428 protein-coding genes, 4 tRNA genes, 5 pseudogenes and 3 riboswitches (2 of these 440 cut by a window edge) are annotated in these 450721 nt (G+C 70.2%); of the genes and pseudogenes, 146 read left to right on the top strand and 291 right to left on the bottom strand.

Annotated elements, in window-relative coordinates; all coding sequences use genetic code 11:
• The 3 genes from CRP56_RS26905 to CRP56_RS26895 form a co-directional block, all read left to right on the top strand.
• Positions 1-406, top strand: partial view of a glycosyltransferase family 2 protein gene (locus tag CRP56_RS26905; protein WP_097268161.1) — the final stretch only. The gene continues 581 nt to the left of window position 1, outside the view; only the last 406 of its 987 coding nucleotides appear in the window; its start codon lies off the left edge, out of view; the stop codon is at positions 404-406.
• 1 nt (position 407) lies between these two features.
• Positions 408-1736: an alpha-2,8-polysialyltransferase family protein gene (locus CRP56_RS26900; RefSeq protein WP_097268159.1), complete on the top strand. Its 1329-nt coding sequence runs from the start codon at positions 408-410 to the stop codon at positions 1734-1736.
• 138 nt (positions 1737-1874) lie between these two features.
• Entirely contained in the window at positions 1875-2843 is a 969-nt protein-coding gene (locus tag CRP56_RS26895; protein ID WP_097268156.1) for a hypothetical protein, read from the top strand.
• Positions 2844-2911: 68 nt separating this feature from the next.
• On the opposite strand, the gene CRP56_RS26890 is transcribed toward CRP56_RS26895, so the two are convergent.
• Positions 2912-5230: a glycosyltransferase gene (locus CRP56_RS26890; protein ID WP_097268154.1), complete on the bottom strand. Its 2319-nt coding sequence runs from the start codon at positions 5228-5230 to the stop codon at positions 2912-2914.
• On the bottom strand, positions 5227-6690 hold the full coding sequence (locus tag CRP56_RS26885) for a glycosyltransferase family 29 protein (protein WP_097268152.1): 1464 nt from the start codon (positions 6688-6690) through the stop codon (positions 5227-5229). The genes CRP56_RS26890 and CRP56_RS26885 overlap by 4 nt, the downstream gene beginning before the upstream one ends.
• A 218-nt stretch (positions 6691-6908) precedes the next feature.
• On the opposite strand from CRP56_RS26885, the gene CRP56_RS26880 reads away from it, so the two are divergent.
• Together CRP56_RS26880 and CRP56_RS26875 are read left to right on the top strand one after the other, a co-directional pair.
• The gene (locus tag CRP56_RS26880; RefSeq protein WP_373559686.1) at positions 6909-8027 is read left to right on the top strand and encodes an acyltransferase family protein; all 1119 of its coding nucleotides are present in this window, start codon (positions 6909-6911) and stop codon (positions 8025-8027) included.
• 64 nt (positions 8028-8091) lie between these two features.
• Positions 8092-8976, top strand: a complete 885-nt coding sequence (locus CRP56_RS26875; RefSeq protein ID WP_097268148.1) for a class I SAM-dependent methyltransferase — start codon at positions 8092-8094, stop codon at positions 8974-8976.
• A gap of 49 nt (positions 8977-9025) precedes the next feature.
• Here CRP56_RS26875 and CRP56_RS26870 read toward each other — a convergent pair whose 3' ends face one another.
• Positions 9026-9664 (bottom strand): TetR/AcrR family transcriptional regulator, encoded by a 639-nt coding sequence (locus CRP56_RS26870; RefSeq protein ID WP_097268146.1) that lies wholly within the window; start codon positions 9662-9664, stop codon positions 9026-9028.
• A gap of 71 nt (positions 9665-9735) precedes the next feature.
• Between CRP56_RS26870 and CRP56_RS26865 the strand changes: the two genes are divergently transcribed.
• Complete coding sequence (locus CRP56_RS26865; RefSeq protein ID WP_097268144.1) at positions 9736-11130, top strand: FAD-dependent oxidoreductase; 1395 nt, start codon at positions 9736-9738, stop codon at positions 11128-11130.
• 47 nt (positions 11131-11177) lie between these two features.
• Here the strand turns inward: CRP56_RS26865 and leuE are convergent, their stop codons facing one another.
• Both leuE and CRP56_RS26855 read right to left on the bottom strand, forming a co-directional pair.
• Positions 11178-11825, bottom strand: a complete 648-nt coding sequence (gene leuE / locus CRP56_RS26860; protein ID WP_097268142.1) for a leucine efflux protein LeuE — start codon at positions 11823-11825, stop codon at positions 11178-11180.
• A gap of 44 nt (positions 11826-11869) precedes the next feature.
• Positions 11870-13450: an acyl-CoA mutase large subunit family protein gene (locus CRP56_RS26855; RefSeq protein ID WP_097268140.1), complete on the bottom strand. Its 1581-nt coding sequence runs from the start codon at positions 13448-13450 to the stop codon at positions 11870-11872.
• A gap of 112 nt (positions 13451-13562) precedes the next feature.
• Here CRP56_RS26855 and CRP56_RS26850 point away from each other — a divergent pair, with 112 nt between their 5' ends.
• Positions 13563-14378 carry a L,D-transpeptidase family protein gene (locus tag CRP56_RS26850; RefSeq protein WP_257041071.1) on the top strand — a complete coding sequence of 272 codons (816 nt, stop codon included), beginning with the start codon at positions 13563-13565 and terminating at the stop codon, positions 14376-14378.
• Between the two features lie 229 nt (positions 14379-14607).
• Here CRP56_RS26850 and CRP56_RS26845 read toward each other — a convergent pair whose 3' ends face one another.
• From CRP56_RS26845 to CRP56_RS26825, 5 genes are all read right to left on the bottom strand, one after another.
• Entirely contained in the window at positions 14608-15693 is a 1086-nt protein-coding gene (locus CRP56_RS26845; protein WP_097268137.1) for a hypothetical protein, read from the bottom strand.
• Positions 15693-16355, bottom strand: coding sequence for an RNA polymerase sigma factor (locus tag CRP56_RS26840; RefSeq protein WP_097268135.1), 663 nt, complete (start codon positions 16353-16355; stop codon positions 15693-15695). The genes CRP56_RS26845 and CRP56_RS26840 overlap by 1 nt, the downstream gene beginning before the upstream one ends.
• Before the next feature lie 370 nt (positions 16356-16725).
• A complete protein-coding gene (locus CRP56_RS26835; RefSeq protein WP_143664944.1) occupies positions 16726-17454 on the bottom strand; it encodes a hypothetical protein in 729 nt (242 codons plus the stop codon).
• Positions 17455-17487: 33 nt separating this feature from the next.
• Positions 17488-18105, bottom strand: coding sequence for an RNA polymerase sigma factor (locus tag CRP56_RS26830; protein ID WP_097268131.1), 618 nt, complete (start codon positions 18103-18105; stop codon positions 17488-17490).
• A 141-nt stretch (positions 18106-18246) separates the two neighbouring features.
• Positions 18247-18678, bottom strand: a complete 432-nt coding sequence (locus tag CRP56_RS26825; RefSeq protein WP_097268129.1) for a hypothetical protein — start codon at positions 18676-18678, stop codon at positions 18247-18249.
• 390 nt (positions 18679-19068) lie between these two features.
• Between CRP56_RS26825 and CRP56_RS26820 the strand changes: the two genes are divergently transcribed.
• Entirely contained in the window at positions 19069-21579 is a 2511-nt protein-coding gene (locus CRP56_RS26820; protein WP_373559767.1) for an N-acetylmuramoyl-L-alanine amidase, read from the top strand.
• 53 nt (positions 21580-21632) lie between these two features.
• On the opposite strand, the gene CRP56_RS26815 is transcribed toward CRP56_RS26820, so the two are convergent.
• On the bottom strand, positions 21633-22031 hold the full coding sequence (locus tag CRP56_RS26815; RefSeq protein ID WP_097268125.1) for a hypothetical protein: 399 nt from the start codon (positions 22029-22031) through the stop codon (positions 21633-21635).
• Positions 22032-22142: 111 nt separating this feature from the next.
• Between CRP56_RS26815 and CRP56_RS26810 the strand changes: the two genes are divergently transcribed.
• The gene (locus tag CRP56_RS26810; RefSeq protein WP_097268123.1) at positions 22143-22628 is read left to right on the top strand and encodes a DUF1877 family protein; all 486 of its coding nucleotides are present in this window, start codon (positions 22143-22145) and stop codon (positions 22626-22628) included.
• Positions 22629-22647: 19 nt separating this feature from the next.
• Here the strand turns inward: CRP56_RS26810 and CRP56_RS26805 are convergent, their stop codons facing one another.
• The 3 genes from CRP56_RS26805 to CRP56_RS26795 form a co-directional block, all read right to left on the bottom strand.
• Positions 22648-23196, bottom strand: a complete 549-nt coding sequence (locus CRP56_RS26805; RefSeq protein ID WP_097268120.1) for a hypothetical protein — start codon at positions 23194-23196, stop codon at positions 22648-22650.
• 118 nt (positions 23197-23314) lie between these two features.
• The gene (locus CRP56_RS26800) at positions 23315-23821 is read right to left on the bottom strand and encodes a hypothetical protein (RefSeq protein WP_097268118.1); all 507 of its coding nucleotides are present in this window, start codon (positions 23819-23821) and stop codon (positions 23315-23317) included.
• A gap of 118 nt (positions 23822-23939) precedes the next feature.
• Positions 23940-25562: a beta-N-acetylhexosaminidase gene (locus CRP56_RS26795; RefSeq protein ID WP_373559766.1), complete on the bottom strand. Its 1623-nt coding sequence runs from the start codon at positions 25560-25562 to the stop codon at positions 23940-23942.
• Positions 25563-25762: 200 nt separating this feature from the next.
• On the opposite strand from CRP56_RS26795, the gene CRP56_RS26790 reads away from it, so the two are divergent.
• The 7 genes from CRP56_RS26790 to CRP56_RS26760 all read left to right on the top strand — a co-directional run bounded on the left by CRP56_RS26790 (position 25763) and on the right by CRP56_RS26760 (position 31530).
• Positions 25763-26332 carry a 2-oxo-4-hydroxy-4-carboxy-5-ureidoimidazoline decarboxylase gene (locus CRP56_RS26790; RefSeq protein ID WP_097268114.1) on the top strand — a complete coding sequence of 190 codons (570 nt, stop codon included), beginning with the start codon at positions 25763-25765 and terminating at the stop codon, positions 26330-26332.
• A 169-nt stretch (positions 26333-26501) separates the two neighbouring features.
• Complete coding sequence (gene sdhC / locus CRP56_RS26785) at positions 26502-26882, top strand: succinate dehydrogenase, cytochrome b556 subunit (RefSeq protein WP_097268112.1); 381 nt, start codon at positions 26502-26504, stop codon at positions 26880-26882.
• A 5-nt stretch (positions 26883-26887) separates the two neighbouring features.
• Positions 26888-27376: a succinate dehydrogenase hydrophobic membrane anchor subunit gene (locus CRP56_RS26780; protein ID WP_097268110.1), complete on the top strand. Its 489-nt coding sequence runs from the start codon at positions 26888-26890 to the stop codon at positions 27374-27376.
• A 22-nt stretch (positions 27377-27398) separates the two neighbouring features.
• Complete coding sequence (gene sdhA, locus CRP56_RS26775) at positions 27399-29153, top strand: succinate dehydrogenase flavoprotein subunit (RefSeq protein WP_097268108.1); 1755 nt, start codon at positions 27399-27401, stop codon at positions 29151-29153.
• On the top strand, positions 29153-29914 hold the full coding sequence (locus CRP56_RS26770) for a succinate dehydrogenase iron-sulfur subunit (protein ID WP_097268106.1): 762 nt from the start codon (positions 29153-29155) through the stop codon (positions 29912-29914). Before sdhA ends, CRP56_RS26770 begins: the two co-directional genes overlap by 1 nt.
• 166 nt (positions 29915-30080) lie before the next feature.
• Entirely contained in the window at positions 30081-30689 is a 609-nt protein-coding gene (locus CRP56_RS26765; RefSeq protein WP_097268104.1) for a Uma2 family endonuclease, read from the top strand.
• A 61-nt stretch (positions 30690-30750) separates the two neighbouring features.
• Complete coding sequence (locus tag CRP56_RS26760; protein WP_097268102.1) at positions 30751-31530, top strand: hypothetical protein; 780 nt, start codon at positions 30751-30753, stop codon at positions 31528-31530.
• 59 nt (positions 31531-31589) lie between these two features.
• Here CRP56_RS26760 and CRP56_RS26755 read toward each other — a convergent pair whose 3' ends face one another.
• Genes CRP56_RS26755 through CRP56_RS26745 form a run of 3 tightly spaced genes read right to left on the bottom strand, consistent with a single transcriptional unit; the run spans position 31590 to position 34928 of the window.
• The gene (locus CRP56_RS26755) at positions 31590-34076 is read right to left on the bottom strand and encodes a DUF4132 domain-containing protein (protein ID WP_097268100.1); all 2487 of its coding nucleotides are present in this window, start codon (positions 34074-34076) and stop codon (positions 31590-31592) included.
• Entirely contained in the window at positions 34076-34468 is a 393-nt protein-coding gene (locus CRP56_RS26750; protein ID WP_097268098.1) for a hypothetical protein, read from the bottom strand. The genes CRP56_RS26755 and CRP56_RS26750 overlap by 1 nt, the downstream gene beginning before the upstream one ends.
• A gap of 49 nt (positions 34469-34517) precedes the next feature.
• Positions 34518-34928: a hypothetical protein gene (locus tag CRP56_RS26745; RefSeq protein ID WP_097268095.1), complete on the bottom strand. Its 411-nt coding sequence runs from the start codon at positions 34926-34928 to the stop codon at positions 34518-34520.
• A 130-nt stretch (positions 34929-35058) separates the two neighbouring features.
• Between CRP56_RS26745 and CRP56_RS26740 the strand changes: the two genes are divergently transcribed.
• Both CRP56_RS26740 and CRP56_RS26735 read left to right on the top strand, forming a co-directional pair.
• Complete coding sequence (locus CRP56_RS26740) at positions 35059-35469, top strand: VOC family protein (protein WP_097268093.1); 411 nt, start codon at positions 35059-35061, stop codon at positions 35467-35469.
• A 26-nt stretch (positions 35470-35495) separates the two neighbouring features.
• Positions 35496-36242 carry a TetR/AcrR family transcriptional regulator gene (locus CRP56_RS26735; RefSeq protein WP_097268091.1) on the top strand — a complete coding sequence of 249 codons (747 nt, stop codon included), beginning with the start codon at positions 35496-35498 and terminating at the stop codon, positions 36240-36242.
• 6 nt (positions 36243-36248) lie between these two features.
• Here CRP56_RS26735 and CRP56_RS26730 read toward each other — a convergent pair whose 3' ends face one another.
• Positions 36249-38657: an MMPL family transporter gene (locus CRP56_RS26730; RefSeq protein WP_097268089.1), complete on the bottom strand. Its 2409-nt coding sequence runs from the start codon at positions 38655-38657 to the stop codon at positions 36249-36251.
• A gap of 169 nt (positions 38658-38826) precedes the next feature.
• Here CRP56_RS26730 and CRP56_RS26725 point away from each other — a divergent pair, with 169 nt between their 5' ends.
• Positions 38827-39513, top strand: a complete 687-nt coding sequence (locus tag CRP56_RS26725; RefSeq protein ID WP_097268087.1) for a response regulator transcription factor — start codon at positions 38827-38829, stop codon at positions 39511-39513.
• Complete coding sequence (locus CRP56_RS26720) at positions 39510-40949, top strand: sensor histidine kinase (protein WP_097268085.1); 1440 nt, start codon at positions 39510-39512, stop codon at positions 40947-40949. Before CRP56_RS26725 ends, CRP56_RS26720 begins: the two co-directional genes overlap by 4 nt.
• Before the next feature lie 67 nt (positions 40950-41016).
• Here CRP56_RS26720 and CRP56_RS26715 read toward each other — a convergent pair whose 3' ends face one another.
• From CRP56_RS26715 to CRP56_RS26700, 4 genes are all read right to left on the bottom strand, one after another.
• Positions 41017-41418: an ATP-binding protein gene (locus CRP56_RS26715; RefSeq protein ID WP_097268083.1), complete on the bottom strand. Its 402-nt coding sequence runs from the start codon at positions 41416-41418 to the stop codon at positions 41017-41019.
• Between the two features lie 96 nt (positions 41419-41514).
• Positions 41515-43071, bottom strand: a complete 1557-nt coding sequence (locus CRP56_RS26710) for an ABC transporter substrate-binding protein (protein WP_097268081.1) — start codon at positions 43069-43071, stop codon at positions 41515-41517.
• Between the two features lie 206 nt (positions 43072-43277).
• The gene (locus CRP56_RS26705; RefSeq protein ID WP_097268079.1) at positions 43278-44522 is read right to left on the bottom strand and encodes a metallophosphoesterase; all 1245 of its coding nucleotides are present in this window, start codon (positions 44520-44522) and stop codon (positions 43278-43280) included.
• A 42-nt stretch (positions 44523-44564) separates the two neighbouring features.
• Entirely contained in the window at positions 44565-44807 is a 243-nt protein-coding gene (locus tag CRP56_RS26700; RefSeq protein WP_059192770.1) for an SCO4848 family membrane protein, read from the bottom strand.
• Between the two features lie 91 nt (positions 44808-44898).
• Here CRP56_RS26700 and CRP56_RS26695 point away from each other — a divergent pair, with 91 nt between their 5' ends.
• A complete protein-coding gene (locus tag CRP56_RS26695) occupies positions 44899-46179 on the top strand; it encodes a D-alanyl-D-alanine carboxypeptidase family protein (protein ID WP_257041070.1) in 1281 nt (426 codons plus the stop codon).
• On the opposite strand, the gene CRP56_RS26690 is transcribed toward CRP56_RS26695, so the two are convergent.
• From CRP56_RS26690 to CRP56_RS26680, 4 genes and pseudogenes are all read right to left on the bottom strand, one after another.
• Positions 46133-47044, bottom strand: coding sequence for a YihY/virulence factor BrkB family protein (locus tag CRP56_RS26690; RefSeq protein WP_097268075.1), 912 nt, complete (start codon positions 47042-47044; stop codon positions 46133-46135). The genes CRP56_RS26695 and CRP56_RS26690 overlap by 47 nt on opposite strands.
• Positions 47032-47139 (bottom strand): annotated as a pseudogene (locus tag CRP56_RS49320) (GtrA family protein); the annotation flags it as partial. The pseudogene CRP56_RS49320 and the gene CRP56_RS26690, both read right to left, overlap by 13 nt.
• Before the next feature lie 65 nt (positions 47140-47204).
• Positions 47205-48395: a decaprenyl-phosphate phosphoribosyltransferase gene (locus tag CRP56_RS26685; protein ID WP_257041069.1), complete on the bottom strand. Its 1191-nt coding sequence runs from the start codon at positions 48393-48395 to the stop codon at positions 47205-47207.
• On the bottom strand, positions 48388-49071 hold the full coding sequence (locus CRP56_RS26680; protein WP_306459452.1) for a phosphatase PAP2 family protein: 684 nt from the start codon (positions 49069-49071) through the stop codon (positions 48388-48390). Before CRP56_RS26680 ends, CRP56_RS26685 begins: the two co-directional genes overlap by 8 nt.
• A gap of 143 nt (positions 49072-49214) precedes the next feature.
• On the opposite strand from CRP56_RS26680, the gene CRP56_RS26675 reads away from it, so the two are divergent.
• Both CRP56_RS26675 and CRP56_RS26670 read left to right on the top strand, forming a co-directional pair.
• The gene (locus CRP56_RS26675) at positions 49215-50564 is read left to right on the top strand and encodes an FAD-binding oxidoreductase (RefSeq protein ID WP_097268073.1); all 1350 of its coding nucleotides are present in this window, start codon (positions 49215-49217) and stop codon (positions 50562-50564) included.
• Between the two features lie 81 nt (positions 50565-50645).
• Complete coding sequence (locus CRP56_RS26670) at positions 50646-51401, top strand: decaprenylphospho-beta-D-erythro-pentofuranosid-2-ulose 2-reductase (RefSeq protein ID WP_097268071.1); 756 nt, start codon at positions 50646-50648, stop codon at positions 51399-51401.
• Positions 51402-51426: 25 nt separating this feature from the next.
• Here CRP56_RS26670 and CRP56_RS26665 read toward each other — a convergent pair whose 3' ends face one another.
• A complete protein-coding gene (locus CRP56_RS26665; protein WP_097268069.1) occupies positions 51427-52011 on the bottom strand; it encodes a 2'-5' RNA ligase family protein in 585 nt (194 codons plus the stop codon).
• Positions 52012-52196: 185 nt separating this feature from the next.
• Positions 52197-53210 carry a tryptophan--tRNA ligase gene (gene trpS, locus CRP56_RS26660; protein ID WP_097274492.1) on the bottom strand — a complete coding sequence of 338 codons (1014 nt, stop codon included), beginning with the start codon at positions 53208-53210 and terminating at the stop codon, positions 52197-52199.
• A gap of 89 nt (positions 53211-53299) precedes the next feature.
• On the opposite strand from trpS, the gene CRP56_RS26655 reads away from it, so the two are divergent.
• The 3 genes from CRP56_RS26655 (at position 53300) to CRP56_RS26645 (ending at position 55700) form a co-directional block, all read left to right on the top strand.
• Positions 53300-53902, top strand: coding sequence for an RNA polymerase sigma factor (locus tag CRP56_RS26655; protein ID WP_179851122.1), 603 nt, complete (start codon positions 53300-53302; stop codon positions 53900-53902).
• Positions 53889-54863 (top strand): hypothetical protein, encoded by a 975-nt coding sequence (locus CRP56_RS26650; protein WP_257041068.1) that lies wholly within the window; start codon positions 53889-53891, stop codon positions 54861-54863. Before CRP56_RS26655 ends, CRP56_RS26650 begins: the two co-directional genes overlap by 14 nt.
• A 156-nt stretch (positions 54864-55019) precedes the next feature.
• Positions 55020-55700: a hypothetical protein gene (locus CRP56_RS26645; RefSeq protein WP_257041067.1), complete on the top strand. Its 681-nt coding sequence runs from the start codon at positions 55020-55022 to the stop codon at positions 55698-55700.
• 87 nt (positions 55701-55787) lie between these two features.
• On the opposite strand, the gene CRP56_RS26640 is transcribed toward CRP56_RS26645, so the two are convergent.
• Entirely contained in the window at positions 55788-57239 is a 1452-nt protein-coding gene (locus tag CRP56_RS26640; protein WP_097268060.1) for a glycine hydroxymethyltransferase, read from the bottom strand.
• A gap of 44 nt (positions 57240-57283) precedes the next feature.
• A riboswitch (ZMP/ZTP riboswitch) is annotated at positions 57284-57373 on the bottom strand.
• A 91-nt stretch (positions 57374-57464) separates the two neighbouring features.
• Here CRP56_RS26640 and rocD point away from each other — a divergent pair.
• Positions 57465-58667 carry an ornithine--oxo-acid transaminase gene (gene rocD / locus CRP56_RS26635; protein ID WP_097268058.1) on the top strand — a complete coding sequence of 401 codons (1203 nt, stop codon included), beginning with the start codon at positions 57465-57467 and terminating at the stop codon, positions 58665-58667.
• 4 nt (positions 58668-58671) lie between these two features.
• On the opposite strand, the gene CRP56_RS26630 is transcribed toward rocD, so the two are convergent.
• From CRP56_RS26630 to CRP56_RS26620, 3 genes are read right to left on the bottom strand one after another with little or no spacing between them, the layout of a single operon-like run.
• A complete protein-coding gene (locus tag CRP56_RS26630) occupies positions 58672-59487 on the bottom strand; it encodes a methyltransferase domain-containing protein (protein ID WP_097268056.1) in 816 nt (271 codons plus the stop codon).
• A gap of 44 nt (positions 59488-59531) precedes the next feature.
• The gene (locus tag CRP56_RS26625) at positions 59532-60725 is read right to left on the bottom strand and encodes a glutathionylspermidine synthase family protein (RefSeq protein ID WP_097268054.1); all 1194 of its coding nucleotides are present in this window, start codon (positions 60723-60725) and stop codon (positions 59532-59534) included.
• Positions 60726-60759: 34 nt separating this feature from the next.
• On the bottom strand, positions 60760-61116 hold the full coding sequence (locus tag CRP56_RS26620) for a hypothetical protein (RefSeq protein WP_059192780.1): 357 nt from the start codon (positions 61114-61116) through the stop codon (positions 60760-60762).
• 127 nt (positions 61117-61243) lie between these two features.
• Here CRP56_RS26620 and CRP56_RS26615 point away from each other — a divergent pair, with 127 nt between their 5' ends.
• Positions 61244-62119 carry a hypothetical protein gene (locus tag CRP56_RS26615; RefSeq protein ID WP_097268052.1) on the top strand — a complete coding sequence of 292 codons (876 nt, stop codon included), beginning with the start codon at positions 61244-61246 and terminating at the stop codon, positions 62117-62119.
• Between the two features lie 220 nt (positions 62120-62339).
• Here the strand turns inward: CRP56_RS26615 and pdxR are convergent, their stop codons facing one another.
• Positions 62340-63731 (bottom strand): MocR-like pyridoxine biosynthesis transcription factor PdxR, encoded by a 1392-nt coding sequence (gene pdxR / locus CRP56_RS26610; protein ID WP_097268049.1) that lies wholly within the window; start codon positions 63729-63731, stop codon positions 62340-62342.
• A gap of 47 nt (positions 63732-63778) precedes the next feature.
• Here pdxR and CRP56_RS26605 point away from each other — a divergent pair, with 47 nt between their 5' ends.
• The 3 genes from CRP56_RS26605 to CRP56_RS26595 are packed head-to-tail and all read left to right on the top strand — an operon-like array spanning position 63779 to position 65546.
• Positions 63779-64366 carry a carboxymuconolactone decarboxylase family protein gene (locus CRP56_RS26605; protein WP_097268047.1) on the top strand — a complete coding sequence of 196 codons (588 nt, stop codon included), beginning with the start codon at positions 63779-63781 and terminating at the stop codon, positions 64364-64366.
• A complete protein-coding gene (locus CRP56_RS26600; protein ID WP_097268045.1) occupies positions 64363-64809 on the top strand; it encodes a carboxymuconolactone decarboxylase family protein in 447 nt (148 codons plus the stop codon). The genes CRP56_RS26605 and CRP56_RS26600 overlap by 4 nt, the downstream gene beginning before the upstream one ends.
• Before the next feature lie 20 nt (positions 64810-64829).
• Positions 64830-65546, top strand: a complete 717-nt coding sequence (locus CRP56_RS26595; RefSeq protein ID WP_097268043.1) for an isocitrate lyase/PEP mutase family protein — start codon at positions 64830-64832, stop codon at positions 65544-65546.
• A gap of 57 nt (positions 65547-65603) precedes the next feature.
• Here the strand turns inward: CRP56_RS26595 and CRP56_RS26590 are convergent, their stop codons facing one another.
• From CRP56_RS26590 to CRP56_RS26570, 5 genes are all read right to left on the bottom strand, one after another.
• A complete protein-coding gene (locus tag CRP56_RS26590) occupies positions 65604-66563 on the bottom strand; it encodes an ABC transporter substrate-binding protein (protein ID WP_097268041.1) in 960 nt (319 codons plus the stop codon).
• A gap of 1 nt (position 66564) precedes the next feature.
• Positions 66565-68505, bottom strand: coding sequence for an ABC transporter permease (locus tag CRP56_RS26585; protein WP_097268039.1), 1941 nt, complete (start codon positions 68503-68505; stop codon positions 66565-66567).
• The gene (locus tag CRP56_RS26580) at positions 68505-69560 is read right to left on the bottom strand and encodes a quaternary amine ABC transporter ATP-binding protein (protein WP_097268036.1); all 1056 of its coding nucleotides are present in this window, start codon (positions 69558-69560) and stop codon (positions 68505-68507) included. The genes CRP56_RS26585 and CRP56_RS26580 overlap by 1 nt, the downstream gene beginning before the upstream one ends.
• The gene (locus tag CRP56_RS26575) at positions 69560-71089 is read right to left on the bottom strand and encodes a GMC family oxidoreductase (RefSeq protein ID WP_097268034.1); all 1530 of its coding nucleotides are present in this window, start codon (positions 71087-71089) and stop codon (positions 69560-69562) included. The genes CRP56_RS26580 and CRP56_RS26575 overlap by 1 nt, the downstream gene beginning before the upstream one ends.
• A 213-nt stretch (positions 71090-71302) precedes the next feature.
• Positions 71303-72802, bottom strand: a complete 1500-nt coding sequence (locus CRP56_RS26570; protein WP_097268032.1) for an aldehyde dehydrogenase family protein — start codon at positions 72800-72802, stop codon at positions 71303-71305.
• A 239-nt stretch (positions 72803-73041) separates the two neighbouring features.
• On the opposite strand from CRP56_RS26570, the gene CRP56_RS26565 reads away from it, so the two are divergent.
• The gene (locus tag CRP56_RS26565; protein WP_097268030.1) at positions 73042-73797 is read left to right on the top strand and encodes a hypothetical protein; all 756 of its coding nucleotides are present in this window, start codon (positions 73042-73044) and stop codon (positions 73795-73797) included.
• A gap of 67 nt (positions 73798-73864) precedes the next feature.
• On the opposite strand, the gene CRP56_RS26560 is transcribed toward CRP56_RS26565, so the two are convergent.
• Positions 73865-74419 (bottom strand): DinB family protein, encoded by a 555-nt coding sequence (locus CRP56_RS26560; RefSeq protein ID WP_097268028.1) that lies wholly within the window; start codon positions 74417-74419, stop codon positions 73865-73867.
• A 138-nt stretch (positions 74420-74557) separates the two neighbouring features.
• Between CRP56_RS26560 and CRP56_RS26555 the strand changes: the two genes are divergently transcribed.
• On the top strand, positions 74558-75538 hold the full coding sequence (locus CRP56_RS26555) for a helix-turn-helix transcriptional regulator (RefSeq protein ID WP_097268026.1): 981 nt from the start codon (positions 74558-74560) through the stop codon (positions 75536-75538).
• 12 nt (positions 75539-75550) lie between these two features.
• Positions 75551-76432, top strand: a complete 882-nt coding sequence (locus CRP56_RS26550; protein WP_097268024.1) for a GNAT family N-acetyltransferase — start codon at positions 75551-75553, stop codon at positions 76430-76432.
• Here CRP56_RS26550 and CRP56_RS26545 read toward each other — a convergent pair.
• The gene (locus CRP56_RS26545; RefSeq protein ID WP_097268023.1) at positions 76427-77353 is read right to left on the bottom strand and encodes a LysR family transcriptional regulator; all 927 of its coding nucleotides are present in this window, start codon (positions 77351-77353) and stop codon (positions 76427-76429) included. The two genes, CRP56_RS26550 and CRP56_RS26545, sit on opposite strands and share 6 nt — an antisense overlap.
• A gap of 93 nt (positions 77354-77446) precedes the next feature.
• On the opposite strand from CRP56_RS26545, the gene CRP56_RS26540 reads away from it, so the two are divergent.
• Positions 77447-78850, top strand: coding sequence for an MFS transporter (locus CRP56_RS26540; RefSeq protein ID WP_097268021.1), 1404 nt, complete (start codon positions 77447-77449; stop codon positions 78848-78850).
• Here the strand turns inward: CRP56_RS26540 and CRP56_RS26535 are convergent.
• The 6 genes from CRP56_RS26535 to CRP56_RS26505 form a co-directional block, all read right to left on the bottom strand.
• Positions 78828-79766 carry a hypothetical protein gene (locus tag CRP56_RS26535; protein ID WP_179851121.1) on the bottom strand — a complete coding sequence of 313 codons (939 nt, stop codon included), beginning with the start codon at positions 79764-79766 and terminating at the stop codon, positions 78828-78830. The two genes, CRP56_RS26540 and CRP56_RS26535, sit on opposite strands and share 23 nt — an antisense overlap.
• Before the next feature lie 125 nt (positions 79767-79891).
• Entirely contained in the window at positions 79892-80881 is a 990-nt protein-coding gene (locus CRP56_RS26525; RefSeq protein WP_097268015.1) for a malate dehydrogenase, read from the bottom strand.
• Positions 80882-81234: 353 nt separating this feature from the next.
• Positions 81235-82449 carry a helix-turn-helix domain-containing protein gene (locus CRP56_RS26520; protein WP_097268013.1) on the bottom strand — a complete coding sequence of 405 codons (1215 nt, stop codon included), beginning with the start codon at positions 82447-82449 and terminating at the stop codon, positions 81235-81237.
• A 341-nt stretch (positions 82450-82790) separates the two neighbouring features.
• Entirely contained in the window at positions 82791-83252 is a 462-nt protein-coding gene (locus CRP56_RS26515) for a helix-turn-helix domain-containing protein (protein WP_097268011.1), read from the bottom strand.
• 243 nt (positions 83253-83495) lie between these two features.
• On the bottom strand, positions 83496-83963 hold the full coding sequence (locus tag CRP56_RS26510) for a DUF3017 domain-containing protein (RefSeq protein ID WP_097268009.1): 468 nt from the start codon (positions 83961-83963) through the stop codon (positions 83496-83498).
• Entirely contained in the window at positions 83953-84807 is an 855-nt protein-coding gene (locus CRP56_RS26505; protein ID WP_097268007.1) for a bifunctional methylenetetrahydrofolate dehydrogenase/methenyltetrahydrofolate cyclohydrolase, read from the bottom strand. Before CRP56_RS26505 ends, CRP56_RS26510 begins: the two co-directional genes overlap by 11 nt.
• A gap of 259 nt (positions 84808-85066) precedes the next feature.
• Between CRP56_RS26505 and CRP56_RS26500 the strand changes: the two genes are divergently transcribed.
• Positions 85067-85735, top strand: a complete 669-nt coding sequence (locus CRP56_RS26500) for a hypothetical protein (protein ID WP_097268005.1) — start codon at positions 85067-85069, stop codon at positions 85733-85735.
• 79 nt (positions 85736-85814) lie between these two features.
• Here CRP56_RS26500 and purH read toward each other — a convergent pair whose 3' ends face one another.
• Together purH and purN are read right to left on the bottom strand one after the other, a co-directional pair.
• Positions 85815-87389: a bifunctional phosphoribosylaminoimidazolecarboxamide formyltransferase/IMP cyclohydrolase gene (gene purH, locus CRP56_RS26495; RefSeq protein ID WP_097268003.1), complete on the bottom strand. Its 1575-nt coding sequence runs from the start codon at positions 87387-87389 to the stop codon at positions 85815-85817.
• On the bottom strand, positions 87386-88051 hold the full coding sequence (gene purN, locus CRP56_RS26490; protein WP_179851120.1) for a phosphoribosylglycinamide formyltransferase: 666 nt from the start codon (positions 88049-88051) through the stop codon (positions 87386-87388). Before purN ends, purH begins: the two co-directional genes overlap by 4 nt.
• A gap of 216 nt (positions 88052-88267) precedes the next feature.
• Here purN and CRP56_RS26485 point away from each other — a divergent pair, with 216 nt between their 5' ends.
• Complete coding sequence (locus CRP56_RS26485; protein ID WP_097267998.1) at positions 88268-89101, top strand: hypothetical protein; 834 nt, start codon at positions 88268-88270, stop codon at positions 89099-89101.
• A gap of 3 nt (positions 89102-89104) precedes the next feature.
• On the opposite strand, the gene CRP56_RS26480 is transcribed toward CRP56_RS26485, so the two are convergent.
• Positions 89105-91015: a cell division protein PerM gene (locus CRP56_RS26480; protein ID WP_097267996.1), complete on the bottom strand. Its 1911-nt coding sequence runs from the start codon at positions 91013-91015 to the stop codon at positions 89105-89107.
• Positions 91016-91111: 96 nt separating this feature from the next.
• Between CRP56_RS26480 and CRP56_RS26475 the strand changes: the two genes are divergently transcribed.
• Positions 91112-91963: a sigma factor-like helix-turn-helix DNA-binding protein gene (locus tag CRP56_RS26475; RefSeq protein WP_257041064.1), complete on the top strand. Its 852-nt coding sequence runs from the start codon at positions 91112-91114 to the stop codon at positions 91961-91963.
• Between the two features lie 109 nt (positions 91964-92072).
• Here the strand turns inward: CRP56_RS26475 and sucD are convergent, their stop codons facing one another.
• The 7 genes from sucD to CRP56_RS26435 form a co-directional block, all read right to left on the bottom strand.
• Positions 92073-92957 carry a succinate--CoA ligase subunit alpha gene (sucD, locus tag CRP56_RS26470; protein WP_097267994.1) on the bottom strand — a complete coding sequence of 295 codons (885 nt, stop codon included), beginning with the start codon at positions 92955-92957 and terminating at the stop codon, positions 92073-92075.
• 19 nt (positions 92958-92976) lie between these two features.
• The gene (gene sucC, locus CRP56_RS26465) at positions 92977-94155 is read right to left on the bottom strand and encodes an ADP-forming succinate--CoA ligase subunit beta (RefSeq protein WP_097267992.1); all 1179 of its coding nucleotides are present in this window, start codon (positions 94153-94155) and stop codon (positions 92977-92979) included.
• 455 nt (positions 94156-94610) lie between these two features.
• Positions 94611-96293 carry a hypothetical protein gene (locus CRP56_RS47200; RefSeq protein WP_143664943.1) on the bottom strand — a complete coding sequence of 561 codons (1683 nt, stop codon included), beginning with the start codon at positions 96291-96293 and terminating at the stop codon, positions 94611-94613.
• A gap of 168 nt (positions 96294-96461) precedes the next feature.
• On the bottom strand, positions 96462-97289 hold the full coding sequence (locus CRP56_RS26455; RefSeq protein WP_097267990.1) for a hypothetical protein: 828 nt from the start codon (positions 97287-97289) through the stop codon (positions 96462-96464).
• Positions 97290-97468: 179 nt separating this feature from the next.
• Entirely contained in the window at positions 97469-98635 is a 1167-nt protein-coding gene (locus tag CRP56_RS26450) for a vWA domain-containing protein (RefSeq protein ID WP_097267988.1), read from the bottom strand.
• 301 nt (positions 98636-98936) lie between these two features.
• Entirely contained in the window at positions 98937-101408 is a 2472-nt protein-coding gene (locus CRP56_RS26440) for a DUF5682 family protein (protein WP_097274488.1), read from the bottom strand.
• A gap of 117 nt (positions 101409-101525) precedes the next feature.
• Positions 101526-102656 carry an ATP-binding protein gene (locus tag CRP56_RS26435; protein WP_097267984.1) on the bottom strand — a complete coding sequence of 377 codons (1131 nt, stop codon included), beginning with the start codon at positions 102654-102656 and terminating at the stop codon, positions 101526-101528.
• 155 nt (positions 102657-102811) lie between these two features.
• Between CRP56_RS26435 and CRP56_RS26430 the strand changes: the two genes are divergently transcribed.
• From CRP56_RS26430 to CRP56_RS26420, 3 genes are read left to right on the top strand one after another with little or no spacing between them, the layout of a single operon-like run.
• Entirely contained in the window at positions 102812-104161 is a 1350-nt protein-coding gene (locus CRP56_RS26430) for an SWIM zinc finger family protein (protein ID WP_097267982.1), read from the top strand.
• On the top strand, positions 104155-104442 hold the full coding sequence (locus tag CRP56_RS26425; RefSeq protein ID WP_097267980.1) for a hypothetical protein: 288 nt from the start codon (positions 104155-104157) through the stop codon (positions 104440-104442). The genes CRP56_RS26430 and CRP56_RS26425 overlap by 7 nt, the downstream gene beginning before the upstream one ends.
• Entirely contained in the window at positions 104439-106133 is a 1695-nt protein-coding gene (locus tag CRP56_RS26420; RefSeq protein WP_257041063.1) for a DUF5691 domain-containing protein, read from the top strand. Before CRP56_RS26425 ends, CRP56_RS26420 begins: the two co-directional genes overlap by 4 nt.
• An 8-nt stretch (positions 106134-106141) precedes the next feature.
• Here CRP56_RS26420 and CRP56_RS26415 read toward each other — a convergent pair whose 3' ends face one another.
• Positions 106142-106558: a cobalamin B12-binding domain-containing protein gene (locus CRP56_RS26415; RefSeq protein WP_097267976.1), complete on the bottom strand. Its 417-nt coding sequence runs from the start codon at positions 106556-106558 to the stop codon at positions 106142-106144.
• 506 nt (positions 106559-107064) lie between these two features.
• On the opposite strand from CRP56_RS26415, the gene CRP56_RS26410 reads away from it, so the two are divergent.
• Both CRP56_RS26410 and CRP56_RS26405 read left to right on the top strand, forming a co-directional pair.
• Positions 107065-107931: an esterase/lipase family protein gene (locus tag CRP56_RS26410; RefSeq protein WP_097267974.1), complete on the top strand. Its 867-nt coding sequence runs from the start codon at positions 107065-107067 to the stop codon at positions 107929-107931.
• Between the two features lie 270 nt (positions 107932-108201).
• Positions 108202-109650 carry a M23 family metallopeptidase gene (locus CRP56_RS26405; RefSeq protein ID WP_257041984.1) on the top strand — a complete coding sequence of 483 codons (1449 nt, stop codon included), beginning with the start codon at positions 108202-108204 and terminating at the stop codon, positions 109648-109650.
• Positions 109651-109749: 99 nt separating this feature from the next.
• Here the strand turns inward: CRP56_RS26405 and pcrA are convergent, their stop codons facing one another.
• A complete protein-coding gene (gene pcrA / locus CRP56_RS26400; RefSeq protein ID WP_097267970.1) occupies positions 109750-112233 on the bottom strand; it encodes a DNA helicase PcrA in 2484 nt (827 codons plus the stop codon).
• Positions 112234-112487: 254 nt separating this feature from the next.
• Positions 112488-112644, top strand: a riboswitch (cyclic di-AMP (ydaO/yuaA leader).
• An 8-nt stretch (positions 112645-112652) separates the two neighbouring features.
• Between pcrA and CRP56_RS26395 the strand changes: the two genes are divergently transcribed.
• Positions 112653-113789 (top strand): C40 family peptidase, encoded by a 1137-nt coding sequence (locus CRP56_RS26395; RefSeq protein ID WP_097267968.1) that lies wholly within the window; start codon positions 112653-112655, stop codon positions 113787-113789.
• 91 nt (positions 113790-113880) lie between these two features.
• A complete protein-coding gene (locus CRP56_RS26390; RefSeq protein WP_097267966.1) occupies positions 113881-114885 on the top strand; it encodes a tellurite resistance/C4-dicarboxylate transporter family protein in 1005 nt (334 codons plus the stop codon).
• Here CRP56_RS26390 and CRP56_RS26385 read toward each other — a convergent pair.
• Positions 114863-115216: a hypothetical protein gene (locus CRP56_RS26385; protein WP_079311939.1), complete on the bottom strand. Its 354-nt coding sequence runs from the start codon at positions 115214-115216 to the stop codon at positions 114863-114865. The two genes, CRP56_RS26390 and CRP56_RS26385, sit on opposite strands and share 23 nt — an antisense overlap.
• A gap of 505 nt (positions 115217-115721) precedes the next feature.
• On the opposite strand from CRP56_RS26385, the gene CRP56_RS26380 reads away from it, so the two are divergent.
• The 4 genes from CRP56_RS26380 to CRP56_RS26365 all read left to right on the top strand — a co-directional run bounded on the left by CRP56_RS26380 (position 115722) and on the right by CRP56_RS26365 (position 118336).
• Positions 115722-116780, top strand: a complete 1059-nt coding sequence (locus CRP56_RS26380) for a C40 family peptidase (protein WP_097267964.1) — start codon at positions 115722-115724, stop codon at positions 116778-116780.
• Positions 116781-116890: 110 nt separating this feature from the next.
• Positions 116891-117346, top strand: a complete 456-nt coding sequence (locus CRP56_RS26375) for a spore-associated protein A (RefSeq protein WP_143664942.1) — start codon at positions 116891-116893, stop codon at positions 117344-117346.
• A 349-nt stretch (positions 117347-117695) separates the two neighbouring features.
• Complete coding sequence (locus CRP56_RS26370; RefSeq protein ID WP_097274486.1) at positions 117696-117920, top strand: type II toxin-antitoxin system VapB family antitoxin; 225 nt, start codon at positions 117696-117698, stop codon at positions 117918-117920.
• Positions 117920-118336: a PIN domain-containing protein gene (locus tag CRP56_RS26365; RefSeq protein WP_218878061.1), complete on the top strand. Its 417-nt coding sequence runs from the start codon at positions 117920-117922 to the stop codon at positions 118334-118336. Before CRP56_RS26370 ends, CRP56_RS26365 begins: the two co-directional genes overlap by 1 nt.
• 1 nt (position 118337) lies before the next feature.
• On the opposite strand, the gene CRP56_RS26360 is transcribed toward CRP56_RS26365, so the two are convergent.
• Together CRP56_RS26360 and CRP56_RS26355 are read right to left on the bottom strand one after the other, a co-directional pair.
• Positions 118338-119039, bottom strand: coding sequence for a LuxR C-terminal-related transcriptional regulator (locus CRP56_RS26360; RefSeq protein WP_059192828.1), 702 nt, complete (start codon positions 119037-119039; stop codon positions 118338-118340).
• On the bottom strand, positions 119036-120331 hold the full coding sequence (locus CRP56_RS26355; protein ID WP_097274484.1) for an ATP-binding protein: 1296 nt from the start codon (positions 120329-120331) through the stop codon (positions 119036-119038). Before CRP56_RS26355 ends, CRP56_RS26360 begins: the two co-directional genes overlap by 4 nt.
• Before the next feature lie 190 nt (positions 120332-120521).
• Here CRP56_RS26355 and CRP56_RS26350 point away from each other — a divergent pair, with 190 nt between their 5' ends.
• The 3 genes from CRP56_RS26350 to CRP56_RS26340 are packed head-to-tail and all read left to right on the top strand — an operon-like array spanning position 120522 to position 122533.
• The gene (locus CRP56_RS26350; RefSeq protein WP_097267957.1) at positions 120522-121997 is read left to right on the top strand and encodes a PspC domain-containing protein; all 1476 of its coding nucleotides are present in this window, start codon (positions 120522-120524) and stop codon (positions 121995-121997) included.
• Entirely contained in the window at positions 121984-122232 is a 249-nt protein-coding gene (locus tag CRP56_RS26345; protein WP_097267955.1) for a hypothetical protein, read from the top strand. Before CRP56_RS26350 ends, CRP56_RS26345 begins: the two co-directional genes overlap by 14 nt.
• 46 nt (positions 122233-122278) lie before the next feature.
• Positions 122279-122533, top strand: a complete 255-nt coding sequence (locus CRP56_RS26340; protein ID WP_097267953.1) for a PASTA domain-containing protein — start codon at positions 122279-122281, stop codon at positions 122531-122533.
• Positions 122534-122554: 21 nt separating this feature from the next.
• Here the strand turns inward: CRP56_RS26340 and CRP56_RS26335 are convergent, their stop codons facing one another.
• From CRP56_RS26335 to CRP56_RS26325, 3 genes are all read right to left on the bottom strand, one after another.
• Positions 122555-123097, bottom strand: a complete 543-nt coding sequence (locus CRP56_RS26335; RefSeq protein WP_097267951.1) for a DoxX family protein — start codon at positions 123095-123097, stop codon at positions 122555-122557.
• A gap of 138 nt (positions 123098-123235) precedes the next feature.
• Positions 123236-123700, bottom strand: a complete 465-nt coding sequence (locus CRP56_RS26330) for a hypothetical protein (RefSeq protein WP_097267949.1) — start codon at positions 123698-123700, stop codon at positions 123236-123238.
• 111 nt (positions 123701-123811) lie between these two features.
• Positions 123812-125089, bottom strand: coding sequence for a hypothetical protein (locus tag CRP56_RS26325; protein ID WP_097267946.1), 1278 nt, complete (start codon positions 125087-125089; stop codon positions 123812-123814).
• Between the two features lie 187 nt (positions 125090-125276).
• Here CRP56_RS26325 and CRP56_RS26320 point away from each other — a divergent pair, with 187 nt between their 5' ends.
• Complete coding sequence (locus CRP56_RS26320) at positions 125277-126167, top strand: DUF4429 domain-containing protein (RefSeq protein WP_097267944.1); 891 nt, start codon at positions 125277-125279, stop codon at positions 126165-126167.
• A gap of 28 nt (positions 126168-126195) precedes the next feature.
• Here the strand turns inward: CRP56_RS26320 and CRP56_RS26315 are convergent, their stop codons facing one another.
• Entirely contained in the window at positions 126196-127005 is an 810-nt protein-coding gene (locus CRP56_RS26315; RefSeq protein ID WP_097267942.1) for a class II aldolase/adducin family protein, read from the bottom strand.
• Positions 127006-127206: 201 nt separating this feature from the next.
• On the opposite strand from CRP56_RS26315, the gene CRP56_RS26310 reads away from it, so the two are divergent.
• Both CRP56_RS26310 and CRP56_RS26305 read left to right on the top strand, forming a co-directional pair.
• Positions 127207-127842, top strand: a complete 636-nt coding sequence (locus CRP56_RS26310; protein ID WP_097267940.1) for a hypothetical protein — start codon at positions 127207-127209, stop codon at positions 127840-127842.
• Positions 127843-127884: 42 nt separating this feature from the next.
• Complete coding sequence (locus CRP56_RS26305) at positions 127885-128358, top strand: pyridoxamine 5'-phosphate oxidase family protein (RefSeq protein WP_097267938.1); 474 nt, start codon at positions 127885-127887, stop codon at positions 128356-128358.
• Between the two features lie 9 nt (positions 128359-128367).
• On the opposite strand, the gene guaA is transcribed toward CRP56_RS26305, so the two are convergent.
• Positions 128368-129945: a glutamine-hydrolyzing GMP synthase gene (gene guaA / locus CRP56_RS26300; protein ID WP_097267936.1), complete on the bottom strand. Its 1578-nt coding sequence runs from the start codon at positions 129943-129945 to the stop codon at positions 128368-128370.
• A gap of 336 nt (positions 129946-130281) precedes the next feature.
• Here guaA and CRP56_RS26295 point away from each other — a divergent pair, with 336 nt between their 5' ends.
• Complete coding sequence (locus CRP56_RS26295) at positions 130282-130539, top strand: chorismate mutase (protein WP_179851118.1); 258 nt, start codon at positions 130282-130284, stop codon at positions 130537-130539.
• A gap of 585 nt (positions 130540-131124) precedes the next feature.
• Here the strand turns inward: CRP56_RS26295 and CRP56_RS26290 are convergent.
• A complete protein-coding gene (locus CRP56_RS26290) occupies positions 131125-132231 on the bottom strand; it encodes a hypothetical protein (protein WP_097274481.1) in 1107 nt (368 codons plus the stop codon).
• A gap of 228 nt (positions 132232-132459) precedes the next feature.
• Here CRP56_RS26290 and CRP56_RS26285 point away from each other — a divergent pair, with 228 nt between their 5' ends.
• Positions 132460-133491: an LAETG motif-containing sortase-dependent surface protein gene (locus CRP56_RS26285; protein ID WP_097267932.1), complete on the top strand. Its 1032-nt coding sequence runs from the start codon at positions 132460-132462 to the stop codon at positions 133489-133491.
• A gap of 79 nt (positions 133492-133570) precedes the next feature.
• Here the strand turns inward: CRP56_RS26285 and CRP56_RS26280 are convergent, their stop codons facing one another.
• The 9 genes and pseudogenes from CRP56_RS26280 to CRP56_RS26240 form a co-directional block, all read right to left on the bottom strand.
• Positions 133571-135349 (bottom strand): GMC oxidoreductase, encoded by a 1779-nt coding sequence (locus CRP56_RS26280; protein ID WP_097267930.1) that lies wholly within the window; start codon positions 135347-135349, stop codon positions 133571-133573.
• Between the two features lie 11 nt (positions 135350-135360).
• The gene (locus tag CRP56_RS26275; RefSeq protein WP_097267928.1) at positions 135361-136974 is read right to left on the bottom strand and encodes a succinic semialdehyde dehydrogenase; all 1614 of its coding nucleotides are present in this window, start codon (positions 136972-136974) and stop codon (positions 135361-135363) included.
• 130 nt (positions 136975-137104) lie between these two features.
• A complete protein-coding gene (locus CRP56_RS26270) occupies positions 137105-138730 on the bottom strand; it encodes a serine/threonine-protein kinase (protein WP_097267926.1) in 1626 nt (541 codons plus the stop codon).
• Positions 138731-138787: 57 nt separating this feature from the next.
• Positions 138788-140440, bottom strand: a complete 1653-nt coding sequence (locus tag CRP56_RS26265) for a LamG domain-containing protein (protein WP_097267924.1) — start codon at positions 140438-140440, stop codon at positions 138788-138790.
• Positions 140441-140537: 97 nt separating this feature from the next.
• Complete coding sequence (locus CRP56_RS26260) at positions 140538-142178, bottom strand: serine/threonine-protein kinase (protein WP_097267922.1); 1641 nt, start codon at positions 142176-142178, stop codon at positions 140538-140540.
• Between the two features lie 141 nt (positions 142179-142319).
• A pseudogene (locus tag CRP56_RS26255) lies at positions 142320-143159 on the bottom strand (serine/threonine-protein kinase); the annotation flags it as partial.
• 64 nt (positions 143160-143223) lie between these two features.
• Positions 143224-144843 carry a serine/threonine-protein kinase gene (locus tag CRP56_RS26250; protein WP_097267920.1) on the bottom strand — a complete coding sequence of 540 codons (1620 nt, stop codon included), beginning with the start codon at positions 144841-144843 and terminating at the stop codon, positions 143224-143226.
• A gap of 162 nt (positions 144844-145005) precedes the next feature.
• Positions 145006-147825, bottom strand: a complete 2820-nt coding sequence (locus CRP56_RS26245; RefSeq protein ID WP_257041055.1) for a protein kinase — start codon at positions 147823-147825, stop codon at positions 145006-145008.
• A gap of 175 nt (positions 147826-148000) precedes the next feature.
• Complete coding sequence (locus tag CRP56_RS26240) at positions 148001-150079, bottom strand: serine/threonine-protein kinase (RefSeq protein WP_097267916.1); 2079 nt, start codon at positions 150077-150079, stop codon at positions 148001-148003.
• A gap of 371 nt (positions 150080-150450) precedes the next feature.
• On the opposite strand from CRP56_RS26240, the gene CRP56_RS26235 reads away from it, so the two are divergent.
• Positions 150451-151512, top strand: coding sequence for a serine hydrolase domain-containing protein (locus tag CRP56_RS26235; RefSeq protein WP_097267914.1), 1062 nt, complete (start codon positions 150451-150453; stop codon positions 151510-151512).
• A gap of 132 nt (positions 151513-151644) precedes the next feature.
• Here CRP56_RS26235 and CRP56_RS26230 read toward each other — a convergent pair whose 3' ends face one another.
• Positions 151645-153351, bottom strand: coding sequence for a glycerol-3-phosphate dehydrogenase/oxidase (locus CRP56_RS26230; RefSeq protein ID WP_097267912.1), 1707 nt, complete (start codon positions 153349-153351; stop codon positions 151645-151647).
• A gap of 310 nt (positions 153352-153661) precedes the next feature.
• Here CRP56_RS26230 and CRP56_RS26225 point away from each other — a divergent pair, with 310 nt between their 5' ends.
• Entirely contained in the window at positions 153662-154873 is a 1212-nt protein-coding gene (locus CRP56_RS26225; protein ID WP_097267910.1) for a nucleotide sugar dehydrogenase, read from the top strand.
• 72 nt (positions 154874-154945) lie between these two features.
• Here CRP56_RS26225 and CRP56_RS26220 read toward each other — a convergent pair whose 3' ends face one another.
• From CRP56_RS26220 to CRP56_RS26205, 4 genes are all read right to left on the bottom strand, one after another.
• Positions 154946-156070: a GuaB3 family IMP dehydrogenase-related protein gene (locus CRP56_RS26220; RefSeq protein WP_059192856.1), complete on the bottom strand. Its 1125-nt coding sequence runs from the start codon at positions 156068-156070 to the stop codon at positions 154946-154948.
• A 104-nt stretch (positions 156071-156174) separates the two neighbouring features.
• A complete protein-coding gene (guaB, locus tag CRP56_RS26215) occupies positions 156175-157680 on the bottom strand; it encodes an IMP dehydrogenase (RefSeq protein ID WP_097267908.1) in 1506 nt (501 codons plus the stop codon).
• 152 nt (positions 157681-157832) lie between these two features.
• Positions 157833-158498 carry a sigma-70 family RNA polymerase sigma factor gene (locus tag CRP56_RS26210; RefSeq protein ID WP_373559684.1) on the bottom strand — a complete coding sequence of 222 codons (666 nt, stop codon included), beginning with the start codon at positions 158496-158498 and terminating at the stop codon, positions 157833-157835.
• A gap of 182 nt (positions 158499-158680) precedes the next feature.
• Positions 158681-159292 carry a response regulator transcription factor gene (locus CRP56_RS26205; RefSeq protein ID WP_003948568.1) on the bottom strand — a complete coding sequence of 204 codons (612 nt, stop codon included), beginning with the start codon at positions 159290-159292 and terminating at the stop codon, positions 158681-158683.
• Positions 159293-159674: 382 nt separating this feature from the next.
• Here CRP56_RS26205 and CRP56_RS26200 point away from each other — a divergent pair, with 382 nt between their 5' ends.
• The gene (locus CRP56_RS26200; RefSeq protein WP_097267906.1) at positions 159675-160007 is read left to right on the top strand and encodes a WhiB family transcriptional regulator; all 333 of its coding nucleotides are present in this window, start codon (positions 159675-159677) and stop codon (positions 160005-160007) included.
• 92 nt (positions 160008-160099) lie between these two features.
• On the opposite strand, the gene CRP56_RS26195 is transcribed toward CRP56_RS26200, so the two are convergent.
• Positions 160100-161008 (bottom strand): LysR family transcriptional regulator, encoded by a 909-nt coding sequence (locus tag CRP56_RS26195; protein WP_097267904.1) that lies wholly within the window; start codon positions 161006-161008, stop codon positions 160100-160102.
• Between the two features lie 81 nt (positions 161009-161089).
• Here CRP56_RS26195 and CRP56_RS26190 point away from each other — a divergent pair.
• A pseudogene (locus CRP56_RS26190) lies at positions 161090-161619 on the top strand (MOSC domain-containing protein).
• Between the two features lie 49 nt (positions 161620-161668).
• Positions 161669-162442, top strand: coding sequence for an SDR family NAD(P)-dependent oxidoreductase (locus CRP56_RS26185; protein ID WP_097267902.1), 774 nt, complete (start codon positions 161669-161671; stop codon positions 162440-162442).
• A 42-nt stretch (positions 162443-162484) separates the two neighbouring features.
• Here the strand turns inward: CRP56_RS26185 and CRP56_RS26180 are convergent, their stop codons facing one another.
• The 14 genes from CRP56_RS26180 to CRP56_RS26120 form a co-directional block, all read right to left on the bottom strand.
• Positions 162485-163150 carry a hypothetical protein gene (locus tag CRP56_RS26180; protein WP_097267900.1) on the bottom strand — a complete coding sequence of 222 codons (666 nt, stop codon included), beginning with the start codon at positions 163148-163150 and terminating at the stop codon, positions 162485-162487.
• Positions 163084-164049, bottom strand: coding sequence for an acetylglutamate kinase (argB, locus tag CRP56_RS26175; RefSeq protein WP_218877991.1), 966 nt, complete (start codon positions 164047-164049; stop codon positions 163084-163086). Before argB ends, CRP56_RS26180 begins: the two co-directional genes overlap by 67 nt.
• Before the next feature lie 10 nt (positions 164050-164059).
• Entirely contained in the window at positions 164060-164698 is a 639-nt protein-coding gene (locus CRP56_RS26170; RefSeq protein WP_097267898.1) for a maleylpyruvate isomerase N-terminal domain-containing protein, read from the bottom strand.
• A complete protein-coding gene (gene yczR / locus CRP56_RS26165) occupies positions 164695-166206 on the bottom strand; it encodes a MocR-like transcription factor YczR (RefSeq protein ID WP_097267896.1) in 1512 nt (503 codons plus the stop codon). Before yczR ends, CRP56_RS26170 begins: the two co-directional genes overlap by 4 nt.
• Positions 166207-166325: 119 nt before the next feature.
• The gene (locus tag CRP56_RS26160; RefSeq protein WP_097267894.1) at positions 166326-167588 is read right to left on the bottom strand and encodes an MFS transporter; all 1263 of its coding nucleotides are present in this window, start codon (positions 167586-167588) and stop codon (positions 166326-166328) included.
• Between the two features lie 13 nt (positions 167589-167601).
• Positions 167602-168936, bottom strand: coding sequence for a hypothetical protein (locus CRP56_RS26155; RefSeq protein ID WP_097267892.1), 1335 nt, complete (start codon positions 168934-168936; stop codon positions 167602-167604).
• Complete coding sequence (locus CRP56_RS26150; protein ID WP_097267890.1) at positions 168933-169709, bottom strand: MOSC domain-containing protein; 777 nt, start codon at positions 169707-169709, stop codon at positions 168933-168935. Before CRP56_RS26150 ends, CRP56_RS26155 begins: the two co-directional genes overlap by 4 nt.
• Positions 169706-170509 carry a GNAT family N-acetyltransferase gene (locus CRP56_RS26145; protein WP_097267888.1) on the bottom strand — a complete coding sequence of 268 codons (804 nt, stop codon included), beginning with the start codon at positions 170507-170509 and terminating at the stop codon, positions 169706-169708. Before CRP56_RS26145 ends, CRP56_RS26150 begins: the two co-directional genes overlap by 4 nt.
• 5 nt (positions 170510-170514) lie before the next feature.
• On the bottom strand, positions 170515-171546 hold the full coding sequence (locus tag CRP56_RS26140) for an inosamine-phosphate amidinotransferase 1 (RefSeq protein WP_097267886.1): 1032 nt from the start codon (positions 171544-171546) through the stop codon (positions 170515-170517).
• Complete coding sequence (locus tag CRP56_RS26135) at positions 171543-172319, bottom strand: SDR family NAD(P)-dependent oxidoreductase (protein ID WP_097267883.1); 777 nt, start codon at positions 172317-172319, stop codon at positions 171543-171545. The genes CRP56_RS26140 and CRP56_RS26135 overlap by 4 nt, the downstream gene beginning before the upstream one ends.
• Positions 172316-173116, bottom strand: coding sequence for a guanitoxin biosynthesis heme-dependent pre-guanitoxin N-hydroxylase GntA (gene gntA / locus CRP56_RS47715; RefSeq protein WP_179851117.1), 801 nt, complete (start codon positions 173114-173116; stop codon positions 172316-172318). The genes CRP56_RS26135 and gntA overlap by 4 nt, the downstream gene beginning before the upstream one ends.
• 11 nt (positions 173117-173127) lie before the next feature.
• Positions 173128-174363 (bottom strand): ATP-grasp domain-containing protein, encoded by a 1236-nt coding sequence (locus tag CRP56_RS47015; RefSeq protein WP_107484047.1) that lies wholly within the window; start codon positions 174361-174363, stop codon positions 173128-173130.
• Positions 174356-175594 (bottom strand): ATP-grasp domain-containing protein, encoded by a 1239-nt coding sequence (locus CRP56_RS26125; RefSeq protein WP_097267881.1) that lies wholly within the window; start codon positions 175592-175594, stop codon positions 174356-174358. Before CRP56_RS26125 ends, CRP56_RS47015 begins: the two co-directional genes overlap by 8 nt.
• Before the next feature lie 99 nt (positions 175595-175693).
• On the bottom strand, positions 175694-176389 hold the full coding sequence (locus CRP56_RS26120; protein ID WP_097267879.1) for an iron-containing redox enzyme family protein: 696 nt from the start codon (positions 176387-176389) through the stop codon (positions 175694-175696).
• Between the two features lie 137 nt (positions 176390-176526).
• Between CRP56_RS26120 and CRP56_RS26115 the strand changes: the two genes are divergently transcribed.
• Entirely contained in the window at positions 176527-177231 is a 705-nt protein-coding gene (locus CRP56_RS26115; RefSeq protein WP_097274475.1) for an ester cyclase, read from the top strand.
• Positions 177232-177324: 93 nt separating this feature from the next.
• On the opposite strand, the gene groL is transcribed toward CRP56_RS26115, so the two are convergent.
• The 4 genes from groL to CRP56_RS26095 form a co-directional block, all read right to left on the bottom strand.
• Positions 177325-178950: a chaperonin GroEL gene (gene groL, locus CRP56_RS26110; protein ID WP_097267877.1), complete on the bottom strand. Its 1626-nt coding sequence runs from the start codon at positions 178948-178950 to the stop codon at positions 177325-177327.
• 116 nt (positions 178951-179066) lie between these two features.
• The gene (gene groES, locus CRP56_RS26105; RefSeq protein WP_055493212.1) at positions 179067-179375 is read right to left on the bottom strand and encodes a co-chaperone GroES; all 309 of its coding nucleotides are present in this window, start codon (positions 179373-179375) and stop codon (positions 179067-179069) included.
• Between the two features lie 222 nt (positions 179376-179597).
• Positions 179598-180317, bottom strand: a complete 720-nt coding sequence (locus CRP56_RS26100) for a polysaccharide deacetylase family protein (RefSeq protein WP_097267875.1) — start codon at positions 180315-180317, stop codon at positions 179598-179600.
• On the bottom strand, positions 180314-181267 hold the full coding sequence (locus CRP56_RS26095; protein ID WP_097267872.1) for a polysaccharide deacetylase family protein: 954 nt from the start codon (positions 181265-181267) through the stop codon (positions 180314-180316). Before CRP56_RS26095 ends, CRP56_RS26100 begins: the two co-directional genes overlap by 4 nt.
• Before the next feature lie 91 nt (positions 181268-181358).
• Between CRP56_RS26095 and CRP56_RS26090 the strand changes: the two genes are divergently transcribed.
• Entirely contained in the window at positions 181359-182525 is a 1167-nt protein-coding gene (locus CRP56_RS26090) for a THUMP-like domain-containing protein (RefSeq protein ID WP_257041048.1), read from the top strand.
• Here the strand turns inward: CRP56_RS26090 and CRP56_RS26085 are convergent.
• The 5 genes from CRP56_RS26085 to CRP56_RS26065 form a co-directional block, all read right to left on the bottom strand.
• Positions 182513-183784 carry an RNA polymerase sigma factor gene (locus CRP56_RS26085; protein ID WP_097267868.1) on the bottom strand — a complete coding sequence of 424 codons (1272 nt, stop codon included), beginning with the start codon at positions 183782-183784 and terminating at the stop codon, positions 182513-182515. The two genes, CRP56_RS26090 and CRP56_RS26085, sit on opposite strands and share 13 nt — an antisense overlap.
• A gap of 44 nt (positions 183785-183828) precedes the next feature.
• Complete coding sequence (locus CRP56_RS26080) at positions 183829-184185, bottom strand: YciI family protein (RefSeq protein WP_059192869.1); 357 nt, start codon at positions 184183-184185, stop codon at positions 183829-183831.
• Positions 184186-184336: 151 nt separating this feature from the next.
• A complete protein-coding gene (locus CRP56_RS26075) occupies positions 184337-185728 on the bottom strand; it encodes an FG-GAP-like repeat-containing protein (protein ID WP_097267866.1) in 1392 nt (463 codons plus the stop codon).
• Between the two features lie 67 nt (positions 185729-185795).
• The gene (locus CRP56_RS26070; protein WP_097274473.1) at positions 185796-186788 is read right to left on the bottom strand and encodes an LCP family protein; all 993 of its coding nucleotides are present in this window, start codon (positions 186786-186788) and stop codon (positions 185796-185798) included.
• Positions 186789-187014: 226 nt separating this feature from the next.
• On the bottom strand, positions 187015-188067 hold the full coding sequence (locus CRP56_RS26065; protein WP_097267864.1) for a LacI family DNA-binding transcriptional regulator: 1053 nt from the start codon (positions 188065-188067) through the stop codon (positions 187015-187017).
• Positions 188068-188214: 147 nt separating this feature from the next.
• Between CRP56_RS26065 and CRP56_RS26060 the strand changes: the two genes are divergently transcribed.
• The gene (locus CRP56_RS26060) at positions 188215-190530 is read left to right on the top strand and encodes a glycoside hydrolase family 3 N-terminal domain-containing protein (protein WP_097267862.1); all 2316 of its coding nucleotides are present in this window, start codon (positions 188215-188217) and stop codon (positions 190528-190530) included.
• 76 nt (positions 190531-190606) lie between these two features.
• Positions 190607-191536 carry a hypothetical protein gene (locus CRP56_RS26055; RefSeq protein ID WP_143664941.1) on the top strand — a complete coding sequence of 310 codons (930 nt, stop codon included), beginning with the start codon at positions 190607-190609 and terminating at the stop codon, positions 191534-191536.
• Here CRP56_RS26055 and CRP56_RS26050 read toward each other — a convergent pair.
• Genes CRP56_RS26050 through tsaB form a run of 4 tightly spaced genes read right to left on the bottom strand, consistent with a single transcriptional unit; the run spans position 191533 to position 194021 of the window.
• Positions 191533-191784 carry a hypothetical protein gene (locus tag CRP56_RS26050; RefSeq protein WP_097267858.1) on the bottom strand — a complete coding sequence of 84 codons (252 nt, stop codon included), beginning with the start codon at positions 191782-191784 and terminating at the stop codon, positions 191533-191535. The genes CRP56_RS26055 and CRP56_RS26050 overlap by 4 nt on opposite strands.
• Positions 191781-192890, bottom strand: a complete 1110-nt coding sequence (gene tsaD / locus CRP56_RS26045) for a tRNA (adenosine(37)-N6)-threonylcarbamoyltransferase complex transferase subunit TsaD (protein WP_097267856.1) — start codon at positions 192888-192890, stop codon at positions 191781-191783. Before tsaD ends, CRP56_RS26050 begins: the two co-directional genes overlap by 4 nt.
• Positions 192883-193350 carry a ribosomal protein S18-alanine N-acetyltransferase gene (gene rimI / locus CRP56_RS26040; protein WP_097274471.1) on the bottom strand — a complete coding sequence of 156 codons (468 nt, stop codon included), beginning with the start codon at positions 193348-193350 and terminating at the stop codon, positions 192883-192885. Before rimI ends, tsaD begins: the two co-directional genes overlap by 8 nt.
• A 17-nt stretch (positions 193351-193367) precedes the next feature.
• Entirely contained in the window at positions 193368-194021 is a 654-nt protein-coding gene (tsaB, locus tag CRP56_RS26035) for a tRNA (adenosine(37)-N6)-threonylcarbamoyltransferase complex dimerization subunit type 1 TsaB (RefSeq protein ID WP_097267854.1), read from the bottom strand.
• 108 nt (positions 194022-194129) lie between these two features.
• Here tsaB and CRP56_RS26030 point away from each other — a divergent pair, with 108 nt between their 5' ends.
• Positions 194130-194684 carry a hypothetical protein gene (locus CRP56_RS26030; RefSeq protein ID WP_097267852.1) on the top strand — a complete coding sequence of 185 codons (555 nt, stop codon included), beginning with the start codon at positions 194130-194132 and terminating at the stop codon, positions 194682-194684.
• Between the two features lie 10 nt (positions 194685-194694).
• Here the strand turns inward: CRP56_RS26030 and CRP56_RS47710 are convergent, their stop codons facing one another.
• The 8 genes from CRP56_RS47710 to glmS all read right to left on the bottom strand — a co-directional run bounded on the left by CRP56_RS47710 (position 194695) and on the right by glmS (position 202826).
• The gene (locus tag CRP56_RS47710) at positions 194695-194856 is read right to left on the bottom strand and encodes a hypothetical protein (protein WP_179851116.1); all 162 of its coding nucleotides are present in this window, start codon (positions 194854-194856) and stop codon (positions 194695-194697) included.
• A 138-nt stretch (positions 194857-194994) separates the two neighbouring features.
• On the bottom strand, positions 194995-195501 hold the full coding sequence (gene tsaE, locus CRP56_RS26025; RefSeq protein ID WP_097267850.1) for a tRNA (adenosine(37)-N6)-threonylcarbamoyltransferase complex ATPase subunit type 1 TsaE: 507 nt from the start codon (positions 195499-195501) through the stop codon (positions 194995-194997).
• A complete protein-coding gene (locus CRP56_RS26020; RefSeq protein WP_097267848.1) occupies positions 195473-196702 on the bottom strand; it encodes an alpha/beta fold hydrolase in 1230 nt (409 codons plus the stop codon). The genes tsaE and CRP56_RS26020 overlap by 29 nt, the downstream gene beginning before the upstream one ends.
• Before the next feature lie 115 nt (positions 196703-196817).
• On the bottom strand, positions 196818-197984 hold the full coding sequence (alr, locus tag CRP56_RS26015; RefSeq protein WP_097267846.1) for an alanine racemase: 1167 nt from the start codon (positions 197982-197984) through the stop codon (positions 196818-196820).
• Positions 197985-198028: 44 nt separating this feature from the next.
• On the bottom strand, positions 198029-198904 hold the full coding sequence (locus tag CRP56_RS26010) for a L,D-transpeptidase family protein (protein ID WP_097267844.1): 876 nt from the start codon (positions 198902-198904) through the stop codon (positions 198029-198031).
• 251 nt (positions 198905-199155) lie between these two features.
• The gene (locus CRP56_RS26005) at positions 199156-200586 is read right to left on the bottom strand and encodes an NAD(P)H-hydrate dehydratase (RefSeq protein ID WP_097267842.1); all 1431 of its coding nucleotides are present in this window, start codon (positions 200584-200586) and stop codon (positions 199156-199158) included.
• Positions 200587-200605: 19 nt separating this feature from the next.
• Positions 200606-200977 (bottom strand): holo-ACP synthase, encoded by a 372-nt coding sequence (locus tag CRP56_RS26000; protein WP_097267840.1) that lies wholly within the window; start codon positions 200975-200977, stop codon positions 200606-200608.
• A gap of 1 nt (position 200978) precedes the next feature.
• Positions 200979-202826, bottom strand: a complete 1848-nt coding sequence (glmS, locus tag CRP56_RS25995; RefSeq protein WP_097267837.1) for a glutamine--fructose-6-phosphate transaminase (isomerizing) — start codon at positions 202824-202826, stop codon at positions 200979-200981.
• Between the two features lie 178 nt (positions 202827-203004).
• Here glmS and coaA point away from each other — a divergent pair, with 178 nt between their 5' ends.
• Positions 203005-203994: a type I pantothenate kinase gene (gene coaA / locus CRP56_RS25990; RefSeq protein WP_079308644.1), complete on the top strand. Its 990-nt coding sequence runs from the start codon at positions 203005-203007 to the stop codon at positions 203992-203994.
• Between the two features lie 47 nt (positions 203995-204041).
• Entirely contained in the window at positions 204042-204959 is a 918-nt protein-coding gene (locus CRP56_RS25985; RefSeq protein ID WP_097267835.1) for a DUF389 domain-containing protein, read from the top strand.
• 82 nt (positions 204960-205041) lie between these two features.
• On the opposite strand, the gene glmM is transcribed toward CRP56_RS25985, so the two are convergent.
• From glmM to rplM, 3 genes are all read right to left on the bottom strand, one after another.
• Positions 205042-206400, bottom strand: a complete 1359-nt coding sequence (gene glmM, locus CRP56_RS25980) for a phosphoglucosamine mutase (protein ID WP_097267833.1) — start codon at positions 206398-206400, stop codon at positions 205042-205044.
• Positions 206401-206628: 228 nt separating this feature from the next.
• Complete coding sequence (rpsI, locus tag CRP56_RS25975; RefSeq protein WP_059192889.1) at positions 206629-207150, bottom strand: 30S ribosomal protein S9; 522 nt, start codon at positions 207148-207150, stop codon at positions 206629-206631.
• 43 nt (positions 207151-207193) lie between these two features.
• A complete protein-coding gene (gene rplM / locus CRP56_RS25970; RefSeq protein WP_059192890.1) occupies positions 207194-207637 on the bottom strand; it encodes a 50S ribosomal protein L13 in 444 nt (147 codons plus the stop codon).
• A 265-nt stretch (positions 207638-207902) separates the two neighbouring features.
• Here rplM and CRP56_RS25965 point away from each other — a divergent pair, with 265 nt between their 5' ends.
• Positions 207903-208790: a hypothetical protein gene (locus tag CRP56_RS25965; RefSeq protein WP_097274469.1), complete on the top strand. Its 888-nt coding sequence runs from the start codon at positions 207903-207905 to the stop codon at positions 208788-208790.
• 14 nt (positions 208791-208804) lie between these two features.
• Here CRP56_RS25965 and CRP56_RS25960 read toward each other — a convergent pair whose 3' ends face one another.
• Genes CRP56_RS25960 through CRP56_RS25930 form a run of 7 tightly spaced genes read right to left on the bottom strand, consistent with a single transcriptional unit; the run spans position 208805 to position 217256 of the window.
• Positions 208805-209347, bottom strand: a complete 543-nt coding sequence (locus CRP56_RS25960) for a GtrA family protein (protein ID WP_097267830.1) — start codon at positions 209345-209347, stop codon at positions 208805-208807.
• Between the two features lie 9 nt (positions 209348-209356).
• A complete protein-coding gene (locus CRP56_RS25955; RefSeq protein ID WP_097267829.1) occupies positions 209357-210118 on the bottom strand; it encodes a polyprenol monophosphomannose synthase in 762 nt (253 codons plus the stop codon).
• Positions 210119-210136: 18 nt separating this feature from the next.
• Positions 210137-211453, bottom strand: a complete 1317-nt coding sequence (locus CRP56_RS25950) for a UDP-glucose dehydrogenase family protein (RefSeq protein ID WP_097267827.1) — start codon at positions 211451-211453, stop codon at positions 210137-210139.
• Between the two features lie 34 nt (positions 211454-211487).
• Positions 211488-213032: a glycosyltransferase family 39 protein gene (locus tag CRP56_RS25945; protein ID WP_097267826.1), complete on the bottom strand. Its 1545-nt coding sequence runs from the start codon at positions 213030-213032 to the stop codon at positions 211488-211490.
• Complete coding sequence (locus CRP56_RS25940) at positions 213029-214723, bottom strand: hypothetical protein (protein WP_257042096.1); 1695 nt, start codon at positions 214721-214723, stop codon at positions 213029-213031. The genes CRP56_RS25945 and CRP56_RS25940 overlap by 4 nt, the downstream gene beginning before the upstream one ends.
• Positions 214720-215727 carry a glycoside hydrolase family 26 protein gene (locus CRP56_RS25935; RefSeq protein ID WP_097267824.1) on the bottom strand — a complete coding sequence of 336 codons (1008 nt, stop codon included), beginning with the start codon at positions 215725-215727 and terminating at the stop codon, positions 214720-214722. The genes CRP56_RS25940 and CRP56_RS25935 overlap by 4 nt, the downstream gene beginning before the upstream one ends.
• On the bottom strand, positions 215724-217256 hold the full coding sequence (locus CRP56_RS25930) for a glycosyltransferase family 2 protein (RefSeq protein ID WP_179851333.1): 1533 nt from the start codon (positions 217254-217256) through the stop codon (positions 215724-215726). The genes CRP56_RS25935 and CRP56_RS25930 overlap by 4 nt, the downstream gene beginning before the upstream one ends.
• 391 nt (positions 217257-217647) lie before the next feature.
• On the opposite strand from CRP56_RS25930, the gene CRP56_RS25925 reads away from it, so the two are divergent.
• On the top strand, positions 217648-218856 hold the full coding sequence (locus CRP56_RS25925) for a right-handed parallel beta-helix repeat-containing protein (RefSeq protein ID WP_097267822.1): 1209 nt from the start codon (positions 217648-217650) through the stop codon (positions 218854-218856).
• Between the two features lie 26 nt (positions 218857-218882).
• On the opposite strand, the gene truA is transcribed toward CRP56_RS25925, so the two are convergent.
• From truA to CRP56_RS25745, 35 genes are all read right to left on the bottom strand, one after another.
• Complete coding sequence (gene truA, locus CRP56_RS25920) at positions 218883-219740, bottom strand: tRNA pseudouridine(38-40) synthase TruA (RefSeq protein WP_097267820.1); 858 nt, start codon at positions 219738-219740, stop codon at positions 218883-218885.
• A 146-nt stretch (positions 219741-219886) separates the two neighbouring features.
• Positions 219887-220396 carry a 50S ribosomal protein L17 gene (gene rplQ, locus CRP56_RS25915; RefSeq protein WP_097267818.1) on the bottom strand — a complete coding sequence of 170 codons (510 nt, stop codon included), beginning with the start codon at positions 220394-220396 and terminating at the stop codon, positions 219887-219889.
• Between the two features lie 85 nt (positions 220397-220481).
• Positions 220482-221504: a DNA-directed RNA polymerase subunit alpha gene (locus CRP56_RS25910; protein WP_003966937.1), complete on the bottom strand. Its 1023-nt coding sequence runs from the start codon at positions 221502-221504 to the stop codon at positions 220482-220484.
• Between the two features lie 113 nt (positions 221505-221617).
• Positions 221618-222022 carry a 30S ribosomal protein S11 gene (gene rpsK, locus CRP56_RS25905; protein ID WP_003956432.1) on the bottom strand — a complete coding sequence of 135 codons (405 nt, stop codon included), beginning with the start codon at positions 222020-222022 and terminating at the stop codon, positions 221618-221620.
• A 70-nt stretch (positions 222023-222092) separates the two neighbouring features.
• Positions 222093-222473, bottom strand: a complete 381-nt coding sequence (rpsM, locus tag CRP56_RS25900) for a 30S ribosomal protein S13 (protein ID WP_093477045.1) — start codon at positions 222471-222473, stop codon at positions 222093-222095.
• A 193-nt stretch (positions 222474-222666) separates the two neighbouring features.
• Positions 222667-222780, bottom strand: coding sequence for a 50S ribosomal protein L36 (gene rpmJ / locus CRP56_RS25895; protein ID WP_003998809.1), 114 nt, complete (start codon positions 222778-222780; stop codon positions 222667-222669).
• A gap of 59 nt (positions 222781-222839) precedes the next feature.
• Positions 222840-223061 carry a translation initiation factor IF-1 gene (gene infA, locus CRP56_RS25890; RefSeq protein WP_003948620.1) on the bottom strand — a complete coding sequence of 74 codons (222 nt, stop codon included), beginning with the start codon at positions 223059-223061 and terminating at the stop codon, positions 222840-222842.
• A 170-nt stretch (positions 223062-223231) separates the two neighbouring features.
• The gene (gene map / locus CRP56_RS25885; RefSeq protein WP_097267816.1) at positions 223232-224068 is read right to left on the bottom strand and encodes a type I methionyl aminopeptidase; all 837 of its coding nucleotides are present in this window, start codon (positions 224066-224068) and stop codon (positions 223232-223234) included.
• Between the two features lie 99 nt (positions 224069-224167).
• Positions 224168-224830 carry an adenylate kinase gene (locus CRP56_RS25880; protein ID WP_097267814.1) on the bottom strand — a complete coding sequence of 221 codons (663 nt, stop codon included), beginning with the start codon at positions 224828-224830 and terminating at the stop codon, positions 224168-224170.
• On the bottom strand, positions 224830-226143 hold the full coding sequence (gene secY / locus CRP56_RS25875; protein ID WP_097267812.1) for a preprotein translocase subunit SecY: 1314 nt from the start codon (positions 226141-226143) through the stop codon (positions 224830-224832). The genes CRP56_RS25880 and secY overlap by 1 nt, the downstream gene beginning before the upstream one ends.
• A gap of 244 nt (positions 226144-226387) precedes the next feature.
• Positions 226388-226843 carry a 50S ribosomal protein L15 gene (rplO, locus tag CRP56_RS25870; protein WP_059192902.1) on the bottom strand — a complete coding sequence of 152 codons (456 nt, stop codon included), beginning with the start codon at positions 226841-226843 and terminating at the stop codon, positions 226388-226390.
• A gap of 2 nt (positions 226844-226845) precedes the next feature.
• The gene (gene rpmD, locus CRP56_RS25865) at positions 226846-227028 is read right to left on the bottom strand and encodes a 50S ribosomal protein L30 (RefSeq protein WP_003974250.1); all 183 of its coding nucleotides are present in this window, start codon (positions 227026-227028) and stop codon (positions 226846-226848) included.
• Between the two features lie 2 nt (positions 227029-227030).
• A complete protein-coding gene (gene rpsE / locus CRP56_RS25860; RefSeq protein WP_009190144.1) occupies positions 227031-227636 on the bottom strand; it encodes a 30S ribosomal protein S5 in 606 nt (201 codons plus the stop codon).
• A gap of 36 nt (positions 227637-227672) precedes the next feature.
• Positions 227673-228056: a 50S ribosomal protein L18 gene (gene rplR / locus CRP56_RS25855; protein ID WP_059192903.1), complete on the bottom strand. Its 384-nt coding sequence runs from the start codon at positions 228054-228056 to the stop codon at positions 227673-227675.
• 3 nt (positions 228057-228059) lie between these two features.
• Positions 228060-228599 (bottom strand): 50S ribosomal protein L6, encoded by a 540-nt coding sequence (gene rplF / locus CRP56_RS25850; RefSeq protein WP_059192904.1) that lies wholly within the window; start codon positions 228597-228599, stop codon positions 228060-228062.
• A 25-nt stretch (positions 228600-228624) separates the two neighbouring features.
• A complete protein-coding gene (rpsH, locus tag CRP56_RS25845; protein WP_007384075.1) occupies positions 228625-229023 on the bottom strand; it encodes a 30S ribosomal protein S8 in 399 nt (132 codons plus the stop codon).
• Positions 229024-229237: 214 nt separating this feature from the next.
• Positions 229238-229423, bottom strand: coding sequence for a type Z 30S ribosomal protein S14 (locus CRP56_RS25835; RefSeq protein WP_003956452.1), 186 nt, complete (start codon positions 229421-229423; stop codon positions 229238-229240).
• Positions 229424-229428: 5 nt separating this feature from the next.
• Entirely contained in the window at positions 229429-229986 is a 558-nt protein-coding gene (rplE, locus tag CRP56_RS25830; protein WP_003974255.1) for a 50S ribosomal protein L5, read from the bottom strand.
• The gene (rplX, locus tag CRP56_RS25825; protein ID WP_018543913.1) at positions 229986-230309 is read right to left on the bottom strand and encodes a 50S ribosomal protein L24; all 324 of its coding nucleotides are present in this window, start codon (positions 230307-230309) and stop codon (positions 229986-229988) included. Before rplX ends, rplE begins: the two co-directional genes overlap by 1 nt.
• Before the next feature lie 2 nt (positions 230310-230311).
• Positions 230312-230680, bottom strand: a complete 369-nt coding sequence (rplN, locus tag CRP56_RS25820) for a 50S ribosomal protein L14 (RefSeq protein WP_003998823.1) — start codon at positions 230678-230680, stop codon at positions 230312-230314.
• A gap of 97 nt (positions 230681-230777) precedes the next feature.
• Positions 230778-231062 (bottom strand): 30S ribosomal protein S17, encoded by a 285-nt coding sequence (gene rpsQ / locus CRP56_RS25815; RefSeq protein WP_058923761.1) that lies wholly within the window; start codon positions 231060-231062, stop codon positions 230778-230780.
• Entirely contained in the window at positions 231059-231283 is a 225-nt protein-coding gene (gene rpmC, locus CRP56_RS25810) for a 50S ribosomal protein L29 (RefSeq protein WP_059079052.1), read from the bottom strand. Before rpmC ends, rpsQ begins: the two co-directional genes overlap by 4 nt.
• Positions 231283-231702: a 50S ribosomal protein L16 gene (gene rplP / locus CRP56_RS25805; protein ID WP_009327094.1), complete on the bottom strand. Its 420-nt coding sequence runs from the start codon at positions 231700-231702 to the stop codon at positions 231283-231285. Before rplP ends, rpmC begins: the two co-directional genes overlap by 1 nt.
• 5 nt (positions 231703-231707) lie before the next feature.
• Positions 231708-232532 (bottom strand): 30S ribosomal protein S3, encoded by an 825-nt coding sequence (rpsC, locus tag CRP56_RS25800; protein WP_062023386.1) that lies wholly within the window; start codon positions 232530-232532, stop codon positions 231708-231710.
• Positions 232532-232879: a 50S ribosomal protein L22 gene (gene rplV, locus CRP56_RS25795; RefSeq protein WP_003974262.1), complete on the bottom strand. Its 348-nt coding sequence runs from the start codon at positions 232877-232879 to the stop codon at positions 232532-232534. The genes rpsC and rplV overlap by 1 nt, the downstream gene beginning before the upstream one ends.
• Before the next feature lie 45 nt (positions 232880-232924).
• Entirely contained in the window at positions 232925-233206 is a 282-nt protein-coding gene (gene rpsS, locus CRP56_RS25790; RefSeq protein ID WP_023547380.1) for a 30S ribosomal protein S19, read from the bottom strand.
• 12 nt (positions 233207-233218) lie between these two features.
• Positions 233219-234055, bottom strand: a complete 837-nt coding sequence (gene rplB, locus CRP56_RS25785; protein ID WP_059192905.1) for a 50S ribosomal protein L2 — start codon at positions 234053-234055, stop codon at positions 233219-233221.
• Positions 234056-234093: 38 nt separating this feature from the next.
• Entirely contained in the window at positions 234094-234513 is a 420-nt protein-coding gene (gene rplW / locus CRP56_RS25780) for a 50S ribosomal protein L23 (RefSeq protein ID WP_097267810.1), read from the bottom strand.
• Entirely contained in the window at positions 234513-235169 is a 657-nt protein-coding gene (gene rplD / locus CRP56_RS25775) for a 50S ribosomal protein L4 (RefSeq protein ID WP_097267808.1), read from the bottom strand. The genes rplW and rplD overlap by 1 nt, the downstream gene beginning before the upstream one ends.
• An 8-nt stretch (positions 235170-235177) precedes the next feature.
• A complete protein-coding gene (gene rplC, locus CRP56_RS25770; protein ID WP_020135811.1) occupies positions 235178-235822 on the bottom strand; it encodes a 50S ribosomal protein L3 in 645 nt (214 codons plus the stop codon).
• A 17-nt stretch (positions 235823-235839) separates the two neighbouring features.
• Positions 235840-236148, bottom strand: a complete 309-nt coding sequence (gene rpsJ / locus CRP56_RS25765) for a 30S ribosomal protein S10 (protein ID WP_003948644.1) — start codon at positions 236146-236148, stop codon at positions 235840-235842.
• A 386-nt stretch (positions 236149-236534) separates the two neighbouring features.
• The gene (locus CRP56_RS25760) at positions 236535-236831 is read right to left on the bottom strand and encodes a hypothetical protein (RefSeq protein WP_097267806.1); all 297 of its coding nucleotides are present in this window, start codon (positions 236829-236831) and stop codon (positions 236535-236537) included.
• A gap of 19 nt (positions 236832-236850) precedes the next feature.
• The gene (locus tag CRP56_RS25755; protein WP_143664940.1) at positions 236851-237036 is read right to left on the bottom strand and encodes a hypothetical protein; all 186 of its coding nucleotides are present in this window, start codon (positions 237034-237036) and stop codon (positions 236851-236853) included.
• Between the two features lie 65 nt (positions 237037-237101).
• Positions 237102-241583 carry a Tat pathway signal protein gene (locus CRP56_RS25750; protein ID WP_097267801.1) on the bottom strand — a complete coding sequence of 1494 codons (4482 nt, stop codon included), beginning with the start codon at positions 241581-241583 and terminating at the stop codon, positions 237102-237104.
• Positions 241584-241710: 127 nt separating this feature from the next.
• Positions 241711-242184: a hypothetical protein gene (locus CRP56_RS25745; protein ID WP_097267799.1), complete on the bottom strand. Its 474-nt coding sequence runs from the start codon at positions 242182-242184 to the stop codon at positions 241711-241713.
• Between the two features lie 502 nt (positions 242185-242686).
• Here CRP56_RS25745 and CRP56_RS25740 point away from each other — a divergent pair.
• The gene (locus CRP56_RS25740) at positions 242687-243685 is read left to right on the top strand and encodes a hypothetical protein (protein ID WP_097267797.1); all 999 of its coding nucleotides are present in this window, start codon (positions 242687-242689) and stop codon (positions 243683-243685) included.
• Positions 243686-243708: 23 nt separating this feature from the next.
• On the opposite strand, the gene CRP56_RS25735 is transcribed toward CRP56_RS25740, so the two are convergent.
• Complete coding sequence (locus tag CRP56_RS25735; RefSeq protein WP_373559683.1) at positions 243709-243924, bottom strand: hypothetical protein; 216 nt, start codon at positions 243922-243924, stop codon at positions 243709-243711.
• Between the two features lie 147 nt (positions 243925-244071).
• On the opposite strand from CRP56_RS25735, the gene CRP56_RS25730 reads away from it, so the two are divergent.
• Entirely contained in the window at positions 244072-244269 is a 198-nt protein-coding gene (locus CRP56_RS25730; protein ID WP_097267795.1) for a hypothetical protein, read from the top strand.
• Positions 244270-244348: 79 nt separating this feature from the next.
• Here CRP56_RS25730 and tuf read toward each other — a convergent pair whose 3' ends face one another.
• The 17 genes from tuf to CRP56_RS25640 all read right to left on the bottom strand — a co-directional run bounded on the left by tuf (position 244349) and on the right by CRP56_RS25640 (position 264408).
• Positions 244349-245542, bottom strand: coding sequence for an elongation factor Tu (tuf, locus tag CRP56_RS25725; protein WP_079308664.1), 1194 nt, complete (start codon positions 245540-245542; stop codon positions 244349-244351).
• Between the two features lie 143 nt (positions 245543-245685).
• Entirely contained in the window at positions 245686-247812 is a 2127-nt protein-coding gene (gene fusA, locus CRP56_RS25720) for an elongation factor G (protein ID WP_079308665.1), read from the bottom strand.
• Between the two features lie 39 nt (positions 247813-247851).
• On the bottom strand, positions 247852-248322 hold the full coding sequence (rpsG, locus tag CRP56_RS25715) for a 30S ribosomal protein S7 (RefSeq protein ID WP_003992340.1): 471 nt from the start codon (positions 248320-248322) through the stop codon (positions 247852-247854).
• A gap of 2 nt (positions 248323-248324) precedes the next feature.
• A complete protein-coding gene (rpsL, locus tag CRP56_RS25710) occupies positions 248325-248696 on the bottom strand; it encodes a 30S ribosomal protein S12 (protein WP_003948652.1) in 372 nt (123 codons plus the stop codon).
• Between the two features lie 332 nt (positions 248697-249028).
• Positions 249029-249550, bottom strand: coding sequence for a DUF1707 and DUF4190 domain-containing protein (locus CRP56_RS25705; RefSeq protein ID WP_097267793.1), 522 nt, complete (start codon positions 249548-249550; stop codon positions 249029-249031).
• Positions 249551-249724: 174 nt separating this feature from the next.
• Positions 249725-253624, bottom strand: coding sequence for a DNA-directed RNA polymerase subunit beta' (locus tag CRP56_RS25700; protein WP_097267791.1), 3900 nt, complete (start codon positions 253622-253624; stop codon positions 249725-249727).
• Between the two features lie 94 nt (positions 253625-253718).
• Positions 253719-257204 (bottom strand): DNA-directed RNA polymerase subunit beta, encoded by a 3486-nt coding sequence (gene rpoB / locus CRP56_RS25695; protein ID WP_097267789.1) that lies wholly within the window; start codon positions 257202-257204, stop codon positions 253719-253721.
• Positions 257205-257743: 539 nt separating this feature from the next.
• Entirely contained in the window at positions 257744-258130 is a 387-nt protein-coding gene (gene rplL / locus CRP56_RS25685) for a 50S ribosomal protein L7/L12 (protein WP_097274460.1), read from the bottom strand.
• A gap of 122 nt (positions 258131-258252) precedes the next feature.
• Positions 258253-258783, bottom strand: coding sequence for a 50S ribosomal protein L10 (rplJ, locus tag CRP56_RS25680; protein WP_097267787.1), 531 nt, complete (start codon positions 258781-258783; stop codon positions 258253-258255).
• 276 nt (positions 258784-259059) lie between these two features.
• A complete protein-coding gene (locus tag CRP56_RS25675) occupies positions 259060-259920 on the bottom strand; it encodes a DUF1396 domain-containing protein (protein WP_097267785.1) in 861 nt (286 codons plus the stop codon).
• 117 nt (positions 259921-260037) lie between these two features.
• Positions 260038-260961, bottom strand: coding sequence for a hypothetical protein (locus CRP56_RS25670; RefSeq protein ID WP_097267783.1), 924 nt, complete (start codon positions 260959-260961; stop codon positions 260038-260040).
• Between the two features lie 132 nt (positions 260962-261093).
• Entirely contained in the window at positions 261094-261819 is a 726-nt protein-coding gene (gene rplA, locus CRP56_RS25665) for a 50S ribosomal protein L1 (RefSeq protein ID WP_097267780.1), read from the bottom strand.
• 80 nt (positions 261820-261899) lie between these two features.
• Entirely contained in the window at positions 261900-262334 is a 435-nt protein-coding gene (gene rplK / locus CRP56_RS25660) for a 50S ribosomal protein L11 (protein ID WP_005481290.1), read from the bottom strand.
• A gap of 119 nt (positions 262335-262453) precedes the next feature.
• Positions 262454-262903: a DUF3592 domain-containing protein gene (locus CRP56_RS25655; protein ID WP_097267778.1), complete on the bottom strand. Its 450-nt coding sequence runs from the start codon at positions 262901-262903 to the stop codon at positions 262454-262456.
• 82 nt (positions 262904-262985) lie between these two features.
• Positions 262986-263858: a transcription termination/antitermination protein NusG gene (gene nusG, locus CRP56_RS25650; protein ID WP_097267776.1), complete on the bottom strand. Its 873-nt coding sequence runs from the start codon at positions 263856-263858 to the stop codon at positions 262986-262988.
• 81 nt (positions 263859-263939) lie between these two features.
• Positions 263940-264227, bottom strand: a complete 288-nt coding sequence (gene secE / locus CRP56_RS25645) for a preprotein translocase subunit SecE (RefSeq protein ID WP_059192926.1) — start codon at positions 264225-264227, stop codon at positions 263940-263942.
• Positions 264228-264335: 108 nt separating this feature from the next.
• Positions 264336-264408: transfer RNA gene (locus CRP56_RS25640), tRNA-Trp, on the bottom strand.
• Between the two features lie 296 nt (positions 264409-264704).
• Here CRP56_RS25640 and CRP56_RS25635 point away from each other — a divergent pair.
• Positions 264705-265931: a pyridoxal phosphate-dependent aminotransferase gene (locus tag CRP56_RS25635; RefSeq protein WP_097267774.1), complete on the top strand. Its 1227-nt coding sequence runs from the start codon at positions 264705-264707 to the stop codon at positions 265929-265931.
• Positions 265932-266075: 144 nt separating this feature from the next.
• Positions 266076-267116, top strand: a complete 1041-nt coding sequence (locus CRP56_RS25630) for an adenosine deaminase (protein ID WP_097267772.1) — start codon at positions 266076-266078, stop codon at positions 267114-267116.
• On the opposite strand, the gene CRP56_RS25625 is transcribed toward CRP56_RS25630, so the two are convergent.
• Positions 267097-267813: a hypothetical protein gene (locus tag CRP56_RS25625; protein ID WP_097267770.1), complete on the bottom strand. Its 717-nt coding sequence runs from the start codon at positions 267811-267813 to the stop codon at positions 267097-267099. The two genes, CRP56_RS25630 and CRP56_RS25625, sit on opposite strands and share 20 nt — an antisense overlap.
• A 39-nt stretch (positions 267814-267852) precedes the next feature.
• Positions 267853-268476 carry a TetR/AcrR family transcriptional regulator gene (locus tag CRP56_RS25620; RefSeq protein WP_097267768.1) on the bottom strand — a complete coding sequence of 208 codons (624 nt, stop codon included), beginning with the start codon at positions 268474-268476 and terminating at the stop codon, positions 267853-267855.
• A gap of 130 nt (positions 268477-268606) precedes the next feature.
• On the opposite strand from CRP56_RS25620, the gene CRP56_RS25615 reads away from it, so the two are divergent.
• Positions 268607-269239, top strand: coding sequence for an NAD(P)-dependent oxidoreductase (locus CRP56_RS25615; RefSeq protein ID WP_097267766.1), 633 nt, complete (start codon positions 268607-268609; stop codon positions 269237-269239).
• A gap of 19 nt (positions 269240-269258) precedes the next feature.
• On the opposite strand, the gene CRP56_RS25610 is transcribed toward CRP56_RS25615, so the two are convergent.
• The 8 genes from CRP56_RS25610 to CRP56_RS25575 form a co-directional block, all read right to left on the bottom strand.
• Positions 269259-270314: a UDP-N-acetylmuramate dehydrogenase gene (locus tag CRP56_RS25610; RefSeq protein ID WP_097267763.1), complete on the bottom strand. Its 1056-nt coding sequence runs from the start codon at positions 270312-270314 to the stop codon at positions 269259-269261.
• Between the two features lie 368 nt (positions 270315-270682).
• Positions 270683-272125 (bottom strand): MFS transporter, encoded by a 1443-nt coding sequence (locus CRP56_RS25605; protein ID WP_097267761.1) that lies wholly within the window; start codon positions 272123-272125, stop codon positions 270683-270685.
• Between the two features lie 78 nt (positions 272126-272203).
• Positions 272204-272773: a TetR/AcrR family transcriptional regulator gene (locus tag CRP56_RS25600; RefSeq protein WP_179851115.1), complete on the bottom strand. Its 570-nt coding sequence runs from the start codon at positions 272771-272773 to the stop codon at positions 272204-272206.
• 110 nt (positions 272774-272883) lie between these two features.
• The gene (locus tag CRP56_RS25595; protein WP_097267757.1) at positions 272884-273312 is read right to left on the bottom strand and encodes a MaoC family dehydratase; all 429 of its coding nucleotides are present in this window, start codon (positions 273310-273312) and stop codon (positions 272884-272886) included.
• 8 nt (positions 273313-273320) lie between these two features.
• Positions 273321-273773, bottom strand: a complete 453-nt coding sequence (locus tag CRP56_RS25590) for a MaoC family dehydratase N-terminal domain-containing protein (protein WP_097267755.1) — start codon at positions 273771-273773, stop codon at positions 273321-273323.
• Positions 273774-273932: 159 nt separating this feature from the next.
• Entirely contained in the window at positions 273933-274097 is a 165-nt protein-coding gene (gene rpmG / locus CRP56_RS25585) for a 50S ribosomal protein L33 (RefSeq protein ID WP_003948671.1), read from the bottom strand.
• 90 nt (positions 274098-274187) lie between these two features.
• Positions 274188-274260, bottom strand: a tRNA-Met gene (locus tag CRP56_RS25580).
• A 46-nt stretch (positions 274261-274306) separates the two neighbouring features.
• Positions 274307-274379, bottom strand: a tRNA-Thr gene (locus tag CRP56_RS25575).
• Between the two features lie 249 nt (positions 274380-274628).
• Here CRP56_RS25575 and CRP56_RS25570 point away from each other — a divergent pair.
• Both CRP56_RS25570 and CRP56_RS25565 read left to right on the top strand, forming a co-directional pair.
• Complete coding sequence (locus tag CRP56_RS25570) at positions 274629-275885, top strand: amidohydrolase family protein (RefSeq protein ID WP_097267753.1); 1257 nt, start codon at positions 274629-274631, stop codon at positions 275883-275885.
• A 304-nt stretch (positions 275886-276189) separates the two neighbouring features.
• Entirely contained in the window at positions 276190-276846 is a 657-nt protein-coding gene (locus CRP56_RS25565; RefSeq protein ID WP_097274458.1) for an NAD(P)H-binding protein, read from the top strand.
• Between the two features lie 68 nt (positions 276847-276914).
• On the opposite strand, the gene CRP56_RS25560 is transcribed toward CRP56_RS25565, so the two are convergent.
• Positions 276915-277127 (bottom strand): hypothetical protein, encoded by a 213-nt coding sequence (locus CRP56_RS25560; protein ID WP_097267751.1) that lies wholly within the window; start codon positions 277125-277127, stop codon positions 276915-276917.
• A 138-nt stretch (positions 277128-277265) separates the two neighbouring features.
• Positions 277266-277347: transfer RNA gene (locus CRP56_RS25555), tRNA-Tyr, on the bottom strand.
• 236 nt (positions 277348-277583) lie between these two features.
• Between CRP56_RS25555 and CRP56_RS25550 the strand changes: the two genes are divergently transcribed.
• On the top strand, positions 277584-278072 hold the full coding sequence (locus tag CRP56_RS25550) for a YajQ family cyclic di-GMP-binding protein (RefSeq protein WP_079312080.1): 489 nt from the start codon (positions 277584-277586) through the stop codon (positions 278070-278072).
• A gap of 124 nt (positions 278073-278196) precedes the next feature.
• Here CRP56_RS25550 and CRP56_RS25545 read toward each other — a convergent pair whose 3' ends face one another.
• Positions 278197-278463, bottom strand: coding sequence for a GlsB/YeaQ/YmgE family stress response membrane protein (locus CRP56_RS25545; RefSeq protein ID WP_097267749.1), 267 nt, complete (start codon positions 278461-278463; stop codon positions 278197-278199).
• A gap of 190 nt (positions 278464-278653) precedes the next feature.
• Here CRP56_RS25545 and CRP56_RS25540 point away from each other — a divergent pair, with 190 nt between their 5' ends.
• On the top strand, positions 278654-279922 hold the full coding sequence (locus CRP56_RS25540; RefSeq protein ID WP_097267747.1) for an APC family permease: 1269 nt from the start codon (positions 278654-278656) through the stop codon (positions 279920-279922).
• A 289-nt stretch (positions 279923-280211) separates the two neighbouring features.
• On the opposite strand, the gene CRP56_RS25535 is transcribed toward CRP56_RS25540, so the two are convergent.
• From CRP56_RS25535 to CRP56_RS25480, 12 genes and pseudogenes are all read right to left on the bottom strand, one after another.
• Positions 280212-280610: a YccF domain-containing protein gene (locus CRP56_RS25535; RefSeq protein WP_097267745.1), complete on the bottom strand. Its 399-nt coding sequence runs from the start codon at positions 280608-280610 to the stop codon at positions 280212-280214.
• Positions 280607-281470, bottom strand: coding sequence for a zinc metalloprotease HtpX (gene htpX, locus CRP56_RS25530; RefSeq protein WP_097267743.1), 864 nt, complete (start codon positions 281468-281470; stop codon positions 280607-280609). The genes CRP56_RS25535 and htpX overlap by 4 nt, the downstream gene beginning before the upstream one ends.
• Positions 281471-281666: 196 nt before the next feature.
• Complete coding sequence (locus CRP56_RS25525; protein WP_097267741.1) at positions 281667-283178, bottom strand: NADH-quinone oxidoreductase subunit N; 1512 nt, start codon at positions 283176-283178, stop codon at positions 281667-281669.
• Complete coding sequence (locus CRP56_RS25520) at positions 283175-284749, bottom strand: NADH-quinone oxidoreductase subunit M (RefSeq protein WP_097267739.1); 1575 nt, start codon at positions 284747-284749, stop codon at positions 283175-283177. The genes CRP56_RS25525 and CRP56_RS25520 overlap by 4 nt, the downstream gene beginning before the upstream one ends.
• Positions 284750-284755: 6 nt before the next feature.
• The gene (locus CRP56_RS25515) at positions 284756-286750 is read right to left on the bottom strand and encodes an NADH-quinone oxidoreductase subunit 5 family protein (RefSeq protein WP_097267736.1); all 1995 of its coding nucleotides are present in this window, start codon (positions 286748-286750) and stop codon (positions 284756-284758) included.
• Positions 286747-287142, bottom strand: a complete 396-nt coding sequence (gene nuoK, locus CRP56_RS25510) for an NADH-quinone oxidoreductase subunit NuoK (protein ID WP_097267734.1) — start codon at positions 287140-287142, stop codon at positions 286747-286749. The genes CRP56_RS25515 and nuoK (CRP56_RS25510) overlap by 4 nt, the downstream gene beginning before the upstream one ends.
• Complete coding sequence (locus tag CRP56_RS25505; RefSeq protein ID WP_097267732.1) at positions 287142-287816, bottom strand: NADH-quinone oxidoreductase subunit J family protein; 675 nt, start codon at positions 287814-287816, stop codon at positions 287142-287144. The genes nuoK (CRP56_RS25510) and CRP56_RS25505 overlap by 1 nt, the downstream gene beginning before the upstream one ends.
• Positions 287813-288361, bottom strand: coding sequence for a NuoI/complex I 23 kDa subunit family protein (locus CRP56_RS25500; protein WP_059192945.1), 549 nt, complete (start codon positions 288359-288361; stop codon positions 287813-287815). Before CRP56_RS25500 ends, CRP56_RS25505 begins: the two co-directional genes overlap by 4 nt.
• A gap of 2 nt (positions 288362-288363) precedes the next feature.
• Positions 288364-289332, bottom strand: coding sequence for a complex I subunit 1/NuoH family protein (locus CRP56_RS25495; RefSeq protein WP_097267730.1), 969 nt, complete (start codon positions 289330-289332; stop codon positions 288364-288366).
• A 614-nt stretch (positions 289333-289946) separates the two neighbouring features.
• Positions 289947-291359: pseudogene (locus CRP56_RS49120) on the bottom strand (NADH-quinone oxidoreductase subunit C); the annotation flags it as partial.
• On the bottom strand, positions 291356-292009 hold the full coding sequence (locus CRP56_RS25485; protein ID WP_097267725.1) for an NADH-quinone oxidoreductase subunit B: 654 nt from the start codon (positions 292007-292009) through the stop codon (positions 291356-291358). The gene CRP56_RS25485 and the pseudogene CRP56_RS49120, both read right to left, overlap by 4 nt.
• Entirely contained in the window at positions 292000-292404 is a 405-nt protein-coding gene (locus CRP56_RS25480; RefSeq protein WP_097267723.1) for an NADH-quinone oxidoreductase subunit A, read from the bottom strand. The genes CRP56_RS25485 and CRP56_RS25480 overlap by 10 nt, the downstream gene beginning before the upstream one ends.
• Before the next feature lie 217 nt (positions 292405-292621).
• Here CRP56_RS25480 and CRP56_RS25475 point away from each other — a divergent pair, with 217 nt between their 5' ends.
• Positions 292622-293848, top strand: coding sequence for a sensor histidine kinase (locus tag CRP56_RS25475; RefSeq protein ID WP_097267721.1), 1227 nt, complete (start codon positions 292622-292624; stop codon positions 293846-293848).
• 143 nt (positions 293849-293991) lie between these two features.
• Complete coding sequence (locus tag CRP56_RS25470; protein ID WP_097267719.1) at positions 293992-295338, top strand: sensor histidine kinase; 1347 nt, start codon at positions 293992-293994, stop codon at positions 295336-295338.
• 148 nt (positions 295339-295486) lie between these two features.
• Here the strand turns inward: CRP56_RS25470 and CRP56_RS49115 are convergent, their stop codons facing one another.
• The gene (locus CRP56_RS49115) at positions 295487-296545 is read right to left on the bottom strand and encodes a quinone oxidoreductase family protein (protein WP_306459451.1); all 1059 of its coding nucleotides are present in this window, start codon (positions 296543-296545) and stop codon (positions 295487-295489) included.
• A 259-nt stretch (positions 296546-296804) separates the two neighbouring features.
• Between CRP56_RS49115 and CRP56_RS25460 the strand changes: the two genes are divergently transcribed.
• From CRP56_RS25460 to CRP56_RS25450, 3 genes are all read left to right on the top strand, one after another.
• Positions 296805-297464, top strand: a complete 660-nt coding sequence (locus CRP56_RS25460; protein WP_306459468.1) for a response regulator transcription factor — start codon at positions 296805-296807, stop codon at positions 297462-297464.
• A gap of 266 nt (positions 297465-297730) precedes the next feature.
• On the top strand, positions 297731-299659 hold the full coding sequence (locus tag CRP56_RS25455) for a 2-oxoacid:acceptor oxidoreductase subunit alpha (RefSeq protein ID WP_097267711.1): 1929 nt from the start codon (positions 297731-297733) through the stop codon (positions 299657-299659).
• Positions 299652-300731 (top strand): 2-oxoacid:ferredoxin oxidoreductase subunit beta, encoded by a 1080-nt coding sequence (locus CRP56_RS25450; protein WP_097267708.1) that lies wholly within the window; start codon positions 299652-299654, stop codon positions 300729-300731. The genes CRP56_RS25455 and CRP56_RS25450 overlap by 8 nt, the downstream gene beginning before the upstream one ends.
• Before the next feature lie 60 nt (positions 300732-300791).
• Here the strand turns inward: CRP56_RS25450 and CRP56_RS25445 are convergent, their stop codons facing one another.
• Both CRP56_RS25445 and CRP56_RS25440 read right to left on the bottom strand, forming a co-directional pair.
• Positions 300792-301025, bottom strand: coding sequence for a hypothetical protein (locus CRP56_RS25445; protein ID WP_373559764.1), 234 nt, complete (start codon positions 301023-301025; stop codon positions 300792-300794).
• 206 nt (positions 301026-301231) lie between these two features.
• Positions 301232-301633 (bottom strand): winged helix-turn-helix transcriptional regulator, encoded by a 402-nt coding sequence (locus CRP56_RS25440; RefSeq protein ID WP_097267706.1) that lies wholly within the window; start codon positions 301631-301633, stop codon positions 301232-301234.
• A 92-nt stretch (positions 301634-301725) separates the two neighbouring features.
• On the opposite strand from CRP56_RS25440, the gene CRP56_RS25435 reads away from it, so the two are divergent.
• The 4 genes from CRP56_RS25435 (at position 301726) to CRP56_RS25420 (ending at position 305365) form a co-directional block, all read left to right on the top strand.
• Complete coding sequence (locus tag CRP56_RS25435; RefSeq protein ID WP_097267703.1) at positions 301726-302580, top strand: SDR family oxidoreductase; 855 nt, start codon at positions 301726-301728, stop codon at positions 302578-302580.
• 142 nt (positions 302581-302722) lie between these two features.
• On the top strand, positions 302723-303724 hold the full coding sequence (gene rarD, locus CRP56_RS25430) for an EamA family transporter RarD (protein ID WP_097267700.1): 1002 nt from the start codon (positions 302723-302725) through the stop codon (positions 303722-303724).
• 65 nt (positions 303725-303789) lie between these two features.
• Positions 303790-304263 (top strand): VOC family protein, encoded by a 474-nt coding sequence (locus CRP56_RS25425; protein ID WP_097267696.1) that lies wholly within the window; start codon positions 303790-303792, stop codon positions 304261-304263.
• Positions 304264-304414: 151 nt separating this feature from the next.
• Positions 304415-305365 carry a M28 family metallopeptidase gene (locus CRP56_RS25420; protein WP_097267692.1) on the top strand — a complete coding sequence of 317 codons (951 nt, stop codon included), beginning with the start codon at positions 304415-304417 and terminating at the stop codon, positions 305363-305365.
• Between the two features lie 30 nt (positions 305366-305395).
• Here CRP56_RS25420 and CRP56_RS25415 read toward each other — a convergent pair whose 3' ends face one another.
• Entirely contained in the window at positions 305396-306724 is a 1329-nt protein-coding gene (locus CRP56_RS25415) for a tetratricopeptide repeat protein (protein WP_097274454.1), read from the bottom strand.
• A gap of 215 nt (positions 306725-306939) precedes the next feature.
• On the opposite strand from CRP56_RS25415, the gene CRP56_RS25410 reads away from it, so the two are divergent.
• Positions 306940-307440 carry a DUF6668 family protein gene (locus CRP56_RS25410; protein ID WP_097267690.1) on the top strand — a complete coding sequence of 167 codons (501 nt, stop codon included), beginning with the start codon at positions 306940-306942 and terminating at the stop codon, positions 307438-307440.
• A 109-nt stretch (positions 307441-307549) separates the two neighbouring features.
• Positions 307550-308134, top strand: coding sequence for a flavodoxin family protein (locus CRP56_RS25405; protein WP_097267687.1), 585 nt, complete (start codon positions 307550-307552; stop codon positions 308132-308134).
• Position 308135: 1 nt separating this feature from the next.
• Here CRP56_RS25405 and CRP56_RS25400 read toward each other — a convergent pair whose 3' ends face one another.
• From CRP56_RS25400 to CRP56_RS25380, 5 genes are all read right to left on the bottom strand, one after another.
• A complete protein-coding gene (locus CRP56_RS25400; protein ID WP_097267685.1) occupies positions 308136-309050 on the bottom strand; it encodes an ABC transporter permease in 915 nt (304 codons plus the stop codon).
• A complete protein-coding gene (locus CRP56_RS25395) occupies positions 309037-310005 on the bottom strand; it encodes an ABC transporter ATP-binding protein (protein WP_059192967.1) in 969 nt (322 codons plus the stop codon). The genes CRP56_RS25400 and CRP56_RS25395 overlap by 14 nt, the downstream gene beginning before the upstream one ends.
• Before the next feature lie 39 nt (positions 310006-310044).
• Positions 310045-311247, bottom strand: a complete 1203-nt coding sequence (locus CRP56_RS25390) for a LolA family protein (protein WP_097267684.1) — start codon at positions 311245-311247, stop codon at positions 310045-310047.
• A gap of 266 nt (positions 311248-311513) precedes the next feature.
• Positions 311514-312404, bottom strand: a complete 891-nt coding sequence (locus CRP56_RS25385; RefSeq protein ID WP_097267681.1) for a CHRD domain-containing protein — start codon at positions 312402-312404, stop codon at positions 311514-311516.
• 192 nt (positions 312405-312596) lie between these two features.
• A complete protein-coding gene (locus tag CRP56_RS25380) occupies positions 312597-313607 on the bottom strand; it encodes a polyprenyl synthetase family protein (protein ID WP_097267679.1) in 1011 nt (336 codons plus the stop codon).
• Between the two features lie 207 nt (positions 313608-313814).
• On the opposite strand from CRP56_RS25380, the gene CRP56_RS25375 reads away from it, so the two are divergent.
• From CRP56_RS25375 to CRP56_RS25365, 3 genes are all read left to right on the top strand, one after another.
• Complete coding sequence (locus CRP56_RS25375) at positions 313815-315317, top strand: peptide MFS transporter (protein WP_097267677.1); 1503 nt, start codon at positions 313815-313817, stop codon at positions 315315-315317.
• Positions 315318-315333: 16 nt separating this feature from the next.
• Positions 315334-317334 carry a CocE/NonD family hydrolase gene (locus CRP56_RS25370; RefSeq protein WP_097274452.1) on the top strand — a complete coding sequence of 667 codons (2001 nt, stop codon included), beginning with the start codon at positions 315334-315336 and terminating at the stop codon, positions 317332-317334.
• A 222-nt stretch (positions 317335-317556) separates the two neighbouring features.
• A riboswitch (cyclic di-AMP (ydaO/yuaA leader) is annotated at positions 317557-317739 on the top strand.
• Between the two features lie 3 nt (positions 317740-317742).
• The gene (locus CRP56_RS25365) at positions 317743-318189 is read left to right on the top strand and encodes a transglycosylase SLT domain-containing protein (RefSeq protein ID WP_097267674.1); all 447 of its coding nucleotides are present in this window, start codon (positions 317743-317745) and stop codon (positions 318187-318189) included.
• Positions 318190-318218: 29 nt separating this feature from the next.
• On the opposite strand, the gene CRP56_RS25360 is transcribed toward CRP56_RS25365, so the two are convergent.
• Positions 318219-319025, bottom strand: a complete 807-nt coding sequence (locus CRP56_RS25360) for an HAD family hydrolase (protein WP_097267672.1) — start codon at positions 319023-319025, stop codon at positions 318219-318221.
• Between the two features lie 149 nt (positions 319026-319174).
• Between CRP56_RS25360 and CRP56_RS25355 the strand changes: the two genes are divergently transcribed.
• Positions 319175-319780: a hypothetical protein gene (locus CRP56_RS25355; RefSeq protein WP_097267670.1), complete on the top strand. Its 606-nt coding sequence runs from the start codon at positions 319175-319177 to the stop codon at positions 319778-319780.
• A gap of 10 nt (positions 319781-319790) precedes the next feature.
• Here the strand turns inward: CRP56_RS25355 and CRP56_RS25350 are convergent, their stop codons facing one another.
• Together CRP56_RS25350 and CRP56_RS25345 are read right to left on the bottom strand one after the other, a co-directional pair.
• Entirely contained in the window at positions 319791-320987 is a 1197-nt protein-coding gene (locus CRP56_RS25350; protein ID WP_097267668.1) for an FAD-dependent oxidoreductase, read from the bottom strand.
• A gap of 63 nt (positions 320988-321050) precedes the next feature.
• Positions 321051-322289 carry a carboxylate--amine ligase gene (locus CRP56_RS25345; protein ID WP_097274449.1) on the bottom strand — a complete coding sequence of 413 codons (1239 nt, stop codon included), beginning with the start codon at positions 322287-322289 and terminating at the stop codon, positions 321051-321053.
• A gap of 242 nt (positions 322290-322531) precedes the next feature.
• Here CRP56_RS25345 and fahA point away from each other — a divergent pair, with 242 nt between their 5' ends.
• The 8 genes from fahA (at position 322532) to CRP56_RS25305 (ending at position 332131) form a co-directional block, all read left to right on the top strand.
• Positions 322532-323764: a fumarylacetoacetase gene (gene fahA, locus CRP56_RS25340; RefSeq protein ID WP_097267666.1), complete on the top strand. Its 1233-nt coding sequence runs from the start codon at positions 322532-322534 to the stop codon at positions 323762-323764.
• 279 nt (positions 323765-324043) lie between these two features.
• The gene (locus tag CRP56_RS25335; RefSeq protein WP_097267663.1) at positions 324044-324985 is read left to right on the top strand and encodes a M56 family metallopeptidase; all 942 of its coding nucleotides are present in this window, start codon (positions 324044-324046) and stop codon (positions 324983-324985) included.
• A 164-nt stretch (positions 324986-325149) separates the two neighbouring features.
• A complete protein-coding gene (locus CRP56_RS25330; protein WP_097267661.1) occupies positions 325150-325938 on the top strand; it encodes a GntR family transcriptional regulator in 789 nt (262 codons plus the stop codon).
• A 146-nt stretch (positions 325939-326084) separates the two neighbouring features.
• The gene (locus CRP56_RS25325; protein ID WP_009338563.1) at positions 326085-326312 is read left to right on the top strand and encodes a 4Fe-4S dicluster domain-containing protein; all 228 of its coding nucleotides are present in this window, start codon (positions 326085-326087) and stop codon (positions 326310-326312) included.
• A gap of 15 nt (positions 326313-326327) precedes the next feature.
• Positions 326328-327671: an ABC transporter substrate-binding protein gene (locus CRP56_RS25320; protein ID WP_097267659.1), complete on the top strand. Its 1344-nt coding sequence runs from the start codon at positions 326328-326330 to the stop codon at positions 327669-327671.
• Positions 327668-328561 (top strand): ABC transporter permease, encoded by an 894-nt coding sequence (locus tag CRP56_RS25315; protein WP_097267656.1) that lies wholly within the window; start codon positions 327668-327670, stop codon positions 328559-328561. Before CRP56_RS25320 ends, CRP56_RS25315 begins: the two co-directional genes overlap by 4 nt.
• Positions 328545-329336, top strand: coding sequence for an ABC transporter ATP-binding protein (locus tag CRP56_RS25310; RefSeq protein ID WP_097267654.1), 792 nt, complete (start codon positions 328545-328547; stop codon positions 329334-329336). Before CRP56_RS25315 ends, CRP56_RS25310 begins: the two co-directional genes overlap by 17 nt.
• 11 nt (positions 329337-329347) lie before the next feature.
• Entirely contained in the window at positions 329348-332131 is a 2784-nt protein-coding gene (locus CRP56_RS25305) for a fumarate reductase/succinate dehydrogenase flavoprotein subunit (RefSeq protein WP_097267652.1), read from the top strand.
• Positions 332132-332150: 19 nt separating this feature from the next.
• Here CRP56_RS25305 and recQ read toward each other — a convergent pair whose 3' ends face one another.
• The gene (gene recQ / locus CRP56_RS25300; protein ID WP_097267649.1) at positions 332151-334151 is read right to left on the bottom strand and encodes a DNA helicase RecQ; all 2001 of its coding nucleotides are present in this window, start codon (positions 334149-334151) and stop codon (positions 332151-332153) included.
• 237 nt (positions 334152-334388) lie between these two features.
• On the opposite strand from recQ, the gene CRP56_RS25295 reads away from it, so the two are divergent.
• Positions 334389-334877: a hypothetical protein gene (locus tag CRP56_RS25295; RefSeq protein WP_097267647.1), complete on the top strand. Its 489-nt coding sequence runs from the start codon at positions 334389-334391 to the stop codon at positions 334875-334877.
• A 63-nt stretch (positions 334878-334940) separates the two neighbouring features.
• Here the strand turns inward: CRP56_RS25295 and nuoN are convergent, their stop codons facing one another.
• The 14 genes from nuoN to CRP56_RS25225 are packed head-to-tail and all read right to left on the bottom strand — an operon-like array spanning position 334941 to position 351001.
• Positions 334941-336590, bottom strand: a complete 1650-nt coding sequence (nuoN, locus tag CRP56_RS25290) for an NADH-quinone oxidoreductase subunit NuoN (RefSeq protein ID WP_097267645.1) — start codon at positions 336588-336590, stop codon at positions 334941-334943.
• Positions 336587-338158 (bottom strand): NADH-quinone oxidoreductase subunit M, encoded by a 1572-nt coding sequence (locus CRP56_RS25285; protein ID WP_097267642.1) that lies wholly within the window; start codon positions 338156-338158, stop codon positions 336587-336589. Before CRP56_RS25285 ends, nuoN begins: the two co-directional genes overlap by 4 nt.
• Before the next feature lie 5 nt (positions 338159-338163).
• The gene (gene nuoL / locus CRP56_RS25280; protein WP_097267640.1) at positions 338164-340128 is read right to left on the bottom strand and encodes an NADH-quinone oxidoreductase subunit L; all 1965 of its coding nucleotides are present in this window, start codon (positions 340126-340128) and stop codon (positions 338164-338166) included.
• A 15-nt stretch (positions 340129-340143) separates the two neighbouring features.
• Positions 340144-340443 (bottom strand): NADH-quinone oxidoreductase subunit NuoK, encoded by a 300-nt coding sequence (gene nuoK / locus CRP56_RS25275; RefSeq protein WP_003974374.1) that lies wholly within the window; start codon positions 340441-340443, stop codon positions 340144-340146.
• Positions 340440-341279 carry an NADH-quinone oxidoreductase subunit J gene (locus CRP56_RS25270; protein WP_097267638.1) on the bottom strand — a complete coding sequence of 280 codons (840 nt, stop codon included), beginning with the start codon at positions 341277-341279 and terminating at the stop codon, positions 340440-340442. The genes nuoK (CRP56_RS25275) and CRP56_RS25270 overlap by 4 nt, the downstream gene beginning before the upstream one ends.
• Positions 341276-341878 (bottom strand): NADH-quinone oxidoreductase subunit NuoI, encoded by a 603-nt coding sequence (gene nuoI / locus CRP56_RS25265; protein WP_097267635.1) that lies wholly within the window; start codon positions 341876-341878, stop codon positions 341276-341278. Before nuoI ends, CRP56_RS25270 begins: the two co-directional genes overlap by 4 nt.
• On the bottom strand, positions 341871-343238 hold the full coding sequence (gene nuoH, locus CRP56_RS25260) for an NADH-quinone oxidoreductase subunit NuoH (RefSeq protein ID WP_097267634.1): 1368 nt from the start codon (positions 343236-343238) through the stop codon (positions 341871-341873). Before nuoH ends, nuoI begins: the two co-directional genes overlap by 8 nt.
• Positions 343235-345739 carry an NADH-quinone oxidoreductase subunit G gene (locus CRP56_RS25255; protein ID WP_097267632.1) on the bottom strand — a complete coding sequence of 835 codons (2505 nt, stop codon included), beginning with the start codon at positions 345737-345739 and terminating at the stop codon, positions 343235-343237. Before CRP56_RS25255 ends, nuoH begins: the two co-directional genes overlap by 4 nt.
• Positions 345736-347085: an NADH-quinone oxidoreductase subunit NuoF gene (gene nuoF, locus CRP56_RS25250; protein ID WP_059192992.1), complete on the bottom strand. Its 1350-nt coding sequence runs from the start codon at positions 347083-347085 to the stop codon at positions 345736-345738. Before nuoF ends, CRP56_RS25255 begins: the two co-directional genes overlap by 4 nt.
• Positions 347085-348002, bottom strand: coding sequence for an NADH-quinone oxidoreductase subunit NuoE (gene nuoE / locus CRP56_RS25245; RefSeq protein WP_097267630.1), 918 nt, complete (start codon positions 348000-348002; stop codon positions 347085-347087). Before nuoE ends, nuoF begins: the two co-directional genes overlap by 1 nt.
• Positions 347999-349333, bottom strand: a complete 1335-nt coding sequence (locus tag CRP56_RS25240; protein WP_097267628.1) for an NADH-quinone oxidoreductase subunit D — start codon at positions 349331-349333, stop codon at positions 347999-348001. The genes nuoE and CRP56_RS25240 overlap by 4 nt, the downstream gene beginning before the upstream one ends.
• Positions 349330-350076 (bottom strand): NADH-quinone oxidoreductase subunit C, encoded by a 747-nt coding sequence (locus CRP56_RS25235; protein ID WP_097267626.1) that lies wholly within the window; start codon positions 350074-350076, stop codon positions 349330-349332. Before CRP56_RS25235 ends, CRP56_RS25240 begins: the two co-directional genes overlap by 4 nt.
• On the bottom strand, positions 350073-350627 hold the full coding sequence (locus tag CRP56_RS25230) for a NuoB/complex I 20 kDa subunit family protein (RefSeq protein WP_030494814.1): 555 nt from the start codon (positions 350625-350627) through the stop codon (positions 350073-350075). Before CRP56_RS25230 ends, CRP56_RS25235 begins: the two co-directional genes overlap by 4 nt.
• A 14-nt stretch (positions 350628-350641) precedes the next feature.
• Complete coding sequence (locus tag CRP56_RS25225) at positions 350642-351001, bottom strand: NADH-quinone oxidoreductase subunit A (RefSeq protein WP_007383963.1); 360 nt, start codon at positions 350999-351001, stop codon at positions 350642-350644.
• A 725-nt stretch (positions 351002-351726) separates the two neighbouring features.
• On the opposite strand from CRP56_RS25225, the gene CRP56_RS25220 reads away from it, so the two are divergent.
• Together CRP56_RS25220 and def are read left to right on the top strand one after the other, a co-directional pair.
• Positions 351727-352545, top strand: coding sequence for a C40 family peptidase (locus tag CRP56_RS25220; RefSeq protein WP_097267624.1), 819 nt, complete (start codon positions 351727-351729; stop codon positions 352543-352545).
• A gap of 150 nt (positions 352546-352695) precedes the next feature.
• Positions 352696-353319: a peptide deformylase gene (gene def / locus CRP56_RS25215; RefSeq protein ID WP_097267621.1), complete on the top strand. Its 624-nt coding sequence runs from the start codon at positions 352696-352698 to the stop codon at positions 353317-353319.
• On the opposite strand, the gene CRP56_RS25210 is transcribed toward def, so the two are convergent.
• Entirely contained in the window at positions 353320-354630 is a 1311-nt protein-coding gene (locus CRP56_RS25210) for a geranylgeranyl reductase family protein (protein WP_373559679.1), read from the bottom strand.
• A gap of 97 nt (positions 354631-354727) precedes the next feature.
• On the opposite strand from CRP56_RS25210, the gene CRP56_RS25205 reads away from it, so the two are divergent.
• A complete protein-coding gene (locus tag CRP56_RS25205) occupies positions 354728-355252 on the top strand; it encodes a GNAT family N-acetyltransferase (RefSeq protein ID WP_097274445.1) in 525 nt (174 codons plus the stop codon).
• Positions 355253-355365: 113 nt separating this feature from the next.
• A complete protein-coding gene (locus CRP56_RS25200) occupies positions 355366-355677 on the top strand; it encodes a PASTA domain-containing protein (protein ID WP_097267619.1) in 312 nt (103 codons plus the stop codon).
• Here the strand turns inward: CRP56_RS25200 and CRP56_RS25195 are convergent.
• Positions 355664-356359: a demethylmenaquinone methyltransferase gene (locus tag CRP56_RS25195; protein WP_097267617.1), complete on the bottom strand. Its 696-nt coding sequence runs from the start codon at positions 356357-356359 to the stop codon at positions 355664-355666. The genes CRP56_RS25200 and CRP56_RS25195 overlap by 14 nt on opposite strands.
• A 22-nt stretch (positions 356360-356381) precedes the next feature.
• A pseudogene (locus tag CRP56_RS25190) lies at positions 356382-356888 on the bottom strand (acyltransferase family protein); the annotation flags it as partial.
• A gap of 360 nt (positions 356889-357248) precedes the next feature.
• On the opposite strand from CRP56_RS25190, the gene CRP56_RS25185 reads away from it, so the two are divergent.
• Positions 357249-358232 carry a chitinase gene (locus CRP56_RS25185; protein ID WP_097267612.1) on the top strand — a complete coding sequence of 328 codons (984 nt, stop codon included), beginning with the start codon at positions 357249-357251 and terminating at the stop codon, positions 358230-358232.
• On the opposite strand, the gene CRP56_RS25180 is transcribed toward CRP56_RS25185, so the two are convergent.
• The 4 genes from CRP56_RS25180 to CRP56_RS25165 form a co-directional block, all read right to left on the bottom strand.
• Positions 358229-358678, bottom strand: a complete 450-nt coding sequence (locus CRP56_RS25180; RefSeq protein ID WP_097267610.1) for an imidazolonepropionase-like domain-containing protein — start codon at positions 358676-358678, stop codon at positions 358229-358231. The genes CRP56_RS25185 and CRP56_RS25180 overlap by 4 nt on opposite strands.
• On the bottom strand, positions 358678-359877 hold the full coding sequence (gene mqnC / locus CRP56_RS25175; protein WP_097267608.1) for a cyclic dehypoxanthinyl futalosine synthase: 1200 nt from the start codon (positions 359875-359877) through the stop codon (positions 358678-358680). The genes CRP56_RS25180 and mqnC overlap by 1 nt, the downstream gene beginning before the upstream one ends.
• 90 nt (positions 359878-359967) lie before the next feature.
• Positions 359968-360693 carry a prepilin peptidase gene (locus CRP56_RS25170; protein WP_097274443.1) on the bottom strand — a complete coding sequence of 242 codons (726 nt, stop codon included), beginning with the start codon at positions 360691-360693 and terminating at the stop codon, positions 359968-359970.
• Positions 360690-363650 carry a BTAD domain-containing putative transcriptional regulator gene (locus CRP56_RS25165; RefSeq protein WP_097267606.1) on the bottom strand — a complete coding sequence of 987 codons (2961 nt, stop codon included), beginning with the start codon at positions 363648-363650 and terminating at the stop codon, positions 360690-360692. Before CRP56_RS25165 ends, CRP56_RS25170 begins: the two co-directional genes overlap by 4 nt.
• Before the next feature lie 338 nt (positions 363651-363988).
• On the opposite strand from CRP56_RS25165, the gene CRP56_RS25160 reads away from it, so the two are divergent.
• Genes CRP56_RS25160 through CRP56_RS25150 form a run of 3 tightly spaced genes read left to right on the top strand, consistent with a single transcriptional unit; the run spans position 363989 to position 366757 of the window.
• A complete protein-coding gene (locus tag CRP56_RS25160) occupies positions 363989-364633 on the top strand; it encodes a hypothetical protein (protein WP_097267602.1) in 645 nt (214 codons plus the stop codon).
• A gap of 59 nt (positions 364634-364692) precedes the next feature.
• A complete protein-coding gene (locus CRP56_RS25155; RefSeq protein WP_373559763.1) occupies positions 364693-365685 on the top strand; it encodes a hypothetical protein in 993 nt (330 codons plus the stop codon).
• A gap of 49 nt (positions 365686-365734) precedes the next feature.
• On the top strand, positions 365735-366757 hold the full coding sequence (locus CRP56_RS25150) for a hypothetical protein (protein ID WP_097267599.1): 1023 nt from the start codon (positions 365735-365737) through the stop codon (positions 366755-366757).
• A gap of 103 nt (positions 366758-366860) precedes the next feature.
• Here CRP56_RS25150 and CRP56_RS25145 read toward each other — a convergent pair whose 3' ends face one another.
• Positions 366861-367328, bottom strand: coding sequence for a hypothetical protein (locus CRP56_RS25145; protein ID WP_097267597.1), 468 nt, complete (start codon positions 367326-367328; stop codon positions 366861-366863).
• Positions 367329-367452: 124 nt separating this feature from the next.
• A complete protein-coding gene (locus CRP56_RS25140; RefSeq protein ID WP_097267595.1) occupies positions 367453-367866 on the bottom strand; it encodes an SsgA family sporulation/cell division regulator in 414 nt (137 codons plus the stop codon).
• 259 nt (positions 367867-368125) lie between these two features.
• Between CRP56_RS25140 and CRP56_RS25135 the strand changes: the two genes are divergently transcribed.
• Positions 368126-369979, top strand: coding sequence for a sigma factor (locus CRP56_RS25135; protein WP_097267592.1), 1854 nt, complete (start codon positions 368126-368128; stop codon positions 369977-369979).
• 105 nt (positions 369980-370084) lie between these two features.
• Here the strand turns inward: CRP56_RS25135 and CRP56_RS25130 are convergent, their stop codons facing one another.
• The 11 genes from CRP56_RS25130 to CRP56_RS25080 form a co-directional block, all read right to left on the bottom strand.
• Positions 370085-370501 (bottom strand): pilus assembly protein TadG-related protein, encoded by a 417-nt coding sequence (locus CRP56_RS25130; protein ID WP_179851332.1) that lies wholly within the window; start codon positions 370499-370501, stop codon positions 370085-370087.
• Between the two features lie 50 nt (positions 370502-370551).
• Entirely contained in the window at positions 370552-370995 is a 444-nt protein-coding gene (locus tag CRP56_RS25125) for a TadE/TadG family type IV pilus assembly protein (protein ID WP_373559678.1), read from the bottom strand.
• 3 nt (positions 370996-370998) lie between these two features.
• Positions 370999-371448 carry a TadE family protein gene (locus CRP56_RS25120; protein ID WP_097274434.1) on the bottom strand — a complete coding sequence of 150 codons (450 nt, stop codon included), beginning with the start codon at positions 371446-371448 and terminating at the stop codon, positions 370999-371001.
• A gap of 55 nt (positions 371449-371503) precedes the next feature.
• Positions 371504-371755, bottom strand: a complete 252-nt coding sequence (locus CRP56_RS25115; RefSeq protein WP_059193204.1) for a hypothetical protein — start codon at positions 371753-371755, stop codon at positions 371504-371506.
• Between the two features lie 112 nt (positions 371756-371867).
• Positions 371868-372791: a type II secretion system F family protein gene (locus tag CRP56_RS25110; RefSeq protein ID WP_179851113.1), complete on the bottom strand. Its 924-nt coding sequence runs from the start codon at positions 372789-372791 to the stop codon at positions 371868-371870.
• Entirely contained in the window at positions 372788-373783 is a 996-nt protein-coding gene (locus CRP56_RS25105; RefSeq protein WP_097267588.1) for a type II secretion system F family protein, read from the bottom strand. Before CRP56_RS25105 ends, CRP56_RS25110 begins: the two co-directional genes overlap by 4 nt.
• A gap of 2 nt (positions 373784-373785) precedes the next feature.
• On the bottom strand, positions 373786-375093 hold the full coding sequence (locus tag CRP56_RS25100; RefSeq protein WP_097267586.1) for a CpaF family protein: 1308 nt from the start codon (positions 375091-375093) through the stop codon (positions 373786-373788).
• On the bottom strand, positions 375090-375959 hold the full coding sequence (locus tag CRP56_RS25095; protein WP_097267584.1) for a hypothetical protein: 870 nt from the start codon (positions 375957-375959) through the stop codon (positions 375090-375092). Before CRP56_RS25095 ends, CRP56_RS25100 begins: the two co-directional genes overlap by 4 nt.
• 17 nt (positions 375960-375976) lie before the next feature.
• Positions 375977-376702: a hypothetical protein gene (locus CRP56_RS25090; RefSeq protein WP_097267582.1), complete on the bottom strand. Its 726-nt coding sequence runs from the start codon at positions 376700-376702 to the stop codon at positions 375977-375979.
• Between the two features lie 708 nt (positions 376703-377410).
• The gene (locus CRP56_RS25085) at positions 377411-378082 is read right to left on the bottom strand and encodes a hypothetical protein (protein ID WP_143664939.1); all 672 of its coding nucleotides are present in this window, start codon (positions 378080-378082) and stop codon (positions 377411-377413) included.
• A 269-nt stretch (positions 378083-378351) separates the two neighbouring features.
• Positions 378352-378735 carry a hypothetical protein gene (locus CRP56_RS25080; RefSeq protein ID WP_097267578.1) on the bottom strand — a complete coding sequence of 128 codons (384 nt, stop codon included), beginning with the start codon at positions 378733-378735 and terminating at the stop codon, positions 378352-378354.
• Between the two features lie 435 nt (positions 378736-379170).
• Between CRP56_RS25080 and CRP56_RS25075 the strand changes: the two genes are divergently transcribed.
• The 4 genes from CRP56_RS25075 to CRP56_RS25060 all read left to right on the top strand — a co-directional run bounded on the left by CRP56_RS25075 (position 379171) and on the right by CRP56_RS25060 (position 381902).
• Positions 379171-379842, top strand: a complete 672-nt coding sequence (locus CRP56_RS25075; RefSeq protein WP_097267576.1) for a hypothetical protein — start codon at positions 379171-379173, stop codon at positions 379840-379842.
• Positions 379839-380918, top strand: coding sequence for a hypothetical protein (locus tag CRP56_RS25070; protein WP_373559677.1), 1080 nt, complete (start codon positions 379839-379841; stop codon positions 380916-380918). Before CRP56_RS25075 ends, CRP56_RS25070 begins: the two co-directional genes overlap by 4 nt.
• Before the next feature lie 120 nt (positions 380919-381038).
• Positions 381039-381569, top strand: a complete 531-nt coding sequence (locus CRP56_RS25065) for a DUF3093 family protein (RefSeq protein ID WP_097267572.1) — start codon at positions 381039-381041, stop codon at positions 381567-381569.
• Between the two features lie 153 nt (positions 381570-381722).
• The gene (locus CRP56_RS25060; RefSeq protein WP_097267570.1) at positions 381723-381902 is read left to right on the top strand and encodes a hypothetical protein; all 180 of its coding nucleotides are present in this window, start codon (positions 381723-381725) and stop codon (positions 381900-381902) included.
• A gap of 42 nt (positions 381903-381944) precedes the next feature.
• Here the strand turns inward: CRP56_RS25060 and CRP56_RS25055 are convergent, their stop codons facing one another.
• From CRP56_RS25055 to CRP56_RS25045, 3 genes are all read right to left on the bottom strand, one after another.
• The gene (locus tag CRP56_RS25055) at positions 381945-383186 is read right to left on the bottom strand and encodes a mucin-2 (protein ID WP_097267568.1); all 1242 of its coding nucleotides are present in this window, start codon (positions 383184-383186) and stop codon (positions 381945-381947) included.
• An 87-nt stretch (positions 383187-383273) separates the two neighbouring features.
• Positions 383274-384032 (bottom strand): hypothetical protein, encoded by a 759-nt coding sequence (locus CRP56_RS25050; protein ID WP_257040992.1) that lies wholly within the window; start codon positions 384030-384032, stop codon positions 383274-383276.
• 77 nt (positions 384033-384109) lie between these two features.
• A complete protein-coding gene (locus tag CRP56_RS25045; RefSeq protein WP_097267564.1) occupies positions 384110-384688 on the bottom strand; it encodes a hypothetical protein in 579 nt (192 codons plus the stop codon).
• A gap of 663 nt (positions 384689-385351) precedes the next feature.
• Here CRP56_RS25045 and CRP56_RS25040 point away from each other — a divergent pair.
• Together CRP56_RS25040 and CRP56_RS25035 are read left to right on the top strand one after the other, a co-directional pair.
• Complete coding sequence (locus CRP56_RS25040; protein WP_097267562.1) at positions 385352-385684, top strand: hypothetical protein; 333 nt, start codon at positions 385352-385354, stop codon at positions 385682-385684.
• Positions 385685-385869: 185 nt separating this feature from the next.
• Complete coding sequence (locus tag CRP56_RS25035; RefSeq protein ID WP_143664938.1) at positions 385870-387021, top strand: hypothetical protein; 1152 nt, start codon at positions 385870-385872, stop codon at positions 387019-387021.
• Between the two features lie 22 nt (positions 387022-387043).
• Here the strand turns inward: CRP56_RS25035 and CRP56_RS47185 are convergent, their stop codons facing one another.
• From CRP56_RS47185 to CRP56_RS25025, 3 genes are all read right to left on the bottom strand, one after another.
• A complete protein-coding gene (locus tag CRP56_RS47185; protein ID WP_143664937.1) occupies positions 387044-387709 on the bottom strand; it encodes a hypothetical protein in 666 nt (221 codons plus the stop codon).
• A 13-nt stretch (positions 387710-387722) separates the two neighbouring features.
• Positions 387723-389837, bottom strand: a complete 2115-nt coding sequence (locus CRP56_RS25030; RefSeq protein ID WP_097267558.1) for a hypothetical protein — start codon at positions 389835-389837, stop codon at positions 387723-387725.
• A gap of 571 nt (positions 389838-390408) precedes the next feature.
• On the bottom strand, positions 390409-391398 hold the full coding sequence (locus CRP56_RS25025) for a hypothetical protein (RefSeq protein ID WP_143664936.1): 990 nt from the start codon (positions 391396-391398) through the stop codon (positions 390409-390411).
• Between the two features lie 318 nt (positions 391399-391716).
• Between CRP56_RS25025 and CRP56_RS25020 the strand changes: the two genes are divergently transcribed.
• From CRP56_RS25020 to CRP56_RS24995, 6 genes are all read left to right on the top strand, one after another.
• Positions 391717-392076, top strand: coding sequence for a hypothetical protein (locus CRP56_RS25020; protein WP_097267554.1), 360 nt, complete (start codon positions 391717-391719; stop codon positions 392074-392076).
• Positions 392076-393572 (top strand): C2 family cysteine protease, encoded by a 1497-nt coding sequence (locus tag CRP56_RS25015; protein WP_097267551.1) that lies wholly within the window; start codon positions 392076-392078, stop codon positions 393570-393572. The genes CRP56_RS25020 and CRP56_RS25015 overlap by 1 nt, the downstream gene beginning before the upstream one ends.
• A 19-nt stretch (positions 393573-393591) precedes the next feature.
• Complete coding sequence (locus CRP56_RS25010) at positions 393592-393900, top strand: hypothetical protein (RefSeq protein WP_257040990.1); 309 nt, start codon at positions 393592-393594, stop codon at positions 393898-393900.
• Positions 393881-394654 carry a hypothetical protein gene (locus CRP56_RS25005; RefSeq protein ID WP_097267547.1) on the top strand — a complete coding sequence of 258 codons (774 nt, stop codon included), beginning with the start codon at positions 393881-393883 and terminating at the stop codon, positions 394652-394654. Before CRP56_RS25010 ends, CRP56_RS25005 begins: the two co-directional genes overlap by 20 nt.
• Positions 394655-395017: 363 nt before the next feature.
• Positions 395018-395719 (top strand): hypothetical protein, encoded by a 702-nt coding sequence (locus CRP56_RS25000; RefSeq protein WP_143664935.1) that lies wholly within the window; start codon positions 395018-395020, stop codon positions 395717-395719.
• Positions 395720-395906: 187 nt separating this feature from the next.
• Positions 395907-397304, top strand: coding sequence for a PE-PGRS family protein (locus tag CRP56_RS24995; protein ID WP_097274430.1), 1398 nt, complete (start codon positions 395907-395909; stop codon positions 397302-397304).
• A 25-nt stretch (positions 397305-397329) separates the two neighbouring features.
• Here CRP56_RS24995 and CRP56_RS24990 read toward each other — a convergent pair whose 3' ends face one another.
• The 4 genes from CRP56_RS24990 to CRP56_RS24975 are packed head-to-tail and all read right to left on the bottom strand — an operon-like array spanning position 397330 to position 400528.
• Positions 397330-397893: a hypothetical protein gene (locus CRP56_RS24990; RefSeq protein WP_097267543.1), complete on the bottom strand. Its 564-nt coding sequence runs from the start codon at positions 397891-397893 to the stop codon at positions 397330-397332.
• Between the two features lie 16 nt (positions 397894-397909).
• The gene (locus CRP56_RS24985) at positions 397910-399355 is read right to left on the bottom strand and encodes a PE-PGRS family protein (protein ID WP_097267541.1); all 1446 of its coding nucleotides are present in this window, start codon (positions 399353-399355) and stop codon (positions 397910-397912) included.
• Between the two features lie 23 nt (positions 399356-399378).
• Positions 399379-400218: a hypothetical protein gene (locus tag CRP56_RS24980; protein WP_097267539.1), complete on the bottom strand. Its 840-nt coding sequence runs from the start codon at positions 400216-400218 to the stop codon at positions 399379-399381.
• A 49-nt stretch (positions 400219-400267) separates the two neighbouring features.
• On the bottom strand, positions 400268-400528 hold the full coding sequence (locus CRP56_RS24975) for a WXG100 family type VII secretion target (protein ID WP_097267537.1): 261 nt from the start codon (positions 400526-400528) through the stop codon (positions 400268-400270).
• Positions 400529-400735: 207 nt separating this feature from the next.
• Here CRP56_RS24975 and CRP56_RS24970 point away from each other — a divergent pair, with 207 nt between their 5' ends.
• Positions 400736-400996, top strand: a complete 261-nt coding sequence (locus CRP56_RS24970) for a WXG100 family type VII secretion target (RefSeq protein WP_097267535.1) — start codon at positions 400736-400738, stop codon at positions 400994-400996.
• Positions 400997-401085: 89 nt separating this feature from the next.
• Here CRP56_RS24970 and CRP56_RS24965 read toward each other — a convergent pair whose 3' ends face one another.
• Positions 401086-401388, bottom strand: coding sequence for a hypothetical protein (locus tag CRP56_RS24965; RefSeq protein WP_097267533.1), 303 nt, complete (start codon positions 401386-401388; stop codon positions 401086-401088).
• Positions 401389-401460: 72 nt separating this feature from the next.
• On the opposite strand from CRP56_RS24965, the gene CRP56_RS24960 reads away from it, so the two are divergent.
• From CRP56_RS24960 to CRP56_RS24950, 3 genes are all read left to right on the top strand, one after another.
• Positions 401461-401766: an SAV_915 family protein gene (locus CRP56_RS24960; protein WP_097267531.1), complete on the top strand. Its 306-nt coding sequence runs from the start codon at positions 401461-401463 to the stop codon at positions 401764-401766.
• Entirely contained in the window at positions 401759-403189 is a 1431-nt protein-coding gene (locus CRP56_RS24955; protein ID WP_097267528.1) for a hypothetical protein, read from the top strand. The genes CRP56_RS24960 and CRP56_RS24955 overlap by 8 nt, the downstream gene beginning before the upstream one ends.
• A 183-nt stretch (positions 403190-403372) precedes the next feature.
• Entirely contained in the window at positions 403373-403795 is a 423-nt protein-coding gene (locus tag CRP56_RS24950; RefSeq protein WP_179851112.1) for a hypothetical protein, read from the top strand.
• Between the two features lie 57 nt (positions 403796-403852).
• Here the strand turns inward: CRP56_RS24950 and CRP56_RS24945 are convergent, their stop codons facing one another.
• The 3 genes from CRP56_RS24945 to CRP56_RS24935 form a co-directional block, all read right to left on the bottom strand.
• Positions 403853-408343, bottom strand: a complete 4491-nt coding sequence (locus CRP56_RS24945) for an FtsK/SpoIIIE domain-containing protein (protein ID WP_097274428.1) — start codon at positions 408341-408343, stop codon at positions 403853-403855.
• Positions 408344-408523: 180 nt separating this feature from the next.
• Positions 408524-410257, bottom strand: coding sequence for a serine/threonine-protein kinase (locus CRP56_RS24940; RefSeq protein WP_097267524.1), 1734 nt, complete (start codon positions 410255-410257; stop codon positions 408524-408526).
• A 34-nt stretch (positions 410258-410291) separates the two neighbouring features.
• Positions 410292-411140 carry a menaquinone biosynthetic enzyme MqnA/MqnD family protein gene (locus CRP56_RS24935; RefSeq protein WP_097267522.1) on the bottom strand — a complete coding sequence of 283 codons (849 nt, stop codon included), beginning with the start codon at positions 411138-411140 and terminating at the stop codon, positions 410292-410294.
• A gap of 286 nt (positions 411141-411426) precedes the next feature.
• Between CRP56_RS24935 and CRP56_RS24930 the strand changes: the two genes are divergently transcribed.
• Complete coding sequence (locus CRP56_RS24930) at positions 411427-411630, top strand: cold-shock protein (RefSeq protein ID WP_003992177.1); 204 nt, start codon at positions 411427-411429, stop codon at positions 411628-411630.
• A gap of 93 nt (positions 411631-411723) precedes the next feature.
• Here CRP56_RS24930 and CRP56_RS24925 read toward each other — a convergent pair whose 3' ends face one another.
• Complete coding sequence (locus CRP56_RS24925; RefSeq protein ID WP_257040987.1) at positions 411724-412296, bottom strand: helix-turn-helix domain-containing protein; 573 nt, start codon at positions 412294-412296, stop codon at positions 411724-411726.
• A gap of 54 nt (positions 412297-412350) precedes the next feature.
• On the opposite strand from CRP56_RS24925, the gene CRP56_RS24920 reads away from it, so the two are divergent.
• Genes CRP56_RS24920 through CRP56_RS24910 form a run of 3 tightly spaced genes read left to right on the top strand, consistent with a single transcriptional unit; the run spans position 412351 to position 414048 of the window.
• The gene (locus CRP56_RS24920) at positions 412351-413037 is read left to right on the top strand and encodes an AzlC family ABC transporter permease (protein WP_097267518.1); all 687 of its coding nucleotides are present in this window, start codon (positions 412351-412353) and stop codon (positions 413035-413037) included.
• On the top strand, positions 413034-413348 hold the full coding sequence (locus CRP56_RS24915) for an AzlD domain-containing protein (RefSeq protein ID WP_097267517.1): 315 nt from the start codon (positions 413034-413036) through the stop codon (positions 413346-413348). Before CRP56_RS24920 ends, CRP56_RS24915 begins: the two co-directional genes overlap by 4 nt.
• Before the next feature lie 49 nt (positions 413349-413397).
• Complete coding sequence (locus CRP56_RS24910; protein WP_097267515.1) at positions 413398-414048, top strand: class I SAM-dependent methyltransferase; 651 nt, start codon at positions 413398-413400, stop codon at positions 414046-414048.
• Between the two features lie 34 nt (positions 414049-414082).
• Here the strand turns inward: CRP56_RS24910 and CRP56_RS24905 are convergent, their stop codons facing one another.
• The 3 genes from CRP56_RS24905 to CRP56_RS24895 form a co-directional block, all read right to left on the bottom strand.
• A complete protein-coding gene (locus tag CRP56_RS24905) occupies positions 414083-414583 on the bottom strand; it encodes a VOC family protein (RefSeq protein WP_097267513.1) in 501 nt (166 codons plus the stop codon).
• An 81-nt stretch (positions 414584-414664) separates the two neighbouring features.
• A complete protein-coding gene (gene kstD, locus CRP56_RS24900) occupies positions 414665-416422 on the bottom strand; it encodes a 3-oxosteroid 1-dehydrogenase (protein ID WP_097267511.1) in 1758 nt (585 codons plus the stop codon).
• Between the two features lie 84 nt (positions 416423-416506).
• Positions 416507-417052, bottom strand: a complete 546-nt coding sequence (locus CRP56_RS24895; protein WP_097267509.1) for a DUF6817 domain-containing protein — start codon at positions 417050-417052, stop codon at positions 416507-416509.
• A 152-nt stretch (positions 417053-417204) separates the two neighbouring features.
• Between CRP56_RS24895 and CRP56_RS24890 the strand changes: the two genes are divergently transcribed.
• Positions 417205-418098 carry a LysR family transcriptional regulator gene (locus tag CRP56_RS24890; RefSeq protein WP_097267507.1) on the top strand — a complete coding sequence of 298 codons (894 nt, stop codon included), beginning with the start codon at positions 417205-417207 and terminating at the stop codon, positions 418096-418098.
• Here the strand turns inward: CRP56_RS24890 and CRP56_RS24885 are convergent.
• Positions 418034-418516 (bottom strand): ATP-binding protein, encoded by a 483-nt coding sequence (locus CRP56_RS24885; protein ID WP_097267505.1) that lies wholly within the window; start codon positions 418514-418516, stop codon positions 418034-418036. The two genes, CRP56_RS24890 and CRP56_RS24885, sit on opposite strands and share 65 nt — an antisense overlap.
• Before the next feature lie 120 nt (positions 418517-418636).
• On the opposite strand from CRP56_RS24885, the gene CRP56_RS24880 reads away from it, so the two are divergent.
• Together CRP56_RS24880 and CRP56_RS24875 are read left to right on the top strand one after the other, a co-directional pair.
• Positions 418637-419491 (top strand): helix-turn-helix domain-containing protein, encoded by an 855-nt coding sequence (locus CRP56_RS24880; protein WP_097267503.1) that lies wholly within the window; start codon positions 418637-418639, stop codon positions 419489-419491.
• Positions 419488-419682: a DUF397 domain-containing protein gene (locus tag CRP56_RS24875; protein ID WP_097267501.1), complete on the top strand. Its 195-nt coding sequence runs from the start codon at positions 419488-419490 to the stop codon at positions 419680-419682. Before CRP56_RS24880 ends, CRP56_RS24875 begins: the two co-directional genes overlap by 4 nt.
• Here CRP56_RS24875 and CRP56_RS24870 read toward each other — a convergent pair.
• Positions 419653-423162 carry a HEAT repeat domain-containing protein gene (locus CRP56_RS24870; RefSeq protein WP_097267499.1) on the bottom strand — a complete coding sequence of 1170 codons (3510 nt, stop codon included), beginning with the start codon at positions 423160-423162 and terminating at the stop codon, positions 419653-419655. The two genes, CRP56_RS24875 and CRP56_RS24870, sit on opposite strands and share 30 nt — an antisense overlap.
• A gap of 102 nt (positions 423163-423264) precedes the next feature.
• Between CRP56_RS24870 and CRP56_RS24865 the strand changes: the two genes are divergently transcribed.
• On the top strand, positions 423265-424020 hold the full coding sequence (locus CRP56_RS24865) for a PIG-L deacetylase family protein (RefSeq protein WP_097267497.1): 756 nt from the start codon (positions 423265-423267) through the stop codon (positions 424018-424020).
• Positions 424021-424038: 18 nt separating this feature from the next.
• Here CRP56_RS24865 and CRP56_RS24860 read toward each other — a convergent pair whose 3' ends face one another.
• Both CRP56_RS24860 and CRP56_RS24855 read right to left on the bottom strand, forming a co-directional pair.
• Complete coding sequence (locus CRP56_RS24860) at positions 424039-425958, bottom strand: AMP-dependent synthetase/ligase (RefSeq protein WP_097267494.1); 1920 nt, start codon at positions 425956-425958, stop codon at positions 424039-424041.
• A gap of 253 nt (positions 425959-426211) precedes the next feature.
• Positions 426212-427492, bottom strand: coding sequence for an acetyl-CoA C-acetyltransferase (locus CRP56_RS24855; protein ID WP_097267492.1), 1281 nt, complete (start codon positions 427490-427492; stop codon positions 426212-426214).
• A gap of 103 nt (positions 427493-427595) precedes the next feature.
• Between CRP56_RS24855 and CRP56_RS24850 the strand changes: the two genes are divergently transcribed.
• Together CRP56_RS24850 and CRP56_RS24845 are read left to right on the top strand one after the other, a co-directional pair.
• Positions 427596-428885, top strand: coding sequence for a 3-oxoacyl-ACP reductase (locus tag CRP56_RS24850; RefSeq protein ID WP_097267490.1), 1290 nt, complete (start codon positions 427596-427598; stop codon positions 428883-428885).
• Positions 428885-429772 (top strand): MaoC family dehydratase, encoded by an 888-nt coding sequence (locus CRP56_RS24845; protein ID WP_097267488.1) that lies wholly within the window; start codon positions 428885-428887, stop codon positions 429770-429772. The genes CRP56_RS24850 and CRP56_RS24845 overlap by 1 nt, the downstream gene beginning before the upstream one ends.
• Before the next feature lie 26 nt (positions 429773-429798).
• On the opposite strand, the gene CRP56_RS24840 is transcribed toward CRP56_RS24845, so the two are convergent.
• From CRP56_RS24840 to CRP56_RS24800, 9 genes are all read right to left on the bottom strand, one after another.
• On the bottom strand, positions 429799-430152 hold the full coding sequence (locus CRP56_RS24840) for a hypothetical protein (protein WP_097267486.1): 354 nt from the start codon (positions 430150-430152) through the stop codon (positions 429799-429801).
• A 69-nt stretch (positions 430153-430221) separates the two neighbouring features.
• Positions 430222-430866: a TetR/AcrR family transcriptional regulator gene (locus CRP56_RS24835; protein ID WP_097267484.1), complete on the bottom strand. Its 645-nt coding sequence runs from the start codon at positions 430864-430866 to the stop codon at positions 430222-430224.
• Between the two features lie 74 nt (positions 430867-430940).
• A complete protein-coding gene (locus CRP56_RS24830; protein WP_097267482.1) occupies positions 430941-431240 on the bottom strand; it encodes a DUF4229 domain-containing protein in 300 nt (99 codons plus the stop codon).
• A 116-nt stretch (positions 431241-431356) separates the two neighbouring features.
• Positions 431357-431548, bottom strand: a complete 192-nt coding sequence (locus tag CRP56_RS49315) for a hypothetical protein (RefSeq protein WP_373559675.1) — start codon at positions 431546-431548, stop codon at positions 431357-431359.
• A gap of 79 nt (positions 431549-431627) precedes the next feature.
• Positions 431628-432791 (bottom strand): aminofutalosine synthase MqnE, encoded by a 1164-nt coding sequence (mqnE, locus tag CRP56_RS24820; RefSeq protein WP_097267480.1) that lies wholly within the window; start codon positions 432789-432791, stop codon positions 431628-431630.
• A gap of 41 nt (positions 432792-432832) precedes the next feature.
• Positions 432833-433288 carry an Lrp/AsnC family transcriptional regulator gene (locus CRP56_RS24815; RefSeq protein ID WP_079306730.1) on the bottom strand — a complete coding sequence of 152 codons (456 nt, stop codon included), beginning with the start codon at positions 433286-433288 and terminating at the stop codon, positions 432833-432835.
• 79 nt (positions 433289-433367) lie between these two features.
• Positions 433368-434024, bottom strand: a complete 657-nt coding sequence (locus CRP56_RS24810; RefSeq protein WP_097267478.1) for a UbiX family flavin prenyltransferase — start codon at positions 434022-434024, stop codon at positions 433368-433370.
• A gap of 52 nt (positions 434025-434076) precedes the next feature.
• The gene (gene mqnP / locus CRP56_RS24805; protein ID WP_097267476.1) at positions 434077-434979 is read right to left on the bottom strand and encodes a menaquinone biosynthesis prenyltransferase MqnP; all 903 of its coding nucleotides are present in this window, start codon (positions 434977-434979) and stop codon (positions 434077-434079) included.
• Positions 434976-436427: a menaquinone biosynthesis decarboxylase gene (locus CRP56_RS24800; protein WP_097267474.1), complete on the bottom strand. Its 1452-nt coding sequence runs from the start codon at positions 436425-436427 to the stop codon at positions 434976-434978. Before CRP56_RS24800 ends, mqnP begins: the two co-directional genes overlap by 4 nt.
• An 87-nt stretch (positions 436428-436514) precedes the next feature.
• On the opposite strand from CRP56_RS24800, the gene CRP56_RS24795 reads away from it, so the two are divergent.
• Both CRP56_RS24795 and CRP56_RS24790 read left to right on the top strand, forming a co-directional pair.
• Positions 436515-436829, top strand: coding sequence for a PLD nuclease N-terminal domain-containing protein (locus CRP56_RS24795; RefSeq protein ID WP_097267471.1), 315 nt, complete (start codon positions 436515-436517; stop codon positions 436827-436829).
• A 1-nt stretch (position 436830) separates the two neighbouring features.
• Positions 436831-437715, top strand: a complete 885-nt coding sequence (locus tag CRP56_RS24790; RefSeq protein WP_097267469.1) for a LysR family transcriptional regulator — start codon at positions 436831-436833, stop codon at positions 437713-437715.
• On the opposite strand, the gene CRP56_RS24785 is transcribed toward CRP56_RS24790, so the two are convergent.
• Positions 437612-438562 (bottom strand): DMT family transporter, encoded by a 951-nt coding sequence (locus tag CRP56_RS24785; RefSeq protein ID WP_097267467.1) that lies wholly within the window; start codon positions 438560-438562, stop codon positions 437612-437614. The two genes, CRP56_RS24790 and CRP56_RS24785, sit on opposite strands and share 104 nt — an antisense overlap.
• A gap of 169 nt (positions 438563-438731) precedes the next feature.
• Here CRP56_RS24785 and CRP56_RS24780 point away from each other — a divergent pair, with 169 nt between their 5' ends.
• A complete protein-coding gene (locus tag CRP56_RS24780; protein ID WP_097267465.1) occupies positions 438732-440138 on the top strand; it encodes a purine-cytosine permease family protein in 1407 nt (468 codons plus the stop codon).
• On the opposite strand, the gene CRP56_RS24775 is transcribed toward CRP56_RS24780, so the two are convergent.
• Complete coding sequence (locus tag CRP56_RS24775; RefSeq protein WP_143664933.1) at positions 440120-440728, bottom strand: hypothetical protein; 609 nt, start codon at positions 440726-440728, stop codon at positions 440120-440122. The genes CRP56_RS24780 and CRP56_RS24775 overlap by 19 nt on opposite strands.
• A 37-nt stretch (positions 440729-440765) precedes the next feature.
• Positions 440766-441089 (bottom strand): ArsR/SmtB family transcription factor, encoded by a 324-nt coding sequence (locus CRP56_RS24770; RefSeq protein WP_097274424.1) that lies wholly within the window; start codon positions 441087-441089, stop codon positions 440766-440768.
• Between the two features lie 112 nt (positions 441090-441201).
• Between CRP56_RS24770 and CRP56_RS24765 the strand changes: the two genes are divergently transcribed.
• Positions 441202-442173, top strand: a complete 972-nt coding sequence (locus CRP56_RS24765; RefSeq protein WP_097267463.1) for a quinone oxidoreductase family protein — start codon at positions 441202-441204, stop codon at positions 442171-442173.
• Between the two features lie 81 nt (positions 442174-442254).
• Entirely contained in the window at positions 442255-443709 is a 1455-nt protein-coding gene (gene argG / locus CRP56_RS24760) for an argininosuccinate synthase (RefSeq protein ID WP_097267461.1), read from the top strand.
• Between the two features lie 68 nt (positions 443710-443777).
• Here the strand turns inward: argG and CRP56_RS24755 are convergent, their stop codons facing one another.
• Positions 443778-445067, bottom strand: a complete 1290-nt coding sequence (locus CRP56_RS24755) for a PucR family transcriptional regulator (protein ID WP_097267459.1) — start codon at positions 445065-445067, stop codon at positions 443778-443780.
• Positions 445068-445187: 120 nt separating this feature from the next.
• On the opposite strand from CRP56_RS24755, the gene CRP56_RS24750 reads away from it, so the two are divergent.
• Both CRP56_RS24750 and CRP56_RS24745 read left to right on the top strand, forming a co-directional pair.
• Entirely contained in the window at positions 445188-445631 is a 444-nt protein-coding gene (locus tag CRP56_RS24750) for a nucleoside deaminase (RefSeq protein ID WP_097267457.1), read from the top strand.
• Positions 445624-446589, top strand: a complete 966-nt coding sequence (locus CRP56_RS24745) for an isopenicillin N synthase family dioxygenase (RefSeq protein ID WP_097267455.1) — start codon at positions 445624-445626, stop codon at positions 446587-446589. The genes CRP56_RS24750 and CRP56_RS24745 overlap by 8 nt, the downstream gene beginning before the upstream one ends.
• Before the next feature lie 72 nt (positions 446590-446661).
• Here CRP56_RS24745 and ccsB read toward each other — a convergent pair whose 3' ends face one another.
• From ccsB to CRP56_RS24725, 4 genes are all read right to left on the bottom strand, one after another.
• Complete coding sequence (ccsB, locus tag CRP56_RS24740) at positions 446662-447759, bottom strand: c-type cytochrome biogenesis protein CcsB (protein ID WP_097267453.1); 1098 nt, start codon at positions 447757-447759, stop codon at positions 446662-446664.
• Positions 447756-449468 (bottom strand): cytochrome c biogenesis protein ResB, encoded by a 1713-nt coding sequence (resB, locus tag CRP56_RS24735; RefSeq protein WP_097267451.1) that lies wholly within the window; start codon positions 449466-449468, stop codon positions 447756-447758. Before resB ends, ccsB begins: the two co-directional genes overlap by 4 nt.
• Before the next feature lie 3 nt (positions 449469-449471).
• Entirely contained in the window at positions 449472-450194 is a 723-nt protein-coding gene (locus CRP56_RS24730) for a cytochrome c biogenesis CcdA family protein (protein ID WP_097274422.1), read from the bottom strand.
• Positions 450195-450264: 70 nt separating this feature from the next.
• On the bottom strand, positions 450265-450721 hold the 3' portion of the coding sequence (locus CRP56_RS24725) for a TlpA family protein disulfide reductase (RefSeq protein ID WP_097267449.1). 176 nt of this gene lie beyond the right edge of the window; 457 of the gene's 633 nt are visible here — the last part of the coding sequence; the start codon falls outside the window, past its right edge; the stop codon is at positions 450265-450267.

Genomic DNA, 450721 nt, shown 5'->3' with positions numbered 1-450721 from the left:
CTGGAAGCTGCACCGCGAGGCCGAGTCGTTCGCCGTGGTGAACCTGCTGGGCGTGTTCTACCGGCGCGGGGTGGCGTCCTCGCTCACCCAGATCGGCGACGCCCGCCAGCTGGACTTCATCCGCGCCTTCGACCAGGTCATCGAGGAGACGGCCGCCGACCGGGACGCGGACAAGCTGCTCCCCAAGGCCGTGCGCACCTACTGCGCGATCATCGCCCACCATCTCTCCGACGAGGCCAAGTGGGAGCCGGCCGTCGCCAAGGAGCTGCGTGCGCGCAGCGCGGCGGCGATCAAGCGGATGCCGCAGGACATGCTCGGCGAGGTACTCGACACGATGGACCTGCGCCGCTCCGCCAAGCTGCGGCGGCTGCGGCGCAGGATCAGCACAGCGAAGGCGGCTGCCTGAGATGCCCACCACCCAGATCTTCTGCGCCTCCACGCTGTACGGGGCGGCCACGCTGGCCGCCGCCGTCGACTCCGACCTCTTCGACGAGGCAGAGCGCCGGGTACTGCTGGTGTTCAACAACTCGGCGACCCCGGAGACCACGCTCCCGCTCGACCGGATGCCCGGCTTCGAGCCGCTGCGCGCCCACTTCGACGCGGTGCTGTCCTGGAACGAGGCCATCCGCCCGTTCCACCCCGGTGCCTGGACCCCGCGCGCCGACGACATCCCGCTCTTCGAGCGCTATCTGCGGCTGCTGTGGGGGCTCGGGGACGACCGGGTGGAGCTGGTCCTGGAGTCCATCCAGGTCACCCCGGCACTGACCGTGGCCCAGCTGTTCACCGGCGCCCCCGTGCATGTCTACGCGGACGGCCTGATGAGCTACGGCCCGACCCGCAACAAGCTCGACCCGCTGGTCGGCACGCGCGTCCGCCGCCTGCTCCACCTGGACCTGGTGCCGGGCCTCACGCCCCTGCTGCTCACCGAGTTCGACGTGCCCGCGCAGGTCGTCCCGACGGGCGCCTTCCTGAAGGTCCTCCGCGAACTCGCCGACACCGTCGAGGACCTGCCGGTGCTGCCCGACAACTCGGCGCTGCTGCTGGGCCAGTACCTGTCCGCGCTGAACATCCTCTCCGCGGACCAGGAGGAGCACCTGCACGTGCGGATGCTGCGCGGCGCGGTCGACCGCGGGCACCGGTCCGTCGTGTTCAAGCCGCACCCCACCGCACCGGCCCGCTTCAGCCGCGCACTGGAGACCGAGGCGGAGAAGCTGGGCGTCGACCTCACCGTCCTCGACACCCCCGTCCTCGCCGAGGTGCTGTTCGAGAAGGCCCGCCCCGGACTGGTCGTCGGCTGCTTCTCCACGGCCCTGTTCACCGCCGCCGAGTTCTACGACCTCCCGGTCGCCCGCATCGGCACCGAGACGCTGCTGGACCGGCTGACCCCGTACCAGAACAGCAACCGCGTCCCGGTGGTGCTGGCCGACGCGGTGCTGCCGGACCTGGAGCGGCGCAAGGGCGAAGAGCCGTTGCCCGCCGACGAGCTGACCGAGCTGATCGCCGCGGTCGGCTTCACCCAGCAGGACCGCATCTACCCGGCGCGGCGCGCGGCGGCGGAGAAGTACCTCGCCAAGCGGCTGCGCCCGCGCATCCAGCGCTACTTCAGGAAGAAGCGCCTCACCTCCCTGGGCCTGCCCGGCGGCATCCCGGAGCGGCTGGCGTTCCTGCCGCACAACTCGACGGCCCGCAGGGTCGTCCGGCAGGCCCGGGCACTGAAGAAGGCCGTGAAGCGCTGAGCGAACCAGACATGAACGGCCAGGAAAGGGCATGGAAAGAGAGCCCAATCATCGAGTTACTCCGTTGATTCAATGGTGATGCGGTGTTCGAGGTCCCTAGGATCACGGGCACCGCTCTCCGAATCCCGTGAGGCCCTCATGACGAAGCTCGGCCGGCTCTACTCCCTCTTCGACAGCGTCGAGCTGCCGGAGAACCTCCCCTACACTCAGTGCAGCACCTGGGAGCTGGAATTCCTGTACCTGCTGGGGCGCCACCACCTCACGGGCCAGGGGCAGATCGTCGAACTCGGCTCCGGGGGCGGCGGCTCGACGTACGCCCTCGCGCTCGGGCTGAGCGAGAGCCCCGTGTTCGACACCCGCAAGGGCCGACTGCACGCGTACGACTTCTTCCGCGTCGGCAAGGGCACGTTCGCCTCGGAGAAGTTCTTCGACTCCGGTCACAAGCCGGCCGACGACAACTCCTTCCTGGACGACTTCAAGCGCCGCCTCGGCCCCTTCCTGCCCTTCATCGAGATCCACGCCGGTGACCTGTGGCAGACCTCGGACCCGGAGGACACCACCCCGGTGGAGTTCCTGCACATCGACATCGCCAAGACGGCCCGGGTCTTCCGCTGCGTCTCGGAGCGGTTCCTGAGCCGGATGCAGGTCGGCACGGTCGTCCTGCACCAGGACTTCGCCGGTCCCCGGCTGCCGTGGCTGCACCACAGCACCGGCGCGCTGCTGCCGTACATCGAGATCGCCGGGCCGCCGATCCGCTCCACACTCGCCTTCGAGGTGACGCAGCCGGTCCCGGCGGACGTCCTCAAGCGGATCACCGAGGACGACTACACGGTCGACGAGAAGCTCGCGCTCATCTCCGCCGTCCAGGACCGGATCGACCGCGACCACACCGGCGGCATCCCCTTCAAGTCGGTGCTGGAGCTGTCGAAGGCGTACGTCGCCCACTACGACGGGCAGCACCGGCGCGCCTGGTCCATAGCCAAGCCGCTCCAGTCGGACGAGTATCTGAGCCGCACCCGGGCCGATCACTTCGAGCAGCTGAAGAAGGCGTACGCCAAGGAGCCGTCGTTCCTGGACAAGCTGGTGCGCAGGACCGTCGGCCGCTGACGGGCCCACCGCGCTGAGGTGCGGGCCCCCTGTGCCGTGGGGGCCCGCGGTCTCTCAGCTCCCCCGGGTCACGAGCCCAGGATCACCCGCAGGTCGGCCGCGTTCGCCTCGGTGACCTTCCACAGCTCCTGCTGGCGGCCGTGGACGTCGGCGACCGTCTTGGCGTGGTCGGCGAGCAGGTCCTTCGCGCGCTCGACCAGGCGGGCGGCGAGGTGGCGGTCGTGGACCGAGACGCCCCACTCCGGGCGCTCGATGTCCCGCAGGAAGTACGCCATCTTCGGGTGCGAGATCAGGCTGATGATCGGCGTGCCGACGCCGAACGGGATCATGCCGGCGTGACCGCGCATGCCGATGACCAGCTTGGTGCGCGCGTACAGGTCGCGGATCTCGTCGTTCTCGAAGTCGTACATCGGGATGACGGGCATCGAGATGCCGTGCTCGCGGCGCAGGTCGAGGGCGATCTTCTCGTCGTCGAGCGAGTGCGCCACGCACTTCACCGTGCCGAGCTTCCCCAAGTCCCGTACGGCCTGCGCCATCTGGGCGAGGAAGTAGGCGTAGTCGTGGCCGAAGCGCAGGCCCGCGCGGTCGTAGGCGGCGTTGATCAGGATCGTGTCGTCCCGCTCGGCCGGGTCCTGCCAGCCCGCCACCAGCTGGCGCATGACCGTGGTGGGGCAGGGCTGGAAGCGGACCTTGTCGTGCAGGTGCGACGGCAGCATCGCACGGACCTTCTCGATCGAGCCGTGGTTGCGCAGGCCGAAGAAGGCGGAGCGCTCGACGAGTTGGAGCAGTGATTCGCGGAAGCGGTTGGCGCGGTAGGACTGGCCGTCGAAGGCGTTGAAGCCGACGGCGAAGACCGCGATCGGGACGTCGATGCGGTTGAGGAGGGCATCCGGGACGTTCCACTGCCAGGCGCTGTTGCCGTTGGGCATGGTGTCCGGGATGAACAGGCCGCCGCCGCCGATGACCAGGCCCCGGCGGGCGTTGACGCGCTCCAGCGCCGCCTCGTCGAACAGGCGGTGGGCGTGGACGGAGTGCCAGCGGCGGGACGTGGTGTCGGGGCCGAAGGCGAGGCGGACGGTCTCCGGGAGGAGCTTGTCGCCCGCGTTGCCCTGCCGGTCCATGTAGAAGGCGACGTGGGCGAGTTGGTCCTCGGCGCTGCCCCGCTCCTGCGAGGGCACGGCGGCGGCCCGCTGGGCCCAGAGCCGGCTGGGCCGGTGCGTCGGGTCGACGGTGATGCCGGCGGTGGCGTACCGCAGTGCCTCGGTGTGGTCGCCCTGCACCCACGCCATCTGCGCGAGCCGGGCGTAGGCGGTGGCGGCCCGGTTGGGGGCGGCGGTGGCCAGCAGCAGCTGGGCCTTGGCCTCCTCGTAGCGGGAGACGCTCATCAGGGCGTGCCCGAGGACCTCGTGCGGCCAGGCCTCGTCCAGCGGGATGCGGACCCCGCTCAGGACGTCGACGGCGTCCTGGTAGTCGCCGTTCGCGATGTGCGCGGCGGCGACCTTGCGGGCCACCTCGACGTCGCCGGTGCGCTGGACGTGCGGGGTGCCGAAGTGGACGACCAGGTCGTGGTGGAGGCCTCCACTGGACTCCAGGTAGGCCGCCTGGAACGCGGCGTCGGACAGCTCGTACTCGCGCCACTTGTCCTCGGCCTGGCTGTACCCGGCCTCGCCGCCCTGCCACGGCTTGTGGCGGCCGGTGAAGTGCAGGATCGCGGTGTCGTCCGGGACGGGCAGGTCACCCGAGAGCCGCCGCTTGACGAAGTTGTAGCGCGGGTCGAGGCGCACGAAGTCGCCGTCGAGGACGGCGTTGAGGATGCCCTGGTCGTGCTTGTCGAGCTCGTAGTCGCCGGAGCGGCCGCACTTGTCGAGCTTGGCGCAGAACTCGTCGCTCAGGTACTCGCGCTGGATGACCAGGAGCCCCGAGTTGAGCTTGTGCTGCCCGTAGAAGAACTGCGGGACGGCCGCCAACCCCTCGCGCAGCTCCAGGAGTTCGCGCAGATCGCCGAGCACCACCATGTCGGTGTCGAGGGTGATGACGGTGTCGTACTCCCGGATGCGGAACACATCGAGGATGAAGTAGGCCTTGCGGACCAGGTAGTTGTCCTGGTCGCCCTTCTTGTACGAGTCGTAGTGCGTGTCGTTGACGCGCTGGAGGACGATCCGCGGGTGCAGGGCGCGGATCTTGGCTATCGAACCGGGGCGCAGGTCGTCGTAGAGGACGACGAAGTCCTCGCACACGCTCGGGTTGGACAGCGCGAGGCTCCTGAGGAGGGTCAGGAAGCCGGGCAGGTAGTTCTCGTCGACGTACGACGCGAAGGCGATGCGGCGCTTGCCGGTGAGGGCCGCCGCGTCGGTGACGGGCGCCGCGGTCAGGGTGTTCGTGGTCATCGCAGGGAGATCCTCAGGTCGGTCACGCTCTGGGCCCGCTGCATGACCCATGCCTTCTCGCTGGTGTATTCGTGCACGGACGTGATCGCGAGCTTCATGGCCTCCGGGACGCGGTAGGCGCCGCTCTCGTAGAAGTCGAAGCCGATCAGGTCGAGGGTCGGGCTGACGTCCAGGAAGTCCAGCAGGTAGAGCATGTTGAAGCCGGTGGTCGGGATGCCGGACCAGACGTCGGTGCCGAGCTTGCCGATGTTGCGCACGGGCCAGCGCAGCGACTCGTCGCCGAGGAAGGTCTGGGCGCCGGGGACCAGCCGGTTGCGCAGCGAGTACTTCCAGTCGCCGGAGATCCCGCCGAACACCAGCCGGGTGTCGACCCGTTGGTCCCAGTTGAAGCCGTGCTTGTGGATGGTGGCGTGGATGTCGGTGCGGCCGCCGGTGTGCTTCGGGTCGATCTTGTACGAGTTGAAGCGGACGACGATGTCGTACGCGTCGATCTCGGCGCCCATCGAACTGGCGCCGACGCGGCCGGAGTTGGCGATCAGGCAGATCGACTTGCCGGCGATGCGGTTGCGGAACTCGCCGAGGCTGATCCACTGCACGCCGCCGATGGTGGGGTCGGCGACGGGGCCGCGCATGCGGTTGCGGCGCTGCTCGGCGTAGAGGGCGAGGGCCTCGGTGAGGGCGGCGAGGTCCGTCTCCTGCGTCATGCGCAGGTCGAGGTACTGGCTGAGGAGTTCCTGCCGGTCGGCGACCGGGGAGTCCTCGGCGGCCAGGGTGAGGAGCGCTCCCACGAGGCGCGGCTCGGCCTCGGTCCAGTCTCCTACGGCCTGGGCGGCGAGGCCCTCGGCCCACACGTCGGTGGCGGCACGCCGGGTGAACTCCTCGGCGCGCGGGTTCTGCCGCCGCAGCAGCGCGAGCAGTTCGCGCTCCTTCTCGGCGGCGACCCGCAGCCCGGCGATCCGGGCGCGGACGCCGAAACCGTCGTCGTCGGTGAGGGCGAGGTACTTGTCGTACGCCTCGACGGCCTCCGCCTCCTCGCCGAGCGTCTCCAGCAGCCGGGCGCGCAGCCGCCAGCCGGCGCGGGAGTTCTTGCGCTGGGCGAGGACGGTGTCGGAGATGACGAGGGCGAGGTTCAACTCGTCGTCGTAGCCGCACTCCAGGGCCTTGTTGGCGACGGCGAGCAGGGCGTCGAGCAGCTCGTTGGGAATGCCGCCCGAGGGGGCGGCGGCACCCTTCACGGCCCGCTTGAGCAGGGCGGTGGCGCCGCCCGCCGGGGCGGGCGCGGCGGCGGACGTGGCGGTCGTGCCCCACACCACGAGCAGCTTGCGCAGCTGCTCGGCGAGTTCGACGCGGCGCCGGTCGACGCTGCCGACGACCTTTCCGCTGTGTACCGCGCAGGCGCGCAGGCAGTCGTCCAGCTCCCCTCCACGCGCACGTGCACGTCTCTTCTGGACCGTCGTCATGGCACTCCCGTTTTGTCTTCTTACCAAAGCTGAGACGAGTTCTTGTGCTTTACCGCTTGCGTGGGGGGATTCCGAGGGAATTTAGGAAGCCAAAACGACATCCAGGTGAACTCACCGGGACCGGGCGGCCAATCGTTGGCTCGCCGGTCAAGACATCCCTGTGATTCGGACTAATGTCCCTGTGTACACCCGTAGGAACAGCTGTCGAGGGGATATCCGTGACCACGATCACCGTCGGCGAGGTGACGGAGACACCCCCGCGGCCGGAGCGGACGGCACCCCGCGAGACCCGGTTGCGTGCCCTGGACGGGCTGCGGCTGGTGGCCGCGCTGATGGTGGCCGCGTACCACTACGGCGGCCGGGGCGGCGATGTCACGACGGCCTGGGGAAGTTCCCCGAAAGACCAGTTCCCGACGCTGCACCAGTATTTCTCGTACGGCTGTCTCGGCGTCCAGGTCTTCTTCGTGATCAGCGGATTCGTGATCTGCATGAGCGGCTGGGGCAGGCCCCTGAAGTCGTTCTTCGCGTCCCGCGCGTCCCGGCTGCTGCCGGCGTACTGGGCGGCGGTGGTGCTGGTCACCGCCGTCTTCGCCCTCCCCATGGTGGCGTACAAGACGGTGTCGCCGAGCGACGCGCTCGTGAACCTGACGATGCTCCAGCAGCCGCTCGGCGTCGACCGGGTGCTGGGCGTGTGCTGGACGCTGTGGGCGGAGGTCCGCTTCTACGCCCTGTTCGCCCTGTGCGTGGTCCTGCCGGGCGCCTCACGCCGCCGGGTGATCCTGTTCTGCGCGGGCTGGACGCTGGCCGCGGCGATCACGCAGGCAGCGCACCAGCCGCTGCTCGACGTGGTGCTGATGCCCGAGTACGCGCCCTTCTTCATCGGCGGTGTCGGCCTCTACCTCGTCCACCGCGACCGGCGGGACGTGTACGCGTGGGGCATCGTCGGCGTCAGCTTCCTCATCGGCCAGCACTACGCGGTCCGCGGACTGTGGAACGCCGGCGACCCGAACGCGTTCGCGCACCGCACCTCCGCCGGGATCGTCCTCGTGGTCGCGTTCGGCTTCCTCGCGGTCGCGGCGATCGCGCTGGGCTGGCTCAACTGGGCGAACTGGCGCTGGCTGACGGTGGCCGGGGCGCTGACGTACCCCTTCTACCTGGTCCACGAGCACCTCGGCTGGGTGGTGATCCACGCCCTGCACATCGGCCTCGGCCTGCCGTCGGCGGAGACCTTCGCGCTGACGGTCGCGGCGATGCTGCTGCTGGCCTGGCTGCTGAACCGGTACGTGGAGAAGCCGCTGACCCCGAAGCTGCGTTCGGCTCTGGCCAAGGCTCGGTGACGTTGTTCATCTGACGTTCCGCCGCGGGTCAGTTCGCCCGGCCCAGGGCGAGCAGGAATGTCTCATGGCCAACGCACAGCAGACGTACACGTACCCCGGTGAACTCAGCGACGTACCCGGCTGGTTCCCGCCGCTCGACCAGATGCTGTTCACCTGGTTCCTCGACCGCCAACGGCGGCTGGGCGTCCAGGGCGACCTGCTGGAACTCGGCGCCTACATGGGCAGGAGCGCGATCCTGCTCGGCCGGCATCGGGGCGCGGGCGAGCAGTTCACCGTCTGCGACCTGTTCGGCGGGGAGGCGCCGGACGGGGCGAACAAGGCCGAGACGGCGAAGTCGTACGCGTCCCTCACCCGGCAGTCCTTCGAGCGCAACTACCTCTCCTTCCACGACGAGCTGCCCCGCGTCATCGAGGCGCCCAGCTCCGTCATCTCCTCCGAGGTCGCCCCGAAGACCTGCCGCTTCGTCCACATCGACGCCTCGCACCTGTACGAGCACGTCCGCGACGACATCGGCGCGGCGCGGGAGTTGCTGGTGCCGGACGGGATCGTCGTCCTCGACGACTTCCGCTCCGAGCACACGCCGGGGGTGTCGGTGGCGGTGTGGGAGGCGGTGCTGAACCGGGGGCTGCGGGTGGTCTGCCTCAGCACGCAGAAGCTGTACGGGACCTGGGGTGACCCGGGGGTGGTGCAGGAGGAACTGCTGGAGATGCTCCGGGGGCGGCCGGACTGCGGGCTGAGTGTGCAGGAGGCGGCGGGGCAGCGGTTGGTGCGGGCGCGGGCGAAGGGGATGCGGGCGGTGGAGTTTCCGAAGTCGCGGCACTATGTGGCGCCGGAGCCGGTGCCTGCGGCGCCCCAGCGGCGGAGGTCGCCTGCGCGTCGTATCGCCGTTGAACTGTTGCCGCCGGTTGTCACTCGGGCAGTGCGGAGGGCTTTGACGGTTCGCGGTTAGGTGCGGGTTCGTCGTGGCTGGGCGCGCCCACGCGGCGGTAGCCGCACATCTATACAGCCCCGCGCCCCTTTGCGGCGTTGCCGATACCCGTGATGATCAAGGCCAGGCCCTCCTCGAAGTGCTTGTCGTAGTCCGCGAAGACCTCCCTCCCCGCCGCCGCCGACAAGGGGAAGTCGGCCATCAGATGTGCCCGTTCCTCTACGTCGACGCCCGGCTGCATGCCTTGCTCCTCGGTGACGAAGCCGAGGGTGTAGAAGTACGTCGTCGAGGCCGCGCGGACCGCCTGGGCGAGGGTGAAGCCGGCCGCCGTGAACAGGCGCAGGTTGTCCTCCATCGCCTCCGCGTGCACGAGGCTCGTGAAGCGTGAGCCGCTGAAGACCTTGGCGCCGTCGCGGTAGCCGAGCAGCGCGGCCCGCAGTCCGCGGTTGGACTTCAGCAACCGCTCCTGCCAGGTGTCGCCGGGATCCAGCGCGGTCCCGGCGATCATCCGCCGGTACATCTCCGTCGCCATCTCGTCCAGCAGCGCCTGCTTGTCCTTGAAGTGCCAGTACAGGGCAGGCGCCTTGACGTCGAGTTCCTTGGCGATGGCCCGCAGGGTCAGGCCCTCCAGGCCCAGCTCGTTCAGGAGCTTCAGGGCGGTCTCGGCGACCCGTTTGCGATCGAGGGGCGTGCGGCGTTCCGTACTCACACTTGACACCTTAACAGCGTTAAGGGCAGCCTTGTCGGCGACGGCACTTAACAGCGTTAAGGAGATAAGCGATGGATGTTCTGATCGTCGGAGCCGGCCCGACCGGCCTCGCCCTCGGCATCGACCTCGCGCGGCGCGGGGTGGCCGCGCTGGTGGTGGAGAAGGCCGACGCCCTGTTCCCCGGCTCGCGCGGCAAGGGCATCCAGCCGCGCACGATGGAGGTCTTCGACGACCTCGGCGTCCGGGACGCGATCCGCGCGGCGGGCGGCACCTACCCCGTCGGGATGATCTGGCAGGACGGCGAGCGGGTCGGCGAGCACCAGATGTTCGAGCCGGCCGAGGCGACGGAGGACTCGCCGTACAACGAGCCGTGGATGGTTCCGCAGTGGCGGACGCAGGAGATCCTCGCGGCGCGGCTGGCGGAGCTGGGCGGCGAGGTCGCCTTCGGCCGGGAGGTCACCGGTCTCACGCAGGACGAGGACGGCGTGAGCGTGCACTTCGCGGACGGCCCTGACCTCCGCGCCCGGTATGTCGTCGCCGCGGACGGTGGCCGCTCCGCGATCCGCCGGGCCCTCGGCATCGCCATGACCGGCGAGACCGTCGACCCGAACCCGGTGCTGGTGGCGGACGTACGGCTGACCGGCCTCGACCGCGAGTACTGGCACGTGTTCCCGCCGCGCGAGGACGGCGACGGCTACCTGGCGATCTGCCCGCTGGCCGGGACCGAGGACTTCCAGGTCGTGGCCCAGTTCCCGGAGGGCACGGCCGTGGACGTCTCCCTCGAAGGCGTCCGCAAGGTGGTCGCCGACCGCTCCCACCTCACCCCGGACGCCGTGACGGAACTCCGCTGGTCCTCCGACTTCCGGCCCCGCCAGGCCCTCGCCGGCCGCTTCCGCGCCGGCCGCGTCTTCCTCGCCGGGGACGCGGCCCACATCCACTCACCGGCCGGCGGCCAGGGCCTCAACACCAGCGTCCAGGACGCCTACAACCTGGGCTGGAAGCTGGGCGCGGTGCTCACGGGGAGCGCGCCTGAGTCCCTCCTCGACACCTACGAGGAGGAGCGCCGCCCGATCGCCGCCCAGATGCTGGGCCTGACGACGAGCGTCCACCGGGGCGAGACCCGCCGGGGGGATGCGACGCGCCAGCTGGGCCTGGGCTATCGGGGCTCGTCCCTCACGGAGGAGACGGGCGAGGTGCCGGGCCCGCTGAGGGCGGGTGACCGCGCACCTGACGGGATGCTGGAGGGCGTACGACTGTTCGACGCGTTCCGGGGGCCGCACTGGACGCTGGTGGCAGTGGGGGTGGAGGCGCCGCAGGGGCTGCCGGAGTCGGTGCGGGTCGTCAGCGGCACCGAGCAGCCGTCGTACGGGACGGGCCTGTTCCTGGTACGCCCGGACGGCTACGTAGGCTGGGTAGGCGAAACCCCGGGCGCCCTGATGACATACGTCAGGCGCATGGGCGTCTAGGGGCGCAGGGAACTGCGCGACCAGCCCCCACCGGCCCGCACCCGGCATCAAGCACTGGCCAGCGACAACTTCACCGCGAATCCCAAGAACAACGCCCCCGCAGCCGACGTCGCCCCCGCCGACAACCGCCTCCGCCTCCGGAACGCGTCCGCCAGCCGCGTCCCGCTGAAGATCAGCGCGGTGAGGTAGAGGAAGCTCGCCGCCTGCGCGAACGCGCCCAGCACCACGAAGGACAGCGCCGGATACGCGTACCCGGGATCGACGAACTGCACGAAGAAGGCGACGAAGAACAGGATCGCCTTGGGGTTGAACAGGCTGATGACCAGGGCCCGGCGGTAGGGCCGCTCATAGGAGGCCCCGTCGGACGCGTCCTCGGCGGTCGCTTCCTTCCTCGACCGCCACATCCCCCACGCGGCCCGCAGCATCCCCACCGCCAGCCACGTCAGATACCCGGCGCCCGCGTACTTCACGATCCCGAACAGCACGGCGTTGGCCTGGAGCAGGGACGCCACCCCCGCCGCCGACAGCGTCATCAGCACGGTGTCGCCGCACCACACCCCCGCCGCCGCGGTGTACCCGGCCCGCACCCCGCGCCGGGCGGCGACGGACAGGACGTACAGCGAGTTGGGACCGGGCAGCAGGACGATCAGGACGAGTCCTGCCAGGTAGGTGGGAAGGTCTGTGACGCCGAACATGCACAGGAGTGTCGCACGTCAGAACGAATACGCCAGAACGTGCGCTAGAACGAATGTGAGGGAATGTACGTCCCCCACACCTCCCGCAGCGCGTCGCACACCTCGCCGACCGTCGCCCGCGCCCGCAGCGCCTCCTTCATCGGGTACAGGACGTTGTCCTCACCCTCCGCCGCCTTCCTGAGGGCGTCGAGGGCCGAGGCCACCGCCGCCGCGTCCCGTTCCGCCCGCAGCCGTGCCAGCCGCTCGGCCTGCCGGGCCTCGATCGCGGGGTCGACCCGCAGCGGCTCGTACGGTTCCTCCTCGTCGAGCCGGAAGCGGTTGACGCCGACGACGATCCGTTCGCCCGCGTCCGTCTCCTGGGCGATCCGGTAGGCGTTGCGCTCGATCTCGTCCTTCTGGAAGCCGTGCTCGATCGCCGCGACCGCGCCGCCGAGGTCCTCGACCCGGCGCATCAGGTCGAGGGCCGCCGCCTCCACGTCGTCGGTCATCTTCTCGACGACGTAGGAGCCGGCGAAGGGGTCCACGGTGGCGGTGACGTCCGTCTCGTGGGCGAGCACCTGCTGGGTCCGCAGCGCGAGCCGCGCGCTCTTGTCCGTGGGGAGGGCGATCGCCTCGTCGAAGGAGTTGGTGTGCAGGGACTGGGTGCCGCCCAACACCGCGGCCAGGGCCTGGACTCCGACCCGGACGAGGTTCACCTCGGGCTGCTGGGCGGTGAGTTGGACGCCGGCCGTCTGGGTGTGGAAGCGGAGCATCAGCGACTTGGGGTCGCGGGCGCCGAACTCCTCCCGCATCACCCGGGCCCAGATGCGCCGGGCCGCACGGAACTTGGCGACCTCCTCCAGGAGCGTCGTACGCGCCACGAAGAAGAAGGAGAGGCGAGGCGCGAAGTCGTCGACGTCCATCCCGGCCGCGACCGCCGTACGCACGTACTCGATGCCGTCCGCGAGCGTGAACGCGATCTCCTGCACGGGGGACGCGCCCGCCTCGGCCATGTGGTAGCCGGAGATCGAGATGGTGTTCCACTTCGGGATCTCGGTACGGCAGTACTTGAAGATGTCGGCGGTCAGCCGGAGGGAGGGCTTCGGCGGGAAGATGTACGTCCCCCGCGCGATGTACTCCTTCAGGACGTCGTTCTGGATCGTGCCCGTGAGCCGGCCGGCGGGTACGCCCTGTTCCTCGGCGACCAGTTGGTAGAGGAGCAGGAGCAGCGCCGCCGGGGCGTTGATCGTCATCGACGTGGAGACCTGGTCCAGGGGAATCCCGTCGAACAGCACCCGCATGTCGTCGACCGAGTCGATCGCGACGCCCACCTTGCCGACCTCGCCGTGCGCGAGGGGGGCGTCGGAGTCGTGGCCCATCTGGGTGGGGAGGTCGAAGGCGACGGAGAGGCCGGTGGTGCCGTGGGCGATGAGCTGCCGGTAGCGGGCGTTGGACTCGGTGGCCGTGCCGAAGCCGGCGTACTGGCGCATGGTCCAGGGGCGGCCGGTGTACATGGTCGGGTACACGCCCCGGGTGTAGGGGTAGGCGCCCGGTTCGCCCAGCTTCTCCGCCGGGTCCCAGCCCGCCAGGGACTGCGGTCCGTACACCGGTTCGATGGGCAGTCCCGATTCCGACTCGCGCGCCATGGTGTGCCGCCTCCCGTCACTGGGGTACTGGTCCCCACAATGCCGCGCCGTTCGCGACGAGTCATCCGCGGGAATCATCTTCGGTGGCGGCGTGAGACGAGCGGGGGTCGCGATGCGTATCGGGGACATGAGGAGAGTGGTCGCCGCGCTGGTGGTCGCGGCCGTGGCGGGCGGCTGCACCGTGCAGGCGACCGACGGCGACGGCAAGAACCGGACGCCGGTGCGCATCGAGCTGCCCGACAGCGCCTCGCCGACGCCGCGCGCGACCACCACCACGCCCTCCTCCGCCACGCCGGCCAAGGTCCTGTGGTCCCGCGGCGACACCGGGCGGGACATCCGTGAACTCCAGGCCCGGCTGCGGCAGGTGGCCTGGATCTTCGAGGGGCCGACGGGGACGTACGACGACGCGACCGTGGACGCCGTCAAGGGCTTCCAGGGCAAGCGCGGGCTGCCGAAGACCGGCGAGACCGACTCCGTCACCTGGCAGCGGCTGCTGCGGATGACGCGCGAGCCGGGCAAGTGGGAGCTGTATCTGATGGGCGGGCAGCCCGCCGACGCGCCGGACGCGCGCTGCATGACCGGGCGGGTGCTGTGCATCAGCAAGTCCAGCCGTACGTTGCGCTGGATGGTGGACGGCAGGACGCTCAAGACGCTGCCGGTGCGGTTCGGGACGGAGTACACCCCCACCCGGGAGGGCGTCTTCCACGTCTACTGGAAGTCCCGCGACCACTACTCGACGCTCTACCACTCGCCGATGCCGTACGCGATGTTCTTCAGCGGCGGCCAGGCCGTGCACTACTCGACGGACTTCGCGGCCCGTGGCTACGCGGGCGGCTCGCACGGCTGCGTCAACGTCCGCGACGAGGCGGCGATCTCGGAGCTCTTCGACGAGGTCCGCACCGGCGACAAGGTCGTCGTGCACTGGTGACCCGCGGGGCAGAAGTGTGGGGCGCGGGCGGGACCGGGGGAACGTGTCCCACCCGCGCCAAATGCACGAGCCGTGGGTACGGGGGGAACCCCGGCTCTGTGCGACGGCCGATGACCAGTCGGCTCACTCAGTACTGCGCCGCCGGGCTCCAAAACGTCACACCCCCCGGGAAAAAGTTCCGCGGGCTCCGGTGCGGAAGGACTCAAAGGCCTCAGAAGACTCAGAGGGCTCAGAGGGCCGAGTACGACGGGCTCGGCTCCGGCTGCGGGGCGGCCGCCGCCCTCTTCGGCAGCAGCGGGGCGGCCGTGTCGGGCTCCGGCGGGGAGTAGCCGCCGTCGGGGTCGTGGCGGTTGCCGCCGCCGTGGTCTCCGCGTCCGGAGCCTCTGTGGTGGCCGTCGTCGTCGCCCTTGCCGTTGCCGTTGCCCCGGCCGCCGCCCTTGCCGTCCCGGTCCCGGTGGCCCTTGCCCTTGCCCTTGCCGCCGTCCCCGTCCTCACCGGCCTGGGCGTCGGAGCGGGTGCCGGAGGAGCTGTCCAGGACGCCCTGGCAGAACTTCCACACCCGTGCCGAACCGCCGGCCACGCCTTCCAGGGCACGGCGGCGATCGCTGGACAGTGCCTTGCCGTCGCGCAGGTCGCGGCAGGCCGAGGGCGCCGCGCCCCACCAGGAGCCGGGCTTGCCGTCCTTGCCGTCGGTGCCCGGCGAGCTGCTCGCGCCGTCCCGGGCGGTGTCACGGCCGCCGCCCCCCTCGGCGGCACCGGCGCTGGAGCCGTCGGGCGTGGGCTCGTCCCCGCCGGTGCCCTGGGGTGACGGCGAGACGAGCGGGCGGTCCGAGGTCACGGCGGCCGAGACGGAGGCGTTGGGGCCGGGTTCGCCGTCGCCGAACGGGGTCGGCAGCAGGCCGGCACCGGCGGCGGCCACTCCGCCGGCCATGCCGAAGGCCAGCGCGGCGGCGAGCGCGAGGCGGACGGGGCGGTTGCGGCGCGGGCGGGGCGGGGCCGCGGGTCCGTGGCCCCGCCGACCGCCGATCCGGATGAGGCCGACGTCGGCGTGCGTGGCGGTGGTGGCCCCGTGCTCCGTGCGCGCCGTGCCGGTGCCCCGGTCGGCGTGCGCCTTGCGGAACGCGGCCAGGGCGGCTTCCTCGCCGGGGAGTTCGGTGGTGCTCGGCGGCGGGTCCACGGACAGCGCGCCCAGGGTCTTGGCGAGTCGCTCGGCCTCGTCACGGGCGGTGGGCTCGACAGCGTTGTCCAGTGACTCACCGCGCAGCAGCCGCTCCGCCAGCTCTTGGTTCAGCCACTCGTACTGCTTGTCGGCCATCACATGTCCTTCTGCGTCCGCGGACGCGTATGCGTCACACTCGCGGACGTCACCGCACGGCCCCGCGGTTCTCGCGGGGGCGGCAGGGCGTCGAGCCCGCCGGCCGATTCCGGATCGGTGCCGAGGAGTTCGGCGAGCCGCTTCAGTCCGCGGTGCGCGGCCGTGCGGACGGCTCCCGGCCGCTTGCCCAGCGTCTCCGCCGCGGTCTTGGCGTCCAGGCCCACCACCACGCGCAGCACGACCGCCTCGGCCTGGTCCTGCGGCAGCCGGGCGATCAGGGAGAGGGTGGTGTCGGTGGCCAGCGCCTCCATCGCCTCGCCCGCGGTGTCGGACTCGGCGGCCTTCCCGGTCAGTTCCGTTTCGTCGCCGCCGATGGCCGGGCGACGGCCCCGCATGCGTATGTGGTCCAGGGCGCGGTTACGGGCGATACGGGCGGCCCAGCCGCGGAACCGGTCGGCGTCCCCCTCGAAGCGCTCCAGGTCCCGGGCGATCTGCAGCCAGGCCTCGGAGGCGACGTCCTCGGCGTCCGGATCGCCGACCAGCGTCCGGACGTATCCGAGCAGCCGCGGGTGCACGGCGCGGTACACAGTCCGGAACGCGGTCTCGTCCCCGTCCTGTGCCGCGAGCACCGCGGCGGTCAGCTCCGCGTCATCCCCCAGCACGCATGGTTCCTCGGTCGATGGTCGCGGCCCCCCGGGGCCGCCTGCGATTGCGGTGGTTCCTCGCCTCCCGCTCGGCGCGAAAGGCACGTTACGACCTGAAACCGCTGCTCGTCCATGTCCGTACAAGATGCAACCACCTCGTGACGGGGTGGACGGAAGCCGGTGGCGGCCCGGGGTGTGACAGAAAACGCACTCATGGCGCTGTAGGAAGTACGGGCCGCCGCGCGGCCCGTGCCGCGCGACGGCCGGGGCCTCTCCTGTGGGGGGTGGCGGCCCCGGCCGTCTCCGCGTGCGGCATCTGCGGGACGCGGGGCGTGCGTGCAGGAGCGGAGCGGCGTCGCCGGCTCCGCGCGTCTCGGTTTCCCGAGGACTACGGCTTGTTCTTGCCCTTGGCCTTGCCGGGCTGCTGCTCGCTGTTGCCCGGGGCGCCCGTCGCCGCGTTGCCCTTGACCGGCGTCTTGCCCTGCTTGTTCGGCCGGTCCTGCGCCAACTGCCGTGCGCAGTACGCCGCGACCTTCTCCTCGCCGCCCGCCGCCGCGATCAGCCGCTGCCAGGCCGTCGAGTTCAGCGCGTTGCCGCGCCCCTGGAGCTTCTCGTAGGAGCGGCAGTGGGCCTCGGTGTCCTGGGCGGTGACCGGGCGGTCCGCGGGTGCGGAGGTGGCGGTGTCCGGGGTGGGGTCCGCCTGCTCGGAGGTGGCGGCGGCGCTGTGCGGCTGCCGTTCCCGGGGCCGGTCGGCGGTGTCGTCGGAGGAGGAGCCGGAGGTGCCGATCGCGGCGAACGCGACGCCGCCGATGGTGAGGCTCGCCACGAGCACGGAGAGGGTGGTCTTCAGCGAGCGGCCGAGCTTGCGCTGCTCCCCGGGGCGCCAGTCGTCCCGGCGGCGGGTGCGGGCGCGGTGCGCGCCGCCGTCCCGGGCGGCCCGGAACGCGGCGACGGCCCGCTGCTCGCCGTCGCCCCTGGGGAGGACGCGCATGGCGTCGGCCAGGAACTGCTCAAGGCCGCCGGTGTCGTCGCCGTCGCTGCCCTGCTGGCCGGGGACGCCGGCGCCTGGGTGCACACGCCGACGGCCGTGGCCCCCGCCGCTCTGCCTTTCACCCATGTCCGTTCCTGTCTCTGTCCGGCCCGTCGTCGTTCACTTCGACTCCCCCAGCGTGCGGGGGTCGTCATCCGTCACACTCTCGACGCCCAGCTGCTGGGCGAGGCGCTTGAGTCCCCGGTACGCGGCGGTGCGCACGGCGCCGGGGCGCTTGCCGAGGACGCGGGCGGCGGCGGGGCCGTCGAGCCCGACGACCACCCGCAGCAGCACGGCCTCGGCCTGGTCCCGCGGCAGCCCGCGCACCAGCGCCAGGGCGTACTCGGTGGAGAGCGACTCCAGCGCCTGGTCGTGGGTGCTGTGCGGGCCGGGCAGATCCAGTACGTCCTGTTCGAGCGCGGCCGACCGGGGCCGCACCTTCTGCCGCCGCAGGTGGTCCAGCGCCCGGTGCCGGGCGATGGTCGCCGACCAGCCGCGGAAGCCCGCCCCGTCGCCCTTGAACCGGCCGAGGTCGCGGGCGATCTCCAGCCAGGCGTCGGAGGCCACGTCCTCGGCGTCGTCGCCGACGATGCCGCGGAGGTAGCCGAGCAGTCCGGGCTGCACGATCCGGTACGCGACCGCGAAGGCGGCCTCGTCACCGTCCTGGGCCCGCGCGACAGCCGCGCCGAGCTCGACGTCGTACGTCTGCACGCGGCGGGGTTCGCCTCCTCGACCCAAGAACTGTCCTCGTTCATGCCGACTCGCGGCGATGTCGCACCGCGGGTGCGGTCGCCCTTGCGCTGAGCGGAGTGCTCAGCCCTTCACGCTCATCAGCGCCGGGCCGCACAGAAGTGTCACTGTCCTCGGCCCGGCGCTCCGTCAGGCGGCGGTCCGCCGGGGCCTGCCGTGCAGGGTCAGGTAGAAGGTCTGGAGGGAGTCCTCGGGAGCGCTCGACCCGAAGCGGTTGAGGACCTTGCCGAGCGGGTTCCAGACCCGGCCGTCGGGCATCCGGACACCGACCTCCTGGCCGAAGTACCCGCGCTGCGTGTCGTCGAGGTCGACCCACTCCGCGCCCGCCCGGCGCACCAGCACCTCACCGACGTAGGCGCCCAGGCCCGCCAGCGGTTCGCGGGCCCGGTCCTGGTCGGCGCCGCCCTTGCGCAGTCCGTCGATCAGGAAGTCGACGACCCGCAGACTGGCCACCGAGTAGTCCAGCGGCAGCCGGCTGCGCGCGGTGATCCCCGTGACGAACTCCGCGGCCCGCCCCCGCATCCCGGCCGCGCACACCACGCTCCCGGCCTGCTTCCCCATGAGCCCCCACCCCATTCGCTCGGCTCTCCCGCTGTTCCAGCGGATGCCGTCCCGCGAACATCACGGGTCCCGGGCGTGGCGATTCCCACACAGGAAAACCACAGTCGCCGTACAACCATCCGACCCAGTGATGTTTGGCCATAGCTGAGCGCTCTGTGTATGGGCTGCCCAAGTGGCAGGCGCTACGAACGAGTTCATTTCACAGGGGTGGGGTAGTTGAGTCCTCGCAGCAGCCGTGCGTACAGACCGCTCAGTCTCAGGAGACGGGCCTGGCTGACCGCCGGGGCCGTGGTGCTGAGCGGCGCGGGCATCGTGACGTACGCGATGGCCGACCAGGGCGCGCAGTCGGACGGCAGGGCCGCGGCCCGCAAGGCCGCCGTCCACACGCTGATGCTCCAGAGCGCGGGCGCCGGCCGCAAGAGCCTCGCCAAGCGGGACACCGACCGCTTCAGCGCGCTGCTGGTGACCTGGGACGACGCCGACGCCAAGGCCAAGGGCACGCCCGAGGTGCGCACCCGGGACCTGGAGACCGGCACGTGGTCCGGCTGGCGGAAGCTGGTCGTCGACCCCAGCCAGGCGGACGGCGCCGAGGGCGAGCGGGCCGCGCTGCGCGGCGGTACGGAGTCACTGTGGACCGGTGACTCGGACGGCGTCGAGGTGCGGGTCGTGAACGCGGACGGCACGGCGGCGGGCGGGCAGCCGGCCGGGATGGACGTCAAGCTGCTGGACCCGGGGACGGATCCGCGGGGCAACGGGGTATCGGCGGCGGAACCGGCCTCGTTCGCGGCGGAGACGACTACGCCGGAGGCATCGCCATCGCCATCGCCATCTGCATCGGCTTCGGCTTCGGCATCGCCGAGTGAGTCCGTGTCGCCTTCGGCTTCGGCTTCGGCTTCGGCTTCCGCTTCGGCTTCGGCTTCCGAGTCGGCGTCGCCCTCCCCGTCCCCCACCTCCACCGTCCCCACCCCCCGCCCCTCCACGGTCGTGAAGCCGCCGATCATCACGCAGGCGGAGTGGGGCGCGTCCACGGACTACGACGGCACGCCCGGCTACGGCGCCGAGATCAAGGCCGCCGTCATCCACCACACCGGCATGGACAGCGACAACACCCTGTCCTGCGCCGACTCGCGGGCCCGGATGCGCTCCATCCAGCAGGAGCACTTCGCGCGCGGCTACTACGACATCGGCTACAACTTCGTCGTCGACAAGTGCGGCCAGATCTTCGAGGGCCGCAGCGGCGGCATGGACCTGCCGGTGATCGGCGCGCACGACATCGGGTTCAACACCAACACGGTCGGCATCTCGTACATCGGCAACTACGAGTCGGCCAAGCCCAGCAAGGCCGCGCTGGACTCCATCGCGCGGATCGTGGCGTGGAAGTTCGGGATGTACGGCATCGACCCGACGGGCAAGGTCACCCTGGTCTCCGGCAGCGACGCGGGCGTCGACGGCAACAAGGTCGCCAAGGGCAGCTCGATCACCCTCCCCCGCGTCTTCGGCCACCGGGACACCAACGCCACGGCCTGCCCCGGCGCGAACCTCTACTCCAAGCTGTCGCGGATCGCGGCGCTCGCGAAGACGCCGGGCATCTCGCACGCCCTCGCCACCTCCGACTACAACCGGGACGGCGTGACCGACCTGGTCGCGGGCGTGCCGAAGGCGAACGCGGTGAAGATCGTGCCGGGGAGCGTCAACGGGCCGGTGACGGCGGCGAAGGTGACGCTCACCCAGTCGAGCCCCGGGGTCCCCGGCTCCTCCGAGTCCGGTGACGCCTTCGGTACGTCGACCGCGTGGGGCGACGTGAACGGCGACGGTTACGCCGACCTCGCGATCGGCGCGCCCGGCGAGGACGACACCAGCGGCAACGCCGACCGCGGCCAGGTCACGGTGATGTACGGCCCGACGCTCGACACCGGCTTCTCGTACACCACGTCGGGCGTCACGGCTGCGGGCGCGAAGCTCGGCTCGGCCGTGACCGTGGGCGACTTCAACGGCGACGGCAAGGCGGACGTGTTCGCGGCGGGCGCGGGCAAGGGCGGCAACTGGAACGTCCGTCTGACCGGGGGCAGGACGAGCTACGGCACGCTCACCACCGCCACCGGTGCGGTGGCCTACCTGGACGCCGCGACCGGCGACTTCAACCAGGACGGCTACGCGGACGTCGCCCTCAACTACCGCGACACCGGCGGCATCGGCCGCGTCGTCCGCTTCGCGGGCTCGGCGACGGGGCTGACCAAGGCCGGCGTGATCTCGGTCAAGGGCGGCCGGTCCATCGCGGCCGGTGACGTCAACGGCAACGGCTACGACGACATCGTCATCGGCCAGCCGGTGGCGTCCGAGTCCGGCGGCAGGCCGGGCGGGCAGATCACGATGGTGCCGGGCACGTCCACGGGCTTCACGACGACCGGCATGACGACGATCCACCAGGACACCTCCGGCGTCCCCGGCGGCGACGAGTCCGGCGACGCGTTCGGCAGCTCGGTCTCGGTCGGCGACTACGACGCCGACGGTTACGCGGACGCGCTGGCGGGCGCGCCGGGCGAGGACCTGGTCCGCGACGGCGTGAACCGCACGAACGCGGGCAACGCGATCCTGGTGAAGGGCAGTTCGGCGGGCCTGACGGGCACGGGTTCGATCGCCGTCTCCCAGGACACCTCGGGCATCCCCGGCGCCACGGAGACGGACGACCGCTTCGGCTCCGCGGTGTCCTTGTCCGACCTGTCCGGGTACGGCCGCGCCGACCTCGTCTTCGGCGCGGACAACGAGGACGGCGGCGACGGCGTCCTCCTCCACCTCCCGAGCACCAGCACGGGCCTCGGCTGGTCGGAGGCGACGGTCTACAGCAAGACGACCCTGTCGACCCCGACGGACGCGAGGCTGGGCCAGGCGCTGACGTCGTAAGCCCCTCAAGGCGACGGCCGGGGCCCCCACTGCGGGGGACCCCGGCCGTTCTCTCAATACGGCGAGCGGCCGGCGACCGTCGCGTCCCGGCACAGCAGCCGCAGCGACCCGTGCCCCGCGAAACACCGCCGCGCCTCGTCGATCGGGTCCCACAACCGCCCGTCGGGCGTGCGGATCCAGTGGTCGCCGCCGCTCGCCCACCACTCGGCGCCGGTCTGACGGACGATCACCTCACCGGCGTACGCGCCGAATCCGCGCAGCACCGTGTCGACGGCGGCGTACGGAGTGTCCTCGCGCCGCAGTTCGTCGATCATCCGGTCGACGCGCCACAGGCTCTGTGCCGAGTAGTCGAGCCGCACCCGCGCGCCCTCCCGCATCGTCGCCACCGCGTCCGCCGCCCACCGCACGGGCTTCGTCGCGGCCGAGGGCCTGGTTTCGTACTGTGTCGTCACACCCTCAAGAGCGTTCCTGGAGTGTCGTTCGTCACCCGGATCCGGACACCTCTCACATGTGTGGTCCGGGCGTGAGTGACGCTTCACGGTTCCCGTGCGCTCCAGTCACTGATGAGCAAGTACTTCCACTTCCGCGCCATTCCGCCCGCGGCCCTGCGCAACAGCCCGGCCTGGCTGGAGAAGCTCTTCGAGGACGACTGGAACGCCGTACGCGAGCGGATCGGCCGGCATCGCGAAGAGGTGCTGGACAAGGGCTACCTCGACAACGAACTCCTGTACGCCGGCACGCGCGGCGCGGAGGGCCCACGCACCCATGTGGTGCTCGGCGGCCGCCCGATCCCCCACCCCGACCCCACGCTCCCGCCGTTCCTGCTGCTCACCGCCGCACAGACGGGCCGGGTCGCCTCCTATCTCGCCGAGGCGGTGTTCGACGACCTGTGGCTGGACGCGCGCGACCTGCTGCTGCCGTCGTACGGCGGCACGGACACCGAACCGGAGGTGCACGGCGTCTTCGCGGCGGCCCACCGCGACCTCACCGCGTTCTACGGACAGACGGCGCAGTACGGCGACGCGGTGGTGAAGTGGCTGGTGACGTAAGGCCGGTCAAGGGGACCGGTCAGCGCTTGCCGCGGGCCCGGCGGGACACCACCGCGCGCAGCACGCGCCGCCCCTCGACGGACACCTCCAGCGCCCGGCGCAGCCCTGCCGTGCCGTGCCCGGCGACCACCTCCAGGACGGTGACCTGGCGCCGCAGTTCGGCGGCGACGAGTGGCGGCACGCCCTCCGTACGGCCCTCGCGGCAGGCGTCGAGCGGGGCGTCGCCGGAAGCCGGATCGAGCAACCGGTGGATCTGCAACGAGGCGACGGAGCAGGCGTCGGCCCACACCCGCACCCCCTCGGCGTCCCGCGTGTCCGGAGCGGTGTCGAGCATCCGGCGGGCGAGGGCGGCGGCCTCGTCCTCGGCGGCGTCGGCGGACCCGGCGAGCTGGTCGCGCGCCGCCTTCAGTCCCGTCTCCCAGTCACCGGTGTCGGCGAGGCTCGCCCAGAGAGGGCGCAGGATCTCGTCGTCGCCGCCCAGCAGCGGTACGCACCGATCCAAACAAGCCAACCCGCTGGCGGCCAGTCCGCGTTCGTCGGCCTGAGCGATCAGCTCCACCAGACTCATCCACGCCTCCCTGAGGAGTGCCGCCCGACCGCTCCGGAGCCCGACGACACCTCTTCGCCTGCGAAGCTCCCTAACGGAGCCCGCACTTCCCCTTACTGCGTGCGACGGCCCGGGTTTGTCACAGGGGCACCACGGACAACCGGTCGAGCAGCCGGAAGAAAAGGTTTTCGGCCAGTGGATCGGGTTCGGCGGTCAGCACCTCAAGGAGCTGCTCGGGGTCCGCCCTCCGCCCCGCCTCCTCGGCCCAGGCGACGGCCCGTTCGGCGGCGTCCCTCGGCTCCAGGAAGTAATCCTCCAGTGCGAGGCCTTCCTGGCCTGCACCGATGTACCCGGCCATGGCGGTCCGGGCCAGACAGGTCGTCCAGGCCCCGCTCTCCGGCCCGGCCGCCTCGACGACCACGCAGGCGCTGTCCATCACGTACCCGAACAGGGCGGGCGCCCCGGTCTCCCGGGCCAGCGCGTTCATGCTGCCGACGTCCCCGTCCCCGCTCGGGTACTCCCACACCTGCCACCCGCCGTCCGCCTCACTCCTGAGACTCAGTCCCCCGGCGACCCCGGCCAGCGCGTCCAGCTCCTTGAGCGGCCGCTCGCTGCGGCCCACGACGAAGTACCCCCAGTAGCCCATTCCGGCTCCCCCCGGCTCTCGGCTGCGGCTCGGGCCGAATACACCACAGTCGTACGGCCGTTCGCAGCCGTATCGGGCAATCCACCACGACTCAGGCGGGGGCGGGCCGGTCCCTTCCTCACCCCAGCCGGTCGGCCAGGGCCTTGAACTCCGTCCAGGTCAGCGTGGGCTTGTCCGCGTCCCACAGCTTCTGTACGACCGCCCGCAGCGGCAGCCGGATGCCGGCCGCGACCTGGTCCTGCGTCTGGGCGTTCGGATAGTCGCCCCACACCGCGAAGGAGCCGCCGAGGATCTGGTCGTCGTACTTGGCGTCGACCGCCTGGGTGCCCCGCACCATCCGTGGCGTCCACTGCTCGTAGATGCGCTGTCCCGTCGGGTAGTAGAACTGGTTGGGCTGCCCGAGGACGTAGTAGAGGAACTGGTCGTTGTAGTTGACGAGGTCACGCCCCGCGCTCAGATACTCGGCCGGCTGCCGTGCCCCGATCTCCTTGCCCGTCCAGTAGGCCACCTGGAGATCCTTGGCGGGCTGCACGGACGTACCGGGGAAGAACCCGTCGTTCCAGACCCGCATCGTCTTGCCGTGCTTGCGGACCGTGTCGGCGCGGGCGTTGAGCCAGCCCGTGGTGAGGTCGGTGACGGTGCCGCCGGTGCCGTAGGCCTTCCGGGCGGCGGTGGCGAGCTGCGGGTACGACGCCTCCGGGTCGGAGGCCATCAGCGCCTGGTACTCGTCGCCGCCGAGGTTCCAGCGCTCGCCGGGGAAGAGCTCGGCGTACTCGTCCAGCAGCTCGTCGACGATCTTCGCGGCCGCGTCCTGCGAGATGTCGACCGCGCCGCGCGCCGCGACACCCGAGGCGTTGACGAGTTGGAGGCTGGGGTGCGCGGCGATGACGGCGCCGAGATGTCCTGGCGAGTCGATCTCGGGGACGATCGTGATGTGCCGCTCGGCGGCGAGGTCGATGATCCGCTCGATCTCGGGCCGGGTCAGATGCTGATCCGACACGACCTCGGGATGCGACCGCGACTCGATGCGGAACCCCTGGTCGTCGGAGAAGTGCAGCCCCAGCTCGTTGAACTTGAGATCCCCGAGCTCCCGCACCCGGTCCTCGATCCACCCGGCGGTGTAGTGCTTGCGCGCGATGTCCAGCATGAACCCGCGCACCGGCTTGGCGGGCGCGTCCTTGACGACGCCCTCGGGCGCCGTGCCCCCGCCGTGCACGGTCTGCTTCAGCGTCCGGGTCCCGTAGAACACCCCGGCGTCGGCGGGCCCGCCGACGGTGACCCGCCCGCCGCGCACGGTCATGGTGTACGACTCCGGGTTGCCCCCGGCGTCGTCGTTCAGCACGAGCCGCAGATCCCCGTCCCGCGTGTCGCTCTTCTCCCCCGCGTACGTCAGCCCCAGCTCACCGGCGACCAGCCGCCCCTCGTCGGCGAGTGCCGCGTCGCTCACGACGACCCGCTCCCCCTGCCGCGGCCGCCACCCCGGCCCACGCTCCGGGGTGTGCGCCGCGACGGCGGGGATCGTGCGCGGGGTCTGCGAGAGCGGGTAGCTGCGGGTGGGACTGGGGGTGGGTGCCGGCGAGGGCGCGGCGGCGGAAGGCGCCGACCTCCCGTCGGAGGGCTGCCGCGCCACCGCGCCCGTGGGCCCGCTGCGGTCCCCGTCCCCCGAGGCCCACAGCCCGAGCCCGACCCCGGCGGCAACCGTCACGGCCACCGCCGCCACGATCACGACCCGGGCCCTCACCTGCCGCGCCTTCCGTGCCGACGCCCGACGCCTGTGCTGACTCACGCATCCAACCTAGGGTGTAGGGGTGGTCGCAGCTGTCCACCACACGTTCCGAAACTCTCCCGTGCGAGTGAAATTCGGGCATCCGTCGGACACGTCACGTCCACTCTCGATAGCGTGACGTCACACCTCTCCCAGCATCCCCTGCCGAAACACACGTGACGCCCACACACCTTCCCGGCCGAGTCGCCATACCGGCGCTGCCCACCGTCCTCGACGCCTTCAACATCGCCCCGGCCGACGAGGCCCGCGCACTCCTCCTCACCTGCCTCCGCAGCCTCCGCTGGGCCGACCGCATCACCGCCCACCGCCCCTACCCGGACGCCCCCGCCCTACTCGCCGCGAGCGACGAGGCGGCGTACGACCTGACGCCGGGGGACCTGTCGGAGGCACTGGCGGGCGAGACGTTGACGACATTGCCGGACGAGACGTACGACATCGCCCATATGGCACTCGATGCGGCACACGCTGCATACGAGGCGAAGTTCGGGCATGCGTTCGTGATCTGCCTGGAGGGCTTGAAACCGGACGAGGCCTTGGACCACGTACTGGCAGGAATCCGGTCACGATTGACAAACGATCCGGAGGAGGAGCGGGTAGTGGCGGCGGAGGAGCTGCGACGCCTTGCAAAGGGGCGCTTGGTCGACGCCCTGAGGGGCGCGGGGAACTGCGCGACCAGCCACGACGGCGTCGCACCCGGCACACAACCGCACACTCCACCCCATTAGCCGCACCACTCACCCATCCGCATGCCACTTTGATCACACCGGTAGGCCCGGCGTAAGCCCCGCAGGCAACCGTCGCTACGATGCTGGGGGCCGGTGGACCGTACCCGGCCGGGCCCGACCGACAGCACAAGCCGGCGCGGCCCCAATCCCCGCTCCCGGAGGGACTTCCGTGCCGGCTGGAACGCTGTACCGCGGCCGGGAAGGAATGTGGTCCTGGGTGGCTCACCGAGTCACCGGCGTCCTCATCTTCTTCTTCCTGTTCGTTCACGTGCTGGACACCGCTCTCGTCCGTGTCTCCCCTGAGGACTACGACAGGGTCGTCGCCACGTACAAGACGCCGATCGTCGCCGTGCTGGAGTACGGCCTCGTCGCCGCCATCCTCTTCCACGCGCTCAACGGCCTGCGTGTCATCGCCGTCGACTTCTGGTCGAAGGGCCCCCGCTACCAGAAGCAGATGCTGTGGTCCGTCGTCGGCCTGTGGGTCGTGCTGATGATCGGGGCGGTCTACCCCGTCCTCGGCCACGCTGCTCGTGAACTGTTCGGGAGCTGACGCGCATGTCCATCACCGAGAAGACCGCTGACGCCTCGGGCATCGGCCCCGTCGAGGGCGCCGACGTCTACAGCGTCGACAACCCGGCCCCCCTCATCGAGGCGCCGCGCAAGCGCACCAAGAAGACCCCGAAGTCCACGCGGGGCAACTTCGAGATGGCGGCCTGGCTGTTCATGCGCCTGTCCGGCGTCGTGCTGGTCGTCCTCGTCATCGGCCACCTGCTGATCCAGCTGGTGCTGGACGGCGGCGTGTCGAAGATCGGCTTCGCGTTCGTCGCGGGCCGCTGGGCCTCGCCGTTCTGGCAGGTCTGGGACCTGTTGATGCTGTGGCTGGCGATGCTGCACGGCGCCAACGGTCTGCGCACGGTCATCAACGACTACGCGGAGCGCGCGAACACCCGGCTGTGGCTGAAGGGCCTGCTCTACACCGCCACGGTGTTCACCATCCTGCTGGGCACGCTGGTGATCTTCACCTTCGACCCGAACATCCGCTAGGCACGGGGCTGAGGCAACCACCATGAAGATCCACAAGTACGACACCGTCATCGTCGGCGCCGGTGGCGCGGGCATGCGCGCGGCCATCGAGTCCACGAAGCGCAGCCGCACCGCCGTGCTGACCAAGCTCTACCCCACCCGCTCCCACACGGGCGCCGCGCAGGGCGGCATGGCCGCCGCGCTGGCCAACGTGGAGGAGGACAACTGGGAGTGGCACACCTTCGACACGGTCAAGGGCGGTGACTACCTGGTCGACCAGGACGCCGCCGAGATCCTGGCGAAGGAGGCCATCGACGCCGTCCTCGACCTGGAGAAGATGGGCCTGCCGTTCAACCGGACGCCCGACGGGACGATCGACCAGCGCCGTTTCGGCGGTCACTCCCGCAACCACGGTGAGGCGCCGGTCCGCCGGTCCTGCTACGCGGCCGACCGCACCGGCCACATGATCCTCCAGACGCTGTACCAGAACTGCGTGAAGGAGGGCGTGGAGTTCTTCAACGAGTTCTACGTCCTCGACCAGCTGATCATCGAGGTCGACGGCGTCAAGAAGTCGGCCGGTGTGGTGGCGTACGAGCTGGCCACCGGCGAGATCCACATCTTCCAGGCGAAGGCGGTCATCTACGCCTCCGGCGGCACCGGCAAGTTCTTCAAGGTGACGTCGAACGCGCACACGCTGACCGGTGACGGCCAGGCCGCGGTCTACCGCCGTGGACTGCCGCTGGAGGACATGGAGTTCTTCCAGTTCCACCCGACCGGCATCTGGCGCATGGGCATCCTGCTGACGGAGGGCGCCCGTGGTGAGGGCGGCATCCTCCGCAACAAGGACGGCGAGCGCTTCATGGAGAAGTACGCGCCGGTCATGAAGGACCTCGCGTCCCGTGACGTCGTGTCCCGCTCCATCTACACGGAGATCCGCGAGGGCCGGGGTTGCGGCCCCGAGGGCGACCACGTCTACCTGGACCTGACGCACCTCCCGCCGGAGCAGCTGGACGCCAAGCTCCCGGACATCACCGAGTTCGCGCGCACCTACCTCGGCATCGAGCCGTACACGGACCCGATCCCGATCCAGCCCACCGCGCACTACGCCATGGGCGGCATCCCGACCAACGTCGAGGGTGAGGTCCTGGCGGACAACACCACCGTCGTCCCGGGCCTGTACGCGGCCGGCGAGGTGGCCTGCGTCTCGGTGCACGGCGCCAACCGTCTCGGCACCAACTCGCTCCTGGACATCAACGTGTTCGGCCGCCGGGCGGGCATCGCCGCCGCCGAGTACAGCCACAAGGCCGACTTCGTCGAGCTGCCGGAGAACCCGGCGGAGTTCGTGGTCGAGCAGGTCGAGCGGCTGCGCAACTCGACCGGCACGGAGCGCGTGTCGGTCATCCGGCGCGAGCTGCAGGAGACCATGGACGCCAACGTCATGGTGTTCCGCACCGAGCAGACGATCAAGACGGCGGTCGAGAAGATCGCGGAGCTGCGCGAGCGCTACAAGAACGTCGCGATCCAGGACAAGGGCCGTCGCTTCAACACGGACCTGCTGGAGGCGATCGAGCTCGGCAACCTGCTGGACCTCGCCGAGGTCATGGCGGTGTCGGCGCTCGCCCGCAAGGAGTCCCGCGGCGGTCACTACCGCGAGGACTACCCCAACCGCGACGACGTCAACTTCATGCGCCACACCATGGCGTACCGCGAGGTCGGCGACGACGGCACCGAGTCCATCCGTCTCGACTACAAGCCGGTCGTCCAGACCCGCTACCAGCCGATGGAGCGTAAGTACTGATGGCTACCCCTGTTCTGGACAAGGTCGAGGCGGAGTCCGCGGCCTCTCCCTACATCACCGTCACCTTCCGGGTCCGCCGCTTCAACCCGGAGGTCTCGGACGAGGCGACCTGGGAAGACTTCCAGCTGGAGATCGACCCCAAGGAGCGTGTCCTCGACGGTCTCCACAAGATCAAGTGGGACCTGGACGGCACGCTGACGTTCCGCCGCTCCTGCGCCCACGGCATCTGCGGCTCGGACGCGATGAGGATCAACGGCAAGAACCGTCTTGCCTGCAAGACCCTCATCAAGGACATCAACCCCGAGAAGCCGATCACGGTCGAGCCGATCAAGGGTCTGACGGTCCTGAAGGACCTCGTCGTCGACATGGAGCCGTTCTTCCAGGCGTACCGCGACGTGATGCCCTTCCTCATCACGAAGGACACGAACGAGCCGACGCGCGAGCGTCTGCAGTCCGCCGAGGACCGCGAGCGCTTCGACGACACGACGAAGTGCATCCTCTGCGCGGCCTGCACGTCGTCGTGCCCGGTCTTCTGGAACGACGGCCAGTACTTCGGCCCGGCGGCGATCGTGAACGCGCACCGCTTCATCTTCGACAGCCGTGACGAGGCGGGCGAGCAGCGCCTGGAGATCCTCAACGACCGCGACGGTGTGTGGCGCTGCCGCACCACCTTCAACTGCACGGACGCCTGCCCTCGTGGCATCGAGGTCACGAAGGCGATCGCCGAGGTGAAGAAGGCCCTGATCACGCGCCGGTTCTGACAGATTCCGGTACAGCCTTCCGTACGGCTGCGAGGGCCCCGCTTCCGTTGGGAGCGGGGCCCTCCGGCGTGTGGACACCCGTTTGGGTGAACGTGATCGTTAAGGACATACCGGTGAGGGCGGGCCTACGATGATGCTCTCGACACCAGCCCACGGGAGGCGCCCGATGTCCGCAGCAGCTGTCGAGCGGCCGCATGAGGACCGTCCGTTGATCGCGGAGGCGAACCGGATCATGGATCGCCTCCCGGGTTACCGCGTCGAGATCATCGGAGGCCAGATCATCGTGTCCCCTCCACCGGACGGCCCACACGGCGAAGCCTTGACCGACCTCGTGCTGCCTTTCGCGGCTTCCGGTCTCCACGGGACCGACTCGAAGGTGATCCAAGGCACCGGCCTCTGGCTGCCGACCGGCACCGAGGACTACGCGATCCCCGACCTTTCGGTGGTCGACGCCGACTACCGGGACCAGTACGTCGAGAACAACTGCTACGACCCCGTCTGCTTCCGCTTGGTCCTAGAGGTCACTTCCAGCAACTATCGGACCGATCTACGCGACAAAGTGAAGGCGTACGCTGCCGCCAAGATCCCGGTCTACGTGATCATCGACCGCAAACATCAGCGCCTCCATGTCCTGACCAACCCCACCGGGGACGATTACGAGAGCCACTGGCCCCACTCCCCCGGCGAGATGGTCACTCTGCCCAAATCCATCGGCGCCGACGTCACCCTCGACGTCGCGGAGATCCTGAAGGCAGGCCAGCCGAAGATCGACTGAGATCCAGCCAACTCCCCTGTGATTCCTGTGGCTTGTGGGACTCCAGTCGCACACTGACCCCATGCCCCTCCTGAAAAAGGCCGCCGCCGCCCTCTCCGCCACCGCGGCCCTCCTGCTCACGCTCCCCACCACCTCCTCCGCGACCCCTACCCCGCACGGCACCCTGGCCCGCGAGACCTTCGACCGCCTCCCCCTCGGCCCGGTGACGCAGGGCCATGGATGGGCCGCCGACACCGCCAACGGCACCCTCACCGTCGCCCCCAGCTCCACCGGCCCCGGCCGGGAACTCCGGCTCCACACCGAGGGCAACGGCCGCGCCTTCCTCGTCTTCCCGGACCTGACCGCCCCCGGCAACAGCTACTGGGCGCGACTGCGGCTGAGGGTGGGTGCCTTCCCCGTCGCCCCCGACTGGGCGCACTGGACGATCGCCGAAGCGTCCGGGGCTGACTCCCCCACCCTCGTCCGCCCGCTCGGCGGCCAATACGCCCCCACCGACCACGGCAACTTCTGGGGCGTGGGTTCGGATCTCGGCGTGACCGGTGACTGGACCTCCTGGAAGACCTCCGCCCCGGCCACGGCCGGCACCTGGCAATGCCTCGAGTTCCATCTGGACGCCACCGACGACCGCGTCACCGTCTACTTCGACGGCATCGAGCAGCCCGACCTGACCGTGTCGACGGACCAGCACGGCGGCACCGGCGACCCGTTCACCTTCCCGGCCTTCGACAAGCTCAAGATCGGCTGGCAGCTGTACCAGGCCGACCCGAGCCCCTCCTCGTACGACCTGCGCCTCGACGACATCGCCGTGAGCACGCACCGCGTGGGTGGCTGCGGAGGCTGAGGGCGGGCGCATCGACGCCACGGTCTCGACCGGTACTGACGAAGACCGACCACGACGGACTACAGCTGGCTCAGGATCGTCCGGTCCGTGATCTTCGTGTCCGCGGCCAGCATCATCGCCTTGCTGAGGATGACCGCGAGCGTCCGGTCGCCCTCGTAGGGGAGGTAACCGGCCTGCGGGGCCGCGGGGTTGGACTTGGGGACGATGCACACGTACTGGTCGTTGGGGGTGCGCAGGATGTTGCCCGAGCCCAGGTGGATCTTGTACGTGTGGCGGTCGCCCTTGACCTGGAGGAAGCGGCCCTCCAGCGTGCAGCGGTCGGCTATCGCCAGGCGGGGGACGAGGCGTTCCAGCAGGGCGCGGCGGGTCTCGGCGCTCTCGCCCAGCTCTCCGAAGCCGTACGACGTCCAGTACTCCTGGAAGCGGCCGCCGGGGCCGCCGTCCTGCCAGGTCGGGTCGTTGCCGACGCTGGCCACACCGACGAACAGGTCCACGTCGCGCAGGACTTCGGAGAGGACCAGGGGCGGGATGTCGGCCAGGGGCAGCGGGTCGGCGAGGGCCGCCCCGCCGTGCGGCCGCATGCGGTACTCGCCGCCGCAGCAGTGCGCGGAGTTCTCCGCCGCGTCGATCGGATAGAAGCGGACCTGGTCGGTGCGCAGGCGCAGGAAGCTGCCGGAGTCCGTGACGTCGTCGTGGTTCTCGCCTCCGTCGCCCTCGATCCAGTACTCGGCGCGCAGGCCCCACGCGGGCAGTTCGCGGGTGGCGGGCGGCGCCTCGTCGTCCACGTTCAGGCGCAGCTTGTTGCGCCAGCCGCGGACCGCCGCGAGGGCGTGGAACTGGTGCTGGCGGAGGTAGTGCGCGGCGAAGCGGTTGGAGTAGGTGCCCGTTGTGCGTTCCGCGTCGGTGAGGAGATAGACCTCTCTGTGGGCCTGCTTGAACGGCTGGGTGATGCCGTGCCGCTCCAGCCAGTCGCGCCAGGCGACGATCTCGGCAGGCTCGTGGCCGGCGGGGTGCCAGAGCGTGACCTCGGTGCCGCCGTCCACCGGGGTGTCGGTGAGGGTGCGCAGGGCGCCGTCGGCGTAGCCGGCCGTGGTGCCGTCGATCGTCCACAGGAGGCGGCGAGCGAGGGTGCCGACGAGGGGGTGATCGAGGTAGCGCTCGCGCCAGGCGGCGTAGGTCCAGGTGCGGCGGGCCACGAACTGGCGGTCCAGGCGCTCGCTCTGGGCCGAGAGCATCTTGTCGATGTCCTTGACGGCCGCCTTGAGGTCCTTGAGCTCGTCGGGGTGGTCGCGGCGGACGCCGGCCGGGATGCTCTTCACGGTCTTTCCGGTGGCGTTGCGCCAGCTCAGCGTCGCCTTGCTGCCGTGCACCTCGATCGTCGCCGTGCTCTCGCCGAGGTGCTGCTCGGTGCGGCCTGCCTCCGTCAACCCGTAGGCGGGGACGGCCAGTTCCTCGATCTCCTCGCGGCTGAGCCCCATGGCCTCGGCACGCGCGTCGAGCGAGGTGTTGAGCAGCTTCAGCGTGCCCTTGTAGGTGACCCGGGTGGCGAGGCGGGCGAGTTCGGCGAGGGCCGGCTCGCTGTCGATGCGGGCGAGGGCGGTGACACCGGCGTTGGCGACCTTGGGGTTGACCGGACCCAGCCCGGAGACCTTCTTGAGCGAGGTCTCGACGAGGGCGCCGAGGGTGCGGGCGGTCTCGGGGTGCGGGGGCAGGAAGGAGAGGAGCCACGTCAGCCCGCGCAGCGCGTCGGCGTTGTACGGGTCGAAGGTGACGTTGGGGTCCGTGCCGTACGAGGGCACGAGGAGGGGGCGGGTGCGGGGTCGTCCGACGAGGCGCAGCCAGTCCGTCAGGCGTTCCCGCACCGGCTCCGCGCCGACGGCCTCGACGAGCGCCCGGCCGGCCTTCTCCCACGGGGCGGAAGGGCGGGCGGCGGTGGCCGTGGCCGCGTGGGCGACGAGCCGCACCCAGCTCTCTTCGCGCTCCGCCAGGTCGGCGAGTGCCTGGTCGGACCACGCCTCTCCCGGGTTCACCACGGGATGGGTGAGCGTCGCGAGCAAGGGGCCCAGCCTCTCCTTCCCGTTCCACGTCGTCAGTCGCGTGCGGCGGAGCAACGCGACGAAGTCGCCCGGGAGTTCGTGGCCGTCGGCGCGCTCCAGCTCGGTGAGCCGGAGGAGTTGGGTCACGTCGTGATGCGCCTCCTGCTCGGACAGCAGCGCGATCAGGGCGGGTCGCAGGTCGCGCGGATGGTCGTCGTCCGTCGTCCGGTCGCGCAGGTTGGCCAGCATGTGCGTGATGTGCCGGCGGCCGTCCGCGCCCGGTTCCAGCTCGAAGTAGCGCTGTGCCAGGCGGTGCAGCAGCGCGGGCCGGAACGGGGCTTCGAGCAGGCGGAGCTCCTTGAGGACCGCCTGTTCGGGCCCGCCCCACGGGCCCGCGACCAGCTCGGCGAGCTCCAGCAGCCGCGGCACGACACGCTCGGCGTCCTCGGCCGCGAGGAGTGCGAGAACGTCCTGGATCAGCTCGGCGCGGCCCTCGGTCGGCTCGGTCATCAGCCACCCACCAGTGCCACGAGCTTCAGGAACGTGACCTCGGTCGACAGGCCCAGCTCGATCTCCTCGTCGAGCTCGGTCATCTGACGGTCGCCGACGAGCACCAGGAAGCCGTTGCCCGCGAACGCCTTCAGCGCCAGGGCCGTCTGCTGCTCCGGGTCTATGCGGCGGGGCGTGCGCAGCGCGTAGCCGTTCAGCACGCGCTCGGCGTTCTCAGGCTGCACCAGGCCCTGGAAGACCTCGGGCATGCCCGCGTTGTACTCGGCGACCTCCTGGAAGACCCGGCGGCGGATCAACTCCCGCACACTGAGCCGCTCCTCGGCGATCTCCAGCCCCCAGCCGTCACCGCGGCCCCCGCTTGTCGTCTCGTCGACGAACGTCACGAATCCCATGCCGCCGACAGTACGACCCGCCACTGACAACGCCGTTCGCGCCGGTGACTCACCGCACCAGCGGCCGGCTCCACTCCCGCGCCCCCGCCGCCCGCATCAGCTCGACGGTGACCAGCGGATGGACGAGTTCGACGTAACGGACCTGGCTGGTCAGGGACTTCCGCAGCTGGCGCAGGCTGCGGGCGCCGAACGACGCCGCTCCCCCGACCCCCGCGGCCCGCGCCAGCTTCTCGACGCCGACCTTGCACTCGGTGGCCTCGGTGTCCCGGCAGACGTGGATCTCGACGTCGCCCGCCCACAGCCCGAGGACGGCCTTGTAGCGCACGTCGGCGCCGGTGTACGTCACCACCGCGAGATGCCGGTCCGCGGTCTGCGACGGACCCTCCAGCGCCAGTCTTCGCGCGGGCCCGGCGAACGCCGCCCGCACCTCGCCGAAGAAGGCCTCTGCTCCCGGAACCATCCCCGTCCCCTCCGTCGTACAGCGCGGCGAGGGCTCAGCGTACCGACGCGGTGCGTGCTTTCTCGGCCCAATGAGTGACCTCGTGGGCGGTCCGCCCGGCAACCGTCGACCTCGCACCTAATCTGATCGCATGTCAGATGACGAGTCGTACGAACTGCTCGGTTTCGACAACGTGCTGCTGCCCGTCGGCGATCTCGGCGAGGCCGTCGGGTTCTATGAACGCGCGGGGTTCACGGTGGGGTTCCGGCTCGACGAGGCCGGGATCGCGCTGCTCAAGGTCGGCGGGGAGACGCCCGGCATCCTGCTCCGGCAGGAGGAGGCGGTGGGGCACCGTCCGCCGCCGTGGCCGGCCCCGCGCGTGTGGCTGGAGGTACCGGACGCGCGCGTGGCGGCGCGCACGCTGCGCGACGCCGGGATCGCACTGCTGGACGAGCCGTTCTCCGTGGCCACCGGCTGGACCGTGGAGGTCGCCGACCCCTGGGGCAACGTCCTCGGGTTCACCGACTACACCAAGCGTCCGGAGCTCGGTCGCAGGCCGTGACGCGGGTGCCTTTAGGCTCTCGTACCGTGCCCGCGAAGAACGTAGAGAACGTAGAAGAAGACGGCGGCGCCGCCCCGTCCAGCAAGTCCGAGCAGACCCGTGCCCTCATCCTGGAGACCGCCATGCGGCTGTTCCAGGAGCGCGGCTACGACAAGACGACCATGCGGGCCATCGCCAAGGAGGCCGGGGTCTCCGTCGGCAACGCGTACTACTACTTCGAGGGCAAGGAGCATCTGATCCAGGGCTTCTACGACCGGATCGCCGCCGAGCACCAGGTGGCGGTCCGGGAGGTCCTGGCGCGGGAGACCGACCTGGAGGCGCGGCTCGCCGGCGTGCTGCGGGCGTGGCTGGACATCGCCACGCCGTACCACGAGTTCGCGGTGCAGTTCTTCAAGAACGCCGCCGACCCCGACAGCCCGCTCAGCCCGTTCTCCGAGGAGTCGGAGCACGCGCGCGTGGAGGCGATCTCCGTCCACCGCCAGGTGCTCGCCGGGACGAAGACCAAGGTGCCCGACGAGCTGCGGGACGTGCTGCCCGAGCTGATGTGGCTGTCCCAGATGGGGCTCGTGCTGTACTGGATCTTCGACCGGACGCCGGGGCGGGAGCGGAGCTACCGACTCGCCGAGCGCGGGGCCCGGCTCACCGCGCGCGGGGTCGCGCTGGCCCGCTTCCGGGTGCTGCGGCCGCTCGTACGGGAGGTGCACGAGCTGTTCACGGACTTCCTGCCGGGGATGACGAAGATGATGCCCGACCCCGGCAGGAGGCCCGAGTAGTCCGCCTCAGTTGACGGCGTCGACCTCGCCCTCGGCCAGCTCCACGTCGTACACCAGCGGCCCCTCCCCGACGTCGACGTGCCCCGCGCGTGAGCCGTACGAAGCCGCCGTCGCCGCCAGGAGATACGTCCCCGGCGCCGGGACCGACACGATGTAGGAGCCGTCCGCCAGCGACACCACCCGGTCCAGCTGGCGTCCGCCACGCGTGAGCAGCGTGACCGCCGCGCCCTCGACGGGCCGGCCGTCCTCGTCGCGGACGAAGCCGTGGACGGCGGAGGCCGGGCCGTCCGGGGTCGCCGCCACCGCGGCGGGCTCGTCCTCCTTGGGCTCCACCGCGAGATGCGGCAGCCGCTTCTCCAGCCACCCCGGCAGCCACCAGTTGGAGTTCCCGAGCAGATGCATCGCGGCCGGCACCAGCGCCGTACGCAGGACGAACGCGTCCAGGGCCACCGCGGCCGCCAGCCCGACGCCCGCCATCGCCGCGCCCGAGTCGCCGCTCAGGACGAAGGCGAGGAAGACACACACCATGATCAGAGCCGCGCTGTTGATGACCCGGCTGGTCTCCGCCAGACCGACCCGCACCGCGCGCGCGTTGTCCTTGGTGTGGACCCACTCCTCGTGCATCCGGCTCACCAGGAACACCTGGTAGTCCATGGAGAGGCCGAAGAGCAGCGACAGCATGATGACCGGCAGGAAGGCGTTGATCGGGCCCTCCTTGCCGAGGCCCAGCATCTCCAGGCCCCAGCCCCACTGGAAGACCGCCACGAGGACACCGAAGGAAGCGGCCGCGGCGATCAGGTTCATCAGGGCGGCCGTCAGCGGGACGACCAGGGAGCGAAAGGCGACCAGCAGGAGCAGGAAGCCGAGGCCGATGATCGTCGCGATGAACAGCGGCAGGCGGTCGCCCGTGACCGACGCGAAGTCCTTGGAGACGGCGGTCACGCCGCCCACGTGGGCCTGGACGCCCGCCTGCGGGATCACGTCGTCCCGCAGGGTGTCGATCAGGTCGTCGGTCTCCTTGGACTGCGGTGACGTCGTCGGCACGACCTGGATCACCGTGACGCCCTTCGCGGGCGGCAGCGCCGCGACCCGGGCGACACCGGGGGCTGACTCGAGGCCCTTGACCAGCGCGGTCGTGTCCCCGCCGTCGGTGACCACCTGGAGCGGGCCGTTGAAGCCCGGGCCGAAGCCCTCGGCGAGCAGGTCGTAGGCCTTCCTGGTGGTCGTGGAGGCGTCGTCGTTGCCCTGGTCGGTCGCGCCGAGGCGGAGCGAGAGGACCGGAATGGCGAGGACGGCCATGACGACCAGGGCGAGCGCGGCGATCCTGCGGGGACGCTTCTGGACGTTCACCGACCAGCGGGCGGCGAGGCCGCTCGCCTTGTCCTGCTCGGGTCCGTTCGCCGCCAGCTTCCGGCGCTGGCGGCGACTGAGGACACGGGGGCCGAGCAGGCCGAGCAGGGCCGGCAGCAGCGTGGTGGCCGCCAGCACGCTCAGGACCACCGTCAGCGAGGTGCCGACGACCACGCCGTCCAGGAAGCGCAGCCGCGTCACGAGCATGCCGGCGAGCGCGATGCAGACCGTGCCGCCCGCGAACAGCACCGCGCGCCCTGAGGTGTTGAGGGCGGTGACCGCCGACTCCTCCGGGTCCATGCCCCGCAGGATGCCGCGCCGGTGCCGGGTGACGATGAACAGGGCGTAGTCGATGCCGACGCCGAGGCCGATCAGGGAGGCGAGCAGCGGGGCGATGTCCGGGATGTCGGTGGCGTGGCTGAGCAACTGGGTGGAGAACAGGCCCATGCCGACGCCGAACACGGCGATCGCGATCGGCAGCAGCATCGCGAAGAGCGACCCGAAGGCCAGGAACAGCACGACGGCCGCCGCGACGATGCCGACCATCTCCGACAGGCCCTGCGGCGGCTCCTGCACCCGCTGGATGGCCTGACCGCCCAACTCGACCTGGAGGCCGCCGCGTTCAGCCGCCTGCGCGGTGTCGACGACGTCCTGGACGAGTTCCTTGGGTACTTCGTTCGCGCGCTTGGCGAAGGTCACCTGCGCGTACGCGATCTCGCCGTCCTTGCTGATCTGCGCGGCCCCTTGAGTGGCGTAGGGGCTGGTCACCGCGCCGACGCCGGGCATCTTCGCGATCTTTTCGAGGGCCGGCTCGATCCGGTCCTGGACCGCCCGATCCCGCACCGAGCCCTCGTCGACCTTCCACACCACGGTGTCCGTGTCGCCCGAGGTGTTCGGGAAGGCCTTCTCCATCAGGTCGTACGCGCTCTTGGAGTCCGTGTCCGGGAGGGAGAAGACGTTCGCGTAGTTCGTGCCCGCCGTCGAGGCCGAGAAGCCCAGACCGATCAACGCCCCCACCCACAAGAACAGGACCACCAGCCGATGCCGATAGCACCACCGTGCCAATGCCGCCACGCTCAACACTCCCCAGTCGGTTGTCGGTCGGTCCCCCAGGTCCTGGGCAACAAGACTGGCGGCGCCGCACGCGCGGGGGACACCGAAGCCCATCGACTCTCAAGGAACTCCAAAGCACCGAACCCGCCCGGCTGTCAGTGGGGCCGCCGATACTGGGGGCATGACGACTCCAGGCACCGTGCTGGTCGTGGAGGACGAGGAGAGCATCGCGGACGTCCTCGCCATCGCGCTGCGCTACCACCGGTTCGAGGTGATGGTCGCGGGCACCGTCCGTGAGGCCCTGGCGCTCGCCGAGCGCACCCGGCCCGACGCGGCGCTGCTCGACGTGATGCTGCCCGACGGCGACGGCCGCGCCCTCGGCAGGCAGCTGCGCGCCGAGCGGCCCGACCTGGCGCTGGTGTTCCTCACCGCCCGCGACTCGCCCGCCGAGGTCGTCGGCGCCCTCGGCTTCGGCGACGACTACATCACCAAGCCGTTCAACATCGACGAGGTCGTCGCCCGGATCACCGCCGTCCTGCGCCGCACCCGTTCCGCCGACGTGCTGCCGCAGCGCCCCCTGCTGCGCTACGGCGACCTGGAGCTGGACGAGACGACGTACTCGGTGCACCGCGCGGGCCGCTCGGTCGAGCTCACCCCCACCGAGTACGCGCTGCTGCGCTTCCTGGTGCGCAACGGCGGCCGGATCGTCCCCAAGGAGCAACTCCTGCGCCATGTCTGGCAGTACGAGCACACCCCGTCCGACTCGACCGTCGTGGAGACCTACATCAGCTATCTGCGGCGCAAGCTGGACGCCCTGGGACCGCCGGTGATCACCACGCGGCGCGGCGTCGGGTACGGGCTGGCATGAGGCTGCGCAAGCTCGGCTGCAAGCGCGGCATCCACTCGCTGCGCGCGAAGCTGACGCTGGCGAACGTGGCGCTGCTCGCGCTCGGCATCGTCGCGGCGACCGCGGTGAGCGTGATGGGCATGCGGTACTACCTGCTCGACCAGATCGACTCCGAGCTCGCCAAGTCGCGCGAGACGATGAGCAGTTCGCGCCTCACCCTGCAGATGATCGACGACCTGAGCACCTTGGCGATCGTCCGCGAGCGGTTCCTGCTCCAGGACGACGGGAAGGCGCGGCCGGACCAGATCCTCAGCGTCGTCGACACGCGCGGCGACGCCATCGCCTTGGGCGACTTCACCCCGAGCGCCCTCCAGAGGGACCTCGCGGCCGCGGTGGACGACCCGCGCGCGCTGGCCGCCGACCCCGAGCCGCACGACATCCAGGTGCGCGGGGATTCCTACCGGGCCACCGCGACCCGCCTCACCGACGGCAAGTACATCCTGTTCGCCACCTCCACCGAGGCCGTCCACAAGGGCATCGGCAAGGCCGTCCGGCTCGACCTCGCCATCGGCAGCCTGCTGCTGGCGCTGCTGGCCGTGGTGACCATGCTCAGTGTGCGGCGCCGGATGCGGCCGCTGGAGGACATGGTGGAGACGTCGTCGGCGATCGCCGAGGGCGACCTGACCCGGCGCGTCCCCTCCAGCCGGGAGACCACCCTGGAGGTCGAGCAGCTGCGCACCGCCCTCAACTCCATGCTCCACCAGGTGGAGTCGGCGTACCGCACGCGCGAGCGGAGCGCCGGCCAGCTGCGCCGCTTCGTCGCCGACGCCTCGCACGAACTGCGCACACCGCTGTCCGCGATACGCGGCTATCTCCAGCTGTACGACCAGGGGATGCTCCAGGACCCCGACGAACGCAAGCGCGCCTGGGGGCGGGTGATGGCCGAGGCCGACCGGATGGGGCGCCTGGTGGACGAACTGCTCACGCTGGCCCGCCTCGACCAGCAGCCCGAGCTGCGCTTCCGCAACGTCGACCTGACCCGGCTGGTGCGGGACGCGGCCGAGGACCTGCGGGTGCAGCAGCCGGGGCGGCCGATCAGCGTCGACGCCGACGGGGCGCTGCTGGTGCACGCCGACGAGGCCGGGCTCCGGCAGGTCCTGGGCAACCTGGTGGGCAACGTCCGCACGCACACCCCGGCCGAGGTGCCGGTGCGGCTGGGGGTGGAGCGGGCCCACGGGGCCGTACGGCTGTGTGTCGCCGACGACGGCCCTGGGCTCGCCGAGGAGGACGCCGCTCGCGTCTTCGACCGGTTCTTCCGGGCCGGCGGGGGCGCGGGCAGCGGGCTCGGGCTGGCGATCGTGCAGGGGGTCGTACAGGCGCACGGCGGCCGGGTGACGGTGCAGACGGCGCCGGGCGAGGGGCTGGCGGTGACGGTGATGCTGCCGTCGCGGACGTAGGCGCCGCGCGCGTGTGTGTCGTTGGTGCCTCGCGCGTGTGCGTCGTAGGCGTCCCGCGCGCGTATGCCTATGCGTGGGCCAGTACCAGGGCCCACACCGTCTTGCCGTGCCGTCCCCGGCTCCACACGCCCCACGCGGCGGCGACGTTCTCCACCAGGTGCAGTCCGCGTCCGGACTCCTCCCCCTCCCCCACCAGCCGCAGCCGCGGCTCCAGTTGGCCCTCGTCGGAGACCTCTATGAGGCAGGAGCCGTCGGCGAGGGCGGTCACCGCGACCTCGAACTCGCGCTCCAGGAGCGGCCCGTGGCGTACGACGTTGGTGGCCAGCTCGGACACCAGCAGCACCGCGTCCGCCAGCGCCGGGTCGTCATGGCCGTGCCCCCAGTCGGCCAGATGGTCCCGTACCCGGCGCCGCGCCAGACCGACGGAAGCCGGATGCCGGGGCAGCCGGAAGGAGTTGCGTCTCAACACGTCTGCTCCTCACCCCACGCACACCTCCGTCACATGGTGCTGCGTCGGGCCCCCGCCCCGCGCCGATCGGGCGCATGTCCATGCCGCGAGTTCGCGTCAGATCCAGTTGAGGCGCCAGAGCCGGAAGACACCGGTGCCGTCCGAGAGGTACTGGCCACCGCCGACGTCCTCGCTGCTGACGACGTACTCCTTGGCCTGCCAGAGCGGGATGACCGGCACGTCGCGCGCGATGGCGTCCTGCATGGACCGGAAGTCCTCCGCGGCGTCGGCGCGGTCGGCGTACTGCTGGCTGGCCTGGATCAGCTTGTCGACCTCGCCGCTGCTGTAGCCGGTGTTCATGGTGCCGTCGGTGCCGACGAGCGGCCCGCCGTAGGTGTCCGGGTCGGGGAAGTCGGCGACCCAGCCGACCGCGTAGGCGTCGAGCTTGCCGGTGGCCCACGCCTTCTGGAAGGCGGTCCATTCGTACGGCTTGAGCGTCACCTGGAACAGCCCGCCCGCCTCCAGCTGCTTCTTGAGCTCGGCGGCCTCCTTGTCGGCGGCGCCGCGGCCGGTGGCGTACCCGTAGGTGAACTTCACCGGCAGCGTCACGCCTGCCTCGGTGAGCAGGGCCTTGGCCTTGGCGGTGCTCTGCTTGGCGTAGGCGTCGAAGAACGCCGTGGTGTGGCCGGTGATGCCCGCCGGGATCAGCGAGTAGAGGGGGTCGACGGTCCCCTCGTAGACCGTCGCGGCCAGCCGCTCGCGGTCGATCATCCAGGCCATCGCCTGCCGGACCTTGGTGTCGTGCAGCGGCGAGGAGGAGCGGGTGTTGAGGTAGAGGTTGCGGACCTCGGAGCTGTCGGCCTCGGAGACGCGCATCGAGGGGTCGCTGGGGTTCAGCCGGGCGAGCACCTCGGGCGGCAGCTGTCGGGTGGCGACGTCGATCTGCCGGGCCTTCCAGGCCGCGTTCAGCTTGTCGGCGTCCTTGTAGTAGAGCAGTTCGACCGGGCGCCCGGAGTCCTTCACAGCGCCCTTGTAGCGGCTGCTGGGATCGAGGGTGACCTTCTTGTCCTTCGTATACGACTGCAACTCGTACGGGCCGGTGCCGTCCACGCCGTTGTCCTTGCGCAGGCCGTCCGCCGGGTACTTGTCGCGGTCGACGATCGAACCGGCTCCGGTGGCGACCTTGAACGGGAAGGTGGCGTCCGGGGAGGAGAGGTGGAAGGTGACCGTCAGACCCTGGGCCGTCACCGACTTGAGGGTGTCGAGCAGGGAGACCGGGCCGACGTCCGACTTGATCTTCTTGACCCGGTCGAAGGAGTACTTGACGTCCTCGGCGGTCATCGCGCGCCCGCTCGGGAACTCGAGGTCCTTCCGCAGCCGGCAGCGGTAGGTCTTGAGGCCGCCGCCCACGAAGTCACAGCTCTCCGCCGCGTCGGGCACCGGTGTGGCGCCGCCCGGCTCGAAGGTCAGCAGCGACTGGAAGACATTGCTGAACAAGGCCCAGGAACCGGCGTCATAGGCGCCGGCCGGATCGAGGGACGTGACGACGTCCGTCGTACCGACCTTGATCGTCTTGCCTGTGTCCTCCTGCGACGGCATCAGCTGCCAGCCGCCCACTCCCACGGCCGCCAGCACGAGCAGCGTCGCGAGAATCCGTATGCGAACCGATCGCATCGGTTTCCTTCCCCGGGCCCCTGACGGCCCCCAGCACATATGCCACTCCCCTAGCGGCGCGGCTCACCTAATCACACGGGTTTCTCCGGGGGAAGAGGGATCTTGGGAGTTGAGAAAGTCATTGCCGCAAGGTGTTACCGAAGAGTTTCACAGGGCCCGCACAGAGTCCGCCGCGAAAAGTTTCAAGCCGGCTGTGGGAGACGGCTCTACGCCTGACGGGACGCCAGCTCGATGACCGTGATGTCCGAGGGCGCGCCCACGCGCGTGGGCGGCCCCCAGGCGCCCGCGCCGCGGCTGACGTAGAGCTGGGTGCCGCCATAGCGCTCCAGGCCCGCGACGGTCGGGTTGGCGGCTTCGGCGATGAGGTTGCCGGGCCAGAGCTGACCGCCATGGGTGTGGCCGGAGAGCTGGAGGTCGACGCCGTGCTCGACGGCGTCGTGGATCTGCACGGGCTGGTGGGCGAGGAGCACGCACGCGCGCGTGGTGTCACGGTCGCCGAGCGCCTTGCCGAAGTCGGGGCCCTGGCCCTCGCTCTCCCCGGCGATGTCGTTGACGCCCGCAAGGTCGAAATGGCGCAGCTCCGTACGGGCGTTCTCCAAGGGGAGCAGGCCGAGCCGGCGCACCTCCTCCACCCACTGCGCGGCGCCGGAGAAGTACTCGTGGTTGCCGGTGACGAAATAGGCGGGCGCCTTGAGCTGCGACAGCGGGGCGGCGGCCGGGCCGAGGTCCTTCACGCTGCCGTCCACCAGGTCGCCGACGACCGCGACCAGGTCGGGCTGCGTGGAGTTGATCGTGTCGACGACCTTCTGCGCGAAGCCACGGCCCAGTACGGGGCCGAGGTGGATGTCGCTGACCACCGCGATCCTGAAGCCGTGCGCCGCGCGCGGCAGTTTGGCCAGCGGCACGGTGACCCGCTTCACCCGCGGCCCGCGCAGCACGCCGTACGTGCCGTAGCCGACGGTCCCGACCGCGGCCGCGGCGGCCGCTCCGCCGACCACGCGGGAGACGAACAGGCGCCGGGAGGGGGCGGCGAGGAGACGGGGGGACGCGGGCTCGGCGGGTTCCTCCGGTGCGGGTCCCGCCGGTACGGGCTCCGGTTGCGGTACTGCGACGGCCGCGACGGGCGCGTTCCGCCGGTCCCGTCGCTCCAGGAAACGGCGCAGCAGAGGTCGTACGACCTCACCCGCCACCACGCCCAGCAGCAGGTAGATCGACAGCGCCAGCCACAGGAAACCGGGCCACGCCAGCGTCTGCTGGAGCCAGAAGGGCGCTCCGGTGCGCTCGCCCACGAGGGCGCCGATCGCCAGCAGCCAGCCGCCGGCGACGACCACCGCACCGACCCGCCGGCCCCAGCCCGGGCCGCTCGTCGTGTCGCGGAACAGACGGCGCCACAGGTACCAGTTGGCGGCCACCAGGACGGCCAGGGCCAGCACGGCGAAGACGATGACCACGGAGTCGTATCCCTTTGTTGTCGAGTGCGGGGAACGGGCCCGCTATGACGTCTGGCGCAAAGCGCGCACCCCGCGCAACCCGATGAGGCCGACGACCGTCCCCAATACGAAGGAAACGATGGCGAGCGTCAGGTGCACCCAGAAGTACGCGGTCGGGTCGCCCGCGTCGTCGAACGCGAGTCCGCTGCCGTCCTTGACGAGATTCTTGACGAAAGTGATCCAGATGACCCAGCTCCACACCCCGAAGGCGAGCAGGAACCAGGAGACGGGGCGGCTGAGCTTCATGCGTCCAGTATCTCCGCCGGGTGTCTGGTTCCTCCGCCGGGGTGGGGAGGGCAGTGGGACTTCACGGGCGGTGGCATGTACGTTTCCGACCGTGTCCGCACCAAAGAAGACCACCAGGCGATCCCTGCTGGTCGCTTCCGCCACCCTGACGTCCCTCGCGCTGACCGCGGGCCCCGTGCTCGCCGCGCCCAGCCCCTCGACGTCTCCCTCGGCCACCCCGCCCGCGAAGATGTCGACGGTCGGCGGCGCCCGGCTCGGGCAGGCCGGCACCCAGGTCGACCTGGCGAGCGGGGTGCCGGTGCTGCCCAAGGGCCTCACCGCGCGGTCGTGGATCGTCTCCGACGCCGAGTCCGGCGAGGTGCTCGCCGCGCACAACGCGCACTGGCGGCTGGCCCCGGCGAGCACCCTGAAGATGCTGTTCGCCGACACCGTCCTGCCGAAGTTCCCCAGCACCACCGAGCACAAGGTCGTCCCCTCCGACCTCGCCGGCATGGGCGTCGGCTCCAGCATGGTCGGCATAAAAGAGGGCGAGAAGTACACCGTCCACGACCTGTGGCTCGGTGTCTTCCTGCGCTCCGGCAACGACGCCGTGCACGTGCTGTCCGCGATGAACGGCGGCGTGAAACACACGGTCGCGGAGATGAACGAGCACGCCGAGGAGCTCCAGGCCCTCGACACCCACGTGGTCAGCCCCGACGGCTACGACGCCGAGGGCCAGGTGTCGAGCGCGTACGACCTGACGCTGTTCGCCCGCTCCGGGCTGCAGAAGAAGGACTTCCGCGAGTACTGCTCGACGGTCACCGCGAAGTTCCCGGGCGAGACGAAGAAGAACAAGAAGGGCAAGAAGGTCCGCGAGTCCTTCGAGATCCAGAACACCAACCGGCTGCTGTCCGGTACTGACTCCGACGTCGACGTCTATCCGGGCATCGCGGGCGTCAAGAACGGCAACACCACCAACGCGGGCGCCACCTTCACCGGCGTCGCCGAACGGGGCGGCAAGGTGCTGCTCGTCACCGTCATGAACCCGGCGAAGAACGAGCACGACGAGGTCTACAAGGAGACCGCGAAGCTCTTCGACTGGGGCTTCAAGGCCGCCGGCAAGGTCGCCCCGGTGGGTGAGCTGGTCCCGCCGAAGAGCGCCGCGCAGCCGAGCGCCCAGCCGGGTGCCACGGCCTCCGGCGAGGCGGGCGGCGCGGTCGGTGGCGGCGGGTCCTCCGCCAAGCCGGTGGCGAGCGCCACGACGGCCTCCGGCTCCGGCGGCATGGGCATCGCCCTCGCCGTCACCGGCGGGGTGCTGGCGCTGCTGGCGGCGGGCGCGTTCCTGGTCAACCGCCGGTGGCCGCTGCCGGATCTCGTACGTCGTCGTCGCTGACCTCGGGCAGTTCGTCCGCCGCGCTCTGCGTCGCCGTCCAGGCGGCGCAGAACAGGACGAGTTTCGACGTGAAGTTGATCCACAGCAGCAGGGCGACGGGGACGCCGAAGGCGCCGTACATGCTCTTCGTGGCCACGCCCTGCATATAGCCGCTCAGCAGCAGCTTCAGCAGCTCGAAGCCGACCGCGCCGATCAGCGCCGCCACCAGCAGCCGGCGGCGGGTCGGTTCGACGCCCGGCAGCAGGGTGAGGACGTACAGCAGCAGCAGGAAGTCGGCCAGCACGGCGATCAGGAACGCGGCGATCCGCAGCAGCACGGCGCCCCAGCCCTCCCGGTCGATGCCGATCTGGTCGCTGATCCAGCCGACCAGGGCGGAGCCGACGGCGGACGCGGCGATCGTGACCAGGAGCGCGCCGCCGAGGCCGACGAGGATGCCGGTGTCCTTGGCCTTGCTCAGGAGCGGGTTCACCTCCTCGTCGGGCAGCTCCCACACCGCGCGCAGGCACTCACGCATCGAGCCGACCCAGCCGATGCCGGTGAACAGCAGCACGGCTCCGGCGATGAGACCGATGGCGCCGGCGTTCTCGACCAGGCCGTCGATGTTCAGCTGGTCGGAGATGCCGGGCACCTGGTCGGCGATCTTGTTCTGCAGCTCGTCCTGCTGCGACTGGCTGAGGGTCGCGGCGGCGATCGCGGCGGCCACGGTCAGCAGCGGGAACAGGGCGATGAAGCTGATGAACGTCATCGCGGCCGCCAGCCGCGTCCACTTCACCCGGTCCAGCCGCTCGTACGACCGCCACGCGTGCGTGGCCATCAGCCGGACGAACGCCGGCCCCACTACGGGGAGCTTCTTCAGCCAGTCCATGTCCGCCTCTGTGCTCGGTGACCCAGGTATGCCCACGTCCTGAAGACCCATGTACGAGTACCCCAAAAGCGCAGGACAGTGGCGGGCGCCATGCCGGTCCGGTCCGGCGGGCCGAGTGGTTCACCAATGGGCCGGGTGATCTACCAATGGGCCGGGTGATCTACCAATGGGCCACCGCCAGACCGTACATCCCCAGCCACACCAGGCCGATGACGGCGAGGGCGCGGTCGCCGAGGACGACTTCCTCGGGCTCTCCGGCGGTGCCACGGTCGGCGAAGACGGCGTACCGCAGGACCGCGAGGATGAACGCCACGACGGACAGCTGACGCCAGGGCAGCAGGCCGGTGGCTGTCGGCGCGGCATGCGTGCCGCCGCCCTCCAGGGCCCACAGGCAGTACCCGAGGACGGCGACCCCGGCCGCGAGCTGCCAGACGAAGCGCAGATAGCCGGTCGTGTACTCGGTGAGCAACGCGCGCGTGGCGCCCGCCGTGCCTTCCATCTGCACGGCCTCGGAGTAGCGCTTGGCCGCCACCATGAACAGCGCCCCGAATCCGGTCGTGATCAGGAACCAGCGTGACAGCGGAATCCCGAGGGCGAGCCCGCCGACCATCGCCCGCATCAGGAACCCGGTCGTGACGACGACGAGGTCGACGACCAGGACGTGCTTGAGGCTGACGCAGTAGGCCAGTTGCATGCCGACGTAGGCGGCGAGCAGGGCCGGGACGAGGGGCGGGGTGAGCCAGCCGGCGAGGCCGAGCGCCAGGACGGCGAGGACGCCTCCGACGCCGTACGCGACGGGTACGGGGACCTGTCCGGCGGCGACCGGGCGGTGGCGCTTGGTGGGGTGGGCGCGGTCGGCGTCGGCGTCGCGCGCGTCGTTGATCAGGTAGACGGCGGCGGCGCACGCCGTGAACAGCGCGAAGACCAGCGCGAGTCGGGTGAGCGCGTGCCGGGTGAAGAGCTGGCCCGCGGCCGCAGGGGCGGCGACGACGAGGAGGTTCTTGACCCACTGCTTGGGGCGGGCGGTCTTGAGGAGGCCGTGGAGGACGGAGTGGGGGCGGGGGTGGGGTGGTGCGGGGTGCCTTGGGGGCGTGCGTTGGCCGAGGAGGGCGGGGGTGGTGGGGGTGGTGGGGGGCGCGCTGTCGGAGCGTGCGCCGCCGTCGGGGTGTACGCCGCCGTCGGGGTGTGCGCCGTCGTCGAGGTGTACGCCGCCGTCGGGGTGTGCGCCGTCGTCGAGGTGTACGCCGCCGTCGGGGTGTGCGCCGTCGGAGCGCCCGCTGTTGGGGCGCCCGTTGTTGGGGCGCCCGTTGTTGGGGCGCCCGTTGTTGGGGTGCGGCGCGGTCTCAGTCATGCGCGCCGCCTCGGATCCAGCGCGCTCCGAAACGCGCCGTGAGCGCCCCCAGCGCCGCGCCCGCCGCTACGTCGGAGGGGTAGTGGACGCCGACGACGAGGCGCGAGAGGCACATGGCGACGGCGAGGGGTGGGAGGAGGCGGGTGGCGCGCACGGCGCGCGCGGCGTGGGTGATGTACGTGCGGCGGGTGGGGCGCGTGGCAAGGGTGACCGGCGTGAGGTCGTGTCCAAGGCGCGTGTCGGTCGAAAGGCGCCCCCTGCTCACCCCGCACGCCCCCAGCGCCCCGAACGCCACCGCGGCCGCCGCGGCGGAGGTCGCGTGCGAGCTGGGGAAGGAGTAGCGGCCGGCGGTGCGCACGAGGGGTTCGACGTGCGCGGGGCGTGGGCGTCGCACCACCCTCTTCACGCCCATACTGACGGCGTGCGCGCCCGCGGTGAGCGCCGTCCCGCGCAACCAGGCGCCGCGTCGCGCGCCGTCCACGGCGGCTCCCGCGAGGCCCGCCGCGAGCCACAGCGCCCCGTGCTCGCCGGCCCAGGACAGGGCGCGCGCGGCGGCACCGACGCGCGGGTCGGCACCGTACGCCCGGAACACCGAAAGGATTCGGCGTTCCATGCCATGGCGCACGACGAGGACACCGGTGTCGTCGAGGCCGCTCGGATCGTCGAATGGCTCCATGTGGACTCACTGTTCACGCCGACACGGCCCGAACTCCGACAATATTGAGCGACATCCCATTAATCACCCATTTCGGGGAGAGGATGAATGTCCGGGGATGTTTGAAAACAAATCGCCTCCTTAAGGGCGATACGGTCGCCGACATGTCTGCCGAGACCGTTTCCGTCACGGGTTGGGGCCGTACGGCGCCCACCGCGGCCCGTCTGATCCGCCCACGGACGTACGAGGAGGCCGTGGCGGCCGTCCGGGACTGCGGGGCCCGCGGCGGCATCCCCCGGGGCCTGGGACGGGCGTACGGCGACGCGGCGCAGAACGCGGGCGGTGCGGTCCTCGACATGACGGCCCTGGACCGCGTCCACGTCATCGACGCCGCCGGCGGCATCGTGCTGTGCGACGCGGGTGTCTCCCTGCACCGGCTGATGCGGGTCCTGCTGCCGCTCGGCTGGTTCGTCCCGGTGACCCCCGGCACCCGCCACGTCACGGTCGGCGGCGCGATCGGCGCCGACATCCACGGCAAGAACCACCACGTCTCCGGCTCCTTCTCGCGACACGTGCTGTCCTTCGAACTCCTCACCGCCGACGGCGAGATCCGCGCGGTGAGCCGTGGCACGCCCCTGTTCGACGCGACCACCGGCGGCATGGGGCTGACCGGCGTGATCCTGACCGCGACGGTCCAGCTCCAGCCGGTGAAGACCTCGCTGATGTCGGTCGACACCGAACGCGCGCGTGACCTCGACGACCTGATGGCGCGGCTGTCCGCCACCGACGACCACTACCGCTACTCGGTCGCGTGGGTCGACCTGCTGGCGCGCGGCGCGGCGACCGGCCGCGCGGTGCTCACACGCGGCGAGCACGCTCCTCTCGACGCGCTGGGCACGCGCGCGCGGAGGGACCCGCTGGCGTTCCGGCCCGCCCAGCTCCCGGCCCCGCCCGCCGTCCTCCCGGAGGGACTGCTGAACCGCCGCACCGTGGGCTGGTTCAACGAACTCTGGTACCGCACGGCTCCCCGCGCGCGCACCGGCCAACTGCAGAAGCTCTCGACGTTCTTCCACCCCTTGGACGGGGTCCCGCACTGGAACCGCGTCTACGGCCGGGGCGGTTTCGTGCAGTACCAGTTCGTCGTGCCGTACGGCCGGGAGGACGTCCTGCGCCGGGTCGTGCACCGCCTCTCGGAGCGCCGCTGCCCTTCCTTCCTGGCCGTCCTCAAGCGTTTCGGGGACGCCGACCCGGGCTGGCTCTCCTTCCCGCTGCCGGGCTGGACGCTGGCCCTGGACATCCCGGCGGGCCTGCCCGGCCTCGGCGCCCTCCTCGACGGACTGGACGACGAGGTGGCCGCGGCCGGGGGGCGCGTCTACCTCGCCAAGGACTCCCGGCTGCGCCCCGAACTCCTTGCCGCGATGTATCCGCGTCTCGACGACTTCCGCGCGCTGCGCGCGGAGTTGGACCCGCGCGGGGCCTTCGTCTCGGACCTGTCCCGCCGCCTCGACCTCTAGAGCCCGACCAGAGCCCGACCAGAGCCCGATCAGAGCCCCGATCCCCGGAGCCTCTGGCTCGACCCATAGGAGCTGCTTGCCGTGAAGGACGCCTTCGGTCTCCCCCAGTCCCTGCTCGTCCTCGGCGGGACGTCAGAGATCGCGCTGGCCACCGCCCGCCGCCTCGTCGCCCGCCGCACCCGCACGGTGTGGCTCGCGGGACGCCCCTCGTCCGCGCTGGAACAGTCCGCGGCCGACCTGCGCGCCCTGGGAGCCGACGTGCGCACCGTCGCCTTCGACGCGCTCGCCACCGAGTCCCACGAGACCGTGCTCGGCAAGGTCTTCGCCGAGGGCGACATCGACATGGTGCTGCTCGCCTTCGGGGTCCTCGGCAACCAGGCCCACGACGAGCGCGAACCGCTCGACGCGGTGCGGGTCGCGCAGACCAACTACACGGGCGCGGTGTCGGCGGGCCTGGTCTCCGCGCGCGCGTTGCAGGCGCAGGGCCACGGCTCCCTGGTGGTCCTCTCCTCGGTCGCCGGTGAGCGCGCGCGCCGCTCCAACTTCATCTACGGCTCCAGCAAGGCCGGCCTCGACGCCTTCGCCCAGGGCCTGGGCGACGCCCTGCACGGCACCGGCGTTCACGTGATGGTCGTACGCCCCGGGTTCGTGCGGACGAAGATGACCGCCGGCCTGCCGGAGGCGCCGCTCGCGACGACGCCCGAGGAGGTCGCGACGGCCGTGGAACTGGGGCTCAGGCGGCGTTCGGAGACGGTGTGGGTGCCCGGGGTGCTGCGCTGGGTGATGTCGGCCCTGCGGCACGTACCGCGCGAGGCGTTCCGGCGGTTGCCGATCTAGGCCCTGTCGCCCTACAAGGGCCCGGTCAGTGGGCGTTCGTGCCCTGTTCCACGGCGGCGGAAGAGCCCTGGGGCGGCACTGTGGCGGCCCCGCCGAAGGTGTACTCGCGCAGCTTGCGCCACACGCCGTCGGCGCCCTGCTCGTAGAGGGCGAAGCCGGTGCAGGGCCAGTGGGCCTCGTAGTCGGCGAGCTCCTCGTACGCGCGGTCCATGGCTTCTTCGTCGATGCCGTGGGCGACCGTGACGTGCGGGTGGTAGGGGAACTGGAGTTCGCGGGCGACGGGGCCGGAGGCGTCACGGACCTGCTTCTGGAGCCAGGTGCAGGCCTCGGCGCCCTCGGCGACCTGGACGTACACCACCGGTGACAGCGGCCGGAAGGTGCCGGTGCCGGACAGCCGCATCGGGAACGCGCGGCCTGCCGCGGCGACCTCGGTGAGGTGCGCCTCGATGGCGGGCAGCGCGCCGTCCTCGACCTCCGTCGGGGGCAGCAGGGTGACATGTGTGGGGATGCCGTGAGCCGCGGCGTCGCCGAAGCCCGCGCGCAGCTGTTGGAGCAGGCTGCCGTGAGGCTCCGGGACCGCGATCGACACGCCGATCGTTACGGTCCCCACGTCGTCTCCTGTCTTCCCTCTCGGGTGTCTGGGGTCTCCCCCTTGTCGGGTTCGTCCCGGCCGTCCGGCTATCGACTGTACGGCCACGCCTGTGTTGTGGGCAGGCGCAACCGTAGTGATGTGCAGCGCTCTGTCCAGTGGTACGTCTGTGCGTTCCTGTGCGGTGGTACGCGTGCGTGCTCGGCTCAATGCTTGGCGGGCAGGAATCCGACCCGGTCGTAGGCCTGGGCCAGCGTCTCCGCCGCGACGGCACGCGCCTTCTCCGCACCCTTGGCCAGGATCGAGTCCAGCGTCTCCGGGTCGTCCAGATACTGCTGCGTGCGCTCCCTGAACGGCGTCACGAACTCGACCATGACCTCGGCGAGGTCCGTCTTGAGCGCACCGTAGCCCTTGCCGTCGTACTTCTGCTCCAGTTCCGCGATTCCCGTGCCCGTGAGGGTCGAGTAGATGGTGAGCAGGTTGCTGACGCCGGGCTTGTTCTCGGCGTCGAAGCGGATGACGGTGTCTGTGTCGGTGACGGCGCTCTTGACCTTCTTGGCGGTGGTCTTCGGGTCGTCGAGGAGGTTGATGAGGCCCTTCGGCGTGGACGCCGACTTGCTCATCTTGATCGACGGGTCCTGAAGGTCGTAGATCTTCGCCGTCTCCTTGAGGATGTACGGCTTCGGAAGCGTGAAGGTGTCGCCGAAGCGGCCGTTGAAGCGCGTGGCGAGGTCACGGGTGAGCTCGATGTGCTGGCGCTGGTCCTCGCCGACGGGGACCTCGTTGGCCTGGTACAGCAGGATGTCCGCGACCTGGAGGATCGGGTACGTGAAGAGGCCGACGCTGGCGCGGTCGGCGCCCTGCTTGGCGGACTTGTCCTTGAACTGGGTCATGCGGGAGGCCTCGCCGAAGCCGGTGAGGCAGTTGAAGACCCAGGCGAGCTGCGCGTGCTCGGGGACATGGCTCTGGACGAAGAGCGTGCAGCGCTCCGGGTCGAGGCCGGCCGCGAGGAGCTGGGCGGCGGCCAGACGCGTGTTGGCACGCAGGTCGGCCGGGTCCTGCGGAAGCGTGATCGCGTGCAGGTCGACGACCATGTAGAACGCGTCGTGGGACTCCTGCAGGGCCACCCACTGACGGACGGCGCCGAGGTAGTTGCCGAGGTGGAACGAGCCTGCGGTGGGCTGGATTCCGGAGAGCACGCGGGGACTGTCAGAGGCCATGTTCATCATTCTCTCAGGTCGACCGCCCCGATCCCGAACTGGTCGGAAACAGATGGGAACCGATCCGTCTCCCGCGGTGTAACAAAGGCGTGAGAACGCGGGAGGGGGGCCGCATCGTCGATGAGGCCGCGGTGATCGCACGCGTACGCGCCGGGCAGCCGGAGGCGTATGCGGAGCTGGTGCGCGCCCACACGGGCATCGCGCTCCGGGCGGCCGCGGCACTCGGGGCGGGTGCGGACGCGGAGGACGTGGTGCAGCAGGCCTTCGTCAAGGCGTACTGCGCGCTGGGCAGGTTCAAGGACGGCGCGTCGTTCCGGCCGTGGCTGCTGTCGATCGTCGCCAATGAGACGAGGAACACAGTGCGGACGGCGGCCCGGCAGCGCACGCTCGCCGGCCGGGAGGCGGCCTTCGTGGAGGCGGAGCCGCTGATACCGGAATCGGCGGACCCCGCGGCGCGCGCCCTGGCGACAGAGCGTCGCGCCGCGCTCCAGTCCGCCCTGGAGAAGCTGAGCGAGGAGCATCGCCTGGTCGTTACGTACCGCTATCTGCTGGACATGGACGAGTCCGAGACGGCCCAGGCCCTGGGCTGGCCCCGGGGGACGGTGAAGTCCCGGCTCAACCGCGCGCTGCGGAAACTGGGCCGACTGCTGCCGGACGCCGAGCTCCGGGAAGGGGGTGATGAGCGTGGGTGAGGGACGGAAGGGCTACGGCGGTGAGGGCGGCCGTGGTCCCGGGGGCGCCGGTGGCCGGGGGCCGCGTGGGCGTGGCCGCGGTAGGGAGCGCGAGGTGCACCCTTCCCGGCTGCCGGAGGAGTTGCGGGCGCTCGGGCGGTCGCTGGAAGCTGCCGACGGGGCGGAGGGTTCCCTCGGTTCCGAGACGATGGTCGAGCGGGTGCTGGGTCAGATACTGGCCGAGCAGTTGCCGGCCCCGGCGCCCGAGCCTCGCGGCCCCCGGGAGCGACTGCGGGCCGTCCGGCACTGGACGCGGGTGCGGTGGCGCTCGCTGACCGCGACGCTGTGCGGCGTGCTCGCGGTGCTCGCGCTCACCCCGCCCGTGCGGGCCGCGGTCTACGACTGGTTCGACTTCGGGGGGGTCGAGGTGCGCTACGACCCGTCGGCGCGCCCCTCCCCCGGGGCCGAGGTGCCCGGCTGCGGTCGGTCGGTGCCGTGGGCGCAGGCCGTGCGGCGGGCCGGGTTCGAGCCGCTGGTGCCGGACGCGCTTGGCGCCCCGGACGCCGTGTCGGTGGCGGGTGGGCCGCAGGGACGGTTCGTGGTCAGTCTCTGCTGGCGCGAGAGCGGAGGGACGGTTCGGGTCGACGAGTTCGCGGCGGGGCTGGATCTGACCTTCGCGAAGACCGGGCGCGAGAAGCCGGAGTGGATCTCGCTGGGCGGCTCCGCAGTCGCCGGTTCGCATGACACGGCGCTGTGGTTCCCCCGTCCCCACCTGCTGAGCTTCTGGCTGCTGGACGCGGACGGGGGCCGCTACACGCGGGAGGAGCGGACCGCCGGGCCGACCTTGCTGTGGAGCCGTCCGGCGGGCTCGGCGGAGGTGACGCTGCGGCTGGAGGGGGTGGCGTCGAAGGCCCGGGCGCTGGACATCGCGAAGTCGGTGAGGAGCCCGGTCGCGGAGTCTTCGGGGACTTCCTCGGATTGATGCGAGCGGGGTGGGAACCTCGGCGGGCCGAGCGGTGTACCAGAAGTGACACACGGCTCGCGGGAACGGGCGGGCCGTCCGGCATCGGCAGGTTGGGGGCTCGGGATGCACAGGCAGGGAAGCGATCGGCGGGGTGGCTGTCGTCGGCTGACGGCGGTGGCAGGGGTGTCGGCGGCGGCTCTCGGGCTCGCCCTCGGGAGTGCGGGACCGGCGGCGGCCGGCGGTCCGACCAGTGTGCTGATCGTCTCGCCGGAGAGCGCGGAGACGGCATCGCTGTACTACTCCGACCGGGAGTACGGCACGCTGGAGCGGCTGCTGGGAGAGCCGGGCGCGGGCTCGGCGGACAAGCCGCCCGAGGCCGACCTGATGGCCGGCCCGCAGATCAACGTGACATGGATGGTGCACGACGTGTCGCCGTGGCGGGTCGACCGGGTCTACCCGGTGGCGGACTCGCAGGCGGTCTGGATCCACACGGCGGCGAACGTGGACGAGTCGACGAACGGCACCTGGCACCGCGCCCAGCAGCCCAAGGTGCTCCGCGACCTCCTGAAGGACCTGGGCATGATGGGCAAGGCTTTCTACGGCGACTCCGCCGTTGAGTACCCGCCGCCCTGGGACCAGTCCGGCATGGACGCGGCAGCGACGCCGAGCCCGGATCCGACGCTCGCCGCAGCCGCTGCGCGATCGTCACGGCCGGGTGACGCCACCGACTGGTGGTGGGCCCTGCCAGGGCTCGCGGTCGGGGCGGGCGGGACGCTGCTGATACGCCGCGCGGCGGCCCGGCAGAAGGCCGGACCGCCGCGGGAGGAACCACGTCAGGAGCTCATCGATCTGTGATCGACCTCTGAGCGGCTTCTGATCGACTTCTGATCGCTCGACGATCTTCGTGAGTCGCCGTTCCTTGACAACTCAACAGGGCGTTTGTCAGCCCAGGTCGATCTCCGGGTACAGCGGGAAGCCCGCCACCAGGTCGGTCGCGCGGTGCGAGATCTCGTCGGCGACCTTGGCGTCCAGGACGTGCGCGGCCTTGGAGGGCGCGCCCGACTTGGTGGTGCCCGGCTCGGTGGCGGTGAGGACGCGGTCGATGAGACCGGCGACCTCGTCCATCTCGGCGGTGCCCAGGCCGCGGGTGGTCAGGGCGGGGGTGCCGATGCGGATGCCGGAGGTGTACCAGGCGCCGTTGGGGTCGGAGGGGATCGCGTTGCGGTTGGTGACGATGCCGGAGTCGAGGAGCGCGGCCTCGGCCTGGCGGCCGGTGAGGCCGTAGGAGGTGGCGACGTCGATCAGGTTGAGGTGGTTGTCGGTGCCGCCGGTCACCAGGGTCGCGCCGCGGCGCATCAGGCCTTCCGCGAGGGCCCGGGAGTTGTCGACGATGCGCTGGGCGTAGTCCTGGAAGGCGGGCTGTCGGGCCTCCGCCAGCGCGACCGCCTTCGCGGCCATGACGTGCGGGAGCGGGCCGCCGAGGACCATCGGGCAGCCGCGGTCGACCTGGTCCTTGAGGGAGTCGTCGCACAGGACCATGCCGCCGCGCGGGCCGCGCAGGGACTTGTGGGTGGTGGTGGTGACGATCTGGGCGTGCGGGACCGGGTCGAAGTCGCCGGTCAGCACCTTGCCCGCGACTAGACCGGCGAAGTGCGCCATGTCCACCATCAGGGTCGCCCCGACCTCGTCGGCGATCTCGCGCATGATGCGGAAGTTCACCAGCCGGGGGTAGGCGGAGTAGCCGGCGACGATGATGAGCGGCTTGAAGTCACGGGCGGACGCCCGCAGCGCCTCGTAGTCGATCAGGCCGGTCGCCGGGTCGGTGCCGTAGGAGCGCTGGTCGAACATCTTGCCGGAGATGTTGGGGCGGAAGCCGTGGGTGAGGTGGCCGCCGGCGTCCAGGGACATGCCGAGCATGCGCTGGTTGCCGAAGGCCTGGCGGAGCTCCGCCCAGTCGGCGTCGGTGAGGTCGTTGACCTGGCGGGCGCCGGTCTTCTCCAGGAACGGGACCTCGACGCGGTCGGCGAGGACGGACCAGAAGGCGACGAGGTTGGCGTCGATGCCGGAGTGCGGCTGGACGTAGGCGTGGCGGGCGCCGAAGAGTTCCTTGGCGTGCTCGGCGGCGAGGGACTCGACGGTGTCGACGTTGCGACAGCCGGCGTAGAAGCGGCGGCCGATGGTGCCCTCGGCGTACTTGTCGCTGAACCAGTTGCCCATGGCCAGGAGGGTGGCCGGGGAGGCGTAGTTCTCGGAGGCGATCAGCTTGAGCATCTCGCGCTGGTCGTGGACCTCCTGGCCGATGGCGTCGGCGACGCGCGGCTCGACCGCGCGGATCACATCGAGGGCGGCGCGAAAGGCGGTGGACTCGCTGGACAGGGGCTGCTGCTCTGACATGTCGTCGGCCTCCGGATGGCGTGGCGGGTTGCGGTCACGATTCACGGTTCGGCCCAGGCGCACGGCACTCGGTCACTCACAGGCCGCTCCCCGATGGTCCGTCCCATCCCAGCGCGCCAGTCACGGCCCGCTGGTCAGCCTACCGGGCGCGTCGTACACCGGAGGTGCCGCGTCCACCATGCGAGCGACGATGGAAGGGGGCCGTCCTCACCCTTGGGAGTGCCCGTGAACGCCACGGAGAAGCTCATCGCCTCGGCCGAAGCCCACACCGCGCACACCTATCACCCGCTGCCCGTGGTCGTGGCCACGGCGGACGGGGCGTGGCTGACGGATGTGGAGGGGAGGCGGTATCTGGATCTGCTGGCCGGTTATTCGGCGCTCAACTTCGGCCATCGCAACCGGCGGCTCGTCGATGCGGCGAAGGCTCAGCTGGAGCGGGTGACGTTGACGAGCCGGGCCTTCCATCACGACCGGTTCGCCGCGTTCTGCTCCGAGCTGGCCGAGCTGTGCGGGATGGAGCTGGTGCTGCCGATGAACACCGGCGCGGAGGCGGTGGAGACGGCGGTGAAGACCGCTCGGAAGTGGGGGTACCGGGTCAAGGGCGTGCCCGCGGAGATGGCGAAGATCGTGGTGGCGGGGAACAACTTCCACGGCCGCACCACCACGCTGATCAGCTTCTCCACCGATCCCGAGGCGCGGGCGGACTACGGTCCGTACACTCCCGGCTTCGAGATCGTGCCGTTCGGTGATCTGACGGCGATGCGCGCGGCGGTCACGGAGAACACGGTGGCCGTGCTGCTGGAGCCGATCCAGGGCGAGGCGGGGGTCCTGGTTCCGCCGGCCGGCTACCTCCCCGCGGTCCGGGAGCTGACCCGCGAGCGGAACGTGCTGTTCGTCGCGGACGAGATCCAGTCGGGCCTGGGCCGGACCGGCCGGACGTTCGGCTGCGAGCACGAGAACGTGGTCCCGGACATGTACGTCCTCGGCAAGGCGCTGGGCGGCGGGGTCGTACCGGTCTCGGCGGTGGTGTCGAGCGCGGAGGTCCTGGGGGTCTTCCGGCCCGGCGAACACGGTTCGACGTTCGGCGGCAACCCCCTGGCCTGCGCGGTCGCGCTGGAGGTGATCGCCATGCTGCGGACAGGCGAGTACCAGGCACGCGCCGCCGAACTGGGCGCCCATCTCCACCGCGAACTACGGGAGTTGACCGCCACCGGCGGCGCGACAGCGGTACGTGGCCGGGGCCTGTGGGCGGGTGTGGACATCGCCCCAGCCCACGGGACGGGCCGGGAGATCTCCGAGAAGCTGATGCACCGGGGCGTACTCGTCAAGGACACCCACGGCCCGACGATCCGCATCGCCCCGCCGCTGATGATCGGCGAGGAGGATCTGGACTGGGGGTTGGCTCAGCTGGCGGCGGTGCTCTCCTAGGCGGTCACGCCGGCTTTCGGCCCCAGGTGATCGTCATGTAGTTGGGGAGGTAGGTGGTGCCGTGGCTCTTCGTCAGGGTGATGACGTCCTCGATGTCCATGTCGCTCACCTCCCCGGTGGCGAGGAGGCGGGGGCGCAGTGAGCGGAGGGTGAGGGGGAGGAAGGCCGCATCGCCGCCGGTGAGGACCGGTGCGTGGACCTGGGCGCGGACCTCGGTCAGGCCTGCGTCCGTCAGCGCCTGGGGCAGGCGGGGACCAGTGCCGCGGTCCACGCCGGTGGCGCCGAAGGCGGCGCGGAGGGCGCGGCCGAGGCGTTCGGCCGGCTCGGTGTAGCCGGGCGGGAAGTACAGGTCGACGGCCGGGGCCGTCGGACCGTCGATGTCGAAGTCCTCGACGACCACCCAGCCGCCGGGGCGGGTCGCCGCGGCCAGCCGGCGCAGCGCCTTGTCGCGGTCGGGGAGGTGCTCGATCACGGCCCGCGCGTGGACGAGGTCGAAGGAGGCCTCGGGGAGGTCGTCCCTCAGGAGGTCGTGGGTGCGGATCTCCAGGTTGGACAGGCCGTGGGAATGGGCGAAGCGGGTGTCGACGTCGGTGGCGAGGACGCGCCCGGCGGCGCCGACCTGCTTGGCCAGCCAGCGCGCGATGCTGCCGGCGCCGCAGCCCACCTCCAGACAGTGCCAGCCGTCGACGACTCCGAGCTCGGTCAGGCGGTGGCGGCTCTGGCTGTCGTAGATCTCCTCCAACGCCAGCAGCCGCCCGTGTTCCCGCTCCCAGGACGTGTCGAAGACGTATTCGCTCTCCATCGTGGCCGTGTTGCCCACCGCTCGCCCCTCTCCGTTGGTCGTGGGCCGAACATTGTGTCGCGTCAGAGGATCACGTGCGGCAGAAAGCGCGCGTATTCGTCGGTCACCAGTCCGGCCGACTCGCGGATGCCGAGGCCCGCCGACTCGTCGTCGACGACCCAGGCGCCCAGGACGACACGGTTGCCGTCGAAGTCGGGCAGCGGCGCCAACTCCTGGTAGCAGCAGGCCTCTTCGCGCAGTACAGGGGCCGTGTCCGTGGTGTCCGGGGCGTGCAGGGTGACGCCGGCGCCCTCGCGGCCGAGCAGTGGTTTGGCCACGTAGCCCGTCGTCGTCGCCAGCTCCCGCGGCCCGTCGAGGTAGGCGGGCAGGAGGTTCGGATGGCCGGGGTAGAGCTCCCAGAGAATGGCCAGAAGTGCCTTGTTGCTCAGCAGCATCTTCCAGGCGGGCTCGATCCACAGGGTGGTGCCGGTGCCGCCGCCGTTGTCGAGGGTGTCGAGGACGTGGTCGGCGAAGCGGTCGGTGGTCAGCCACTCCCACGGGTAGAGCTTGAAGCAGCTGCGGATGAAGCGGAGTTGCTGGTCGACGAAGCGTCCGGAGAGGCGGTCCCAGCCGATCTCCTCCATGGAGATCCAGGCGGTGTCGAGGCCGGCCTGCTCGGCGGTCTCCTGGAGGTAGGCGACCGTCATCAAATCCTCGCCGAGCTCGTCGGCGGAGGAGTACGCGAAGTACAGCGGGCTGCCCGGCGGGAGCAGCGCTGCCTGCTTCTTCCAGGCGGCGACGAGGCGTTCGTGCAGGGAGTTCCACTGGTCGGCGCCGGGGAAGCGCTCCTCCATCCAGAACCACTGCGGGGAGGCGGCCTCGACGAGGGAGGTGGGGGTGTCGGCGTTGTACTCCAGCAGCTTGGCGGGGCCGCTGCCGTCGTAGCGGAGATCGAAGCGGCCGTAGACGGAGGGGAGTTCGGCGCGGCGGCGCCAGGCCTCGGCGACCGCGTCGGCGACGCGCGGGTCGGTGATGCCGAGGTCGGCGAAGCGGTTCGCGGTGACGATGTGGTCCGCCGCCGCCAGGCACATGCGGTGGAGTTCCTCGACCACGTCCTCCAGGGCCTCGACCTCCTCCAGGGAGAAGGCGTAGTAGGCGCTCTCGTCCCAGTAGGGGCGCAGGGAGTCGTCGGGGTAGCGGGTGAGCGGGTAGATCAGGCCCTGTTCCTCGACGGTCTGCTGCCAGCCGGGGCGGGGCTCGATGCTGCGGCGTTCCATGGCGTCTCTGTGTGGTCTGTCCGTGCGTCCGCGCTCAGCCGCCGCCGCTGCCGCCGGAGCAGCCGAAGCCGCCGCGGTCGACGGCCTCGCTCTTGCTGAAGGTGCCGTAGTCGGCGCGGCCGTTGCTGACGTCGGCGTCGTAGTACCAGGCGGCGTCGGCGCTCTTGCCGGTGCCGGACTTCTTCTTGCCGCCCTTGGCCGAGGACGAGCCGGAGCTGCCGGTGTTGCAGTTCTTGTCGGCGACGACCTTGTAGCCCTCGTAGGTGTAGCTGTCGCGGTCGACGCAGCGGCGGTCCGGGTCGGAGCCGCAGGAGGTGAGTGCCGCCGCGACGACTCCCATGCCGCCGAGCACGACCGTGCTGGAGCGCAGCCGTCGCCGAGTTTCCGCCATGTTCTCTGTCTCCCCCGCGGTTCGTCGAGCCGTTGTCCGGCGGTCAGCCTAGAGATCGGTGAGAGTGCCCGTGCAGCCACCCCGTCCGTCTTCACCGCTCCCCTACAGTCGCTTTGTGATCTTTGGGATGGTGTGTGCGCTCGGTGCGGCGGTCTGCTTCGGTACGGCGACGGTGTTGCAGGCGGTCGCCGCGCGGGCGGCCGGCACCGGTGGGGGCGGGGAGGCGGCGCTGCTGCTGCGGGCGGTGCGGCAGTGGCGGTATGTGGCGGGGCTGGCGCTGGACGGGCTGGGGTTCGTGCTGCAGATCGTGGCGCTGCGATCGGTTCCGATCTACGCGGTCGGGGCGGCGCTGGCGTCGAGCCTCGCGGTGACGGCGGTGGTCGCGGCGCGGTTGCTGCGGGTGCGGTTGAGCGGGGTGGAGTGGGCGGCGGTGGCGGTGGTGTGTGCCGGGCTGGCGATGCTGGGAGTGGCGTCCGGGACCGAGGGGGATCTGGGCGGGCCGGCGGCGCTGAAGTGGGTGATGCTCGGGGTGGCCGTGGGGGTGCTGCTGCTCGGGCTCGCGGGCGGGCGGCTGTCCGAGCGCTGGCGTGGGCCGGTGCTCGGGCTGGGGGCGGGGTTCGGGTTCGGGGTGGTCGAGGTGGCGGTGCGGTTGATCGACTCACTGGCTCCGTCGTCGCTGCTCACGCATCCGGCGACGTATGCGCTGCTGATCGGCGGGGGCGCCGCGTTCCTCTGTCTGACGTCGGCGCTGCAGCGGGGCTCGGTGACGTCGGCGACCGCGGCCATGGTGATCGGCGAGACGGTCGGGCCCGCACTGGTGGGGGTGGTGTGGCTCGGGGACCGTACGAGGGAGGGGCTGGAGTGGCTGGCGGTGCTGGGGTTCGCGGTGGCTGTGGTCGGCGCGCTGGGGTTGGCACGGTTCGGAGAGGCGCCGGCCTCCGGTGGTGAGGCGGCTGGGGAGGGGGCGGGAAAGGTGAAGGGTGGCACGGAAGCATCCAGGTGACCACCCCGGCGACGGCTCCCCGGACACCCGGCCACGCCTTGAGCGAGACCGCGGCTCACCCCGGAACGCCTCAAGCAAGACTCCGGCTCACCCCTGTCCGGCCCGCCCTCGGGCCCGGCGCCGTCGGCCCACTCGCCGGGACCCGCGCCGTTGGCCCACTCGCCGGACCCCGCGCCGCCGGCCCACCCGCCCCCCCACGTCCTCACCCCGCCCTCACCTGCTACGGCATAGCCCTGCACAGCGCCTCCAGCGCCCCAGCCCACCCGCTGTCCGACGGGGTGCCGTAGCCGACGACCACCGCGTCCAGGCCGTCGGGGCGGGCGTCGGGGTGGCGGAAGTAGGAGAGGCCGTGGAGGGCCACGCCCTGCCAGGCGGCGGACTGGACGACGGAGTGTTCGGTGCCGGGTGGGAGGCGGAGGACGGCGTGGAGGCCGGCGGCGATGCCGGTGATGTGGACGTCGGGGGCCTCGGCGGTGAGGGCGGTGAGCAGGGCGTCCCGGCGGCGGCGGTAGCGGAGGCGGGAGGCGCGGACGTGGCGGTCGTAGGCGCCGGAGGTGAGGAACTCCGCCAGGGTCAGCTGGTCCAGGGCGCTGGAGGTGTCGACCTTGCCCTTCGCCGCCGCGGTCTCCGCCGCCAGGGACGGGGGCAGCACCATCCAGGCCAGCCGGAGGCCGGGGGCCAGGGCCTTGCTCGCGGTGCCGAGGTAGACGACGCGGTCGGGGTCGAGGCCCTGGAGGGCGCCGACGGGCTGGCGGTCGTAGCGGAACTCGCCGTCGTAGTCGTCCTCCAGGATCAGGCCGCCGGTGCGGCGGGCCCAGTCGACCACCGCGGTGCGGCGGCTCCGGTGGAGCGGGAGGCCCATCGGGAACTGGTGGGCGGAGGTGAGCAGGACCGCGCCCGCGCCGCCGAGGTCCGCCGGGTCGGTGCCCCGGTCGTCGTAGGGCAGGGGCGGGGTGCGCAGGCCGGCTTGCGTGAGCTGGTTCCAGTGCGCGTCGAGGCCGTACGACTCCACGGCGACGGTGTGGACGCCGCGGGCCCGCAGGACCGTGCCGAGCAGGCGCAGCCCGTGGGCGATGCCCGAGCACACCAGGATGCGGTCGGGGTCGGCGCGGACGCCGCGGGCGCGGGCGAGGTAGTCGGCGAGGGCGGAGCGCAGTTCGGGGCGGCCGCGGGGGTCGCCGTAGCCGAGGGCGTGGTGCGGGGCCGCGAGGAGGGCGCGGCGGGCCGCCTTGAGCCACTCGGCGCGGGGGAAGGCGGCAAGGTCGGGGGTGCCGGGGCGGAAGTCGTGGGTGGGGCGGTGCGGTGCGCGGGGGCCCGGGCCGCCCGTGGCCGAGGTCGGGGGCGTCACCGTGCCTTCCGCGACCCTCGTGCCCGAGCCCTGCCGGGCGGTGAGCCAGCCTTCGGCGACCAGGTCGGCGTAGGCGTCGGCGACCGTGTTGCGGGCGATGCCCAGGTCGGTGGCGAGGCTGCGGGAGGAGGGCAGCCGGGTGCCCGGGGCCAGGCGGCCGGTGCGGACCGCCTCGCGCAAGGCGTCGGTCAGGCCCCGGCGCAGGTGTGGGCCGGCGGGTTCCAGATGGAGGTCGACGCCCAAAGTGGCCCATGATTTCGCCATGGGAATGGACCATACCGGTGGGCTGCCTCGAATCTAGGGTCGAGGACATGACGACGCACACCGACGAGACGCACACCGACGACAGGACACCCACCGACCGCACCGGCACCGGCACCGGCCACGCCACCGTGGACCACACCACCGTGGACCACACCTCCGTGGGCTACGCCCCCGAGCACACCCCGCGCCTCGCCTGGGCCGAGCAGGCGCCCGAGGTCTTCAAGGCGATGATCCGGCTCGACGCCGCCGCCCGGAAGGGCCTCGACCCGAAGCTGCTGGAGCTGGTGAAGGTCCGCGCCTCGCAGATCAACCGCTGTGCGCTCTGCGTCGACATGCACAGCAAGGACGCGCTGGCGGCGGGCGAGAGCGTGGAGCGGATCGTGCAGCTCAGCGCGTGGGAGGAGTCGGAGCACTTCTACACCGACCGGGAGCTGGCGGCGCTCGCGCTGACGGAGGCGGTGACGGTGCTGACCGACGGGTTCGTGCCGGACGCGGTGTATGAGCGGGCGGCGGCGCACTTCGAGGACGCCGAGCTGGCGCAGCTGATCGCGGCGATCACGGTGATCAACGCGTGGAACCGGTTCGGGGTGACCTGCCGGCTGGTTCCCGGGCACTACCAGCCGGGGCACAAGTGACGGCGCGTACGCGGCTGTTGGACACATCGGTCGCGCAGGCCATGTCCGCGCTCAGCGCCGCCGCGAAGAGAGGCCTCGGGGACCCCGCGCTCGCCGAACTCGTCGTGATCCGGGCCTCACAGCTCAACCACTGCGCGTTCTGCCTCGACATGCATCTGCGCATCGCCCGCGAACACGGGGTGCCGGAGCGGCAGTTGGATCTGCTGGCCGCCTGGGAGGAGGCCGAGGGGGTCTTCGACGAGCGGGAGCGGGCGACGCTCGCGCTGACGGAGGCGGTGACCGTCCTGACGGAAGGGTTCGTGCCGGACGAGGTCTACGAGACGGCCGCCAAGCACTTCGACGACACGCAACTCGCCCATCTGATCGGGCTGATCGTCGCCATCAACAACTGGAACCGGGTGATGGTCAGCCGCCGCATACCGCCGGGAGGCTACACACCATGAGCGTCGGAGGGGCACCCGTCATGAGCAAGGTCGAGATCTTCCGTCGGCTCCATCGGCGCCAGGCCGCGGACGATCCGCTCGTGCTGCCGGGACCGTGGGACGCCGCCAGCGCCCGGGTGTTCGCCGAGGCCGGCTACCCGGCGCTCGCGACGCCCAGCGCGGGGGTCGCCGCCTCGCTGGGCCACGAGGACGGGCAGACCCCGGCCGACGAGATGTTCGCGGCGATCGCGCGGATCACCCGGGCCGTGGACGTACCGGTGTCGGCGGACGTCGAGGGCGGGTACGGGCTGGCTCCGAAGGAGCTGGTGGAGCGGCTGCTGGAGGCGGGTGCCGTGGGCTGCAACCTTGAGGACTCCAACGGGGGTGTCCTCAAGGACCCGCACCAGCATGCCGAGTGGCTCGCAGAGGTGCGCTACGCGGCCGGGGGCGAGCTCTTCGTCAACGCCCGCATCGACACCTTCCTGCACGGGAACGGCGATCCCGAACAGGCCATCGAGCGGGCTGCGTTGTACAGGGCCGCGGGCGCCGACTGCGTGTATCCGATCACCGCCCCGGCGGACGTACTGCCGCTGCTGCGGTCCGGGATCCACGGGCCGGTGAACGTGATCGCGAAGGTCGGCGTGGGCCCCTCGCCCGCCGAACTGGGCGAACTCGGGGCCACGCGCGTGACGTTCGGGCCGTGGTTGCAGCGGCGGACGGCCGCGATCCTCCATGAGCTGGTCCAGGAAATGAGCTGAGCCGGGAAATGGGCTGACCCAGGAGGTGGGGTGAGCCACGAGGCGGGCCGGTCGGCGTCAGGAGAGCCACGTCCGCCACGTGGACTCATGCCCCCTCACCCACTTCTCCGCCGCCTGCTCCGGCGTCAGCTTCTGGTCGGCGATCATCAGGGCGACCTCGTTCTGGTCCTCGGTCGTCCACCGGAACTTCTTCAGGAAGGCGGCGGCCTTCCCGCCGGAGCGGGCGAAGTCGGAGTTGAGGTACTTCTCCAGCGGGGTGTGCGGATAGGCGCAGGCGACCTTCGCCGGGTCGGCGTCGCAGCCCTCCTTGTACGCGGGGAGCTTCACCTCGGTCATGGGGACCTTCTTGAACAGCCACTGCGGCGCGTACCAGTAGGTGAGGAAGGGCTTCTTCTCCTTGGCGAACTGCCTGATCTGGGTGATCTGGGCGGCCTCGGAGCCGGCGAAGACGACCTGGTAGTCCAGGTCCAGGTTGGCCACGAGCGCCTTGTCGTTGGTGACGTACGACGGGGAGCCGTCCATGAGCTGGCCCTTGCCGCCGCTCTCCGCGGTGCGCATGAGGTCGGCGTACTTGTTGAGGTTCTTCCAGTTGGTGACGTCCGGGTGCTGCTTGGCGAAGTACGTGGGGACGTACCAGCCGATGTGCCCGGTCACGCCGAGTTGGCCGCCGCGCGTGATGGTCTTCTTGTCGTCGACATAGCGCTTTTCCTGTTCGGGGTGGCCCCAGTCCTCCAGGATCGCGTCGACCCGGCCCTGGCTGAGCGCGTCCCAGGCGGGGACCTCGTCGACCTGGACGGTGTCGACGCGGTAGCCGAGCTCGTGCTCCAGGAGGTACTGGGCGACGGCCACGTTGGCCTGGGCGCCGACCCAGGACTGGACGGAGAGGGTCACGCTCTTCGAGCCCTGGGCATTGGCGAACGGCGAGGCCTGCTTGGTCATGTCGGCGGCGCCGCAGCCGGTGAGCAGCAGCAGCGAGCCGACCGCGGCGGTCGCGCACAGGCGCGTACGGATACGCATGTCACGCTCCCTTCTTCGTACGGCGTTCCGTCGGCTGGGTCACCCGGTCGAGCATCAGGCCGAGGCAGACGATCGCGGCACCGGCCACCAGACCGGTCGCGAGGTCGCCCTGGGCGAGGCCGAAGACGACGTCGTAGCCGAGGGCGCCACCGCCGACCAGACCGCCGATGATGACGACCGCGAGGACCAGGACCACGCCCTGGTTGACGGCGAGCAGCAGCGCCGGGCGGGCCAGCGGGAGTTGGACCTGGCGCAGCTGCTGCCAGCTGGTGGCGCCGAGGGAGTCGGAGGACTCCATCGCGGCCGCGTCGACCTGGCGCAGGCCCTGGGTGGTGATGCGGACGACGGCGGGCAGCGCGTAGACGACGGCCGCGGCGACGGCGGGGGCGCGGCCGACGCCGAACAGGGCGACGACCGGGATGAGATAGACGAACTGCGGCATCGTCTGGAAGACGTCCAGGACGGGGCGCAGGGCCCGTTCGAGGCGGTCGCTGCGGGCCGCGGCGATGCCGGTCGCGAAGCCGATGACCAGGGTGACGGCAACGGCGGCGAGAACCTGGGAGAGGGTGTCGAGAGCCGGCGTCCACACGCCCAGGACGCCGATGGCGGCCATGGCGAGGACCGCGGTGAGCGCGGTCTGCCAGGTGCCGATCAGCCAGGCCAGGGCAGCGACCAGCAGCAGCACCGACCACCAGGGCAGCCAGGTCAGCCCGTCCCGGAGCGGGTTGAGGACCCAGGTGGTGAAGTGGGCGGCCCAGTCGGCGGTGCCGCCGACGACGGGGACGCCGGAGTAGAGATGGGCGGTCATCCAGTCGACGGCGCGGTTGACGGGCTCGGCGATCCGCACGGTCCAGGCGTCGGGCCAGTCGAGGCGGCCCATGAGGCGTCCGGCGACGGCGACGGCGAGGGCGGCGACGAGGGCGTACAGCCATCCCGTGCGGCGCGGCTCGTCGGAGGTGGAGCCGTTGCCCGCCGCTCCGGTGACACGGTCGAGTACGACGGCCAGCAGCACGATCGGGATGCCGGCGGCGAGGGCGGCGCCGACGTCGACGGAGGCGAGCGCCTGGTAGACGCGGTCGCCGAGGCCGCCGGCGCCGATGACCGACGCGATGACCGCCATCGACAGGGCCATCATGATCGTCTGGTTGAGGCCGAGGAGGAGTTCCTTGCGGGCCAGCGGGATGCGGGCGGTGAGCAGGCCCTGGCGGGCGGTCGCGCCCAAGGACCGCACGGCCTCCAGGACCTCCTTGTCGGCGCCGCGCAGGCCGAGCGCGGTGAGGCGGGCCATGGGCGGGGCGGCGTAGACGACCGTGGCGAGGACGGCGGCGGGGACGCCCATGCCGAAGACCAGGACGACGGGAAGGAGGTAGGCGTAGGCGGGGAGGACCTGCATGGTGTCGAGGACCGGGCGCAGGGCCCGGTTCAGGCGGTCGGAGAGTCCGCCGGCCAGCCCGAGCAGCGCGCCCACGACGACGGACGCGGCGACGGCCACGACCATCAGGGCCAGGGTCTGCATGGTCGGCACCCACATGCCCAGCCAGCCGCAGGTGAGGAACGCGGCCACCGTGCCCAGGGCGAGGCGAAGTCCCGCGACCCGCCAGGCCACGAGGGCGCCCAGGGCCGTCACGCCGGCCCAGCCGGCCGCGAGCAGCACCAGGTAGACGGCTCGTACGGAGAGCACGATCGCGTTGCTGACGTGGCCGAAGAAGTAGAGGAAGAGGGGGTGGGTGTCGCGGTTGTCGACGATCCAGGTGCTGGCGTCGGTGAGGGGCTTGGTGAGGTCGACGGTCAGGGCGTCCGGCCAGGCGCCGCCGGCCCAGCGGGCGTTGGCCAGGGGGACGAGGACGGCGGCGGCCAGGGCGAGCAGCCCGAGCTTGTGGACGGCCCGGTGCCTGAGGACGGCGGGCACGGTACGCGGGGAGAAGACGGTGATCGCAGCCATCAGACCGCCTCCTTCGCCGTTCCGGCCACCACCCCGAGCAGCCCGTCGGCGTCCACCACCCCGAGGCACCGCCCCTCGGACACGACCCGTGCCGGCTCGCCCGCGCGGGCCACGGCCTCGATGGCCTCCGAGACCGTGGCGTCCGGTGCCACCGCCGGGCCGGTGACCGTGTCCCCGTCCGAAGGTGTCCGCATCGCCGTCCGGACCGTCAGGACCTGCTCGCGCGGTACGTCGCGGACGAACTCGCGGACGTAGTCGTCGGCCGGGGAGCCCACGATCTCCTCCGGGGTGCCCAGTTGGACGACCTTGCCGTCGCGCATCAGGGCGATGCGGTCGCCCAGCTTCAGGGCCTCGCTGAGGTCGTGCGTGATGAAGACCATGGTGCGGCCCTCCTCGCGGTGCAGGCGGACGACCTCCTCCTGCATGTCCCGGCGGATCAGCGGGTCGAGCGCGCTGAAGGGCTCGTCGAAGAGGAGGACCTCCGGGTCGACCGCCAACGCCCGTGCGAGGCCCACGCGTTGGCGCTGGCCGCCGGAGAGCTGGCTGGGCCTGCGCTGTTCCATGCCCTCCAGGCCGACCTTCGCGACGACCTCGGCCGCGCGCGCCCGGCGTTCCGCCTTGCCCATGCCCTGGATCTCCAGGCCGTAGGCGACGTTGTCGAGGACCGTGCGGTGCGGCAGGAGGCCGAAGTGCTGGAAGACCATGGCGGCGCGGTGGCGGCGCAGTTCGCGCAGCCGGGGCTTGTCCATGGCACGGACGTCCTCGCCGTCGATGGCGATGGTGCCGGCCGTCGGCTCGATGAGCCGGGTCAGACAGCGCACCAGTGTGGACTTGCCCGAGCCGGACAGGCCCATCACCACGAAGACCTCGCCCTTGCGGACGTCGAAGGAGACGTCCCGGACGGCGGCGGTGCAGCCGGTGCGGGCGCGCAGGTCGGCGGGGTCGAGGGCGGTGAGTTCGGGATCGGCGGGGATCCGGTCGGCCTTCGGGCCGAAGACCTTCCAGAGCCCGTTCACGGAGAAGACAGGGGTCTCGGCGAGAACAGCATCACTCATCAGGCACCGCCTCCGATCAGGTCCACGGCTTTCTCACCGACCATGAGCACCCCGATCATCGGGTTCACGGCCGTCATCGTCGGGAAGACCGACGCGTCGGCGATCCGGATGCCCTCCAGGCCGCGGATGCGCAACTCGGGGTCGACCACGGCGAGTTCGTCGTCCACGGCGCCCATACGGCAGGTGCCCGCCGGGTGGTACACGGTGTGGGCGACCTTGCGGGCGTACTCGCTGAGTTCCTCGTCGCCGGTGACCTCCGGGCCCGGGCACACCTCGCGCTTCAGCCAGCCCGCCAGCGGCTCGGTCCGCGCGATCTCACGGGCGATGCGGATGCCGTCGACCAGGGTGCGGGCGTCGTAGTCGTCCTCGTCGGTGAAGTAGCGGAAGTCCAGGGCCGGTTTGACCGACGGGTCGGCGCTGGTCAGGTAGAGGCGGCCGCGGCTCTTCGGCTTGGGGATGTTCGGGGTCATCGAGACGCCGTACTGGGGACGTTCGTAGCCCAGGCGCTCGGGGTTGTCGGTGAAGGGGACCTGGTAGAAGTGGAACATCAGGTCCGGGCCGGGGTGTTCGGGGTCGCGGCGGACGAACAGGCCCGCGTCGGAGTCCATCGCGGAGTTCTCCGGGATGGGGCCGTTCGTCTCCCAGACGATGACCGACTCGGGGTGGTCGAGGAGGTTCTCGCCGACGCCCGGCAGGTCGTGCACGACGGGTATGCCGAGGGCCTCTAGGTCACGGGCGGGTCCGATGCCCGAGTGCAGGAGCAGCCGGGGCGAGTCGACGGCGCCGGCGCACAACAGCACCTCGTTCCGGGCGCGTACGACGAACTCCTCGCCGTCCTTGGCGCGGACATGGACGCCGCGGGCGCGCGTGCCGTCGAGGTCGAGGCGGTGCGCCCAGGTCTCCAGCAGGATCGTGAGGTTAGGGCGCTGGTCCATCACCGGGTGCAGATAGGCCACGGACGCCGAGGACCGCTTGTTGTTCTCGGGGTGGTAGGCGAGGTCGAAGAAGCCGACGCCGTCGTCGAAGGGCCGCTTGTTGAAGCCCTCGACGCGCGGGACGCCGGTCGCCTTCTGCGCGGCGTCGACGAAGTCGCGGGCGATGGCGTTCCGGTCCTTCTCGTCGACGGGGACGATGTTGTTGAGCAGCCGCGCGTAGTACGCCTCCATCGGCACCGCGCCCCAGCCCTTGGCGCCGTTCGCCTCCCACTCGTCCCAGTCGGACGGGAGCGGCTTGAAGGAGATCAGGGTGTTGTGCGAGGAGCAGCCGCCGAGGACGCGGGCGCGGCTGTGCCGGATGTGGGAGTTGCCGCGGGGCTGCTCGACCGTCGGGTAGTCGTAGTCGAGGTCGCCGCCGAGCAGGCCCATCCAGCGGCGCAGGGTGAGGACGTCCTCGCGGTCGACGTCGCTGGGGCCGCCCTCGATGACGGCGACGGTGACGTCGGGGTTCTCGGTGAGGCGGGAGGCGATGACGGAACCGGCGGTGCCGCCGCCTATGACGACGTAATCGTAGAGATGATTGGTCTCTGGCATGGGGGTACTCCTGAGGCGTGAGGGGTGGAGGCCGGTCCGTGAACCAGCGGGCGAGGCGGCCTGCGAACCAGCGGACGAGTCGGCTTACGAACACGAGTCGGCGGACGGGTCGGCTTACGCACACGAACCGGCGGACGAGCCGGCTTGCGCACACGAACCGGCGGACGAGCCGGCTTGCGAACCGGACGGGTCGGCCCACGGACGACGGAGGGTTCAGCCCGCGAACCAGCGGACCGGCTTCGGCGCGAGGTTCTGATAGACGTGCTTGCTCTCGCGGTACTCGGCGAGCCCGGCGGGGCCCAGTTCGCGCCCCGTCCCGCTCTTGCCGAAGCCTCCCCACTCCGCCTGCGGGAGATAGGGGTGGAAGTCGTTGATCCAGACGGTGCCGTGCCGCAGCCGCCCGGCGACGCGGCGGGCGCGTCCCGCGTCGGCGGTCCAGACGGCGCCGGCGAGGCCGTACTCGGTGTCGTTGGCGAGGAACACCGCCTCGTCCTCCGTCCGGAAGGTCTCGACGGTGAGGACGGGGCCGAACACCTCCTCGCGGACGACCTTCATCTCGCGGTGGCAGGCGTCGAGGACGGTCGGCTCGTAGAAGTACCCCTCTCCGAGCCCCTCCGGCCGCTTGCCGCCGGTGCGCAGCACCGCACCCTCCGCCAGCGCCGAGGCGACGTACGCCTCGACCTTGTCGCGCTGCTGCTCGGAGACGAGCGGGCCGCACTCGACGCCGTCGTCGGTGCCGCGGCCGAGCCTGATCCGGTGTGCCCGGGCGGCGAGTTCGGCGACGAAGCGCTCGCGCACCGACTCCTCGACGATCAGGCGGCCGCCCGCCGAGCAGACCTGGCCGCTGTGGATGAAGGCCGCGTTGAGGGCCTGGTCGACGGCGGTGTCGAAGCCCTCCTCGGTGGCGCAGGCGTCGGCGAAGACGACGTTGGGGTTCTTGCCGCCGAGTTCCAGGGCGACCTTCTTGACCGAAGGGGCCGCCGCCTGCGCCACCTTGGTGCCGCTGACCAGGCCGCCGGTGAAGGAGACGAGGTCGACGTCGGGGTGCTCGGCGAGCCGGGCGCCGACCGAGGCGCCTGGCCCGGTGACGATGTTGGCGACGCCGGCCGGGAGACCCGCCTCCACCAGCAGCTCGATCAGGGCGACGGTCGTCAGCGGGGTGATCTCGCTGGGCTTGACGACGAAGGTGTTGCCCGCCGCGAGCGCCGGGGCGATCTTCCAACTGGCCTGGAGGAGCGGGTAGTTCCACGGGGTGATGAGGGCGCAGACCCCCACCGGCTCGTGCACCACGACGCTGTGGATGTCGGGCGAGCCCGCGTCGACGACCCGGCCCCCGGACTCGGCGGCGACGAGACCGGCGAAGTAGCGGAAGGCGTCGGCGACACAGTCGATGTCGACGCGGCCCTCTTCGAGCGTCTTGCCCGCGTCGCGGCTCTCCAGGAGGCCGAGCCGTTCGCGGTCGCGCACGAGGAGGTCGGCGACGCGGTAGAGGAGGGCGGCGCGCTCGGCGACCGGGGTGCGTGGCCAGTCGCCGTGGTCGAAGGCCTGGCGGGCGGCGGCGACGGCCAGGTCGGTGTCCTTCTCGTCCCCTTCGGCGACGACGGCGAAGGGCTGCGCGTCCGCGGGGTCGATGATGTCGCGGGTCGCACCGGAGAGGGCTGCGCGCCACTCACCGCCCGCGTGGATCGTCTGCTGGGCCTGCTGTCCGGCCATGATCGGTGTTGCCTTCCGTTCCTGTTCCGTTCCCCTGAGTCACACGGATGTCACCCAGCGGGACCGTCACCGCCTGCCCTCGCCCTCGCATTGCATGCGCAATCGAGGCTGGAAAGTGCTCCGCATCACTGAACATGCGGGCAAATAGGGCGAATCGTACGCTGAGAATGGGCCCACGCGTGGCGGCCATCACAACGACCACCACAGGGGCCATCACCTGCGCACCCCGGAGGTGACGCATGGCAGGAAAAGCACTCGCCTGTGTCGCGGCGGCGCTGCTGCTCTCACCGGTCCTCATCGCCGCGGACGACGGCGGCGACCTGACCGCACGGCAACTCGCCGACCAGGCGAAGGACAACCTCCTTCACGCGAAGTCCGTCCATCTGAAGCTGACCGACCGCAGCACCGACACGCGGACCAGCACCACCCAGCCGACCTCGATGGATCTCGCCCTCGACCGGCACGGCAACTGCGTGGGTTCGATGGAGATGGGGGCGCACGGCGGCAGCGTGGAGATCGTCAAACAGGGCGACGAGGTGTGGATGAAGCCGGACGCCGACTTCTGGAAGGCCCAGGTGCCGGGCGGCCAGGGCGACGCGGTCGCCGAGCTCTTCAAGAACCGGTACATCCACGGCTCCACCAGCGACGCCATGCTCAAGGGCATGGCCGACACCTGCGATCTGACCTCCTTCCAGAAGGAGGTCGCGGGCGACGGGAACGGCGGGAACGGCGGGACGACCCTGACGAAGGGCGCCGAGACGACCGTGGACGGGGCGAAGGTCATCCCACTCAAGGGCAAGGAGGACGGCAAGCAGGAGGTCCTGTACGTCACTTCGGACTCCCCGCACCGGCTGGTGAAGGCCACCCAGCACGGCGGCGGCACCGACCTCACGCTGACCTTCACCGACTACGACAAGCCGGTTCCGACGGCCACGCCCTCCGCGGACGAGTCGGTGGACGTGGGAAAGCTGGAGCAGGAGCTGCAGAACGCGTGACGGACACCGAAGGCCTCAGCAAAGCCCCCAGTGCCGAAGGCCGTCAGCAAGGCCCCCGGTAAGGCCCTCAGTAGGTGAACCCGGCCGGCGGGTCCTCCCCCACCCGCCCGTCGATCGACTCCCGGATCAGATCGGCCTGCCCCACATGGCGGGCGTACTCCTCGACCAGGTCGGCGAGGATGCGGCGCAGGCTCGGCGAGTCCCCGTTCCGGCCGGTGTAATGGGCGAGCTGATCGAGCCCGCCCTCCGCGAGAACCCTGCGGACATTGGCCCGGGAGCGGTCCACCGCGGCGCCCCACAGCGCGTACAGCTGCTCGGGCGTGTCCTGCGCGGCCGAGCGCCACTCCCAGCCGGACTCCGCCTCCCAGTCCACGGTGTTCCAGGGCGCGCCCGGATCCTCCCCCAGCAGCCGCCAGGTGAAGTAGTCGGCCTCCACCAGTGCCAGATGCTTGAGCAGCCCGCCCAGTGTGATCGCCGAGGGCGCGAGCCGGGTCCGCAGGGCAGCCGCGTCCAACCCCTCGCACTTCCAGGCGAACGTCCTGCGCTGCCGCTCCAGGGACCCGATCAGGGTGTCGGCCTCGCTGCCCGCGACGGGCGGCTCCAGAAGAATCTCCTCGCTCATGGGAAGCACGCTACGGTCCATTCCGGACGATCCACGACCGGAATCCGACAGCGAATCCACGACCGGAACCCGACAACAACATCACCGACCGAAACCCACCCCGGACCCCCGACCGGTACGACAAGGGCGGCCTCCCCCATGCCCCACGACGACAGCCCCACCGCCCGCGCCCTGCGCACCCTCGAACTCCTCCAGAACAGCCCCGGCATCACCGCCGACCGCCTCGCCGCCCGCCTCGGCGTCTCCGAACGCGCCGCCCGCCGCTACGTGGGCATCCTGCGCGAGGCCGGCATCCCGGTGGAGTCCACGCGCGGACCCTACGGTGGCTACCGCGTCGGCCGCGGCCTGCGCGTACCGCCCCTGATGTTCACGTCACAGGAGGCGCTGGCGCTGGTCATGGCGGTACTGGAAGGCCACCACGACGCGGCCGACCCGACCGGCCCGGTGGGCGGCGCGCTCGGCAAGATCGTGCGGGTGCTGCCGGCGCCGGTCGCGCACCCGGCGGAGGCCGTCCGCCGGGTGCACACCAAGGGCCCGGAAGCCACCGCCCCCGACCCCGCCACCACGTTCGCCCTCGTCCAGGCCGCCACCGACCGGCACCGGCTCCGCGTCGCCTACGACCTGGGCGCGAAGGGCGTACGCCCCATGGAGGTCGACCCGTGGGCCGTCGCCGTCCGGCACGGCCGCTGGTACCTGCTGTGCTGGTCGCACACCGCCCACGCCCGCCGGGTGCTGCGCGTCGACCGGGTCACCGAAGTGACCGTCCTGGAGGGGACGTTCACGCCACCCGAGGACCTCAACCCGCTCGACGCCCTCGAAGCGCACCTCGCCGAGGGCTGGTCGTACGAGGTGGAGGTCGTCGTCGAGGCCCCGGCCGACCTCGTCGCCCAGTGGCTGCCGCGCAGCCTCGGCCGCGCCGAGCCGCTCGACGCGCGCACCACCCGACTGCTGGCGACGACGGACGAGCCGGAGTGGTACGTCCGGCAGCTCACGGAGCTCCCGGTCGCGTTCCGGATCGTGGCTCCGCGGGAGCTGCGGGAGGCGGCGCAGGCACTGGGGCGCAGCCTCCTGGCGGCGGCCGGGCACCGCACCCTTCCCGAACCGGAAACCTTTGACTAAAGTCAAAGAACTATGGACCCAGTGTCAGCGGACCACGTCACCACCCTCCGCCGGTTCAACCGCTACTTCACCCGCCGCATCGGCGCCCTCGACGACCACTACCTCGGCCAGGACCGCCCCCTCGGCGAGGCCCGGCTGCTGTTCGAGATCGGGGACGGCGCCTCCCTGCGCGAGCTGCGCACCCGCCTCGGCCTGGACGCCGGCTATCTGAGCCGGATGGCGAAGGCCCTGGAGGCTCAGGGCCTGGTCCGGCTGAGCACGCACCCGGGCGACAACCGGCTGCGGATGGTGGAACCGACCCCCGCCGGGCGGGTCGAGCTGAAGGAGCAGAACCGGCGGGCGAACGCCCTCGCCGCCGGCCTCCTCGAAGGCCTCACCGCCGACCAGCGCACCGAGCTGACCGCGGCCATGGCCACCGCCCAGCGTCTGCTGCGCCTCGCGGCCATCACGGTCACCCTCGTCGACGGCGCCGCCCCGGACGCCCGCGCCTGTCTGGACGCCTACGCCGCCGACATCGACGCCCGCTTCCCCGAGGGCTTCGACAAGGCCGACCTCGTCGGCCCGGAGGAGGTGTCCGGCGAGGCCGGCGCGTTCTTCGTGGCGTACGAGGAGGGGCGCCCGGTCGGCTGCGGGGCGCTGCGCCGCCTGACGCCGGGCGTCGGCGAGCTCCGGCACGTGTGGGTGCACCAGGACGCCCGGCGCCTGGGCCTGGCCCGCCGGCTGCTCGCCGCGCTGGAAGCCGAGGCCACCGCGCGCCGCCTCGTGCTCCTGCGCCTCGACACGCACGCCACCCTCACCGAGGCGCAGGCGATGTACCGGGCGTGCGGGTACACCGAGATCCCGGCGTACGGGGATCACGTCTACGCCGACCACTGGTTCGAGAAGCGCCTATAACCCCGTTTCAGCCCAGTCGGCCATCAACTCCCGTACGGTCCGGCGCAGCCAGGCATGGGCCGGATCGGCGTCGTGCCGTGGATGCCACGCCAACCCCAGCCGCAGCGGCGGCAGTTGGAGCGGAATATCGAAGGTGACCAGGCCCAGGCTCTGCGACAGGGGCAGCGCCCAGGTGGTGGACAGGCCGACCAGATCGGTGTCGCGGACGACGAACAGCGACGACGGATAGGTCCCGACCGAACCCACCACCCGCCGCTTCAGACCGAGTTCGGCGAGCGCGGCGTCGATCGGGCCGTGCAGCTTGCCCCGCCGGGAGACGATCAGATGGTCGGCCTCCGTCGCGAACCGCTCCGGTGTCAACTCCCCGTCCAGCAGCGGGTGTCCGGCCCGTACGACGCCGACCATACGGTCCTCCAGCAGCGTCTCCGTATGCACCTCGGGCTGTGTCTGGTCCACCACCCCGACCTCCAGGTCGGCGGTCCCTTCGCGCAGGAACGGCGCGTCGACATGGCTCTCGCCGAGGTACCGGATGCGGATGCCGGGCGCCTCGGCGGCGGCCCGGGCGAACAGGGCCGGGCCGTGCGAGGCGGCGATGGCGTCGTGCCCGAGGATGGTGAACGTCCGCTCCACCGTGCGCAGATCGGTGTCCTGCCCCGGCGCGAACAACGCCCGCGCCCGCTCCACCACCGCGCTCACCTCGGCCCGTACGGCGAGCGCGCGCGGCGTCGGCACCATCTGCCGCCCGGCCCGCACCAGCACGGGGTCACCGAGCGCCTTGCGGATCCGGCCGAGGGTGCGCGACATGGCGGGCTCGGACAGATGCAGCCGCCGGGCCGCGCCGCCCACGCTCTGCTCCTCCAGCAGCACATCGAGCGCGACCAGCAGATTCAGATCCAGATTCCCGGATTGCGCCACACGCATCCATCCCTTGCAAAGCTTGCACTGGAGTGCAGGACACCTCCGACCCTACGGTGAGAGCGCATCCCAGACCAACGCCCGCTCCCCGGAGGAGCCATGCCCTCGCACGCCCTGAAACGGTCCACCCTGCTCGCCGTCTGCGCCTGTGTCCTGGTCGCCCAGAGCATGGTCGCCGCCGTCAACCTCCTCATCCCGCAGCTGAGTTCGTCCGCTCTGCATCCCTCGCACACCGAGATCCTGTGGACCGTCGACGCCTACGTCATCGCCTTCGCGGGCCTGCTCATCCCGGCGGGCGCGCTCGGCGACCGGTACGGCCGCAAGGGCGCGCTCCTCGCCGGCCTCGCCCTGTTCGCCGCGGGCGCCGCCACCAGCGCCCTCGCCCCCGGCCCGGCGCTGCTGATCGCGGGCCGGGCGGTGTGCGGGACGGGCGCCGCGCTGATCACCCCGGCGACGATGTCGATCCTGCTGCATCTCGCGGGGCCCGAGGGGCGGGCCCGCGCGATGGCCTCCTGGACGCTGGCGATCGGTGTCGGCGGCATGCTGGGCAACCTCGGCGGCGGGCTGGCCGGCCAGTTCCTCAGCTGGCGGGCCCTGTTCGCGGCGATGGTCCCGCTGGCCGCGCTCCTCGCGACGGCCGTCGCCGTCACCACCCCGCGCACACCCCGCTCCCCGCACAGCACCCTCGACCCGGCGGGCACCCTGCTCCTCACCGCGGGCCTGCTCGCGGTCCTGTTCGGCATCATCGAGGGCCCCACCTACGGCTGGGCCTCGCCGCGCATCCTCGGCGTCTTCGCCACGGGCGCCCTGCTGGTGGCCGGCTTCACGGCGTACGCCCGACGCGCCCGCAGGCCCCTGATCGACCCGCGCGTCTTCGTCACGTCCCCCCGGCTGCGCGCGGGCACCCTGGGCCTGGCCACCGGCTTCTTCGGCCTCTTCGCCCTCTTCTTCGTCAACTCGCAGTACCTGCAAGGCGTGAAGGGGTACGGCCCCGCCGTCACCGGCGTCGCGATCGTGCCGCTGATCGTCGGCATGGCGCTGGTGCCGAAGCTGGCGTCGCGCTGGACGGCGTACCCCCGAGCGGTGATCGGCGGCGGCCTCGCGCTCATCGGCCTCGGCCTGCTGGGCGCGTCCACGGCGGACGCGGGAACGCCCTACGCCCTGTACGCCTGCTGGCTCCTGGTGATCTCGGTCGGCACCGGCCTGTCCATGCCCGCGCTCACCCTCGCCACGGCCACGTCCCTGGCACCCCACCAGGCGGGCCTGGCCTCGGGCCTCGGCACCTCGGCCCGCGAACTCGGCGCGGCCCTGGGCGTGGCGGTCACCGGCACCGCCCTCGCCCACCACCCCGACCTCGCCCACGGCATGGGCCCGGCCCTGCGCACGGTGGCCGCGCTGGTGTTGGCGGCGACGGCGTTGGTCGTCATGGGATATCGCCGGGCGAAGGCCCCGGTGACCGTGCGCACCGAGGCCCGTACGCCTACGAACACACCTGTCCCGTAGGGCAGAACGAGCTCAGTGCCATGCTGAGTGGTTCGCGGACCAGGGCGGGGGACAGCTCCTCGGGGCCGCTCGCGCGGATCGCGTAGTACATGCCGTCAGCCGCCTCGAACCGATGGTCGATCACCTGCCGAGCGCCCTTGTCCTCGTCGTCGTAGCGGTAAGTGAGCTCCGACCAGGTCGTGTCCTCGTCGCGTTCGAGGGCCTGGTAGCCGGGCTGGTGGGCGAAGCCGAAGCCGGGGTCGTTCTCGGCCTGGTGCAGGGACTCGGCCGGGCCGGCCTCGGCCAGCCGGAAGATCTGCAGCTGGCGGCCGTCGTCGGGGGCGTCGTAGAAGACCACCGGGGCCTTCTCCCCCTGCTTCTGTCTGCGGGTCCAGCCCTCGGGGACGACGATCGAGTAGCCGACGGGGTCGTCGGCGAGGCGATAGCCGGGGGCGGGGGTCGGCGACGCGGGAGGCGATTCCAGGGTGGTGACCGACGGTGAGGCTTGAGTCGGTGCGGACGTCGTGACGACCACGCTCGGCCCCGGCGTGGCATCGGCGCCCACCCCACCGTCACGGGTCAGGAACCAGACCCCGGCACCGACGCCCGAGCCCAGCACGACCATCGCGGTGAGGATCACCAGCAGGCGCCGCGGGCCAGGGGCCGGCGGCGGCTGGACGTAGGGCTGTGGCTGGATCGGTGGCGGCGGCTGGGCCGGGGGCGACACCCACGGCGGTGTGTACGACGGTGGCGTGTACGAAGGCGGTGTGTACGACGGCGGTGTGTACGACGTCTGTGTCTCCGCCGACGCCCACGGCGGCAGCCCGCCGGCGCCGCCCTGCCCCTGCGCACCCCAGGCCGCCTGGCCCCTGTCCTCGCTGTGCTCGTGTTCGTCGGAACCCGAGCTGTAGCCGTTCCCGTGCCGTCCGCCGTTCATCGCGAACCCCCCGAATCACCTTGGCGGGTAACGTTCTTGACGGTAGCGGTGAAAACGGGCGCGGGCCCCGCCCCGGATGAAACCGGAACAGGGCCCGTGCAGGCTTGTGACGCGGAGCGCGTGGCTCAGATGAGGCCGAGCGCGCGGACCGCCTCGCGCTCCTCCGCCAGCTCGGCGACGGAGGCGTCGATGCGGGTGCGGGAGAACTCGTTGATGTCCAGGCCCTGGACGATCTCGTACTGGCCGTCCTTGGTGGTGACCGGGAAGGACGAGATCAGGCCCTCCGGGACGCCGTAGGAGCCGTCCGACGGGATGCCCATGGAGGTCCAGTCGCCCTCGGCCGTGCCGTTGACCCAGGTGTACACGTGGTCGATGGCGGCGTTGGCGGCGGAGGCCGCGGAGGACGCGCCACGGGCCTCGATGATCGCGGCACCGCGCTTGGCGACGGTCGGGATGAAGTCCTCGGCCAGCCACTTCTCGTCGCTGACGACCTCGGCGGCGTTCTTGCCGCCGACCGTGGCGTGGAAGATGTCGGGGTACTGGGTGGCGGAGTGGTTGCCCCAGATGGTCAGGCGCTTGATGTCGGCGACCGTGGAGCCCGTCTTCTTGGCGAGCTGGGTCAGCGCGCGGTTGTGGTCGAGGCGGGTCATCGCGGTGAAGCGCTCGGCCGGTACGTCCGGGGCGGCGGCCTGGGCGATCAGGGCGTTGGTGTTTGCCGGGTTGCCGACGACGAGGACCTTGATGTCGTCCGCGGCGTTGTCGTTGATGGCCTTGCCCTGCGGCTTGAAGATGCCGCCGTTGGCCTCCAGGAGGTCACCGCGCTCCATGCCCTTGGTGCGGGGGCGGGCGCCGACGAGGAGGGCGACGTTGGCGCCGTCGAAGGCGACGTTCGGGTCGTCCGTGATGTCGATGCCCTGAAGGAGCGGGAAGGCGCAGTCGTCCAGCTCCATGGCGGTGCCCTCGGCGGCCTTGAGCGCCGGGGTGATCTCCAGGAGGCGGAGCTTGACCGGCACGTCCGCGCCGAGCAGCTGGCCGGAGGCGATGCGGAAGAGCAGGGCGTAACCGATCTGGCCGGCCGCGCCGGTGACGGTGACGTTCACGGGAGTGCGGGTCATGGCGTTCTCCGTATGACAGCTGGCGGTGGGCGTCCTTGCCCTGGGGTGCGGACGTACAAATGATCGATCTCTCGGCATCAAGAGATCCACCGGTCAGGCTATCGCGCATCCGGGATGCCGGACGTCCGGGTCCCTGTGGCCCACCCCACAAAGCCGCGTGGCCGACCCGGAATCCGCCTCGCCCACGGCGCCCCGCACAAAGAAGCGGCGGCCGCCCGTCCGGGAGAGGGGGAACGAGGCGGCCGCCGTAGTGGGGGTACCGACTTGGCCGGACTCCCGTGGGGGTACGGTTCGCGTGCCCACGATTCGTCCGGCCATGCCTGCGTCCCCGGAATTTTTTCAGCCCCGGGCGACTACGGGGTGCACCCCTTCTTCCCGGCAGCCAGCGTCGCGCAGGCCTTCGCCTCGCCCGCGTCCTTCACGGCCACCATCGGGGTGTACGCGATCGTGTCCCCCGCCGTGGTGATCGAGCCGGTCTGCTGCTTGCCCTTGCCCACGGTCACGGCGACCTTGTCACCCTGCGCGCCGCCGGTGATACGGCCCCACGCGGTACCGCACGTCTTGCTGTAACGGACCTCCACGACCGTGGTGCCGACGGTGGCGGTCTTGGCGGTGGTCACCAGGTCGCCGCTGCAGCCCATGCTCTCCGCGTCCTTGCCCGTGCAGGAGTCACCGCTGCACTTGACCCCGGCGGGCAGGTTCGCGGGCGCGGAGGCGGTCGGGGACGGCGAGGCCTTGCCGCCCTCGTTCTTCTTGTCGCCGCCGCCGTCGGTGAGGAAGTACGCCGCGGCGATGACGACGAGCACGCCGACGACCCCCGCGAGGAACATCGTCAGCCGCCGCTTGCCGCCGGTCCCACCGGAACCGGGCGCGCCGGAGCCGGGTGCGGCGGCCGGACGCGGGCTCTGCGGGGGTTCGCCGTACGACGGCTGCGCGGTCGGCGACCAGGCCGGTCCCGGTCCGTCGGGAGCGCGTCCGCCCGTCGACGAGGGCCCGGCGTACCCGGCGAGCCCCCAGGAGTTGACGCCGCTCTCCCGGCTTGCCTGCGACGACTCACCGCGCGAGCCCGGCGCAGTGGACGTGCCCGGCGAGTCCCGCACCTCCGGCGAGGCCGGCTGCGGCGGCACCGTCGGTGCCACGCCCGCGGGCCCGGCCACCCCCGGCGTCGCCGTGGCGCTGCCGCTCCTGCGGGCCGTCTTGCTGCCCTTGGCATTGACGGGCGGCGCCCCGAACTCCCCGAGCGCGGCGCGCGCCTGGGAGATCCGGATGGCCTCCATGGTCATGTCGTGGCGCATCTCCGAGCGGCTCCAGGCGCGCTCGGCGAGCTCCCACATCGTGGTCAGATGGATGGGATTGGTACCCGTGACCTCGGCGAGCGCCACGATCGCGCCTTTGGGCGCGAGCAGCCTGCCGTTGAGGTAACGCTCCCAGGACGTCTTGCTGTAACCCGTGCGGTCGGCCACCGCCGCGATGCTCAGTCCGCTGCGGTCCACGAGTCTCCGCAGCTGGCTGGCGAACTCCCTGACCTGCGGATCCAGTTCATCCGGCAAGGCCCTCCAACGAGGCATTGCTTCCCCCCTCTTTCCCCCCGGTCGTGCTGGCTCTTGCTGCGTTTCCCCGTGCGTGGTGCCCTCTGCCGAGTCCCCGTCTGGCTACCCACAGGGATGCGCCCGACAAGGATCTCAGTTCCCGGGGTGGGGGCGCACGGGTGCATCGGGGCCGAGGGCATGCACCGTTGCACGCCGACCCGGCCACGGTCCAGTCTTTCAGCCACGGGACGTCCCGGACCGTCCCGATCGGTCACGCTAACGCCCTCATCGAACGAGTTCGTTGCAAATCCGCGAAGTTGTCAACACATCGACACATGGGGCGCACACCGTCCGTAACGTGCGCCACTCCGGTGCGAAGCTCACCCAAGCACCACGACACCGACGCCCGCGACGAGCACCAGTACGAACAGCAGCAGTACGGCGGCCAGCAGCATCCGGTTGGCGCCTCGCGGTCCCTTCGACGGCGGCGGTTCCTCCCACCACGGCAGCGTGGGATCGTCCTCGTACTCCTCGGCCCCCGCGGGCTGTTCGGGGGCCGTCGCCGGGCGGGGCCAGGCCTGGACGGCGAGTTCCCAGCGGACGCCGACGCGCTCGGCCTCCGGGCCGCCGAGCCCGGCGATCCGGCACAGCGCGCTGACGGCCTGCCGGGGCGGCGGCTGCGTCGCGTTGAGATAGCGGTGCCAGGAGGACTTGCTGTACGCGGTGCGCGCGCCGAGTGCGGCCAGACTGAGGCCGGTCGCGTCCTTCAGCCGCCGCAGCTGCTCCACGAAGTGCCGCACCTCCGGCGGCAGATCCTCCGGCAGCGACTGCCAGGCGCCCATCGCTCACCTCCACGGTGTCGGACGACACCCGGCCGGTGATCGGTTCCCCGCACCCGCCCCGCCGTGACAGGGCCCGGACACCGTAGCGGAATGGTCACTTCCGCGGCACAGCGCGCTGACAGGCGTTGAACAGCGACTTCGTCGTGCACCAGGGTTGACGCAGACGGCGGCCCGTCCTTCCTCGGGGGAGGGGACGGACCGCCGTCATGAGGCGCGGGGATCAGCCGGTGACCGGCCGGGGGATCAGCTGCTGACCGTGAAGTGCAGCGCGTCCTTCAGGAACGGGATGACCAGCCACGGGTCCGGCTGGGCCATCATCGCCAGCAGCGCGATCGCGGCGCCCAGCACGCCGTACGTGACGATGTCGGTGAACCGGGAGCGCACCGCGAGCATGCCGACGTCCGGCAGCAGCCAGCGCAGCACGCCACCGGCCAGCAGCCCGGCGCCGATGAGCAGCGAGCCGACGCGGAAGTGGTCGGTCGCGATCACCAGCAGGCCGACCGCTACCGTGGCCAGCACGGCGAGGATCGGCCACTGCCGGGCGGGCGCCGGGGCGTCACTCGGCGCGGCCCGGCCGCCGCCCTCGGGACGGGCGGTGTCCCGGGTGAACAGCGGGAAGCGGCGGGTCGTCCGGCGCGGCTGGCCATCGACGTCGGGCGCGCTGATCGGGTCCCGGACCTCGATGTCGTTCGGCTCGCGGTCAGTCGACACTGCGCTCCGCCGCCTCGACCACGTTGACCAGCAGCTGGGCCCGGGTCATCGGGCCGACACCGCCGGGGTTCGGGGAGATCCAGCCGGCCACCTCGGCGACATCGGGGTGGACGTCGCCGACGATCTTGCCGTCGGCGCTGCGCGAGACACCGACGTCGAGGACGGCGGCGCCCGGCTTCACGTCCTCCGGGCGGATCAGATGGGCGGAGCCGGCCGCGGCGACGATGATGTCCGCGCGCTTGAGGTGCGCGGACAGGTCGCGGGTGCCGGTGTGGCACTGGGTCACGGTGGCGTTCTCGCTGCGGCGGGTGAGCAGCAGCGGCATCGGGCGGCCGATGGTGACACCGCGGCCGACGACCACGACCTCGGCGCCCTTGATCTCGACGCCGTACCGGCGCAGCAGGGTGAGGACACCGTTGGGGGTGCAGGGCAGCGGGGCCGGCTCGTTGAGCACCAGACGGCCGAGGTTCATGGGGTGCAGACCGTCGGCGTCCTTGTCCGGGTCCATCAGCTCCAGGATGCGGTTCTCGTCGATGCCCTTGGGCAGCGGCAGCTGGACGATGTAACCGGTGCAGGCGGGGTCCTCGTTCAGCTCCCGCACCACCGCCTCGATCTCCTCCTGCGTGGCCGTCTCCGGCAGTTCACGCTGGATGGAGGCGATGCCGACCTGCGCGCAGTCGCGGTGCTTGCCGGCGACGTACTTCTGGCTGCCGGGGTCGGTCCCGACGAGGATCGTGCCGAGGCCGGGCGTGACGCCCTTCTCCTTCAGCGCCGCCACGCGGGCGGTCAGATCGGACTTGATCGCGGCTGCGGTGGCCTTGCCATCGAGAATCTGGGCGGTCATGCCCCCATCCTCGCGGATGACCGGCCCCCGGTTCCAATCCGGGTCCCGGGGGACTGTCCGTCGTATCCGACCATGATCGGTTCTGTTGCACTTGCACAACACCTGTGGAATGCGGCTGGACAAGGAACCAGCCACTGAAGAACGATTGACGCCACAGTGCCGCGGGCTGTACCGGGGGGACGAACCGCATCTGTTGAACCTTCCTCCGAGCGTGCCGCTCGTCGTCCCCGCACATTCGGCAAACGGAGGAAACCCCGCCATGAGTTTCGGCGATCCGCACAACCCCTACGGGCCCCCGCCCCAGCAGCCGCCGGCCGCTCCCGGTTACGGCTACCCCCAGCAGGCCCCGCCCGGCGTCCCGCCGCAGCAGCCCTACGGCGCTCCCCAACAGCCCTACGGCGCCTACCCGCAGGCACCCGCGTACCCCGGCTACCCGGGCGCGAACATGGTGCCGCAGTCGATGCCGGGCCTCCTGGTGACGGCCCGCGTCTTCCTCTACATCATCTCCGCGGTGCAGATCGTCGTCGGCCTGATCTGGCTGTACCTCGCTGCGATCGCCAACGACGTCTCCGACGCGGCCGACGACTTCAGCTCGTCCTCCGACGACCCGTTCAGCGCGATCGGCGACGGCGGTCACATCGCGACCGGCGTGCTCGTGCTCGTCGCGCTGATCGCGCTCGGTCTCGCCACCCTGTCCATCACGCTCGGCGTGAAGTTCGGTAGGGGCGGTCAGGGCGTCCGCATCACCACCGTGATCTACGGCGCCCTGGGCACCATCTTCGGTCTGATCGCCCTGTTCGCGGGGCTCGACTCCGGCCTGGCCACAGCCGTCATCTTCCCGCTGCTGTGGGTCGTGTTCGGCGCGATCATCACGGCCGCGCCGGTGGTACCGAGCGGCACGGCCTGGTTCGCGCGGCCGCGTTACTGAGCGGTCAGCGGCCTTTCCTCGGGACGCGTGACGGGGCCCGCCGGTTCACGACCGGCGGGCCCCGTCACGCGTGTGCGGCTCAGTGGAAGAAGTGCCGCGTCCCCGTGAAGTACATCGTCACGCCGGCCTTCTTCGCCGCCTCGACCACCAGCTCGTCGCGCACCGAACCACCCGGCTGGACGACCGCCTTCACGCCGGCCTCGACGAGGATCTCCAGGCCGTCCGGGAAGGGGAAGAACGCGTCGGAGGCCGCGTACGACCCCTGCGCGCGCTCGGCACCGGCCCGCTCGACGGCCAGCTTCGCGGAGTCGACCCGGTTGACCTGGCCCATGCCCACGCCGACCGAGGCGCCGTCCTTGGCGAGGAGGATCGCGTTGGACTTGACCGCACGGCAGGCCTTCCAGGCGAAGGCCAGCTCGGCGAGCTCGGCGTCGGACAGCGCCTCACCCGTGGCCAGCGTCCAGTTCGCCGGGTCGTCGCCGTCGGCCTGGAGGCGGTCGGTGACCTGGAGGAGCACGCCGCCGTCGACGGGCTTGACCTCGACCGGGTTGGCGGGGGCGCCCGCGGCCTTCAGCACCCGGATGTTCTTCTTCTTGGCGAGGGCCTCCAGGGCCCCCTCCTCGTAGTCCGGGGCGACGATGACCTCGGTGAAGATCTCCGCGACCTGCTCGGCCATCTCCTTGCTGACCGGCCGGTTCACGGCGATCACGCCGCCGAACGCCGACAGCGGGTCGCACGCGTGCGCCTTGCGGTGCGCCTCGGCGACGTCCGCGCCGACCGCGATGCCGCACGGGTTGGCGTGCTTGATGATCGCGACGGCCGGCTCGTCGTGGTCGTACGCGGCACGGCGGGCGGCGTCCGTGTCCGTGTAGTTGTTGTACGACATCTCCTTGCCGTGCAGCTGCTCGGCCTTGGCCAGCCCGGCGCCGGAGGCGTCCACGTAGAGGGCGGCCGGCTGGTGCGGGTTCTCGCCGTAGCGGAGGGTGTTCTCGCGCTCCCAGGTGGCGCCGAGGAAGTCGGGGAACCGCGACTCGTCGACCGGCGCGTAGGAGGAGGCGAACCAGGAGGCGACGGCCACGTCGTACGACGCCGTGTGCTGGAAGGCCTCGGCGGCGAGCCGCTTGCGGGTGGTGAGGTCGAAGCCGCCGTCCTGGACGGCGTTCAGCACGTCCGCGTACCGGGCGGGGCTGGTGACGACGGCCACCGACGGGTGGTTCTTCGCCGCCGCGCGGACCATCGAGGGACCGCCGATGTCGATCTGCTCGACGCACTCGTCGGGCGAGGCGCCGGAGGCGACCGTCTCGCGGAACGGGTACAGGTTCACGACGACCAGGTCGAACGGCTCGACGCCCAGCTCGGCCAGCTGCCGCTGGTGGTCCTCCAGGCGCAGGTCGGCGAGGATGCCGGCGTGCACGCGCGGGTGCAGGGTCTTGACCCGGCCGTCCAGGCACTCGGGGAAGCCGGTGAGCTCCTCGACCTTGGTGACGGGGACGCCGGCGGCGGCGATACGGCCCGCGGTGGATCCGGTGGAGACGAGTTCGACGCCGGCCTCGTGCAGGCCGCGGGCAAGCTCCTCGAGCCCGGTCTTGTCGTAGACGCTGACGAGCGCGCGACGGATGGCCCGCTTGCCGCTCTCGATGCTCTCGGCGGTCACTGGATAACTACCTTTCGTCCCTCAATGCGATAGCCGTTGCGGGCGAGCCGCCCCACGACCTCGACGAGCAGCCTTCGCTCGACTTCCTTGATGCGCTCGTGCAGAGCGTCTTCGTCGTCCTCGTCCCGGACCTCCACCACGCCCTGAGCGATGATCGGTCCGGTGTCGACGCCGTCGTCGACGAAGTGGACGGTGCAGCCGGTGACCCGGGCGCCGTACGCGAGCGCGTCACGGACGCCGTGGGCGCCGGGAAAACTGGGGAGAAGGGCGGGATGGGTGTTGACGAACCGTCCGCCGAACCGCGCGAGGAATTCCTTCCCCACGATCTTCATGAACCCGGCGGAGACGACCAGGTCGGGCTCGTGGGCGGCGACGGCGTCGGCGAGTGCGGCGTCCCACTCCTCGCGCGTCTCGAAGTCCTTGACCCGCGTGACGAAGGTCGGCAGCCCGGCGCGCTCGGCCCGGGCGAGCCCTTCGATGCCCGCGCGGTCGGCTCCGACGGCCACGATCTCGGCGCCGTAGGCCTCGACGCCGGTCTCCGTGATGGCGTCGAGGAGCGCCTGGAGGTTGGTGCCGGAACCGGAGACCAGCACGACAAGGCGCTTAGCCACGGGGGGCCCTTTCTCGGGGAACATGCGGTATGTACGTTCGTACGAATGCATCGCGCCCCGGGATACGGGGAAGTCTACGAAGCGGCCGAACGTCAGCAACGATACCGGCACTCCGGACGGCCCCCACGGGACGGGGGCGTGGCCGGAAGGTAGCGTCTGGGAGGGCTCGACTCGGGAACGTGGTCGTCGTGCGGTGCGTTTCCGAAGTGAAAGCTCATGTCAGCTCACGCCAGACAGCCGTATCACCTAGGGGAAGACGCTCACTTGATGCCGGACCGCAGCCTGCGACTCCTCACGCTCCCCCCGCAGTCGATGCAGGGAGGGGAGCGCCGCGGCGTGCTGCTGCGGGAGCGCCCCGCGTCCCCGCCCGACGCACCTTCGGACGACAAGCCGGCCGGCGACAAGCCGGGCAACACCGGGCCGGACGCCGGGGACACCAGGCCTGACGCCGGGGCGGGAGGCTCCGCCGGGGACACCGCCGGGGACGACAACCCCTTCGCGCCGCCGCCGGAGGGCACGCCCGACCGGCCGTGGCAGCCACGCCGCCCGAGCGGTGACTCCGACGACGACTCCGGTTCCCCGTGGGGCAGCCAGTGGAGCGACCGCCAGCCCGGCCGCTCCTCCGGCGGCTTCGGCGACCGTCCCGGCAGCTCCGGCCCCGAGGGCGGCCAGGGCAGCGGCGGCTCCGGCACGGGGATGCGCTGGGACCCCACCGACCCCACCCAGCGCCGGGCGCGGTACTCGCTCCTGAGCGGTATGTGGGCCTTCTTCTTCGCGCTGTTCAGCTGGCCGTACGTCGCGCTGCTGCTCGGGGCGCTCGCCCTGTACTGGGGCGTCAGCGCCCTGCGCGCCAAGCCCCGCCCCGCCGACCCCGACACTCCGGCGCCGGACACCTCGGGCTCCCGCCCCCAGACCACGGCGGCGATCAGCGGCCTGGTCACCGCGTCCCTGGCGGTCGTCCTGGTCGGCGCGGGCTTCACGGCCCAGCTCGTCTACAGCGACTACTACACCTGCACGAACGACGCGCTGACCAACCAGGCGAAGCAGTCCTGCAGCGACCTGCTCCCGAAGGAACTCCGCGGAATCCTGGGCACGAGCTGACACTCACTCGGTGTCGGACACGTCCCTGAGCACGGCCCACCGCGCTGCACGGGAGGCCTCGTCGTCTTGCCAGGGGGTGGGGGGCGTCGAGGTGGGGTTGGCGGTCGCGCTCGGGGCCGGGCTCGCGAACGGGTTCGGGGGCGGGCTCGGGGTCGGGGTCGGGGTCGGGCTCCCGGTTGAGCCCGCGGTCGGATTCGCGGCTGGGTGCGGATCGGCGGGCAGGAAGTCGTAGGGCTCGAAGGCGGCGTCGTCGGCGTCGAGTTCGTACGGGGTGGAGGGCACCGCGGCTCCTCGGCTCGCGCGCGGCTTGCGGGAGAACCAGCGGTTGGCGGAGCTCTCGGGGGCGTCCTCGGGATCGGGGATCTCGACTGTGGGCGTCCCGGGGCCGGAGGTCAGGGGGCCGGACGTCGTCCTGAGAGCCGCGTCCCGACTGTCGCCCTTCCGCCGCGAGAACCAACGCCCCGAGCGGGGTGCCGCCACCTCCGGCACATCCCCAGCCCCCTCGAAGCCTCCCGGCTCCCGGGCACCGACCTCACCCTTCGGCGCCTCTCCCCGTGCCCCAGCGCCCCTCCCCGCCCGTCCCCGCCGTACCTTCCGCTCCCCGCGCTCCCTGCACCGCCAAGCCCGCACCCCCAGCGCCGTCGGGATCGCCAGCGCCGCGGTCCACACGAGTGCCGCCCCTCCCGTCAGCCACCAGACCGGCCCGAACCAGGCCAGCGCGGCCACCCCGAGCGGTCCGCCCGCGAGCGCCGCGAGCAGCGCGACCGAGACCGCGCAGAGAACCGCCGCGAGCCCGGCGGTGCCGGCCGTCCGGCCCCGCGTCCAGACCGCCGCCTCCTGCCCCACACCCCGCCCCTTCCGGCCTCTCCCCCCGCTCGCCGCCCCCGCCACGAACCACCCCACCGTCACCCCGGCCATCACCGGCACCGAACCAGCCACCCAGTTCACCCAGGTCCCCGTCCCCGCCTCCGGCACCGCCGCGAGCAGGGGGAACGGTGGGAGCAGCGGGGCCGGTGCGGACGAGAGGGGGGCCACCACATGGCCCGCGCCGAGTTCGAAGCCGGGGCCCAGGGCGTACGACAGGGACCACACCGCCGCGTTGGGCACGAGCGCGACGCACAGCAGCAGTACGGCGAACCGGCCCGACCAGCCCTCCGTCAGCTGGAGGAAGGAGAGCCGTGCCGCGCCGCCGTGCCAGACCAGGGACGACGCCAGCAGCAGCGCACCGCCGCCCACCAGCAGAGCCACCCCCGCACCGGCCGCCCGCGCCGCCACCCCGATCCGCTGCCCGGCGTCCGGCCCGAGGACGAGACGGCGGACCGACGCCGGCAGCAGGAGCAGCACGCTGTCGACGGGGCCGCGCGGGCGGCCGTACGCCGTCCAGACGCCCGCGCCCGCCGCCACCGTCACCACGACCGGCACACACACCCCCGTCCACACCCACGAAGGCCGCATCTCCCCGCCCGCCGCATACAGCGCGGCCCCCGCGCCGACGGCGAGATAACCGAGGACAACTCCCATGAACGCCGTCCACCCGGCCGTGTCCTCGTCGTCGGCGACCACGTCCCGCGCCGCCCGGTGCACCAGCCACACCGGCAGCACCAGCAACAGCAGCGGCGTCACGCCGACCGGCGCCGGCACCCCGGACAGCGTGTCCGTGCGGACCAGTTCCGCCCCGTGCGCGAGCAGCCACAGTGCCGCCGCGACATGCAGCGCACCACTCGGTCCGCTGTCCGGATACGGCGAACTGATCCACAGCACCATCACCAGCACGGCGAGCGAACCGAGCCCCAACCCCGCCGCGAGCACCCCGCTCACCACACTCGCGGCCAGCCCGGGCGAACGATCACGCAACCGGGTGAGCAGGGACGAGACGGGCGATCGGCGAACGGTCATCTGGTTCACGACCGTCATGCTGCCAACGACACGCGCTTTCTCGTCGTAACAGGCGAACTCCTGACGTGTCGCTCAATATACGACTATGTACTTTTTCGTACGAAAGGGCGCCCAGTGACACAGAGCGAGGTGACGGCACCTCAGTTCCACGAGGAGGAACCGGCCGCCCCCCTGACCCCCGCTCAGGCCTTCGACGCGCTGTACGCGTTCTGCGCTCCCGCCCTCGTACGGCAGGCCTATCTGCTCACCGGACGGCGTGAACTCGCCCGCGAGTCCGTCGAGTGGGCCTTCCAACTCGCCTGGCAGCGCTGGCCGGAGGTGGCGGTCGACCGCGACCCGGCGGGCTGGGTGCGGGCCACGGCGTACGAGCACGCCCTCTCCCCCTGGCACCGCTTCCGCCCCCGTTACCGCAGCCCGGAGGCCCCACCCGCCGACGCCTCCGACCGCGCCCTGCTGGCCGCGCTCCTGCGCCTGCCGCCACCGCAGCGCCGCACACTCGTGCTGTACGACGGTGTCGGCCTCGACCTGCCGGAGACGGCGGCGGAGACGGAGGCGAGCACACCGGCGGCGGCCGGGCGGCTGATGAACGCGCGCGAGATGATCGCCGCGCACCTGCCGGACCTGTCCGACCCCACCGAACTCCACCGCCGCCTGGCCGAACTCGCCGCCACGGAGCGCTTGCGCGCGGCGAAGCCGCCGGTGGTGCGGACGGGCAGCGAACGCAGGGCCCGTTTCTGGACGCGGGCGGCGATCGCGTTCACGGTGGCGTTGATCGGCACGACGGCGATGACGCTCCGCACAGCACCGACGCACTACGAACCGCCGATCGCGCCGGGGGCGGAGATCCAGGGAGTGCCGGAGCGGGTGGCGCAGGGACCGCTGTCGGAGGAGGAGAGGCAACTGCGGGAGAAGCTGCGGGGCGAGATGACGAGCGGTCCGGTGAGACTGGCACCGCTGAGTCGATAGCTGTTCCGCCGTGGCTGAAGCGGCACCCCGCGAGCGCGGGTGAGCGGAAACGCCGGTGGCCCGCCCCCACCCCGGGGAACGGGCCACCCACGTTCAGCTAGGACGCTGCTCAGCCGGCGAGGATCTCGCGCGCCAGCTTCGCCGTCTCGGTCGGCGTCTTGCCGACCTTGACGCCCGCGGCCTCGAGGGCCTCCTTCTTCGCGGCGGCCGTACCGGAGGAGCCGGAGACGATGGCGCCGGCGTGGCCCATGGTCTTGCCCTCGGGCGCGGTGAAGCCCGCGACGTAGCCGACGACCGGCTTGGTCACGTTCTCCTTGATGAACGCGGCCGCGCGCTCCTCGGCGTCGCCACCGATCTCACCGATCATCACGATCAGGTCGGTGTCGGGGTCGGCCTCGAACGCGGCGAGGGCGTCGATGTGGGTCGTACCGATGACCGGGTCGCCACCGATGCCGACGGCCGACGAGAAGCCGATGTCACGGAGCTCGTACATCATCTGGTACGTCAGCGTGCCGGACTTCGAGACCAGGCCGATGCGGCCCGGCTTGGTGATGTCGCCCGGGATGATGCCGGCGTTGGACTGGCCGGGGGTGATGAGACCCGGGCAGTTGGGGCCGATGATCCGCGTCTTGTTGCCCTTGCTGACCGCGTAGGCGTAGAAGGCGGCGGAGTCGTGGACCGCGATGCCCTCGGTGATGACGACCGCGAGCGGGATCTCGGCGTCGATGGCCTCGACGACGGCGGCCTTGGCGAAGGCCGGCGGGACGAAGAGGACGGATACGTTCGCGCCCGTCTTCTCGATCGCCTCGGCGACGGTGCCGAAGACCGGGATCTCCGTGCCGTCGACGTCCACGGACGTGCCCGCCTTGCGCGGGTTGACGCCACCGACGATGTTCGTGCCGTCGGCGAGCATGAGCTTGGTGTGCTTCATGCCCGTGGAGCCGGTCATGCCCTGGACGATGACCTTGCTGTCCTTGTTGAGGAAGATAGCCATGGCTGTGTTCCCTCGTCCCTTACTTCGCAGCCGCGAGCTCGGCGGCCTTGTCGGCCGCGCCGTCCATGGTGTCCACGCGCTGGACCAGCGGGTGGTTGGCGTCAGAGAGGATCTTGCGACCCAGCTCGGCGTTGTTGCCGTCCAGACGGACGACGAGGGGCTTGGTGACTTCCTCGCCCTTGTCCTCCAGGAGCTTCAGCGCCTGGACGATGCCGTTGGCGACCTCGTCACAGGCGGTGATGCCACCGAAGACGTTGACGAAGACCGACTTGACGTCGGGGTCGCCGAGGATGATCTCCAGGCCGTTCGCCATGACGGCGGCGGAGGCGCCACCACCGATGTCGAGGAAGTTGGCCGGCTTCACGCCACCGTGGTTCTCACCGGCGTACGCGACGACGTCCAGCGTCGACATGACCAGACCGGCACCGTTACCGATGATGCCGACCTCGCCGTCGAGCTTGACGTAGTTGAGGTTCTTCTCCTTGGCGGCGGCCTCGAGCGGGTTGGCCGCGTCCTTGTCCTGGAGGGCCTCGTGCTCCGGCTGACGGAACTCGGCGTTCTCGTCCAGGGAGACCTTGCCGTCGAGGGCGATGACGTCGCCGGAGGCGACCTTCGCCAGCGGGTTGACCTCGACCAGGAGGGCGTCCTCCTTGATGAAGGTGTCCCACAGCTTGACGAGGACGTTCACGACCTTGTCGGCGACCTCGGCCGGGAACTTCGCGGCCTCGACGATCTGGCGCGCGACCTCGGGGGTCACACCCACGTTGGCGTCGATCGGCGTCTTGGCGACGGCCTCCGGACGGGTGGCCGCCACCTCCTCGATCTCCATGCCGCCCTCGACGGACGCGATGGAGAGGAAGGTGCGGTTGGCACGGTCGAGGAGGAAGGAGACGTAGTACTCCTCCACGATCTCGGGGGCCGTCTCGGCGATCATCACCTTGTGGACCGTGTGGCCCTTGATGTCCATGCCGAGGATGTTGGTCGCGTGCTCGACCGCCTCGTCGGCGGTGGCAGCGAGCTTGACGCCACCGGCCTTGCCACGGCCGCCGACCTTCACCTGCGCCTTGACGACGGACTTGCCACCGAGACGCTCGGTGGCTGCGCGGGCCGCCTCAGGCGTGTCGATGACTTCACCGGCCAGCACCGGTACATCGTGCTTGGCGAAGAGGTCCCTCGCCTGGTACTCGAACAGGTCCACGCGCTTCCGTCCCTATCAGTGATCTCGCGGTTCGTTGGATGCGTGGGCGTGCCGCGATGGGCAACGTGACGTCCGCCGAGTGTCACAAGGGAGGCGCACACGGTGTCCGAGCGCGCGGCATGTCCGTCTCGCAGGTTATCGCTGCTTGCAGGGGGCCCCTAAATCGAGGGTCACACCTGAGCGGTGATACCTGTCACATGATGCCGCCCTCACTGGCACGGCGTGTCAGGCGTGAGGGGCCCGGGAGCTCGGGGGAAAGGGCCTCACCGGGCTGGGGTTGACCCGGTGAGGCCCCTTGAGCAGCCCCTTGCGGGGCGTGGAGCCGATGATCCCCACCCCAATGGGGACCGCCCGGCTCCGACCGCGAGGGGTCACGCCGGACGGACCGACGGCTTTCGGCCGTCCGGGCGTGCTGCCTCGCGGAGTCGGGTGTGGGGGACGGGAGAGGGGGAGGGTCAGGCGTCGTATCCGGGGGTGACGGACCGGCCGACCCCCTGGAGGCCGGTGACGGCGTTCCCCGCGAGGGGACCGACGCCGTCGACGGTGTGCCCGACGACGGGCACGACCCCGTCGACGGTCCCCCGCACGTCCCCGGTCACGCCGTGGGCGAAGGGGGCGACGTCCTGGGTGACGCCGTACGCGAAGGTCTCGGCACTGCCGCCGACGCCCGCCACCACCGGCTGGACGAGACCGACCACCGGCTGGACGGCACCGGTGACGCCGTACGCGAAGGGCGCGACGTCCTCGCTCACGCCCTCGGCCAGGCCGCCCGCATGCCCGGCCACGCCGTACGCGAGCGGCGCCACCTCCCCGACGGTGTGCCGCACGTCCCCCGTCACGCCGTACGCCAGCGCCCCCGCGTCGACCACGGCCTGCTCCGCGACGGGGACGACCCCGTGCACGGCGGTGCTCACGACGGGCGGCAGCACACTCCCGGCGACATCACCACCGGCCTGCCCGACGAGCCCGCCGGCATACGGCGGAACGTCCCCGACGACACCACCGACGACCTGCCGCACACCGGCGACGGCACCGCCGGCGACCGGGGTGACGCCGTGCACCGCACCGGTGGCGAGGCCCTGCGCGTCGACGGCGACGCCGGTCGCGACGGGCTGGACGTCGGCGACGAGCCCGTGGGCGAGCGCGGTGGCCGCGTCGACGGCGTGCCCGGCGGTCCCGCTCACTCCGGCGACGGTGTCGGCGGCGAGAGGGGCGACGCCGTCGACCGCGCCGGTGACGACGGGCGTGGCGCCGGGCACGACTCCGGTGGCCACGGGTGCCACCCCGTTCGCCGCCCGATCGACCACCGGGACGGCACCGTGCACGGCGGCGGTGACCAGCGGGGGGACGGCCGCGGCAGTGATGGCGGACGTGGTGGCGGTGGCGGCGGACGATGCGGAAGTGGTGGCGGAGGTGGTGGCGGACATGGTTGCGGAGGTGGTGGACGGGGTGCGGGCCGCGGTCGCCACGACCTGCTGCGCCTTCGTCCGTACGACGCCGTCGACGCCCTGTGCCTGCGTGCGCGCCGCCGACTGCACGCCCTGCAGCTTGGTCTGGGCGCCGGCGAGGGCCCGCTCCAGCTCCGGGGCGAAGACGGCGAGGGGGCCGAAGAGGTAGTCGACGTCGTCCTGCGGGGTGCCCGCGTCGGAGACGGTGGTCCGCGTGGCGGGGACCACCGTCTCAGCGGCCGTCTCCCGGGCTGTGGCGTCGAGCTGCGCCTGCGCGGCACGGGCGGCACGGGCGGCGCGGGCGGCCTTCGCGCCGTGGATGGCTGCGGCGCCCTTGATTTTGGGGGCCTTAGCGGTGGTGGGGACGGTGGAGGTGGTTGCGGTCTTGGTGGACTCGGCAGCCCGGGTGGTCTGGGTGGTCTGGGTGGCCTGCGGGGTGGTGGCCTTTGTTTCGGCGACCGTTTCGGTCACTGCGGAGACGACGCCGTCGACTGTGTCGGTCACGCCGGTCAGCGTGTTCGTGACGTCGGCCGTGACGCCTTCCGTGAGGTCCGTGGCGTCCGTCGTCGTGTCCGACACGGAGAGGGAGGAGGCGGGCAGCTCGTCGGCGCTGGCGGCCGTGGAGCCGAGCGCCCACGCACCGGTGACGCCGGCGGCTATGACGACGGAGCGGCGGATGTTCTTGTTCATGGGTACGTCAGGTCCTCGGAAACTGGGCGTCCGAAGCCCATGGAGGGTTACGGACGGCTGGGGAGATGTCCCGGGGGTCCGTCAGAAGGTGCGGAGGATTCCCGGGGCGGTCGAACAGACCCGTGCCACCCCGGCGCCGCGGATCGGCGGCAGGGGTGAGCGTCCCCTCTAGGCCGGGGAAACCGGAATGTCCCGGTGCCTGTCCCGGGTGCCGTCCGCGTCGGTGCGCACCACGCCGCCGGGCACGAGCCTCAGCGGGGCGCGGTCGTTCAGGGAGACGGCCTGTGCGTCGCCGTGCCGCGGCGAACCGTTGTCCACGCCGGACCGATGGGCCAGCACCCCGTCCTGATCGCCCGCGGGCGCCGGGTGCGCGGGGACGTACCCGCCCGACGTCGCGGCACGGTGCCGGTCGGCCTTGGCAGCCGTACCCGTGGCGGCATGACCATCGCCGTACGACGGACCGTAGTCATCGCCGACCCTGCTTGCCTTCGCCTTGCTCGCCCTCGCCTTGTGAGGGCTGTCTGAGCTGTCGGAGCCGGCGGAGCCGTGTCCACCGGTCGGGCCGTCCGCCGAGGAGCCCGGCTGCGGCGTCGCCGTGACCGGCGCCGGCAAGGTCTGCGCCGGCAGCACCGGGAGCTCGGGCGCGGCCGGGACGTCCGGCAGGCTCGGCGGCGCCGGCAACTGTGCCTGCGCCTGTGCCTGCGCCTCGGCCAGCTGCTCGGTGACCGTCTCCACGAGGTCCCCGACCGGCTGTACGACCTTGCCGTCCACCGGCACCACGGAAGTCACCGGGGCCACCGGAGCAACCGGAGCAACCGAGGCGACCTCACGGGACGTCCCCGTCGGCACGCCCTCCGCCGCGCTCGCCCGTTCCCCGCAGAGGAACCCGAGCGCGAACAACCCACCCACCAGCACGACCACTTGCAGCGCACGCCGCCCAGCCGCCGTGCGCAACACGCGCAAAGCGGCACTGGGCAGAGCGGCTGGCGAGGTCAAGAGGGGGCGGATCCTCCCGTGCGGCGGAACACGGCACGCGTGACGAGCCACGCGTCGACGCGGCGCTGAAGTGGCGTCGATACTCGCACGGGAGTGCGGAGGTTGCGCAAGCCCTCCGTTACCGATGGGTAGTCATGTCCCTTTTGCTGCCCGGAGTCGCCGGTCACCGGGTCGACATATCACCCCTCCGGCACCGGAATCGGCCGCTTCTCGATCGCCGCCGCCATCACCTCCGGGAACAGGTCCGGCGTACAGGCGAAGGCCGGTGCGCCCAGCGCGGCGAGCGCGGACGCGTGCTCCCTGTCGTAGGCCGGCGCACCTTCGTCGGACAGCGCGAGCAGCGTCACGAACTGCACACCCGACGCCTTCATCGCCGCGACCCGCTTGAGCATCTCGTTGCGTATGCCACCCTCGTACAGATCGCTGATCAGCACGACGACCGTGTCCGCGGGCCGGGTGATCTGCGACTGGCAGTACGCGAGCGCCCGGTTGATGTCGGTGCCGCCGCCGAGCTGGGTGCCGAAGAGGACGTCGACCGGGTCGTCGAGCTGGTCGGTGAGGTCGACGACCGCGGTGTCGAAGACGACGAGCCGGGTGTTGATCGACCGCATGGAGGCGAGCACCGCCCCGAACACGGACGCGTACACGACCGACGCCGCCATCGACCCCGACTGGTCGATGCAGAGGACGACCTCCTTCTTCACCGACTGCGAGGCCCGTCCGTAGCCGATGAGCCGCTCGGGCACGATCGTCCGGTACTCCGGCAGATAGTGCTTGAGGTTGGCCGCGATCGTGCGGTTCCAGTCGATGTCATGGTGCCGGGGGCGGCTGACACGGGCGCTGCGGTCGAGGGCGCCGGTCAGGGTGGCCCTGGTCCGGGTCGCGAGCCGCTTCTCCAGGTCCTCGACGACCTTGCGCACCACCGCCCGTGCCGTCTCCTTCGTCGTCTCCGGCATCGCCTTGTTGAGCGAGAGCAGGGTGCCGACCAGATGGACGTCGGCCTCCACCGCCTCCAGCATCTCCGGCTCCAACAGCAAGGTGGCGAGACCGAGTCGGTCGATGGCGTCGCGCTGCATCACCTGGACGACCGAGGACGGGAAGTACGTCCGGATGTCGCCGAGCCAGCGCGCCACGGACGGCGCGGAGGCCCCCAGCCCCGCGGAACGGTCCCGCCCCGACTGCTGCCCCCGCCCGTCCCCCTTCCCGTACAGCGCGGTCAACGCCCCGTCCATCGCGGCGTCCCGCCCACCGAGCACACATCCGGTCCCGTCCGCCGCGCCCCCACCGAGCACCAGCCGCCACCGGCGCAGCCGCTCCTGCGCCGGATCCAGGACGTCGCCGCTCATACCCCGGCCCCCTCGAGAGACCGGGCCGTCGCCGTTCGTCGCGCAGCCAGGGACCACCCCGGCTCCTCGGGCTCCGCCAACGGCCGCGCCCACAGCGGCATCACCCGCACACTCGCCCTCGGCCGCCCCTCTGTCGGCAACTCCGCCGGGAGCTCCGCCGGGATCGCCGTTGAGATCGCCGTCTCCTGCCCGTCCGTCACCGCACCCGCCCCCTCGATCCGCTCCCCCGCTCCACGACTCCACTCCCCCGTCCCACCGATCCGCTCCCCCGGCCTACTGACCCCACTCATCCACTCGGTCGTCATATCCCCACTCCCGCAAGGTCGTTGTCGCCGGCGTCCCGATGACCAGGTACGCCCTCCAGCCCCAGCCCCAGCAGCAGCCGCACCACCGGCAGCACCGCGTCCGCCCGCGTGGCATCGAGGTCGGCCGCGAAGCCGGGCAGGCCAGCGCCGCTGCCAGCCGACCCACCGGCCGCCCTCTCGCCCGGTCCCCGCCGGACCAGTTCGCCCAGCGTGCGCCGGACCCCCGCCTCGTACGCCGAGAACGTCCTGCGCAGCAGCGGCAGCACATCCGTGAAGGCGTCCGCCGCCACCCCGGTCAGCCAGGCGTCGACCAGCCCGAGCAGCCGCTCGTCGTGCACCAGCAGCATCCCGCCCCCGGCGCCCCCGCCGACAAAGCCCTCGATCCAGGCCGCCGCGTCCGCCGGCGGTGTCCCCGGCGACAGCACGAGCCCCATGAGCCGGGCGGCCTCGTCCTGCCCCAACTCCCCGTCGTCGAGCAACAACCGCACGGCCCGCCCCCGAATGACCCCGGGCACGCTCTCCCGCCCGCACAACACCCGCAGTACGGAGTGCCAGCGCACCCGCAGGGGACCTGCACCCCGCTCCGCCCCGTCAGCCCCTGTCACCGCGGCCGCGTCCCCCAGCAACCCCACCGCCCCATGCACCGCGTCCACATGCCGCCGCATCTCCTCCGCGGCGTCCGCGTCAAGTGCGGTGCAGGCCGGGGGAAGGCCGACGAAGATCCGCTCGGCGAGGCCCTCGGCGACCTCCGTGAGGGCGCGGGTGTCGGTGCCGCGGACGTCGCCGTACCGCAGGGAGCGGACCAGCGCGGGCAGGGCCTGGGCCAGGTGGCCGACGTCGGTGTCCAGGGCCGCGCGGTCGGCGAGGACCTGCATCACCACCGGGAGGGCTTCCGGGAGTTCGGCCAGCAGACAGCGCTCGGCGAGCGCGGTGACGTCGGCGAGGCTCGGCGCGCCGACGGCGTCCGCCTCCGCCTTGGCCGTCGCCGCCGCGGGCACCGTCGTCCCCCACACGCCCGCCTCGGCGACCCGCACCGCCAGCTCCGGCTCCCAGCGCAACCGCCACGTCTCCCGGAACGTGCCCGTGCTCCCCCGCGACGCCACCGGCTCGCCCCACGCCACGCCCAGCAGCCGCAGCCGGTGCAGCAGTCTGCTGCGGCCGGCATCGATCTCCTTGCGCAGATCGAGCTCCAACTCCCGCTCCAACGCCTCCGGTTTGAGCCGCAGCCTGCGCTGTGCCCGGTCGAGGTCCCGCTGCAACGGCACCGCGGGCGCCCCCTGCGGCACCTCGCCGAGCACGTCCCCGACCACGAGCCGGTCGTGCACCAGCGACAGCGGTACGTCCGAGCCCTCGCACATCACCGCCCGTACCGCGTCGGTGGTCTCACTCAGCCCCGCCAGCGGGCGCCCGCGCATCGCCGCGAGCGTCTCCGCCAGCCGCACCGCCTCGATGACATGCGCGGAGGAGACGAGCCGGTCCTCCTCCCGCAGCAGCCCCGCCACCTTGGTCATCCACCGCTCGATCGGCCGGTCCGGCACCGCGAACAGATGCCCGTACCACCCCGGTGAGTCGATCCCCGCCCCGTAGCCGCTGACCCGGGACAGCCTGCGGTGCGTCCACGGCACCCACGTCATCTCCGCCTTGACCTTCGGCAGCCCCTTCAACAGGGCCCGGTCGGCGGCCACGGACGTCTTCCGCCGCAGCGCCGGCACATGCCACGCCCCGCACACGACGGCCACCCCCGTCCCGAACTCCCGCTGGGACGCCCGCACTTGGAGCCGCATGTACGCCTCCCGCACGAGGTCCTTGTCGTGGCCCCCGTGCCCGTACGTCTCCCGCAGCGCCCCCATCGCCTCCTCCAGCGCGAGGAACGGCCCGAACACGTCCCCGGTGCCGCCGCCCCGATGCTCGACGACGTCCTCCCACCAGCGCTCGGGGTCGTCGTAACCGGCCGTCTCGGCGAGCACGGCGAGGGGATCGACCCGGACGTCGACCCGACCGGCACCGTCGGACCCATCGGACCCGTCGGACCCGTCGGACCCGTCGGTCCCCTCACCTCTGTCGGGCTCGGCCTCGTCCGTCCCGTCAGCCCCCGTATCCCTGTCCCTCCCCCACGCCAGCGAGTGCGTCGCCGGCAAGTCGATGAAACGGGCCGGGACTTCCTGCTCAAGCGCCCATCGCAGCGCCACCCACTCCGGGGAGAACTCGGCCAGCGGCCAGAACGCCGACCGGCCGGGCTCGTCCACCGCGTGGGCCAGGAGGGCGACCGGCGGCCGCATGTCCGCGTCGGCGGCCAGCGGGATCAGGGCGTCGGCCTCGGGCGGGCCCTCGATCAGGACGACCCGCGGCCGGGCCGCGTCCAGCGCCGCCCGCACCGCGCGGGCCGACCCGGGTCCGTGATGCCGCACGCCGAGCAGCAACGGCTCCCCACCGATCACCGCGCCCGCGCCCCCGTCAATGCCGGTCACGCCATCCCCTCCCCTCAGGAACCGCCGATCCCTGGCCGCCACCCGAACCACCCGAGCCGCCCGACCCACCGCTTCCCTGGCCCCCGCCAGGCTTCCCCCACCCCAGGTCCTCCCCGCTCACGCGCTCACCTCGCGGCACGCGCGGTAGAAGTCCGTCCAGCCATCTCGCTCGCGCACGACCGCTTCCAGGTACTCCTGCCAGACGACCCGGTCGGCCGCCGGATCGCGGACGACGGCGCCGAGGATGCCCGCGGCCACGTCACCTGCGCGCAGCACGCCGTCGCCGAAGTGGGCGGCCAGGGCGAGGCCGTTGGTGACGACGGAGATGGCCTCCGCCGTCGACAGCGTGCCGCTGGGCGACTTGACCTTCGTACGGCCGTCGGCCGTGACCCCGTCGCGCAGTTCCCGGAAGACCGTCACCACGCGGCGGATCTCGTCGATCCCCTCCGGCACGGCGGGCAGGTCGAGTGAGCGGCCGATCTGGTCGACGCGTCGCGAGACGATGTCGACCTCGGCCTCGACGCTCTCCGGCAGCGGCAGCACCACCGTGTTGAAGCGGCGGCGCAGGGCGCTGGAGAGGTCGTTGACCCCGCGGTCGCGGTCGTTGGCCGTGGCGATGAGGTTGAAGCCGCGGACGGCCTGCACCTCCTGTCCCAACTCGGGTATCGGCAGCGTCTTCTCGGACAGGATCGTGATGAGCGTGTCCTGGACGTCGGCGGGAATGCGGGTCAGCTCCTCCACCCGCGCCGTCATCCCCTCCGCCATGGCCCGCATGACGGGGCTGGGCACCAGCGCGTCCCGGCTCGGGCCGTTCGCCAGCAGTTGCGCGTAGTTCCAGCCGTAGCGGATCGCCTCCTCCGGGGTGCCGGCCGTGCCCTGCACGAGCAGCGTCGAGTCGCCGCTGACCGCCGCGGCCAGGTGCTCGGAGACCCAGGTCTTCGCGGTGCCGGGCACGCCGAGCAGGAGCAGGGCGCGGTCGGTGGCGAGGGTGGTGACGGCGACCTCGACGATGCGGCGCGGGCCCACGTACTTCGGGGTGATCACGGTGCCGTCGGGCAGGGTGCCGCCGAGCAGGTACGTCGCCACCGCCCACGGCGACAGCTTCCAGCGGGCCGGGCGCGGACGGTCGTCCTGGGCGGCCAGCTCCGCGAGTTCGACGGCGAAGGCGTCCTCGGCATGCGGTCGCAACGCCTGGGCAGGTGTCGTCTCCCCTGTTTCCACGGGCATCGGCTCAACGGTCACAGACATGGCGAAGTCCCCCTCCAGGCTCGGCCGGTTCTGCCGTTCTCGGATCTGGCACCCACCTTGCACCACACCACTGACAATCGCTCTGACCTGCGGAAATTCACTCACAGCAGCGCTCAGCGGACCGATTGTCAGTGGGGGGATCTACCGTCGAAGACATGACTCAGCAGGGGGTGCGCTGGACTGCGGACCAGGTGCTGGCACTGGCGCCTGACGCCGCGTCACGCAAAGCGGGAAGCAAACTCGGGGCGGCGGGGCCGTGGTCCGAGACGGGGAGTTCCGACGAGGGGACGGTGTGGGGGCTGTGCAAGGGCAGTGGCAGCAAGCCGTATCAGACGGTCGTGGACATCGCGGACGTGTCCGGGCCCGCGTACAAGTGCAGTTGTCCGAGCCGGAAGTTCCCGTGCAAGCACGCGCTCGGGCTGCTGCTGCTCTGGGCGGGCGAGGACGGTTCGGTGCCGTCGGGGCAGGCGCCGGACTGGGCGGAGCAGTGGATAGAGGGGAGAAGACAGCGCGCGGAGGAGAAGAAGGCCGGGGGCGCGGCACCGTCCGGCTCCGGTGATCCGGAGGCGGCGCGGCGTCGGGCGGAGCGCCGGGCCGAGCGGGTCACCGCGGGGGCGACGGAGCTGGAGCAGCGCCTCGCGGACCTGCTGCGCGGCGGACTGGCCGGCGCGGAGCAGGCGGGGTACGGGCTGTGGGAGGAGACGGCGGCCCGCATGGTCGACGCGCAGGCCGCCGGACTGGCGGCCCGGGTGCGGGAGTTGGGGGCGATCCCGTCCTCCGGTCCCGGCTGGCCGGTGCGGCTGCTGGAGGAGTGCGCTCTTCTCCACCTCCTGGACCAGGGCTGGCTGCGGCGCGAGCAGCTGCCGGACGGCCTGGCGGCGACGGTCCGTTCCCGTGTCGGCCTGCCCGCCTCCGCGGACGGTCCGCCGGTGCGGGACCAGTGGCTGGTGCTGGCCCAGTACGACACGGCGGACGCCCGCCTGACGACCCGCCGCATCTGGCTGTACGGCACCGGCTCCGGCCGCAGCGCCCTGCTCCTTTCCTACGGCGCCGCGGGCCGCGCCCCCGAACTCGCCCTGCCGGTGGGCCTGGCCCTGGAGGCGGAGCTCTCCTCGTACCCGGGCACCGGACAGCTGCGCGCGGCCCTGGGCGAGCAGTTCGCGCCACCGGCCCCGTCCGCCATACGTCCGCCGGGGATGACGACGTCCGAGGCCGCCGCCCGCTACGGCGAGGCGCTCCGCGACGACCCATGGCTCGACTCGGTCCCGGTGACCCTGGACCAGGTCGTCCCGACCCCGGACGCCGACGGCTGGCAGCTGGCGGACGCCGACGGCGAGGCGGCCCTGCCGCTCACGCCCACCGCCCGCTCCCGCCCCGGCCTGTGGCGCCTGGTCGCGCTGTCCGGCGGCGCCCCGCTCAAGGTCTTCGGCGAGTGCGGCCACCGCGGCTTCACACCGCTGACGGCCTGGCCGGAGGGCGCGGGCGAGCCGGTCCGGCTGTGCTGACCCCGCCGCGTCCGACCGACGCGACCTCACTGCCGACCCCGACTCCGCCGCCGACGTACCGGACTCCGCCGACCTCAACCCCGACCCCGACCCCGACGTACCGGACTCCACCCACCCCGACCCCTACGTACCCGACCGACCTGGGAGCGCCCACGTACACCACCGGCCGCGCCACGTTCACCGTCCGCACCACGCACGACGACGACAACGTCCACGCCACGTACGCGCCCAGCCACGCCCACGCCACCGCACGCGCGCGCCGACGAGAGGCACTCGTATGAACGGGACACCCACACCGGCGATGCCCACACCGGCGACGCCGCAACCAGCGACGCCCGCCCCGGTGGCGCCCACACCCGTGACGCCCCCGCCCACCTGGGAAGACCTCGTCACCACCGCGCTCCTGGGGACCGACCGGCGGCCGACGACGGTGGGGGCGTCCGGCCGGGAAGCCCCCGTCGCGCTGCTGGACGCAGCCGCCACGGAGACCGTACGGCGACGGGCCGGGCTGCGCCCCTCGCGGGCGGCGGCGCACCCCGACCCGGCGCCCGTGGACCCGCGCCCCGCGCTGCCCGCCGCCGCGGCCCGCAGGCTGGCGATGCTGCTGGCCGACCGCCCCGGCACGGGCGGCGGCGGCCGCAGGGGCACGGCACCGGACCTCATGGAACTGCTGCCCCAGTGGCTGGCCGCGGCGAACGGCCGGGGGTTCGCGGCGCCCGCGGAGCTGCTCCCGGCGCTGCTGGACGCCGCCCGGGGGCGCACGGATCTGCGGCCGGCGGCGCTGGCGTTCGCCGGCCCGCGCGCGGTGTGGCTGGCCCGGCTCAATCCGGACTGGCGGTTCGCCCTGCGCGCGGCACCGGGCGGGGACGCGGCGCTGCCGCTGCCGGAGGACGGGGAGCGGGTGCGGCGGCTGTGGCAGGAGGGCCTGTTCGCCGAGCGGGTCGCCCTGCTCGCCGCGATACGGACCCGCGAGCCCGCCGCCGCGCGGGGGTTGCTGACGACGACATGGGCGACGGAGCGGGCCGAGGACCGGCTGATGTTCCTCGACTCGCTGCGGACGGGGCTGAGCGCGGCCGACGAGCCGTTCCTTGAGCAGGCGCTGTCGGATCGCAGCCGCAATGTCCGGGCGACGGCGGCCGAGTTGCTCTCGGCGCTGCCGGGCTCGGCGCTCGCCGCGCGGATGGCGGTCAGGGCGGCGGCGTGTGTGGCGGTGGACCGTACGCGCGAGGTGCCGTCGATCGTCGTCGAGGCGCCGCACGAGTGTGATTCGAGCATGGAGCGGGACGGTGTCGTACCCAAGGCTCCGGCGGGACGGGGTGAACGGTCATGGTGGTTCGGCCAGTTGGTGGAGGCCGCCCCGCTGGGCACGTGGTCGGCGCGGCTCGGTGGGCGGACGCCCGAGGAGATCGTGGCGTTGCCGGTGACGGACGACTGGCGGTCCGAGCTGCACGCGGCGTGGTGCCGGGCGGCGGTGCGGCAGCGGGACGCCGGCTGGGCGCGGGCGCTGCTGGGGGCGCCCGCGGCGCCGGAGGCCGGTGGCCCGGGCGCGGTGTCGCTGGCCGAGCGCGCGAAGCTGCTCGGGACGCTGCCGCCGGGCGAACGGGCCGACTGGGTGGCCGGGTTCATCGCGGCGCACGGCCTGTCGGAGGCGTTTCAGCTGCTCGGCGGCTGCGCGGTGCCGTGGTCCGGGCCGCTCGGGCGGGCTGTGGTGGACGCGCTCAACATCGCGCGGGACGCGGGGAGCTACCCATGGAGTTTCAGTGGCGTGATGGGGCTGGCCGAGCGGTGCCTCGACCCGGCGGAGGCGAGCCGGCTGGACGGCCTGCTGGCGGTGCCGGACGAGTCGGAGGATGCCTCGCCGGGCGCCGGAGGGTACTGGGCGGAGGCCTTCCAACGGCTGGGCACGACGCTGCGGTTGCGGGCGACGATGCTGGAGGAGCTGGCCCACGACAAGGAGTTGCAGACGGCGTAGCCGATGCCCTACGCCCCCGCCGCCTCCCGCACGTTCTCCCTGACCCACTCCACGATCGACTGCGTGGTCGCCCCCGGCGTGAAGATCTCCGCGACGCCCTTCTCCTTCAGCGGTGCGATGTCCGCCTCCGGGATGATGCCGCCGCCGAAGACCAGGATGTCCTCGGCCTCGCGGTCCTTGAGCAGGTCGATCACCGCGGCGAAGAGCGTGTTGTGGGCGCCGGAGAGGATGGACAGACCGATCGCGTCGGCGTCCTCCTGGATCGCGGTGTCGACGATCTGCTCGGGCGTCTGGTGGAGGCCGGTGTAGATGACCTCCATGCCCGCGTCGCGCAGCGCCCGCGCGATCACCTTCGCCCCGCGATCATGGCCGTCGAGCCCCGGCTTCGCCACCACCACGCGGATCGGACCGGCTGCCACACCCATCGCTGCCTCCATGAAGCGCCTTCGGCTTCCTCACACCCCATGGTGCGAGGAAGTGAACGAACGTTATCTCCAGCATCCCGCAACCGGCAGTTTCGCGGCGCGGGCCGAGGGGGAAATCACACGGTGGGACACGTTCGCCGCGCACCGTTCCGAGTCTTTGCGGCACACGGACCGCAGACCCCTGCGGCCCTCGTACCGCAGCGGGAGCAAGCGCAACGGGAGCCGCAACGAGGTCGCCGTACCACCGCGCCGCGGGCCGCGCGCCGGGGCGGTGCGGCGTGCCGACGGAGGCACGCAGGGCACGTAGGGCAGGTAAGGCACGACAGCGGGGAGCCTCGTCGCCACACCGGCAGGGAGTCTCCCTTCGTCATCGGCGCGGTACGCGCCATCCGCCGAGCTCGCCCCACGCGCCCTCCGCATGCCCCGCCGGCCGCCTCCGCCCCGGCCTCCCACGAGGGCACACGGGGGACAGAGACGTCCTCACGCGTGCCGACAGGAGGTCGGCCATGAAGGTCACGCGGGCAGTGGAGCCCTTTCTTCCGCTCTGTCAGCGCCTGCTCCCGAGCAGACTGGCGGGACTGTCCGTGGCGCTGCTGAAGGCCACCGCCCTGGAGATCGCGATCCTCGCCGGCCACCTCCTGCTCTATCCCTCGGGCGTCTTCCAGGAACGCCGCGAGCCGGCCGCCCCGCTCCCTTCCCGGGACGGCCCCGCGCAGCTGCCGACGGAGGCGAAGCCGCCGGTCGTGCTGCTGCACGGCTTCATCGACAACCGCTCGGTCTTCGTCCTACTGCGCCGCAGCCTCCTCCAGCACGGCCACCGGCAGCTCGAATCCCTCAACTACTCACCGCTGACCTGCGACATCCGCACCGCGGCCGAGTTGCTGGGCCGGCACATAGAGGAGATCTGCGAGCGCACGGACAGCAAGCAGGTCGACATCGTCGGTCACAGCCTGGGCGGCCTGATCGCGCGCTACTACGTACAGCGTCTCGGCGGCGACCTCCGCGTCCGCACGCTGGTCACGCTCGGCACCCCGCACTCGGGGACCCGGGTGGTCCCGCTGGCCGACGCCCACCCGATCGTGCGCCAGATGCGCCCCGGCTCGGAGGTCCTCACGGAACTCGCCCGGCCCGCGCCTGGCTGCCGTACGCATTTCGTGAGCTTCTGGAGCGACCTCGACCACCTCATGGACCCGCTGGAGACCGCCCGTATCGACCACCCCGACCTGATGGCGCAGAACGTCCAGGTGAGCGGGATCGGGCATCTCGCCCTCCCGGTGCACCCGGCCGTCGCTACGGGGATACGCGAGGCTCTCGACACGACGAGGACGGGAGCGGCGGCCGAGACCGGTACGGGAGGTCTGACAGTGGCGTGACGGGCTGCGCATCGGTGGCGAGACCGGCGCCTGACAGCCGACTGCGAGCCACCTGACAGCCGTTCAACATCGAACAATCTTCGAACACAAAGCCAAACTCGCGCCCGCAGTCCCCCGAAACACGGCCGAATGCCCGTTTCCTTCAGGCGCGAAACCTGCCGAAGATTGTCGCGCCCGCGTACCGCCGGGTACAGTCACCGCACTGCTCTGGCAGCCCCTGTTGTCGAGGCGAAAGAGAAGTTGGTGAACGACCCGTACACGTCGGGGACCATGACCACCCCGACTCCGGCTTCCGATGCCTCGTCGGCGCACTATGCGTCGTACGGCACGCAAGAGGCCCAGTACGGCGACTTCGCGAACTACGGCTACGACACGGGCGCGCACCCCACCACCGCGCATTTCGACACCGACCCCCTGTTCGGCAGTCTCCCCGGTGACAACGGTCAGAACACCGGGTCGTACGACGCCCAGCACTGGTCGACGGACAGTCACCAGGCCCTGAACTACGACATGTACGCGGCCCAGCACCACGCCGCCTACGACACGGGCGCGTACGACACGACGAACTGGACCGGCGAGTACCAGCAGCTCTCCGCGATCCCGCCGCAGGTCGGCGCGGCCGACGTCAGCGGACAGTGGGACGCGAACGCCTGGCTCCAGCCCGACCAGTCCGGGAACGCGGCCGACCAGACCCAGCACTGGCAGTGGGGCACGCAGGCCTTCGACACCGGCGCCTACGACGCCACGCAGTGGAACTCGGACGGGGTCACGCCGGACCACGAGGAGCCCGTCGACCACCAGTCGACCGCGCTGTTCGAGCAGGCCGCCTATGACGAACCCGCCGCGCACGACACCGAGTTGAGCGCCACCGGCGAACTGCCCGCCCTCTCCGAGGACGACAGCGACGCCGCCCCGCTCCTCGACGACCAGGAAGACCCCACCCCCGCCCCGGGCTCCCGCATGGCCGCCCGCAACGCGGGCCGCTCCCGCCGCCGTCCGCCCGCGAAGCGCTCCGCGCTGATGAAGATCGCGGTGCCCTCCGCGTGCGTCATGGGGGTCACGGGCATCGCCGCCGCCTCTGTGGGCAGCCTGAGCAGCGACAAGGACACCTCGACGACCGCGTCCGACGCGACGACGAAGTCCGTGAAGCCGTCCGCCGCGAACAACAAGCTGGACTCCCAGCTCGAGTCCCTCTCCGCGGGCGCCGACGACTTCGCCGACCGGGCCAGCCGGACGCAGGAGCGCATCGACCTCAAGGCCCAGCAGGAGGCCGAGAAGAAGAAGGCGGCGGAGGAGGCGGCCCGCAAGGAGCGGCTGCGCCCCAAGTTCGCCCTCCCGGTCGCCCAGCGCGGCCTCAGCGCCTACTTCGGCCAGGCCGGCGTCAACTGGATGTCCGTGCACACCGGCATCGACTTCCCGGTCTCGTACGGCACGACCGTGATGGCCGCGACGGACGGCACGGTCCGGACGCAGTGGAACAGCGCCTACGGCAACATGATGATCGTGACCGCGAAGGACGGCACGGAGACGTGGTACTGCCACCTCTCCAGCTACCGCGTCGCCTCCGGTACGACGGTCAAGGCCGGCGACCCGATCGCGTACAGCGGCAACTCGGGCAACTCCACCGGCCCGCACCTGCACTTCGAGGTCCGCCCGGCCGGCGGCTCGGCGATCGACCCACTGCCGTGGCTGAGGAGCCACGGCTTGGATCCAACGTAAGCATCAGGTTTTTAGGGGCGCGGGGCTGAGTCGATCAGCGGCTCCGCCGCGGGGCGCGACCAGCCCCCACCGGCCCGCAGCCGGAAAGCCCCCGTACCGCTACAGCTTCTCCACCGGCGCATACCGCAAGAGCAACCGCTTCGGCTTGGCCTCGCCAAAGTCGATCGTCGCCTCCGCGTTCGCCCCCGTGCCCTTCACCGCCATGACCGTGCCCAGCCCGAACTGGTCATGGGTGACGCGGTCACCCACGGCCAGCGAGACCACCGGCTTCTCCGACGAACGGCTCGTGGCGAAGCCGGACGCACCCCGCGCCGAGGAGCGGGAGCGGGAGGACGACAGCGTGGACGCGACACCCGAGACCGGGCCCGCCGGGGCCGCGGTGGCGCCCATGCGCTTCCACTCCACGTGCTGCTCCGGGATCTCCGACAGGAAGCGCGAGGGCGGGTTGTACGACGGCTGCCCCCAGGCGCTGCGCAGCGAGGAGCGGGTCAGGTACAGCCGTTCCCGCGCGCGCGTGATGCCGACGTACGCGAGCCGCCGCTCCTCCTCCAGCTCCTTGGTCTGGCCGAGGGCGCGCATGTGCGGGAAGACGCCGTCCTCCATGCCGGTGAGGAAGACGACCGGGAACTCGAGTCCCTTGGCGGTGTGGAGCGTCATCAGGGTGATGACGCCGGAGCCGTCCTCGTCCTCGTCGGGGATCTGGTCGGAGTCGGCGACGAGCGCGACCCGCTCCAGGAAGGCGGCGAGCCCGGGGGACTCCTCGCCCTCCGCCGTCTCCTGCTCGAACTCCAGGGCCACGGCGGCGAGTTCCTGGAGGTTCTCGATCCGGGTCTCGTCCTGCGGGTCGGTGGAGGCCTGCAACTCGGCGAGATAGCCGGTGCGTTCGAGCACCGCCTCCAGGACCGTCGCCGGTCCCGCGCCGGAGTCGACGATCGTACGGAGCTCCTCCATCAGCACGTTGAACCGCTTCACGGCGTTCGTCGACCGCGCGGCCATGCCGTAGGCCTCGTCGACGCGCTTGAGGGCCTGCGGGAAGCTGATCTTCTCGCGCTGGGAGAGGGCGTCGATCATCGCCTCGGCGCGCTCGCCGATGCCCCGCTTGGGGACGTTGAGGATGCGCCGCAACGGCACCGAGTCCTCGGGGTTGGCGAGGACGCGCAGGTAGGCCAGGACGTCCCGGACCTCCTTGCGCTCGTAGAAGCGGACGCCGCCGACGACCTTGTAGGGCAGGCCGACGCGGATGAAGATCTCCTCGAAGACTCGGGACTGGGCGTTGGTGCGGTAGAAGACGGCGACATCGCCGGCCTTCGCCTCGCCCGCGTCCGTGAGTCGGTCTATCTCGTCGGCGACGAACTGCGCCTCGTCGTGCTCGGTGTCGGCGACGTAGCCGGTGATGCGCGCGCCGGCGCCCGCGTTGGTCCACAGGTTCTTGGGGCGGCGGGACTCGTTGCGCTCGATGACCGCGTTGGCGGCGGACAGGATCGTCTGGGTGGAGCGGTAGTTCTGCTCCAGCAGGATCGTCGTCGCGCTCGGGTAGTCCTCCTCGAACTGGAGGATGTTGCGGATCGTCGCGCCGCGGAAGGCGTAGATCGACTGGTCGGCGTCACCGACGACGCAGAGCTCGGCGGGCGGGACGTCGAACTCGTTCGGCGGGACGTCCTCGTCGTGCGCACCCGTCCCGACCAGTTCCCTGACCAGGGCGTACTGGGCGTGGTTGGTGTCCTGGTACTCGTCGACCAGGACGTGCCGGAAGCGGCGGCGGTAGTGCTCGGCGACATCGGGGAACGCCCGCAGCAGGTTGACCGTCGTCATGATCAGGTCGTCGAAGTCGAGGGCGTTGGCCTCGCGCAGCCGCGACTGGTACATGGCGTAGGCCTGGGCGAGGGTCTTCTCGAAGCCGTCGGTGGCCTGGGCGGCGAAGTCCTCCTCGTCGATCAGCTCGTTCTTGAGGTTGCTGATCTTGGCGCTGAAGGACTTGGGCGGGAAGCGCTTGGGGTCGAGGTCGAGGTCACGGCAGACCAGGGCCATGAGGCGCTTGGAGTCGGCGGCGTCGTAGATCGAGAACGACGACGTGAAGCCGAGCTTCTTCGACTCCCTCCGCAGGATGCGCACGCACGCGCTGTGGAAGGTCATCACCCACATCGCGTTCGCGCGCGGGCCGACGAGCTGCTCGACGCGCTCCTTCATCTCGCCCGCGGCCTTGTTGGTGAAGGTGATCGCGAGGATCTGCCCCGGGTGGACGTTCCGCTCGGCCAGCAGGTAGGCGATGCGGTGCGTGAGCACGCGCGTCTTGCCGGAGCCGGCGCCGGCCACGATGAGCAGCGGGGTGCCGGAGTGCACGACGGCGGCCCGCTGGTTCTCGTTGAGCCCCTCGATCAGCGCGGCCGCGTCCAGGGCCGGGCGCGGGGCGCCGTCGCGGTAGTACGCGTCCCGGTCCGGCGGCACGTCGAACTTCCCGCCGAACAGATCGTCCGGAACGGTTTCCGGTCCGTGCTCGTCCTCGGGCGGCGGCGGGGGTTCCTCCTCGTGGCCCTGGGGGGCCTGGAGGTTCGCCAGGAAGCTGTCGTCAAAGAGGCCTGTCATCGCTCTCCGAGTCTAGAGCTCCCCACTGACACCCCGCCCCCGCCCCGAGAATTCGGGCCCTCTCACCCTCCAGGAACCCTCCGTCACGTTCCGTGAGAAACCGCGCGATCTTCTCCCCCGCCCGCCCAAGGTCACGAAAATGTATCGGGCCTATCGGACATCAACCTTCACAGGGGCCACACCCGTTGGCTACCGTGCCGGTCAGGCCGTACGACCCCCACCGGCGAACGTCGCCGGGCCGCGCGGCCTCCGCCGAGTCCGGTGCGCCGCATGGCAGCCGGAGCCGGGGACCCACACCGACCTTGGGGTGAATCGGCCCGCCTCCCTCTCGGGGGACGGCCGTAGGGCACACCTTCCGAACCACCCGCCCGAACCCGACAGCTAACTCGGTAGGCGGAACATGGAAGGAGTCGCCTCCCTTGGCGTCGCACGCAAGGCCACGTCCTGCGGGAACGCGCGTAGCAGGCATACGCACCCCCGCGCTCGCAACGGCCGCCCTCACCTCCGTGGCCCTGCTCTCCCAGACGGCCACCGCCGCCCCCTCGGCCGACGACAAGCCGAGCCTGGAGGAAGTCGAGAAGAAGGTCGACGACCTCTACCGGCAGGCGGAGTCGGCGACCGAGAAGTACAACTCGGCCAAGGAGAAGACCGCCACGCAGCGCAAGGAGGTCGACACCCTCCTCGACGACGTCGCCCAGCGCACCCAGAAGCTCAACGAGGCCCGCGAGGAGCTCGGTTCCTTCGCCGCGGCCCAGTACCGCACCGGTGCCTCCGCGCCCGACACCGCGACCTTCCTGCTCGCGGACACCCCGCAGGACTACTTCGACCAGACGCAGCTGATGGGCCGCATGACGGACCGCCAGAAAGGCGCGGTCGACGACTACATCAGCGCGCAGTCCGCGACGATGAAGAAGCGCCAGGAGGCCACCAAGAGCCTCGAGACGCTCACCGACTCGCAGGCCGACCTGAAGACCGCCAAGGCGACCGTCCAGCGCAAGCTCTCCGCCGCGCGCGAGCTGCTGTCGCAGCTGACCGCCGAGGAGAAGGCGCGGCTCGCGGCGATCGAGAAGAAGAAGCGGGAGGAGGCCGCCCGCAAGGCCGCGGAGCTGGCCGAGCAGCAGAAGGCGGCGGAGCAGAAGGCGAGCCCCTCCCCCTCCGAAACCACCCAAACCACCCAAACCGCCGACTCCTCCTACGCCACCAAGGCCGACAAGGCGCTCGCCTTCGCCCGCGCGCAGGTCGGCAAGCCGTACGTCTGGGGCGCCACCGGCCCCGGCTCCTACGACTGCTCCGGCCTCACCCAGGCCGCCTGGAACGCCGCCGGCATCTCCCTCCCCCGCACCACCTACGACCAGGTGAACTTCGGCACCACGGTCTCCCTCGCCAACGCGCAACCCGGTGACCTGGTCTTCTTCTACGACGACGTCTCCCACGTCGGCCTCTACATCGGCAACGGCATGATGATCCACGCGCCGAAGCCGGGGGCGTACGTCCGCGAGGAGTCGATCTACTACGACGGCGAGTCGGCGATCCACAGCGTGGTGCGCCCGGCCTAGGCTTCGCGCCCCCGCACCCCCGCGCTCTTTTCTTCACGCCCGCGCGCGTGCCCCGCTCTCAACCCCCCGCGCGCTCCTTAGCATCACTTTCATGCCCGAGACGCCCCATACCTCCCCCCTCCGCACCTGGTGGGCGCAGCGCCCGCCCGCCGCCGGTTCCGCGGTGATGGCGACCGGCATCCTGTCGGTCGCCCTGCACCTGACGGGGTACGAGGTGATGTCCCGCATCGCCCTGGTGCTGGCGTGCGTGGCCTGGGTGGTGCTGGCCGCCGACTTCGCCGTACGACTACTGCGGGAGCGGTCGCGCTGGGTGGCGGAGGCCGAGACGCCGGGCGCGCTCACGGCGATCGCGGCGACCACGGTGCTCGGCACCCGCTTCTCCGCCCTGGGCTGGCAGCGGCTCGCCGAGGCGCTGCTGGCGCTGGCGACGGTGCTGTGGCCGGTGCTGGTCGTGCTGGTCATGGGGCACTGGAAGCGGCGGATGCCGGGCGCGGTGTTCCTGATCTGCGTGGCGACGCAGGGCCTGGCCGTGCTCGGCGCGACGCTCGCGGGCGCGATCTCGACGGCGTGGCTCGCGCACGCGGCGCTGGTGCTGTTCTGGCTGGGCCTGGTCTTCTACGGCCTCGCCCTGGCCCACTTCGATCTGCGCCAGGTGGCGACGGGCGCCGGGGACCAGTGGGTGGCCGGCGGGGCGATGGCCATCTCGGCGCTGGCGGGGTCGAAGCTGATCGCGGCCGACAGCGCGAGCCTGTACCTGTGGAACGCCGACGACCGAGGCGTCCTTCGCGCGGTCACCGTAGCTCTGCTGATCCTCGACCTGTCCTGGTACGTCGTCCTGCTGGTCGCCGAGTTCGGGTGGCCGCGTCCGCACTACGACGTCCGCCGCTGGGCGACGGTGTTCCCGATGGGGATGACGTCGGCGGCGACCCTGGCCGTCGCCACCGCGCTCGACGTGTCCTGGCTGAAGACGCCGGGTCAGGTGCTGCTGTGGATCGCGGTGGCGGCGTGGCTGGCGGTGGCGGTAGGTGCCGTGGCGTCGGCCCGAGCCGGGATCAAAGCCGAGGAATCTCCCCTCACGTCCACAGCACCGCGATGAAGATGTTGGCCACGGTCAGCGCGCCGACCAGCCCGAACAGTCCCTTCTCCACCTTCTCGTCGTCCCTCTTGACGTAGACGAGCCCGAGGATCACGACCAGCAGCGCCAGCTTCACGCCGATCTTGACGTTGTTGACGTGCTGGTCGTCCGCCTGGTTGAGGCCGACCAGGATCGCGCCGGTGACCAGCATGGTCAGCGCGCCGTGCAGCATCGCGGGGACGAAGCGGGCGGTGCCCTGCCCCATCGCCTTCATCTGCGTGAGGAAGCCGCCGAGCAGCGAGGCGATGCCGATGATGTGCAGGCCGACGAAGAGATGGATGAGTACGTCCATGGCCCCGGAGCCTAATCAGGCCACGCCCCACCCCAGCACACCGCCCCCGCCTCCCCTCTCCCTGCTGTCCCCACGGGATGGTGCATATATGCGCCATAGCACCCCACCACCCCCGCCTGCTCCGGAATCCGCAGTTCGGTCAGCACTCCACGTGAAGCGAAATGCGCAGCGCAGGGATCACGCTCACATGCGGACACGCACCGGTCCCGTCAGACCAGTTCCGCGCAACCCGTTACCCCCACGACACACACAGGTTTAGCGTCCTCCACCAGGTGACCGGCTCCCCACCGCCGCCCGGGCCAGGGGCGGCAGTCGATCACCACCGCCGAGAAGGTCCGGCGGCGGCCCGCTCCCCCTGTGCGGGCCGCCGCCGGACGCGTCACCGCCCCGGGCGGCCGTACGACGCTCCCCCTGGCGTCGGCACGGCCGGTGACGGCCCGGGGCGGCCCTCCGGTCCTCCGGACCAGGCGGTAGCTCGTACGGTACGAAAGGACGTGCAGTCCAGGTGGCAGCGCACCGCAAGCCCAGGCAGCGCTCGGTAGGCGGCAACACGGCCCGTACAGCGGCGACGATCGCCCTGGCGGGCGCGGCGACCGCGACGGCATTCGACGGGACCGGGCACGCCGAGCCGAACCTGACACCGGCTCAGGTGAAGGCGAAGGTGGACAAGCTGTACCAGGAGGCGGAGGCCGCCACCGAGAAGTACAACGGCGCGAAGGAGAAGGCGGACGCGGCCGAGGAACGGCTGAAGACGCTGCGCGACGAGGCGGCACGCAAGACGGACAAGCTCAACTCGGCGCGGGACGCGCTGGGTTCGATGGCGGCGGCGCAGTACCGGGAGGGCGGCCTGGACCCGTCCGTCCAACTGGCGCTGTCCTCCGACCCCGACCACTACCTCGACAGCGCGGAGTTCGTGGACCGCGCCGGCACGCGCCAGGCGGCATCGGTGGCGAGCGTCCGCAGACAACTGCGCGAGATCGAACAACTCCGAGGCGCGGCCCACATCGAGCTAGCGTCGCTCAAGTCCCGCCAGGCGGAACTGAAGCGCCACAAGAAGACGATCACGGCAAAGCTGGACGCGGCGCGCCGCCTGCTGTCCCAACTCCCGCCGGAGGATCGGACGTCGGATGTCCAGCGCGCATCCCGGGACGCGTCCACGGGCGACGCCCGCGCCCCCCTGACCCCCACCACCGCGGGCAACGTGCCGGCCTCCAACTCCCGCGCCGCAGCGGCGGTCTCCTACGCCTACTCCAAACTCGGCAGCCCCTACGTCTGGGGCGCCACCGGCCCCGACGCCTTCGACTGCTCGGGCCTGACCCAGGCCGCGTACCGCTCCGCGGGCATCGCCCTCCCCCGCACCACGTACGCCCAGATCGACGCGGGCCACCGAGTCTCCCGCTCCGAACTCCAGCCGGGCGACCTCGTCTTCTTCTACTCCGCCATCTCCCACGTAGGCATCTACATCGGCAACGGCCAGATGATCCACGCGCCTAATCCGACGGCGCCGGTGCGGATCGCGCCTATCGATGAGATGCCGTTCGCGGGGGCGACGCGGGTGGTGTGACTGGCGCAAATGCGCCAGCCCCCGATATTTGTATGGGCCGACCGCGCACCTAAGATTCACTGGAGGCAAAAGAGAAAGAAAAGTCCTGAAGTTCATTCGACGGAGGACGCATGCGTAAACGAACCGTTGTTTCCGGCTTTGCCGTGGCGCTGGCGACCGTGGGGGCCACCCTGGTCACCGCGCCGACGGCGAGCGCCGCCGGGTACGGCTGCTCCGGGTCGCTGATCAGCACATATCCGGTGAAGGACAATGGCGGGACGACAAGAGGCAACGTTTACCTCTACTACAACTCCTCCAACGGATACAACTGCATCGCGACGGTCAAGAACAGCGCCGGCGCCTACGGAACGCCGACCCTGACGAACGCGACCCTCGACCGCTGCAAGGCGGGGACTTCAGGCTCGAACTGCTACTCCGAAAAGAAGGTGTGGGACGAGGGGCTCTACGAGTACTACGCCGGCCCGGTCTCCCTGTATGCCGATGGCCACTGCATTTCGATATTCGGCGAGATTCTCGGCTCGTGGGGTACGGCCCTGGTGAGCCGTGACGGGGTCCACTGCGGATAAGCACCGCCGCGGAACGGGGCACCCGAGCCCGGCTGGGATGACCAACCGGGCCTCTCCGCCGCTCGCCCGCCTGCACCTTGCCCTCACTGCGTGAGGATCGAGGTACGCAGGGTGAGGGTCTATCTGTCGTCGACGTGATCTTCCTGGTCGAGGACGGTGCCTCCTGGCCGATGGGGCACGTCGACGCACTGACCGACCCCGCCGCTCCTTCGGCCACGGGCATCAAGCGCCTGCGCGACGAGTCGAGAAGGTCCACGGCATCGGCTGGTTCACCAACGGCTCCAGGAGCGCTCCGATGTACAATAATGACCTACTTCAGTAGGCATCCATGTACATCCCGGAGGCCTGTATGTCCCTCACTCACATCGACATCGACGACGAGGCTCTGGAGACCGCGAAACGCCTGGGCGGCCACCGGACCAAGACCGCCGCCGTGGCGGCAGCGCTGGAGGCATACAACAATCGCCTCGCCAGGGCCGCCGCCTACGACAAGTACTTCGACATGGCTCAGGACTGGGACATCGAGGGTGCCGAGAAAGCGCACCGCGCGGACAAGGATGCCGTGCGCCCGTGATGCGCTACCTACTCGACTCATCGGCGTTGTGGCGCCTGCTCCGCGATCGTGACCTGCACGAAGCCTGGCGTCCGGTGGTCATGGATGGCGACGTCCTGTCCTGCTACCCGCAGCGAGCTGAATTCCTCCGGTCGGCGCGCGATCTCAAGGAGTACCAGACTTTCCGCGGTATGTTCACCGACCTCTACGACGAGGTCGCCGTCCCGAAGACGGTCAGCAACTGGATCGGGGCCTTCCAACTGCGCGCGGCGGAGCACGGGGCGCACAGGTCCCTCTCAGCCGTCGACCTCCAACTCTGCGCGACAGCCGCACATCACGGGCTGGTCGTTCTCCACGATGATGCCGACTTCGTCACGGCAGCGCGGTTCGCCGTGGAGTTGAGCCAGCACAACGTGCACGACGGCCCCCGCAACTGACTCACACCAGCCGCCGCGCCGTAGCCCACCGCGTCAGCTCATGCCGGTTCGACAGCTGCAACTTCCGCAGGACCGCCGACACATGCGACTCCACCGTCTTCACGGAGATGAACAGCTGCTTGGCGATCTCCTTGTACGCGTAGCCGCGCGCGATCAGCCGCAGGACCTCGCGCTCGCGCTGGGTGAGGCGGTCCAGGTCCTCGTCCACCGGGGGCGCGTCCGTCGAGGCGAAGGCGTCCAGGACGAAGCCGGCCAGCCTCGGGGAGAACACCGCGTCGCCGTCCTGGACGCGGAAGATGGAGTCGACCAGGTCCGTGCCGGTGATGGTCTTGGTGACGTAGCCCCTCGCGCCGCCTCGGATCACGCCGATCACGTCCTCCGCGGCGTCCGACACCGACAGGGCCAGGAACCGCACCGGCTGCTCCGCGTCCGCCATCAACGGGGCGCAGCGGCGCAGGACTTCGACTCCGCCGCCGCCGGGGAGGTGGACGTCGAGGAGGACGACCTCGGGGCGGGTGGCGGTGATGACCGTGACCGCCTGGTCGACGTCCGCGGCCTCACCGACGACCTCCACGCCGGTCTGCTCGGTCTGGCCGATCTCGGCCTGGACGCCCGTACGGAACATACGGTGGTCGTCGACGAGGACCACTCGCACCCGGCGCTCGCCCGTCGCTGTGTCGTTCGCCTCGGTCGGGTCACTCATGACGTCTTCTCCGCCCTCTCCATCTCCAGCTCGACCTCCGTGCCGCCACCCGGCACCGCGCGCAGGCGGGCCGTGCCGCCGTGCCGCTCCATGCGGCCGATGATCGATTCTCTGACACCCATGCGGTCGGCGGGTATCGAGTCGGGGTCGAAGCCGGGGCCGCGGTCCCGGACCGACACGAAGACGGTCTTTCCCTCGACCTCGGCGTAGACCTGCACCGCGCCGCCCTCGCCACCGTACTTGGCCGCGTTCACCATCGCCTCGCGCGCGGCCTGCATCTGTGCGCCGATCCGTTCGTCGAGGGGGCAGTCGCCGACGATGACGACCTCCAGGGGGACGCCGTGCTTGTCCTCGACCTCGGCCGCGTTGCGCCGGACCGCTTCGGCGAGGGTGTCGGGCTCGTCGGCCTCGTCCTTGCCCGTGCCCTCGGGTTTGTAGAGCCAGGTGCGCAGGTCGCGCTCCTGGGCGCGGGCGAGGCGGCGCACCTCGCCGGCGTTCTCCGCGTTGCGCTGGATCAGGGTCAGGGTGTGCAGCACGGAGTCGTGGACATGGGCGGCGACCTCGGCGCGCTCCTGGGCACGGATGCGCATCAGCCGCTCCTCGGAGAGGTCCTGGGTCATGCGAACGAGGTAGGGGCCGGCGAGGAGGGTGATGCCGACCAGGACCGCGAGGGCCGCCTGGAGGACGGAGCCGAGATGGGCGGCCGAGCCCTGCATGACGAAGATGCCGGACACCCCGGCCGTGACGAGCAGGACGCCGCCCGCGGCGCGCAGCAGGCTGAGGGTCCGCCTGCGGCGGCCGACCTCGGCCCAGCGAGCCCGGCGGGCGTTGTCGGCCTGGCGCCAGACCAGGGCCACACCGGCGCCGACGAGCACGGCGGGCCAGAGGTAGGCCTTCGCACCCGAGCCCAGGTTGACGTTGCCCACGAAGACCATGGCCACCACGACCATGAGGAGCAGGGCGACGATCTGGCCCTTGTCCGGTCTACGGGCGACGAGGCGGCGGCGGCCGTCGGGAGACGTCTCGGCGGTGACGAAGGACGGAGGCTTCTGGCCGCTGACACCTCCGACGCCGAGCGGCACGAAGAACCAGAACGCGGCATACAGCAGGGCACCGAGGCCGTCCGCCATGAACAGGCCGGCGAACACGAGCCGCACCCAGATCACGGGCAGCCCGAGATGCCCGGCGAGCCCCCGCGCCACACCCCCCAGCCAGCGTCCGTCACTGCTGCGGTAGAGCTTGCGCGGCGGCCGCGGTTCGACGAGTGGCGCTGCTGCGGCTGCTTCCGGCATGCCATCGATGTTCACACGGCGCGACCGCCGGAGCATCAGGGTCCGCCCCCTAGACTCCCCTGATCTTCGAGACACGCAGAAACGGCACGGCCCTCGCCCGTCTCCCCGGCGTCGGGTCAGGGGCGATATCAGGGTCCGGCCAGGGTCGTTCCGACTCCCGTCGCGGCAGCTCGCCCGTCACCATGGACACATGACAGATCACCAGCACGCCGCGGACCCGGCGCCCGACGAGGGCGCCTCGTCCGCCGCGCCCTCCGCGACCGCCGCCGGTGAGGAACCGCGCGCGCACGAGCGGGCGGGTGCGCGGAAGGAAGAGGAGCGGCCGGGCACGGCCGGGCCACCGGGCGGGACCGACGACATGGGTCTCGCCGCTGATGACGCAACGGCCGTGCCGCCGTCGAAGTTCCGCCGCGACCGGCAGCACAAGATGCTCGCGGGCGTGTGCGCCGGCCTCGGTCGGCAGTACGACATGGACCCGGTGATCTTCCGGATCACCCTCGCCGTGCTCTCCGCGACGGGCGGCATCGGCCTCATCTTCTACGGCTTCGCGTGGCTCTTCGTGCCGTACGAGGACGACGAGGAGAACGAGGTCCGCAAGCTGCTGACCGGCCGTGTCGACGGCCAGGCCCTGGCGGCCGTGCTGTTCGCGCTGGTCGGCTGCGGTGTGTTCCTGACGATGTTGAACAACGGGACGGTGCTGGCCTTCGCCGTCGTCGTCTCCCTGCTCCTCGCGGGCGCCGGGTACTGGTCGCGGCAGCGCGGCACCCCCGACACCGACCCGCTGGCCGCCCAGGCAGCCGCCGACGCCCCGCCGGAGGCCCAGGCCCCGCCGGTCAGCGCCACGTACCCCTCCTGGTGGCGCGAGCCCATCGTCAAGGACGGCACCCACGAGGGCGGCACCGGCTATCTGTGGGGCCCCGGCGACTCCCGCACCCGCGACATCGCGGACGCCATCGACTTCAGCCTGGCCCGTGGCTACGGCCACGCCGGTGCCGACATACGCGCCGCCCGCCCGCAGCCCTCCAGGCAGCGCGGCCCGCGCTGGATCGGCGGCTGGATCTTCCTGCTCGCCCTGCTCGCGGCCGGCCTCGGCACCGGGCTGACGTGGGACGAGCACCCGCTCGGCACCAGCCTCCAGACCGGTCTGGCCTGCGCGCTGATCGTCCTGGGCGTCGGTATCGCCGTCAGCTCGTTCCTCGGGCGCACGGGGGCGGGGTCGATCTTCCTGGCGGTGCTCACGGCGGGACTGCTCGCGGGGGCGGCCGCCGTGCCCGAGGACATCGGCACGGACTGGGTCCGGGAGAACTGGCGGCCCGCCGCGGTGGCGGACGTCAAGCCGAAGTACGACCTCGGCACCGGCGTCGGCACGCTCGATCTGAGCAAGCTGGACCTCACCAAGGCGCGGACGGTGACGACCGGGGCCGAGGTCGGGGTCGGCAAGCTGAAGGTGATCGTGCCGAAGGACGCGACCGTGAAGGTCCACATCGACGTGGGCGTGGGCGACATCCAGCTGCCCGGCGACGACCCGGAGGACGTGGACGTGGAACCGGGCAGGAACAAGGAGGCCACCTTGACCCCGGCCAAGGGCGTCAAGCCCTCCGGCACCCTCGACCTCGACCTCCAGGTCGGCGTCGGACAGGCGGAGGTGAGCCGTGCTGCGTCATGAGTTCCGCCCAGGCAAACTGATCGCCGGCGTCTTCCTGACCCTGGCAGGCGTCATCTACGCCGGGGACGCGGGCGGCGCCTGGGAAACCCCGTGGTTCGCGATCATCCCCGTGGTCACGGCAGGCCTGTGCCTGGCGGGCGCGGTGGGACTGCTGACCCGCTCGGTCCGACGCCGCCGCAGAACGGCCGGCGGCACGGGGACACCGGAGGAGCCGTCGCCGGAGATACCCGGGTAGGCCCAATCCTCCCCGCCACCGCACGGGTCAGCCGTACGGTGTGGGCATGGGTGACTGGCCGGCGAGTATCGAGGTCCCCGACCTGGTGGGGATGACGGGGCAGGAAGCCAGGACTGTCTGCCGTGATCTCGGGCTGTTCCTGGGCTACTACAACATGGACCAGCAACTGCCACGGAGCATGGTCATCGCTCATCAGGAGCCGCCACCCGGCACCATGGCGGAGCGTGCCGCGGCCGTCAGGATCTGGACGACACTGGATCCGCCGCCCGCCGACCCGCGGGGATCAGACGAGGCCGGCTGACGGCGGGCAGCAGCGCCCGCGTCACCAGGCCGAGGCTCCGCTCGGTTGTCGGCGGCGGTTTCTGATCAGCGCGTCCAGGGAGAGATAGGGCGCCCCGGCCAGCACCAGCGGCAGCCAGGCCATCAGGTAGGCGAGGTCGTTGCCGTAGTAGTAGGGCTCCGCGGCCCAGCTCACCGTCAGCCAGAGGCTGAGGGAGATCAGGGCTCCGCCCAGGGCGGCGAGGCGGGCCAGGAGGCCGAAGAGGGTGCCGAGACCTACGGCCAGTTCACCGAAGGCGATGGCGTAGCCGAAGCCGACGGGGTTGTTGAGGGCCATGTCGACCATGGCCGGGATCGCCGACGACTGCTTGACGTTGCGCATCTGGTCGCCGATCGAGCCCACGCCCGAGTCCTTCATGAAGGCGCTGTCGGTGAGCTTGTCCAGTCCGGCATAGATGAAGGTGACGCCCAGGAAGACGCGGAGCGGGAGCAGCGCGTAGTGGGTGGCGGTGTCGCGCCAGCTGCGACCGCCGCCGCCGCCGTCGAAGTAGGGGGTGTGCGTGTCCGTACGAAAACCGTGAGTCATCGCTCCTAGCCGCCTCTCACCCAGCGTGCCGTGACCCCTCAAAAGACGATACGCACGAAAGGGAGGTACCGCTCAATGCCTGGACGACGGGTTTCCGCCCTCTGGGGGCGCCTTGCCCGAGGCCGGTCGTGGCGCCGGTCAGAGGTGCGCCAGGATCTGCCGTACCGGGTGGCCCAGGGCCTGGGCGACGGAGGCGAGTTGCTCCTCGCTCAGCCCGTCGGTCTCCGGGTTCCACACGGCGATCTCGAAGCGGGCGAAGCCGCAGGGACCGTCGTAGTCGAGGCGGTCCAGGGTGGTGGCGGCCCCGCAGCAGGGGACGGCCACGTCGAGGGTGGGGAAACCGTCCTCGTGGGCCTCCACCAGGTCCTCCCACCAGGCGCGGTCGATCGCCGCCCGGCAGCTCGGGCACCCGATCCGCTCCAGGTTCTGCGCGCTGTCGACGACGGTCGGGGCGTCGTACCAGTCGACGTCGACCTCCACGTCCGTGTCCACGCCCAGACCTCCGGTCAGGGCGGTGACCAGAGCGACGGCACGCTCGGCGTCGGGGCGTTCCGGCTGCCAGTACGGGTCGACCGGGATGACGGACAACACGTCGTCACTCATGACTCAGACCTCTCCATGGGGCGTCACGGCTCGGGCTTTCCCGCCAGTGCTCACAGCTGCGGCCTCCCCGCCGGTCGCCACAGCCCAGGTCTCCCCGCCGATCGTCATCGCTCAGTCCGTCACATCGATCGCGTAGCGGTTCGTCTCCACGCCCGCCGCGGTGATGACCTGGACCTCGACCCGGCCCGGTTCCACGTCCGCCGGGACGGGGACGGTGAGGACGGCGTCCGTGGGGTTGCTGAAGCCGCCGGTCACCGGGACGAGCGGGACATGGACATGGACGGTGCCCACGCGGACCGTCATGCGGGACAGCCGCTCCGCGCCCTGGGCGCCCGGCGGTACGAACCCGGCGCCGCGGATCTCGATGTCGTCGCCGGTACGGATCGGGCCGTCGAGGTCGCCGGCCTCGCGGGCGCGGACGACGGAGAGGATGACGGGACGGCCGCCCTCGGCGTACTTGCCGGCCAGGTAGGTCGCGGCCGAGATGAGGACCACGACCGCCAACCCCCAGGGGAGATCGGGGAGTTGGTCGGGGCGGCGGGCCAGCCGTACCGCGGCGAACAGCAGGGCGACCGCGCCGATGACGACGTACTGGATGTCGGCGAAGGTGCCGCGCCCGGCGTCGTCGGTGAGCAGGTCGGCGGCCCTGGGGCGGTCGGCGCGTACCTTCTGCAGCCGTTGCCCGAACACCCGCAGCCCGACCACGCGCCGCACCAGCACGGCGATCCCGCAGACCACGGCGAGGACGGTCACCACACCGGCGCCGCGGGCGAGTTCGAGGCCGGAGATGAGGGCGTCGCGCTCCGCCGGGTCCGACGCGGCGGCGAGTCGGCCGACGAGCACCAGGACGGCGTAGGCCACGAACAGCACCCAGGCCACGGCGACCGCGCGGGAGGTGGAGAGGCGGTTGTCCTCGCCGATCACGGGGGCCAGCGCGCCGCCCCGGGCGCGATGGAACCAGGAGGCCGCGGTCAGGGCACCGGCGGTCAGCACGGCGGCCAGCAGCCCGGCGGTGCGGGCGGCGGTCCAGCCCGCGCCGATCGCCGTGAGCGCCTGGACGAGCAGGAGGACGATCACGCCCGCCCACACCGTGCAGGCGGTACGGCTCCACAGCCGGGCCAGCCACGCCTCGCCCTCGGCGCGGCCGCGTTCGGCGACCAGTTCCGCGGACTGGGTCAGCTCCTCCGACACCCACTGCCGGGAGGCCGAGGCCGAGTGGGCCACGGCGGCCGGCAGGCCCTGCCCGGCGGCGAACTCGTCCCGCTTCAGGAGGAACGCGGCGACCGCCCGCCGATGCCCCTCCCGCGCCCCGTGCGGACAGTCCCCGCAGGTGCAGCCGCCTCCGTGCGCGCCCGCATCCGCGCTCTGTCTCGCCTCCTGCACCGCCACGCCCGACGCCCGCCTTCCCCGCGATCTCCACGCCGCGCGGCCGCTGCCGATGTCTCGGCGGCCGCCCCGCAACTCCCGTGCGATGACAGCGAATTGTGCCCTACGCCACGGCGAGCTCGTCCGGCAGGTCTGGTCAGGGCGGGTGAAGCCGGGGTCGCCGTGTTGACCTGGCTGCGAGAATTTCTGTATGGCCGAGATCATCCAGCGCGACGGGACCTGGGCCTTCGACGGCACGACGGTCAGGATCACGCCGGGACTCCACCGTTCGGTGCCGCTGTTCCGGCAGACGTACGGGGAGATCGCCGTGCCTCTGGAGGCCGTCTCGGGTGTCGTCTTCGAGCCCGAGCGCAAGCGGGGGCGGCTGCGGATGCGGCTGCGCGAGGGCGCCGATCCGCTGTTGCAGGCGACCGGGGGCCGGCTGCCGGACGCGGCGGACCCGTACCGCCTCGCGGTGGACGTCGACCGGGCCGGGGTCGCGGAGTACGTGGCGGAGGAGATCCGGCATGCGCTGCTGCTCGAACAGATCCCCAAGGACCCGACGAAGACGTATCTGCTGTCGGGGCCGCCGGTCCCGGTCTCCGTGCGCTCCTCCGACGGCAGCGTCTCCTTCGACGGCCTCCAGGTCCGCATCGACTGGGCCGACACCTCGGACCGGGTGAAGCGGGCGACCGGCCCGCGGATCATCGCGCTCTCCGACCTGGTGGGCGTGGAATGGCTGCCCAACTCCGGTTACGAGGACGGCTTCCTGCGGTTCGTGACCCGCGACACGGCGTTCTCCAAGCTCCCGCCCGAGAAGGACCCGTACGCACTGGACCTGTGGGGCAGCGCCCGTCGCGACCTGCTCACGGCGCTGGTGGCGACCGCGGTCACCGCCCGCCTCCCGCACCCCTCCACCCGCACGGCCGACGACCGCGCCGACCGCTTCCCGCAGCTCCCGGCGGCGGCGGTGCCGTCCCAGGCCGACCATCACGACGTACTTCTGCGCAGACTGCGGGAGTTGGGCGAGCTGCATCGCGAAGGGGTGCTGACGGACGAGGAGTTCGCGATGACCAAGGCAGTGATCCTCAGAGGCTTCTAGCTCAAAAGGTCCGGCTCGCTGGAGGCCTCTAGCTCAGCAGGTCCGGCTCGCTCCGGCTGATGTCCTGCCACAACGGCTGGTAGTTGATCCATGCGACCAGGTCGCCGCCCAGCTGCTCCCTGGTCGCGACCGCCGCCTTGTGGTCGATGAGGATCGGGCGGCCCGCCGCCCTGGCCGTCAGCTGGACCTGGGCGGAGCGTTCCATGGACAGGAACCACCAGGCCGCCGCGTCCACCGAGTCGCCGACGGTCAGCAGGCCGTGGTTGCGCAGCACCAGCCCCTTCCCGGAGCCCAGGGCGGCGGCGATCCTGCGGCCCTCCGCGGTGTCCACGGCGACGCCCGAATAGGTGTCGTAGACCGCGTGATCCTCATAAAACGCGCAGCTCTCCTGGGTGATCGGATCCAGGAGGTCGCCGAGGGCGGAGAGGGCGCGGCCGTGCACGGAGTGGCAGTGGGCGACCGCGACGACATCGGGCCGGGCGGCGTGGACCTGGGCGTGCACGGTGAAGGCGGCCTGGTTGACGTGGTAGCGCCCCTCGACGACCTGCCCGTCGGTGTTGGCGAGGACCAGGTCGCCGACGGTGACGTGCTTGAAGGGCATGCCGAACGGGTTGACCCAGAAGCAGTCGGTGAACTCCGGGTCGCGTGCGGTGATGTGGCCGGAGACCCCGTCCTCGAAGCCCTGTCGGCCGAAGATCCGCAGCGCGCCCGCCAGCCGTTCCTTGCGGTGCCGGCGCTCGTCCTCGACCGAGTCGTGCATCGGCGGCATCGCGAACCGGAGGCTGTCGGTGGGCAGGGGGGCCGGTGGGGTCGGTCCCGGTTCATACGTCCCGTGCATCGGTCCTCCAGCACTGGGGTGGCTTTACGGGGCGGAAGTTACCGTCGGTCAGCGCGGGAGAACAGGCGTATGAGGTAACGATGCCGTGCGCAACCCTTCCGGCGGCTCGGTGGTCTGGTGTGCGGAACGACAAGTTCCCGACACCGCTGCACCAGTTTTCAGTACCCCTGCACCAGTTTTCAGTCATCCCCGGAGCCCACCTTGAGCCTCGTCGAACGTCACCTCAGCTCCCTCATGCGGCAGCTCGCGACCCAGGACCACGTCGAGCTGGTCCACCCCTTCGCCGAGCACAAGCTGTTCGGGTCGCTGGTCTACGTCGCCGAGTGCTTCGGCTTCCGCTACGCCGGTGTCCGCCTCGTCGGCCGCCACAAGATCCTCCACGTCCACCTGGTCCGCGACACGCACCCCGCGGCCCAGCAGCGCGCCGCCGCGAACCTCGCCGCGTTCCCGCAGGTCGGCGCGGGTGGCACGGTCCCCGGCATGTATCTGAACTCACTCACGCCGGTTCCGGAGGCGCAGGCCGACATCGACCTGATCATCGCGCTCATCAAGTACGACGCCCTGGTCGAGGCGGGCAACCCCCGGCAGCTCAAGACCATCGGCTGGGGCGCCGCCGCCCTGTTCCTGCTGATGGCCCCGCTGACCGGCAAGTACGCCGTCCTCCTGCCGCTCGCCGTGCTGACGCCGGCGTTCATGTACGGCGCCTTGCGCATCAACACGGTCCGCCGCGCCAAGCTGGCCGCGCAGCTGACGGCGGGCGGCTGCGCGCAGGTGCGGGACGACGCGGGACGGGAGCGGTACGTGCGCCCGCTGCCGTACGCCACGCAAGGCGCGTAATACCGGACAGCAGGTGTCGGGTATCGGCGCCACACTCGTCGTATGACTGCGAACTGGTCCGCCTTCACCGCCGCCGAACCCGATCTCGCCCAGCTCGTCGAGGAACGCTTCGGCGCCTTCACGCACCACACCCTCGCGACCCTCCGCAAGGACGGCTCGCCCCGCACCAGCGGCCTGGAGGTGCGGTTCCTGAACGGCGAGCTGTGGCTCGGCATGATGACGGACTCGCTCAAGGCCCTCGACCTGCTCCGCGACCCGCGGTTCGCGCTCCAGGCGAACCCCGGGGAGGGGCAGTCGCTGGGCGGCGGCGACGTACGGATCAGCGGGCGGGCCGTCGAGGTCGTCGACACGGCGACCAAGACCGCATACGTCGAAGAGGTGGAACCGCCGGAGCCGTTCCACCTCTTCCGCACCGAGCTGACGGAGGTCGTCAGGACCTACGTCGAGGACGACAAGTACCTCGTCGTCCAGGTCTGGAAGCCCGGAGAGCCGGTGCGGACTCTCAAGCGGACCTGATCAGCGGGATTACTCCCACTCGATCGTGCCCGGCGGCTTCGAGGTCACGTCGAGGACCACTCGGTTGACGTCCGCGACCTCGTTGGTGATCCGGGTGGAGATCTTCGCCAGCACCTCGTACGGCAGGCGCGACCAGTCGGCCGTCATCGCGTCCTCGGACGAGACCGGGCGCAGGACGATCGGGTGGCCGTAGGTGCGGCCGTCGCCCTGGACGCCGACCGAGCGGACGTCCGCGAGCAGGACCACCGGGCACTGCCAGATGTCCCGGTCGAGGCCGGCCAGCGTGAGCTCCTCGCGGGCGATGGCGTCGGCGTCGCGGAGCAGGTCGAGCCGCTCCTTGGTCACCTCGCCGACGATCCGGATGCCGAGGCCCGGGCCGGGGAACGGCTGGCGCTGGACGATCTCCTCCGGCAGGCCCAGCTCCTGGCCGACCATCCGGACCTCGTCCTTGAACAGCTTGCGCAGCGGCTCGATGAGCTTGAACTCGAGGTCCTCGGGGAGGCCGCCCACGTTGTGGTGGGACTTGATGTTGGCCGTGCCGGTGCCGCCACCGGACTCGACCACGTCCGGGTAGAGCGTGCCCTGGACGAGGAACTCCACCGCCGGACCCTCGTCCGCGATGATCTCCGCCTGCGCCTGCTCGAAGACCCGGATGAACTCGCGGCCGATGATCTTCCGCTTCTCCTCGGGGTCCGAGACACCCTTGAGCGCGGTGAGGAAGCGCTCCTCCGCGTCGACGACGACCAGCTTCACGCCGGTCGCGGCCACGAAGTCCTTCTCGACCTGCTCGGTCTCGCCCTTGCGCATCAGACCGTGGTCGACGTACACGCAGGTCAGCTGGTCGCCGATGGCGCGGGCGACGAGGGCCGCGGCCACCGCGGAGTCGACGCCGCCGGACAGCCCGCAGATGGCGCGCTTGTCGCCGACGCGCGAGCGGATCTCGGCGACCTGCTCCTCGATCACGTTGCCCGTGGTCCAGTCCGGCTTCAGACCGGCACCCCGGTAGAGGAAGTGCTCCAGGACCTGCTGGCCGTGCGTGGAGTGCATCACCTCGGGGTGGTACTGGACGCCGTAGAGCTTCTTCTCGTCGTTCTCGAAGGCGGCGACCGGGACGACGTCCGTGGAGGCCGTGACGGAGAAGCCCTCGGGGGCGGCGGAGCAGGCGTCGCCGTGGGACATCCACACGTGCTGCTCGTCCGGGGTGCCCTCGAAGAGGGTGGAGGACGACTTCGAGACGTGCAGGTCGGTGCGGCCGTACTCACGGGCGCCGGTGTTGTCCACCGTGCCGCCGAGGCTCTGGGCCATCAGCTGGAAGCCGTAGCACATGCCGAAGACGGGGACGCCGGCCTCGAAGAGCGCGCGGTCGAGGCGGGGGGCGCCCTCCTCGTAGACCGACGAGGGGCCGCCGGAGAGGATGATCGCCGCCGGGTTCTTGGCGAGCATCTCCTCAACCGGCATGGTGCTCGGCACGATCTCGCTGTAGACCCGCGCCTCGCGGACGCGACGGGCGATGAGCTGGGCGTACTGCGCGCCGAAGTCGACGACCAGGACGGTGTCGGGGGCGGCGGCGGGGGTCGCTGATGACACGGGGTGCCTTCCGGCGGTTTGGGCGAGGGCTGTGAGGCCGATTCTAGCGGGGTGCGGCCGCGCCCCCTCCCGGCCGCCGTCTCCGGCCCTTCCCGTCCGGTGGATGGACCCCGGTTGGACAGGTGCCCACGCGCGTGCATACTGCTGCCATGCTCACGCACCCGACCTTCGTCTTTACCTATGGCAACCGGCCCGCCGGCTGCCATGGTCGTGCTGCTTGAGCTACTGACAAGCGACTTCCCAGGCGCCCCGGGCCGATAAGGTCCGGGGCGCCTGTCGTTTCCTTCCGGATCTTGCCGCTCCGGGGCACCTCACCCAGAAACACGAGGAGCCACCGTGACCACCACCACGCCCGAAGCCGTCATCGCGGACGCCCGTGAGCGCATCGACGCCATCGACGACCGGATCATCGGCCTCATCCAGGAACGCGCGGCCGTCTCCGCCGTCGTCCAGCAGACCCGTATCGCCTCCGGCGGCCGGCGCGTGCACCTCGCGCGCGAGATGGAGGTCCTCAACCACTTCAGCGAGGCGCTCGGCAAGCCGGGCACCTCCCTCGCGATGACCCTGCTCGAACTGTGCAGGGGTCGCATCTGAGTTCGGGCCCCGTCTCACCCGTACGGCGCGTGACCGCATCGCGGACCGCTTCGTTGGTGGTGGTGTCCGTGCCAGCCAGGGGCGGGCCCGACAGAACCACGCGTGGCTCGCTGGAGCGATGAGACGTTCGGATCTTGCCGTACGTCGTGGGACCTCGCTCCAGGTAAGTGACCGGACGGCAGGGGACAGCAGCCCGGTCACCCAAGAGAACGGTCGGCTCCGGGGACGCCCGGGGCCGGCCGGCGGGAACAGAAGGCTGGACCAAACGGTTGCGGAGGCCGGGTCCGTCCAGCACGATGCCTACAAAGCCCAAGTCCCCCTGTACACACCCACATTGTCTGTGCGTTTCGGCTCTGCCAGAGGTCGAGACCATCCGTGCGCCCCGCATGCGCCGAGGCGCCGACCCCGGGCATCCAGGACCAGCGGCGCAACCCCCCGGCGCCGCTTCCAGGCACCGGCGCTGCCCTGACGCCGGTGCTGACGAAAGAAGGGCCCCGCGGTTCCGTCCCGCGGGGCCCTTCGCATGCCGGTCACATGCGAATCAGGTCCGGATCAAGTCCGGATCAGGTCCGGATCAGGTCTGGATCAAGTCCGGGAGACCGTCCCGCAGCCCTTGTCGTCGCTGATGTCCCGGCTGCGGTCGTACGGGTCCGTCGTCGGGCCCGTCGGCGTCGCGCCCGTGGACTCGGCCGACGGGAAGTGCGGGTGCAGGAAACCGTCGTAGACGTCGCAGGCCGAGTTGCCGATGTCCTGGTCGTACTTCACGACGCCGATCTTGCCCGGTGTGACCTGGTACTTGGCCGGGTCGGAGAGTTCGAGGTCGAGGACGCGGCGGACGATGGTGCGGGCCACGTCGGTCGTGCCGTCGGTGCGGACCACCGGGTAGACGAAGGTGTAGTCGGCGTGGACGGCGACGGCGGCACCCTCTCCGGCCTTGAAGGTCATACGGCCGCGGGTCTTCACGACGTCACCGACGAGCCGGACCTCGTCCGGGTCGAAGCGGCTGAACATCACCAGCGGATCGTGCTTCTTGTCCGGCTTGCTCAGGGCCTTCTTCAGGAAGCCGGGCACGTCCTGGTGCGGCTCCAGCACGTCGAGCGCCGTCTCCGGGCGTTCCCCGCGCAGGGTCGCCGGGTCCAGGTTCGCGTCGATCAGCAGCTTCCGGGTCAGCTCCAGGGCACTCGCCACATCCGCCTTGCTCCGCCCGCCGACCGCCTTCGCCTCCGGTACGACGATGCCGGCCTGGCCGTCGGCCCAGCGCTTGGCGGGCGAACCGGCGAACGGGTCGTCGAGCGTCGGGGTCCGCGGGGCCGCGGACGCGGGCGGGCCGGTCGGCGCCGCCGTCTCCGCGGGCAGGGTCTCGGTCGCCTCGTCGGCGGAGCCCGCGCCGAAGGGGTCGCCGGGCAGCAGCGACGGCTTGATCGCCACGACGGCGACGGCCACGGCGAGCAGCACACCGAGGGCTGTCCACACCCCGCGGCCCCGCGTCTTCCCCTGCCGCTTGGGTCCCGTACGCCACCCCTCCGGCAGCTCGCCCCGCGCCTCCTGCTGACGGAGCCGTTCCGTCACCATGCGGGCGCGGGCGGAGGGCTCCTTCGGAGCGGCCGTTTCATTGGCGCGAACGAACTGTTCCCAGACCTCGTCCGGCACTTCGGGGGTCGAGGAGGAGTCCTCGGCAGGCTTGTCAGACACGATCGTCAGTTCTAGGGGTTCGGAAAGCGCCTTCACAAGGAAAATCCGGCGGGATCCGGCTGTGACTCAGGCCACATAAGAATTATGTGAATGCGAGTGCAACCATTCACACCCCTCGTGGATCAAACCATGCGTACCAAGGGCCACAGCCGCGCCCCACACGCGAGGCCCCACCTGCCCCACTCGCGTGCTGCGACGCGCAGCACACCGGACTTCTTGAGGTCTTTCATGAAGCTTCGCCGTGCCATGGCCGCAGCGGCTGCGACGGCTGTCATAGCCCCGCTCGCACTGCTGTCCGCGCCTGCCGCGTTCGCGGACGAGACGTCGCCGACCCCCACCGAGACCGTGAGCGAGACGCCGTCGGAGACGCCGTCCGACACCACCTCGCCGACGGCCCCGACCGAGGTCCCGAGCGACACCGCTTCGCCGACCGACACCACGTCGCCCACGGCCTCCACCGAGCCGACCGGCACCACCTCGCCGACCGACAGCGCGTCGCCCACCGACTCCACCGAGCCCAGCGAGTCGGCCGAGCCGAGCGAGGACCCGTCCGACCCGGATGTCCCCTACTGCGACGAGCTCGACGAGGACTTCACGGACGCCAAGGTCGCCGCGGACATCAAGGGCCTGCCCGGCAAGATCGTCGCCGGTGACGGCTTCCACACCTTCAAGCTGGTCGTCACCAACGAGTCCGACACCACGGTCGACGGCGTGGCCTTCTACGCCGAGATCGAGAACTACGAGGTCGACGAGGCGAAGTGGCTCAGCCCGTACGTCGACCTGGAGTTCAAGAACCCCGACACGGGGTCCTGGGACCGCATCGGCAACGACGACTTCGCCGGTGACTACTTCTTCTACGTCGACGAGCTGAAGGCGGGCAAGAGCAAGTCGGTCGACCTGCGCGTCAGCATCGACGCCAAGGCCCCGGCCGGTGACGCCTACTCCTTCGGTTCCGGCGCCTACCTCGACAACGTCGACGGCCAGGACTGCATAGCCGAGGGCTGGGCCCAGTACGACTTCTCGGTCCTCAAGGCCGGCTCCAAGAACGACGACCCGGGTGAGGCCACCCCGAGCGACAACGACAAGGGCTCGGTGAAGAAGCCGCAGGGCGACGTCTCCGAGCTGCCGACCGGCAACCTCGCCGAGACCGGCTCCAGCTCCGCGCTGCCGACCATCGGTCTCGTGGGCGGTGTCGCGATCGTCGCCGGTGCGGGTGCCGTCTTCGCGGTGCGTCGCCGTAAGGCCGGCACGCAGGCGTAACACAAGCCAGTTGCAAGAAAACGAGAAGGACCTGCGTTCGGAGGGGGATGCAGGTCCTTCTCGCTGTCCGCGTCAGGGGTCAGGCCTTCGGCGGCACCGCCGGCATCCCCAGGAACGGCAGCCGAAGCGCGCCGAACGCGTCCGCCGGGACCGCCGGTGACCGCGGCTCGACCGGCTTCAGACGCTCGTACGCCGCCCCCTGCGCAGGACGCGGGTCGTCCTCGCCGTTGTTGGGCCAGTACGACATCGCCCGCTCCGCCTGCGCGGTGATCGTGAGCGACGGGTTCACGCCCAGGTTGGCGGAGACCGCGGCGCCGTCGACGACCGAGATGCCGGGATGGCCGTAGAGGCGGTGGTAGGGGTCGATGACCCCGTCCTCCGGGCTCGCCCCGATCGGGCAGCCGCCCAGGAAGTGGGCGGTGAGCGGGGTGCCCATCAGCTCGCCGACGTTCGAACCGGCGAAGCCGTTGATCTCCGCCGCGATCGCGGAGGCGGCCTCCGAAGCGGCCCTGATCTGCTTGGGGTTGGGGGCGCCGTGGCCCTGCCGGGCGGTCAGCAACCCCTTGCCGACACCGTCCGGCTTCAGGTACGTCGTCAGGGAGTTGTCCAGCGACTGCATGACCAGGCCGATGATGGTCCGCTCCGACCAGCGGCGGTTGGAGAGGGACCGCAGGACGAGCAGTGGATGCCGGCCCGCGTTCGCCAGCCAGGCCGCGACCCTCGACGAGCCTTCCGCGTACGGGACTTGGAGGATCGACAGGCCGCCCATCGAGTTGGAGCCCTTGCCGTAGCGGACCGGCTCGATGTGGGTGTTCTCGTCCGGGTGGATGGACGAGGTGATGGCGACGCCCTGGGTGAAGTCCGGCCTGGCCGAGCCCGTCGCCCTGCGGTAGCGCCGGTTGTCGGTCTGCGCGCCGACCAGCGCCTCGGAGTTGGTGCGCGTCAGCTCGCCCAATTTCGCCGAGATGTAAGGCAGTTGGCCGCCCGCCCGCATGCGGTGCAGCAGCGTCTGGGTGCCGTAGGTGCCGGCGGCGATGACGACCCGGCGGGCTTTGAAGGTCCGGCCCTCGCCCTTCTTCCTCCGGTCCGTGGGGAGGGTGGCGATCGCGTAACCGCCCTGCGAGTCGTCGGTGACCGACACGACCGTGGTCATGGGGTGCACGACCGCGCCCGCCTTCTCGGCGAGGTGGAGGTAGTTCTCGTTGAGGGTGTTCTTCGCGCCGTGGCGGCAGCCGGTCATGCACTCGCCGCACTCGGTACAGGCCTTGCGGGCCGGTCCCGCGCCACCGAAGTAGGGGTCGGTGACCTGCTCGCCGGCCTTCGCCCGCACCGACCCGTCGGCGTCCTTGCCGTCGCCGAAGAAGACGCCGACGGGCGCCATGTGGAAGGTGTCGCCCACGCCCATCCGCTGGGCGGCCGCCTTCAGATGGACGTCGGACGGGGTCATCGTCGGGTTGAGCCGTACGCCGAGCATGCGCCGCGCCTGGTCGTAGTACGGCTTCAACTCCTCCTCCCAGTCCGTGATGTCACGCCACTGCGGGTCCTCGAAGAACGGCTTCGGCGGTACGTAGAGGGTGTTGGCGTAGTTGAGGGAGCCGCCGCCGACCCCCGCGCCCGCCAGCACCATGACGTTGCCCAGCAGATGGATGCGCTGGAGGCCGTACATGCCCAGCCTGGGGGCCCAGAGGTAGTTCTTGAGGTCCCAGGAGTTCTTGGGGAGGGTCTCCCTGGTGAAGCGGCGGCCCGCCTCCAGGACGCCCACGCGATAGCCCTTCTCCGTGAGGCGAAGGGCGCTGACCGAACCGCCGAATCCGGAACCCACGACGATGACGTCGTAGTCGTAGTCGTCCTGTGGCACGTGTGCTCTCCCTACCGGAACCGGAACGCCTTCATCAGCCTCAGGCTGCGGCTCATGAACTGGGCGTACTTCTCGTCGTCCATCCCCAGCGCCGGGGCCATCGGCAGCAGCCGCTGCTGGGCGACCGTCTGGGCCTCGGTGTACTTGAGGATGCCCTCGGAGCCGTGCCGGCGGCCGAGGCCGGAGTCCTTCATGCCGCCCATCGGGGACTGGACGCTGCCATAGGCGGACGCGTAGCCCTCGTTGACGTTGACCGTGCCGGTGCGCAGCCGGGCGGCGACCTCCCGGCCGCGCTTGCCGTCCTTCGTCCAGACCGAGGAATTCAGGCCGTACGAGGTGGAGTTGGCGGCCTCGACGGCCTCCTCGTCCGTCTTGAAGCGGTAGAGGGCGACCACGGGGCCGAAGGTCTCCTCGGTGCAGATCGCCATCGGCTCGGTCACGCCGTCGAGGATGGTCGGCTCGAAGAAGTACGGGCCGATGTCCGGGCGGGCGACGCCACCGGCGACGACCTTGGCGCCCTTGGCGACGGCTTCCTCCACGTGCCGGGTGACGGTCTCCAGCTGCCGCTCGCCCACCAGGGAGCCCATGTCGGCGCCGTAGGCGAGGGACCGGCCGAGCCGCATGGCCTTCGTGCGGGCGGCGAAGCGCTCCAGGAAGGCGTCGGCGATCGACTCGTGGACGTACAACCGCTCGATGGAAATGCAGAGTTGGCCCGCGGAGGAGAAGCAGGCGCGGACGGCGCCGGCCGCGGCCTTCTCGATGTCCGCGTCCTCCAGGACCAACATGGCGTTCTTGCCGCCGAGTTCGAGGGAGACGCCGACCAGGCGGGCCGCCGCGCCCTGAGCGACCTCGCGCCCTGTACGGGTGGAGCCGGTGAAGGAGACGTAGTCGGCGTGCCGGACGACCTCGGGGCCGACGACCGGGCCCTCGCCGAGGACGACCTGGAAGACATCGGCCGGCAGACCCGCCTCGATGAGCAGGTCGCGCGCCCACAGGGCGGTCAGGCAGGTCTCGGTGTCGGGCTTCATGACGACCGCGTTGCCCGCGACGAACGCCGGGAGCGCGTCGCCGACCGACAGCTCCAGCGGGTAGTTCCAGGGGGCGATCTGGCCGACGACACCGCGCGGGTGCCGGAGTTCGGTGACGCGGGTGAGCGTGGGCATGGCACCCGCGTGCCGCTTGGGCCGCAGATAGGAGGGTGCCTTGCGGCCGTAGTGGCGGGCGGCGACCGCGACGGCCTGCACCTCCTCGTGGGCGTGCAGCCGGGCCTTGCCGGTCTCCAGCTGGATGAGGTCGAGGACCTCCGCCTGGCGTTCGAGCACCAGGTCGTGGAAGCGGAGCAGCACGGCCGCGCGCTGCCGTACGGGCGTCTGCGCCCACACCGCCTGCGCCGCGCGGGCCGCCTCGAAGGCCTTCGCCACGTCCTCGGGCGTCGACTCGGGCAGGTCGGCCAGCTTCTCGCCGGTGAACGGCGTGTGGTTGGCGGTACGACCGGAGCCGACCACGCCCTTGGTGAGCTGCGCGACCAGCTCCGGGGTGACCACGTCGGCGGCGGTACGGGCGCCCTCCGGGGCGGGGGCGAGGGGGTTGGTGCCGGTCAGTTCCGGGGCCTGCGAGTCCGTCATGACGCGCAGGGTATGCCGGGTCGGGGACTTTGGGTACCCGGCGGTAACAGGGATTCACCGACCGCACACACGGCGCCAGCGATCACTGGCGGTGAACCTGCTGATCAGGGCGTTGTGCGAGGACGATCACTCAGGACGCCGGTTTTCCGATCTCGAGCCGGTCACGGGCCGTCTTGAACACCGAGGTCCCCTCCTTCTCCCGCGGGGTGCCCTTGGGCATGTCGACGCGCAGCTCGTACATCCGCCTGTCGTCGGTCAGCACCGTCAGCTGGATGACCCGGGTGGAGCCCAGGCCCTCGTCGTCGTAGGTGGTGTCGGCCATGATCGCGTCGTGGCCGTCCAGGCTGGTCCCGGTGATCTGCGTGTCCGCGTCTCCGTGCGACGCCCACCCCACCGCCTGCTGCTGCGCCCGTGCCTCCAGCGAGGCCGGGGCCTTGTCCCACTCGCTGAGGCGGACCTGGATGTCCCCCGACTCGAAGATCACGATCCGGGGCTGGTCGTTCGGGCTGCCCTGCCGCGCGGACTCCTCGTACCGGCTCGGCACGGAGAGGACCGCGTTCATGTCCTGCTCCCGGTGCCGGGTCCAGGACTCGTCGGCGACGTCCGTGGCGCTCGCGGCGGGCGCCTCGCTGTGGGTGGCGGTCATCTCCCTGGGGTCGGCGGGTGCGGGGTCCGCGAGGAAGTAGGAGGTCCCGGCCCACGCCCCACCGACGAGCGCGACGGCGAGGAGGGCAGCGGGGAGCGGTCGGCGCAGGGGGTGGGGCCTGCGCGACGGCGCCGGTACGACGGTGGTGTCCGACGCGGGAACCGGTGCGGCCTCGGGCCCGCGCAGCCGTACGGTGCCGGAGTCCTCCCCCAACTCCACTGTCCAGTCGGACGTCTGGACGACCGGCGGCGCCTCCGCGAGCGTCGGCACCGGGCGGCCGTCCGCCGCCGCCTCCAGCACCTTCGCGGCCTCCTCCGCGTCCGGCCGGCGCTCCGGGTCCTTGGCCAACAGCCTGGTGATCAGCGGGCCCAGAGGTCCGGCGCGCCCCGGCTCGGGCGGATCGTGGGAGAGGACCGCGGCGAGGGTGGACTCCACCGTTGTACGCCGGAAGGGCGCCTCGCCTTCGACGGCGGCGTACAACAACACACCCAGGGACCACAGATCGGAGGCCGGTCCGGCCCCCTTCCCGGACATCCGCTCCGGCGCGACGAAGTCGAGCGAGCCGATGAACTCGCCGCTGACGGTGAGGGATTCCTCGCCCTGGACATGGGCGATGCCGAAGTCGGTGAGGACGACGCGGCCGTGGGTGCCGAGGAGGACGTTGGCGGGTTTCACGTCGCGGTGGACGATGCCGACGGAGTGCGCTGAGCGCAGCGCGCCGAGGACGGCGAACCCGATACGGGCGGCTTCGGCCGGGGCGACGGGCCCACGCCGGAGCGCCTCGTCGAGGGACTCGCCCCGCACCAACTCCATGACGATCCAGGGCAGTCCGTCCTCCACGACGACGTCATGGATGGAGACGGCGGCGGGATGATCGACCCGGGCGGCGGCACGGGCCTCGCGGTAGAGCCGGTGCGAGGCCCGCTGATGCGCCTCGTCCTCCGGGTCACCGGGCAACCTCGGCTGCTTGACGGCGACTTCACGGCCGACCAGCTCGTCGAGCGCCCGCCAGACAGTACCCATCCCGCCCGACCCGATCCGCTCGACGAGCCGATAACGCCCGCCTATGAGTCGCCCCATGGGGCTCGCGCCGCCCCCGTCGTTGCTCATGCCCCCATCAGTACCGTGTGGGGTGGGGGGTTGTCGACGCGGGGTGGCCGCCGCCCGTCAGGTGATGTCGACGCCCCCCGCCTGGAGCATCGCCAGCTGTGTCTGGCTCAGCACGCCGGCGTAGGTGTGCAGTTCGTCGACCTCGCCGGTCAGGTACTCCCCGGCGGTGCCGCGTCCGATCTGGAGGTCGCCGGTCGGCGTCCAGGTGTCCGCGCCGGTCACGCTCGCCGTGGCGGACGGGTACGTGTCGTCGACGTAGAGCCGCAGTTGGTCGGTGCGCTCGTCGTAGACCACGGCCAGGAACTCGTCGCCCGCCGAGGAGCCCACGTCGTAGCGTGCATCGACCGTGGTGGTGGGCGCGTCGGCGCGGTCCTCGTGGGCCACGGTCGCCTGCCAGGTCCGGGAGGCGGCGAGGTAGCGCAGGGTGAACAGGTCCGTGCGCTCGCCCGGCTGGGAGAGCACCGTCATGTCGCGGGTCGCGGTGTCCGGGTCGATGCGCACCTTGGTGGTCACCGAGAAGCCGGCGTCGGTCGGGGCGAGCGCGGTCGGCGTCGTGGCGTAGTCGCCGTCACCGTCGAGCAGCAGGTCGCCGGAGCCGACGATCGGGTAGGTGACCGGGGTGCAGTCCGGGTTCCAGGGGCAGTCGTCCGTGGCCGCGTAGATCGACGCGTCGCCCGCGAGGGTCAGCGGTGCGCCGCCCGCGTTCGCCGGGCTCTGGCCATCGGTCGCGGACTCCAGGTCCCAGTAGCCGAGGCGCTGGGCCTTGCGGGTGGCAACGTCCGTGATCTCGCCGGGCACGAACACGCGGTCCCAGACGTTCACGTCGGTGAGCTGTCCGTCCCAGTGGTCGCCGATGCGGAGGGCGTCGGTGCCGCCCGCCGCCACCACGCCGGTGGCCGTGCCGGTGAGCGTTCCGTTGACGTACAGCCGGGCCGTGTCGACCTCGCCGTCGTACACGCCGACGAGGTGCGCCCACTCGCCCTTCTCGGGCGCGCCGCCGGTGAGCCGGGTGGTGCCGCCGTCGGCGGTGGGGAGGGTGAAGGACCAGCCGGAGCCGGCCGTGGCGCCGAGCGAGAAGCCCGCCTGACCGACGACCGTGGCATCGGCGCCGGTCGCGTCCGGGCGGACCCAGGCGTCGACGGAGAAGGTCTGCGCGGTGTCGGTCGTCGAGTCGAGGTTCGCGTACGCCTCGTCCGTGCCGTCGAAGGAGGCGGCGGAGGCGACGCTCGTACCGGAAGGACCGGAGGCGCCGAAGGTGACGCCGGAGCCGGTGGTGGCGCCGGACTGGCTGTCGGGGTCCCAGTGGGTGATCGCGGTGCGGCCGTCCGAGACCTTGACGTAGTAGGTGATCCGGCTGCTGAAGGTCCCGGCCGCGTTCACCGCCTGGACCTGGAGGTAGGTCACCCCCCTCTTCTCCGGCATCCACCGCAGCGACACCGGCGCGCCGGGCTCGGCCGCACGGAGGGTCTGCGTGGCGCCGCCGAGCCAGGAGTAGCGGTACGACACCACGTCGTCGGACGCCGAGTCGATCACGAACGTGCCGTAACTGCCCACGCCCTCGTGCCAGTTGTCGTCGTCCGGATACTGCGTCGACGTCACGACGGGTGCCTGCGGCGCGTCGGCGGCCGCCGCGACTCCCGTGGTCACGCCTCCGGCGAGCGCCGCGACGGCACACAGCGTGACGGCACGCGTCCATACGTACTGCTTCAACGGGTCCCCTCCCCAAGATCGGACCGGATCGGACCGGATCGGACCAAGATCGGCCTCAGAGGAGAATGACCTTAACTGCCGCCACTGACAACGGAATTCAGAGTGCGTCGACGTCCAGTTCGGCGATGGCGGTCTTCGCCACCTCCCGGCCGCGGGCGGCGAAATCGCCCTTCCCGGGGTAACTGATGGTGAGCTTGTACATGTCGCCCTTGGAGGTCTTGTAGTAGAAGATCTGCATCTCGCGGGGGCGCGGGTTCTGGGTGTCGTCGGTCGTGTACGTGATCGTGTTCTGAGCGGCCGGCTTGCCCTGGTACGTGGCCCCGCCGTCCGTCTTCGTCGTCGGGTTCTCCGGCATCTGGAGGCCGTACTCACCGTTGTCCTTGAACTGCTTGTTGTCCTCGTACATTTCGGCGGCGGCCGAGTCGGCGATGCTGTCGCTCGTGTCCTCGGCCCTCTTGTCCAGTCGCAGACCGATCCAGATGCTGCCGCTCCAGTCGGTGTACGTGACCCAGTGCGCGTCGTCGGTCTTCCGGTCGGGGTACCCCGGCTGGTACTGCGACGGCACCGCCAGCGACGCGGCGACGTCCTTCTCGTGAACGGTCTTCCAGCCGTCCGGCAACGGCCCCGCGAACGGGTCCGCGATCACCAGGTACGCCGTCACGGCCGCCGCTACGACCGCCGCGCCGAGCCCGATGAGAGTCTTGCGCCCCAGGTGGATGCCGCTCTTCGGGGGACCTGCGGGCGACTGCGCGGCCCGCGTCGGCGCCGGTGGTGCGGCGGCCTTCTCCAGCAGGGTGCGGACCTGGGCGGCGTGCGGGCGGCGGCCCGGCTCCTTCTGGAGGAGGCCGGTGATGACCTCGGCCAGGGGTCCCGACGCCGAGGCGGGCGCGGCGGGGGTGAAGTTGAGGACGGACTGGAGGGTGGCCGGCGTGTTGCTGCGGCGGAACGGCGAGACGCCCTCCGTGGCCGCGTAGAGGACGACGCCCAGCGACCAGAGGTCGGAGGCAGGGCCCGGCCGCTGGCCCAACACCCGCTCGGGGGCGATGTATTCGGGCGAGCCGACGAAGCCGCCGGTGTCGGTCAGGCTCGTCTCGCCCTCGATCTGGGCGATGCCGAAGTCGGTGAGGACGACCCGGTCGTGCCGGCCGAGCAGGACGTTGTCCGGCTTGACGTCCCGGTGCAGGATGCCCGCCGCGTGCGCGGCCTCCAGCGCGGCCAGCACCTGAAGGCCGATTCTCGCCGCTTCCCCCGCCCCTAGGGTGCCCTCCTGCAACACGTCGCCCAGCGAACGCCCCCGCACCAGCTCCATGACGATCCACGGCCGGCCGTCGACGACCGCCACGTCGTGCACGTTCACGACCGCCGGATGATCGAGCCGGGCCGCGGCCCGCGCCTCGCGCCGCATCCGCTCGAAGGCGTTGGCGCGTTCCCGCTCGGGGAGATGGTCGGGGACGCGCGGTTCCTTGACGGCGACCTCGCGGTCCACCGTCTCGTCCTTGGCCCGCCACACCGTCCCCATGCCGCCATCTCCGAGCTTGGCGAGCAACCGGTACCGGCCCGCGATCAACCGCCCCGCGCCGGGGTCCTGCGGAGGTGCCGTCTGCTGCGGCACGACCTGGGTGGTGGGTGCCGCGTACGGGTTGTCGGGGTGCGGCACCGCCACGGGCGGGTTCGGCGGCGGCAGCCTGAAACTCGTTGGCTCGTCCGACCCGTAAGGGGCTCCCCCGTCGCTGCTCATGGGTCCATCCATATCGCGGCAACCACCGCGGTATCCAGCCAGAACGCACTCCGGTCACAGAGCCGTGACCAATCCCCGTCATGCCCGTCGACGTGCGCGCAGCACCGCCGTCAGCGCGCCCCGCAGCGAACGCCGCTCGACGCTCGGCATGTGCCCCGTCTCCAGAAAGGTCCGCAGCATCCGCTCCGCCGACTCCCCGTCCAGCCGCCGCCCCGGATCACGCTCCAACAGCCCCCGTACGACGGACAGCAGCGGCGCGGCCTGCACGGGCAGCCGGATCTCCCCGGCGACCACGGCATGCAGCACCCCACCCAACGAGTCGCGCCGGAACGGCGATTCACCGCTGACGGCCGTACACAGCAGCGCGCCCAGCGACCACAGGTCGGACGCGGGGCCGCTGGCGAGCCCGGACATCCGCTCCGGCGCGGTGTACTCGGGCGAGCCGACGAAGGAGTCGAGGTCGGTGAGGGTGGTGGCGCCCGCGACCTGCGCCACGCCGAAGTCGGTGAGCACGACCCGGCCGTCGTCGGCGATCAGCACGTTCGCCGGTTTGAGGTCCCGGTGCAGCACCCCGGCCTCGTGCGCCGCCCGCAACGCGCCGAGCAGTGCGACGCCGATCCGCGCGGCCTCGGCGGCGTCGACGGGGCCGCGCGCGGCGATCCGGTCGGCGAGGGACCCTCCCTCGATCAACTCCATTACCAGATAAGGCCGTTCGCCGTCCTCGACGACGTCATGCACGACGATGATGTGCGGATGCCGGAGCTGCGCGACCGCCCGCGCCTCCCGCAGGGTCCGGTCCCGCCAACGGCGGGCCTCACCCTCGGACAAGGTCTCGCCCAGGGCCAGCTCCTTGACCGCGACACGCCGTCCGAGCAGCTGATCGGTGGCCCGCCAGACAACTCCCATCCCACCACGCCCGAGCCGCGCCTCGAGGCGATAACGCCCCGCTACGGCACGGAAGTTGTCCCCCTGGGTCGCCATGAGCCCCATGATGCCCCGCCGGACGAACACCTTCCGGGGCGCTGACCGGCCAAGTTGGGGCGGATCAGGAGGGGTTGGGCTGCCAGCTCCGCAGCACGGTGGAGAACCGCTTGCTCGTGGTGTCCCAGTCGCCGGCCGGCGAGGCGGTGTAGAGGGCGTACTCGACACCGTCAGGCGTCATGTACGCCACGTCCAGCGCGCGGTACGGCCCGGAGAAGGGCGAGTCCTTCGCCAGCTGTGTCCAGGTGCATTCCCAGCGGACGCTCGGCTGGTCGCGGTAGATCTCCTCCCTCATGCTCAGCGTCGTGAAGTCCTTGAGCCGCCTTTGGTTCGACGCCTCCAACTCACGCATGTGGTCGTAGGAGTTGGTGTAGTCCGGCGCGGTGTCGACGGCGACGCGCACGAGGGTCCTGCCGTTGTCGGGCGAGTAGTCGACCTGCGCCAGACCGTCCTTCTCCTCGATGGAGACCGTCCGGTCCCAGCCAGCGGGCAAGTACAGACTGAAGCCCAGGGGATCGTCGTACTTCTTCCACCCGGCGGGAATCGCCCCCTGGGCACCCTTCGTCGGGGAAGAGGTCGGTGTCGGCGTCGGAGTCGGACTCTCGCTCGATGAGGAGGGGCTGCCCGAGTTCCACTGCTGGAGCGCGACCGCACCACCCCCGCCGACGATCGCCGCGAGCGCCACGACCAGGGCGAACGTACGCAGCCGGTGACGCTTGCGCGGGACGGGAGCCGCCGCGCCCACGATGACCGGCGGATACGGCGTCGCGGCGGCCGTCTGCCCGGCACGGGTTCCGGTACCGGCGGTGCCCGTCTCCGGCGCGTACCGCACAGGCCCCGTCGGCACATACGCCTGCGCCGCGCTCGCCCGCCGCCCCTCGGCCACCTCCGCCAGCATCTGCTCGGCCTGCGCCGCGGTCGGCCGCTCGGCCGGATCCTTGCGGAGCAGTGCCGCGAGGACGGGCTCCAGCGCACCCGCGTGCGCCGGTGCCGCCGGTTCCTCCTCGACGACCGCCTGCATCGTGCCGAGCGGCGAGGTGCGGCGGAACGGCGACCTGCCTTCCACCGCCGTGTACAGCGTCGCGCCCAGCGCCCACAGATCCGACGCCGGGCCCGGGTCGTGGCCGCGGACGCGCTCCGGGGCGAGGTAGTCCACGGAACCGACGACCTCGCCGGTGCGCGTGATCGTCGTATCGCCCTCGATCTGGGCGATGCCGAAATCGGTGAGGAGGACGCGGCCGTCATGGGACAACAGCACATTGCCGGGCTTCACGTCGCGGTGCAGGACCCCCGCGTCGTGCGCCGCGCGCAGCGCCCGCAGCACCCACAGGCCGATCCGGGCCGCCTCGGCCGGCTCCACCCGCCCGTCCGCCTTCACCGCGTCCGCCAGCGAACGGCCCTCGACCAGCTCCATCACGATCCACGGGCGGGCGTCATGGTCGAGGACGTCGTGCACGGTGACGACGGCGGAGTGGTTGATCCGGGCCGCCGCACGGGCCTCGGCGCGCGTGCGGTGGAGCAACCGCTCCTGGTCGCCCTCGGAGACGTACAGGGCGGCGGTCAGCTCCTTGATGGCGACAGCCCGGTGCAACACCTCGTCGTGGGCCCGCCACACGCGGCCCATGCCGCCGCTGCCGATGGTGTCGGCAAGCCGGTAGCGGCCCGCGATGAGCAGGCCCTGCATCTGATTCACGTTGCCCCGCAATGGTCTTGACAGGGTCAGCGTAAGGATCGGTCCCTACGCAGGGAACCACAGGGGTCCCAAGGAGACAGCACTGTGACAGTTGTCGCTTTCACCAGCCGCGAGCAACCGTCACCAGCCGCAAGCAACCGTCACCGAGTGCGCTCAGCCGGTCACCTCGTACGTCGCCGACGCCTGCTCGAACAACCGTGTCACCTCGTCCCGCTCCGCCTCGGGACCGCGCACCTGCACCACGTGGTACTTCCCGCCGACGAGGATCGCCAGATTCCGCACGAACAGCTCGCGCCCCGCGCTGTCCGTCCAGGTGAACTGCCCCTCGGCCATGGTCCGCCCGCCCACCGAGATCGTCTTCAGCCCGGAGGCGCTCGCCCAGCTGGAGTCGCGGTACGGCTGCAGCTCGCGCTCGTCCTCCCGCTGGTACGCCATGGGGTCCTCGCCGAACTCGTCCGCGCTGTCCCGTCCGGGTACGACGATCAGGTCGAAGTCGCCGTGCGAGTACACGACCTGTCCGCGGCCGTTCTTCGGCGTACGGTCCCAGCCGTCGGCCACGGCGACGCGGAATCCGGCGGTGTCCGAGCGCAGGGTGAAGCCGTCGGCGACGTCGGGGTCGTTGGACTGCGGTTGCGCCGAGCCACTGCCGCCGTCCGCCTCGGGCGTGGTCTGCTCGGGGCGCGGCTCACTGCTGGCGGTCTGCTTCGGCGCGTCGCTGATCTCACCCGCGGCGCCGGTCCGGTCGGTCCCATCCGTTCCGCCCGCGCCGTCCGACGAATCGGACTTCGGCATGAACAGCATGGCGTACGCGATCGCCCCCGCCATCAGCAGCAGCACGAGCAGCAGCAGCGTGCGCCCGAGCCTGCGCGGGGACGCCTCCTCCTGCCGGGCGGCCTTGGCCCGCTTGTGCCGTCCGTGCGCGCTGGTCGCGGGCAGCCCGGCGCGCCGCCTGCGCACCAGCTCGCCCCGCCGCCGCACGATGGGCAGCCGGTTGCCCTCGACGGGCGGCGCGGCGACCACGTACGTGCCCGCCTCCGGCTCCGGCGCGGAGCGCACGAGCGAGCGCAGCCAGCCCCGCAGCTCCTCGAAGTCCAGCCGCTCGGTGGGGTCCTGCCGCAGCAGCGACTCCACGACCGGCCGCAGCGGCCCGCACTCCTCGGCGAAGGCCGGCGGCTCGGCGCACACCATCTGCACCAGCTCGGCGGTCGACTCCTCCGGGTACGGCGCATGCCCCTGCACGGCCCGGAACAGCAGCGCGCCGAGCGCCCACAGGTCGGTCGCGGGGCCGATCGGCGCGGCCAGCTGCCAGTTCTCGTGCACCGGCCCGGCCTGCTCGGGCGCCCATCGCTCGGTCACCGGCCCGACGACGGCCATCCTGGCCTGCCGCGCCCGCTCGGCGGCGAGCGCGGTGGCGGGGCCGCGGGGCACGGGCGCGGCGGCGGCGAGCTCGTCCCAACGGCTGGGGGCGGGCGCCGGGTTGGGCACGGACGGCACACTTCCGGCCGACGGCAGTGCGGCCGTACGTCCTTCTGACCCGCCCGGCAGCGCCCTGCCGCCACCGCCGGCGGGAGCGGCCCCGTGCCAGGAGTCGTTCCGGACGCCGTAGGGGTCGACGATCTGTCCCGGCGGGGTGGCACCGGACCGCCGGTGCTCGTCCCGGCCGGGCGCGACGGTGCCGCCCAGGGGTCCGGCGGTGGGCACCGCCCACCCCGCCTCACCGGGACGCGTGGCACCGGGCGCGACCTGGGTGCCGCCGCCCGGTCCGTACGGCGGTGTCGGCCCGCCGTCGACCCCGGCAGCGGTCGCGGGGCCCTCCTCCGGCGAGGGGCGGGCTCCGGGCAGGGCCGCGTGGCCGTTCTGCTGGGCTTCCTGGACGCGGGCGGCGGCCCGGGCGCCCGCGCGATACGCGGCGATCGCCCCTGCCCGCGCGGCCCGGACGTCCCCACCGGTCGGCTCCACGGCCCTGCGCGCGACCGCACCCGAGCCACCGGCACCGTTCGCCGTCTCACCGCCGAGCCCCGGCAGCCCACCGGCCTCCCGAGCCTCGATGGCGGCCCGCCGCGCGGCCTCGGGGTCCAGGGAGCTCGCGGGTCCGGCGGGCCCTGAGCCACCAACGCCACCGGGGCCCGCACTCACGGCCCCCGACCCGCTGAAAGTCCCCGGCACCGCCCGTACACCCGGCGCCCCCTGCGGCCCGAGCTCCCGCCCGTCACCACCGAAGCGCCCGTCACCACCGGACCGCCCGCCGCCACCGGCTCCTGACGCTCCTCCCGCGCCCCCGGCCCCGCCGACTCCTGGCGGTCCCGCCACACCCCCGGCGACGCCGCCCCCGTCACTCTCCGGAGCCGGCACCGGGTCGTACCCGCACAGCGCCTCCTCCGCCGCGCCGACCGCGAGCCCGGTCAGCATCACGCGGCCGTCGTCGCAGACGAGCACCGTGCGGGCGGTGATGTTCCGGTGCACCCAGCCATGCGCGTGCAGCACCCGCAGGGCCATCAGCACATCGGAGGCGACCTCGGCCGCCCGGTACGGCGTCAGCGGCTTCTCCGCGAGCAGCGCCGCGAGCGGCCGCGCGGCCACCAACTCGCTCACTATCCACAGCGACCCGCCCTCGGCGAACACGTCGAAGACCTGGTCGAGCCGGGGATGGTCGGGGATCGCGGCGGCAGCCTGCGCGGCCTCGACAGCCCGCCGCACGGCCGGATCGGTGGGCCGGCGTGTGCTGGTCCGCGCCGTGGCGCCGCCCCGCCGGACTCCCCTGCCCTGCGGGTCCCTTGCCGTGAAACCGTCGGGCAGCCCCTCGGCGTCGAGCACCTCCGCCTCGACCACCTCGGGCAACGGCACCTGCCTGACCAGGACTTCCTGCCCGCTGTAGGTGTCGAAGGCCCGGGTCTCGGTGAGTTCGTACTCGTCGGAGGGGGGCAGCGGCAGGCGGTAGCGGTCGGCGAGTACCCGTCCCGCATAGTCGTCCACGTTGCCTCCCCCGGCAGCCCGGTCGGTCAATTCCGTTCGCCTCGCGTGCCGTTCCGCACCCATACCTGGATGCGTACGGTCCGCAAGCACTCACGATACGTGCCGGAGGCAACCCGCAAAGAGGGGATGCCAGATCTCATGTCCGAAACGCGGGACCGGTCACCACACGGTCACTTCACGATTTCGGTTCGAACGTCTTCGCGAGCGTCTGCCAGGTGTCCTTGCGCAGCTCGCTGCCCCAATTGGCGGCTTTCGCCGTGTACATCAGGGCATATCCGAGATGGTCGTTGACGACGAAACCCCGGTCGATGGTCCGGTACTTCGTGCCGCCCTCGCTGTAGGTGAACTCCCAGTCGGCCGCGAGCCAGTCCCGGTAGTCCACCTTCGCTATTCGAACCCGGTCGTACTGGGAGCGCACCATGTACCGCTCCTGGTTCTTCCAGTCCGCCACCGGGTCGCCCTTCGGCGTCGACGTCCAGGCGACCAGCAGCTTCTGACCGTCGGGTCCGGTGAACCGGTCCCCCGCGGAACTCGAGGTCTGGAACTTCCACCCCTCGGGCAGCCCGATCGAGTACCCCTGACCGCCGTTGTACGTCTTCACCGCGGTGCCACCGTCGTCGGCGGAACCGCCCGCGTCACTGCCGCCGGTCGCGGTGGGGCTGTTGCTCGGCGTGCTCCCGGACGGGGCCCCGGCCTCCGCCGACTGGCTCGCCTTGCCGTCCGCCCGGTCGCCGCCGGCGCCCTTGTCCTCCTTGGTGGAGGGACTCGCACTCGTCGTGCCTGCGGAAGCCTTGGCACCGCCGCCGCGCGCGGAGTTGTCGGACGAGCCGTCACCCCCACCGAGTGTGAGGGCCAGCACGACCGCGACCACGGCGAGCACCACGACCACCGCGATGATCACCAACGTCCGCCGCGGCACCACATCGGTGAGCGGCGCCCTCGGCACCGGCCGCGGAGGCAGATCCGGCGGCGTCATCACGGGCCACCCCGAACTCCGCCCACCACCGGCCGAGTTGCCCCCGGCTCCCGCGGAACCCGCCGCCCCCGAGCCACCGGCCCCGGAACCACTCACGCCGACCGAGCCAGACCCGGCGGCGACACCCGTACCCGAGCCCGAAGCCACACCCCCACCGGAAGCCGCCCCACCGGCGACCCCAGCAGCACCAGCACCGGAAGCACCCGCACCAGAAGCCGTGTCGGCCCCCGAACCGCCCTTGCCCGCCCCGGACTTGGTCCGAGAGGCCGCCGCCGTACCGGCCGCCCCCGCCGCCACCGCGGCCTTGCGCACCGAACGCAGCGCCCCGCGCAGCCGCTCCCCGCCCTCACCCCGGTCGGGCTGCGGAGGCAGCGGTACGACCTTCGTCGCGTCCGGCGCCGGCGCGGGCTCGTCCGGCTTCGGCTCGGGCGCGTGGATCACGGCGTTGAGCATCACGCGGGCACCCGCGTCGTCGAGCCGCTTCTCGGGGTCCTTGGTGAGCAGCCCGTAGATGACGTCCTTCAGTGGACCCGCGTTCTTCGGCTCCTCCAGCGGCTCGGTCATCACCGCGGTGAGCGTCGCGATCGCGGACCCCTTGTCGTACGGCGGCACGCCCTCCACCGCCGCGTACAGCAGTCCGCCCAGCGACCACAGGTCAGCCGCGGGCCCCGGCTTGTGCCCACGGGCACGCTCCGGGGAGATGTAGGAGGGCGCGCCGACGAGCATGCCGGTGGAGGTGATGGACGGGTCGCCCTCGACCTGCGCGATGCCGAAGTCGGTGAGCACGACCCGGCCGTCCTCGGAGATCAGCACGTTGGACGGCTTCACGTCCCGGTGCAGGATGCCCTGGCGGTGCGCCGAGCGCAGCACGTCCAGCACCGCGAGCCCGACCTCCGCCGCCCGCTTCGGCTCCAGCAGGCCGTCCTCGCGGATGACCTCGGCGAGCGACTTGCCCTCGACGAGCTCCATCACGATCCACGGCCGGTCGTCCTCGTCGACCACGTCGAAGACCGTCACCGCGCTGGTGTTGCGGATCCGCGCGATCGCCTTGGCCTCCCGCAGCGTGCGCGTGATCAGCCGGCGCTTCTCCTCCTCGTCGATGCTGGAGGGGAACCGCAGCTCCTTCACGGCGACGATCCGGCCCAGGGTCTCGTCCTCGGCCCGCCACACCGTGCCCATGCCGCCGCGGCCGAGCACTGCTCCCAACCGGTACCGCCCGGCGAGGAGACGTTCGCTCTTGTCCTGACGGGATGCCCCCGCCCGCTCCGCCTCCGACATGCGTCCCCTCATACAACCCGCCCTGACAGAGCCTCCATTGTCCCTCACCCGACAAGTGCCCAACGCCCAGGGTGCCCCTGACGACAAGCCGACCATCAGGGCGACCGAACCCTCACAGCGCGTGGCGGTCACGCGCCCCAAAGGCACCCCAAAGCCACCTCAAAGACCCGCCGAACCCGCCCCGCACCCCCACGCCCGGGACCACCCGACACCGAGTTCCAGCCACCCTGCATGATGGTCCGCACCACCGGAGAAACCGCCAAGCCGAACAACAGGACCCACCGAGCCGAACCGCAGGATCCGCCAAGCCGAACGACAAGACCCACCGAGCCGAACCGCAAGACCCGCCACGCCGGCCAGGAGGACCCGCCGTGCCCCCGTTTCGGACACTACTGGCCGTACCTGTGTCCTTGGCGCTCCTCGCCCTGACCCCCGCCGCCTCCTCCGCCCCCGCCCCACCGCCGACGGACACGCTCCTCCCCCTGCTGCTCACCAGGGGCGAAGCCCCGGCCGCCGCCCTGCTGACCCACGAGGGGACCGAGACGCACTACGCCGAGGCCGGGTCCGGGTCCGGGTCCGGGTCCGGGATCGCCCGCGCCGACCACTTCCGCGCCGGCAGCATCACGAAGACCTTCATCGCGACCGTGATCCTCCAACTGGCCGCGGAGCACCGGCTGTCCCTGTCCGACACCGTCGACCAGCACCTGCCCGGCCTGGTGCGCGGAGCCGGCAACGACGGCCGCACGCTGACCCTGCGCGCCCTGCTCACCCACACCAGCGGCCTGTACGACTTCACCGCGGACACCCGTGGCCTGGTCCCCCTCTCCCCTCGTCAGGCCGTACGCCTCGCCGTCTCCCACCCTCCGGCCGCTCGCGGCCGTTACCTCTACTCGAACACCGACTACGTCGTCCTCGGCATGGTGATCAAGCAGGTCACCGACCACTCCTACGCCGTCGAGGCCGAGCGGCGCATCCTCACTCCGCTGCGCCTGACCGGCACCTCCTTCCCTGGTTCCCGCGCTTCTCTCCCCTCCCCGCACGGCCGCGCCCGCGCGACCGACGGCACCGATGTCACCGAGCTCGACCCGCGGGTGGCCGGGGCCGCGGGTGAGCTGGTGACCACGCTCGCCGACCTGGACCGCTTCTACGGCGCGCTCCTGGGCGGCCGGCTGCTGCCCCCGCACTGGCTGCGCGAGATGCTCGACACCCGCGCCGCACACGGCCTGTACGGCATGGGGCTGTTTCCGGTGAAGCTGCCGTGCGGCACGACGGTTTGGGGGCACAACGGCCGTATCCCGGGCAGCTACGTGCGCACCGCGGCCACCGTCGACGGACGTCGCGTCCTCACCTTCCGCGTGAACACGACCGCGATCGCAGACCCCGACCTCGAACCGGCCCTGCTCGCCGCCGAGTTCTGCCCCCGCACCTCGTAGAACGCCCGGGTCCCGAACGAAGATCCCACCCCCCGACACCCGTTCGAGTGAAGTCGAGGCGGGCCCCACCGAGGCCCCGCGGACGAGACCCCATCGCCAAGGCCCCGCCCCCAAGGTCCGCCGCAAACGCCCCTACAACGGCACGATGTCCGGCGCCCCCAACCGCGCCGCGTCCGCCGTCAGATCGTCCGGCTGCCGTTGCGACTCCCGCTCGGCCTCCACCCGCTTCTCGTAGTGCTCGACCTCGCGCTCGATCTGGTCCTTGTCCCAGCCCAGCACCGGCGCCATCAGCTCCGCGGCCTCGCGGGCGCTCCGCGTGCCCCGGTCGAAGGTCTCGATGGAGATGCGGGTCCGCCGGGTCAGGACGTCGTCCAGATGCCGCGCCCCCTCGTGCGAGGCGGCGTACACGACCTCGGCGCGCAGATAGTCGTCGGCCGCCTGCAACGGCTCGCCCAGCGACGGGTCCTGCGCGATGAGCTCCAGCACCTCCTCGGCCAGTGAGCCGAATCGGTTCAGCAGGTGCTCTACCCGCACCACGTGCAGCCCCGTCCGCGCCGCGATCCGCGCTCGCGCGTTCCACAGCGCCCGGTACCCCTCGGCGCCCAGCAGCGGCACGTCCTCGGTGACGCATTCCGCGACCCGCAGATCGAGCCCGTGCACCGCCTCGTCCACCGCGTCCTTGGCCATGACCCGGTACGTCGTGTACTTGCCGCCCGCCACCACGACCAGCCCCGGCACGGGATGCGCCACGGTGTGCTCGCGGGACAGCTTGCTCGTGGCGTCCGACTCGCCGGCCAGCAGCGGCCGCAGTCCCGCGTAGACACCCTGGACGTCGTCGCGCGTCAGCGGCACCGCGAGTACCGAGTTCACATGCTCCAGCAGATAGTCGATGTCCGCGCTGGACGCGGCGGGGTGCGCCTTGTCGAGGTCCCAGTCGGTGTCGGTGGTGCCGACGATCCAGTGCCGGCCCCACGGGATGACGAACAGCACGGACTTCTCGGTGCGCAGGATCAGCCCGGACGTGGAGTGGATGCGGTCCTTGGGCACCACGAGGTGGATGCCCTTGGAGGCGCGGACGTGGAACTGCCCGCGCTCGCCCACCATGGCCTGGGTGTCGTCGGTCCACACGCCCGTCGCGTTGACGACCTGCTTGGCGCGGATCTCGTACTCCCCGCCGGCCTCGACGTCCTGCACGCGCGCCCCGACGACCCGCTCGCCCTCGCGCAGGAAGCCGGTCACCCGCGCGCGGTTGGCGACCGTCGCCCCGTACGCCGCCGCCGTCCGCACGAGGGTGGCCACGAAGCGGGCATCGTCCATCTGGGCGTCGTAGTACTGAAGCGCCCCGACCAGGGCGTCCTTCTTCAACGCGGGAGCCACGCGCAGGGCGTGACGGCGGCTCAGGTGACGGTGCATCGGCAGGCCGCGTCCGTGCCCGCGCGCCATCGACATCGTGTCGTAGAGGGCGACGCCCGAACCCGCGTACAGCCGCTCCCAGCCCTTGTGCTGGAGCGGATAGAGGAAGGGCACCGGCTTCACCAGGTGCGGGGCGAGCCGCTCCAGCAGCAGCCCGCGCTCCTTCAGGGCCTCGCGCACGAGCGCGAAGTCGAGCATCTCCAGATAGCGCAGACCGCCGTGGATGAGCTTGCTGGACCTGCTGGATGTGCCCGACGCCCAGTCACGCGCCTCGACCAGGCCGACGGACAGCCCGCGCGTGACCGCGTCGAGGGCGGTTCCGGCACCGACCACACCGCCGCCCACCACCAGTAGGTCCAGCTCGCGCTCGGCCATGGCCGCGAGCGCCTCGGCTCGCTGCGCCGGCCCCAGTGTCGCTGTCCTCACCGCTGCCTCCCGCTGTCGGTCACGCCGGTCTCACCCAGGAGGAGTGACCCGGTCCGTATCCCCCATGCCCAAATTCTGACCGGCTTGCCCGACTTCAGCCACCAGTCGCCCCCAGCCTGTGGACAACTTCCACGATGCGTAGGCCAAAGCTCCAGGAACCGCCGGGAGACACACGGAATCAATCCCGTATTTCGGTCATATTTACTCCTAGTCTGACATTGCGCTCGCCCATCCTGTCCACAGGACTTGCGCACCTGTCCCCCTTCGACTAACCCGCGCTCTCTCGGCTCTGGGAAGGACGGTCCACGCCATGCCCGCAGATCTCGCCGTCATCGGACTCGGCCCCTACGGACTCCCCCTCGCCCAGGCGGCCGTGGCCGCCGGAATCCCCACGCTCGGTTACCGCACCGGCCCCGAGGCCGGCTCGCTCAGCCCCGCCGAACTGCGCCGGATGCTCTCGGGGGGCTTCCGGCCGGCCACCTCGCCCGCAGAGCTCGGCCGGGTGCGTACGGCGGTCATCTGCGCGCCCACCCCGCGCGGCGCCGACGGCGGCCTCGACCTCACCCAGGTGGAGGCCGCGGCCCGCACTCTCGCCGCGCACCTGCGCCCGCACACCACGGTCATCCTGGAGTCGCCGGTCCCGCCGGGCACCACCGAGAACTTCCTGCGCCGGCTCCTCGAAGAGGGCTCCCGGCTGCGCGCGGGCCGCGACTTCCATCTCGCGTACTCGCCCAGCCGGGTCGATCCGGGCAACCGCGACTTCACCCCGGCCAACACGCCCAAGGTGATCGGCGGTCTGACCCCGGCCTGCACCGAGTCCGCGGCCGCCTTCTACTCGCGCCTCACCGACAAGGTGGTACGCGCGCGTGGACCGCGCGAGGCGGAGACGGTCCAGCTCCTGGAGACCAACTTCCGGCACGTCAACATCGCCCTCGTCAACGAGATGGCCGTCCTCTGCCACGACCTCGGCGTCGACCTGTGGGACGTGGTCCGCTGCGCGGAGACCAAGCCGTTCGGCTTCCAGGCCTTCCGCCCCGGCCCCGGCGTCGGCGGCCACTCGGTCCCGCAGGACCTGACGAGCGCCCCCGTCGGCCGCGTCCTGCGCATGGTGGAACTCGCCCAGCAGGTCAACAGCCAGATGCCGCGCTACGTCGTCCAGCGCGCCGCCACCCTCCTCAACGAGCACGGCAAGTCCGCGCGCGGCGCCCGTGTGCTGCTCCTCGGCGTGACGTACAAGCCCGACCTCGCCGACCAGCAGGCCACACCCGCGCGCGAGATCGCGGTACGGCTGATGGAACTCGGCGCCTCGGTCAGTTACCACGACCCGCACGTCCCCTCCTGGAACGTCCTGGACCGTCCGGTCCCGCGCGCGGACTCCTTCTACGAGGCCGCCGCCGACGCGGACCTGACCATCCTGCTCCAGCACCACCGCACATACGACCTCCAGGGCCTGTCGGTGAAGGCACAGCTCCTGCTGGACACCCGGGGCGCCACCCCGACCGGAGCCGCACACCGCCTCTGAGCAGCTACCGCCGCCGCACACGAAAGGGCCCGCCCACCTCCCCGGTGGACGGGCCCTTCCACGTCATGGCGTCTATCGCTTGTGCTGCGAGTCCGCGACCGTCACCTCGACGCGCTGGAACTCCTTGAGCTCGCTGTAGCCGGTCGTGGCCATGGCCCTCTTCAGCGCGCCGAAGAAGTTCATGGAGCCGTCCGGGATGTGCGAGGGGCCGGTCAGGACCTCCTCGATGGTGCCGACGGTGCCGAGGTCGACCTTCTTGCCGCGCGGCAGTTCCTCGTTCACCGCCTCCATGCCCCAGTGGTGGCCGCGGCCCGGCGCGTCGGTGGCGCGGGCCAGCGGGGAGCCCATCATCACGGCGTCCGCGCCGCAGGCGATGGCCTTGGGGAGGTCGCCCGACCAGCCCACGCCACCGTCGGCGATCACGTGCACGTACCGGCCGCCGGACTCGTCCATATAGTCGCGGCGGGCCGCCGCCACGTCCGCGACCGCGGTCGCCATCGGGACCTGGATGCCCAGCACGTTGCGCGTGGTGTGCGCCGCGCCGCCGCCGAAGCCGACCAGGACGCCCGCGGCACCGGTGCGCATCAGGTGCAGGGCCGCGGTGTAGGTGGCGCAGCCGCCGACGATCACCGGGACGTCGAGCTCGTAGATGAACTGCTTCAGGTTCAGCGGCTCGTGCGAACCCGAGACGTGCTCCGCGGAGACCGTCGTGCCGCGGATGACGAAGATGTCCACGCCCGCGTCGACCACGGCCTTGGAGAACTGCGCCGTGCGCTGCGGGGAGAGCGCGGCCGCCGTGACCACGCCGGAGTCGCGCACCTCCTTGATGCGCGCGCCGATCAGCTCCTCCTTGATGGGGGCGGAGTAGATCTCCTGGAGGCGGCGGGTGGCCGTCTCCGCGTCGAGCTCCGCGATCTCGTCGAGCAGCGGCTGCGGGTCCTCGTAGCGCGTCCACAGGCCTTCGAGGTTCAGCACGCCGAGGCCGCCGAGCTCGCCGATGCGGATCGCGGTGGCCGGGGAGACGACCGAGTCCATGGGGGCGGCCAGGAACGGCAGCTCGAAGCGGTAGGCGTCGATCTGCCAGGCGATCGAGACCTCCTTCGGGTCGCGCGTACGACGACTCGGGACGACGGCGATGTCGTCGAAGGCGTACGCCCGGCGGCCGCGCTTGCCGCGCCCGATCTCGATCTCAGTCACGTGTGTGGCCTTTCCCTGATGCGTTGCAGCGCCTTCCAGTATCCCCGACGCATACGACAAGGGCGGCCCCGGATGCTCCGGGACCGCCCCACGCGCGCGAGCGACTACTTACGGCTGTAGTTCGGCGCCTCGACCGTCATCTGGATGTCGTGCGGGTGCGACTCCTTGAGGCCCGCCGAGGTGATCCGGACGAACCGGCCGTTGTCCTGGAGCTCCGGGACGGTACGACCGCCGACGTAGAACATCGACTGGCGCAGGCCGCCGACCAGCTGGTGGACGACCGAGGAGAGCGGGCCGCGGTAGGGCACCTGGCCCTCGATGCCCTCGGGGACCAGCTGCTCGTCGGAGGCGACGCCCTCCTGGAAGTAGCGGTCCTTGGAGAAGGACTTGCGGTCGCCGCGGGACTGCATCGCGCCGAGCGAGCCCATGCCGCGGTACGACTTGAACTGCTTGCCGTTGATGAACAGCAGCTCGCCCGGGGACTCCTCGCAGCCCGCGAGCAGCGAGCCCAGCATCACGGTGTCGGCGCCCGCGACGAGCGCCTTGGCGATGTCGCCGGAGTACTGCAGGCCGCCGTCGCCGATGACCGGGACCCCGGCCTCCTTGGCGGCCAGCGAGGCCTCGTAGATGGCGGTGACCTGCGGGACGCCGATGCCGGCGACGACGCGGGTCGTACAGATGGAGCCGGGGCCGACGCCGACCTTGATGCCGTCCACGCCGGAGTCGATGAGCGCCTGGGCGCCGTCACGGGTGGCGATGTTGCCACCGATGACGTCCACGCTCGTGTGGTTGGACTTGATCTTGGCGACCATGTCGCCGACCAGCCGGGAGTGGCCGTGCGCGGTGTCGACGACGATGAAGTCGACACCCGCCTCGATCAGCGCCTGGGCGCGCTCGAAGGCGTCACCGGCGACACCGACCGCGGCACCGACGAGGAGCCGGCCCTCGGCGTCCTTGGCGGCGCTCGGGTACTTCTCGGCCTTGACGAAGTCCTTGACGGTGATGAGGCCCTTGAGGACACCCTCGTCGTCGACCAGCGGAAGCTTCTCGATCTTGTGCTTGCGCAGCAGCTCCATGGCCTCGACGCCGGAGATGCCGACCTTGCCGGTGACCAGCGGCATCGGCGTCATGACCTCGCGGACCCGGCGGGAGCGGTCGCTCTCGAAGGCCATGTCGCGGTTGGTGACGATGCCGAGCAGCTTCTTGCCCGGGTCGGTGACCGGAACGCCGCTGATGCGGAACTTGGCGCACAGCGCGTCGGCCTCGGCGAGCGTGGCGTCCGGGTGCACGGTGATCGGGTCGGCCACCATGCCGGACTCGGAGCGCTTGACGAGGTCGACCTGGTTGGCCTGGTCCTCGATGGAGAGGTTGCGGTGCAGAACGCCGACGCCGCCCTGGCGGGCCATCGCGATCGCCATGCGCGACTCGGTGACCTTGTCCATGGCGGCGGACAGCAGCGGGATGTTCACCCGCACGTTCTTGGAGACGTACGAGGCGGTGTCGATCTCGTCGGGAGCCATATCCGACGCGCCCGGCAGCAGCAGCACGTCGTCGTAGGTCAGCCCGAGCGTCGCGAATTTGGCGGGCACTCCGTCGACGTTTGCAGTCATGACACCTTCCCCAATGGCCTTGATCGGTGCGGATGTCCATGCTAACGGGAAGGAAGGGTCCCGAATTCCACGGTTCCGTCCTGCTACCGGCTTCGTATCTTCGTACGGAACCAGGGGTGGGCCCGTTCACCGAAGCCACAAAACAGCGGGCCCTACTGCTCGGCCAGCGCCCGCAGCCTGCTCAGCGCACGGTGCTGCGCAACCCGCACCGCGCCGGGTGACATTCCCAACATCTGGCCCGTCTCCTCCGCCGTCAGCCCCACCGCGATCCGCAGCAGCAACAGCTCCCGCTGGTTCTCGGGGAGGTTGGCCAGCAGCTTCTTGGCCCATTCGGCGTCGCTGCTGAGCAGCGCCCGCTCCTCGGGCCCGAGCGAGTCGTCGGGCCGCTCCGGCATCTCGTCCGAGGGCACCGCCGTCGAGCCGGGGCCCCGCATCGCGGCCCGCTGCAGGTCGGCGACCTTGTGGGCGGCGATGGCGAACACGAAGGCCTCGAAGGGTCGGCCGGTGTCCCGATAACGCGGCAGCGCGAGCAGCACCGCGACACAGACCTCCTGCGCGAGGTCCTCCACGAAATGACGCGCGTCGCCGGGAAGCCGGGACAGCCGCGTACGGCAATAGCGCAGCGCCAGTGGGTGGACATGGGCGAGCAGGTCGTGAGTCGCCTGCTCATCCCCGTCGACGGCGCGATGGACAAGCCCACCGATCACCGTCGTCTCGTCCTCACGCATCGGTCCATGGTGCCTTGCGGCCGATTCATCCGTGGCACCGCGTCCGATGTTGTGCACCGAAGCGTTATGAGCAGGTGCGCCGGAACTCATCCCCTGCGCCCTCCCCTTCCGCTCGACCGACTCGTCCCCGAGAGACTCCACACCTCAAGGATGCGGCATCGGCGCCGAAACCAGCACCGGGCACGATGACCCGCGCCCCGAAAGGGGCGCGGGGAACTGCGCGACCAGCCACGATGTGCGCGCACACGGCAACGGCCTGACGGACCGAGCTCTCAGCGAACCAGACCCCAACGGAACCCAAGAGCCACGGCATGCGCCCGGTCGGACGCACCCAGCTTCTTGAACAACCGCCGAGCGTGCGTCTTCACGGTGTCCTCGGACAGGAACAGCTCCCGCCCGATCTCCGCGTTGGACCGCCCGTGGCTCATACCCTCGAGCACCTGGATCTCACGCGCCGTGAGCGTGGGCGCGGCGCCCATCTCGGCAGACCGCAGCCGCCGCGGAGCGAGCCGCCACGTGGGGTCGGCCAGCGCCTGCGTCACCGTGGCCCTCAACTCGGCACGCGAGGCGTCCTTGTGGAGGTAGCCCCGCGCGCCCGCGGCGACGGCCAGCGCGACCCCGTCCAGGTCCTCGGCCACCGTGAGCATGATGATCCGCGCACCGGGGTCCGCGGACAGCAGCCGCCGTACGGTCTCGACGCCGCCCAGTCCGGGCATGCGTACGTCCATCAGGATCAGGTCTGAGCGGTCGGCGCCCCAGCGGCGGAGGACTTCCTCGCCGTTGGCCGCGGTCGTCACGCGCTCGACGCCGGGCACGGTCGCGACCGCGCGGCGGAGCGCCTCTCGGGCAAGCGGGGAGTCGTCGCAGACGAGGACGGATGTCATGGCCGTCCTCCGCAGCTGATGCACGTCACCTTGAGCCTCCAGGCTGGTACGAAATCGTCACCTGTGCGGTCGACCGTCTCGGACGCCAGCCCGAGCACTTCCAGCTTCAACCGCCTCCGCACTCTCAACGACGGTCACTCGAAAGAGTTACGGGGCTGTGCGCCGTCTTCGGCACTCTACGTGAGGGTGCGGACACGGTGCAGACATGCGCGACGGACCCACAACGTTTCATCACAACCAGTGCCCCATTCGGCCCCATTTCTTCCCATTTACTGGTGTCTGAGGCTAGATTCGCAATGAGTCATATTTTCATCTCCTTAGATCGTAGATGTACGGTCGTGGACACCGTATCCGCCACAGAACGGCTACAAGGGGTCACGCAATGGCAGATTTCTCCCGCCTTCCCGGACCGAACGCGGACCTGTGGGACTGGCAGCTCCTTGCTGCCTGCCGCGGGGTCGACAGTTCGCTCTTCTTCCATCCGGAGGGAGAGCGCGGTGCGGCGCGGAGTGCTCGTGAGAACTCGGCCAAGGAGGTCTGCATGAGATGCCCGGTGCGCGCGCAGTGCGCGGCGCACGCGCTGGCGGTGCGAGAGCCGTACGGCGTGTGGGGCGGCCTGACCGAGGACGAGCGCGAGGAGCTCATGGGCCGGGCGCGCAACCGCCTGGTGACGGCGTCTTCGTCGAGTGGCGGGCACACCGCCTCGAACAACTGAAGGAACGTTTCTTCAGCGTCTCTCGAAAAGGGGCACGCGCACGCGTGCCCCTTTTTCCTTCCCGGTACGGCTTTCCCGTTACGGCTTTCCCGTTACGGCTGCTTGCGCCCCGCCGCCCGCTCCAGCTGGTCCAGCGTCGCCGCCACGGCCGGCACCTGGGCCAGGTCGGGCAGGGTCAGCGCGACGATCTCCCGGCGCACGGCAGGTTCCAGGGTGACCGTGCGCGCACCGCGCGGTCGTACCGACTCGATGGCGAGCTGCGGCAGGACGGCGACGCCCAGGCCCGCGCCGACCAGGCCCACCACCGCCGGATAGTCGTCGGTCGCGAAGTCGATGCGGGGCGTGAAGCCCGCGCCCTCGCACACCTCCACCAACTGGCCGCGGCAGCGCGGGCATCCGGCGATCCAGGGCTCGCGCGCGAGTTCCCCGATGGCGACCGACCCGGCCCGCGCGAGCCGGTGCCGCTCGGGCACGAGGGCGACGAGCCGGTCCCGCAGCAGGGGCCGTACGACGAGGTCGGCCCACTCGTCACCGCCGCCCGCGGCGCCTTCGTACCGGAAGGCGAGCGCGACGTCGCAGTCGCCCTCTCGCAACATCTCGACGGACTGCGGCGGTTCGGCCTCCTCCAGGGAGACGCGGGTGCCGGGGTGCGCGGCGCGCAGGGCGGCGAGGGCGGCGGGGACGAGGGTGGAGCTGCCGCTGGGGAAGGAGACCAGCCGCACCCGGCCGGCGCGCAGGCCGGCGATGGCGGCGACCTCCTCCTCGGCGGCGGTGAGCCCGGCGATGATTCCGGCGGCGTGCCGCACGAGCGCCTCTCCCGCCTGGGTCAGCCGCATCTCGCGGCCACTGCGGATGAGCAGCGGGGTGCCCACCGACGCTTCCAGGGCCTTCATCTGCTGGCTGACGGCGGGCTGGGTGCAGCCCAGCTCGCGGCCGGCGGCCGAGAAGGAGCCGGTGGCGGCGACGGCGCGAAGAACGCGCAGGTGACGAGCTTCGATCACACTTCGAGGATAAGCCAGGCTTTGATACGACGCCGAATATTGCCTAGCGGCTTTGACGACGGCCTCCGTACCGTGCGGTCCATGAAGCTTCTGTCGGTGAATCTGGGCCGGGCCAAGGCCGTGCCGTACACGGACAACCCGGAGGGGGTGACCGGGATCGGCAAGCGGCCGGTGGCGGGGCCGGTGCGGGTGGCGGCGCCCGGGCCGAAGGGGATCGGCGGCAGCGGACTCGCCGGGGACGACGTGTGCAAACGGCGGCATCACGGCGGGGACGACCAGGCGGTGTACGCCGTCGCGCGCGAGGACCTGGACGACTGGGAGCGCGAGCTGGGGCGTGCGCTGGCCAACAGCGCCTTCGGGGAGAACCTCACCACCCTCGGGCTGGACGTGTCCGGGGCGTTGATCGGTGAGCGCTGGCGGATCGGGCCCGACGTGGTGCGGTGGGTGAAGCGGTGCACCGGCCCGATCACGACGTGACGGTCGCGCTGTCCTTCCGGGCGACGACCACCGAGCGCGCCCTGCTGCCCCGGATGCTCGCCGCGGGGGACGCGCTGCATCCGGAGGTGCTCCGGTCGGCGCACGAGTATGTGGAGAAGTACGGGAAGAAGTGACGCCTGACGGCCGGCGGACGCTGTCGGTCCGGGTCACTAACCTTGCGCCATGACAACGGCATTGATTACGGGATCGACCGCGGGCATCGGTGCCGCGTTCGCACGACGGCTGGCGGCTGACGGGCACGACCTGGTGCTGGTGGCCCGCGATACGAAGCGGCTGCGCGAGCAGGCCACCGAGTTGCACGACCGGCACGGCGTGGAAGTGGAGGTCCTCACAGCGGACCTGGCGACCGACGACGGCATCGAGTCGGTCGCCGAGCGGCTCTCCGACCGCCGCCGTCCCGTCGACCTGCTGGTCAACAACGCCGGCTTCGGCAACAAGGGGCGCTACCTCGACGTCTCCATGGCCGACGAGCTGCGGATGCTCAAGGTGCACTGCGAGGCGGTGCTGCGGCTGACGTCGGCCGCGGCGGAGGCGATGCGGGAGCGCGGGCGGGGCGGTGTCGTCAATGTCGCGTCCGTGGCCGCCTTCGTGCCGCGCGGAACGTACGGCGCCTCCAAGGCGTGGGTCGTGCAGTTCACGCAGGGGGCGGCCAAGGATCTCGCGGGCAGCGGGGTGCGGTTGATGGCGCTGGCGCCCGGGTTCGTGCGCACCGAGTTCCATGAGCGGGCCGGGATGGGGACGGACAACATCCCGGGGTGGATGTGGCTCGACGCGGACAAGCTGGTGGCGTCCGCGCTCAGCGACCTTGCCCGGGGGAAGACGCTGTCGATCCCCGACCCCCGGTACAAGGCGCTGATGGGCGTGGTGAAGGTGGTGCCGCGCGGGCTGCTCGGCGGGATCAGCTCGAAGACGGGGCGGAAGTACGGCCCGCAATAGCGGACGTACGCCCCGCCATAAGGGCCCCGCGACAAGGGCCTCTTACGCGACCGGCGTCAGCGTGACGTCCGGGCGGAGTTCGGCGAGGAGGGACGCGACCGTGGCGCCGATGGCCTCGCTGTGCGCCGCGTCCTCGCCCGGGCAGCCGAGCACGACGAGCAGCGCTTCCCCGCTGTCGGGAGCGAGTTGGCGGCTGGCGGCGTCGCAGTCGCGGCGGCCCAGCCAGGCGAAGGGCTCCTCGACGGCGCCGTCCGGGTCGGCCAGGCCGTAGAGCAGGTCGCCGGCCGGGACGGGCCTGGACTTGGTGGAGAAGGCGGGGACGATCCGCTCGGTGCCGGCCGCCCGGGTGACGACGAGGTCGCTGCCCTCGTCCTCCTTGAACAGGCTGTGCAGTCCGATGCCCGCGCCGTGCCGCAGGGTCGCCACGCTCACCGCGTCGACGACCGCGCCGTGCGAGCGCCAGCCGCGGCTGCGGACGCCCTCGCGCAGCCGCTCACCGGCGGGGGTCGTGCCCTCGTAGCCGAGGTCGGCCAGCAACTTGCGGTAGCCCGCGGGCAGTTCCGGGGCGTCCTGCTCCCAGGCCCCGGCGGCGGCCTCGGCGCTCAGACCGTCGTCCGCGCGCAGCAGGGGCTGGTCGGAGGTCAGCCTCCAGACCCGGACGTGGTGCAGACCGAGGAGGAGGGCGGACGGGGAGGTGATGAGGCGCATGTGTCGTCTTCCAGTGTGTTCAGCTGAGTGAGCGGGGTGTCGGGCACGACGGAGGTCCCCGTGTGCCCGGTGCCGAAGGAGCCGTGCAGCAGGGCGTGCGGCACCCTGCCGTCGAGGAGCTGGGCGCGGCCGACCCCGGCCCGGACGGCCCGCAGACAGCTCTCCAGTTTCGGGGCCATGCCGCCGGACAGTTCGGGCAGCAGTTCCGCCGCCCGGGTGACGGTCAGGAGTTCGACGATCCGGTCCCGGCGCGGCCAGTCGGCGTACAGGCCCGGTACGTCGGTGAGGATCACCAGGTGGTCGGCGCGCAGGCCGGCCGCGAGAGCGGCGGCGGCGCTGTCGGCGTTGATGTTGTAGACCTGTCCGTCCGTGCCGCGGCCGATGCCGGTGACCAGCGGGACCAGACCACTGTCGGTGAGGGCGCGCAGGACGTGGGTGTCGACGCCGGTGACGTCGCCGACGAGACCGATGTCGACCTCGTCGCCGTCCAGGACGGCGAGCCGCTTGGCGGCGGTGAGCAGCCGGGCGTCCTCGCCGGTGATGCCGACGGCGAGCGGGCCGTTCTCGTTGAGGAGGCCCACGAGATCGCGTTGCACCTGGCCGGCCAGCACCATCCGGACCACGTCCATGGTCTCGGGGGTGGTGACGCGCAGGCCGGCCGTGAAGGTGACGGGCAGGCCGAGCTTCTCCAGGTGCGCGTTGATCTGCGGGCCGCCGCCGTGCGCCACGACCAGCCGGACGCCGGCGCGGTGCAGCCGGGCCACGTCCTGGGCGAAGGTGCGCAGCAGGTCCCGGTCCGCCATGGCGCTGCCGCCGAGCTTGACGACGACGGTGCGGCCGCGGAAAGGAGCGAGGTCAGGGATGCCGTCCATGCCGTCCATGGCCTCCAAGCCATCCATGCCGTCCACGTCAGAACGCCGTGATGCCGGCCGGGGCCCGTTCCGCGCGGCTGAGGGCGCGCAGTACGGCGGACTGGCCGTGGCGGCGCAGGGCCAGCCGGGTCAGCAGGCCGACGGTCGCCTCGACGGCGGGTCCGGGCAGCTCCGGGGTCGGGATGCCGACGCTGAACGCCAAGTCGTCCGTGTGCACGACCAGTTCCATCAGACGGGTCGTCAGGAAGTCGTCGAGGCTCAGCGCGTAGTCGCCCCACACCGGCAGCCGTACGGCCCGGTCGGGCTCGGCGGGCAGCCGGGTGCGCAGGGCTCGTACGGTGTCGGCGGCCCGGTCGGCCAGCGCCCGGACGCCCTCGGCGCCGGCCTCCTCACCGCCGCGCCGGATACGGGCGTTGGCCTCGTCGTGCAGACCTGCGTCGATCCAGCGGACGCGGGCGTAGTAGTCGTCGAGCCCGATGACCGGCTGGGTGGGGGCGGGTTCGTCGAGGACGGCCGGGATGAAGAAGACCTGCCAGGCGAGATGCCCGGCGAGCCCCCCGACACTCCACTCGTCCAGCGCGCTCGGCTCCTTCCAGCGCTCGCCGACGGCGGGGTGGTCGAGCAGCTCGACCGCGACGTCCGCGGCGTCGAGATAGGCGCCGGTGATACGGCTCATCGGGGCAGCCCTTCCGTGGAGTTGACGCGCGTAGCAGGAAGATGAGGAGCGGAGATGCGGGTGCGGTTCCAGGTGCGGGGTGTGGCCTGCTGGTCGGCCATGACCTCGTCGTAGGCCTCGCGGAGGCGGGCGATTCCGGTGGTCAGGGTGTCCGCGTCCAGGGCGAAAGGGAGGCGGAGTCGGTTCTCCAGGGTGCCGTCGGCACCGAACCGCGGGCCGGGCAGCACCTGGACGCCGTGCCGGCCGGCGGCCAGCGAGAGCTTGGTGCTGATCTGCGCGCCGAGGTCCACCCACAGGCACAGTCCGCCGCGCGGCACCGTGAACCGCCACTGCGGCAGCTGAGCGCGCAGCACGTCGGTCAGGGCGGTGCGCTGGGCGATCAGTTCCGCGCTGCGGGTGCGCAGGAGCTCGTCGTACATCTCGAAGAGCCGGCAGGCGATGAGCTGCTGGACCAGTGGGTTGCCGGGGTCGCTCGGGCCGCGGACGGCGACCAGGCGGGAGATGACCGACTTGGAGGCCCGTACCCAGCCGACCCGGAGCCCGGCCCAGACGGTCTTGCTGAGCGAGCCGATGCTGATGACGGCGCCGGGTCTGCCGTACGCGGCCATCGGCGGCGGCAGCGGGCCCGCGTCGAGGTTGACCTCGGACAGCGTCTCGTCCACGACCACGTAGGTGCCGCTGCGCAGCGCCGCGTCGACGACGGCACGGCGCGCGGGCTCGGGCATGACCAGGCCGGTGGGGTTGTGGAAGTCGGGCATCAAGTAGGCGACGGCGGGCCGGGGTTGGCGCAGGGCGCTCTCGACGAGGTCGATGTCCCAGCCGGCGTCGTCCAGGCCGACCGGCACCGGCCGGGCGCCGTGGCTGCGGATGGCCTCCAGGGCGTTGGGGTAGGTCGGGCTGTCGATGAGGACCGGTTCCCGGGGCCGGACGAGGAGCCGGAGCAGCAGTCCCCAGGCGTGGTGGGCGCCGACGGTGACCATGATCTGGTCGGCGGTGGTGCGCACCCCGCGTGCCGTGTAGTGGTCGGCGATGGCCTGCCGCAGGGCGGGCAGCCCGACGAGGTCGTAGCCGTGGCCGTCGGAGTGGCGGGCCATGCTGGTGGCGATGTCGGCCACCGCGTGGCTGAACGCCGGTTCCGGTGCGGGCAGTGACGCGCAGGTCAGGTCGATGTGCGTGTCGACGGCCTGCCCCGGCACCCAGGACAGGGCGCGCGGCGCCCGTTCGGCGCCGTCGGGCAGGGCCGCGTAGCTTCCCGCGCCCTGCCGGCTGCGCAGATAGCCCTCCTCGCGCAGCCGCTGGTAGGCCGAGGCCACGGTGTTCCTGCTGATGCCCCAGGCCGCGGCCAGGGTGCGTTCGGCCGGGATCCTGGCCGCCACCGAGAGGCGGCCGTCCAGGATCAGTGCTTTGAGCGCCTGCGCCAGGTCCATGTACGCGGTGCCCTGTCGCCAGTCGCCGAGCAGTCGTGCCAATTGGTCCGCGTTCACCTTTTGGGCGACGTCGTCCCTCATTGCGGTCCCCCCGCTAGTCAGGTTCGTTTTCCTGCCAGCGGGAGTCTTGGCCGAGAACAGCGCCACTACAAGATCTTTTGTAAAGTTTTCACGATCGGGAAATACTTCGGCCAACGTTGTCACTCACCGTCCCATTTGCGGAGAGCGGGAAGTGCAAACGCCGCGACGAGCAGGGACAGGACGCCGCCGATGATCCAGGGAGCGACGAGTCCCAGCCAGTCCGCGACGAATCCGCCGACCAGCGCGCCCAGCGGCATCGCCCCGAAGGCGAACATCCGCCCGGCGCCGCTGACCCGGCCCATCAGCTCGTTCGGGATGAGCCGCTGGCGTACCGACCAGGACACGACGTTCCACATCGACAGCGCGATCGAGAAGAGGGTGAACAGGGCGACCACGGTGACCGGATCGCGTCCGACCAGGCCGATCGCCAGCCAGGCCAACGGGCACACGACCTGCACGCCGATGGCTACCTGCCGGGCCCCGAAGCGGTCCACGACCCGGTTGCTCACCAGTCCGCCGATCACCCCGCCGATGGCCATCGCGGCCAGCAGCAGACCGTAGCCGCGGTCACCGATGCCGAGGACGTCGTGGGAGAAGAGCACCAGCGTCGCCAGGGCCATCGACTCGCAGAAGTTGCCGGAGCCGGCGATGAGCGTGAGGGTCCGCGGCAGCCGGTTCTTGGCCAGCCAGCGCAGTCCCTCGGCGATCTCGGTGCGCATCGCGGTCGGCTGCTCGGGGCGGGGCGGCCGGCCGGTGGCACGGATTCGAGACAACAACAGCAACGACACGAAGAAAGCGATCGCATTCAGCCAGAACGGCAGTGGGATAGCGAAGGCAAACAGTGCGGCACCCAAGGGCGGCCCGGCAAATTCTCGGGAAACCGAGGCGGTCGCCACAAGGCGTCCGTTGGCTGCTTCCAGATGATCCGACTTCACCAAAGTGGGCACCAGGGCCTGGCTGGCGCCGGTGAACAGGATCTCCGCGCAGCCCACTCCGAAGGCCAGGACGTAGAGCATCCAGATCTGCGCCAGGTCGAAGGTGGCGATGACGGCGACCACCGCGACGAGGGCCACCTGCGCGATCTGCGCGCCGACCATCAGCCGGCGCCGGTCGAAGCGGTCCACGATCGCGCCGCCGATCAGGGCCAGCAGCAGCCAGGGCAGGGTGCGGGCGGTGGCGACCCCGGCGACCAGGCTGGGGTCGCTGGTGAGCGACTTGGCCAGCAGCGGGATCGCCGCCACGAGCGCGCCGTCGCCGAGGGTGGCAATCAGGTCGGCCGACCAGAGGAGCCGGAACTCCCGGCCCATGCCCTTGCCCTGGGCCGTCTCCTGGTCCTCGGCCTCCGTCGCGTCGGGCGCGTCCGGCACGGACAACTCGCTCATGACAGACAGATCCTCAGCTCGAGTAGTGGAAGACGCCGGCCGTCCGGGTCTTGTCGTTGGCGCTGATGCCGATGACGGCGCTGTCCCCGGCGGGCAGCACCCGGGCGTAGGCGCCGGCGTGTCCCCGCGGGAGGTAGAAGAAGCCCCAGGCGGCCTGCCAGTGCTCGACGGCGCCGGTGAGCGGGTCGACGACCGGTTCGGGCCGCGGGGTGACGCGTTCCTGGAGCACGCAGCCGCCCTCGGCGGCCTCGCGGACCGCCCGCCACCACTCCCCCGCGTCCGTCTCCCAGCCGGCCACGACGCCCTTGCCGCCGTAGAGCCCGTTGGGCTTGAGGATCAGTTCGGTACGGCGGTCATGGCAGCGCGCGACGAGTTCCGCGTCGGCGAGGAAGCCGTCGCCGTGCAGCACCCGCGTCCACGGCAGCACCCGGTCGATCACGGCCTGTTCGTCGGCGCTGAACCGGTCCCGGTACCGGGTGTCGGAGAGCAGGGCCAGACAGCCCTTCTCGCAGTAGAGGTTGCTCTCCAGCGGGGTCCACAGGACGACCGTGCCCGACTCATGAGCCCGGCACAGTGGTTCCACCAGGGCCATGGCCTCGGGGTCGAGATAGACCTGGTCGGCCTCGAAGCAGCGGTAGACCACGTCGACGGGGGTGCCGTCCAGGTACGGCTTGCCGCGCCGGAAGGTGAGCTGGCCGATCTCGCCGATCCGGAAGTCCAGGCCGAAGCCCCGCATCAGCTCCCGCAGCGGCTGCCAGGTCGCGCCCCAGCGGGCGAGCCCGCCGGGTCCTTCGAGCAGCGCCACGACGGGATCGTCCCCGCCCGACACCACCGCCGCCCCCGCCTCGCGCAGCGCGTCGGCGAGGACGCGGCCGGTGTGGGTGTAGCCGAGGCCGTGTCCGGCGGCGAAGGAGGCGAAGGCGGCGTCCTCCTCCAGCAGGACCCGGGGGATCTCCCCGGCCCGGTCCCAGCCGCCGACCTCGCTGCCGATGCCGAACTCCAGCAGCTTGAACGCGGTGCCGTCGTGATAGACGTCCGCCCGCCCGGCGTGCGGCGGGGCGCCGCCGCCGAGCCTGCGCATCACCGCGCCGCGCCGCTCGTCGAGGCCCAGGGCGGCGCAGAAGGCGTCGAGGTCACCGTCGTAGAGCCGTTCGGGCAGGGAGGTGAGCAGGCCCAGCATGCGGTCCAGGTCGGCCGCGAAGCCGTGCAGTTGGTCCTTGGCGACGAAGAGGGGGCGGGAGAGGTACTCGCCGGGCCAGTCGGCGAGCGAGGGCGCCCGGCGCAGGGCCGGGGCGGAGTCGGGGCGTGCCGGGGACTCGTTGTAGGCCCGGGTGACCGTGTCCGTCATCGCACGAGCTCCCTCGCCACGACGTCCTCGGCGACGAGGGTGTCGCCGAGCAGGACGGTGCCGGGGCGGGCGACCGTGGCGTAGACGCCGAAGGTGCCGGCACAGGCCCGCACGAGGGAGCGCAGGATCTCGCGGTCCTTGGGCAGGTCGTGCTGCGGCTGGGTCACCATGACGCAGCGCTGGGTGGCCTTCGTGAGGTCCAGGAGGACGTTGCCGATCTGGGCGCGGGTGCCCAGCGCGACATCCTCCTCCGGTCCGCTCAGCAGGACGTTGGGGCGGAAGCGGCGGACGTCCCAGGTGCCGTCGGGGTGGCGGGCGCCGGCCGTGCGCAGGGCGCCCTCGGTCAGCAGATGGACCGGGGCCTCGTCGACGAACTTGCCGGCGGGCAGGTCGAAGGTGGACAGGGACGACGGCTCGGCCGGGTCCTCGCGGTACTCCTCGACCGTGTGCACCCGGCCGGTCTGGCGGCGCAGCCCCACGGCCTGGCCGAGCCAGTCGCTGAGGATCGCGTCCGCGTCCGGGTCGGCGGTGGTGAAGCGCCGCCCGTCGGGCAGGGTCAGTTCGGCCCCGGCCTCGTGGCGGCGGGCGGTGGCGTCGAGCAGCCGCGGTTCCCGCTTGGCCGTCAGCACCCGGCCGGTGGCCGCGACCACCACCGCGAACTCACGGTCGCCGACCACCCCGCTGGGGGCCAGGAAGAGCCGGTCCGTGCGCTCGCCGCCCATGGACTTCACCGGGTAGCGCCACAGCTGGACGGCCTTCGGTGCCCCGCTCACAGGTCCAGCACCAGGTCGGTCACCGGCTGCGAGATGCACAGCAGCACCTCCCCCTCGTCGGGGTCGCCCTGCGGCGGCACGTGGTAGCGGACGGTGCCGCGCTTCAGGCGTACGGCACACGTGCCGCACACGCCCGCCCAGCACAGGGACTTGGTCTCCACGCCGTTGTCGTCGGCGAACGGCAGCAGGGAATCGTACGAGCCGTCCCAGCCGAACTCGGCGGCGCTGCGGTCGAAGGTGACCTTGAGCTCGGTCAGCGCCGCCAGGACCTCGACGCCGTCGTAGCCGCCGACGGTGGCGCGGCCCAGGGCGACGGACTCGCGGGCGGGGTCGACCAGGGCGAGGCGGGCGGCGGGCAGCAGGGCCTGGTCGACGGGCTGGAAGCCGTAGCGGGCGAACCACGCGGAGGTGGTCTTGGAGAAGACGAGCACCTCCGCGAACCCCTCCGCGTGGGCCGCGCCGACCATGCTGGCCAGCAGCAGCCGGCCGAGGCCGAGGCCGTGCCGCTTCTCGTCGACGGCGACGTTGTAGATCTCGGCGAGCGCGTCGAAGCCGCGCAGGCCCGCGCAGCCGACGACCTCACCGTCGGCCTCCAGGACCCGGAAGTCCTCGGAGAGGGTCTCGAACAGCGCGCGCTCGCGCACGAGGAGCTGACCGGTGTCCATGAAGGGCAGCGACAGCCGGTACATCGCCTCGGCGTCCTCGGCGCGCGCCCGGCGGAACCGGACGTCGACGAACTCCTCGCCGCCACGGCTGAGCTGGACGTCGACCACCTTGCTGGTGTTCAGGTTGATGGCCATGGCCGCTACACGTACGACTCGAGCGAACCCTGGCGGCGTACGTCCAGGGAACAGCAGTGGAAGCCGCCGCCGAAGGTGCGCCCGTGGCGGTAGGGCACGGGGACGGCGGTGAAGCCCTCCTTCTCCAACTGGCGGGCCAGTTCGGTCTGGCGGGCCGGGACGATGACCGTCTCCTCGTTGACGGAGAGGATGTTCATGCCGATCCAGGTGGAGGCGCGCGGCCAGGTGAGGCCGTAGCCGTCGTCCTCGGGCTCGTCGAACCAGATGATCTTCCAGTTCCGCAGCGGTGCCGGGATGGTCTCCGGGGTGAGCCGGCCGGCGTTGGCCAGGAGCACGCCGGGGCGCAGGATGTGCAGGGTGGTGCCCACGTGGTCGTCGCAGATCGAGATCTCGTGGACGGTGAACTCCGCCCCGAGCACCCGGCGCAGCCAGGCGGCGCCGGTGCGGTTGCCGGTGTTGCTGACGTTGAAGAACAGATCGCTGCCCGCGCGCAGCAGGTTCGCCGCGTCGAACAGCGGCTCGATCTCGGCGAGTACGGGGGTGTCGCCGTCGTAGGCGTAGGTCGCGTCGGCGAGGCGGGGGCGCGGGGCGGCGAGCCAGTTGGCGCCGGAGGCGAAGTACTCGGAGAGCAGTCCGCGGAACGGGAAGGTCTCGGTGTAGCGGGCGCGGACCGGCATCGGCGCCTCGATGATGTTCTCGCCGACCACCAGAAGGCAGTCGCGCGGCATCAGCGAGTGGTTGGCGGTGGTGGTCCAGTCGGCGACGGTCAGCGGGGAGCCGTGGACGGCCGGGGCCGGGCGGCGGACGGTGACGCCGAAGGAGGTCAGGGTGTCGGCGAGCGCCTGGAGGTCCTCCTGGGTCTCGTCGATGATCCGGGCCAGGTCGGATTCGGTGACCTGGTCGCCGGTGTGGTCCTCGGGCAGACCGAAGAAGTGGCGCAGCGAGGCGTCCGCGTCCGGGATGTGGAAGTGCTCGGCACTTCCGATCACGATCTCCTCAAGCTGTCCGAAGTCGTTGAACGACCTGACGGAGCTCACGGCGTTTCCTTTCGCTGTGCCGGTGCCGGACGGGTCAGCGAGAGACCGAACGGCTGGTCAATGGACATGAGTTCGACGTAATTGACGTTGACGTGCGCCGGGGTCCGGTGGGCCCACAGCACGGTGTCGGCGACGTCCTCGGGCGCGAGCGGGCGGATGCCGTCGTAGAGCGCGTCGGCGCGGTCCTGGTCGCCCTTGAAGCGGACCAGCGCGAACTCGCTGCGCACCATGCCGGGGGCGATACAGGTCACGCGGATGCCGGTGCCCTGCACGTCGACGCGGAGGTTGGCCGACAGGTGGTGGACGAACGCCTTCGTGGCCGCGTAGACGTTGCCGCCGAAGAAGGGGTACTCCGCGGCCAGCGAGCCGAGGTTGATGATGTGCCCGGCGCCGGTGCGGCGCATCGCCGGCAGCACGGCGCGGATGCCGTGCAGGACACCCGAGACATTGGTGTCGATCATCGTGTCCCAGTCCTCGACCGCCCCGTCGTGCAGGGCGCCGAGGCCGAGCGAGAGCCCGGCGTTGTTGACGAGCGCGGCGATCTCACCGCCGTCCGCGAGCAGCGCGTCGACGGCCCGGGCGACCGAGTCGCCGTCCCGTACGTCGGCCCGCTCGACGCGGATCAGCTCGGGGCCGAACGCGGCCACCAGGTCGTCAAGGCGCTCCACGCGCCGGGCGAGCACGGCCACCGGCAGCCCCTCCTTGAGGAACCGCTCCGCCACCGCCCGCCCGATCCCGGCCGTACCGCCGGTGATCACGGTCCATTTGGTCATGGGGTGCTGCTCTCCTCAGAGGCGACCGGGTCACGGTCCGCCGTAAAGGCCGTCGGGGCGGGATGGAAGGGGCACGTCCAGTCCTCCGGGACGGCCCGGCCCGAGTACTGCACGGCCTCGGACGCCGCTCCGAACTCGGACAGGTTGGGGTTGAGCGAGCCCTGCAACTCCAGCTCCCGCTCCCTGACCTGGCCCTGGATGCGCTGGTAGATGCCCTTCTCCTTCAACCGCCCGAACTGGAGGTGGGAGTTGAAGACGAGGGTGGGCTGCGGGAAGCGGCGGGTGATCCGGGAGGCGCCCGGGTGCAGGCCGACCACGAAGAAGGCGTGGCCGCCGACGCTGAAGCCGAACCGCTCGGACGCCGGGTCGGGATCGACCGACGGGTCCCAGGGGAACACCCCGGTGTCCAGGTCGTGCAGGGCCTGGAGCTGCTTCCACAACAGCTCCTCGAACTCCGTCTCGTCCGTGTCCGCCGGCCCCGAGAAGGTCGCGGCGAACGTCGCCATCAGCGGGTCGATGTCCTCACGGCGTGCGGCGAAGTCGGCGAGCGCCGCGTGCAGTTCGGGGGTCGTCCCGGGGTCGGCGAGCCGGCCGAAGTGACGGTGCACGAGCGTGCCGCGCAACTGCGCGCTCTTGCCCGCCACACAGGAGAACTCCGGCCCCAGCAGCTTCTCCGTCAGTTGCGCCCCGGCCCACTCGGACGGGTTCTCCGTCTCCGGTTCCGCGGCATCGGGCGGCGGGTTCTCCGCCGGCCCCTCTCCGACTTCCCCCGTCGGACGACGGCTGGTGCCAAGCACTGGTATCCCCCTTAGTTGCCCTGCTTCTGCGGTACCGGTTCGGCGACGACCCGGTAGGTCCGCATGACCGTCAGCGCCGCTTCGCGCACGGTCGCGTGATCCACGCCGCGCAGCCGGAACCGGCCGCCGATGTGGTCGTAGCCGCCGGTGCCGTCGAAGACCGTGCCGATGTCCGGCAGGACCTCCGCGTAGACCTCCGGGACCTCGCCCAGCAGCGGTGTCCTGGACACCACCCGGCAGGGCAGCGGGCGCGGTTCGGGCACGCTGACCCAGCCGCCGCCCGGCGTGTTGTCGTACTCCTCGGCGGCCTTCAGCGGCGGCAGGCCGAGCGTGGCGCGGAACGCCTCGCCGAACAGGTCGATGCCGAACAGGTCGCGGTGCACGAACCCGACCTCGGCGCCGCCGGGCCGCAGGCCCACCTCCAGGAAGACCAACTCGCCCTGCCCGGTGGCGAACAGCTCCAGATGGAAGGGCCCGTCGTCCAGGCCCAGCGCCTCCAGACAGGCGTCGGCGAAGCCGGTCACCCGGTCCCGCTCCGGCCCCGGGTCGAGCAGCACCGAGCCGAGCGGCAGGCCGTCGAGGAAGTCCAGGCAGGTGTTGAGATAGCCGGAGGCGCTGACGAAGTGCGGTTTCCCGCCGCGCCGGATGCCGTCGACATGCAGGACCCGGCCCTCGATGTACTCCTCGCACTCGTACGCCGCCGGATCGACCTCGGCCAGCGCACGCGCCAGCGTCTCCGCGTCGTCCGCCCGCACCACCCCGCGCGAGGACCAGCCGTCGCGCGGCTTGAGGATCACCGGCAGCCCGAGCTCACCGACGATCTCCTCGGCCGTCGTCCCGGCGTCCAGATCACGGAACCTCGGCACCCGCAGCCCGGCGGCACCGACCAGCTCCTTCATCCGCGGCTTGTCACGGAACGCCGTGACGAAGTCGGGCCGCCAGCCGGGCACGCCCAGCTCGACGCGCAGCCGCGCCGCGGTGAGCACGTCGTACTCCGACAGCCCCACCACCCCGTCGAAGGCGCCGTACCGCTCCACGAGGCGGCGGGCGATCGGCAGGACGGTCTCGAACTCCAGGTCGTCGGTGACGACCAGGTCGAGGGCGCTGTCACGGTCCAGGACGGGCAGGCCGTACGGCAGGGTCACGTACGCCAGCCGGCAGCTGCCGGGCTCGACGAACCGGTGGTACTCGCCGAACTCGTCGTCGTAGCGGTTGAGGACCAGGTAAGTCGGGACGGCGCTACTCAACGCGCACCTCCCGGCCGAGCGCCTCGATGCGCTCCAGGGCCGCCGTGTGCGACTCGGCCGCGAAGACGACGTGGCCGAGCAGCGCCCGGAAGTCCTCGGCGGGCGGGATCTCCTCGCCCTCCTGGTAGTACACGGAGACTTCCAGGACGTCCGCGGACTCGCGCAACTCGTCGGCGCCGACGACCCGGTGGAAGGTTTCGAGCCCCTCCGCGGTGAAGCAGTGGATGGCGGCGGTCTTGGCGCGCGGGGCCGTGAAGGCGCCCAGTTCGGCGGGGTCCTGGCCGGTGTAGTGGGCCAGCATGATCCGGGTCAGCGAGGTGCCGGTGGCCAGCTCCACCAGGTGCGGGATGCGGTGTCCGGCGAGCCGGGCGCCGATCTCGATCAGCACCGGGTCGCCCTCGGGCAGCCGCAGTTCGCAGTGGAAGATGCCGAGCGGGAGGTTGAGGGCGCGGCACAGGTCGACGACGTACGCCTCGATCCTGGCCCGGGTCTCCGGGTCGGTCTCGTGCTGGACGACCATGCCGATCTCGACGAAGTGCGGCTCGGGGCCGAGGAGTTTCGTGGTGAGGGCCGAGATGACGACCTCGCCGTCGGTGACGTACCCCTCGACGCTGATCTCGGGACCGGCGACGTACTCCTCCAGGAGCACCCGTCCGTCCAGGCCGCGGCCCGCGTCGGTGCGGGTGTCGGAGACCAGCCAGTCGTAGGCGCGCCGCAGCCCGTCCTCGTCGTCGACGCGGCTGACGTGCACGCTGCCGGCCGAGGCGGCGGGCTTGAGCACGGCCGGGTAGCCCACGTGGGCCGCGGCGGCGAGCAGTTCGTCGAGGCCGGACGCCTCCGCGTAGCGGGGCACGCGCAGGCCGGCGGCCGCGGCACGGGCGCGCATGACGGACTTGTCGCGCAGCGCCGCCACCGTGTCCACCGGCAGACCGGGCAGACCGAGCCGGTGCGCGAGGCGGGCGACGCTGTCCACGTAGAACTCGAAGCCGGGCAGGATGCCGGTCAGCGGCCGGCGCCCGTGGGCCTCGGTCACCACCTCGGTGAGCGCGGCCTCGTCGTTGGTGTCGACGACCAGCAGCTCGTCGATGTACGCGCGCAGGGTCTCCGGGATGGTGCGGTCACCACTGTGGTGGGAGGCGACGACGACCTCGAAACCCTGCTGGTGGGCGGCGAGGATCAGACCGTTCGCCGAGGACATCGGCTCGACGACCAGAATTCTCTGTGCAGACATGTTGAGTGTGTTTCTCCGCTCTGGCCGACGGACGGCCCGGAATTACCGTGAGATCGCTGAAATGGAATTACCGGGCCGTCCGCCGAACTTTCTTCCGAATCAGGCGGAAGCCAGTTCCCGGGCTCCGACCGTGGAGTCGTAGAGCTCCTGGAAGTAATCACCGATCAGCTCGATGTACGTGGCGAGATCGGCGTACGCCTGCTCCGCGGAGCCGAATCCCTCGACCGCCTGGGAAACGGTGCGGAACATCAGCTCGTCGTGGTCGTGCGACTCGTCGAAGTCCAGGTGCGTCTGGGTGCCCTGGGTGAATTCGGTGCCGAACTCCTCGGCCGCCTTGTTGGTGATGATCTGGTTGTAGCGGTCCGAGTACCACTCGACGAACCAGTCCCAGACCGTCGTGGGCGCGGGACCGCGCTTGTCGGCCTCCAGGCGCAGGTAGCCCATGAGCTGCTTGGTCGCCGGGAAGACGTCGGTGGCCTCCAACTGCTCGCTGGTGAAGCCGAACTTGTTGAGGTCACGGGTGAACATGCCCTCGTGCCCGAACTCCTCGGCCAGGTACTGGGCGAGCTTGGCAGCGAGGCTGTCGTCCTTCGAGCCGACCTTGAAGAGGGCGTAGGTGTCGACCTCGTTGTTCAGCCGAATACGCAGCACCGTCTCGGTGATGTGACGAATGTAGTAGTCCCGGTCGGTCCATTCGCCCGCGTGCAGTTCGCGCAGCTTGGTGACGCGCTGGAACTGCTTCTCCATCAATTCCTCGGCCAGGCTCTCGAGTCGGGACCGATCAAGCTTCGTCATTACGGATTCCTCCTCCTTGGATCGGTCATGAGTCTGGCTTGATCGCGAGTGGAGCCACAGGGCCAATATGGAGATCGTGGCCCCATGGGAGGAGAATGGCCTTATCTGCCGGACCCGTGGAGGCCGGAGGCGCCACCATGACCTTCGTACAGCTCATCGACTGCAGGACCAGCCGGTTCGACGAGATGAACCAGCTGATGGACAGGTGGGTCGAACAGACCAAGGGGAAGCGGACCGCGACGCACGACGTCGTCGGCAAGGACCGGTCGGACGCGTCGCACTTCATCGAGATCGTGGAGTTCCCGTCGTACGAGGAGGCGATGCGGAACTCGAACCTGCCCGAGACGGACAGGATCTTCCAGGAGATGGTCGCTCTCTGCGACGAGATGCCGACGTTCACGGACCTCGAGGTCGTCCGGGACGAGCAGCTGTACGCCGCCACGGCGCGGCGCTTCTTCGAGGCGCTGGCCGGGCAGGAGGTGCCGTCGTTCGACGGGCTGCTGATCGAGGACTACCACGATCATGATCCGGCCAACGAGCAGGACGTGATCGGGCTGGACGCGGTGCGGCGCGAGGTCGAGATGTGGAAGAGCGGCTTCGACTTCGACTTCACGGTCGACGATCAGCTGGCCCAGGGCGACCGCGTGTGCACCCGGTGGACCTGGCACGGCACGCACACCGGGGACTTCATGGGGATCCCGGCCACGGGGAAGCGGGTGTCGATGACGGGCACCACGATTCACCGGTGCGCTCCCGACGGGAAGATCGCCGAGGGGTGGTGGCAGTACGACCGGCTCGGGCTGATGGCACAGCTGGGCGTGCTGGACGACCTGGAGCAGTAGGCACGCATGCTGGAGCAGTAGGCACGCACGGGAAAGCCCCCGGTCCGCCGCGCTGGGCGCGGGCCGGGGGCTTTCCGTCAGGCGTGCGATGCCTCAGTGGGAGTGGCCGTGGGAGTGACCCCCGGCGGCCGGCTCCTCCTCTTCCTTCTTCTCGACGACCAGGGTCTCGGTCGTGAGCAGGAGGGAGGCGATGGAGGCGGCGTTCTCCAGGGCGGAGCGGGTGACCTTGACCGGGTCGATGACGCCGGCCTTGACCAGGTCGCCGTACTCGCCGGTGGCGGCGTTGAAGCCCTGGCCCTTGTCGAGCTCGGCGACCTTGGAGGTGATGACGTAGCCCTCCAGGCCGGCGTTCTCGGCGATCCAGCGCAGCGGCTCGACGACGGCCTTGCGGACGACGGCGACACCGGTGGCCTCGTCGCCGGTCTTGCCCAGACCGCCCTCCAGCACCTTGGCGGCGTGGACGAGCGCGGAGCCACCACCGGAGACGATGCCCTCCTCGACCGCGGCGCGGGTCGCGGAGATGGCGTCCTCCAGACGGTGCTTCTTCTCCTTCAGCTCCACCTCGGTGGCGGCGCCGACCTTGATCACGCACACGCCGCCGGCCAGCTTCGCGAGGCGCTCCTGGAGCTTCTCGCGGTCCCAGTCGGAGTCCGTGTTCTCGATCTCGGCCTTGATCTGGTTGACGCGGCCCACGACGTCGGCGGAGTCGCCGGCGCCGTCGACGATGGTCGTGTCGTCCTTGGTGATCGTCACGCGGCGGGCGGAGCCCAGCACGTCCAGACCGGCCTGGTCGAGCTTGAGGCCGACCTCCTCGGAGATGACCGTGGCGCCGGTGAGGACCGCCATGTCCTGGAGCATCGCCTTGCGGCGGTCGCCGAAGCCGGGGGCCTTCACCGCGACGGCGTTGAAGGTGCCGCGGATCTTGTTGACGACCAGGGTCGACAGGGCCTCGCCCTCGACGTCCTCGGCGATGATCAGCAGCGGCTTGGAGGCGCCGGCCTGGATGACCTTCTCAAGGAGCGGCAGCAGGTCCTGGATCGAGGAGATCTTGCCCTGGTTGATCAGGATGTACGGGTCGTCGAGGACGGCCTCCATACGCTCCTGGTCGGTGACGAAGTACGGGGACAGGTAGCCCTTGTCGAAGGCCATGCCCTCGGTGAAGTCCAGCTCCAGACCGAAGGTGTTGGACTCCTCGACGGTGATGACACCGTCCTTGCCGACCTTGTCCATCGCCTCGGCGATGAGCTCGCCGACCTGCTGGTCCTGGGCGGACAGCGCGGCGACGGCGGCGATGTCCGCCTTGTCGTCGATCGGGCGGGCGGTGGCCAGAAGGTCCTCCGACACAGCGGCTACGGCCGCGTCGATGCCCTTCTTCAGCAGCGCCGGGGAGGCACCCGCGGCGACGTTCTTCAGGCCCTCGCGGACCAGCGCCTGGGCGAGCACGGTGGCGGTGGTGGTGCCGTCACCCGCGATGTCGTTGGTCTTGGTCGCCACCTCCTTCACCAGCTGCGCGCCGAGGTTCTCGTACGGGTCGTCGATCTCGACCTCGCGGGCGATCGTGACACCGTCGTTGGTGATGGTGGGGGCGCCGAACTTCTTGTCGATGACGACGTTGCGGCCCTTGGGGCCGATCGTCACCTTGACCGTGTCGGCCAGCTTGTTGACGCCGCGCTCGAGGGCGCGACGGGCGTCCTCGTCGAACTTCAGGATCTTCGCCATGGGAGCGGTTCAGCCCTCTCGGAAAACGTGGGTGAAACGAACTGCGCCCCGGACGCCCGGCTTCATAAGGACGCGGGAACCCGGGGCGCAGCTCACAAGCAAATGTTTGAGATGAATTACTTCTCGATGATCGCGAGCACGTCGCGGGCCGAGAGGACGAGGTACTCCTCGCCGTTGTACTTCACCTCGGTGCCGCCGTACTTGCTGTACAGCACGATGTCGCCGGTCTTGACGTCGAGCGGCAGGCGCTCGCCGTTCTCGAAGCGGCCCGGGCCCACGGCGAGGACGACGCCCTCCTGGGGCTTCTCCTTCGCGGTGTCCGGGATGACCAGGCCAGAGGCCGTGGTCTGCTCGGCGTCGAGCGGCTGGACCACGATGCGGTCCTCGAGCGGCTTGATGGCAACCTTGGAGCTGGCGGTCGTCACGATCCGACCTCCCCCTTCGGAGATCTCACGGGGTTAACTGTCTGAGGTGGCGACCAGGTCGATCCGTCGTCGCGGGTGCCGGACCTGCCCGTCGCTATTGGCACTCTCCAGGGGGGAGTGCCAGACCCGAGACTATGACCGCGATTAGCACTCGGTCAAGCGGACTGCTAATCGCGTCCCTACATCGGGCTGCCCTCACCGCCCATCGGCCGCCCGCACCGCTCAGAGATAGTCCTCCAGCCTCCCCACCCTCAACCCCGCCCCCTCGACCTCCCGCAGCAACCGGGTCGTCCGCTCCACGAGCGTGAGGCCTGTGGTCTCCATCGACGGCAGGGAGACGATGTCGCCGGGGAGCAGGCGGTGCGGGCCGGTGCCGTAGGTCAGGTGGTCGCCCTCCAGCGCCGCCCGCCACAGGACGACCGCGCCGACGCCGCAGTCCGTGGCGGCGCGCAGGGTCGTGGTGTCGTACGTCCCGTAGGGCGGGCGGAAGAGACGGGGGCGCAGGCCGAAGCGGGAGCCGAGCTTGTCCTGCTGGCCGCAGATCTCGTGGCGCTGACCGGCGTACGGCAGACCGCGCAGGGCGGTGTGATCGAGGGTGTGGTTCTGGATCGAGGCGCCGACCGCCTGGAGGCGGGCGAAGTGGCCGTACCCCGGCCCGACGACGCTGTCCGTGAGGAACATGCTGACCGGCAGCCGCCGCTCCCGGACGAACTCCACGAAGCGCGGGTCCTGTTCGACGCCGTCGTCGTACGTCAGGAAGACCACCTTGTCGGCGGTGCGGACCCGTTTCACCACCGGCACCTCGGGCCCGGACCGCACCCCCTTCGCGCCGTACGTCACCGCCTTCTTGCCCAGCCGTTCGATGGGGTCGACGGACTGGGCGCAGCCGGCGAGGAGCAGCGCGGCCAGTGCCGCGGCCACAGCGGTCGTCGAGGCCCTCACAAGTAGTCCTCCAGCCGTGCCACCGCGTACCCCTCGGCCGTGATCTTGTTCAGAAAGCGCCTGACCATGTCCGGCATCGTGCCCTTCCACTCCGCCCGGCCGCGGAAGTGACTCAGCACGATGTCGCCCGGGTGGATCTTCCGGTCCCACTCCCGGTACTCCCAGTGGTCGACGAAGACCTCCTCGTTCCAGATCGGCGCGTACTTCACCCCGCACGCCTTAGCCGCGACGAGGGTGTCCTCGTTGTAGTTCCCGAACGGCGGGCGGAACAGCAGCGGCCGCTTGCCGTAGTGCTTCTCGATCACGTCCTGCATGCCGCAGATCTCGCGCTTCTGACGGCCGTAGGACAGCCCCGGCAGATAGGGGTGGTGGAGGGTGTGGTTGTTGAGCGTCACCCCCCGGTCCTGCATCCGCTTGAAGTACCCGTAGTCCTCCTTGATCAGGAAACCGCTGAGGAAGGCGGTGTACGGGATCTTCAGCTCGCTCGTCATCCGCAGGAACGCCGGGTCCTTCTCGGCGCCGTCGTCGATGGTGAGGAAGACGATCTTCTGCTTGGTGGGGATCGTGGTGAAGACGGGCGGCAGCCCCCGCTCCTCGTGACCGTCGACCTCGAAGCCCTTGCGGGTGGTGATCCGCGGCTTCTTCGCGGGCGGTGCGGGGGCGGCCAGCGGGGCCCTGTTCAGCCCCCACCGCTTCGCGACGGCCACGGAGGCGCGCAGCTTCGTGGCGTACGCGTCGAGGGCGCGGGCCGGGGGCGCCTTCAGGGGCTGCTGGCCGGGGGCGGGACGGACCTTGGCGCTGTCACCCTGCGCACAGCCGGAGGCGACCGCGGCGAGGGCGAGGACGGCGAGGGTGCCGCGCAGACTCCACAGACCACGTCGGGGGCCCCGCGCGACCCGGCCAGGGCCCCGCACTGCCCGGCTTTTGTCATTTTGTCCTACTGATCCCATGGCGCCGGATCTTCGCAGGCCACGGTCCCCCCGCCCGGCCCGACACCACCACCGGCGGCGGACCATCCACCGACTGGCTCACAATGAGGCGGTGAACGACCTCGCCCCCCTCCTCACCCCCGAGGGCCGCGCCCTCCTCGACGAAGTCCGCGGCACCGCCCCCGCCGACGAACTCGCCGTCGCCACCCGGCTGCGCCGCGACCACCCCGCCGACCTGGTGTCGGCGGCGCTCGGCCAGGCGCGGCTGCGGCAGCGGGCGGCGGCGAAGTTCGGGGCCGAGGACGCCGGGCGGATGTTCTTCACCCCGAACGGCGTCGAGCAGTCGACTCGGGCGAGCGTGGCCGCGTACCGGGCCGAGCGCTTCCGGGCGCTGGGGGTGCGGTCCGTCGCCGACCTGTGCTCCGGCATCGGCGGCGACGCGATCGCCCTCGCACGGGCCGGCATCAGGGTCCTGGCGGTGGACCGCGACCCCCTCACCGCCGCCGCGGCCCACGCCAACGCCGAGGCGCTGGGCCTGGCCGACCTGATCGAGGTACGGGAGGCGGACGTCACGGACATCGACACGTCCCCGTACGACGCGGTGTTCGTGGACCCGGCGCGACGAGGCGGCCGGGGCCGCATCTTCGACCCCGAGGCCTACTCCCCGCCCCTCTCCTGGGCGGTACAGGCGGCGACGAAGGCCCCGCACGCCGCCCTGAAGATCGCACCCGGCATCCCCCACGAGGCGATCCCGGCGGAGGCCGAGGCCGAGTGGATCTCGGACGGCGGGGACGTGAAGGAGGCGGTGCTGTGGTTCGGCACGACCCCGGGCACCGTCCGCGCAACCCTGCTCCCCGGCCCCCACACCCTCCTGGGCCGCGACCTCCCCAACCCCCAAGTCCGCCCACTGGGCCGCTACTTGTACGAGCCCGACGGCGCCGCCATCCGCGCCCACCTGGTCGCCGAGGTCGCCGAGCCCCTGGAGGGCGGCCTGATCGACGAGACGATCGCGTACGTGACGGCGGACGAACTGCACCCGACCCCGTACGCCACCGCCTACGAGATCACCGACCAACTCCCCTTCAACGTGAAGAAGTTGAAGGCACTGCTGCGGGAGCGGGAGGTCGGCATCCTGACGGTGAAGAAGCGGGGGTCGGCGGTGGAGCCGGAGGAGTTGCGTAGGAAGGTGCTGCCGAAGCCGCACGGGCGGAACGCCGTGACCGTCTTCCTCACCCGCGTCGCCGGCGCCCCCACCATGCTGCTCGGTCAGCCCGTCTGAGCGTCCCGCGCGCGCCGCAGCAGCAGCTCCCGCTCGCGTTCGTTCCGGGCGAGGGCGGCGGCGCGTTCGAACTCGGCCGCCGCCTCCGCCGTACGCCCGAGGCGGACCAGCAGGTCGCCGCGCACGCTGGGCAGCAGGTGGTAGTCGCGCAGGTCGCCGGCCAGGGTGTCGACGATCTCCAGCGCCGCCTCCGGTCCCTCGGCCATCGACACCGCCACCGCGCGGTTGAGTTCGACGACCGGGGACGGGGCGCGGGCGGCGAGCAGGGCGTACAGGGTGGCGATGGTGGCCCAGTCGGTCTCCTCGTAGGTGTACGCGTGCGCGTGGCAGGCGGCGATGGTGGCCTGGAGGGCGTACGGGCCGGGGGCGCCGGTGGCCGTGGCGTCCGCCCGCTCCAGGGCCCTGACCCCGCGGGCGATGAGCATGCGGTTCCAGCGGCGCCGGTTCTGGTCCTTGAGCAGCACGGGCTCGCCGTCCGGCCCCGTACGGGCGGCGGTGCGGGACGCCTGGAACTCCAACAGCGCGACGAGACCGTGCACTTCCGGCTCCTTGGGCATCAGCCCGGCCAGCACCCGGGCCAGCCGCAGCGCGTCCTCGCACAGTCCCGGCCGCAGCCAGTCGTCGCCCGCGGTGGCGGCGTACCCCTCGTTGAAGACGAGGTAGATGACGTCGAGGACGTCGGCGAGGCGGGCCTCGCGCTCGGGGCCGTACGGCACCTCGAAGGCGACGTTCTTCGTGGCGAGGGTGCGTTTGGCGCGGACGATCCGCTGGGCGATGGTCGCCTCGGGGGCGAGGAAGGCACGCGCGATCTCGGCTGTCGTGAGCCCACCGAGGAGACGGAGGGTGAGGGCGACGCGGGCCTCGGCGGAGAGAACCGGGTGGCAGGTGGTGAAGACGAGCCGCAGCAGGTCGTCGTCGATGTCGTCGGGGTCGGTGGGCTCCTCCGGCGGAGCCGCCTCCGGCATCTCCCGGCCGATCTCCTGGAGCTTGCGGGCGTAGTTCTCCCGGCGCCGGACCAGATCGACGGCGCGACGCCGGGCGGTGGTCATGAGCCAGGCACCCGGGTTGTCGGGCACACCGTCGCGCTGCCACTGCTCCAGGGCGGCGACGAGGGCGTCCTGGGCGAGTTCCTCGGCGATGCCGACGTCACGGACGACGCGGGTGACGGCGGCGACGATGCGCGGGGACTCGATGCGGAAGACGGTCTCGATGGCGCGGCGTACGTCGATCTCGGTGCCGCCGGGGGACTGTGCGCTCACAGTCCCCCATCGAACACCCGTGGACGCCCCGGGCCAAGGCGGGCTCAGCCCTCCGCGATCTCCCGCACCTCGCAGGTGACCGTCCAGTACTCCTCGTGGACCTGGAGGAACCGCTTGGTCCACTCCAGCGCCTCGGCCTTGTCCTTGCACTGCATGAGCGCGTACCCGCCGACGACCTCCTTGGCCTCGGTGAAGGGCCCGTCGGTGACGGAGATCTTCCCGCCCTCCCAGTGCACGCGGGTGCCCTGCGAGGACGGCGTCAGACCGGCGGTGTCGAGCATGACACCGGCCTTGGTGATCTCCTCGATCAGCGCGCCCATGCGTTCCATCAGCTCGGGGCTGGGGCCTTCGGCGGGGGCGTTGGACTCGTCGATCTGCACGAGGGAGAGGAAGCGGGGCATCTGGGGCTCCTTGGGTCGGGGCCGGAGCTTCTTTTTTCCGGCCGCTCAACCATGCGTCGATCGGGAGACACCGGGATCGACACACTCGCCGAGATTTCCCGGAGATTTTTTTGCGGGGCCGTTTGCGCAGGTCAGTGAGGTCTGGTGAGGTCTAGTTCAGCTCGAATCCGAACGCCGCCTTCGCATACGGCCCTCCGACCGTCCGCGCCCCGAACACGAACCCCGCATCAGTCACCACCCCGGTCGCCCGCCCCCGCAACGACCACACCGCCCCCGCCCGCGAGTTCTCCCCCACGGCCGAAGCCGCCAGGTCCGCGTGGCCGTTCCCGTTGGTGTCCAGGAGCCGGACCGCGCCGCCGAAACCGTCCCCCGGCTCCGCCGCCCCCGGTACCCCGGCCGTGTTCTGTGTGAACGCCTGGGACCCGGTCCCGGTCAGACCGGCCTCCGTGCCGTAGAGGACGTCGACGATGCCCGCCCCGTCGTCGTACCCGATCTCCTCGCCCGGCGCGCCCACCGCCAGGTCGTCGCGGCCGTCGCCGTTGATGTCACCGGCCGAGACCGTGGCGCCGAAGAAGTCGACGTCCTCGTATGCTCCGGGCACGCCGGGGCTGTCCTGGGTGTACCGGTGCCAACTCCCGCTCGGTGCCAGGCCCGACGCCGAGCCCGACGCCACCGTCACCGACGAGTCCGGCGCGTTGCCGACCGCCAGGTCTCCGTACCCGTCGCCGTCGAAGTCGCCGAAGGCCATGCCGCCGCCCCCGCCCGGGAACGTACCGCCGCCCGCCACCACGAGGCCCGTGGGCGAGCCGGTGTAGAGGCGGGTGCAGTAACTGCCGTCGCCGCAGTACACCTTCAGCGCCAGCTCGTCGCGGCCGTCGGCGTTCACGTCGCCGGTCGCGCCGTCCCAGACGTCGACGTACTCCAGTCCCGACGGGTCCAGTCTCCGCGTACCGGCCGGCTTGCCGGCGCGGGTCAGCGGGCCCGTCCACACCGTCGCCGTCGTGCCGAGCGGGTCGTCGCCCTGGGCGCGGCCGCCCTTGAACAGGGCCAGGTCGAGTGTGCCGTCGCCGTCGAAGTCGCCCGCCTGGGTCGAGGACGCGGGCAGAGCCGTACCGCCCGTGAGGCCGCCCTTCGCTCCCCACACCACCACGGCCGAGCGGGTGGCGGAGACATGGCCGACGACCAGGTCCGCTCTGCCGTCGCCGTCCAGGTCGCCCTTGGTCAGCTGGATGCCGAACCTCTCGCCCTTGGCCGGGCTGCCGGGGACGCCGGCGGTGGCGCGGCTGATGACCGTCCGCCGGTCCGCCGACAGGCCGTGCGGGCCGCCGTACATGACGACGACGTAGCCCGCGTCCTGGAGTCCGCCCACCGTGCCTCCGGGAGCACCGACCGCGAGGTCCTGGTAGCCGTCGCCGTCGAAGTCGTCACGGACGGAGGCCGGCGGCGAGGCCTCGGCGGTGGCGGTGGCGGGCAGGGCGCTCAGCGAGAGGAGGCCCACCGCCAGCGGCAGGGCCCAACGGCCGTATGTACGAAGGGAGAACACGGGCGACCCTCTCAGCACGGCGACACGGTCACCGCACAAGACTCGCCGCCCCCTCAGCGGGTTGTAGTCACCGCAGCGACTTCCACAGCCTGCTCGCCGCCGGCTCCTCCGCCACCACCCGGTTGTGGTCCGAGGGCGCCTGGACGACCGGCATCATCACCGTCTTCACCTGGTCCGCCGACAGGCCCTTCAGGCTCTGGCCGAGGCTCATCAGTTCGGTGAGGGAGTCGAGGCCGGTGTCGGTGGTGAGGCTGCCGGTGAGCGCGTCGGCGACCGAGTAGAGCTTGGTGGGCGAGGTGAGCAGGTTCGTCGAGGCGATCTGTTCCAGGAGGGCCTTCACCAGCTTCTGCTGGAGGCCGATGCGGCCGAGGTCGCTGCCGTCGCCGATGCCGTGCCGGGTGCGGGCGAGTCCGAGGGCCTGCTTGCCGTTCAGGTGGTGGGTGCCGGACCTCAGGGTGAGGTGGCTGCTGGAGTCGTCGATGTCCTCGTCGGTCGTGACCGTGACGCCGCCGAGGGCGTCCACCAGCTTCGCGAAGCCGGCGAAGTCGATCTCGATGTAGTGGTCCATGCGGACGTTCGTGATCGACTCGACGGTCTTCACGGCGCACACCGGGCCGCCCACCGAGTAGGCGCTGTTGAACATCGCCTGGTACGCCACCGCCGTCGAGCCGCCGTCCTTCAGCGGGCAGGAGGGGCGGGTGACGAGGGTGTCGCGCGGGATGCTGACGACCGTCGCCTCGGTGCGGCCCGCGTCGACGTGCACGACCATCGCCGTGTCGGAGCGGGCGCCGGTGCTGTCGCCGCCGCCGAGGGCCTGGTTCTCCTTGCCGCTGCGGGAGTCGGAGCCGAGGACCAGGATGTTGAGGGCCTCGGTCGGCAACGGACTCTCGGACGCGGAAGGAGAGGGCGTCACCGTGACCTTCGCCGGGCGGTCGTCGCCGAGCGCCTGGTCGATGTCGACGCTCTTGATGTTGCTGTTCAGATGCCAGTACGCCCAGCCGCCCGTCGCGGCTCCCGCCACCAGCACCCCCGCGAGAGTGAGGCCGGCGGCTTTGAGTATCCGTGTCCGCCGCCGGCCCACTGGTCTGCCTTCGTCGTCTCCATTCACGGAGAGGAACGTACGTCCGAATTATTACGAGGACGCTGCACCGGTCGGCTTTCTTCGGAAAATCTCACTTTCCTCAGCCCGGCATCAGCCGGCGAGGGTGCTTCCGAAAGTTTCGGTCGAACAACCGATTGGCTTCGAGCAGGGCCGGCACCAGGCCGCCAAACCGCCGGAGACGCCCCTAACCCGCCGGAGGCGCCCCCGTACTGCTGCGCACCACCAGACTCGTCGCCAGCTCCACCCGCGTCGCCGCCGGCGTCCCCTCCTCGCGCGCGAGGTCGAGCACCAGCTTCGCCGCCGCCTCGGCCATCTCGGTGAGCGGCTGCCGTACGGTCGTCAGCGGCGGCCCCACCCAGGGCGCGACCGGCAGATCGTCGAACCCGACGACGCTCAGGTCCTCCGGAATGCGCAGCCCCAGCTCACGCGCGGCCTCGTACAGCCCGAGCGCCTGGAGGTCGTTGCCGGCGAAGACGGCGGTGGGCCGGTCCTCGCGGCGCAGCAGGTCAAGGCCCAGCCGGTAGCCGGCCTCGTGGTGGAAGTCGCCGGTCCTGATCAGCGCGGGGTCGACGGGCAGGCCGGCGGTCTCCAGCGCGGCCCGGTAGCCGTCGACGCGGGCGCGGCTGCACATCATCCGGGACGGGCCGCTGATGGCGCCGATCCGGGTGTGGCCGAGTTCGACCAGGTGCCGGGTGGCGGCGAGGCCGCCCTGCCAGTTGGTGGCGCCGATGGACGGCACGTCGGCGCCCGGGTCGCCGGCCGGGTCCATGACGACGAACGGGATGGAACGGCTGGTCAGCAGGGCACGCTGCGACTCGTCGAGGCCGGACAGCACGAGGATGACGCCGTGCGGCCGGCGGGCGGCGACCTGGTCGGCCCAGGTCCGCCCCGGGGTGAGCCGGCCCGCGCTCTCGCTGAGCACCACGCTCAGCCCGGCGTCCCGCGCCACGTTCTCCACACCCCGGATGACCTCCATCGCCCAGGCGCTCTCCAGCTCGTGGAAGACCAGGTCGATGAGGGGGGAACGGCTGGCCTCGGCCCGCCGTCGGCGATAGCCGTGGGCCCGCAGCAGTTCTTCCACTCGGGTACGGGTGGCCGGGGCGACGTCGGCCCGGCCGTTGAGGACCTTCGAAACAGTCGGCGCCGAGACGCCGGCCTCACGGGCGATCTCGGCGAGCGTCGCGGTCTGCGTCGAGCGTCCTGCTGTCCGGGTTTCACCGGGCTCCGGGGGTGTCATGGCGGCGATCGTATCCCTGCACGACCTCTTGACGAACCCTTCTCACCGGCCTAGGTTCCCAAAACATTCGGATTACATATCGAAACATTCGCGAGAGAAGTTCGTACGAACCCTTCGTGAGAGGTCGTTCGACCCGACAGGAGTTTCATGACCACCGCGCCTTGGCGTGACCCCGCCCTGACCGCCGCCGCCCGCGTCGACGACCTCCTCTCCCGGATGACCCTGGAGGAGAAGACCGCCCAGCTCTACGGCGTGTGGGTGGGCGCCAGCACCGACGGGGACGGCGTCGCCCCGCTGCAACGTGAGATGACCGCCGACTACGACTGGGACGAGCTGATCACCCACGGCCTGGGCCAGCTCACCCGTCCCTTCGGCACCGCCCCCGTGGACCCGGCGCTGGGCGCGCAGGCACTGGCCCGCGCCCAGCGCCGTATCGCCGAGGCGGGCCGCTTCGGCATTCCCGCGCTCGCGCACGAGGAGTGCCTCGCCGGCTTCACCGCCTGGCAGGCGACCGCCTATCCGGTGCCGCTCGCCTGGGGCGCCGCCTTCGACCCGCCGCTGGTGGAGGAGATGGCCCGGCGCATCGGCCACGACCTGCGCGCGGTCGGTGTCCACCAGGGCCTGGCCCCCGTCCTGGACGTCGTCCGCGACCCGCGCTGGGGACGGGTCGAGGAGACCATCGGCGAGGACCCCTACCTGGTCGGCACGGTCGGCGCCGCCTATGTCCGGGGCCTGGAGTCGGCCGGCGTGGTCGCCACGCTCAAGCACTTCGCCGGGTACGCGTCCTCCGCGGGCGCCCGCAACCTGGCACCCGTCCGGGCGGGCGTGCGCGAGTTCGCCGATGTGACGCTGCCGCCGTTCGAGCTGGCGCTGCGCGAGGGCGGGGCGCGCTCGGTGATGGCCGCCTACACCGACACCGACGGCATCCCAGCCTCCGCCGACCCCGGCCTGCTCACGGAACTCCTGCGCGAGCAGTGGCAGTTCACCGGAACGGTGGTCGCCGACTACTTCGGGGTCGGCTTCCTGCAGAGCCAGCACCGGGTCGCCGGCACCGAGGCGGAGGCGGCCCACGCGGCCCTCGCGGCGGGCCTCGACGTCGAGCTGCCCACGCTGAAGTGCTACGGCAAGCCCCTGCTGGAGGCCGTGCGGGCGGGCGAGATCCCGGAGGCGCTCATCGACCGGGCCGCCCGCCGCGTCCTGATCCAGAAGTGCGAACTGGGTCTGCTGGACGAGGACTGGGCCCCCGAGCCCACCGGCCGTATCGACCTCGACTCGACGGCGAACCGCGCGCTCGCCCGCCGCCTCGCCGAGGAGTCGGTGGTCCTGCTGGACAACCCGGACGGCGTCCTGCCCCTCTCCCCCGACACCCGCATCGCGGTGGTCGGCCCGCGGGCGGCCGACGCCCTGGCCATGCTCGGCTGCTACTCCTTCCCGTCCCACGTCCTCACCCACCACCCCGACATCCCGATGGGCATCGAGATCCCGACCGTCCTGGAGGCGCTGCGCGCCGAACTCCCGGACGCCAAGGTGACGTTCGCCGAGGGCTGCGGGGTCGACACCCCCGACACCGGCGGCTTCGAGGAGGCGGTGGCGCGGACCGCGGAGGCGGACGTCTGCGTGGCCGTCCTCGGCGACCGCGCGGGCCTGTTCGGCCGGGGCACCTCGGGCGAGGGCTGCGACGCGACCGATCTGCGACTGCCGGGCGTGCAGGGCGAGTTGCTGGACGCGCTGGTCGCCACCGGGGTACCCGTCGTCCTCGTTCTCCTGACCGGAAGGCCGTACGCGCTCGGCCGCTGGCACGGCCGGCTCGCCGCGTCCGTGCAGGCCTTCTTCCCGGGAGAGGAGGGCGGCCCGGCGGTGGCGGGAGTGCTGTCGGGCCGCGTCAACCCCTCCGGACGGCTGCCGGTCAGCGTCCCGCAGCAGCCGGGCGGACAGCCCTGGACCTACCTCCAGCCCCCGCTGGGCCTCGCGGGCGAGGTCAGCAACCTGGACCCGACCCCGCTGTACCCCTTCGGGCACGGCCGCTCGTACACGACGTTCGCATGGGAGTCGGACACCGCCGGGGCGGAGATCACGACCGACGGCTCGTACGACGTGAGCGTCGCCGTCCGCAACACCGGCGACCGCGAGGGCGCCGAGGTCGTCCAGCTGTACCTGCACGACCCGGTGGCCTCGGTGACCCGCCCGGACGTCCGCCTCATCGGCTACCAGCGCCTCGAACTCGCCCCCGGCGCCGCGGCCCGCGTGACCTTCCGCTTCCACGCCGACCACTCGGCGTTCACCGACCGCAAGGGCCGCCGCATCGTCGAACCCGGCGCCCTGGAGCTGCGGTTGGCGGCCTCCAGCGCGGACGTACGCCACACGACCCGACTGACGCTCACCGGCCCGGTACGGGAGCTGGGCGCCGACCGCAGGCTGCGCTGCGAGACCGAGGTCGAGCCGGAGACGGAGGCAACCGTCTGATCACGACGGGGATCGAACACCGGTTCCCCGTGCCAGAATCCTCCGACGCCTCAGAGGGTGGGCGACGGGGGATGCCATGAAAGCACGGGGAGCCGGCCCCGCCCTTCGCGTGGCCGTGTTCGGCCTGACCGTCACGCTCGTGGGGTACGCCCTGCTGGTGGCGTGGCTGGCCGGGAACGCGTACGTCAACGACCGGGCCGTCGACCACTACCGAGAGCACACCGGACTGTCCCTCGGTCAGGTCCTGGAAGACGCCTCCGCCTCCGAAGACGTCCACGTCAGCTGGACCGACGCGGCGGGCCATGAGCACATCCAGATCTTCCCCCCGCCCGCCGACGGCCACCCGTACCGCAAATACGGCGCGTTCCCGGTCGGGTACGACCCGACCGAGACGAACCCCAGCGGTCACTACTACGACTATCGCGAGTCCGGGCCCCGACCCCTCGACGAGAACGGCCTCGTCGGCTCCGCCGTCATCGCCGCGCTCTTCGTCGTCGCCCTCTGCGCCGCCTGGGCCCGCCGCGGCCTGACGTTCCGGCGCGCGGCCCGCCGCCCGGGCCGCCCCATGACGGCCGACGCTCGGATCGGGACGCGCGCCCAGCCGTTCCGCTGGCAGGTCGTGAGGACGCCGTGGCTCGTCCTGGACGACCGGCACTGGCAGCGCGTGATGTGGCACCCCGCGCTCGCCGAGCACTGGGACGGCACCTCCGTGACAGTCCACGGCAACCGCACCGCCCTGGTGGTCCTGCCGGACGGAACCCGCCTGGTCCCGGTGGGCCGGCTGCGCCACCGGGCACCGACCCGCCTGACCTTCACTCACGTCCGGACCGCCTCCACCCACGCGTGGTGGTGGCAGGCCTGGCCGGCGGCGGCGTACGGTGCCGTCTTCGGCTTCGCCGCGGGTTTCTGGCTGGGCGACGGCACCCTGCTCGCCGTGGTCGGCCACACCCTCGCGTGGGCGACCCTGTCGACCGCGGTGTGGGCCCTGTGGGCCCCGGAGCTCTAACCCACCGTCTCGAACCGCCACCGATGCACGGCCCGAGACACCAACTCCCCGCCCGGCTCAGGCAGTTCCGGGAGTACGGCGTCGAACTCGGCGTCCCACCACGTGATCACCAGCACCCGGTCCTGCGGCGCCCGGAACGTCTCCCGGCGCAGTGGAGGCCGCTCCAGTTCCTGTGCGCGGGCCCAGGCCAGCAGGTCCTCGCCCCGGCCCTCGACGGCCCGCGCCTCCCACATCAACGCGACCGTCACGAGTACCCCGCGGCGGAGCCGCTGTTGGATACAGCCTCCTTGCTGACCTCGTGGACGTGGTCGTGCCCGGGGACATGCGGATCGGTCACCGGCAGCGAGGAGTCGGCCGACAGGTCCCAGCTGGAGGCGGGCCGGTTGCGGGCGACCATCTCGGCGCCGAGCGCGGCCACCATCGCCCCGTTGTCCGTGCACAGCTTGGGCCGCGGCACGCGCAGCCGGATACCGGCCGCCTCGCAGCGCTCCTGGGCCAGCGCCCGCAGCCGGGAGTTGGCCGCGACGCCGCCGCCGATCATGAGGTGGTCGACGCCCTCGTCCTTGCAGGCCCGCACGGCCTTGCGGGTCAGGACGTCGACGACCGCCTCCTGGAAGGAGGCCGACACATCGCGCACCGGCACCTCCTCACCGGCCGCGCGCTTCGCCTCGATCCAGCGGGCGACCGCCGTCTTCAGCCCGGAGAAGGAGAAGTCGTACGCCGGGTCGCGCGGCCCGGTCAGCCCGCGCGGGAAGGCGATCGCGTTCGGGTCGCCCTCCTTGGCGTACCGGTCGATGACGGGGCCGCCCGGGAAGCCGAGGTTCAGCACGCGCGCGATCTTGTCGAAGGCCTCGCCGGCCGCATCGTCGATGGTCGCGCCGAGCGGCCGTACGTCGGTCGTGATGTCCGTGGACAGCAGCAGCGAGGAGTGGCCGCCGCTCACCAGCAGGGCCATCGTCGGCTCGGGCAGCGCCCCGTGCTCCAGCTGGTCGACGCAGATGTGGGAGGCGAGGTGGTTGACGCCGTAGAGGGGCTTGCCGAGGGCGTAGGCGTACGCCTTGGCCGCCGAGACGCCGACCAGCAGGGCACCGGCGAGACCGGGACCGGCGGTGACGGCGATGCCGTCGAGGTCCTTGGCCGTGACGCCCGCGTCCTTCAGCGCGCGCTCGATGGTCGGCACCATCGCCTCCAGATGGGCCCGGGAGGCGACCTCCGGCACGACCCCGCCGAAGCGCGCGTGCTCGTCGACGCTGGAGGCGACGGCGTCGGCGAGCAGGGTGGTGCCGCGGACGATGCCGACGCCGGTCTCGTCGCAGGAGGTCTCGATGCCGAGGACGAGTGGTTCGTCAGCCATGGTTCTTCTCTTCACTCGCAGGGTCGATGATCAGGCGCATCACGAGGGCGTCGACATTGCCCGGCTGGTAGTAGCCGCGGCGGAAGCCGATGGGCGCGAAGCCGAAGCGCTCGTACAGCTTCTGCGCGCGGACGTTGTCCACCCGGCACTCCAGCATCACCTCGGCGCACTCGAACGCGGTGGCCGCCTGCAGCAGTTCGGTCAGCAGCCGCCCGCCGAGTCCGGTACCCCAGTGGTCGCGGGCGACGGCGATGGTCTGCACATCGCCCAGCTCGCCGGAGGAGGCGAGTCCGGCGTACCCGACGAGCCGTCCGTCGTCCTCGGCGACCAGGTACCGGCGGTTCGCCGTGGCGCCGCGCGCATGGGCCAGCTCGGACCAGAACATCCCCCGCGACCAGGCGTCCTCGGGGAAGAGGTCCCGCTCCAGCTCCAGCACCGGATCGATGTCCCACCAGCGCATCTCACGCAGTACGGGGGTCACTTGGGGGTGACCACCTTGTAGTTCTTGGGGACCTGGGCGTCGGGCCGGCGCAGGTACAGGGGCCGGGGGGCCGGCAGCTCCTCGCCCGCGGCGAGCCGCTCGGCGGCCAGCGCGGCGAGGGCGGCGGCCGACACGTGCTCGGGCGCGTGGGCGTCCGGGAAGGTGTCCGGGTAGAGCAGCGCGCCGGCGCCCACGGCGGGCACCCCGGCGACCTGCTCGGCGATGTCGGCGGGCCGGTCCACGGCGGGGTCGGTGACCCGGGTGCGGCGGTCGTCGTAGCGCGCCCAGTAGACCTCCTTGCGCCGGGCGTCGGTCGCCACGACGAAGGGGCCCTCGATGTCCGCGGCGTACGCGAGCCCGTCCAGCGTGCACACGCCGTGCACGGGGACGCCGAGCGCGAGGCCGAAGGTGTCGGCGGTCATCAGCCCGACCCGCAGCCCGGTGTAGGGGCCGGGTCCGATCCCTACGACGATGCCGGTGACGGCGTCGAGCTTGAGCCCGGCCTCGGCGAGGACCCGGTCGACGGCCGGCAGCAGCAGCTCGCCGTGCCGGCGCGCGTCCACCTGACCAGAGGAGGCGATGACGTCCGTTCCGTCGTGCAGGGCGACGGTGACGGCGGGGGTGGCGGTATCCAGAGCGAGCAAGAGCACGCAAACAGCCTACGGCTCCCGCGCCGCGCACATCGCCGCCCCGGTGGGACGCCCACCGACTGCTAACGTCGCGAAGGATCACTGCGTACGACAATGAGGTGGACGACCGTGCCCAGCACTTCTGCCGGAATCGTCACCGGACTGACCACCGCGGCCCTCGTCGCGGTCGGTGTCCTCGCCTATCAGGCCTCGGCGAACGTGCCCCCTGCGCTCGGGCGGGCGCACACGAGCGCCACTCCCGAGGTCGCCGCCGCCAAGGCCCCCCGGGACACCCGTCACCCCGCCGCCCTGCCGGGCGATTCCGGAACGGGTGAACGGGTCGTGTACTCGGTGGACGACGACCGGGTCTGGCTGGTCGCGGCGGGCGACAAGGTCACGCGGACCTTCCAGGTCACCCCCGGCACGGTCGACCCGGCGCCGGGCTCCTACTGGGTCACGTCCCGCTCGAACACGGTCACCGGCACCGACGGCACCCCCATCGAGCACGTCGTCCGCTTCGCCACCGCCGGCAACGTCACGATCGGCTTCAGCGCGGCCGTCGCCATGCCCACCGCGCCGCCCGACCCCACGGTGAAGACGGGCGGCATCCGGGAGACCCGCCCGGACGGCAACGCGATGTGGACCTTCGCGACGATCGGCCGGAAGGTGATCGTGATCCGCTAGGCCGGATCCGCTAGGCCGCTTCCCGGTGGCGTTCCGCCGGCACCGTCCCGGGGTCCGGCAGGCGCGGTGGGGTCGAGATCGCGTGCGCCGCGGCGCAGGCCGCCAGCAGGTCGCGCATGGGTACCGCGGACACCGCGCGCGGCGTCGACTCGTCTCGTTCCGTGGCCGACATGGTCGCCTCCTGAGCACCGGGGGCGGACGTGGTTAGGTAGACCTAACTACGAACTGGATACCATGTGACCACGCACAAGACGCCTAAAGCAATATCTTGCCGACGTCTTGTCGGAACGTTCACCGAAATCGAGGCGCGTCACGCCGTGAGCAGGCTCAGGTCTGCCGTCGCCCAGCGCTCGCCGAGCCCGGTCAGCGTCACGTGCCGCACCTCGTCGGTGGTGTCACCGACGGCGCGGTGGATCTGCACCTGGAGCCGGTCGTCGGTCAGCTCCTCGACCTTGCCCTCGCCCCACTCCACGACGATCACCGAGTCGGGCAGCGAGACGTCGAGGTCGAGGTCCTCCATCTCGTCGAGCCCGCCGCCCAGCCGGTAGGCGTCGACATGGACGAGCGGCGGACCGTCACCGAGGGACGGGTGGACCCGGGCGATCACGAAGGTCGGGGACGTGACGGCGCCGCGCACCCCGAGCCCCTCGCCCAGCCCCCGGGTCAGCGTCGTCTTGCCCGCGCCGAGCTCTCCGCTGAGCATCACGAGGTCCCCGGCCCGCAGCAGCTTGGCCAGCTTCCGGCCCAGCTCGCGCATCTGCTCGGGGGAGGTGACGGTCAGCTCGGTCTCAGCCGGGCTGTGCGGTACTGCTTCCATAACCGCCCACCGTAGCCCCTGCCGGCACGGCGCCCGCGCGGGTGAGGAGGTCGGCGAGGCGGTCGGTGACCGCTTCCGGGTGCTCCAGCATCACCAGATGCCCCGCGTCCGGCACCAGCACCAGCTCGGCGTCCGGCAGCAGCCCGGCGATGGCCTCGCTGTGCTCGCTGGGCGTGACGAGGTCCCCGATCCCGGCCAGCACGAGCACCGGCAGGTCTCTGAAGTGGGCGAGGGCCTCGGTCTTGTCGTGGTCGGTGAAGGCCGGGTAGAACTCGGCGACCACGTCGATCGGCGTGGCCTCGATCATCCGCTCGGCGAACCGCGCGACGGCCGGGTCGACGTCCCGCGACGCGAACGAGTAGCGCTTGATGATCCCGGCGAACAGGTCGGCGGTGGCCTGCCGCCCCTTCTCCACCAGGTCGGCCCGCTGCCCCAGCGCCTTCAGCAGCCCCGGCAGCACGCGGCGCACCGCGTTCACACCCGCGACGGGCAACCCGAAGTTGACCTCGCCGAGCCGCCCGGAGGACGTCCCCACCAGAGCGACGGCGACGACCCGCTCCCGGATGAGCTCCGGGTACTGGTCGGCGAGCGCCATGACGGTCATCCCGCCCATGGAGTGGCCGACGAGCACGAGCGGCCCCTCGGGCGCGGCCGCGTCGATGACGGCCTTCAGGTCCCGCCCGAGCTGGTCGATGTCGACCGGCACGTCGTCCTGTACCTGCCGCACCCCGCGCCCGGACCGCCCGTGACTGCGCTGGTCCCAGTGCACGGTCCGCACCACACCCCGCAGCGCGGCCCGCTGGAAGTGCCAGGAGTCCTGGCTCAGGCAGTAGCCGTGGCTGAAGACGACGGTGACGGGCAGCGGCGCCTTGCGCCCGAACAGCCGCCGCCGGCGCGGCGCGGACCCGCCCTCCGGCTCCACGTCGTCGACCTCGTAGTACAACTCCGTGCCGTCGTCGGCGTACGCCTTGCCCGGCATCCCGCGCAGCGAGCCGTACGGCCCCGCCGAGTCGAGGGCGAGCCGCGCCTTCCTGCGCATCCCGCGTCCTACGGTCATCCGCTCCAGGGCGACACCGGCCGCGGCCCCCGCCGCGACCACCCCTATCGCGGCCCCGGCGAGCCCGGTCGCCCGGCGCCAGGTGCCGGCCGCCCCCGTGGCGGAGGCGAGGGCCAGGGCGGCCTCCGCACTGCTCTCGCTCACGTACCGCTCCTCTTCACCGGGCCACCGGACTGGTGTTCACTGCTGGGCGCTTACCCAGCTGGTCCGTCATTCACCTAAAAGAACTCACACGCAAAGAATGCACATCGAGAAGAACTCAAACGGTCGCATCTACATAGACGCGGGGAACGCGCGATCCGATCCGGGTGACGATCTCGTACGCGATGGTCCCCGCGGCCTGCGCCCAGTCCTCGGCGGTGGGCTCGCCGCGGTCGCCGGGCCCGAAGAGTACGGCCTCGCTGCCTACGGCGGGCTCGTCACCCCCCAGATCGACGACGAACTGGTCCATGGCCACCCGCCCGGCCACCGTCCGCCACTTCCCGCCGACCAGCACCGGACCGGTGCCTGAGGCGTGCCGCGGAATACCGTCCGCGTACCCGACCGGGATGAGCCCGAGGGTGGTCTCCCCCGGGGTGACGTAGTGATGCCCGTAACTGACCCCATGTCCGCCCGGCACCCGCTTGACCAGCGCCACCGACGCCGAAAGCGTCATCACCGGCCGCAGTCCGAGGTCGGCCGAGCTGCCGATCTCGGGGCTGGGCGAGATGCCGTAGACGGCGACACCGGTGCGCACCAGGTCGAAGTGGGCCTCGGGAAGGGTCAGCGTGGCGGGCGAGTTGGCGATGTGCCGCACCTCGGGGCGGACACCGGCCTGTTCGGCGTCCGCGAGCATCTCCCGGAACGTGGCGAGCTGGGCGGCGATGGAGGGATGCCCGGGTTCGTCGGCGCAGGCGAAGTGCGACCAGAGCCCGGTGATCCGGACGACCCCCTCGCCCTCGGCCCGCAGCGCCTCGGCGACCAGCTCGGCCCAGTCGGCCCCCGGCTGGCACCCGTTCCGCCCCAACCCCGTGTCGCCCTTGAGCTGCACCCGCGCGGTCTTCCCCACGGCACGGGCCGCGTCGACGACCTCCCGCAGCGCCCACATCCCGCTCACGGACACGTCCAGATCGGCCTCGACGGCCTCCCGCCAGGGCCCGCCCGGGGTCCAGAGCCAGCACATGATCCGTACGCCGTCGATCCCGGCCGCGCGCAGCGCGAGGGCCTCCTCCGGCGTGGCGGTACCCAGCCACTGGGCCCCCGCCTCGACGGCCGCGCGGGCACACGGCACCGCCCCGTGGCCGTACGCGTCGGACTTGACCACGGCCATCAGGGCCGCGCCCGGCGCGAGGGCGCGCAGGGTCCGCACGTTGGCCCGCAGGGCGGCCAGATCGATCTCGGCGCGGGCGCGCAGGGGCGCGCTCGACTGGGCAGCTGTCTCACTCATGGCGCCCCCAGTGTCTCAGAGGGGTCGGACACGCCTTCGTACGCCTACGTCCCGGACCGCCGCCCCCACACGAACACCCGGTCGCCGGTCTTCAGCACGCCCCACAGTTTCCGGGCGTCAGCGAGGCGCAGGTTGACGCAGCCCATGGAGCCGACGGTGGTGAAGATGGAGCCGTAGACGGCGTGGAAGGCCTGTCCGCCGTCGAAGAACTGCGCGTAGGGCATGGGCTGGTGGTACAGCGTCGAGACGTGGTTCTTGTGCTTCCAGTAGATCTTGTGCCAGCCGCCCCGGGTCGGATACGCGGTCCGCCCACTCCGCATGGGCACGGGCCCGTACACGACCTTCTTCCCCTTCTGCACCCAGGTGATCTGCCGCGTGAGATCGACACACGCGACGCGATACGACCGCACGGGGCACTTCTTGGCCGCGTTGGGGTTCTTCCGGGCCGACAGGTACTGCATCCGCGCCCAGGTGACGGGCCCCGCGAACCCGATGGCGGGCGTGATCTTCTGCTCCTTCTGGAAAGCGCGGATGGCCTTGCAGTCGGCGGTCGACTGCTTCCCGTCCACCTTCCGCTTCAGCCACTTCTCCACCTGCCGCTGAAAGGGCCCGGTCGACTTCGTGCACGCCACCCGCGCGACGGCGTCCCGCAGCGGCACGTACTCGACCAGGTCGTACGCTCCCACGGCGGCGTCGGCCGGCTCGACCGCGTCCTCGGCGACGCTGGGCGTGTACACCTTGGGCGCCAGCACCTGATCCGGCGTATCGATCTGCCAGGGCTGATACACCCCGGGCACCAGCTCGGCCTCGGGCCCGGCAGCGGGGGGCGGCGGTTCGGCGACGGCGACACCGGCGGGCAGCAGGGTGGCGGCGACGATCGCCACAGCCACGCTTCGGTAGGCGATATGTCTGCTGATCATGCGATCAGAGAAACGTGCTCACGTCGTGGAACGGGGGTGCCGCGCGGAGGGGTCACTCATATTGCGGAGGACGACTCAATCAGCCCGTCCGGCGTTTGAGGACGAGGCCCTTTCAGGGCCGAACGGGGTCCAGGGGGCGGAGCCCCCTGGGCGGGGTCGAAGGGGCGGCAGCCCCTGGGGATGGGACGGGTAAGGGCGGCGGTGGCGAGAAAACCCTGCGCGGACCCCCACCCGCACCGCGCCCCACCCCCTTACCCCCTCACATCCCGCCAAGCCACCCCCACCGCCCCCGCCACATCCCCCGCCCCCACCGGCCCCCCGTCCGCCGCCAGCCGCCCGGCCAGCCCGTGCAGATACGCCCCCACACTGCCCGCGTCCAGCGCGGAGAGTCCCGCCGCCAGCAGCGACCCCGTCAGGCCCGACAGGACGTCCCCGCTCCCGGCCGTGGCCAGCCACCCCGTCCCGGTCGGGTTCACCCGCACCGCCCCGCCCCCGGAGTCGGCGACCAACGTGGTCGACCCCTTCAGCAGCACGGTCGCCCCGTACCGCCCCGCCAACTCCCGCACGGACTCCAGCCGAGCCCCCTCGACCTCCTCCCGGGCGACCCCCAACAGCGCCGCCGCCTCCCCCGCGTGAGGAGTCATCAGCGTCGGCGCGCCACGCCCCCGCACCGCGTCCCGGTCCGCCAGCCGCAGCCCGTCCGCGTCGATCAGCACCGGCACCTCCGCCTCCAGCACCTCCGCCACGGTCGCCGCGTCGTCCCCCGCCCCGGGCCCGACCACCCACGCCTGCACGCGTCCGGCCTTCGCCGGCCCCTGGTCCGACACGAGCGTCTCGGGGAACCGTGCGATGACCGCGTTCCCGGCCGGCCCGACGTACCGCACGGCCCCCGCCCCGCCCCGCAGCGCCCCCGCGACGGCCAGCACCGCCGCGCCCGGGTACCGGGCGGACCCGGCGGCGATCCCGACGACCCCCCGCCGGTACTTGTCGCTCTCGGCCCCCGGCACCGGCAGCAGCGCGGCGACGTCCGCGTGCTGCAGGGCCTCGATCTCCGCCTCGCCGGGCAGGGCCAGCCCGATGTCCACGAGCCGCACCACCCCGGCGTACTCCCGCGCCGGGTCGATCAGCAGTCCCGGCTTGTGCGTCCCGAAGGTGACGGTCAGATCGGCCCGTACCGCCTCCCCGCGCACCTCCCCGGTGTCCGCGTCGACGCCACTCGGCAGATCGACGGCGACGACGGCGGCCCGCGACCGCTCGACGACGGCGACCAGCGCCGCCGCGTCCGCCCGCAGCCCGCCCTTGCCCCCGATCCCGACGATGCCGTCGAGCACGAGATCGGCCCGCAGGATCACCCCCTCCGCGCGCCCCGCCGGCACCACGGAACCGCCCGCCCGCCGCAACGCCGCGAGCCCGCCCGCATGAGCCCGCTCCGGAGCGAGCAGTACGGCGCTCACCCCCGCCCCGCGCCGCGCGAGCCGCGCCCCGGCGTACAGGGCGTCGCCCCCGTTGTCCCCGCTCCCGACCAGCAGCACCACCCGGCTGCCGTACACCCGCCCCAGCAAGTCCGCGCAGGCGGCGGCGAGTCCGGCCACCGCCCGCTGCATGAGCGTTCCCTCCGGCAACCGGGCCATCAGCTCCCGCTCGGCCGCCCTGACCGTCTCCACGCTGTACGCAGTACGCATGGGGTCGAGTCTCCCCGGACTACCCCTCCGCCACCACCACAGCGGAGGCCACACCCGCGTCATGGCTGAGCGACACGTGCCAGGACCGCACGCCGAGCGCCGCGGCCCGCGCAGCCACCGTCCCGGTCACCCGCAACCGCGGCTGCCCGCTGTCCTCGACGTACACCTCGGCGTCGGTCCAGTGCAGCCCGGCCGGCGCGCCGAGCGCCTTGGCGAGCGCCTCCTTGGCCGCGAACCGGGCGGCGAGGGAGGCGATCCCCCGCCGCTCACCGCTGGGCAGCAGCAACTCACTGTCCAGGAACAGCCGTTGAGCCATCCCCGGCGTCCGCTCCAGCGCCGCCTCGAACCGCTCGATCTCCGCCACGTCGATCCCGACGCCGACAATGCTCATCTCACTCCACAGTCACCGACTTCGCCAGGTTCCGAGGCTGGTCGACCTCGTTGCCCCGAGCCGTGGCCAGCTCACACGCGAACACTTGCAAGGGAACCGTAGCGACCAGCGGCTGGAGCAGGGTCGGGGTGGCCGGAATCCGGATCAGATGGTCGGCGTACGGCACCACCGCCTCGTCCCCCTCCTCCGCGATGACGATGGTCCGCGCCCCGCGCGCCCGGATCTCCTGGATGTTGGAGACGATCTTGTCGTGCAGCACCGACCGCCCGCGCGGCGACGGCACGACCACCACGACCGGCAGATCGTCCTCGATCAGCGCGATCGGCCCGTGCTTGAGCTCTCCGGCCGCGAACCCCTCGGCGTGCATGTAGGCGAGTTCCTTGAGCTTCAGGGCGCCTTCGAGGGCCACCGGGTAGCCGACGTGCCGGCCCAGGAACAGCACGGTGTTCTTGTCGGCGAGCGACCGCGCGAGCGCCCGTACCGGCTCCATCGTCTCCAGGACCTTCTCGACCTCGCCGGAGATCCTCGACAGGTCCCGGACGACGGCCACGATCTCGTCGCCCCACTTGGTGCCCCGCACCTGCCCCAGATACAGGGCGACCAGGTAGCACGCCACCAGCTGGGTCAGGAACGCCTTCGTCGAGGCGACCGCGACCTCCGGCCCGGCGTGCGTGTAGAGCACCGCGTCCGACTCGCGCGGGATCGTCGAGCCGTTGGTGTTGCAGATGGCCAGCACCTTGGAGCCCTGCTCGCGCGCGTGCCGCAGCGCCATGAGCGTGTCCATGGTCTCGCCGGACTGGGAGATGGCGATCACCAGCGTCCGCGGGTCCAGGATCGGGTCGCGGTAGCGGAACTCGCTCGCCAGCTCCACCTCGCAGGGGACGCGCGTCCAGTGCTCGATGGCGTACTTGGCGATCAGCCCCGCGTGGAAGGCAGTACCGCACGCCACCACCACGACCTTGTCGACCTCGCGCAGCACACTCGTCGGGATGCGCACCTCGTCCAGCGTCAGGGAGCCGGCTGCGTCGATGCGCCCCAGCAGGGTGTCAGCGACCGCCTTCGGCTGCTCGGCGATCTCCTTGAGCATGAAGTAGTCGTAGCCGCCCTTCTCGGCGGCCGAGGCGTCCCAGTCGACGTGGTACGAGCGGACGTCCGCCGGGCGGCCGTCGAAGCCGGTCACCGTCACCCCGTCACGGCGCAGTTCGACGACCTGGTCCTGCCCGAGTTCGATGGCGGAGCGGGTGTGCGCGATGAAGGCCGCCACGTCGGACGCGAGGAACGCCTCACCCTCCCCGACCCCCACCACGAGCGGCGAGTTCCGCCGGGCCCCGACGACCACGTCCGGTGCGTCCGCGTGCACGGCGACCAGCGTGAACGCCCCCTCCAGACGCCGGCACACCAGCCGCATCGCCTCGGCGAGGTCCGCGGACGAGGAGAACTCCTCGGCGAGCAGATGCGCGACGACCTCGGTGTCCGTCTCGGACGCCAGGTCGTGGCCGCGCTCGGTCAGTTCGGCCCGCAGCGCGGCGAAGTTCTCGATGATCCCGTTGTGGACGACCGCGACGCGTCCCGCGTTGTCGAGGTGCGGATGCGCGTTGGCATCCGTCGGCCCGCCGTGTGTGGCCCAGCGCGTGTGCCCGATCCCGGTCCCGCCGGTCGGCAGCGGCCGGTCGACGAGCTCCTTCTCCAGGTTGACCAGCTTCCCGGCCTTCTTCCCGGCGGCGAGCCCACCGTCGGCGAGGACGGCGACACCCGCCGAGTCGTACCCCCGGTACTCCAGCCGCTTCAGTCCGGCCATCACGACCTCGAGCGCCGACTGCGACCCCACGTATCCCACGATTCCACACATGCGCGGCAGCCTACGCACGCTCGACCGACCGAAAGGGCTTCCGCGTGCCCGATATCGGAAATTCCCACGGCCATACGAACGCGTCCGGCGCGCCACTACGGCCACGGGCGTACGAGTCCCGGTCGAGGCGTGACGGACCCCACCCGCCATCCCGTTCAAACTCCGTTAACAATGGACTGTGATCTCTCCGGTCTCCTCGACTCCCCGGAGCGCCCACCGGAACAAGCCGGAGGCGACTCCCTACGTCGACCTCACCCGTTCCGAGTGGAGCGCGCTGCGCGACAAGACGCCCCTGCCCCTGACGGCGGAGGAGGTCGAGCGACTGCGCGGCCTCGGCGACGTCATCGACCTCGACGAGGTGCGGGACATCTACCTCCCGCTCTCCCGCCTCCTCAACCTCTACGTCGGCGCCACGGACGGCCTCAGAGGCGCCCTGAACACCTTCCTCGGCGAGACCGGCGCCCAGACGGGCACCCCGTTCGTCATAGGGGTCGCGGGCTCGGTCGCCGGCGGCAAGTCCACGGTCGCCCGCCTCCTCCAGGCTCTGCTCTCCCGCTGGCCCGAGCACCCGCGCGTCGAACGCGTCACGACGGACGGCTTCCTGCTCCCCACCCGGGAGCTCCAGGCGCGCGGCCTGATGTCCCGCAAGGGTTTCCCGGAGTCGTACGACCGCCGGGCCCTGACCAAGTTCGTCGCCGACATCAAGGCCGGCAAGGACGAGGTCACGGCACCCGTCTACTCGCACCTCATCTACGACATCGTCCCCGACGAGAAACTCGTGGTGCGCCGCCCGGACATCCTGATCGTCGAGGGCCTCAACGTCCTGCAGCCGGCACTCCCCGGCAAGGACGGCCGCACCCGCGTGGGCCTCGCCGACTACTTCGACTTCAGCGTCTACATCGACGCCAACCCCGACGACGTCGAGCGCTGGTACCTCAACCGCTTCAAGAAACTGCGCCAGACGGCCTTCCAGGATCCCAACTCGTACTTCCGCAAGTACACCCAGGTCTCCGAGGAAGAGGCCCTCGACTACGCCCGCACCCAGTGGCGGACCATCAACAAGCCGAACCTGATCGAGAACATCGCCCCCACCCGGGGCCGCGCCACCCTCGTCATCCGCAAGGGCCCGGACCACAAGGTCCGCCGCCTGAGCCTGCGCAAGCTTTGAACCGTGACCGAGGCCTGTTGGAAAGGGCGGCCTGTTAGAAAGGGCGCATGCTGCATCTGCGCCTGATCACGCCGTCCGACACGACGGACGCCGCGGTCCGCCTGATCGAGAAGACGGTCGGCACCACGCACCTGGTCGTGGTGCCGGGTGCCGCCCGCAACCCGGCCGGGGACGTGGTGATGTGCGACGTGGCCCGCGAGGCGGGCGACGAACTCATCAGCGCACTGCAGGAGTTGGGCCTCGACAAGACCGGCTCGATCGCGGTCGAGAACATCGACCTGTCCCTGTCCAAGCGGGCGGACAAGGCCGAGAAGGAGGCGCCGGGCGAAGGCGCCGACGCGGTCCTCTGGGACCACCTCACCGACGCCACCCACGAGGAGTCGACGCTCTCCGTCACCTACCTGGCCTTCATCACCCTGGCCACGATGATCGCGGCCTGCGGTGTGGTCCTGGACAACGCGATCCTCATCGTCGGCGCCATGGCCGTGGGCCCGGAGTTCGGCCCCCTGGCAGCCTTCAGCACCTCCATCGTCCAACGCCACCCCCGCCTGGCGCTGCGCTCCCTGATCGCCCTGCTGGTGGGCTTCGCGGTGGCGATGGCGGTGACGGTGGGCTTCAGCTGGTTCATGGACGCCCTGAACCTGTTCCACGAGTCCGACCTGGAGGGCGACCGCCCCAACACCGCCTTCGTGTACGCCCCGGACGCCTTCTCCTTCGTGGTGGCGGTCCTGGCGGGCATCGCCGGCACCCTGTCCCTGACCTCGGCGAAGTCGGGCGCGCTGGTAGGGGTCGCCATCTCGGTGACAACGGTCCCAGCAGCGGCGAACGCGGCAGTCGCCCTGGCCTACGGCGACATGGAGCAGACAATCGGCTCCACCAACCAACTCCTGCTGAACCTGCTGGGAATCGTGCTGGCAGGAACACTTACATTGCTTCTCCAGAAGCGGCTATGGCAACGCCGCTAGGGGCGCGGGGAACTGCGCGCCCAGCCACGACGAACCCGCAGCCCGCAACACACAGAACCCCCCACCCCGAACCCGAAGTCGCCTAACCGAGCGCCGACTTCACGGCATCAGCAAGCCGCCCAGCCACAGACCGAGCCTGATCGATGTCCGCAGCCTCAACCATCACCCGCACCAACGGCTCAGTGCCAGAAGGCCGCAGCAACACCCGCCCAGTCTCACCGAGTTCCCGCTCAGCCTCAGAAACCGCAGCCGCAAGCTCCGCCGAGTTCCCGACCCGGGACCGGTCCACGTCCGGCACATTGATCAGCACCTGAGGCAACCGCTCCATCACCCCGGCAAGCTCCCGCAGCGACCGCCCGGTCTCCGCGACCCGCGCCGCCAGCATGAGCCCGGTCAGAGTGCCGTCCCCGGTGGTGGCGTGATCCAGAATGATCACGTGCCCGGACTGCTCGCCCCCGAGCGCGTACCCGTGCTCCTTCATGGACTCCAGCACATACCGGTCACCCACACCCGTCTGCACCAGCGTCAGCCCCTCCCGCTCCAGCGCCAGCTTGAAGCCGAGGTTGGACATGACGGTCGCGACAACGGTGTCGGCCCGAAGCGCGGAGCGCTCCCGCATGGCCAGCGCGAGGACGGCCATGATCTGGTCCCCGTCGACTTCCTCACCGGTGTGGTCGACGGCGAGGCACCGGTCCGCGTCCCCGTCGTGCGCGATGCCGAAGTCGGCACCGTGCTCGACGACCGCCGCCTTCAGCAGCCCGAGGTGCGTGGATCCGCAGCCGTCGTTGATGTTGAGCCCGTCCGGGTCGGCCCCGATCGTGATGATCTCGGCACCGGCCCGCGAGAACGCCTCCGGCGACACCCGGGCCGCGGCGCCGTGCGCCTCGTCGAGGACGATCTTCAGCCCGTCGAGCCGGTTCGGGAGAACACCGATCAGATGGGCGACGTACTGGTCGAAGCCCTCCAGATAGTCCCGCACCCGTCCGACCCCCGCACCGGTCGGCCGCTCCCACGGCTCGCCGTGCCGGTGGGCCTCGTAGACCGCCTCGATCCGGTCCTCCAGCTCGTCGTCGAGCTTGTGCCCGCCGCGGGCGAGGAACTTGACGCCGTTGTCGGGCATCGCGTTGTGGCTGGCGGAGAGCATGACGCCGAGGTCGGCGCCGAGGACGCCGGTGAGATACGCCACGGCCGGGGTGGGCAGCACACCGACCTTCAGGACGTCGACGCCGGCGCTCGCCAGGCCCGCCACCACGGCGGCCTCCAGGAACTCCCCGGACGCTCGCGGGTCCCGTCCGACCACCGCCGTCGGCCGGTGGCCCTCGAAGGTGCCCGCCTCGGCCAGCACGTGGGCCGCCGCGACGGACAGACCGAGCGCCATCTCGGCGGTCAGATCCGCGTTGGCGACGCCGCGCACGCCGTCCGTGCCGAAGAGTCGTCCCACTTGTCCTCCTGATGAAGCTTGATGAAGCTGATGAAGCGTCACTTTCGAGATCACCGTCGGAGATCACCCAGGATCACCCGATCACACAAGCCTTTGAGCGTCTTGTGCCGTTATACGCCCACGGCTGTGATAAACGAACGCCCCGGCGGCACTGTGGCGTGCCGCCGGGGCGTTCGGACGTACTGCGTACTGCGAACGTATGCGAGTACGGGCTGCAGGCAGCGAAGCTTAACGCTTGCTGTACTGCGGAGCCTTGCGGGCCTTCTTCAGACCGGCCTTCTTGCGCTCGACCGCACGGTCGTCGCGGCGGAGGAAGCCGGCCTTCTTGAGCGGGCCGCGGTTGTTGTCGACGTCGGCCTCGTTCAGCGCACGGGCGACACCGAGACGGAGCGCACCGGCCTGACCGGAGACACCGCCACCCGCGATGCGGGCGATGACGTCGTAGCGGCCTTCGAGCTCGAGCACCTTGAAGGGCTCGTTGACTTCCTGCTGGTGCACCTTGTTCGGGAAGTAGTCCTCGAGGGTGCGACCGTTGATCTTCCACTTGCCGGTGCCCGGGACGATCCGGACGCGGGCGATGGCGTTCTTGCGACGGCCCAGGCCGGCGGCCGGCTGCGGGTCGCCGAAGCGGGACGCGAGCGACTCGGAGGTGTACTCGCCCTCGACGGGGACGTCCGACTCGGTGGTGTAGCTGTCGATGTCGACCAGCTCGGTCTCTTCGACCGGCTGCTCAGCGGTGGTCTCGGCCACGATGCTCCTCAGATTTCTTTTCTGTCTTAGGGGGTGGCCGGAACTACTGCGCGACCTGGGTGATCTCGAACGGCACCGGCTGCTGGGCAGCGTGCGGGTGCTGGTCGCCCGAGTAGACCTTCAGCTTCGAGAGCATCTGACGGCCCAGGGAGTTCTTGGGAACCATGCCCTTGATGGCCTTCTCGACAGCCTTCTCCGGGTTGTCACGGAGCAGGTCGTCGTAGCGGACGGAACGCAGACCGCCCGGGTACCCGGAGTGGCGGTACGCCAGCTTCTGGGTCCGCTTGTTGCCGGACAGGTGCACCTTGTCGGCGTTGATGATGATGACGAAGTCGCCCATGTCCATGTGCGGGGCATAGGTCGGCTTGTGCTTGCCGCGGAGGAGGTTCGCGGCGGTGGTGGCGAGACGGCCCAGGACGACGTCCTGAGCGTCAATGACGTGCCACTGGCGAGTCACATCGCCGGGCTTAGGGCTGTACGTACGCACTTCTCAGCCTTCTTCTTCAGGGATGGGTGCTGACACAAGGCATCCTTGAAGCGATCGTGCAGCTGGGGACGACAAATATGCCGGGAACACCGCCCGTATGCCGCCCACTGGTAACTGCTCCAGGGAACCTACGTAAGGGCTTCTGGCGCGTGAGTACGACCTAGCCAATACGCATAACAAACTGGAAGGGTACTAGCGCTACCCCGGACGGGTCAAAACGAGCGACCCCGGCGGCCCCACGCGTCCCCCCTCTATGATGCGCCCCATGAGCTTTGGGCAGCAGGGGGGACCCCAGTCCCAGTGGGATCCCTGGAAACCGAATTCCCAGCAGCCGTGGAACGGCGGCACCGACGGCCAGACCCCGGACTGGGCGGCCCTCGCCGAGGCATCGGAGACCCGTAACAAGCGGCGCAAGGTGTTGTTCATCGTCGGCGGCGCCCTCGCCACCGCGGCGATAGGCACCGCCGTCGCGATGGCCGTGGTCTCCGCCAACGGCGGCGACGACGAGGCGTCCACCACGTCCTCGCTGCCCGCGACGGCGGACATCCCGAGCCAGTCCGCGACGGACCCGTCCTTCGCCCCGACCAGCGCCCCGCCGCCGCTGGACCCGAAGGACTTCATCTCCAGCAGGACCAAGGACACGGCCCCACTCAGCGCGGAGATCCTCTTCCCCGGCACCCAGCTGACCATGGGCGAGACGGTCTACAAGAAGGGCGCCACGGCCGACACCAAGAAGTGCGCCTCGGCCGCCAACGCCAACGGCACCCTCGGCAAGGTCCTCACCGCCAACGGCTGCACCAGCGTGATGCGGGTGTCGTACATGAAGGACGGCGTCGCCGTGACGGTCGGCGTGGCCGTCTTCAACACCGAGGCCGAGGCGCGCAAGGCCAAGGGCCAGGCCGACGACAAGAGCGTCATCGCCTCCCTGTCCGGCGACGGGATCAAGCCGTTCTGCAACGCCGCGGTGTGCCGTACGACGACCAATTCCTACGGCCGCTACGCCTACTTCACCACCGCCGGTTTCCTCAACGGCAAGGACGTCACGACCAAGAGCACCCAGGTGGAGAAGACCGGCAACGACCTGGCGGAGTTCACCTTCCGCCAGATCCGCCGCCGCGGCGAGGCCCAGGCTTCGGCGGCGGCGAACCAGTAGACGGCACCCGGTCGCTACCGGGTCTCCCAAGAGGTCTCCCAGGGGGCGTTCAGCACCGGCTCGGCGGCCGTGGCCCCGCCGCCCCGCGCGACCGGCGCGGGGTGTTCCGGCCGCCGGGCCACCGCCCGGAAGACCCACGTCCGGTACGACCAGAACCGGAACAGGGTCGCGACGCCGATGCCGAAGAACTTGCAGACGTTCGTGGCGAGCGTGCTGTCCAGACCGAGGCCGTACGTGGTGACGTAGAGCACCCCGTTCTCGATGACCAGCCCGATCGCGCTGAAGAGGAGGAAGAGCCCCATCTCCTTGCGCCGGCGCATCCGCGTCTCCTGGTCGCGGTCCCGGTAGGTGAAGTACCGCAGGCCCAGGTAGTTGGTCAGGATGGCGACGGCCGTCGCCAGGACACCCGCCCGCACCGGCGGCCATCCGAGGACGCCCGTGACGATGTTGAAGACCCCGAGGTTGACCACGAACCCCGAGGCCCCCACCAGGCCGAACTTGGCCACCTCGCGGTACAGCTTGCCGAACCGCGAGGGAGTCGCGTGCCGTCCGCTCATGATCCCCGCTCAGCCCCGCCGGTTGCGCATCCGCAGCCGCAGCGGCACCAGGGCCGACTCGATCTGCGTGGACAGGTTCATCTTGGAGACGCCCTCGGTGCGCTCCTCGAAGCGGATCGGGATCTCGACGGCGCTGTGTCCGGCCCGCACGGCCTTGAACTTCAGCTCGACCTGGAAGCTGTAGCCGGCGCTGTCCAGGGTCGCGAGATCGACGTCCCGCAGGGTGGCGGCGGACCACAGGTTGAAGCCGGCCGTGATGTCCCGGATCTTGGTGCCGAGCACGGTCCGCGCGTAGCGGTTGGCGAAGCGGGAGAGCAGCACGCGGTGCTTGCCCCACTCCTCGTCCAGCGAACCGCCCTCGACGTACCGGCTGCCGACGACCAGGCCGACGCCGGAGGCCACGGCCGTGCCGAGCATGCGTGGGACCGCTTCCACGGGGTGGCTGCCGTCGGCGTCCATCTGGACGACGTACGCGGCCCCCTCGTCGAGCGCGGCGGTCATGCCCGCGACGTAGGCACGTCCGAGCCCGTCCTTCTCGGTGCGGTGCAGCACGCTCATGCGCCGCCGCCCGTCCCAGTTGTACTTCTCGGCGAGCTCCTCGGCGATCCGACCGGTGCCGTCGGGGCTGGAGTCGTCGACGACCTTCAGATGCAGCCCGTCGATGGGCAGCCCGAGCACCAGCTCGGCCATCCTGGGCAGGTTGGCTGCCTCGTTGTAGGTCGGCATCACGATGGTGACCGGGACGCCGGGATATCTGTCGTGGCCCGTCATGTCTTTCTCTTCCCTCCCCTAGAGGCCCCGAAGGGACCTCTCCCCGACCGGGGCCGGTCTGCCCAGCGCCCGGAACTGCCAGCCCGCCGCGGACCAGCGGTCCCCGTCGAGTACCCCCCGGCCGTCCACGATCCGCGGACGGGCCACGAGCGTCGCCGCCCGCTCCGGGTCGATCTCCCGGAACTGCGGCCACTCGGTCAGATGCAGCACGAGGTCGGCTCCCCTGAGCGCCTCCTCGGCCGACATCGCGTACCCGAGGAGCGGGAACGCCTTGCGGGCGTTGTCCAGCGCCTCGGGGTCGTACACCGTGACGTCGGCGCCGTCGAGCCGCAGCCGGGCGGCCACGTTCAGCGCGGGCGAGTCGCGGATGTCGTCGGAATCCGGTTTGAAGGCGGCTCCGAGCACGGCGATACGGGACCCCAGCACCGCACCTCCGCACAGCTCGCGCGCCAGCTCGACCACCTTGTCGCGGCGGCGCATGTTGATCGCGTCCACCTCGCGCAGGAACCCCAGGGAGACGCCCAGTTCGTCGGCGCGGTGCGCGAAGGCGCGGATGTCCTTGGGCAGGCAGCCGCCGCCGAACCCGACCCCGGCCCGCAGGAACTTCTTCCCGATCCGGTCGTCGTACCCGATCGCCTCGGCGAGGACGCCGACGTCGCCGCCGGCGGCCTCGCAGACCTCGGCCATCGCGTTGATGAAGGAGATCTTGGTGGCGAGGAACGCGTTGGCGGCCGTCTTGACCAGCTCGGCGGTCGGGAAGTCGGCGGTGACCAGCGGCGTTCCGGCGTCGAGGACGGGGGCGTACACCGCACGGAGGATCGTTTCCGCGCGCGAGGACCCCACGCCGAACACCAGCCGGTCCGGCCGCAGCGTGTCCTCGACGGCGAAGCCCTCGCGCAGGAACTCGGGGTTCCAGGCGACCTCGACGCCGAGCGTGGCCGCGAGCCGTTCCGCGGTCCCCACGGGCACGGTGGACTTGCCCACCAGCAGGGCGTCCTCGCCCGCGTGCTCGGCGATCGCCGCGAAGGCCGCGTCGACGTACGTCAGGTCGGCGCCCTCGGAGCCCTTGCGCTGCGGGGTGCCGACGCAGACGAAGTGCACCTCGCCGAAGGCACCGGCCTCCGCGTAGTCGGTGGTGAACCGCAGCCGGCCGCTCGCGGTGTGCTTCGCGATCAGCTCCGGCAGCCCGGGCTCGTGGAACGGCACCCGGCCCGCCTGCAGCGCGGCGACCTTGTCGGGGTCCACGTCGACCCCGAGCACCTCGTGTCCGAGCTCCGCCATGCAGGCGGCGTGGGTGGCACCGAGGTAGCCGGTGCCGATGACTGTGAGCCGCATCCAGCGGCCTCCTTCGTAAATCTGTGTCAGCCGGCTACTTGCGCTCGAGCACCTGGACCACGACGTGGTTCAGCTTCACCGTGCGCCCGGCCTTGAAGGACTTCTCGATCGCGTCGGCCGTCTTCTCGTTCATGCCGGTCAGCAACGGGCGTCCGTCGCTGATGGTGGAGACGAGCCACAGCCGGTCGACGCCCTTGAGACAGCGGTCCGGCTTCTTGCACTCACTCGCGCCGTAGGAACCGTTCTGCTGCGGGGTCCACTCCATGAGCACGTCCTCGGGCGCCTTGCGGTCCCGCAGCTCGTAGGCCATGGCCCGGCGTTCCGACATCCCGCCGTTGAAGATCATCCCGTCACCGGACTTCTCGCCGTCGGCGATCACGTTCGCGGCGGCCCGGTAGTCCGGCTCCATCGGCAGGTCCTTCTTGGCGTCGCCGATCCCCGGCCACGCCACGAAGGCGTACCCGGCCGCGACCGCCGCCACCAGCACCCCGCCCACGACCTGGACACCGGTGCCCCGGCGGGCCTCGGGATCCAGCCGGCCGACGAGCCGGGTGAGCGCGGCGGCCACCAGCAGCGTCCAGGCCGGGATGGTGAACAGCAGATACCGCGGCAGGAAGAGGTGGAGCTGGTTGGCGGTGACGAAGGTGAGGACCGGCGGCAGCACCGCCCAGGCGGCGAGCAGCACCGAGTACCGCCCGGCCACCAGAAGGCCGATCACGCCGAGCGCCATCACCGCGCCACCGGTGATCCACGAACCGAACAGGTTCTCCGGGAACGACGTCAGATCCTTGGTCGTCGTGACGTTCCAGGCGATCTGACCGCTCTGCCCGGTGCCCTGGGCAACCATGGGAAAGGTGATGGACAGCCCCAGCAGGGCCGCCCCGGCGAAGGCGTAGTGGGCGATGCGGTCGCCGCGCTTCTTGGCGAGGAACACCAGCCACAGGTGCCCGGCGAGCACCGACATCGCCACCAGGTGACTGAACCCGGTGGCCGCGATCGCGAGGGCGTACAGCGTCCAGGTGCGCAGGCTCGGCTTGTCCAGCGCCCGCATCAGCAGCAGGGTGGCCAGCAGTGCGAACAGCGTGGCGAAGGCGTACGGCCGGGCCTCCTGTCCGTACCGGGTGATCGCCGGGACCACCGCGAACAGCAGCCCCGCCAGCAGCCCGGTGCGGACCGCGAACATCCGCCGCCCGAGAAGCCCGACCAGACCGGCGGAGACCGCCATGGCGAGCGCCCCCGGCAGCCGCAGCGCCGCCGGCGAGTCACCGGCCACGGCGATCCACAGGTGCATGGACGCGTAGTAGGGCGTGAAGACCACGTCGATGTTGTCGATCAGCCGGCCGAGGTCGTGCCAGGACAGCGAGGACGCCCACCAGGTGGCGTGCTCGTCGCGCCACAGCTGGCGACCGCCGAGACCCGGCAGCACACAGGCCGCCGCGGCCAGCGTGGGCAGCAGGAAGACCAGCCACGCGGAGGCCCTGCCGGGCCCGTCCCCGGTCCGGCGCCGCTCGGCGTGCGGACCGCCCTCGTCGGGCGCCTGGTCCCGGGTCTCGTCGACCGATGGTGTGTACGCCGTCATCGCTTCACCCAGATCCGGTACGTCTCCTGCCCGGCGCTCTCGCCGGAGGGCTGGAGCACGGCCAGCAGCCGGTAGTCCTCGTTGCCGCGCAGCGTGTCGGGCACGGTGGCCGTCCGCAGCACGATCGCGTCGTAGGTCCCCTTCTTCACCGCCGCCGCCAGCGCCTCGCCGCGCTCCGCCTGATGCCACTGGGCGGGCCGGGTCTGGGCGCGCAGATAGTACGCGGAGAGCTCCGGGTCGTCGGTCAGGTAGTCGCCCTTGGTGTCCACGACCTCGCGCAGGGCTCCGATCACGCGGGCGGAGTCCGGCGGCCGGTACAGCTCGCGGGTCTGCGCCATGCCGATGACCAGCGCGGCGACGTAGATCATGATGCCGATCTGCGGGTACCGGAAGTGGGCGCCCATCATGCGCGAGACGCCGAGGCCCGCCATCGGCACCGCGAAGAGCAGTCCGAAACCGATGTGGATGTGCAGCGAGCTGCCGTTGCCCAGCCACGCCTGGTAGAGCGGGGCGAGCAGGGCGGTGGCGCACATCGTCAGGCCCAGCAGGGAACGCCGGACCGCGCCGGGCGCATCGCCCTCGGCCCACGGCATCTCGCCCATGCGGGCCCGCCGGATGTAGCCGACGGCGCCGATCACCGCGACCAGCAGGACGACCCCGCCCCACTGCGCGCTGTCCTTCAGCAGCTGGAGGGGGCTGTCGGTGCCGTGCGCGTTCCAGCCGGTCGGACTGCCGGCGAGCTGGACGCCCACGAAGCACAGGGCCCCGGTGGCCGCCGCGAACAGCGCGCCGCGTACGAAGGCACCGGCACCGCGGAAGCGGTAGGCGGTCAGCACCGCCAGCACGGTCATCGTCGGCAGGTAGAGCGCAGCCGAGTACGCGGCGAACGGCGCCAGCGCCGCGAAGGGCGCCGCGAGCAGCACGGCCGCGGGGCTCGCCTGCCGGGTCCTGGCCAGCAGCCACAGGGCGGCGGCGAGCAGGAACAGCGACAGGGAGTGCAGGGAGGCGTACCGGCCGGTGAAGGCGGTCGACTCCAGCACGGAGTACATGGCGGCGGCCGCGAGACCGGCCCGGGAGTTGAACAGCATCCGGGTCGCGCCGAACAGCAGCGCGGTCGCGCCGAGCGCCCACGCGAGGCTGAGCGCCCGGACCCCGGACAGGCCGAACTGGGCTACCAGGCCCGACAGTTGCCCGTCGGACATCAGGAACTTCGCCTCCTGGGCGAAGGCGCTCCCGTCTAGCCGGTACGACAGTCCCGCCTGCACGAGCAGGATCAGCACCAGCGCGCCCCGGCTGATCCACGCCGAGCGGCCGTTGTCCACGGACCAGGACGACACCGGGACCTCGGGCAGCACATAGCCCGGCTCGGGCTCGGGCTCCGGTTCGAGGACGGTGTACTGCGGGACGTAGTACTCGGCGTCGGCGTACTCGTCGGGCGGTGGCTGGTACCGGTGCTGCGGCGGGGCGGTGTACTGCTGCTGCGCGGCCGTTGGCTGCTGCGGGATGTAGGCCTGCTGGCCGTAGCCCTGCTGGTCGCCGTACGTCTGCTGCTGGCCGTAGTACGCCTGGGCCTGCTGGTCGTACCCCTCGTACTCCTGCTGTTGCTGCTCGCTGTACGGCGGGTAGTGCTGCTGCCAGTCCTGGCGGTCCTGCCCCGCCCAGCGCCCGCCGCCCTGATGGTCGGTGTTCACGAGCGCGGCACCTCGAATCCGAAGGCGTCGTCCGCAATCAGTCGCTTGAACTCGGCCAGGGCTAGCGGGCTGCTCTGGATGCGCCAGTCGGCCCGCTTGGGAATGTTGAACCACAGGAAGCCGATGACGTCCTTGTCCTGCTCGACCCCGCCGAGCAGCGCGCGCACATCGGCCCGCCGCCGCTCACCGGGCTCCGAGGAGGTCTCGCTGATCAGCACCGGCTTGTCGGTGAACTCGGCGATCTGCCGCCGCGTCGGCCCGTACAGCGTCTCGAAGGTGTGGGCGCCGGTCTGGGTCCAGTAGCCGACGACGCCGACCCAGTCGACGTACGCGTCGCCGGGCCAGTACGGCTCAAGCTTCACGGACTTCACGGGGTTGATCACGTTCGGGCTCCACACCCAGATGACGTTGGTGGCGCCGACGTCCTGGAAGACGTCGTGGATGTGCCGCCAGGCCTTCACGAAGGTCTCGGGCGTGGTGTCCTTGGTGCCCCACGGGTACCAGTGGCCGTTCATCTCGTGGCCGAAGCTGATCGCGACGGGGACATTGGTCTTGCGGATGCTCTGCGCGTACTTCTTGATGTACGTGTCCTGCGACCCGTCCGCGATCTTGTCGAGGCCGGGCTTGAACGGCTCCCACGACACGTAGAGCAGCCCGCCGTCGCCGAAGACGTTCTGCGCGCCCTCGGCGTTGAAGCCGTCGCCCCATGCCGAGTACGAACCGACCAGGTTCGGCTTCTTGCCGACGGTCTTCGCGAAGGTGTCCACCGGCTTCATCGAGCTGGGGGCGCCCTCGACGGCGACGCCGAAGTAGTCCTTGTCGGGGTGCAGCAGCGGCGCCACGTCGTAGGGCAGCTCCTCCTCGGGACCCTTGGAGGAGTGGGCGGCCGGCGGCTTGGCGGCCTGAGCCGCGGGGTCCTCGTCACCGCCGAGGAGGCCGCAGCCGGAGACTCCCGCGAGGGCCGTCAGTGCCAGGCCCAGCGGAAGGAGGGTCTTGCGGATCATGCGGCGTCACCTGCTGAGTGGTGCTCCTTGGGCTGGATCAGCGCTCGCGCGACGACGAGCGCGTAGAAGAGCCCGGAGGACAGGACGAGGGCGAAGTCCGGCGGGTAGCCGGTGAACAGCCGGTACACGGCGGCGCCGACCCAGACCACGGCGGTGCCGCCGCTCCAGATCCACAGGCCCAGCCAGAAGCGGCGGGTCTTGTTCTTCTTGGCGCCCTTGGAGCCGGTCGGCTGCCAGCCCATGCGCTGCTTGCGCAGGATGTCCCAGATGGCGAAGACATGGGCCCAGCCGTACATCATCCGGGCCGACCAGGCCTCCAGACGGTACGGGGCCTTGTGCCACATGGGGAAGATCAGGGTCGTGTAGATGATGCTGGGCAGCACCCACACCAGGTGCTTGACCTGGAGCATCTCGGGGCTGGTCAGCAGCAGCATGACGGGGACGAGCGGCGCGAAGAAGGTGAACAGCGCCGTGTGGATGTAGTAGAAGAAGCCGGACATGTAGCAGAGCCGGCTGGAGAAACGTATCGGCGCGTCCCAGAACTTCTTGCTGCCGAGCAGCGACATCGACCCGGAGCACCAGCGGTACTGCTGGTTGAAGAAGGCGCCGGCGGTGTCCGGGCACACTCCCGTGGACAGCGCGACCGGCACGTACTTCAGGTCCCAGCCGAGCCCGCGCAGGTCGAACCCGGTGTGCACGTCCTCGGAGTGCTCGATGAGGGTCGTACCGCCGTTGGTCTCCAGGGCCGCACGTCGGTAGATGGCGCAAGATCCAACACAAATCGCCCCGTCACTGTTCTGCCGGGACACCTGGACGGACCGGTAGAACAGCTCCTGTACGGCGCCTGCCCCGCGCTCGATCCAGTTCTGCGAGTCGAGGACGCGGAAGTACTGCGGCGACTGCACGATCCCGATGCGCTCGTCCGCCTCCATGTACGGCAGCAGCTCCTCCAGGAGGTCGGAGCGCGGCGTGAAGTCGGCGTCGAGGATGAGGACGTACTTGCCGTCCGACTGCCCGAAGCCGAAGTGCAGGTTGCCCGCCTTCTTGAACCAGCCGCGGTTCTCCCGGGTGCCGTAGCGGAACCCGAAGTCCCGGGCCATGGCGGCCAGCTCGGGGCTCGCGCCGTCGTCCAGGACGAACGGCACGCATCGGCCCGGATACCGGTCGGCCAGCTGCCGTACATGGGTCCAGGTGTTGTGCAGCACCTCGATGGGCTCACCGCACACCGGCAGGAAGACGTCGACGGTGGGATACACCGCGGGCCGCCAGCCGCGCACGATCTTCTGGTGGTACTCGAAGTCGAAGTCGCGGGTGAAGCCGTTCACCCGGAGCGACACCAGGTAGTAGACGATGGTGAAGAACAGCGGCGGCGCGAAGATCCACATCAGCGGACTGGCCTTCGCGAGCGCCACCTGACTGACCGTCAGGCAGCCGAAGCTGACGATTGACGCGAGCGTCAGCACCCACAGGCGCCGCTTGACGTACGAGTACTTCTCCGCATGCGAGGGCGGCGCGGGCAACAGCCCCATCGGCGCCTGCTCGGCGCCCCGCTTTCCTCCGTGCCGTGCCGACCGGCGCCCCCCGGCGCCCGTCTCTCCAGCCATGCGGGCAGAGTCAATGGATGACATTCCTACCCTCCGGGCCTCCGGCCCGCGTGATCCCCACCCCAAAGGGTCCCTTTCGAACAAAGGGACCAGACGCGAAAGATTATCCGAGAGATGTGAATGCCGTAAGGGATGTGAGGAGACTTATGCCCGATAAGTCACTTTATTGCCTTTACGTTTGGCGCAAGTCCGTGTAACCAACAGGTTTCCCACCTGCACTTCCCGGGCAAAAGGCTCTGATTGTGCGCTTCTCATCACACTTTTGAGGTAGTGAATACTGGCTGCCGATCACTGAGCAGCCCAGGGGGGGCACACCATGACCAGTTCGAACTCACGCCGTTCCGTCCTCAGATCGGCCCTCGCCGTGGGCGGAGTCGCCGTCTCCGCCACCGCGGTCTCCACCGGCGACGCCGCCGCCGTGGCGGCCGACGCCGGATGGGTCAACGTGAAGGACTACGGGGCCAAGGGAGACGGCACCACCGACGACACCGCCGCGATCCAGGCCGCGTTGGACGCCTGCCTGCCGGGCAACGTCACCGTCCTCCCGGCCGGGGTGTACCGCACGAGCGCTCCCCTGCGCATAGGCCCCTACGTGACCCTCCAGGGCTCGCACGGCGGCGGTGAGGCCCAGCCGAACGCCGAGAACCCGGTGGTCGGCATCCGCCCCCTTCCGTCGTTCACCGGAAACGCGGTCATCGAGATCCTGGACCGGCAGCTGGGGGGCTACTCCCGCCCGGCCAACGGGCAGCGCATCTTCTCCCTGAGCATCGACGGGTCCGACCTGCCCCGCTCCGGAGCGGAGATCGACGGCATCCGTGCGACCGGGCAGATCCAGCACCTCCAGCTCCGGGACGTCCATGTCCGCTCCGTCACCGGCATCGGGATCAACACCTGGTACAACTTCAACGCCACGGGCGGCCCCCAGGCCCCGTTCTGCCTGCACTACGACCGCGTCTCCGTGCTGTGGACCGGCTCCCACGGCATCGTCCTGAACAACTCCACCGACTCCGTCTTCCACGACGTGTACGTCCTGGGCGTCGGCGGCTGCGGCTGGTGGATGTCGGGCGCGGGCAACTCCTCCTTCACCAGCTGCCGGGCGGAGTGGTCGAAGCTGCACGGATTCGACTTCGAGTCCGTACCAGGAGTGATCCGGATGGTCGCGTGCTCCACCGACCGCAACGGCTGGTCCGGCATGTACGTCCACGCGACGGACACCACCGGAGTCCTCATGCTGTCGGCCACCCAGCTCACCCGGGACGGCAAGAACGGCGGCGCCGGTGGCGGTGGCTACGCGGGCCTGGGCGTCGCGAGCTCACAGTGCAAGGTCATCGCCGACGGACTCGTGGTCCTCACGGGCAAGGACGACGACGGAACGGGGGTGGCGAGCCCCCAGTACGGCGTGCGGGCCGACTACTCCGCCTACGTCGTGGTCAACTCGGGCCACCTCCAGGGAGTCTCGTCCCCCTGGCAGAACGGCACCGGCAACACGAAATTCGTCAAGGGAACCCTCGTGGGCACCGGCTGACGAGACGCCCTGCCGGGAGCGGCCGTTCAGCAGCAGCCCGCTCCCGGCAACGTCCGCCGGTTCCGCGCCTCCTTGTTCCGCGCGGCCAGCAACTCGTCGGCCGGATACCCGACCTCCTCCAACGTCAGCCCATGCGGCCGTACGACATGCACGGCGGAGTCCCTGACCCCCGCGGCCAGCACCTTCCCCGGCCAGTCGCTCGCCCGATGCCCGTCCCCCACGAAGAGCAGCGCCCCGATGAGCGACCGCACCATGTTGTGGCAGAAGGCGTCGGCGCGCACGGTGGCGGTGATGATCCCGTCGTCGCCCTTGCGCAGGCTCAGCTCCTGGAGGGTACGGATCGTCGTCGCCCCCTCCCGCTTCTTGCAGTAGGCGGCGAAGTCGTGCTCCCCCAGCAGCCGTTCGGCGGCCTCGTTCATGGCGTCGACGTCAAGCGGCCAGTCGTGCCACAGCACGTGATTGCGCAGCAACGGATCCACCCCACCGGGGTTGTCGGTCACCCGGTACGCATACCGCCGCCACACCGCCGAGAACCGCGCGTTGAACCCGCTCGGCGCCTCCCGCAGCGCCCACACCCGCACGTCCTTCGGCAACCGCCCGGCGAGCCGCTTGAGCAGCTTCTCGTGATGCTCGCGCCAGACGGACTCCGGCAGATCGACATGCGCGACCTGCCCCCGGGCGTGCACCCCGGCATCGGTCCGCCCGGCCACGGTCAGCTCGTACGTCGTCCCGCCCGACCGCGTCACGGTCCGCAGGGCGTCCTCGATCTCCCCCTGCACGGTCCGCCGCCCCCCGGCCTGCTTGGCCCACCCGGAGAACTCGGTCCCGTCGTAGGAGAGATCAAGGCGGACACGCACGAACCCGGGCTCAACTTCGTCACTCACACAGAGATCCTCTCAGGTACAAAAAAAGCGGGCCCGCTCCTGTAAAGGAACGGACCCGCCAACGCCCTGCTTCCAGGGGCGCGGGGAACTGCGCGACCAGCCACTACGAACCCGCAGCCGCCGACCGAACAGCCCCCGGCAGACGCTTACGCGTCCTTCGACTCCTCGGCAGCATCCTCAGCCTCGTCGGCCTTGGTCACGTCCACCTTGGTCTCCTCGGCGACCGGAGCAGCCTCGGCGTCCTTGGCGGCACGCTTGGTCGCGGCCTCGGCCTCACCCGTCGCCTGCTGCGCAACCGTCAGCGCCTCGACCAGCTCGATGACAGCCATGGGCGCGTTGTCGCCACGGCGGTTACCGATCTTGGTGATACGGGTGTAGCCACCCGGACGGTTCTCGTACCGCGGGCCGATCTCGGTGAAGAGCGTGTGCACGACGCTCTTGTCCGTGATGACCTGGAGCACCTGGCGGCGGTTGTGAAGGTCACCCTTCTTCGCCTTGGTCACCAGACGCTCGGCGTACGGCCGCAGACGGCGGGCCTTCGCCTCGGTGGTGGTGATGCGGCCGTGCTCGAACAGCGACTTCGCGAGGTTCGCGAGGAGCAGCTTCTCGTGCGCGGCGCTGCCGCCCAGACGGGCACCCTTGGTGGGCTTCGGCATTGTTCTTCTCCTGTGTGTCTGCCCCGGCCGTATCAGGTACCGGGGTCAGGAACCCGATGAGCGGATGCTCACCGGCAAAGACCGATCAGTACTGCTCGGTCTCCACGAAACCCGCGTCCGCGTCGTCGTCGGCGCCGAAGGCGTCGGCGGCGGCGGTCGGGTCGAATCCGGGCGGGCTGTCCTTGAGGGCCAGGCCCATGCCGGCCAGCTTCGCCTTGACCTCGTCGATGGACTTCGCACCGAAGTTGCGGATGTCCAGGAGGTCGGCCTCGGAGCGGGCGACGAGCTCACCCACGGAGTGGATGCCCTCACGCTTGAGGCAGTTGTAGGAGCGGACCGTGAGCTCCAGCTCCTCGATCGGCAGCGCGAGGTCGGCGGCCAGGGCGGCGTCCGTGGGGGACGGGCCCATGTCGATGCCCTCGGCGTCGATGTTCAGCTCGCGGGCGAGACCGAACAGCTCGACCAGCGTCTTACCGGCGGACGCCATGGCGTCACGGGGACGCATCGCCTGCTTGGTCTCGACGTCGACGATCAGCTTGTCGAAGTCGGTGCGCTGCTCGACACGCGTGGCCTCGACCTTGTACGTGACCTTCAGCACCGGCGAGTAGATGGAGTCGACCGGGATACGGCCGATCTCCTGGCCCACCTGCTTGTTCTGCACGGCGGAGACGTAACCGCGGCCACGCTCGACCGTCAGCTCCATCTCCAGCTTGCCCTTGCCGTTGAGCGTGGCGAGGACCAGGTCGGGGTTGTGCACCTCGACACCGGCCGGGGGCGCGATGTCGGCGGCGGTGACCAGACCCGGGCCCTGCTTGCGCAGGTACATCACGACCGGCTCGTCGTGCTCCGAGGAGACGACCAGCTGCTTGATGTTGAGGATCAGGTCGGTGACGTCCTCCTTGACGCCCGGCACGGTGGTGAACTCGTGCAGGACACCGTCGATGCGGATGCTGGTGACAGCAGCGCCGGGGATCGACGACAGGAGGGTACGGCGCAGGGAGTTGCCGAGGGTGTAGCCGAAGCCCGGCTCCAGCGGCTCGATCACGAACCGGGAGCGGAACTCGTCGACGACCTCTTCGGTCAACGAGGGACGCTGAGCGATCAGCATGTTGCGTTCCTTCTGTCAGGGGCGCCCGCTATTTGACGCCCTGATATGTGACAAGGGTACGGGCGATACGACTCAGAAGAGCCGTACCGCCCGAGAAGCCCTGCGAAGCGAGGTCAGACGCGACGACGCTTCGGCGGACGGCAGCCGTTGTGCGGGGTGGGCGTGACGTCCTGGATGGAGCCGACCTCGAGACCGGTCGCCTGCAGCGAACGGATGGCCGTCTCGCGACCCGAACCCGGGCCCTTGACGAACACGTCAACCTTGCGCATGCCGTGCTCCTGCGCGCGGCGGGCGGCCGACTCGGCGGCCATCTGCGCGGCGAAGGGGGTGGACTTGCGCGAGCCCTTGAAGCCGACGTGGCCGGCGGAGGCCCAGGAGATCACGTTGCCCGAGGGGTCCGTGATCGAGACGATCGTGTTGTTGAACGTGCTCTTGATGTGCGCGTGGCCGTGAGCGACGTTCTTCTTTTCCTTGCGGCGCACCTTCTTGGCAGCGCCCTGACGACCCTTGGGGGGCATCTACAAACTCCTACGGGGAGGTGGTCGGTCCTACAGCGAAGACCGCTGATGAAGCGTTGTCCGCTGAGGACTACTTCTTGCCCGGCTTCTTCTTACCGGCGATGGCGCGACGCGGGCCCTTGCGGGTGCGGGCGTTCGTGCTCGTACGCTGACCGCGGACGGGCAGACCACGACGGTGACGGAGACCCTGGTAGCAGCCGATCTCGACCTTGCGGCGGATGTCGGCCTGGATCTCGCGACGGAGGTCACCCTCGGTCTTGATGTTGCTGTCGACGTACTCACGAATCGCGACGAGCTGCTCCTCGGAGAGGTCGCGAACGCGGGTGTTCGGGTCGATGCCGGTCTCCGCCAGCGTCTGCTGGGAGAGGGTCCGACCGATGCCGAACACGTAGGTCAGGGCGACCTCCACGCGCTTTTCGCGCGGGATGTCAACACCGGAAACGCGTGCCATTCAATGGCTCCTGGTGATCTTCGGAGGTCTTCCACAGAACCGGCTCCCAGCCGCCGTACCAGGTACGAACTGGGTCCTCGGCCTCCGAACCGAGGGTGTCAGACGACGTACGCCGTCTGGGTCCTGCGTATGAACAATTCAGCTCGCGTCGCGCGAATCTCTGCGATGTCGATGCAGAGGGATTGGTCGTGCGTCAGCCCTGGCGCTGCTTGTGGCGCGGGTTCTCGCAGATGACCATGACCCGACCGTGACGGCGGATCACCCTGCACTTGTCGCAGATCTTCTTGACGCTCGGCTTGACCTTCATTGGTGAGGTTCTCCGGGTCAGTGCCACCACCCCGCCCGAGGACGGGATGCGGGCAAGATCTACTTGTAGCGGTAGACGATCCGGCCACGCGTCAGGTCGTACGGAGACAGCTCCACCACGACCCGGTCGTCAGGGAGGATGCGGATGTAGTGCATACGCATCTTGCCGCTGATGTGTGCCAGGACCTGGTGGCCGTTCTGGAGCTCGACCTTGAACATGGCGTTCGGAAGAGACTCGACGACAGTGCCCTCGATCTCGATGGCACCTTGCTTCTTGGCCACGCTTCGCCCTTCGAATCGACTACCTTGATCGACTCCCGCACCTTTTCCCTTACGGGTGCATGCGGACATGCGGGTGCACGAGAGCCGACGAGTCAGTCTACGTCAGCGCATCCGGAAAGACGAATCGAGGAAGAATGCCCCGGCGCGGAGATCCTTAAGCACGCTTGTTCTCAGCCCAGCGGATCGGGAGCGGCGGTGACGCCGTACTCCGCCAGCTTCGCCTTGCCGCCATCGGGCGCCGTGAGCACCAGCGGACCCTCCTCGGTCAGCGCCACCGAGTGCTCCCAGTGCGAGGACCAGGTGCCGTCCGTCGTGATGACCGTCCAGTCGTCCGAGAGGACCTCGGTCCTGGGGGTGCCCAGCGACACCATCGGCTCGATGGCAAGGCAGAACCCGGGGACCAGCTTCGGGCCCTTGCCCCGGCGCCGGTCGACGTAGTTCAGCAGATGCGGGTCCATGTGCATCTCGGTGCCGATGCCGTGGCCGCCGTAGTCCTCGATGATCCCGTACTTGCCGCCGCCCGGCTTCGGCTGGCGGCGGATGTAGGTCTCGATGGCGCGGGAGACGTCGACGAGGCGGTTGCCCTGCTTCACGGCCGCGATACCGGCCCACATCGACTCCTCCGTCACCCGGGAGAGCTCGATCAGCTCCGGAGCGTGACCCGAGCCCACGAAGGCGGTGAAGGCCGCGTCCCCGTGCCAGCCGTCGACGATCGCGCCGGCGTCGATGGAGATGATGTCGCCGTCCTTGAGGACGACGTCGTCGGAGGGGATGCCGTGGACGACGACCTCGTTGACGGAGGTGCAGATCGTCGCGGGGAAACCGCCGTACCCGAGGAAGTTCGACTTCGCGCCGTGCTCGGCGATCACCTTGCGCGCGACCTCGTCGAGGTCCTTGGTGCTGGCGCCGGGGACCGCGGCCTCCCGCGTGGCCGCGTGGATCGCGGCGACGACCAGCCCCGCCTGCCGCATCTTGGCGATCTGCTCGGGGCTCTTGATCTGCACCATGGGGTCCTGCGCTCTCCGTGACTCGACGGGTTCGGGTTTCCTACACAACAGTACGGCCGTGCAGTCCCTCAGGACTCCACGGCCGTACCAGGACGACGACTACTGGTCGTCGCCCTCACGCTTCAGCGCGGCCAGCGCACGAGTGGTGACCTCGTCCACCGGACCCATGGCCTCGATCGTCACCACCAGGCCCTGGGCCTTGTAGTAGTCGATGATCGGCTCGGTCTGCGTGTGGTAGACCTCCAGCCGCGTCCGGACGGTGGCCTCGGAGTCGTCGTCACGCTGGTACAGCTCGCCGCCGCAGACGTCGCAGACGCCTTCCTTGGCGGGCTTCTTGTACGAGACGTGGAAGACGTGCGCGGAGTCGTTGCGGCAGATGCGCCGGCCGGCGATCCGCTTGACGACCTCCTCCTCCGGGGCCTCCAGGTCGAGCACGGCGTCCAGCTTGATGCCCTCGGTGTTCAGCAGCTCGTCCAGCGCCTCGGCCTGCGAGACGTTCCGCGGGAAGCCGTCCAGGAGGAAGCCGTTCACGGCGTCCGCCTGCTCCATGCGGTCCTTGGCCATCGCGATGGTCACCTCGTCGGGGACGAGGTTGCCGGCGTCCATGTAGGACTTCGCGAGTTTGCCGAGCTCCGTCTGCTGGCTGATGTTGGCGCGGAACAGGTCGCCCGTGGAGATGTGCGGGACACGCAGTTTCTCGGCGAGGCGCGTGGCCTGCGTTCCCTTTCCGGCACCAGGCGGCCCGACGAGGACGATTCGCATCAGCGGAGGAACCCTTCGTAATTGCGCTGCTGGAGCTGGCTCTCGATCTGCTTCACCGTCTCGAGACCGACACCCACGATGATCAGGATGCTGGTACCGCCGAAGGGGAAGTTCTGGTTTGCCCCGAAACCAACCAACGCCATCGTCGGGACGAGAGCAATCAGGCCCAAGTACAGCGAACCCGGCCAGGTGATCCGGTTGAGCACGTACGACAGGTACTCAGCGGTCGGTCGGCCAGCCCGGATGCCCGGGATGAAGCCACCATACTTCTTCATGTTGTCGGCTACTTCCTCGGGGTTGAACGAGATAGCCACGTAGAAGAAGGCGAAGAAAACGATGAGCAAGAAGTACAGCGTGATGTAGATCGGGTGGTCGCCCTTGGTCAGGTTGGTCTCGATCCACGTCTTCCAGCTCGACGTACCGCTTGAGAACTGCGCGATGAGAGCCGGGATGTAGAGCAGCGACGACGCGAAGATGACGGGGATCACACCCGCCTGGTTCACCTTCAGCGGGATGTACGTCGACGTGCCGCCGTAGGCGCGGCGGCCGATCATGCGCTTCGCGTACTGCACCGGGATGCGGCGCTGGGCCTGCTCGACGAAGACCACCAGGCCGACCATGACCAGGCCGACCGCGATGACCGTGCCGAACTCGATCCAGCCGTCGGCCAGGGTGCCGGACTTCTTGATGGCCCACAGGGCGGACGGGAAGGTCGCGGCGATCGAGATGAACATCAGGATCGACATGCCGTTGCCGATACCGCGGTCGGTGATGAGCTCACCGAGCCACATGACGACGGCCGTACCCGCGGTCATGGTGACGACCATGACGATCGTGGTGAAGATCGAGCGGTCCGGGACGATGCCCGAAGCGGCCGAGCAGCCGGAGAAGAGGGCGCCGCTGCGGGCGGTGGCGACGAGGCCGGTGCCCTGCAGGATGGCGAGCGCGACGGTCAGGTAACGCGTGTACTGCGTGATCTTCGCCGTACCGGCCTGGCCCTCCTTCTTGAGGGCTTCCAGACGCGGGATCACGACGGTCAGCAGCTGAAGGATGATGCTCGCCGTGATGTACGGCATGATCCCCAGCGCGAAGATCGTGATCTGGAGCAGCGCGCCGCCGCTGAACATGTTGACCAGACCGAAGAGGCCCTGGTTCGCGGACGCCTCGTCGACGCACTGCTGGACGGACTTGTAGTCGACGCCCGGGATCGGGATATGCGTACCGACCCGGTACACCACGATGATGGCGAGCGTGAAGAGCAGCTTCTTGCGCAGGTCGGGCGTCCTGAACGCCCGGGCGAACGCGGTGAGCACGGTGCCTCCTGCGACCCCCGCGCTACTGCGTCAAGGGTGACGGTCTTGAGGTTCGACGGATGAAGACGAATACGTAACGGCCAACTGCCGCCCAGAGTGCCTCACGTGAAGCGCCCTGTGAAAGTTGGCAGTGCAGGCCACCTTACCGGCGAGACTGCCACCCTAGGAACGACCAACCGGGGATACCCCTTTTGTGGGGTATCCCCGGTCGGGATCGCTCAAGTCATCGAGACGCCTGAGATGTTCAGACGAGCTCGGTGACGGTGCCGCCGGCCGCGGTGATCTTCTCCTTGGCGGAGCCGGAGACGGCGTCGACCGTCACCTGCAGCGCCACGGAGAGCTCACCCTGGCCGAGGACCTTGACGAGGCTGTTCTTGCGAACGGCACCCTTGGCCACCAGACCCTCGACCGTGACCTCGCCACCCTCGGGGTAGAGCGCGGCCAGCTTGTCGAGGTTCACGACCTGGTACTCGGTCTTGAACGGGTTCTTGAAGCCCTTCAGCTTCGGAAGACGCATGTGGAGGGGCATCTGCCCACCCTCGAAGCGCTCCGGAACCTGGTAGCGGGCCTTCGTGCCCTTGGTACCACGACCGGCCGTCTTACCCTTCGACGCCTCACCACGACCCACACGGGTCTTGGCGGTCTTGGCGCCCGGGGCGGGACGGAGGTTGTGGATCTTGAGCGGGTTGTTCTCCGCCATGATCAGTCGACCTCCTCGACCGTCACGAGGTGGCGGACGGTGTGCACCATGCCGCGGAACTCGGGGCGGTCCTCCTTGACGACCTGCGTGTTGATGCCCTTGAGACCAAGGGAACGCAGGGTGTCACGGTGGTTCTGCTTGCTGCCGATGTAGGACTTGACCTGCGTAATCTTGAGCTGAGCCATGATTACGCACCCGCCCCGGCACGCGCACGGAGCAGAGCCGCGGGGGCGACGTCCTCGAGCGGCAGACCACGGCGGGCCGCGATCTCCTCGGGACGCTGCAGACCCTTCAGGGCCTCCACGGTCGCGTGCACGATGTTGATCGCGTTGTCGGAGCCGAGCGACTTCGACAGCACGTCGTGAATACCGGCGCACTCGAGCACGGCACGCACCGGACCACCGGCGATAACACCGGTACCCGGGGACGCGGGCTTGAGCAGCACGACGCCGGCAGCCTTCTCACCCTGGATGGGGTGCGGGATGGTGCCCTGGATACGGGGGACCTTGAAGAAGTGCTTCTTGGCCTCCTCAACACCCTTGGCGATGGCGGCCGGCACCTCCTTGGCCTTGCCGTAACCGACACCCACGGTGCCGTCACCGTCGCCCACCACGACCAGCGCGGTGAAGCTGAAGCGACGACCACCCTTCACAACCTTGGCGACACGGTTGATCGCGACAACGCGCTCAACGTAAGCGGTCTTCTCGGCGGCAGCAGCGCCACCGTCACGACCCTTACGGTCCCGCCGCTCGCCGCCACCGGCACCGCCACCGCGGCGCTGGGGTCCAGCCATTGGATTACCTCTCTCTTTCCGCTAGCTACGAGCGGCTCAGAACTTGAGCCCGGCTTCGCGGGCGGCGTCCGCCAGGGCGGCGATGCGCCCGGCGTACTGGTTGCCACCACGGTCGAATACGACAGCCTCGACGCCCGCGGCCTTGGCGCGCTCGGCGACCAGGGCGCCGACCGACTTGGCCTGCGCGGACTTGTCGCCCTCGTTACCGCGGATCGAGGTGTCCAGGGTCGACGCCGACGCCAGGGTGTGACCCTTGATGTCGTCGATGACCTGGGCCACGATGTGGCGGTTCGAGCGCGTGACTACGAGACGCGGACGCTCAGCCGTACCCGAGATGTTCTTACGGATACGGATGTGACGGCGCTTGATCGCGGCGCGCTTGTAGGCGTCGCCCTTGAGGATCTTCTGTCCGTATGCCATGGCTTACTTACCCGCCTTTCCGACCTTGCGGCGGATGACTTCGCCCTCGTACTTGACGCCCTTGGCCTTGTACGGGTCGGGCTTGCGCAGCTTGCGGATGTTGGCCGCAACCTCGCCGACCTTCTGCTTGTCGATGCCCTCGACCGAGAACCGGGTGGGGGCCTCCACCTTGAAGGTGATGCCCTCGGGGGCCTCGACGGTGATCGGGTGGCTGTAGCCGAGAGCGAACTCCAGGTTCGAACCCTTGGCGGTCACTCGGTAACCGACACCGCTGATCTCGAGCTTCTTCACGTAACCCTCGGTCACGCCGGTGATCATGTTCGCCACCAGCGTGCGGGACAGGCCGTGGAGGGCCTTGTTCTGACGCTCGTCGTTCGGGCGGGTGACGTTCAGAACGCCGTCCTCACCCTTCGCGATCTCGATCGGCGCGGCAACGGTGTGGCTCAGGGAACCCTTGGGGCCCTTGACCGAGACCGTACGGCCGTCGATGGTGACGTCCACGCCGGCGGGAACCGTGATGGGGAGCTTGCCAATACGCGACATAGCTTTTTCCTCCGATTCCTTTCCGCTACCAGACGTAGGCGAGGACTTCTCCGCCTACGCCCTTCTTGCCGGCCTGCTTGTCGGTCAGGAGACCGTGCGACGTGGAGATGATCGCCACGCCGAGGCCACCAAGGACCTTGGGCAGGTTGGTGGACTTCGCGTAAACCCGGAGACCGGGCTTGGAGATCCGCTTGATGCCCGCGATGGAGCGCTCACGGTTCGGGCCGAACTTCAGCTCGAGGACGAGGTTCTTGCCGACCTCGGCGTCCTCGACCTTCCAGCCCGTGATGAAGCCCTCCTGCTGGAGGATCTCCGCGATGTGGGACTTGATCTTGGACGCCGGCATCGTCACGGAGTCGTGGTACGCCGAGTTCGCGTTCCGCAGACGCGTAAGCATGTCTGCGATCGGATCAGTCATGGTCATGAATTGGCCTTCGGCCTCTCTCGCCGGGGTTTCCAGGTGCCCATCCCTCTCCTCGATCCGAGACGAGGCGGGTGCGGTGCGGTGGACCTACGGCGTAGTAAGTCGTACGGGCGACCGTCAGGCGCCCAACCCTCCAAGCCTAAGCCATGGAGAGGAGGGCGCCTGACACGCCCATTGCTTACCGAGAGCTTCGGGAATCCCTAAAAAGCGGGGATTACCAGGAGCTCTTGGTCACGCCCGGCAGCTCGCCACGGTGAGCCATCTCACGAAGGCACACGCGGCACAGGCCGAACTTGCGGTACACGGAGTGCGGACGGCCGCAGCGCTGGCAGCGGGTGTACGCGCGCACACCGAACTTGGGCTTGCGAGCAGCCTTGGCAATCAGAGCCTTCTTCGCCATCTCGCTCACGCCTCCTTGAAGGGGAAGCCGAGGTGACGAAGGAGCGCGCGGCCCTCAGCGTCGTTGGTCGCCGTGGTCACCACGGTGATGTCCATGCCCCGGGTACGGTCGATCTTGTCCTGGTCGATCTCGTGGAACATGACCTGCTCGGTGAGACCGAAGGTGTAGTTGCCACGGCCGTCGAACTGCTTGGGGGACAGACCACGGAAGTCGCGGATGCGCGGCAGCGCGAGCGACAGGGTGCGGTCCAGGAACTCCCACATGCGGTCGCCACGGAGCGTGACGTGGGCACCGATCGGCTGGCCCTCACGCAGCTTGAACTGCGCGATGGACTTGCGGGCCTTGGTGACGGCCGGCTTCTGACCGGTGATCGTGGTGAGGTCGCGGATGGCGCCCTCGATCAGCTTGGAGTCGCGGGCGGCGTCGCCCACACCCATGTTGACCACGATCTTGACGAGGCCGGGGATCTGCATGACGTTCTCGTAGGAGAACTCCTCACGCAGCTTGCCCGCGATCTCCTCGCGGTACTTCGTCTTGAGACGCGGAGTGGTGGTGGTAGCCATCAGATGTCCTCACCCGTCCGCTTGGCAACGCGGATCTTGTTGCCCTCGTCGTCGAAGCGGTAACCGACACGCGTGACGACCTTGTTGCCGTCCTTCTCAACGACCAGCTGGACGTTGGAGACGTGGATCGGCGCCTCGGTCGTGACGATGCCGCCGGCCTGCGAACCGCTGGCGGTCGGACCGGCCTTGGTGTGCTTCTTGACCCGGTTGACACCCTCGACCAGGACGCGCTCGTCGCGCGGGTAAGCGGCAATGACCTTGCCCTGCTTGCCCTTGTCCTTACCGGTGATGACCTGGACCAGGTCGCCCTTCTTGATCTTCATGCTTACAGCACCTCCGGCGCGAGCGAGATGATCTTCATGAACTTCTTCTCGCGCAGCTCACGGCCGACGGGGCCGAAGATACGGGTGCCGCGAGGGTCGCCGTCGTTCTTCAGAATGACGGCGGCGTTCTCGTCGAAGCGGATGTACGAGCCGTCCGGACGGCGGCGCTCCTTGACGGTGCGAACGATGACCGCCTTGACGACGTCACCCTTCTTCACGTTGCCACCGGGGATCGCGTCCTTGACGGTGGCGACGATGACGTCACCGATGCCCGCGTAGCGGCGACCGGAGCCACCGAGCACACGGATGCAAAGGATCTCCTTCGCACCAGTGTTGTCGGCGACACGCAGTCGCGACTCCTGCTGGATCACGTCTATCTCCTGTTTGTCTGCCGGTTCCCCGGGGGCCGTTCAGGAACGGCCCCCGGAGCCTGGCGGAACTGTCCTGCGAGGGGTGCCTCGCAGGAAATTACTTGGCCTTCTCGAGGATCTCGACGACGCGCCAGCGCTTGGTCGCCGACAGCGGGCGGGTCTCCGCGAGGAGGACCCGGTCGCCGACGCCGGCAGCGTTCTGCTCGTCGTGCGCCTTGAGCTTGTTCGTACGGCGGATGACCTTGCCGTACAGGGCGTGCTTCACGCGGTCCTCGACGGCGACGACGACGGTCTTGTCCATCTTGTCGCTGACGACGAGACCCTCACGGGTCTTGCGGAAGCCGCGGGCCTCTGCGTTCTCAGTCACGTTGCTCTCGCTCATGCGTTCTCCACCGTTTCGATGCCCAGCTCACGCTCGCGCATCAGGGTGTAGATCCGCGCGATGTCCTTACGGACGGCCTTCAGCCGACCGTGGTTTTCGAGCTGACCCGTGGCCGCCTGGAAGCGGAGGTTGAACAGCTCTTCCTTGGCCTCGCGGAGCTTGTTCAGCAGCTCCTCGTTGCCCAGCTCGCGCAGCTCGGACGCCTTGGTACCGGCCGACATCACGCTTCACCTGCCTCGCGCTTGACGATCCGGCACTTCATCGGCAGCTTGTGGGCCGCACGAGTCAGCGCCTCACGGGCGATCTTCTCGTTGGGGTACGACAGCTCGAACATCACGCGTCCGGGCTTGACGTTGGCGATCCACCACTCCGGCGAACCCTTACCGGAACCCATGCGGGTCTCGGCAGGCTTCTTGGTGAGGGGACGGTCCGGGTAGATGTTGATCCAGACCTTGCCACCACGCTTGATGTGACGCGTCATGGCGATACGAGCGGCCTCGATCTGGCGGTTCGTCACATACGCCGGGGTGAGCGCCTGGATGCCGTACTCGCCGAACGCAACCTGCGTGCCGCCCTTGGCAGCGCCGGAGCGCTTCGGGTGGTGCTGCTTGCGGTGCTTGACCCTACGGGGGATCAGCATGTCGGTCAGGCCTCCGTTCCGGTGCTCTCAGCCGGAGCGGCGGCGGGGGCCTCGGCCTTGGGGGCCTCGGCGCCGGCAGCCTGCTGCGGCTTACGACCGCGCCGCTCGCCACCACGGCCACCACGGGCCGGGCGGTCGGCACCGCCACCGCGAGCCGGGCGGTTACCCGCACGGGCGGCAGCGTTCTCGGCGCGGACCTCGGCGATGTTCTTGACGTCGCCCTTGTAGATCCAGACCTTCACACCGATGCGGCCGAAGGTCGTCTTGGCCTCGAAGAAGCCGTAGTCCACGTTCGCACGGAGCGTGTGCAGGGGCACACGGCCCTCGCGGTAGAACTCCGAGCGGGACATCTCGGCGCCACCGAGGCGGCCGCCGCACTGGATCTTGATGCCCTTGGCGCCGGCCTTCATCGCCGACTGCATGCTCTTACGCATGGCGCGGCGGAAGGAGACGCGGGAGGAGAGCTGCTCGGCAACGGCCTGAGCAACCAGCTGAGCGTCCGTCTCGGGGTTCTTGACCTCGAGGATGTTCAGCTGGACCTGCTTGCCCGTGAGCTTCTCGAGGTCGCCGCGGATGCGGTCGGCCTCGGCGCCACGGCGGCCGATGACGATGCCCGGACGCGCGGTGTGGATGTCCACACGCACACGGTCACGGGTGCGCTCGATCTCAACCTTCGAGATGCCGGCGCGCTCCATGCCGGACGTCATCATCCGACGGATGGCGACGTCTTCCTTGACGTAGTCCTTGTACAGCTTGTCGGCGTACCACCGGGACTTGAAGTCCGTGGTGACACCGAGCCGGAACCCATGCGGGTTAACCTTCTGGCCCATTACCGGGTTCCTTCCTTGCTGCTGACGACCACGGTGATGTGGCTGGTCCGCTTGCGGATCCGGTAGGCACGGCCCTGGGCGCGCGGCCGGAACCGCTTCAGGGTCGGACCCTCGTCGACGTACGCCTCGGAGATGAAGAGGCTGTCGGCGTCGGTGTGGTCGTAGTTGTGCGCGGCGTTGGCGATGGCGCTGTCGAGCACCTTGCCGACCGGCACGGAGGCTGCCTGCGGAGCGAATCGCAGAACAGCCTGAGCCTCCGTGGCATCCATGCCACGGATCAGGTCCACCACGCGGCGGGCCTTCATGGGCGTGACGCGGATGTACCGCGCCTGGGCCCTGGCTTCCATGGTTGTCCCTCTCAGTTACTTACGTGTCTGAAGTGCGATCCGCTACTAGCGGCGCTTCGACTTCCGGTCTTCCTTGACGTGACCCCGGAAGGTACGAGTCGGCGAGAACTCGCCGAGCTTGTGACCGACCATCGACTCGGTGACGAACACCGGGATGTGGGTCTTGCCGTTGTGCACCGCGAGCGTGTGGCCGAGCATGGCCGGCACGATCATGGAGCGACGGGACCAGGTCTTGATGACGTTCTTGGTGCCTGCTTCGTTCTGGGCGTCCACCTTCTTGATCAGGTGGTCGTCGACGAAGGGCCCCTTCTTGAGACTGCGCGGCATCTAAACCCGCTCCTAGCGCTTCTTGTTCGTCTTGCGGCGGCGGACGATGTACTTGTTCGAAGCCTTCTTCGGCGAACGAGTACGACCCTCCTTCTGACCCCACGGGGAGACCGGGTGGCGACCACCGGAGGTCTTGCCCTCACCACCACCGTGCGGGTGGTCGACCGGGTTCATCGCGACACCACGGACGGTCGGGCGCACGCCCAGCCAGCGCTTACGGCCGGCCTTACCCCAGTTGATGTTGCTCTGCTCGGCGTTGCCGACCTCGCCGACGGTGGCGCGGCAGCGCACGTCGACCAGGCGGATCTCACCGGAAGGCATGCGGAGGTGAGCCATCTGGCCCTCCTTCGCGAGCAGCTGCACGGAGGCACCGGCGGAGCGGGCGAACTTGGCACCGCCACCGGGACGGAGCTCGATCGCGTGGATCGTGGTACCGACCGGGATGTTGCGGAGCGCCAGGTTGTTGCCCGGCTTGATGTCGGCCCCGGGACCGTTCTCGACGCGGTCACCCTGCTGCAGGTTGCGCGGGGCGAGGATGTAGCGCTTCTCGCCGTCGGCGTAGTGCAGCAGCGCGATGCGCGCGGTGCGGTTGGGGTCGTACTCGATGTGCGCGACCTTCGCCGGCACGCCGTCCTTGTCGTGACGACGGAAGTCGATCACTCGGTAGGCGCGCTTGTGTCCGCCACCCTGGTGGCGAACGGTCACACGACCGGCGTTGTTACGGCCGCCCTTGCTGTGCAGGGGGCGGACCAGCGACTTCTCCGGCGTGGACCGCGTGACCTCGACGAAGTCGGCGACGCTGGAGCCACGACGGCCCGGCGTAGTCGGCTTGTACTTGCGGATTCCCATTTCTCAGTCCTCGTCCGATATCGGACGATCCGACCCGCTTACGCGGTCGGACCGCCGAAGATGTCGATACGGTCGCCCTCAGCAAGGGTCACGATCGCGCGCTTGGTGCCGGCACGCTGGCCGAAACCGGTGCGGGTCCGCTTGCGCTTGCCCTGGCGGTTGATCGTGTTGACCCCGGTGACCTTGACCGAGAAGACCGCCTGGACGGCCTGCTTGATCTGGGTCTTGTTGGCGTTGGGGTCGACGATGAACGTGTACTTGTTCTCGTCGAGGAGCGCGTAGCTCTTCTCCGACACGACCGGCTTCAGCAGCACGTCACGGGGGTCCGTGTACGACTTGCTGAGCGGCGTCTCGACGGTGTTCTTGCCCTCGGCGGCGTGACGACGCGCCTTGGCGACGCGCGCGGCCTTGGCGGCCTTGGCCGCCTTGGAGGCGATAGAGGGGTGACGGATGGCCATCAGACCTCAGTCCCTTCGGTGTCGTTGGCCTTCGGGCCGGCGACGAAGGACTCGAGAGCGGCCTGGGTGAAGACCACGTCGTCCGAGACGATCACGTCGTACGTGTTCAGCTGGCCCGGCTCCAGGATGTGCACCTGGGGCAGGTTGCGGGCGGACAGCCACGCGGCCTCGTCGGCGCGCTCGACGACCAGGAGCAGGTTCTTGCGCTCCGAGATCTTGCCGAACAGCGACTTGGCGGCCTTCGTGGAAGGAGCGTCGCCCTCGATCACGCCGGTGACGACGTGGATGCGGTTGTTGCGGGCCCGGTCGGTGAGGGCGTGACGCAGCGCGGCAGCCTTCATCTTCTTCGGGGTCCGCTGCGAGTAGTCACGCGGCACGGGACCGTGCACGACGCCACCACCGGCGAACTGAGGGGCGCGGGTAGAGCCCTGGCGCGCACGGCCGGTGCCCTTCTGACGGTAAGGCTTCTTACCGCCACCACGAACCTCGCCGCGGGTCTTGGTCTTGTGGGTGCCCTGACGGGCAGCCGCGTTCTGCGCAACGACGACCTGGTGGATCAGCGGGATGCTGACCTTCTCCACGCCGAAGATCTCCGCGGGGAGCTCGACGCTACCGGTCTTCTCGCCGGCAGGCGAAAGGATGTCAACAGTGCTCATCGGTTACCTCAGGCCCCCTTGGCCGCGGTGCGGACCAGGACGAGGCCGCCGTTCGGACCGGGAACCGCGCCCTTGATGAGCAGCAGACCCTTCTCCGCGTCAACGGCGTGGACGGTCAGGTTCTGGGTGGTGACCCGCTCGTTGCCCATGCGACCCGCCATGCGGAGGCCCTTGAACACACGGCCCGGGGTGGCGCAGCCACCGATGGAGCCGGGAGAGCGGTGCTTGCGCTGGGTGCCGTGACCGGCGCCGAGGCCCTTGAAGTTGTGACGCTTCATGACACCGGCGAAGCCCTTGCCCTTGCTCTTGCCGGTCACGTCGACCTTGATGCCGGCCTCGAACACCTCAGCGGTGATCTCCTGGCCGAGGGTGTACTCGCTGGCGTCAGCGGTACGGATCTCGACGAGGTGGCGGCGGGGAGTGACGTCGGCCTTGGCGAAGTGGCCCTTGAGGGGCTTGTTCACCTTGCGCGGGTCGATCTCGCCGAACGCGATCTGGACGGACTCGTAGCCGTCGACATCGTTCGTACGGACCTGGGTCACGACATTGGGGCCGGCCTTGACGACGGTGACCGGAACAACACGGTTGTTCTCGTCCCACACCTGCGTCATGCCGAGCTTCTCGCCCAGGATGCCCTTGATCTGCTTAGCCATCGTTCAGATCACCGGCCTCAGAGCTTGATCTCGATGTCGACACCGGCCGGGAGGTCGAGTCGCATCAGAGAGTCAACGGTCTTGGGGGTCGGGTCGAGGATGTCGATCAGGCGCTTGTGCGTGCGCATCTCGAAGTGCTCGCGCGAGTCCTTGTACTTGTGCGGCGACTTGATGACGCAGTACACGTTCTTCTCAGTGGGCAGCGGCACCGGGCCCGCGACCGACGCACCAGTACGCGTCACCGTCTCGACGATCTTCTTCGCCGAGCTGTCGATGACCTCGTGGTCGTAGGCCTTGAGCCGGATGCGGATCTTCTGTCCCGCCATGGCTACTCAGTAGTCCTTTGTCTCGTTAACGCTCTGGAACCCGGTGTTCCTGACCCCTGCTCCGACCCACGCGGTCGGGCGTGTCGCGCTTTCGCTGACACAGATGTCCCTTGTTCGAACATCCCTTGCCTGAGAAAGAGAATCACCGGGTGCCTGGCCGGTGCCGCACCTTGCTTCCCGAAAGATTCCCGTACGTCCGCCCCAGCGCTGCCGTGTGGCAGTTAGGGCGACGAGTACTGTGGGACTCGCTTCCGGTCCTCCCGGCGGGAGGCGCGCAGCATCAACACTCGACCGAGCAACTCGGACAGTCTGCCATATGGGGTGGGGGGCTGGCCAATCGGAGCCGAGGATCGTACCCCGGGAGTGACGCAGGTCAAACCCTTGGCTCAGCCCGGGGCGTCCTCGCGGGCCTCTCGGTGCTTCCTGCGCGCCGGCTCCGCGAGCCCGGCCGCCTCGACGGTCGCTCTCAGTAGCGCGAGCACCACGGACAGCTCGAAGAAATCGCCGACCATGTAGCGCAGATCACGGAACACCACCGCGCAGACCGCGCCGATCGCAGCGGAGTAGAGCGCGGCCCAGAACCCTCGCCATCTGCGCATCGGGTAGATGACCAGCGGCACGAGCGGCCACACGTACGCGGTGGCCAGGAGGGCCACGGCCAGTGCGACGACGATGACGGTCACGCGTCCTCGGCCTTTCCGGTCACAGGACCCCGGTCCCCACGAGGATCCAGCCCGCGATGAGCGCGGCCGGGAGGAATATGAGGGCGCTCGCGAAGACGAGCCCCAGCTGCCACGAGTTCCTGTCGGCGATCTTCACGCACAGGAAGGTCATGGGGGTCAGGTACAGGAACAGCAGGACGAAGACGACCAGGAACCCCGCTCCCACGACGTGCCTTTCTGTATCGGGGGGCCGGGCCGCGGGCCCGGCCCCCGTCATTCAACCATCCGTGGTCACTGCGTCAGATTGGTGGAGAACGTCACGCTCGGATCGTCACAGTGGATGACACTCGACGGCCGGTTTCCAGGGCCTTCGCCGAAGACCGGCACAGGTGCGTCCACACGCCACGGGTTACCGCCGCTTCCTCTGTTGGTGGCATCGCAGCTGGCGAAGCCGTTGCCATTGGGTGCGCTGACAGGGAAGTTGGAGAAGTCCTTCCAGTCCCCCACGTGCACCCGGCCGCCGGCCGGACGACCGAGGTTGTCCGTCATCTTCCCGTCGACGTAGACATAGAGGTCGGGCATGTAGCTCTGGTACACCAGGGCGTTGCTCGGATCCGCGTCCTTGTTCGTCTCCAGGTGCGTCGGCTTCACCGAGCCGTCCGCGCAGAACGCGGCGGCGATGTCGTGCCAGATCGGCGGAGCGTTGCCGATCATGCTGCCCCACATGTTGTTGTTCCAGTCGCCGGAGTTCTTGAAGAACATCGAGTAGATGTCCCCTGCCACCCGGCGCACCGAGAAGTTGGTGTCGGGGCTGGCGTCGACCTTGTCGAGCCAGGCCTTGACGTTGTCGTTGATGGACTTGTGGCCGATCATCGCGCGGTATCCGTGGACGCCTCCGCCGACGGCACGGATGTCCACACAGCTGTTGTCCGAGTTCAGGCGCGCGCCCCTGAAGTGCGGGAAGTAGGCCTGCCCCGGGGTGTCCCCGTCAACGAGTGGATCGGCGGTGTAGGTGCGCCCGTATTCCAGGGCGTCGGGGGTCGTGTAGGTGAGGTCGGGGAGCGGGATGTGGTAGTCCGCCGAGATGCCCTTGATCAGCTGGGTGACGAAGACGGGCAGGTGGGCGTTGCCGACGCGGTTGTCGAAGCTCGCGCTCTCGCTGCCCGGGATGATGTGCCCCGTGCTGTCCTTCACGAACGTCACGTCGACATCGCTCTTGATCTTGTAGCTGTTGGGGTCCTGGAAAGCCTGGCCAGGAGACGCCGACATGCTCGGGCGGGTGTTCGACATGCCCATCCATTGCGGGATGGACATCGACGGCACCGATCCATCGGAGTTCGGCGTGTATCCGCCGGCCTTGATGTTCTGGTACCACCGCTCGCCCGCGTCATAGGTCTGGGGACCCGTGCACTCGTCCTTGTTCGTCTCGGTCGTGCAGCGCGGCCACGACGTCAGGCCGTTGTCCGACACCTCGTTGCTGGCGGTGCCGTCCCACAGCGGGCCGCCGTCCGTCCCGTGGGAGAGCTCGACTCCCCAGTCGTAGAGCGACTTCATCGAGCGGATGGGCGTGTTGAGTTCGGTGACCGGCCAGTTGGAGTTGAGCTCCTGGTTGGGGTCGAAGACCGAGGCCGCCGTCAGTGTGCGATGGACGAACGTGCCCTGCACCGGCTGGAAGGCGATGGCGCCGTAGGCGACGTCGGCGTCCGCGGACCCGGTGGGCGAGTAGTTGGACAGGTTCACGCTCGGGGTGCTGTTGAACTTGAAGGCACCCAGCGAGACCCACTTGTTGCTGTTGCCGTTCTGGTTGATGTACCGGTCGTAGGGACCGCCGACGGCACCGGTGACCTCGTAGTGGGCGCGCTTCTCCTGCGCTCCGGTGTCGGGGACGTGCACCCAGACCTGGGCGAGATCGAAGCTGCCGTTCGGGGTCCAGGTACCGCGGATCGTCATCGGGCCCGAGGTGGTGCCGCCCAGATGGTCGGTGTCGCGGGTGTGGGTGTACCAGAAGTGACCGCCGTAACCGCCGCCTATCTGGTGCAGGTCGGCCTTGGCCTCGTACTGCCCCTGGGTGTCGGCGTAGAACGTGAAGCGGAACGTGCCGTCGGACTTGACCGCGCCGCAGTCGCTCCAGGTCGGAGTGCCGTTGGGTACGGAGGCGACGACCGTGGCGCCCGACGGGGCCCCGGTGCACACCGGGGTGCCGTTCTTCAGCCGGTAGCCGCGGCCCGGCTCGTTCACGAGCGTCTGGTACTTGATGTTCTCGTGGCCGCAGTTGGTGGCGCAGTCGTCCTTCCACTTCGCGTTCGACTGGTTCCACCAGTACTTCTTGTAGCAGGCGGCGTCCGGGCAGTCCGGCGGGCTGCTCGGGTCACAGTTGTTGTGACTGTTGCAGAAGGTGCTCTTGGGCGGGGAGACCATGGACCGCTGGATGTCACTGACCCACCAGGCGGGACGGAAGCCCGCCGAGGAGAACCCGGACTCGCCCGGCCAGTCCTGGCGCCCGGAGGTGGCGTAGGAGAATCCGGTGTCCGTGGACCAGGCGGCCCAGCCCATCACCTTCTCCTCGTACGGCCAGTCCTGCGGGTGTGCCGCGTCGTGGTTGGCGTCGGGGTCGACGGTGGTGTCCATGAACGGGTTGTCGTTCTTGTACACGGGGTTGGCCGGGTTGTTGTACCAGCCCAGGCCCCACGCGCCGCCCGAAGCCGTCGGCGGGTTGAAACCGAGGTTGTAGTTCCAGACGGCGGTGAACCAGTTCTCCACCCTCGACGGGTCGTCGTCGTTGACGGTGACCGTCTGACCGGCGGTGTGCACCTCGTTCCACTTGTCCGCGAGGATCTTCATCGACGCGGCGATGTTGCTCGCGTAGTCGACGGCGACGATCTTCTGCTTCTGCGGGGAGAGAGACGTCTCGTGGTCCTTCTCGTGCCCCGCCATGCGCATGCCGTCGGTGACCTGGCCCACGCCGTAGCCGCAGTCGGACTTGTCCCAGTGGATGTTCCAGAAGTCGGCGACCGTGCCGCCGGCCTTGTGGCCGTAGTAGCCGTCCACCGCGGCGAGCGGGCTGCCCATCTGGCCCGGGATCGCGCCGGACTCGGCCTGCCACAGGTTCGATTCCTGGGACAGGATGCCGAGCAGGACGTTGACCGGGATCTGGGCGCCGGCCTTGGCGTTCAGCGTCGGCCGGGGGAAGAGGCCCTGCGGGTCGACGGTGCCGAGACCGGCCTGGTCCCGGTAGCCGCCCTGCCGGATCCACGAGGACGTGAGGTTGCCGCGTACGGCCATGTCGGCGGCCCACTCGACCTGGTTGGGGGTCGGCTGGAGCGCCTGCACGGTGACGTCGTTGCGGGAGACCGAGCACCAGCGGTCCGGGTCGGTCGGGTCGTGCGCCGGGTCCGAGGCCGTGGCGGTGGCGAGGGCGGTGCGTTCCAGCTGGGTGTCCAGCCCGCCCGACGCAGCCTCAGTGACCGGCTTGGTGCCGCTGCCCAGGGCGGGCGAGGACTCTCCGGTACCCGCCGCCGTCTGCGGCGCCACCCGCTGGGTCAGCTCGGTGCCCGTGGTGGTGGCGGTGGAGGTGATGGTGGCCGGTGCCGTCTTCGCCAAGGTCTGCGGCGACACGGCGGACTCGGCCGCCGCCTTGTCCTGCTCGGTCTTCCGGGCCTTGGTGAAGCCGCGGCCGGCGTTCTCGATGCGCTCCAGACCGGCCCGTACGCCGGGCATGAGCACGGGGTCGACGGCGAGCCGGCCCTGCGTGGAGACATCGGTGTCGGCGGGCGCGTCGAGCGGGGTGATGCCCGTGCCCTGCGTGTGCACGGCACCGGTCGTCTTCCCGGTCAGAAACGCCTTGCCGGGAGCGCCGGGCGCGAGGTCGATCGCGCCGGGAGCGCCGGAGGCGACCGTGGCCGGCTTGCCGTGACCGCGCCAGATCTTCGCCGTGTGCTTCTTGTTGCCGCGCTCGACGAACGCGATCTCCTCGCCACGGGCGTCGAGCGGCCGGATGTCGAAGGGGACGGCACCGGCGGACGTCACCTTGCTGGTCTTCCCGGACGTGCTCCTGCCGGTGTCGCCGAGGCGTACCAGATCGTGGCCGATCGCACCGACGGCACCGCCGGTGACCGGCGCGGCCGAGGTGACCTCGCCGCGCACCGACGCCTGGGTCAGCTGCTTGCCCGCCGTGTTCACGGTGACCACACGGGTCTTCACCGCGGCCGGGTCGTTCATGTCCCGGTAGGCGGTGAAGGCAGCCGTACGGGCGGAGGTGTTACAGGTCGGGTCGAAGTAGGCCAGCGAGGCGGTGAAGCCGAGCTTGGTGACCGAGCCCGTGCCGGTGTCGACGATCGCCGTGAACGCCCCGCCCTGGAACAGGTCGGGCTTGTTGGTGAACGTACGCGGCGCGTAGACGACGGCCACGTGGTCGCGGTCCATCAGGCACTGGTTGCCGATCCAGGAATCGGCCGGCATCCCGGGCTCGGCGAGGATCGCGGCGGTCTTCCACGCGTACGCGTCCTTGGAGTCCGCCACGAGGATGTGCAAGCCGTCGGCGTCAGCGGCGGCGGTGACGGCCCGGTCGGACGAGGACTTCCATCCGGTGCCGAGCTTGTGGCCCGGATCCTTGATCCGTCCGCCCCCTGACGGACCGGGGGGCGCGGAGGCCGGGTCGGCTTGCGTGGCGGGGCCGGACGCGGAGGTCGAGTGGGTTGAGGTGTCCGACGCGCCGAACGCCGGAACGGCGCTCAGCAGGCCACCGCTCAACGCGGTGCACGCCGCTATGACCATCAGAGGTCTGTGAAGTTTTCGCCTGGGTCTCAAGGCTGAAGTTCCCCGATTTGTTTGGGAGTTCGGATCCGCCGCACCGGGGGCCGAGTGGTCGGCCCCTCAGGCGCGGTCGGACGAAAGGGACCGGTCAGGCGCACTCGGACGAGCTGTTGTCGACGGAGAAGACGTAACCGCCCGTCCAGTTGAAGAGGTTGGCGGTGCCCGCTTCGTTCTTCATCAGCGCGGAGATGCCGACACAGCGGCCACCGGACGCGAGGGTGCTGCTGTGCACCGGGCCCGCGTACTCCGAGAAGTTGCCCTTGTCGCGCTCGCCGGCCGCCTTGTTGTCACCCGGCCACATCTGCAGGTCCATGTAGTTGGCGCCGCCGGTGGTGTTGTTGTCGAGGATCGCGCAGGCGCTGTTGCCCTTCATGTAGAAGAACAGCGTCGCTGAGCGGTTCGTGGCGCTCGGCAGCGCCTTGGCGTCGACGAACTCGTACCCGGTACCGCAGACGGTCGCGGAGGCGGCGGCGGCCGGGGTGCTCGGCACGGCGACCCCCAGCGCGGCGACGGCCGAGGCGGCGACGGCGAGGCGGGTCAGGTTCCTACCGAATGCAGACATAATTCCCCCTGAAATTGGTCGAGTTGAGAGACATCACCGACCGCAGGACGGGGGCTGCCCCTCCCCCAAAAACCCGTTCGATCGAAGACCCGGGGACTGTAGCCACCCGAACTCTTCACAGGCAACGCATAAAATTTGCGCATCGAGAAGGCGCAACGCCTGAAAGTAGCGGCCGCGTTGGAGCCGCCATCGCCTTTCACTCAGAACTTCACACTTACGCCCGGATTGAGCGGCTACTCTGCGCATATTTCACAGGTGGAGTGACCCGCACCACACCATGCAACGATTCAACCCTGCCCCCGGGGCGCGGAATTGCCCACCTCGCGGCGTCAACCACTGCCGAGTTAAATCGAGTTGGCAAACAGTCAAATCTCAGCGGCGAACACCACGCTCAGCCTCCCCGCGCCGCGGCCGGCGAGCCGCTCGACGAGCCGGTCACGCGCTATCGAGATCGAGGGCAACACCCCCAGTCCGAGGCCCCGTTCCCGCATACCCTCCCCTCATGCCGAGGCTCACCACCCCACCCCGCCCCCTCGACGTCCCCGCCCACTTCCCCGAACTCGCCCCGCTGGCCCGCACCACCGTCCGCCTCCACCCCCGCCCCGGCTCCCCCACCGCAGCCGACAGTTCCCTCGGCGGCCCCCTCCTCTGGCCGGCCCACGAACCCTGGCCCACGTGCTCGGAACACCCCGGAGCGCCCGGCCTCGCACCGGACGAAGTCCACCACCGCCGCCGCATCCTCGCCGAGGCCCGGGACCGAGACCGAGACCGCCCACGCACCCCCGGCACCGACTTCCTCACCCCTGAGGAACGGGCCACCGTCGACCGAGCCTCGAAACCCCGGCTCATCCCCCACCCCGGTCTCGTTCCCTTGATCCCCGTCGTACAGCTCTACGCCCGCGACACCCCTGAGACCGAGGCCGTCACCTTCCCCGGCCCACCCGGCACCGATCTGCTCCAACTCCTCTGGTGCCCCTTCCCCCACGAAAGCCCTTTGGGCCCCACACCCCGCACCGAACTCCGCTGGCGGACAGTCGCCGACGTAACCCCAGCCGCAGCCCCCGCCCCACACCCGCAAGTGATCGGCAAAGACCGCTACCTCCCCGAACCCTGCGTGCTCCACCCGGAAGCCGTCACCGAATACCCCGCCCCGCACGAACTCCCCGAGCCCCTCGCCGACCGCATCGAGGACTGGGCCGAGAGCCACGGCGCCGACTACCAGTACGACCTCGCCGTCGCCCCGGGCTGCAAGCTCGGCGGTCACGCCCCCTGGAGCTACATCGACCCGTTCCCCATGTCCTGCGCGGAGTGCGGCGCACCCGTCAGGCCCCTGCTCACCATCGACGGCTACGAATGCGACGGCGGCAGCAGAAGCTGGTGGCCCGGCGACGACACCGAATCAGCCCGCCCCACCCACCTCAACATCGGCCGCGACCACGCCCTCCAGCTCTACGCCTGTACGACGTCGTACGACCACCCGCACCAGCAGCACATCCAGTGACCCGAACCGGCCGCCCCCGCCCGTCAGGGACCCTGGACGCCCGAGACCCCCTCCACCACCTGCGCCACCACATTCAGCACCTCATGCCCGAAGGCAGTCGGCGCCACCAACACCCCGAACACCAGCGCAAGCCCCACCGTCACGCCCTGATCGGACCGGCTCCGCGCATGCACCGTCCGCCGCAACCGCAGTACGAGGATGACGGCCAGCAGCACCGCCACATCGACCGTCAGCATCATCGGGCGAGTCCTTCCGTCGACGAGGTCCGCTGAACCCGAGCCATGGGCGACAAGAACGGTACGTACCCCGCCTAGCGCCCCACTCGGCCCCGACTCGGCGGCGCCCCAAAAGCCCTTGCCAGCCCCCGCCAGCCGCCCCATGACAACGTGGGCTGGGCGGCACTGCTGCAGGACACCCTCATCTGGCTGCTGGTCTCCTGGATCGGCTCGGCGCTGGATTCCGGGCTGGACGTCGACGGCTTCGTCGCCGCGCTGCTCGGTGGCGTCGTCGTACGACTCACCGTCCTCGCCCTCATGGCCATCGGCCCGCAGCCGTCGCCCGAAGACGAAGCGGAAGCCGCGTAAACGCGCGAAAGGGCCCGTACGACCGAAGTCGTACGGGCCCCTGCACAGAGACCTACCGGTCAGCCCTGTCGGGCCAAGATCACTTCGTGATCTTGGTGACCTGGCCGGCGCCCACGGTCCGGCCACCCTCACGGATGGCGAACTTCAGGCCCTCTTCCATGGCGACGGGCTGGATGAGCTCCACCTTCATCTCGGTGTTGTCACCCGGCATGACCATCTCGGTGCCCTCGGGGAGGGTCACAACGCCGGTCACGTCCGTCGTACGGAAGTAGAACTGCGGACGGTAGTTGTTGAAGAACGGCGTGTGGCGGCCACCCTCGTCCTTGGACAGGATGTAGGCCTGGGCCTCGAACTCGGTGTGCGGGGTGACCGAACCGGGCTTGATGATGACCTGGCCGCGCTCGACGTCCTCGCGCTTGATGCCACGGAGGAGCAGACCGACGTTCTCACCGGCCTGGCCCTCGTCGAGCAGCTTGCGGAACATCTCGATGCCGGTGACCGTGGTGGTGGTCTTCTCGGTCTTGATGCCGATGATGTCGACGGTCTCGTTGACCTTGAGGACACCACGCTCGATACGACCGGTGACGACGGTGCCACGACCGGTGATCGTGAAGACGTCCTCGATCGGCATCAGGAACGGCTTGTCGACGTCGCGCTCGGGCTCCGGGATCGACTCGTCGACGGCCTTCATCAGGTCGAGGACGGTCTGGCCCCACTCCTTGTCGCCCTCAAGGGCCTTCAGAGCGGAAACCTTGACGACCGGCAGGTCGTCGCCCGGGAACTCGTACTCGGAGAGCAGCTCGCGGACCTCGAGCTCGACGAGCTCCAGGATCTCCTCGTCGTCCACCATGTCGGCCTTGTTCAGGGCGACGACGATGTACGGAACGCCGACCTGTCGGGCCAGGAGCACGTGCTCCTTGGTCTGCGGCATCGGGCCGTCGGTGGCGGCGACCACGAGGATGGCGCCGTCCATCTGGGCAGCACCGGTGATCATGTTCTTGATGTAGTCCGCGTGACCGGGGCAGTCGACGTGGGCGTAGTGACGGGTCTCCGTCTGGTACTCGACGTGCGCGATGGAGATGGTGATACCGCGCTGGCGCTCTTCGGGAGCCTTGTCGATCTGGTCGAACGCCGAGGCCTCGTTCAGGTCCGGGAACGCGTCGTGCAGCACCTTGGTAATGGCGGCCGTGAGGGTCGTCTTACCGTGGTCGATGTGACCGATGGTGCCGATGTTGACGTGGGGCTTAGTCCGCTCGAACTTCGCCTTCGCCACTGGGTCCTCCTGTGGAGTGGTTCTGGTACGCCTTACTCATCGGCGCCAGGTGATCTTTGCTGGGATGCCGCCCGCCGGGGTTCTCCCGTGCCGGGCGATCCCCGGCGGTCGGTGTCAAGCCTAAAGCGTGTAACGGGAGTGTGTTACTCGCCCTTGGCCTTCGCGATGATCTCCTCGGCGACGTTCCGCGGAACCTCGGCGTAGGAGTCGAACTGCATGGAGTAGCTGGCACGGCCGGACGTCTTGCTGCGCAGGTCGCCGACGTAGCCGAACATCTCCGAGAGGGGCACGAGGCCCTTCACGACGCGGGCACCGGCCCGCTCCTCCATGGCCTGGATCTGGCCACGGCGGGAGTTGATGTCGCCGATGACCTCACCCATGTAGTCCTCGGGCGTGGTGACCTCGACGGCCATCATCGGCTCAAGGAGCACGGGGGACGCCTTGCGCGCGGCCTCCTTGAAGGCCTGCGAACCGGCGATCTTGAACGCGAGCTCGGAGGAGTCGACCTCGTGGTAGGCACCGTCGAGAAGCGTGACGCGGACGCCCGTCATCTCGTACCCGGCGAGGATGCCGAACTGCATGGCCTCCTGCGCACCGGCGTCCACCGAAGGGATGTACTCCTTCGGGATACGGCCACCGGTCACCTTGTTCACGAACTCGTACGAGGCGTCGCCGCCCTCGATCGGCTCGATCGCGATCTGCACCTTGGCGAACTGGCCGGTACCACCAGTCTGCTTCTTGTGCGTGTAGTCGACGCGCTCGACGGCCTTGCGGATCGTCTCGCGGTAGGCGACCTGCGGCTTGCCGACGTTGGCCTCGACCTTGAACTCACGGCGCATACGGTCGACCAGCACCTCGAGGTGCAGCTCGCCCATACCACCGATGATGGTCTGGCCCGTCTCCTCGTCCGAGTGGACCTGGAACGACGGGTCCTCCTCAGCGAGGCGCTGGATCGCGACGCCCAGCTTCTCCTGGTCGCCCTTCGACTTGGGCTCGATGGCGACCTGGATGACCGGCGCCGGGAAGTCCATGGACTCCAGGATCACCGGCTGCTTGTCGTCGGACAGCGTCTCACCGGTGGTGGTCTGCTTCAGGCCCATGACGGCGACGATGTCGCCGGCGCCCACCGACTCGATCTCCTCACGCTTGTTCGCGTGCATGCGGTAGATCTTGCCGATGCGCTCCTTCTTGCCCTTGACGGAGTTCAGCACGGCGGTGCCGGACTCCAGGCGACCGGAGTAGATCCGGACGAAGGTGAGCTTGCCGAGGTGCGGGTCGCTCATGATCTTGAACGCCAGCGCCGACAGCGGCTCGTCGTCGGACGGCTTGCGCTTGATGACGACCTCGGGGTCCTTCACGTCGTGGCCCTCGATGGCCTCGACGTCAAGCGGGGTCGGCAGGTAGCGCACGACCGCGTCGAGCAGGGGCTGGACGCCCTTGTTCTTGAACGCGGTGCCGCAGAACACCGGGGTGACCGTGGTGTCCTTGGACTTGCCGGAGGCGATGGTGATACGACGGATCGCGGCGTACAGCTGCTCCACGGAAGGCTCCTCGCCCTCCAGGTACAGCTCCATGATCTCTTCGTCGTTCTCGGCGACGGCCTCGATGAGCTTGCCGCGGTACTCCTCGGCAGCCTCGGTGTGCGTGGCCGGGATGTCGACGACGTCGTACATCTCGCCCTTGGCCGCCTCGGCGGACCAGACCAGGGCCTTCATCGTCACGAGGTCGACGACGCCCTTGAAGTCGGCCTCGGCGCCGATCGGGAGCTGCATGACGAGCGGCTGGGCGCCCAGACGGTCCGAGATCATGTCCACGCAGCGGTGGAACTCGGCGCCGGTACGGTCCAGCTTGTTGACGAAGCAGATGCGGGGCACGCCGTAACGGTCGGCCTGACGCCACACCGTCTCCGACTGCGGCTCCACGCCGGCAACGCCGTCGAACACCGTCACGGCACCGTCGAGGACGCGGAGCGAACGCTCCACCTCGACGGTGAAGTCGACGTGACCCGGGGTGTCGATGATGTTGATGGTGTGGTCGACACCCTCAAGCGGCCAGTGACAGGTGGTGGCAGCAGAGGTGATCGTGATGCCACGCTCCTGCTCCTGCTCCATCCAGTCCATGGTGGCAGCGCCGTCGTGGACCTCACCGATCTTGTAAGACACACCGGTGTAGAACAGGATCCGCTCGGTGGTGGTCGTCTTGCCCGCGTCGATGTGGGCCATGATGCCGATGTTGCGCACCCTGGCCAGGTCAAGCGAAGTGGTAGCCATAAGGCTTCAGTCTTCTCTCGGTCTCGATGTGGACTGCGACTACCAGCGGTAGTGCGCGAAGGCCTTGTTGGACTCGGCCATCTTGTGCGTGTCCTCGCGCTTCTTGACGGCCGCACCGAGGCCGTTCGAAGCGTCGAGAAGCTCGTTGAGCAGACGCTCGGTCATGGTCTTCTCGCGACGGGCGCGGGAGTAACCGACCAGCCAGCGCAGCGCGAGCGTGTTGGCACGACCGGGCTTGACCTCGATCGGGACCTGGTACGTCGCACCACCGACACGGCGGGACTTGACCTCGAGGGTCGGCTTGATGTTCTCCAGCGCGCGCTTCAGCGTGATGATCGGGTCGTTGCCCGTCTTCTCGCGGAGGCCTTCCATGGCGCCGTAGACGATGCGCTCAGCGGTGGAGCGCTTGCCGTTCAGCAGCACCTTGTTGATGAGCGACGTGACAAGAGGAGAACCGTAGACCGGGTCGATGATGACCGGGCGCTTCGGGGCGGGGCCCTTACGAGGCATTCTTACTTCTCCTTCTTGGCGCCGTAGCGGCTGCGGGCCTGCTTGCGGTTCTTGACACCCTGGGTGTCAAGGGAGCCGCGGATGATCTTGTAGCGAACACCAGGCAGGTCCTTCACACGGCCACCACGCACGAGCACGATGGAGTGCTCCTGCAGGTTGTGTCCCTCACCCGGAATGTAAGCGGTGACCTCGATCCCGCTGGTCAGACGCACACGCGCGACCTTACGCAGGGCCGAGTTCGGCTTCTTCGGGGTGGTCGTGAACACACGCGTGCAGACGCCGCGACGCTGAGGGGAACCCTCGAGTGCGGGCGTCTTGTTCTTCTCGACCTTGTCCTGCCGGCCCTTACGGACCAGCTGCTGGATCGTAGGCACTACTTCTCCGGTTTCTGTGTGCCGAATGGTGAAGCTAACCTGGAACGTCGCCGACCCACGCGGTCGGGTGTGTCGAATCCGGCAGACTCTCGCCGCGAAGCGAAAAGGGCGCAGATTACGGCGGCCGTGTCACGGCTCGCGATGCGGCTGAAGACACGCACGAGAGCCAGGGCACACCCCAGGCACAAGGTCTGAGCGTACCTACCTCATTCGCTGCGGTCAAAACAAATGGGCTTCACCCGCAGAGCGGGGCGAGACATGTCAAGGCCCTACGCCGTGGATGATCTTCGATTTCACGCTCCGGACACGCCCGGCGCGGCACCGACGGCCGCTCATCCGGCCGCGAGGCCCACGATGAGCAACAGCGTCAGCACGAGCGCCCACCCCCCGACCGACAGCCACCCGAGGACCAGCCCGGTCAGCGCGAGACCGTCCCCCGCCTCCCCGGTCCGCTGCACCTCCGCCCGAGCAGCGTGCCCGAGCACCACCGCCGGAAGCCCCATCAGCCCGAAGGTCGGCAGACACAACACCCCGCACACGGCCGCCCCCACCGCCTTGCCGTTGGTCCGCGGCCGAGGCACCGGGTGAAACGTCCGCGGCACCGAAGCGACCGGCACCGGCCCCAGCGGCAGATCGGCGACCAGCAGAGCCAGCTCCCCCACCGTCCGCGCCGCATAGGCCCGCCCGACCCGCTTCTCGAACTCCCCCTGCTCCAGCCGCCCCTCCCCGAACCCCGCCCGAAGCACATCAACGGCCCGCTCACGGTCGGCATGCGACGCAAGCATGAAAGACCCACCCTGCCACTGCTGCGGGCCCTGACCGCCCTGCCACGGCTGCGGAACCGGCTGAGTCATGGAACACCTCCCCCGCACGGATCGGAGTCCCTCTATCGTGCGCCGAACCGGTGCTCCAGGCATCAGGTGTCCACCCGGAGAAAACCCGGAGACGCCCCCGAAAGCCGAAGGGCGGCCACCCCGTACGAAACGAGGTGACCGCCCTTCAGGACTTCAGGACTTCAGAACCGACTACTACTGGTTGTACGGCCCGTAGTCGTAGTCCTCCAGCGGAACGGCCTGGCCGGAGCCCGTGCCGAACGGCGAGTAGTCGATGTCGTCGTAGCCGACGGCCGAGTACATCGCGGCCTTCGCCTCCTCGGTCGGCTCGACCCGGATGTTGCGGTAGCGGGACAGACCCGTACCGGCCGGGATGAGCTTACCGATGATGACGTTCTCCTTGAGGCCGATGAGGCTGTCGGACTTGGCGTTGATCGCCGCGTCCGTCAGGACTCGGGTCGTCTCCTGGAAGGAGGCGGCCGACAGCCAGGATTCCGTCGCCAGCGAGGCCTTGGTGATACCCATCAGCTGCGGACGACCGGAGGCCGGGTGACCGCCCTCCTGGACCACACGACGGTTCTCGGTCTCGAACTTCGAGCGCTCGACCAGCTCACCGGGCAGCAGCTCGGCGTCGCCGGACTCGATGATCGTCACGCGGCGCAGCATCTGCCGGATGATGATCTCGATGTGCTTGTCGTGGATCGACACACCCTGCGAGTTGTAGACCTTCTGGACCTCGCCGACCAGGTGGACCTGGACGGCACGCTGGCCCAGGATGCGCAGCACGTCGTGCGGGTTGGTGGCACCCACGGTGAGCTTCTGGCCCACCTCGACGTGCTCGCCCTCGCTGACCAGAAGACGGGCGCGCTTCGAGATCGGGTACGCCGTCTCGTCGCTGCCGTCGTCCGGCGTGATGACGATCTTCTTGGTCTTCTCGGTCTCCTCGATCCGGACGCGGCCGGAGGCCTCGGAGATCGGGGCGACACCCTTCGGGGTACGGGCCTCGAAGAGCTCGACGACACGCGGCAGACCCTGGGTGATGTCGTCACCGGCCACACCACCGGTGTGGAAGGTACGCATCGTCAGCTGGGTACCGGGCTCACCGATGGACTGGGCGGCGATGATGCCGACCGCCTCACCGATGTCGACCAGCTTGCCGGTGGCCAGGGAGCGGCCGTAGCACATGGCGCAGGTGCCGACGGCGGACTCACAGGTCAGGACCGAGCGGGTCTTGACCTCGGAGACGCCGTGCCGGACCAGCTCGTCGATGAGGACGTCGCCGAGGTCGGTGTTGGCCGGGGCCAGCACCTTGCCGTCGACGGTGATGTCCTCGGCCAGCGCACGGGCGTACACGCTGGTCTCGACGTTGTCGGCCTTGCGCAGCACGCCGTCCGCGCCGACCTCGGCGATCGCGAGCTTGAGACCGCGCTCGGTGCCGCAGTCCTCCTCGCGGATGATGACGTCCTGCGAGACGTCCACCAGACGACGGGTCAGGTAACCCGAGTCGGCGGTACGCAGGGCGGTGTCGGCCAGACCCTTACGGGCACCGTGGGTGGAGATGAAGTACTCCAGCACGGACAGGCCCTCACGGAAGGACGCCTTGATCGGACGCGGGATCGTCTCGTTCTTGGCGTTCGACACCAGACCACGCATACCGGCGATCTGCCGCATCTGCATCATGTTTCCTCGGGCACCCGAGTCAACCATCATGAAGATGGGGTTCGTCTTGGGGAAGTTCGCGTTCATCGCCTCGGCGACCTCGTTGGTCGCCTTGGTCCAGATCGCGATGAGCTCCTGAGTGCGCTCTTCCTTGGTGATCAGACCGCGCTCGTACTGCTTCTGGACCTTCTCGTCCTGCGCCTCGTAGCCCTTGACGATCTCCTTCTTCGCCTCGGGAACGACGACGTCGGAGATGGCGACGGTGACACCGGAACGGGTCGCCCAGTAGAAGCCGGCCGCCTTCAGGTTGTCGAGCGTCGCCGCCACGATGACCTTGGGGTAGCGCTCGGCGAGGTCGTTGACGATCTCGGAGAGCTGCTTCTTGCCGACCGAGTAGTCGACGAACGGGTAGTCCTCGGGCAGCAGCTCGTTGAAGAGCGCGCGGCCCAGGGTCGTACGCAGCCGGAAGCTGTCGCCCGACTGGTACTCCGGCTCGCCCTCCTCGGCCGCCGGCGGCGTCCAGCCACGCGGCGGGATGGTGCCCACCGGGAAGCGGATGTCGACCTGCGACTGCAGCGCCAGCTCGCCGGCGTCGAACGCCATGATCGCCTCGGCCGTGGAGCCGAACGCACGGCCCTCGCCCTTGGTGTCACGCAGCTCACCGTCGGTGGTGAGGAAGAACAGACCGAGGACCATGTCCTGGGTCGGCATCGTCACCGGACGGCCGTCGGCGGGCTTGAGGATGTTGTTCGAGGACAGCATCAGGATGCGGGCCTCGGCCTGCGCCTCCGCGGACAGCGGCAGGTGCACGGCCATCTGGTCACCGTCGAAGTCCGCGTTGAACGCGGTGCAGACGAGCGGGTGGATCTGGATGGCCTTGCCCTCGACCAGCTGCGGCTCGAAGGCCTGGATGCCGAGGCGGTGCAGGGTGGGAGCACGGTTCAGCAGCACCGGGTGCTCGGCGATGACCTCTTCGAGGACGTCGTACACGACGGTGCGGCCGCGCTCCACCATGCGCTTGGCGCTCTTGATGTTCTGCGCGTGGTTGAGGTCCACGAGCCGCTTCATCACGAACGGCTTGAAGAGCTCCAGCGCCATCGCCTTGGGCAGACCGCACTGGTGCAGCTTCAGCTGCGGACCGACGACGATCACGGAACGCGCGGAGTAGTCCACACGCTTACCGAGCAGGTTCTGACGGAATCGACCCTGCTTACCCTTCAGCATGTCGCTGAGGGACTTCAGCGGGCGGTTACCGGGACCGGTGACCGGGCGACCACGACGACCGTTGTCGAAGAGGGCGTCAACAGCCTCCTGAAGCATGCGCTTCTCGTTGTTGACGATGATCTCGGGCGCGCCGAGGTCGAGGAGCCTCTTCAGACGGTTGTTGCGGTTGATCACACGGCGGTACAGGTCGTTCAGGTCGGAGGTCGCGAAGCGGCCACCGTCCAGCTGCACCATCGGGCGAAGGTCCGGCGGGATGACCGGGACGCAGTCGAGGACCATGCCCTTGGGGCTGTTGGAGGTCTGCAGGAACGCAGACACGACCTTCAGCCGCTTCAGCGCACGGGTCTTCTTCTGGCCCTTGCCGGTACGGATGATCTCGCGGAGCTTCTCGGCCTCCTCGTCGAGGTCGAAGGACTCCAGGCGCTTCTGCAGCGCCGCGGCACCCATCGAACCGTCGAAGTACGTGCCGAAGCGGTCACGCAGCTCGCGGTAGAGGAGCTCGTCGCCCTCGAGGTCCTGGACCTTGAGGTTCTTGAAGCGGGTCCACACCTCGTCGAGACGGTCGATCTCGCGCTGCGCACGGTCGCGCAGCTGCTTCATCTCACGCTCGGCACCCTCGCGCACCTTGCGGCGCACGTCGGCCTTGGCGCCCTCAGCCTCCAGCTCGGCCAGGTCGGACTCGAGCTTCTTGGCGCGGGCCTCCAGGTCGGCGTCCCGGCGGTTCTCGACCTGCTGACGCTCCACGGAGACGTGCGCCTCCAGGGAGGGCAGGTCGCGGGTGCGGCGCTCCTCGTCGACGTACGTGATCATGTACGCCGCGAAGTAGATGACCTTCTCCAGGTCCTTCGGGGCGAGGTCGAGCAGGTAGCCCAGCCGCGACGGAACGCCCTTGAAGTACCAGATGTGGGTGACGGGAGCGGCCAGCTCGATGTGGCCCATCCGCTCACGGCGCACCTTGGCGCGAGTGACCTCGACGCCACAGCGCTCACAGATGATGCCCTTGAAGCGGACGCGCTTGTACTTGCCGCAGTAGCACTCCCAGTCCCGGGTCGGACCGAAGATCTTCTCGCAGAAGAGTCCGTCCTTTTCGGGCTTGAGGGTGCGGTAGTTGATGGTCTCGGGCTTCTTGACCTCGCCGTGGCTCCACTGACGGATGTCGTCAGCGGTGGCCAGACCGATCCGGAGCTCATCGAAGAAGTTGACGTCGAGCACTATGCGTCAATCCCTCTCAGGGTTGTAAGTCTTGGGGTCTGAAACGGGGGTCCTGGGGCCGGGGACCTGCTGGACGCAGGCCCCCGGACTCCCGTCAGACCTCTTCGACGCTGCTCGGCTCGCGCCGGGACAGGTCGATGCCGAGCTCCTCCGCAGCGCGGAAGACATCCTCGTCGGTGTCGCGCATCTCGATGGACATGCCGTCCGAGGACAGCACCTCCACGTTGAGGCACAGGGACTGCATTTCCTTGATGAGCACCTTGAAGGACTCGGGAATGCCGGGCTCGGGGATGTTCTCGCCCTTGACGATGGCCTCGTAGACCTTCACGCGGCCGGTGACGTCGTCGGACTTGATGGTCAGCAGCTCCTGGAGGGCGTACGCGGCGCCGTATGCCTCCAGCGCCCACACCTCCATCTCACCGAAGCGCTGGCCACCGAACTGAGCCTTACCACCCAGCGGCTGCTGGGTGATCATCGAGTACGGACCGGTCGAGCGGGCGTGCAGCTTGTCGTCGACCAGGTGGTGCAGCTTCAGGATGTACATGTAGCCGACCGAGATCGGGTCCGGGAACGGCTCACCGCTACGGCCGTCGAACAGCCGCGCCTTACCGGTCGGGAGCACCATGCGCTCGCCGTCGCGGTTCGGGATGGTGTGGTTCAGCAGACCCGCGAGCTCGTCCTCACGCGCACCGTCGAACACCGGGGTGGCGACGTTGGTGCCGGGGGCGACCTGGTCGGCACCGATGTTCTGGAGGCGCTGCGCCCACTCGTCGGCGAGACCGGAGACGTCCCAGCCGCGGCTGGCGAGCCAGCCGAGGTGGATCTCCAGGACCTGTCCCGGGTTCATTCGGGACGGCACACCGAGCGGGTTGAGGATGATGTCGACCGGGGTCCCGTCCTCGAGGAACGGCATGTCCTCGATGGGCAGGATCTTGGAGATGACACCCTTGTTGCCGTGTCGGCCGGCGAGCTTGTCACCGTCCGTGATCTTGCGCTTCTGCGCCACGTAGACACGAACCAGCTGGTTCACGCCCGGCGGCAGCTCGTCGCCTTCCTCACGGTCGAAGACGCGGACGCCGATGACCTTGCCGATCTCGCCGTGCGGCACCTTCAGGGAGGTGTCACGGACCTCGCGCGCCTTCTCACCGAAGATCGCGCGGAGCAGGCGCTCCTCGGGGGTCAGCTCGGTCTCACCCTTGGGCGTGACCTTGCCGACGAGGATGTCGCCGGCGACGACCTCGGCACCGATACGGATGATGCCGCGCTCGTCGAGGTCGGCGAGGACCTCCTCGGAGACGTTCGGGATGTCCCGGGTGATCTCCTCGGGGCCGAGCTTGGTGTCACGGGCGTCGACCTCGTGCTCCTCGATGTGGATCGAGGAGAGGACGTCGTCCTGCACGAGGCGCTGCGACAGGATGATCGCGTCCTCGTAGTTGTGACCCTCCCACGGCATGAACGCCACGAGCAGGTTCTTGCCCAGCGCCATCTCGCCGTTCTCGGTGGCCGGACCGTCGGCCAGGACCTGGCCCTCGATGATCCGGTCGCCCTCGTTGACGATGACCTTCTGGTTGACCGAGGTGCCCTGGTTGGAGCGGGCGAACTTGGCCAGGCGGTACGTGATGTACGTGCCGTCGTCGTTGGCCGTGGTGATGTAGTCCGCGGAGACCTCCTGGACCACACCCGCCTTCTCGGCCTTGACCACGTCGCCGGCGTCGACGGCGGAGCGGTACTCCATGCCGGTGCCGACGAGCGGGGACTCGGACTTAATCAGCGGCACGGCCTGACGCATCATGTTCGCGCCCATGAGGGCACGGTTGGCGTCGTCGTGCTCGAGGAACGGGATCATGGCGGTCGCGACCGACACCATCTGGCGCGGCGAGACGTCCATGTAGTCCACGTCGTCACCGGGGACGTAGTCGACCTCGCCGCCACGACGGCGGACCAGGACGCGGTTCTCGGTGAAGCGCAGGTCGTCGTCGAGCGTGGCGTTGGCCTGCGCGATGACGAATCGGTCCTCTTCGTCGGCCGTCAGGTAGTCGACCTCGTCGGTGACGACACCGTCGACGACCTTGCGGTACGGCGTCTCCACGAAACCGAACGCGTTGACGCGGCCGTAGGAGGCGAGCGAACCGATCAGACCGATGTTCGGGCCTTCGGGCGTCTCGATCGGGCACATACGGCCGTAGTGAGACGGGTGCACGTCACGGACCTCGAAGCCGGCCCGCTCACGGGACAGACCACCAGGGCCCAGCGCCGAGAGACGACGCTTGTGCGTCAGACCCGACAGCGGGTTGTTCTGGTCCATGAACTGCGACAGCTGGCTGGTGCCGAAGAACTCCTTGATGGAGGCGACGACCGGCCGGATGTTGATCAGGGTCTGCGGCGTGATCGCCTCGACGTCCTGGGTCGTCATGCGCTCGCGGACGACTCGCTCCATACGCGCCAGACCCGTACGGACCTGGTTCTGGATGAGCTCGCCGACGCTGCGCAGACGACGGTTGCCGAAGTGGTCGATGTCGTCGGTCTCGACGACGATCGACGTGCCGTTGTCCCCGACCGTCTCGGTCTCGCCCGCGTGCAGCTTCACCAGGTACTTGATCGTCGAGATGATGTCCTCGACGGTCAGGACGCCCGCGTCGAGCGGAGCCTCCGCACCCAGCTTCTTGTTGACCTTGTAGCGGCCGACCTTGGCGAGGTCGTAACGCTTCGGGTTGAAGTACAGGTTCTCCAGAAGCGTCTGCGCGGCCTCACGCGTGGGGGGCTCGCCCGGACGCAGCTTGCGGTAGATGTCGAGCAGCGCGTCGTCCTGGCCCTGGGTGTGGTCCTTCTCCAGGGTGGCGCGCATGGACTCGTACTCGCCGAACTCCTCCAGGATCTGCTCGGTCGTCCAACCGAGAGCCTTGAGCAGGACGGTCACGGACTGCTTGCGCTTGCGGTCGATGCGCACACCGACCATGTCGCGCTTGTCGATCTCCATCTCCAGCCAGGCACCCCGGGACGGGATGATCTTGGCGGAGAAGATGTCCTTGTCGGACGTCTTGTCGATCGAGGAGTCGAAGTAGACACCCGGCGAACGGACCAGCTGCGACACCACGACACGCTCGGTGCCGTTGATGACGAAGGTGCCCTTGTGGGTCATGAGCGGGAAGTCGCCCATGAAGACCGTCTGGGACTTGATCTCGCCGGTCTCGTTGTTGGTGAACTCAGCCGTCACGAAGAGCGGGGCCGCGTACGTGAAGTCGCGGTCCTTGCACTCGTCGATGCTGTTCTTCGGCGGCTCGAAACGGTGGTCGCGGAACGTCAGCGACATCGACCCGGAGAAGTCCTCGATCGGGGAGATCTCCTCGAAGATCTCCTCCAGACCGGACTTGGTGGGGACGTCCTGACCGGACTCGAGAGCCTCCTCGACCCGACTCTGCCAGGCGGTGTTCCCGAGCAGCCAGTCAAAGCTCTCGGTCTGCAGCGCGAGCAGGTTCGGAACCTCGAGAGGCTCCTTGATCTTTGCAAAGGAAATGCGCAGCGGGGCGGTGCTGGCGCCGTTGTTCGTATTCGCGGTCGAGGCGTTGCGCGAGGCGGCCAAGAGGGGGTCCTTCCGAGGGCTCGGACTCACTACGCGCGTACCGGTCCCTCTCCGGCGCATGAAGACACAAATCCCAGTTCAGGGAGTTTCGGTCGTCATTGCTGAGGTGAGGGCAGACCCCTGGTGACGGGCAGGGGACAGCTAACAGGCAGCGCAAAGGGTCAGTGTAGCCACTTGGCGCACTGATGTCCAGCCCCGATTTTCTTTGATCCTCGTCACCCTCAACGCCTTCGGCACGCTTGCCCTCAACGCACGTTGATACTGCCCTCTTCGTCGCCGATCCATGCCTCGGATTCGGACCGTTCTGGCGACGCGTCCTGAGAATTGCGCGCTGCGTGCGGTTCGTCAAGGCCTGTCTCGCCCAAACCGGTCGCCACCTGGGGTGCTCGGACGCACGGCGAAGATCACCATACCCCTCAGGTCCTCGGGTACAACTCAGCCGTCACTGGAACCCCGGGAACGCCGAAGAGCGACCACCCGGATGGATGATCGCTCTTCAGCGCTACTGCGTTACAGGCCACTCAGGCCTGCGAAAGGTCTTACTTGACCTCGACGGACGCGCCCGCGGCCTTGAGGGACTCGGCGGCCTTGTCAGCGGCCTCCTTGTTGACCTTCTCGAGGACCGGCTTCGGGGTGCCGTCGACGAGGTCCTTGGCCTCCTTCAGACCCAGGGAGGTCAGCTCACGCACGACCTTGATGACCTGGATCTTCTTCTCGCCGGCGCCGGTGAGGATGACGTCGAACTCGTCCTTCTCCTCGACGGCCTCGGCAGCGCCACCGGCACCACCGGCGGGGGCGGCAACGGCGACGGCCGCGGCGGCGGTGACGTCGAACTTCTCCTCGAACGCCTTCACGAACTCGGAGAGCTGGATGAGGGTCATGCCCTCGAACTCGGCGAGCAGTTCGTCCTGGGTGAGAGCCATGATGGCTTCCTTCCAAATCAATTCGGCTGGTGCCGGATGTACATGTCTGGCGGGCGTACGTTCGGCCCGCTACGACCACTTCCTGCGGCGGAGAGCCTCAGGCGGCGGTCATGATGCGAGCCGAGTTACTCGGCACCGCCCTGCTCGTCCTGCTTGGCACGAAGCGCGTCCACGGTGCGGACGAGCTTCGACGGGAGCGCCTGGAAGACCTGAGCAGCCTGAGTCTGCTTGCCCTTCAGAGCGCCCGCCAGCTTGGCGAGCAGAACCTCGCGGGACTCGAGGTCCGCGAGCTTCTTGATCTCGTCGGCGGACAGCGCCTTGCCGTCAAGGACACCGCCCTTGATGACGAGGTTCGGGTTGTCCTTGGCGAAGTCACGAAGACCCTTCGCCGACGTCACCGGGTCACCGGTGATGAAGGCGACCGCCGTCGGACCGTTGAACAGGTCGTCGAGCGTGTCGATCCCGGCCTCGTTGGCCGCGATCTTGGTCAGCGTGTTCTTCACCACGGCGTACTGGGCGTCGTCACCGAGCGAACGGCGCAGCGTCTTGAGCTGCGCCACGGTGAGACCCCGGTACTCGGTCAGCACAGCAGCGTTCGAGCTGCGGAACTGGTCCGCGAGCTCGGCTACCGCGGCAGCCTTGTCGGGCCTTGCCATAAGCGTGGCCTCCTTCCGGGTGATGAGGACCGCTCAGAAGGAGCTGCGAAAAACGAAACGCCCCGGCGCAGGCGCACGGGGCGTAGCTCAACCGTCAGGGACGAATCCAGAACGGGAGCAACTTCCACAGTCACCTACGCGGGTCGTCCGCGGTAATCAGCGGATCCTTCGGCCACCGCGCCCTCTCACGAGCACACGGCAACGACCAGCGGTCTTTGGCTTCTGAAGGAGAGTACGTGACCGGATCGCCGCGAGGCAAATCCGGTCGTACGGTGCTCAGCCGCTCTGGGCTTCCTTCAGCATCTCGGCGAGGTCGGCGGTGTCCTTGGCGGGCGGCGCCGTGACCGTGACCGGCTTGTTGATGTCGAGGAAGGTGATGGTCAGATCGAGCGTGCCCTTGTCGGCGGCGCCCTTCATGCGGAACTGCTTGGTGTGGTCCTCACCGTCGATCCACATGTCCATCGTGAGCTTGTCGACGCCCATCTTCTCGTACTGCTGGACGCTCTTCTCGCGCTTCTCGCGGGTCGCCTTGTCCTCGTCCTTGAAGGAGTCGCGGAGCGCGTCGAGAGTGAGGGTGCCGGTGTAGTGCGTGGTCTCGACCCCGTCGACCTTCTCGGTGCCGACCTTCTTCACGTCCTTGGCGCCGGTCATGAAGGTGGACTCGGCGGCCGGGTTCTGCTCGGCCTGTCCGGCGCCGGCGGCGCCCCCGCCGAGCTGCTCGTCGCTCAGCGCGGACATGTCGAACTTCATCCAGGTCTTGCCGTCCATCTCCTTGGCCAGCTCGGGGTTGCCCCCGATGTACATGGCCTTGTCGACGAGCCGGATCTCCGCGGAGCCGTCCTTGCCCTGGTCCAGCGCCGTCATCTTCATGCTCATGGCGATGCTGGGCTTGATCCGCATCGAGGCCTCGGCCTTGATGCGCCCCTGCTCCGGGTACTCACCGGTCATCCGGTAGCGCAGGGAGGAGATGTCGTCCGAGTTCTTCGCCGCCTTGGCCACCGCGGCGGCCGGCGTCATCTTCGGCGACTCCTCGGACTCCCCCTTGGAACAGCTCACCGCGCCGGCGGCGAGGGCCACGGCGGCCAGACCCACGCCGACCGTCCTACAGCGCGCGGAACGTCGTACGGAAAACCCCATCGATTCCCCCCAAGGAACGCGAGAAGTGCGACGACCATGGAGAACACATGGTCGATTCACAGCAGGATCGCGAGCCTAACCGATGGGGCGTAAGCGGTCTTGTGAATTCCGTGTGGCTCAGGAGGTGGTGCCGGCGACGGTGCCGCCCTGCTTCTCCAGGAGCGCCTTGAAGTCCTCCGTGTCGCTCGCCGGCGGCTTCTCGGCGGAGACCTTCACCCCGTAGTCGCTGTAGTAGGCGGTCTGGGTCAGCTCTCCGGTGGCCATCTGGCCCTTCTCCACCTTCTTGACCAGGAGGTCCTGGTCGTCGACCCAGATGTCGACGGTCTCGGTGGTGACCCCGGCCTGTTCGAGCTGCTTCTTCAGGTCGGCGAGCTGGCTGCCGCTGAGGCTGGAGTTCTTGCCGGCGAGGTCGGCGACGTCGACGGTGCCCGAGTAGTGCGTGGTGTCCTTGCCGCGGACCTTCTCCTCGCCGACCTTCTTCACGTCCCCGGAGGCCAGCAGGAGCTTCACCGACTGGTTGGGGGTGGTGTTCTGCATCTGGTCCTTGAGGTACGCGCCGGAGCCGCCCGCGAGGTCCGCGAGGTCGTCGTAGTCGTACCTGATCCAGTGCTTGCCGCCGGCCTGCTCGGCGAAGGCGTCGCCCATCTTCGCGTAGTAGGCGTCGGGGAGGTACCGGGCCTCCATCTTGGTGGTGCCCAGCTGGCGCATGGTGTCGGCCATGGAGCCGCCGGTGTACTCGATGGTGAGGGTGCCGGAGATGCCGTCGGCCCAGCCGAGGGCACCGTCGGCGGTCATGGACATCATCGAGCCCATGACGGTCGTGGACTCGACCTTTGCGGAGTCGGCGGCGTCGGTGGACTTCTCGGCCGAGCGCAGCGCGGCTATCGGGCTGACCTTGGTGACGCCCTTGCCGCTCCCCGAGGCCTGGTCGTCCTTGTCGGAGCCCCCCGAGCCCCCGTCCGAGGAACAGGCCGCCAGGCCCGTCAGCGCGGTCGTCGCGGCGATCGCGAGAGCCATCCGGCGCACACTCGTGCTCTTCATTCGTCCCACCCCTATGTGATTCCTGTCCCGCACGTTAGCGCGAGGCACTGACACACGTACCCGGAAAAAGGGACGGGCCCCGCACCTCGAAAGGTTGCGGGGCCCGTGACCTGACTTCGGTGAGCCTCAGGCTCAGACCGCGGCCGGGTCCTCCTCTACGAGGAGGTTGCGGGTGCGGTTCGGGTCGAGCGGAATGCCGGGGCCGATCGTGGTGCTGATCGCGGCCTTCTTGATGTAGCGACCCTTGGCGGCGGACGGCTTCAGACGGAGGATCTCCTCCAGCGCGGCGCCGTAGTTCTCCACCAGCTTGGCGTCGTCGAAGGACGTCTTGCCGATGATGAAGTGCAGGTTCGAGTGCTTGTCGACGCGGAACTCGATCTTGCCGCCCTTGATGTCGTTGACAGCCTTGGCGACGTCCGGGGTCACGGTGCCGGTCTTGGGGTTCGGCATGAGACCACGGGGGCCGAGGACGCGGCCGAGACGGCCGACCTTGCCCATGAGGTCCGGGGTGGCGACGACGGCGTCGAAGTCCAGGCGGCCCTTCGAAACCTCGTCGATGAGCTCGTCGGCGCCGACGATGTCGGCACCCGCGGCACGCGCGGCCTCGGCACGGTCGCCGGTCGCGAAGACCAGGACCCGGGCGGTCTTACCGGTGCCGTGCGGAAGGTTCACGGTGCCACGGACCATCTGGTCGGCCTTGCGCGGGTCGACACCCAGACGGAAGGCGACCTCGACGGTGCCGTCGAACTTGGTCGTGGAGGTCTCCTTGGCGAGACGGACGGCCTCGAGCGGGGCGTAGAGCTTGTCCCGGTCGACCTTGGCGTCCGCAGCGCGGAGAGACTTGCTGCGCTTGCTCACTACTTCTCCTGTGTATGTCTGAGGAGTCGTGGTCCGGGCCGAGCAGGCCCTACCACTTCTGCTACGTGCGGGAGTTGGGCTCAGCCCTCGACCGTGATGCCCATGGAACGGGCGGTGCCGGCGATGATCTTCGACGCGGCGTCCAGGTCGTTGGCGTTGAGGTCGGGGAGCTTGGTCGTGGCGATCTCACGGACCTGCGCCTCGGTGATCTTGGCGACCTTGGTCTTGTGCGGCTCGCCGGAGCCCTTCTCCACACCCGCTGCCTTGAGGATCATCTTGGCGGCCGGCGGCGTCTTGGTGACGAAGGTGAAGGAGCGGTCCTCGTAGACCGTGATCTCCACCGGGATCACCCAGCCACGCTGCGACTCGGTCGCGGCGTTGTACGCCTTGCAGAACTCCATGATGTTGACGCCGTGCTGGCCCAGCGCGGGGCCGACCGGCGGAGCCGGGTTGGCCGCACCGGCGTTGATCTGGAGCTTGATGAGCCCCGTGACCTTCTTCTTCTTGGGAGGCATGCTCTCTCCGGGTCCTTACTGAGAGTTGGTTACCACCTGCGTCATTCGGATGAATCATCAGGCAGATGGCATACCGCACAACGATAGCCGCTCTTCCCTCAGGACATGAAATCGGCAGCTCAGGACGGCGATGGTGCCGGTGACGACCATGGCGAGAAGGGCGGCCGACCTCGCAGTACGGCGACCAGCGTGCCCAGCGCGAAGATCAGCAGGATCACGACGGGCAGCGTGAGCGCGGCGGTGATGGCGCCGACGTATCCGTACCCGCCGTCCTCGGCGGCCCGGGTCGGGTCGGAGGGCAGATACCGGACGACGATCGGCCTGCCGTCCCGCGCGACCTTGTTCTCCCGGGTCTCGGTGAGGGCCGGGAGATCGGCCTCCACCCGCTTGCCGTCGACCACGAGCTCGACCCAGCAGCGGTGCCGCCAGCAGTTGGCGCCGTCGGCGTGGAAGGTCCCCACGGCGCGGACCCCGCCCTGCACCTCGGCCACCCGCTGCCACTGGGTGACGCCCACGAAGACCGGGGCGGCGGCGAAGACAGCCGCCAGCACGAAGAAGAGGAGGGGCACACGGAAACGCCGAAGGCGCCCCTGGCCGGAATCCGCCGGCGGGGCGCCCTCACTGCGTATGTCGGCCGACAAAGGGCCTGACTCAGTTCTTCTGGATCTGGTCGAAGGACAGCTCGACCGGGGTCTCGCGGCCGAAGATCTCGACGAGGCCCTTGACCTTCTTCGAATCGGCGTTGATCTCGTTGATCGTGGCCTGGAGGGTGGCGAAGGGGCCATCGGTGACGGTGACCGAGTCGCCGACCTCGAAGTCCAGGACCTGGACCTCGACCTTGCGGGCCGGAGCCGGCTTGCCCTCGGCCTCGGCGGCCTCGCGGGCGGCCTTCTCCTCGGCCTCCGGGGCGAGCATCTTGACGATCTCGTCCAGGGTCAGCGGGTACGGGTCGTAGGCGTTGCCCACGAAGCCGGTGACGCCGGGCGTGTTGCGGACGACACCCCAGGACTCGTTCGTCAGGTCCATGCGCACCAGCACGTAGCCGGGGAGCTTGTTCTGACGGATCGTCTTGCGGTCGCCGTTCTTGATCTGGACGACCTCTTCCTGCGGCACCTCGGCCTGGAAGATGTAGTCCTCGACGTTCAGCGAGACGGCGCGCTGCTCGAGGTTGGTCTTCACGCGGTTCTCGTAACCGGCGTAGGTGTGGATGACGTACCACTCGCCGGGGAGGGTGCGCAGTTCCTCGCGCAGGGCGACGACGGGGTCGACCGGCTCGGCCGGCTCCTCCTCGACAGCCTCTTCGTCTTCTTCGACGGCCTCTTCGACAGCCTCGACGTCGCCGCCGGACTCGTCCTCGGCGTCTTCGTCCTCGACGTGGAGGGCGGCTTCCTCGGCGGGGTCGCCCGCCTCTTCATCGGCAGCCTCGACCTCGTCCAGGTCCTCGTCCGCGCCCTCGACGATGTCGAGCTCGTCTTCCACGGACTCGTCCGGCTCGATGGCGTCGTTCAGGTTCTGGTCAGACACGGTGGCTGCTTCTTCCTGGATACATAGGGGTGGAACATGCGAAAGGGGCGCCGGTAACCACGGCGCCCTTCGCAACATTGCTCAGCCGAAGACGTACTTGGCAGCGTGGTTGAGTCCATAGTCAATCACGGTGACCAGGCCGATCATGACGATCACGAAGACGATCACCACGGTCGTGTAGGTCGTCAGCTGGCTGCGCGTAGGCCAGACGACCTTGCGAAGCTCTGCGACGATCTGCCGGTAGAAGATAGCGAGGCGCTTCAGCGGGCCCTTCTTGGCACGCTTGCCGCCCTTGCGGGCCTTCTTCTTCGACTCCTGCGCCTCGTCCTGGGCATCAGGCGTATCGATGGAGCCCACGGCGTCCGCCATTCGTCCTCACCTGTTCCCGGGTCGTGGCCGTGCCGCGCCCGGTCTGAGCCGCACGGCGGTGCATTGCTGTACGTACATGCGCACACATCCTGGCGAAGGTGTGTGTAGCAGGGCCGGAGGGACTTGAACCCCCAACCGCCGGTTTTGGAGACCGGTGCTCTACCAATTGAGCTACGACCCTTTGTGGTTCTCCCCAAACGTACCGCATCCGCCCGAGTGCTCGGTGTGCACCGGATGAGTGCGGCCGTTGTGAGGCCAACGAGGTGAGAGTGTACGTGCTCCGGAGCCCAGCGTCGAACAGAAAGGGCCTGTGGGGACCGCGACGGCCGAAGATCGTCCCGCCGACGGCCGCCCGGGCGCCGAAGATCACCCAGGCCACCGCGCCAATACCCCGGTGAATCCGGACGGTTGTTCAGTGGTTGTTCAGTCTGTGAAACCCGCGTGCCGGGGGCGTTTCCGGTCTGAAACGATGGGTCCATGAGCGCTGCAACCCCTCCCACCGAGCGCCGGGTCTCCGCCCGAGTCGGCGCGATCTCCGAGTCCGCCACCCTCGCCGTGGATGCCAAGGCCAAGGCCCTGAAGGCCGCCGGGCGCCCGGTGATCGGCTTCGGCGCCGGCGAGCCCGACTTCCCGACGCCGGACTACATCGTCGAGGCCGCCATCGAGGCCTGCAAGAACCCGAAGTACCACCGGTACACGCCGGCCGGCGGTCTCCCCGAGCTGAAGGCCGCGATCGCCGCGAAGACGCTCCGTGACTCCGGTTACGAGGTCGACGCGAGCCAGGTCCTCGTCACCAACGGCGGCAAGCAGGCCATCTACGAGGCCTTCGCCGCGATCCTCGACCCGGGCGACGAGGTCATCGTCCCGGCTCCGTACTGGACGACGTACCCGGAGTCGATCCGTCTCGCCGGCGGTGTCCCGGTGGAGGTCGTGGCCGACGAGACGACCGGCTACCGCGTCTCCGTCGAGCAGCTGGAGGCGGCGCGCACGGAGAACACGAAGGTCCTCCTCTTCGTCTCCCCGTCCAACCCGACCGGCGCCGTCTACACCCGCGCGCAGATCGAGGAGATCGGCCGCTGGGCCGCCGAGAAGGGCCTGTGGGTCCTGACCGACGAGATCTACGAGCACCTGGTCTACGGCGACGCCGAGTTCCACTCGCTGCCGGTGGTGGTGCCCGAGCTCGCCGACAAGACCATCGTCGTCAACGGTGTGGCGAAGACGTACGCCATGACGGGCTGGCGCGTGGGCTGGGTCATCGGTCCGAAGGACGTGGTCAAGGCCGCGACGAACCTCCAGTCGCACGCCACCTCGAACGTCTCCAACGTCGCTCAGGTGGCCGCCCTCGCCGCCGTCTCCGGCGACCTGTCGGCCGTCAAGGAGATGAAGGAGGCCTTCGACCGCCGCCGCAAGACGATCGTCCGGATGCTCAACGAGATCGACGGCGTCCTGTGCCCCGAGCCCGAGGGCGCGTTCTACGCCTACCCCTCGGTCAAGGCCCTGATCGGCAAGGAGATCCGCGGCAAGCGTCCGCAGGACACGGTCGAGCTGGCCGCGCTGATCCTGGAGGAGGCCGAGGTCGCGGTCGTCCCGGGTGAGGCCTTCGGTACGCCGGGCTATCTGCGGCTGTCGTACGCGCTGGGCGACGAGGACCTCGTCGAGGGTGTCAGCCGCATCCAGAAGCTGCTGGCGGAGGCGCGGGACTGACGTTCCGGTCCGTCGGAAGGGGCTCGCCTTGTCGAAGGCGGGCCCCTTTCTTTGCGCGACTCTTCGCGCGACCGTTTGTGCGAGCAAGACCACGTTCGGGGAAAGCGCTACCGGGACGACGGGGGCGTACGGCAGGATCGGCGAATGGAGCGTGTACGTGATGTCTCTGAGCTGCCGAAAGCCCATCTGCACCTGCACTTCACCGGGTCCATGCGGCCCGGGACGGTTCTGGAACTGGCCGACAAGTACGGGGTACGACTGCCCGACGCGCTGACGGAGGCGCTGACCAGCGGGGAGCCGCCGCGGCTGCGGGCCACGGACGAGCGGGGCTGGTTCCGGTTCCAGCGGCTCTACGACGCCGCGCGTTCGTGCCTCAGGCGGCCCGAGGACATCCAGCGGCTGGTGCGGGAGGCGGCCGAGGAGGACGTCCGGGACGGCTCGGGGTGGCTGGAGATCCAGGTCGACCCGACGTCGTACGCGCCACGCCTCGGCGGGCTGATCCCGGCGCTGGAGGTCATCCTCGACGCGGTGGAGACGACCTCGCGGGAGACCGGGCTCGGGATGCGGGTGCTGGTGGCGGCGAACCGGATGAAGCACCCGCTGGACGCGCGGACGCTGGCGCGCCTCGCGGTGCGGTACGCGGACCGGGGCGTCGTCGGCTTCGGGCTCTCGAATGACGAACGGCGCGGCATGGCGCGGGACTTCGACCGGGCCTTCGCCATCGCGCGCGACGCCGGGCTGCTGTCGGCCCCGCACGGCGGGGAGCTGGCGGGACCGTCCTCGGTGCGGGACTGTCTGGACGACCTCGACGCACACCGGATCGGGCACGGGGTGCGCGCCGCGGAGGACCCGCGGCTGCTGAAGCGGCTGGCCGACCGAGGGGTGACCTGCGAGGTCTGTCCGGCCTCGAACGTGGCGCTCGGCGTGTACGAGAAGCCGGAGGACGTGCCGCTGCGCACCCTGTTCGAGGCGGGCGTGCCGATGGCGCTCGGCGCCGACGACCCGCTGCTGTTCGGCTCCCGGCTCGCGGCACAGTACGAGATCGCCCGGCGGCATCACGGTTTCACGGACCGGGAGCTGGCGGAGCTGGCCCGGCAGTCGGTACGGGGTTCGGCGGCGCCGGAGGACGTGAAGGCGAAGCTGCTGGCGGGGGTCGACGACTGGCTCAGCCGACCGGTGTCCTGAGCTCGCGGGGGCTCAGGGGTGTTTTCGGAGCCCCCGGCCTCTTGAAGTGGGCATAGGGCGGATACGGCTTGAAGCAGATGTCCACCTCCAGCGGGTGCCCGCCGGTCCCGGGCGGCTCGGCGAGCGTGAAGGCCGTCATGAACGCCATGTGCCCCTTGACGACGTGCTTCTGAAGCGGTCCCCAACCGGCCGCGTAGGCGAACGCGGTGGCCATCTCGACGAAGAGGTCCCTGGTGCCGAAGAGGAAGAGCGTCCGCGCGTGGGTGGCGTGCCGCAGCTCGTCCCGGGCGTCCGCGTGGGACCGGCGGGTGCGCCAGGACTCCATGTCCCGCGCGGTGCGGGCCTCGTCGGTGCGTACGGTCAGCGGGGTGCCCCGGGTGAGACGGCGGCGCAGCTCGGGCCACTGGCTCGCGCGCAGGCCGGCGCTGTCGTGGGCCAGGACGAGGTCGACGCGTTCGCCCCATCCCTCGTCGGGCGGGACGCCGCCACGCAGCGGGACGTGGACGATCGTGTGGCGCGAGTAGGCGGCGAAGGAGAACAGGCCTGCCAGTTGGTTCAGCCCGTCGTGGTCGCCGAGCAGCAGGCCGATGGGGTCGGGGGCGGTCAGTGAGGTGTGGCGCAGGGGCCGGCGGGGCTGGACGATCCGGTACTCGTGGGGGCCGGTCCTGGGTCTGAACTGGCGCAGCCTCAGCCGCATACGCGTTCCATCATGGCCTCAGCGTCTTCCTTCATGGCCTCAGGGTTGCGGGCTGCCGGGTTCCTCCGCAACGGAGATTCCGCCGAGGAGGGTTCTGGCGAGGCGGGTCGCGAACTCGTCGACGGGCGGCCTGGCGCCGGTCTCGGTGGCGTCGTAGGCGAAGGCCCGCTGGGCGCAGGCGCCGAGGAGCAGGGAGGCGGCGGCGAAGGTGTCGGCGTCGGGGCGGACCCGGCCCGCCGTCTGTTCGGCGCGGAGGTAGGTCTCCAGGTTCTCGATCGGCCTGTGGGGACCCGCGCCGATCGTCCGCAGGGCGTCGTCGTGCCGCCGCTTGAGCTGGGTCTCGGCGTACAGGGAGGCGGCGATCGGGAAGCTCTGCTCGTAGAAGAGGGAGGCTTGGCGGGCGATCTCGGTGAGGTTGCCCTCCAGGGTGCCTCTGCCGGGCTCCGCGGCGAGGCTGTTGAGCAGCGGGGTGAGCTGCGGCAGTCGCTCGGAGAGGACCTGGACGAACAGGTCTTCCTTGCTGTCGAAGTACTTGTAGAGGGCCGCCTCGGAGCAGTCGGCCGCCCTGGCGATCTCCTTGGTGGTGGCGCGGGCCAGCCCGACGGTGAGCATCAGCTCGTGGGCGGCGTCGAGGATGCGGAGGCGGGCGGGCCTGTTCTCCATGGGGGTGTCCAAGCCTTCTTTCATCTTTTCCGTACGGCCTTGACGGGTGGGTGAGTGCTTACCCACTCTAGAAGGAGCCAAAGGTGAGTGAATACTCACCCACCTGTTCTCACGAACGCATGGGGGTCCCATGAAACTCACCGTTTTCGGCGCCACCGGAGGCATCGGCAAGGAGATCGTCAGGCAGGCCCTCGGCTCGGGTCACGAGGTCACGGCCGTCGTCCGCGATCCGGCGCGGCTGAACGTCACCGGCGAAGGCCTGGAGGTGTTCCGCGCGGACCTGACGGATCCGGAGGCGGTACGGTCCGCCGTCGCCGGCCGGGACGCGGTGCTGTCCGGCCTCGGCGCGCGCAGCACCAAGGACGCGGGGATCGCCACCCGCCTCACCCGCACGGTCCTGGCGGCCATGGAGGCGGAGGACGTACGGCGGCTGCTGGTGGTCAGCGCCGCGCCTGTCGGACCCGCGCCCGAGCACGACGGTCTCCTGGACCGGGGGATGCGGGGCCTGGTCTCGGCGCTCCTCAAGAACGTCTACGCCGACCTGCGCGAGATGGAGACCGAGCTGGCGCGCAGCAGTACGGACTGGACGTCGGTACGGCCGCCGCGGCTGCAGAACAAGCCGGTGAGCGGGGTCTATCGGACAGTGGTCGGGGGCTTCCCGGCGAAGGGGCGGTTCGCGGGGCGGGCGGATGTGGCCCACGCGATGCTGTCGATGATCGACGATGCGGGGACGGTGAAGCAGGGGGTGGGCGTGGCGTACTGAGCTGGTGAGCTGGTGAGCCCTACAGGCTGACGCCGACCGTCACCGGCTCGTTGACCAGGGTGACGCCGAAGGTGCTGCGCACACCGGCGACCACCTCGCGGGCGAGGGCGAGGAGGTCCTCCGTGGTCGCCTCGCCGCGGTTGGTGAGGGCGAGGGTGTGCTTGGTGGAGATGCGGGCGGGGCCGGTGCCGTAGCCCTTGGTGAAGCCGGCCTTGTCGATCAGCCAGGCCGCGGAGGTCTTGGTGTGGCCGGGGCCGGCGGGGTAGGCGGGCGGTTCGGCGTCGGGGCCGAGGTGCTGCTTCACGCGCGCGTGGAAGGCGGCGAAGTCGGCGTCCGTGAGGATCGGGTTGGTGAAGAAGGAGCCGGCCGACCAGGTGTCGTGGTCGTCGGGGTCCAGGACCATGCCCTTGCCCGCGCGCAACTTCAGTACGGTCGCGCGGGCGTCGGCGAGGGGGACGCGGTCGCCGGGTTCGACGCCGAGGGCGCGGGCGGTCTCGGCGTACTTGAGGGGGGCGGAGAGGCCGCCGGCGTCCTCGAGCTCGAAGCGGACGCGGAGGACGACGTACCGGTCGGGGTCGGCCTTGAAGCGGCTGTGCCGGTACGAGAAGGCGCAGTCGGCGTTGGTGAGGGTGACGGTGTCGCGGGTGACGCGGTCGTAGGCGATCACCTGGGTGATCGTGGCGGAGACCTCTTGGCCGTAGGCGCCCACGTTCTGGATGGGGGTGGCCCCGGCGGAGCCGGGAATGCCGGCGAGGCACTCGATACCGGCGAGCCCGGCGTCGACGGTGCGGGCGACGGCGTCGGTCCAGACCTCACCGGCGGCGAGTTCCAGGCGGGTGCCGTCGAGTTCGATGCCCTTGGTGGCGATGAGCAGGGCGGTCCCGTCGAAGCCCTTGTCGCCGATGACGAGGTTCGATCCGCCGCCGATGAGCAGGAGGGGCGTACCGGTGTCGTCGGCCTCGCGGACGGCTGCGATCACCTCGGCGTCGGTGGTGGCGGTGACCAGCCGGGTGGCGGGGCCGCCGAGACGGAAGGTGGTGAGCGGGGCGAGGGGGGCGTCGTGTCGTTCCTGCACGGGTCAAGGGTACGTGGGCGCTACCGCTGGGCCGCGCGGTGCGGGTTGGGTGTGGGTCGGGGCCGCGCCGGTCACCTATAAAGGGTCGCCCGTGCTGACGCGCCAACCGCTGGGCCCGGCAACGCCCTGAGGGGCGCGGGGAACTGCGCGACCAGCCACGACGCACCCGCACCCGCCCACCCAGCCTGTCTGGCGTTCGGGGGTCCAGGGGGCGGCGCCCCCTGGCGGGGTCGAAAAGGCAGCGCCCCTGGGGATGGGAACGGGTAAGGGCGGCGGGGGCGAAAACCGCTCGGCCCGCACCAACCCCGGGCGCCGAGCATGCGAACGGCCCCGCCCCCCATCAGAGGGGCGGAGCCGCCGGCCCACACTCAGGCCGCGACCGTCTCGCGCACCGACGTCGCGTCCTCCACCGTCACGTCCCGTCCGGCCCGCCCCCGCGGAATCAGCAGCGCCGCAACACCCGCCAGCGCCACAACCGCCGCCCCGGTCACCAGCGCGGGCCGCAGCCCCTCGACGAACGTCTGCCCGGTCTCGTATCCCCCCTGCGCGGAGAAGATCGACCCCATGATCGCGATCCCCAGCGCGCCGCCCACCTCACGCAGCGCGTTGTTCGCTCCGGAAGCGATCCCCTGCTCCGATTGCCGCACGCTGGACATGACCAGGTTGGAGGCGGGGGCGAAGAACAGCCCCATGCCGATTCCGCTGATGATCAGACCGGGCAGCTGGATGCTGTACGACGCGTCGACGGTGATGACCGACGCCAGGTACGCGAGCCCCGCCGCCTGGAAGAAGAGGCCGGTGGCGACCACGGGGCGGCCGCCGATCCGGTCCGAGAGGATGCCGGCGATCGGCGCGACGAGCATCGGCATGCCCGTCCACGGCAGCATCCGCAGCCCCGCCTCGGTCGGCGAGTATCCGAGCACCCCCTGCATGTACTGGCTGAGCAGGAAGATCGACCCGAACATGCCCAGGAACATCAGCAGGCTGGCCGCGTTGATGCCGGAGAAGGCCCGCGAGCGGAACAGCCGCATCGGCAGCATGGGGTTCTTGGCGCGGGTGCTGTAGATCACGAAGCCGGCGAGGAGCGCGGCCCCCGCGAACAGCGCGGTGAGGACCAGGCCGTCCGTCCAGCCGTCCGCCGGGCCGCGGACCAGGCCGTAGACGATCCCGAAGAGGCCGCCGCTGGCGAGCAGCGTGCCGGGGATGTCGAGCGGGGCACCGGTGCCGTGGGACTCGGCGAGGCGGAGTCGGGCCAGGGGCAGCAGGGCGACGCCCAGCGGAACGTTCAGCCAGAAGATCCACTGCCAGGAGATGTGCTCGGTCAGGCTCCCGCCGATCAGCGGTCCGGAGGCCACGGCGAGTCCGTTCACCGCGCCCCAGATGCCGTACGCCATCCCGCGCTTGGCGGCGGGCACGGCTGCGGTGAGCAGGGTGAGCGTCAGCGGCATCATGATCGCCGCCCCTACGCCCTGGACCGCGCGGGCCGCGATGAGGCTGTCGATGCCGGGCGCGAGGGCCGCTCCCGCGGAGGCGGCGGTGAAGATCGTCAGGCCGGTCAGGAAGAGCCGTCGGCGGCCGAAGCGGTCGCCGAGCGCCGCGCCGAACATGAGGAGGACGGCGAAGGTGAGGGTGTAGGCGCTCACCGTCCATTCCAGGTCGTGCAGCCCGCCCCCGAGGTCCTCGCGGATGGAGGGCAGGGCGGTGGTGACGACGAGGTTGTCGAGGGCCGCCATGAACCCGGCGACGCTGGTGATGACGAGGGCCCAGACCACTCCCCCGGGTGACGTCTTCTGTGCGACTTGCTGTGACATTGCTCCCCCAGAGCTCCCAGATAGTTATCGATTACTAACTTTCACGCCCATGAAAAGGCGCCGATGACGCCTCGTGGCTCACTTGTGCAGCCGACCCGTGGCCCGCGCCGACGGGTACAGCCCTTCCCACACCCGGTGCTCGGGCGGAAACCCCATCGCGACCAGGCAGTTGATGAGCATCCCGTACGCCAGGAAGTTCGTCGTCTCGCCCGCGTCGGCGCCCAGCGGCAGATGGACCGTGTCCCACAGCCGCATCCAGCCCTCCCGGACCGCCGCGCCGAACTCGTGGTCGCCCTCCTCCTCGGCGGCACCCACGGCGACGTACATCTGCATCTGCATCAGCAGCTGTTCCGGATGCTCCGCGATGACCTTGGTGTACGCGTTCGCCATGGCATGCAGGGCCTCTTCGCCCTGGAGCCCCTTGGCGGCCTCGTCGAAGGTGCGGATGGTTTCCTCCACGCACCGCCCCGCCGCCGCCAGGAAGATCGCTTTCTTGCCGGGAAAGAGCCGGAAGAGATACGGCTGCGAGACCCCGACCCGCTTGGCGATCGCCTCGGTCGACGTGCCGTGGTAACCGCCGCGGGCGAACTCGATCGTCGCCGCGCGGATCACGCTCTCGCGCCTCTCCTCTGCGCTCATCCTGACCATGTTCAGTAAGTTAGTACTTAATCACTAACTACGTCAAGAGGGTGCGCGACGGAGAAAGAGGTAAGGGGCGCCCCGCCATGGAGGGCGCCCCTTACTCGGCATGCTGTCCGTCAGGCCAGCCGTACGACCGCCCGGGACATCCCCAGCACCTTCTGCCCGGCGCTGGTCGCGGTCAGGTCCACGCGGACCGTGTTGTCGTCGAGCTTGGCCGCGACCTTGCCGCTGACCTCGATCACGGCCCCCTGGTCGTCGTTCGGGACGACTACGGGCTTGGTGAAGCGGACGCCGTACTCGGCGACGGCCCCCGGGTCGCCGACCCAGTCCGTCACCACGCGGATCGCCTCGGCCATGGTGAACATGCCGTGCGCGATGACGTCCGGCAGCCCGACCTCCTTGGCGAACTTCTCGTTCCAGTGGATCGGGTTGAAGTCCCCCGAGGCGCCCGCGTACTGGACGAGGGTGGCGCGGGTCACGGGAAAGGTCTGGGCGGGCAGCTCGGTGCCGACCTCGACGTCGTCGTATGCGATCTTCGCCGTCATCGTCTTCCTCACGCCTCCTCGGCCGCGCGCGCGACGAGCTTGGTCCAGGCGGTCACCACGTGCTCGCCGGCCTCGTCGTGGACCTCGCCGCGGATGTCCAGGATGTCGTTGCCCGCCATTGACTTGATCGCCTCGATGGTGGAGGTGACCGTCAGCCGGTCGCCCGCGCGGACCGGGCGGGTGTAGGCGAACTTCTGGTCGCCGTGCACCACGCGGCTGTAGTCCAGGCCCAGTTGCGGGTCGGCGATGACCTGGCCCGCGGCCCGGAAGGTGATGGAGAACACGAAGGTCGGCGGGGCGATCACATCGGGGTGACCGAGCGCCTTGGCGGCGTCCGGGTCGGTGTACGCCGGGTTGGCGTCCCCCACGGCCTCCGCGAACTCACGGATCTTCTCCCGGCCCACCTCATAGGGGTCGGTGGGCGGGTAGGTCCGCCCCACGAAGGACTGGTCGAGCGCCATGGACTCGGCACCTCCTGATCGCTGGGTACTGGCTACTGGGTTCGGGATACGGGCCGTATCGGCAGCACTGGGGTACTGGGGTACTGGCTGGTATCGGCCCATGAACGACGCGAGGCCGCCCCCCTGACTGCTGGGGGCGGCCTCGCGTACGAGCCTGATTTATCGCGTCTCGCGGTGCGCGGTGTGCGCGTTGCAACGCGGGCAGTGCTTCTTCATCTCCAGTCGGTCCGGGTTGTTACGCCGGTTCTTCTTGGTGATGTAGTTCCGCTCCTTGCACTCCACGCAGGCCAGCGTGATCTTCGGGCGGACGTCGGTGGCAGCCACGTGAGTGCTCCTTGACGAACGGATAGGACTGATTTAACGCAAAGAAGAGTAGCCGATCGAAGGACCGACCCCACAATCGGCTACTGTCAGTAGCGGTGACCGGACTTGAACCGGTGACACAGCGATTATGAGCCGCTTGCTCTACCGACTGAGCTACACCGCTGAGATGCGATCCGCCCCCGCCTTGCGACGGGAACTTCACACACCAGAGCCCCAATACGGAATCGAACCGTAGACCTTCTCCTTACCATGGAGACGCTCTGCCGACTGAGCTATTGGGGCGAGCGATGAAGACATTACACGGTCCCCAGCGGTTCACCCAAATCCGTTTCGAGGCCCCGCCCGCGCCCGCTCCGGCGCCCTTCCCACCAGCCTCCGAGGCCCCTCCCGTACGGCGGACCACACCCGGACCACATCAGTACGACTATTGCGCTCCTCCGCGCCGCGAGCGGATCGCCACCCTAGGCTCGACTCACTCTCCGTGATCTTGCGTCCCCGCCACGAGCCTTGACCTTGAGCCCCTGGAGCGCGATGCCCGACAGCCAGCCGCAGCCGCCCCCCTCGTCGTCCTCGTCCGGCGCCTCCGACACCACCTCACTGCTGCTGTGCGGCGCACGGCTGACCGACGGCAGGACCGTGGACGTACGGCTCGGAGGCGGGCGCATCGAGGCGGTGGGCACGGCGGGCAGTCTGGCGACGGACGGCACGCGCGCGTGCGGGACACACGTGGACCTGAGCGGCTATCTGCTCCTCCCGGCCCCCGCCGAGCCGCACGCACACGGCGACACCGCCCTCTCCGCCGACACCGGCGGGCCGGTCTCGTACGACCCCCAGGACGTCCAGCGCCGCGCGACCGAGGCCGCGCTGCTCCAACTCGGGCACGGGGCCACCGCGTTGCGGGCCCATGTGCGGGTGGGCGACGTCCAGGGGCTGGGCGCGCTCGCCGCCGTGCTCCAGGCCCGGCGCTCGCTGCGCGGGCTCACCGAGCTGACGACGGTGGCGATGCCACGGCTGCTGACCGGCGTGGCCGGGGCGGAGGGGCTCGCGATGCTGCGGGACGCGGTGAAGATGGGTGCCTCGGTGGTCGGCGGCTGCCCCGACCTCGACCCGGACCCCACCGGCTATGTCCAGGCGGTCCTGGACGTGGCCTCCGAGCACGGCTGCCCGGTCGACCTCCACACCGACGCCGGCGACCCCGCCCGCCTGTCCCGCCTCGCCGCCATGGCCGGCGGCCTGCGTCCCGGCGTCACCCTGAGCCCCTGCGGCAGCCTGGGCCGCCACCCCTCCGAGATCACCTCCCGCACCGCCGACCAGCTCGCCGCGGCCGGCGTGACGGTCGTATGCCTGCCGCAGGGCGGCTGCGGGGGCGTGGAACGGCGCGGCACGGCTCCCGTACGGCTGCTGCGCGCGGCGGGTGTGCGGGTGGCGGCCGGGAGCGGCGCGCTGCGGGACGTGTCCAACCCGGTGGGCCGCGGGGACCCGTTGGAGGCGGCGTACCTCCTGGCCTCGCGGCACGGCCTGCGTCCCGAGGACGCGTACGACACCGTCAGCACGTCCGCGCGCGCCGCGCTGGGGCTGCCCGAGGTGCGCGTGGAGGCGGGTTTCCCGGCCGAGCTGCTCGCGGTGCGCGGGGAAGGGCTGGCGGGGGCGCTGTCGCTCGCCTACAGCCGCATCGTGGTGCATCGGGGGCGGGTGGTGGCGCGGACGAGCGCGGTACGGGAGTTCTGCGACTCGGCGGCTGCGGTGGAGTTGGGGTTGCCTCGGCAGGGGCGGGTTGAGCCGTCGTAGGGGGTGGTGGGGCGTGGCCGTAGGGATGGGCGATGGGGGTGTGGGTGTGGGCTCGAGTGCGGGTGTGGGCGGCCTCGCTCGGGCAGGAGCGTGGGTGGCGGCGGTCGGGCGCGAGCGTGGGTGGCGGCGGTAGCGGCGGTGGCGGTGGGTGCCGATTTGGCCGGGGCGAGGGGGTGTCGGGTGCCGTCGTAATGGCCGGTGTGGAGGTCAACTCCCCCGGCCGGCGCGGTCGTACGCCTGATACGGCCCCGTGCCGGACACAGCCGTACGGCGAATGTCGGCGTACCGGCGTACGGTCGAAGGCATGCGCATCGTCATCGCTGGTGGTCATGGTCAGATCGCGTTGCGGCTGGAGCGCCTGCTCGCCGCGCGTGGGCACGAGGTCGCGGGCATCATCCGCAAGGCGGAACAGGGTGAGGACCTGCGGGAAGCCGGTGCCGAACCGGTCCTGCTGGATCTGGAGTCCGCCTCCGTCGAGGAGGTCGCGGCGCATCTGCAGGGCGCGGACGCGGCGGTCTTCGCGGCGGGCGCGGGCCCGGGCAGCGGCGTGGCCCGCAAGGACACGGTGGACAAGGGCGCCGCGGTGCTGTTCGCGGACGCTGCGGTCCGGGCTCGCGTACGGCGTCACGTGGTCGTGTCGTCGATGGGCGCCGATCCCGAGCACAAGGGCGACGACGTCTTCGACGTCTATCTGCGGGCCAAGGGCGAGGCGGACCGGTACGTCCGCGGCCTGGACGCCCTGGACTGGACGATCCTGCGCCCCGGCCAGCTGACGAACGACGCCGGCACGGGTCTCGTACGTCTGGAGGTCCACACCGGCCGTGGCCCGATCCCGCGCGACGACGTGGCCGCCGTACTGGCGGAGCTGCTGGAGACGCCGGCGACGGCCGGTCTGACCCTGGAACTGGTCGGCGGGTCGGTGCCGGTTTCGGTGGCGGTGAAGTCGGTCGCCGGGAACTGAGGGCGGGGGGCCTGGGACGGCGGCGCGGGCGGGGTCCGAGGGGGCCTTTGCGGGTGCCGGGCCCGTGGCTAGAACAGCTGCATCTGCCCGGGGAACTCGGGAACTGCGTAGCCGTCCAACGCGGGCTGTGCGGCTCCCAGTTGGGCGGAGCGGCGGGAGCCCGTGCAGGACGTGAGTTCGCCGTTCTCCCGGGCCCCGGGCGGGTCGTGCCGCGCGAAGCGCCCGGCGACCACGGCGATCTCGCGCTGACATTCGGGGCAGTTTCTGCGACGGCTGGACATGGGGTCAGTGTGCCCCGGACGAGCGTTCGCCCCACATCGTGAGGCACATCACCACTCGCTTTCCTCGCGATCCCCAGGCATACGAAGAGACCCCCTCCAGTCTGCGTTTCCGCAGTTCGGAGGGGGTCTTCCCCAGTGTGGCGGCGCCAGGATTCGAACCTGGGAAGGCTGAGCCGGCAGATTTACAGTCTGCTCCCTTTGGCCGCTCGGGCACACCGCCGGGTTTTGCTGCCCTTCGAACCGCTTTTCGGCGGTGCTCCGTGGCAACGACGTAAACAATACCCGATGGAGAGGGGTGCTTCGCCACCCGATTGATCAGCGCTCGGGGGACGCCGGGTGGCTAGGCTTGTCCGGATGCGGCCCGGGAACTGTGCCCGGCTCGGCGGCAGCCCCACGCACGCCGAACGCACCCGGTACGCACCCCGATACGCACCCCGATACAAGGAGCCACAGGACATGGCCGACTCCAGTTTCGACATCGTCTCGAAGGTCGAGCGGCAGGAGGTCGACAACGCCCTCAACCAGACCGGCAAGGAGATCTCCCAGCGCTACGACTTCAAGGGCGTCGGCGCCTCCATCTCGTGGTCCGGCGACAAGATCCTGATGGAGGCGAACTCCGAGGACCGGGTGAAGGCCGTTCTCGACGTCTTCCAGTCCAAGCTGATCAAGCGCGGCATCTCGCTGAAGGCCCTGGACGCCGGCGAGCCGCAGCTGTCCGGCAAGGAGTACAAGATCTTCGCGTCGATCGAGGAGGGCATCTCCCAGGAGAACGCGAAGAAGGTGGCGAAGATCATCCGCGATGAGGGCCCGAAGGGCGTGAAGGCCCAGGTCCAGGGCGACGAGCTGCGCGTCAGTTCCAAGAGCCGCGATGACCTTCAGGCCGTCATCAGCCTGCTCAAGGGCAAGGACTTCGACTTCGCCCTGCAGTTCGTGAACTACCGGTAGTCCACGGCTGATTCACGGCCTGTGCCGTGTCGTACGCCCTGTCGTACGCCCTGTCATGCGAGGAAGGGTGGACACCTGGCCGGTGCCCACCCTTCTCACCTGCTGGCTGCGGTCCGGGGGTGGATCAGTCGCGCGAGTTGCCGAACAGGATGCGGTAGCCGATCAGGAGCACGAGAGAGCCTCCGATCGCCGCGGCCCAGGTCGTGCCGTCGTAGAAGTCCTTCGTGATCGGGTGGTCCAGCCAGCGGGACGAGATCCAGCCGCCGATGAACGCACCCGCGATGCCGATGACGGTCGTGCCGATGAAGCCGCCCGGGTCGCGGCCCGGCAGCAGGAACTTGGCGATGGCTCCGGCCAGAAGCCCCAGGATGATCCAACCGATGATGCTCATGCCCTGAACCTGCCCTTCCGCGCTGCGTCTGCACGGTCCCGGCCCTGTGATCTACGTCCGGTCGGACTGTGCGCCTGGGCGGGTGCGCGGGTGCGTCCCCACTTCGGCGGCAGCGCGAGTTCGTGCCGTGTTGATGAAGAGGACGTCACGGGTGCACCGGTTGGTTGCACTGCTCAGTAGGGTGCGGCGCATGGCACCTTCCCCACCCCTTTCCGGATCGGATTCGGAACTGCGACGCACCCTCGGCGTGGGCGACGCCGTCGTCATCGGGCTGGGTTCGATGATCGGGGCCGGTATCTTCGCCGCGCTCGGCCCCGCGGCGCGCGCGGCCGGTTCCGGACTGCTGATCGGGCTGGCGGTCGCCGCGGTGGTCGCCTACTGCAACGCCACCTCGTCGGCACGGCTGGCCGCGCTGTATCCGGCCTCGGGCGGTACCTATGTGTACGGCAGGGAGCGGCTCGGTCCTTTCTGGGGTTACCTCGCGGGCTGGTCGTTCGTCGTCGGTAAGACGGCCTCCTGTGCGGCGATGGCGCTCACCGTGGGCACGTACGTCTGGCCGGGGCAGGCGCACGCCGTGGCGGTCGCGGCGGTCGTGGCGCTGACCGCGGTGAACTACGGCGGTGTTCAGAAGTCTGCTTTGCTCACGCGGGTGATCGTGGCGGTCGTGCTCGCTGTCCTCGCTTCCGTCGTGGTCGTGTGCCTGGGGTCGGGGGCTTCCGATGCCGGGCGGCTGAGCAGCGGGGCCTCCGGCGGTGCGGGCGGCGTGCTGGAGGCCGCCGGTCTGCTGTTCTTCGCGTTCGCGGGGTACGCGCGTATCGCAACCCTCGGGGAGGAGGTGCGGGATCCCGCGCGCACCATCCCCCGCGCGATCCCGCTGGCTCTCGGGATCGCGCTGGCCGTGTACGCGTGTGTGGCCGTTGCTGTCCTTTCTGTGCTGGGGGCTGAGGGTCTCGGGCAGGCCGGTGCACCGCTGACCGACGCCGTGCGGGCGGCCGGGGTGCCGGGGTTGGTGCCGGTGGTCAGGGTCGGCGCTGCCGTGGCCGCGCTGGGCTCGCTGCTCGCGCTGATCCTGGGTGTCTCACGGACGACGCTGGCCATGGCGCGTGACCGACATCTGCCCGGCGCCCTGGCGGCTGTGCACCCGCGTTTTCAGGTGCCGCATCGGGCGGAGCTGGCCGTGGGCGCGGTGGTCGCGGTGCTGGCCGCCACGGTGGACGTGCGGGGCGCTATCGGGTTCTCCTCCTTCGGGGTGCTGGCGTACTACGCGGTGGCCAACGCCTCGGCCTGGACGCTCGATTCGGCTCCGGCGGCACGGGCGGTGCCGGCGGTGGGGCTTCTCGGGTGCGTGGTACTGGCGTTCGCGTTGCCGGGGGTGTCGGTTGTCGTGGGCGCGGGTGTGCTGGTTGTGGGTGTGGTGGCGTACGGAGTGCGGCGACGGGTGGGCAGGGCATCGCGGTAGGGCGGTGGGGCGGCGAGGACGGCTGGCGCTCCGAAGAGGGTGGCTCTGGACCGGCGTTCAGCGCTTTGGCGGGGTTGACGCCGTGCCGTGGTGCTCGATCTCTGATGAAGTGCGGGCCCACAGGCGGGCGTTGCGCATCCTGGCTGCTGCCCCCTGTGCCCGCATCTGCTCGTGCGCGGTCATGTGTTCATGATGCAGGCGGGCACTGACACTCGGGACGGCCTGTGGATAACCGGCAGGCTGTGGACAAGCGCCGGACCGTGAGCAACGGCCGCAGTGGCCGGGAGTCCTACCAGCCCGACGACGCGAACGGCTTGTCGGTCGAGACGATTTCGCGGCCCAGCGGGAACAGCGACACCGGGATCAGCTTGAAGTTGGCGATGCCGAACGGGATGCCGATGATCGTGACGCACAGCAGGAGTCCGGTGACGATGTGGCCGAGAGCCAGCCACCAGCCCGCCAGGATCAGCCACAGCACGTTGCCGATGCAGGACGGGGCGCCGGCGTCGCGGCGCTCGACCGTCGTGTACCCGAAGGGCCACAGGGCGTAGACGCCGATGCGGAAGGCCGCGATGCCGAACGGGATGCCGATGATCGTGATGCACAGCAGCACGCCGGCTACGAGATAGCCGAGGAACAGCCAGAAGCCGCTCAGGACGAGCCATATGACGTTCAGGATTGTCTTCACTGGTGGCGACCTGCCATCTTCTCGAGGCGGGCAATGCGGTCCGCCATCGGCGGGTGCGTGGAGAACATCTTCGAGAATCCCTGGCCCGGGCGGAAGGGGTTCGCGATCATCATGTGGCTCGCGGTCTCGAGGCGGGGCTCCGGCGGCAACGGCAGCTGCTTGGTGCCGATCTCGAGCTTGCGCAGCGCGCTGGCCAGAGCCAGGGGGTCCCCCGTGAGTTGGGCGCCGGAGGCGTCGGCCTCGTATTCGCGGGAGCGGCTGATGGCCAGTTGGATGAGGCTCGCGGCGAGCGGGCCCAGGATCATGATGAGCAGCATGCCGAAGATGCCGGGGCCGTCGTCGTCGTTGGAACGGCCGACCGGGATCAGCCACGCGAAGTTGACCAGGAACATGATCACGGAGGCGAGGGCTCCGGCGACCGAGGAGATCAGGATGTCGCGGTTGTAGACGTGACTGAGCTCGTGGCCGATGACGCCGCGCAGTTCGCGTTCGTCGAGGATGCGCATGATTCCCTCGGTGCAGCAGACCGCGGCGTTGCGCGGGTTGCGGCCCGTCGCGAACGCGTTCGGCGCCTCCGTCGGGGAGATGTACAGGCGCGGCATGGGCTGGCGGGCCTGCGTGGAGAGCTCCCGGACCATGCGGTACAGCGCGGGGGCCTCGAACTCGCTGACCGGGCGGGCACGCATCGCGCGTAGCGCCAGCTTGTCGCTGTTCCAGTACGCGTACGCGTTGGTCCCCAGGGCGATCAGGACCGCGATCACGAGCCCCATGCGGCCGAAGAAGCTGCCGATGACGATGATGAGTGCGGACAGCCCCCCGAGGAGTACTGCGGTCCTGAGCCCGTTGTGCCGGCGGTGCACGGTACGCCCTCCAAGTCGTGCAGCAGGGGAACCCTTTGCTTGCTGATCTGCGGTCCTTCTGGTGCATGTCCAGTGGACCCTCCCGTTCTGGTCAACGCCAGGCGAGAGCCGCTAGTTCCCTTGTGCGTGCGGGGCGGGGTGTGAGCCGTCCGGGTGAGGAGCCGGAAGCGGCCTGGTCGTGCGGTGGTGGGTGCTCTCAGAAGAGTCCGGTGTCGGCGAAGCGCAGGACGAGTTGGGGAGCGCCCGACAGGGCGATGCCGAGGACGCCGGTGAGGGCGAGTGCGGCGGTGAGGGGCGCGGGGACCCGGTGGCGTACGGCTTCGCCCTCGGGCGTGCGGAACAGCAGCGCCGTCCACTGGAGGTAGTAGTACAGCGCGATCACGACGTTGGCGGCCATGACGACCGCGAGCCAGCCGAGGCCGGCGTCGACGGCGGCGGAGAAGACGGTGACCTTGGCGAAGAGGCCGATGATGCCCGGCGGGAGTCCGGCGAGGCACAGCAGGAAGAACGCCAGGAGGAGCGCGGCGAGGGGGTTGGTGGCGTAGAGGCCCCGGTAGTCGCTGACGCGGTTGCGGGACTTCGTACGGCCCACCAGTGCGGCCACCGCGAAGGCGCCGAGGTTCACGGCGGCGTACATGAGGGCGTAGGCGACGGTGGAGCCGATGGAGTGCTCGGCGTCGTCGGAGTAGGCGGCCGCGGCGATCGGCACCAGGAGGTAGCCGGCCTGGCCGACGGAGGACCAGGCGAGGAGGCGTACGGCGCTGTACGCGCGCGTGGCCTGCTGTCGGAGGGCGCCGACGTTGCCGACGGTCATGGTGAGGGCGGCCAGTGCGGCCAGTGCCGGGCCCCAGACGTCGGCGTACGAGGGCAGGGCGACGACCGTGAGGAGGATCAGGCCGGAGAAGCCGACCGCCTTGCCGACGACGGACAAGTAGGCGGCGATCGGAAGCGGGGCTCCTACGTAGGTGTCCGGAACCCAGAAGTGGAAGGGCACGGCGGCCGTCTTGAAGGCGAAGCCGATGAGGGTGAGGACGACGCCGGTCTGGGTGAGGGTGTGGAGCTGGCCGTCGACGTGCTGGATGCGGTCGGCGATCTGGGTGAGGTAGAGGGTGCCCGTGGAGGCGTACACGAAGCTGATGCCCATGAGGCTGACCGCGGTGGCGGTGACCGAGGACAGGAAGAACTTCAGGGCCGCTTCCGAGGACTTGCGGTCACCTTGACGCAGGCCCACGAGGGCGAACGCCGGCAAGGAGGCGACTTCCAGGGCGACGATCAGGGTGGCCAGGTCGCGGGATGCGGGCAGGAGGGCGGCACCTGCGGCGGAGGAGAGCAGGAGGAACCAGTACTCCCCTTCGGGGAGTCCCTTGTCGGCGTCCTTGAGGGCCGTGACCGACAGGAGGGCCGCCAGCAGCGCTCCGCCGAGCACCAGGAGCTGGAGGACGAGGGTGAAGCGGTCCGCGGTGTAGCTGCAGACGTCGGCTTCGCCGGACAGGCAGAAGGTGGCGCGGTCGCCGTCCAGGAGGGGCAGCAGCATGAGCGCGGCGGCGGCCAGGCCCGCGACGGACAGCCAGCCGAGCAGTGCCTTCTTCGCGTCACCGACGAAGAGGTCCGCCACAAGGACGACGAGGCCGACGACCGCCGTGATGGTGGGCGGTGCGATGGCGAGCCAGTCGACCGACTGGACGAGGTTCGCGGCCAGGGAGCTCATCGGGTGCCTCCTGCGAGGAGCTGCTGCACGGCCGGGTCGGTCAGGCCCAGGAGGGCCTTGGGCCACAGGCCGGCGACGACTGTGAGGGCGACGAGCGGCGTCCAGGCCGCGAACTCGTATGCGTGGACGTCGGCGAGCTTCGGCGCGTCCTGCGGTACGGCGCCCATGCAGACGCGGCGGACCACGGCGAGGAGGTAGGCGGCCGTGAGGAGGGTGCCGAAGGCCGCGATCGCCATGAAGGTGAGGAAGGCGGGGCGGCTGAGGTCGTCGGCGGGGTCGAACGCGCCGAACAGGGCCAGCATCTCGCCCCAGAACCCGGCGAGGCCGGGCAGGCCGAGGGAGGCGACCGCGGCGAACGCGAGCAGGCCGCCGAGGCGCGGGGCCTTGCCGTAGAGCGCGGCGCCGGTCTGTTCGGCGAGGGTGTCGAGGTCGGTGGTGCCCGTGCGGTCCTTGAGGGCGCCGACCAGGAAGAAGAGCAGGCCGGTGATGAGGCCGTGGGCGATGTTGGCGAACAGGGCGCCGTTCACGCCGGTCGGGGTCATGGTGGCGATGCCGAGGAGGACGAAGCCCATGTGGCCGACGGAGGAGTAGGCGATGAGGCGCTTGAGGTCGCCCTTGGCGCCTTGCTTGGCGAGGGCCAGGCAGGCCAGGGACCCGTAGATGATCCCGACGACGGCGAAGGCGGCGAGGTAGGGCGCGAAGTCGGCGAAGCCGTCGGGGGCGATCGGCAGCAGGATCCGGACGAACCCGTACGTGCCCATCTTCAGCAGGACGCCGGCCAGCAGGACCGAGCCGACGGTCGGCGCGGCGGTGTGGGCGTCGGGCAGCCAGCTGTGCAGCGGCCACATCGGGGTCTTGACCGCGAGCCCGAGACCGATCGCCAATACGGCGATGACCTGCACGGATGTGGTCAGCGAGCGGCCGTTGTCAGTGGCGAGTGCCACCATGTCGAACGTGCCCGCCTTGATTCCGATCAGGAGCAGGCCCAGCAGCATGACGACCGAGCCGAGCAGCGTGTACAGGATGAAGCGCCAGGCGGCCGCGGTCCTGCCCTCGCCGCCCCAGCGGGCGATGAGGAAGTACATCGGGATGAGCACCATCTCGAACGCCAGGAAGAACAGCAGCAGATCGAGGACGGCGAAGGTCGCGAGGGTGCCGGACTCGAGGACGAGCAGCAGCGCGACGAAGGCCTTCGGGGTGGGGCCCGCAGGCATCTTGAAGTACGAGTAGAGCGCGCAGAGGAAGGTCAGCAGCGCGGTCAGGACCAGAAGGGGGAGGGAGATGCCGTCGATGCCGAGGTGGATGCGCACGTCGAGTGCGGGGATCCAGCTGATGTCGGTCGTGGCCTGCATCTTCGACGGATGGTCGTGGTCGAAGCCGAACGCGAGGACGATCGCGGCGACGAGAATCGCGCCGGTCACCGTCACCCCGTGCCGGAGCACGGCCTGCTCGGGCGACTTCCCCTTCAGTCCGGGCGGGGCGGGCAGCAGAGCGGCGACGGCACCGAGGAGCGGGCCGACGACGACGAACGCAAGAAGGAACTGCATCACGGACTCGTTGATATCGATCACGCCTGCTCACGCTCCAGTGGCGACGAGGACTGCGGCGACCACCAGGACGACGGTGCCGGCGAGCAGCGCGCTCACATAGGTCTGCACATTGCCGGTCTGGGCCCGCCGTACGGCCCAGCCCAGCGCCCGGGGCGTGGCCCCCGCGCCGCGCACGTAGGTCTCGACGACCTCGCGGTCGAGGAACCGGACGAGCGTGGCGCCGGCCAGGACCGGGCGGACGAAGAGGGCCGAGTAGACGGCGTCGAGGTGGAAGCCGACGGCCGCGTGCCGGTGCAACGGACCGAGCAGGAGCCGGCCGGGATCGGCGGGGTCGGGCGCGTAGGCGATGTCCCCGTACGCCGGCTCGTGGCTGGCGATGGCCTCGGCCTCGACGAGGGCGGCGTCGCCCTCCGGGTGGGCGGCGACCGCCCCCAGCGGCACGCGGGCCGCGAGCGCGGTGGTGTGCCGCCAGGCGGCGTAGGTGACGACGCCGCCGACCAGGGCGACGCCCGTGCCGACGACGGACGTGGTGAGGGTCGGGGTCAGGTCGCGACCGTCGAACCAGTCGGGGAGCACGCGGTAGGCGAATCCGCCGACGGCGAGGGACGGGACGGCGAGCACCCACAGGACCACGTTCATGGTGAGGGGCTGGCGGCCGTGGTCGGGGGCCTCGACGCCCTGGCCGCGGAAGGCCAGCAACCACAGGCGCGCCGCGTAGGCCGCGGTGAGCAGGGCCGTGAGCAGGCCGGCGACGAGGACGACCCAGCCCGCTACGCCGGGGGCGTGCTCGGTGTGGCCGGTGGCGACGTGCTCGGCGGCGCCAAGGACGGACTCCTTGGAGAAGAAACCGCTGAACGGCGGGATCGCGGCGAGCGCGAGGAGCGCCACGGTCATCGTCCAGTAGGCGTCGGGCACACGGTCGCGCAGGTGGCCCATGCGGGACATCGCGGCCAGTGAGTTGGTGCCGGCGGCGTGGATGATCACGCCCGCCGCGAGGAACAGCAGCGCCTTGAAGGCGCCGTGCGACAGGAGGTGGAAGACGGCGGCACCGCGGTCGCCGACGGCGAGGGCGCCGGTCATGTAGCCGAGCTGGCCGATGGTCGAGTAGGCGAGAACGCGCTTGATGTCGTCCTGGGCGAGCGCGGCGAGCGCCGAGCCCGTCATCGTCACGGCTGCCATGACGGCGAGGACGACCATGGCGGCCCGCGAGGCCTCGAAGACGGGGAGGAGACGGGCGACGAAGTAGACGCCGGCGGCCACCATCGTCGCGGCGTGGATCAGCGCGGAGACGGGCGTGGGGCCCGCCATCGCGTCCGGGAGCCAGGTGTGCAGCGGGAACTGCGCCGACTTTCCGGCCACGCCCGCAAGGAGCAGCAGGGCGATCAGGGTCGGGTGGTCCAGTCCCCCGCTCGCGACGGCGCCCAGCACCTTCGTGATGCGGAACGACCCGGCGTCGGTGGCCAGCGCGAACAGGCCGATGAGGAAGGGGACGTCGCCGAGCTTGGTGACCAGGAAGGCCTTGATGGAGGCGGCGCGGGCCTCAGGGGTCTCCCAGTAGTGGCCGACCAGGAAGTACGAGCAGATGCCCATGACCTCCCAGCCCACCAGCAGCACCATCAGGTCGCCGGAGTAGACGACGAGGAGCATCGCGGAGGTGAAGAGGGAGACCAGAGCCGCGTACGACGGGTAGCGCGGGTCGTCGCGCAGATAGCCGGTCGAGTAGATCTGCACGCAGCTCGCGACCAGGCCGACCAGGACGGCGACGAGGGCGGCGAAGCCGTCGATGTGCAGGGCGAGTTCGATCGGGATCGAGCCGGTGGGCGTGAGCTCGGTGGCGGCGTTCACCGCCTCGTCCCCGCCCTGGCGTACGGCGACGATCGCGGCGAGTACGAGGGAGACGAGCGTCGGCAGCACCGCGAGCGGGCGGACGAACCCGGGGGCCGTGCGTCCCAGGAGCAGGCCGGCGGCCGCGCCGAGGAACGGAAGGAGGGGAACGAGGACGGCGAGGGTGGTGGTGGTCACGCGGTGGCCTCTGCCTTCTCGGCCGCGGGGGCGTCGCCTTCGGAGTCGGGGCCGTCGGGTCCGTCGGGCTCATGGCCTTCGGCGGTGTCGCGGAGCTTGTCGATGTCCGAGGTGCCGCGGTTGCGGTAGACGGCGAGGACGATCGCCAGGCCGATGCCGATCTCGGCGGCGGCGATGGCGATGGTGAACAGGGTCAGGGCCTGGCCGGAGTGCAGGGTCTCCTCGGCGGTCCGGCTGAGCCAGACGTCGAAGGCGACGAGGTTGAGGTTGACGGCGTTGAGCATCAGCTCGACCGACATCAGGACCAGGATCGCGTTGCGGCGGGCGAGGACGCCGTACAGGCCGGTGCAGAAGAGGAGAGCGGAGAGCACCGCGGGATAGGCGAGGTGCATCAGCGGGCGCCTTCCTGCTCGGTCGACTCGGTTCCCGGGGGCGGCACTTTTCGCTCGATCCGGTGATTACGGGAATCCGGGACGGATGGGGAACCACCGGACACGGCCCGGGAGTTCACAGGGGGCGAGGCCGACTCCGCCTTCGCCTTGCGGGACAGGACGATCGCGCCGACCAGCGCAGCGAGGAGCAGGACGGAGAGAGCCTCGAAGGGGAGCACCCAGTTCTGGAAGAGGCTCGCTCCGGTGGCCTCCGTCGAGCCGGCGGCGGGGCCGTCCAGATCGATCCAGGTCGTGCGGAAGGCGTCGACGACGACCCAGATCAGGGCGGCGGCCGAGGCGATGGCGACCGTGAGGGCGGCCCAGCGGTTGCCGGAGTCGGCGTCCGGGGAGCGGCCGATGGGGGCCTTGGTGAGCATCAGACCGAAGAGGAGGAGCACGACGACGGAACCGACGTAGATGAGGACCTGCACCCACGCGATGAACTCGGCTGTGAGAAGGAGGTATTCGACGGCGAGGCCCCCGAGGGCCACGACCAGCCACAGGGCGGCGTGCACCAGCTGCCGGGTGGTGACGGTGACGAGGGCGGCGCCGAAGGTCACCAGGCCGACGAGGAGGAAGGCGACCTCCACACCGGTCGGGGAGAGGAAGCCGTGCGTTTCGGCGGCGAGGCTCACGACTCTCCCTCCTGCTGTTCCGCCTGGGCGGCCAGCTTCTCGGCGGTCTTGCGGGCGGCGGCGATCTCCTTCGGCTCCTCGGCGGCGGGGTCGAGGGCCGGCGGGGCCGGGACGGTCCACATCCACTCGCGGAGCTTGTCGCGTTCGTGGGTGAGGTCGCGGATGTCGGTCTCGGCGTACTCGAACTCCGGGGACCAGAACAGGGCGTCGAAAGGACAGACCTCGATGCAGATACCGCAGTACATGCACAGGGAGAAGTCGATGGCGAAGCGGTCGAGGACGTTGCGGCTGCGCTCGCGGCCACCGGGGGCGGCGGGCGGGACCGTCTCCTTGTGGGAGTCGATGTAGATGCACCAGTCCGGGCACTCCCGGGCGCAGAGCATGCAGACCGTGCAGTTCTCCTCGAACAGGCCGATGACACCGCGGGTGCGGGGCGGGAGGTCGGGCTGGACGTCGGGGTACTGCTCGGTGACGGTCTTCTTCGTCATCGTGCGGAGGGTGACGGCCAGGCCCTTGGCGAGGCCACTGCCAGGAATGGGGGCCATGGTTACTGGATCACCACCTTGACGATGCCGGTGAGGGCGATCTGGGCGAGAGAAAGGGGGACGAGGAGGGTCCAGGAGAACTTCTGGAGCTGGTCCTCGCGGAGACGGGGGTAGGTCACGCGGAGCCAGATCACGACGAAGGCGAGGACGGCCGTCTTCAGGAGGGTCCACACCCAGCCGAGGCCGTCGGCGCCCCAGGGGCCGTGCCAACCGCCGAGGAAGAGGACGGTGGTCAGGCCGCACAGGACGATGATCCCGGCGTACTCGGCGAGGAGGAACAGGGCGAAGCGGAGGCCGGTGTACTCCGTGTACGCGCCGAAGATGATCTCCGAGTCGGCGACGGGCATGTCGAAGGGCGGGCGCTGGAGTTCGGCGAGGCCGGCGATGAAGAAGACGATCGCGCCGACGATCTGCCAGGGCAGCCACCACCACTCGAAGGCGTCGACGATGCCGGGGAGGGAGACCGTGCCGGCCGCCATCGCGACGGAGGCGGCGGTCAGCAGCATCGGGAGTTCGTAGGCGAGTAGCTGAGCGGCGGTGCGGAGGCCGCCGAGGAGGGAGAACTTGTTGGCGGAGGCCCAGCCGGCCATGAGCGAGCCGAGGACGCCTACGCCCATGACGGCCAGGACGAAGAAGACGCCGGCGTCGATGACCTCGCCGACGGCGCCCTCGCCGGGGCCGATGGGGATGGCTAGGAGGACCAGGAGGTAGGGCAGGAGGGCTACGGCGGGGGCGAGTTGGAAGATGCGGCGGTCGGCGCCCGCGGGTACGACGTCTTCCTTCTGCGCGAACTTCACGCCGTCCGCGACGAGTTGGGCCCAGCCGTGGAAGCCGCCGGCGTACATGGGACCGAGACGGCCCTGCATGTGGGCCATGACCTTGTGCTCGGTCTGCCCGACGATCAGGGGGAAGGTGAGGAAGACGACGAAGACGATCAGGAGTCGCAGGGCGACGTCGAGAGCGTCGTTCACTGCGGGCCTCCTGCGGGGTCTTCGGGGGTGTTGCGGGCGTTGGGAGTGTCGGGGGTTTTGGGCGAGCTAGGGGCGTCGGAGGCACCGGGAGTGTCGGGGGCTTCGATGATCCCGGGAGACTCGGGGACGCCGGAAGACGCGGGGTGGCCGGGAGGCTCGGAGTCGCCGACAGGGGTGCCGTGTGTCTCCGGGGCTTCAGGCGCCGCTTCGGGGGCGGGGGGCTGATCGGCCTGGGCCTCGGGGCCCTGACCCGGCTCGGATTTCGGGCGCGGCTCGGCCTCGGACTCCGGACGCGGCACGGCCTCGGACTCCGGACGGGCTTCGGACTCCGACGCCGGACGCGGCTCGGACTCGGACTCCGGACGGGCTTCGGACTCCGACGCCGGACGCGGCTCGGCCTCGGACTCCAGACGGGCTTCGGACTCCGACGCCGGACGGGCTTCGGACTCCGACGCCAGGTCGGGCGTCCGCTCCGACTCCGGGCTCGGTGCGCGCTCCGGGCTCCGTGCAGGTTCCCGGTTCAGCACTGGCTCCGGCTCCGGGCTCGACTCTGGTTCCGGCGACAGCTCCGGTTCCGCCTTCGACTCCAGTTCATGCGACGGCTCTGGAACGGACTCCGGTGCCGGCGACGGCTCCGGGCGCGACTCGGGTTCCGGGGACTGGGCCGGGCGCGACTTCGATTCCGGTTGGGGTTGCGGTTCAGTCCCCGGCCGCTGCTCGGCGGCGGATTCCCGACCGGCGTCCGTCCCAGCCGCCGCATCCCTTCCGGCCTCGGACTCGGCATCCCTTCCGGATTCGGGTTCGTCGAAGGCTGGGCGGGCGTGGTGCCACGGGGCGTCGGCGCTGCGGGGAGCGCGCGAGGTGGGCTTCGGGGGCGTGACGGCCGGGGTCGGCTCGTCGGCCGGTGTGGTGCCGGAGGGGGTGGTGTCAGGTGCGGGGCGCTGGCTGGCCGAGCCTTCCGAGGCGCTGCGGGAGCGACGCGGACCAGTGGGGGCGGCGCCGGAACCGGCGCCCGGGACGTCCGTGGCCGAGGCGCCGGTGGCCGAGCCCTCGCTCGGAGTGTCGGCACCGCCGGCTGCCGTCTGGCTCGCCGAACCCTGGGCAGCCGTACGCGACCGACGCGGACCGGCAGCCGGAGCACCCGGCACAGCCGCCCCCTCCGCCTGACTCGCCGAACCCTCCGCCGCCGAACGCGACCGACGCGGACCAGCAGCCGAAGCCCCCGGCGCAGCCGAAGCACCCGGCGCCGCCGACCCCTCCGCCTGACTCGCCGAGCCTTGCGCAGCCGAACGTGACCGGCGAGGGCCGGCAGCCGGAGTGGGAGCCGGAGTGCCCGGTGTTTCCGTGACCTCCGCCTGGCTTGCCGAGCCTTCTGATGTCGTGCGGGTTCGGCGGGTGGGGCGTTCGCCGGTTGCCCGTGGGCCGGCTGTGCGGGTGGGGCGGGTGGGGGCGGGGGGGAGTTGGCCCTTTTGGGGGCCCCAGTCGTTGGGGTCGGGGACGCCTGGGGGGAGCATCTGGCGGCGCTTGGGGCCGCCGTGGTCGGACTCGCCCGGTTCCTTCGCGCCGGGCCAGGCCTTGGCGACGCGGGCGGCGAGGACGAAGTCCTTGCGGAGGGGGTGGCCTTCGAAGGTTTCCGGGAGGAGGAGGTGGTCCAGGGCCGGGTGGCCCTCGAAGACGACGCCGAACATTTCGTGCGTCTCGCGTTCGTGCCAGGCCGCGCCGGCGAAGACGTGGACGGCGGTCGGCAGGGTCGGGGACTCGTGCGGGACGGTCGTACGCAGGAGGAGGCGCCGTACCGGGGAGAGGGCGGCGAGGTGGGCGGCGACGCGGAAGCCGGTGCCAGGTTCGTCGACTGCGCTGAGCCAGTCGAAGTAGGTGCAGCCCAGGTCGTCGCGGGCCGTCTGGAGGGCCGTGATCCAGGCAGTCGGAGGGACGTCGACGGTCAGGACTTCGTAGGACTCCTCGGCGGTGGCGTCGGGGCCGAAGAGTTCGTCGGTGGGGGCGGGCAGCCAGCCGGTGGTGGTCATCGTTCCTCCCCCGGGGTGGGAGAGGGGGCCTTCAGCAGGCCGCTCTGGAGGGCGGCCGGGGAGGGGCGGGCGGCGGTGCCGTAGCCGTAGCGCTCCCCCAGCGACTCGCGGGCGATCTTCTCCTGGAGCTTGAGGATGCCCTGGAGGAGGGCCTCGGGGCGGGGCGGGCAGCCGGGGACGTAGACGTCGACCGGGATGATCTGGTCGACACCCTTGGTGACGGAGTAGGAGTCCCAGTAGGGGCCGCCGCAGTTGGAGCAGGCGCCGAAGGAGATGACGTACTTGGGTTCGGGCATCTGTTCGTAGAGGCGCTTCACGGCGGGGGCCATCTTGTCCGTCACCGTGCCCGACACCACCATGAGGTCGGCCTGCCTCGGGCCCGGCGCGAAGGGGATCACGCCGAGGCGGATGAAGTCGTGGCGGGCCATCGACGCGGCGATGAACTCGATGGCGCAGCAGGCGAGGCCGAAGTTGAAGACCCAGAGCGAGTAGCGGCGGCCCCAGTTGAGGACCACCTTCATGGGCTCGGGGGCCAGGCGGGCGAGGGCGCCCAGGCGCTTGGGCTCCGGCAGCAGCACCGGCTCCGGCGAGGCCGGGGCGGGAGTCGGTTCGGGAGTCGATTCGGAGGTCACGTCCGGCGTCACGTCCATGTCAGGACGCCCTTCTTGTAGGCGTACAGCAGGCCCACGGCCAGGAAGCCGAGGAAGATGAACATCTCGACGAGGGTGGTGGCGCCGTAGCCGGGGGCGGCGAAGATCGTGGCCCAGGGGAACAGGAAGATCGAGTCGACGGCGAAGATGACGTAGAGGAAGGCGTAGACGTAGTAGCGGACCTGGGTGTGGGCCCAGCCCTCGCCGACGGGGTCGACTCCGCACTCGTACGTCAGGAGTTTCTCGGGGGTGGGGACCACCGGGCGCAGCAGCCGTCCGGCGCCGAAGGCGACCGCGACGAACAGCACGCCGACGACGGCGAGCAGCCCGACGACCGAGTACGACTGGAAGTAGTCCGAGTAGTCCGACGCGGCGACAGTGGTCGGTTCTCGCACGTCCGCCCCTCGCTCCCTGTGATCAACGCCGTTCGACGATCTGTACGCAACGGGAGTCTAGGGCCTGCTAAAGAGCGCGTAAGCAGCCCGTCACTGCTTGAGATGCCCAGAGAAGGGAGGAAGAAGAGACGAAGGGGGACAGGGTGGGGTTTTCCCCCGGGTGGCGCGGCGGTCCGCCTCATGGCGCCGCGGCGCGCCGCGCGGCACGCTAACCCATATGACCGAACGCCCCAGCCCTTCACCGGCCACGACCTACCGGGACGACGCCTTCGACGGCCGGCCCGAGCCCCTGCCGCCCGTCCGGTTCGCCTATGACGCGCACACCTGGAAGGAGATCGCGCATCTCCTGCTGAACCTTCCGGTGGCGTTGATCGGGTTCATCTATGTCACGACGGTGCTGTTCACCGGCTTCTGGCTGGCCGTGACGGTGATCGGGTTCCCGTTGCTGGCGGTCGGGCTGATGGGGACACGGAGGCTGGGGAGGCTGGAGCGGCGGCGGGCCCGGGCGCTGCTCGGGGTGCGGATCGACGAGCCGAGTCCGTTGCCGCTGCGGAGCCGGCACGCGGGCTTCTTCCAGAAGCTGTGGATGAGGGTGAAGGACCCGGTGGGCTGGCGGACGACCCTGTACAACTTCATCCGGCTGCCCTGGGGCGTTCTCACCTTCACCGTCACGCTGACCTCGCTGTTCGTGCTGTGGCCGGTGCTGCCGTACCTGGCGCGGGGGCTGACCAACGCCGACCGGGCGATGGTGCGGGGGCTGCTGTCGCCGTCGGACGAGCTGGAACGTCGTATCGCGGAACTGGAGTCCGACCGAGGAGTCGTGGTCGACACGGCCGCGGCGGATCTGCGGCGGATCGAGCGGGATCTGCACGACGGGGCGCAGGCCCGGCTGGTCAACCTCGCCATGGGGCTGGGGCTGGCGAAGGAGAAGCTGCTGGAGGACCCGGAGTACGCGCAGGCGATGGTCGCGGAGGCGCACGGCGAGGTGAAGCTGGCGTTGCAGGAGCTGCGGGATCTGGCGCGCGGGATCCATCCGGCGGTGCTGACGGACCGGGGGCTGGACGCGGCGCTGTCGTCGGTGGCGTCGCGGTGCACGGTGCCGGTGAAGGTGACCGCCGACCTGGGCTCCCGGCCGGCCGCGGCGATCGAGGGCATCGCCTACTTCACCGTCTCCGAGCTGCTGCAGAACATCAGCAAGCACAGCGGGGCCAGGTCGGCGTCGGTGGAGGTGTGGCGGTCGGGCGACCGGTTGCTGATCCAGGTGTGGGACGACGGCCGGGGCGGCGCGCGGCTCGACGGCGGCACCGGTATGCGGGGGCTGGCGGAGCGGCTGGACGCGGTCGACGGGTTGTTCGTCATCGACTCGCCGGTGGGCGGGCCGACGACGGTGACGGCGGAGCTGCCGTGGCGGGACCGGTCGTCGCAGGACGCCCGCCAGGGATAGAGCGGCGATCGGGAAGGTAGGGAAAACCCCCCTTCCAAGACGCCGACGGCCTCCATGGTCCGCTGACCTGCGGTCGAGCAGGGTGGAGATACGACAGCAACCGATACGACACCCAGGCGCGGGACGAGAGAAGGACGACGCCGATGGCCACGGATTACGGACACAGCGGACAGAGCTACGGGTTCCTCGAGGAGCCGCGGCGGCGTCGGCTGCCGGCCGGGCTGCGGGCGCCGTTCGAGGGGCGCACATGGCGCGAGTTCGGATATGTGCTGCTCAGCCTGCCGGTCAGCATCCTGCTGTTCACGTACGGCGTCACGATGGTCGCGATCGGTGCCGGGCTGCTGGTGACGTTCCTCGGGGTTCCGGTGCTGGCGGCGGGGCTGGCCGGGTGCCGGGGGTTCGGGGCGATGGAGCGGGCGCGGGCGCGCGGGCTGCTGGGCCTGGAGGTCGCGGACCCGGAGCCGCTCAGGATGCGGGGGCACGGGTTCCTGGCCTGGATGGGGGCGGTGCTGAAGAGCGGTGCCTCGTGGCGGGCGCTGCTGTACTCGGTGATCCAGTTGCCGTGGTCGGTGTTCTCGTTCGTGGTCGCGGTGAACTTCTGGGCGTACGGATGGGCGCTGCTGACGTATCCGCTGTGGTTCTGGCTGTTCCCGGTGTACGGCGGGCAGGACGGGCTTCAGCTCTACGGCGACGAGACGCATCACATCTATCTCGACAACCCCTTCGAGATCGGCGTGACGGCGTTGGTGGGGCTGTTGTTCACGCTGGCCACGCCGTGGATCGTGCGGGCGCTGACGCAGGTCGACCGGGTGCTGGTGCACGGGCTGCTGGGGCCGTCGCGGCTGGCGACGCGGGTGGTGGAGCTGGAGTCGGACCGGGGGGTCGTGGTGGACACGGCGGCGGCGGATCTGCGGCGGATCGAGCGCGACCTGCACGACGGGGCGCAGGCCCGGCTGGTGGCGCTGGCGATGGATCTGGGGCTGGCGAAGGAGAAGCTGACGGAGGATCCGCAGGCGGCGGCGCGGATGGTGGACGAGGCGCACGGTGAGGTGAAGACGGCGCTGCAGGAGCTGCGGGATCTGGCGCGCGGGATTCATCCGGCGGTGCTGACGGACCGGGGGCTGGACGCGGCGCTGTCGGCGGTGGCGTCGCGGTGCACGGTGCCGGTGCAGGTGGAGGTGGACCTGGTGGAGCGGCCGGCGCCGGCGATCGAGGGGATCGCGTACTTCACGGTGTCGGAGCTGCTGCAGAACATCAGCAAGCATGCGCGGGCGACGTGGGCGGGCGTGGATGTGTGGCGGGTGGAGAACCGGCTGATGTTGCAGGTGGTGGACAACGGGGTGGGCGGGGCGAGTGCCTCCGGCGGGTCGGGGTTGGCGGGGTTGGCTGAGCGGCTCGATGCGGTGGACGGGATTCTGGTGGTGGATTCGCCGGTGGGGGGGCCTACGCGGATCACTGCGGAGTTGCCTTGGCGGGGGGAGCGGGGGTGAGGTGACGGGGGTGGGGGTTCGCGTCCAGTGGTTTCGCCCCCGCCGCCCCTACCCGTCCCATCCTCCAGGGGCTGCCGCCCCTTCGACCCCGCGTCCCTGGGGGCTGCCGCCCCCAGACCCCCGCTTCGGCCCTGAAAGGGCCTTGTCCTCAAACGCCGGACGGGCTGGATGACGCGGGCCCGCGCTGAAGAGGCAACAGGCTGGAGGACGCGTCCACCCTCAGGACCGTCTTTCCTCTGTTGCGGCCCTCCCCCAGGAGGCGGTGGGCCTTCGCCGCATCGGTCAGGTCGTGTTCCTCCGTGATGTCCAGCCGTACCGCTCCCGCCGCCGCCAGGCTCAGTGCGTTCAGGGCGTGGGCGCGCAGGGTCTCGGGGGCGCGGCGGGCCAGGTCGCCGATGTTGTAGCCGGTCAGGGTGCGGTTGTTCTTCCAGAGCGGGAGGACCGGGAGCTGCAGGTCGGGGTGGCGGGCCGCCTCCCCGTAGACCGCGACCCGGCCGAACGGGGCCAGCACGTCGAGGCTCGCCAGGCGGGTCGGCCCGCCCACCGGGTCCAGTACGACGTCGACGCCGCGGCCCGAGGTCGCCGCCGTCACCGCCGCCGGGAAGTCGTCCCGGACGAAGACCTCGTCGTAGCCGAAGGCGGCGCGGGCGTACGCGGCCTTCTCCGGCGTGCTCACCGTGCCGTACACCGCCCGCGCCCCCAGTGCCCGGGCCAGTTGTGCCGCCACGCCTCCGACACCGCCCGCGGCGGCGTGGATCAGGACCGTGTCGCCGGGTGCGAGGCGGGCCGCCCCCGCCAGGACGCCGTACGCCGTGGTCAGGACGAGCGCGGCGGCGCCGCCGGTGCGCAGGTCCAGGGCGTCGGGGAGCGGGAAGGCGAAGGCGGCCGGAACGACGACGTACTCGGCGTAGCCACCGCCGTCGGGGAGATACGCGGCGACCCGGTCCCCCACCGATACCGCCGACACGGCCGCCCCTGCCCGCTCCCCCGCCGCCCTCTCCCCCACCGCGGCCACCACCCCCGCCGCCTCCAGCCCCGTCACCGTCTCCCCCTCCGGCTCGCCGAAGTCTCCGAGGCGGTGTTGGATCTCCCCGTAGTTGACCCCTGCGTACGCGACGCGGAGGAGGATCTCGTCGGGGCCCGGGGTGGGGGTGGGGAGGTCGACGAGGTGCAGTACCTCCGGTCCGCCGGTCTTGTTGAACGCCATCGCCCGCACTGGGCCTCCCCCTCGCTCGCCGGACGCCTCTCGCCCGTGACGAAGGCGCGAACCCTCCCCTGGCCTGCCTGCATTCCCTGCCCACCCGCCACCCTGGCACTTTTCACACCCCGTTCATCGGGCCCGAATCCCGTCGCTCCGGCACGGGCCCGTGGGAATACTGGAATGCTGGACTTGCCCCGTCGCGGAGACGGGTGCGGAGACGGGTGCGGAGTCAGGCTGTGGGGGGCCGAGGATCGTGGAGGACAGGGTGCGGGTGGTCATCGCCGAGGATTCAGTGCTGCTCAGGGAGGGGCTGACCCGGCTGCTGACCGACCGTGGGCATGATGTCGTCGCGGGGGTGGGGGACGGCGATGCGCTGGTCAAGACCATCACCGAGCTCGATGAGCAGGGGGCGCTGCCGGACGTGGTGGTGGCGGATGTGCGGATGCCGCCCACGCACACCGACGAAGGGGTGCGGGCCGCCGTACAGCTGCGCAAGGCCCATCCCCGGCTCGGGGTGCTCGTGCTGTCGCAGTACGTCGAGGAGCGGTACGCGACCGAACTGCTCGCCGGGTCCAGCCGTGGCGTCGGCTATCTGCTCAAGGACCGGGTAGCCGAGGTGCGTGAGTTCGTGGACGCGGTGGTACGGGTCGCCGAGGGCGGTACGGCGCTGGACCCGGAGGTCGTCGCGCAATTGCTGGGGCGCAGCCGCAAGCAGGACGTGCTCGCGGGACTCACCCCGCGGGAGCGGGAAGTGCTGGGGCTGATGGCCGAGGGGCGGACGAACTCGGCGATCGCCCGGCAGTTGGTGGTGAGCGACGGGGCGGTGGAGAAGCACGTCAGCAACATCTTCCTGAAGCTGGGGCTGTCTCCGAGCGACGGGGATCATCGCCGGGTGCTCGCGGTCCTCACTTATCTGAACTCCTGACGAGCTGACGCCATGTCAGCCGTACGGGTGTAGCGGTCAGCAGGGCCGGTACCGAGGAGCAGAACCGAACGGGAGCGGTGCGCGTCTTGTAGGGAAGCGCCGGGGGGCGAGTAAATCATGACAAGTCAGGGCGAAGGGGCGTCTCAAAATCGTGTCCATCATGCGATTGGCCACAGGAAGGCGACCCTTACGGACGTAGGGTTGATCCAGGGAAGGCCTGCGGGAAGGCCTGTCCCGGACAGCCGCCTCGAGGGAGGTCCAGTTCAGTGACCAGCCAGGTCAGTAGCCCAGCGGAGCAGGCCGACGAAGCCGTCGTGGGAGAGCAGCGCAAAGCAGCAGGAACGAAGGACGTCCGCCGTCTCGACCGGGTGATCATCCGCTTCGCGGGGGACTCGGGCGACGGCATGCAGCTCACCGGCGACCGCTTCACCTCGGAAACGGCCTCCTTCGGCAACGATCTGTCCACTCTCCCCAACTTCCCCGCCGAGATCCGGGCGCCTGCCGGAACGCTGCCGGGTGTCTCGTCCTTCCAGCTGCACTTCGCCGACCACGACATCCTGACCCCGGGCGACGCGCCGAACGTGCTGGTCGCGATGAACCCGGCCGCCCTCAAGGCCAACATCGGCGATCTGCCACGCGGCGCCGAGATCATCGTCAACACCGACGAGTTCACCAAACGGGCGATGCAGAAAGTCGGGTACGCCGAGAGTCCCCTGGAGGACGGGTCGCTCGACGGGTACAGCCTCCACCCTGTACCTCTGACGACACTCACGGTGGAGGCTCTCAAGGAATTCGACCTGTCCCGCAAAGAGGCCGAGCGCAGCAAGAACATGTTCGCGCTCGGCCTCTTGTCGTGGATGTACCACCGGCCCACCGAGGGCACGGAGCGGTTCCTGGCCTCGAAGTTCGCCAAGAAGCCCGAGATCATGAAGGCGAACCTCGCCGCCTTCCGCGCGGGCTGGAACTTCGGCGAGACGACCGAGGACTTCGCGGTCTCCTACGAGGTCGCCCCGGCGGCCACCGCCTTCCCGGTCGGCACCTACCGCAACATCTCCGGGAACCTGGCGCTGTCCTACGGACTGGTCACCGCGTCCCGCCAGGCGGACCTGCCGCTGTTCCTGGGTTCGTACCCGATCACCCCGGCCTCGGACATCCTGCACGAGCTGAGCAAGCACAAGAACTTCGGTGTCCGCACCTTCCAGGCGGAGGACGAGATCGCCGGCATCGGCGCGGCGCTGGGCGCGGCGTTCGGCGGTTCGCTGGCGGTGACCACGACGAGTGGTCCGGGGGTGGCGCTCAAGAGCGAGACCATCGGTCTCGCGGTCTCCCTGGAGCTGCCGCTGCTGGTCATCGACATCCAGCGGGGCGGGCCGTCGACCGGTCTGCCGACCAAGACCGAACAGGCGGACCTGCTCCAGGCGATGTTCGGCCGCAACGGCGAGGCACCGGTCCCGGTGATCGCGCCGCGCACCCCGGCGGACTGCTTCGACGCGGCGCTGGAGGCCGCCCGCATCGCGCTCACCTACCGCACCCCGGTGATGCTCCTGTCGGACGGCTACCTCGCCAACGGCAGCGAGCCCTGGCGCATCCCGGAGCTCGACGAACTCCCGGACCTGACCGTGCAGTTCGCGCAGGGCCCGAACCACACCCTGGACGACGGCACCGAGGTCTTCTGGCCGTACAAGCGCGACCCGCAGACCCTGGCCCGCCCCTGGGCCGTCCCCGGCACGCCCGGCCTCGAACACCGCATCGGCGGCATCGAGAAGCAGGACGGCACCGGCAACATCTCCTACGACCCCGCCAACCACGACTTCATGGTCCGCACCCGGCAGGCCAAGATCGACGGCATCGACGTACCCGATGTCGAGGTCGACGACCCGCACGAGGCGCGGACGCTGGTGCTGGGCTGGGGATCGACGTACGGCCCCATCACCGCCGCCGTGCGCCGACTGCGCGCGGCCGGCGAGTCCATCGCCCAGGCCCATCTGCGCCACCTCAACCCGTTCCCGCGGAATCTCGGCACGGTTCTGCAGCGCTACGACAAGGTGGTGATCCCCGAGATGAACCTCGGGCAGCTCGCCACGCTGATCCGGGCGAAGTACCTGGTCGACGCGCACTCGTACAACCAGGTCAACGGAATGCCGTTCAAGGCCGAACAGCTCGCCACGGCTCTCAAGGAGGCCATCGATGGCTGAGACGTCCACGGAAGGCACGGGCACGATCGAGGCGCTTTCCCTCGTCCCGAAGGCCGAGGGACGCCAGGCGATGAAGGACTTCAAGTCCGACCAGGAGGTGCGCTGGTGCCCCGGCTGCGGTGACTACGCCATCCTCGCCGCCGTCCAGGGCTTCATGCCCGAACTCGGCCTCGCCAAGGAGAACATCGTCTTCGTCTCCGGCATCGGCTGCTCCTCCCGCTTCCCGTACTACATGAACACGTACGGCATGCACTCCATCCACGGCCGCGCCCCCGCCATCGCCACCGGACTCGCCACGTCCAGGCGGGACTTGAGCGTCTGGGTGGTCACCGGCGACGGAGACGCCCTCTCCATCGGCGGCAACCACCTCATCCACGCCCTGCGCCGCAACGTCAACCTGAAGATCCTCCTCTTCAACAACCGGATCTACGGCCTGACCAAGGGCCAGTACTCCCCCACCTCCGAGGTCGGGAAGATCACGAAGTCGACGCCGATGGGCTCCCTGGACGCCCCCTTCAACCCGGTGTCCCTCGCGATCGGCGCGGAGGCCTCCTTCGTCGCCCGGACGGTCGACTCCGACCGCAAGCACCTCACCTCGGTACTGCGCCAGGCTGCCGCGCACCCGGGCACGGCACTCATCGAGATCTACCAGAACTGCAACATCTTCAACGACGGCGCCTTCGAGGCCCTCAAGGACAAGCAGCAGGCGGAAGAGGCGGTGATCCGCCTCGAACACGGGCAGCCCATCCGCTTCGGCACCGACGGCGCGAAGGGCGTCGTACGGGACCGTCTGACGGGTGATCTGAAGGTGGTGACGGTGACGCCGGAGAACGAGGCGGACGTCCTGGTGCACGACGCCCACGCGGCGTCCCCGACCACGGCCTTCGCCCTCTCCCGGCTCGCCGACCCGGACACCCTGCACCACACCCCGATCGGCGTGCTGCGGTCGGTGGACCGCCCGGTGTACGACACACAGATGGCGGACCAGCTCGATACGGCGATCGAGCAGAACGGCAAGGGGGATCTGGCGTCGTTGCTGGCGGGTGGGGACACCTGGACGGTTGTGGGCTGACGCTTCTTCCGACATGGCGGGGCCTGGGTACGGATCGCGTGCCCAGGCCCGTCTGTCGGATCAGGCGTCGGGGATGTCCCGCTTGGCCCTGATCAGCGTTTCGCGGGTGATCACGACGATGCGTTCGTAGTCTGCGCGGGCGGCGTCGGAGGGAAGGTGGGGGTCGAGTTCGGCGGTGGCCTCGGTGCCGATGACGGCGAAGTTGCCGTCGGTCAGTTCGAAGACGTCGGGGCAGGTCCCGCCGGTCACACTGCCTCGTTGGCGGGGGGTCCAGCCCAATCTTCGGGAGAAGATACGGACTTGGGGTTCGTCGAACACCACGGTGGGCTCCTTTGCAGGGGTGCAATGCACGACTCGGCGGCGACAAGGTCGTCACATAGGCGGACTTGACGCTGGTTACTCATAGATGACCCGCCAAACCCCGCTTTAGACCCACTCTTTAGCGTGATCACATCAGTGGCGAACCCACCGGCCACCACTCGTCGACGCCCGCTCAGAGCTCAGGCGCGGTTCTTCGTCTCGTCGTACATCTGCCGCGCCTTCTCCACGTCCTCCATCCGCCGCTCCGTCCACACCGCGAGCCCCCGCACCTGCTCCGCCGCCTCACGGCCCAGGTCGGTGAGGGAGTAGTCGACCCTCGGGGGGATCACGGGGTGGGCGTCGCGGTGGATCAGGCCGTCGCGTTCCAGGGTCTGGAGGGTCTGTGTCAGCATCTTCTCGCTGACGCCCCGGCCGTAGCGGCTGACCGCGCGGCGCAGTTCGCTGAAGCGGTACGGGCGGTCCATGAGCTCGATGAGGATCAGGACGCCCCAGCGGCTGGTGACGTGTTCCAGGACGAGGCGGTACGGGCACATCGCCTCGGCATTCGTCTCTGTATTCACCTCTGTAGCACTTACTGCCATGCAAGTACCTTACTTCAAAGTGGGTACTTTCCAGCAGTTAGCGCATCTCCTACGGTTAGTGCCATCCGCACCCCACAAGGAGAACGCAGATCATGAGCATCGTCGTCACCGGAGCCAACGGCCACCTGGGCCGCCACGTCATCGAGCAGCTGCTGGAGAAGGTGCCGGCCGACCAGGTCACCGCGGTCGTGCGCAGCGAGGAGAAGGGCGCCGAGTTCGCCGCACAGGGCGTGCGGATCGCCGTCGCCGACTACAACGCCCCGGAGACGTTCGACGACGTCTTCGCCGCCGGCGACAAGGTGCTCCTCATCTCCGGCAGCGAGGTCGGCAACGACCGCCCCGGCCAGCACACGGTCGTGATCAACGCCGCCAAGGCCGCCGGCGCCGCCCTGCTCGCCTACACCAGCGCCCCCGGCACCCTCAGCGCCGCGCTCGCCGACGACCACCGCGCCACCGAGAAGGTTCTCCTCGCCTCCGGCCTGCCCTACGTGCTGCTGCGCAACGGCTGGTACCACGAGAACTACACCGAGAGCCTCGCCCCCGTCCTGGAGCACAACGCCGTCGTCGCCGCCGCCGGCGAGGGCCGGGTGTCCTCCGCCGCGCGCGCCGACTACGCCGCCGCCGCGGTCGCGGTGCTCACCGGCGAGGGCCACGAGAACCAGACGTACGAGCTCGGCGGCGACACCGCGTGGAGCTTCGCCGAGTACGCGGCCGAGCTCAGCAAGCAGACCGGCAAGGAGATCGCCTACAACGCCGTGCCCGAGGAGGCCCTCGTGGGCATCCTGACCGGCGCCGGGCTGCCCGAGCCGTTCGCCCGGATCCTCGCCGGCGTGGACGTCTCCATAGCCAAGGGCGAGCTGGTCGTCGACTCGGGCGACCTGTCGCGCCTCGCGGGCCGCCCCACGGCCCCGCTGTCCGACGCGATCGCCGCGGCCCTCAAGGGCTGAGGTTCCGAAAGGTCTCAAGGGCTGACGGCGCCCCGAGAGCCCCTCACCCCCGCCTGTCATGACCGTATGGCGATACGGACATGACAGGCGGGGGTGCTCGGCGCTACCTTCTTGCAGGCGACGAACGTGAGAAGGAGGGCCCGTGACCGGGAAGCCGAGCGGTGAGCGACGCATAGGACTGCTGAACGGCTTCGCCGCGTACGGGATGTGGGGGCTGTTCCCCCTGTACTTCCCGCTGCTCAAGCCCGCCGGGCCGTTCGAGGTGCTGGCCCACAGGATGGTGTGGTCGCTGCTCGTCGTGGCCCTGGCCCTGCTCGTGCTGCGCCGGTGGCGGTGGGCCGGCGAGCTGCTGCGCCAGCCGCGCCGCCTCGCGCTGATCGCGGTCGCCGCGGCCGTCATCGCCGTCAACTGGGGCGTCTACATCTGGGCCGTGAACAACGACCGGGTCGTCGAGGCCTCGCTCGGCTACTTCATCAACCCGCTGGTCACCATCGCGATGGGCGTCCTGCTCCTCAAGGAGCGGCTGCGGCCCGTGCAGTGGGCGGCGGTCGGGGTCGGCGCCGCCGCGGTGATCGTGCTGACGGTGGGGTACGGACGGCCGCCGTGGATCTCGCTGATCCTCGCCTTCTCCTTCGCCACCTACGGCCTGGTGAAGAAGAAGGTCAACCTCGGCGGCCTGGAGTCGCTGGCCGCCGAGACCGCGCTGCAGTTCCTGCCCGCGAGCGGCTATCTGATCTGGCTGGCCTCGCACGGCGACGCCACCGTCCTCACCGAGGGCCCCGGCCACGCCGCGATGCTCGCCGGGACCGGCCTGGTCACCGCGCTCCCCCTCATCTGCTTCGGCGCCGCCGCGATCCGCGTGCCGCTGTCCACGCTCGGTCTGCTCCAGTACCTGGCGCCGGTGTTCCAGTTCCTGCTCGGCATCCTCTACTTCGGCGAGGCCATGCCGCCCGAGCGCTGGGCGGGCTTCGCGCTGGTCTGGCTGGCGCTGTCGCTGCTGACCTGGGACGCGCTGCGCTCGGCCCACAGGCTGAGGGCGGAGATCCACAGGCCCGCCGCCACCATCGCGACCGGCACCACGAGCGCCGCGCGGAAGGCCGAGAGCGTCACCGCCGGACCCGACCCGGTGGACGCCAAGCCGTAGACGGCGTTCACCGCCGAGGCCCTTTAGGACAGTTCCTGGCCGCGGGCGGCGCTATAACTGGCCGCATGACATCGACATCCCCCACCCCCGACCCCGTCCACTGGAAAGTCGTGATCGACTGCGCGAACCCGCAGGCCCAGGCCGACTTCTGGGCCGCCGCGCTGCACTACGAGATCGAGGACAACGACGCCCTGATCCAGCGCCTCCTGGAGCTCGGCGCGCTGCCGCGCGAGGCCACCGCCGAGTTCCACGCCCGGCTCGCCTTCCGCGACCTGGTGGCCGTACGGCATCCCGCGGACCCGTACGACAAGGACAGCGGCACCGGGCTCGGGCGGCGGCTGCTGTTCCAGCGGGTGCCGGAGGAGAAGACAGTGAAGAACCGGCTCCATCTCGACCTCCACCCCGGTGACGGGCTGCGGGAGGCCGAGGTCGGGCGGCTGACCGGGCTCGGCGCGCGGGTGCTGCGGGAGGTGCGGGAGCCCTCGGGGGCGTGGGTGGTGATGGCGGACCCGGAGGGGAACGAGTTCTGCGTGCAGTGACCGCGCCGACCGGCCGCGGGGACGCCGCCCGGTATACGAACACCCGTGTCCTGATACCGCTCTTGACGGAGAGTCAGTCACAGCTTCACCATCCAGGCACCCCATTCACTGTGGAATCCCTGTGATTCCCAAGGAATTCGGAGCCCCCCACATGAAGCTCTCGGTTCCCGGACGCGCCACGGCCACCGCCGTCACCGCGGCCGCGACTCTCCTGATCGGCGGATCCATAGCCGGGGCGGCCCCCGCCCCGCACCCCGCGGTGGCCGCCGCCCCGGACATCCCCGTCGCCAACGTCAAGGCGCACCTGACCCAGCTCCAGTCCATCGCCACCGCCAACGGCGGCAACCGCGCGCACGGCCGCGCCGGCTACAAGGCCTCGCTCGACTATGTGAAGGCGAAGCTCGACGCGGCCGGATTCACCACCACGATCCAGCAGTTCACGTCCTCCGGCCGCACCGGCTACAACCTCGTCGCGGACTGGCCGGGCGGCGACACCAACCAGGTCGTCATGTCCGGCTCGCACCTCGACAGCGTCACCGCCGGACCCGGCATCAACGACAACGGCTCCGGCTCGGCGGCCGTCCTGGAGACCGCGCTGGCCGTCTCCCGCGCGGGCTACCAGCCCACCAAGCACCTGAGATTCGCCTGGTGGGGCGCGGAGGAGCTGGGCCTGGTCGGCTCGCGCTACTACGTCAACAACCTCTCGTCGGCGAACAGAGCGAAGATCAGCGGCTACTTGAATTTCGACATGATCGGCTCCCCCAACCCCGGCTACTTCGTCTACGACGACGACCCCACGATCGAGAAGACGTTCAAGGACTACTACGCCGGCCTCGGCGTCGCGACGGAGATCGAGACCGAGGGCGACGGCCGCTCCGACCACGCCCCGTTCAAGAACGCCGGAGTGCCGGTCGGCGGGCTGTTCAGCGGCGCCGACTACACCAAGACGGCGGCGCAGGCGGCCAAGTGGGGCGGTACGTCGGGACAGGCCTTCGACCGCTGCTACCACGCGTCCTGCGACACCGCGTCCAACATCAACGACACGGCGCTGAACCGGAACAGCGACGCGATCGCGTACGCGGTGTGGGCGCTGTCCTCGTAGCGGCCCCGGTGGCTCTCGTGGCCCGCGCGGTTACTGGCTGAGCTTGCGGGCGCGGTCGGCGAGGCGGTTCATCCGGGCGTGGGCGGACTCCAGCTGCTCGATGTCCTCGGCCGCCGGACCGTCCTCGCGCGTCAGCTCGGTCCACAGCCCGATCAGGTCCACGCCCATGCGCAGGCCCAGCTCCGGGTCGCGTACGGCACGCCAGGCGGTCGCCGCGCTCTGGACGTTGCCGTACGCGGCCTCGGCGTCCCGGGTGCGGCGGCGGGTCCTCGCCAGGTCGAGGGAGAGCCCGAAGGCGCGTACCGGCTCACCGGCCAAGTAGGCGATGTACGCGGTGAGTTCGAGCAGCCGCAGCACCTCGGGGTGCTCCGCGCCGAGCGCCCGGGTGGCCTGCGCCACGGTCTGCTCGGACAGCCGCGCGGCCTCCTCCGTCCGGCCCTCCTTGACGGCCTCGTTGATCCGGGCCATCGGCTCGGCGAGCATCGCGGTGCCGCCACCGTCGTAGGCGGTCGCCGGATCGTCCCCGAGCACCGCCTCGGCGACGGCGTCGAAGCCGCGCGGCGGGGTGGGCTTGGGGTCGGGGTCGTCGAGACGGGCGGACGCGCCGAGGTCGAGGACGGGCTTCGGGACGGAGGGCGTGGAGGGCGGCTGAGGTTGGGGCTGAGGCTCGGCGTCCGCCGGGGACACGTCCGTGCGCGGTGCGTCCATCACCGGCGGGGGGCCGAACTGTCCCGTCGGGGGCGCGACGGTGCCCGGCGCCGCGTTCTCCACCCACTCGGGTACGGCCCGCAGCCGGAACGTCGGCACGGCATCGCGCGGCGCCTGCCCCTCGCCCGCCTCCCCGTCCGTCGCATCCTCGTCCGTCGCGGCCTCTTCCGGGAGGGATCGCAGGAGGAAGGTCGACGGTTCGGAAGGGGCGCGGAGGACGTGGGTGGGCTTGTCGCGCTGGGGCCGGTCATCGGCCACGGGAGAGGCGAGGCCCGGTGGCGCGACCGGCGCCGCGGGCACCGGGACCGGCTCTTCCTGCCCCGCCGCGGTCGGCCACGCCGTCTGTCCCACCCCGGCCGACGGGGCCGTGGGCCGCGGCTCCGCCGTGAACTGGCTGGAACCGTCCCGCTCGATCCGCAGGGCGACGACATAGCCGATGCGCTCGTCACGGACCGTCGCGTGGACGGGGTGACCGGTGGCGAGGGCGATGCGGTGCAGGTGGTTCAGGACGGTCTGCTGGATCTCCTCGCCCGCGACCGCGCCGACCGGCACGCCGCCGACCGTGGCACCGCCGGGTCCGACCAGCACGTCGAGCGGCGCCGCGAGCACGGCACTGCGCTGTTCCGGCTTCTCACGGCCAAGTCGCGACATCGTTCCCTCACTCGGTGCGTCGGAGAGTGGGCGGACGGCGTGTTCGCGTTCCATGGTGCTCCCTCCGGCCGTCGGCCTTCCGCTCCCCGGCGTCAAGAGCCGGTCGTACACGTACTGTTGAGTAGTCTCTCCGCTCGCTCCCGGTACTCACGTCACCGTGGCGTCACAGACTCGTCCCAGGCGGGCCGGGAGAGCCCTCGGGAAGGAGAGCGTACGTGCAGCAGGGACCGGAGATCTGGATCCGCGGGCCGGTGGCCGTACCGCAGGACCCACCGCCGGAGCCCTCCCCTGCCACCACGGCACGGCGTTTCTCCTGGGTCGGCACCCACGGCGGGGCCGGCACCTCCACTCTCTCATTCGTCTACGGCGGCCACGACTGCGGCCGGGACTGGCCCGGCCCCGCCGATCCCCCGTCGGTGCTGCTCGTGGCCCGCACCCATGCGGCCGGGCTGGCCGCCGTACTGAGCGCCCTGGAGGTCTTCCGGCGCGGCGCGGCCCCCCAGGGGCTCGACCTCGACGCGGTGGTGCTGGTCGCGGACGCGCCGGGGCGGCTTCCGAAACCGCTCGCCCAGCACGTGAAGGTCATCGAGTCGGTGATCGACGTGTACCGGGTGCCGTGGGTCCCGGCCTGGCGGCTCGGCGACCTGTCTGGGCATCCGCCGCGCGAGACGGCGTCGTTGGCCCGGCTGACGGGCGCGGCCGGGCGGGGGCACTGAGGCGCGGTCGGGCGCCTGCGCCGAGAAGAAGCCCCTTGGACAATTGCTTGCGTGTGCATATGATGCAGGTGCAGGTAATCGTCGTACGCCACTACCGCCTGGAGTCCTCATGCCCCGCAGCTTCCTGTTCCTCCTGGCCAGCAGCCGCAGCGACGGCAACACCGAGCTGCTGGCCCGGCGGGCCGCCGAGCAGTTGCCCGCGGACGTCGAGCAGCGCTGGATCGACCTCGCGAAGCATCCGCTGCCCGACTTCGAGGACCTGCGGCACGACAGCGACCATGTGCGGCCGGCGGAGGGGGCCACGGGGCTGCTCTTCGACGCCACGATCGCCGCGACGGACATCGTGATCGCGTCGCCGCTGTACTGGTACTCGCTCTCCGGCCAGGCCAAGCGCTACCTCGACTACTGGTCGGGCTGGCTGCGCACCCCCGGCGTCGACTTCAAGGCGACGATGGCGGGCCGCACCCTGTGGGGCGTCACCGCGCTCGCCCACGAGGAGTTCGAGGTCGCCGACCCGCTGGTCGGCACTCTCAACAACTCGGCGGCGTACATGCGGATGCGGTTCGGCGGGGTGCTGCTCGGCAACGGCAGCAAGCCCGGTGACGTGCTGCGGGACACGGAGGCGCTGGCGCGCGCGAAGACGTTCTTCGCGCAGGAGGCTCCGCTCGCGCGCTTCCCCTACGAAGAGGCCTGAGCTACGCCGTGATGTCCTTCGTCGTGAACCTCGCCCATGCCGCCGAGCCGAACACCGCCGCGTACAGGGCCTGGAGGCCGAGGTTCTTCTGGAGGTCGTCCCAGTAGACGGGCTCGCGCATGAGGTCGGCGAAGGACAGCCAGTAGTGCGAGAAGAAGTACGGCTGGAGCGCGTGCAGTTGGGGGATCTGGTCGAGGATCTGGACCGTGATGAGCAGGCCCACGGTCGTCGCCATCGCCGCGATGCCGCTGCCGGTGAGCGTCGAGACGAACAGGCCGAGGGCCGCGACGCCGGTCAGTGACGCGGCGACGACCAGGGCGATGAGGAGGGCGCGGCCCAGCCCTTCGGCGAAGGTGATCCGCGTACCGGAGATGGTCGTCAGGTCACCCAGGGGGAAGAGAAGGGCACCGACGGCCAGTGCCGAGATCGCCACGACCAGGGTGGCGACCACGCAGAACGTCATCACCGTCGCGTACTTGGTGAGCAGCAGGCGGGTGCGGCCCGCCGGGGCGACGAGCAGATAGCGCAGGGTGCCGGCGTTGGCCTCACCCGCGATCGCGTCGCCCGCGATGACGCCGATGGCCATGGGGAGGAAGAAGGGGAGGGTCGCCGCCAGCGCCGTGAACACCAGGAAGAGGCCGTTGTTGGTGACCTGGGAGATGAAGGCGGGGCCTTCTCCGCCGCGGCCCTGTCCTACGCCGCCGCCGTCGCTGGTCTCGATCTTGATGGCGATGCCTACGAGGATGGGGACGGCGGCGAGGACGGTGAGCAGGGCGAGGGTGCGCCAGCGGCGGAAGGTGGTTTGTAGTTCGTTGGCGAAGAGGGTGCCTCGGAGGATTGTTCGGCGGCTGCGGGCGAGTGGGGGCTGGGCGCGCAGTTCCCCGCGCCCCTGGTGAGTCAACTCAGCCTGCGACATCGAAGCCCTCCCCCGTCAGGGCCACGAAAGCCTCTTCCAGTGACGCTCGTTCCACCGCGAAGCCTCTGACTCGCACCCCCGCCTCCACCAACGCTGCGTTGATGTCAGCCAGTTCGCCCTCCGGGGGCTCTGTCGTCACGCGGTCTTCCGTGATGACCACATCCGCCGCTCCCTGTTCCTTCAGGACCCTCGCCGCCTCCCCCGTGTCCGGTGTCGTCACCACCAAACGGCCCTTGGCCGCCAGGTCTGTCACCGGGCCCTGGGTGATCAGGCGGCCCTGGGCCATCACCGCCGCGTGCGTGCAGACCTGCTCGATCTCGTCGAGGAGGTGGGAGGAGAGGAAGACCGTAGTCCCGTCGGAGGCCAACTCGCGGACCAGGGAGCGGATTTCGCGCATGCCCTGAGGGTCGAGGCCGTTGGTGGGCTCGTCCAGGACCAGGAGCTTGCGGGGCTGGAGGAGGGCCGATGCCAGGCCCAGACGCTGTTTCATGCCCAGCGAGTACGCCTTCGCCTTCTTGCCGGCCGCCGCCGACAGGCCCACCCGGTCCAGGGCCGAGGCGACGCGGGCGCGCCGGGTGCGGGGGTCGGCGGTCGGGTCGGCCGCGTCGTAGCGGATCAGGTTGTCGCGGCCGGAGAGGAAGCCGTAGAGGGCCGGGCCCTCGATCAGCGCGCCCACGTGCGGGAGTACGGCCCGGGTGGCACGCGGCATGGGGCGGCCCAGGACGCGGGCCGTGCCCGAGGTGGGCTCGATCAGGCCCATCAGCATGCGGATGGTGGTCGTCTTGCCGGAGCCGTTGGGGCCGAGGAAGCCGAAGACGCTGCCCGCCGGGACGGTCAGGTCGAGACCGTCGACGGCGAGCTGCCCGCCGCGGTAGCGCTTGGTGAGCGCGCGGGTGTGGATGACGCTGTCACCCGCGCCCTCGGGATGCGGCTCCGTGGCGGGCGGTTGGTCCATCGGCTCCCTCGATTCGTCCCCGGGCAGTGCGTACGGTGGCTACTTCGCCGCGTCCGCCGCCTTCACCAGCGCTTCCTTGGTCACGGCGCCGACGTAGACCTTGCCGTCGTCCGTGATCAGGGCGTTGATCAGCCGCGTCTTGAAGACGGTGCCCTCGCCGAACTTGCCGCTCGCCTTGTCGCCGAGCGAGTCGAGGAAGCCGCCGAAGTCGCCGCCGACCTCGGAGCCGGACGGGATGCCCTGGCCGCCGGTGTCGAAGCTGGCGATGGAGTCCCAGCCGTCCCCGATGACGTTCAGCCCGTCGAGGCCGTCCAGCCCGCTGAGCCCCTCCGGTCCGCGCTTGTCCCGCGGGGCGACGGTGCCGTCGCTGTCCTCCTCCGTGACCTTCGCGCCCTTCGGCGGGGTGAAGTCGAAGGTGGACGCGGCCGGCTTGGCGAAGCTGACCTGGGTGAAGCCGGCGTCGACGACAGCCGCGCCGCCGCTCGACGGGGTCAGCGTGAACTTCAGCGGCAGTCCGGTCCTGGCGTCCACGGCGACGGTGATCTGGCCGATCGTGGACCCGGCGTCCTTGGGCTTGATGACGAGCCGGTACGCGTCCCGGCCGGCCACCTGAGCGGTGCCGTCGACCGTCACGGACGTGGTGTCGTCGACCGCCTTGAGGGCGTCGTCGGCGAAGTCCTTGGGCGTGGCCGGGGCTTCCTCTTCGTGCTTCGCGCTCTCGTCGGCGGTGCCGTGGAAGACCTCGTTGGACTTGCTGTCGTAGCCCCAGACGTCCTTGCCGTTGTGGATGAGGCTGTACTCGGCCGCGTCCTCCAGGATCGAGACCTTCTGCTTGTCCGGGCCGTCGGAGGCGACGCGCAGGGTGTGGGTGCCGGTGGCGAGTTCGGTCAGCTTGGTGGAGGGGTCGGCGGAGGACCCGTCACCGCCGGAGCGCGAACCGCCGCCCGTGAAGGCGTCGCCCAGGCCGCCGAAGTCGGGCAGCCCCAGATCCGTGGTGATCTTCACGGTGCCGGACAGCTGCTGTACGTCCGACGCGGCGATCTTCTCGATGAGTTGCTGTGCGCTGATCTTCGGCAGGTCGGGGTCGCCGGAGTCGGCGAGCGCCGGGACGAGCCCGATGGTCGCCGCGGCCACCCCCACGACCGCGACCGGGACGACGTACCGCGCGGCCTTGCGTCGCCCGGCGCGCAGGTCGTCGGCCTCCTCCGCGAGCGTGCTGTCGTCGGATTCGTACGGTGCCATGTCTGCCTTACCTCCGTCGTCGGCGGCGGCGTCCCGTGAAGCTCTCCCTCATGGGGAGGGGCCCCTCGTCCATCCCGTAGCCGCCATTCTCACCCGAATCGGTGAGGATTGGTGTTTTCCCGTGGTTCCCATCTCACCAAATCGGCGCCGTCCGGGCGTCAACCCGCGGGCTCAACTCCGCGTACACCTGGGGTATGACACACGGAGGCGGCGCCCCCCTCGACCCGTAGGGGTCGCACGGAGGACGCCGCTCCGGGTCGTGCGGATCAGTCGCGCAGGAACACGTAGTCCGCGTGGTACGGCACCCCGACGATGTCCCCCGGCGTGCAGGTGCCGGCCGGGGCGACGCCGCCGACGGTGTTGAGCCGCAGGATCTCGGTCGTCCGGGCCAGCAGGCCGTGGTGCTTGCCGGACTGAGTGGCCTTCAGGTCCAGCTCGGCGATGTTGCCGTCGCCGTTCGGGGTCCGGGACAGCACGGCGCCGGTGACCGCGCTGCCGTCGGGCGCGACCCACTGCGGCGTACCGGAGTTGGGGGCCACGAAGGAGTGCGCGATACGGCCGCCGAGCAGGGCGCTGACGTCCCGTTGGGCGAACGCGTAGCCGCCGCCCGTGGCCGCCTTGCACTCGTAGATCTGCTCGCCCTTCACCACGGACGCCTGGAAGTTCCGCAGCGCGCCACGGAAGTCGAACCCGGCGACAGTGACCTTGTGGAGCTGGCCGCGGACGGCACCGCCGGGGAACTCCTTGGTGTGCAGGTTGGCGTAGAACGACCCCGGGTCGGACTTCAGCGCGTCGAGCAGCGCGGCGTCCTTCACCCGCACGGTGCCGGTGACGCTGTGCCGTTCGGCCTTGCCGAGCAGCTTCGTGAAGTCGACCTTGACGCCCCCGTTGGTCCCCTTGGCGCCCTGGTGGATGTGCAGGGCGGTGGGCCGGTCGAGCCCCCGCCACTTCACGGCGACGGAGACCTGGTCCCCCTCCACCTTGACGAACTCCAACGCGGCCCCGTCCGTGTCCCCTGCGGGCACCTCGTTGGCACCGCGCAGGCTGGTGGCGAGGACGGTGGCGGTCTCGGTGGTGTTCCCGCCGGTGGCGAAGGCCGAGCCGGGAACACCGGCAACGGCCAGGGCAACAGCACCGACGATCAGCGTCTTACGCATGAACTCGTCTCCCCGTTGAGAAGAGCCGACACCCCCTGCGCCGGCTTCCGAGAAGACATACGGGGCGGATCTTAGACTGGACTCAGTCCAACCATGTGAGGGGCGTCACACTGACGCCCCTCAGGGGCGCGGGGAACCGCGCGCTCAGCCCCCACGAACCCGCATCCGGCAACGAACACCAAGCCGCAGAACCTACCCCGCGCGATGCACCACCGCGTCACAAAGCTCCGTCAGCGCAGCCTTCGCATCACACTCCGGCAACGGAGCCAGCGCACCCCGCGCCTCCTCCGCGAAGCGCACCGTGTCCCGCCGAGCCTGCTCCAACGCAGGATGCGCCCGCAACGCGGCCAACGCCTCCGCGAGCCGCTCGTCGTCCGCGAGGTCGGAGTCCAGCAGCTCGCACAGCGCCGCGTCCTCGGCCAGCCCCAGCCGCGCCGCGCGTTCCCGCAGCCGCAGCACCGGCATCGTGGGGATGCCCTCGCGCAGGTCCGTGCCGGGCGTCTTGCCCGACTCGTGGCCCTCGGAGGCGATGTCGAGAACGTCGTCCGCGAGCTGGAAGGCGACGCCCAGCCGCTCCCCGTACTGGGTGAGCACGTCGACCACCGACTCGTCGGCGCCCGCCATCATCGAGCCGAACCGGCAGGAGACGGCGATCAGCGAGCCGGTCTTGCCGGCGAGGACGTCGAGGTAGTGCTCGACCGGGTCCCGGCCGTCCACCGGCCCCGCGGTCTCCAGGATCTGTCCGGTCACCAACCGCTCGAACGCCTCGGCCTGGATGCGGACCGCCTCGGGTCCGAGGTCGGCGAGGATCTGCGAGGCGCGGGCGAAGAGGAAGTCGCCGGTGAGGACGGCGAGGGAGTTGCCCCAGCGGGCGTTCGCGCTGTCCACGCCCCGCCGGACGGCCGCCTCGTCCATGACGTCGTCGTGGTAGAGCGTCGCCAGGTGGGTCAGCTCGACGACCACCGCCGAGGGCACCACTCCGGGCGCATAGGGGTCACCGAACTGGGCAGTGAGCATCACGAGAAGCGGCCGGAAGCGCTTGCCGCCCGCGCGGACGAGGTGCTGTGCGGCCTCCGTGATGAAGGGGACCTCACTCTTGGTGGCTTCGAGCAAACCCTCCTCGACAGCAGCCAATCCGGCCTGGACATCGGCTTCGAGAGCCTGGTCCCGCACGCTCAGCCCGAACGGCCCGACGACGGTCACGAGGGGTCTCCTGTCTGCTGGTGTCTTCTGGCGATTACGCGGTATGTCGATAGGTCGCTGCCTTCACTCAAGTCAGCGTATCCGGTCACCTTTCGATCACCGTCGCCCCCCACCCGTGCAGCGCGGGCGGTATCGGATCACGCCCGGTATGTTTCTGATCAACTGAAAAGTACGGATATCCATCGACTTACCCGGAAGCAGTAGAGCGTGTCGCGAACCACCGTCGATGTCGACCCCGGAAACCAGCCGCCCCCCGAGGACGACACCGCCTTCTTCGGCCAGCCGAAAGGCCTGCTCACCCTCTCCGGTCTGGAGGTCTGGGAGCGCTTCTCGTTCCTCGGCATGCAGGCCATCCTCGTCCTGTACTTCGCCGATTCGGTGGCGCACGGGGGCATGGGCATGGCGGCCGGAACCGCCGCCTCCGTCTCCGCGGCCTACGGCACCCTCGTCTACCTGGTCTCCGTCGCCGGCGGCTGGCTCGCCGACCGCATGCTCGGCTCTTACCGCGCGGTGCTGTGGGGCGGGATCCTGATCGCCTGCGGGCACTACTCCATGGCGGTGCCGACCGCGACCATGACCTGGGTGGGCCTGGGGCTCATCAGCGCCGGAACAGGCCTGCTCAAGCCCAATGTGGCCACCATGGTCGGCAAGCTCTACCGGACCGACGACGAGCGCCGGGACGCCGGGTTCGCGCTCTACTACATGGCGATCAACATCGGCGCCTTCGCGGGCCCGCTGATCACCGGCTGGCTCGGCGACCACAAGGGCTGGCACTGGGGTTTCTCGGCCGCCGCGATCGGCATGACCTTCGGCCTGGTCCAGTACGTCGCCGGGCGCCGTCACCTGGCCGGGCGAAGGCACGCCGCGGAGTTCGCGCTCGCGCCGGAGGCGATGGGGCGGGCGGTGCGGCTGATCGTCGTAGGCGTCGTCGTGGCGGGTGTGATCGCCACCGCGCTCGCCCTGGCGGGCTGGCTGACCATGGACCGGTTCGTCGACCTGCTCACGCTGGTCTCCGTGATCGCGCCGGTCGTCTACTTCGCGGTGATGTTCCGCAGCCCCAGGGTCACCGCCGAGGAACGCGGCCGGCTGAAGCCGTACGTCGTCCTCTTCCTGGCCTCGACGGTTTTCAACTTCATCCTCTTCCAGGCCTACAGCACGATGATGCTGCTGGCCTCCACGAACGCCGAGACCACGATCCTCGGCTTCGACTTCCCGGCCAGCTGGTACGCCTCCGCGCTCGGCGCCTTCGAGGTCGGGCTCGCGCCTTTCGTGGCCGCCCTGTGGGTGCGGATGGGCCGCCGTCAGCCGCACGCCTCCAACAAGATCGCCATCGGGGTCGTCCTGGGCGGGCTGTCGTTCCTGCTGATGGTCCTGCCGACCTCCGGGCACTCCTCCGACGACTACCTCATGTCCGCCTGGTGGATCGTCGGGTCGTACCTGCTGCTGGGGCTCGGCGACATCCTGCTGGAGACCTCGGGCATGTCGGCCACCACCAAGCTCGCCCCGGCCGCCTTCTCCAGTCAGACCATGTCCCTCTGGTTCCTCTCGCTCGCCCTCGCCAACGGCATCCAGGCGCAGACGGTGAAGCTCTACGACGACGTCTCCCACCCGGCCTACTTCGGCGTCAACGGCGCCATCGCGGTGGCCGCGGGCCTCGCGGTGATGGCCGCGGCGCCCTGGCTGCGCCGCACCATGCACCCCGTCCACTGAGGTCACAGCGATGAGCCTGCACATCCGTACGTCCTTCCCCTACGAGACGACCCACGAGGACCTGCGCATCCCGCTTCCGGACGGGACGCAGCTGTACGCGCGCGTGTGGCGACCGCTCACCCAGGAACCGGTACCCGCTCTGCTCGAATACCTGCCCTACCGCCTGACCGACTGGACCGCGCCCCGCGACTTCCAGCGCCACCCCTGGTACGCGGGCCACGGCTATGCCTCCGTGCGCGTCGACGTCCGCGGGCACGGCAACAGCGGCGGGCTGCCCACGGACGAGTACTCGGCGACGGAGCTGGCCGACGGGGTCGAGGTGGTCAACTGGCTGGCGGCGCAGCCCTGGTGCGACGGCAAGGTCGGCATGTTCGGCATCTCCTGGGGCGGCTTCAACTCCCTCCAGATCGCGGCCCTCGCACCCGAGCCGCTCAAGGCCGTCGTCACGGTCTGCTCCACGGACGACCGCTATGACAACGACGTGCACTACATGGGAGGTTCCGTCCTCGCCGTCGACATGCACGCCTGGGCCGCGACCATGCTGGCCTTCGTCTCCCGGCCGCCGGACCCGCAGTACGCGGGCCTGGCCTGGCGGGACATGTGGCTCAAGCGCCTGGAGCACATCGACCCGTTCATCCACACCTGGCTGGACCACCAGACCAGGGACGCCTACTGGCGGCACGGCAGCGTCTGCGAGGACTACGGCGCGATCGACGCGGCGGTCCTGGCGGTGGGCGGCTGGCACGACCCGTACCGCGACACGGTGCTCAGGCTGGTCGAGCATCTGCCGCCGGACCGGGTCCGCGGGCTGGTCGGCCCCTGGTCCCACCAGTACCCCGACCGCGGGCTGCCGCCGGGCCCGGCGATCGGCTTCCTCCAGGAGACCCTGCGCTGGTGGGACCAGCACCTCAAGGGCGTCGACACCGGCGTCATGCGGGAACCCCTGCTGCGGTCCTGGATCAGCGACTCCCACCGCCCCGCCACGGTCTACGACACGCTCCCCGGCCGCTGGGTCGGCGAGCCGGCCTGGCCCTCCCCGCACGTCACGACGGTCTCGTACGGCCTCCAGGGCGCCCCTGTCCTCGTCCGCTCCCCGCAGCACACGGGCGTGGACGCCGGGCGTTTCTTCCCGTTCGGGAACGACGCCGATCTGCCGCCGGATCAGCGGGAGGAGGACGCCCGGTCGGCCTGCTTCGAGTTCGCGGTGGGTGAGGAGACATGGGTGCTGGGGCGGCCCCGGGTGCGGTTGCGGGTGACGTGCGAGGTGCCGCGCGGACAGGTGATCGCACGGCTGTGCGATGTGGCGCCGGACGGGTCGTCGACGCTGGTCACCCGGGGCGTGCTGAACCTGTCGGCCCGGCACGGGCGGGACCGGGCGGTGCCGTGGGAGCCGGGGGCGAGCGGGGAGGTCGTCTTCGAGCTGAACGGCATCGGGCATGTCTTCCCGCCCGGGCACCGCATCCGGCTCGCGGTCTCCTCCGCGTACTGGCCGTGGATCTGGCCGCAGCCCGAGTCCGAGGCCGGCTTCACGCTGGACCCGGCCGGCAGCTTCCTCGAACTGCCGGTCAGGACACATGACGTGGACTCGGACACCGGCATCGGCTTCGGCGAGCCCGAGCAGTCGGAACCCCTGGGCGTGAACTACCCGGCCACCCTCGACGAGCCCCGCCCCGAGCGGCTGGTCGTACGGGATGTCGCCAAGGGCGAGTGGCGGCTGGAGGTCGACCCGCGCTACGGCGGCACCCGCTTCTACCCCGACGGCCTGGAGTTCACCGAGGACGCACTGGAGACGTACACGATCCAGGAGTCGGACCCGCTGTCGGCCCGCGCCCGCTCGGTCTGGTCGATCCGGCTGCACCGGCCGGAGCTGGGCTGGGACACCACCGTCCGCACCCGCTCGGAGATCACCTGCGAGGCGACCGCGTTCCTGACCTCCAACGAGGTGATCTGCAGCGAGGGCGGCGAGGTGGTCTTCCACCGGACCTGGGAGAAGCGGATTCCACGAAGCGCCGGTTAACCGCCAGTTGAGGGTTTATTGCCCGATTTGCCGTTCTCGTTCTCGACGGTGAGTTGGCTCACTTCACCCTGCCCTCACCTTGTCCGAAAACCCCGGAATTCCGGGGCGCACAAGCCGGACACCAAGGTCAACAGGTGCGATCTGTGAATCCGGTACTTGTTTCGGACATGTGCAGTCGCATACGTTCCGGGCCCGGGCGGACGCCGAATCCTGCCGCCGCCCGTAGACCGCTCACCTCACTCAGAGAACTTCACGGCAGGAGCGGGGGACCCAGGTAAGTCGCCGGGCCGGACGTCTTCGGACATACCGGTACGGCTCGGGGTGAAGTCATGCCTTCTCGGGCATGGCCGGGCAGCTCCCGCCCGAACCCGACAGCTCACCTCGCAGGCGCCGGAGAGGAACTTCGTCATGCGTCTGTCCCGCAAGCTCGCCGTCACCGGTGCCGCCGTCGCCGCACTCGCCTTCCCCGTCGTCGGCGCGACCACCGCGTCCGCGGCCACCACCACCACGGTCACCGCCACCTCGCTCGGCTACTCCGACACCCTCGACGGCTGGATCCGCGCCTCGCTCCAGGTCATGGCGCAGAACGGCATTCCCGGCACGTACGACGGCATCTACCGCAACGTCATCCGTGAGTCCTCGGGCAACCCGTACGCCATCAACAACTGGGACTCCAACGCCGCCGCGGGCACGCCCTCCAAGGGCCTGCTCCAGGTGATCGACCCGACGTTCAACGCGTACCACGTGGCCGGCACGTCGTGGGACTCCTACGACCCGGTCGCGAACATCACCGCGGCCTGCAACTACGCGGCCGCGGTCTACGGCTCGATCGACAACGTGTACGGCGCGTACTGAGGTCCGGTCGTCCAGCCTCTCGCCGAGGGCTAGTTGAAGAGTCTTTCGAGGACGACGGCGATGCCGTCGTCCTCGTTCGACAAGGTCACCTCGTCGGCCACGGCCTTGAGTTCGGGGTGGGCGTTGGCCATCGCGACGCCGTGGGCCGCCCAGTCGAACATGGGGATGTCGTTGGGCATGTCACCGAAGGCGATCGTGTCCCGCGACCCCAGGCCGAGGTGCTCGGCTGCCAGCGCGAGGCCCGTCGCCTTGGTGATGCCGCATGGCTGGAGTTCGACGGTGCCGGGGCCCGACATCGTCACCGTCGCGAGGGAACCGACGACTCCGCGCGCGGTCGCCGCCAACTCGTCGTCGGACAGGGCCGGGTGGCGCAGCAGCACCTTGCTGATCGGCTCGCACCACAGGTCGTCGCGGCGGCCCACCCGCACGGCGGGCAGGGTCGGGTGCGGCATCAGATACCCCGGCTCGATGAGCGTGAGCCCGTCGACCCCGTCCTGGTCCACGGCCGCATACACCTGCCCCACCTCGGCCTCGATCTTGCCGAGCGCGGTCTCGGCCAACTCCCGGTCCAGGGTGACCGACCACAGCAGACGGTCCGCGCCGGCGTCGTAGACCTGCGCACCCTGCCCGCACACCGCGAGCCCGGTGCTGCCGAGGTCGTCGAGGAGCGGCCGCACTCTCGGGGCCGGTCGGCCGGTCACCACCAGATGCCGGGCCCCGGCCGACGTCACCCGCGCGAGTGCGGCGAGCGACCGGTCGGAGAGCGTGTCGTCGCCTCGGAGGAGGGTTCCGTCGAGGTCGGTGGCGACGAGTGAATATGCGGTGGGTGCGGCCATGATCAGAGAATACGGATGGAATCCCCCACCGACTCGACGCGAACCGGACGGCCGCACCTTTCACATCCGTTGACACCGGCTCCGGTTGGGAGTCGGCGGGGCACCGCGCACCACCGGTTGCGTCGGCCTGTGGGTGAGATGCTCGCGGGGTGACCGATCACCCGGAGACCTTCCTGAGCCATCTGCGGACCGCCGCGGCCGGCATCCTCGAACGCTTCCCCGAGCAGCTCAAGCCCGAGATCTACGCCCTGTCCTTCCGCATCTGGCGCCTCGACGACGACGACCGCCACCCGTACGTGGCCATCGGCTACAACACCGAGAGCCAGTACGAGCGGGAGACGTACCCGGGTGACGAGGGCGAGGTCCGCTGGAACTACGCCTACTGGCTCCTCGACGGCTTCGAGATGCTCGGCAACGTCCCCGAGGATCCGGTGGGCAGCCGGGTGTACGTGGAAGAGGTCAAGCAACTCGGTGTCTGGTACGACGGCGAGTTCGACCTCGACCGGGTCCTGGACGACGACGACCTCCGCGCCCGCACCGACCTCCTCCGCCGGCACTTCCAGGACGCCGTCATCGACCTCGCCCGCCACCTCCACGCCGACGGAGTGATCGAGAAGACCCTCGGCCGCCAACTCCCCGTCGTCGTCTTCGACATGGACCGCCCCGGCTGGGAGGCCCACGCGACGGAGTACGCCAACCCGCCGGAGCTGATCGAGGAGTTCATGGCGTGGCTGCGGGAGTCCGGGGAGATCTGATCCGTCGGCCCTACCCGTGGGCCGCCGCCAGATGCCGCGCCAGCCGCGGTGAGGCGAACTCCGTGCCGCACACGAAGCGCATCACCGGTCCGTACGACGACGCCGACGGCAGGCCCGTGAAGTACAGGCCCGGCACCGAGGAGACGTATCCGGCGCCGAGCCTGGGCGCGCCGCGGCTGACCGCGAGCCGGGTGCGCAGTTCAGGGCCGAGGAAGTCCATCGCGGCGACGTCGACGCGGTAGCCGGTCGCGGCTATGACGTGGTCGGCGGCCAGGCGTTCGGTGCGGCCGGTGTGGGTGAGGACGGACAGTGACGGGTGGCCGGCCGCGGTGTCGGCCTTGAGGACGCGGCGGACCTCGCTGACCCGGACCTTGTCCTCGAAGCGGTCGCGCAGCCACCAGGCGCCGAGTGGACCGAGGACGCGGCGGACCAGGTAGTGGCGGGCTCCTTCCGGGAGGCGGCGGTAGGGGTGGGGGTAGTAGCTGAGCGCCCACAGGGACCAGGCGCGGCCGAACGGGGACTCCGGGCGCAGCCGGGGCTGCTTCCAGGGCGGGGCCCCGAAGGCGACGCTGCCCCGGCCGCGCGCCACGACCCTGACCTGGGCGCCGGCCTCCGCCGCGAGGGCCGCCGTCTCCAGCGCCGACTGACCGGCCCCGACGACGATGAGCTCGCGGCCGGAGAAGCGGCTGAGGTCGTGGTGCTGGGAGCTGTGGGAGACGGGGCCGGTCGGGCTGGGTCCGTCGGGCAGGGTCAGCTCCGGGGGCAGCTGCGCGAGCCCCGACAGGCCGGTGGCGACGACGACCGCGCGGGCGCTGAACGACTCGCCCGAATCCAGCTTCAGTGCGAAGCCCTGGCTCTTGTCGCGGTCCACGGACACGACCCGCACCCGCTCCAGCTCGGGCACCAGCTTCTGCTGGAACCACTCGCCGTAGGCGATGAAGGTCTCCACGGGGATGATGTCCTCGTCCGTCACCAGCCGCGGTATGCCCGCCGCGTCGCAGTAGTCGACCAGGGTGTGGCCCGGCTGCGGGGCGTCGAGGCTGGAGGCCACCGGGGTGGACTTGAGGAGCATGCCGGCGGGCATGTGGTCGCGCCAGCTCACCATGGGTTCGCCGAAGACACGGACAGGGATGCCGCGGGCCCTGAGATGTGCGGCGGTCGACAGCCCGTAGGGCCCGGCGCCGATGACTGCGACTGGTCGGATCACGAAGTCCCTCCCCAGGACGTCACTTCGTCACTTCGTGGTGGTGCTGTTGGTGCCTTTGGTTTCTCAATGGGCGGCGGCGCCGCGGTGGTTGGTCCGCCACAGCTGGTACAGGTGCTTCGCGCCCGGTCGTACGAAGCGCGCGAGCATCGTGAGGAACGGCAGCGGGTCGTCACCCGCGAACCAGGCCAGCTCGGTCCCGCTCGCCCGCCCCGGCGCGTGCGGCGTCGTATAGCCGCTGCGGCGGTAGGCGAGGAGGGCGGGCAGGTCGATGTTCTCCACGATGTACCGGTGCCCGGCCCGCTGTTCCCCCTCCGGAACGGAGCGGCCGGTCAGATCGAGGTGCATGGCGCGGACGACGTCCACCCCCGACTCGTTCTCGAAGAGCCGGAACTGGGCGCCCATGCGGGGGTTGAAGTCGAGGAGCTTGTACAACCCGTCGCGCCGGTCGAAGCGCAGGTCCAGGTCGATGATTCCGGTGAAGCCGATCTGTTTGATGAAACGCGCGGCGAGGTCCGCGAGTTCCGGATTGTCGACGACGTACGCGTTCGCCGTCATTCCCGCGTGCGGCGGCCAGGAGCGGACCTTCACGCCGGTGAACATCGCGAGCGGAGTGGAGTCCGCGTCGAAGTAGGCGTGCACGATCCAGTCCTCGGCCTCCTCCCTCGGCAGGTACTCCTGGAGGATCACCGCGGGCTGCTCGCCCCAGTCACGGGCGAGGGCGAGCAGCCCCTCCCGGGTGCCGATCCGGGTCGTGCCGTTCACGGCCGGCCGGGTGCGCCGTACGAACGCCTCCCGGTTCTTGGCCACCACCGGGAAGCGGGCCTGGTCGGCGAAGGCGACGATGTCGTCGTAGGACTGCGGGAAGGCGGCCGTCGGGCTGGGTATGCCGTGTTCCACGCAGAGTTCGTGCAGCCCCTGCTTGCTGGCCAGCCGGCGCGGCAGGCCGCGCTCGACGGGCGGCACGAGGAAGCGGGCGCCGAGTTCGAGGCGGTGCTCGGCGATCAGCACCGCGGCCTCCTCGTCGGTGGGCACCAGGACGGCGGGCCGTCCGATCCTGCGGCCGATCCTGAGCAGACCCGCGACGAGACGCTCCGGCTCCTCCGTCCCCGTCGTCGGCCAGACGAAGGCCTTCTCGAGGTAACGGGACGTCGCCGCGGGTGTGTAACGGTCCTCCGTGATCGCATACATCGGGACGCCGAGACGACCCAGGCTGCGGATCGCGCCGACCCCGCCGTGGTGCAGCGGATAGTCGCCGAACTTCACGATCAAGCCCGGTACCTCTCTGTCGGGCTCGAACGGCACACGCACGTCTGCACTCCTGGCCACGGGTCCCCCCACGTGTCCCGTCCACGGAACGGCCCCACCCCGCCCGTTGTCCCCAAAGGAAGCTAAGCCGGAATTGCCGCCTCCGACCGATGCTTATCAGGACATTGCTAACTCTTTAGGCACTGCCGGGACGGGTAACTCGGCCGTAACGTGTGGCGCGACCACCTGTGTACGCAGTGCTCCGACCTACGAAGCGATGGAGAGCGAGGCAGCACCCCATGCCCCCGTTCGATCTGCCCGAGAGCGACCCCTTCGGCCCGCACAACCTCCCCTACGGCGTCTTCTCCGCGCCCGGCTCCACCGACCGGACCGTCGGCGTCCGCCTCGGCGACCATGTCCTCGACGCGGGCGCGGCGGCCCTGGCGCTCGGCTCCCCCTACGCCTCCCTCCTCGCCCGGCCCTCACTGAACCCGCTGCTCGCGGCCGGCCGCACCACCTGGTCGGACGTCCGGCGCGCGCTGACGGCGTGGGTGACGGTGCCCGCCCATCAGTCCGCCGTCGCGGAGTTCCTGCACCCCCTGTCGTCCGTGACCCTGCACCTCCCCTTCGAGGTCGCCGACTACGTCGACTTCTACGCCTCCGAGCACCACGCCCGGAACGTCGGCCAGATCTTCCGCCCCGACGCCGCGGACTCGCTGACCCCCAACTGGAAGCACCTCCCCATCGGCTACCACGGCCGCGCGGGCACGGTCGTCGTCTCCGGCACCGATGTCGTACGCCCCTCCGGGCAGCGCAGGGCCCCCACCGACCCGGCGCCGGTCTTCGGCCCCTCGGTGCGCCTGGACATCGAGGCGGAGGTCGGCTTCGTGGTCGGCACGCCGTCCCCCATGGGCTCCCCCGTGGCCCTGGCCGACTTCCGGGACCACGTCTTCGGCCTCTGCCTCCTCAACGACTGGTCGGCGCGTGACATCCAGGCCTGGGAGTACGTCCCCCTCGGCCCCTTCCTCGGCAAGTCCTTCGCCACGTCCGTGTCGGCCTGGGTCACCCCGCTCGACGCGCTGGAGGAGGCCCGGGTGGCCCCGCCCCAGCGAACGCACGAGCTGCTTCCGTACCTTGACGACACCGGCGCCGACGCCGAACCCGGCGGCTACGACCTCCGTATCTCCGTCGCCGTCAACGGCCACGTCGTCTCCGAACCCCCCTTCTCCTCCATGTACTGGACGGCCGCCCAGCAGTTGGCCCACCTGACGGTCAACGGGGCGTCCCTGCGCACCGGCGACCTCTACGGCTCCGGCACGGTGAGCGGCCCCGCGGAACGGCAGCGCGGCTCACTGCTGGAGCTGACCTGGAACGGCCGGGACGCCCTCGAACTCCCCGACGGCAAGCGGACGTTCCTGGAGGACGGCGACGTCGTGACCCTGTCCGCGTGGGCCCCGGGACCGGACCGGGTGCGGGTCGGGCTGGGCGAGGTGGTGGGGCGGGTCGTGGGACGGACCTCGGGCCAGGCCTAGGGATAGATGGGATAGACGGCGGCATGGGGAACCGAGGGGGTCGAGGGTGAGTTGAGGTGACGGGCAGGGGTGCCGTCGAGGTCTGCCATGAGCCGCCCGGCGCCGTCATACTGACGGCGACGGACGGTGTGCACAGGACCCAGCACGACCCCCGCAGGACCCCGCTCGACCTATCAGGCCCCCGCACGACCCGGAACGACCGCGCACCACCCACACCCCCCGTCACGCACTCTCTCGCCGCCCCTTCCCTTACGCCGACCAGGATCCGGAGCCCGTGGCATGACCGTCTGCCTGCTCCTGCTGAGCGCCGTCGCCCTGACGGCCGCCGTTCCGGTGCCGCGCGCGCTGACCCGGGCCGACTGGCCCGAGCGGGAGCCGGTGGTCGCGCTGTGGGTGTGGCAGTGCCTGGTCGCCACGGTGCTGATGTGCAACCTGACGGCCCTGGTCCTGGGCGCCGCCGCCGTCTTCCACACGGTCCGCGACCATGTCTTCGCCGCGGCGCCCCCGGTCGTGACCGCCGCGTACGACCTGTCCGCCGCCCCGGTCTGGGCCACCGTCCTCACCCTGCTGTTGGCCTGCGGCGCCGCCTGGACGACGGCGATGCTGGCCCGCGAGCTGGTCGAGGCCCGCCGGCGTCGCGGCCTGACGAGAGCGCATCTGCGCGAGCGCGCCCCCGAACTCCCCGGCGGCCTGGAGAAGGCCGCGCGCGGCCCGCTGCTGGTACTGGAGGACGAGTACCCCGACGCCTGGTGGATGCCGGGCAGCCCGCCGCAGCTGGTGGTGACGACCGGGGCGCTGCACCGCCTCACCGACGTACAGCTGGACGCCGTCCTCACCCATGAGCGCGACCACGCCCGCGCCCACCACGACTGGCTGCTGCACCTGTCGACGGCCCTGGCGACCGGCTTCCCCCGGCTCCCGCTCTTCGCCCACTTCTGCGAACAGACCCACCGCCTGGTGGAACTCGCCGCGGACGACACGGCCTCCCGCCGCTGCGGCCATCTGACGACCGCCCTGGCCCTGATCGAGCTCAACCAGCACCGGGGAGTGCTGTCCTGCGCCTCCAGCCACCGGCTCCTGGGCGAGCGCGTGGACCGACTGCTGGCGCCGCGCCCGCGGCTGGGCCGCCGGCATCGAGCGGTCACGGCCACGGTGGCGGGGCTGGTACCGCTGGTACCGCTGCTGATCGCTTTCGGGCCGGGACTGACCGCGCTGGCGTGAGCCGCGGCGCACCTCGCGGCGGGCGGTCGTCCCCGCGTCCAGGGGTGGCAGATCTTTCCCCCACCGCCCAAAAAATGCAGGTCAGCGGCTGAATCGACAGTCCGGCCAGTGGCGCAACACTCTCGCAACACTCCCTTCCCTACCCCCTCGGTATGGTTCCGGCCATGCCTCCTTCCGACCGCATCCGCGACCACGCCGGCCAGGGCGCGACCACCGTCGCCGCCCACCGCGCGCGGCGTCGGCTGCGCGCGGACCAGGCACGGCAGCTCGCCGATCTCCTCCGCCACCAGCTCCTCTCCGGCGGCTTCGAGGACGGCACCCTCCCGCACGAGACGACCCTCGCCACCGACTACCGCGCCTCCCGCAACACGGTCCGCCAAGCCCTGGACCTGCTGCGCGCCGAAGGCCTCGTCGAACGCCTCCCCGGTGTCGGCACCGTGGTCGTCGCCCAGAAGTACCCCCACGGCCTCGACCGGCTGATGGGCCTCGCGGAGACCCTGCGCGAACACGGCACCGTCACCAACGAGGTCCGCACGATGGGCCCGGCCCCGGCACCGCACCCGGTCGCCGAGCGCCTCCATGTCCCGCCCGGCACCGATGTCCTCTACATCGAACGCCTCCGCCGTCTCAACGGCCTCCCCCTCTCCCTCGACCTCACCTACATCCCGCTCGACATCGGCACCGCCCTGCTCGGCGCCGACCTGGAGAACACCGACGTCTTCCGGCTCCTGGAGTCGATCACCGGCCAGGGACTCGGCCACGCCGAGATCACCCTGGAGGCGGTGAACGCGGACGCCCACTCCGCCGCCGTCCTCGAAGCCCCGCGCGGTGCGGCCGTCCTCATGCTGGAGCGCCTGACGCATCTCGCCGACGGCCGCCCCGTCGACCTGGAGTTCATCCGCTTCCGCGGCGACCGCATCACGATGAGCGGCCTGCTGCACCGGTCCCTCTGACCACCTCCCCTCTCCGCTCCACCGCTCGCTCCCCGCCCGCTCTCGCCCGTTCGCGCCCTACACCTCTTCATCGTTCGGCAGGTCCTCATCGGTTCACCGCCGCGCGAGAAATTTCCCTGAATCTCAGGACATCTCTGGAGACAGCCATGCCCTTGGTGCCCCAGCGGGCCGACGTGCCCGTGACCATCGACGAGTCGAAGTGCATCGACGGCTGCACGCTCTGCGTCGACATGTGCCCGCTGGACTCCCTCGCCATCGACGAGAGCAGCGGCAAGGCCTACATGCACGTCGACGAGTGCTGGTACTGCGGCCCGTGCGCGGCCCGCTGTCCCACCGGAGCCGTCACGGTCAACATGCCCTATCTGCTCCGCTGAGAGGTCCCGACTCCCATGAAGAACACGGCAGTTGCCGCAGCCTCCCTCCTGCTGCTCGCCCCTCTGACGGCCTGCGGCGGCAACGCGGCGGCCGGTGACGGTTCCACGGTCACCGTGACCGTCGGCTACCAGTCCAGGACCATCAACACCGTCACCGCCGGCACCCTGCTCCGCTCGCTCGGCTCCTTCGAGAAGGAGCTGAACGCCCTCGGCGACGGCAAGACCTACAAGGTCGACTGGCAGGACTACGCGACCGGCGCCCCGATCACCGCCCAGATGACCGCCGGGAAGATCGACATCGGTTCGATGGGCGACTTCCCGCTCCTCATCAACGCGGCCCGCGGCAAGCAGCTCGGCAAGCCGACCCACCTGGTCTCCGTCACCGGCTACAACCTCCGCGGCGGCCTCAACACCATCGTCACGGCGCCCGACTCGAAGCTGGCCACGCTGACCGACCTGCGCGGCAAGAAGGTCTCCACCAGCGTGGGCTCCGCCGCCGACGGCACCCTCGTACGGGCCCTTGAGCGCGCCGGCCTCGACCCGGACAAGGACATCGAGAAGCTCAACCAGCAGCCCGCGGTGGGCGCTTCGGCCCTGTCCGCGGGCAGCGCGGACGCGCTCTCCCAGTTCGTCGCCTGGCCCGGCCTGCTCACCTACCAGGGCAAGGCGAAGGCCCTCTACGACGGCGCCGAGCTCAACCTCCCCACCTTCCACGGCGTCACCGCACGCGAGGACTTCGCGCGTCAGCACCCCACCGTCCTGGAGGCCTTCCTCAAGGCCCAGGCCGAGGCCACGGACTACCTGAACGACCACCCCGTCGACGCCGCCGAGAAGGTCGCGAAGGCCACCGGCCTGCCCGCCGAGGTCGTCTACCTCTACAACGGCGCCCACGGCATCTCCACCTTCGACCCCGCGATCAAGCCCCAGTTGGTCGCCGCCCTCAAGGACGACGTCGCGATCCTGAAGTCGGCCAAGCTGACGGGCGACATCGACGTGGACGCCTTCGTCGACGACCGTTACGCCAAGAAGGCCCTCGGCACGTCGTACGCCCAGCGGCTCGCCGCCGCTCCGGCCGCCGCCGCGAGCGAGGTCTGGCCCAAGGGCGCCTCCGCGACCCGCGCCTTCAAGACGCCCGCCGAACTCCTGGCGTACGTCTCGGCCCACCGGGACGGCATCCGCGCTGCCTATGTCCCCGACGCCACCACCGGCACCCTCTGGTTCGCCGACAAGGCGGTCTGGGTGGCCGACGGCGACAAGCTGCTGCCCTTCGTCGCACCGGCGACCGCGAAGGCGTACGTCGCCGAGCACGGCGGCGCCCGCGTGGTGACGTACGCCGACGCGCTGGAGCGGGCGTCGTGAGCCGGCCGCTGCCCATCGCCGGCCGGTACGCCCTGCGGGTGGCTTCCCTGGTGGTCGCCCTCGGGGTGTGGCAGGCGCTGACCAGCCTCGACATCGACCTGTGGCTGCGCTTCTCGCAGTTCCCCACGGTCACCGACGTGGCCCACGCCTTCGCCGACCGGCTGGCCGGGCCCGACTTCTGGACCGACCTCACCGACAGCCTGACCCGCATCCTCAGCGGCTTCCTGCTGGCTGCGGTGCTCGGTGTGGCGACGGGCGTGCTCGTGGCGCGCTCCCGCCTTGCCGAGGACCTGCTCGGGCCGGTGCTGGAGGTCGTCCGCCCGATCCCGGCCATCGCCCTCGTCCCCGTCGCGATCCTCCTCTTCCCCTCCAACGAACAGGGCATCGTCTTCATCACCTTCACCGCCGCCTACTTCCCCGTCCTGGTCTCCACCCGGCACGCGGTCCGCGCGCTGACGCCCGTGTGGGAGGAGGCGGTGCTGACGATGGGCGGCGGCCGGTCGCGGATCCTCGGCTCGGTCGTCCTGCCGGGTGCGCTGCCCGGCATCTTCGGCGGGCTGTCGGTCGGCATCGGCGTCTCGTGGATCTGTGTGATCTCCGCCGAGATGATCTCCGGCCAGTACGGCGTCGGCTACCGCACCTGGCAGGACTACACCGTCGTCGACTACCCGGGTGTCTTCGTCGGCATGGTCACCATCGGCGTCCTCGGCTGGCTCACCTCCACGGCCGTGGAGCTGCTGGGCCGCCGCCTGACCCGCTGGCTGCCCCGGACGTCGTACGACACCGGAGGCCGACCGCGGAACGTCCGCGCGGTGCCTTCCACGCGGCAACGCGAGTCCGCCGCGCCCGCTCCGAGGACCGAGGAGGCACGCGATGAGCACCTCGTCTGACACCACCGACGCCGGGTCCCAGGTCACGGATGCCGCACCCGCCCGCGGCACCCGTCTCACCCTCCACGCCGCCACCCTCGGCCGACCCGGCGCCCCCGCCGTCACCGGTGTCGACCTCGACGTCGCCCCCGGCGAGATCCTCACCGTCGTCGGACCGTCCGGCTGCGGCAAGTCGACGCTGCTGCGCACGCTGGCCGGCCTGCTGGCACCCCTCGACGGCGAGGCCGACCAGGACGGCCGGCCGCTGACGGGCCCGTCCGCCGACCGCGCCCTGGTCTTCCAGGAGGACGCCCTGCTGCCCTGGCGCACCCTGCGGGCGAACGTCGAACTCCCGCTCGCCATCCAGGGTTCGGGGCGCGCCGACCGCAGGCGGCAGGCCGAGTCCTGGCTCGCCCGCGTCGGACTCACCGAACAGTCCCGGCAGCTGCCGCACCGCGTCTCCGGAGGCCAGCGGCAGCGCGCCCAGCTGGCCCGGGCGCTGGCCGGCCGGCCGCGCGCGGTGCTGATGGACGAACCGTTCGGCGCCCTCGACGCCCAGACCCGCGCCGGCATGCAGGACCTGCTCGTGGAGGTGCTGCACGGCACGGGCGCGACCGTCGTCTTCGTCACCCACGACGTCGACGAGGCCCTCTTCCTAGGCGACCGCGTCGCGCTCCTCGGCAACGGCGGCCTCACCGCCGTACGCGAGGTGCCGCGCCCCCGCGACCGCACCGCGCGCGACGACCCGGCGCGGCTCGCGCTGCGGCGCGACGTCCTGTCCTCCCTCGGTTCCTGAAAGGCCCCTCGGTGACCAGCCCCGCGAACACCCCCCTGGCGATCCCCGCCCTCACCGACGCCGAGGAACTCTCCTGCGACGTCCTCGTCATCGGCGGCGGCACCGCCGGCACCATGGCCGCGCTGACCGCCGCCGAGCACGGCGCCGACGTGATCCTCCTGGAGAAGGCCCACGTCCGGCACTCCGGCGCCCTCGCCATGGGCATGGACGGCGTCAACAACGCGGTCGTCCCGGGCCGCGCCGAGCCCGACGACTACGTCGCCGAGATCACCCGCGCCAACGACGGCATCGTCGACCAGTCCACCGTCCGGCAGACCGCCACCCGCGGCTTCGGCATGGTGCAGCGCCTGGAGTCGTACGGCGTGAAGTTCGAGAAGGACGAGCACGGCGACTACGCGGTCCGCCAGGTCCACCGCTCCGGCTCCTATGTGCTGCCGATGCCGGAGGGCAAGGACGTCAAGAAGGTGCTGTACCGGCAGTTGCGGCGGCGCGAGATGCGGGAGCGGATCCGCATCGAGAACCGGGTGATGCCGGTGCGGGTCCTGACGGCCGACGGGCGGGCCGTGGGGGCGGTCGGATTCAACACCCGCACGGGCGCCTTCGTGACGGTCCGCGCGGGCGCGGTCATCCTGGCGACCGGCGCCTGCGGCCGCCTCGGCCTGCCCGCCTCCGGCTACCTCTACGGCACCTACGAGAACCCCACCAACGCGGGCGACGGCTACGCCATGGCCTACCACGCGGGCGCCGAGCTCACCGGCATCGAGTGCTTCCAGATCAACCCGCTGATCAAGGACTACAACGGCCCCGCCTGCGCCTACGTCGCCAACCCCTTCGGCGGCTACCAGGTCAACCGGCACGGCGAACGCTTCGTCGACTCCGACTACTGGTCCGGCCAGATGATGGCCGAGTTCGCGGCGGAGGTGGCGTCCGACCGGGGGCCGGTCTACCTCAAGCTCAGCCACCTCCCCGAGGAGTCGGTCTCCGCCCTGGAGTCCATCCTGCACTCCACGGAGCGGCCCACGCGCGGGACCTTCCACGCGGGCCGGGGCCACGACTACCGCACCCACGACATCGAGATGCACATCTCCGAGATCGGCCTGTGCGGCGGCCACTCGGCGTCCGGGGTACGGGTCGACGACCACGCGCGGACGACCGTCCCCCGCCTCTACGCCGCCGGCGACCTGGCCTGCGTCCCGCACAACTACATGATCGGCGCGTTCGTCTTCGGCGACCTCGCGGGCGCGGACGCTTCCCAGTACGCGGCGTACGAAGGGGAGTTGCCCGCCGACCAGCTCCGTGAGGCGCACGAACTCATCTACCGCCCGCTGCGCAACCCGGACGGCCCGCCGCAGCCCCAGGTCGAGTACAAACTGCGCCGCTTCGTGAACGACTACGTGGCCCCGCCGAAGTCGGGGGCCCGCCTGTCGCTCGCCCTGGAGTCCTTCGAGCGGATGCGGGACGACATCGCCGCGATGGGCGCGCGCACCCCGCACGAGCTGATGCGCTGCGCCGAGGTCTCCTTCATCCGGGACTGCGCGGAGATGGCCGCGCGCGCGTCCCTGGCCCGCACGGAGTCCCGCTGGGGCCTCTACCACGACCGCCTCGACCACCCCCATCGCGACGACGCCTCCTGGTTCCACCACCTCGATCTGCACAAGTCCCCCTCTGGCGCGATGGAGTTCACGGCCCGTCCCGTGGCTCCCTATCTGGTCCCGGTCGAGGAGTTCACCCCGGCCGGCGGCCCCTCCCGACACCTCGGCGAGGTGCACCCGGAGGACGTGGCGACGGCGGGGTCCCGGGACCGGGCGCCGGTGGCGGCGGGGGCCGAGGGCAGTGGCCTGGACCGTTCCGGCAACGACGCCGGTGCCGCCAGTGCCGGACACGACTCCCGTCCCGCCGCCGAGCAGTCGACCGCCCGACTCCTCGAACTGGTGGCCCTCGCCGAGGAGGAACCCGAACTCGACGCCCTGCGGCCCTACTTGACCGACCCGGCGGCCACGGTCCGGCGTGAGGCCGTCGCGGTGCTCACCGAGACCCTGCCCCCGGGCACCGGCCCCGCCCTGGCCGACGCGCTCCGCGACCCCGCCGCCGAGGTCCGTGCCGCCGCCGCGGCCTCGCTGCGCGAGCTGGTCGAGACGCTCCCGCCCGAACCCGCCCTGCGCGAGGGCCTCGCCGTCGCCCTCAGCGAACCCGACCCTGTCGTGCGCGCCGCCGCCCTCGATGTCCTGCGTGCCCTGCGGCTGGGCGACACCGCGCTGTTCGCGGGCTCCCTGACGGACGACGACCTCGCCGTCCGCATCGAGGCCGTACGCGCCCTCGTCTCGGTCGACGCCGCCGAGGAACTGGCCCGCGCGGCGACGTCCGACCCGTCCCGCGAGGTCCGCGTCACCTTCGCCAAGGCCCTGGCGACGGTGTCCACAGGCCGCCCCGACGTCGTCCTGCCCGCCCTCGCCACGCTCACGGCGGACGCCGACGCCCTGGTCCGCGGCGCGGCCTACGCCGCCCTGGGCACCACCGGCTGCCCCGGACCGCTCGCCCAGCGCGCCGTCGCCGCCTTGACCGACGCGACCTGGCAGGTGCGCTCCGGAGCGGCGACCGCCCTGTCCGGAGCGGACGCCGACACCGCCGTCCCCGCCCTGGCCAAGGCGCTCGCCGACCCGAATGCCGACGTCCGCAAGGCGGCGGTCCTGGCCCTGACCCGGCACACGGCCAGCGAGGCCGCCCGCGCCGCCCTGGCCACGGCCACGGCCGACTCGGACGCGGACGTCAGGGCGTACGCCTCACGAGCGCTGTGACGGGTGCCGGGGCCTGCGGCTACGTCCAGTCGGGCTCCGGCTCCTCGTCCATCTCGGGCCAGGCATCCGCACCAGGGTCCACGTCACCGGCCGCGGACGATGCCGACGCTCCCGCTGCTGGCTCGCCCAACCCGTCGAGCACCGCCAGCACCCCCTCCCCGTACGTCGCCAGCTTCTTCTCGCCGACCCCGCCGACCTCACCGAGCTGTCTCACCGACGTCGGCCACACCGTCACGATCTCCCGGAGCGTGGCGTCGTGGAAGATCACGTATGCCGGGACTCCCTGTTCCTTCGCCTGCTCGGCGCGCCAGGCCCGCAGCGCCTCGAAGGCGGGAACCAGTGCCTCGGGCAGTTCGACCGCGGCGGGCTTGGACTTGCCCCTGGAGGAGCCCGACGTCTTCGCCACCGTCGGCTTCTTCGGTTCCTTCCGCAGCGGCACCTCCCGCTCCCGCCGCAGCACCGCCCCGCTGGCCTCGGTCAGCGTCAGCGTGCCGTACTCCCCCTCGACCGCGAGCAGCCCCTGCGCCAGCAACTGCCGTACGACACCGCGCCATTCGGCCTCGGTCAGCTCCTCGCCGATGCCGAAGACGGACAGCTGGTCGTGGTCGAACTGGATGACCTTGGCGGTGCGCCGGCCCAGCAGGATGTCGACGATCTGCACCGCGCCGAACTTCTGCCCCCGCTCCCGCTGGAGCCGCACCACCGTCGACAGCACCTTCTGCGCCGCGATGGTGCCGTCCCAGGTCTCGGGTGGGGTGAGGCAGGTGTCGCAGTTGCCGCAGCCCACCGGGTCCGGCTCCTGGCCGAAGTAGTTCAGCAGCTGCCCGCGGCGGCACTGCGCGGTCTCGCACAGCGCCAGCATCGAGTCCAGGTGAGCGGCGGCGCGGCGGCGGAACGCCTCGTCGCCCTCGCTCGACTGGATCATCTTGCGCTGCTGTATGACGTCGTTGAGGCCGTAGGCCATCCAGGCCGTCGAGGGCAGTCCGTCACGTCCCGCGCGGCCGGTCTCCTGGTAGTAGCCCTCGACCGACTTCGGCAGGTCGAGGTGGGCGACGAAGCGGACGTCCGGCTTGTCGATGCCCATGCCGAAGGCGATGGTCGCGACGACGACCAGGCCGTCCTCCCGCAGGAACCGGGACTGGTGCGCCGCGCGCGTGCCCGCGTCCAGGCCGGCGTGGTACGGGACCGCCTCGATGCCGTTCTTGGCGAGGAACTCGGCCGTGGCCTCCACCGACTTGCGCGACAGGCAGTACACGATGCCGGCGTCGCCCTCGTGCTCCTGGCGCAGGAAGCTCAGCAGCTGCTTCTTGGGGTCGGCCTTGGGCACGATCCGGTACTGGATGTTGGGCCGGTCGAAGCTCGCCACGAAGTGCCGGGCGGTCGGCATGTTCAGCCGCTGGGTGATCTCCTGGTGCGTCGCGTGCGTGGCCGTGGCCGTCAGCGCGATGCGCGGGACGTCGGGCCAACGCTCGCCGAGCAGGGACAGGGCGAGGTAGTCGGGGCGGAAGTCGTGGCCCCACTGGGACACGCAGTGCGCCTCGTCGATCGCGAAGACCGCGATCTTGCCTCGGGAGAGCAGGTCGAGGGTGGAGTCCAGCCGCAGCCGCTCGGGCGCCAGATAGAGCAGGTCCAGCTCGCCCGCGAGGAACTCGGCCTCCACCACCCGCCGCTCGTCGAAGTCCTGCGTGGAGTTCATGAACCCGGCGCGCACGCCGAGCGCCCGCAGCGCGTCCACCTGGTCCTGCATCAGCGCGATGAGCGGCGAGACGACGATGCCCGTACCGGGTCTGACCAGGGACGGGATCTGGTAGCACAGTGACTTGCCGCCGCCGGTCGGCATGAGCACGACGGCGTCGCCGCCCGCGATCACATGCTCGATGACCGCTTCCTGCTCGCCGCGGAAGGCGTCGTACCCGAAGACCCGGTTCAGCGCGGCCAGCGCCTCGCTCCCGGCCGCCCCGGCGGGCCCTGCCACCTCGGTCACCCCTGGCATCTCGCTGATCCCGCCCATCCCACCCATAGTCCTGTCCCCCGTACGTCGTCCCTCGACCACTGCCTCCACGATAGGGGTCCGCACCGACAGCGCCGGAGTTATCCACAGGCCCGTTCCGTGACGCTGCGCGTTCACTCCAATGGGCCGCGTCACATGGATGGGCTCCGACCTCCGGGGACATGCTGCTCAGGCGGGCAGGGGAGGCCCGCCCCGGACAGCGCGCCTCGACCGGTGCGCGCCACTTCCGCTTCAAGGAGCCCCCGCATGTTCTCTCGGCCCCTCAAGGCCGCCGTCGCCGCGGCGATAGCCGGTGCCTTCTCCCTGACCGCCGCGCCCGCGCAGGCCGCGCCCGCGGACGACCCCTGGGCCGCACTGGTCCCCACGTACGCGGCGACCGGCAAGTACGCGTACGAGCCCTTCGCCCCCACGGGGGGCTACGCCCGTACCAACACATGCGTGCCCAACATGGGCTACCACTACGTCAACAACACGCTGCTGACCGACCCAGCCGTCGACCCCGCCAAGCCCGAGGCCCTGCTGTACGAGGGCGGGGCCGTCACCAGCACCCGCAAGCTGGTCGGGGTGGAGTGGATCGTTCCGGACACGGCCGTGACCACGGCACCGACGCTGTTCGGCGAGACCTTCTCCCACGACACGGTCCTGCACGTCTACTCGCTCCACGCGTGGATCTACAAGACCAACCCCAACGGGCTCTTCGTGGCCCTCAACCCGAGGGTGACGTGCCCGGCCTGAGCGCACGCGAAAGGGCCCCGGTCCCACGAGGGGAGACCGGGGCCCTGCGCACCGACCCGCAGGTCAGCGCACGAACACTCCCGCCTGGTTGGCCAGGTCCAGGAAGTACTGCGGCGCCACACCGAGCACCAGCGTGACCGCGACACCGACGCCGATCGCCGCCATCGTCAGCGGCGACGGCACGGCGACCGTCGGGCCCTCGGGCCGCGGCTCGCTGAAGAACATCAGCACGATGACGCGGATGTAGAAGAACGCGGCGATCGCCGACGAGATCACACCGACCACGACCAGCGGTGCCGCGCCGCCCTCCGCCGCCGCCTTGAACACGGCGAACTTCCCGGCGAACCCGGAGGTCAGCGGGATGCCGGCGAAGGCCAGCAGGAACACCGCGAACACGGCCGCGACCAGCGGTGAACGGCGGCCGAGCCCGGCCCACTTGGACAGGTGTGTGGCCTCGCCGCCGGCGTCGCGGACCAGCGTGACCACCGCGAACGCGCCGATCGTCACGAACGAGTACGCGCCCAGGTAGAAGAGGACGGACGACACCCCGTCCGGCGTGGTCGCGATGACGCCCGCGAGGATGAAGCCCGCGTGCGCGATCGACGAGTACGCCAGCAGCCGCTTGATGTCGGTCTGCGTGATCGCGACGATCGCGCCGCCGAGCATGGTGACGATGGCGACGGCCCACATGACCGGCCGCCAGTCCCAGCGCAGGCCGGGCAGGACGACGTACAGCAGCCGCAGCAGGGCGCCGAACGCGGCCACCTTCGTCGCCGCCGCCATGAACCCGGTCACCGGCGTCGGCGCGCCCTGGTAGACGTCCGGCGTCCACATGTGGAACGGGACCGCGCCGACCTTGAACAGCAGGCCCATCACGATCATCGCGCCGCCGACCAGCAGCAGCGCGTCGTTGCCCATGGTGTCCGCGAGCGCCGGGTCGACGTTCGTGACCGTGCCGTCGACGACCTGCGCGATCGTGGAGTACGACACCGAGCCCGCGTAGCCGTAGAGCAGCGCGATGCCGAACAGGGTGAACGCGGAGGCGAAGGCGCCGAGCAGGAAGTACTTGACCGCGGCCTCCTGCGACATGAGCCGCTTGCGGCGGGCCAGCGCGCACATCAGGTACAGCGGCAGGGAGAAGACCTCCAGGGCCACGAACAGCGTCAGCAGGTCGTTGGCCGCGGGGAAGATCAGCATGCCGGCGACGGCGAAGAGCAGCAGCGGGAACACCTCAGTGGTGGTGAACCCGGCCTTGACGGCCGCCTTCTCGCTGTCGCTGCCCGGCACGGAGGCGGCCTGCGCGGCGAAGGAGTCGACCCGGTTGCCGTGCGCCTCCGGGTCGAGCCGGCGTTCGGCGAACGTGAACAGGCCGACCAGGCCCGCCAGCAGGATCGTGCCCTGAAGGAAGAGCGCCGGTCCGTCGACGGCGATGGCGCCCATCGCCGCGATCCCGGCCTTCGTCGTCGCGTACCCGTCGGCCGCGAGGGCGACGACCGCGGCGAAGGCGGCGGCCAGGGCCACGGCGGACAGGAACACCTGGACGTAGTACCGCTGCTTGCGCGGGACGAACGCCTCGACGAGCACCCCGATGATCGCCGCACCGACGACGATCAGCGTGGGCGACAATTGTCCGTATTCGATCTTCGGCGCGTCGATCTTCGAGATCGGATCGGCCGCGGTTGTCCACAGGCTGTGGACGGCTGTTGCGCTCACTTGGCCGCCTCCACCTCGGGCTGGGGGTCCTTCTTCTGTACGTCGGACAAGGTCGACTTGACCGCCGGGTTGACGATGTCCGTGACCGGCTTCGGATAGACCCCGAGGAAGATCAGCAGGACGATCAGCGGCGCGACGACCACGAGCTCACGGACCCGCAGGTCCGGCATCGCGGACACCTCGGCCTTCACCGGGCCCGTCATCGTCCGCTGGTAGAGGACGAGCGTGTAGAGCGCGGCGAGCACGATGCCGAAGGTGGCGATGATGCCGATCACCGGGTAGCGGGAGAACGTGCCGACCAGCACCAGGAACTCACTGACGAACGGCGCGAGTCCGGGCAGCGACAGGGTCGCGAGGCCACCGATCAGGAAGGTGCCGGCGAGCACCGGGGCGACCTTCTGCACACCGCCGTAGTCGGCGATGAGCCGCGAGCCGCGCCGCGAGATCAGGAAGCCCGCGACCAGCATCAACGCGGCCGTGGAAATACCGTGGTTGACCATGTAGAGCGTCGCGCCGGACTGGCCCTGGCTGGTCATCGCGAAGATGCCCATGATGATGAAGCCGAAGTGCGAGATCGACGCGTACGCCACCAGCCGCTTGATGTCCCGCTGGCCGACGGCGAGCAGCGCCCCGTAGACGATGCTGATCAGCGCCAGGACGAGGATCGCGGGCGTCGCCCACTTCGACGCCTCCGGGAAGAGCTGGAGGCAGAAGCGGAGCATCGCGAAGGTGCCGACCTTGTCGACGACCGCCGTGATGAGGACGGCGACCGGGGCGGTGGCCTCACCCATCGCGTTGGGCAGCCAGGTGTGCAGCGGCCACAGCGGCGCCTTCACCGCGAACGCGAAGAAGAAGCCCAGGAACAGCCAGCGTTCGGTGTTGGTCGCCATGTCGAGCGAGCCGTTGGCCCGCGCCTCGGCGATCTCCTGGAGGCTGAAGTTCCCGGCGACCACGTACAGGCCGATCACCGCGGCCAGCATGATCAGACCGCCGACCAGGTTGTAGAGCAGGAACTTCACCGCGGCGTACGACCGCTGCGTGGACGCCGCCTCTTCACCGTGCTCGTGGGCCCGGTCCCCGAAGCCGCCGATGAGGAAGTACATCGGGATCAGCATGGCTTCGAAGAAGATGTAGAAGAGGAAGACGTCGGTGGCCTCGAAGGAGATGATCACCATCGCCTCGACGGCCAGGATCAGGGCGAAGAAGCCCTGCGTCGGCCGCCACCGCTTGCTGCCGGTCTCCAGCGGGTCGGCGTCGTGCCAGCCCGCCAGGATGATGAAGGGGATCAGCAGGGCGGTGAGCGCGAGGAGCGACACTCCGATGCCGTCCACGCCCAGTTCGTAGCGGACTCCGAAGTCCGCGATCCAGGAGTGGGATTCGGTGAGCTGGTAGCGGTCGCCGTCCGGGTCGAAGCGGACCAGAACGATGATCGCGAGGGCGAGGGTGGCGAGCGAGACGAGCAGCGCCAGCCACTTGGCGGCGGTGCGCCGCGCGGCCGGCACGGCGGCCGTGACGACCGCCCCGAGCGCGGGGAGCGCCGCCGTCGCTGTCAGCAGAGGAAAGGACATCGGTATCAGACCGCCCTCATCAGCAGGGTCGCGGCGATGAGGACCGCCGCACCGCCGAACATCGAGACCGCGTACGACCGCACGAAGCCGTTCTGGAGCCTGCGCAGCCGTCCGGAGAGGCCGCCGACCGAGGCCGCCGTGCCGTTGACGACTCCGTCGACCAGGGTGTGGTCGACGTAGACCAGGGACCGCGTGAGGTGCTCGCCGCCGCGGACCAGGACCACGTGGTTGAAGTCGTCCTGGAGCAGGTCGCGCCGGGCGGCCCGGGTGAGCAGCGACCCGCGCGGGGCGACGACCGGGACCGGGCGGCGGCCGTACTGGAGCCAGGCGATCGCGACGCCGATGACCATCACCGTCACGGTGGCCGCCGTAACCGTGGCCGCGCTGATCGGCGCGTCTCCGTGGCTGTGCCCGGTGACGGGCTCCAGCCAGTGCAGGAAGCGGTCGCCGATGCTGAAGAAGCCGCCCGCGAAGACCGATCCGAAGGCCAGCACGATCATCGGGATCGTCATGGACCGCGGCGACTCGTGCGGGTGCGGCTCGGCGTGTTCGCCGTGGTGCTCGGCGGCGGGCTCCGCGCTGGCCGCCTCCGGGGAGCGCGTCGGCTGGTTGCGCCAACGCTCCTCTCCGAAGAACGTCATCAGCATCACGCGCGTCATGTAGAAGGCGGTGATGGCCGCGCCCAGCAGGGCGCAGGCGCCGAGGATCCAGCCCTCGGTGCCGCCCTTGGCGAAGGCCGCCTCGATGATCTTGTCCTTGGAGAAGAAGCCGGACAGCCCCGGGAAGCCGATGATGGCGAGGTAGCCGAGGCCGAACGTCACGAACGTGACCGGCATGTACTTGCGCAGGCCGCCGTACTTGCGCATGTCGACCTCGTCGTTCATGCCGTGCATGACCGAACCGGCGCCGAGGAACAGCCCGGCCTTGAAGAAGCCGTGCGTCACCAGGTGCATGATCGCGAAGACGTAGCCGATGGGGCCGAGGCCCGCGGCGAGGACCATGTAGCCGATCTGCGACATGGTCGAGCCGGCCAGCGCCTTCTTGATGTCGTCCTTCGCGCAACCGACGATCGCACCGAACAGGAGTGTGACGGCACCGACGACGGTGACGACGAGCTGGGCGTCCGGGGCGAGGTTGAAGATGTTGGCGGAGCGGACGATCAGGTAGACGCCCGCGGTCACCATCGTCGCGGCGTGGATCAGGGCCGAGACCGGGGTCGGGCCCTCCATCGCGTCCCCGAGCCAGGACTGCAGCGGCACCTGGGCGGACTTGCCGCAGGCGGCGAGCAGCAGCATCAGGGCGATGCCGGTGAGCGTGGCCTCGGAGGCGCCGGTGACGAGTCCGGGCTTCTCGTGCGAGCCGAGGACCGGGCCGAAGGCGAACGTCCCGAACGTCGTGAACATCAGCATGATGGCGATCGACAGGCCCATGTCGCCGACGCGGTTGACCAGGAAGGCCTTCTTCGCGGCGGTGGCGGCGCTGGGCTTGTGCTGCCAGAAGCCGATGAGCAGGTAGGACGCGAGACCCACGCCCTCCCAGCCGACGTACAGCAGGAGGTAGTTGTCGGCGAGGACGAGGATCAGCATCGCCGCGAGGAACAGGTTCAGATAGCCGAAGAAGCGGCGGCGCCGCTCGTCGTGCTCCATGTACCCGACCGAGTACAGGTGGATCAGCGAGCCGACGCCCGTGATCAGCAGTACGAACGTCATCGACAGCTGGTCGAGGCGGAAGGCGACGTCCGCCTGGAAGCCCTCGACCGGGACCCAGCTGAACAGGTGGCTCGTCAGGGTCCGGTGCTCGGCGTTCTTGCCGAGCAGGTCGGCGAAGAGGACGAGGCCGAGCACGAAGGAGACGGCGGCGAGCAGGGTGCCGATCCAGTGGCCGACGCGGTCCAGGCGCCGGCCGCCGCACAGCAGTACGGCCGCTCCGAGCAGGGGCGCCGCCACCAGCAGCGCAATCAGGTTCTCCACGATTCTTCCGACCCCTCAGAGCTTCATCAGGCTGGCGTCGTCGACCGAGGCCGAGTGGCGGGAACGGAACAGGGACACGATGATCGCGAGCCCGACCACGACCTCGGCGGCGGCGACGACCATCGTGAAGAACGCGATGATCTGGCCGTCGAGGTTGCCGTGCATCCGGGAGAAGGCGACGAACGCGAGGTTGCAGGCGTTGAGCATGAGCTCGATGCACATGAACACGACGATCGCGTTGCGCCTGATCAGTACGCCGGTGGCGCCGATCGTGAACAACAGGGCCGCGAGGTAGAGGTAGTTGACGGGGTTCACTTCGACGCCTCCTCGGCCCGCTTGAAGGTGGCCGGCTCGATCGCGGTGCGCTCCAGGCGTTCCTCGGAGCGCTGCTCCAGCGCCTTGAGGTCGTTGAGCGCCTCCTGGGAGACGTCCCGGATCTGGCCGCGCTCGCGGAGCGTCTTGCTGACCGTGAGCTCCGACGGGGTGCCGTCGGGCAGCAGGCCCGCGATGTCCACGGCGTTGTGCCGGGCGTAGACGCCGGGGGCCGGCAGCGGCGGTACGTGCTTGCCCGCGCGGACGCGCTCCTCGGCCAGCTCGCGCTGGGTCTTGGCGCGCTCGGTGCGCTCGCGGTGGGTGAGCACCATGGCGCCGACGGCGGCCGTGATCAGCAGGGCGCCGGTGATTTCGAAGGCGAAGATGTACGTGGTGAAGATGCGGGTCGCGAGGCCCTCCACGTTGCCGTTCGCGTTCGCCTGCGCCAGGCCGTTGAACTCCTTGAGGGAGGCGTTGCCGATGCCCGCGATCAGCAGGATGCCGAAGCCGAGCCCGCAGAGCAGGGCCAGCCAGCGCTGGCCCTTGATGGTCTCCTTCAGCGAGTCCGCGGCCGTGACGCCGACGAGCATCACCACGAACAGGAACAGCATCATGATCGCGCCGGTGTAGACGACGATCTGCACGATGCCCAGGAAGTAGGCGCCGTTGGCGAGGTAGAACACCGCCAGGATGATCATGGTGCCGGCGAGCGACAGCGCGCTGTGCACGGCCTTCTTCATGAACACGGTGGCCAGGGCGCCGAGCACGGCGACCGTACCGAGGACCCAGAACTGGAAGGCCTCTCCCGTGGAGGTCGAGTAGGCGGCGAGATTGCTCATGCCGTCGCCTCCTCTTCGTCGGGCCTCTCTCCCTTGGAGACGGCCACTTGCTGGACGGTGCCGGGCGCGGCCTCCGTGACCAGGCCCCGGTAGTAGTCCTGCTCGTCGGTCCCCGGGTAGATCGCGTGGGGCGTGTCGACCATGCCGTCTTCCAGACCGGCGAGCAGCTGCTCCTTGGTGTAGATCAGGTTCGCGCGGCTGGAGTCGGCGAGCTCGAACTCGTTGGTCATCGTCAACGCGCGCGTGGGGCACGCCTCGATGCACAGGCCGCACAGGATGCAGCGGGCGTAATTGATCTGGTAGACGCGGCCGTACCGCTCGCCCGGCGAGTAGCGCTCCTCGTCCGTGTTGTCGGCGCCCTCCACATAGATGGCGTCGGCGGGGCAGGCCCAGGCGCACAGCTCGCAGCCGACGCACTTCTCCAGGCCGTCCGGATGGCGGTTGAGCTGGTGCCGTCCGTGGAAGCGGGGAGCGGTGGTCTTCTGCTGCTCCGGGTACTGCTCGGTCAGCCGCTTCTTGAACATGGCCTTGAAGGTCACGCCGAAGCCGGCGACGGGATTCATGAAACCGGGCTTGGTCTCCTTGGGCTCCTCAGCCATCGGACGCCTCCTTTCCATCCAGAGATCCGTCGTCACTCTGAGTATTCACGCCACCACTGACAATCAGCTCCCGCTCCTGCCGCGAACGACGCCTCGGCACGGCCGGCAACTCCTGTCCGGGCAGCGGCGGTACGGGGAATCCGCCGGCCATCGGGTCGAATCCGGCCGGCTCCTGCACAGGCTGTGCGGCCGACTTCGCTTTCTCGCGGAAGACGTCCGCGACGAAGGAGAGCAGCAGCAGGGCGATGACACCGCCGGCGACGTAGAGCGCGATGTCCGCGAAGTCGTAGTTCTCGTTCTTGAGCGTCCGCACGGTCGCGACCGCCATCAGCCACACCACGGAGACCGGGATCAGCACCTTCCAGCCGAGCTTCATCAGCTGGTCGTAGCGGACGCGGGGGAGCGTGCCGCGCAGCCAGATGAAGAAGAACAGCAGCAGCTGGACCTTGATGACGAACCAGAGCAGCGGCCACCAGCCGTGGTTGGCGCCCTCCCAGAAGGTGCTGACCGGCCAGGGGGCCCGCCAGCCGCCGAGGAAGAGGGTCACGGACACCGCCGAGACCGTCACCATGTTCACGTACTCGGCGAGCATGAACAGCGCGAACTTGATCGACGAGTACTCGGTGTTGAAGCCGCCGACGAGGTCGCCCTCGGACTCCGGCATGTCGAAGGGGGCGCGGTTGGTCTCACCGACCATGGTGACGATGTAGATGATGAAGGAGACCGGCAGCAGAACGATGTACCAGCGGTCCTGCTGCGCCTCGACGATCGCCGACGTCGACATCGACCCCGAGTAGAGGAAGACGGAGGCGAAGGCGGCGCCCATGGCGATCTCGTACGAGATCATCTGCGCGCAGGAGCGCAGGCCGCCCAGGAGCGGGTAGGTCGACCCGGAGCTCCAGCCCGCGAGCACGATGCCGTAGATGCCGACCGAGGCGACCGCGAGGATGTAGAGCATCGCGATCGGCAGGTCGGTGAGCTGCATCGTGGTGCGCTGGCCGAAGATCGAGATCTCGTTGCCTGCCGGGCCGAAGGGGATCACCGCGATCGCCATGAAGGCCGGGATGGCCGCGACGATCGGCGCGAGGATGTAGACCACCTTGTCCGCGCGCTTGACGATGACGTCTTCCTTGAGCATCAGCTTCACGCCGTCGGCGAGCGACTGGAGCATGCCCCAGGGGCCGTGCCGGTTGGGGCCGATGCGCAGCTGCATCCAGGCGACGACCTTGCGCTCCCAGACGATGGAGAACAGCACGGTCACCATCAGGAACGCGAAGCAGAAGACGGCCTTGACGACGACGAGCCACCAGGGGTCGGTGCCGAACATCGAGAGGTCTTCCGCCGCGAGGGACGGGCTCATGCCTCCACCTCCTTGGGGGCTTCGGCTGCGGGCGTCGCCGGGCCGATGCGGACGAGAGAGCCGGGCAGCGCACCGGCGTCGGAGGCGACGCCCCCGCCCACGGAGTTCAGCGGCAGCCAGACCACGCGGTCGGGCATCTCGGTGACCTGGAGCGGGAGTTCGACGACTCCGGAGGAGCCGGTCACGGCCAGGACGTCGCCGTCCTTGACGCCGACCTCCGCGGCGGTCGCGGCCGACACGCGCGCGTGGGCCGCGTGCCGGGTCCCGGCGAGCGCCTCGTCGCCCTCCTGGAGGCGGCCCTGGTCGAGCAGCAGCCGGTGTCCGGCGAGGACGGCCTCACCCGCGGCCGGCCGCGGCAACTGGGCGCCGGTCTCCAGCGGTTCGGTGGCCCGCGGGCCGTCCCAGGCGCCGAGCCGGTCGATCTCGCCGCGCACGGTCCGCAGGTCCGGCAGACCCAGGTGGACGTCCATGGCGTCGGCCAGCATCTGCAGCACGCGCGCGTCGGTCGGCGCGAGGCGGCGGGTCATCTGGTCGGGCTTGAGCGCGGCCTCGAAGAAGCGCACCCTGCCTTCCCAGTTGAGGAAGGTGCCGGCCTTCTCGGCGACGGCGGCGACCGGCAGGACGACGTCCGCGAGCTCGGTGACCTCGCTGGGCCGCAGCTCCAGCGACACCAGGAAGCCGACCTCGCCGAGCGCCTCACGCGCGCGTGCCGGGTCGGGCAGGTCGGCGACCTCGACACCGGCGACGAGCAGCGCCTGGAGCTCACCGGTGGCGGCGGCCTCGATGATCTGCGTGGTGTCCCGGCCGTAGCGGTGCGGGAGGTCGGCGACACCCCAGGCGGCGGCGACCTCCTCACGCGCGCGCGGGTCGGTGGCCGGGCGGCCGCCCGGCAGCAGCGTCGGCAGCGCACCGGCCTCGACGGCACCGCGCTCCCCCGCCCTGCGCGGGATCCACACCAGCTGGGCGCCGGTCGCGGAGGCGGCCCGTACGGCGGCGGTCAGTCCGCCTGCCACGGCGGCCAGCCGCTCGCCGACGACGATGACGGCGCCCTCGGCCCGCAGCGCCTCGGCGGCCTTCGCGCCGCCCGCCTCCAGGCCGACGCCGCTCGCGAGCGCGTCCAGCCACTCGGTCTCGGTGCCGGGAGCCGCCGGCAGCAGCGTGCCGCCCGCCTTGGTCAGGCCGCGCGTGGCGTACGTGGCCAGCGAGAAGACCTTCTGTCCGTGCTTGCGCCAGGCCTTGCGCAGCCGCAGGAAGACGCCGGGCGCCTCCTCCTCGGCCTCGAACCCGACCAGCAGGACCGCGGGTGCCTTCTCCAGCGCGGTGTACGTGACGCCCGTACCGTCGAGGTCGCGGCCGTGGCCGGCGATCCGGGCGGCCAGGAAGTCGGCCTCCTCGCCGCTGTGCACGCGCGCGCGGAAGTCGATGTCGTTGGTGTCGAGCGCCACGCGCGTGAACTTGCTGTACGCGTAGGCGTCCTCGATGGTGAGCCGGCCACCGGTCAGCACACCGGTCCGGCCCCGCGAGGCGAGCAGCCCCTGCGCGGCGATCTCCAGCGCCTCCGGCCAGGAGGCCGGGACGAGGTCACCCTCGGGGTTGCGCACCAGGGGCGTCTCCAGCCGGTCACGCTGCTGCGCGTACCGGAAGGCGAACCGCCCCTTGTCGCAGATCCACTCCTCGTTGACCTCAGGGTCGTTGGCGGCGAGCTTGCGCATGACCTTGCCGCGCCGGTGGTCGGTGCGGGTGGCGCAGCCGCCGGAGCAGTGCTCGCACACGCTCGGGGAGGACACCAGGTCGAAGGGGCGGGAGCGGAAGCGGTACGCCGCCGAGGTGAGCGCGCCGACCGGGCAGATCTGGATGGTGTTGCCGGAGAAGTACGACTCGAACGGGTCGCCCTCACCGGTGCCGACCTGCTGGAGCGCGCCGCGCTCGACCAGCTCGATCATCGGGTCGCCCGCGACCTGGTTGGAGAACCGGGTGCAGCGGGCGCACAGCACACACCGCTCACGGTCGAGCAGCACCTGCGTGGAGATCGGCACCGGCTTCTCGTACGTCCGCTTCTTTCCCTCGAAGCGGGACTCGGCCTGCCCGTGCGACATCGCCTGGTTCTGCAGGGGGCACTCGCCGCCCTTGTCGCAGACCGGGCAGTCCAGCGGGTGGTTGATGAGGAGCAGCTCCATCACACCGTGCTGCGCCTTCTCGGCGGCCGGCGAGGTGAGGTGGGTCTTCACCACCATGCCGTCGGTGCAGGTGATGGTGCAGGAGGCCATCGGCTTGCGCTGGCCCTCGACCTCGACGATGCACTGGCGGCAGGCGCCGGCCGGGTCGAGCAGGGGGTGGTCGCAGAAGCGCGGGATCTCGATGCCGAGCTGCTCGGCGGCCCGGATGACCAGGGTGCCCTTGGGCACGCTGATCTCGGCGCCGTCGATGGTCAGCGTCACGAGATCTTCCGGCGGGACCGCCGCCTCTCCCCCGCCGGAGGGAGCGTTGGTGGTCACGGTCATGCGTTCACCTCCGTGCGGGAGTCGGCCCAGACCGTGGACTTGGCCGGGTCGAAGGGGCAGCCGCGGCCCGTGATGTGCTGCTCGTACTCCTCGCGGAAGTACTTCAGCGAGGAGAAGATCGGCGAGGCGGCGCCGTCGCCGAGGGCGCAGAACGACTTGCCGTTGATGTTGTCGGCGATGTCGTTCAGCTTGTCGAGGTCGGACATGACGCCCTTGCCGGCCTCGATGTCACGCAGCAACTGGACGAGCCAGTAGGTGCCTTCGCGGCAGGGCGTGCACTTGCCGCAGGACTCGTGGGCGTAGAACTCGGTCCAGCGGGTGACGGCGCGGACGACGCAGGTGGTCTCGTCGAAGCACTGCAGCGCTTTGGTGCCGAGCATGGAACCCGCGGCACCCACTCCTTCGTAATCAAGAGGGACGTCGAGGTGCTCGTCGGTGAACATCGGCGTCGAGGAGCCGCCCGGCGTCCAGAACTTGAGCCGGTGCCCGGGTCGCATGCCGCCGCTCATCTCCAGCAGCTGGCGCAGTGTGATGCCGAGCGGGGCCTCGTACTGGCCGGGGCTGGCGACGTGGCCGCTGAGCGAATAGAGCGTGAAGCCCGGGGACTTCTCGCTTCCCATCGACCGGAACCATTCTTTGCCCCGGTGCAGAATCGCGGGAACCGACGCGATCGATTCGACGTTATTCACCACAGTCGGGCAGGCATAGAGGCCTGCGACCGCAGGAAAGGGGGGACGGAGCCGCGGTTGACCACGGCGGCCTTCGAGCGAGTCGAGGAGTGCGGTCTCCTCACCGCAGATGTACGCGCCCGCGCCCGCGTGCACGGTGATGTCGAGATCGAGCCCGCTGCCCAGGATGTCCTTCCCGAGGTAGCCGGCCGCGTAGGCCTCGCTCACGGCCGCATGCAACCGCCGCAGCACTGGCACCACTTCACCGCGCAGATAGATGAAGGCATGCGACGACCTGATGGCGTAACACGCGATGATCATGCCCTCGATGAGGCTATGCGGGTTCGCGAAGAGGAGCGGAATGTCCTTGCAGGTTCCGGGCTCCGATTCGTCGGCGTTGACAACTAGATAGTGCGGCTTTCCATCCCCCTGGGGAATGAACTGCCATTTCATTCCCGTGGGGAATCCAGCGCCGCCGCGGCCGCGCAGACCGGAGTCCTTGACGTACGCGATCAGGTCGTCCGGTGACATCGCGAGCGCCTTGCGCAGGCCCTCGTATCCCTCGTGCCTCTTGTAGACGTCCAGCGTCCAGGACCTGTCCTCGTCCCAGAAGGCCGACAGCACGGGTGCGAGCAGCTTCTCGGGGCTGGTGTCTTTCAGCTCGGGTGCCAAGGTCATCACTCCCCCTCCTCGGCGACAGGCCCCGCCGGGTGGGTCGGGTCGGAGGCCGATGTGTCCTGCGGCGCGTCGTGCGAACTCAGGTGCTCGGTCGGTGACGGCTCGTGCACGGCGCGGTCCTGCTGCGCCCTGTCCTGCGGCTCGTCGTGCGCACCGGCGTCAGGTGAGCCGGCGTCGTGCGGACCGCCGTCGCGCGGATGGACCACGCGCGCGGGTGCGGCCTCTCCCCTGGCCAGGCGGAGGCCCACCAGCGATGCGGGTCCGGCTGCGCCGCTTGCCTCGACGGCCCCTGGCCGCTCGTCGGGGAAGCCGGCGAGGATCCGCGCGGTCTCCTTGAAGGTGCACAGCGGCGCCCCGCGCGTGGGCTGCACCGGACGGCCCGCGATCAGGTCGTCGACGAGCCGCTTGGCGCTGCCCGGGGTCTGGTTGTCGAAGAACTCCCAGTTGACCATCACGACCGGCGCGAAGTCGCAGGCCGCGTTGCACTCGATGTGCTCCAGCGTGACCTTGCCGTCCTCGGTGGTCCCGCCGTTGCCGACGCCCAGGTGCTCCTGGAGGGACTCGAAGATCGCGTCGCCGCCCATCACCGCGCACAGGGTGTTGGTGCAGACCCCGACCTGGTAGTCGCCGCTCGGCCGGCGCCGGTACATGGTGTAGAAGGTGGCGACCGCGGTGACCTCGGCCGTGGTCAGGCCGAGGATGTCCGCGCAGAACTGCATCCCGGTGCGCGTGACATGGCCTTCCTCCGACTGCACGAGGTGCAGCAGCGGAAGGAGCGCGGACCGGGAGTCGGGGTAGCGGGCGATGATCTCGCGCGCGTCCGTCTCCAGCCGGGCTCGGACGTCGTCCGGGTAGGCGGGCGCGGGCAGTTCGGGCATGCCCAGGCTGACGCCCCGCTCCGAAGAAGAGGTGGTCACCGGTCGACGCCTCCCATCACGGGGTCGATGGACGCGACGGCGACGATGACGTCGGCGACCTGGCCGCCCTCGCACATCGCCGCCATGGCCTGCAGGTTGGTGAAGGACGGGTCGCGGAAGTGGACCCGGAAGGGGCGGGTGCCGCCGTCGGACACGGCATGCACCCCGAGCTCGCCCTTGGGTGACTCGACGGCCGCGTACGTCTGTCCCGGCGGTACGCGGAAGCCCTCGGTGACCAGCTTGAAGTGGTGGATCAGGGCCTCCATGGAGGTGCCCATGATCTTCTTGATGTGGTCGAGGGAGTTGCCGAGTCCGTCGGGGCCGAGCGCGAGCTGGGCGGGCCAGGCGATCTTCTTGTCGGCGACCATGACCGGGCCGGGCTGGAGCCGGTCCAGGCACTGCTCGACGATGTGCAGCGACTGGCGCATCTCTTCCAGGCGGATCAGGAACCGCCCGTAGGAGTCGCAGGTGTCGGCGGTCGGGACCTCGAAGTCATAGGTCTCGTAGTCGCAGTAGGGCTGCGACTTGCGCAGGTCGTGCGGCAGACCGGTGGAGCGCAGGATCGGGCCGGTGGCGCCGAGGGCCATGCAGCCGGCCAGGTCGAGGTAACCGACGTCCTGCATACGGGCCTTGAAGATGGGGTTCCCGGTGGCGAGCTTGTCGTACTCCGGGAGGTTCTTCTTCATCTTCTTCACGAACTCGCGGATGTGGTCCACCGCGCCGGGCGGCAGGTCCTGCGCGAGTCCGCCGGGGCGGATGTACGCGTGGTTCATCCGCAGGCCCGTGATGAGCTCGTAGATGTCGAGAATCATTTCACGATCACGGAATCCGTAGATCATGATCGTGGTGGCGCCGAGCTCCATGCCGCCGGTGGCGATGCACACGAGGTGTGAGGAGAGCCGGTTCAGCTCCATCAGGAGCACCCGGATGATCTTGGCGCGCTCGGTGATCTGGTCCTCGATGCCGAGGAGCTTCTCGACGGCGAGACAGTAGGCGGTCTCGTTGAAGAAGGACGTCAGGTAGTCCATGCGCGTCACGAACGTGGTGCCCTGCGTCCACGTGCGGAACTCGAGGTTCTTCTCGATGCCGGTGTGCAGATAGCCGATGCCGCAGCGGGCCTCGGTGACCGTCTCGCCCTCGATCTCCAGGATCAGGCGCAGCACTCCGTGGGTGGACGGGTGCTGGGGGCCCATGTTGACGACGATGCGCTCGTCGTCGGCGCGGGCCGCGGACTGGACGACCTCGTCCCAGTCGCCACCGGTGACCGTGTAGACGGTGCCCTCGGTGGTCTCGCGCGCCGAAGCGGCGGCGGATGCGTGCGAAGTGCTCACGAGTACGACCTCCGCTGGTCCGGAGCCGGGATCTGGGCGCCCTTGTACTCGACGGGGATGCCGCCGAGGGGGTAGTCCTTGCGCTGTGGATGGCCCTGCCAGTCGTCCGGCATCATGATCCGCGTCAGGGCCGGGTGACCGTCGAAGACGATCCCGAAGAAGTCGTAGGTCTCGCGCTCGTGCCAGTCGTTGGTCGGGTACACGGAGACCAGGGACGGGATCTTCGGGTCGGCGTCCGGGGCGCTGACCTCCAGGCGGATCAGCCGGTTGTGGGTGATCGAGCGCAGGTGGTAGACGGCGTGCAGCTCGCGGCCCTTGTCGTGCAGGTAGTGGACCCCGCTGACGCCCGTGCAGAGCTCGAAGCGCAGGGCCGGGTCGTCGCGCAGGGTGCGGGCGACGCGCAGCAGGTGCTCGCGCTCGATGTGGAAGGTGAGCTCGCCGCGGTCGACGACCGTCTTCTCGATGGCGTTGTCGGGCAGGAGGCCCTGTTCCTCCAGGGCGCCCTCCAGCTCGTCGGCGACCTCGTCGAACCAGCCGCCGTAGGGGCGGGTGGCCGCCCCCGGGAGCCGGATGGAGCGGACCAGGCCGCCGTAGCCGGAGGTGTCGCCGCCGTTGTCGGCGCCGAACATGCCGCGCTGGACGCGGATCTCCTCGCCGCCGTCGCCGCGCTGGCCGGGGAGGTTGGAGGCGCCCAGGTCCTTCTCGGGGTTGACGCCGTTCGACGCCCCGTTCGCGTCGCTCATCGCAGCAGCCCCTTCATCTCGATCGTGGGCAGGGCCTTGAGCGCCGCTTCCTCCGCCTCCCGGGCCGCTTCCTCGGCGTTCACGCCGAGCTTGGAGCCCTGGATCTTCTGGTGGAGCTTGAGGATGGCGTCCATGAGCATCTCCGGCCGCGGCGGGCAGCCGGGGAGATAGATGTCGACGGGGACGATGTGGTCGACGCCCTGCACGATCGCGTAGTTGTTGAACATGCCGCCCGAGGAGGCGCAGACCCCCATGGAGATGACCCACTTGGGGTTCGGCATCTGGTCGTAGACCTGGCGCAGCACCGGCGCCATCTTCTGGCTGACCCGGCCGGCGACGATCATGAGGTCGGCCTGGCGGGGTGAGCCGCGGAAGACCTCCATGCCGAAGCGGGCCAGGTCGTAGCGTCCGGCGCCGGTCGTCATCATCTCGATGGCGCAGCAGGCCAGGCCGAAGGTGGCCGGGAAGACGGACGCCTTGCGCACCCAGCCCGCGGCCTGCTCGACGGTGGTCAGCAGGAAACCGCTCGGCAGCTTTTCTTCGAGTCCCATGAGTTAAAGGCCCCTCAGTCCCATTCCAGGCCGCCGCGCCGCCATACGTACGCGTACGCGACGAAGACGGTGAGCACGAAGAGCAGCATCTCCACGAGCCCGAAAACACCCAGGGCGTCGAAGGTGACGGCCCAGGGGTAGAGGAAGACGATCTCGATGTCGAAGACGATGAAGAGCATCGCCGTCAGGTAGTACTTGATGGGGAAGCGCCCGCCGCCGGCCGGCGTGGGGGTCGGCTCGATCCCGCACTCGTAGGCCTCGAGCTTGGCCCGGTTGTACCGCTTCGGACCGATCAGCGTGGCCATGACCACGGAGAAGATCGCAAAGCCTGCCCCGAGGGCTCCCAGTACGAGGATGGGCGCATACGCGTTCACCGCTCCTCGCTCCTCTCAGTCGGCACTGACTGCTGGCGATGGCGTCGGGTTCACTTCCGCCTCACGCGCCCCACGAACCCCGTTCGTCCCGACGAAGATCGCGAACATGTGAAGCAGGTCACAAGCCCAACTGACCCGCATCTTATGCCCGCCGGTCTGTGATCTGCGACACGGGGTATTGCACAAGCTTTGTGATCTCCACCACCTGACGAAGGATCATGAAGTCGGATGAGCGGTGATCTTCATACGTGAAGCGTCCGAGCGATCACCAGAGGTGACATTTTGGCTCGTCGGCGCAGTTGAAACGGGGTGCGGGAGCGGCGTCTCCATATCAAGAGACTTCTCGTGCATGCAAATTGGTGCTGGACGCCAGCACTTGATAGTGCGCGGCATTCACACCTGGGAGGGGGTCGCGGGGCGCGATGTGGACGCGTGCGCGCGTTCACGAGCGGGTGACGGCGAGTGGTGCGCGCGTGACGCAGCCGCTGCCGTAACCGTTGCGTGACCTCCACCACATCGATGAGAGACCTCTGAGAACCGGGCTTGGCCACCGGTCCCAACCGATGGTAGGCGCGGGGCAATTCGGGCGTAACGATGAAAGACCGTGATCACGGCCATGATGGGCTGTGCCCGCAATGTCCGTTACGGCGTCAATAAAGAACGCCACGCCCGGAATTCGAGGGGCCGGTTGAACAACTGTGGCGCAAGCCACGTTTCTTGAAGGTATGGAGGAGCCCCTGATACCGGTTGTTCTCATGTCCCACACCGCTCACATACGCAGCCACCGGAAACCCCGCCGCAGCGCGACGACTTCGCTCGCCGTGCGTGCCGGTGTCGCCGGTGGCGTTCTCAGCATGGCGGCGGCGGGCGCGTCGGCCTCGGCGAGCGCCGCCGAGACGACGCAGACGCTCGAACTGCCCACCCTCACGGCCGACCTGGCCGCGCAGGTCGCCCAGTCCGCGGACGCCACGCAGCAGGCCGCCGCGAACTACGAGCTGCAGGCCGAGCGTGACGCGGCCGCCGCCGCGGCCGCCAAGGAGGCCAAGAAGGACCTCGCCGAGGCGAAGAAGAAGGCGGAAGCCAAGAAGAAGGCCGAGGAGGCCCGCAAGGCCGCTGCCGAGGCCGCCGCCTCGCGTTCCTCGGAGCGGACCACCCTCTCCGCGTCCACGACCGTCTCGGCGCCCGCCAGCGGCTCCGTCGCGACCGTCATCGCCTTCCTCAAGGCCCAGGTGGGCGACGCCTACGTCATGGGCGGCACCGGCCCCAACGCGTGGGACTGCTCCGGCCTGGTCCAGGCCGCGTTCAAGCAGGTCGGCGTCGACCTGCCGCGCGTCTCGCAGGACCAGTCGATGTCCGGCACCGACGTGTCCCTGTCCAACCTGCAGGTCGGCGACATCCTGTACTGGGGCGCCAAGGGCTCCGCGTACCACGTGGGCGTCTACATCGGTAACGGCCAGTACCTGGACGCGGCCAACCCGTCCAAGGGCGTTGTCATCCAGGACCTGTCGGGCTACCCGGCGACGGGTGCGGTGCGCGTACTCTGACAAAACGCGCACGCGCGCACAGAACGTCGGAAGGGCCGCAGCCGCTCGGGGGCAGCGGCCCTTCCGCTTGCGCCGAAACCGGTCTGGCCCTCGGCCGGCCGGGTGTGATCTGTTGCTGTCGTCCCTCCTCAGACGACAGGAGACTCACTCATGCCCAGCGTGTTCGTACAAGGCAGGCCCGTTGACTCGTATCCGCGCCTCGCGCCCGACGCCCGCCGCGGAAAGGTGCGGCGCGTCACGGAGGTCGGCGAGCAGGTCCTGCACAAGCCGTGCCGGGACGTGACCGAGTTCGGGCCGGATCTCGCCGCCCTGATCGACGACATGTTCCTGACGATGTACATCGCGGACGGGGCCGGTCTCGCGGCGAACCAAGTCGGCGTCGATCTGCGGCTGTTCGTGTACGACTGCCCGGACGACGACGGCAACCGGCACGTCGGTCACGTCGTCAATCCCGTGCTCGACGAGGCCCCGGCCGGCCGCAGGCTCCTCGACGACCACGAGGGCTGCCTGTCCGTCCCCGGCGCCGTGATGGACGTACCGCGCCCGGAACGGGCCGTCGTGCGCGGGTACGACAGGGACGGGGCGCCGCTCGTCATCGAGGGCACGGGGTACTTCGCCCGGTGCCTGGCGCACGAGACGGACCACTGCGACGGGCACGTCTACCTGGACCGGCTCTCCCGGCGGGACCGCAAGGAGGCGCTGCGGCAGGTGGCGGACCGGCGGGACGAGGTGTTCGCCCGCCGGACCGCCAACATCGAGGCACTCAACGGCTAGTCACGCCTTCGGCGCCACCTTGCTCAGCCCGTTGATGATCCGGTCCATCGCGTCGCCGCCCGTCGGGTCGGTGAGGTTGGCCAGCATCTTCAGGGTGAACTTCATGAGCAGAGGGTGCGTCAGGCCGCGCTGGGTCGCGATCTTCATGACCTTCGGGTTGCCGATGAGCTTCACGAAGGCGCGGCCCAGCGTGTAGTAGCCGCCGTAGGTGTCCTTGAGGACCTGCGGGTAGCGCTGGAGCGCGATCTCACGCTGGGCCGGCGTGGCCCGCGCGTGGGCCTGGACGATGACGTCGGCGGCGATCTGGCCGGACTCCATGGCGTAGGCGATGCCCTCGCCGTTGAAGGGGTTCACCAGGCCGCCGGCGTCGCCGACGAGCAGCAGCCCGCGCGTGTAGTGCGGCTGGCGGTTGAAGGCCATGGGGAGGGCCGCGCCGCGGATCGGGCCGGTCATGTTCTCCGGCGTGTAGCCCCACTCCTCCGGCATCGAGGCGCACCAGGCCTTCAGCACCTCGCGCCAGTCCAGCTCCTTGAAGGAGTCAGAGGTGTTGAGGACGCCGAGGCCCACGTTGGACGTGCCGTCGCCCATGCCGAAGATCCAGCCGTAGCCCGGCAGGAGGCGCGGCTCGGGGCCGCGGCGGTCCCACAGCTCCAGCCAGGACTCCAGGTAGTCGTCCTCGTGGCGCGGCGACTCGAAGTACGTCCGTACGGCGACGCCCATCGGGCGGTCCTCGCGGCGGTGCAGCCCCATCGCCAGGGAGAGGCGGGTGGAGTTGCCGTCGGCGGCGACCACCAGCGGCGCGTGGAAGGTGACCTCCCGCTTCTCGCCGGAGTCGCCGAGCTTGGCGTGGACGCCGGTGATGCGGCCGGTGCGGTCGTCGATGATCGGGGCGCCGACGTTGCAGCGCTCGTACAGCCGGGCGCCCGCCTTCTGGGCCTGCCGGGCGAGCTGCTCATCGAAGTCGTCGCGCTTGCGGACGAGGCCGTAGTCCGGGAAGGAGGCGAGTTCCGGCCAGTCGAGCTGGAGCCGGACGCCGCCGCCGATGATGCGCAGGCCCTTGTTGCGCAGCCAGCCGGCTTCCTCGGAGATGTCGATGCCCATGGCGACGAGCTGCTTGGTGGCGCGCGGGGTGAGGCCGTCGCCGCAGACCTTCTCGCGCGGGAACGCCGTCTTCTCCAGCAGGAGGACGTCGAGACCGGCCTTGGCGAGGTAGTACGCGGTCGTGGAGCCGGCCGGCCCCGCGCCGACGACGATGACGTCGGCGGTGTTCTCGGAAAGGGGCTCGGGGTGGGGCTCGGTCACGGCGGTCACGGCGGGATCTCCCCAAGTTCGAAATCTGCGTGCCGACTAGCACTGGACATGGGCAGTCTATTCAGCACGATTGATCACCCGGCTGAAGGGCTGCCCCGTGAACCGAGCTCTCCCCGTAGTAAGGCTGCGTGTCCCCACCGACGAGGACGCCGTCGCCTGGCACCGGCTCTTCGACGACCCGGACGTCATGGAGTTCCACGGCGGCCGTTCGGCGGAGCTGTACGTCTACGAGGAACTCACCGCCCGCCAGCGCCGGCACGACGCCGAGCTGGGCTTCTGTCTGTGGACCATGCTCGACGAGGACGACCGGGTCATCGGCTTCACCGGCGCCCAGCCGTGGCCGCAGGAGTGGGGGCCGAAGGGCGAGATCGAGATCGGCTGGCGGCTCGGGCGGGCGTACTGGGGCAAGGGGTACGCCACCGCCGCCGCGCGGGAGACGCTGGAACGGCTCCGGGCGGCGGGCGTGCCGGACGTGGTGGCGATGGTCAGACCGGGCAACGAGCGCTCGGTCGCGGTCACCCGGCGCCTCGGCATGGAGCTCGCGGAGACCTTCCCGCACCCGCGGCTCCCGGAGGACGCGCTCTGCTTCCGCCTCGACCTGCGAGGCGGTCACTCAAAGTAATCAACTGTCACAGATAGCCACTTGACGCTTCCGGACGGCACCCCCGGGCGGTTACCCTTCAGATACCGCTGGGGGTGACATCTGTGCGCATAACACCGCAAAAAACACCCGAAGTGCGCGTACCGCGACTGGTCGGCCTGATGGCCATGGACGCGCGCCGGACGGCAGAGGCGACCGGCCTCTTCCTGAACGCTCCGGACCGGCCCGACTTCCGTCAGACCGTCGTCGAGTACGTCGTACGGCAGTACCCGCAGCCCAATGCCGAGGTGCCGCGAGATTCCGTGATCTACGTGTGGTTCGACTTCGGCGAAGGGGAAGGCGGCGGCGGAGTGCGCGAGCCGCGCATCCCCGGGCCCCCCACGGGAGGCCTCCAGCGTGAGCTGGACGAGCCGGGCGACCCGTACGTGACGGTCAGCTCTGCTTGAAGCCCCGGTGCAGGGCCACGACCCCGCCCGTCAGGTTCCGCCACGCCACCTTCGACCAGCCGGCCTTCTGCAGCTGCCCGGCGAGTGCGGGCTGGTCGGGCCAGGCGCGGATCGACTCGGCGAGATAGACGTACGCGTCGGGGTTCGAGGAGACCGCGCGCGCGACCGGCGGGAGGGCGCGCATCAGGTACTCGGTGTAGACCGTGCGGAAGGGCGCCCAGGTCGGGTGCGAGAACTCGCAGATCACCACCCGGCCGCCGGGCTTGGTCACCCGGTACATCTCGCGCAGCCCGGCGTCGACGTCCTGCACGTTGCGCAGCCCGAAGGAGATGGTGACGGCGTCGAAGGTGTCGTCCTTGAACGGCAGCCTCGTCGCGTCGCCGGCCGTGAGCGGCAGCCACGGGTGCTTCTTCTTGCCGACCTGGAGCATGCCGAGCGAGAAGTCGCAGGGCACGACGTACGCCCCGGTCCGCGCGAACGGCAGTGAGGAGGTCGCCGTACCGGCCGCCAGGTCCAGGATCTTCTGGGCGGGCCGGGCGTCGACCGCCTTCGCGACCTCCCTGCGCCACATCCGGTCCTGGCCGAGCGACAGCACGTCGTTCGCCAGGTCGTACCGTTCCGCCACGTCGTCGAACATCGAGGCGACTTCGTGCGGCTGCTTGTTCAGGGAAGCGCGGGTCACGGGCCCATTCTTGCAGCCGCCCTCAGGGAACAAGTCGCGGCCTCTGCTTCGCCGCCACGTCCTCCACCCATCCGCAGGCCGGCACGAACACCGCGATCAGCACCCAGCCGATCCCGAACATGAACCACTGGCTCTCCAGCGGCAGGTACTTCTCGAAGGCCGGGACGTTCCAGAACTCGTCGATCAGCGCTACGGCGAGGATCAGCGCGATCTCGTGCCAGAGGTAGATCGTCACGGCCCGCGCGTTGAAGATCGTGACGATCCTGTCCAGCCGCTTGAAGCGGGTCAGCCACGCGAAGTCGATCCCGAAGTACGCCTTCGCCCAGAACAGCAGCATCACGGACCCGGCCGACCAGAAGGCCTGCGCGAGCGGGATCTCGTCGAGGTCGTACGTCCCGATCCCGCCCTGGTGGGTGAAGGCGTACCAGCCGCCGTAGCCGATCGCGGCCGACGACAGGAGCAGGACCACCGCGGGCCGCAGCCGGTCCAGCACCCCGTCGCGGTGCGCGAAGCCGAGGATCCAGCCGAAGGGCAGCAGCGAGGACGGACTCGACGTACCGACTCCCAGGAACGCCAGGCCCAGCACGACGGCGTACCCGAGACACAGCACGCCGACGAGGAGACCGATCCGGCGCAGCAGCTTCGAGCGGCGTCCGGAGGTGTCGACGAACACGGGTCCCTCACCGACGGACCCGTTGCCACGTTTGCGACGGCGACCAAGCGGGGTGCGGTTTTCGATGGCAGGCTCGGAATGCATTCCCCGGATGCTAGGAGGCTTTATGTGCCGAAAACCCGGGCTCTCATGTGAGACGCGTATGAGACATTTCCCCTTCAGAAACACGGTTTGTTCCGTCCTGAGGCGGAAAACACGAGAGCGGGTGCATGCGCGATGCGGCGTTTCCTGAGGCCGGTGACGGGGCTGAGTTGCCTGTTCGCCCTGGCCACGGCGGGGTGCACGGCGGACACCGGTGCCGCGTCCGAGGCGGCACCGTCGCCGACCTCGTCCGTCACCGCGTACGCCCCCTACGTCAGCGCCACCGAGGCCTCCGGCACCGACTCCGCCGGGGCGCCGACGACGTACAACCTGGCCTTCGTGATCTCGGACGGCAGCAGCTGCACCCCGAAGTGGGACGGCACAACGGCGATCGACAACTCGGCTTCGGCGTCCCGGATTTCAGCGCTCAAGGAGGACGGGGCGAGCGTCCGCGTCTCCTTCGGCGGAGCGTCCGGTGAGGAGCTGGCGGAGGTCTGCGACAGTGCGGAGGAGCTGGCGGAGGCGTACGGCGACGCCCTCGACGCGGCCGGTTCCACACAGGCCGACTTCGACATCGAGGGCGACGCGCTGACCGACTCCGATTCGGTGGAGCTGCGGTCGGAGGCGATAGCGCTGCTTCAGGAGGAGCGTGGCGAGGTGACGGTGGCCTTCACGCTGCCCGTGATGCTGGCGGGGCTGGATGACGACGCCCTCGCGTTGCTGGAGTCCGCCGACAACAGTGCGGTGCAGGTCTCGACGGTCAATCTCATGACCATGAACTACGCGGAGTCGTACGACGGGGACATGGGCGACTACGCGATCACCGCGGCGAAGGCCGCGCACACGCAGTTGCGGGACGTCTTCGGTACGTCCGCCGCGACCGCGTGGGGTGGGATGGCGCTCACGTCGATGATCGGCACGAACGATGTGGACGGGGAGACGTTCACGCTGTCCGATGCCGCTCAACTGCGGGCGTTCGCGGAGGAGAAGGGGGTGGGGTGGGTGTCGATGTGGGCGACGTTCCGGGATCAGGAGTGCGAGGGGGATGAGGACGCGTTGGTCGACTGCAGTGGGGTGGAGCAGGGGGCGGGGGCGTTCGGGAAGGCGCTGGCGGGTTAGCGGCGTCTGTGTACGAGTCGGCCAGAACACACCGTGGCGATGCACTCGCCGGTCTCGGTGAATACGGCGAGGTCCGCCCGGCCGGTCTGGCGGATTGCCGCCGACTGCGTGCGCGGCAGCACGACCACGTCGTTCCTGTCGGCCGCCGCCCGGAGTTCGGGCGTATCGGCGTACTCCTCCAGGACCGCCACCGCACCCGACTTCAGTACGGCGTGGATGCGTTCGCGTGGGCTCGGGGCGTCGGGAAGCGGGCCCTCGTGGACACGGGCCGGGCCCAGGACGCCCGGCCACCTCCGCAGCCGGGCGTCCGGGAACCGCTCGCGCAGTTCCGCCAGCGTGCCCACGGCCGCGACCCGGTCCCGCTCCACCGCTACCGCGCCGTCCTTGATCGGCTCAGCAGCGGTCCACGTGGGCCGCACCTCGTCGGCGGCATGCAGCGTACGCACTAGTTGGACGCGAGGATCTTCAACTCGGGGTGAGCCGTGCCGCCCTCGATCGCCGTCGACGAGATGTGGGACATCACGCGCGCGTCCACCGGGTCGTTCGCCGGGTCGTCGTGGACGACGAGGTGCTCGTACGTCGTGGAGCGCTGGGCCGGGGTCCGCCCCGCCGTGCGGATCATGTCGATCATTTCCTGGAGGTTGGAGCGGTGCTTGGCACCGGCCGCCGAGACGACGTTCTCCTCCAGCATCACCGAGCCGAGGTCGTCCGCGCCGTAGTGCAGCGTCAGCTGGCCCGCGTCCTGGCCCGTGGTCAGCCAGGAGCCCTGGATGTGGGCGATGTTGTCCATGAAGAGCCGGGCGACCGCGATCATCCGCAGGTACTCGAAGATCGTGGCCTGGGTGCGGCCCTTGAGGTGGTTGTTCATCGGCTGGTAGAGGTACGGGATGAAGGCCCGGAAGCCACCGGTCCGGTCCTGTACGTCACGGATCATCCGCAGGTGCTCGATGCGCTCGGCGTTCGTCTCGCCCGTGCCCATGAGCATGGTGGAGGTGGACTCGACGCCCAGCCGGTGGGCCGTCTCCATGATCTCCAGCCAGCGCTCGCCGGACTCCTTCAGCGGCGCGATGGCCTTGCGCGGCCGCTCCGGCAGCAGCTCCGCGCCGGCGCCGGCGAAGGAGTCGAGACCGGCGGCGTGGATCCGCTGGATGGCCTCCTCCACACTCACCTTGGAGATGCGGGCCATGTGCTCGACCTCGCTCGCCCCCAGGCTGTGGATGACGAGCTGCGGGAACGCCTCCTTGATGGCGGCGAAGTGCTTCTCGTAGTACTCCACGCCGTAGTCCGGGTGGTGCCCGCCCTGGAACATGATCTGCGTGCCACCGAGCTCGACGGTCTCGGCACAGCGCCGCAGGATGTCGTCCAGGTCGCGCGTCCAGCCGTTCTTCGTGTCCTTCGGCGGCGCGTAGAAGGCGCAGAACTTGCACGCCGTGACGCACACGTTCGTGTAGTTGATGTTCCGCTCGATGATGTACGTCGCGATGTGTTCCGTACCCGCGTACCGCCGGCGTCGTACCGCGTCGGCGGCGGCTCCCAGCGCGTGCAGCGGGGCGTCGCGGTAGAGGTCGAGCGCCTCTTCAGGGGTGATCCGCCCACCGGCGGCGGCGCGGTCGAGGACGGACTGAAGGTCGGCCTTCTCGGTCACCGGAGCGTCCCTTTCGTCAAGGGTTGTGGACGGAAGCATCCATGTGCGCGGACCCGGCCAGCCTACGCCAGGCCGTCTTCCGGACCGACGTCAGGCCGCGTACGCCCCGATCAGCACGCCCAGGAACGCCCCCATGATCAGGAACGGGCCGAACGGGATCGCCGTCTTGCGCCCCGCTTTCCGTACGACGATCAGCGCGCCCCCGTACAGCGCCCCCAGCAGGAACCCGGCGAACGTCCCCAGCATGACCGTCGCCCAGCCGTACCAGCCGAGCACCGCTCCCGTCCCGAGCGCCAGCTTCACGTCGCCGAAGCCCATGCCGGCCGGGTTGATGAGGAAGAGCACGAAGTAGCCGCCGCCGAGGGCGAGGGAGCCGTAGAGGGCGTGGAGCCAGTCGCCGGTGTGCTCGGGCACGAACGCCGTCGCGCCGAGCAGGGCGAGCGCGGCCCCGGCGAAGGGCAGGGTCAGCGGGTCGGGCAGCCGCTGCACCTTCAGGTCCACGACCGCGAGCAGCACTCCGACCGGTGCCAGCAGCAGCCAGACGCCGATCTCGGGCCGGGTGCCGGTGGCGGCGGCGAGGGCGGCGCAGACGAGGGCGGTGACGAGGGAGAGGAGGGGGGTCGAGGGGCCGTAGGACTGGGGGCAGAGGCTGCAGCGGCCGCGGCCGAGCCACCCCCGTACCGGATGCCCGCCGGGGCACGCCGCCCGCCACGGCTCCCCCGCGGGTGCCGAGAACCGGTAGGCGGGTGTCGGCAGCAGCGCGCCCGCCGCCGCGCCCCACAGCGCGGCGGCCGCCACGAGGAGCCAGGTGCTCATCCCACGGCCGCGACGCCGTCGCGCCACGTCGGCAGCAGCTCGTCGAGCAGCGCTTCGGTGCGCGGCGGCAGCCCGCGGGCGCCGCTGCGGGCGATGAGGTCCGCGGCGAGGGCCTGGAGGCGGGCGGTGTCGCCGGTGGAGTGGGTGGCGCGGAGGAGTTCGTGCCACAGGCGCTCGTCGCCGGGCGCGGAGTTGAGGGCCGCGTTGAGCGCCTCGATGGCCTTCTCCGCGCGGTCCTTGACCAGGTGGAACTCGGAGAGCGCAAGGCCGATGTCCGCGACCAGCAGCGGGAGTTGGGCGTCGATGATCTCGTGGGTGAGCCAGCGGTAGCGCCCCTCCGGCCGGTCGGCGAGGAGCGGACCGCGCACCAGCACGAGCGCGTCGGTGAGCAGCCGGCCGCGCACGACCCGGCTGTCGACGCCCCGCCCCTGCGTGGCCTCGTGGTAGAGCGAGCGCAGCACGTCGAGGTCGGAGACGACGGACTTGGCGAGCGTGAGCCGCCCGGTCGCGTCGGCCTTGAGGCGCGGGGTGCCGTCCGGGTCGGTGCCGAGCCAGGCGCGCAGCCGGTCGAGCAGGGCCTCGCGGACGTCGTCCGTCACACCGCGCGGCCACAGCGCCGAGGACAGCACGCGCGGGTGAACGCCCTCGCGGTGCAGGAGCAGCAGGGCGAGCGCCTCGTGGAGGAGGGCGCTCCGGTCGCCGTCCGGGGTGTCGAGGCCGATGATCTCGTACGGCCCGACGAGTCGCGCGTAGACGGCCGGCCGCCCCTGCTCGCTGATGTCGACGAGGAACGGCGGTGCGGTCGTCGGGCCCTGCGGATCGTGCTCCGGGTCGGACTCGACGAACAGCTCGACGACCGCGCGCTGCAACGGCACGGGCAGCAGCTGGGCTTCGAGTTCGAGGCCGAGCAGCGGGGCGAGCAGCTTGCCCTCGCCGGTGACCTCCATCTCCCAGGCGGCGCCGGGCAGATCGCCCCTCTCGGTGCCGACGAGGTAGCCGATGCCGAGACGGCTGGCGTCGGCGGCGAGTTCGGCGAGCTTCATCGCGTCGTCGGCGGACGGCTCGGCGGCCAGGAGGACGAGGTGCGGAGCCCAACGGGTGTGCTGGGCGGGCCCGGTGCGCCCGGTGAGGACCGAGTCATGACCGGCGGCGCCCAGGGCCCCCCGCCGCTGCCGGGTCTCGGCGTCCATCGTCTCGATCAGGTCGTCGATGCCGTCGAGGTGGCGGAGCCGGTTGGGGGCGAGCGCCGTGAGGTCCTCGCCGAAGCCGACGAGGGTGATGGTCATGCGGTCCGACCAGCCATTGGTGGCGAGTTCGGCGGCGACGGACGCGAAGACGGCGGCGCGGTCGGCCTCGCTGCCGGAGAGGGACACGAGGCCGGGCACGGATTCCAGGTTCAGCAGCAGCCGGGAGTCGTCCATGGTGCCGAGGCTGACCAGGCCCGGGTACGGGGCGGCGGCGTCGACGTCCTCGTAGCGCTCGGCGTCGGCGCGGGCGAGCATCCAGAACGTCTGGTCCTGCCCGAGCTGCCAGGGCGCGGGCGGATTGCCGGACGGCTGGGCGAGCTGGAGGTGGAGGTCACCGTTGCCGCTGAGCCAGGCCGCGTACGCGGTGGGCAACGGGCGCCCCTCGGCACCGAGGGACGCGGCGAGTCCGCGCAGGGAGCGGTCGAGCAGTCGTACGCCTTCGGGGTCGGCGCCCACGAGAAGGGCGTCCTGCGCGTCTGCGGCGTCCCCGGTCGGCGTGGGCGGCTCCATGCCGCGCCGCCCGCCGACGGCACCGAAGGCCGACTGCCACAGGGCCTGCCGGCGACGCCGGCCGAGGGCGCCGAGGAGGCCGGCGGCGAGGAGGGGGGCGCCGATGAGGGCCTGGGGCAGGCCGAAGGAGGATTCCTCGCTGGAGGAAGCGGCCTGGTGGTGCTGCTCGTGGCTGGGCTGCTGGTCGGGGGCGGGGCGCTGTTCGGGGAGGGAGACATGGGAGGCGCCGCCGCCTTGGGCGTGGTCGCCTTGAGCGTGGTCTCCGGTCTTGCCGTAGTCGTGGAGCTGCTGCTGGGCGGCGGAGCCACCGGCGGCCTCGGGCATCTCGACGAGGTCGCCCCCGCGCGCGTCGCCCGGCATCTCCATGATCCAGCCGGGGCGGATGAGGCTGGCCTCGGACAGCTTGGAGCCGTCGGGCTGCACGCGGTCCTTGTTGAGCTCGAAGATCTCCTTGTACCGGCGGCCGTCGCCGAGGTGGCGCTCGGCGATCTCCCAGAGGGAGTCGTGGTGCCGGCCCTCGGGGGGCTGGATCCGGTAGTACTTCGTGTCGCCGGACTTGGCGGTGCTGCCGCCTTGCGCGTCCGCGTGGGCGGCGGCCTGGGAGGCCTGCTCGGCGAGGGCGGCGGCGGTGCTGGCCGCCTGCTCCTGCTGCTGGGCGAAGAGGCCGGGGGTCTGCTGGGCGGCGGCGACGGTGCCGCGCTGGTTCCCGTCGAGACTGTGCTGCCCGATCTGCGACAGCCCCGGCGTGAGGCTGGCGGCCGTGGCGCCGACGAGGAGGAGCGCGGCGACGAGCTGCCGGGCGAGGATCTGACTGGGCCCGGCGCCCGGGACGCGCCCCGGCACCCCGACTCCCGAGACGGCTGCCTTTATCTCCACGAGCACACAGGCGGTGAACTGCGCCCAGGCGAGCCAGACGATGACGGTGAGGATGTGGAGGAAGGTGCCGACGGTGATCTCGTTCTGCAGCCACTCCAGCTTCGGCATCCCGCTCGGCAACGGCCACCCGACCGTCACGGCGAGCGCGCCCGGGACTCCGACGACCAGGGCGGCGAGCGCCACGAACGCGAGGAACGCCTTCACGAAGTCCCCGAACGTACGCCGCCGGATCCGCACGGGCTGCGGGGTGCGGTTCCTCGGGGTGGACGAGGCGGTCGTGTTTCCCGTCGAGCTTGACGAGCTTGAGCTGCGGCGTCGTGGCATGGCGGGTGTCCTGGGTCGTGTGAGGAGGGGGTGGATACGAGGGAGTTACGTGGGAGTGCGGAAGTGCACTGAGCGTACAGAGATCTTATGTACGGCGTCGAAGAGCGGGCAGGCCCTGTGGAAAACCCCGCTCGCACTCCCCGATCAGTTCCTCACGACCTGCCGGACAAGCCGGAGTTGCCCTGCTTTCACCCCGTGAGCCATATGCACCGTTCGCGACTGCCACGCGACACCCTCACGTTCCCCACACAATCCCCCGCAGCCCCGCAAGGGTGCATTACCCGCCCCTGATAGCTTCGTTGTCTATTGCACACGCCGAACCTCGGGGGAGATCCATCGTGGCCCGCCGCACCCTGCCCGTCACCGCCGCCGCGTTCGCCACGATGGCGGCGCTTCTGCTTTCCGCGTGTGGTGGGGGTGACGACTCGTCGTCGGATGACATCAAGGGGGCGGATACGGGGGCGAGCAGTCCGTCGGCGTCGGCGTCCGCATCCGCCTCCTCCGACGTCAAGCGCCCGAAGATCACGATCCCGAGCAGCTTCCAGCTCACCTTTGCGGACTGGACGAGCAGCGACGCCGCCAAGCAGGCCGTGCTCAACGACGCCAGGGAGGAACTCCGGGCCGGGTACGCGGCGATCATCGCCGACGAGCCTGACGGCGGGGAGGCCACTGCCTTCTACACCACCAAGCCCGGCCTGCTGCAGGCTCAGCAATGGATCAAGACGTACACGGACAAGGACCTCTCGGTCGTCGGCAAGCTGCCCGTGTACGACCCGAAGGTCATCCTCGCCAAGGAGGGGGTGGCGTCACTGAGCTACTGCACCGACGAAAGCAAGGCGTACTCGAAGGAACGCAAGACGGGCACGGTCGCAGGCAACCCCTCGGGCACGGACCCCAAGGTCTCCTACACCATCACGATCGTGCGGAACGAGCAGGGCGTGTGGTTGACCGACACCGTCCACTCGCAGCGGGGCGGTTGCTGACGGTGCGACCGCAGCACGCGCTCCTCCCGTTGACGCTCGCGTCACTCACCTCCGTTCTCCTGACTTCCGTGCCGGCCAACGCGATCGGGACGGGCGGCACCTACGGCGGTGTCGAAGGCGAAGAGATCTCTGCCGAAGCCTCCCAGTCCCGTATCAAAGTCACCCAGGTCAGCGGCTCCACCGGTGGCAAGCGCGGCACCCTGTCCTCAACGGACTTGAACTGGGAACCGCCGCCCTGCTGGTACGAGCCCCTCTTCACCCCCGAACAGCTTAAGACCTTCGCGGAGACCAACGGCAACGGCCAGGTCAGCATCCGCCAGGGCTGGATCGGGTCGGAGCTGTGGACCGACCACTTCAGGGACGAGAAGGACGCCAACAACTACTTCGGCACGCCGTCCATGGTGAAGGGTTACAAGAATTACAACCTCGGCAAGAAGGGCTACTTCTGGCACGGAGTCGCCCCGGACGTCAACTCGATCGACGACACGAAGCTCTGCAACCGCCTCATGTTCTGGCAGAACGCCGGTGACATCCCCGACGACCCGAACGCCCCCACGCCAGAGACGCTCGCGGACTACGCCTACAACAAGGTCAAGGTCCCCGAGACAGCCGTAGAGCTGAAGCCGGCCACCAAGTCCACCGTGAATCTGCCGACTTGGGTCTGGTTGGACAAGGGCACCTTCCAGGAGGTCAAGGTCCGCGCCGAACTCCCGAACACGGGGCTGTGGGCGGAGACCACGGCCAAACCGGTCGCGCTGCATCTGAACCCCGGCACGGAGGACGCCCAGACCTTCCCCGCATCCGGCGACTGCGAGATCAACGCGGACGGCTCGATCGGCACCCCGTACTCCACAGGCGACGCCGACAAGACCCCGCCCTGCGGCATCCGCTACCTGAAGGCCACGAACGGCACGCCGTACCGCCTCTCCGCGTCGGTGACCTGGCAGATCACCTGGGAGGGCGCAGGCGGCACCGGCGGCGACCTCCCCGACGGCACCTTCGAGACAACGCAGGACATGAACGTCCAGGAGATCCAGGCGATCAACCGCTGACCTGGCAGAAACCGGCTGTGCCCCGCCCGCTGAAGAGAAGAGAACCCTGATGACGCCCCCGACCCGCACCCGCCGCGTGACCAAAACCGCGCTCGGCGTGACCACCGCGGTCGCCATGGTCACCCTCACCGCATGCGGCGGCGGCTCGGACGCCGACGGCGCGAACGGTGACGCGTCCGCGAGCGCCGCCACGCCTCAGGGCGTACTGACCGCGAAGGCCGCCGCCGCGGTGGTCGACGACTACGAGAAGGTCAACAACAAGGCCAACGCGGCGTTGGACAAGCCGCTTCTGGGCACGGTCGAGGCCGGTCAGCTCTACGCCATGGACAAGGCGAGCTACACCCTCGTACCGACCCTCTCGCAGAAGGACCAGAAGGCCTACCGCTCCCCCTTCACCTACCAGGATCGGCAATACGCGATCCCGGCGAAGGGAACGGCCACCTGGTTCGCCGTCCGGGCCAAGTCCAGCGACGCCGGGCACAACTCGTCGCTCATGGTCTTCGACAAGGTGAACGGCGCCTACAAGTTGGTGCTGACCGTGTGGGCCGAGGACGGAGAGGCCTTGCCCGAGCTCGCGCTCGACAAGAACGGCCTCGCCGAAGCCGTGAACCCCGACGCGAAGGTCGGCAAGTTCGCCCCGTCCGACGTGGGCGCCGCTTACGAGGACCTCCTCGAGACCGGGGGCGCGAAGGCGGGCAAGAACCTCGCCTCCACGACGCTGGTGAAGCAGGCTGTGAAGACCTACAAGGACAGCAGCACCAAAGGCACGGCCGACGGCATCGCCACCAAGAAGTTCTTCGCCAAGCCCCCGGCCGACCCGAGCGTGTACGCGCTGCGAACCGCGGACGGCGGGGTCCTTGCCCTCTTCCCGCTCGCGCACACCCAGGAAATCCTGGTGAAGGAGGCCTACCGCTCCAGCCGTTCACTCGTGCCCAGCGAGGAACAGTCCGCGCTCGGCGCCGTCAGGGGCGACCTGATCACCGACAGGTTCGAAGGGAAGGGCATTGCCGAACTGACGCCGACGGCTGCGCGGATCACGGCTCTCGATTGGCAGCATGTCGATTCCCGGTGAACGGGCTGCGCGGGTACGACGGCTGCACGGCGGCGCGCTGACCTGATTCTCAGGGAGGGCTCGCCCCGATCCGGGTGCGGGTGCTGGTGCGCGTGCGGGCGCGTCAGGGTCGGCGGCGACCGCGCACGGCTCGCCACGCCTCGCTGACGGCCTCCAGCGGCCGCATCCAGCGCAGCAGTGTCTCCGTCACCGTCACGTACACCCACCGCCGCTTCAGCCACGGGGGCAGGTCCCGGAAGGGTACGAACGACAGCGTGTCGTCGATCGCGTGGTCGGCGGCGCGGCCCAGGCCCTCGGCGCGCAGGGCCTCGTACAGCTCTGGGGTCAGGCGGCCGTCGAGGCGGGCGAGGTGGGCGATCGCGGTGAAGGGGAAGTCACGGCCCGGGCCGGGCAGCAGTTCCAGGGCGCGGATGATGCGCGGGGAGACCACTTCCGGCGGGCAGTTGAGAGCGAGGCCGATCACTGCCGCGCCCAGATGGTCGTCGTTGCGGTCGAGCGCGGCGTCGACCTCAGCGGGGTCGTCCATGCCGAGCAGGCCTTTGCCGGTTTCCCAGTTCCACGCCGACGTCATGCCGGTCCCTCGCTGCCCATGCTTTCTTTCGTCACCGAACCGCGAGACGTCCGACTCCGCGCGCAGACGGTCGTACCTCGTACGCGGTTTCCCGTGGTTCGGAAGTACTGCGAGCAGGCCGGGCTCATACGCCGTCCAGCAAGGACGCCAGGTCCCGCTCCAGCTCCGGCCCCACCGGCTCGCCGCCCGGCTCCGTGATCCGGTACGAGCGCAGCAGGAAGCGGCGGAGCGTCGTCGTGGCGAAGAGGACGATCGCCACGCCCTCCGGCGCGCGGAACTCCACCGCCGTGCGCGTCAGGTCGTACGGACGGACGTGTACGTTCCCCACGCCCGCCGGGCTGCCCAGCCCCTCCTCCAGCAGGCTGCGCGCGAAGGTCCAGGTCAGTTCCTCGCCGTCGAGCGAGATCCATGCGGGGAAGGCGAGATGGACCGCCAGCGGGTCCGCCGAGGTGTAGCGGAGGGTCAACGTGACCGCCAGTTCCTCGTCGTCGGGGGTGAGCAGGCGGGCGCCGGTGGGTTGTTCCAGGGTGATGGACATGGTGGGCGGTCTCCGTTGCGGGGTGGGGCGGATGGCGTACAGCAGGGAGCAGGGCGGGCAGAGCGGGCAGGACGGCGGGTGATGTCCGGCCTACTTGTACGAGCACGCAAGTGGGCTGTGCATTACGCCGGTTGCGCAAGATGTTGATGTGATCTGTGTCACTTTCCGTGACGTCTGAAACTTTGATTGAAAGTTTTGTCATCTACGCAGACAAACCCATCCCTGCCCCTCCCCACGCAGGCCCCTGGAGCGTTCCGCCATGTCCGACGGTTCCACTGCTTCGCCCTTCTCCTACGCCCGGATGTACGAGGAGCAGCAGCCACGCCTCATCGCGTATGCCCGCTCCCTCACGCGGAACTCCTGGAACGCCGAAGACCTCGTCGCCGAGGCCCACTTCAGGGTGTGGCGGCGGCTGGCCGAGGGGCACGAGATCGAGAACGTGCCCGCGTATCTGATGACGACGGTGCGGCATCTCGCGAGCGCCGCCGCCGGAAGTGCCGTACGGGAGACGCCTCGGGAGGTGGTCCCGGCGCAGGCGCAGGCACCGGAGGGCGGCGATCCGGCGGAGCGGGTGTCCGTCGTCGATCTACTGGTGCGGGTGCTGGGGCAGTTGCCCGAGCGATGGGTCAAGGCGTTGTGGCTGGCGGAGGCGGAAGGGCAGCCGTTGGCGGCGATCGGGCCGCAGGTGGGGACGAAGGACGGGGCGACGGCTGTGCTGTTGCACCGTGCACGGGAAGGGATGCGGCAGGCGTTTCTCCGCACCCAGACCGGGGCGCCGGATGATCCCGCCTGCCAGGTGCACTGGGCGCGGATGCCCGCGTATGTGCGGGGTGCCGCCACGGAACGGCAGTCCGCGCGACTGCTCGGGCACGTGGACGGGTGCGACGACTGCCGGGCGCGGCTGGCGGCGCTGATGAGCGCCAACGATCGGTTGCCCGCCCTGGTCGGGCCTGCGCTGCTGGTGTTCGCGGTGGGGGGTGCGGGCAAGTACCTGCTCACGGCGGCGACTGTGGGGGCCGGCGGGGTCAAGGGCGGGGTGCTCGACGGGGTACGCCATGTCACGGCCGGGGGTGCCAAGGCGGCTACGGCGGCCGGTGCGGTGGTGGCGAGCGCCGCCGTGCTCATCCTCGCCCTCGGCCCGGGCTACTCCACTCCGACTCCGGCCGAGCGGACGCCTGTCGCGGAGGCGCCGGTGGGGCGGGTGCCGGTGGCGAAGGGGCCGAGAGTGGTGGGGCCGGGGGCTGGTACGCCGGTGGCCGACGCGCCGGTGGCGGGCGCGCGGGGTGACGATGACAGTACGTCGGTGCGGGCGGCCAGTGCTCAGCGAGGTGGCGGGGCGTCGGTCGGCACGCGTACGCACGGCGGCGATGAACCTGCGGCGGCTCCGAGGGGGCCGGGGGACGACTCCGTTCCGGCGTCGACCGAGCCTGCCCCGGAACAGCCGGCGCCTCCGACCGACGACACTCCGGAGAAGCCCCAACCTCCGGCACAGGGCACCCCCGAGGAGCCGACACCGCCCGCCGACAACACCCCGGCGCAGCCCGTGCCTCCTGCGGACAACACCCCAGAACAGCCCACGCCTCCTGCCGACAACACCCCAGAACAGCCCGCACCGCCCGCCGACAACACCCCAGAACAGCCCGCACCGCCCGCCGACAACACCCCAGAACAGCCCGCACCCCCCGCCGACGGCACCCCTGCCGAACCGGCACCCCCCGCCGACAACACCCCAGAGCAGCCCGCGCCTCCCGGCGAGCCGAGCACACCGACCCCCACTCCCGTGCCCGCCCCCTCCCCCGTGCCGGATCCCGCGCCCCCGGCGGACCCGAATCCCAACCCCAACCCACAGGACCCCGACCCCGTGTCCCCGGCTCCCGTGAACCCGCCGCCTGTTGAGAACCCCGCCCCGGTCGACCCCTCGGCCGACCCCCCTGCGTACACCCCGCCCCCGACCACGCCACCGCCCACCACGACGACGCCCGAGCCCACCGAACCCCCGGTCACGGCAGACCCCACGCCCGACCCCGACCCCGAGCCGAACGCCCCCGAGCCCACCGCCCCCGGAGACGGCTGCCCCCACCCAGAAGGCCCCGACTCACCCGCCCAGGACTGAGCGCCCCGGCGTCAAAGGCAGACCCGAACGCCTCGGGCGCCGAGCTCCCAGCTCGGCGCCCGCACCCGTACCAGCAGCCGCACCCTCACTCGCGCCCGCGCCGCCTCACCCCACCTCGTTCTCCGCAACCGCCTGCCCATGCACCACCACATCCCCGCCGTAGAACATCCCCGTGAACACCGGCGAGTACGTCAACTGCACCTCGACCTCGACCTGTTCCGCGTCCGCCGCCACGCAGTGCGTCGCGGCGATGTCCGCGCCGGACATGTTCATCTCGCGGGCGAACGCCTTCACACGGGCGTCGCAGTTGCCGAAGTTGATCGGGGCGGGGCCGTTCTCGTCGTCGTAGAGGGATTCGAGGTCGATGTCCTGGGCGGCGTAACGGGCGGCCTGTTCGGCGATGTCGGCGGCGCGCTCGCGCTTGCTGATGGAGAGGCCGCCGTCGATCACGAAGGCCGAGAGGGAGAGGAAGACCAGCGCGAAGATGATGACCGCGCCGGCGCCCGAGCCACGGTCGTCCATCGCGGACCGGCGGGCGGACAGCCAGCCGACGACACGGTCCCGCACGCCGTTCACGCCGTCCTCCGGAAGGGGTCCAGTGGGGAGCTGAAGCTCGCGGTGAGGGTCGTCGGGACGTCAAGGCCGAGCATCGCCAATCCCCTTACCTGACAGCTCACTTCCACCGTGAAGAACGTGGCCGCCTCGAAGCCCGCGCTCGTCTGGTTGACCGTCACCGGGCCCGAGCAGACGTCGGCGAGGTCGGCCTCCGCCGCCTTGCGGGCCTCGGACATCGCCGTCGCGTGGTCCTTCTGGATCGACCCGGCACGCGCCGCGTCACGCGCGGCACCGTCGATCGCGCCGCGGCCGTCGACGAGTTGCCCGAAGGCGACCAGGACCAGGATGAACAGGATCATCACGGGGGCGAGGATCACGACCTCGACCGTGGACAACCCCCGGTCACCGTGACCGAAGCGGCGGCCGAGCCGGTCGGCCACCCTGCGCATGGAGGACTTCATCGTCTAGTTCCCGTCCTCCCGGACGAACCTCTCCACCGGCCCCTGCGACTGCGCATGCACCGTCAGGTCCAGGCCCGGAAACACCGTCGGCACCTTCGCCGTGATCTCCACGCCCACCGTGTTCTGCTCGGGCTGGAGCATCGTCACCCGCGGCGACAGCACCAGCTGCGGGCCGAGTTGGCTGATGTAGCTGTCCACGACGTCCTGCGCCTCCCCGCGCCAGCCGCCCGGCTGGGCGTCGGCCGTGGCGCGGGCCTTGCGGGCGCCCGCCTGGGCCGCCGCCTGGGCGACGTGGTCGGCGAAGAAGTACAGCGCGAACTGGACCGTCGCGAAGATCATGAAAAACAACACCGGGGTGAGCAGCACGAACTCGATCGCGGTCATGCCGGAGTCGCCGCGGGCGGACGCCTCTTCCCGAGCCGTCCGCACCCTGCGGCGCACCCATCTGCCCACGTCCACGCACCGGCCCACGCGCAACCCCGTCAACTCGCCCCCGTCGTCAGTGAGATCAGCAGGTCTTGCCCGCGTCGGCACCCTTGATGCAGTCGCCGACCTTGTTGGCGCCGTCGCTCAGGGCGGCGTTGATGATCGCGGCGACGACGCCGACGATCGCCACGACGACCGCGGAGATGATGACCCACTCGACCGCGGAGGCACCGCGGTCCAGTTCGCCCGAGCGGGCCCGCTCGACGCGCGCGCTCAGGAAGGTGACCAGGAAGTCCACCGCCGGGATCCCGGTGCTGAAGTTCCGTCCGTTCAGTCGGTTCAGTCCGTTCATGATGTGTTGTCCTCTCGGTACAGCGGTTGGCAGCAGTTGTGGAGACGGCCCAGGGGGCTTCAGAGGTTTCAGGGACTTCAGGGCTCCAAGGGCTTCAGGAGACCTGGAAGACCCGCATGGCCGCCGGGAAGATCAGGAACACCAGGAAGCCGGCGCACAGCAGCAGCTGGGCCACGAGCATCGACTGCGACTTCTCGCCCGCGCTGCCCTCGATCTCGGCGAGTTCACGGTGCCGCATGGTCTCGGCGCGGGAGGCGAGGGACTCGCGGACCTTGGCGCCGTCGTCCGCCACCAGGGCGAGCGAGGCGGACAGGTCCTTGAGCTCCTCCACGCCCAGCTCCTCACCGAGCGCGCCCAGCGCCTGCCACTGGCTGATGCCGGTGATGCGGGCGTCGGCGAGGGCGTTGCGGATGCGCTGGGTGGCCCAGCCGTCGGAGACCTCGGCCGCCGCCATCAGGGCCTCGGGGAGGCCGCGGCCGCCGGCGAGGCTCATCGACACCAGGTCCAGGTACGCCCCGATCACGCGCCGCAGGTCACGACGCTTCTCGGCGGCGTCCCGTCGTACCTCCAGATCGGGCAGGAAGAAGAAGATCGCCCCGAAGGTGAGCGCCAGCCAGACCGGGATGATCGGGCTGCTGCCCAGACTCAGCGTCCACGCCACCGCGAACAGGAACGGCCCGAAGAACAGGCCCGCGACCCCGAGCAGCACCTTCGTGGCGAGGAACTTCTCCCAGCTGCGGTCCAGCACGGCGAGGTCCGCGCGCAGCGACCGCTGCTCCCAGCCCTGCTGCAGGTAGAACTCGGCGACGCGCAGGCCGACATCGGCCCGCAGGGAGCCGAGCCGGCCCTGGTCGGCGGCGGAGCGGGCGGACTCGTACGACGCCCCGCGCGCCCGCATCGCGTCGATCCGCGCCACCTGCGCGATCGCGCTCCGCTTCGACGGCATCAGGGCGCGGACGAGGACATAGATGCCCAGGCCGATGACGGCGCCGACGACCAGCGGCATGGTCAGGTTCATCGACGTACCCCCTCTTCCTGCTGAAGCGTCTGGGGCGACTGGGACGACGGGTTGCGCGGCCGGACGAACTGGACCGACGACTCGTCCTTGACCAGGAAGCGTTCGGGCGTCTCGATCGTCGACAGCTTGCGCAGCCACCAGAAGCCGAGCGCGAACAGGCCGCAGACACAGGCGAGTACGAGCTGGCCGACGGCCGTGCCGTACGGCTCCACGAAGTCGCGGTTGAAGATGGACAGGCCCAGCACGAAGGCGATCGAGACGGCGACGACGATCTGCACCGAGCGGCGCGTCGAGGACCGCTGCGCCATCACACGCTGCCGCATGTCGACCTCTTCACGCGCCGACTTGGCGAGCGCGCCGAGCACCTGCCGCAGACCGGGGCCGCGCAGGCGGGCGTTGAGGATGAGGGCGGCGACGATGATGTCGGCGGACGCGTCGTCGATCTCGTCGGCGAGATGCTGGAGCGCGTCGGGCAGCGGAGTGCGGGCGCGCAGCCGGTCGACCAGGGCGTCCAGGTGCGGGCGCAGCACGGGGGCCGACGCGCGCGCGGAGGCCGGGATGGCCTGCTCCAGGCCGACCGCGCCGGCGATGGTGTCGCGCAGGGACTCCGTCCAGGAGGCGAGCGCCTCCACCCGGCGCATGGCGGCCCGCTCCTCCGCGGCGCCGCCGAACAGCCGGTCCCAGAAGAAGACGAGCACACCGGCCGCGATACCGGCGACGGCCCAGCGGGTGAGCAGGAGGACGACGAGACCGACGATGGCGGCGAGCGATCCGCGCTGTCCGGCGAACCGGATCAGCTCGCTCGCCCGCTCGGCGGCCTTCTGCTTCTCGTGCTCGGGCTTGGCCGGCAGGCCGCGTACGGCGACGAGGAACAGCGCGAGACCGCCGCCGACGGCGACGCCGCAAGCCAGTGAGTAGAGGACGGTGGTGGAGAAGAGGCCGCCCATCGTGCCGAGCGAGTCCAAAGCCGCCAGATTGATTGCAGGATTCATGATTACCCCCACGTTCCCGTGGGCCGGTAGCCCTGTGCGATCAGGTCTTCCACGCAGGCGATCGGCGCGTGCGGCACGATCCGGCCGTCGTGCGCCTCGGCGAACACCTCGCTGGACAGCACCCGGCCGTCCACGCCGTTGACCTCGCGGACCGAGGTGACCATGCGCTGGAGGCGGCCGCCCGTCTGGTAGTTGTTGCGCCGCTGGATGAAGACGACGAAGTTCACGGCGCCCGCGATGAGCATCTGGCTGGCCTCGATGGGCAGTCGCTCGGCGGCCTGGAGCGCGTACGTGGAAATACGGTTGAAGACCTCGTGCGAGCTGTTGGCGTGGATCGTGGACAGCGAGCCGTCGTTGCCCTGCGACATCGCGTTCAGCATGGTGACGATCTCGTCGCCGAGCACCTCACCGACGATGACGCGGGAGGGGTTCATACGCAGCGAACGGCGGACCAGCTCGGCCATCGAAATCATGCCCTGGCCCTCGGAGTTGGGCAGGCGTTCCTCGAAGGCGACGACGTTGGGGTGCAGGTCGGGGAAGGTGTCGAGGCCGAGCTCCAGCGCGCGCTCGACGGTGATGAGGCGCTCGTGCGGCGGGATCTCGTTGGCGAGGGCCCGCAGCAGCGTCGTCTTACCGGCGTTGGTCGCGCCCGCGATCATGATGTTCTTGCGGGCGCGGACGGCACAGGCCAGGAAGTGCGCCACTTCCGGGCTGAGCGTGCCGTTCCCCACGAGGTCGGAGATGAAGACCTTGCCCATGCGGGCGCGGCGGATGGAGAGGGCCGGGCGCCGGGTGACGTCCATGACCGCCGACAGACGCGAGCCGTCCGGGAGACGGAGGTCGAGCTGCGGGTTGGCGGAGTCGAAGGGGCGGGACGACAGACCCGAGTACGCGCCGAGCACCTGGATGAGCTCGATGAGCTCCTCGTCGGACTCGGCGACGGGGTCGGCCGTGACCTCACGGCCGTCGGAGTAGCCGACGAAGACCTGGTCGTACCCGTTGATGTCGATGTTCTCGACGTCCGGGTTGTCGAGGAGGGGCTGAAGCCGCCCGACGCCGAACAGCGCGGCGTGCACGGCGGCGGCGTACTGCTCCTCGGTCTCCGCGTCGAGCGGGGTACGCCCGGCGTTGATCTCCGTCCGGGCGTAGTCCTCGAGGATCTGGGCTATGACCGCGCGGGCGTAGTGCCGTTCGTCCTCGCCGGACATCGGCGTGACCCCGGCGACCTGGTCCTGACGCCGCTGCTCGGCGATCCGGTCACCGGCGTCCTGCCGGAACCGCTTGACCAGTTGATGGTCGACAGCGGTCATCGCCCGGCCTCCGCATGGCCGTGCATCTGGCCGTGCATCGAGCCCTGCTGAGCCTGGGTGGGTACGGACCAGGCGGCGCCGTACTGCTGGTACAGGTCGGCGGTGACCTTGCGGGCGGAGCGGATGAGCAGCGACTTGTCGAGGCGCCCACGCTTGCGGCCGGCCAACTGGTCGGCGCCGGCGGGGTCGTCGGCGATGGTGCCGACGACGCGGGCGCCGGTCTGGGCGTGCACGAGCATGTCGTTGACCTGGCCCGCGATCTTCGCCGCGTTGTTGGTGTCCGCGACGAGGACGACACCGATCATCGGGTTGCCCATGGTCGCGACGCCGCGCTGACCGCCGTGCAGCCGGTTGCCGAGGGCGGCGGCACGGTCGCGCACCCGTGCGATGGCCTCCGGCTCGGTACGCGAGATGAGCAGCACGAGCGCGGCATGCGGGAAGAGGTCTACGACGGGAGTCTCACCGGCGATGCGACCGCAGTCGGCGATGACGTCGGCGGCGGCGTGCGGGGACTCGGCGAGGGCGGCGAAGGAGTGGCCGAGGGTCGGCCAGAGCCCGGCGAGACCGGCGGCCTGCTCGGCGTTCCCGAGACCGACCAGCACCTCGAGTCCGCCGCTCAACGGCTGGACGTGATCCCAGAGTTGGTCGGGGACCAGACCGCGGCGCGCGGTGGCGGCGATGGACAGCATGCCGGTGTTCGGGTTGAGCGGGCCTCCGTGCGCGGCGGCACTGCGGTACACGAGGTCGCCGCCCGCCGGGTCGGTCTCGGCGAGCAGGACACGCCGCGGCCAGACCGCGGCGAGGGCGACGGCTGCGGTGGTGACGCCGGGGGAACCCTTGTCGGCGGCGAGAGCGATGAGCGCCATGGGTGTGGGGCCGCCTTCTAGTTGCTGCTGTTGTTGCCGGGGACGAGGACGAGGACGACTTGGCTGTTGGCGGCGGCCTGGGCGAGGGCGGCGGCTTGGTCGTTGTCGACGGCGAGGGTGTAGGCGGAGTTGGCGCTGCCGACGATCTCGTCGCTGTCGGCCTTCGGCACGTTGGTCACGGTCGCCTTGTCGACGAGCACCGAGTCGCTGTTGCCCGAAGTGGAAGCGGAGCTGTTGCCGCGGGAGCCGCCGTCGGCGACGCGGTAGGCGGCGACGGTGTCGCCCACCTTGATGCCCGCCGGGAACTGGCCCGCCTTGAGGGAGAGACCGACGAGGGTCTTGCCCGCGGAGGCGCCCGCCTCGTCGCCGAACATCTGGCCCATGACGACCGTGTCCTTGGGAATGGTCGTGACGGCCTTCAGCGTCTTCAGGGTGCCCAGCTGCGACCACTTGACGTAGTTGATGGCGGAGTCCTCGGCGACCATCACCGACGTCACGTCACTGTCGGTGACCTTCCCGCCCACAGGGATCTCCTCGGTCACCTTGACGACCTCGATCCGATCCCCGGCCTGCAACACCAGCATGGTCGCGCCCAGCGCCCCCACCAGAATCAGCAGCACCGCCAACGCGGCCAACGCCGGTTTGCGCTCGCGAGGCGGTGTGGGAAGGCGGTCACCGACCGACGGCTGAGCCGGAGCGGCGGAACGACCCTGACCCGCCCCCGTACGCTCTTGGATCTTCACGCAACCGCTCCCCGTACACCCAAGAAAAAGTCTGCCAAATAAGCTGGAAATTAGGACACTTCACCCAGGTCCACTCGACTCATGCGAATAGCCATCGGTGGGGTGAGTGTCAAGCCATGGCACCGTATCAGCCGCACATAAGCCCCTCAAGGCGCGTCCGACGTAGCACGCATCACCTCGCCCCCCGCTATCCATCTGCAACTGAAGGCCCCTCCAGCCCAGTTGTCCCCGGCCTGGAGGCTCGCCGCCCACTGTGCGTGCGCGAATCGAGTTGCCCTACCCCATCGTCCTCACGAAGCACCCATCGTCACGGTCTGCCCATGAGGCCTGCACGATTCGCTCACGAGGGCGTGAACCCGCCGCGCCCTGCTCTCCCTCGGCTCACCGAAGCGGTTCCCCGAGGCCTCACTGATTCCACCGGCCCATGACCCGATCCTCGACGACGACCACCCACACGACCCTCGCCACCTACGCGGGCGGCAAGGCCGAGGCGGCGGTGAAGGACCTCGCCAAGCCGGCGGCCTACTGCCCGAACGGCTTCATCCAGGGCCGCAGAACTCGAAGCCGGGCTGCCCAGGGCGGGTTCACCCCGCCGAGTGATCAACAGGCATACGTCGAACGAACCGCAGCTGGGCCACCGAACCGCCGTCCGCCCCGGTCGCCGTGTCGCTGCCGCCGATGGCGCGGAGCGCACATGCACCTCACACCTCACCGACCGGCGCGGCGCCGCTGCCCGGCACAGAAGAGCACCCCACCGGTCACCAGGAACAGCCCCCCGGTCAGGCCGAGGCTGAGGGCATCGAGCTTCCGCTCCCCAGGGCGTGCCTCCACCCAGGGGTCGAGCACGCCGAGCGGATCCTCGAACACGACGACGAGCTGCCCCGCTTCGAACTGCCCGTGACAGTTCTGGTCGGCGGACAGATCCCACACCTTGCCCGACGTGGCGACGACCCGGCACACATCCAGCACGGTGCCCCGCTTGAGCCCCCGCTTCTCCCCGGTGTCCACGACGGCGCCGACCGTCTTCTCGCCCGCCTGCTTCAGATACGTCTCGTAGAAGGCGGGCCCCGCGAACAAGCTCAGCGCGAACACCGCGGCGGTAGCGAGCACCGCGGCCCCGGCCCGGTGCCAGACGCCTCCGGCGAGGATGGCGGCGGTGGCGGCCAGGCCGCAGATGAAGATGACGCCGATCCAGAGACCACCGTACGGATACTGCGTGACGACACCGGCGAGCACCGCGAGGAGGGGGAGGAGCAGCGCCCACTTGAGGCTGTTGCGCGTAGGAGGCGGGGTGGGCTGGAAGCCAAGGCCCAGGCCCGGGCCGCCAGTTTCCGGACGACCCCCTTCCGGGCCTACGGTCGATATGTCCTGAGTGCCCATGCGTACGCGCGTTCCCCGTGAGTCGGCCGGCCGTTGCGAACCCGCACCTTACCGACCTGAACGATGCGCCCGGTCACCGCTGCCGAGCCGCCGGAGAAGATCCAGGACGACACCGGCGGGACCAACGACGGCACGGTGACGGCGGAGGCGACGCTGACCAATACTCCCCGAGCCGCATCAACCCGACGAGCGCAGCGTGAAGCAGATCGTGCGGATCAATGTGGGGTGGGGCCGCTCCACGTACGCCGTCAAGAACTCTTCATCTCAGTTCAGTCCTCGGTGAACTCTTTCTGAACGCAGATGTCAGTACCAGTCCGGCACAGCTTCATCATGTACTTGGCGACATAGGGAACGACGTTGTAGTCGAAGTAATCGCAACCAGCGTCACCACCATCCGACTTCGTCTCCTTCAGCTGCCATCCAGCCGTGTACATGTACAGCTTCCCGGTGACGCTGTGCCCATCGGCCCGCTTGTCGCACACCCGGAACGTGTCGGGGTCGGGGTCGAGATGCGTCATCGTGCCGAGCGTGTGCCCACTGCGCTTCAACGTCAACGTGGTGTCCGCGGCGCTGGCCGCCCCTGTCGCACCGACAACAAGCACAAGGGCCCCGGCCATCGCGAGCACCCCATGCACCACTCTGTTCTTCCGCATTCCGTCTCCATGTGCCGTGCCATCAGTTCGCAGTTCGCAGCTCTGCAGCCTGCAACTCTAGATCGTCACGCCGAGCACGGCCGCGAGACCGAACGGGAACTGGGGACCGAGGACCGGGGCAGGCTGGAGATCACCGCCGACGGGCGCACGGAACAGGCGCCGTAGTCGTCGGTGTACCCGCCGGGCACGTACCCGAGATGCAGGGTGCCGCGACAGCGAACCGGAACACCCGCAACGACGACCCTGGATGCGCCTCCCCAGCGCACCCAAGGCCGTCGCCCGTTTGGGCACGATCAGGACACAGCTCACACCCACAGACATCCCATACGCCCTGGATTGCCCCCGTTCACGGGCGAGTTCGCTCTGGCGAAACCGAGAACCCCACCGATACCGTCAGACCTCTTGACTGAACTTATGTCTCACGGGGAGTTCACTGTGAAGCGCCGTACTTTGCCCGTTGCTGCCGCGCTCGCGGCAACGGCCGCACTGCTGTTGACTGCCTGCGGCAGCGGGGACGACAAAGCCAGCGACAACGACAAGATCGCAGGCGCCGACCAGGGCTCGGAGACGCCCAAGGCGTCGGCGTCGGCTTCGGGGGCACCGACGGAGGACAAGCCGGACGGGGTGGATCTGTCGCTCCCCAAAGACCTGACCATGGTCTTCGACTGGCCGAAGCCCAAGGACGAGAACGAGGCAGCGGCCATGGATGACGCCGCGAACTTCCTCCGAGCCATCTACCGAGGCATCGACAAGCGCACGACGAAGGACGCAGCCCTGACCACGTACGCCACTGGCGACGGGCTCCACTACGGAGAGGTTCAGATCAACGCCTGGATCAAGGGCGGCTGGACGGCGACCGGCACAGAGCGGCACTACGACGTCAGCACCCGGTCCACCACGAACGACCAAGCCGTGGAGGTGGCGTTCTGCGTGGACTCGACCAAGTTCTACGGCAAAGAGATCAAGACCGGAAAGGTCCTGAAGACCGAGCCCAGCATCAAGGACTTCGACTACTTCAAGATCATTATGACCAAGTACCCCACAGCTGACGACCTGTGGCAGGCGTCCAAGGTCTACGTCCAGACCAAGGCGGCGAAGTGCCAGTGAGCGGACAGCAGCGCATACTGATCGGCACCGCAGCCCTGACTCTGGCTCTCGGCTTCGTCACCCTCGCGCAACCGGCCTACGCGGCAGGACCGACGGGCAAGGACGAGGGCGCCAGCACGGAGCAGTCGGGCGGACGGGATTCGACCGGCATTCACGCCGTCGCGGAGATCCAGTACTCCGGCTCCGTCACCAAGAACGGCAGCACCGGCAACGTAACGTCCTCCGACGTCAACTGGACGCCCCCGCCCTGCTGGTACGCCCCCTACCTCGGCGCCAAGGACTTCAAGAAGAAAATGTCCGAGTCGATCGACGAGGCCAAGAACACCCCCGGCATGGGCGGTACGGCGGGCACGGCCATCGGCGAGTTGCAGCGCCACTACGAGGACGAGTACGGCTGGACCGACACCCCCGGCTACAAGGACTACAACGTCGACAAGGACGGCAAGGGGATGTTCTGGGCCGGCGTCGAGAACCCCAACGAGCCGGACATTCTCAAGCGCAGCTCCTGCAACGACATCCCCTTCTGGGTCGACAACGGCGAGCCCCCGCCGCCCCAATACGAAGAGGCGATCAAGCCGGAGATCCTCGCGGCCCTGGCGTACCAGCACATGACGCTCCCGGACACCAAGGTCACCCTCGCTCCCGCAGCCACGACCAAGGTGAACCTCCCCACCTGGGCCTGGCTCGACAAAGCCACCTTCAACGAGGTCCAGGCCACCGCCGCCATCAACGTCCCCGGCTTCAACATCCAAGCGACGACAACAGCCAAGCCGGTGTCCCTGAAGCTGGAGCCAGGCACCGACGACGCCCAGACCTACCCAGCCTCGGGCGAGTGCACGATCAACACCGACGGCTCGATCGGCGAACCGTACGCCAAGGGCAAATCCCACGAAACCCCACCCTGCGGCCTCAAGTACCTCCGCTCCTCCGGCGACGGCACCTACAAACTCCGCGCCACCATCACCTGGCAAATCGCCTGGACCGGCACCGGCGGCACCGGCGGCGACCTCCCCGACGGCACCTTCGGAACCACCCAGGACATCACCGTCCAGGAAATCCAGGCCGTAAACCGCTGAATCGCCAGCACAGTTCGCACTGAGCCCCACGCCCACGCGCCCGCACCCCATGCGCGTGGGCGTGGGCGTGACCGCGAACAGGACGGCAATCGACCACCGCCGCTACCCCGAAAAGGGACCATGCACTACGAAGAGAAAACCCCCAAGACCTGGTCCGCCATCTGCATCGCCCTCTACCTGCTCGGCATCGGATACATGGGCGTAGGCACCCTCCCCGACGAGTTCGGCCTCTGGCTCGGCCTGAGCGCGCTGTTCCTTCTCCTACTGCTCCCCTGCCTGGCGATCCCGATCTCGAAGTTCATCTACCACCGCATCCAGATCGACGCCCAGACCCTCCGCGTAGGCCGCGAACGCATCCCCCTCGCCACCATCGACCCCACCTCGATCCAGACAGCCGCCGCCGAAAACCCCACGGCCGCTCAGCGGTACGCCGCGTCGCTGAACACGATCGACGCACCCGTGCCCGGCCTCCGCGCCACCGACCACGGCGCTCCCCGCCTCGTGGGCGGCGGCTGGAGCGCCCCCATGGGCATGGACACCGTCGTCATCCGCACCCGACAGGGCGAGCCGCTTTCCATCGCCACCCGCAATCGCTCGTCTTTCCTCACCGCACTGGCGCAGGCGACGCCGACGATGCACCCAAACCCATGACCCCGTGCCCTGGTTGTACTGCGGCAGCGACTCGATCGACGCCCTACTGAGGTGATGTCCCGGGGAGGGCAACTGTGGGCAGTGACAAACGCACCCACGCGTCCAAGCGGTGGGCGTGCGCCATAGCTGTAGCCATCAGCGCGATGGCCGGTTGTGACAGCCACGGCCCCGGGCGTCGACCTGGCGGCCGGCACCCTGCGGGCAAACACCGTGTACTACCACTGGGTCTGGCAGATCGTCTCGAAGAAGGCGCACCTGACCGGCGCCACCCTCTGCCAGTTGCCCTCCGGCGACAACTGCATCCCGGTCGGAGCGATCAATACGGCATCCTGAAACCAGCACCGGGCTCCCGCCGCCTCAACATCACCTCGTCCGTCAGTCGAACCACCCCCCGATGGTCTTGCCCACGCTCTTCGCCCCATCCGCCAGCTTCCCGGCCCCTTCCCCAAGCTTCTTCCCCGCCCAAGCCCCCGCGTCGGCCACCTTCCCGGGCCACTGCTTCACGGTGTCCCAGTTGTCGACGATCGTCGCCACCCCATAGACAGCCCCGGTGACGACGGCCGCCCCGATGGTGACGGGGTTGGGAGCGACCATGGCGGCCGTGAGGGAGGCGTTGAACGCGACGCCGGAGACCTTGGCGACGTAGCCGGCCTTGTCGCGCTTGAAGGCCTCGACGGGGTTGCCTTCTTGGATGACGTCGACCGCGCCGATGACCGTGGAGACGGCGCTGCCCCCGACACCGGCGGCCCGCCACCAGCCGGCCGTACGCAGCGCGGTCCCGGCCCCGGATGCGAAGGCCCCGAACCGGCCGGCCCCGGCGACGCGCGCGGCGGTGCCCGCGTTCTTGCCGACCTTGAGGAGATTGGCCTCCCAGGCGTACAGCCTGCCGCCGTGGAGCTGGGCGAGTCTGTCGGATCCTGTGAGCACGTCGAGGACGACGGTGGGGGTACGGGTGCCGATCCTCATGCCCAACTGGGCTATCCGGGAAGGGATGTAGGACGGAGCACGCCCCTTGAGGATCTGGGCGAGCGTGGTGCCCGGTGCCTTCAGGAAGGTCCCGCTCTTGAAGCGTTTGATCAGGGCGAGGGTTCCCGCGGCCGTCATCTTGAAGGCCCCCGGCACGGTCGAGGCCATCGCGGTGATCTGGATGTAGTCGCCGACCACCTCACCGATGTTCTCGTCACCGCTCACCTTGCCGATGGCGTCCACCGGTATGCGCTGCAACCAGTCCGCGTACGTCTCACCCGGCTGCCGCTTCAGCCAACTGGGGTCGAACGCACCGCCGTTCGCGACGGACGCGTTGGCGATCAGCATGGCGTCCGGCGGCAGGTCAGCCCCCTTCATCTCCTCCGGAGAGAAACCGGCGTACAGCGCCGCGGCCTTGGGATCCCCCTTCTCCGCCCGCAGAATGCCCGACCGCCGCCGCAGGTCGACCGCCGTGTCATCGGTCCAGTTCCGCAACGGCTTGAGCGAGGCCAACTTGTCCGTCACAGCCAGCTGGGACGCCCGCGTGAAGGCCTCGTCCAGCTTGTCCTTCAGATGCCCTCTGCCGTCGAGCAGCTTGGCCAGATGCTCAAGATCATCCGGATTGGCCATCCTCTTCGAGCTGTCGCTCATCGTTCCCCCGTGGATCATGTGGTGCGCTGCGCGCAGGAGTGATTGCCGTACGACGACCAGGGCGCCGCACAGCGCTGCGAGAGCCGACTACGGCCGCCCGGAGACGAACTGCCAGGCGTCCGGAAGCAGATTCGTGATGAGCTGCCAGAGCTCCTTGGCCGACGTACGCCGCACCCGCAGCGCACTGCTCGCGTCCACCTGCCCGTCGACAACCGGCTCGGCGGGCAGCTCGCGCAGCCAGTACCCCTCAACTCCGCAGTCCCACACGGACAGTGCGCGTCCGACCAGTCCGCCGCCACCGCCGTCGTCCTGCCGCTCCCCCGGGCCGTTCCAGACCACGGTCATCCGCCACATGCAGTTGAGCTGGGCCAGCACCTCGGCCAGCCGTACGGGCGCCCCGGCCGCCTCGGCCACAGCCTCCGGTTCCTCGAACCCGCCGGCCTCCATACGCACGATCACCTGGTCGAGCACGCCCATCGTCGACTCGATCGCCTCATCGGAATCGACCTCGTCGGTGAAGTCCCGGTGCAGGTCGACCATCCTGGCCAGTGCCCAGACAAGTGTCTCGGGCTCGGCGGGCACGTACTCCGACTCCGCCTCACCTGGCCAGTTCTCGTGCGTGAAGACGAAGTCGTCGCCGACGACGGCTCCGCTCCGCGTGACACCGCCCGGCCCCGTCACCTCGACACGGGCGATGACATGCGGCTCCATGAGCGTGGCAACGAGCGGGTAGAGATCGGCCACGATCTTGTCGTCGCCGTCCAGGATCCCCGCGTCCCGCAACTCGGTCTGCGCCTGCGCGAGTTCGCCAGGAACCTGCCCTTCCTCCACGAGGAGTCCCAGCACGCTGACATGAGAATCAGCCAGTCGCAGCCGCCGCCGAGCCGCATCTATGGAAGGCATTCTTGCTTTTCCCCTGAGAACTAAAGGTCGTTGAACCGATTGACAAAACGCCCGGGCAACGACACGAGCGCACCGCCCACCGACAAGTTCCGCGTGTACACGCCCTCGAGAACCAGCGCGACGCCGATATCGAGCGCGTCCGCCTCGCCGACACAGGCCCCGGCGATCGTGCGCGGATTCCGCCAACTGGACCGCTTCATACGCACACCAGCCCCGCTCCGCACCAGCTCATGCGCACATTTGCCGCCGCTCTGGACATACGTATAGGATCGCCCCTTGACCTGAATCCGCAGGGCGCGCCCCTTCTTCCCGGGCCACCACACACGCCGGGACAACTCTGCGGGATCCCAGTCGACGTTCAGCCCACCCCGCGCCAGCAAGGGCCGCCGCAGATACCGGAGCCCGAGGTACGTGACGAGCGGGAAGCTGTCGCCACTCACCGCCACCTCGCAGTACTCCGGCGGATAGTCGCTGTACTCCGTGGGGAAGGCCAGCCGAACCGCACCGAGTCCGCCGACCTCCCCCACCCACATCAGCACCTCGCCACGAGCCCCTCTGCCGGACGCCGCACGCTGCAGCTCGAACAGGACCTCACTCATACGCCTGACGCCTCCCGTTTTGCCGTCGGCCAGCAAGGAATAGACGGCCGGACAGCGACAGAACGGACACAGTCCCGAACCCTGCCGGCACCAAGTCATCGTAAAGGGGAGGCAATCAAAGCGAATAATCGCCCCGGGCTCCACCGTTCATGTGCCCCGGGGGGCCGCGAGAAGGCAGCCCGCCAGCCCACACTTGAACCTCGCCCGTTCGAGCCCTATCAAGACACGGGCCGCATCACAAGTTTCCCAATATGTACTGATACGCCCTCCTTCACAGGCAAGTTCGCTCTGGCGAAACCGGGAACCTCACCGATAGCGTCAGACGTCTTGACTGAACTTGTGTCTTACGGGGAGTTCACTGTGAAGAGCCGCTCTTTGCCCGTTGCTGCCCCGCTTGCCGTAACCGCACCCCTGCCACCGAGAGGGTGGAGCACCGGGGAGGCCGGCCCCGCAGGCAAGGGGAAGACCGCGGGCGTCGGAACCGTAGTCACCTGGTTCAGTCGGACCAGCGCCGATGTCGCACGCCCTCATAGCGCCTGCGCAACCACACAAAGCATCACCGTCCAGGAAATCTGAGCGGTCCACTGCCGAGTCTGTCGATTTCAGGCAGCAGTCACTCATCCAGCCCGCGCTCCCGTCTGCGCGGCCCAAACGGGGAAAAACATGGGAACCGAAGACAGCAAGCCGAAGGTGGACAATCCCGAACGAGAGAGGCTTAGGCGACTTAAAGGGCAACTCGAGAAAGAGCTAGGCGATTTCACCGACGCCTTCAAGAAGGCGGCCTCGGACATCGGAAATGGAGGACGCGATTCGTCTAAATCTTGGGTGGGGAAGAACGCCGACAAGTGGAACTTGGATGTGACTGGCCAACGCAAGAAGGTACGTAGCCGCATGGATAAGGTGCTTGAGGCCATCCAGCGCGAAATCAACAGTATGCCGGAGAAGGTCACACCCGAGGAAGCCAATTCAATGAACCGCAACAGGCGCATGTACTAGTCAGGCACATTACAGACGGTTCGGCCGATTTCTCGTTTCATTTAAGAAGGGAAGTGGAGAAGTAAATGCTTTTCGGTTCCTCACCTCGCAGACGGCAAGCAATCGTCGGCTTCAGCATTGCAGTAGCCGCTGCCTCTGCATTCGGAATCTATCATGCGACATCCGGAGGCCCAGATAATCCGCCAGTGAACATCAACTTCATCCTCGGGGGCGGGACGGCGACACGCACAACAGCCGGAGGAGAAGTCCGGGGAGACAAGCTGGCGATCCGTGGAAAGTTCCGTGGAATTGCCGCAACCACAGATGGCGCGGTCTATCTCTTCACTCAGGAGCGCCAGGGAATGGTCATGTGGTACCGAGAAGCATCCGGCGCTGCTAAACGAATTCCAATTTCCGAAATGGGCAATCAAACTGCGGAGCAGGCGGCAGTGGCGCCTGATGGCTCCATCTATCTTGCAACAGGCGACCTTTGGAAAGTCAGCCCGGGCGGGAGCGCCACCAAAATCGTCGATACAGACTGCAAAAAAGATACTTCCACCGCCGACAGTACAAAGCTGAGCGATTTCTGCACCGGCCAAGTGACGGGAGTCACTGTCACCAAGGATGGTTCTGTCTACTTCGGCGACGAGATCACACTGGGGCACCGGGGCTCGTTCGTACACAAGATCAGTGGTGATGCAGTAGAGCTCATCGCTGGGCGGTCTTCGAAGGACGGCGAGTCGCTGAAGCGGTCCAACCCCGCCGTCCAGAACGGGATCGCTCCTGCCGCCGGTACCAAGGCCAAGGCCGTTCTGGTGCCCGACATTTGGAACTCCGGCTGGCTCGCTGCCGATGAACATGGGCTCTACTGGCGGACGGGGCCCGGAGTGGTACACATCAACGCAGACGGCACGTTGAGCCCGCTGGTAGGCGCAAAGGCCCCGGACAAGGTCACTGAAGCCGGCGCACCCTTCGAAAAAATGGGGCGCGCACTTGATGCCGAGATCGGGGAAAGCGCCCTCGACCAGCTGCGAGGCGATCTGGCCGTTACCTCTGAGCGAGGAGAGGTCTTCTATACCGACGCACAGAAAACCTACTCCCCTCCTTTTTCCAGCGAGTACCGCTGGGGCGGAGACAAATCCGCGTCACAGAAAGATTTCATTGAGAACCTGGTGGGAGGAAAGGCGATCTACCGGGTCGCGGCGGGAGAGGTTTCCCCCACAGCAGTGGGGGTGCAAGGCATCGCCGCCTCCGGCACGTCGCTCTACATCGCAGCGGAGTCCACTAGTGGCACCAAGGAGTCTGCGGAAGACCAGCTAACTGCAGTACTGCAGGTGGAATTGCCCGAAGAAAAGTAGACCTCAGACAGATCCCTCCATGTCATTTCTGCGCCTTTTCCAGCTTGCTCTTCTGTGCATCGAAAAGATCAGTCGGCACTTCGATGAACGTATGAGCAAACTGATCCGAAGCTGCGAAATCGATCAAGGATGCACCACTGGCTGCCACTGCGTAACGCATCTTCATGCCCGTGCGATACTCCAATGAGAAGTCCACGCTATTGTCGCCGAAGTGGGACTTATTGAGGATCACGCGACGGATCTCGCTCGCCTCTCCGGAAAGAGTGGCGGCGAAACCTTCCGCACAAGCAGATACAGCCTTCTTCAATTCGTCTACAGTCTTGTCAGCGGCAGATCCCGACGACTCACTGAACAGTACGAGCTGATAGCTGGCTTCTGAACGCTCCGAACCGGTCGGTGTCTTGTTGATCCCTCGCCGAATCAGACGGTCCTGATATGCAATATTTTCCGGGGAAATCGCCTCGGCGATGGGTGTGCACGATTCCTTGTCCATCTTGACGGAATCGTCTCCCTTGGAGACTTCCACTTCCCGAAACGAATATCCGGACACATCTCCATCTGCCAGCGCAGCCTGTGAAAGCTTCGCCTCGCTCAATGGCTGTACATCTTCCGATCCGCAAGCTGAGACGCTCAGCAGGCCTACGGCTATGCAGACCAGCTTTACCTTTGCCCCGACGGTATGTTTCACGCTTCCTGCCTCCTCATTGATCCTGTCCCGGGTAGTCCCGCCCGTCCCGGCCTGTCGAAAATTCCGGCCATACCGCGTTTACCACTGCCGGATCCTGGAGCCAGTTACTGTAAGCAGTGCGCTGAGCACTTGTCATTTCGGAGTATTCGATGATCTCTCCGTTCTTGTCCAAGAAATTTCCTGCTCCCTTGGCATATTTCTTGGGGTCACCGGTGTACTCCTTGGTAGTAGCTCCTCCCTTCTCCCCCTCTGTCACGATAGTCACCGTTTCGATCGTGTGATGCTTCCATGCTGCGTAAGCATTGTTCCGGTAATCCGTTTGCCAAGAGAAGTCTGCTGTCGCTTCTTTGACTCCTTTGAAGGCCTCCTTCAGCCCCTTCGGAGCATCCTTGGCATCGACCTTGGCGAGGTCTGTGATCCATCCCGTAGCCAGATCCGACCCCATTCCGTAGGCCACGCCGATAGCTGCACCTTTCGCTCCAGCGAGTCCAGCGCCTCCCGTTGCACCCATTGCGATGTCGCCAGCTGACTTAATCATGGACTCACGAAATTTATTCGTGTCATCGACCCATTTGTCAATGTCCATATCAAGCTCGGTCGATGCCGTCTTGAAGGTCGTGACATAAAACTGTTGCATCATGCCACGCTTCATCGAGGCGTAAGCGCCTGCATTCTCGCCGCTCTCATGCGTTGCGTACGCCTGGTCCAGCATCTTCTTGTCGTAGGACTGGAAGAATCCGCTCAGAGTTCCGGCAGCATCGGGGTCGCGTGCCGACTCCTCCATCAGGGCACGCCAAACCTTTTCGTTTGCTTCGAGCCCGGGACGACCAGCGTCCTGACTGCTCAGGTAGTCCTTCAGGTTCCATTTGGTAGCGTCCTGGTACTTCTCCTCGCCCTTGGCGGCGAAATCATTGCCCCACAACGAGTTACTCACGGGTGACGTCACACCGTATTCGAGGTCATTCCAGTACGCCCCGATGATGCTCGCATAAAGCGCTTGGGTTCCTGCGACTGGATGCAGCCCCTTGGTGTCGGATCCGTTTCGATGCTGATAATTGCCAAAAAGAACCCGTGCCGTGTTCTTTTCTGCCAGTGATGGGTTCGTCTGCTTCACTTCCACCGTTGCAGCATTAAGCAGCTCAAAGAAGGCCTTGCCGCGCTCCTTCGGCTCGGCGACCTTCCACGGGCCCGTCGGATAGAGCATCTTCAGAGCAGCTTCATTGTTGTGATCAAACCATTCACCGGCAGCTTCAGGATTATTCGCGATAGCAGAGAAGAGCTGCTGATAGTTGTCCTTGGCCCATTCCCCTTCGCCAAGTCCGCCATTCCCAAAAAAGCGGGTTTCGCTGCTCTTTGCATCCTTGCTGAAAACTCGGTCACCGAAGGAAACGAGGAAATCCTTGTCGAGGGATCCGCCCTTCAGGAATGGCGTTAGACGGTCCGGCCGGAAGCCGTCATATTTATCCATCGCCGAGTCATCGAACCACTTGTTCCACAATCGCTTCTTTTCTTTTTCAGTCTCCCCTTCAAACGCAACGTTTGTGTAGACTCCGAAGGTCTCGGCAATGATCCGACGGTCCTTCTCTCGAAGGTCTGGATGATCCTTGTATTGCTCATTGAAGTCGTCGCCCATTTCATTGGACAACCACAAAACGCTTTTCGGACCGAGAGCATCATAGAATGCCTGCAAGTAGTCAGCGTCAGATTTATTGGCTCGGAGATCGGCAAACAATTCCGGGGGAATATTTTCCCCGTTATCGAGTTTCTTCTTGAAATCCTCGCCCAATTTCTTACCGTTGGATTGCGCCTGTGCGGTTTGACCGACCTTACTCTCGTCGATCTTCACCATGCCCTTGAATCCTGGGTACGGATCGTCTTCCAGGTTCATTGCCAGGTGGTAGCGCCTCGTTAGCAAGGGCAACTCATGCTTGGCCCAGTCTGCTACCCGTAGTACATCACTCAGTTCTTCGGATCCCACCCCATAGTAGGCAAGCTGTGCCTTGTAATAGGAGGCTCGACTCTGGAGTGTGTCCTGATCTCGCCGCACTGAGTCAATGGTGTCTTTGAGTGCCTTCGCATCAATGCCCGAGAAGACGCCCTGTCCATCTCCGCTGCCAGTTCCAGCCATGCTTCTGTTCCCCGTTCACGTATAATTCGCTGCTGCGCTGTGATTGCGGTTAGCCGACTACTCCACAGGGCCACCTGTCAGTGTCGTCACCCCAGTTCTTCGCCTGCCGACGCTTCAACCTCTAGCAACACGATTGCATCGGATCGTCGGATTTTAGTCCATCGACATCAACAAGCGCCTGCGTTTACTTCAGTCGCACCATACATATAACGCATATTGCAGACGACTGTTTCTTGCCTTCGCCAGCCCTGAACCAGGTGAGTAGCCGTACTCCGGACAACCGCTGCGAAGGAACCACAGAATCTGCCCATGCCTCCACAGCCCTCACACACAGCTCCGTCCCTATTACAGGACGGGAAGTCGGTGCCGTTCCACGCCCAGGAACAGGTCCGAGCGTCGCGCCTCAGGCGAGACCAGGCCCGCCACCACGGCTTCACCCTGCTGAAGACGCCGCCACCTCGGCGCTGGCATCCCTGATCGGGTTCGCCTCCATCGCCCCGCCGCGGACGTGGAGTCAGCAGAGGCACCAGCCGAAGTCGCCGTTCACCCACCGACGGCCGGCCCGGTCAACTCACGCCCCCGGCAGCACAAGCCCCCTACACCCATGCCGCTCAGCAGACCCTTCCGCGAAGCGCCGCAGATCGTCGCGCTCCGCCGAGGTCAGCGGGTCTGAGACCAGGTCGTGGTCGCCGTCGTCGATGGTGCGGAGCTCGTACACGGCGGTGCCGAACAGCCCCTGGCAGTCGGTGGCGGAGCCCCACGCCCCGCCGGAGTCGTCCCCCGTCGGCTTTCGGAAGCTTCCGTACTCCCCATACCTGTCCCGCTCGGAAATGAACGTGCCGTAGAAAGCCCGCAGCACCAACTCCTCCCCGAGCACGCACTCTTCGAGCGGAGAGGTCCCGGGCGCCGCCGTCTCGCGCATCCGTGAATGCGAGCGCAGTGTCGCGCAGGTGCCCGTCGCCTCGTCGGTCGTAACTTTCCGGCCGCCGGCGTCGCCCGGGATCCGGGTGATCCTCGCGCCGGTCTCTCCGCCGCAACCGGTGCGCTCTGCCGTCCGCTCAGCCGCCACGGTGGCGAGCCGGGCCACCGTCGCACGGGAGCCGCCCTCCGCTTCGGCCGTCACGAGGATCCCGCCGCCCTGCCGCGAGCCCCAGTCCGGGCAGTCCAGCAGCACCGAGACGGTGCTGCCCATGACAAAACCCGTCCATCCGGCGCCCAGAGGGAGCGGCAGTGCGTCATCCCTCGGGGAGGAGAGGAAGTACGGATCGTTGGTGCCGTCAGCCGTCTGGATGAACACCTCGATGCCGGTGTTCGTCCGGCACGCCACCGAGAGCCCCTCCGGTTCCGCCACACCGGATGCCGCCGTCAAGTGCCAGGTATCCAGCTCAAGGTCATCGTCAGCGTGGTCGAAGCCCAGTGCCGTCGTCCCCGTCAGCTCCAGCATCTCGTCGACAGGCAGCACCCCACCGCACATCTCCGCCATCTGATCGGCCGGCGTGTGTTCCTTGAACCACAGCAAGCCGCCGCCCAGCACCACCAGGGCCGCGATCGTGCCGCCCACCTGCTGAAGTCGTCGCCGACTCACCACCGGAACCCCCCTCACCTGGCCGGCGTGCAGCCTCTCACGACTGCCGCCCCACGCCATGTGGCGACCGTGTGACAGTCAAGGAGATTCCAGCCCCCAACCCTCACCATCTCTGCCCCCCTTCATATGCTTCACCGGCAACGTCGTGGATCAGTGGATCAGTGGATTCAATGGATTCAGAGAGTCGCTGAGTCAGTGGGTCACCCGGTCACCGGGTCACCGGGTCACCCGGTCACTGATCAACTGGCACAACCGACGACCGCGCAGCAGAAGTCAACGGGGGAGGAACCACACATGGCCACCACAGACGGCGAAGACCCCGCCGAACTGAAGAGGCGGGCAGCGAAGTTGCGTGACTGCGCGCGCGAAGCCCGGTCCATCGCCCGCCGCCTCGGCCCGTATCTCGATGACGCCGTGAAGAAGGCGACGCCCCGCGCCGCGGCGTTCCGTATCGACGGTGATGAAGGGGCAATCTGGCAGGGGCCGTTCGCCGACGAGTGCACGGTGACGCTGCAGAAGCGGCAGAGCACGCTGAACGGCATGGCCACCGCTCTGCTCGCGGATGCCACGCGGTGGGAGACGCAGGCCGAGGAACTGGACCGGCAGGCCAAGGAGAAGGACAAGGCCAAGGCCGGGACGGGGGGCGGTAACTGATGGCGTTCCGGGGATTCGACGCCGTGAAGCTGACGGCGCTCGCCAAGGATCTGGACACGCTGGCGGGGCATTCCGGGCGGCTGCACTCCGACCTGGCCGCCGTGCTGACCAGCGCCCAGCAGAATCTGCCCGGCGGGCAGCGCGCGTCGCACAACTCCGATCTGCAGGATCTGGTGGGGGACGTCATCCCCATGCCGGGGATCTTCGGTGGGCGTCGGCGCCTGCCCGGCTCGCTCGGCGGTGAGCTCGGTGACATGCAGGCCTCCATGAAGCGGCGCATCAAGCAGATAGAGGGCTTGCAGGAACTCGCCGACCGCGGCTACCCCGTCAGCGACGGAAGCCTCTTCCTCGACGAGTCCGCACCCGACGCCAAGAAGATCGACGACGCGCTCAAGCATCTCCAGGAGCTCCAGGGCAAGGACTTCGGGAGCAACGGCAACCACGACGACCTGGAGAAGATCTCCGGCGAACTGGACGGGCTGACGGCCGCCGAGCTCGACGCGGTCGTCTCCAAGGCCTCCCCCAAAGACCTCGCCTTCTACAACCAACTCCTCACCGATACCGACGACTCCTTCTGGAACCCCTTCGACGAGAACGGTCTCGGAGAGGACGCCCGGCGGGCCACGCTCAGCCGGATGCTGTCCAAGATCAGCCCGGAGAACTTCGACAAGTTCCAGAAGGCGTTCCCCGGGACGCAGCCGACGTTCACTAACACGGGCGCGTTCGAGGAGGGCGGCAACAACCAGAACGGCCAGACCAACAACGGCATCCACTGGCAGACGCCCTCCGACCCGCTGATCGTCGAAGGTGTCTCGCCGGACGATGTCAACCAGCGCCAGTTCGGGGACTGTTGGTACGTCGCCTCGCTCGCCGGACTGGCCCAGAAGGACCCCAAGTTCATCGAGGAAGGCATCAAGCAGAACCCGAACGGCACGGTCAGCGTCCGTGTCTGGGACAAGAACGGCAACTACCAGTGGGTCACCATGACCGCCGATCTGCCGACCGACCGCAACGGCAACCCGATCAGCACTTACGGCAACGGCGAGTCCTGGCCTGCGTACTACGAGAAGGCCTTCGCGATGGTCTACTCCGAGGACGGCGACGACGAGCGCGGCTACGGCGGCATCGAGGGCGACGACCCCAAGAAGTCCGCGCCGTATCTGACCGGCCGGGAAGGCGACGACCTGACCAGCGGCGGCTTCCTCGGCATCGGTGAGCACGAGGACAAGAGCCTGGAGGGCCTGAAGAAGGCGTTCGACTCCGGGAAGGTCGTCACCGTCTCCACGCCCGCCGACGAGAAGCTGGACAAGGACCATCCCCAGGAGTGGGGCAACGTCTACCACTCCAACCACGCCTACTACGTCCGTGGCTTCACCGACGACGGCAAGGTCATCCTGGGCAACCCGTGGGGCGTGTCGGGATACCCGCCGATTACGGTGTCGCAGGAGGAGTTCAACAAGTACTTCGGGGGAGCCGAGGCGTTCGATGCCCCATAACGCACGAAAAGAACAACAGGTGAAGTACCCCTTCGAGTTCGACGGCCGCTGGGTGCTCCGCTACCACGTTCCCTACGACGTCCAGCACGACGGCCGCTCCCACAGCATCGTGGCGACGATCTTCCGCGAGCCGTCGGTGCACGGCCGCATCCAGGTCAGCCAAGAGGGCCGGCCCCTCGCCGAGTACGACGAGCTGACCCCGGGTTCCGTCGTCGAGATCACCGGCGACACCTGGCGGGTCACGGAGGTCGAGTACCGCACCCACGTCGTCCTGGAGCGCGTGACCGACAGCAACGAGGAGGCGACCGGTGCTCAGGCCGGCGAGTAAGTACGGCATCGCGGGCGCCGTCACGGCCCTGCTGGCGCTGACCGGCTGCGGATCCGGCGACGACCCGGCCGACACGCCCACGACCGCGACGACCACCCAGGCGGCGAAGGACAAGGGCCCGGTGTGCGTGGGCGAGGCCCCCGCCGGCGGCGTCCATGTGCTGCGCGGCGGCGGGTTCCGCCTGCCGGGCGGCGGGGTGCGGTACGCCGCCGCCACCGCCGACGGTACGACCCGTACGGCGACCCTGCGCGACGGCGCGACGTACGAGGACGGCCAGAAGCAGCAGACGGTCAAGGCCGGGCAGAAGATCACCGTCGGCGGGCACGCCTACACGGTCAGCCAGATCTGCTCGTACCGGGTCGTCCTGGAGCCCCAGGACGCCAAGGACAAGGCCACCCTCGCCGCCGCCCCCAAGTCGCTCGCATCACAGGGCGGCGAGGCGGACAACGGCCTCTGCTTCACCACCGCCCCGGAGGTCCTGGCCGCCGCGTCGAAGGGCTTCCCGGCGAAGGGCGAGACCCAGTCGGTGCTGGACAACGGTGGCGTGTGGAAGTTCCCCACCGGCCTGTCGATCACGGTCTCGTACATCGACACCGACACCCGGACCGCCGCCCTGGGCGCGAACTGCGCGGCCGTCCAGGTCGCCGACTACAAGGACGTCCAGGTCGGCGACACCGTCGAGTTCGCGGGCGTGCAGTTCAAGATCTCGGAGCTGACGGACGACGCCGTACGGATGACGCGGACCAGCGGGTGAGCGGGTGAGCGGGGACAGTCCCGTCGTCCCCTGGGCCGACGCGTGGGAGGTCATCATCACTGACGGGGAGCGGCCCGCTCGGGGCAGGCGGAAGCGTCCGGGGACCGGCGTCCGCGCCTTACGGGTGCCGCACGGCGCGCGGAAGGTGGTGCCCAGCCCGCCGCGTCACGGGTCGTCGAGTGGCAGGCCGGCGATCAGCTTGTGCTGACGTCAGAGGGGCACGACCGGTTCCTGGTCAGGGCGGGGGGCTGGACCGTCGCCTCGTCTTCGCCTACGCGCTGCTGCCCATCCGCGGGAAGGGGCGCTGAGCGGGCCGTGCGCGGGCCGCGGATAGAGTCGAGGCTCCCGATGGGCAGTACGGCCATGGAGGCAGAAGTGGCGTTCGGCAGGAGGCAGGCGGAGGAGCCACCGGTGGAGCCGGTGGACTGGGCGGATGTCCGGACGTTCGTCGTCTCCGACATCGAACGTCCGGTGACCACCAAGCGCAAGCGGCTCGGTTTCGGGAAGCGAGCGGTCCGGGTGGCCAAGGGGCCCAAGGATCTCCGGGTCATGGCCCCGTGCGCGTTCGTCGCGTCCGGCCCGCGCCCGGGGCTGTCCGCACCCGCCGCGCACACGTTGTACGAGGACGCCGGGGAATCGCGTCTGCTCTGCTACGTCGAACCCGCCGTCGAGGTCGACGGGGAGCAACGGTACGTCGTACGGGACGGGCAGGGGCAGGAGCTCGGGACGCTCACGCGGGTGCCGCCGAAGCGGCGCCCTTTCAAGCACACCTGGCGCATCGAGCAGCCCGGACACCCGCCCGTCAGCGGCCTCAACGAATGGGTGAGCGGCGATGCCAAGGAGATCGCCGGGCGCGCGGCCGGGAAGTTCATCGGCGGTGTCCTGGGGGCCATCGGCGACCTGGGCGCGGAGGGCGGCGACCAGCCTTCGAAGCCGCGCACGCTGGAGTGGCGCGCGGAGGACACGGTCGTCATGGTGTCGCAGGGCAGCGCCGAGGTGACCGTACGAGCGGAGTGGATCGACCGGCGGCTGGCCTTCGCGTTTGCGCTCGTCGGCGATCAGTGAGCCGCCGGGCGCTCGCGGCGGCCGTACCGCACCACGTGACCGAACTCGCGTGCGCGCCCGGTGATCACACCTCACGCGCACCATTTCGCCACAACCGGCCCCCGGTCCACTCCCACCGCGCTCCTATCATGAGCACGTCGACCCGCGGCCCGCGTCGGCACATGACTGAGGGGGATGAATCATGGTCATGAGGAACGTCAATCCCGACGACCTCGATCAGCTGGCCAAGCTGCTCGACGGCAGGGGTGGCCTGCAGGACAAGGTGGACGAGGCGTTCACCCGGGCGTCCCGGCTAGGGGTGTCGAGCAAGGTGGCCTCGCTCAAGCCATTGCGGTCGTGGGTGTCGGACACGGCGCCGGATCTGCGCAAGCGGGCCACGTTCGCCCGGTTGGAGAGCGGCGACCCCAACGCCGGTCTGCTCTGGGCCGGGTTCAGCGCCAAGGACATCGAGAAGTACAAGGGCGAGGGGCTTGGCCCGGACGCGCTTCTGCTCGCCAACTCGGTCGCGGCCAGCGACGATCCGAACGCCTACAAGTTCAAGCGGCAGCCCGACGAGTCCCTGGCGGACTGGATCGAGCGGCTCGAAGCGCACGCGATCTCCGAGATACCCGGCCTTCAGCCGCACGAAGAGACCATCGCCACCATGATCGGCCTCTACGGCGACTGGGGGTCGGTGACCGCCGCCACCGCCGTCGTCACCATCCAGGGCACCTCGCTCACCAAGACGCTGCTCGGCAACTCCCTGAAGGCCGGGGCGCTGCGTACCTGGAAGACCCGGCTCGGAGTGGTCCTGCGCGGCTCCGACAACGGGCTCATCAGATCGGCGGGCAACGGTCTCATCAAGTGGGCGCCGAAGATCCGCTCGCTGAGCGCCCCCGGCAGCTGGCTCCCCGGCCAGCTCGGCAGGCTCGCCTCCGGCAGCAGCCTCTACCAGAACGCCACCCGGGTCCCCTTGACCAGCGGTCTGCGCGGTGACCTGATCGGCAACGCGTACAACTGGGCCCGCAGTACCCCGCTGATGCGGAGCTTCGGCCTCAACACCGCCGTCGACTTCGTGGTCGGCTCCGACGAGGTCGCCAAGACGTTCGGGGGGCTCACGCATGCCGGGCAGCCGGTGGCGCGGGCCGGTAACGCGAGCCTGCTCAAGGTCTTCTCCAACGCCTCCAGCGCGGCGGGCGAGACGGGCGGCCTGCGCGCGGGCCTCGGCGCCGCCGCCAAGACCGCCGGCTTCCTGCGCGGCGCGGGCATCGTCGGCGGCGTGCTCTCCACCGGCTTCAGCGCCGCCAACGTCATCTCCCAGGGCAACCCGGTCGACGCCTTCAAGCGCAACGGCGCGGGATACGTCGCCGACGTCGCAGAAGTCGGCTTCAACGCCTCCCTCACCGCAGCCATGATCGCCCCCAACCCGATCACCATCGGCCTCGCGGTGGGCACGGGCCTCATCTACGGCGGCGCCAAGGTCGTCGAGCACTGGGACGACATCAAGAAGGGCGCGGGCGAGGCCGCGGACTGGGTGGGGAACAAGGCGAAGGACCTGGGGAAGAGCATCGCCAAGTCCAAGGCGAATCCGATGAACTGGTTCTGACGCGGAACAGCCCCCTGCCCCTACGTCAGCCCTCGTCCCGGCCGTTCCCCATGAGGAAGTTGCGCGGAATGGCCAGCAGCGCCCCGGTGAGGGTGAGGCTCGCGGTGTCGACCTGTTCGAGGACGAGGGCGATGGCGAGGTCGGTGGCGTCCGCGCCGCCCTCGGCCCGGCCCGTCCGCTCCACGCCCGGCTTTCCGACCGCGCGGCCGATCGTGACGGAGACCGGCCCCCGGCTCAGTACGGCTTCCCTGCCCGCACCCGCCGAACGGTAGGTGTACGCGCGATCCAGGTGCCGGATGTCCAGCCAGCGCGACCCTTTACGGACTCCCTTGACCCGGAGATCGATCCGTACGGGAGTGCCGTCGATCTGCAACCAGCCGCCGTCGAGGGACGGTACGCCGCCGGTGCCGCCGCCGCTGAACACGGTCTCGGGGAAACGCTCGCCCTCCAGCACCGTCTGGTTGTGATGGGTGTTTCCGTCCGCGAGGACCGAGCGCACTTCCACATCCCCGAGGGGACCGATGCGGCCCCGGTATCCCTGGACGCCGTCCGCCGTGAGCGGGGTCAGGTCGAAGGCGAAGTCGCTCATGACAGCTTCCGCTCCCTCAGAACCAGTTCATGGGATTCGCCTTGGACTTGGCGATGCTCTTGCCCAGGTCCTTGGCCTTGTCGCCGGCCCATTTCGTCGCCTCGCCCGCGCCCTTCTTGATGTCGTCCCAGTGCTCCACGACCTTAGCTCCCGCATAGACGGCGCCCGTCACCGCCACCGCCCCGAGCGTGAAGGGGTTCGGGGCCACTGTCGCGGCCGTCAGGGAGGCGTTGAAGCCGATCTCGGCGACATCGGCGACGTAACCGGCTCCCTTCTTCTTGAAGGCCTCGGCGGGGTTCCCCTGGGCGACGACGTTGGCGATGCTGTAGCCGGTCGAGACCAGGCCGCCGACCACCCCGACGGCCCGCAGCGCGCCCCCGGCCCGCCCGGCGAACTTGAGGCCCCTACCCATCGCAGCGAGCCGCCCCTCGCCGAGGAGCCGCTGGTCGGCGAAGACGTTCTTGGCGACCTTCCACAGGCTGGCCTGGGCCGCGCGCCCCGGAATCTGGCCGGCGTGGGTCACACCGCCGTACATCTTGGCGACCTTGTCCGACCCCACGAGCGCGGTCACGATGTCGCTCGCGCTGAAGCGCCCCACGAGCGGGCTGGTCATCATGCCGCTGCGCAGCACGGCGTCGTATCCGGCGCCGATCTCCTGGCTGATGCGGGTGCCGACGACCGGAAGGCCGCTGGCACGCTGGAACGTGGCGCTGCCCGACGCCAGTGCGCCGAGCTTGCTGGGCAGCCACTGGCCGGGCGCCGAGAGCGAGCGGATGACGGGGCTGACCCGCTCCAGCGCCCGCCCCAACGCGCCGACCTCGCCCGGCACCCAGCCGTACCGCGTGGGCAGCCAGCGCAGCAGCGCCGCCGCCCTGAGCCGCTGGGTCCGCAGGAATCCCCGGGCCAGGGAGTTGCCCACCAGCACCTTGGTGACGTTGACGCCGTGGAACGCCGCCGTCGCACCGTGGCCGACCGTCGAGGTGATGTCGCCGACGTCGCCGAGGAGTTCGTCGATCTGGTTCTCGTACGGTGCGAGCGCCGGGATCTGCGCGATGGCGTGGGCCCGCATCCGGTCGACCCAGTCGTCCAGGGACTCCCGGGACTTGCGGCGGAAGGCCTCCGAGCCCGGATCGCCGCTGGTGGCCAGCGCGTTGGCGATGAGAAGAACACCCGGTGCCTTGAGATAGACACCCGCCCTGGCGATGTCCTTGGCGTCGAACCCCGCCCACCGCAGACCGGCGCTGGGATCGCCGTCCTCAAGGCGGGCGTAGGCCGACCGTCTGCGCAGATCAGGTGCCGTGTCGGTGACCCAGGCGTGCAGGGGTTTGAGGGCGGTCAGCTTGCCGCTGACACCGAGCCGCGAAGCCCGGGTGAAGGCTTCGTCGAGCCTGTCCTCCACACCGCCCCTGCCGTCGAGCAGTGTGGCCAGTTGATCCAGGTCATCGGGGTTGACGGTCCGCACACATCAGATCGTCGGCCGACCCGTCACTCACTGTCGATCAAGAGCTCTTCCCGGTCCGGCAATAGATCGGTGATCTTTTCCCATACCTCCGCCGCGTTCGACCGCACCAGCACCAGCGCGCTGTCCGGCCCCACCTGGCCCGGGAGGATGGGCTCCTCCGGCTGTTCGCGGATCCAGTGGCCGAGGGGACCGCAGTCCCAGACGGCGAGGGCGCGGATCATGGTGGTGTCCTTGCCGTCCTGCCTGCCGTCCCAGGCGGTGGTGATGCGCCAGGTGGAGTTGAGGGAGACGACCAGGTCACGGAGGTGACCGAGGGCGGGCTCGGCGAGGCCGGCGTCCGCCTCGGCCAGGGCCTTGCGTACGGCGTCGCGGGCGGCCTCGTCATCGGCGCCGGGCTCCTCCAGCGCGACGAACGCGGCGTCCAGGGCCCCCATCGTCGTCTCGACGCGGACCTCGGGCTCGCCCTCCGCGGGCTTCTCCCCACGATGCAGATTGACCTTGCGGGCCAACTCCCAGACGAGGGTGTTGGGTTCGATGGAGACGTACTCCGACTCCTCCTCCCCCGGCCACCCGTCGTGGGAGATCACGGCTCCCTGCCCCACGACCACACCGTGGTTGACGGGGCCGTGCTCGCCGGTGATCTCGACCTGGATCATGACCATGGGGTCGGCGAGGGCGCCGAGCAAGTCGCGCAGCAGGGGAGCGAGTTCCCCCTCTTCCCCGACCAGCCCGACGCGCTGCAACTCGACCAGCGACTCCCACAGCTCCTCGGGAGGCGTCTCTCCGTCCAGAAGGTGGGCGAACACGGCGATATGGCGGTCGGCCAGCCGGAAACGTGCGCGGGAGCTGTCGTACGAAGGCACTGGTCTGGGGTTCCTCCCGTGCGGCGGCGGCCCTGGCTGGCGCGCCGGCTCACTTCTTGTTGTCCTGCAAGTCCTTGGCGCTCTGGGAGCACTGGTGGGCCTCGTCCCGCAGCGCCTTGGCAACCGTCCCGCAGGTCGTCTGCCAGCTCTTCAGCTTGCCGCGCACGTTGTCCGCGTTCGGCCCCGACCAGGACTTCATTCCGGTCGTGCTGTGGTTCTTGGCGGTGTCGATGAGACTCTCGATGTGATCGGCGAGCGCCCTCAAGTCACCGGCACGCTTGTTGAGTTCCTGTATGTCAGGATTCGCCATAGCATCCTCCCCCGCTGCCTCAAGAACCTCAGCATACTGGCGCGACTTCGCCGCTCTCATGGGCCCCCGGACCGATGTCAACACCGACTGTTCACAGGACGACCTGATCTTCTACGGCATTGGACGGAACCCTCGGATGGTGCTGTAGCGTCCCCTGTTGCAAACGGATAGTCCGATTGCTTCTGAAACCACACGGGGAGGATCGCCATGGATCGCGGTGCAGATCTCGCACGGCTCCGGGACTTGTCCAAGCTCTTCGGCCGCAAGGCCACGGACCTCCAGGCCCTCATCAAGGCTCTGGAGTCGGCCACGACCGAGAGCACGAGCTACTGGAAGGGTCCGAAGGCCGACCGCTTCCGCGACGACTGGCACGACGTGAAGCCGACCTTCGACAAGTGGGTCGACACGCTGAACGACGCCAGCAAGTCGGCGAACACCAGCGCGGACAACATCGAGCGCGCCACCTGATCTTCACGATCACGCAGTGTTCCGGGGCGCCCGGCCAAGACCTTCGGGTCTCTTCGGCCGGGCGCCCCGTTGCCATGTGACGGCGCGCCTCAGACCACCTTCTGATATGTACGGGCCTCACTCGCCGTCACCTTCTCCGGCTCGCCCCTGATGGCCGCGTCGACGAGCGGCAACAGCTTGTCGACCTGCGCACCGAGCCTCTTGTGCCGCCCGTCCAATTCCGTGTGCCACGTCCGGGCGTTCTTGCCTACCCATACCTTGTCCCCACCGATTTCCTCGGTCGGGTTCTTCAGTGCTTTCCTGATGCTCTCCACTTCCTTGGCGAGGTCGCGGCGTAGTCGCTCAAGGTCGGCCTTCCGTGGATTGGGCACCTTCGCTTCGGGATCCGGCACGGAAACTCACCCCTGAATCTTCATATTTTCAACGGGTAACTGACTCGCTGGTATCTCTCATAATCTGCGACGGTGACAACAACCTTATCGGCGCGGAACGCTCCGGAATTCCTCGTCCTGCCCACCCTCAACGAGGAGGGCGTCGAGGGAGCGGAGGTGGCCCTTGTCCCCGTCGCGGGCGATGGGGACGGGGAGCGGCTCGTGGCGTTGGCTTTCACGTCGGTCGCCCTGCTCGTGGAGACGATGGGAGAGGAGCAGCCCTGGGTCGTCATCCCTTCGAGGGAAATGGAGAAGGCCCTGACGGGGTCAGGGGCCGTGGCCGTGTTGATCGACCCACGCCTGGCGGACGGCGCGGAGGAGGACCACGACCGTGGTTGACCCCAACTTCTCCGGCATCAATCCGCACAACCTGCTGCGGACCATCAAGGACCTCGAATCCGGCAGCAAGAGCCTGCACGGCGCCAAGTCGTCCTACGCGCGCCGTTTCCGGAAGTTCGGGCTGGACACGAGCAGCCTCACCGAGATCGGCAAGATCGCGGGCTGGGTCGACGACGAGTTGCCCATGTTGCGCCGCCGCCAGGCGTTGGCCGCCGCGATGGAACTGGACGAGGGGGGTGCACGAAAGCCCGACGCCATGGTGCGCCTCCCGGAGCCGATCCCTACGGTGAGCGAGGCTCGGCAGGGCGGGAAGGAACTCGCCGGGGAAGTCGCCAAGGCAGCGGACCTCGACCCGGGCCAGGCCGGTGCCGAGTTCCATCGGATCGCCGGGCAACTCTCCCTGCACAGGGGCGACTCCGATTTCGCTTCGGCCTTCTACGCGAAGATGGATCCGGAGCTGGTCAAGAACCTTCAGGTGGCCATCGCCGCCGCGAACGCTCCGACCGCCGAAGCCGACGCGAAGGTCTTCGGCTCGGCATTCACGACCGCGGTCAACTCCGACTTCCCTGCGCCTGGTTTCGAGAAGACGGCTGCCCTGTTCCACGGCGATCTGAAGGAGGACGAACCCACCGCCGTCTTCAACAGGGCACTCATGCAGTCCGACGACCCCGAGTTGTGGGACCTCGCCTGGAAGCACACCAAGATCGCCGCGCTGAAGCTGCTGGATCCCGCGGACACCTGGTCCGACACGGTCGGTCTGCTGGGCAGCGTGATCGGCATGCAGGCGAAGCATTCTTCGTACTTCTGGGAGAAGGCGCAGAAACTCTCCGATGAAGCGAGCCGACTGCGTGATCGGCGTCTCAACGCCATGAGCAAGGCCGACAAGAGAAGATTCAAGAACGCCACAGGCCGCGCCGCCCGGGCCTCTGGCAAGTCCGCACGCGAAGCGGAACAGATCCTGGCCAAGTACGGAATGGGATCCTTCTCGCGGCTGATGGAGGCATCAGTGGCCGACGCCGGCGGCTGGCTGATCGGCAAGGTTCCCGGACTGAGACCACCCAACACGGCGACGCTGTTCGGGCGAGCGCTGGTGGCGGGCGGGAAGTTGCCGCTGGTGGGCACGGTCCTCACGATCGGGGCCACGGCCTGGGACATCGAGCACGGCACGGAGGTAGATGTCGCGGTGGCGGCGAGTGCCGGAGGGATGGCTGCCGGCACCGGAGGAACGATGGCAGGAATGGCAGCGGTCACGTTCCTCGGTGGGCCAGTTGGCTGGGGAATCGCGGCAGGCGTCGTGTTGGGTTTCGGTGCCGGTTATGGCGCCTCGTGCATCATCAAGTCAGAGAAGGGGCAGAGGGCCGTAAACGCTGTTACAGACGCGGCGAAGGACGTCGGTGAAGAGATCGGCGGATGGTTCTCATAGGGTTGGATGCCAATGAGCGAAAAGAGCAAGAAGCACCGCCGTACGAGTGATTATGAGCTTCCGGCTCACATTGAGAGGAACCGCCGCCTCTCCGCCAGGATAAGAGCTTGGGAACCACGCCCTCTGCTCCCCTCACGCCGTCTGATTCTGGCTGAGTTCGGGATGTCTCTCCTGTGTGCCGGGATGGCCCTCGTTCTCTGGCTACCAGCACAGGACTTGGTGGATGACCTGCGCTCCCGGGGTGTCAGCGCCGCGGCCACAGTCACCGATGTCGACTCGAAGCCGAAATATGTGAAGGTTCGCCTCGTGAGCAGTCCCGAGGCGGGTAACGAAGTCAAGCTTTCGGACTACGCCGGGAAGTATCCCGCCACCCACGCCGGGGCTTCGATGATCGTTACCTATGACGCCAAGGACCCCTCGCGGATCCTGGCCCGTGATTGGGTCAGGGACCCACCAGTCAGCCTGCAGACTTTCCTTTGCTGGGTGCTGGCCTTCGTGTTTCTGGGCTTCGGGGTTGCCCTGATCATCCGCCGCAGCTGGGTCCTCCGTCAGCCCGAGGACCCGTCCATCTCATCCCCTCAAGAAGTCCGCCTCACCAAGCCATAACCCCCACAACGAAACGGGGCCCAGTCCACCCAGGACCGGGCCCGTACTCGTCAGCCGTCAGCCGTTCATCACCGCCTGCACCGGCACATAAGTCCCGCCGGAAATGAACAACCCGCTGCCCACAGCCCCGCCGCCGCTGTTGGCCGGCAGGCGGATGCCGAACAGTTCTCCGTCCGACGAGCTCTGCGGCGTGAGCAGCATGCCGTTCCGGGACTTTCGTGCCTCCACCGCGAACCCCCGGTACTGCCCCGACAAGCTGTCCGTCGTGCCGGCGGCGAGGAGGCCGATCCCCCCGTCGGCGCCCTTGCGGATGACCGTCTCCAGGGCTTCGTCGAGGTTGGTGTCGTAGAGGAGTTCCGCGTCGTCGGCGACAACGACGTACGCACCGCCGCCCAGGCCCTCCACGAGGTCTTCGAGGTCGTCGCCCCGGCTGTCGGCGTTCAGGACGCCCAGGACGCCCTCCCTGCCCTCCAGTTCCCGCAGCGGAGAGCGGCGCGGCGTCACCAGCACCACCGGCGTCCCCGCCCGCAGCAGCGACTCCGTCGCCGCCATCAGTGTCGTGGAGCGGCCGGACTTCGGGGGGCCCGCGATGACGAAGCCGGGGCCGTTCTCCTCGAGGTCGATGCCCATGGGGTGGAGTTCGTCGCCGCCGACGCAGACCAGGGCCCACAAGGGCGAGGGGGAGACGAAGTCCGGGTCCAGCGACATCGCCTCCGCCGCCGTGATACGGGACGGGAGCGCGTCGACGCGCAGGGGACGGCGGCCGGCCGGGATGCGCGGGAAGCGGGTCCTCGCCTCCTCCGCGATCTCGCGCAGCGCACGCACCTGGGCCTGGCCCGCCGGGTCCTCCGCCAGCAGGCCGATCTGCGTTTCGTCGACGCCCGTGTCCGTCATCTTCAGCGCGCGTCCCGGCGGCATGTTCTTCGGGACCTCGCGGGACGACAAACCCGCCGTCGAGTAGTCGTTCGGGTCTGCGAAGCGCATGACGAGACGGTCAGCGAAGGCCGACGACACATGGCCGCTCAAGCCGCTGCGGTCCGCCGTCATGACCACCTTCAACCCCACCGCCGCACCCTCACGGAAGATCCGCTGGGCCGCTTCCAGCAACTGGCCGTAGTTGTAGCTCTCGAAGGTCGACGCGAAGCCCTCCCAGCTGTCCAGGAGCAGGACCATCCAGGGAAGACGGTCCTCCGGGGCCGCCGAAGCGCGCTGTTCCGCCGCGCTCGACGCGCCCTCCATCGCGAGGAGTTGCTGCCTGCGGGCGATCTCGGCGAGCAGCCGCTCGATGAGGCGGCGGGTGCGGTCCGGTTCGTCGCGCGTGACGATCGCACCCACGTGCGGCAGGCGCATCAGAGGCAACAGCGCGTTCGAACCGCAGTCGATGCCGTACAAGTGCACGTCGTCCGGAGACGTCGCCCGGGCCAGGGAGCCTGCCAGGGTGCGCAGTGCCGTCGAGCGGCCCGAGCGGGCGCCACCGAGCAGCAGCGTGTGCTCACCGTGCACCAGGTCCAGCGTCAGCGGCGTGCGGCTCTGCTTCGCCGGCTGGTCGATCAGGCCGTACGGGATCGGCGCCACGTCGTTCCCCGCCTGCCGACCCGCGTCGTACGACATCAGCTCCGCCAGCGTCACCTGCTCCGCGAGCGGCGGGAGCCACGGGCTGCGCTGTTCACCGAAGCCCATCCGCGCCGCGCCGTCGGCCACCGCGTCCACCAGGACCGCCAGGTCGGTGACCATGGTGCCGTCGTCCTCGGACTCCTGCCCCTTGGGCAACGGGCGGGCGTACGCCGTCCAGGGCAGCGGGGTCAGGGTTGCCTTGGGGCCCGTCTGGCCCGTTGCCGGGCGGCGGCCACCGATACGGGCCGACTGCACGCCCACCAGCGACTGGGCGCCGGAGCGGACGTACATGCGGCCGGGGGTGGACTTGGCGATAGCTCCCGAGTCCGGGGCGTCGATGACGTCCATCGACTCCGCGGCGTCCGTCACCCGCAGGGCGATCCTGAGGTTCGTGTTCGCCCTGATGTCGGCGCTGACCACACCCGCCGGGCGCTGTGTCGCGAGCACCAGGTGCACGCCGAGCGAGCGGCCTCGGCGGGCGATGTCGACCAGGCCCGCGATGAAGTCCGGGAGTTCGGCGACGAGTGATGCGAACTCGTCGATCACCAGGACCAGTCGGGGCATCGGCTCCAGCTCGGGGCGGAGCTTGCGGGTGTCGTTGTAGTCCTCGATGTCCTTGGCGGCCGCGTCGAAGAGGATCTTCTCGCGGCGGTGCAGTTCCGCCGCCAGCGACGCCAGGGCGCGTTCCGTGAGGTGGGCGTCGAGGTCGCTCACCATGCCGACGGTGTGCGGGAGGCGGGCGCAGTCCATGAAGGCGCTGCCGCCCTTGTAGTCGATGAGGACGTAGTTGAGGGCGTCCGGGCGGTTCGCCACCGCCAGCGACGCGATGATCGTCTGCAACAACTCCGACTTACCGGCACCCGTCGTACCCGCGACCAATGCGTGCGGGCCGTCCCTGCGGATGTCGAGGACGAAGGTGCCGTCCGCCGCGATACCGATCGGTGCCGCCGTCGTGGAACCGCCCGCCTGCCAGATCCGCTCGACGTCCGCGCCGGTCGGGTTGGGCAGGTTCAGGAGGTTCAGCAGCCGGGCGGCGGTGGGCAGCGCGGCGCCCGCGTCGTCGCGGCTGACATCGCGCACCGGGGCCAGGGAACGGGCGAGGAGTTCGCACCACGCGTAGCTGACCTGGTCGGCCAGGATGTCGCCGACGCCCTCCATGCCGTAGCCGCGTACGCGGATGTGGTGCGGGGCGTCCGGGTGCCAGGCGACCACGGCCTTGCACTCCTCGGGCAGGAGCCGCTCGTCCTCGTCGATGCAGAGGGCGATGATGCCGTACTGCGGTCCCTCGGTGAGGAGTTGGGGGACGCCGGGCACGCGGCGCAGGAGGCGGGCGCCGTCGAGGATCAGCAGAATGTTCGCGTCGGGGTAGAGCTGGCCCATCATGTTCTGCTGCTCGCGCGCCGCCTTGCGCCGCGCCAGTTCGTTGAGCAGCTCGTTGACGCGGCGGGTGATGCCCTCGGAGTCGAAGCCGACGAGCGCCACACAGTCCTGGCCCTGTTCGGGGTTGGTGTGGGGCAGCCAGTGGACCCAGTGCCATTCGGCGCCGGCCTGCGGGGTCGCGGCGAGGGAGACCACGGAGAGGTCACGGGGGCTGTGCAGGACCGCCGCCTGTACCGCGACCCAGCGGGCCGTGGCCATCGCGTGCTCCCGGTCGCCCGCGACGCCGACGACACCGAGCCGGCCGAAGGGGAGGGTGACCGGGACGTCCGGCAGGGTCGGGGGTTCGGGACGGTCCTCCTCGTACTGGTTGCCGCCGCGCGCCATGACCATCTCGACGTCGGACTCCAGGCCGCCGACTCCGACCCTCAGCAGCATCGCGTCCGGGTCGGTCAGCCGGCGCTCCCAGAGGCGACGGCGCGGGCCGGTCGCGAAGAGGAGGATCTCGGCCGGGTCGGGGGCGTCCGCGCGGCGGGCGCGCTGCTCCTCCTTGCCGAGGACGGCGAGTTCGGCCTGGTGCTCGGCGAGGTCCTTCTTGTACTGCTTCGCCGAGTTCTTGTCCTTCTTCTTGCCCTCACGGTTGTCGCTGAGCCACTGCCCGGCCATCATCATCGGGCTCATCAGGCAGAACAGCAGCATGTAGATCTGCTTGGTGATGAAGTACATCGTCAGGCCGAAGAGCATCGGCATGAACGCCAGGATGAACTGGAACTTCGCCTTCTCGCTCTTACTGGGCGGCACCGGTACGACCACGCGGCGCCGGGGCCGCAGCGGGTTGAGGCGGGGCGGACGGTTGTAGGCGAGGCCGCCCTCGCTCATCGGAGAGAGGTGGGCGTCGGGTTCGGCCACCCGGTCGAGGACCAGCAGCGAGTCGCCGACGCGTACGACGCCGCCGAGCGGCCAGGGCGTTCCGGCTGCCCCGGCCGTCACCGGCTCGTCGTCCAGCAGGACCTCGGCGTCGCCCTCGGGGCTGAGCCTTGTCTCGCCCTTCATGTCGATCGTCACGCGCAGCGCGACCTGCGGCAGCGCGAGGTCCGACACGGGCAGCGAGCAGGTGGGCGCCGAACCGACGGTGGCCGCGCCGACGCCGAGCCGGACGACGCGGCCGGAGGCGGGACCGGCGGCCACTCTGAGCTCGTACTGGCCGACCGGCTCGCCCTTGCGCAGCAGCGGGCCTATCGAGTCGTCCACGGCGACGCGCATGCCGTCACGGAGTACGGAGGCCGCCGGTGCCGCCGGATCGCAGTACTCGCCGTCCGCCCACAGGGAGGGACCCCGGGTCACGAGCGCGCCGTAGCCGGAGGTCCCGCCGGGCATCACGGTGCCGGGCATCTGCACCACGTTCCCCGCGTGGTGACCGGTCGTCGGCTGGACCGGGTGCCCGAGAGCCTCCGCCAGCACCTCCGCGACCTCGCCGGCGGTGGCCGTGTCGTCCGTCGCGATCACGACGTCGTGCGGCTCACCGCCTTCCCGTACGACCGTGACCAGCATCCGCATGGCGGTCATCCTCCCGTCGGCCCCTGTGGCCACATTCATTACTTCGGCTAACGGAGACTAATGGCAGTACCGTCCCCCGCGCCCGGCCGCCCGGGGGACGGAGGGGGGCAAGCGGTGAAGGACCGCGGGACAGGTGGTGAAGAACCGCGAACCGAGCCGCGCGGCGACCCCGCGGGTGGCTCACTCGACCTTCGACATCCGCGCCTCGGGATTCCCCTCCGCCGCGCTCTCCGAGATGTACTGGAGGTCGTCCCCCACCGGCTTCAACCGCACTGTGTGGGCGGCCGGGTTGCATCCCTCGTGGTTGCTCTTCGCACCCACGGACGTGGCGAGGATCTCCGTCTCGGTGACCTTCTTCAGGGTCAGGGTGTCGTTGCAGACGCCGCCGAAGATGTCCGTCTGCTTGAGCTTGCCCAACTCCTCGCCGACGGCGGCCTGTTCGACAGTCAGCCGGAAGCTGCCCATGGGGATGCCGGAGCCGCTGCCCTCCCCTTCCCAGGTGCCGAGATAGCGGGCGGGCACCTCGGCCGGCGCCTCCTGGGCCGCGCTGGACTCGCTCGTCGGCAGCGAGGAGGACGAGTACGACGGCGCCGGCGAGTACGCGCCCGAGTCCGACCCGCCCGCGTCGTCCCGCCGCTCCCCCGGCAGCAGGTCGAAGAGGAACACCGACCCCACCGTCACCGCCGCCAGCGCCCCCGCGACGGCGAGCGCCACCGTGCAGCTCATCCGCCGGCCCCGCCCCTCCGCCCCCGGCGCGGAGGTGGCCGCCACGGAGACGGAGAGCCTGCCGGGACGGGGGTCGGCGGGTGGAAGGGCGTCCTCGGGTTCGGAGGTACATGGCTCGGGTACGGCCGCCGGGGCGAACGCGGGGGAAGCGGGCACCACCGGAGTCGCCCCCGGCATCACCGGCGCCGGTCCGAACTCCCCCACCGTCACCGCACCGGCATCCGCCCGTCCCTCCGTCCGCTCCCCCACCGACTCACTGCTGAACCCCACCGGCCCCGAAGCGGCCTCCCCCGCCACCTCCAGATTCAGCAACCGCACCGCACTCCGGCTCACCTGCTCCACCAGCACCCCCGGCAACCACCCACCCGCCACCACCCGAGCCGCCCCCTCCGGAGCCAGCCGCCGCGCGACATCCCCCGGGCTCGGCCGCGCCCCCGGCTCCTTGGCCAGGCACTCGGCGACCAGCTCCCGCAAGTCGCCGCCCAGCGAACCGAGTTCGGGCTCCTCGTGGACGACCTTGTAGAGCAGGGCGGCCGAGGAGTCGCCGGGGAACGGCGACGCCCCGTTCGCCGCGTACGCCAGTACGGCCCCCAGCGAGAAGACGTCCGCCGCCCCCGAGACGGCGTTGCCCAGGATCTGCTCGGGCGACATGTATCCGGGCGAGCCGATGGAGACGCCGGTCGACGTCAGCGAGGCCGTGCCGTCCGTGGCGCGCGCGATGCCGAAGTCGATGAGCAGCGGGCCGTCCAGGGTCAGGAGCACGTTGGACGGCTTCACGTCCCGGTGGACGAGACCCAGTTCGTGTACGGCCGCCAGCGCCTCGGCGAGCCCCGCCCCCAGTACCCGTACCGAATGGGCGGGCAGGGGACCGTCGTCCGCCACCGCCGACGTCAGGGACGGGCCCGCCGCGTACGCCGTGGCCACCCAGGGCACCGCCGCGTCCGGGTCGGCGTCCAGCACCGGAGCCGTCCACGCGCCGCCCACCCGCCGCGCCGCCTCGACCTCGCGGCGGAAGCGGGCGCGGAACTCCTCGTCGAGCGCGAAGTGCGGGTGCACGATCTTGACCGCGACCGTGCGGCCCCCGGCGCTGCGCCCCAGATAGACCCGGCCCATCCCGCCGGAGCCGAGCCGGCCGAGCAGCCGGTAGGGCCCGACGGCGGTCGGCTCGTCGACACCGAGTGGCTGCATGCTGCCTCCCCCCCCCATCGGGTTCAGATGCAGGTTAGGGCTGAAGCAGTTCCACCTTCACGTCCGCCGGGAATCCCGTCGTCGGCCCCACCCGGCGGGCGAACTCCGCGACCGCCTCCAGCTGCGGGCCGCCGAAGCTGAAGTCGAGGGTCGTGAAGTACCGCTCCAGGACCTGCTCGTCGTAGTCCTCCCAGCGGGCGGCCTGTTCGGCGACCTTGCCGACCTCTTCGAGGGAGAGGTTGCGGGAGGCGAGGAAGGCCTCGTGGACCTTGCGGGTGATGAAGGGCTCGCGCTCCAGGTAGTCCCGGCGGGCGGCCCACACGGCGAAGACGAACGGCAGCCCCGTCCACTCCTTCCACAGCGAGCCGAGGTCATGGACCTCCAAGCCGTACTTCGGCCCGTCGAGCAGGTTGGCCCGCAGTGCCGCGTCGCCGATGAGTACGGCGGCCTCCGCCTCCTGCATCATCAGGCTGAGGTCGGGCGGGCACGTGTAGTACTCGGGCTGAACGCCGTACCGCTCGGACAGCAGGAGCTGCGCGAGGCGCACGGACGTGCGGGAGGTCGAGCCGAGGGCCACGCGGGCGCCGTCGAGCTCGTCCAGCGGGACCTGCGAGACGATCACGCAGGACATCACCGGGCCGTCGCACCCGACCGCGATGTCGGGGAAGGCGACCAGGTCGTCGGCGTTGCGCAGGAACTCGACGAGGGTGATGGGAGCGATGTCGAGATCACCCCGCACCAGCTGCTCGCTGAGCTTCTCCGGGGTGTCCTTCGTGAGCTCGAAGTCGAGGAGCGTGCCCGTTCTCGCCAGCCCCCAGTACAGGGGCAGACAGTTCAGGAACTGGATGTGGCCGACGCGCGGCCGGGTGCGGTAATTGTCCACATCGTGAGGCTAGACCCTGGGGCCTGACGTACGATGGCCACCCCCGCCGTCAACCCGACACGAGCGAGATCAAACATCCGGGTGACGTGATCTTGACCTCTGTTGCATTCGGCTGCCCACATGCTAGGCTCGCCGCAAGTTGCAGTTTGGTTTCCCTTGCAGTACAGAGCCTGCGGAGCATGTAACCGCGGGCTCTAGTCGTTTTCAGACGTATGCAGTTGTGCAGCACTGTTTTCACAATCGCAGGTTCTGGAGCAGGGCAACCCTTTGGGCCCAAGGAGGGCTTATGGCTACCGGAACCGTGAAGTGGTTCAACGCCGAAAAGGGCTTTGGCTTCATTGCCCAGGAGGGCGGCGGCCCGGACGTCTTCGTCCACTACTCCGCCATCAACGCGAGCGGCTTCCGTTCGCTGGAGGAGAACCAGCAGGTCTCCTTCGACGTGACCCAGGGCCCGAAGGGCCCGCAGGCGGAGAACGTCACCCCCGTCTGAGACTTTTCCAGTCTCTGATCCGGACCTGAGAGCAGTACCCAAGGAGCCCCGCGCCGCAAGGCGACGGGGCTCCTGCCTTTCCACCGTACGGGGTCACATGTGCTGCATGACCAGCACGAACGTCGTCCCGGGGGCGAGCGCCTCGTACGAGTGCGGCACATCCCCGCGGTACGTCATGTAGTCCCCGGCCGCCAGCTCCACCGTCTCCGCCACCGGGCCGGCCTTGAGCCTCCCCGTGCTCACGATCAGATGCTCCACGCTCCCCGGAATGTGCGGCTCCGACTCCCGTACGGCCCCCGGCTCGGCCCGCAGGTGGTAGATGTCCCGCCGGGCCCCGGGCGGGCTGGCGGACAGCAGGGTGGCCGCGTACTCGGCCTTCTCGGACGCCACCGTCGGCCCCTGCCCCGCCCTGATCACCTGCACGGACGGCACCGGCGGCTCCACCAGCGCGCTGAACGGCACGCCCAGTGCCACCCCCAGCGCCCACAGCGTCTCGACGCTCGGATTCCCGCCGCCGGCCTCCAGCTGGGACAGCGTGGACTTCGCGATCCCGGCCCGCTTGGCCAGCTCCGAGAGCGACAGCCCGGTACGCGCGCGCTCGCGCCGCAGCGACGCGGCGATCCACTCCAGCGGAAGACGGGTGTCGGCCATGTTCGTTCGCTCCATCGGTACGACTGTTCGCCTTGACGAACACAACACTTCTTGTTCATTGTAGAGAACATGCGTACGGCAGAGCGAACAGAGCGAACACCTCACCTGGAGCTGGTACGGGACGCCTCCCTGGTCTGGCTCGCCAGCGGTGTCGTCGGCGTCTCCTTCGGCGCGATCGCCGTCGCCGGAGGCCTGCCGGTCTGGGTCCCGGTGGTGATGTCCCTGGTCGTCTACGCGGGCTCCGCACAGTTCAGCGCGGTCGGCGTCCTGCTGGCGGGCGGCGGCCCGCTCGCCGCCGCGACCACCGGTCTGCTCCTGAACACCCGCACGGCCGCCTACAGCCTCGCCGTCGCGGAGACCCTCGGCCAAGGCCGCTTCGCCCGGCTCCTGGGAGCCCACCTCGTCACCGACGAGACGGTCGCCTTCGCCCTGGCCCAGCCCGATCCGGTACGACGCCGTACGGCGTTCTGGGTCTCCGGGCTCGGCCTGTTCGCCGTCTGGAACATCGGCGTCCTGATCGGCGCCCTCGCCGGAGACGCGATCGGCGACACCGCCCGCTACGGCCTGGACGCGGCCTTCCCGGCGGTCCTGGTGGCGCTGGTCCTTCCTGCGCTACGACAGGACGCTCCCGTACGACGATCAGCCCTGCTCGGCGCGTGCCTGGCCCTCGCCCTCACGCCGGTCGCCCCTGCGGGCGTGCCGGTACTGCTGGCGCTGGCCGGTCTGCTGGCCTTCGGAAAGGGGCGCACGGCATGAGCGCGACCGTGGCCATGATCCTGGCGCTCGCGGTGGGAACGTACGCCTTCCGACTGGTCGGCCCCGCGCTGCACGGCCGCGTGGAACTCCCCGCCCGCGTCCAGGAGCTGTTGTCGGCGGGTGCGATCGTCCTGCTGACCGCGCTGCTCGCGTCCGGGGCGCTGACGGAGGGCGGCGGCTTCGCGGGGTGGGCGCGGCCGACCGGGGTGCTGGTCGGGGCGGCGCTGGCGTGGCGCAGGGCGCCGTTCGTGGTCGTGGTGCTCGGGGCGGCGGGGACGGCGGCGGTGCTGCGGGCGGTGGGGGTGGCGTAGGCCCCGGAACGGAGGGGAGTGTCAGTGGCGGCTTGTAGGGTCGCGCGCCATGACCGACGCCGATTTTCTGAACCCTGACTTCCTGACCAGTACCCGGGTGTTCTACGACGCCATTGCCGAGGACTACGACGAGCGCTTCCGTGACGCGTTGGCGGAGATGCCGCTGGAGCGGGCGATGATCGGGGTGTTCGCCGAACTCGTGGGGCGCGGCGGCGCGGTGGCCGATCTCGGCTGCGGGCCGGGACGGGTCACCGGCCTCCTGGCCTCCCTCGGGCTCGATGTGTTCGGGCTCGACCTCTCGTCGTCGATGCTTCAGATCGCGCGGCGGGAGAACCCGGATCTGCTCTTCGTGCAGGGGTCCATGCTGAAGCTGGACATGGCGGACGGATCGCTCGCGGGCGTGGTCTCCTGGTACTCCTCCATCCACACCCCTGTGGACGAACTCCCCTCGCTCTTCCGTGAGTTCCTGCGGGTCCTGACCCCGGGCGGCCATCTGCTCATGGGCTTCCAGGTCGGCGACGAACCCAAGCGCCACGAACGGCCGTGGGGCCACGATGTCACCCTCGACTTCCAGCGCCGGCAGCCCGACCGGATCGCCGGGCTGCTGACGGCCGCCGGGTTCGAGATCGTGTCGCAGACGGTGCGGGCGGCGCAGAGCGAGGACCAGGTGCCGCAGGCGTTCCTGATCGCGCGCGCCTGAAGCGGGTTGCCGCCGCCCGGCCCGACGCGCGCTGTCAGGTGGCCGTCCCGGCAGCCGCTCCCGTCCTCAGATCGGGGCCCCATCGGTCGATCGCCGACCGGAGGTCCAGCGGGAGCGGCTTCTGGTTCTCCTCCGCGGCCGGCCAGTCGGAGCGTGGGGTGCGCCACAGCACCTCGAACTCGTGGCCGTCCGGATCCACACCATGCAGGGACTTGGCCACCAGGAAGTCGGTGCTCCCCGTCAGGGCCCCGCGCGCGTCGAGCAGCTCGCTCGTCTCGACGAGTTCACCGAGCGTGCCGACCTCCCAGGCGAGATGGTGCAGTCCGACACGGTCGCGCTGCGGTCCGGGCGCTTCGGGACCAAGGGCGAAGAGGCCGAGATCGTGGTCGTTGTCGCTGCCCTGGGCTCTGAGGAAGGCAGCGATGCCGGGTATCTCGTGCTCGACGGTGAAGCCGAAGACCTGGTGGTAGAAGGCGACGGAACGTCTGACATCACGGACGAACAGAACAGCATGGTTGAGCCGGCGTACGGCCATCGGGCTTTCATCCCTTTCGGTGCTGCTGCATCTTGATCGATCTTACGGAGCGAGGAAGATGCGGCAGCACCGCAATGATCTTTAAAGCGCCCCCGCGATGTCCCGCGCCGCGATGTACCCGAACGTCATCGCCGGTCCGATCGTCGAGCCCGCGCCCGCGTAACTGTGGCCCATGACGGCGGCGCTGGCGTTCCCGGCGGCGTACAGGCCGGGGATCGCCGTGCCGTCGTCGCGCAGGACGCGGGCGCGGGCGTCGGTGACGAGGCCGCCCTTGGTGCCGAGGTCACCGGGGACGATGCGGAGGGCGTAGTACGGGGGCAGCCAGAGGGGGGCGAGGCAGGAGTCGGGGAGGACCGAGGGGTCCGTGTAGTAGTGGTCGTAGGCGCTGTCGCCGCGGTGGAAGTCGGGGTCCTTGCCTTGCAGGGCCTGGGAGTTGAAGCGGGCGACCGTCGAGCGGAGGGCGGCGGGCGCGGCGCCGATCGCGGTGGCGAGGGCGTCGACGGTCCAGGCCTTGCGGGCGGCCCCCGAGCTGTACCAGTCGTCGGGGAGGACGAACGTCGGGCTGACGTCCTTGAAGAGGTACCGGTTGCGGTAGTTCTGGTCGAAGATCAGCCAGGCCGGGATGTCGGGGTCGGTCGGATTGCGGTCGTACATGACGTGGACGACGTCGCTGTAGGGGGCGGCCTCGTTCACGAACCGCCCGCCGGCCGCGTTGACCATCAGCCCGCCCGGGAGGGTGCGTTCGGCGAGGCAGAAGTAGGGCTGGTCGGGGAGCGGGATCGCGGGCCCCCACCAGGCGTCGTCCATCAGGGCGAGGGCGCCGCCAACGCGCTGCCCCGCCCGGATTCCGTCGCCGGTGTTCTCCTTCGCCCCCACGGTCCAGTCGGTCCCGATGGGCTGTCGCTGGTACTGCGTCCGCATGGCGAGGTTGTGCTCGAACCCGCCGGAGCCGACGACGACGGCGCGCCGGGCGCGGTAGAGACCGGCGGGGGTGACGGCACCGGTGACGGTCCCGCTCTCGACGAGGAGGTCGGTGAGCGGGGTGTTGAGCCGGACGGGCACCCCGGCATCCATCAGCCCCTTCCTGAGCCCGCCCGCGAGGGACTGCCCCATGGTGAGCGGCGCCTGCCCGAGGGTGAGGGCCTTGGTCCCCCGCGCCAGACACTCGGTGGCGACGGCGAGCCCCTTGACGCTGACGGCGGCGAGGGTGAGCCACTTGTAGTCGGCGGAGAACACCACCATGCCGTCCGGGACCTTCATGTACGACGGGTTCAGATGGGCGAGTTCGGCGCCGAGGATGTGGCCGTCGAGGTAGTCGGGCTCGATGGAACGGCCGTTGGGGAGGCCGCCGGGCAGTTCGGGGTAGTAGTCGCTGTACCCCTCCATCCACCGGAACCGGAGCGGGCTGTTGGCCATGACGAAGGAGATCATGGCCGGGCCGTGGGCGAGGAAGGCCTGCTGCCGGGCGACGGGGACGTCGGGGCCGACGACGGCGGCGAGGTAGGCGGCGGCCTTGGCCGGGGTGTCCGGTACGCCGGCGGCCAGCAGCACCGGGTTGTTGGGAATCCAGATCCCGGCACCGGAACGGGCGGCGGAGCCCCCGAAGGTCGGCGCCTTTTCGAGGACGACCACGCTCAGCCCCTGCTTGGCCGCGGTGAGCGCCGCGGTCATCCCTGCCGCGCCGGAACCGATGACGACCACGTCATAGGTGCCCTGGAGAGGGAGGTCGGCGGCCCGGGCGGTCTGCGGGGCGGCGCTGGCGACGGCGAGCCCGGCGGCCACGGAGGTGCCGAGTACCTGTCTGCGGGTCGGTCGTACGGCGTCCGGGCTGCTCGTCATGGGTCCGCCCCCCTGTCTGATACGTCTGATACATCGTCAGATTCTGTGCCAGAAAGGGGAATGTGACGCGGGGATGTTGTGAAGTCAAGGGCCGGGAAGGAGGGCCGTGCAGTCCTCCCACGCCGGTTGGCTCAGCAGCGGGCGGAAGCGGGTGAAGAGCGCGAGGAGGGCGGGGCCGTGGCGGTCGCGGAAGGCCGGGTCCTCGGCGGCGAGGTCGAGTTCGTTGGCGGCGGTGAGCTCGGCGAAGTCCTGGCGGAGGGCAAGGGCGGGGGTGTGGGTATGGCCGCTGAAGCGGTCGCGGAAGGGGGAGTTGGGGGTGGCGAGGGTCGGGTAGGTCGCCGTGCGGTCGCAGCTCGCGTAGAGGTGGACGAGCGCCTCCGCCTCCACGCCGATCGCGTCCCTGACGTCGGCGCGGCGGTCGAGCGGCAGCAGGGGGTGGGGGAAGCCGTCGGTGCCGTAGAGGGCGTGGCAGAGGCCGGCGAGCTGGAGGGCGGGGCGGGCGCTCCAGCCGGCGAGGCGGGCACGGACGCGGTGGAGGTGGGCGAGGAGGGTGCCGCCGGGGTGGGGGGTGTGCGCGGCGCTCAACTTCCTGAGTAGGGCGTCCGCTTGAGCGAAGGCGTCGGCGTCCATGCGGCTCCCTTTCGGGTAGGTGGGTCGGCACCCGCTCCGTCCCGGGTGGAGCGGGTTGCCGCCCGTGGGGCCCTGAGGAGATCGTCGTACGGCCCGAGAGTGCAGTCAATCCTTGGGATTTATGGGAGGAACCCAAGTGTTAGCTTGGGCGCATGACCCTCGATGACCTGCGGGTGTTCGTGGCGGTGTGCCGGGCCGGGAGCCTGAGTGCGGTGGCGCGGGAGCTCGGGTGCACGCAGTCCGCGGTGAGCCAGCACGTGAAGCGGCTGGAGAGGGAGACGGGCGTCGCGCTCGTGGAACGGCAGCCGCGCGGCGTCGTACCGACGCAGGCGGGCCGGGTGCTGGAGGCGGCGGCGTCCGAGGGCATCTCCGGACTCGACCTCGCCGTACGGCAGTTGCGGGATCTGGTCGACGGGGCGGCCGGGTATGTGCGGGTGGCGACGGGCGCGACGACGGTACGGCACTTCATGGGGGACGCCGTGGTGGAGTTCCGGCGCCGCCATCCGCGCGTGAACCTGGAGTTCCGGACGGTGAGTTCGGGCCGCGGCAGCTTCGAGGCGCTCGCGGACGGTTCGCTGGACCTGGCGTGGATCACGCTCGGCCGACCGGTACGGGGGATCGAGCAGCGGGCGGTGGCGGAGCTGCCGTGGGTGCTGGCGGTACGAGCCGACGACCCGCTGGCGGGACGGGAGCGGTTGGGGATCGCCGAGCTGGCGGACGTACGGCTGATCCGGCTGCCGCCCAACTCGGCGTCGGCCGCACAACTGGAGGCCGCTTCGGCGGAGTTGGGCGTGGAGCTGACCTACGACACCAACGTTGCCGACTGGGACACGGCCTTGCTGCTCGCCGAGTTGGGGGTGGGGCGGGCGGTCGTGCCGGAGCTGTCCGGGCTGGCGGCGACGAGGGACGATCTTCGGCTGATCCCGGTGCCGGAACTGCGGCCGTTGCCGGTGGGGTGGGCGGTACGGCGGTGGGAGGCGCTCAGTCCGCCGGCGCGGGCGTTCGCGGACACGGTGGAGAGGTTCCGGCGGACGCCCGGGCGTTAGCGGTCGGTGGCGCGGACTGCGGTTCCTTGAGGGGGACTTCCGCCCACACGGTCTTGCCGACGGTCCGCTCGGTGACACCCCACGCCTGTGCGAGCAGCGATACGAGGATGAGGCCGCGGCCGTTGTCGGCCTCCGGGTCGGTCACGTAACGGAGTCGGCGGTCGTCGCGGGCGTCGCTCACCTCGATACGGACCGTGTCCTCGGGGGTGAGTCTGAGCCGGAGTTCGAAGTCGCGGCCGGGGACTCTGCCGTGGGTGACGGCGTTGGCGGCGAGCTCGGCGACGACCTGCTGGGCGGTGTGGTTGACCTCGCTGTCGTAGGGGTGGCCCCAGGTGTCCAGCTGATGTGCGGTGAGACGTCGGGCGAGGCGGGCACCGCGGGGCGTCGCGCTGAGGCGGGTGGAGATTTCGGTGTTCACGTGACTGAGCGTGGTGGGTTGTCTTTACGCTGGCCAGGTGCGACTCGGCGACGGTGGGTAACTGTACGGGTGCGGCGGGTTGTGCGTACGGGTTGTCGGTCGGTGGGAGGGGCGAGGTGAATGAGTGAGCGGAGGGCTGAGACTCCTGCGGAGGCTGAGGGGACTACAGAGCTCTTTGTGGCGCTGGGCAAAATGCTGCGACTCCTGCGGGAGCGGGCCGGGCTGACGCAGAAGGAGTTCGGGGAGCTGGTCGGGTACGGGCCGGATCAGATTTCTTCGATGGAACGGGGGGTGCGGACAACTCGACCGGAGTTCTTGGAGAAGGCCGATGAAGTGCTGGATGCCGGTGGGCTGTTGAGTGCGGTTGTCCCCGAGGTCGAGCGGGCGATGAGCAAGACGCGGACTCGGCATCCGGAGTGGTACCGGAGTTACGCAGCGCTGGAAGCGGAGGCAGTCGAGCTGCACTTCTATGCCAATCACGCGGTGCAGGGTCTGCTCCAGACCGAGGAGTACGCACGGGCGGTGTTCACGAAACGGCGACCGCTGCTGTCCGAGGAGACGATCGAGCAGCGGGTCTCGGACAGGCTCTCCCGTCAGCAGATCTTCGACCGCTGGCCGCCGCCGACCGTGAGTTACGTCCTCGAAGAGGTGGTGCTGGACCGGCCGATCGGCGGGCGCCGCGTCCACGCGGACCAGCTCCGACGCCTGCTGCTCATCGGGGACATGCGGAACGTGGAAGTACAGGTGATGCCGACCAAGGTCGCCGAACATCCCAACCTGGGTGGCGCGTTCAACCTCCTGACGCCCAAGTCCCATGGGCAGGTGGCGTACACGGAGGCTCAAGGGCATCCCCGGCTGATCACCGACTCCGAAGAGGTCCGCAAGATCGCCGACCGCTATGGGATCATGCGGGCGATGGCCTTCACTCCCGCGGAGTCACGGGCGTTGATCGAGAAGAAGCTGGAGGAGCTATGAACGACCAGCAGCTCACCTGGTTCAAGTCCAGCTACAGCGACGGCGAGGGCGGCGACTGCCTCGAAGTCGCGATCACGCCCCGCACCATCCACCTCCGCGACTCCAAGCACCCCACCGGCCCTCGCCTCGCCCTCTCCCCCACCACCTGGTCGGCGTTCCTCTCAGGGGAGTTGATCGGCGAGCGGCGCTAGCGCCTCCGCCGCCGCCAGCGTGCGCGCAGCCTCCGTGCGTACGTCCTCGTCCTCGTCCGCCTCGGCCCGCTCCCGCAGCAGCGGAGCCGTGGCCGGGTGGGCGGGCCAGCCGAAGGCCAGGGACTGGAGGGCGGCGATGCGCGGCCAGGGGTGAGGGTCGGCGACGGCCCGGTCCCGCAGGAACGCGGCGCCGTTCTCGTCCGTCTCTTGCACCGCCCACCATTGCAGGACATCGGCTCGGATTCTGGGGGCGGGGTCATCCACGGCCCGCGTCTGGAGGATCTCGCGGGTCGCGTCGTCGTCTCCCGCGGTCGTGACCAACAGAGCCAGGGCTACTTCCCGCACCGAAGGGTGGGGGTCTTCGGCGGCACAGGTGCGGAATACGGTCCGAATGTCGGCGTCGCCTCGGTAGTGCCTCGTCGCACGTAGCGCCTCCGCCCGGACCCCCGCGTCCGGGTCGTAGGCCAGCCGGTCGAATGCCAGCTCCCACGTGGTGGCCTCGTGGCTCCGATATCCGCACAGGTCAGCCACGGCACTCTCGCGCACAACACGGCCAGCGTCGACAAGGTGCTCACGGACAAGCTGCCAGGTCTCATCCCGGTCCCTCCCCAGTTCGACCAAACCGTCGAGCGCGGCGTTCCGAACCTGAGCAGCGGAATCCTGGGCAAGACGCTCGCGCAGGAATTGCCAGGTGCCGGGATGGGATCCGATTGTCTGCGCCAGCACCCTGCACGCCGCACTCCGGACCTCTGGCTCCTCGTCCTTGAGCGCCCGCTGACACAGAAATTCCCACGTGTCAGCATCGTCGCGGCCGAGGGTGCGCAACCCGTACAAGGCCTCCATTCGAACAAACCAGTCGCCGTCCTCGACAGCAGCTGCGCGGGCGAGCTCCCAGTCACCCAACTGCTCGACCAGCGACATCATGGCCACGAGTCGAACCATGTCGTGCGGATCGTCGGTCACCCGGCCTCGCACCAATGTCTGAACGCCCTCGTCGTCGAGCAGGCTCTCAAGACCGGAAACCGCACGCTCCCGGACATCGCCCTCGGAATCGTCGACGGCTAGCCGACACAGCAGTGCCCTGACTTCCGGGTCTTGAATCCGATACTCGGCGAGCAAGCCCACCGCATCAGCCCGCTTCTCCGGATCGCCCGCGGAACCGACGAATTCGACGAGGGGCTCCCACGATGCTTCTGCGTCATCCCGCAGTGACAGTGCAAAGGCGCGCACGATCAGCGAAGGGTCTTCGATGGAGCGGTCCTTGACGAGTTCCCTGACGCCGGCTCCGCCGACCTCGGACAGACACTCCAGCGCCGCTTTGCGCACGCGCTCGTCCGGTTCGGCCACTGCCCCTCCCAGGAGCAGCCCACGGACGTCCGACTCCGCACCCCATCGCGCCGCCAATATCTCCAGCACCGCCCTACGGGCATGCGCCACATCGGCCAGGACCGCCATGACCCGGGGCCATGCCCGTTCTGTGTAGAGCGCTGCCGCGATCCTCCCGGGCTGCGGCCGGTCCTTGAACTGACCGCGCAGATGGAACCACCGCAGCAGCCTGGGCCTGCCGCTCCAGTGCGGCGGAAACGTCTTGAGCGCTGACGCGATGTCGTCGTCCGCTTCCAGCAGGCCGTAGCTGGAGTCCGCCGCCTCCAAGCCCCCGATGATCGCGTCCACCACGGCCCTGCTCTGCGCCGCCAACGCCCCGATCCTGCGGACCTCGGCCAGCGCTCGCACAGCCAGAGCCAACAGCTCCCCCTTCCAGAGCGCACCGACCCTCCGCCGATGCAACTCCAACAACCGATCAACCGCCGCCCCCGCCTCCCGCTCCCCCAACTGCCCCACCACCAGCAGCAGCACCTCATGCCACGCCGGATCCTCCGCATGCCCCGCGAAGATCTCCTCGATGAACTCCTCCGGCGTCCACTCCCGCTCCCGGGTGTAGCGGTGATCGATGTCGACCGCCGCCAGGTACTCCAAAAAGGCTCGGTGGACGAACCCGTACACCCCGCCCCCGTAGTGGCTCAGGATGAAGTTGCGGTCGCGAAACTGCCGCACCATCACCCGCGCCGCCGACACCGCCTGCGCGAGCGGGAGTTCGTACTGCTCCCGCAAGTAGTCCCGGAACGTCTCCAGCAGTACGTCCTGATGGATGTGGTTGCCCGCGATCCCGCCCTCGCCCTCCTGCATCCGCCGCGCGACCAGGCGCAGCAGCTCATGCCGGTCCTCGTCGCCCAGGTACGACAGGGCCTCGACCTCGTCCGGGGCGCGCAGATGCTTGGCGTGCTGGTCCCAGTGGGCCACCAGGACGGCGACGGCGTGGCGGTAGACGCCCAGGCGGTCCCGGGGCAGTTCCCGGCGTCGGCCGACGATGGCGAGGATCGTCAAAAGCAGCGGATTCCCGGCGAGTTCGGCAACGGGACGGGAGTGGCCCACGGCATCAGTCAGCCGTCGGCACAGACGCCCCGCGCGTTCCTCGTCGTGGGGGTAGGAGCTGGCGTACCACTGCCGGGCGAAGCACTCGATCTGCCGGGTGCTGAGGTCCTGGACCATGTGGTGGGAGAACCCGGCGTGTTCCAGTACGCCTCGCCGGTAGCCGATGACGCGTGAGGTCACGATCACGCGGACGCCGCCGGGGCCGCCGTACCGGCCTGCGAAGTCCGCGATGCGGTGGCTGACCTGTTCGCGGGCGGCGGGGTCGAAGAGTTCGTCGAGGCCGTCGAAGACGACCACTGCTCGCCCCTCGGTCAGGAGCCTGTCCACGACCGCCGGGGGCGGCGCCATGCCCTTCGTGCCGTGCAGGTAGGTGAGGAAGTCCTCGAAGGTCCGCTCCCGCCACTCGCCCACCGCGTACTCGCGGAGCTCCACGACGAGGGGTATCCGGCCGGTGAGCGGTGCCAGCGAATCCCCCGTCGCGGGAGCCTCCCGCGTGAGGGTGAGCGCGAGGTGCCGGGCCAGTGTCGACTTGCCCGCGCCGGGGTCGCCGAGCAGGACGAGGCGGCTCTCGGCGGGGTCGGCGAGCACGTCCAGGGCGTCGCGTGCGGGCCGTTCCGCGTAGGCCTGCCGGGCGCGGTCCAGGGTGTCCCGCTCCAGGGCGGCGGGCAGGTGCGACGGCCACTCCCCCGCGTCCACCAAACGCTGCCGGATGTCCCGTGGCAGCTCCACCGGCGGCGGGTCGGCGCGCAGAGTGGGCGCCACGAACACCTCGTCCAGGCGGACCGGCGGATGCTCCCCCTCCTCGGTGGGGATCAGCACCTCCAGGTCCAGCCGCCCGTAGGTCTCGCGGATGCGGCCCGCGTAGCGCCGTAACGCCTCGTCGATCTCCGTGTCCGTGAGGCCCGCCGGCTCCGGCACCTGCTGTACGTACTGCTTCCCGATGATCGTCAGGCTGTTGCCGTCGCCGCTCACCGCGGCCGTGACGTCACCGCCGACCCCGATCGACCGCACCCCGGCCGCCGTGACCTGCTCCCCGTCGCGCCCCATAAGCAGGACGGTAGCGGGCGGGCGGCTGAGGGAAGCGCTTCAACGGTCAAAAAGGGGACAGATCTCGACTTCCACAGGAAGTCGTCGCTACCCTCCACTCCCATGTCCCTCCCCAGCCTTCTCGCCGTCTTCGCCCACCCCGACGACGAGTCACTGTCGGCCGGTGGCGTCCTCGCCCAGCACGCCGTCTCCGGCGCCCGGACCGCCGTCGTCACCGCGACGTGGGCCGAAGGCACGCCCCGGGACGGGGAGTTGGCGGAAGCCCTCCGTGTCCTCGGCGCCGGGAAACCGCGCTTGCTGGAGTACGCCGACGCCCATGTACCGCACTCCGCGCCCGACCGGCCTCGCCTCTGCGACGCGCCGCTCGACGACGTCGTACGGGAACTCGTCGGGCACATACGGGAGTTCCGGCCCGACGTCGTCATCACGCACGACGCCCACGGCGGGCTCACCGGGCACCCCGACCACGTCTACACCCATCGCGTGACCGTCCTCGCGGTCCAAGCGGCCAACTGGCGGCACCTCTACCCCGAGGCGGGCGCCCCCTGGCAACCCCGGGACCTCTACCTCGCCACCCACCCCGAGTCCGCCTCCCGTGAGCTGGGTCCGCAGCTCATGCGGCCGGGGCTGCCCTCCTACCCCGTCCCCGACGAGTGGATCGCCGCCGCCATCGACGTAGGCCCTTGGCTGGAGACGAAACTGCGCGCCATAGCCGCCCACCACACCGAGGTCGCACGCGGTGCCCTGCCCGGGCGGCTCGCCACGTATCCGTACGCCGAGCAAGCGCGGCTGCTGTCCACCGAGTGGTTCATCCGCTACGGCGACACGAGCCCCGCGTCGCCCCGATCGGCCTTGTGAACCCGGGCACTCGGGCCCTCAACGCTCGTACAGCCCCTCGATCTCCCGCGCGAACTCCTGCATCACCGTCTCCCTCCGCAGCTTCATCGACGGTGTCAGGTGCCCCTCCGCCTCCGTGAAGTCCCGTGGCAGGACCTCGAAGCGGCGGATGGATTCGGGGCGGGAGACGAGCTTGTTCGCCTCGTCGACCGCACGTTGGATGATCGCGTGCAACTCGGCGTCGCCCGCGAGGAGTTCGGCGGGGACCGGGTGCTTGCCGTTCATCTGGCGCCAGTGGGTGATGCCCTCCATGTCCAGGGTGATCAGGGCCGCGACGTAGGGGCGGCGGTCGCCCACCACCATGCACTGGGAGATCAGCGGGTGCTGGCGCAGCCAGTTCTCCAGCGGAGCCGGGGCCACCGTCTTGCCGCCCGCCGTGATCAGAAGTTCCTTCTTCCTGCCCGTGATCGTCAGGTATCCCTCGTCGTCCAGGCTGCCGATGTCGCCCGTCGCGAACCAGCCGTCCGCCGACGCCGGGGTCACCCCGCCCGCGTTCGGGTCCCAGTAGCCGCGGAACACCGGGCCGCCGGCCAGCAGGATCTCGCCGTCCGCCGCGATGCGGACCTTCATGCCGGGCAAGGGCCAACCGACCGTGCCCAGACGGGGCTTGAGCGGTGGCGTCACCGTCGCCGCGCCCGTCACCTCCGTCAGGCCGTACCCCTCGTAGATCTCCATGCCCGCCCCGGCGAAGAACGCCGCGATGTTGCGGCCGAGCGGTGAGCCACCGGAGATGATGTGGCGGACCCGGCCGCCCATGGCGTTGCGGATGCGGCGGAAGACCAGGGGGTCGTAGAAGGTGCGGGCCGCCTTCAGCGCCGTACCCGGGCCGCCGCCCGTGCCCGCCGCCTTCTCCTCCATCGCCTCGCCGTAGCGGATCGCCACGTTCGCCGCGCGGTCGAAGGCCGAGACCCGGCCGCCGGCCTCGGCCTTGGCGCGTGCGTTGTTGAAGACCTTCTCCAGCATGTACGGGATGACGAGGAGGAAGGTGGGGCGGAAGCTGGCGAGGTCGGCGAGCAGGTCGTCCGACTTCAGGCTCGGCGCGTGGCCCAGGCGGACCCTCGCGCGGACGCACGCCACCGCCACCATGCGGCCGAAGACATGGGACATGGGCAGGAAGAGGAGGGTCGCCAGTTCGTCGTCCGAGCGGGACTTGAAGACCGGATGGAGGATCTCGATCGCGTTGTCGACCTCGGAGAGGAAGTTGCCGTGCGAGATCGCGCAGCCCTTGGGGCGGCCGGTGGTGCCGGAGGTGTAGACGACCGTCGCGAGGGTGTCCGGGCCCAACATGCCGCGCCGTACGTCGACTTCGGCGTCGGGCACGTGCGTGCCGAGCTCCGCCAGGCGGTCGACGTGGCCCTTCTCGATGACCCACAGGTGGCGCAGGTCGGGCAGGCGGTTCAACTCCGGGCCGAGCGCGGAAGCTTGGGAGACGGTCTCCGTCACCAGGGCCACCGCACCCGAGTCGTGGAGGATCCAGCGGGTCTGGAAGACCGAGGAGGTGGGGTAGATGGGGACCGTGACCAGACCGGCGGCCCACGCGGCGAAGTCGAGGAGGGTCCACTCGTAGATCGTGCGGGCCATGACGGCGATCCGGTCGCCGGGGACGAGGCCCTCCGAGATGAGGCCCTTCGCCAGCGCGAGCACCTGCGCGGCGAACTCGGCCGACGTCACGTCCGCCCAACCCCCGTCCGGCGTACGGCGGCTGAGAATCCGGTCCGCCGGGCCCGCCTCCGCGTTCTCGAACGGCAGGTCGGCGAGGGAGCCGTGGGTCACCGGCGGCACGACCGGCGGGACGGACACCTCGCGGACCTCGCCGTCCAGCCGACGTATCTCCGGAGCCACGAGCACGGGCGCGCCGTCGTAGTCGGTGGCAGCGGCGTAGGGCAGGGACGACGACATGGGCAGCTCCTGGGGCACGCAGCTCAAAACCGCTCTGCTGCATAGGTACGCACCGGGCGTACCCGGACGTTCACCGGCGAGTGCGACTTGTGGGGTTACCGGCAGTCAGGCTTGGGGACCCGGCGATCTTAGGAGGCCCACGTGGCGGGCCTGTGAGGGTTCGGGGAGGCTCCCGGGCCGGGTCTGTGCAACATCTGGCGCAACGTGAGCCTTTGTCAGTTACGTGTGAACCAATTCCGTGCCTTCATGAGGCTCACGCCCGCTCCAGCACCGCCGTCACCCCCTGACCGCCCGCCGCGCACACCGAGATCAGCCCGCGCCCCGAACCCCCGTGCTCCGCCAGCAGCTTGGCCAGCGTCGCCACGATCCGGGCGCCGGTCGCCGCGAAGGGGTGCCCGGTGGCGAGGGACGAGCCGGTCACGTTCAGGCGGGTGCGGTCCACGGGGGCCAGCCCCGCCTTCTCCCACGCCGACAAGGTCGCCAGCACCTGGGACGCGAACGCCTCGTGCACCTCGACCAGGTCGAAGTCGGCCATCCCGAGCCCGGCCCGCTCCAGCATGCGCGGCACGGCACGGGCGGGGGCCATCAGCAGACCGTCCTCGGCGGGGTCCCCGGCGACGAAGTCCACGGCCGCCGTCTCGTACGCCGTCAGATACGCCAGCGGTTCAAGGCCGCGCTCCGCCGCCCACTCCTCCGAGGCCAGCAGGACGACCGCGGCGCCATCGGTGAGCGGGGTCGAATTCCCGGCCGTCATCGTCGGGTTGGGTGCGTCCAGGCCGAACACCGGCTTCAGGGCGGCCAGTTTCTCCACCGTCGACCCCGGCCGCAGGTTCTGGTCCCGGTCCAGGCCGCGGAACGGCACCACCAGGTCCTCGAAGAAGCCCCGCTCGTACGCCGCCGCCAGCCGCTGGTGGCTCGTCGCCGCCAGTACGTCCTGGGCCTCGCGCGTCACGCCCCACGCGCGGGCGGTGACGGCCGCGTGCTCGCCCATCGACAGGCCGGTGCGGGGCTCGGCGTTGCGCGGGATGTCGGGGACGAGGTGGCCGGGGCGGACCCGGGCGAGGGCCTTGAGCCGGCCGCCGAGGGACTTCGCCCTGCGGGCCGCCAGCAGGATGCGGCGCAGGTCGTCGTTGACGCCGAGCGGCGCGTCGCTCGCCGTGTCCGCGCCGCCCGCGATCGCGGACTCGGTCTGGCCGAGGGCGATCTTGTTGGCGGCGGCGATGACCGCCTGGAGGCCGGTGCCGCAGGCCTGCTGGATGTCGTACGCCGGGGTCGTCGGCGCCAGCTTCGAGCCGAGGACCGTCTCGCGGGCCAGGTTGAAGTCACGGGCGTGCTTGAGGACGGCACCGGCGACGAACTCGCCGACCGCGCCCGGCTGTTGGAGCCCGTAACGGTCCACGAGGCCGTCCACCACCACCGTCAGCATCTCCTGGTTGGAGGCGGTGGCGTAGGGGCCGTCGGAGCGGGCGAAGGGAACGCGGCTGCCGCCGATGATCGCGACCCGGCGCGTCACCGGTGCCTGGAGAATGCTCATCTCGACCTGCTCCCCATACCTGACATAGGCGTGCGTGACATAGGATTACCTCCGGTAACCTTACTCCAGAGTAAGCAAGAGAGCACCGAGTGGGGAGACGGCCATGGCCGACCGTTATCTGCGCTTCACCGGCACCGCGCCGGGCCGTTTCCTGACCCGGGGACTGGGCCTGCCGCAACCGGCGGAACTCCACCGCTGGTCACCCGAGCACCCGGCTCTCAAGGGCGAGGTCCTCCACCTCACCGCCGGCAAACCGGCCCCCGCCCCCGCCGCGCCCCCGGCCGCCGTCGTCCTCGACGCCACCCACGTCCGGGACGTCGAAGGCCTCGCCGACGTCCACGCGGCCCTGCACCCCGTCGTCCGGTCCGTCGCGGCCGGCGGCCGGATCGTCGTCCTCGGCGCACCCCTCGACCCCGCCGACCACCACCAGGCGGCCGCGCAGCAGGCCCTGGAGGGCTTCACGCGCTCGCTCGGCAAGGAGATCGGCCGGGGCCGGACGGTCAATCTCGTACGGCTCACCGACCGCGCCGCCGCCGAGTCCACCCTGCGCTTCCTGCTCTCCCCCAAGTCCGCCTATGTGAGCGGGCAGGTGATCGAGGTGGGCGAGGGGTCAGGCGAGGGTCCAGGCGAGGGGACGGTCCCCGCCGACCTCGACTGGGATCAACCCCTCTCCGGGCGCACCGCCCTGGTGACGGGCGCCGCGCGCGGGATCGGCGCGGCCGTCGCCGAGACGCTCGCCAGGGACGGCGCCCGGGTCGTCGTCCTCGACGTGCCCCAGGCCGAGGCGGACGCCCGGCGGCTCGCCGAACGCCTCGGCGGCGAGGCCCTCGCCCTCGACATCACGGCCGCCGACGCGGGCGAACGGATCGCGGCGGCGCTGCCCGACGGCCTCGACGTCCTGGTCCACAACGCGGGCATCACCCGTGACCGCCGACTGGTCAACATGCCCGTGGAGCGCTGGAGTTCGGTGCTGGAGGTGAACCTGGCGAGCGTGCTGCGCACGACCGACGCGCTGCTGTCGACGGGGACGCTCGGGGAAGGCGGCCGGATCGTCGCCACGGCCTCCATCGCCGGGCTCGCCGGGAACGCGGGGCAGACCAACTACGGCGCCAGCAAGGCGGGCGTGGTCGGCCTGGTGCGCTCCCTGGCGCCGCGCGCCCTCGCCGAGCACGGGGTGACGGTCAACGCCGTGGCCCCCGGGTTCATCGAGACGAAGATGACGGCCGCGGTGCCGCTCCTCATCCGGGAGGCGGGGCGGCGCATGAACTCCCTCGCACAGGGCGGCCTTCCGGTCGACGTGGCCGAGACGACGGCATGGCTCGCGCACCCGGCGTCGGGTGCGGTGAACGGGCAGGTCGTCCGGGTCTGCGGCCAGAGCCTGCTGGGGGCGTGATGACGGACGTCGTCCTGCACCGCTCCCCCGCCCTCGCGCCGTTCCTGGCCCGGGGCGCGCTGCTGTCCCCCTTCAAGCGGCCCCGCCCGGACGCCGGGTTCCCGCGCACCCGGCTGGTGCTGCCCGGCCTGCGCGTCGACCTGGCGCGGCTCGCCGCCTATGAGCGGGTGTGCGGGTTCGCGACCGGCGACGACGCGCTGCCGGTGACGTATCCGCATGTGCTCGGCTTCCCGCTGGCCATGCGGCTGATGAGCGCCCGGGACTTCCCGCTGCCGCTGCTCGGTCTGGTCCACACGTCGATCGGGATCATCCAGCACCGGCCGCTGCCCGCGACCGGGGTGTACGAACTGAGCGTGTACGTCGCCGAGTTGGCCCCGCACCGGCGCGGCACGGAGGCGAGGGTCGTCACGGAGGTGCGGGTCGGCTCGGACGGCGTATCCGGCGTCGTATCGGACGTCGTATCGGACGTCGTATCGGACGTCGTATGGGAGTCGAGCAGCACGTACCTGGCACGGCACCGCACGGCATCCCGGCCGGCGGCCGAGCGCGCCGAGCAGGCCCCCCTCCCCCCGCTCGCCGAGTGGCGGCTGGCCGGGGACATCGGCCGCCGGTACGCCACCGCGTCCGGCGACCGCAACCCCATCCACCTCCACCCGCTCACCGCCCGCCTCTTCGGCTTCCCGCGGGCCATCGCGCACGGCATGTGGACGGTGGCCCGCTGCCTCGCCGCGCACGGGACCCCGCAAGTGGGCGTGGTACGGGCGGAGTTCAGGGCGCCGGTGCTGCTGCCGGGGACGGTGACGTACGGGTCGGAGGGCGACCGCTTCGAGCTGCGGGGCGGGGATCGTGTGCATGTGGCGGGAACGGTGAACGGGTCGCCGACGTGAAGGTGTTGCCGGCCTGAACACGGTGTTCAGCGGCGGACGTTGACCCCGCCGATGAGCCCCCACGCGTCGATCCGCACGGTCGGCCCACCGGCGACACTCGGACCCTCGTCCCGCACCCCGCCCAGCCGGATGCCGTGCACCTCCACCCGCACGTCCGACCGCACCCGCAGGCTCACGCCCCCGATCAGGCTCAGCTTGGTGATGCGCAGTTCGGCGCCGTCCGGGATGTCGACGTCCGTGAGGTCGATGTCGGCGCCGCCGATGAGCGAGGCGGTCAGGGTGCGCTCGTGGAGGGTGGCACCGTCGAGGCGGTGACCGCCGATGAGGCTCACCTTGATGTCGGTCTTGCCCGGCCGCTGTTCCCCGCTGGTCTTCGTCATGGGACGACCGTACGGCCGGAGGATCTCCCTCCCCCAGTGTCCGTCGTCCGCCTTACCGCATGACAGGTGTCATGTCGCCGGCGGAGCCCACGGCCGCCCCTCCATCAGGTCCCCCAGCCCGGCCCAGGCGAAGTTCATGAGCGTGGCCGCGGCCTGCCGTGCCGTGACACCGGGCGTGGCGTTGGCCCAGGCGGCGAGCGACTCGGCGGCCCCCACCAGCGCCTCGGCGAGCCCGGCGACCTCCCGCTCGGCCAGATCGGGGTCCCGGTGCGCCTCCCGCGCAGCAACGACGATCAACTGCGTCACGAAGGCGACGATCTCCTCCCGCATCGCCGCGACCTCGGCGGCGAACGCCTCGCCGTGGATACGGGCCTGGAGATGCAGCACGGACCAGCCGTCGGGATTCCCGGCGGTGTGCGTGAAGAACGCCAGCAGCCCGTCCCAGAGTTGCCGGTCGGCGGGCTGGTCGGTGCGGACGCCGGAGCGCACGGCCTCGGTGAGCGCGTGCGCCTCACGGCGGATGCAGGCCGTGAAGAGGTCGTCCTTCGAGTTCAGGTACAGATAGACCAACGGCTTGGAGACACCGGCGAGTTCGGCGATCTCGTCCATGGAGGCGGCCATGTACCCACGCCGGCCGAAGGTCCGCACGGCGGCGTCCAGCATCTGCTGCTCACGGACCGCACGCGGCATCCGCTTGGTCTTCACGGCACCCATGGGGCCAAGACTAAGTCGTCCACCGGGGTGAGCGGACTCCGTGCGAGGACCAGGTGCGAGGACTCGGTGAGCGACTAGGACGTCTGGCCCTGCGCCCGGGCCGCGTCGTCCGCGATGTCCTCCTGGTTGCGGTTGGCCTCCAGGTTGGACTTCATGCGGTCGACGCGCTCGGCGACCTGGATGGAGGCGCGGTCGCGCTCCTTGCGCAGGACGACGAAGCTGATCGGGGCCGAGATCACCAGGGAGAGCAGGACGACCCACATGCCGTTGGAGTCGCCGAGGCCGCGCGGGGCGACGCCGGAGTAGACGAGGCCCCAGACGACCACGAGGCAGCCCACGAAGATCCCGAGGCGCATCAGTGTGTAGCGGAGCATCTCAATCCACTCTTCCGTTCCGACTGAAAGTCCCCCTGAAAGTTCTCAAAGGGCACCTTCCAGTGAAGCACGCCCCCTCCCCGATCTTGCAGGGGGTCCGCCAGGCAGGCCCCCGCTCACCCCAGAGCCCGGGCCGCCACGTCCAGATCGGCCACCAGCCCCCGGAAGGCCACCTCCCGGTCGTCCGACCTCAGCACGGCGGACGGATGCACGCCAGCCACGGCCCGCACGCAGTCATCGGCGAGCCCACCCCGGTCGGGCACAAAGGGCTCTGCGCTGTAACCATCCTCGGGCGCCTTCTCAGGCATGCGCCCCGAGTACCCACCCAAGGGGCGCGGGGAACTGCGCGACCAGCCACAGCGCGCCCGCACCCGAAAAACGAATCCGTCACACCCTCATCGGCTGAGGCGACTCCCGTCGCCCCGCATCCGGCCCCTCGTACTCCCGAATCACCTCGTACCGAGTGTTCCGCTCCACCGGCCGGAACCCGGCGTCCCGAATCAGATCCAGCAGATCGTCGCGCGTCAGCTTGTTCGGCGTGCCGAAGTTGTCCGCGTCGTGGGTGATCTTGTACTCGACGACCGACCCGTCCATGTCATCGGCGCCGTGCAGCAACGCCAGCTGCGCGGTCTGCACCCCGTGCATCACCCAGAAGACCTTGACGTGCGGGACGTTGTCGAAGAGCAGGCGGGAGACCGCGAAGGTCTTCAGGGCCTCCGCGCCGGTCGCCATCTGCGTCCGCGCCTGGAGCCGGTTGCGTACCTTCCCGTCCTTCATGTCGACGAAGTCGTGCTGGTAGCGCAGCGGGATGAAGACCTGGAAGCCGCCGGTCTCGTCCTGGAGCTCACGCAGCCGCAGGACGTGGTCGACACGGTGGCGGTGCTCCTCGATGTGGCCGTAGAGCATGGTGGCCGGGGTCTTCAGCCCCTTCTCGTGCGCCAGCCGGTGGATGCGGGACCAGTCCTCCCAGTGGGTCTTGTGGTCCACGATGTGCTGCCGGACCTCCCAGTCGAAGATCTCGGCGCCGCCACCGGTCAACGACTCCAGACCCGCGTCGATCAGCTCGTCCAGGATCTCGCTCGCGCTCAGGCCGGAGATCGTCTCGAAGTGGTGGATCTCCGTGGCCGTGAACGCCTTCAGCGAGACGTCCGGCAGCGCGGCCTTCAGCTCGCGCAGCGACCGCGGGTAGTAGCGCCACGGCAGGTTCGGGTGCAGGCCGTTGACGATGTGCAGCTCGGTGAGGTTCTCGCCCTCCATGGCCTTCGCGAGCTTCACCGCCTCCTCGATGCGCATCGTGTACGCGTCCTTCTCCCCCGGCTTGCGCTGGAAGGAGCAGTAGGCGCAGGAGGCGGTGCACACGTTGGTCATGTTGAGGTGCCGGTTGACGTTGAAGTGGACCACGTCACCGTTCTTGCGCGTCCGCACCTCGTGCGCGAGACCACCGAGCCAGGCCAGGTCGTCCGACTCGTAGAGCGCGATGCCGTCCTCACGGGTCAGCCGCTCACCGGCCCTGACCTTCTGCTCCAGCTCGCGCTTGAGCCCGACGTCCATGGGGGTCACACCTTTCTCCGACGACTTCGACAACCGTACGTCTACGCCTCTTCGGGCAGCTCTCCGACCCGGTTCTCCCACTTCGTGGAGAGCACGATCGTGGTACGGGTCCGGGAGACGCCCTTGGTCCCGCTGAGCCGCCGGATGATCTTCTCCAGGCCGTCGACGTCACTGGCCCGCACCTTGAGCATGAACGAGTCGTCGCCCGCGATGAACCAGCAGTCCTCGATCTCCGGCAGGTCCTTCATCCGGCGGGCCACGTCCTCGTGGTCGGCGGCGTCGGAGAGGGAGATGCCGATGAGGGCGGTGACGCCGAGGCCGAGGGAGGCGGCGTCGACGGTGGCGCGGTAACCGGTGATGACACCGGCCGCCTCCAGCCGGTTGATGCGGTCGGTGACGCTGGGTCCCGACAGACCGACGAGGCGGCCCAGCTCCGCGTAGGAGGCCCGGCCGTTCTCCCTCAGGGCCTGGATGAGCTGCCTGTCCACCGCGTCCATGCGATCGAAGCCTTCCGCTGAAGAGGATCCCGAGAGTTCCCGAAGTGATGAGAGGTACTGCGACTTGCTCAGATGGCGCCTACGTCGGGCGGGTTGCGGACCCGCCGCCGAGCTCGCCCTTCCACCGCCGGTACAGCCGGTGCTCGACCCCCGCCGCGTCGAGGACCCGTCCGGCGACGAAGTCGACGAGGTCCTGGATATGGGTGGCACCGGCGTAGAAGGCGGGTGAGGCGGGCACAACGGTGGCGCCGAGGTCGTCGAGGGTGACGAGGTGCCGCAGCGTCTGGCCGTTCAAGGGGGTCTCCCGTACGGCGACGACGAGCTTGCGGCGCTCCTTGAGGGTCACGCTCGCGGCGCGCTGGAGCAGGTCCTTGGAGAGCCCGAGGGCGACCCCGGCGACGCAGGCGGTGGAGGCGGGCACGATCAGCATGCCCTTGACGGGATACGACCCCGAGGACGGCCCGGCCGCGAGGTCCCCGGCGGCCCAGTACCGCACCCGCTCGACATCGGCATCGAACGTCCCCGGCTTGCCGTCGGCCCCCCTGGCCAGCCATTCCCGCAGGTCGTCCTGCCAGTGCGCGTCCCGGAAGGCGATCTGCGTCTCGTCGAGCAGCGTCAGCCGCGAGGCCCTGCTGACGACCAGGTCGACGCTCTCCCCCGCCTCCAGCAGCGCCCGCAGCACCGCCGCCGCGTACGGCGTCCCGGAAGCTCCGGACACCCCCACGATCCAAGGCACGCGCTGCGTTTCTCCTGCGTTCACATCTTGAGCGTACCGGTGGACCGGATCCTCAGACGGTCAGGCCCCGCACCAGCAGGTCCAGCAGCGCGCACACGAACAGGGCGATCCCGATGAACCCGTTGACGCTGAAGAACGCCCTGTTCAGGCGGGACAGGTCATGCGGGCGGACGATGTTGTGCTCGTAGACGAAAGCCGCCGCGACGATCATCAGGCCGACCCAGAAGAACCCGCCCGCGTCCGTCGCCACCGCGTACCAGACCAGCAACCCCATGGTCAGGGCGTGGCACACCCGCGCCCCCCAGATCGCCGCCGGGATGCCGAAGCGGGCCGGGACCGACATGACGCCGACCTCGCGGTCGGTCTCGACGTCCTGGCAGGCGTAGATCAGGTCGAAGCCGCCGATCCAGATGCCGACCGCGAGGCCGAGGAGCACCGCGTCCCAGGACCACTCGCCGGTGATCGCCAGCCAGCCGCCGACCGGGCCCATCGCCTGGGCGAGACCGAGGATGGCCTGCGGGAAGTTCGTGAACCGCTTGCCGTAGGGGTAGACCACCATCGGGATCACGGCGACCGGGGCGAGGGCCAGGCAGAGGGGGTTCAGCAGGGCCGCCGAGCCCAGGAAGATCACGACCGCGACCAGCGCGCCCGTCCACGCGTGCTTGACCGACATCGCGCCGGTCACCAGCTCGCGGTGGGCCGTGCGCGGGTTCCGCGCGTCGATCTCCCGGTCGATGATCCGGTTGACCGCCATGGCGAAGGTGCGCAGGCCGACCATGCAGATGGTGACGAGCAGCAGCCTGCCCCAGTGGATGTTCCTGTCCCACTCGAACATCGCGGTGAGCGCCGCGATGTAGGCGAAGGGCAGCGCGAACACCGAGTGCTCGATCATGACCAGGCGCAGGAACGCCTTCGTCCGTCCCGGCTGGGGGATCGCGGCAGACGCGGAACTCACAGGCCGTACTCCTTCCAGCGGCGGTCGACCTTCGCCGCCGTCTCCGGGTCGGACACCACCATGTCCGGCCAGCCGCCGTCGCGGGTGTAGCCCTCCTCGGGCCACTTCTTCGTCGCGTCGATCCCCGCCTTGCCGCCCCAGAACTGCTGGTAGGAGGCGTGGTCGAGGTGGTCGACCGGTCCTTCGACGACCGACAGGTCGCGTGCGTAGTCGGTGTTGCCGAGGGCCCGCCACGCGACCTCGTGGAGGTCGTGGACGTCGCAGTCCGAGTCGACGACCACGATCAACTTCGTCAGGGACATCATGTGGGCGCCCCACACAGCGTGCATCACCTTTTGGGCGTGCTTGGGGTACTTCTTGTCGATCGAGATGATCGCGCAGTTGTGGAATCCGCCCGCTTCGGGCAGGTGGTAGTCCACGATGTCCGGCACGATGATCTTCAGCAGGGGGAGGAAGAAGCGCTCGGTCGCACGACCCAGCGGACCGTCCTCCGTCGGGGGGCGGCCTACGACGATCGACTGAAGCAGCGGCCGCTTCCGCATGGTCACGCAGTCGATCTTCAGCGCCGGGAACGGCTCCTGCGGGGTGTAGAACCCGGTGTGGTCGCCGAAGGGCCCCTCGGGCAGCATCTCGCCCGGCTCCAGCCAGCCCTCGATGACGACCTCGGCCTGGGCCGGGACCTGCAACGGCACGGTCTTGCAGTCGACCATCTCGATCCGCTTGCCGGCGATGAACCCGGCGAACAGGTACTCGTCGATGTCACCGGGGAGCGGCGCGGTGGACGCGTAGGTCACGGCCGGCGGGCAGCCGAAGGCGATCGCGACCGGCAGCCGCTCGCCCCGCCGGGCCGCCACCTGGTAGTGGTTCCGGCTGTCCTTGTGGATCTGCCAGTGCATGCCGATCGTGCGCTTGTCGTGGCGCTGGAGGCGGTACAGACCGAGGTTGCGGATGCCGGATTCCGGGTCCTTGGTGTGGGTCAGGCCCAGGTTGAAGAAGGAACCGCCGTCCTGCGGCCAGGTGAACAGGGCCGGGAGCTGGTCGAGGTCGACGTCGTCGCCGGTGAGGACGACCTCCTGGACCGGAGCCTCTTTCACCTTCTTCGGCGGTACGTGCGTCATCGCGCCGAGCTTGCCGAAGGCCTCCCGCACCCCCACGAAGCCGTGCGGCAGTTCGGGGCGCAGCAGCCCGCCGATCTTGTCGGAGATGTCCTCGTACGACTTCAGGCCCAGCGACTTCAGCAGCCGCCGGTCGGTTCCGAAGACGTTCATCGCGAGGGGCATCGAGGAGCCCTTCACGTTCTCGAAGAGGAGCGCGGGGCCGCCTGCCTTGTTGACCCGGTCGACGATCTCCCCGACCTCCAGATACGGGTCGACCTCGGCCTTGACGCGCTTGAGGTCGCCCTCGCGTTCCAGGGCCCTGAGCAGCGAGCGAAGATCGTCGTAAGCCATGCGTCCCAGTATCCGGTACGGGCTACCCTGGCCCTGTACCTGGGGGCTGTGATCGCGGCCCCGACGACCGTCCCGTGGGAGGGCCCCATGCTCCGGGTGCTGATGTTCCTCGTGCCGCTGGCGCTGAGCATCTACGCGTTCATCGACTGCATCAGCACGCCCGACGACGACGTCCGCCACATGCCCAAGCCGCTGTGGGCGATCCTCGTGCTGCTGTTCCCGATGGTGGGCTCGATCTCCTGGATGATCGCGGGCAAGAAGCGCAGCCTGGCCGCCGACGGCTGGTCCGGCGTCCGGTCCGGCCAGTCCCAGCGCTGGGTCGCGCCCGACGACAACCCCGAGTTCCTGAAGTCCCTCGACGAGGACGACGACCGCGACCGGAAGAAGCGGGACGAGCCCTGACGTGGAGCTGCGGCTGCTGGTCACCTTCGAGAAGGTCGCCGGGGTGCTCAGCTTCACCCGGGCGGCGGCCGAGCTGAACTACGCCCAGTCCAGCGTCACCAGCCAGATCCGCGCCCTGGAGGACTCGCTCGGCGTGGAGCTGTTCGACCGGCTCGGCAGCCGCATCCGGCTCACGGAGGCCGGGGAGCGGCTGCTGCCGTACGCCCGCCAGATCATCGAGCTGAGCGAGGAGGCGCGGGCGGCCGTGACCGACGCCGAGGAGCCCTCCGGCACGCTCGCCGTCGGCACCATGGAGTCGCTGACCTCGTACCGGCTGCCGCCGCTCCTCGAACTCTTCCACCACCGCTATCCGAAGGTACGGCTGTCGCTGCGCACGACCCTCGGTGACGAGACCCGGCAGGCGCTGCGGCAGGGCACGTACGACGTGGGCTTCCTGATGGAGGCGGAGACCGCGCACCCGGGCCTGGAGAGCGAGGTGCTGGCGGTGGAGCCGCTGGCGCTGGTGGCGGCACCGGAACACGCGCTCAAGGGACGGGAGTTGGCGACCGCCGACCTCCTGGGCCAGCCTCTGCTGGCCACCGAACCGGGCTGCGCCTACCGGGACTTGTTCGAGCGGGAGCTCAACTCCCTCGGCGGGCCGGTCAACTTCATGGAGTTCGGCACGATCGAGGCCACCAAACGCGCGGCGGCGGCCGGTCTCGGCATCGCGCTGCTGCCGGAGATCACGGTCGCCGCCGAACTCACGGAGGGCTCTCTCGTACGACTGGACTGGGAGCCGCCGTTCACGCTTCGGACGCAGCTCGCGTGGCGGTCCGGGAAGCGGCTTCCGGCGCATGTGCGGCTGTTCGCGGAGCAGGCACGGAAGCTGGTGTCCGAGCAAGGGTGACCTTGAGGCTCGCGAGGACGATCAGCGGGACGCCCAGCGCCTGGACGAGGCCGATGTGGTGGCCGTACACCGCCCAGTCCATGCCCATCGCGACGGCCGGGTAGACGAAGGCCAGGACGGCGATCTTCGACAGCGGGAGCTTGGCGTAGGCGGCGTACATCAGGACGTACATCAGGCCGGTGTGGATGAAGCCGAGCCCGGCCAGCCAGCCCCAGTCGCCCGCGCTCGTGCCGCTCATCGCGCCGAAGTCGGCGAAGGGCAGCAACAGCGGGATGCCGACGACGACTTGGACGAGGGCGATGAGGTGCGGGCGGACGCCGGTGATGCGCTTGGTGACGAGGGTAGACAGGCCGTAGAGGAGCGCGGCGAGCAACGCCTGTCCGACGCCGAGGAGATACGTGCCGCCACTGGTGAAGTCGGAGGGCGTGACGCCCGAGACGAGGACCAGTCCCGCGAAGGCCAGCGCGATCCAGCCCGCCTTCGCCGCCGTCAGGCGCTCGCGGAAGAGGAGGGCGCCGAGCAGGACCACGTAGAACGGCTGGGTGTGGTAGACGACCGTGGCGACCGAGATCGAGGTGTTCTCGTACGACTCGAAGAGGAACACCCAGTTGAAGACGATGAACACGCCGCCCAGGACGGCGAGTCCGAGGGTGCGGGGCGTGAAGCCGTGGTCGCGGAGCCAACCGCGGGCCACCACGTACACGCCGAGCGCGAGGGCGCCGAAGACGACGCGGAAGAAGACCACGTTGAAGGGGGAGGCGCCCGACTCGACGACGAAGACGCCGAGGGTGCCGGAGAGGATCATGGCGGTCGTGAGTTGGGCGATGCCCTTGCTGTCGGAGGTCATGTCCCTGACGGTAGGAGCGGGCATCGGTGCAGGTCCACGCGCCAGTGGGGGGTCCTGCCGATGGGGCCATCGGCAGCGTCGATGCGTGCAGGTTGTACGCCGGTGAGGGTTCCGAAGCGGACAACGCGCCCCTGTCGGGCGGGCCGCCGGGACCGGACACTTACCTCGCATGACGACCGCTCCCGCCGACTCCGCCGGCACCCTCGCCCCCGCATACGGTGACAAGGTCATCGCCGTCGAGACGGCGGGCTCCGAGCCCATCCCGGACGCCGAACGCCATGGCTCGCCGCTCCAGCTGCTGTGGACCTGGGCCTCGCCGAACATCGAGTTCGCGACCGTCTTCATCGGTGTGATCTCGGTGCTGTTCTTCGGCCTGAGCTTCTGGGAGGCCACCGCGGCCATCGTCCTCGGCACCGCCGTCGGCGCGATCACCCAGGGCTACCTCTCCCTGGACGGTCCGCGCTTCGGCGTCCCGCAGATGGTGATCGGCCGGTTCTCCTTCGGCTACTTCGGCAACATCCTGCCGTCCGCGGCCAACGGCCTGATCGCGGGCGTCGGCTGGTTCGCGGTGAACAGTGTGAGCGCGGCCTTCGCCCTGAACACGCTGACCGGGCTGCGTCCGCTGCCTTCCCTGCTGCTCGTGGTCGCGGCCGAGATCGTGATCGGCTTCATCGGCCACAACTTCGTGCACACCTTCGAGAAGTACGCGTTCCCCGCACTCGCCGTGATCTTCCTGCTCGCCGGCGTGTGGACCTTCAAGGACGCGGACCTCGGCGGCGGCGGCACGGGCGGCGGCATCGGCGGGTTCCTGCTCGCGTTCAGCGCGGCCTGGGGCTACGCGGCCGGCTGGAACCCGTACGCAGCGGACTACTCGCGCTACCTGCCGCGCACCGCGAACAAGCTGAAGACGATCGTCTACCCGGCGGTCGGCCTGTTCGTGTCCGTCACCCTCGTCGCGGTCATCGGCGCGGCCTCGGCGACCATCGTGGCTCCCAAGGACGCCACCCCGACGGCGGCCTTCACCGGTCATCTCCCGGGCTGGCTGGGCGACCTGGTGCTCGTCGCCATCATCCTCGGCGCCATCTCGGCGAACGCCCTCAACATCTACTCGGGCGCGATCTCCATCGCCTCCTTCGGCCTGAAGCTGCCGACGTGGCTGAGCCGCAGCGTGCTGGTCGTGGTGTCCGGTGTGGCCGGTACGGCGGCGGCGTGGGCCTCGCTCGACGACGCGGGGTCGGCGTACGAGGCGTTCCTGCTGGTGATCGCGTACTGGGTGGCACCGTGGCTGGGCGTCGTCCTGGTGGAGCGGTGGCTCCAGTCCCGCACGGCCACGGACGAGGAGCTGACGGCCCGCCTGAGCGACCGTTCCCTCACCAACTGGCCGGGGCTGGCGGCTCTGCTGATCGGCGTCGCGGTGTCCGTGCCGCTCTTCTCCAACCAGGAGAAGTACGTGGGATGGGTGCCGGAGAAGTGGCCGTCGTTCGGGGACATCACCTGCCTGGTCGGGTTCGTGGTGAGCGCGGCGCTGTACGCGGTGCTGCGGCGGGCGAAGGCGTCTCAGCCCACGTCCGCGTAGGCCTGGTCGACGTACTCCACCTTGATGTACCGGGGGCCGAACTCCTTCTCGACGAGGGGTTCGGCCTTCTTCGGGTCGTCGACGCCGACATGTACGAACCCCCGCTCGTCGACCGCGACTTCCCGCATCTGGAAGGTGCCGTCCCAGCGGGTCATGTCCTCGCTGATCCGCTCGGCGAGGGCGTCGAGAGTCCTGCGGTCGACGCCGGCGGGGTGCAGCCGCAGCTTCACGCCCTGCTCGGCGGCGTCGCAGGCGGCCGTGTCGAAGCCGTCGGAGGGGATGCGCCAGACGTCGGCGGCGTGCGCGTCCTCGTCGACGGCCATGCCGGTGTAGACGTCGGCGTACCGGCCCGCGGCGAGCTTGTCGATGCGGGCGAGGGTGCGGTTGAGGGGGCTGTCGTCGGGGGCGTCGCCGTCCGGAGCGCTCGCCCGGGTACCGACGCACCAGTCCTCGGCCGGGGGCGACGGGGAGGTGCTCGCGGCGACGTCCACGTCCGCGTGCCCGGTCTCCGACGCGTCCACGTACAGGGCCGCCCCCACCACCACACCGGCGGTGGCCACGGCAGCCAGGATCCAACTGTGGTTCCTCATGCGACTGTGACGCGGGAGCGGGCTCGGAGGTTCACCCTCAGTCGCCCCGCAGCACCAGCTCCAGCAGGCCGGGGAACCGGGCGTCGAACTCCTCCCGGCGCAGGCGGTTGACCCGCCTGGGGCCCTCGTCGCGCTGCTCCACGAGCCCGGCCGCGCGCAGGACCGCGAAGTGGTGGCTCTTGGCCGCCTTGCCGACCGGCACGTCGAAGGTGCCGCAGCTGCGTGACCAGTCCTCGGAGGCGGCCAACTCCCGTACCAGCTGGGCCCGTACGGGGTCGGCGAGGGCGGCGAGCGCGGTGAGCAACGGGACGTCGTCGGGGTGGGTGTGCTCGGGGGCGGCCCGATGACTGGTTCCTGCCATGGCTCCCATCCGCCTTCCGTGTCCCCTTGCAGAGTGTTCGATGAAAACCATACAGTGCTGAGTGTTCGCTTCTCATTGAACAGTCTGAGCGGTCCAGAACGGGGTGTGCGGCATGCGCGCGATCGAGTTCCAGGAGTACGGCGGTCCCGAGGTCCTCAAGGTCGTCGAGACGGAGGTCCCCGAGCCCGGCCCGGGGCAGGTGAGCGTCGACGTGGCGTACGCCGGTATCAACTTCGCCGACCTCAAGGCACGGGAGACGGGGTACCGGGTGCCGCGGCTGCCGTTCGCGCCCGGCCTGGAGGTCTCCGGGCGGGTCCGGGCGACGGGCGAGGGGGTCACCGGCCTGACCGTCGGCCAGGAGGTCACCGCGCTGACCGAGGGCGGCGCCTACGCGGACGTGGCCGTGGCGGACGCGACGACCGTCTTCCCGGTCCCGGCCGGCGTCGACCTGCGCACGGCCGCGACCCTGCCGACGGTGCTGCCGACGGCGTACGCGCTGGTCCACTCCGTGGGCCGGCTCCAGCCCGGCGAGACCGTGCTGGTGCAGGGCGCGGCGGGCGGTGTCGGGACGGCGCTCGGGCAGTTGGCGAAGGCCGCGGGCGGCACGGTGTACGGCGTGGTGTCGAGCGCCGCGAAGGCCGACTACGCGCGGGAGTACGGGTACGACGAGGTCTTCGTCGGCGACTTCGAGAAGCCGGTGCGGGCGGCGACGGGCGGTCGCGGGGTCGACCTCGTCCTGGACCCGGTCGGCGGCGACACCCTGCGCGCCGGACTCGCCTCGCTCGCCGTCTTCGGACGCCTGGTCTCCTTCGGCAACGCGAGCGGGGCCAAGGCGTGGAGCGTGGGGCAGCCCGAGCTGTATCCGCGCGGTGTCACGGTCGGCGGCTTCTCCATCCTCACCCTGGCCCAGACCGCCCCGGACGAGCTGCGGGCGCTGGCCGAGCGGGCGTTCACGAAGGTCGTCGACGGGACGGTCACCCTGCCGGTCACGGCCGAGTTCGGCCTGGAGGAGGCGGCGGAGGCCCACCGGCTGATGGGGGCGCGGACGAGCACGGGGAAGCTGCTGCTGAGGGTCGGCGGCTGAACGGACGGCGTCGCCGGGGGTGATGAGGGCCACTCCAGCACGGGGTTTGCATGACCATGCATTGCCATGCATAATCTTCCTATGTCCAAGGTCCTCACCTCCCTCCCCGTCGGCGAGCGCGTCGGCATCGCCTTCTCGGGCGGCCTCGACACCTCCGTCGCGGTCGCGTGGATGCGCGACAAGGGCAGCGTCCCCTGCACCTACACCGCCGACATCGGCCAGTACGACGAGCCCGACATCGCGTCGGTGCCCGGCCGTGCCAAGACCTACGGCGCCGAGATCGCGCGCCTGGTCGACTGCCGCGCGGCGCTGGTCGAGGAGGGCCTGGCCGCGCTGACGTGCGGCGCGTTCCACATCCGTTCCGGTGGGCGCGCGTACTTCAACACCACGCCGCTGGGCCGTGCCGTCACCGGCACGCTGCTGGTGCGGGCGATGCTGGAGGACGACGTCCAGATCTGGGGCGACGGCTCGACCTTCAAGGGCAACGACATCGAGCGGTTCTACCGCTACGGCCTGCTCGCCAACCCGCATCTGCGCATCTACAAGCCCTGGCTGGACGCCGACTTCGTCACCGAGCTCGGCGGCCGCAAGGAGATGTCGGAGTGGCTGGTCGCCCACGGCCTGCCCTACCGGGACTCGACCGAGAAGGCGTACTCCACCGACGCCAACATCTGGGGCGCCACGCACGAGGCGAAGACCCTGGAGCACCTGAACACCGGTCTTGAGACGGTCGACCCGATCATGGGCGTCAAGTTCTGGGACCCGTCGGTCGAGATCGCCGCCGAGGACGTGACGATCGGCTTCGAGCAGGGCCGCCCCGTCACGATCAACGGCAAGGAGTTCGCCACGGCGGTCGACCTCGTCATGGAGGCCAACGCCATCGGCGGCCGCCACGGCCTGGGTATGTCCGACCAGATCGAGAACCGGATCATCGAGGCCAAGAGCCGCGGCATCTACGAGGCCCCGGGCATGGCCCTCCTGCACGCCGCGTACGAGCGTCTCGTCAACGCCGTCCACAACGAGGACACCCTCGGCCAGTACCACATCGAGGGCCGCCGCCTCGGCCGCCTGATGTACGAGGGCCGCTGGCTGGACCCGCAGGCGCTGATGATCCGCGAGTCGCTCCAGCGCTGGGTCGGCGCCGCGATCACCGGCGAGGTCACCCTCCGCCTCCGCCGCGGCGAGGACTACTCGATCCTCGACACGACCGGCCCGGCGTTCTCGTACCACCCGGACAAGCTCTCCATGGAGCGCACCGAGGACTCGGCCTTCGGCCCCGTCGACCGCATCGGCCAGCTGACCATGCGCAACCTCGACATCGCCGACTCCCGCGCCAAGCTGGAGCAGTACGTCGGCCTCGGTCTGATCGGCACCGGCAGCCCCACCATCGGCGCCTCCCAGGCCGCCGCGACCGGCCTGATCGGCACCATGCCCGAGCTCCCCGAGGGCGGCGCCGAGGCGATCGCCTCCCGCGGCGAGGTCTCCGAGGACGAGGCCCTGCTGGACCGCGCGGCGATGGAGTCCGGCACGGACTGACGCGATCGCTTGAAGGCCTTGAAGGCCGGTCTCCGAAAGGGGGCCGGCCTTTCCGGCGTCTGGACCTGCTACGCCCCCTGCAACGGCCCGAGTGCCGTCACCCTGCGCTGGACCACGGCCATCGGCCGCTCCCCCGCCCGGCCCCGGACCACCCGGTGCGCGCAGGCCGCCGCCAGCAACTCGCCCAGCAGATCCGGGTCGCCGACCTCCAGGCCCAGCAACGACTCGATCCGCTCCAGGCGTTGGTAGAGGGACTGCCGGCCGATGTGCAGCAGGGCCGCGGTGCGGGTCGGGGAGCAGCCGTTGCGGAGGTGGACCTCCAACGTCCGTACGAGATCGCTGGCGTGGACCGCCTCCCACTCCAGGAGCGGGCCCAGGGCGGCCTGGACCATCCCCGCCAGGCGTTCCCGGTTGGCGTCCACACCGCCCCGGGTCAGCTCCCGTTCCAGGGCGAGGGCCCTCGACGAGGTCACCAAGGGGCCGTCGGGGGCGGACGGTTCGGCGGGCGGCACGGTCAGCGCCAGTTCCAGCGTCGTACGGGCCGCCCGCAGCGTGTCGCTCCAGCGCAGCCAGCCGCCGCTCGCGGCGACCGCGTGCCCCACGGCGACCGTGGATCCGGGTTCGGCGACGGCCCGGAAGGCGTCCTGGACGGCCCGCACCGGGTCGCCTGACCGGGTGCCGGGCAGTGCGAGCAGCGCCAGGACGTCCGCCGGGAACACCGCGCGCAACACCCCGGCCCCGCCGAGCTGTCGTACCGCCCGGTCCACCACCGCCGTCTCCCGGGCGCCGTGCACGGACACCCCGAGCAGCCGCGCCCCGGGGCCGGGGTGGAAGCCCGCGAGGGCGGCCCGCGCCTCGACCTCGGGCTGGTTCAGCGCCGCCGGGTCGGCGAGGTCGGCGAGCAGGGCGGCCGTGTGGTCGTCGCCCCAGGGCCGGACGACCGTGCGCCCCGACAGGCCACGGGCCACGATCGCGCGGTTGGCGGCCTCCGTGATCCGTACGAAGGGCACGACCCGGCGCAGGGCGAGCAGCGGCAGGCCCAGGCGGCGGGCCTCGTCGGTGACCTCGGCGGGCATGGCGGGCAGCGACCGTCCGACCTCCACCGCGAGCCCGGCCGCGCCCCGCGCCGCGAGCTCGCGGACGTACCGGCGGCGCACCTCCTCGTCGGCGTCCGTCAGCCCGAAGCCGTTGGTGAGCAGCAGCTCGCCGCCGTCGAGGAAGTTGGCGCCCTCGTAGACCTCGCTGGAGTGCACCCAGCGCACCGGCCGGTCGAGCCCCCCGGCGCCCGCGAGCAGCTCGGGTTCGGTGGCGCGGACAGGGTCGAGGGCCAGGATCTCGCGGAGCGTGAGTGCGGGCATGCGTGCCTCCCGACAGTGGTCCGGCTGGGTGGGCCGCCCGACAGTTCGTCCGGCCACGGGCTGCCCGGAGAGTACTTTCCGCACGTTGCCCTCGTGTTTCGGCCACAGCAGAGTGGACGCATGGATCCTTTCCGTACGTGGCTGGCCACGGCCGTCGCCGAGGCCCGCGCCGGACTCGCCGAGGGCGGCATCCCGATCGGCGCCGCGCTCTACGGCGCCGACGGCACCCTCCTCGGCCGGGGCCACAACCGGCGCGTCCAGGACGACGACCCGTCCATGCACGCGGAGACGGCGGCGTTCCGCGCGGCGGGCAGACAGCGCACCTACCGGGGCACGACGATGGTCACGACCCTCTCTCCCTGCTGGTACTGCTCCGGCCTGGTCCGGCAGTTCGGCATCTCGCGGGTGGTGGTCGGCGAGGCGGCCACCTTCCACGGCGGACACGACTGGCTGGCCGAGCACGGCGTGGAGATCGTGCTCCTGGACGACCCCGAGTGCATCGCGATGATGCGCGACTTCATCGACAAGAACCCGGCTCTCTGGAACGAGGACATCGGTGCCTGACCCCCGTATCCCCACCATCGACCTCCGGCCCTGGCTCGACGGCGACCCCGAGACCCGCGCCGCGATCGCCCGCACCGTGGACGAGGCCCTCCAGACGGCCGGCTTCCTGCTCGTCACGGGCCACGGCGTGGACCCCGCCCTGCGGGCGGCCATCCGGGAGGCCGCGCGCGCCTTCTTCCGGCTGCCCGCCGAGGTCAAGCAGGCGTACGAGGCGAAGGTCGGCGGCCGTGGCTGGCTCGGCCCCGGAGCGGAGGCCAACGGCTACTCCGAGGGCACCGAGACCCCGCCGGACCTGAAGGAGTCCCTCACCTTCGCGACCCACGAGCCCTTCGAGGACCCGGTCGTCAACGCGGAGTGGTACGCGCCGAACGTCTGGCCCGAGGAGGTGCCGGAGCTGCGGACGCTGTGCGAGGAGTACCTGGGGAAGATGGCCGACCTGGAGAAGGCGCTGCTCGAACTGCTCGGCGAGGCCCTCGGCCTGGAACCCGACTTCTTCTCCCGGCACATGGACCACCCGACCTACGGCTTCAACATCAACTGGTACCCGGGGACCGAGGTCGTCGGCGAGCCGGAGCCCGGCCAGTTCCGCATCGGCCCGCACACCGACTTCGGCACGGTGACGATCCTCGACCGGCAGGCCGGGAAGGGCGGGCTGCAGGTCTGGACGGACGCCGGGGGCTGGGAGGACGCGCCCTTCGACCCGGATGCCTTCACCATCAACATCGGTGACCTGATGGCCCGCTGGACCGGCGACCGCTGGCGCTCCGGCCGGCACCGCGTCCTCCCGCCGCCCGCGGACGCGCCCGCCGAGGAGCTCATGTCCCTGGTCTACTTCGGCGAGTGCACCCCGGGCACCCGGGTGGAGTCGGTCCCGGCGCCGATCGGGCGGGTGGCGTACGAGCCGGTGGACTCGCATGTGTATCTGCGGGCCCAGCTGGACTCGATCACGGTCGACTGAGCACGCGGTCCATAGCCCGAGGGCCGGTTCCCCTGACCTGAGTCATGGGAACCGGCCCTCGGTGCGAGCGCGCTACACGCCCGCGTACGAGTGCTTGCCGGAGACGAAGATGTTCACGCCGTAGTAGTTGAACAGCCAGCAGCCGAAGGCGATCAGGGCCAGGTAGGCGGCCTTGCGGCCCTTCCAGCCGGCCGTGGCGCGGGCGTGCAGGTAGCAGGCGTAGGCGACCCAGGTGATGAAGGCCCAGGTCTCCTTGGGGTCCCAGCCCCAGTAGCGGCCCCACGCGTCGCCGGCCCAGATGGCGCCCGCGATGATCGTGAACGTCCACAGCGGGAAGACGGCCGCGTTGACGCGGTAGGAGAACTTGTCGAGCGAGGACGAGGCGGGCAGGCGCTCCAGGAACGACGTGGCGAACTTGCCGGGCCGGCCGCCGCTCGCGAGCTTGCTCTCGTAGGAGTCCTTGAACAGGTACAGGATCGTGGTGACCGCGCCCACGTAGAAGACCGCGCCGCACAGGATCGCCGTGGAGACGTGGATGTACAGCCAGTACGAGTGGAGGGCGGGAACCAACTGGTCGCTGGCGGTGTACAAGACGGTGACGGCGATGCCGAGATCGAGGAGGACCGAGGTGATGAGGAACAGGCCCATCCAGCGCACGTTCTTCTTCAGCGCCAGCAGCGTGAGGTACACGCCGACGGCCACCGTGGAGAAGGTGATGTTGAACTCGTACATGTTGCCCCAGGGCGCCCGCTCCACCGAGGCCGCGCGGGCGATGACCCCGGCCAGCTCGACGAGGAACGCGAGCACCGTGAGGGACACGGCGATACGCCCGTAGAGGTCACCCTGCTCGTCCCCGCCGTGCGCTCCGGGCCCGTCCGGCACGTCCCGCTGCCCGGCGGCCGCCCGGACGACGACCTTCGGCCGCTCCAGTACGGCGGTGGAGCCGCCCTTCTTCACCGTGACCGCCGGCGCCTTGTGCTCCGCCGGGTCGGACGTCAGCGCGGCGGCCGTACGGCCGATCTTGCTGCGGCTGCCGAAGATCCATTCGGTGATGTAGGCGAGGAAGGCCAGCGTGTAGACGGCCATCGCGGAGTAGATCAGCGTGTTGCTGAGGTTCGCGAGATGTTCGTTGGTGGCGGCGGCCAGATCCGTCGCTGCGGCGAGAGTCACTGCGCAGGCCTTTCGGCAGGTACGACTTGGGGGTCGGGGGTGTCGGTGGAGTCTTCGTCCGGTTCGGGTGCTCCGGGGGCCTGGTCGTAGAGGGTCTCCGCCAGCGCCCCGAGTTCCTCGGGCACCTTCGCGGACTCGCTGCGGCCGAGGCCGGCCATCTCGACGACCGTGATGCCGTCGTCGCCCTTGACCGCCCGCACCCACACACGGCGGCGCTGGATGAACAGGGAGCCGGCGAGGCCGAAGATCGCGGCGATGGAGCCGGCCAGCGCCCAGCCGCTGCCGGGCTGGCGGGTGACCTGGAAGTTGGCCCACTCCTTGGTGGACTCGTAGGTGATCGAGCCGGCGCCGTTGGGCAGCTTCATGATCTCGCCGGGCCGCAGGTTCTCCCGCTGCTGCTTGCCCTTGGCGTCCTTGAAGGCCTTCAGATGCGTCTTGTCGAGCTGGTAGACGCTCTGCGGGACACCGGCGTCGACGCCGAGGTCTCCGTAGTAACCGGCCAGGTTGAGTACCGGGTTGCCCAGCGAGGGGAAGGTGGAGGACACCTCGTTGCCGGGGGTGTAGGTGGGCAGGAAGAAGGCCTCGAAGCCCAGCTGCTGCCGCGCGCCCTTGGTGTCGCGGTAGCCGTCCATGACCTTGACGACACCGGAGGAGGTGATGTTGGCGTCCAGCGGCAGCAGCGGCACGGCGTCGTGGTAGACGACATTGCCCTTGCCGTCGCGGACCGTGATGACGGGCGCGTAGCCGTGGGCGGTGAGGTAGACCTTCGAGTCGCCGATCTCCAGCGGCTCGTTGACCTTGATGACCGTCTTCTTGCCCTTGCCGAAGGCGCCCACGCTGTAGGTGACCTTGGCCTGGAAGGTGCGCGCGGTGCCGCGGTTGGGGCCGGACTTCTCGTAGGTGCCCTGGAAGTCCTTCAGGTTGAAGCTGAACGGGTCCAGGTCGTCCGCGGTGAAGAGGCTGCCGGACTTGAAGTCGTCGTACTGGGTGAGGGTGTTGGAGAACCCGCCGCCCTCGACGATCAGCTTGTTGCCCTCCATCTTGAACAGCTGGCCCCAGGCGAAGGCGATCAGCAGCACGATGAGGGCGATGTGGAAGGCGAGGTTGCCGACCTCGCGCAGATAGCCCTTCTCGGCGGCGACGGCGTCTCCGGCGAGGTGTGCGCGGAAGCGGCGCTTCTTGAGGAGGGCGAGGGCGGCCTCGCGGACCTGCTCGGGCTCGGTCTCGGTGCGCCAGGTGGTGTAGGCGGGCAGCCGGGTCAGGCGCTTGGGGGCGGCCGGCGGGCGGCCGCGGAGCTGGCCGACGAACTGCCAGGTGCGCGGGATGATGCAGCCGATGAGGGAGACGAACAGCAGGATGTAGATCGCGGAGAACCACACCGAGCTGTAGACGTGGAAGAGGCCGAGCTTGTCGTAGAGGTCGCCGAGCGTCGGGTTGGCCTTGCGGAAGTCGGCGACCTTCGTCTCGTCGGTCCCGGACTGCGGGATCAGCGAGCCGGGGATCGCGCCGAGCGACAGCAGCAGGAGCAGCAGCAGCGCGACCCGCATGGAGGTCAGCTGCCGCCAGAACCAGCGGACCCAGCCGATGACGCCCAGGGAGGGCATGTTCAGCGTGTCCTCGGGCGCAGTGGACAGCTGGGAGCCGGCGGCGCCGAGGTCCTCGTCACCGGCGGGCGGGGTCCGGGTCGCGTCGGGTGTCGTCTTGCTCATCGATCAGATCCCCACAGTGAAGCCGTTGGACCAGGCCTGCATCTCCTGCACGATGCTGTCCCACGCGCCGGTCAGCAGCAGGACACCGGTCAGGATCATCATCGTGCCGCCGATGCGCATCACCCAGACGTAGTGCTGCTTGACCCAGGCGAAGGCGCCGAGCGCCTTGCGGAAGGCTACGGCAGCGAGCACGAAGGGGACACCGAGGCCGAGGCAGTAGGCGACGGTCAGTATGGCGCCGCGCAGGGCGCTGCCGTCCTGCATGGCGAGCGTCTGCACCGAGGACAGGGTCGGTCCGATGCAGGGCGTCCAGCCGATGCCGAACAGGGCACCGAGGAGGGGGGCGCCGGCGAGTCCGGTGGCGGGCCTGGTGTGGAAGCGGAACTCACGCTGGGTGAGCCAGGGCATCATCCCCATGAAGAACACACCCATGAGGATCATGAGGACGCCCAGCACCTTGGACAGGACGCCCCGCTCTTCCTGGAGGGTCTGCCCGAAGTAGCCGAACAGCGCCCCGCCGGAGACGAACACGACGGTGAAGCCGAGGACGAACAGGGAGGCACCGGCGGCCATCCGCCCGCGCCGGGCCTCGGCGAGATCGGTGCCGCTGACGCCGGTGACGTAGGACAGATAGCCGGGGACCAGCGGCAGGACGCAGGGGGAGAAGAAGGAGACGAGCCCGCCGAGCAGGGCGATCGGCAGCGCGAGCAGCAGGGCGCCGCTCATCACGGTCTCGTTCTGCCCCACCCCGGCGGCGAGCGTGGTCACTGCGGTGACGGTGACGGCTGCGCTCACGTCACTTCTCCGCGAGGACGGGCTTGATCATGCCGAGCAGGGTGTCCTCGCTGAGCGCCTGGAGCGCGCGGGCGGCGATCTTGCCGTCGCGGTCGACGACGAGGGTGGAGGGGATCAGCTGCGGGTTGAGCGTGCCCTTCTTGAACCGGAGCATCTGCTTGCCCGTCGGGTCGAAGAGGCTCGGGTACGTGATCCCGAACTCCTTCTCGAAGGACTTCGCGAGGGTGGTGCTGGCGTCCCGGGTGTTGAGGCCGACGAACTCGACGCCCTGGCCCTTGACCTTCTCGTAGACGCTCTGGAGGTTCTTCGCCTCGGCCCGGCAGGGCGAGCACCAGGAGCCCCAGACGTTGAGGACGAGGATCTTGCCCTTGTAGTCGGCGGTGGACAGCTTCTTGCCGTCGATGGTCTCGCCGGACAGCACGGGCGCCGCGCTCCGCTTGCCCTGGGCGACGGTGTCG

It is taken from the genome of Streptomyces sp. TLI_55 (genome assembly GCF_900206255.1).
In the GTDB taxonomy this organism is placed as follows: domain Bacteria; phylum Actinomycetota; class Actinomycetes; order Streptomycetales; family Streptomycetaceae; genus Streptomyces; species Streptomyces aquilus.
The sequence above is the reverse complement of the archived record's forward strand: the minus strand, read 5'-3'. Positions and strand labels throughout refer to the sequence as shown.

What these genes read in the sequence shown, in the direction of transcription:
- CRP56_RS26180 (WP_097267900.1), bottom strand. Translation starts at nt 163,150, where the DNA reads ATGCGCCTCATCACCTCCCCGTCCGCCCTCCTCCTCGGTCTGCACCAC.
- CRP56_RS24830 (WP_097267482.1), bottom strand. Translation starts at nt 431,240, where the DNA reads ATGCTCCGCTACACACTGATGCGCCTCGGGATCTTCGTGGGCTGCCTC.
- CRP56_RS25385 (WP_097267681.1), bottom strand. Translation starts at nt 312,404, where the DNA reads ATGCGTAAGACGCTGATCGTCGGTGCTGTTGCCCTGGCCGTTGCCGGT.
- CRP56_RS24880 (WP_097267503.1), top strand. Translation starts at nt 418,637, where the DNA reads ATGAGTGAGCGGAGGGCTGAGACTCCTGCGGAGGCTGAGGGGACTACA.
- CRP56_RS26010 (WP_097267844.1), bottom strand. Translation starts at nt 198,904, where the DNA reads ATGATCAGCAGACATATCGCCTACCGAAGCGTGGCTGTGGCGATCGTC.
- CRP56_RS24815 (WP_079306730.1), bottom strand. Translation starts at nt 433,288, where the DNA reads ATGGACGCGGTGGACAGGCAGCTCATCCAGGCCCTGAGGGAGAACGGC.
- CRP56_RS24995 (WP_097274430.1), top strand. Translation starts at nt 395,907, where the DNA reads ATGAGGAACGTCAATCCCGACGACCTCGATCAGCTGGCCAAGCTGCTC.
- CRP56_RS26250 (WP_097267920.1), bottom strand. Translation starts at nt 144,843, where the DNA reads ATGCAGGGCCTGCTCATCGCGGGCCGCTACCGGCTTGCCGACACCATC.
- CRP56_RS25550 (WP_079312080.1), top strand. Translation starts at nt 277,584, where the DNA reads ATGGCCGACTCCAGTTTCGACATCGTCTCGAAGGTCGAGCGGCAGGAG.
- CRP56_RS25880 (WP_097267814.1), bottom strand. Translation starts at nt 224,830, where the DNA reads ATGCGAATCGTCCTCGTCGGGCCGCCTGGTGCCGGAAAGGGAACGCAG.
- CRP56_RS26145 (WP_097267888.1), bottom strand. Translation starts at nt 170,509, where the DNA reads ATGGCCATCAACCTGAACACCAGCAAGGTGGTCGACGTCCAGCTCAGC.
- CRP56_RS24800 (WP_097267474.1), bottom strand. Translation starts at nt 436,427, where the DNA reads ATGGCTTACGACGATCTTCGCTCGCTGCTCAGGGCCCTGGAACGCGAG.
- CRP56_RS25750 (WP_097267801.1), bottom strand. Translation starts at nt 241,583, where the DNA reads ATGGTCATAGCGGCGTGCACCGCGTTGAGCGGTGGCCTGCTGAGCGCC.
- CRP56_RS25065 (WP_097267572.1), top strand. Translation starts at nt 381,039, where the DNA reads ATGCACTACGAAGAGAAAACCCCCAAGACCTGGTCCGCCATCTGCATC.
- CRP56_RS26330 (WP_097267949.1), bottom strand. Translation starts at nt 123,700, where the DNA reads ATGAGTGACGACGTGTTGTCCGTCATCCCGGTCGACCCGTACTGGCAG.
- CRP56_RS25020 (WP_097267554.1), top strand. Translation starts at nt 391,717, where the DNA reads ATGGCCACCACAGACGGCGAAGACCCCGCCGAACTGAAGAGGCGGGCA.
- CRP56_RS25735 (WP_373559683.1), bottom strand. Translation starts at nt 243,924, where the DNA reads ATGATGCTGACGGTCGATGTGGCGGTGCTGCTGGCCGTCATCCTCGTA.
- rplB (WP_059192905.1), bottom strand. Translation starts at nt 234,055, where the DNA reads ATGGGAATCCGCAAGTACAAGCCGACTACGCCGGGCCGTCGTGGCTCC.
- CRP56_RS25525 (WP_097267741.1), bottom strand. Translation starts at nt 283,178, where the DNA reads ATGAGCTCCCTGGCCGCGAACCTCGTCCAGTCGGTCGACTGGCTCGCC.
- CRP56_RS25405 (WP_097267687.1), top strand. Translation starts at nt 307,550, where the DNA reads ATGCCCCGCAGCTTCCTGTTCCTCCTGGCCAGCAGCCGCAGCGACGGC.
- CRP56_RS25015 (WP_097267551.1), top strand. Translation starts at nt 392,076, where the DNA reads ATGGCGTTCCGGGGATTCGACGCCGTGAAGCTGACGGCGCTCGCCAAG.
- CRP56_RS26060 (WP_097267862.1), top strand. Translation starts at nt 188,215, where the DNA reads ATGACCACCGCGCCTTGGCGTGACCCCGCCCTGACCGCCGCCGCCCGC.
- CRP56_RS24750 (WP_097267457.1), top strand. Translation starts at nt 445,188, where the DNA reads ATGGATCCTTTCCGTACGTGGCTGGCCACGGCCGTCGCCGAGGCCCGC.
- CRP56_RS26125 (WP_097267881.1), bottom strand. Translation starts at nt 175,594, where the DNA reads ATGTCTGCACAGAGAATTCTGGTCGTCGAGCCGATGTCCTCGGCGAAC.
- recQ (WP_097267649.1), bottom strand. Translation starts at nt 334,151, where the DNA reads ATGGGTGGGATGGGCGGGATCAGCGAGATGCCAGGGGTGACCGAGGTG.
- rpsG (WP_003992340.1), bottom strand. Translation starts at nt 248,322, where the DNA reads ATGCCTCGTAAGGGCCCCGCCCCGAAGCGCCCGGTCATCATCGACCCG.
- CRP56_RS25270 (WP_097267638.1), bottom strand. Translation starts at nt 341,279, where the DNA reads ATGAGCAATCTCGCCGCCTACTCGACCTCCACGGGAGAGGCCTTCCAG.
- CRP56_RS26430 (WP_097267982.1), top strand. Translation starts at nt 102,812, where the DNA reads ATGACTCAGCAGGGGGTGCGCTGGACTGCGGACCAGGTGCTGGCACTG.
- CRP56_RS26115 (WP_097274475.1), top strand. Translation starts at nt 176,527, where the DNA reads ATGACCTTCGTACAGCTCATCGACTGCAGGACCAGCCGGTTCGACGAG.
- CRP56_RS24945 (WP_097274428.1), bottom strand. Translation starts at nt 408,343, where the DNA reads ATGCGGATGCTGGTCACGGTCGTACGGGAAGGCGGTGAGCCGCACGAC.
- CRP56_RS26575 (WP_097268034.1), bottom strand. Translation starts at nt 71,089, where the DNA reads ATGCCAGAGACCAATCATCTCTACGATTACGTCGTCATAGGCGGCGGC.
- CRP56_RS26405 (WP_257041984.1), top strand. Translation starts at nt 108,202, where the DNA reads ATGACCACCCCGACTCCGGCTTCCGATGCCTCGTCGGCGCACTATGCG.
- CRP56_RS26865 (WP_097268144.1), top strand. Translation starts at nt 9,736, where the DNA reads ATGGATGTTCTGATCGTCGGAGCCGGCCCGACCGGCCTCGCCCTCGGC.
- CRP56_RS25675 (WP_097267785.1), bottom strand. Translation starts at nt 259,920, where the DNA reads ATGGGGTTTTCCGTACGACGTTCCGCGCGCTGTAGGACGGTCGGCGTG.
- nuoI (WP_097267635.1), bottom strand. Translation starts at nt 341,878, where the DNA reads ATGGCTGAGGAGCCCAAGGAGACCAAGCCCGGTTTCATGAATCCCGTC.
- CRP56_RS24845 (WP_097267488.1), top strand. Translation starts at nt 428,885, where the DNA reads ATGACGGACGTCGTCCTGCACCGCTCCCCCGCCCTCGCGCCGTTCCTG.
- rplO (WP_059192902.1), bottom strand. Translation starts at nt 226,843, where the DNA reads ATGGCGGAGAACAACCCGCTCAAGATCCACAACCTCCGTCCCGCCCCG.
- rplR (WP_059192903.1), bottom strand. Translation starts at nt 228,056, where the DNA reads ATGGCATACGGACAGAAGATCCTCAAGGGCGACGCCTACAAGCGCGCC.
- rpsE (WP_009190144.1), bottom strand. Translation starts at nt 227,636, where the DNA reads ATGGCTGGACCCCAGCGCCGCGGTGGCGGTGCCGGTGGCGGCGAGCGG.
- CRP56_RS25910 (WP_003966937.1), bottom strand. Translation starts at nt 221,504, where the DNA reads ATGCTGATCGCTCAGCGTCCCTCGTTGACCGAAGAGGTCGTCGACGAG.
- leuE (WP_097268142.1), bottom strand. Translation starts at nt 11,825, where the DNA reads ATGTTCGGCGTCACAGACCTTCCCACCTACCTGGCAGGACTCGTCCTG.
- CRP56_RS25500 (WP_059192945.1), bottom strand. Translation starts at nt 288,361, where the DNA reads ATGGCCCCCATTCCTGGCAGTGGCCTCGCCAAGGGCCTGGCCGTCACC.
- CRP56_RS26810 (WP_097268123.1), top strand. Translation starts at nt 22,143, where the DNA reads ATGAGCAAGTACTTCCACTTCCGCGCCATTCCGCCCGCGGCCCTGCGC.
- CRP56_RS26225 (WP_097267910.1), top strand. Translation starts at nt 153,662, where the DNA reads ATGCCCGCAGATCTCGCCGTCATCGGACTCGGCCCCTACGGACTCCCC.
- CRP56_RS25570 (WP_097267753.1), top strand. Translation starts at nt 274,629, where the DNA reads ATGCCCGACAGCCAGCCGCAGCCGCCCCCCTCGTCGTCCTCGTCCGGC.
- CRP56_RS26375 (WP_143664942.1), top strand. Translation starts at nt 116,891, where the DNA reads ATGCGTAAACGAACCGTTGTTTCCGGCTTTGCCGTGGCGCTGGCGACC.
- CRP56_RS26480 (WP_097267996.1), bottom strand. Translation starts at nt 91,015, where the DNA reads ATGACGGTCGTGAACCAGATGACCGTTCGCCGATCGCCCGTCTCGTCC.
- CRP56_RS26285 (WP_097267932.1), top strand. Translation starts at nt 132,460, where the DNA reads ATGAAGCTTCGCCGTGCCATGGCCGCAGCGGCTGCGACGGCTGTCATA.
- CRP56_RS26000 (WP_097267840.1), bottom strand. Translation starts at nt 200,977, where the DNA reads ATGAGCATTGTCGGCGTCGGGATCGACGTGGCGGAGATCGAGCGGTTC.
- CRP56_RS25040 (WP_097267562.1), top strand. Translation starts at nt 385,352, where the DNA reads ATGGGAACCGAAGACAGCAAGCCGAAGGTGGACAATCCCGAACGAGAG.
- CRP56_RS25330 (WP_097267661.1), top strand. Translation starts at nt 325,150, where the DNA reads ATGCCTCCTTCCGACCGCATCCGCGACCACGCCGGCCAGGGCGCGACC.
- CRP56_RS24775 (WP_143664933.1), bottom strand. Translation starts at nt 440,728, where the DNA reads ATGAGGAACCACAGTTGGATCCTGGCTGCCGTGGCCACCGCCGGTGTG.
- CRP56_RS26390 (WP_097267966.1), top strand. Translation starts at nt 113,881, where the DNA reads ATGCCCGAGACGCCCCATACCTCCCCCCTCCGCACCTGGTGGGCGCAG.
- CRP56_RS26685 (WP_257041069.1), bottom strand. Translation starts at nt 48,395, where the DNA reads ATGACTGAGACCGCGCCGCACCCCAACAACGGGCGCCCCAACAACGGG.
- CRP56_RS26315 (WP_097267942.1), bottom strand. Translation starts at nt 127,005, where the DNA reads ATGCACGGGACGTATGAACCGGGACCGACCCCACCGGCCCCCCTGCCC.
- rplP (WP_009327094.1), bottom strand. Translation starts at nt 231,702, where the DNA reads ATGCTGATCCCCCGTAGGGTCAAGCACCGCAAGCAGCACCACCCGAAG.
- CRP56_RS25395 (WP_059192967.1), bottom strand. Translation starts at nt 310,005, where the DNA reads ATGGACCAACCGCCCGCCACGGAGCCGCATCCCGAGGGCGCGGGTGAC.
- CRP56_RS25425 (WP_097267696.1), top strand. Translation starts at nt 303,790, where the DNA reads ATGACATCGACATCCCCCACCCCCGACCCCGTCCACTGGAAAGTCGTG.
- CRP56_RS25960 (WP_097267830.1), bottom strand. Translation starts at nt 209,347, where the DNA reads ATGAGCGGACGGCACGCGACTCCCTCGCGGTTCGGCAAGCTGTACCGC.
- CRP56_RS26580 (WP_097268036.1), bottom strand. Translation starts at nt 69,560, where the DNA reads ATGAGTGATGCTGTTCTCGCCGAGACCCCTGTCTTCTCCGTGAACGGG.
- CRP56_RS26590 (WP_097268041.1), bottom strand. Translation starts at nt 66,563, where the DNA reads ATGCGTATCCGTACGCGCCTGTGCGCGACCGCCGCGGTCGGCTCGCTG.
- CRP56_RS25255 (WP_097267632.1), bottom strand. Translation starts at nt 345,739, where the DNA reads ATGACCGTGACCACCAACGCTCCCTCCGGCGGGGGAGAGGCGGCGGTC.
- CRP56_RS24795 (WP_097267471.1), top strand. Translation starts at nt 436,515, where the DNA reads ATGCTCCGGGTGCTGATGTTCCTCGTGCCGCTGGCGCTGAGCATCTAC.
- CRP56_RS25590 (WP_097267755.1), bottom strand. Translation starts at nt 273,773, where the DNA reads ATGGCGCTCGACCAGTCCTTCGTGGGGCGGACCTACCCGCCCACCGAC.
- CRP56_RS26080 (WP_059192869.1), bottom strand. Translation starts at nt 184,185, where the DNA reads ATGCCCCGCTTCCTCTCCCTCGTGCAGATCGACGAGTCCAACGCCCCC.
- CRP56_RS24870 (WP_097267499.1), bottom strand. Translation starts at nt 423,162, where the DNA reads ATGGGGCGCGACGGGGAGCAGGTCACGGCGGCCGGGGTGCGGTCGATC.
- CRP56_RS26560 (WP_097268028.1), bottom strand. Translation starts at nt 74,419, where the DNA reads ATGAGCGAGGAGATTCTTCTGGAGCCGCCCGTCGCGGGCAGCGAGGCC.
- CRP56_RS25365 (WP_097267674.1), top strand. Translation starts at nt 317,743, where the DNA reads ATGCGTCTGTCCCGCAAGCTCGCCGTCACCGGTGCCGCCGTCGCCGCA.
- CRP56_RS26625 (WP_097268054.1), bottom strand. Translation starts at nt 60,725, where the DNA reads ATGGAACGCCGCAGCATCGAGCCCCGCCCCGGCTGGCAGCAGACCGTC.
- CRP56_RS25620 (WP_097267768.1), bottom strand. Translation starts at nt 268,476, where the DNA reads ATGGAGAACAGGCCCGCCCGCCTCCGCATCCTCGACGCCGCCCACGAG.
- resB (WP_097267451.1), bottom strand. Translation starts at nt 449,468, where the DNA reads ATGAGCAAGACGACACCCGACGCGACCCGGACCCCGCCCGCCGGTGAC.
- CRP56_RS24865 (WP_097267497.1), top strand. Translation starts at nt 423,265, where the DNA reads ATGTCCCTCCCCAGCCTTCTCGCCGTCTTCGCCCACCCCGACGACGAG.
- CRP56_RS26055 (WP_143664941.1), top strand. Translation starts at nt 190,607, where the DNA reads ATGAAAGCACGGGGAGCCGGCCCCGCCCTTCGCGTGGCCGTGTTCGGC.
- CRP56_RS24990 (WP_097267543.1), bottom strand. Translation starts at nt 397,893, where the DNA reads ATGAGCGACTTCGCCTTCGACCTGACCCCGCTCACGGCGGACGGCGTC.
- CRP56_RS26750 (WP_097268098.1), bottom strand. Translation starts at nt 34,468, where the DNA reads ATGGGATTCGTGACGTTCGTCGACGAGACGACAAGCGGGGGCCGCGGT.
- nuoH (WP_097267634.1), bottom strand. Translation starts at nt 343,238, where the DNA reads ATGAGCCCGTCCCTCGCGGCGGAAGACCTCTCGATGTTCGGCACCGAC.
- CRP56_RS25045 (WP_097267564.1), bottom strand. Translation starts at nt 384,688, where the DNA reads ATGAGTGAGGTCCTGTTCGAGCTGCAGCGTGCGGCGTCCGGCAGAGGG.
- CRP56_RS26520 (WP_097268013.1), bottom strand. Translation starts at nt 82,449, where the DNA reads ATGCCTCGTTGGAGGGCCTTGCCGGATGAACTGGATCCGCAGGTCAGG.
- CRP56_RS26320 (WP_097267944.1), top strand. Translation starts at nt 125,277, where the DNA reads ATGGCCGAGATCATCCAGCGCGACGGGACCTGGGCCTTCGACGGCACG.
- CRP56_RS26690 (WP_097268075.1), bottom strand. Translation starts at nt 47,044, where the DNA reads ATGGACTGGCTGAAGAAGCTCCCCGTAGTGGGGCCGGCGTTCGTCCGG.
- CRP56_RS25435 (WP_097267703.1), top strand. Translation starts at nt 301,726, where the DNA reads ATGAGCATCGTCGTCACCGGAGCCAACGGCCACCTGGGCCGCCACGTC.
- CRP56_RS25705 (WP_097267793.1), bottom strand. Translation starts at nt 249,550, where the DNA reads ATGACTCAGCCGGTTCCGCAGCCGTGGCAGGGCGGTCAGGGCCCGCAG.
- CRP56_RS25105 (WP_097267588.1), bottom strand. Translation starts at nt 373,783, where the DNA reads ATGAATCCTGCAATCAATCTGGCGGCTTTGGACTCGCTCGGCACGATG.
- CRP56_RS25635 (WP_097267774.1), top strand. Translation starts at nt 264,705, where the DNA reads ATGAGCGCTGCAACCCCTCCCACCGAGCGCCGGGTCTCCGCCCGAGTC.
- rplC (WP_020135811.1), bottom strand. Translation starts at nt 235,822, where the DNA reads ATGGCTAAGCAGATCAAGGGCATCCTGGGCGAGAAGCTCGGCATGACG.
- pdxR (WP_097268049.1), bottom strand. Translation starts at nt 63,731, where the DNA reads ATGGCGAAATCATGGGCCACTTTGGGCGTCGACCTCCATCTGGAACCC.
- CRP56_RS25670 (WP_097267783.1), bottom strand. Translation starts at nt 260,961, where the DNA reads ATGAAGAGCACGAGTGTGCGCCGGATGGCTCTCGCGATCGCCGCGACG.
- CRP56_RS26200 (WP_097267906.1), top strand. Translation starts at nt 159,675, where the DNA reads ATGGCAGATTTCTCCCGCCTTCCCGGACCGAACGCGGACCTGTGGGAC.
- CRP56_RS26500 (WP_097268005.1), top strand. Translation starts at nt 85,067, where the DNA reads ATGAGTTTCGGCGATCCGCACAACCCCTACGGGCCCCCGCCCCAGCAG.
- argB (WP_218877991.1), bottom strand. Translation starts at nt 164,049, where the DNA reads ATGGATGGCTTGGAGGCCATGGACGGCATGGACGGCATCCCTGACCTC.
- CRP56_RS25565 (WP_097274458.1), top strand. Translation starts at nt 276,190, where the DNA reads ATGCGCATCGTCATCGCTGGTGGTCATGGTCAGATCGCGTTGCGGCTG.
- CRP56_RS24890 (WP_097267507.1), top strand. Translation starts at nt 417,205, where the DNA reads ATGACCCTCGATGACCTGCGGGTGTTCGTGGCGGTGTGCCGGGCCGGG.
- CRP56_RS25605 (WP_097267761.1), bottom strand. Translation starts at nt 272,125, where the DNA reads ATGTCACAGCAAGTCGCACAGAAGACGTCACCCGGGGGAGTGGTCTGG.
- CRP56_RS25055 (WP_097267568.1), bottom strand. Translation starts at nt 383,186, where the DNA reads ATGAGCGACAGCTCGAAGAGGATGGCCAATCCGGATGATCTTGAGCAT.
- CRP56_RS26710 (WP_097268081.1), bottom strand. Translation starts at nt 43,071, where the DNA reads ATGCGATCGGTTCGCATACGGATTCTCGCGACGCTGCTCGTGCTGGCG.
- glmS (WP_097267837.1), bottom strand. Translation starts at nt 202,826, where the DNA reads ATGTGTGGAATCGTGGGATACGTGGGGTCGCAGTCGGCGCTCGAGGTC.
- rpsK (WP_003956432.1), bottom strand. Translation starts at nt 222,022, where the DNA reads ATGCCCCCCAAGGGTCGTCAGGGCGCTGCCAAGAAGGTGCGCCGCAAG.
- CRP56_RS24780 (WP_097267465.1), top strand. Translation starts at nt 438,732, where the DNA reads ATGACGACCGCTCCCGCCGACTCCGCCGGCACCCTCGCCCCCGCATAC.
- CRP56_RS24975 (WP_097267537.1), bottom strand. Translation starts at nt 400,528, where the DNA reads ATGGCGAATCCTGACATACAGGAACTCAACAAGCGTGCCGGTGACTTG.
- mqnE (WP_097267480.1), bottom strand. Translation starts at nt 432,791, where the DNA reads ATGGACGTCGGGCTCAAGCGCGAGCTGGAGCAGAAGGTCAGGGCCGGT.
- CRP56_RS26435 (WP_097267984.1), bottom strand. Translation starts at nt 102,656, where the DNA reads ATGTCTGTGACCGTTGAGCCGATGCCCGTGGAAACAGGGGAGACGACA.
- rplW (WP_097267810.1), bottom strand. Translation starts at nt 234,513, where the DNA reads ATGGCCATCCGTCACCCCTCTATCGCCTCCAAGGCGGCCAAGGCCGCC.
- CRP56_RS25230 (WP_030494814.1), bottom strand. Translation starts at nt 350,627, where the DNA reads ATGGGACTCGAAGAAAAGCTGCCGAGCGGTTTCCTGCTGACCACCGTC.
- CRP56_RS26065 (WP_097267864.1), bottom strand. Translation starts at nt 188,067, where the DNA reads ATGACACCCCCGGAGCCCGGTGAAACCCGGACAGCAGGACGCTCGACG.
- rpmC (WP_059079052.1), bottom strand. Translation starts at nt 231,283, where the DNA reads ATGTCGGCCGGTACCAAGGCGTCCGAGCTGCGCGAGCTGGGCAACGAG.
- CRP56_RS26780 (WP_097268110.1), top strand. Translation starts at nt 26,888, where the DNA reads ATGTCCATCACCGAGAAGACCGCTGACGCCTCGGGCATCGGCCCCGTC.
- CRP56_RS25615 (WP_097267766.1), top strand. Translation starts at nt 268,607, where the DNA reads ATGAAACTCACCGTTTTCGGCGCCACCGGAGGCATCGGCAAGGAGATC.
- CRP56_RS24785 (WP_097267467.1), bottom strand. Translation starts at nt 438,562, where the DNA reads ATGACCTCCGACAGCAAGGGCATCGCCCAACTCACGACCGCCATGATC.
- map (WP_097267816.1), bottom strand. Translation starts at nt 224,068, where the DNA reads ATGGTGCAGATCAAGAGCCCCGAGCAGATCGCCAAGATGCGGCAGGCG.
- CRP56_RS26725 (WP_097268087.1), top strand. Translation starts at nt 38,827, where the DNA reads ATGACGACTCCAGGCACCGTGCTGGTCGTGGAGGACGAGGAGAGCATC.
- CRP56_RS24920 (WP_097267518.1), top strand. Translation starts at nt 412,351, where the DNA reads ATGCGTACGGCAGAGCGAACAGAGCGAACACCTCACCTGGAGCTGGTA.
- CRP56_RS26340 (WP_097267953.1), top strand. Translation starts at nt 122,279, where the DNA reads ATGGGTGACTGGCCGGCGAGTATCGAGGTCCCCGACCTGGTGGGGATG.
- CRP56_RS25740 (WP_097267797.1), top strand. Translation starts at nt 242,687, where the DNA reads ATGCCGAGGCTCACCACCCCACCCCGCCCCCTCGACGTCCCCGCCCAC.
- CRP56_RS25145 (WP_097267597.1), bottom strand. Translation starts at nt 367,328, where the DNA reads ATGACGTCGGCGTGGAACTGGGAAACCGGCAAAGGCCTGCTCGGCATG.
- CRP56_RS24765 (WP_097267463.1), top strand. Translation starts at nt 441,202, where the DNA reads ATGCGCGCGATCGAGTTCCAGGAGTACGGCGGTCCCGAGGTCCTCAAG.
- CRP56_RS26765 (WP_097268104.1), top strand. Translation starts at nt 30,081, where the DNA reads ATGTCCGCAGCAGCTGTCGAGCGGCCGCATGAGGACCGTCCGTTGATC.
- CRP56_RS25475 (WP_097267721.1), top strand. Translation starts at nt 292,622, where the DNA reads ATGACCGAACGCCCCAGCCCTTCACCGGCCACGACCTACCGGGACGAC.
- CRP56_RS24895 (WP_097267509.1), bottom strand. Translation starts at nt 417,052, where the DNA reads ATGGACGCCGACGCCTTCGCTCAAGCGGACGCCCTACTCAGGAAGTTG.
- CRP56_RS26350 (WP_097267957.1), top strand. Translation starts at nt 120,522, where the DNA reads ATGACAGATCACCAGCACGCCGCGGACCCGGCGCCCGACGAGGGCGCC.
- alr (WP_097267846.1), bottom strand. Translation starts at nt 197,984, where the DNA reads ATGAGTGAGACAGCTGCCCAGTCGAGCGCGCCCCTGCGCGCCCGCGCC.
- CRP56_RS25595 (WP_097267757.1), bottom strand. Translation starts at nt 273,312, where the DNA reads ATGACGGCGAAGATCGCATACGACGACGTCGAGGTCGGCACCGAGCTG.
- CRP56_RS25835 (WP_003956452.1), bottom strand. Translation starts at nt 229,423, where the DNA reads ATGGCGAAGAAGGCTCTGATTGCCAAGGCTGCTCGCAAGCCCAAGTTC.
- rpsC (WP_062023386.1), bottom strand. Translation starts at nt 232,532, where the DNA reads ATGGGCCAGAAGGTTAACCCGCATGGGTTCCGGCTCGGTGTCACCACG.
- CRP56_RS25930 (WP_179851333.1), bottom strand. Translation starts at nt 217,256, where the DNA reads ATGGGGCTGTTGCCCGCGCCGCCCTCGCATGCGGAGAAGTACTCGTAC.
- fahA (WP_097267666.1), top strand. Translation starts at nt 322,532, where the DNA reads ATGCCCCCGTTCGATCTGCCCGAGAGCGACCCCTTCGGCCCGCACAAC.
- CRP56_RS25285 (WP_097267642.1), bottom strand. Translation starts at nt 338,158, where the DNA reads ATGTCCTTTCCTCTGCTGACAGCGACGGCGGCGCTCCCCGCGCTCGGG.
- CRP56_RS26845 (WP_097268137.1), bottom strand. Translation starts at nt 15,693, where the DNA reads ATGGCCGACAAGCAGTACGAGTGGCTGAACCAAGAGCTGGCGGAGCGG.
- CRP56_RS26360 (WP_059192828.1), bottom strand. Translation starts at nt 119,039, where the DNA reads ATGAGTGACCCGACCGAGGCGAACGACACAGCGACGGGCGAGCGCCGG.
- CRP56_RS26565 (WP_097268030.1), top strand. Translation starts at nt 73,042, where the DNA reads ATGGCAGGAAAAGCACTCGCCTGTGTCGCGGCGGCGCTGCTGCTCTCA.
- CRP56_RS26275 (WP_097267928.1), bottom strand. Translation starts at nt 136,974, where the DNA reads ATGACGGACTCGCAGGCCCCGGAACTGACCGGCACCAACCCCCTCGCC.
- CRP56_RS25630 (WP_097267772.1), top strand. Translation starts at nt 266,076, where the DNA reads ATGGAGCGTGTACGTGATGTCTCTGAGCTGCCGAAAGCCCATCTGCAC.
- CRP56_RS26505 (WP_097268007.1), bottom strand. Translation starts at nt 84,807, where the DNA reads ATGACCGCCCAGATTCTCGATGGCAAGGCCACCGCAGCCGCGATCAAG.
- CRP56_RS24925 (WP_257040987.1), bottom strand. Translation starts at nt 412,296, where the DNA reads ATGGAGCGAACGAACATGGCCGACACCCGTCTTCCGCTGGAGTGGATC.
- CRP56_RS25170 (WP_097274443.1), bottom strand. Translation starts at nt 360,693, where the DNA reads ATGAGCACCTGGCTCCTCGTGGCGGCCGCCGCGCTGTGGGGCGCGGCG.
- CRP56_RS26420 (WP_257041063.1), top strand. Translation starts at nt 104,439, where the DNA reads ATGAACGGGACACCCACACCGGCGATGCCCACACCGGCGACGCCGCAA.
- CRP56_RS24755 (WP_097267459.1), bottom strand. Translation starts at nt 445,067, where the DNA reads ATGCCCGCACTCACGCTCCGCGAGATCCTGGCCCTCGACCCTGTCCGC.
- CRP56_RS49315 (WP_373559675.1), bottom strand. Translation starts at nt 431,548, where the DNA reads ATGCCTGAGAAGGCGCCCGAGGATGGTTACAGCGCAGAGCCCTTTGTG.
- tsaD (WP_097267856.1), bottom strand. Translation starts at nt 192,890, where the DNA reads ATGGCTGACGAACCACTCGTCCTCGGCATCGAGACCTCCTGCGACGAG.
- CRP56_RS26900 (WP_097268159.1), top strand. Translation starts at nt 408, where the DNA reads ATGCCCACCACCCAGATCTTCTGCGCCTCCACGCTGTACGGGGCGGCC.
- CRP56_RS26485 (WP_097267998.1), top strand. Translation starts at nt 88,268, where the DNA reads ATGCCGGACCGCAGCCTGCGACTCCTCACGCTCCCCCCGCAGTCGATG.
- CRP56_RS47710 (WP_179851116.1), bottom strand. Translation starts at nt 194,856, where the DNA reads ATGTCGGCCACGGAACGAGACGAGTCGACGCCGCGCGCGGTGTCCGCG.
- CRP56_RS26450 (WP_097267988.1), bottom strand. Translation starts at nt 98,635, where the DNA reads ATGAGCGGCGACGTCCTGGATCCGGCGCAGGAGCGGCTGCGCCGGTGG.
- CRP56_RS26615 (WP_097268052.1), top strand. Translation starts at nt 61,244, where the DNA reads ATGGTGTGTGCGCTCGGTGCGGCGGTCTGCTTCGGTACGGCGACGGTG.
- CRP56_RS26540 (WP_097268021.1), top strand. Translation starts at nt 77,447, where the DNA reads ATGCCCTCGCACGCCCTGAAACGGTCCACCCTGCTCGCCGTCTGCGCC.
- groL (WP_097267877.1), bottom strand. Translation starts at nt 178,950, where the DNA reads ATGGCGAAGATCCTGAAGTTCGACGAGGACGCCCGTCGCGCCCTCGAG.
- CRP56_RS26700 (WP_059192770.1), bottom strand. Translation starts at nt 44,807, where the DNA reads ATGAAGCTCAGCCGCCCCGTCTCCTGGTTCCTGCTCGCCTTCGGGGTG.
- rpmJ (WP_003998809.1), bottom strand. Translation starts at nt 222,780, where the DNA reads ATGAAGGTCAAGCCGAGCGTCAAGAAGATCTGCGACAAGTGCAGGGTG.
- CRP56_RS24905 (WP_097267513.1), bottom strand. Translation starts at nt 414,583, where the DNA reads ATGGCCGTACGCCGGCTCAACCATGCTGTTCTGTTCGTCCGTGATGTC.
- rpsM (WP_093477045.1), bottom strand. Translation starts at nt 222,473, where the DNA reads ATGGCACGCGTTTCCGGTGTTGACATCCCGCGCGAAAAGCGCGTGGAG.
- yczR (WP_097267896.1), bottom strand. Translation starts at nt 166,206, where the DNA reads ATGAGGGACGACGTCGCCCAAAAGGTGAACGCGGACCAATTGGCACGA.
- CRP56_RS26240 (WP_097267916.1), bottom strand. Translation starts at nt 150,079, where the DNA reads ATGTCGGAGGCGGAGCGGGCGGGGGCATCCCGTCAGGACAAGAGCGAA.
- CRP56_RS25165 (WP_097267606.1), bottom strand. Translation starts at nt 363,650, where the DNA reads ATGCCACGACGCCGCAGCTCAAGCTCGTCAAGCTCGACGGGAAACACG.
- CRP56_RS26855 (WP_097268140.1), bottom strand. Translation starts at nt 13,450, where the DNA reads ATGGCGCGCGAGTCGGAATCGGGACTGCCCATCGAACCGGTGTACGGA.
- CRP56_RS24940 (WP_097267524.1), bottom strand. Translation starts at nt 410,257, where the DNA reads ATGCAGCCACTCGGTGTCGACGAGCCGACCGCCGTCGGGCCCTACCGG.
- CRP56_RS26155 (WP_097267892.1), bottom strand. Translation starts at nt 168,936, where the DNA reads ATGACGGACACGGTCACCCGGGCCTACAACGAGTCCCCGGCACGCCCC.
- CRP56_RS24840 (WP_097267486.1), bottom strand. Translation starts at nt 430,152, where the DNA reads ATGACGAAGACCAGCGGGGAACAGCGGCCGGGCAAGACCGACATCAAG.
- pcrA (WP_097267970.1), bottom strand. Translation starts at nt 112,233, where the DNA reads ATGACAGGCCTCTTTGACGACAGCTTCCTGGCGAACCTCCAGGCCCCC.
- CRP56_RS25545 (WP_097267749.1), bottom strand. Translation starts at nt 278,463, where the DNA reads ATGAGCATCATCGGTTGGATCATCCTGGGGCTTCTGGCCGGAGCCATC.
- CRP56_RS26570 (WP_097268032.1), bottom strand. Translation starts at nt 72,802, where the DNA reads ATGGCCGGACAGCAGGCCCAGCAGACGATCCACGCGGGCGGTGAGTGG.
- CRP56_RS25310 (WP_097267654.1), top strand. Translation starts at nt 328,545, where the DNA reads ATGAGCACCTCGTCTGACACCACCGACGCCGGGTCCCAGGTCACGGAT.
- CRP56_RS26890 (WP_097268154.1), bottom strand. Translation starts at nt 5,230, where the DNA reads ATGACCACGAACACCCTGACCGCGGCGCCCGTCACCGACGCGGCGGCC.
- CRP56_RS26095 (WP_097267872.1), bottom strand. Translation starts at nt 181,267, where the DNA reads ATGGGATCAGTAGGACAAAATGACAAAAGCCGGGCAGTGCGGGGCCCT.
- CRP56_RS26370 (WP_097274486.1), top strand. Translation starts at nt 117,696, where the DNA reads ATGTCCCTCACTCACATCGACATCGACGACGAGGCTCTGGAGACCGCG.
- CRP56_RS26740 (WP_097268093.1), top strand. Translation starts at nt 35,059, where the DNA reads ATGTCAGATGACGAGTCGTACGAACTGCTCGGTTTCGACAACGTGCTG.
- CRP56_RS26335 (WP_097267951.1), bottom strand. Translation starts at nt 123,097, where the DNA reads ATGACTCACGGTTTTCGTACGGACACGCACACCCCCTACTTCGACGGC.
- CRP56_RS25000 (WP_143664935.1), top strand. Translation starts at nt 395,018, where the DNA reads ATGGAGGCAGAAGTGGCGTTCGGCAGGAGGCAGGCGGAGGAGCCACCG.
- CRP56_RS26305 (WP_097267938.1), top strand. Translation starts at nt 127,885, where the DNA reads ATGACTGCGAACTGGTCCGCCTTCACCGCCGCCGAACCCGATCTCGCC.
- CRP56_RS25745 (WP_097267799.1), bottom strand. Translation starts at nt 242,184, where the DNA reads ATGTCTGCATTCGGTAGGAACCTGACCCGCCTCGCCGTCGCCGCCTCG.
- CRP56_RS25080 (WP_097267578.1), bottom strand. Translation starts at nt 378,735, where the DNA reads ATGCGGAAGAACAGAGTGGTGCATGGGGTGCTCGCGATGGCCGGGGCC.
- CRP56_RS26545 (WP_097268023.1), bottom strand. Translation starts at nt 77,353, where the DNA reads ATGCGTGTGGCGCAATCCGGGAATCTGGATCTGAATCTGCTGGTCGCG.
- CRP56_RS26170 (WP_097267898.1), bottom strand. Translation starts at nt 164,698, where the DNA reads ATGAGCCGTATCACCGGCGCCTATCTCGACGCCGCGGACGTCGCGGTC.
- CRP56_RS24950 (WP_179851112.1), top strand. Translation starts at nt 403,373, where the DNA reads ATGGCCCTCGTTCTCTGGCTACCAGCACAGGACTTGGTGGATGACCTG.
- CRP56_RS25095 (WP_097267584.1), bottom strand. Translation starts at nt 375,959, where the DNA reads ATGGCGCTCATCGCTCTCGCCGCCGACAAGGGTTCCCCCGGCGTCACC.
- purN (WP_179851120.1), bottom strand. Translation starts at nt 88,051, where the DNA reads ATGCATTCGTACGAACGTACATACCGCATGTTCCCCGAGAAAGGGCCC.
- CRP56_RS25440 (WP_097267706.1), bottom strand. Translation starts at nt 301,633, where the DNA reads ATGGCAGTAAGTGCTACAGAGGTGAATACAGAGACGAATGCCGAGGCG.
- CRP56_RS26270 (WP_097267926.1), bottom strand. Translation starts at nt 138,730, where the DNA reads ATGAGCAACGACGGGGGCGGCGCGAGCCCCATGGGGCGACTCATAGGC.
- CRP56_RS26825 (WP_097268129.1), bottom strand. Translation starts at nt 18,678, where the DNA reads ATGGGGAAGCAGGCCGGGAGCGTGGTGTGCGCGGCCGGGATGCGGGGG.
- CRP56_RS24915 (WP_097267517.1), top strand. Translation starts at nt 413,034, where the DNA reads ATGAGCGCGACCGTGGCCATGATCCTGGCGCTCGCGGTGGGAACGTAC.
- CRP56_RS24930 (WP_003992177.1), top strand. Translation starts at nt 411,427, where the DNA reads ATGGCTACCGGAACCGTGAAGTGGTTCAACGCCGAAAAGGGCTTTGGC.
- CRP56_RS26595 (WP_097268043.1), top strand. Translation starts at nt 64,830, where the DNA reads ATGAGCAAGGTCGAGATCTTCCGTCGGCTCCATCGGCGCCAGGCCGCG.
- argG (WP_097267461.1), top strand. Translation starts at nt 442,255, where the DNA reads ATGTCCAAGGTCCTCACCTCCCTCCCCGTCGGCGAGCGCGTCGGCATC.
- CRP56_RS26885 (WP_097268152.1), bottom strand. Translation starts at nt 6,690, where the DNA reads ATGACGACGGTCCAGAAGAGACGTGCACGTGCGCGTGGAGGGGAGCTG.
- CRP56_RS26535 (WP_179851121.1), bottom strand. Translation starts at nt 79,766, where the DNA reads ATGAACGGCGGACGGCACGGGAACGGCTACAGCTCGGGTTCCGACGAA.
- CRP56_RS26650 (WP_257041068.1), top strand. Translation starts at nt 53,889, where the DNA reads ATGAGCGTGGGTGAGGGACGGAAGGGCTACGGCGGTGAGGGCGGCCGT.
- CRP56_RS26805 (WP_097268120.1), bottom strand. Translation starts at nt 23,196, where the DNA reads ATGAGTCTGGTGGAGCTGATCGCTCAGGCCGACGAACGCGGACTGGCC.
- CRP56_RS26355 (WP_097274484.1), bottom strand. Translation starts at nt 120,331, where the DNA reads ATGCCGGAAGCAGCCGCAGCAGCGCCACTCGTCGAACCGCGGCCGCCG.
- CRP56_RS24860 (WP_097267494.1), bottom strand. Translation starts at nt 425,958, where the DNA reads ATGTCGTCGTCCCTGCCCTACGCCGCTGCCACCGACTACGACGGCGCG.
- CRP56_RS25085 (WP_143664939.1), bottom strand. Translation starts at nt 378,082, where the DNA reads ATGGGCACTCAGGACATATCGACCGTAGGCCCGGAAGGGGGTCGTCCG.
- CRP56_RS24875 (WP_097267501.1), top strand. Translation starts at nt 419,488, where the DNA reads ATGAACGACCAGCAGCTCACCTGGTTCAAGTCCAGCTACAGCGACGGC.
- def (WP_097267621.1), top strand. Translation starts at nt 352,696, where the DNA reads ATGCCCAGCGTGTTCGTACAAGGCAGGCCCGTTGACTCGTATCCGCGC.
- sucD (WP_097267994.1), bottom strand. Translation starts at nt 92,957, where the DNA reads ATGGCTATCTTCCTCAACAAGGACAGCAAGGTCATCGTCCAGGGCATG.
- CRP56_RS25485 (WP_097267725.1), bottom strand. Translation starts at nt 292,009, where the DNA reads ATGGACGTGACGCCGGACGTGACCTCCGAATCGACTCCCGAACCGACT.
- rimI (WP_097274471.1), bottom strand. Translation starts at nt 193,350, where the DNA reads ATGCGCTGGTGGGACATCGATCCGGTGCTGGAGCTGGAGCGGGACCTC.
- CRP56_RS25325 (WP_009338563.1), top strand. Translation starts at nt 326,085, where the DNA reads ATGCCCTTGGTGCCCCAGCGGGCCGACGTGCCCGTGACCATCGACGAG.
- CRP56_RS25030 (WP_097267558.1), bottom strand. Translation starts at nt 389,837, where the DNA reads ATGGCTGGAACTGGCAGCGGAGATGGACAGGGCGTCTTCTCGGGCATT.
- trpS (WP_097274492.1), bottom strand. Translation starts at nt 53,210, where the DNA reads ATGGCCTCTGACAGTCCCCGCGTGCTCTCCGGAATCCAGCCCACCGCA.
- CRP56_RS26640 (WP_097268060.1), bottom strand. Translation starts at nt 57,239, where the DNA reads ATGTCAGAGCAGCAGCCCCTGTCCAGCGAGTCCACCGCCTTTCGCGCC.
- CRP56_RS26365 (WP_218878061.1), top strand. Translation starts at nt 117,920, where the DNA reads ATGCGCTACCTACTCGACTCATCGGCGTTGTGGCGCCTGCTCCGCGAT.
- guaB (WP_097267908.1), bottom strand. Translation starts at nt 157,680, where the DNA reads ATGACTGCAAACGTCGACGGAGTGCCCGCCAAATTCGCGACGCTCGGG.
- CRP56_RS26120 (WP_097267879.1), bottom strand. Translation starts at nt 176,389, where the DNA reads ATGACGAAGCTTGATCGGTCCCGACTCGAGAGCCTGGCCGAGGAATTG.
- CRP56_RS26770 (WP_097268106.1), top strand. Translation starts at nt 29,153, where the DNA reads ATGGCTACCCCTGTTCTGGACAAGGTCGAGGCGGAGTCCGCGGCCTCT.
- CRP56_RS25295 (WP_097267647.1), top strand. Translation starts at nt 334,389, where the DNA reads ATGTTCTCTCGGCCCCTCAAGGCCGCCGTCGCCGCGGCGATAGCCGGT.
- CRP56_RS25420 (WP_097267692.1), top strand. Translation starts at nt 304,415, where the DNA reads ATGAAGCTCTCGGTTCCCGGACGCGCCACGGCCACCGCCGTCACCGCG.
- rplQ (WP_097267818.1), bottom strand. Translation starts at nt 220,396, where the DNA reads ATGCCGAAGCCCACCAAGGGTGCCCGTCTGGGCGGCAGCGCCGCGCAC.
- rpsH (WP_007384075.1), bottom strand. Translation starts at nt 229,023, where the DNA reads ATGACCATGACTGATCCGATCGCAGACATGCTTACGCGTCTGCGGAAC.
- CRP56_RS26680 (WP_306459452.1), bottom strand. Translation starts at nt 49,071, where the DNA reads ATGGAGCCATTCGACGATCCGAGCGGCCTCGACGACACCGGTGTCCTC.
- rplF (WP_059192904.1), bottom strand. Translation starts at nt 228,599, where the DNA reads ATGTCGCGTATTGGCAAGCTCCCCATCACGGTTCCCGCCGGCGTGGAC.
- CRP56_RS25600 (WP_179851115.1), bottom strand. Translation starts at nt 272,773, where the DNA reads ATGGTCAGGATGAGCGCAGAGGAGAGGCGCGAGAGCGTGATCCGCGCG.
- CRP56_RS26745 (WP_097268095.1), bottom strand. Translation starts at nt 34,928, where the DNA reads ATGGTTCCGGGAGCAGAGGCCTTCTTCGGCGAGGTGCGGGCGGCGTTC.
- CRP56_RS26605 (WP_097268047.1), top strand. Translation starts at nt 63,779, where the DNA reads ATGACGACGCACACCGACGAGACGCACACCGACGACAGGACACCCACC.
- CRP56_RS26205 (WP_003948568.1), bottom strand. Translation starts at nt 159,292, where the DNA reads ATGACATCCGTCCTCGTCTGCGACGACTCCCCGCTTGCCCGAGAGGCG.
- CRP56_RS25320 (WP_097267659.1), top strand. Translation starts at nt 326,328, where the DNA reads ATGAAGAACACGGCAGTTGCCGCAGCCTCCCTCCTGCTGCTCGCCCCT.
- CRP56_RS25400 (WP_097267685.1), bottom strand. Translation starts at nt 309,050, where the DNA reads ATGTCGCAGGCTGAGTTGACTCACCAGGGGCGCGGGGAACTGCGCGCC.
- CRP56_RS24770 (WP_097274424.1), bottom strand. Translation starts at nt 441,089, where the DNA reads ATGGCAGGAACCAGTCATCGGGCCGCCCCCGAGCACACCCACCCCGAC.
- CRP56_RS26835 (WP_143664944.1), bottom strand. Translation starts at nt 17,454, where the DNA reads ATGGGTGAAAGGCAGAGCGGCGGGGGCCACGGCCGTCGGCGTGTGCAC.
- CRP56_RS26760 (WP_097268102.1), top strand. Translation starts at nt 30,751, where the DNA reads ATGCCCCTCCTGAAAAAGGCCGCCGCCGCCCTCTCCGCCACCGCGGCC.
- CRP56_RS26525 (WP_097268015.1), bottom strand. Translation starts at nt 80,881, where the DNA reads ATGACCCGCACTCCCGTGAACGTCACCGTCACCGGCGCGGCCGGCCAG.
- CRP56_RS25925 (WP_097267822.1), top strand. Translation starts at nt 217,648, where the DNA reads ATGACCAGTTCGAACTCACGCCGTTCCGTCCTCAGATCGGCCCTCGCC.
- CRP56_RS47200 (WP_143664943.1), bottom strand. Translation starts at nt 96,293, where the DNA reads ATGAACAAGAACATCCGCCGCTCCGTCGTCATAGCCGCCGGCGTCACC.
- CRP56_RS25220 (WP_097267624.1), top strand. Translation starts at nt 351,727, where the DNA reads ATGGAGGAGCCCCTGATACCGGTTGTTCTCATGTCCCACACCGCTCAC.
- CRP56_RS26800 (WP_097268118.1), bottom strand. Translation starts at nt 23,821, where the DNA reads ATGGGCTACTGGGGGTACTTCGTCGTGGGCCGCAGCGAGCGGCCGCTC.
- CRP56_RS25100 (WP_097267586.1), bottom strand. Translation starts at nt 375,093, where the DNA reads ATGACCGCTGTCGACCATCAACTGGTCAAGCGGTTCCGGCAGGACGCC.
- CRP56_RS26410 (WP_097267974.1), top strand. Translation starts at nt 107,065, where the DNA reads ATGAAGGTCACGCGGGCAGTGGAGCCCTTTCTTCCGCTCTGTCAGCGC.
- CRP56_RS25955 (WP_097267829.1), bottom strand. Translation starts at nt 210,118, where the DNA reads ATGACGGGCCACGACAGATATCCCGGCGTCCCGGTCACCATCGTGATG.
- rpsJ (WP_003948644.1), bottom strand. Translation starts at nt 236,148, where the DNA reads ATGGCGGGACAGAAGATCCGCATCCGGCTCAAGGCCTACGACCACGAG.
- CRP56_RS26820 (WP_373559767.1), top strand. Translation starts at nt 19,069, where the DNA reads ATGCTCCAGAGCGCGGGCGCCGGCCGCAAGAGCCTCGCCAAGCGGGAC.
- CRP56_RS26185 (WP_097267902.1), top strand. Translation starts at nt 161,669, where the DNA reads ATGACAACGGCATTGATTACGGGATCGACCGCGGGCATCGGTGCCGCG.
- CRP56_RS25360 (WP_097267672.1), bottom strand. Translation starts at nt 319,025, where the DNA reads ATGGCCGCACCCACCGCATATTCACTCGTCGCCACCGACCTCGACGGA.
- rplJ (WP_097267787.1), bottom strand. Translation starts at nt 258,783, where the DNA reads ATGGCAAGGCCCGACAAGGCTGCCGCGGTAGCCGAGCTCGCGGACCAG.
- CRP56_RS25125 (WP_373559678.1), bottom strand. Translation starts at nt 370,995, where the DNA reads ATGAAGTCCTCCATGCGCAGGGTGGCCGACCGGCTCGGCCGCCGCTTC.
- sdhA (WP_097268108.1), top strand. Translation starts at nt 27,399, where the DNA reads ATGAAGATCCACAAGTACGACACCGTCATCGTCGGCGCCGGTGGCGCG.
- CRP56_RS25130 (WP_179851332.1), bottom strand. Translation starts at nt 370,501, where the DNA reads ATGGACGACCGTGGCTCGGGCGCCGGCGCGGTCATCATCTTCGCGCTG.
- CRP56_RS25450 (WP_097267708.1), top strand. Translation starts at nt 299,652, where the DNA reads ATGGCTGAGACGTCCACGGAAGGCACGGGCACGATCGAGGCGCTTTCC.
- CRP56_RS26895 (WP_097268156.1), top strand. Translation starts at nt 1,875, where the DNA reads ATGACGAAGCTCGGCCGGCTCTACTCCCTCTTCGACAGCGTCGAGCTG.
- CRP56_RS25335 (WP_097267663.1), top strand. Translation starts at nt 324,044, where the DNA reads ATGACCGTCTGCCTGCTCCTGCTGAGCGCCGTCGCCCTGACGGCCGCC.
- CRP56_RS26585 (WP_097268039.1), bottom strand. Translation starts at nt 68,505, where the DNA reads ATGGCTGCGATCACCGTCTTCTCCCCGCGTACCGTGCCCGCCGTCCTC.
- CRP56_RS24835 (WP_097267484.1), bottom strand. Translation starts at nt 430,866, where the DNA reads ATGGGTGCCGTGAAGACCAAGCGGATGCCGCGTGCGGTCCGTGAGCAG.
- kstD (WP_097267511.1), bottom strand. Translation starts at nt 416,422, where the DNA reads ATGACGAGCAGCCCGGACGCCGTACGACCGACCCGCAGACAGGTACTC.
- rplE (WP_003974255.1), bottom strand. Translation starts at nt 229,986, where the DNA reads ATGGCTACCACCACCACTCCGCGTCTCAAGACGAAGTACCGCGAGGAG.
- CRP56_RS26555 (WP_097268026.1), top strand. Translation starts at nt 74,558, where the DNA reads ATGCCCCACGACGACAGCCCCACCGCCCGCGCCCTGCGCACCCTCGAA.
- CRP56_RS26135 (WP_097267883.1), bottom strand. Translation starts at nt 172,319, where the DNA reads ATGACCAAATGGACCGTGATCACCGGCGGTACGGCCGGGATCGGGCGG.
- CRP56_RS24910 (WP_097267515.1), top strand. Translation starts at nt 413,398, where the DNA reads ATGACCGACGCCGATTTTCTGAACCCTGACTTCCTGACCAGTACCCGG.
- CRP56_RS25150 (WP_097267599.1), top strand. Translation starts at nt 365,735, where the DNA reads ATGACGCCCCCGACCCGCACCCGCCGCGTGACCAAAACCGCGCTCGGC.
- CRP56_RS26875 (WP_097268148.1), top strand. Translation starts at nt 8,092, where the DNA reads ATGGCCAACGCACAGCAGACGTACACGTACCCCGGTGAACTCAGCGAC.
- CRP56_RS26385 (WP_079311939.1), bottom strand. Translation starts at nt 115,216, where the DNA reads ATGGACGTACTCATCCATCTCTTCGTCGGCCTGCACATCATCGGCATC.
- CRP56_RS26720 (WP_097268085.1), top strand. Translation starts at nt 39,510, where the DNA reads ATGAGGCTGCGCAAGCTCGGCTGCAAGCGCGGCATCCACTCGCTGCGC.
- CRP56_RS24855 (WP_097267492.1), bottom strand. Translation starts at nt 427,492, where the DNA reads ATGAGCATTCTCCAGGCACCGGTGACGCGCCGGGTCGCGATCATCGGC.
- CRP56_RS26675 (WP_097268073.1), top strand. Translation starts at nt 49,215, where the DNA reads ATGTCTGCCGAGACCGTTTCCGTCACGGGTTGGGGCCGTACGGCGCCC.
- CRP56_RS25945 (WP_097267826.1), bottom strand. Translation starts at nt 213,032, where the DNA reads ATGACGGCGTACACACCATCGGTCGACGAGACCCGGGACCAGGCGCCC.
- nuoK (WP_097267734.1), bottom strand. Translation starts at nt 287,142, where the DNA reads ATGCACCTCGCCTATCCCGCGGTGCTCTCCGCTCTCCTCTTCTGCACC.
- CRP56_RS25985 (WP_097267835.1), top strand. Translation starts at nt 204,042, where the DNA reads ATGCTGCATCTGCGCCTGATCACGCCGTCCGACACGACGGACGCCGCG.
- CRP56_RS26415 (WP_097267976.1), bottom strand. Translation starts at nt 106,558, where the DNA reads ATGGGTGTGGCAGCCGGTCCGATCCGCGTGGTGGTGGCGAAGCCGGGG.
- CRP56_RS26210 (WP_373559684.1), bottom strand. Translation starts at nt 158,498, where the DNA reads ATGAGTTCCGGCGCACCTGCTCATAACGCTTCGGTGCACAACATCGGA.
- CRP56_RS24730 (WP_097274422.1), bottom strand. Translation starts at nt 450,194, where the DNA reads ATGAGCGGCGCCCTGCTGCTCGCGCTGCCGATCGCCCTGCTCGGCGGG.
- CRP56_RS25185 (WP_097267612.1), top strand. Translation starts at nt 357,249, where the DNA reads ATGCGGCGTTTCCTGAGGCCGGTGACGGGGCTGAGTTGCCTGTTCGCC.
- nuoF (WP_059192992.1), bottom strand. Translation starts at nt 347,085, where the DNA reads ATGACCTTGGCACCCGAGCTGAAAGACACCAGCCCCGAGAAGCTGCTC.
- rplD (WP_097267808.1), bottom strand. Translation starts at nt 235,169, where the DNA reads ATGAGCACTGTTGACATCCTTTCGCCTGCCGGCGAGAAGACCGGTAGC.
- CRP56_RS25390 (WP_097267684.1), bottom strand. Translation starts at nt 311,247, where the DNA reads ATGGCACCGTACGAATCCGACGACAGCACGCTCGCGGAGGAGGCCGAC.
- CRP56_RS24970 (WP_097267535.1), top strand. Translation starts at nt 400,736, where the DNA reads ATGGATCGCGGTGCAGATCTCGCACGGCTCCGGGACTTGTCCAAGCTC.
- CRP56_RS25140 (WP_097267595.1), bottom strand. Translation starts at nt 367,866, where the DNA reads ATGTCCATCACCCTGGAACAACCCACCGGCGCCCGCCTGCTCACCCCC.
- rplK (WP_005481290.1), bottom strand. Translation starts at nt 262,334, where the DNA reads ATGCCTCCCAAGAAGAAGAAGGTCACGGGGCTCATCAAGCTCCAGATC.
- CRP56_RS25110 (WP_179851113.1), bottom strand. Translation starts at nt 372,791, where the DNA reads ATGAACCTGACCATGCCGCTGGTCGTCGGCGCCGTCATCGGCCTGGGC.
- rpmD (WP_003974250.1), bottom strand. Translation starts at nt 227,028, where the DNA reads ATGGCTCAGCTCAAGATTACGCAGGTCAAGTCCTACATCGGCAGCAAG.
- CRP56_RS25965 (WP_097274469.1), top strand. Translation starts at nt 207,903, where the DNA reads ATGAGCTTTGGGCAGCAGGGGGGACCCCAGTCCCAGTGGGATCCCTGG.
- CRP56_RS26550 (WP_097268024.1), top strand. Translation starts at nt 75,551, where the DNA reads ATGGACCCAGTGTCAGCGGACCACGTCACCACCCTCCGCCGGTTCAAC.
- CRP56_RS26005 (WP_097267842.1), bottom strand. Translation starts at nt 200,586, where the DNA reads ATGCGTACTGCGTACAGCGTGGAGACGGTCAGGGCGGCCGAGCGGGAG.
- CRP56_RS25235 (WP_097267626.1), bottom strand. Translation starts at nt 350,076, where the DNA reads ATGAGCGACGCGAACGGGGCGTCGAACGGCGTCAACCCCGAGAAGGAC.
- CRP56_RS24850 (WP_097267490.1), top strand. Translation starts at nt 427,596, where the DNA reads ATGGCCGACCGTTATCTGCGCTTCACCGGCACCGCGCCGGGCCGTTTC.
- CRP56_RS26260 (WP_097267922.1), bottom strand. Translation starts at nt 142,178, where the DNA reads ATGAGCAGCGACGGGGGAGCCCCTTACGGGTCGGACGAGCCAACGAGT.
- CRP56_RS25625 (WP_097267770.1), bottom strand. Translation starts at nt 267,813, where the DNA reads ATGCGGCTGAGGCTGCGCCAGTTCAGACCCAGGACCGGCCCCCACGAG.
- tsaE (WP_097267850.1), bottom strand. Translation starts at nt 195,501, where the DNA reads ATGGAAGCAGTACCGCACAGCCCGGCTGAGACCGAGCTGACCGTCACC.
- rpsS (WP_023547380.1), bottom strand. Translation starts at nt 233,206, where the DNA reads ATGCCGCGCAGTCTCAAGAAGGGGCCCTTCGTCGACGACCACCTGATC.
- fusA (WP_079308665.1), bottom strand. Translation starts at nt 247,812, where the DNA reads ATGGCTACCACTTCGCTTGACCTGGCCAGGGTGCGCAACATCGGCATC.
- CRP56_RS26755 (WP_097268100.1), bottom strand. Translation starts at nt 34,076, where the DNA reads ATGACCGAGCCGACCGAGGGCCGCGCCGAGCTGATCCAGGACGTTCTC.
- rpsQ (WP_058923761.1), bottom strand. Translation starts at nt 231,062, where the DNA reads ATGAGCGAGAGCAACGTGACTGAGAACGCAGAGGCCCGCGGCTTCCGC.
- CRP56_RS25935 (WP_097267824.1), bottom strand. Translation starts at nt 215,727, where the DNA reads ATGATCCGCAAGACCCTCCTTCCGCTGGGCCTGGCACTGACGGCCCTC.
- CRP56_RS25470 (WP_097267719.1), top strand. Translation starts at nt 293,992, where the DNA reads ATGGCCACGGATTACGGACACAGCGGACAGAGCTACGGGTTCCTCGAG.
- CRP56_RS25560 (WP_097267751.1), bottom strand. Translation starts at nt 277,127, where the DNA reads ATGTCCAGCCGTCGCAGAAACTGCCCCGAATGTCAGCGCGAGATCGCC.
- CRP56_RS25540 (WP_097267747.1), top strand. Translation starts at nt 278,654, where the DNA reads ATGGCACCTTCCCCACCCCTTTCCGGATCGGATTCGGAACTGCGACGC.
- rplV (WP_003974262.1), bottom strand. Translation starts at nt 232,879, where the DNA reads ATGGAAGCCAGGGCCCAGGCGCGGTACATCCGCGTCACGCCCATGAAG.
- CRP56_RS25950 (WP_097267827.1), bottom strand. Translation starts at nt 211,453, where the DNA reads ATGCGGCTCACAGTCATCGGCACCGGCTACCTCGGTGCCACCCACGCC.
- rplX (WP_018543913.1), bottom strand. Translation starts at nt 230,309, where the DNA reads ATGAAGATCAAGAAGGGCGACCTGGTCCAGGTCATCACCGGTAAGGAC.
- secE (WP_059192926.1), bottom strand. Translation starts at nt 264,227, where the DNA reads ATGGCGGACGCCGTGGGCTCCATCGATACGCCTGATGCCCAGGACGAG.
- CRP56_RS26160 (WP_097267894.1), bottom strand. Translation starts at nt 167,588, where the DNA reads ATGAGCGAGTTGTCCGTGCCGGACGCGCCCGACGCGACGGAGGCCGAG.
- CRP56_RS26515 (WP_097268011.1), bottom strand. Translation starts at nt 83,252, where the DNA reads ATGGGCGCCTGGCAGTCGCTGCCGGAGGATCTGCCGCCGGAGGTGCGG.
- CRP56_RS26620 (WP_059192780.1), bottom strand. Translation starts at nt 61,116, where the DNA reads ATGGCGGAAACTCGGCGACGGCTGCGCTCCAGCACGGTCGTGCTCGGC.
- CRP56_RS25415 (WP_097274454.1), bottom strand. Translation starts at nt 306,724, where the DNA reads ATGTCGCGACTTGGCCGTGAGAAGCCGGAACAGCGCAGTGCCGTGCTC.
- CRP56_RS49115 (WP_306459451.1), bottom strand. Translation starts at nt 296,545, where the DNA reads ATGGCGTTCAACAAGACCGGCGGACCGGAGGTACTGCACCTCGTCGAC.
- CRP56_RS26850 (WP_257041071.1), top strand. Translation starts at nt 13,563, where the DNA reads ATGCGTATCGGGGACATGAGGAGAGTGGTCGCCGCGCTGGTGGTCGCG.
- CRP56_RS25135 (WP_097267592.1), top strand. Translation starts at nt 368,126, where the DNA reads ATGTCCGACGGTTCCACTGCTTCGCCCTTCTCCTACGCCCGGATGTAC.